This window comes from Hydrogenobacter sp. T-2 (assembly GCF_033971325.1).
GTDB classification, from domain to species: Bacteria; Aquificota; Aquificia; order Aquificales; family Aquificaceae; genus Pampinifervens; species Pampinifervens diazotrophicum.
Window position 1 is genome coordinate 658956 of sequence record NZ_CP117180.1, and the last position, 444634, is coordinate 1103589.

Here is a 444634-nt window from a genome sequence, read left to right on the forward strand (position 1 = left end):
AAATTATCAAGCATGACCATATCAACACCACACTGCAGAGCCTCTTGGAGCTCTTGAAGATTTTCCACCTCCACCTCAATTTTGTAGACTGGACTTATCCTTTCTCTAACCCTTTTGACCGCTTCTGTTATACTACCCGCTATGGCTTTATGATTGTCCTTTATTAACACCATATCGTAAAGGGCATACCTGTGATTAAGACCACCACCTATCCTCACTGCGTATTTTTCAAAGTATCTCATACCGGGCGTAGTTTTCCTTGTGTCAAGTATTCTTACTCCAGTTCCCTCAAGAGCTTTAACAAACTCTCGCGTTAAAGTTGCTATCCCGCTCAGTCTCTGTAAAAGATTAAGGGCTACCCTCTCACCCATCAAGAGCAAGTTGGCAGGAGCTTCTATTACCAAAATTTCATCATCCTTGGAAAACTCTTCTCCGTCCTTAATTGCATATATTAGCTCTATCTCCCCCAAGAGCTGAAACACCCTAAGAGCAAAGTCTATCCCGGCAAGGACTCCACCTTCCTTTGCCCTTATGACCCCTCTTGCTCTCTCACCTCTAAATATGCCTTCTGTGGTTATATCTCCCTGCCCCAGGTCCTCTTCAAGGAATCTTAACAAGAAGTTGTCTACCATAGACTATAATTTTAATGGGGGAAATTATGAAAATAGTGTTTGTTGCCTCAGAAAGTTCCGCCTTTGTAAAGGCAGGGGGTCTTGGAGATGTGGTTCACTCTCTTGCAAAGGCACTTATAAGGCTTGGACACACCCTTTATGTGATAATGCCGAGATACTCAAAGGTCAAGGTAGAGCCCAAAAATGTCTCAAAGGGAAAGATATTTTTCAACAGCCATTGGCTGGAGTTTGGAATACTTGAAGAGACAAAAGACCATGTGAGATATTACTTTCTGGACTATCCTGAATATTATCAAAGAGAACACATATACTCAACCCCGAAGGGTGAATATGAAGACAACCCCCTTAGGTTTGGCTTTCTCTCTTTGGCAAGCCTTGAAGTCATAAAGAGCCTGCAACTGAATCCCGACATTATACATTTACACGACTGGCATACGGGACTTGTCCCCCTGTATAAGAAAATACACTATCCAGAGTTAGAGCCTATCCCTACTGTGTTTACCATACATAACGCCCTCCACCAAGGCATATACGACCCACACTTCTTGCCCCTTTTGAACCTACCTTGGGAGCTTTACCATCCTTTTACAGGCATTGAGTTCTATGGCAGGATAAACTTTCTAAAGGCTGGTATAGCCTTTTGCGATGTTTTGACTACTGTTAGCCCATCCTATGCGGAGGAGCTAAGGCAATACGCCTATGGGCTTGAGGGTCTTATAAGGGAGAAAAAATACTTCTTTGGTATCCTAAACGGCATAGACTACGAGGTTTGGAACCCCGAAGCTGATAAGTTTATAAAATACCACTACAGTCTGAAAAATTTCCACAAGGGAAAAGCAAGCAACAAAAAGCATTTAAAAGAGACCTTTGGACTTAAGACTCCTAATGATAGACCTCTTGTTGGAATTGTTTCAAGGCTTACCGCACAGAAAGGTCTTGACCTTGTTCAAGGTATAATCTGCGAAGCGGTCAGGGAAGGTTTTGACTTTGTCTTTCTGGGTTCTGGTGAGGAAAAGTATCAAGATATGCTAATAGAGTTCATGAAAAAACATCCAGAAAGTGTAAGAGTGAGGATAGAATACAACGAGGAGCTCGCTCACAAGATATTCGCAGGTGCGGATATGTTTCTAATGCCCTCTTTGTTTGAACCTTGTGGCATATCTCAGATGATCGCCATGAGGTATGGCACTGTGCCTATAGTGAGGTCAACAGGTGGTCTAAAAGACACGGTGGTGGACTTTGTGGAAAACCCACACGAAGGAAACGGCTTTGCCTTTGAGGAATACTCAAGCAAAGACCTTATGCATGCCCTTTTGAAGGCAAGAGTCTACTACGATATGCATACCTGCGACCACTCAAGGGAATGGCAGGAGGTAATAAAGAGGTGCATGAAAAAGGATTTTTCTTGGGAGAAAAGTGCCAGGGAATACGAAAGGATATATTCTACCGCTATAATGCTAAGGAAATATGGTTCTTAGTCTTGAAGAGCTTTTAAGGGTTCTTGAGCCTCTTAGAGAGGAAAAAAGAATAGTCTTTACTAACGGATGCTTTGATCTAATTCATGCAGGACACGCTCATTACCTTTCAAAGGCTAAGAGCTTTGGTGATATATTGGTGGTGGGTTTAAACTCTGACAGCTCCATAAGGAGAATAAAAGGTCCAAAAAGACCCATAATACCCCAGCATATGAGAGCTTACTTGCTTGATAGTCTCAAGCCAGTAGACTATGTGGTTATCTTTGAAGAGGACACACCCATAGAACTCATAAGGGCTATAAGACCCCATGTGCTTGTAAAGGGTGCGGACTGGCAGGTAGAAAATATAGTGGGTGCGGACTTTGTGCTATCTTATGGTGGGAAGGTGGAGAGGGTTGAGTTTGAGTTTGACATTTCTACCTCTAAGATAATTGAGAGGATATTAGACCTCTACAGAGAAGAGGAAAGGTGAGATTCTATTGCTTGGTCAAGCTTTGTAATGAGCTCCCTGCTTACCCTTAGTCTTTCAAGTTTTTTTAGGGACCGCTCTTCTATCAACCTCTTCACAAAGCCTCTGAGCCTTTCCTCAAAGATATCTTCCTTATATAGTCCCATGTGTTTCAAAAACTCCAACTTAAACCTCAAAAGAAAAAGGTCGTGGTTTTCTGGGTACATGCTTATGTAAAAAAGTAGTATATTGAAAAGCTCAGGGTCATATTGAAGAAACCATCTTTCCACAAAAAGTGCGAGAGAATTCATCCAAACATACCTTTTATAGTCTTCAAGGGAAAGATAGGCTAAAAACTCCACTTCAAGTAGGTCTTGGAGGATTATGACGTTTCCTGCTTGCTTGTATACTATGCTTACAAAGTTAAAGGGCTCTGTATATCCCGAAAGTCCACGCTCCACTCTAAACCCGCTTGGCACTAAGACCTTTGCAATTCCACACGTTCCGTAAACCTTTAAGATTATGTCCTCATCACCTGCTCTATACCTCTTGAGAATAAGAAAACTACCTTTTGCGGACATGTGCTATAATTATAGTCCCTTAAAACATGTGCCATGCCTACACTTTTTAGAAAGCCAAGGGAGATAAGGAATTATCTGAAGTCTGTAAGGTGCGAAAGCAAGCAGAGTATAGGCTTTGTCCCCACTATGGGCTACCTTCATGAGGGACACAGAAGGCTCATAAGGGAATCAAAGATACAAAACGACATAACGGTGGTAAGCATATATGTAAATCCCCTTCAGTTTGGTCAAGGAGAAGACTACGAAAGATATCCCAGAGACTTAGAAAGGGACATAAGCATATGTGCGGAAGAGGGCGTGGATGTGGTTTTTGCTCCCTCCGATGAGGATATGTATCCAGAAAAGCCTCTAATAAACATTGAGATTAAGGGACTAACGGACATATTGGAGGGTAAATTTAGACCAGGGCACTTTAACGGCGTGTGCACCGTAGTGCTTAAGCTCTTTAATATCATCCAGCCAGACAGGGCATACTTTGGAGAGAAGGACTATCAACAACTCAAAGTGATACAAAGGCTTGTAAAGGACTTGAGTTTGCCTGTGGAAATCGTGCCAGTTCCCACAGTTAGAGACCCAGATGGGCTTGCTCTTAGTTCAAGGAACACATACCTTTCCCCCGAAGAGAGAGAGTCCGCTCTTTCTCTTTATAGGTCTTTTCTCCTTGCGGAAAAACTTTTTAAGAGTGGCAACACCGATGCAAACCTTCTAAAAGAAGCTATAAGGGAGTTTATACTAAAGCATCCACGTGTAAAAGGGATAGATTATGTGGAGATAATCGACCAAGACCTAAAACCCGTTAGCGAAGTAAAGATAGGTGATAGAATTCTTCTTGCTGTGTGGGTAGGCAATACAAGACTTATAGACAACTGGAGGTTAGGCGATGCAAAAGTATGAAGGTCTTTTAAAGGCAGAAGGTTTTAGCTTTGGTATAGTGGCAAGCAGGTTTAACCATCTTCTTGTGGATAGACTTATAGAGGGAGCTATAGATTGCATACTCAGACACGGAGGAAGTGAAGAAAACATACATCTTGTGAGAGTCCCAGGGTCTTGGGAAATTCCTATTGCGGTAAAGGAGCTCATAAGCAAAAAGAAGGTGGACGGTGTTGTTGCACTTGGAGTCCTCATAAGAGGACAGACCCCGCACTTTGATTACATAGCCAGCGAAGTTGCTAAGGGTATTGCCATGGTAAGTCTTGAGACGGGCAAGCCTGTTAGCTTTGGTGTGATAACCGCAGACACCTTAGAGCAAGCCATTGAAAGGGCTGGGACAAAGCAAGGAAACAAGGGCTGGGAGTCCGCATTAGCCCTTATAGAGATGGTAAACCTTCTGAGAAGTCTTGAATGATATACAAACCTAAAGCGAGAAAGGATGCCTTTTTGGTCCTCTACCAGTGGGATATGAAGGGAGAGCCAATAGAATCTTTGGTGGAGGAATACATATCCGCAAACCGTATAAACATCTCAGACCAAAGAAGATATATAAGAAAATTGGTTAGAACATACATGGATAATTCCACAGACATTGACAAGCTCATAGCGGAGCTTTCAGAAAAGTGGGACATAGACAGGGTAGGCTACATAGAGAGAAACTTACTTAGGATAGCCCTTGCAGAGTTTTTGTATATAGGTGTAAAAAATCCAAAGCTCACCATATATGACTATGTAAAGTTGGCACAAAAATATGCAGGCAAAAAATCCGCAAAGTTTATAAATGGTATATTGGGAAGGTTAGTAAGGGAAAAACTCGGTGAGGCTTAAGATTTGTCTCCTTCTTTCACTTCTTGACCTTTAACTTCCTTTACTTTCTCTTCCTCACCTGAGAATGCCTTTTTGAAGTTTCTTATGCCTTCACCGAGGGACCTTCCAACTTCTGGAAGTCTACCTGCTCCAAAGAGAATCATAACTACAACCAGTATAAGAAGAATCTCTGTGAAAGAAAACTGTGGTATCATGCCTGCTCCTTCTTCTCTGGCTTTTTCTCCTCTTCTGTCTCACCTGAAAGGGCTTTCTTGAAGTTCCTTATGCCTTCACCCAGACCCTTACCGAACTCGGGCAGTTTTGACGCACCAAATATAACGAGGATTACAAGAAGTATAAGCACTATCTGCCAAGGCAATGGAAAGTGCATGTTTTCACCTCCTTGACTTTTAATTATATGCCTACCCCTTGACAAAGACAAGGGGATGGCTTATGATTATCTCAGAGTAAGTAAAGAAAGGGAGGGCGCCTACCTTTCTAACTTGCTCGGTAATAACTTTTCAGGAGGTTTTTGTTCCATGTCACTCACAGGCACAGTTAAATGGTTCAGCAAGGAAAAGGGTTATGGCTTTATAACCCGAGATGACAATCAAGGGGATGTGTTTGTCCACTTCTCCGCCATACAGCAAAGAGGCTTTAAAACCCTTGAACAAGGGCAAAGGGTTGAGTTTGAAGTAGAACAGGATACAAAGGGCTTAAGGGCAAAGAACGTAAGAGTCTTGTCTTAAACCTTCCCCCTTCGGGGGGCTATAATTTATCCTTATGCGGATTTACGACCTTTATGAGGGCAAAGACTATCAAATAGTCCCCACTCTGGATAGAATAGAAAGGGCGGTAAGCTATCTTTCCTTTAAACCTTCCTATACCTCTCTTCAAGTAGGTGGGACTAACGGGAAGGGTTCTACCTGTGCCTTTGCTCAAAACATACTTAAGCATCATGGCTACAAAGTAGGATGGTTTGTATCTCCACATCTTTTTGAGGAGCGAGAAAGGTGGAGGATAAACGGAGAGAAGATATCCGAAGAGAGGCTTTCAGAGTATGTGAAAGAGCTAAGGGAAGTTTTTGAGAGGTTTGAGCTTACATACTTTGAAGCCTGCACTCTTGTAGCACTACTATACTTTGAGGAAGAAGGAGTAGACTTTGCGGTTTTCGAAGTAGGAATGGGTGGAAGGTGGGATGCTACAAAGGTTTGCCAACCTGAAGTATGCGTAATAACCAACGTGCAAAGAGACCATACAAGGTGGCTCGGAAAAGACTGCGAAAGTAGAGCGGTAGAAAAGCTGGGTATATACAAAAGGGGAAAGCCCTTAGTTTTGGGAAGCATGAGGTATCCACTTTACACGAAAGCCCTTGAGCTATGCGATATAAGGGACCTATGGGTGGCGGGTATAGACTTTTTCTCTGCGGGAAGGGTTGAGGGGACAAGGACCATATTAGACTTTTATCAAGATGAAAAAGTAGAGCTTAGAAATGCAGAGCTTGGTCTGTGGGGTAAATATCAAATAGACAATGCAAGCCTTGCCATAAGAGCTGTGGGGCTTTTGATTGATTTGAAAGAAGAGCCTCTCAAAAAGGCACTAAGGGACACAAGGTGGGAAGGAAGGATGGAGGTAGTGAGAGAAAATCCTTTGCTTTTGCTTGATGGAGCTCATAATCCAGACGGCGTGGCAAGGGTTGTAAAGGAAGTAAAAAGGCACTTTGGAAGCCTTACACCTGTTTTTACCGCCCTTAGGGATAAGGAGTGGGAGCTTTCTCTTTCTTACCTAAGAGAGCTTTCAGAGAGGGTCTACTTGGTTCCCTTAAAGCATCACAGAGGTGAAGATTTGACAAAGCTATACGAAAAGGCAAAGGAAATGGGCTTTAGGGAAATGCTTTTTCTTGATAGTGCGGAGCAGGTCTTGGAAATAAAGGAAGACTTATTGGTTCTTGGCTCTCTCTATCTTGTGGGTGAAGTAAAGGAGAGTTTGGAAAAAAGCAGGATGATATGAGGGTTAGGTTTGTAGGGAGCTTTTTTGAAAACTTTCCAGAAGATGAGCTAAGGCATGTGGTCTTTGTGGGAAGGTCAAACGTGGGAAAGTCCTCTTTGATAAACATGCTCGTAGGGCAGGACATAGCAAGAGTAAGCAAAGAACCGGGTAGAACAAGAGCTATAAACTTTTTCCTGCTTGAAGAGTATGACCTATACCTTGTAGACTTGCCGGGTTATGGATATGCCAAGGTTTCAAAAAGGCTAAGGGATGAATGGAAAAGGGTCATAGAAAACTACTTCCATACCTGCTGGAAGAATATAAAGCTGGTAGTTTTGCTCGTTGATAGTCTTGTAGGTCCTACAGAGCTTGATATAGAAAGCATCCAATGGTTACAGAGTCTTAGACTTCCTTATGTCATAGCTCTTACCAAGTGCGACAGAGCAAGCCAGAAGGAGATTAGCTCAAGTCTAAAGAGGTTAAGGGAAGTATCTGACGCAGAGGTGGTCTTGGCCTCTTCAAAGGAAGGCAAGGGCAAAAGGGAGCTTTTAAAGTATGTTCTCGGTTAAGGCACCACAGGTAGAACTTATCAAAAGAACATCGGAAATTGTCAAAAAATATTCTCTCAACACTGTTTGTGAAGAATCTCTTTGTCCCAATATGGGGGAATGCTTTTCAAAAGGAACCGCAACCTTTCTTATATTAGGAAATGTTTGCACAAGAGCCTGTAAGTATTGCCATGTATCTACTGGAAAGCCAAAACCACCAGACCCATCAGAAGCTGTAAGACTATACTATGCGGTAAAGGAGCTTGGGCTAAAACACGTAGTGATTACTTCCGTAGACAGGGATGACTTGCCAGATTACGGTGCGGAACACTTTAAAAGATGCGTGGAGTTTTTAAAGTCCAGAGATAGCAATCTAAGAATAGAGGTGTTAACGCCGGACTTTCAGGGCTCTGAGAGAGCCCTTGAGCAGATAGTGGGGGCAAAGCCTGATGTGCTTTCGCATAATATAGAGACGGTGGAGGGTGTTTTCAGAGAGGTTAGACCCAAAGGAGACTACAGAAGGAGCCTTAAGGTTCTCAAGTTTTACTCAGAAAGCAGGGTCTCTCCCGTAAAGTCTGGCATAATGCTCGGCTTTGGTGAAAGCTGGGAGGAGGTAATAAAGACCATGGAAGACCTGAGAGGTGTGGGAGTCACCATCCTTGTTATAGGTCAATATCTCAGACCAAGCCCCAAACATTATCCTGTGAAAAAACTCTATCATGAAGAAGACTTCAAAAAACTTGAAGAGATAGCACTTGAGATGGGATTTGAAGGGGTTCTCTCCAAACCCCTTGCCCGGTCTTCTTACCATGCGGAGGAAATTATAAGGGATATCTGAAAAACGACCACAGATGTAATTATTCCTTCTTAATCCCACAATTGGCAACTAAAACTTTACTACATAAGCAGATATCTTAAGGTTGGTGTAATCTTTCAATCCCACAATTGGCAACTAAAACGACTAAGCCCTAATGACGCGTGGCAGTTTGGAGAAATCTTTCAATCCCACAATTGGCAACTAAAACCATGCTCTGGGACATCCTGCAGACTAATGCCGTCTTCTTTCAATTCCACAATTGGCAACTAAAACCTTGCCAGATAAATATGTCGCTTACATACAAAACACCTTTCAATCCCACAATTGGCAACTAAAACGCAACGTAGAGGTAAGACAAGAAGCTGGCGGTAGTGTCTTTCAATCCCACAATTGGCAACTAAAACCTCCCTCACAGGAGCAATAAGCCAAGATAAAGTGCTTCTTTCAATCCCACAATTGGCAACTAAAACTTGACAGACAAGGACTTGAGCAATATTAATATAAAAACTTTCAATCCCACAATTGGCAACTAAAACAAGTTGTGCGTAGTGTTTTATGTCCTCGGGCTTAACAGCTTTCAATCCCACAATTGGCAACTAAAACGAAATGCCCTCAAGTTCGTTTTGCAATTCCAACTACCTTTCAATCCCACAATTGGCAACTAAAACGGTTTTTCTCTTGCGATAGGTTTTCAAGGTTGTATTCTTCTTTCAATCCCACAATTGGCAACTAAAACTGTTTTGTTTCTTAACTGGCTTGCAAGGTGGTTGAGCTTTCAATCCCACAATTGGCAACTAAAACACAGTTTTAAGTCTTGCATTATCTCTCTTGCCATCCTCCTTTCAATCCCACAATTGGCAACTAAAACGAGGGCTTACTAAATGGGAATGGAGGGGAAACATGATCTTTCAATCCCACAATTGGCAACTAAAACTAAAACGCATATAGTCGTTTACCTTTCTAAGCCTTCTTTCAATCCCACAATTGGCAACTAAAACATGCTTGTCTTTATGCTTGCTTGTACTGTTTCCTGCTTCTTTCAATCCCACAATTGGCAACTAAAACAAATATCAAACAAAAGCCCGTTTATACCTTTGCCCACCTTTCAATCCCACAATTGGCAACTAAAACTTGCCACTATCCACTCCCTCGCAGGTCTCGGAATTGCTCTTTCAATCCCACAATTGGCAACTAAAACCTAACATCTTTGCCCAGATAAAGCCGTCCGTATACACTTTCAATCCCACAATTGGCAACTAAAACGTCTGTCAAAAAATTTCTCCATCCTGTCTTCCAGCCTTCTTTCAATCCCACAATTGGCAACTAAAACTGATGCAACCGACAAAAAAAGTAGGGTTATCTTACGTTCTTTCAATCCCACAATTGGCAACTAAAACTGACTATCATCCCGACATGCCAGTGCTATTTGTATTCTTTCAATCCCACAATTGGCAACTAAAACGTGACTATCCGTGGTGGTATGGGCTAGGGCTAATGACTTTCAATCCCACAATTGGCAACTAAAACCGAACGGGGACGGCAAACTTGGTTTTGAATGGTTGTACTTTCAATCCCACAATTGGCAACTAAAACGACAAGATAAACCTAAACCATTCTACCGCCTACCGTCTTTCAATCCCACAATTGGCAACTAAAACCATGTCCTTATATTCACCGCATACCGCATGGAGAGGTCTTTCAATCCCACAATTGGCAACTAAAACCCGTTACCCTGTAACGCTAAAAAACCTTCAGCAGCAACTACTATAATAACATAGGTCCATCGCCGGAAGCAAGCATTTTTTCTCCAAGTGGCGGTAGTGCATTTTTACCTATTTCCGTAGCAGGGTGGAAATATTCCAGCGACTGCGGTTTGTCTGTGCTATAATTAAAAATTCAGTTGTCAGAAAACTGTAGGAGGCAAATATGCGTGTAAAGGGTCCATCCTCAAGGAAGTTTAAGAAGAAGATACTAAAGTTGGCAAAGGGCTTTAGAGGTCAGCGTAAGAACGTATACAGAAGGGCGAAGGAATATGTCTTTAGGGCTCTTCAGTATCAGTATAGAGATAGAAGGCAAAGAAAGAGACAGTTTAGAAGGCTCTGGATTGCTCGTATAAACGCAGCGGTCAGGGCTCATGGTTTCTCTTATAGCAAGTTTATGAATGGTCTATCAAAAGCTGGTATAACCCTAAACAGGAAGATGCTCGCAGAAATGGCAGTAAGAGACCCAGAAGGATTCTCCAAGATAGTGGAGAAGGCAAAGGAAGCGCTGGCACAACCTGTATGATAGATTTTCAGAAAGTTCAAGAAGAGCTTGAAGGTAGTATAGAGGCTATAAAAGACCTCAGCCAACTGCAACAGCTCAAGGCAAAATATCTCGGGAAAAATGGTCTCATAACCCAAGCCATAGCACGCATAAGGGAAGTGCCACCAGAAGAAAGAAAAGAATACGGGCTTAGGGTAAACAGGCTAAAGGAGTTTGCGGAAGAGCTATTCAAGAAAAAGGAAGAGGAGCTCAAAGCCCTTGAGATTGAAAAGAGACTCTCTCAGGAGTGGATTGACCTTTCTGTGCCTCTTGAGACAGAACTTGGAAGCCTTCATCCCATAACTCAGACCATGAAAAGAATAAGGGACATCTTTGTTAGTATGGGCTTTTCTGTAATGGAAGGTCCAGAGATAGAGCTTGAAGAGTATAACTTTGACATGTTAAACATTCCAAAGGAGCATCCTGCAAGGGAGATGCAGGACACCTTCTATGTAAACAAAGAGGGCTATCTCTTAAGGACGCACACCTCTCCTGTGCAGATAAGAACCATGCTCTCTCAAAAGCCACCCATATACATAATGGCACCGGGCAAGGTCTACAGAAGGGATGACGACCCAACCCATTCGCCTATGTTTCACCAAGTGGAAGGGCTTGCGGTAGATAGAGACATTAGCTTTGGACACATGAAATACACTATAGAGACCTTTTTGAAAGAATTTTTTGAAGTGGATGTGCCTGTCCGTTTTAGGGCTTCTTACTTTCCTTTTACAGAGCCTTCTGCAGAAGTAGACATAGGCTGTGTTATCTGTGGTGGTAGTGGTTGTAGGGTTTGCAAGGGAAGCGGGTGGCTTGAGGTGATGGGCTGTGGCATGGTCCACCCTCAGGTCCTCAAAAACTGCCAGATAGACCCAGAGGAGTATCAGGGCTTTGCCTTTGGAATGGGTGTGGAAAGGCTCGCCATGCTCTACTTTGGCATAGACAACATAAAGCTCTTCTATGAAAACAACCTGAGGTTTCTCAAACAATTTTAGTTATGTTAGAGGACTTCACACCACAGGAAAGGAAGGTAGTTCTTAGCATAACCTTTGCGGTTATGGTGCGTATGCTCGGTCTTTTCTTGCTTCTTCCTGTTCTTTCTCCTTACCTTGGGACTCTTGAAGGAGCTACTCCAACGCTTATTGGTCTTGCCATAGGCATATACGGTCTTGCACAAGCCATGCTTCAGATACCCTTCGGATATCTCTCCGATAAGTATGGAAGAAAGCCCATTATCTTTGTAGGCATGATTACATACGCTCTTGGGAGTTTCATGGCTGGTCTTGTTTCAAACATATGGAGCATGGTCTTTGCCCGTTTTCTACAGGGTTTTGGTGCGGTATCCTCTGCCATGGTAGCCCTTTCTGCAGACCTTACGAGGGAAGAGGTAAGGACAAGGGCTTTTGCCCACATAGGTGCTTCTATTGGACTTACCTTTGCTTTGAGTTTAACAGTAGCTCCAGTTCTTGCGGGTAAGTTTGGAGTTCCCTTTCTCTTTTTCCTTACCGCTTTTTTGAGCCTTGTGGCAACCGCATTGCTTATGCTAAAAGTTCCTGAGCCTTCCCAGAGGGCTAAAGAGCGGGAAATAAACCCATCCCTAAAAAACATCACTCTTCTCCTCACAGACAGAAACCAGCTCTTTCTTAACTTCTCCATAGCTCTGACTCATGCCCTTATGGTCCTTATATTTACCGTAGTGCCTTATGAGCTTGTTTATCTGTATAACTATCCTAAAATAAAGCATTGGGAGATATACTTACCTACGATAGTTATAGCCCTTGCCATCATGGTCCCTGCGGTAATACTTGCAGAAAAGAGAGGTAGGTTTAAAGAGGTGTTTATGCTTGCGGTTATGTTCCTTGGACTTTCTTTTCTTTCCTTTACCTTTATTGAAAACTTCTGGGGGATAGTTTTTATGGTGCTTTTCTTTTTCGTGGGCTTTAACATACTTGAGGCTCTTGTGCCGTCCCTACTTACAAGGCTAACACACAAAGACCTGAGAGGTCTTTCTCTTGGATTTTTCAACACTACCCAGTTTCTTGGAGCTTTTGCAGGTGGTATGTGGGGAGGTTATGCATTAAAGCATGGCTACATGTATATGATAAGCCTTGCACTTCTTTTGGTGTCCATATGGGGACTGTTTGCTCTTTTATGGTTTAAAGGCTTGAAACTGCCTCCAAAATTAGAAACTACAAGGGGGTAGGTGTTGATATGCTGTTAACTACTCTTGAGTTAGCTAAGCTTCTTGGAGGAAGGCATATTGGGAAGCCTGCTTCTTTTAGTGGTTTCTCAATAGACAGTAGAAGCGTGCAAGAGGGTCAGCTGTTTGTGGCAATAAAGGGCAAGGTCCACGATGGACATGACTATGCCTTGCAGGCAATTCAGAAAGGAGCGGCGGGGGTTATCTGTGAGAGAGAGCTTGAGCTACCAAAGGATACTCCTCAGATAATAGTGGAAAGTGCCTTGAAAGCTCTAAGAAGGTTTGCAAGTTGGAAGAGGGAAAACTTTAAGGGAAAGGTTGTTGCCATTGCAGGGTCTGCAGGCAAAACCACCACGAAGGAACTTACCGCCTTTTTGCTTTCTAAGGTAGGAAAGGTTTGCAAAACGCCCAGAAACTACAATTCCCAAATCGGTGTCCCTCTCTCTGTAGCTAACTTTGAAGAGGACTGTGATTTCTGGGTTGTAGAGATGGGTGCAAGCCAAAAGGGAGATGTAAAGAGGCTCGTGGAACTGGTAAAGCCACACATAAGAGCAATAACCGCCATAGGCGAAGAGCATCTTGAGACCTTTGGATGCCTTGATGATGTGGTGCTTGGAAACGGCGAAGTGTTCTACCAGATGCAGGAGGAAGATTGTGGCATATGCCCTGCTTATGTATCTCACTGCTACCATATACCCAGAAAGTTGGTTTTTGGAGATGGCAAGTTCAAAGCGGAAGACCTAAAGCTTTCCGAGGAGGGTGTGAGCTTTATAGTGGACGGAGTGCAAGTCTTTATTCCAGTGCCAAGTCTTGCGATAGTAGAGAATGCCCTCTGTGCCCTTGTCATACTTGAGGCTTTGGGTATAAACTGGAAGGGTCTTTGTGGACACCTTTCGGACTTTCACCCAGTGGAAGGTCGTTTTCGCATCCTAAGGAAGCAAGACCTACTCCTCATAGATGACGCCTACAATGCGAACCCTCCCTCTGTAAGGATGGCTCTGAGAAGTTTGAGCCTTTTCAATGATAAAAAAATTGCGGTCTTAGGTGATATGTTAGAGCTTGGAGCGGACTCTGAGAAATACCATAGGGAAGTGGGAAGGCTCTGTGCAGAGCTTGGTATAGATGTGTGTCTTTTCTTTGGAGAGAATATGAGGCATGCTTACGAAGAGTGCAGAAAGCGTAAGGAAGGGTGCTTCTTTTTTAAATCTCATGAGCAAGTTCTTCGTTGGCTTCTTTGGAATATTCATGAAAAAGCGGTTATACTTTTTAAAGGTTCAAGAGGTATGAGTATGGAGCAGTTAGTGGAGGGGATGATTAATGGCAAAGTTTGTTGATGTTTATAAGATACTTGAAGGTGGCATCCTCTTCCATACAAGGCTTGAGAAACTCAAATATCAGGAGGGTATGCTTTATCTGAAGACAACGCCCTTGGCGGGAAGGTTTATATTGACAGGAGACATTATAAACCTTGGATACATGAGCTTCGTTATTCCGGGAAGAATAGTAGGTAAAAGCAACCAGATAATAGTAAACATCTTCTACACAGGTGAAGGGAAACTTGGAGATAGGAGCAAACCAAGGGTTCCAGTCCAAAAGGATCAAACCTTTATGGTTCTTCTTAAAATTGACGGTGTCTTCCGTGCCTTTGTGCCTCTTGATATATCAGAAGGCGGTTTCTCTCTTGTGGTGACAGATACCTCCATAATACCAGAAATGCTAAATAAGAGATTAGATTTCAAAATTACGGGTAGGGAAGAGCTTTCGGGAGTATCTGGTAGTGCAAGGCTTGTAGGTATAATGGAGGAAAACACCTCTACTTCAAAGCTATCTTTTGAAGTAGATGTGGACGATGTCAGTTCTACGAAGATTAGGCTATACGCTATAAATACTATTAAGAGGTTGTTAAGTGATGCTTGACATATTAGAATATAATGATATAATTATACGGTGATAAGCTATGAGAATAGTGGTTTTCCTTCTAACGCTTTTGAGTTTGGCTCTGGCAAGGGAGCTTGAACTAAGAGAGGCTATAGAGCTCGCCATTAGAAACAATTACCTTATAAAGTCCGCACAGAGGGATATTAAGGCTCAGGAGCTGGAGCTAAAGGCGGCAAAGGGTGCTCTCTTTCCCAGAATAAAGGTGGAAGAGACCTTCACAAGAACCGATGTGCCAGCCTATGCCTTTATGAGCAGGTTAAATCAGGAAAGGATAACCATGCAGGACTTTGACCCTGCAAGACTAAACAATCCAAAGGCTATAAACAACTTTGAGACAAAGTTTACCCTTGAAGTTCCCATATGGCTTGGTGGCAAGGTGCAGTCCGCACAGAAAATGGCGGAGTATGAATACAAGGCTGTGAGCCTTGAGGCGGAAAGAAGGAAAGAAGAGGTTATAAGGCAAGTATACAACGCTTACATGGATGCGGTGCTTGCCAAAGAAAGCATAAAGGTTGCAGAGCAGGCGGTCGAAGATGCAAAGGAACATCTTAGGCTCGCAGAGCAGATGCATAAGGTTGGTCTTGCATTGCTCTCTGACGTGTTAAGAGCAAAGGTATACCTCTCAAAGGCTGAGGAAAACTTACAAAAGGCTATAAGAGGCTATCAAACCGCAAAGAAGGGTCTTGAGCTTGTGGTGGGTGTCCCTCTTGGAGACTTTGAGGTTCAAGAAGTAGCACACTGCCCACAGATAGATATAAACCATCTCAGAGAAAAGGTTCAAAACAGAAAAGACATAAAGGCTCTTGAAGAAAGGCTTAAGATGCTTGAAGAAGCCTACAGGTTTACCCTTTCAGATAACCTGCCGCAGGTTTTTGCCTTCGCTCAGTATTTCCTTAACTCAAAGGACCACCCCCTTGGTGCGGACGGCAAGGGCTATCTCGCAGGTGTAAGCGTGTCCTGGACCTTTGACACAGGGCTTACAACCCTAAGAAGGGCTCAGGCAAACTTAGAGAGGAGAGCAAGCCTTCAAGAAAGGTTAAAGCTCCTTAGGGATTCTGCCCTCTTTGACCTCAATAGGTCTTATGCGGAGTATGAAAACGCACTTGATATGCTCAGGTCCGCAGAAGACAGAATAAGGGCAAGTCAAGAGGTTTTGAGGGTTATGGAGCTAAGATATAGGAACGGACTTGCCAGAATGGTAGATATCTTAGACGCTCAAACGGAGCTTGATAAGGCAAGACTTGAAAGAGTTCAGGCAATAAACGCATGCCATAAGGCTTATATGGATGTCCTTTATAATGCAGGTTCTGTGGAGGAGGTAAAGAGATGAAGGGCTGGATAAAGTATGCAGTCTTTGTTTTGATAATACTTGCCATGGTAGTCTGGCTTGGGGGATTCCTCACAAAGAAGGAAAAGGCTGGTGAAATCTCCAAAGAGGCAAAGGTGGTTCAGGGTATAAGCATTGGCACTGTGGAAAAGCTCTCAGAAGTTCTAAGTCCATATACTGGTCAGATAGTAGCGGACAAGAGAGTAGAGGTTTCCACCAGAATTATGGGAAGGGTAAAGAGCGTTCTTGTTAAGGAGGGCGATAGCGTAAGGGTTGGTCAGCTTCTTGTAAGCATAGATGCGGAAGACATTCAGGCTCAGACAGAGGCTGTAAATCATCAGATAGCTCAGGCAGAGCAGGCACTCAGGTCTGCGATTGCAAACTACGAAGCGGTGAGAAAAACCTTTGAAAGGTATTCTGCTCTCTTGAAGGAAGGAGCTATAACTCAGCAGGAGTTTGACCAAGTAAAAGCCCAGTTTGAGTCCGCACAAGCACAGGTAGAACAGGCAAGGGCGGGAGTAAGGGCAGTTCAAAGCCAAAGGCAAGCTATAGCAAGTAACATAAAGTATGCCAACATTACATCACCGGTAAGTGGTTATGTGGTTCAAAAAAGGGTAGATGTGGGAGACATTGCAGTGCCTGGTCATCCGCTCCTTGTGGTAGAAGCTCCTCCATACTTCTTTGAAGCCTTCTTACCAGAGAGGTTTGTGGGTAAGGTCAGAATAGGTCAAGAGTATGAGGTAAGCGTGTCTGGACTTGGAAAGACTTTGAGGGGTAAAGTGGTAGAAGTTTCACCTGCACTTGACCCTGCTACGAGAACCTTTAGGGTCAAGGTAAGGTTAGAGAATGCGGAAGGGATTAAGAGCGGTATGTATACAAGCCTTCTAATACCCGAAAGTGTAGATGTGCTCCTTGTCCCAGAAAGTGCTATAGTAAGACGCTTTGATTTCACGGGTGTTTGGGTAGTAAAGCCTGATAATACTCTTGAGTTGAGATTTGTAAAGCTCGGTGAGAAAAGGGGTGATAGGGTGGAAGTGCTATCGGGTCTAAGAGAGGGTGAAAGGATAGTTATTGAGGGCATAGAAAAAGCCTGCGAAGGTTGTAGGGTAGGAGGCTGAGCATGTATGGTTTTGCAGGAAGGCTTGCTAACTACTTTATAGACTCAAAGCTAACTCCTGTCCTAATATTGGTTTCTCTCGCCTTAGGTCTATTTGCGGTTATTACCACTCCAAAGGAGGAAGAGCCACAGATAGTGGTTCCTATGATAGATATAATGATAGCCTATCCTGGTGCTACTCCTGAAGAGGTGGAGAGGAGGGTTGTGGCACCTCTTGAGAAAAAGCTTTGGGAACTGAAGGATATTGAATACATATACTCCGCCAGTATGGAAGGAATGGCGGTGGTAACCGCACGTTTTTATGTGGGCACAAACCCAGTAAAGGCTCTTGTGGACCTAAACACCAAGATGATGTCTGCGATGGACTTGGCACCCCCTGGAGTTATCCTACCACCTCTTATAAAGCCCAAGTCCATAGATGATGTGCCTATACTAACCCTTACCCTTTGGGGTAAGAACTACGACTATTATGACCTGAGGCGAATAGCTGAAGCTCTTGAGAACGAGATAAAAAAGGTTCAAAACGTGGCGGATGTTTTCTTGGTGGGAGGCAGACCAAGACAAGTTCGCATAATTCTTGACCCACAAAGAATGGCAGCTTACGGTATTTCTCCCCTCTATGTAGCTCAGGTTATACAATCCGCCAACGCACAAGGTCTAAGCGGTAAGGTAGTCCAGGGTGGGAAAGAGTATGTGGTAAGAACTGGAGAGTTTTTAAGGTCTAAGGAAGATGTGGAAAACATAGTGGTTGGTGTTTTCAATTCAAGACCAGTTTATATGAAGGATATAGCCACAGTAGTGGATGGTCCCTCTGAAATAAAAGACTACGTGCTTATGGGCTTTGGTCCTCAGCATAGGGAAAAGGGTATTGAGGGGGTAAAGCCTGGGGAGCTTTATCCTGCTGTCACCATAGCGGTCTCTAAGAGGATAGGAACCAATGCGGTAGAGGTAGCCAAGGAGGTGCTTGACCTTGTAGAACACTTAAAGGGTAAGATAATACCTAAGGACTTAAACATAACCATAACGAGAAACTACGGAGAGACCGCAAAAGAAAAGGCGGACACTCTTATAAAGAAGCTCATAATAGCCACCTTCTCTGTGATACTTCTCATTGCAGTCGCCCTTGGCTTTAAGGAAGCCATAGTGGTAGGCATCGCAGTGCCTGTAACCCTTGCCATAGCCCTATTTCTCAGTCAAGTCTTTGGCTTTACCCTAAACAGGGTTACCCTCTTTGCCCTTATCTTTGCCATAGGTATACTTGTGGACGATGCCATAGTGGTAGTGGAGAACGTGCACCGCTGGTTTGAGCTAAAGTTAGCAAAAACACCAAGAGAAGCAATAGTAAGAGCAACAGACGAGGTAGGAAACCCCACCATATTAGCAACCTTTACCGTTATCGCAGCCCTTATGCCCATGGCTTTCGTGACAGGTCTTATGGGTCCCTACATGAGACCAATACCCATAAATGCTTCTGTTGCCATGTTCTTCTCCCTGCTGGTTGCCTTTATCATAACTCCATGGGCGAGCTACATACTTTTAAGAGATAAATTTGACAAGGAACACGAAAAACACGAAATTAACATAAAGGAGACAAGCTTCTGGAAGATATACTCTCGTCTAATGGTGCCTCTACTTACAAGTAAGCCTAAAAGATATGCCTTTTATGCCTTTACCTTTGCCCTTATGGGTCTTTCGGTGGGTCTTTTGGTCACAAAAGCGGTAGTGGTTAAGATGCTACCTTATGACAACAAGAGCGAGCTTCAGATAGTCATAGACATGCCTGAGGGCACACCCCTCGAGAAAACCCTTGAAGCAACAAGAGTCATAGGAGACTACATTTCAAGACAATCCATAGTGACCGACTATCAGGTATATGTGGGAACATCCTCACCCTTTAACTTCAATGGTCTTGTAAGACACTACTATTTGCGTCAAGGTTCAAACCTTGCGGATATTCAAGTAAATCTCATAAACAAGGACAAACGCGAGGAACAGTCCCACGACTTTGCCAAGCGGATAAGACCTGCGGTTCATGAAATAGCACAAAAATACGGTGCCAAGTATGTGGCGGTTGTGGAAGTCCCACCAGGACCACCCGTGCTATCTCCCATCGTAGCAGAAGTCTACGGTACAGACCTCAAGGTCCAACAAGAGTTTGCCAGAGAAGTGCTTAAGGTATTCAAGGAGAGCAAAAGCGTAACAGATGAAGGCATATACCTTGAAGACCCTGCCCCTATGCTTAGACTTGTGGTAAAAGAAGACAAGGCAAAGTTGGCAGGTCTCTCAAAGCAGGAGATAGTTTACACGCTACATGCCCTCCTCGGAGGACACCAAGCAGGCATAATGCAGAACACGGATACAGAGCATACGCCAATAATTGTCAGGTTTGACGAAAAGTATAGAACCATAGATACGCTAAAGATGCTACAAATCCCCACAAGAGATGGCAAAAGGGTGCCCCTTTCAGAGCTTGTGGAAATAAAGGAAGACACCATTCCCACCACCATATACCGTAAAAACCTTAGGCGCGTGGTCTATGTGATAGGTGATGTGGCGGGAAGAGAAGAAGCACCCTTCTATGGCATACTTGACGTGAGGTCTAAGATAAAGAACCTGCCCAACCCCTACGGAGAGGTGAAGGAGCTTTGGATGTCTCTGCCTCTTATAGAGGATGGTGTATATGTTAAGTGGGACGGAGAGATGCACATAACCCTTGAGGTCTTCAGAGACCTTGGCTTAGCCTTTGGCGTTGCCCTTTTTGTCATGTATGTTCTCATACTGGCTTGGTTCAAAGACTTTAAGATACCAGGTATAATCATGGCACCCATACCCCTCACATTGGTGGGTATAATCCCAGGGCATCTTATAATGAATGCCTTCTTTACTGCTACCTCCATGATAGGTTTTATAGCTTTGGCTGGTATAATAGTGAGAAACTCTATCCTCTTGGTGGACTTTGCAGAAGAGAGGATAAAGGACGGAGTGCCACCTCACCTTGCGGTGGTAGAAGCAGGAGTAATAAGGACAAGACCTATTCTTCTTACCGCTATAGCGGTTATAGTGGGTGCCTTTGTTATAATCTTTGACCCCATATTCAACGGTCTTGCCATATCTCTAATATTTGGAACTATAGGCTCTACAACCCTCACCCTCGTGCTCATACCTGTGATGTATTACGCAAGCAAGGTAAAGAGGATGGATACACTGCCCACTGCGGAAGAGGTGCAAAGGGATATCCTCAAGTAAAGGGTAGTGTCCCTTTGCCAATATTCTCTACAGAAGGGAGGAACTCTGGGCTTTTATGGACTACTAAGTAGATTTAAAAGAGAAAACCCTTCATAAGGTCTCCTGCATCCTTATGTGGAGGAAGGGTTAAGAGAAAAGTTTGGTTATAGATGAGAGTAAAGGACTACCTCCATAAGGATATCAAAGGCATGGAAGTGGGCATACCACATACCTGATGCTATTTTAGCTACCGTAAGCGTATTGTTTTTGTTGTTTTTATTCAGGTATTGGAAAAGGTATATATAGAAGAATTTTTCTGTATCTGTAGGAAAGTAGCCTTCCAAAACTTTCTTCACATGAGTATCCTGAGGGAATATGTATTTTATGCACTCTGGGTTTTCTATTTTTAATTCCAACCCCGCAACCAGTATAACATCCCTAAGAATAAAGGACGCTATTTTCTCACCTACTTGCTTAATCTTACGAAGCTCCATATATGCCTTTTCAATGCTTTCCTCAATCAGCCCTTTTATGTGGTTATAGATATTATAGTTTCCAGGAAACTTTCTCATGTATTCTATTAGAGATATAATGTGTTCTTCGTCAGGTTTGGGTATTTTTAGACTTTCTATGTGGTTTTTAAGCTCTTCTATGGGCTTTGCCTTGTCTTCTAAATCTGACAAGACCCTGCTAACCTTTGAAAAAATTTCATCGGAGAGTTCTTGACGTCTTCCTCTATAGAAGGAATGCTTTAGGAAAAACTCTAAAGCAAGGTATGGGTTTTCCCTTAGGTTTTCGTCAGTATAATCCCTATTGTGTAGATAAACTTTCCTGTATCTCTCTCCGTATTCTTCAAAAAAGGGCAAAAGTTTCTCATTATAAGCCAGTAGCGTTTCTTGAGCCATTAGCCTTAAGTTTCCTTTGTGTAATATCAAAGTTTCCATATATCTACAATATAACACAGTTTTTTCATGGGTCAATCTTGACAAGGGTCTTTGTTAAATTTGAGCATGTATTCCTTTCTTCTTTTTCTGCTTGGATATGCGGTGATAAGTTTTATACAATCCTTTTCAATCCTATATGGCACTTCCCACACATAGGAATTGAGGCATAGTATTATAAGCCATTGTCCACTATATTGCTCATTTTCATTTGGTATAACATAAAGCACCTTACCCTCAGCTATTGCACGAACTATGGAAGGAAAGTCTATACCTCTTTCCGATAAGAGCTTTAAATTTTTATCCTCATCCCATCAAAACTTCATTCCCCCTTACACTCTACACCCTCTCTATCTATGTATTCTTGCATTTTTCTAACCGCTTCCTCTCCAGTAACCAAGTCCTTTAGGTCTCTTTCAAGGTTTGTAGGTTTTAGCCTTGCTATCCAACCCTTGGTGTATGGATAGTCGTTTATGAGGTCTGGGGTGTCAAAAAGTTCTTCGTTTCTTTCTACCACCTCTCCCTCTATGACTGCTGGGACTGGTCCTGTCCACTTTCCGCTTTCAAGGCTCGCTATAGGCTTTCCCTTTGGCACATGTTTGCCTACCGCCTTTATCCTTACATTTACCATTCTACCTGCCCTTGTTTGACCTATGTCTGTAGCTCCAACTACCACTGTGCCATCTGGCTCAAGCCTATACCATACTTGATTTTCTATGTCGTAGTAAAGCTCTGGTGGAATTTTACAGCCTTTGTATTTTACCTCGCTCATAGAGGAGTATTTTACAAGAACGCTCAAGGACAGAAATATGAGCATAAGCATAAAAGGGGTCAAGGTCTGCGGAAAATACTCCATGAGACCTCACCACCACGAGCCTTGAAGACCTCAGAACAGAAGCTACCGCCCTTGCAAGCTCCAAACTTCCAGAGGGATAGGCTGGGATTATTTGAACCCTTCCAAGAAGGCCTTTGCCCTCGGAGTCTATTGGTTCTATGTAGTCCCTTTCAAAGGACAAAAGGGTTGCTCCAACGGGGTGTGCGTGCACTACCGAAAGGTAGTCTGTCTGCAAGTATATCTCTCTGTGGACCACGAGCTCTGAGGAAGCTCTATCCGAAAGAGGATGTTCTTCCTGTAAGGGAAGGGATATAAAATCCCAATCTTGAAGGTTTCCAAGATGACTTCCTCTACGCGTTATGACTATCTTGTCCTTTAACCTTGCTGATAGGTTGCCTGCCCTTGCATCTACAAGACCTTCTGTATAGAGGAGCTTTCCTACCTGCTTTAGTTTTCTTACTGCTATCTCTTCCATATGAGAGTAAAAAGTATATAGGAGCTTATACTAAAGCCAAGACCTACAAGAAGAGCAAAGTCGTTGTGGAAAACATACTCAAGCAGAGCCCAGCTGAAAAATCCAGAAAGCATGGAGGCTATGGCGGACACTGGGTTTGAACCCTTAAAGTAAAGCCCTGCGGTAAGAGGAACAAAGAGGGATACAAGGCTCAAGGCTGAGGAGCTTGCCACAAGATGATATATGGACTCCCCAGAGAGAGCAAACATAAGGGACGCAAGGGAAACTAAGACTACACAAGCCCTCGTAAGCCACAGAAAGCCTTTGTCTGAGAGATTTCTTATATACGGCTTTATAAGGTTTTCACTAAGCACCGACGCAGGAGCAAGCACTGCAGCGCTTGCGGTGCTCATAATGGCAGAAAGCAGTGCACCAAAAAAGAGCACCTTTGTGGGGAGGCTCGCATGCTCCATTATCATAGTGGGAAGCATAAGCTGTGGGTCTATATCCAAAAGCTCGGGATACCTTGTCCTTGCAAAAACCGCAAGGATGAGAGGTATAAGGGCTACAGTAAGATACATAAAACCTGCGGATATACTTGAAAGCACCGCAACCCTTTCGCTCCTTGATGCCATAACCCTTTGGAACACATCCTGCTGAGGGATAGAGCCAAGTCCTATGGTAATCCATGCGGATATGTAAAGGAGTATTTCTTTGATGCTTGGCTCTGGGAAAAACCTGTAGTAATCTAATGGTTGGGAAGCAAGGACTGGAGCTATCTGAGAAAAGCCAGAGGAAACCTCATAAAGCACTGCGATTAAACCCACTATTATCATTATAGTTTGCAAGAAGTCTGTAAGGGACACCGCCCACATACCACCCAAAAAGGTATAAAAAAGCACCACACCAAAACCCAAGAGTATACCCCACAGGAGAGGAACTCCCAACACGAGCTGAAGGATAACTCCTATGGCTACCATCTGTGCACCCACCCACCCAAAATAGGAAAACACTATCATAAAACTTGCCACCACCTCCGCCTTTCTGCCATACACCACTCTGTAGAAATCTCCCATAGTAAGGAGGTTCATCCTGTATAGAGGCTTGGCAAAGAAAAGACCTATGAGGATAAGACACAGTGCTGCTCCAAAGGGGTCTTCTATAACGCCCAAAAGCCCCTCCTTTGCCATCACGGAAGAAGCACCAAGCACCGTCTCTGAGCCAAACCATGTGGCAAAGGATACAAAGGTAGCCATGTAGAGGGGAAGGCTTCTGCCAGCCAGTATGTAGTCCTTTGAATTTTTAACGAGCCTTAATGCCAAAACTCCTATAAGGAGAGTGCCTAATATATACAGAAGGATAAACCCCAAAAGCATGCCATTTATTTTATGAAATTTCCTCTAAGGGTTTACCCTTTGTTTCCATTCCCCTAAAAGCCCATATAACAAAGGCAACAAAGCCCACAAGCCAGAAAAGGGCAAGCCCAAGCATGGCATATTTGAAACCAAACTGAGAGAGGCTTACGAGAAATAGAGGAGAAAAGGCACCAGAAAGCCTGCCTATTATAGACAAGATTCCTATGGCGTACGCCCTTATATAGGAGGGATATATCTCCGTTGCTATTACATAGGCAACAGAGGCAAAGGAAAAGGCTATAAGGGAGTATACAAAGAAGGTAAGCCTTATGTCAAAACCCAAGAGGAAAGAAAGGCTAAGAAGGGCTGACGCCAAGCTAATGAGAATGCCAAGGGGAATTCTTCCCACCTTATCCACAAGCAGAGCCACCACAAGCCCGCCTATAAGCCCACCAAGACTTCCCAACGTGAGAAGTTGAGGTATTTCCTTACTGCTTAGAGAGTAAACCTCAGAAAGTATTACGGGAAGCAAGGTTATCATGCCATAGTAGGTGGTAAGGATAGTAAAACTCATGCTGGCACTAAAGAGAAAACGCCACTTGTATCTGCCTAAGATTATCTTTGACGCATCTAAGATATTTCCCTCAAAAACTGGCACTTGGCATGTCTCTTGGCTTTTTCTACCACCTGCTTGTATTTCAATTCTGCTCACTATCCTCTCCGCTTCTTCTATCCTACCCTTTGAAAGAAGCCATCTTGGAGATTCTGGAACATAAAGCCTTACAAACACCACCAAAATAGCTAATGCTCCACCAAAAAAGTATGCGACACGCCACGCAAGCTCCTCATCTATTACCTTAAGTAGCCCTATAGCACTGAGAGATGCCATAAGGCTTCCAAGATTCCAAAGTGCGGTTATTGTGCCATCTACTTTTCCTCTGTGCCTTGATGGGACAAACTCGTCTATGGCGGACTGTATGGCGGCGAACTCGCCACCAAGCCCAGCACCTGCAAGGATTCTAAAGAGCAGGGCAGTTTCAAAGCTGTTGGCAAAGCCAGTCAGAAAAGTGCCACCTGCGTAGAGCAAAAGGGTAATAAGAAAGAGCTTTTTTCTGCCGTATTTGTCCGCAAGGTAGCCAAAGATAAGCGAACCTATTATCGCACCCAATAGGAAACCGCTCACCATCATAGAGCTTTGCTGTGGTGTAAACTCAAGGCTTTTTGCCATGGGTTTTAGAACCGCACTCACTATCACCACCTCGAAGGCGTCGAGCACCCAAGTGATACCAAGAGCAAAGACAAAGCGTGTATGAAAGCCCGTCCAGGGCAGGCTATCGAGCCTACAGGTTATATCTGTGTTTATGAGCCTCACGATGCTATAAAATATAAACCATCATGATAGCTTACTTTGTAATGGAATTGGGGCTTGAAGACAATATGCCTCTATATAGTGGAGGTTTGGGAACACTTGCAGGGGATACCCTTTTTTCCTATGCGGATATGGATATTCCTGCAGTTTGCATTACCCTGCTTTACAAAAGAGGCTACAACCTTCAGAAAATAACTCCTCACGGCATGCAGCTGGACTTTGACGCCCTTTGGGACTACAAGCGATATCTCAAAAAACTTGACGCGGAAGTAGAAATATTCTTTGGAGACTTAAAGCAGAAGGTTACCTGCTGGGAGTATTGGGTCAGGTCAAAGGGGGATGTGAGGGTTTTGTTTCTTGATGCTGACATAGAGGGTAATGACCCAGAGATAAGGAAGCTAAACAGCAAGCTATACTTTGACGATGGTCTCTATAGGCTCAGACAGGAAATACTCTTAGGAATTGGGGGTTATAGAATCCTAAAAGCCCTTGGCTATCCTATCCATGTTTATCATATGAACGAAAGCCACTCTGCTTTTCTTGTAGTAGAGCTTCTCAAAGAGCTAGGTAGCATAGAAGAAGTGAAAAAAAGGTGCGTTTTTACAACCCACACACCAGTCCCCGCAGGTCACGATAGGTTTCCACTGGATATGGTAAAGGAGGAGCTAAAGGCATATAACCACATAGATTGGGAAAAGGAAGCGGAAGGAGGAAATATAAACCTCTCTTTACTTGCCTCTAAGTATTCTGGTAAGGTAAACGCAGTTTCTCACAGGCACAAGTTTGTAACCGCTGGTATCTTTCCAGAGCTTGGTGAAGATATTGAGTATGTCACAAACGGCGTATACCACAAAAGATGGGTCCACGAGGAAATACAGGAACTTTTCAACGAGTATATACCCGGTTGGGACGAGAATCCTATCCTGCTCCAAAGAGCCCATGAAATACCCTCAGAACTTCTACTCAAGAAGCATAACAAGATAAAAAGCGACCTTGTAAACCTTGTGAATAAACAGACAGATGCAAGCTTTTCTGACGATATATTTACAATAGGCATAGCAAGAAGAGTAACACCATATAAAAGAAACGACCTAATACTAAGAGATATAGACCGGCTGATACACATAGCGGAGAACATTGGTGAGATTCAGATTGTCTTTGCAGGCAAGGCACATCCAAGAGATAGTTTGGGAAAAGAAATAATAAAGAATATCTTTGAGAAGATAAGGCTAATAAAAGAGAAAACAAAGGCTGTAAAGGTTGCCTTTCTTGAAAACTACGGCATAGATATGGCAAAGCTTCTGATAGCAGGGTCTGATGTATGGCTTAACAATCCCAAAAGACCCTACGAAGCCTGTGGAACAAGCGGTATGAAAGCGGGAATGAACGGAGTTTTGAACTTTTCCACATGGGATGGCTGGTGGCTTGAAGGTGGTATAGAGGGAGTAAACGGATGGGGTATTGGCCCAAAGCCAAGCTGGCAAGATATGACCGAATCCAAAGACGAGGAAGACCTCGAAGACTTGTATGGAAAGTTAGCTTATGTGATCATACCTACCTTTTACAAGCACAGGGACGAGTGGGTTCGGCTCATGAAAAACAGCATAGCCACCATAGGCTCTCACTTTAATACCCACAGGATGGTAAGCGAATATATTAGTAAGGTTTATAAAATTGGTCTGAGGTGAGAAACATGATAGCTTACTTTGTGATGGAGGTGGGGCTTGAAGGTCAGATGGCAACCTACAGTGGCGGACTGGGAGTTCTTGCAGGTGACACACTTATGTCCTTTGCAGACCTTGGAGTTCCTGTTGTAGCAGTTACGCTTCTTTACAGAGGTGGATACCTTCAGCAAAGGATAGGACCAAGGGGTGAACAGATTGAATATGAACAAAGATGGTATCAGAGGAAGTTTCTGAAAAAGCTGGATTTAAAGGTGGAAGTTCCCTTTAGCGACAGGGTTCAAAAGGCTACATGCTGGGAATATACTCCTGGTCTGGGGGATAGCTTGCGAATATTCTTCTTGGATGCAGACCTTCCAGAAAACTACCCCGAGATTAGAAACCTAAACCAAAGGCTCTACTGGGCAAATGGCATTTACAGACTGCGACAAGAGATACTCTTAGGAATTGGAGGCTACAGACTCCTAAAGGCTCTTGGTTATGAACCGCAGGTTTATCACATGAACGAAAGCCACTCCGCACTATTACTTGTAGAACTCCTAAAGGAACTCAAGGACGAAGAGAAAGTTAGAAGAAGATGTTTATTCACTACACATACACCTGTTCCCGTAGGTCATGATCGCTTTCCAGTAAATATGGTAAAGGAAGAACTAAAGTCATACGACCATATGAACTGGGATAGGGAAGTAGAAGATGGGCATATAAACCTTTCAAAGCTCGCAGTGAAATATTCTGGTTATGTCAATGCGGTTTCTCTCAAGCATATGTATGTATCAAGGGAAATTTTCCCAGAAAGAGAGGACATAGATTATGTGACCAACGGTGTGCATCATGTAAGATGGATCCACGAAGAGCTTAAGGGACTTTTTAATTATTACATTCCGGGGTGGAACTCAAACCCGATGCTTTTACAGCAGGTTCATTTCATCCCTTCTCACCTTCTTTACGAAAAACATGAAAGGATAAAAGGGCAACTCATAAACCTTGTAAATAAACAGACAGATGCCAGCTTTTCCAGCGATGTGCTCACCATAGGTATAGCAAGGAGAATAACACCATACAAAAGAAATGACCTTATACTTATGGATATTAATAGACTGATAGAGATAGCAGAATCCTGTGAAGGTATACAGCTAGTTTTTGCTGGGAAATCCCATCCGAGAGATGAAGGCGGAAAAGGGATTATAAAAAACATCATTGAAGCTTCACATTACGTAAAAAGCAGGACAAAAAGACTAAAGATAGCCTTTATTGAAAACTATGATATAGACACAGCAAAAATCTTAGTTTCTGGTTGCGATGTGTGGTTAAACACACCAAAAAGGCCCTACGAAGCCTGTGGAACAAGCGGTATGAAAGCAGGGATGAACGGGGTTTTGAACTTTTCCACATGGGATGGATGGTGGCTTGAGGGTGGCATAGAGGGGATAAACGGCTGGGGTATTGGCCCAAAACCCAGTTGGCAGGATAACACACCCTCTGATGACCTTCAGGATATGAAGGACCTATACAACAAGCTCCAGTATAACATAGTCCCCACCTACTACACCAAAAGGGAAGAATGGGTAAAGCTTATGAAAAATAGCATAGCTACAATAGGACCCTTTTTCAATAGCCACAGAATGGTTAACGAGTATATTAGTAAGATACATATAAACCTTTTGAGGTGAAAGACATGGATAAAAAAGAGACGGTAAGTTTGCTTCTCTATGATGTAGCCCTTGAACATTCTGCCATAGTGCAGTATCTGTATCACATATTCCTCATAAGCGATGGAAACATCACATCAGAGATAGAGGAAATAGCTCGTCAAGAGATGAGGCATCTCAAATGGTTTGCCCAGAAGGTGGTTCAGCTGGGTGGACAGGTGGTCTTAGACAGGCTTGAGGACATGATAGTTATAGGTGGACCAGATTGGGCAGACATGCTCTCAAAGGATGTATGGGCTGAAGAGGAAGCTATAAGGATATACAGCCAGCAGTTGGAAATGGTCAAGGATGACTCTGTAAAGAAGCTCCTTGAGAGAGTTATAAAGGATGAGCAAGACCACAAGGTGGAGTTTTCAGAGCTTATGGAAAAGGTAAAAGAAGGTCTTGTTTGTATTCCGTTAGAGGAGCAGAGACCAGACCCAAGGACTCTTGAGGTCTTAAACAAGTTTCTAAAGGAAGAGTATCAAACCATAATCAACTACCTTTATCAGTTTTTCCATTCCAAAAACTGCGACTACAAGGACATAATGCTTGACCTTGCTATAGAGAGCATGGTGCATATGGGTAAGCTCGGCGAAAAGATAGGTGAGCTTGGTGGAATGCCTAACATACAAAGAGTAGACTTTTCGCCAAAACCCTTAAAGAGTCTCCAAGAGCAGGTCAAGGCGGAAATACTTTACGAGCAGGAAACGGGCGGTGAGTATGGGAAAGAGATTGCAAAGATTGATGACCCAGAAATAAAGAGGCTTTTCACCTTCATAGAAAACCAAGAGGAATATCACAAACAAAAGCTCGTGGAATTTTTCAAGCTAATGAACAGGCTCACGGTGGGAGACCTCAGAAAGAAGGATGCTTGAGTTTGTTATAAACTCCTTTAGAGAGAGTGCGGAGCTTAAGTTGGCTTTTGTGGAGCTTTATGCGGAAAGAATTGTAGAAGTAGGTCAGATAATAGCGAGAGCTTTAAAGGATGGCAACAAGGTGCTTCTCTTTGGCAACGGTGGTAGTGCTGCGGACGCTCAGCACATCGCAGGGGAGATAGTGGGAAGGTTTAAAAGGGAAAGGAGGGCTTTGCCAGCCATAGCCCTTACCACAGACACTTCCATCCTTACCGCAGTAGGGAACGATTACGGCTTTGAAAGGGTTTTTGAAAGGCAGGTGGAAGCCCTGTGTATGCCCGGAGACATCGCCGTTGGTATAAGCACTTCTGGAAATTCACCTAACGTGGTAAGAGGTCTCATGAAGGCTCATGACCTGGGTGCTACCACCATAGCTTTTACTGGAAGGGATGGGGGTAAGTTGGTGGATATTGCCCACTACAGCTTTGTAGTGCCTTCTTACGATACCGCACGCATTCAAGAATGCCATATAACCCTTGGTCATGTGCTTTGTGAGATAATTGACAGGCTTCTATGAGGGTTCTCCTCTTTGTGAAGGACAGCCAGAGGGCAAGAGAAGTCTCCGAAAGGGTAAAGACGCTTGTGGGGTCTTTTGGGGTTGACTTGGAGGTCTTTATAAATGAGCGTTCAAAAGGAGAAAAGCCAAAGGTTAGGGGCTTTGACTTGCTTGTGGTGGTGGGTGGAGATGGGACTTTTTTGGCTGGTGCAAGGCTTGCCTCAAAGGAAGGTGTGCCACTTCTTGGCATAAACGTGGGAAGGTTTGGCTTCCTCACAGAGGTGGAGCTGGAAGAGACAGAGGAGGTCTTTAAACTCCTCTTAGAGGGCAGAATAGAGCCTCAGAGGAGGATGATGCTTTCCGCTTTTCTCCTTAGAAGGTCTCAGGAGCTTTACCTGGGGGACTACCTTAACGATGTGGTGGTTTCAAAGGAAAGCCTTGCTCGTATGGTGGAGGTGGAAATAGAGCTTCAGGGAGAGAGGGTGCTTAGGGTCTATGGAGATGGAGTTATAGTCTCCACACCCACGGGTTCTACTGCCTACGCCCTTTCTGCAGGAGGACCTATCTTGTATCCTCTTATGGAAGCCCTGCTCTTTGTGCCCATATGTCCGCATACCCTTTCAAATAGACCTCTTGTGGTGCCACCAAACTTTAGAATAAAGCTCATAAACCTATCTGAAGACCACATGGCATATCTTACCCTTGACGGACAAGAGGGAATGAGCTTAAAAAGAGAAGATGTGGTGGTGATAAAAAAGTCTCCTCACTATTGCCTTATGTATCCAAATCCGAAGAGGAGCTTTTTTGGTATCCTAAAAGAAAAGCTAAGGTGGGGCTGAAAGATGGAGCATTTAGCTTATCGCTTTAAGGAAGGAGAGTTAATTCCGATAAAACACCCACACATTCCAAACTTTTCAAACCTGCTCCATATAGAAAGGCAAAAGGAGACCCTTAGGAGAAATACCCTACAGTTTGTGAAAGGCTTGCCTGCAAACGATGTTTTACTCTGGGGAGATAGGGGCACGGGTAAATCCTCTTTGGTAAAGTCCATGTTAGGGCTTTTTGCAAAGGATGGTCTCAGGCTTGTGCAAGTTTACAAGATGGATATTAGTCATCTTTCTGAGCTTTATGACCTCTTGAGGGAACGTCAAGAAAAATTTATCCTCTTTTTTGATGACCTTTCCTTTGAAGCTGGGGACGAGGAGATAAGAATTTTGAAATCTCTAATGGACGGCGATGTGGAAGAAAGACCAAGCAACGTGCTTGTGTATGCCACTTCCAACAGAAGACATCTCATGCCAGAAAGAGAAAAGCAAGAAAAGTTTCCAGAGGAGAGCTATTGGGAGAGGGTCTCCCTTGTGGAAAGGTGTGGCATAAGACTTGGCTTTTTCGCCTTTGGAAAGGAGCAGTATTTAGATATAATAAGGCACTTGGCTTTTCAGAGAGGTCTAAGCATTAAAGAGGATGAGCTTCAAAAACTTGCCCTTGATTGGGCTTTGCACAATGGTTTTTCTGGCAGGAGTGCCTACCATTTTATAAAAGACCTTGAGGGTTGGCTTGGTTTAAAATCTTGATATGACCTTTAGAGAGCTTTCTGAGTATTTCCACAGGATTGAACAAACTACCAGCAGGCTTGAAATGGCGGAAATTCTTAGAAGCCTTCTGGAAAAGGCGAGCGTGGAGGAAGTGGACAAGGTGGTTTATCTAACACTTGGTGAGCTTCTACCAGCCTTTAGAGGGATAGAGTTTGGTATTTCGGAAAAGCTTCTTATGGAATCTCTCTCCAAAGCCTGCGGTGTTAGGCTCAGCCAGGTGCAAACTCTATACAAACAGAAGGGAGACCTTGGAGATACAGCGGAAGAACTAATAGGCTGGCAGGGAAGAAACTTAAGCCTTGTTAGGGTTTATGAAGAGCTTTTTGATATTGCACGCACAAGGGGAACCTTAGACAAGGTTATGAAACTTATAAACCTTTTAAAGGGTCTTTCGGGCTTTGAAGCCAAGTATGCGGTAAGGATAATTATAGGGAGGCTAAGGCTGGGGGTGGGTGATGCAACCATAATAGATGCCATGGCTGGAGGCATAAGAGAACTAAAGCCATACATAGAGAGGGCTTACAATCTTTGCTCTGACCTGGGACTTGTAGCTAAGAGGCTCAAAGAGGGTGGACTCGAAGCCATAAAAGAGTTCAAGATTCAATTAGGTTATCCCATAAGGATGGCTTTGGCGGAAAGGGTATCCAGTGCACAGGAGATAATTCAGAGGCTTGGCAGATGTGGTGTGGAGGCAAAATATGATGGCTTTAGACTACAGGTTCACAAAGATAGCGACAAAGTGGAAATATACTCAAGAAACCTTGAAAGGATGACGGAGATGTTTCCAGATGTGGTAAAGGCGGTCATGGAGGATGTAAAGGTCCAAAAGGTGATAATTGAAGGTGAAGCCTTAGCGGTAAACGAAGAAACGGGCGAGTTTTATCCCTTTCAGATAACCATACAAAGAAAGAGAAAATACAGCATAGAAGAATATGCGAGGGATTATCCACTTAAACTCTTTGCCTTTGACTTGCTTTACCTTGAAGAAGAGGACTACACGGTAAAGCCTTACATAGAAAGAAGGAAAACCCTTGAGGAGCTTCTCTCTCAAACAAACACCCTTAGACCTTCAGAAATGTTTATAACACAAGAGGCAAAGGATATAGAAACCTTTTTTGAGGATGTTATAACGAGAGGGCTTGAGGGCATAATGGCAAAAAGACTTGATGCACCTTACACTGCAGGCTCAAGGAACTTTAACTGGATAAAATTAAAGAGAAGCTACAGGGGAAGTCTTGCAGACACGGTGGACGTGGTAGTAGTGGGCTACTATTACGGAAAGGGTGCAAGGGCAAGATTGGGTATAGGCGGTCTCCTTGTGGCAGTTTATGAACCTTCCACGGACACCTTTAAGACGGTAAGCAAGGTGGGTTCAGGATTCACAGAGAGTGAGTGGGTCAGGCTAAGGGAGATGTTGGACGTCATAAAGCTAAGCCATAAACATCCAAGAGTGGACAGTCTTATTGAGGTAGATGTCTGGGTAGAGCCAAGGTATGTGATAACGGTTAATGCGGATGAGATAACAAGGTCTCCTTTGCACACCGCAGGCAGAACCCTTGAAGAACCGGGCTACGCCTTGCGTTTTCCAAGGGCGGTTAGCTTTATAAGAGAGGATAAAAATCCAGAGGATGCCAATACGGTGGAAGAGATAATAAGGCTTTATCAGCTCCAAAAAAGTGTGTCGGTAGAATAGTGGCGGCGGGAGGACTCGAACCTCCGACCTGAGACTTATGAGATCTCCGCTCTAACCAGCTGAGCTACGCCGCCTATATCGGGTATATATTATAAACAATGAGACCTGTATTGGCAATTTTATTGTCTCTTATGCTTGTCTCTTGTTGGTTCGGTGAAAGGAAGATAGTTATCGGTGTTCTTATATCTGGAGAGGGAAGGTTGACTAAGTTGGATGGTTTCAGGGACGGGCTAAAAAATCTTGGACTTAAAAATGTGGAATTTGTAATATACAATGGAGAAAATAACTTAAAAAGTTTAGAAGAGAAAGCTATTGAGATAGTAAAAAGGGAAAAAGAGTTCAGGCTTGTAGCAGTAGGTGGTAGCCTTGAAGCTCACTACATTAAAAAGATAAAGAACGACTTTGAACCTCCAATTGTAATAATGGGTGGCACTGCCATAAAAGCTTGGGGCTTTGTGGATGACGAAAACAAACCTATAAAGGGTGTAACAGGCGTTGACAACCTAAATATGGAGTTAATGGAAAAACGCATAGAAATATTCAAAAGATTATTCCCTCATGTAGAAAAGGCTATAGTTTTTTGCACACCCAACTTTGAAGCTTCAAAGTTGGCAACTAAATTAACCATAAAAGCAGGTGAAAAGCATGGATTAAAAATTTATCCATTAGAAGTTAGGGACGTTCAGGATCTTGAGTATGTAATAAGCCATATGAAAGAAGATGGATTTGAGGCTATTGTAATGACCCCGTGTTTCTATACAGATAATTTTTTAACATCCTACATCCTGCACTATGCGCGGTTTTATCATATACCGGTAGTATGCTTATCCCCAGAGCATGCTACAAAAGGTTGTGCGGTGGCTTACGGTAGCTCTGGTTATGATCAAGGTTATCAGGCTTCTTATATTGCTTATCAGATAATAAAAGGAGCCAGAGTTGCAGATATACCCTTTGAAAAAGTGACAAAAATAAGACTTTCTATAAATGAGAGCGTTTTTAGGGAAATGGGATATGTTTTAGATAATAGCAAGACTCTTCTCGCAGACCAAGTTTTTAAATGAGGTGTAGCATCAAAAATAGAATATTAGCACTCATTTTCCTTATGGTTTTTGTCCAGATTCTTTTTGTTTTCATCTATTTCCGTATATTGAAAGAACAGCTTAGAATATCATGGCAAGAAGACAAAGGTGTTATAACCAAGATCCTTGCGGATAGATTTAGGGAAGATATAGTATCCACTCAGGTAAAAATAAAATCTATAGCAACAAAATACAGAAGCCTAAACATAAGTTTGAAAGAAATTCTATGGAGACTGACAGGAGATATTGAACATATTAAGGGATGCGCTTATTACGATACAAGGGGCAGACTTATTTATCTTGAAACAAGGTCTATCAACTTTGAAGGTTTGCCTAAAACGTTGAGTAAGTTGGAATGGGTAGACGAAGTATTAGATGTATATTCAATGGGTACTAACGAGATGTATATGCTCCTGAAGGTGTTTGATATTAGCAACAATGTGCCTATGGGTTTTATAGTTTGTGCTATGAATGTAAGAGATTTGATTAAAGATTATGCTCACCAGTACGGAATACATGATGCTACAATTAGGTTATTAGATACTAATGGTAGGACTATGGTGTCATTGAACAACTGGGCAACCGGAAAAATGCTTAGTTTGCAATCTCATATAAGAGGTACAAATATGATTATTGAACTAAGCGAACCTGAAGACCTCATTTATGCGAATGCTTACAATTTTTTAAAAGTTTCCTTTTTGCTAAGTTCAGTTCTATGCGGTGGACTCTTTTGGGTGGGCTTTTTTACCGTGAAAAGGATATTCAAGCCTCTTGAAGACTTGAAGTTATCTGTTATAAATTGGATGGATAGGAAAAATTTGGAGATTAAAGGATATGGTGAGGTTTACGTGCTTGCAAGAGCTTTTCAAAATCTTCTTGACAGAATTGAAAGGGAAAAAAGTGTTTACATAAATTTGTTTAATAAACTTAGAGACGGCATTTTATTGGTAGAGAATGAGAGTGGCACATTAGAGATGGTAAATGACAATTTTTTGAACATGTTTGATGTTACAGCTAATGAGGTACTTGGAATGAATATAAAGGATGTGTGTGAACATTTTACAACAGGTGTATTCCTGTTCATACCAGAAAGTATTATAAGTATCGGAGGAAAAACTAAATGCGTAAGTGTGACTTCAATACCTCTTAAATTAGAGGATAAAGACTATACACTTTTCCATATAAAAGATATTACAGATAAAAAGAGTACTGAGTTTCTTCTTGGACAATACTCCAAATTAGCCATATTAGGAGAAATAGCGTGTTCCTTAGCACATCAACTTAACAACCCTCTTGCTTCTATAATGGCATATACTGAGTATATAAGAAATGTGTCCAATGAAAAGGAAGTGAAGGAAATGGCGGAAGTGGTTCTTAAAAATGTTGAAAGAGCGAGGGATACAATAAGCAGGTTGCTATACATGGCAAAGAGCTATGATGGTTCACCGCAGGAAATAGATCCCTTAAGTTTTACAAAAAATTTATTAGATATAATCCATTTCAAAGCGAAGCATAAAGGGATAATTATAGAACTAAACCCGAAAACGAAGTATCAAAAACTCCTAACATATCCATGGAAACTGGAACAGATTCTTATTAACCTTATAGATAACGCTATAGACGCGTCTCCAATGCAGGGTAAAATCTATGTGGGTATTGAAGATGTTGATCCTTTTATAGTTTGGAAAATAAGGGATGAAGGTCCGGGTGTAAACTCTGAAGAAATTTTCCAACCCTTTTATACTACAAAGGCTAAAGGTTTTGGTTTGGGGCTGTCTATTGCAAAGAGCTTTGTGGAGGACATGGGGGGCAAAATAGAGTATGAAAACTTAGACAGAGGTTGCGAGTTCCGAGTGTATATTAAAAGTAAGAACGCATGACATGAAGATACTTATAATTGAGGATGAAATAGAATACGGTTGGCTAATATCAAAGTTTTTAAGAGAAAAGGGGCACTCTGTTGACCATGTTTCAAGTGGTGAGTTAGCCATAGACTCTATCGATAAACAGCATTATGACCTGATCATACTTGACCTGCTTCTACCTGATATGAACGGCATGGACATTCTCAGAAAGATAAAGGAAATCCACAGTATTCAGGAAGTGGTTGTTATAACTGGCCATGGAACAATAAAGATAGCAGTTGAGGCTATGAAGCTGGGGGCTTTTGACTTTTTGACAAAACCTTGCAGTTTGGAAGAAGTTGAGCTTGTGGTTAAAAAGGTAGAAGATATGTTAAGCCTAAAGAGAGAAAATAGCCTCCTAAAAAGCGAAAAAAGGCTGACGGAAGAGGATATGGTAATAGCAAGTCCCGCAATGAAAAATGTAGTGGATATTATAGGAAAGATAGCTTGCAGTGATTGTAGTGTTATAATACAGGGGGAAAGTGGGGTCGGTAAAGAACTTGTTGCTAAACTTATACATAGACTAAGTGATAGAAAGGATAAACCCTTCGTCGCCATAAATATATCCGCTATACCTCAGGAACTCTTGGAAGCTGAGCTTTTCGGTTATGAAAAGGGAGCATTTACTGGTGCAGGTAGTCAAAAGGCAGGCTTTATGGAGTTAGCTAAGGGAGGGACGCTTTTTTTAGATGAAATAACAGACCTTGACTTCAAACTACAGGCTAAGCTTCTGAGGGCAATAGAGGAGAAGAAATTTTATAGATTAGGTGGTAGAAGAGAAGTAGAGAGCGATGTACGCATTATTTGTGCAACAAATAGAGATATTAAAAAGCTAGTTGATGATGGGCTTTTCCGAGAGGATTTGTATTATAGACTAAACACAGTTGAAATTAGAGTTCCTCCTTTAAGGGAGAGAAGGGAGGATATAATCCCATTAGTTGAACATTTTCTTGAAAAATTCTGTAGAAAGTACAATAAAAAAATAAAGGGTTTTACTGAAAAAGCCAAGTCAACTCTCCTATCTTACAATTATCCTGGTAATATAAGAGAGCTAAGAAACATAGTAGAGAGAGCGGTACTACTATGTAATGAAACTTTGATTGATGAAAACCACCTCAACATATCCTTCCACAAGAAGCCTGATAGTATTAAGGAAATAGAAAAGATGAAGATTGAAGAAGTATTGAGAAGAGTTAATTTTGACAAGAGAAAGGCTGCAGAACTTTTGGATATTCCTTTAAGAACCTTCTACAGAAAACTTAAGAAATACAATCTTTTGTAAGTGCCAAAATGGCAAAACATTTGACAAATTGACACATCTGAATCTAACACCAAAAGCGAGAGGCACTTGATTTATCAGTAAAAGGTCTATTACAGGTTTTTGGCACAGTTCTTGCATACTACATCTATGAAAGGATCAATCCTAAGGAGGTAGTAACATGGATAGAAGAGGCTTTTTTAGATTAGCGGGTTTATTAGCTTCTGTGCCCTTTATAAATAAGATTGCGGAGGCTTCTCCACCAAAGGTAAAAATGGAGGATATTAAAAAAGACGCTAAAATAGCTGTGGTCTATCACTGTGATTTTCCTCAAGAAGCAAGGTTTAAGGCTATGCTGGGTAATATAAGAAACCATCTGTCTGTTTATGACAATGATCCCTTTAGGATAAAGATAGTTGTCGTGGCTCATGGTGCAGGTGTTAAGTTCTTTATGAAAGACCTTTCCGGCAGTCCATGGGAGACAGAAGGTATAAAGATTGACGAACTCTACCAGACAGAAAAGGATCTGTTGGCTTATGGTGTTGAGTTTTATATATGTAATATAACTTTGCAAAGGTTAAGACTTGATGCTAATAAGCTACATGAGTTTACTAAGATAGTGCCTTCTGGAGTTGGAGCCATTGGAGACTTGCAATCAAAGGGTTTTGCCTACATAAAAGTACAGTAAGGAGGTGATATATGAAAAACAAGAAGTTAATAGGAGGCTTACTTTTTGCGGCAGTTTTCGCATTACCAGAACCTTCCCATGCCATAAGACTTTCCAGTCCTGCGGAAGACCAGTACATGGACATTAACCTTCTTATGCAGTTGTGGTTTAGACAGCAGGACATTAGCGATCAAAATAGACCCAATTTCATAGGGGCAAGTGATAGAACAGATGTGTTCTTTAGAAGGGTGAGGCTGAGGTTTGGAGGGAGTGTTAATCCTTGGTTTAAGTTTAACTTCGTTCTAAGAGACAACGACTTTGGAAGAGACCCTTATGATGCACCTTTTGGTGGACAGCCTACACACGGAAGGAGACAGAGTAACAGGAATACCGGAGTTATTCATGAGCTGGATGTAGTGCTTGTCCCAAGTGCCATGACAGACATGAGGGGTATAACCCTTGACCTACACTTAGGCTATCCAAGAGTTCCTCTGGGTAGGGAGCAGTTTCAAAGAGCCTATGACAACATAGACCTGGACAGGACAAATGCAACGCTTAGGTGGACTCACCTTACTATTGGAGACGTCACCGGCAGAGCCTTTGGTGGCTACGCCCATATAAGAGGAGCAAGCAAGGGACAGGGTTATTCCAGGATTACGGTTGATGGATTCTTAGGTTTATTTGGAGGGTTTAAAAACGTCCGAAATCCGTGGGATGACACCGTTGTAGGAGTTTCTTCCACTACTCCCTTGTGTGGCTTTAATGCACCAAATCCGGGTGTGGGCACTTGTCTTTCGAAGGCAAGGGGCAACTCCTCTAATAGCCCGCTTGTAACCTTGCGAGGAACAGTGACCCTTGGCGACCAAGAGGGTAGACCTGCAATATACAATTGGCTTTATAGAGATACCTACCTTGGAAAGCGGAAAGGCATCACCCTTGGTGTATCCTACGCATTTCAAAACAAAATAGACCAACACATAATAACAGATACACAAGGTATATCACCGGGCTTTCTTGGCAACGGTAGCCCTCAAAACGGTGCTGGCACGGTCAATGTAAGAATACCTTATCTATTACTGCCTAACCCTTTATCTGTACCTAATAGTACTCTGGCTAACAATCTTCTCGATAATAAGGTTGATATGAAGTTTTATGGTGTGGATTTTGCATGGCATCACGGTCCAGTATCCCTTGTTGCGGAGCTTGGTCAGGTTAAGTTTAGCAAGCTAATACTACTTGATGGTGCTAACAATGTTTACCCTAACAGAAGTATAAAAAACGACTTCTGGCTTTTGAAGGCAGGCTACATGCTAAATCCAAAGTCCAAACACAAGTTTGAACCCTATATAACCTACTCTGAGTATAAACCCCAAATAGTTCAGGTTGGAACTGGTGCAAACGCGAGATTTTACGGAGATGCTACAAACTTCGTGGGTCCCAATACGAGTGCCACTGGAAATCTGGGTAACATAAAGCAGATGGGCTTAGGTATTAACTATTACTTCATAAATGAAAACTTCCGATGGACACTTGAATACACAAAGTTTGATGAACAGAGGAACAGTATAAAAAACGACGCAGTCACCCTTCAGTTCCAATGGATCTTCTGAGGGGCTGCTCCCGCCTTTTTTAACCAAACAGAGTATAGCCCCTGCTCACCTCCCTTCTCTTTTTCCCCCTTTTTTTTAATTTTTCTGTTTTCTGCAAAGAACAAGGTACAATTGGATTAGATTCAATTGAAAAATCAGTTTCCGCACCTTAGGGTTTCTTCCACCAACAGCCCCTCCTTTAAACCCCAGTCGCTTACCCTTATCCTATTTTTTCCAAAGAGCACCATACTTCTGTAGAAGATAACAAGACCTGGAATTATCACCTTTGCCCTCTTTGGCTCTATGTGGGGAAAATTGGCAATGCGATCCCTTTCCTTCATAGAGCTTAGTGTTTCAAGCCAAAACATGAGCCTATCTAAGGAAAGCTCCTTTCCATGAATATCCTTACCTCTGTAGGGATATATACCGTATTCAATGGCGGTTATGGTGGTTATAGTGCCACCAAGACCCACAAGCTCATCGCAGGGCTGGACTACTTCCCTTATATGCTCATCAAGGAAGTTTTTCAAAGACTCAAGCTCGTAGTTTTTTGGTGGGTCGCTGTGGATAAACTCCTCTGTAAGGTTTACAATTCCAAAGGGAAAAGACCTTATGCTCTCTATTTGAAAGCCTCTACCACACACAAACTCTGTTGACCCACCCCCTTGGTCTATGATACAAAACCTTCCAGAGGGTCTAAGAGAATAGGCTACAGAGAGAAAGGCATACCTTCCTTCCTCCTCAGGGGTTATAACCCTCAGCTCAAGCCCTGTGAGAGCTTTTAATCTTTCTAAAAAATCCTCTGCGTTTTTTGCCCTCCTTAGTGCCTCTGTCCCCACTATCTTTATGCGTTCCGCCCCGAGGCTTTTTGCCTTTTGGAAAAATTCCCTTATAACCTCAAGGCTCTCTTCTATCCTATCCTGCCTTAGGAGACCACTGTCCTTTAGGTCTGTTGCCAAGGCTGTTATTCTTCCCTCTTCGTGGATAAGCTCTAAACCTGCATTAACTTCTGCTACACTGAGCCTTATAGAGTATGAGCCTACATCTATGCTGGCAACTTTCATGGTGGAGAGATATTATAATATTTAACTCCTAAGGAGAGGTGACCGAGTGGCCGAAGGTGCAGCACTGGAAATGCTGTGTACGGGCAAACCCCGTACCGCGGGTTCGAATCCCGCCCTCTCCGTTTAAGCCTTTCTAACCTTCAATACAAAGCCTCTGACCTCCTCCACTATTATCGTATCCCCCTTCCTTATGGCTTCATCGCTTACTGCATTCCATATCTCACCATGAATAAAGACCTTACCCTTACCCTCCACAAAGTCGGTAAATGCCTCTCCTTGTTCACCCAGTAGCTCCTCTGTGCCGAGCATTTTCCTTCTCTTTTGAGCCTTTAGCCCCAGTCTTCCCGCAAAGAGGAAAAAGGCTACGGTGAGAGCTACCATTGTCCCTATAACGCTAAGAGGTATATCTCCGTAAGGAGAGTCTGGGCTTATGAGAATAAGAGAGCCAAGGGCTAAGGCTATAGCACCCGCAAGAGCAAGACCTCCAAAGGTGGGAGTTATGAGCTCAAGCACCAACAAAAGCAATCCCGCAAGGATAAGTAAAAGCCCCAGCCAGTTTATGCCAATAATACCAAGCCCATACAAACCCAAAAGCAAAGCTATAACCCCCACCGCGCCTGGGATAATACTGCCCGGGTTGTAAAGCTCAAAGAAAATTCCATAAAAGCCTATAAGCAGGAGCATATAAGCAACGGTTGGGTTTGTTATAACGCTGAGGAGCTCTTCCCTTAGGCTTTTGCCTATCTCTACAACTTGAACCCCTTCTGTTTTAAGAGTTATTTCCTTTCCATGTTTTTTGACCACCCTGCCCTCAAGTTTTTTAAGAAGGTCTGCCCTGTCCACCGCTATGAAGTCTATGACCTTTTCCCTTAAGGCTTCCTCAGGCGTGAGGGAGATGGCTTCCTTTACCATCCTCTCTATTACCTCTGGGTTTCTTCCCTTTTCCTTTGCTATGCTTCTTACAAAGGCGAGCATGTCTTGCATGACCTTCTCCCTCATAGCCTCGTCCATCCTCTCTCCACCCATCTGCACAGGAGTTGCTGCACCTATATTTGTCCCCGGTGCCATCACAGCCACGTCTGCAGAAATGGTTATAATAGCCCCCGCAGAGGCTGCACGACCTCCCGGTGGAGAAACATAAACCACCACAGGAATAGAAGTCCTCTGAAACTCTTGAATGACCTCCCTCATGGAGCTTTCAAGACCACCGGGAGTGTTAAGCTCAAGGATAAAGAGCGTTCCACCTTCCTTTTCTGCCTTCTCAAGGCTTCTTTTTATGTAGTCCACCATAAGAGGAGTGACCGCATCCTGCCACTGGGATACAAAGACCTTTGCATGGGAAAAACCTAACAGAAAAACCAAAAAAAGAAATATGACTAACATAAGAAAATCTTAAGCCTATTTCATCCTGCTTGCAAGCTCTTGGAGAACCTCCTCTATGCCTATGCCTCTTATGGTAAGCATAAGGATAAGGTGGTAGAACATGTCAGAGACCTCCGCCCTTATCTCCTCTGGAATGCCTCTCTTTAGTGCTATGAGGGTCTCTATGGCTTCTTCGCCAAACTTTTGTAGCACACGGTCTTCTCCCTCCCTGTATAGCCTTACCGTATAGGAGTCTTCTGGCATTTCCTCAAGCCTTTGACGTATTATCTCCTGTAGCCTTTGCAAGGCTTCAAAGGGTAAGACCCTTTTTACCTCTCTTCCTTCAGGGTCTCTAAAAAAGCAGTTTCTTTCACCCGTATGGCAGGCTCTGTTTTTTTCTTGCTCTATTATGTATAGCACCGCATCCTCGTCGCAGTCCACTCGCACCTCAATGACTTTCTGAAGTTCTCCAGAGGTCTCCCCCTTTTTCCATACGCTTTTTCTTGACCTTGAGTAGTAGTGGGCGTAGCCTGTCTGTAGGGTCTTTTCTATGGCTTCTTCGTTAGCCCAAGCAAACATCCTTATCTCACCAGTCCTGTAGTCTTGAGCTATAACGGGTATAAGACCCTCTTGGTTAAACTTAAGCCTTAGCACCACAAACCTCCTAATTAAATATGCTCTCCTACAAGGCTTATTTTCAAGTCCCCGTAAGGCACTTCTTGCTCTATATCCACCAAACCCTCTTGGTATAGCACCATAAGAGCCATCAAGTAAGGCACTATATTTTTCCCCAAGAGAAGTCCATAAAAGGAGTTTATAACTCCCATTTCCCTTACCATCTCCCTTAGCTCCTGTAAGGCATCCTCAAACTTGGAGATATGAACGGGAAAGCGTCTTTCCCTTCTTCTTTTCCTTTCAGCCCCAGTCTTAGAAGCCCTTATGACCCTCTTGACCTTTTCTATCCTTTGCAGGAGCTCCTCTTGAACCTGCTCCTCTTGGCTTTCAAACTGCTCCACTATCTCCTTTAGGGTAAGCCTCCTTCTTTCCTTTTTTTGCTTTGGCTCGGGAAAGAGGACTTCCGCCTGCTTTTTCAAGAGAAAGGACGCAGCAAGCACCGCCCTTGCAGGCACTCTAAGGTCCAAAAGCTCATGCCTTCTTATCTCTTCCATATAAGCCCTTGCCAACACAGATATATCCACGTCCCAAGGGTCAAGTTTACCCTCTTCTACAAGCCTGTAGGCAAGAGCAAAGGGATGCTCTTCTTCAAACCTCCACATGCCTTCTCCAATAGGTGGTGAACTTTATGAGCTGGTGCAGGGTGTCCTTTAGGTCTTTCCTGTGGACTACCATATCCACCATACCCTTTTGGAGCAAGAACTCCGCAGTCTGAAAGCCCTCTGGTAGTTGCTGTTTTATGGTCTGCTCTATAACCCTCGGTCCTGCAAAGCCTATTAGAGCCTTTGGCTCTGCGATGATAATATCGCCAAGAAAGGCAAAGCTGGCAGAAACGCCTCCGGTGGTAGGGTCTGTCAAAAGGGTAATGTAGGGAATGCCCTTTTCTTTTAGATAACCCACTCCAATGGAAGTCTTTGCCATCTGCATAAGAGACAGTATGCCCTCCTGCATCCTTGCACCACCAGAAGTTATAACCGCTATGAGAGGAATTTCCTTTTGACTTGCGTGCTTGCAGGCTCTATAGAACCTCTCACCCACCACAGAACCCATACTACCACCAATAAACCCAAAGTCCATAACCACAAGCACCACCCTTTCGTCCTTTAGAAAACCCTCCGCCACAAGCATAGCCTCAGAAAGACCCGCTTGCTCCTGTGCCTGCTTTAGCCTGTCCTTGTAGCTTTTTGTATCCTTGAAGTTTAGAGGGTCTGTGGGTTTTATGTTTTCAAAGAGAAGCTCGTAGTTTTCCAAAAGATGCTCAAGCCTTTCCTTTGCAGGAACATTGAAGTGATGCTGACACTTGGGACATACATTAAGGTTTGCCTTTAGCTCTGGTATATACAAGATAGACTTGCAGTTTTCACACTTTGTCCAAAGAACTTCCTTCTGCTCCTTTTTCCTAAACCTATCAAAAAAGCCCATGCCTATGGTATTTTACCACGCTCTTGTGAGATAAATTAGCAACCAAAAGAAGTGCCTCTGAGGATGGCTTTGGCAAGAAGCTAATTCTTTCTCAACATGACAGTTTAGTTATTAGAACCTTTAGAAGATGCGGATATCTCCGCCCTCTTTTTGGCTACATAGTCTTGAACTGCCTTACGAAGTGCTTTTTGCTGGGAACGATACTTGAGATAAGAACTTATGCCATACGCTACGAGGTAGAGGATTAGGAAGATAAAAAGTGTGTAAAAGGCAATAGGGTAAATAAGAAGCACAAAGGCAAAAAGTGCTGGGGCAAAAAGGTATGGGGCTATGATTAGCAAAATAGCAATCATAAAGTTTATTATAGGCAAGATGTGGGTTGTGGAAGCCTTTGGCAAACATACAGCTTTTTAGCAGTTTTTGGTCTATATCCCTCACGGTGGGCTTAAAACGGAGGTATTAATATGAAAAACGCAGTTGTGAAAAATGTCGCCATCCCTCACAGTGGGCTTAAAACAATTTGGAAAAAATGCTTAATTACCTTACCCTTAACGGGTCTCCATCCCTCACAGTGGGCTTAAAACATAATAATCCATGCAGTAAAAAGCCAAAACTATTACTTTGTCTCCATCCCTCACAGTGGGCTTAAAACTTAAATTTGACAATACCATACTCAACCTTGCAGGACCTGTCTCCATCCCTCACAGTGGGCTTAAAACAGACAGAAAAGGGCATTTCATGCCAATAGTGGGAAACGGTCTCCATCCCTCACAGTGGGCTTAAAACTATCCACACACAGGACATTTGAATGTCCTATCTGATGTCTCCATCCCTCACAGTGGGCTTAAAACCGTAGGCTTTAAAGTTCCTTATGTAGCCTGGCAAAAGGGTCTCCATCCCTCACAGTGGGCTTAAAACCCCAAAGCCACATATAAAGAAAAATAAGATACAGCAAGCCTTTTGTCAAGGGGATACCCCTCTCAAATGAGGGTAATTTTTCTCCAACCTCCGATAATGCACAATTTAGTATGCAATTGTCAAATTTAAAGCGTTGAAAGACAAGGCTCTAAAGCACTTGCCATCAAAGCATCAAAACATCAAAACATAAAGACACCAAAATATAACCCGTGAAGGGCGGGGAAACCACCATATACTTCTTAGTCAATACTACCCCCTTGCTTTCAAAGACCAAAAACCCTATTCAACTGCCAAGATGTCAAGGGGCTATAGACCCCTAAGTTTAATCTATGATTTATTGTATCACAAAGTGGTCTCTTGCGTGCTAAAATACTACTATGAGTATCCGCATTTATAACACCCTTACTGGTAAGGTTGAGGAGTTTGTTCCAATAGACCCGCCAAAGGTTTCCATATATACCTGTGGTGTGACGGTTTATGATGACTCTCATGTGGGGCATGGGAGGAGTCTTATAGTCTTTGATGTTCTTAGACGTTTTCTTGAGCATATGGGATATAGGGTAAGGTTTGTGAGAAACTTTACCGATGTGGATGACAAGATAATAAACAGGGCTCTTCAAGAATGCATGGACTTTATGACTATTGCCAACAGATACATTGCAAGCTACTACAGGGATATGGAAAAAATAAGGGTTAAGCCTGCGGATGTGGAGCCAAGGGTAACGGAGCATATAAAGGAGATTATTGAGGTTATACAGGGTCTTATTCAAAAGGGTTATGCCTACGAGTCTGGTGGTGATGTTTACTTTTCTGTTTCTGCCTTTCCTGAGTATGGGAAACTTTCAAAGAGGAATATAGAGGAGCTTGAGGCTGGTGCAAGGGTAGAGCCATCGGAGAAAAAGAGGAATCCTCTCGACTTTGCCCTTTGGAAGTCCGCAAAGGCTGGCGAGCCTGCTTGGGATTCTCCTTGGGGACCCGGGAGACCGGGTTGGCACACGGAGTGTGTTGCTATGATTTTTAAGCATCTTGGTGAGACTATAGATATTCATGGTGGTGGTCTTGACCTCGTTTTTCCTCACCACGAAAATGAGATAGCTCAAGCGGAGGCACTTACTGGCAAGCCTTTTGCTCGCTATTGGGTTCACAACGGGCTGGTGACGGTGGGTGGTCAAAAAATGTCTAAATCTCTTGGCAACTACATAACCCTAAAGGAGGTCTACTCTAAATACCATCCTGATATCCTTAGGCTCTTGGTGCTATTTACTCACTACAGAAGCCCTCTGGACTTTTCTTGGGAGAAGATGGAGGAGACAAAGAGAGCTTATGAGAGGCTCATAGACGCCCTTGAGGGTCTTGAGCTTTTAAAGAAGCTACCCACTTACGAGGAGCGTGGCACTCATCCTCTCTTTGAAAAGGTCAAGGAAGCGGAAGAGGAGTTCTTTAGGGCTTTGAGCGATGACTTTAATACTCCTCAAGCTCTTGCGGTGGTCTATGGTCTTGTCTCTGAGCTCAACAAGGTGAGAAACAAAGCCTTTTCTGAAGGTAGAATATCTCTGCAGGAGCTACAGGCTTATGAGTTTGCGGTCAACTCTCTTATAAAGAACCTAAGGGGTGTTTTTGGACTTCTTGAGGACTACAAGCCAGAGTGTGAGGTGGAAAGGGTGGTCCAAAGGGAGTTGGAGGCGGGGCAGGTTTTGGACGAAGGGCTTTTAAACCTTTTGGTAGAGGTCAGAAACTTAGTAAGAAAGGAAAAGCTCTATCACATTTCAGACCTCATAAGGGATAAGTTAAAGGAGCTTGGCATAGTTCTTGAGGACACACCTGCGGGGACAAAATGGAAAAGGCAATAGGCACATACCTTTTGCTTGACGGAAAAAGTCTATCAGAAAAGATAAGGGCGGATATACGCAGAGAGGTGGAAGCCTTTGTTTCAAGGGGTCTAAGACCCCCTACCCTTGCGGTGGTGCTTGTGGGTGATGACCCTGCCAGCAAGGTCTATGTGGGAAACAAGAAAAAAGCCTGCGAAAAGGTAGGCATAAGGTCCATATCCTATGAACTTCCAGAGAACACCACTACCGAAGAACTGCTTGAGCTTATAGCCCAGCTAAATGCAGAGGATGAGGTGGATGGTATTCTTGTCCAACTTCCTCTACCACCTCACATAAACCAGCAAGAAGTTATCCTCGCCATAAGCCCCAAAAAGGATGTGGATGGTTTCCACCCCGAGAATATGGGAAGGCTTGTGGCGCGTATAGAGGATGGCTTTATTCCTTGCACTCCTCTTGGCATAGACCTGCTCCTTAGGTACTACAACATAGAGGTAAAGGGGAAGGATGTGGTTATTGTGGGTGCGGGTTTTATTGTGGGGAGACCTCTTAGTCTTTTGATGCTATGGCGGGATGCGACCATAAGCGTGTGTCATATACACACAAGAGACATAAGCAAATACACAAGGCAGGCGGACATACTTATTTCTGCCACAGGCGTGCCACACCTTATAAAGGCTCATATGGTAAAGGAAGGTGCGGTGGTGGTGGATGTGGGTATATCACGGGTAGGAGACAAGATAGTGGGTGATGTGGACTTTGAGGAGGTAAAGGAAAAGGTCTATGCCATAACACCCGTGCCAGGGGGTGTGGGTCCTATGACCGTTAGTGCCTTGCTTTTGAATAGCCTAAAGGCTTACAAGAGAAAGGTAGGTGTATAGTTCATAGCAGACTTTTTATTAGCATAAGATAGTCTCTAAGATGTCTTATTATTAAAAACCTATGTCGCACCCATTCTCTTGCATACTCACCCATTTTCCTCCGCAGACTCTCGTCTGAAAGCAACTGACGGGTTCGGTATGCGGTGCCTTCAATGGTGTTAACAAGAAAGCCTGTGTATCCTTCCACTATTTGCCTTCTTATACCACCTGTATTTCCACCAATAACAGGTTTACCCTTCCACATGGCCTCAGATACTACAAGCCCAAAACCCTCCCTTATAGATTTCTGGAGAACCACCGTAGCCATTCTCTGAAATGCGTTTACTTCTCTATGGCTGTCAGGCGGTAGGTTAAGGGCAAAAGCGTCCTTATCTTCAGAGATTAAGCTAAGCACTTCCTTGTAGACTTCCTCTCCCTCAGGGTCATCCGTGGCGTAAGAGCCCAACAGAACCAGTTGACAATCATACTTTTTCTTAACAAGTCTGTAAGCCTTATACACACCAATTGGGTCCTTAAGCCTGTCAAATCTTGATACCTGTAGAATTATAGGTCTTGAAGCATCCACACCATATCTTGCAACAGTTTCCGCAATAAATTCCTCATCTATCTCAGAATTTTTTGGATGAAGCGGGTCTATGGATGGTGGTATTATATAAGGTGGTATCCTTATATTTTTGTAAACAAACTCAGGAATATGGAATATGCAAGCATCATAGGAATTTACAAAAAGCTCCAGAAAGCTCCATGCTTTTTCGTCGGGGGTAGATGTATCTATGTGGCATCTCCAAATCCATTTCTGGTTTTTCATCTTTTTCACCACAAGACCGAGAGGTTGTGGGTCATGAATAAAAACCACATCGTAATTCTCAGTATTTATCTTTTGCATGTTATCATAAGTGGTTTTCAAGTAAATATTTATGTCTTCGCTATCTATACTGCCTTGATTGGGCATATGCAACATATTGTGTAGTTTCTTTGTAAATCTAAAAAACTCATCAGAGCCAGAAAAAACCTCCCAATTAGTTTCAATCCCCAGCGAGTTGGTTAAAGGAACCAACCTTGACAATATTTCCGCAACTCCTCCACCCTTCTTAGTGGAGTTTACATGAAGTATTTTTATTCCTCTCAGACCCTTAGCCAATAGGTGGAGTTCTTCTATTATTTCCCTATCTACATAACGTGAGTAGTCTTCCAAGGTAATCACGCAGACAACACCTCCAACAATTTTCGCTTTGCTTCATACAGGCTCATGGCATACAAATCTATCTTTGCGATTTCCTCTGCCTTTTTAAGGTATCCATTGTTCATAAGCCATTCTGAATATTCATCTATAGGACTTTTTCTATCTATCTTTGATACAACCATGTGGTAGAATAGGGAGTATATGCTTGAATTTCTAACACCTTCTATAAATTCCTGAAGTTGATCAGCTTCTAATCCCGTGAAAAGAACCTCTCTACGCGCGTCTAGAAAGTAAAAGGGTTGGAGCCGCCTCTTGAGCTTCTCAGCCTCACATTCCTTTAAAATTTTTATAACTGTGGTTCTTAGGTCATCCAAGGAATAATATTCTGTAGGGTCTATTATTGATATCCTCTCGGCGAGAGATTCATAACCATTTATATGAAGCCAGTAAGAGAAGCTGTTCATATAGAGCGTTGGTAGGTTATGATAGTTTAATAGATTTATGTAGAAGTGGTAAAGAAGGCTTCCGTCAGGTATAGTGGACATAGCCTCTATAAAATCTTGCAGGCTGTCAACCTTTATTCCAGTATATACTGAAACCCATAGCTCCGTTTTAAAAGTAAACTTACTCCTCATCCTCAATAAGGTATTTTAACAGCTCTAAGACCTTCGCGTGCGAATCCACACTGTATCTAGCAAAGGAATAGGACAAGCCTACCTTAATGGTTATTGCCTTTTGTGGTAGGACTCGGAACATATCCTCATCCGTGATGTCGTCTCCTACAGCAAGAATAAAATCACATTCTGAACAGAAACCAAGAGAGGCACTCCCCTTATTTATACCAGCAGGTCTCACCTCTACTATCTTACTTCCCATTAGAAGGCTTAGGTCTGTCCCAGATAGAAGGTCTCTCAATTCTTCCACGAGCTCTGCTACTCTAAGATTAGCCATTTCTTGGTCAGAGTTTCTGTAATGAAAGACAATGGCACACTCCTTCTCTTCCACCATAGATTGGGGTAGCCTATCTGTGTATGTCTCCATAATGTTTTTAACTTTCTCTTTAACTTCTTTAAATTCAGAGGATGTTTGATATTTTATTTCCCATTCCCCGTCGGGTTTTCTTACAAAACATCCATGTTCAGCAACTATGTATATGGGTAAGTCCTTAAACCACCTTTCAAGGTCTTCTCTCCTTCTACCGGAGATAAGCACCACGTTAGTATTATGATAAAGGGCAATATTTCTCAGGATACTTCTGACTTCTTCAGTGGGAGTGGCTCTGTCGGGGGTTTTAGAAAGCGGAACTAAGGTGCCGTCATAATCCAAGAGTAAAAGCCTTTTGTTTGAATTTCTAAACATGTCTTTGATTTTTTTCATCAACCTGTGGTTTAGCTCTCTTGTCTTTAGCTCTTCTCGCCTTTTTACACTATTTTTTAGTGCCTCTATGAAATCCTTTCCCCACTTAGTTATATCATATCTTTTTAGCCTTGCTTGCATAACAACTAATCTTTGTGCTTGCTCTTCCTCTGGCATTTCAAGAGCCCTTTCTATAGCAAGGGATAGTTCTCTTATGTTGTTTGGGTTTACCAGTATTGCCTCCCCAAGTTCCTTACTACTTCCTGCAAACTCGGAGAGGACTATTACTCCTTTTAGGTCATTCCTTGACGCAACAAACTCCTTAGCTACTAAGTTCATACCATCCTTAATGGGCGTTACAAGAATTACATCGCTGGCACGATAATATGCTATAAGCTCTTTGGTATTCAGTGAACGGTAATGGTAAAGTATTGGCACCCATTCAACGGACCCAAACTTACCATTTATTTCTGAGATCTTTTCCTCTATTTGCCTCTTCATCCTTTGGTAGTGTTCAACACCTTCCCTTGATGGAACCATGTTTAAAATCATTACAACTCTACCCTTCCAATCACCCCTTCTCTCCAAAAACTCCTCAAAGGCAAGAAGTCTATTGTATATACCTTTAGTATAATCAAGCCTATCTACGGAGAATATTATACGCTTGTCGCCAAGAGCTTCCTTTATTTTCATAATTTCTTGAGCTGATTCTCTATCGTCGTGAAAAAGTTGAAAATCTATCCCCATAGGGAAGGTGTCTACCTTTAATAACCTATTGGCAAAGATAAACTCACCCATGGTATGCTCAACACCCAAAACCTTGGAAAGGCTTCTAAGGAAGTTAATAGTATATTCGTATGTATGAAAACCTATTAGGTCAGCGCCAAGCAGTCCCTCCAATACCTCTACCCTCCAGGGCAAATAACTAAATATCTCCGGTGGAGGAAAAGGTATATGAAGAAAGAAGCCTATCTTTGCATCAGGAGCCATATTTCTAATCATTGACGGCAGTAGCATAAGATGGTAATCGTGAACCCATACAAGAGCATCTTCCTTTTCAAGTTCTTTGAGAGTGTATTGAGCGAATATCTTGTTTACTTCCACATAGCTTTCCCATAGACTTTCATCATAGACAGCTAAAGGATACATGCCGTGAAATAAGGGCCATAGGGTTTTATTGCAAAATCCATTGTAAAACCTCTCCATGAGCTTGTCAGGAATATAAACGGCTACACTTTTAGTCTTATCCATAAGTTCACTTGATATCTTATCAATGGCTTTCTTCTTAATGCTGGAGCCAGCCCAGCCTAACCATACGTAATTTTCAATGTTTGACCTTTGCAGAAAGGTTAAAATCCCAGAGACTAGCCCACCCGGGCTCCTTTCAAAGGTCAACGGCTCGGTGCCCTTTATGCTTATAGGAAGGCGATTAGCGATTATTAGGAGTTTCATCAAAGATATTATAGCCCAAGCCTATTCCATAGGCTGTCTATTCTCTTTTTAACCTCTTGGGACATCTCTATAACCTCAGGCCACTCCCTTGTGTAGCCTTCTTCTTTCCATTTGGTGGTTGCATCTATAACCATCTTTCCACCAAAGCCCACTTGGTTTGTGGAGTGGTCAAGCACATCTATGGGACCCTTTAGAATTAGCACATCCCTTGAGGGGTCTACGTTGTTGCCCCAAGCCCACAAAACCTGTCCAAAGTCATGAACGTCTATGTCCTCGTCAAAGACCACTATATGCTTTGTCAGAGACATGAGACCAAGACCAAGTAAAGCGTATGCGGTCTTAAAGGCATGTCCAGGATAACGTTTCTTTATGGAGACAAAGCAGAAATTATGAAAACAACCTTCTGCAGGCAAGTGGTAGTCTACCACCTCTGGCAGGTTGAACTTTATAAGAGGCAGGAATATCCTCTCTGTTGCCCAACCTATGTATTTGTCCTCTTGAGGAGGCTTACCCACTATGGTGGCAAGGTGTATGGAATTGTTTCTATATAGGATGGCGGTTATGTGCATTTTGGGGTATTTGTCCACGGGAGTGTAAAAGCCTGTGTGGTCTCCAAAGGGACCCTCATCCACAAGAGGCTCGGAGGGGTCTACATAACCTTCTATTACCATCTCCGCATGGGCAGGATACTCAAGGTCTACGGTTATACCCTTTATAAGCTCCACCCCCTCTTCTCTTATAAGACCTGCAAAGAGGTATTCGTCCACCTCTGGTGGGAGAGGTGTGGAAGCCACATAAGAAAGCACTGGGTCTCCACCTATGGCTATTGCCACCTCAAGCCTCTTGCCAAGCCTTTTTGCCTTCCAGTAGTGGTGGTTTCCATCCTTGTGAATCTGCCAGTGGAGGGCAAGCTCCGTGGGAGAAAGGACCTGAATGCGATAAAGACCCACGTTTCTTATACCGCTTTCTGGGTCTTTGGTAATGGTCTGACCAAAGGTTATATACCTTCCACCATCCTTGGGCCAACACTGAAGCACGGGAAACTCAAGGATATCTATCCTTTCCCTCTTTATGTTTTCCCTCACGCTCCCATCCTTTACAATTCTTGGTAGAGAGTCGTTTAGTTTCTTTAGCTCTGGAAGTCTTTTTAGCTTGTCAAGGAAGGTATGGGGTATCTCTGGTCTTAGGAGTTTGTAGAGCTTCCAGCCTATGTCCTCAAGGTTCTCATAGCCAAGGGCGAGCTTTATTCTCCTTTCCGAACCCAAAAGGTTTGTTAGCACTGGGGTGCTGTAGCCTTTGACCCTTTCAAAGAGGAGAGCCTTGCCACCGCCGGGCATTTTGCAGACCCTGTCGGTAATCTCCGTTATCTCAAGAATGGGAGAGACTTCTTCCCTTATGCGTGCAAGCTCATTTTCCTTTTCAAGCAGTTTGAGAAACTCTCTCAGGTCCTTGTAGGGCATTTTCTTCTCCTTCTAAAACACATAGGTCTTCCCTGCATCTTACCGCAGGTCCCTTTGTGAGCTTCTTGGAAACCTCAAAAAGAAGCTCTCTTATAGAATTTCGTAAAGCCTGCCTCAGGTCGTATAGCTCTTTGAGCTTTTCAGAAAGTTTCTTTGCCTCTTCCTCTCTCCCTTGTGCCATGGCACAGTCTAACCTTCTTATGACCTTCTCCGCAGACTCATCGCAGTGAACCATAGCCATAGAAAGATGCTTAAGAGTGCACCAAAGGCTCTCCACCTTGCTCCTGAACTCTCCACCGGATTCGCCAGAAACTTCAAGGATAGAGAAAAGAAGATTTCCCACGCTTTTTCTCCTGTTTCTTAGCTCGTCTATGTAGGTTATGAGGTCTTCAAGTTTTGTCTCGCCTTCCAGCTCCATAAGGTGTTGCTCCGCATGGGCAAGGTGGGCTATAAGGTAGATAACCTCCTCAACAAGAGCTTCTTCCCAGAGCTTTCTTTCCATGTTTTAAATATAGCATAGGAGCAAGCCAATTAGCTTAAAATTGTTCCATGCGTTTGTATGTAAAGCTACTGCTTTTGGTGTTTTTTAGCGTAATTTCCTGTGGTAGTAGCCAGCCAGCGAAAGTCCCAGAAAACACCACACCTTGCACTGTGGTGCGCGTGGTGGACGGAGATACCTTCCACTGCAGGCTTTCCTCTGGTGAGAACGTGAGGGTAAGGCTCATAGGTGTGGATACTCCAGAAAGCTCGGACAATCCCAAGGCAAGAAGAGATGCGGAAAGAAGTGGTAAAAGCCTTGAGGAGATAATCAGAATGGGTAAGGCTTCTGCTGAGTTTACCAAGAGACTGCTACCAAGAGGAGAAACCGTATACCTTGAGTTTGACGTGCAAAAGACAGACAGGTATGGAAGACTTTTGGCTTATGTTTGGCTTAGTGATGGTAGGATGCTCAACGAGATTCTCCTAAGAGAAGGCTACGCCATGGTATACACCATTCCTCCGAATGTAAAGTATCAAGAAAGATTCTTACAAGCTCAAAGGGAAGCAAGGGAAAAGAGAAGAGGGCTCTGGGGCACGGAATAACTACTTTTCAAGCCAAGGCTTTACCATATGGTCGTATACCACCGAGCCTCCAAGGTTTCCTTGTATAAAAAGGAGGGCGGTTCCCAAAAGAAGCATAACCGTAAACAAGCTCCTCATGGCTGGGGTTTTTGAAAAGCTAAGCCTTACACCAAGCAAGGCAAGGAAATACACAGCCAACAAAAGCCCCAAGTATTTGTGAGTTGAGAAGATGCCTATTTGATAGAGCTTGTCTTCTATAGGCTCGTAGGCTATCATCCCGCTTATAGCTCCAAGCACTACTGATAGGCTTCCAAGTAGGCTAAAGGTCATATGAAGACCATCGGGGTCCTTTTTCCTTATGCGATAGTATAGGTCTATTATCAAAAGGGCTACGGGCATGGCTATGGCAAAGTGCACCACCGGTGGATGTATCTTTATGAGCTCCATAGCTTACCTCCTTCTTACCATATCATACACCAAGGGTAGCACCACGAGGGTAAGAAGGGTAGAGGTAAATATGCCTCCTATTACCACTACCGCAAGGGGCTTTTGCACCTCAGAGCCTATGTCTCTGCTCAGGAGCATGGGCAAAAGTCCAAGGGATGCGGCGGTGGCGGTTATAAGTATGGGTCTTAGCCTTCTTGAGCCTGCTTGGAAGAGGGCTTCTCTAACGGGCACACCCTCCTCTATGAGGCTTCTTGCGTAGGAGATAAGCACCACTCCATTTAAAACCGCAATACCGAAAACTGCGATAAATCCCACCGCAGAGGGGACGGAGAGGTTGTAGCCAGAAAGGTAAAGGGCTATAACGCCACCCACCACCGCAAAGGGGACGTTTAGCATAACCACAAGGGCATCCCTCAAAGAAACGTAGTTCATATACAAAAGCAAGAATATAAGCCCTATAGCCAAGGGAACCGCTATCATGAGCCTCTTCATAGCCCTCTCTTGGTTTTCAAACTGTCCTCCAAAGGCTATGTAGTATCCCTCGGGAAGTTTTATGCCTTTTTCTATCTTTGTTTTTATCTCCTGCACAAAGCCTCCTAAGTCTCTTCCAGTAAGATTGCTCTGAACAAGTGCATACCTCATGCCATTCTCTCTTCTTATCTTGTTGTAGCCTTCCGCTATGTATACGTCCGCCACCTCCGAGAGGGTAAGAAGGCTACCATTCTGCGTAAGCACGGGCAAAGACCTTACCTCTTCCAAGGTTTTTTCCTTAAGGGTTAGGATTACAGGGAAGAGTATGGTCTCCTCTTGGAGCTGTGCTATCTCTGAACCACCAAGGTAGTAGGAGACCACCTTCATTATGTCCTGAGTGGTAAGGTTATACTTCTGGAGCATCTCCTTTTTGGGAACTATCCTAAGCTGGAGTTTACCCGATTGAGCTTCCGTTTCCACGTCCACCGCACCCCTTGTCTGGGCTACAAGCTTCTCTATCTCTTCTGCCAGTTGGTTTATCTTATCAAGGTCTTCTCCAAACACCTTTATGGCAAGGGTTGCCTTTACTCCAGAGAGAAGCTCATCTATACGCATCTGTATGGGCTGGGTAAAGCTAAACTCCACGCCAGGCACACCCTCCAAGTCCTTTCTTAGAAGCTCTTCAAACTCAACCCTGCTTTTAAAGCTCCTCCACTCGCTTACGGGCTTTAGTATGATAAAGGTTTCTATGTAGCTCACATCCTCTGGCTCTCCTACCTCTGCCCTTCCTATGTTGGAAAAGGTGTGGACTACCTCTGGGTATTTTAAGGCGGTCTCTTCCACGAGCCTTGCTACCCTCTTGGCTTCCTCAAGGGACACATTAGGGTCAAGGAAGGACTTTACAAGCACCGCACCCTCCTCAAGGGGTGGGGCAAACTCCTTTCCAACCCTTGAAAGCAAATACACGGAAAACACAAAGGAAGTAAGGGCAAGCAAAAGCACCACAGGTCTTACCCTAAAGGCAAAGGAAAGAAGGGAAACATACCTTTTTCTCAAGGCGGAAAAGAAGGCACTTTCTTCTCTTCCTCCCTTGAGAAGCCAGTAGGAAAGCACGGGCATAAAGACCAAGGCAACAAAGAGAGAGGAGAGCAAGGCAAGGATTATGGTAAGAGCCAGGGGCTTGTAGTATTTACCTTCCACCGATTCAAAGGTAAAGATGGGCAGAAAGACCACCGCAATGGTTAGGATGGCAAAGGTTAAGGGCTTTACTATCTCTTGGACTGAGGAAACTATAAGCGTGGTTTTTGAAGCCTGACGGTTTTCTGAAAGGTGTCTGTATATGTTTTCTACCACCACCACGCTGGCATCCGCAAAGAGACCCAAGCCTATGGCAAGACCTCCCATGGTCATAAGGTTTGCGGATATGCCAAGGTTCTTAAGAAGAGAAAAGGTAATGAGGAGAGTTAGTGGGATAGAAAGCACCACAAGAAGTGCCACCCTCAAGTTCCAAAGATACAAGGCTATGGCTATGGTTATGAGGACTATACCTTCTATGAGAGCCTTCTCCACAGTGCTAATAGCCTTCTGGGTGAGGTATGCTTGGTCGTATATGACCTTTATGTCCACGCCTTGCGGTAGGACCTTTTTGGCTTCCTCTATTGCCCTCTTTAGCCTTTCCACGAGCTCCATAGTGTTTACGCCAACCCTTTTGAGGACTATGTTGCCCTGCACCTCTTGACCCTTGTAGGTAAAGGCACCCCTTCTATTGGGAAGCTCACCGGGGACAACCTGTGCAATATCGCCGAGCTTTATGTAGGTATCCTCTGTCTTTTTTACGGGGACCTTTAGCAGGTCCTCTACGCTTGCGTATCTTCCAAGACCACGCACCACCAAATCACCCTCGGGAGATTGGATAAAGCCACCTCCTGCAACTTGTCCGTACTCCTCAAGGGCATGTATTAGGTCATACAGGCTTAGGTTATACTGAAGGAGCTTTTGTGTGTCCACCTTTACAAGAAAGGCTTTTTCTGGACCCCATTGGGACACCTCCTCCACTCCATCCACAGCCTTTATAATGGGCTTGACCCTCCACTCCTGAAAGGTCTTTAGGTCTTCAAGGCTGTATTTACCTGTGGTATCCTGCAGGATGTAGAACATCACGTTTCCAAGACCTGAGGTGTTTGGACCCATGCGAGGGACAAAACCCTGTGGCAAAAGCCCCTGCACCTCCGAGAGCTTTTGAGAGACAAGGTTTCTGGCAAAGTATATGTCAGTGCCATCCTTGAAAAAGACGCTCACATAAGAGAGCCCCGGCAGGCTTATACTTCTTACAAGCTCCGCATCCTTTATGCCAGAGAGTGCGGACTCTATAGGTTTTGTGACGAGAAGCTCTGTCTCCTCTGCGGACATGCCGGGTGTTTCTGTGTATATAACCACCTGCGTGGGAGTTGGGTCTGGAAAGGTATCCACTGGGATTTTAAGAAAGCTATACACACCATAGACCACCACAAGGAGAAGGAGCAAAAGCACAAAAAGCCTGTATGCTAAGAGCCTCTTAATCATCGCTCCGCCTGTGCCTTGAGGAATATAACACCCTCTGTTGCCACCTCTTCTCCATCGGAGAGACCCTCCACCATGACCCTGTTTCCAGAGGAAAGGAGCACTCTTACCCTTCTTACCTCAAAGCCATCCTTTACCCTCACAAAGACCACTTCCTGACCCTTTACCCTCTGAACCGCAGAAACGGGAAGCCAAGCACCCCTTTGGGCTTTTCCCCTTATTACTATCTGCGTCTTTAACCCCTCCTTTAGACTGCTGTCCCTGTTTTCTACCACAAAACGCAGAACCTGTTTACCAGTGGCTGGGTCAAGCCTCGGAGAGACCCACTCAAGCCTCGCAGGATAAAGCCTTCCCTCATACTCCAAAAAGCTGTTTCCCTCTACCCTAAAGCCTGGGTCCGCATAGGCATAAGCCCACAGCCTTGAATAGTCTTGGACCTTAAAGAGCATACTCCCCAACCCCACAGAAGAACCAAGCACTGCCTTCTGCTCCACTATCACCCCAGACCTTGGACTCCTTATCAAAAGGTTGTCCCCTCTGACCTCTCCAAAAGAGTCCCTGCTTTGCAAAAGTGCTTTGTATTCGGAAAGTGCCCTTTCATATTCCACCTTTGCGGAGAAGTATCTTGCATAGGGTATGACCTCTTCCTTATAGAGGAGTTCCTCCCTTTTGAGAAGGTCTTCTGCGGTCTGAAGCCTTACCTTTGCCATACGAATTTGAGCGTTTAGCTCCGCTATCCTTGGAGAGTAAACCTCCGCCAGAGGCTGACCTTTCCTAACCTTGTCTCCTTCCTTTGCGTATAGCTTTTTTACTATACCCTCAATGGGTGCGTAAACCTCCACGCTCATGCTTGCGTCCGCCTTTAGCTGGGCTGGTATCCTAAGCTCTGGGCTTTGAGTTTCTATCTTTACCCTCTGCGTTCTTATTCCCAGCTTTTCCATGCTTGCAGGTTCTACCCTTATAACCTGTGCAAACACCACAAAGGGTATCAATAACATCCACACCATTTTGACCCTCCGTAGGCTATGCCCTTTGCATACTCTGTATGTGCCTGCAGGAGAAGTTCTAACTTCCTCTTTAAGAGGTCGTAGTAGCTTTTCCTTGTCTGAGAGAGCTCAAGAAGGGTTATGGTTCTTAGCTTGTAGCTTTTTAAGGCAAGCTCAAGCTCCTTTTGTGCCTGTGGTATTAGCTCCCTTTGGATTTTTTCTACCTGTCTTTTTATCTCCTCATACTGAGTTTTTGAAGAGTTAAGCTGGGCTAAAGCCTTTTGTTTTTGACTTTTTTCTTCCGCAAGCAGAAGCTCCCTTTGGGCACTGAGTTCTAAGATCTCTCCCTGTCTTTTGTAAAAGATGGGAAGACCTACCGTAAGACCCACCCTAAAGCCATATTCCCTGTCCCCAACCTTCTCTCCAGTAAGGCTTAGTGAGTAGTTAGGCTTTGCCAAGAGCCTTTCCACCTCCACCTGCCTGGATATGCTCTCTTTTCCAAGACGATAGTATGCAAAAAGAGACGTATCTTCAAGGTTCATTTCCTTCCATTCAGGAAGTGTAAACTCTCCCTCTACCTTGTCTACGTCCTTACCCACCATAACCGAAAGCTCCTTAAGGACCCCTCTGTATCTTGCCTCTGTTATTCTCCTTTCACCCTCAAGGAGCTCAAGCTCCCTTTCTGCCCTCAAAAGCTCAAGCCTTGTGGTCTCGCCGAGTTTAAAGCTCCTCTCCACAAAATCCCTTATCTCCCTTTGAAGGGCAAGCTCCTCTTCCATAACCTTTAGAAGTTCTTTCAGATAAAGGGCATTATAAAAGAGGGAGTATACCTCGCTTGCAAGCCTGTTTTTTTCCGTTTCTATACGATAGTCCAAGGCGGTGCTTTGAAACTTGTAGACTTCACCTGCAAGCCTCAAAGTGCTTGGATACACAATAGGCTGAGAGTAGGTGAAGTTATAAAGTGGTGCCTTTGAAAAACTCTCCTTTGAAGTGCCAAAGTTCCCCACCTCCAAAGAAAGGCTGGGGTTCAAGCCCGAGCGGTAGCTTAGCCTTTTTCCCTCATAGACAAGCCTTTCTGCGAAAAGACCCTTTATAGAAGGACTGTTCTCTATGGCGGAGTCTATAGCCTCCTTCAAATCAAGAGCAAAGGAAAGGCTATAAAGCAGTAATACAAAGGCTAAAAGCATCAGCTTCAATTATACCTCAGAAAAGATTAACAGAAGATTAACCGCCCTTGGAAAACTCCACCCAGAAGGAAACCTTATACAGCTCACCCTCTACCTCTTGCTTTGCCCCTATTTTCCAACCCAAAACATCACAAAGCCTCTTTGCCACATAAAGTCCAACACCACCCACCGGCTTTTCAAAGATGCCATCCACCAAGGGTTTAGAGGATAGGTTCTCTACCTTTAGCTTACCATCCTTTAAGAAAACCCAAACCTCTCCCTCTCCGTGCCTTATGGCATTGTCCAAAAGCACATCAAAAACCTCCATGGAAAGCTCTGGGTCGCATTCAACGAATACTTCTTCAAGCTCGCTCCTTAACCTCTCCGATGGATAGAGCCTCAAAAGCTCTTTTAGCAGGCTCTTTATATTGCAGGTCTGGAAAGATGGACTATAGGACTGAGCCTCCAGCTTTGTAAGCCTTAGGAAGGTTCTTGCACTTCTTTCTATCTGGTGAATCTCTTCCTTTATACTCCTTAGGTCTAAGTCCTTATGTCTTCTTGAAAGCAGGTCTATCTTTAGGTATAGCCTGCCAAGAGGCGTCTTTAATGAGTGGCTAAGAGCCATAAGTAGGTCTCTGTAGTGGATGGATTGTCTTTTCAGGTCTTGCACCCTTTTTCTCAACTCTTCAACAAGAGGTCTTATCTCCGCATAGACGCTTACCTCTTTTCCCTCAAGGCTCTCTCTTACCGCCTTCTCAAGCCCCAGAAGGCTACTGCGAACAAAAAGCCAATAAAATATAAGGATAAGAGAGATAAATAGCACCCAGCCAGTAAAAAGCACATACCTGAGGAGTTCAAGAAACTCCACTCCCTGACTTATGTCTATGCCATACTGCAGGTAAAAGCCCCTTGGGGTTTTCACAGTTATAAAGCGATAGGTTTGCGTTCCAAACTTAAGGTTATCCGTATAGGGTAGTGTGTTTGGGTTAAAGGGTGGTATTAGGTCAAGCCTGCTTGCATCTACCACGAGCCCCTTTTGGTTTCTAAGCACGAAGAGCTCACGCTTGCTTATATCTTCACCCTCCGCGTATAACCTTTCAAACTCTGCCACATCTTCCACAAGGTGGTTGTCTATTAGGATATAAAAGGCTTTTTCCACACCCCAGTATATACCCGCAAAGAAAAGCCCGCTAAAAAAAGAGACCACAAAAAGAAAAAGAAAAAAACTCTTACGCAAAGACATCACAAAATCCTATAGCCAAGACCCTTCTGTGTTTTTATTATATCCCTGCCTATCTTTTTCCTTAGGCGATGTATGAGAACCTCTACCGTGTTGCTCTCCGCTTCGTAGTTCTTTAAAGCCTTTTCTAAAAGCTCTTCCCTTGATACGAACCTGCCCCTGTTTAGCGTGAGATATTCCAGTATGAGATACTCACCAAGGGTTAGACTCACTTCTTCTTGCCCCACAAAGACCTTCTTCTGTGTTAGGTTTATTCTTACGCCTCCTAAGTCTACCTCCGCACTTTCAAGCCCTGCGTATCTTCTAAGGACAGCTCTTATGCGTGCCAAAAGCTCCTCAAAATGAAAGGGTTTTGTAATGTAGTCATCCGCACCTATATGAAAAAAGTCCACCTTATTCTTTATATCAGAAACCACGGTAAGGGCTATGACTGGCACCTTTGAGCCTTCTGACCTTAGCCTCTTGAGAAACTCCCTTCCATCCATACTGGGTAAAAAGTAGTCCAGCAAAATAAGGTCAAATTCTTCAGAAAGGGCGAGGTCAAGCCCTCGCTTCCCATCAAGGGCAAGCCTCACCCTATAACCTTCTTGTTCCAAGAGTTCCTTGAGTGCGGTAGCAAGGCTTGTGTCATCCTCCACAAGGAGCACTCTCACCTGCTAACACCCTCCATAAACCTCTGCCTAAGTTCAGACTTCTCCCTTTTACCCTGCACCTTTACCTGAGCCTTGCATTCCTCAAAAGCCCAAAAGTCCTTTGCCTTTTGCAAGCATTCCCGTTCTCTCTGTATGTTTCTTTCCCTTATCTTAAGAGCCTCTTCTCTAAACTGCTTGCACCTGTCCCAGTTTTGCTGACACCAGAGCTTATGCTCCTTTTTGCCCATGTGTGGTGGCTGTGCAAGGGCAAGGGTTGAAAAACCTACCAAAGCTGTAAGGATAGCTAATGCTTTCCTCATGTTAGCACCTCCTAAAAGTTTTGATAGTTATAGAATAGTTTCCAAAGATTAACCATAAATTAACCATGGGTTATACTCTTTATTGATGGTGCAAATGTTTTTCCTAAAAAGAAAGCCGAGCCTTTACCTGCTTAAGGTCCTTGCCAAGTTAATACTTTGGGTTCTCTCCTCGGAAAAGAGGAGAAAAAGGCTCTATCTTCTTCTAAAGCCCGTGGTAAAACTATATGGAAGAATTCTCTTTGGCACTATGAGAGGAGTTTACGGCGTAGCCCTCTGGCTTCTTGCCTATGCATTAAGTTATTTTGTAAAGCTATTTGTGAGAAAAGCAAGAGTAGAAAAGTAATTGCCTTTTTTAGTTTTAGACTATGCCTAAGAAATGGCTCATGGTGAAGATTGAAATGAGAGGAATGAGGTTTTAGCTTGCTGAAATACATACATCAAAAACCATGTAGGGTTTTATATTAAAATATTAACCCATTTACCCTTTTGAGAGGTGAAGAGATGGAGCTTTTGGAATACGATTCCTGTGGTGTTGGATTTGTATGCAACATAAGAGGTGAAAAAAGCCATCAGATAGTCCAATGGGGTATAGAGGCGGTAAAGAACCTCACCCATAGGGGTGCTGTGGGTGGTGATGGCAAGACTGGGGATGGTGCTGGGGTTATGATTGAAATCCCTAAAAAATTCTTTGAGGACTGGCTGTCTGAAGAAGGCTATGAGCTTTCTCACATAGACAACCTTGCGGTCGGCGTGGCTTTCCTTTACGAGGATGTAAGACCTCAAATAGAGGAGCACATAAGGAGGTCTCCCTTTTCTCTTGTAGCTTGGAGAGAGGTTCCTATAGATAAGTCTGCGGTGGGTGAGTCTGCCCTAAAGGTCATGCCAAAGATATTCCATCTTCTCTTGGATTCTGAGAAGGTCTCGGAAGAGAGAAGGGAGCTGGAGCTCTATCTCCTTAGAAGACGCATAGAGACGGACAAAAAGGTAAAGGACAAGGTTTATTTTGCCTCCCTCTCCTCAAGGGTAATGGTCTACAAGGGAATGCTCGTGGCACCACAGTTGGATATTTTCTACCCAGAGTTAAAAGACCAAAGGCTTGAATCCAGTTTCTGCCTTTTCCATCAGAGGTATTCCACCAACACCTTCCCCGACTGGAAGTTAGCTCAACCTTTTAGGTATCTGGCTCATAACGGTGAGATAAACACCATATTAGGCAACAGAAACTGGATGAGGGCTATAGAGCATGAATTGGAGCATGAGCTTTTTGGAGAAAATATAAAGCTCGTAAGACCTCTGGTTTCTTATGATGAGAGTGATTCCGCATCCTTAGATAGGGTTTTTGAACTTTTGGTGCTTGTGGGTTATAGTCCAGAGCATGCTATAAATATGCTTATACCACCCGCTTGGGAGGGTGTGCCTTGGCTTCCAGAGGAAGTGAAAGAGTTCTTTGAATATCAATCTCTCTTGATGAAGCCTTGGGATGGACCTGCCAGCATTGCCTTTACTGACGGTAAAAAGATAGGAGCACATCTTGATAGAAACGGTCTAAGACCTGCCAGGTATGTGCTCACTGAAGATGGCATATTGGTGCTTGGCTCTGAGGTGGGTATGGTAGACCTCTCTGGCAAAAAGGTCTCTAAGAAGGGAAGGCTTGGACCGGGCGATACCCTTGTGGTAGACCTTTCAACTGGAGAGGTGAAAGAGACAGACCAGATACTCAAGGAGCTCTCCTCTCAAAAGCCCTACGGTGAGTGGCTAAGAAAACATCTCCTTAGACTGTTTGATATCATAAAGGACTACACTCTTCCAGAATACGGAGAAGACCAAGAAAGGATAAGAAAACTCGTCACCTTTGGCTACACGCAGGAAGAGATAAAAAATGTCCTTGCACCCATGGCGGAGGAAGGGAAAGAGATAACCTTTTCTATGGGTGATGACACTCCCATTCCACCCCTTTCAGAAAAACCTGTATTACTCTTTAGATACTTCAAGCAAAGGTTTGCACAGGTAACAAACCCACCCATAGACCCCATAAGGGAAAGGGCGGTTATGTCCCTTAGGATGAACTTAGGACACAAGAGAAACTTCTTAAGGGAAGGAGAGGAGCATGCCAAAAGACTTCAGATAGACAGCCCCATACTCCTGCCTTACCAGTTTAAAGCTCTTATGGAACAGAAGGAGTTCAAAGTTGCTTGGGTTCCAATAACCTATCCGAAAGAGAGAAGCTACTGCGTGGTAGAGCTACAAGACCTTGCGGGAGAAAGGAGAATAACGGACATACTCTACGATGCCATGTATGAAGGCATTGCCATATGTGACCTAAGGCTGGGTGTGGAGATAGTCTGTAGGAGGGTAGAGGAGGCGGTAAGAGAGGGTGCCAACATTGTGATTTTGTCCGATAGAAACATATCAAAGTATAGGCTTGCGGTTCCGAGCCTTTTGGCGGTCTCTGCGGTCTTTAAATGGCTTTCTGAGCGCGGGCTTTCTAACAAGGTATCCCTTGTGGTAGAAACGGGCGAAGCCAGAGACACCCATCATATGGCTTGCCTTATAGGTTATGGTGCTTCTGCGGTCTATCCCTATCTTATGTATGAGCTTATCTGGGAGCTTTGCAAAAAGGGTGAAATAAAAGTTCCATACGAGCAGGCTATTTTCAACTACAAGAAGGCTCTTGAGGACGGGCTTTTGAAGATAATGTCCAAGATGGGTATTTCCACCCTCAACTCCTATCAAGGTGCAAGGATATTTGATACGGTATGCTTGAATAGAGATTTTGTGGAAGAATACTTCCCCGGCACGCCTGTAACCCTTGAAGCGGACGGTATTTTTGAAGTTCAAGAAAGTCTCCTCGCAAGGCACGACGCAGGATACGAGACAGAGAAGCCAGAGCTTGACTACGGCGGAGAGATGAAGTTCAGAAAGGGTGGACAATGGCACGCATGGTCTCCCTTTGTGGTTAGAGCACTGCACAAGTTTTTGGAGACAAAGAATTACGAGGACTACAAGGAGTTTTCACGCATAGCCAACGAAGAGCATCCCACCTTTATAAGACATCTTCTTGACTATAAGAGGGTGGAAAAGCCCATCCCTATAGAAGAGGTTGAACCCATAGAGAGCATACTCAAGAGATTTGTCACAGGTGGTATGTCCCTGGGTGCCCTGTCTCCAGAAGCCCACGAGGTGCTCGCAGAAGCCTGCAACAGGCTCGGTATGAAGAGCAACTCTGGAGAAGGAGGAGAAGACCCAGCAAGATATTGGACCATAAAGAACTCTGCAATTAAGCAGGTAGCCTCTGGTCGCTTTGGTGTGACACCCACCTACCTTGCCTCTGCAGAAGACATAGAGATAAAAATAGCTCAAGGAGCAAAGCCCGGAGAAGGCGGACAGCTTCCTGGCAAAAAGGTCAACGAATACATAGCAAAGTTAAGGTATGCACAACCCGGAGTGACCTTAATCTCTCCACCACCCCATCACGATATATACTCCATAGAAGACCTCGCCCAGCTCATAAACGACCTAAAGGAAGCAAACCCTAAGGCAAAGGTGTGCGTCAAACTTGTGGCAGAAACTGGCGTGGGAACTGTTGCAGCGGGTGTGGCAAAAGCCTATGCGGATATAATCCAGATAAGCGGTGCGGAGGGTGGCACGGGTGCAAGCCCATACTCCTCTATAAAGAACGCAGGAAACTACTGGGAAATAGGTCTTTCTGAGACCCAAAGGGTGCTTATGGAAAATGGTCTAAGGGATAAGGTAAGGCTTAGGGTGGATGGTGGACTAAGAACTGGTAAGGACGTGATAATATCTGCACTTCTTGGTGCTGAAGAGTTTGGCTTTGGCACTGCAGCTATGATAGCGGAAGGTTGTGTTATGGCAAGGCTCTGCCATACCAATCAGTGTCCCACCGGCGTAGCCACTCAAGACCCCAAATACAGAGAGAAGTTCAAAGGCAAGGTGGAAAACGTAATGGCATACTTTAGGGCGGTAGCCCAAGAGGTAAGGGAAATCCTTTCTCAGATGGGTGTGAGGTCCCTTGAGGAGATAATAGGAAGGAGGGACCTGCTTGAGGTAAAAACCTACGACCACATACCCGGCTCAAAGAGGGTAAAACTTGAAGAGTTCTTGAAAGAAGGCTATCCAAAGGACAAGCCTTTGAGATGTCTGCAGGAGAGAAACGACAACCCAAGAAGGAGCGAGCTGGCAAAAAGGCTTGAAGAGGAGGTCCTGCCATACATAGAAAAGGGAGAGAGGTTTTATGGAGAATACAGCATAAGGAACGTGGACAGGAGCGTCCCAACAAGGCTGGCTTACCATATTGCGGTCAGATACAGGGATGAGGGTCTTCCAGAGGATACCATACAGTTGGTCTTTAGAGGCACGGCGGGGCAGAGCTTTGGTGCCTTCAATCACAAGGGCATGTCTCTGACCCTTATCGGCGATGCCAACGACTATGTGGGTAAGGGCATGCACGGTGGAAGGATAGTGATAAGGGCTGAGGGTGTGGAGGACACGCATAATCATGTGATCATGGGTAATACTTGCCTCTATGGAGCAACGGGCGGAGAACTGTTTGCAAGCGGAAGGGCGGGAGAGCGTTTTGCGGTAAGAAACAGCGGTGCAGTAGCGGTAATTGAAGGTGCAGGTATGCACTGCTGTGAATACATGACAGGCGGTGTGGTAGTGGTGCTTGGAAAGGTGGGAGTGAACTTTGGAGCGGGTATGACAGGCGGCTACGCCTACGTGTTGGACGAAGACATACAAGACAAGATAAACACAAGCTATGTATTAGCAAGAAACCTTACAGAGGAAGAGGCTGAAGAGCTCAGAAACCTCATAGAAAAGCATTACCAATACACGGAAAGCCCTTGGGCAAAGCATATTCTTGAAAACTGGGAAGAGTTCTTGGAAAAGTTCAGAAGGGTGGTCCCCCTTGAACAATGCAAGAGAGACGCGTATGGAGTTTCTGACCAGTGCGAGGTGGAGGTAAAGAAATAAGCTGTTAAAATAAGCCTGTGGCTAATAGGCTCAGGCTCTTTTCCTTTGCTCTATACGATGCGGGAGAGACCATACTGGGTGCCTTGGTCTTTTCCACCCTATATCCTCTTTACATAACAAGGCACATAGATGTTAAAACTTATTCCTTTTTCTATGGCTTTGCCTTTTTCCTCTCCTTCGTTGTAGCACTGCAACTTGGCAGGCTCGCAGACAAGAAAGGCTGGAGAAAGAGGTTTTTTACCCTCTTTAGCCTCTCTGTCCCTATCCTGTGTCTTATGCTTTTTGCTTCCTTTGAAAAGCCCTTGCTTAATTTTCTCCTCTATCTTGTTTTGGCGGTTTTTCACCAGCAAGCCCTTGTTTTTTATAACTCTCTCCTTAAGTCCTTTGAGACAAAGGGTTTTGCCTCTGGCTTTGGTGTTGCCCTTGGTTATGTAGGCTCTGCAACCGCCCTTATATTTCTTGCTCCAAGTCTTAGCCTGCCTATGGCTTTTCTGTGGGTTGCTTTCATATTTTTCTCCCTTTCTCTTCCTTCCCTCCTAAGCCTTTCAGAGCCTGCAGGCAAGCAAGAGATAAAGCTCCTTGAGCTTATCAAAGACAAGGGCTTTATCCTTACTATGGCTTCCATGCTCTTTCTTATGGAGCTTGCCCATACTATGATAGCCATGATGGGTGTGTATTTGAGGGAGGTCTACGGGCTTTCGCAGGGAGATATATACAAAACCATCGGCTTTTCCGCACTTGGTGGAGTCTTTGGAGGTCTCCTTTTTGGAAAGTTAACGGACAAACTCTCAGCCAAAAGGCTTTTTCCTATTGGCTTTCTTCTGTGGAGCGTCTTTTTGCTCTCTCTTTACATAACGCCCAAAGAATTTCTTTTGCCCCTTGGGTTTTTTGCAGGTCTTTCCTTAGCACATCTTTGGACCACTTCAAGGGTATTTATAATTGAGAGGTTCTCAGGAGCACATGTGGCAGTGAGGTTTTCCTTCTATTCTTTAAGCGAAAGGATAGCCTCAAGCCTTGGTCTTGTGCTGTGGTCCTTTTTCTTGTTAATAACGGGAGAGGACTACAGACTGTCCGCCTTGCTTATGATAGCGTTGCCTATTTTTGGATATATACTCTACACTCTATCAGAGAAAAAGTAGTTTAGAAAAGCCTCCTCTTAAATTCTACCGCTATGTAGCAATAAGCTGTAAATACAGGCTGGGCAACATTATCTGAGATGACTATATCCATATTGACTATAGTTTGAGCAGGATAGCTACCGATTTCCGTGCACTTTATACCCTCAGGATGTTCCACGCATATGGCTCTACATTCTCTGTCTGCAGTGTTTCTAATTTGCAGTCTCCATCCGCTTTGTCCTCCAAAGTTAAAAACGTTCTCCATGCTGACTATCTCTATAGGGTCTCTTACAGAAGCCTGATGGTCTATCTCACTTTTCATCATCCCAGCACAAGATGCCACAAAGGGTAAAGTAGCAATCATAAGAGCTTTTTTCATCTTCATACCTTTTACCTCCGGCTTGAATTTAGCTGAATATAATTATATCTCAAAACTATTAACTTTTCAACTTTCTAAACAGGCTCTTTGAGATAAATAGGCTCTAAAAGCATAGGCTCATCGCCCATATAACCTTCAGAAAGCCTCCTATAAGCCCAGAGACCACCATATAGAGAAAAGGGAAAATACTCAAGTTGTATATCTCCAATAGACTGGATCGCAAGACCCACAAGAGGAACTTCTGGCTTTTTATCTAAGGTAAATATCTCACTTACCTTTGAACCATCACACCTTCTACAAAAAACATTACTGCTAACTCTCAAAGCAACCACTTTTTCCTCTGGAGCTTTCACAAAAAGACATAACATCATAAGATTTTCATAACCAACAATAGGCTTTCTTTCCAGATAAGCCAAAGTTTTCATAAAGGTTATACCTATCCTAAGGGAAGTGAGATAGCCCACTCCTAAGGAAACTGCAAAGGCATCCACACTCTCTGGCTCTATCTTAAGCTCTTTCAAAAGGCTTGGCAGATGCTGAAGGGTCTTTTTATTGTCATCCACCATATGGTGCAAAACCACCTTACCATCCTCTATAAGAGTGAGGTTTATAAAGGAAAAAGAGGTATCCAAGGAAAATAGCCTCATCGTATACTATGATACATGATGCTCTTTGATATGGAAAAGCCCCAAGGTTTTGACCCCTATGAGGTTCTTACCCGTTTAGTAGTCCCAAGACCCACGGCGTGGGTTTCCACCCTTAGCCCAGAGGGTATTCCAAACCTCGCACCTTTTAGCTTTTACAATGCGGTGTGTGATGAGCCCCCTGTGGTGCTCATATCCATAAGCAAAAGGGAAAACCACCAGAGAAAGGACACTTCAAGAAATATCCTTGCCACGAGAGAGTTTGTTATAAACTTTGTCTCTGAGGATCTTCTAAAGGAAGTGGAGCTGAGCTCAAGAGACTTTCCCCCAGAGATAAGCGAGTTTGAGGTCTGTAAGCTCCAAGAGGCAAAAGCCTACAAGGTAGAAGCACCAAGGGTAGCGAAAGCCCGAGCATGGCTTGAGTGCAGGCTACTAAAACACGAAGAGCTCTTTGACTATGACCTTATCTTTGGACGGGTGGTCTTCGCGGGTGTGGAAAGCTTTGAAGTAGCTTCTCTAAAGCCTGTTGGCAGGCTATCTGGAAAGTTCTGCAGAATAGTTGAGATAAATCAAGCCCCAAACCAGCCCTGAGGCTAAAATATTTATCATGGCTAAGGTAAAGATAAATAGAAAGGTGCTTGATATACCAGTGGGTGAAAGGTTTGGAGAGCATCACCATGAGATAGAAAAGGCAGGCGTGGAGTTTGGGTGCACCGACGGTCAATGTGGTGTATGCGTTTGCACCGTCTTGAAGGGACTTGAGTGCTTTGCAGAGCCCTCGGAGCAGGAAGAGGAAACCCTCTGGAGAATAGGAGAATACGAAGAAAACCGTAGGCTCGCCTGCCAGCTCCTTATAGAAAAAGAGGGCTGTGAAATAGAGTTAGAAACCGACTAACAGGTGCACTCCTTTATACCCAGCTTTCTGTAGAGAGACACTACTGGACACCAGCCTGTAAAGGCGGACTGAATCTGGTTTATAGCCATAAACACTATAAAGGCTTTCCAAAACCAGTGGATATCTGACGGAAGTATGGCAATTAGAAACACAAGCAAAAGCACTCCACCAGAAGTAGCCCTCAAAGCTCTATCCATAGTCATGTTTTTACCTCCTTTCTTAAGTTTATAAGAATATTCTAATAAAGCTTTACACTTTGTCAAGGCTACGGTGGGCTTTTGTGAGATAATTTTTATATGTACAAAATCTTAGAAAAGTTAAGGCTCTCGGAAGATGCATGTCTTTTAAAAGTTCATGCACCCCATGTGTCTAAGGCGGAGCCAGGGCAGTTTGTGATGGTTCAGCATACAAAACTCTCGGAGTTAGTTCCTCTTGCCATACTTGAGACCTTTCAAGAGGGCTTTTCTTGTCTTGTAAAGGCGGTGGGTAGGTCCACCCTTGAGATATTGGAGGAGGCGGAGAGTTTTCAGTATGTGGCAGGACCTCTTGGCAAACCTTTCCCAGTAGAAAAATACGGAAAGGTGTCCTTTTACGCCTACTCTTGGGGTATTGCACCTATTTTAAACGTGGCGAAGGCTTTAAAATCTGCAGGCAACAGACTTTTCCTTCAGGTAGTATCTGAAGAGTTTTATCTAAGGGATAGGTATGAAGCACTTTTTGACGAGGTAAGGCACTCCGAGGATATACTAAACTTTGAGGCAGACCTTGTAGTATCCGCAGGGAGCAATAGGCTTTCATACCAACTTACCCAGCTCTTCCCTCAAACACCCATCATAAGCATGGTTAACACCCATATGCTTGATGCGGTAGGTCTTTGTCTTGTGTGTAGAGTTTTAGTGGATGGCAAATATGCCCTTGCTTGTGCGGAGGGTCCTTGGTTTCATGCCCATAGAATTGACTGGGAAAACCTTATGGCAAGGGAAGAGACCTACAAGGAGCAGGAGAGATTGGCTCTTGAGGAATACTTACGGACCTTAAGAAGAAGAACACTTGCTACATAGCATGCAAGAACAATACGATAAATTCAGAGAGTATGTGGAGGAACTTGAAAAATGCAGAAAAGAACTGGAGAACCTAAAGTTTGAAAATAACTTAATGCACGAAAAGATATACAGACTTGAAATGGAAAAAAGCTCCCTCAAGGAAAAGGTTGAGAAGTTGACAGAATATATAGGAAACATAGAACAAGTTTCAAGAAACAAAGACCAGATAATATCCTCCCTATCACAGGAGCTAAACAGCTATAGAAGACTGCTTATGGTTCTTATTATGCTTATCCTTTTATTACTCCTTATAATCCTTTACCTATCACTGCAATGAGAAGACTTATCGTCATACCCGCAAGACTTAGCTCCACAAGACTAAGGGAAAAGCCTCTCACTCCTATACTCGGCAAGCCATTAATAAGATGGGTAGTGGAGGGCTGTTTGAAGACTAAGGAAAGGGTAATCTTGGCTACAGACAGCGAGAGGGTTTACGAAGTGGTAAAAGACCTTCCTGTGGAGGTAAAGTTTACACCCTCTGACCTACCCTCTGGAAGCGACAGAGTTGCCTATGCCATAAGAGACGAAGAGATAGATTGGGTAATTAACTATCAAGGTGATGAGCCCTTTGTATACGAGGAAGACATCCAGAGACTTTTCCACGCCCTTGAGGACCATCCTGTGGCTACCCTCGCCATAAAAGACCCACATGCCTACAAAGACCCCAACTCGGTAAAGGTAGTCTTGCGTCAAGACCACACCGCCCTATACTTCTCAAGGTCTCCCATACCATACATGAAAACTTCTTCAGACCCTTATCCGCTAAAACATGTAGGCATTTACGCTTACAGAAAGCAAACCCTTTTGGAGTTTACCACCATGCAAAAAAGCACGCTGGAAGCCTTAGAAAACCTTGAACAGCTCCGCCTTTTAGAGGCAGGCTACAACATAAAGGTAATCCTTACAAAAAACTACTATCACGGAGTAGACACGGAAGAGGATATAAGGCTCGTAGAAAGAGAACTCTCCGCAAGGCTTTTTACGAACTCATAATTTAGCTTATGTCCACCAAGATAGGAGAAAACTTTACCCTTTAGCCTAAAGCCCAGTAAGCTAAGGTCTCCGATAAGATCCAAGAGTTTATGCCTTATAGGCTCGTCCTTTGACCTCATGCCCTCTGGGTTATAGACAAAACCATCACCTATAACCACTGCGTTCTTTAGACTTCCACCCTTTGCAAGTCCATTCTGGAGCAGAAGCTCCACATCCTTATCGTAGCAGAAAGTTCTTGCAAAGACCACCTCTCTTGCATTTCCACAGTACTGAGCTATGCCCTCTTCAAGAATGCCTTTTACATAGCCTCTGTATGACGCACAAAAGCCTTCGTAGGGTTTTGCCTGTATATATCCCTTACAGTTTCTCACCTCAAAAGGCTCTTTTATCTCAAAAAACCTTGCCTCTTCCTCAAGCTCAAGGGTTAAGTTTTTCAAGGCTTTATAAAAGTAATAACCGCTCCCGTCAAGTATAGGGACTTCCTGTCCTTTTATGAACTCAATTGTAAGGTTGTCTACACCCAGCATATAAAGAACCGCAAGAAGGTGCTCCACGGTGCTAACCTTTGCTCCATCCTTTCCAAGCACAGTAGCATGGTCTGTGCCCTGCACATATTTGTAATTGGCAGGTATATAGGTCCCTCTTACAAGAAACCTTATGCCCCTGTTTTCACCCTCTGGATGGAAAACTATCCTTGAGACCTCACCGCTATGTATACCAACACCCTCAAACTCCACATCTCTGGAGATAGTTTTTTGTCTCATCTCCGCACATACATGCAAAATCTATGCCAAACCTCTTAGGAGCTCCACCACCCTTTCAATAGAAGGCTTCTCAGGGACAAGGCACTTCAGACCCATTTCCCTTTCAAAGAAACCCTTTGTAGTTTTGCCAATGCATACCACCTTTATGGGTTCTAAAAGGCTTATGGCTTCTTCCTTTTGCAAGTTTGCAAGAAGACCCTTGACCGCAGAAGGACTTGCAAAGACCACTGCGTCCGCAGTAGAGAGCTTATCAACGAGCTCTTCCTTTTGGTATAGCTTTGGCTTTATTGTGTATACATCCAAAGCATACACCTCAAGACCAAGAGCCTTTAGACCCTCTATCACTTCGTCCCTTCCTATCGCAGACTTTGGCAATAGAACTCTTCCACTAATACCACGAAAGAGCTCTATAAGCTCCTCTCCGTAGTAGTTCTCTGGCATAGCCCAGACCTTGTAGCCCTGCTCCTCTACTGCCTTTTTAGTCTTTTCACCTACTACCACTATCTTCTCTCCTTTAAGCCTGCACTTGGAAAGGAATGCCTTTACCGCCCTTGGGCTCTGAAAGACTACAAAGTCAAAGCTCTCCTTTGGAGGCTCAAAGTCAAGAAGTTCTTCTTCAATGAGAGGCAGTTCCAAGACTTGAAAGCCAGCTTTTTCAAAGATAGGCTTATCCTTTTTTATGTCCTCCTCGCCTCTGGTGAAGGCTATCCTTTTTAGCATGGAAGGATATAATTTAACCCTATGTCCTCTTACAGGGACCTTCTTGCAAAGATTGACATTGTGGATGTGATATCCTCTTACATAGAGCTAAAGAGAGTTGGCAATAACTACACCGCAAGGTGTCCCTTTCATCCCGATGATACACCATCCTTTTATGTATCTCCTTCAAAGGGCATTTTTAAGTGTTTCGGTTGTGGTGTGGGAGGCGATGCGGTTAAGTTTGTGAGCCTGTATGAAAACATAGACTACTGGGAAGCCCTTGAGAAATTAGCAAAGAGGTATGGTATAAAGATAAACCTTAAAAGGAGGGAGAAGGATAGTCAGATCCTGCTTGCCCTTCAAAGGGTCGCAGAGTTCTACCACGAAGAGCTAAAAAACAGCAAAGTAGCTATCCAATACTTACAAAGTAGAGGTATAAACTCAAAGACCATAACCAAGTTTCAGCTTGGCTTTGCGGGAAATACAGACAAGATGATAAGGCTACTTAAAGAGGAGGATCTTCTTGAGGTTTATGAAAAAAGCTCAAACCTTATAAAGATTGACGAAAACCTCTACAGAGACCTCTTCAAAAACAGGTTGATAATTCCCATAAGGGATATAAAGGGCAATGTAATAGCCTTTGGAGGCAGAAGTCTTGATGGAAGTCACCCTAAATATGTGAACTCTCCAGAATCTGAGGTTTTCAAGAAAAGGTCAAGCCTTTTTGGTCTCTTTGAGGCAAAGGACTACATAAAAGAATCCCAGCGGGTAATTATCGTAGAGGGCTATTTTGACCTTATGAGTCTCTGGCAGGAGGGTATAAGAAATTGCACTGCACCTCTCGGCACAGCACTCACAGAAGACCACGCTTATATGCTCTCTAAGATGGCAAAGACCGCAATACTCCTCTACGATGGAGACCAGGCAGGCAAGAGGGCAGTAAGGTCTTCTGTCCCACATCTTCTGAAAGCAAAGATGGAAGTGAAAGTGGTATACCTTCCAGAAGGAGAAGACCCAGACTCCTTTGTGAAAAAAGAGCCAAAGCTACTGAGGGAAATGCTAAGCTCTTCTCTGCCGATAGAAGAGTATATGCTTGAGGAAATAAGGAAGGGAGACAAGCAAGCCTTTGATGACCTTCTATACTTTTGTGGTTTTATACCAGATGGTGTTAAGAGGTTTGAGCTCCTTAGAGAAGTTTCAAGGATAACTGGACTTCCTATTACGAGCCTTCAGGATAGAATTCCCAAGATGGAAGTTAAAGGAGAAAGGGAAAAAATAGAGCTTAGCTATCACGAGGCGGTTTTTCTTGCCGGTCTATATAGGTTTGGGACTGAAGGAATAGACTTTGAGAATCTCAGACTTTCTCCTCAGGCTATGGAGCTTATTGAAGCACTTCAAAAAGGTGAATATCACCTTTTGCCAGGCTACATAAGGAACTTTAAAGCCTACGACCTTGAGAGGGCTTTTCAAGAAAGCCTTAGAATGCTTAGCACTGTAGAGGAGAGTTTGACTCTGAGCTTTGAAGAGATTAGAAAAATAAGCAAAGAACAACCACGAAAGCTAAGAGTCAGAAGGTGATATATTTTATATTATGGAAAAGGTTTTCATTTATGACACTACTCTAAGAGATGGCTCTCAGGCGGAGGGTGTAAACTTCTCCCTTGAGGATAAACTGCGTATATTTCAGAAGCTGGATGAGTTTGGTATAGACTACATAGAATGTGGATGGCCCGGTGCAAACCCCAAGGATACCATACTCTTTGAAAGGCTCAGAAAATACAAGCCTCAGCATGCAAAGGTGGTGGCTTTTGGCTCTACCAGAAGACCTACAAAGAAAGCAGAAGAAGACCCGCAGTTGGAAAACCTTATAAAGTCTGGTGCAAGGGTTATAACCATATTTGGCAAAAGCTGGGATTTTCACGTAACGGAGGCTTTAAAGACTACCCTTGAAGAGAACCTCTCCATGGTCTACGACTCTGTAAGGTTTCTCAAAGACCATGTGGAAGAGGTCATCTTTGATGCGGAGCACTTCTTTGACGGATACAAGCACAATCCAGAGTATGCCCTTGAGGTTTTAAGGTCTGCCCTTGAGGGAGGTGCGGACTGGATTGTGTTATGTGATACCAACGGAGGCTCTCTGCCTCACGAAGTTTACGAGATAACCAAAAAGGTAAAGGAAACCTTCCCCACAGCCAAGATAGGCATACACACCCACAATGATTCTGAAAGCGCAGTTGCTAACTCCCTTATGGCGGTTTTGGCAGGTGTAAGGCAGGTGCATGGCACTATAAACGGTATTGGAGAAAGGACAGGCAACGCAAACCTCTGTTCTATAATTCCAAACCTTCAACTAAAGATGGGTTTTCTTGCGGTGCGGGAGGAGAGCTTAAGAAAGCTCACTGAGCTTAGCAACTTTATCTCCGAAATATCCAATATGCCACTTCCAAAGAATATGCCCTTTGTGGGTGAAAGTGCCTTTGCCCACAAGGCGGGAGTGCATGCCTCTGCGGTTCTAAAGCATGCAAGCACTTACGAACACATAGACCCTGCCCTTGTGGGAAACAGAAGAAAGATAACAGTTTCAGACCTGTCCGGTAAGAGCAATATTCTATACAAACTCAGAGAGATGGGTATTGAGGTGGACGAGCGATCTCCAGAGCTTTTAAAACTCGTTGAAAAGATAAAGGAACTTGAAAAGGAAGGATACCACTTTGAAGCGGCGGAGGCCTCCTTTGAGCTTTTATGCAAAAGGCACTTTGGTCTCGTTAGAGAATACTTCAACCTTGATGCCTATAGAGTTCTAATAGCTAAGAGAAGCACTGACAACTTGCCAGTGTCCGAAGCAACGGTCAGGCTCTTTATAGAAGACATAAAACAACATACCGCAGCACTGGGTAATGGACCAGTAAGTGCCCTTGATAGAGCCCTTAGGAAGGCACTTGAGGAGTTTTACCCAAGCCTTAAAGAGGTTCAACTTATAGACTACAAGGTAAGAATAGTAAACGAGTCAGAAGGGACATATGCAAAGGTTAGAGTCCTTATAGAGTCCACAGATGGGAAGAGGAAATGGGGGACTGTGGGGGTCTCCGAAAACATAATAGAAGCCTCCTGGATAGCTCTTACAGACAGCCTTGTTTACAAACTTCACAAGGATGAAGAGGAAGTTATAATTTAGAGTTATGAGACGGTGGCTATTTCTCATACCCTTTCTGCTCTCTATGGCGGAGCCAGTCAAAGACAGCAAACTAAGGGTGGAGCTTGAGGACAAGGATGGCTTAAAGCACAGCCTTAGAGGTCTTGTATGTAACGGTAGAGACAACCTAAGGGTCAGGGAAGGAAAAGTAGAATATGCGGTCAACTTTTCAAGCCTTAGGGCTATTGAAGTTCTTGGTCAAGATGGAACGCAGTTGAAGGTCAGGCTTTCCTTCAAGGACGGTCTGTCAAGAGACTATCTTATACCAGCAAACACATACTGCAAAGGGAACTCTCAAACAGGTGAGGCAGGCTTTTACCTTAGGGATACTAAGACTATATTTATTAAGACGGAGGAAAAATAAGGATGAGCAGGTTTAAGCTCCTTGGTATGTTTTTTGCAACCTTCGTGGTGGGATTTTTGCTGGGAATTGCTGGTGCATCTCAGGGTAGTAGACAGGAAGACGAATATAGATACTTCAGGATGTTCACCGATGTGTTTCGCACCGTCAAGGAAAATTATGTAGGGGAAGTCAATACAAGGGAGCTTATATACGGAGCACTCAATGGAATGCTCAAATCCCTTGACCCTTTTTCTGCCTTCTTTACTCCAGAACAGTATAGAGAGTTCAGACAGGAAACAGGAGGAGAGTTTGGTGGTGTGGGTATAGAGATAGGCATGGACAAGGGAAGACCAATAGTCATATCACCCATAGAAGGCACACCAGCCTATAGAGCAGGCATAAAGTCTGGTGACACAATTATTGAAATAGACGGTGAAGATACCTCTAATATGAACCTGATGGACGTGGTAAGAAGGATAAGGGGTAAGCCTGGGACCAAAGTAACTCTAACGATAATGAGAAAGGGAGTAGACAAACCCATAAAGGTTGAGCTGGAAAGGGCTATCATAAAGGTAGAAAGCGTCAAATGGACAAAAGTGCAAGATGTGGGATACATAAGGCTCTCTCAGTTTACAGAGGGTGCGGGTAGGGAAGTGGAGAGAGCGGTAAGGAATCTTATGTCTCAGGGTGTAAAAGGAATAGTGCTTGACCTCAGAAATGACCCAGGCGGTCTCCTTACAGAGGCTATAAATGTGTCTGAGGTCTTTCTAAAGGAGGGTAAGCTTGTGGTTTATACGAAGACAAAAAACGGCGAGGTAACGAGATACTTCTCAAGGAAAAAGCCAGTGCTTCCAGAAAATGTCCCTCTCCTTGTCCTTATAAACAGAGGTTCCGCTAGTGCATCAGAAATAGTGGCAGGTGCACTGCAAGATCACAAAAGGGCTATACTGGTAGGTGAAAGGAGCTTTGGAAAGGCGTCCGTGCAAAACATAATACCTCTTGAAGATGGCTCAGCGATAAAGCTAACGGTAGCTCACTATTACACACCCTTAGGAAGGCTAATAGACAAAAAGGGTATACAGCCAGATGTGGAGGTAAAAGTTTCGGAAGAACAAGAGGAAAAGCTGCAAGAGGCTATAAGGCAAAGAAGGCTTCAGGGTGCAACTGGCGTTATAGTTGAACCAGAGCTTGACCCACAGCTAAAGAGGGCTATAGAAATAATCAAATCCGGTCATAAGGGTTATGCACACACTGGCGGTTGAAACCTCCTGCGATGAGACCGCACTTTGTATATACTCCGACCAAGAAAGAGTAGTAGGAGACATAATACTCTCTCAAGCGAAGGTGCATTTCCCTTATGGTGGGGTAGTGCCTGAACTTTCTGCAAGGGAACACACAAGAAACCTTTTACCTCTTTTGGACAGGCTTCTAAAGGAGACAGGATTTGACCTAAAAAAGATAGACTTTATCTCCTTTACTCTTACACCTGGGCTTATCCTCTCTTTGGTAGTGGGTGTGAGCTTTGCCAAGGCTTTGGCTTATGCCTTAGAAAAACCCCTTGTGCCAGTCCACCATCTGGAAGGGCATATATACTCCGTTTTTCTTGAAAAGCCAGTAAGCTATCCCTTTCTCGCTCTCATAGTCTCTGGAGGGCATACAGACCTATACCTTGTGGAAGACTTTGGCAGATACCTCTTTCTTGGTGGAACTCTTGACGATGCGGTGGGAGAAAGCTACGACAAGGTGGCAAAGCTAATGGGACTTGGATATCCGGGTGGTCCCATAATTGACAGGCTTGCCAAGGAGGGTAAACCTATCTACAACCTTCCAAGACCTATGATAGAAGAGGATACTCTTAACATGTCCTTTAGTGGTTTAAAGACTGCGGTAAGAAGGCTCGTAGAGACTCAGGAGTATTCAAAGGAAGACCTCTCTGCTTCTTTTCAAAAGGCTGTGATGGACATTTTAGAAAGAAAGGCACTTTTGGCGATGGAGAAAACTGGTGTAAGAAGGCTTGTGATAGTGGGTGGCGTGTCCGCAAATTCAGAGCTAAGAAGACGCTTTTCAGAACTTTCAGAAAGGTTTGGCTTTGAACTTCATATACCTCATTCGAGGCTTTCTACCGATAACGCTCAGATGATAGCCTATGCAGGTATGGAAAGGTTTAAAAGGGGCATAACTGCACCAGAGGATATTAATCCAGAGCCTAATGTGCCTTTGGAGGTTTTTGGAAGAGAGTGGAGTTAACCCATTTTAAAACTTCCACCTTTCTGACCTAAATAGTTCAATCAAATCATAACATTCTATCCCGTATTCTTTTGCAACCGCTGGTATCCTATTGGCTTTAGTTTTTGATTCTTGTGTGAGAATTACATGTTTTCCCTTAAACAATTGAGACCTTACTCTAACTATAGCAAGAGCTATTAACCATGGATCGGCGTTAGCTTTACCTTCTTCCTTAGCTAAGGAAATGTGTTTACTCAAAATCTCTTTTACTTTCTCTACCTGCTCGCTGTCTGGACTTATGAAAAGCATATCGCTCTTCCTGAGCCACTTTATTAAACCATCATCTCTTATTTCTTTCCTAACTTCCTCTGGTGCGATGAACCTTCTAAATTTACATAACTTTTCTATTTCCTTCCATAAACCTTCAAATATATCCATTGGATACTTGTCCTTTAAATCAATTAAGGCACTCGTATCTACTATATACACTACCTTACTCATATTAAATAATGTTGAAGTTCTTTTTTGATTTTATATAGGCTCTCAAGGTTTACATCTAAATACTCAAGCAAGTCATGTGTTGTTATAAGATTTTTCTCCTTAGCTTCAAAAAGTAAGGACAAAAACTTTGCACCTCCCTCTTGCAATCTTTTTTTATGTAAAGGAGGTTTTATGGGTATTTTAGAAGTTGTATCTTCAAGTTTTTTGACCCGCGTTTGATAAGTGCTTTCATCTATTTTCCTTAATAAATATAACTTAGTTAGCACTGCTTTTTTGCTAACTTTGAACTTCTTTGAAATATCTTCAACCACACCTTCTCCCTTTAATTCAAACTCCCTTGTCAAAATATCTTTGGGTAGTAAAAACTCCGATGCAAATACATTGCACCACTTTTCTACTTTTGGGTTTACAAAAACATCCTCTGTGTATATCTCACTTATACCAAGAAGTATATGCGCGTATTCGTGGAATAGGGTAAATATCCTTGCCAGTATATTGTCTGATGTGTTCACAACTATGAAAGGCGGGTCTTTGTCCATTAAAACAAAACCCCTGGCTTCTTTTATAGGAAATTTCATCTGCATAACAATTATGTTTTTTTCTTCTATAACCCTTCTCCAAGCATTGAATGCTCCGTAAGCATTTTTCCAACTAAGTTGCTCTTGTATGGAGATGTTTATGCTTTCTCTTTCCTGCAAGGCTGTTTTTCTTGGATCATCTTCAAGGCTATAACTTTTAACATTAGGTTTAGGGTCTATTCCCATTTCCTTCATAAGCTCGTTTATGATTGATTGATAGTATCTTGCCTTCCTAAGGACAAGGAGAAACTCTTTTGAAAAACCTTCCTCAGATTTAGGTAATATCCTAAAAGAAGAAGTAATAGGCTTCTCATCAGGGGGTTTGGAAAGTAATAGTGCGGACAGTGGTCTCTTGAAGTATTCTGACATTAACTCAAGTTGTCTAAACGTAGGTGAAATTACACCCTTTTCTATTTGCATATAGGCATCCTTTGAAATTCTTAGTTTTTTTGCTATCTCTTCCGCTTTATAGCCTGCACTTTCTCTTGCCCACCTTATAACCTCTGGGTTCACATCTACCTTGAAATTTTTCCTACCCATTTCTACAAAAACCTCTCTACCTTATACCCCCTCATAAACTCCTCTCCACTCATAACCTTTCCCTTTGGAGATACAAGCTCAAGCACCTCAACCGCATCCTTTCCACAGGCAACTAAGAGTTTTTTCCTATCAAGAACCTCTCCCGGGCTTCCTTGAGCTTCCACGGTTTTAACCCTAAGGACTTTAATCCTTTCGCCTTTTTCTGTCAAGGTATAGCAGTCTGGGTATAAGCCTCTTATTCTGTCTCTTACGCTTTCTGCATCCGCTTTCCAGCATATTCTTAGCTCTTCCTTTTGCACCGGCGGTGCATAAAGTGCCTTGCTGTGGTCTTGTAGTATGGGTTTTATATTACCCTTAGACCATTCCCTTAAGGTCCTTACCAAAAGGCTTGCTCCCTTCTGAGAGAGCCTTTCTGAAAGGGTCCTTAGGTTGTCCTCTAAGTGGATAGGCTCTTCCTCCTGAGAGAGGATGTCTCCTGTGTCCATTCCTTCATCCATAAGCATGACCGTGTTTCCTGTTATCTTTTCTCCTGCCATGATAGCTCTTTGAATGGGTGCGGAGCCTCTATAGGCTGGAAGTAGGCTTGCATGCAGGTTTATACAGCCATAGGTTGGGTAGTTTATGACTTCCGGTGGGAGTATTTTGCCATAAGCGACCACCACTATACAGTCTGGCTTTAACCTTTCCACTATGGGCATTATATGACTTTTCTTCTCTGGCTGAAAAACCTCTATGCCAAGCTCTTTGGCAAGCACTTTTGTAGGTGGTGACGTGAGCTTTTGACCTCTGCCTGCAGGTTTGTCTGGTTGGCAAACCACTCCCAAAAGTTCAAACTCTTGATGCAGAGCTTTTAAGGATGGCAAGGCAAACTCGGGAGTGCCAAAGAAAAGTATTTTCATGACCTTATATATTCTAAAGCCACGTCATCGCCAAAGGTTTTTACATCCCTAAGTTTTAGCCTTGGTGCATCCCTCAAAAGCTCCACCCCTATATCTCCTATCCTTTTGCCTTCACCTATGAGAATGGGACCCAAGAAAACCCAAAGGCGGTCAAAAAGACCTTCTTTTATGAAAGAGGTCAAGGTAATAGCACCACCCTCTACAAGAAGATGCATCACCTCTAAAAAGTAAAGCTCTCTCAAAACCTCCCTCAGGTCCAGGCTTTTATCTTTGGCTGGTGCAAGGATAACTTTGACCCCCTTGTCTTCAAGTCTTTTGACCTTCTCCTTGTTCTCGCTTGTGGTAAATACAAGAGTTTGAGCGGAGTGGTCTTCCACAAGGTGGCACTCCTCTGGAATTTTCAGCTGTGGGTCAAGCACTATCCTTATGGGCTGTCTTTCCCACTCAAAGGCTCTTATGGTAAGTCTTGGATTGTCCCTCAAGAGGGTGTTTATACCCACAAGCACCGCGGTTGCCTCTGCCCTAAGGCGGTGTGCAAAGTTTCTTGCCTGCTGTGAGGTTATCCATTGGCTTTCTCCAGTCTTTAGTGCCAAAGACCCATCTATGCTCTGAGCCCACTTCAAGGTTATGTAAGGTCTTTTCTGAGTGATATAAACAAAAAAGTCCTCGTTGAGCCTTTTGGCTTCCTCTTCAAGAAGTCCCACCTCCACCTCTATGCCTGCTTTCCTTAACCTTTCTACACCCTTTCCAGATACAAGCGGGTTTGGGTCAAGGGTGGCAATCACCACCCTTTTTAACCCTGCCCTTATAATGGCGTCCGTGCAGGGTGGAGTCCTACCATAATGGGTGCAAGGTTCAAGGGTCACATATAGGGTTGCCCCCTTTGCCCTCTCCCCTGCCTTTTCAAGGGCTACCACCTCTGCATGAGGCATGCCAGCCATTTCATGATAGCCCTCTCCCACAATCTGCCCATCCTTTACTATTACACAGCCTACAGTAGGGTTAGGATGTGTAAGACCCTTACGCGAATATGCAAGCTCTAAAGCCCTTTTCATAAACCTGAGGTCTTCCATCAGTCAAATATATCAAATATCTCACCAAAGATGGACTTTTTCTTCTTTTTATGCTTGTATTCTTCGTATCTTCTATAGATTTCAGGGTGCTCTCTTGTTATTCCCCTTAGCTCCTCCTCAAGAGCACTTTCCGCCCTTTGTATGGCTTGAATTATCTTGGAGAGCTCGCCTTTATCAAGCCATATGCCACCGCATGCAGGACAAACGTCCACCAAAACTCCATACTTGTTGACTTCCAAAAGCTCCACATCAACGCATCTTGGACACTTCATCTTTTTTCCTCAAGTCCTTTTATAAACTCAAGCATGTCTATGTAGATTATACCAAAGGCATCCTGAAGAGCCCCTCTCCTTGGAAGGTCACCTACACTTCCTGTGGGTTGCGAGTATGGAACAGAGGTTGAAAAAACCTTTTTTACCTCACCCACAGTTAAACCAACCTTTAGCTCTAAGTTGTAGGCACTAACCCTTTGTTGAGGAGTAAAGGCTATGGGCGTTTCCTTTAGTAATTCTATATATGGCTTTATTTCCTGAGCCCCATCTCCACAGCTAAGCCTGTTTCCCGACTCTAACACCGCCCTTTCAAGACTCTTTCTGAAAGCGTAGCTTAGGTAAACCTCCGCATAGGGGTTTTCCACCTCTTTTATGCAAAAGTCCTTTGCAAGGGAAAGGGAAAGGCTCAAAAACAAAGCCAAGAATAATCTCATAGCTTATAATATAACCCATGCTTGTTCTTGCAGTATTGTATTCTCTTCTCTGGATAGCTATAGCGGGCTACGACCTAAAGTCTGTGTTTTTTGGAGTTTTGGCGGTAGGCTCTGCCCTTTTTGTGCATATAACCCTTGGGCTATACCCTCCTCGTATAAATCCTATTGCTCTTTTTGAGTTTCTTGGAGTGTTCCTTTGGCAAGCCCTTCTGGGTGGGATAGATGTGGCAAGACGCATAGTAAGTCCACAGCTTAGGGTAAACCCTGGCTTTGTAGTGTATAATTTCCAGAGCGAGAAGCTCTGGGTCAAAATACTCTTAGCCCTGACTATAAACCTTACTCCTGGCACTCTTAGTGTGGTGATAGAGGATAAGCAGGTTTTGGTCCATACTCTTGATGTGGAAAGCTACAGCGAGGAATCTGTTAGGTCGCTTGAAGGACTTTTGGATAGGGTCTTCTCATGAAGGAGTTTATACTCTTTTTGCTCGGACTTAACTTAGCCCTTGGCTTTGTGCGTATCTTTAGGGGGCCAAGTGTGGTAGATAGCATGCTGGCTTCCTTGCTCCTCGGCACTGGAGGGACTTCTCTCATACTTGCCCTGTATAAGTTTACAGGTCAGGCTTTTCTTTTAAATCTTGCCCTTGGTTTTGCTCTCCTTGCGGGAGTTGTGGGTGTAGCCTTCGCTATAATAATGTTAAGAGATGCTGATTGAGATACTCTCCACAAGCCTCATATTGATAGGTAGCCTCTTTTTGCTTGTAGGTAGTGTGGGACTTATAAGGCTTAGGGACTCCTACAGCAGGCTTCATGCTCTAACCAAGGCGGATATGCTCGGTTTTGGCTTTGTGGTTTTGGGCGTTATGTTCTCCGTAAGTAGCTTGGGAGAGGCTTTAAAGTTAGTTATAATATGGGTATTTGTTGTAGTTTACAGCTCCATAGTGGGATACGCTATAGCCAACAGCAAGAGGAAAAGGGATGCTTGACATAATAATAGGACTTTTAATGCTCCTGTCCGCTTTTGCATCGCTACACAGTAAGGACCTTTTAAAAAGCGGAGTTTTCTTTGTGGTTTTTGGTTTTATGAGTGGTCTTTTGTGGATTAGGCTTTCCGCACCAGACATAGCCATGGTGGAGATAATACTGGGTTCCGCCATAACAAGTATTCTCATATTCAAGCTGTCAAGGGGTGTAAGGGATATTGCCATAAAACCTAAATTATGGAGAAGGCTTTGGGCTGGTGCAGGCTCTTTGGTGCTGTTTGTATTTCTCACCTTTTACCTGTTTACAGTAAGAGAGGAAGAGAGGGTAGGTGGTCTTGTTTTTGAAAAACTTAGTCTCAGCGGTGTGGAAAGCCCTGTAACTGCGGTCCTTCTTAACTTTAGAGGATACGATACGCTCTTAGAAGTTGGTGTTATAACCCTTGCGGTAATTGGCATATTAGCCCTTGAGCCAAAGAGAAAAATCTATGAGTGGAACGATATAGTGGTGTGGCGTTTTTCTAAAATATTCCTGCCCATAATAGCCCTCTTTTCCCTATATATAACCTATCTTGGAGCTTTCTCTGTGGGTGGTGCCTTTCAGGGTGGCTCTCTCTTGGCAGGTGGTCTTGCCTTTCTGAGCCTTTCTGGACAGAAACTGCCGATAAGAGAGAACCCTACCCTTTTCCTCGCCATGCTTAGCCTTGCGGTCTTTGTAGCCTTTGCCTTTGCATACGCCCTTGTAGGACATGGCTTTCTTACCTATCCTCTTGAGCTTTCAACCTTGTCTATAATGCTTATAGAGATTTCCATATGTATTTCTACAGGAATGCTACTATACATAGCCATAAGGGGTAGACTATGAAGGAACTGTATTATCTGCTCTCCTTTCTTCTCATAAGCATGAGCACCTACTACTTTATCACCGCCTTAAACTTTGTTAAGCGACTAATTGCGGTCAACATCTTAGGCTCTGGCGTTTTTCTCTTTTTTGTGGCAACCGCAAGAAATACCCCCTCCGAAAACCCAGACCCCGTGCCCCATGCTCTTGTGTTAACAGGTATAGTGGTGGCGGTAAGTGCCACAGCCCTTGCGGTCTCCTTACTTTTGCACCTTAGTAAACAAAAAGAGGAAGAATGATGCTTGGCTTTGACCTTGGTTATCTTGTGGCAGTGCCCCTTATAGGTGCTATCCTTTCTCTCCTATCTCCTATAAGGCTTCTTGTTGCGGTTGTTTTCAGTCTGCTTTCACTGACTCTTTCCTTGTATGCCTTTTACATAACCTTAAGCATGCATGAACCCATCTATCAATGGGTAGGAGGCTGGCCTGCACCACTTGGAATTGGCTTTAAGTTAGATGGTGTTTCGGGCTTTTTCCTTATGATGAGCGGGGTGGTGAGCTTTGCGGTGGGAGTATACTCTCTGGGTTTTTTCAAAGAAGGCTACAAGAGACAAGAAGGGTTTTTCTGGTTTTTCTTCTTTTTCCTCTGGACGGGGCTTAATGCCTTTTTCCTCTCTGAGGACCTCTTTAACCTGTATGTTGCCCTTGAGGTGCTTTCCCTTACTGCGGTGGTGCTTGTTGCCCTTCCAGGCTATAGAAAAGCCATAAAGGCTTCTGTGAACTATCTGTTTTTGTCTTTGTTTGCTTCCATGTTCTACCTCTTTGGCGTTGCCATGCTATACACCAATTACGGAACTCTTAGCATGTCCCTACTTGCCCAGAGGCTTACTGGAACTGAGGCTTTTGTTTTTACGCTTTTTCCCCTTGTCTTGGCTCTTTCCATAAAGTCCGCCCTTTTACCCTTTCACTTTTGGCTTCCACCAGCCCACTCAAGCACGGTGGCACCTGCCAGTGCCCTCCTCTCTGGGCTTGTGGTAAAACCACCTGCATACCTGATACTTAGACTTTGGCTTGATGTTTTTCCAGACAACCTGAGCCTTGAATACCTGAGCTGGGTTTTGGGTGGGCTTGGTGCTCTTGCAGTGTTTTTTGGCTCCTATTACGCCATAAGGCAGAGAACCATAAAGATGCTCTTGGCATACTCTACCGTTGCACAGATGGGATACCTTTTTTTGATGGTCCCCATATACTACAAAGCCCAAAGCCTTGAGGTTAAAACCATTGTCCTTCAGGGTTTTGCTCTTCAAGCTCTTTCCCATGCCTTGGCAAAAGCCAGCATGTTCTTATCTTCTGGAAACGCTATATATGTGGCTAGGAGGGATGAGCTTTCTTACATGCCAGGCTTTGCCCACAGTCATCCTTTTACCTTCTTTGCCCTCTTCTTCTCGGGTGCCACCCTTATAGGTCTGCCACTAAGCGGTGGCTTTGTTGCCAAGTTTCTACTTCTAAAGGCTTCTATAAAGATAGGCTTCGTGTTTCAGGGTATCATATTCCTTCTGGGAAGTTTGCTTGCGGCTATGTATATTTACCCTATTTGGAAGGAGAGCTTTTCTTCTAAGCCAGAAAAACTTTATGACAAGCCCATTCCACGCTCTATGGAACTTTCCGCCTTTACGCTTGGGTTTATAGCCTTTTCCATAGGGCTAATTTCAGGCTTTTTAATACAAGGAATTACGGGAAGAGACTAACATGGACCAGTTTATGGTGCTTAGTTTACTCTTTAGCTCCTTTGTGGCGAGCCTTGTGATAGCGTTCTTAAAGGAGGAGTGGTATACCCTTAGAACCCTTGTAAACATAAGTGCTGCGGTATACAAGCTCTTTGTAATAGCATACCTTCTTTTGGCTGTGTATCAGGGTAGGGTTTTTGAAATAAGCTATCCCATGGTATCCTTTGCGGACTTTCACCTCAAAATAGACCCACTTGGGCTTTTGTTTGTGAGCCTGTCTTCCTTCTTGTGGCTTCTCACCACCTTCTACGCAGTTGGTTATCTTGAGGGTTCTCCAAACCGCAGGCGGTTTTTCACTTTCTTTAACCTTGCGGTCACTTCTACTATGGGTATTGCTCTCGCAGGTAACCTCTTTACCTTCTTCCTCTTTTATGAACTTCTTACTCTAAGCACCTATCCTCTTGTAGTTCACAGGGGGACCAAAAAGGCTCTGAGTGCAGGAGGTGTTTATCTGTTATATACCTTTCTTGGCGGAAGCCTTTTCCTTATATGTGTGGTTATCCTCTATGTCTTAGTAGGCGATGGAAACTTTAGTGTGGATGGCAACACCCAACTCAAGGCTTGGGCTATGGCAAACCCCCACTTGGCAAGTTTGCTCTTTTATGGTCTGTTCTTCGGAATGGCGGTAAAGGCAGCAGTTTTTCCACTTCATGGTTGGCTCACAAGGGCAATGGTGGCACCAGCCCCAGTTAGTGCACTCCTGCATGCGGTAGCAGTGGTAAAGGCAGGAGCCTTTGGCGTTGCAAGGCTTGTTTATGACCTCTACGGTGCGGAGACAGTTGACGCTCTAAACCTCTGGCAACCTCTTGCTTACCTTGCGGGCTTTACCATAGTATTTGGTTCTTTTATGGCGGTATTCCAAAAGGAGCTTAAAAAAAGGCTTGCCTATTCCACAATAAGCCACCTCTCATATATACTCTTAGGTCTATTAATTCCTGGACCCATTGCCACCATGGGTGCTCTCCTACACTTAGTAAACCATGGCGTAATGAAAATAACCCTCTTTATGTGCGTAGGAAATTACTCAGAAACTTACGGAATACATAAGGTAGAAGAGGTAAAGGGAATAGGTAAAAAAATGCCTCTTACTACCCTTGCGATTACCATTGCCTCCCTTGGTCTTATAGGTCTTCCCTTTACCGCAGGCTACATTACAAAGGAGTATCTACAAAAGGGTGCTCAGATTGCAGGTGTGGAATGGGCTGTATATGTGCTCTATGCAAGCTCTCTATTGAGTGCCCTCTATCTACTACCTATAGTCTTCAGTGCATGGTTTGGCAGAGGAGAGTTTAAGAAAGAGAGAAACACAAACCTTGAAACAAACCCCCTTATGCTCCTGCCACCCCTTATAACGGGACTATTAACAGTGCTTATATGGCTATCCACAAAGACACCCATAAACCCCATTCTCTGGACTGAGCTAATTGTAAAGGGCTACCCCTAATAACTATGCTATAATTTATACATGTCTTCCATAACAAAGGTAAAGGCAAGGGAAGTTTTAGACTCAAGAGGAAATCCTACCCTTGAGGTGGAGGTAGAACTTTCTTCTGGTGCAAAGGGAAGGGCTATAGTGCCAAGCGGTGCATCCACGGGAGAAAAGGAGGCTCTTGAGCTAAGAGACCACGACCCAAAAAGGTATCTTGGAAAAGGCGTCCTAAGAGCGGTGGATAATGTAAACTCCATAATAGCAAAAGAGATAATAGGGCTTGATGCCAGCAAGCAATCCCTTATAGACAAGGTGCTTATTGAGCTTGACGGAACACCCAACAAAAGCAAACTCGGTGCAAACGCCATACTGGGTGTAAGTATGGCGGTAGCAAGAGCGATGGCACAGGAGCTTGGAATAAGCCTTTACAGATACATAGGAGGTCTAAGAGCCAGAAGGCTACCAGTGCCTTTGATGAATGTAATAAACGGTGGAGTCCATGCGGACAACCCTCTTGACATACAGGAATTTATGATAGTCCCCGTGTGTGGAGGAAGGTTTTCAGAGGCACTAAGGGTAGGAGTGGAAGTCTTTCACCACCTAAAGGCGATTTTAAAGGAAAAGGGATACTCTACCAATGTGGGAGATGAAGGTGGGTTTGCACCCAACTTGAAAAGCACAGAAGAAGCCTTAGATATGCTAATGTATGCCATAGAAAAGGCAGGATACAAGCCGGGTGAAGATGTGCTTTTGGCTCTTGACTGTGCGTCTTCTGAGTTTTACTACGAGGATGAAGTTTATCATTTTGAGGGTAAAAAACTTAGCTCAGAGGAACTTTGCGGTTTTTACGCTAAACTTTTAGAAAAATATCCGATAGTATCCATAGAGGACCCCATGGCGGAGGACAATATGGAAGGCTGGAGACTAATAACTAAGGAACTTGGAAATAAAGTTCAGCTTGTGGGAGATGACCTTTTTGTGACAAACCCAAGCATCTTCCAAGAAGGCATAAGAGAAGGACTTGCCAATGCCATACTGGTTAAGCTAAATCAAGTGGGAACTCTTACGGAAACACTACAGACTGTGGAAATAGCCCAAAGGGAAGGATACAAGGCGATAATTTCCCATAGGTCTGGAGAAACAGAAGATACCTTTATCTCACATCTTGCAGTAGGGACTGGCGCAGGACAGATAAAGACAGGCTCTGCATCACGCACAGATAGGATAGCAAAATATAATGAGCTTTTGAGGATAGAAGAGGAGCTTGGCGATGAAGCGGAATTCGGCGGGAAGGGAGAATTTTCGGTTTTTAAAGCCTGAAGGGTTTGCAAATCTCTTCTTTTTCCTTATGGTCCTTTACACCTTTTATAATCTTTTCCTTAGCCAGTATAATGTATTTAGGGTCTTTGAACTAAAGAAAGCCAGTGTTGAGCTTAATGCCAAGATATCTCGCCAAAGGGCGGAAAATAGTAATACAGAGCAAGTCCTTGAGCTTATAAGGGAAAACCCTGAGCATTTCAAAGAAAAATTCGCCCGTGAATACATGCAGTTACAGAGAGAAGGAGAGTATATACTTCTTTTCAAACAATAGGAGCTTAGCCTCTTTCAGTGTTATAATTTAAAGAATTATGAGAGGGATATTTACAGCCTTGTCTTTGTTTTCTCTAATATGGTTAGCCTCCTGTGGGGGCATAACCAAAGAGGAGTTTGACAAAAGAATTGCAAGCCTTGAGGGCAGAATATCACAGCTTGAAGAAAGACAGAGGTCTTTGGAAGAGAGAAACCTGAGGACAGAAGCAAGAGTGGACACTCTCTCTGAAAACCTTGCAAGGACAAGGCTTGAACTGGAAAGGCTTAGAGTTGAAAGACAAAGCACTGCTCAAGCTACCAGGTTGCCAGAGCCAATAAGGGAAGTGCCACAGCCTTCACCAAGTATTCCAGAAAGGGTGCAGGAAACTCCTCTGGCTCAACGCGACAACCCACAGCAGGCAACTGAAGAGTATCAAAGGGAATACGATGAAGCACTAAGGCTTTACAACTTAAGACAGCTAAACCAAGCAAGAGACAAGTTTATAGATTTTATAAGAAGGTATCCGAGGACACCTCTCACGGACAACGCCTATCTGTGGCTTGGTGTGGTCTACAGAGACCTTGGAGAAACGAACAAAGCGGAAGCGGTTTGGCTTACCCTAGTGGAAAGGTGCCAAAGGAAAGAGATGGTAGACTGCAACAAAGCGCCTTCTGCCTTGCTTCAATTGGCAAGGCTTTACGAACAAAGAGGAGACAATCAAAAGGCAAGGGAATACTACGAGGCTATACTGAGAGATTATCCACTTTCTGAGGAGGCTGGAACTGCAAGGACAAGGCTTGGAAGGTGATATGAAAATACCAAAACACTTGGCGGTTATAATGGATGGAAACGGAAGATGGGCGAGGGAAAGTGGTCTGCCAAGGATAGCAGGTCACTATGAAGGGGTAAAGAGGGGAGAAGAACTTGTAGATGCTTGTATAGAGCTTGGTATAAGGTGGCTCACCCTTTTTGCCTTTTCCACAGAAAACTGGAAAAGACCAGACTTTGAGGTAAATGCTCTGATGAGACTCCTTGAGGGATATCTCAGGGAAAGAAGTCATTTGCTACTGGAAAAGGGTATAAGGGTTTCTTTTATAGGAAGGCGGGACAGACTACCCAAAGGTCTATTAATGGAGATGGAGAGGGTTGAGAAGTTAAGACCCTCTGAAGAAAAAATTCATGTCATCCTTGCTATTGATTACGGCGGTAGAGACGAGATACTAAGAACCTTTAAGAAGATAAGTGAAGCGGGTCTTGAGCCTACAGAAAAGCTCTTTAATCTGTTTTCAGACCTACCAGAAGCACCAGACCCAGACCTTCTTATAAGAACAGGTGGAGAAAAGAGAATATCCAACTTTCTTCTCTGGCACTTGGCTTACACAGAGCTATACTTTACTGATACTTACTGGCCAGATTTTAGGAAAGAAGAGCTCGTAAAAGCCCTTGAAGACTTTTCAAGGAGGGAAAGAAGGTTTGGAGCGATCCTTCAGGAGTAGAGAATCCATAGGAATACTCATAGGCGTGCTTACTATAGCGGTAGTTCTATCTCCTTACCCTGTTTTCTATGCGAGCCTTCTTGCTCTTTCCTTGCTTATAGGCTACGAGGTTTCTAAGGCTCTAAAGTTTGAATTTTTCCATATGCCTCCCATTACCTTTTTAATTAGCTCCATATCCTTTGAGCTCGGTATCGTTTCTGCCCTTCTTTTGTCCCTTTACGCCGGTCGGAAGCGGTGGTCTATAGATGAGTTCTTCAAGACTTTACTGATATGCGTGTATGCGGGAGTCCTTCCTGTGTTTTTACTTAGTCTGAAAGAGGACTATGCTCTACTAAAACTCCTGATCTTTGTTTGGGCGGTGGACGTGTTTTCTTACTACGTGGGAAAGAACTTCGGCAAGAGACCTTTATCTCCAAAGCTATCGCCAAAGAAAACATGGGAGGGTGTTGCAGGTGGTGGCATTGCCGGTGCTGTAGTCTTGTTAGCCCTTCATGGCTTTAAAGGCTTTCTGTGGTCTTTACCTCTGGTAGTCGTAGCTCTTATGGGAGACCTTTTTAAGAGCTTTATAAAGAGACAGGTAGGTATAAAGGATTTCTCCAACGTGCTTGGAGAACATGGTGGGTTTACAGACAGGTTTGACTCTTTACTTTTTACAGCACCAGTTTATCTATTTCTTTTAAAATTTTGAAGCATGGAAAAGATTAGGTCCTGGATAGAAGAGGCTATTTCCCCGGGTTATGAGTATGAAGTGTATATGGAGCGTAGAAAAAAGACAACCCTTGAGAGTGCAGATGAGAGCTTGGAAAATCTTTTGAAGGCAGAGGAGGCAGGAATTGGCATAAGGGTCTTCAAAGATAGAAAAATGGGCTTTTCTTACACCACTGACCTTGATAAAGAAGCTGTGAAAGAGTGTGTAAAAGTTGCCACACAGGTGTGTGATATAACACCAGAAGACTATGGGTTTTCTCTCGGTGCTTGTCAGGACTTTGGAAAGTTGGAAACATACTATGATGAGGAGGGTCTCAAAAGACCTCTTGAGGAAAAGATAGACCTAATAATTAGCTTGGAACGTGGAGCAAAGGAGCTGGACTCAAGAGTAAAGGGTGTGAGAAAGGTAAGCCTCAAAGAAACAGAGCTTGAAGTGGTTTGTTTTAATTCCTGTGGACTCTCCTATGAGTATAGAGGAACGTGGTATACACTTATTATGGCGGTGCTCGCAGAAGAAAGGGGAGACTCTTCCATATCCTACGAGTATTCTGGTAGCAGGTTTCTCTCTAACTTGCCTTTGGAAAGCATTGTGGAGGATGTGGTCTTTAAAGCCACCGCAAGCCTTAACCCTTCGCAGATAGAAACTACTAAAATGCCTGTGATTTTCTTCAGAGAGGCGTTTGCAATGCTTCTCGAAGCCTTTAGTCCCATATTCCTTGGAGACTCTCTTGTCAAGGGCAAAACCTTCCTAAGGGATAGAGAAGGAATGGAGCTTTTCTCAAGCAAGCTTACAATCATAGATGACGGCACTTTGGAGGGCGGTTTTATTAGCCTTCCTGTAGATGCGGAAGGTTATGCAATGAGTAGAAAAGTTTTGGTAGATAGAGGTATATTCAGGGGCTTCCTTCACAGCACCTATACCGCCATAAAGTCCAGTTCAAAGCCTACGGGCAACTCCTTGAGGGAGGGCTTTAAGAGCTTACCAGTCTCCAGTATAACAAACCTCTACATAGAGCCTGGAGAGAAAAGCCTTGAAGACCTACTTCAAGGGGATGTTTTTCTTATAACAGACCTAATGGGCTTGCACACGGTGGACCCAGTATCTGGAGACTTTTCTCTTGGTGCTTCTGGTATAATATACAAACAAGGAAGGAGGTTAAAAGGCGTGAGGGGGGTCGTTATAGGAGGAAACATAAAGGACATTTGGAGTTCTGTAATTGAGGTGGGTAATGACCTAAGGTTTTATGGAAATGTGGGCTCACCCTCTATTCTTGTTGAAAACATAACCGTGGGAGGCTAAGATGGGAAAAGCCTTATCACCCTTACTGATGGTGCTTGGAACTCTGATTTTCTTCGCAGGGCAGTGGATAGCCTTTGAAATATATGTAAATACAAAACTTTCAAGGATAGGCGAAAACCTCTCTCAGTTTGTGCATGGTCTTTACTCTGGAGATACTCTGATAAAGTTAAACAAGGAGGACGAAAGCATATTTATACTCAGGACAGCAGGAGGTAAAGTCATAACCACGAATAACGCTATGGGTCCTCTTAGGGCAGAGGATTTTATAGGCACTGGCTATAGCAAGGGTGGGGACCATGTCTATACCTACATAAAGAGGGTAAGTTTCTCAGAGTATTTGAATGTCTTTCTGGAAAAACCATTTGCCTTAGGAGTTTCTATCTCAGGTCTCATATTGTTCTTGTCTGGTTTGGCATTGCTATTCAAAAGGGACAAGCCAATAGAACAGAAGGAAAGTTCAGAAATCCTACCACAGGAGGACATACTAAGAAGGCTAAAGGCTCTGAGAGTAACCTTCGCCATGAGTGGAATTATACCCAAGGAGAGTTTGTCTGAAGCCAAAAAGATATTGGACGATATAATTAAAAGAATGGAGGGTAAGACATGAACATACTCATAGTCTCTTTTGATAAAAATTTGGTAAGCAAAATTAAAGAGGTTCTCAGTGAACACAACTTGGTGGATGTGAAAAACGGAGAGGAAGCCATAAACACCGTCTCTTCTTACATGGATGTGGTTATATACGATGCGGTTTCTGGTTCTATATCTGAAGAGGACATTAACAATATGTATAAGCAGAAATTTAAGGACTCAAAGTATATAATTCTCGTCGATGACCTCTTTCCTGTAGACATGAACAATATAATGCCTCCAAGAAAGGTAAAGGTGATGAGAGATGAGGTAGCAACTAAAATCAAAGATGCGATTGTAAGCGAACCAGAGGCGGTGGTGGAAGAACAGCCACAGGAGGTGTCTTCGGGCGAGGAGCTATATCTGGAAGATAGGGATCTTTCACAACCTATATACACAGAGGGTATGATGGGCTTCAGAGAGTTTGATCTTGAAATACCTACAGAACCTACATTGTCCCAAGGAGAGAGGGTATTCCAAGAGGATACCATAGAAAAGCCACTTAAAAAACTGCTCTTAGTCTCTTTTGATACTACTCTTATAAATAACATAAGGGAAGCTATCTCAGGAAGGGTGGAGATATTAGAAGCGAGAAACATAAAAGAGGCTCTTGAGAAGGCAAAGGAGTCGGACATAATCCTCTTTGATACCATATCTGGGATGCTTGCCTACAGAACTCTTATGGATATGTCAAGGGAGGAATCCTTAGCAAAAAAGCCCTATGTTCTTCTTATAGATGAACTCTTTACCATAGATGTGGGAGGTATACCCCTTGAGAGAAAATACAGTTTCGCGAGGGAGGCGGAGCTTAGTAAAGCAATAGATAAGGTATTAGAGCTTGCGGAAGAACTTCCTGCGGAATACCTTGCTGAGTCATTGATGGAAACACCCCCTGTCTGGGAGTCCTTACCCGCAGAGCCTCAGCCAATAACTCCGCAGGAAGAAGAAAGAGGAATAATGAGCCTACTCGAGGAGATTATAGGCTCTGGTATTGGAGAAGAGGAAGCCCCAGCTTTAGCAGAAGAAGCTACTTCAGAGATTGAGATGAGGGAAACGTCCATAATTTCTGAAGGTATACCCAATATGGAGAGCGTAGCAGAGAGCATAGCTACAGCTATAAAGGATGTGATAAGAGAGCAATTGTCCCAAGAAAAAGTCTTGTCCTTTCTGTCCAGCTTTCTGAACCCAGAAGAGGTGGGTAGACAGATAGCTTCCCTTCTTGAAAGAAGGCTTGAAGAGATAATAGGAGAGAAAATCAATGAGGCTTTTTCAAGAATTGATATGAGTCAGATAGTCAGGGAAGAGGCTTACAAAGTCCTAAAGGAAAAGCTCAATGAGCTTATCACTTGAGAAATAAAGCCTCTTCCCTATACCACCCCCAAACGGTGGGAAAGATATTTTCAAACTTGTTCCTTACCGCAAGCATGCTCTTAGGTGTTGTGAGAAATATCATGGGTTGTTCCTCTGCTATTATGCGGTAAGCTCTCTTGTATATCTCTACCCTTTTTTCAAAGTTTGTTTCCCTTGCCCCCATGTCAAATAACTCATCAACTTCTCTTTCCCATGGGGTTTGTGGTTTGTTTTGCCTTGGATTCCACATATGAAGCGTTCCCGAAGAGTGCCATACGTTTCTTCCAAAGTGTGGGTCCATTGAGCCCGTAAGACCTATTATGACCGCCTCCCAGTCATAGGGTGGAGAAGTAAGCCTATTTACAAGGCTGTTGAAGTCTACGGGTCTAAAGACCACCTTTATTCCTATCTTCTCAAGGTCTTCCTTTATCATGTTTCCTATGGCTTCCCTTTCCTTGTTGCCTGCATTTGTAAGAAGCACTATCTCAAGGGTATTGCCCTCTGGGTCTTCAAGCCATCCATCACCGTTTCTATCTTTAAAGCCAAGGCTTTCAAGTATAGCCCTTGCCTTCTTTAGGCTGTATTCGTAGACAGGGAAGAGCCCTTCTGTGTAATAGGGTCTGTTGGCAGGTGTTACTGGACTATATAGAGGTTCTGCCAAGCCGTTGTAAACAAGGTAGCATATACCCTCTCTGTCTATGGCATGGGATATAGCTCTTCTGAATTCTCTGTTTTGAAACCATCTTAGTTTATACTTTGGCACCTTGGAGTTAGGGTTTTGATTAAAAACCAAAAAAGTGGTAGAGGGAGTGGGTCCAAGGTCATAGAGGGTAGTGTTCTTTACTCTGCTTATAAAGAGCACATCTTGAGGTCTAACACCCATGTAGTCTATTTCTCCGAGGGAATATTTCAAAAGGGCAGTGTCTGGGTCTTGCACTATGTATCCTATTTTTCTCTTTATGTATGGTAGTTGCCTGCCGGAGTTGTCATATTCATAGTAGTAGGGGTTTGCCTCGTATTCCACCATAACACCCTTTATATACCTTTTTAGCCTGTATGGCCCTGTTCCCACTATATCCTTTGGGTCTGTGTTTACGTTCCATGCGGTCATAAAGTTTCCTTCCTTTACAAACTTCTCCAATTTGTGCTTTGGTAGTATGGGTGCGGACAGGGCGTTAAGGAAGGGTGCAAAGGGCTCTGGAAGTCTAAACTCCACTGTGTATTTGTCTATTTTCCTTACGAAGTTCCTTACGTCCTCTTGGTTTTTTAATATGCCTCTAAACATATCTCCTGTGGAGTTGGGTATTTGAGGGTTGAGGTATATATCCCTGTATGTAAAGACCACATCCTCCGCAGTAAAAGGCTCACCATCGCTCCACTTTATGCCCCTTCTAAGATGGAAGATATACACCCTGCCACCCTCCTTCTCCTCCCATCTTTCTGCAAGGTCTGGGACTACCTGCATGGTTTTGAGGTCTATTTTGGTAAGACCTGTAAAGAGGTCAGAAAGCACTGCGGTAGAGGAAGTTTCTTGAGCTAAGGCTGGGTTTAAGGTTCTTGGGTCAGAATTTAACACAAACCTTATTTCTCCTCCTTCTTTACCTTCCTTTATATGAAAGTTTTCTGGCTTTGCCTTTACAAAGGATAAATTACCACCCTTTGGCGATGAGGTCAAATAAAAGGGTAAAAAAGCCAAGACTATAAAAGCTAAGGCAAGGGAAAACCCTTTCATCTTAAAACCCTCACAAGTTCCAATCCCTTTTTGTATGCCCAGTCTATAGCATATAGCACATCTTCAAGGCTCTGTGGGTCTCTTAGGCTCACATAACTTAAGATTTCCTCTACGAGGTTTACAATATCCAAAAAGCCTATTTTACCCTGTAAGAAAAGCTCCACCGCTACCTGGTCCGCACCCACCAACACTGCAGGGTATATGCCACCCATGAGAGCAACCCATTTACACAGAGGAATGCTCTTAAACTTTTCCGTATCTACCCTCTCAAGGGTTATAGGAGAAAGCTCAAGTAAACCCTTTTTCTCAAAGGGGAAGGCTTTTCTCTCTGGATAGTAAAGGCTATACAGTATGGGTATTCTCATGTCTGTTTGTGAGGTGTGGAATATAAAGCTACCGTCGATGAGCTCCACAATACCGTGCACCACGCTCTGGGGATGAATAACCACCTCAAGGCTTTCCACCTCAAGGTCAAAGAGGTTTATGGCTTCTATTAGCTCCATGCCTTTGTTCATAAGAGTGGCAGAGTCTATAGTTATTTTTGCACCCATCCTCCATGTGGGGTGCTTTAGTGCATCCTCTACGCTCACGTGTTTTAGCTCCTCCAAGCTCTTATCTCTAAAGGGTCCTCCAGAGGCGGTCAGATAAACCTTTCTTATATCTTCACGCCTTATGCCGAGCATTATCTGGAAGATGGCGTTGTGCTCGCTGTCCACAGGCACTATCCTTTCTCTGTTTTCCCTTACGAGTTCTCTTAGGCATATGAGGGATTCCTTGTTAGAAGCTAGAAGATTCTTACTCTGCTTAAGCACGAGATATGTGGGTAGAATGCCATCCACACCCGATATGGAATTCATCACAATTTCTGAACTTTCCACTATGGCGTGCAAACCCTCCTCACCTTTTAAAAAGGTCGTACCTTCTGGTAGTTGGGACAGCCAATCCTTTGAAGGTTCTTCGTAGCAGGACACAAACCTTGGCTTTAGCTCTACTGCTTGAAATAAGAGTTTTTCCGATGCCCTTTTTGCCAAAATACCCACAAGTTCAAAGTCTTCTCTGTATGCCTTTACTACCTCAAGGGTTTGACTTCCCACAGAACCTGTAGAGCCAAGCACTCCAAGTCTTTTCATAATATGCCTGCCCTAAGTATATCGTGCATGTGTATGATGCCTACTGGGGTGCCCCTTTCGTCAACCACGATAAGGACTGTGATTTTATAGTCCTCCATCCTTTTTAGTGCCTCCACCGCAAGCTCTTCCATGCGTGCGGTCTTTGGGTTCTTCGTCATTACATCTCTGGCTATGCTCGTGTCAAAGTTTCCACCCCTGTTTACAAAACGCCTTAGGTCTCCGTCAGTTATTATGCCTATTAGCTTTCCCTCTTGGCCTACCACTGCGGTAGCACCAAAGCCCTTGCTGGTCATTTCAATTATTGCCTCCTTCATGGGGGTATCTTCCTTTACTATGGGGACTTCCTCTCCCTTGTGGCAAAGGTCTGCCACCTGCCTTAGCCTTCTGCCAAGAGAACCTCCGGGATGCCTCAAGGCAAAGTCCTTTTCGGTAAAACCCTTGAGCTCCAAAAGAACCATAGCCAACGCATCTCCAAGCACAAGGGATGCGGTGGAGGAGCTCGTGGGTGCAAGCTGTAAAGGACAGGCTTCCCTTTCCACAGAGAGGAATATATGCACATCTGAATGCTTTGCCAGAGTGGAGTGTGGGTTGTTGGTTATGGATATGAGAGGCACACCAAGGAGCTTTATGTAGGGAACAAGAGAGTTTACCTCGGGAGACTCACCGCTGTTGGAAAAGGCAAGCACCACATCTCCAGAGTCTATTACTCCAAGGTCTCCATGGAGAGCCTCCGCAGGGTGCAAAAAATGGGCTGGCGTGCCGGTGCTTGAGAGGGTAGAGGCAACCTTACGGGCTATATGACCAGATTTGCCAACTCCTGTAGTTATTACCTTTCCCTGACAGTTTAAAATAAGCTCTACCGCCTTCACGAAGTTATCGCCTAAGTTGTCCCTAAGCTTCTCTAAGGCTTGAATCTCTATATCAAAAACCCTTTTAGCCTTCTGGAGTATCTCATCCATCACTTCTTGTAGTTTTCAATACCCTTCCTTATCTCCTCGTAGGCAAAGTCCACACCCTTAAAGCCTTCCACCTTTACCCACTTGCCTGGCTCAAGCTCCTTATAGTGTTCAAAGAAGTGTTTTATCCTATCAAGGAGAGCCTTTGGCAGGTCTTCATAAGACTTCACATTTTCGTAAGTGGGGTCTAACTTGCTGTGTGGGACCGCAAGTAGCTTTGTATCTACGCCTTCTTCGTCTCTCATTTCAAGCCCACCTATGGGTCTGCATCTTATAACGCTACCGGGTGCTACAGGATAGCGAGATATCACCAAAACATCCACAGGGTCTCCATCATCCGCAAGGGTTTGAGGGATAAAGCCGTAGTTAAAGGGATAGTGCATAGCGGTAAAGAGAAACCTATCTACAAAGATGGCTCCGCTTTCCTTGTCAAGCTCATACTTTATAGGGCTGTCTTGGGGTATCTCCACTACCACGTAGATGTCTTCTGGTGGGTTTTTCCCTGCAGGAATAGACTTTAGGTTCATCTTTTCACCTCCTCTTTTTATTTATAACATGGGTGCATTGCAAAAGTTCATGCTTTCTTCTAAACCATATTCTACACATCTTTGCAGACATTCGCTTGCCTTGTTGAAGACTTTTGCAAGCACTAACTCCTCCTCTTCACCAAAAGGCGAAAGCACATAATCAACTACCTTGCCTTTGTCTTTAGGTCTACCTATACCCACCTTAAGCCTTGGAAATTTATCTGTCTTTGTCTCTCTCATTATAGACTCTATACCATGATGCCCCCCACTGCTACCCTCAAGCCTTAGCCTTAGCCTTCCCAGAGGCAGGTCCAGGTCATCGTATACCACCAACATTTCCTCTGGCTTTATATCATACTCTTCAAGGAGGTTAACCACCGCAAGACCAGAATTGTTCATATAGGTTTGTGGCTTTGCGATAAGTACCTCTTTGCCATCTACCCTTGCCTTGTATAGATGAGAGAGGCACTCCTCTGAGTAGTCTTGCACCTTTAGCCTTCTAAGAAGTTCATCCACCACCATAAAACCTACATTGTGGCGAGTTCTTGCATACTTTTTGCCCGGATTTCCAAGACCCACAATAAGCCTAATCATTCAGTAGCTGTTGTTTCCTCCGCTTCAGGCTCAAGCACAACCGCAACCGTCTCTTCTGGAGAATCCATTATTACACATCCCTCGGGTGGCATTATGTCTCTAACGTGAAGAGCATCCCCAAGCCCAAGACCGCTTACATCAATGGTTATCTTTTCTGGAAGCTTGTCCACCCTTGCCTTTATAGTAAGGCTGTGCATAAGAGGTTCAAAGGTTCCACCAAGACCCACGCCCGCAGGTGTCCCTACAAACTCAATAGGCACTTCCACCTCAATCTCGCTTACGTGGGTAATATCTTGGAAGTCCACATGTATAGGATTGTCTCCAAGCCAGCCCATTTGCATTTCTCTGAGTAGACAGACCCTTTTATCTCCTTCAATCTCCGCCTCAATGAGAAAGGTTTCGCCCTTTGGAAAGGCTTTGAGGTCCTTCACGCTTATGTATGCATGTCTGTTTTCCACATCTTTGCCGTAAACCTCCACTGGCACGTAGCCTTCTCTTCTAAACCTCTTTATCTCGCTCTTTCTACCTATGGCTCTTGGTATTAACTTTACCTGAACCCTTTTCATCCTTTACCTCCTTTATGCAAAAAGTGAGCTTATAGATTCGCCTTCATGAGCACGTTTTATTGCTTCCGCTATTAGTGAAGCTACGGAAACGACTCTTAGCTTTTCAAAGTGCTTCCCATCCATACTAAGGGTATTGCTAACTATAACCTCTTCTACTGGTGATTCCTTTAGCCTGTCTATTGCAGGACCAGAAAATATACCATGAGTTGCAGATACAAATACACCCTTTGCACCCTTTGAAAGAAGCATGTGGGTAGCGGCGACCACCGTTCCTGCGGTATCTATAATATCGTCCACAATTATCGCCTTTTTGCCCTTTACATCACCTATTAGGTCCAGCACCTCCGCCACGTTCGGCTCAGGTCTCCTCTTGTATATTATGGCAATACCACAGCCTAACTTGTTGGCAAGAAGCCTTGCCCTTTCTACACCACCTGCGTCTGGCGAGACTACAACAAGGTCATCCTTTACCCTATCCTTTATATATTCGTATAGCACATTCAAAGCGTATAGGTTATCCACAGGTATATTGAAAAAACCCTGAATCTGAGGAGAGTGAAGGTCCACCACTATAAGCCTTTGAGCTCCAGCGGTAGTTATAAGGTCTGCTAAGAGCCTTGCACTTATGGGAACTCTTGGTCTGTCTTTCCTGTCCTGCCTTGCGTATGCATAGTAGGGTATAACTGCAGTTATCCTCCCTGCGGAGGCCCTCTTGAGAGCATCCAGTATAAGAAGTAGCTCCATTATGCTCTCGTTTACGGGATAACCCAGAGATTGTATCACAAAGACATCTTCACCCCTCATAGACTCGTTTATCCTTATTCTTACTTCACCATCACTAAAGCGTCCTACTACCACGTCAGAAAGGGGTATACCAAGATATTCAGAAACTTCCTGTGCAAGTTTTGGATTACTGGTGCCAGTTAGAAGCTTTATAGAGCCAAACATTCCACACCTCTTTTATTGTAGTAGAAAGCTGGGGTGCCTGGATTCGAACCAGGAGCCCCCGGATCCAAAGTCCGGTGCTCTGCCAGTTGAGCTACACCCCATAACTTTCCACTCTGTATAGCTTCCAACCTCTCGCTTTGCAGGCGAGCTCCACCTCTTGGGTAGTCTCACCCACATAGAAGACGCTGGAGCCGCTACCGCTCACAAGAGCCACTTTGCCTAAGCCTCTTAAAAACCTAAGCACTTCACCCACTTCTGGGTAGAGCTCTCCAGCCAGCTCACCCAGTTTATTCTGGAGAAGGCTTAGGTCTCCAGCCCTTAGGCAATCTATTATTTTATCACCCTCTATATTCTCTGTCAAGATATCTTCTTTTACCATACTGTAGACATATGCGGTGGAGCATTTAACACCGGGGTATATAAGGGTAAAGACCATACTTGGCAATTCAATTTTCTCAAGGACTTCGCCTCTACCCCTACCTATGGCAGAGCCTCCCATTAGGAAAAAGCCTGCGTCAGAGGATACACTGCTTGCTATTTCATGAAGCTCTCTTAAACTCAGTGGGTTGCCAAGCAATTGGTTCAAAGCCCTCAAAACCGTTGCCACATTGGAAGAGCCTCCTCCAAGACCAGCCCCTTCTGGTATATTCTTTTGAATAAAAACCCTAAAGCTAAGCTCTTCTCCAAGAAGTTCTTCCATAGACTTTATAGCTTTGTAGACGAGGTTTTCCTCCATAGGTATACCAGTGCTTGTCTCCACGTTCAAGGGTCCCTCTTGGATAAATATCTCATCAAATAGGGTTATAGCCTGATATATGGTGAAGACTTCATGGTACCCATCAGGCCTCTTTCCAAGAAGCCATAGACCTAAGTTGAGCTTAGCAGGAGACAAAAGCCTTAGCATGAGTATTAATAATAACCCAACTTGCAAGTTATTATATGGTGCTTTTCTTTCAATTGCAACTCAACTCAAAAGTCTCTCTTCCCTCAAAAGCTCCAAAACATCCCTTAGGTCATGAAATTTTCAGTTCAATAGCCAAAACCTGTATAAAATCCTCAGAAGTAGAAACCAACTTTTTGGCTAAAGACCTCAGAAACTCCACATCTCTTATTTCCCTTATCCTATTTACTATCTCTTCAGGCACATAGCCAAGTTTACCCTCAATTATGGCTATAAGCATCTCTTGTGCGGATTTCAAAAGTCCTTCCTCAATACCAATTTGCTTACCCTCTTCAAGTCCAATCTGTTTGCCCTTTTCAATACCAATAATCTCACCCTCTTTTTTACCCTCCTCAAGCCCAAGCCTATAGAGAATATCCTTTTTCAGTTTTTTCTTTGGCAATCTTACATCCTCAGGTCTAACCACTATAGGCATGTGTTTGACCTCCTCCGTAAGCCTTATCCTTAAGTTAGGTCTCAGTTCTGTCAGCGTCAAGGCTTTCAATAGATAGTCTTTTCTCTCTTCCTCGTTCATGCCTTCCATTGTCTTTATGAGCTTTTCTATCAGATATACCTCATCCTCTACCTTGCACAAACATGCCAATAGCCTATCCATAGGGTCTGGGCTTTCCAAAAGCACTCTGCAGTCTATCTGCCTTATGTCAAGTATTTCATAGCTAAAGGTAAGATTTCTAAGCCTTAGCTTTGACTTCATTCTTAACTTTCTGTTTCCTACATAAACAAGAAGTTGTTTTATAGGACTGGTTGGATATCTATCTAATATGGCAAGGTAATAGCGTAGCATTCTAAAGGGCATGTTAGGGTCGTTGAAGGACTGGAATTCTATATGCAATACACTCTCATCCTCAAGCCTTGCCAAGAAGTCCACTCTTAGCTCAGTGGAGGGCAGAGATGTTGGCAATAGCTCTTTGATAGGAGCTGGAGAGAGGATTTTGCTAAGCCTGTGTGGGATTTCTTCAAAGATGTCTTTGAGAGTTATATCTTTTGAAGACACAGAAGGATTATATCATTAAACAAGTTTGTCCTCGTATCCCTCATGGTGGGCTCAAGGTTATAAATCCTCTGTAGCTTACAGGTTAGGTTGATGATATCTGATAGACCATTACTCCGCAATAGACAGTGTTTAATCTTGATGGCTAAGAAAATATGAGTATACAAGACTAAAAATTTTCTCAATACCCTCTTGACAAAAGCCCAAGATGTTAATATAATATCTACCCGTAAAAATCCCTTAGAAGGAGGTGGAACATGGCAAAGCTCAGACCCCTTTATGACAAGATAGTAGTTAAGAGGTTTGAGGAGCAGGAGCAGAGGACTGCCTCTGGCATAATCATACCAGACACCGCCAAAGAAAAGCCACAGATAGGAGAGGTTGTGGCGGTGGGAGAAGGAAAACTTTTACAAAACGGTCAGCAAGTTCCACCTAAGGTAAAGCCTGGAGACAAGGTGGTCTTTAACAAGTATGCAGGCACAGAGGTAGAGCTTGATGGAGAAAAGTTCCTTGTTATGTCTGAGGATGAAGTGCTTGCAATAGTTGAGTAAAAAACTTTTAAAGGAGGTGGTAGTATGGCAGCAAAGAAGGTTATCTACGGAGAAGACGCAAGGGCAAGGCTCAAAGCAGGTGTTGACAAACTTGCCAATGCAGTTAAGGTCACCCTTGGACCAAGGGGTAGAGAGGTCATAATCGAGAAAAAGTGGGGAACACCTTTGGTCACAAAGGATGGTGTTACCGTGGCAAAGGAAATTGAGCTCAAAGACCCCTATGAAAACATGGGGGCACAACTTGTCAAGGAGGTTGCATCCAAGACCGCCGATGTGGCCGGTGATGGAACTACAACCGCAACAGTGCTGGCACAGGCTATATTCACTGAGGGTCTAAAGGCTATCGCCTCTGGTGCAAACCCCATGGACCTCAAGAGGGGTATAGATAAGGCAGTAGAAAAGGTCATAGAAGAAATTAAGGCTCTCTCCATACCCGTAAGTGGAAGGAAGGAGATAGAACAGGTTGCCACCATATCCGCCAACAACGACCCTGAGATAGGGAAGATAATCGCAGATGCTATGGAGGCGGTTGGTAAGGATGGTGTGATAACCGTTGAAGAGTCCAAGTCTGCACAGACCACCCTTGAAACTGTTCAAGGTATGCAGTTTGACAGAGGATACCTCTCTCCGTACTTTGTGACCAACCCAGACAAGATGGAGGCGGTTCTGGAAGACCCATACATACTCATCTACGAAAAGAAGATTTCCAACGTAAAAGACCTCTTACCTGTGCTTGAACAGGTGGTCAGGGCAGGGAAACCCATCCTCATAATAGCGGAGGATGTGGAAGCGGAAGCCCTTGCAACCCTTGTGGTAAACCACATAAAGGGTGTCATTAGAGCATGCGCAGTAAAGGCACCTGGCTTTGGTCAGAGGAGAAAGGACTACCTGCAAGACATAGCCATACTCACCGGCGGAACCGCCATAACTGAAGAGCTGGGCATTAAGTTGGAGAGCGTTACCCTTGACATGCTTGGAAGAGCGGACAAGGTCATAGTGGACAAGGATAACACCACCATAGTGGGCGGTAAAGGCTCAAAGGACAATATAAACGCAAGGATAGAGCAAATAAAGAAGCAAATTGTGGAGACTACCTCTGACTACGACAGAGAAAAGCTCCAAGAAAGGCTTGCCAAGTTGGCAGGTGGCGTAGCTATTATAAGGGTTGGTGCAGCCACCGAGGCTGAGCTCAAGGAGAAGAAGGCAAGGGTTGAGGATGCAGTGCATGCCACAAAGGCAGCAGTGGAAGAAGGTATAGTCCCCGGTGGTGGTGTGGCATTGGTTAGGGCTTCTGAAGCTCTTGAAACCCTCAAAGTAGAAAACCCTGACCAGCAGGTAGGTGTGGACATAGTAAAGAAGGCATGTAGGACACCTCTCAGGCAGATAGCTTCCAACGCAGGATTTGAGGGTTATGTGGTGCTTGAAAAGGTTCTACAGCTTGGCAAGGAAAAAGGCAAGAACTGGGGCTTTGATGCGTCAGTGGGCGACTACAAGGATATGGTAGAAGCGGGTATCATAGACCCCACCAAGGTGGTAAGGACCGCCATACAGAACGCCGCTTCTGTGGCAGGAACTATGCTCACTGCGGAAGCTCTCGTGGCGGAAATACCCGAAGAGAAGAAGGAAAAGACACCGGCACCTGATATGCCAGAGCTTGACTAAAGAACCGCCCCCGCAAGGGGGCTTTTTTTATTTTAGAATGCCTAAGAGCTTTTCCACTATCTCCTTTGTATCCTTTCCAAGATAAACAAAGCCATTCTTCATTTCACAACCCCTTTTACTACATAACCCGCCAAAGGAAACAATTTCACCATCATGCTTCATGAATTTCGTAGAAGGCACATATATACCCTTTCCATCTGTGTAGAAATCTTCCGCTTTGAGTTCTATCTCCTTTCCATCCGACCTAAGGAGAAGGTTCTTGTATGCTCTTCCCGCATAAACTTCTATATCTTCGTAATTAGAGAAGGACTCGTATATGTCTCTTATAGGGTTTTTAGCAGGCTCAAACTTTACATACTCCTTAACCGTATAGCATTCGTTAAAAACCGCATAGGGACATACCTTTGCACAGTATTCATGGTCTATGCTCTTGAAAAGCTCACCAACCGCATAACCTTTGGAGGGCATGAGGTTTTTTTTGCCAAGTTTTTCAAGAAAGCCTGACCGCCTCATAACTTCTTCCACAGGTCCCTTTGCGTTAACAAGCACAAGGTTCACTTCTCTCTTTCTGATATCCTCAAGAAAGTCGCTTAGGGCGTCAAGGGCTGTTCCATCCATGTAGTTTACAGACTCACAGTCTATAACCAAGTGTTTGAGTGCAGGCTTTTGCTCTATTATCTCCTTTATTTCCTCAAGGATGTTCTCTGTATTGGCATAGTAGAAGGATGCCTCGGGTCTTACCATCTCAATCTGTGGACAGGTGGGTAGGCTGTTGGTCTCTGCGTTCACAAAGGTTTTGCTAACTGGGTCTCTGGACATTCTAACAATTCTTGGGTATAGGCTTCTCCAGAGGAAAAGGGAAAGAGACAAAAACACTCCTATAAAGATGGCATAGTCTGGCTTCATGATAAAGGATAGGGCAAAGGTGGAGATGGCGGATATGCCGTCATATTTGTTTGTTTTCCAAAGATGCACAAAGTATTTTGGCTTTATGAGGTTTATTACCGCAGTGATGACCACCGCAGAAAGTACTGCTCTTGGAAGATAATAGAGAAGAGGTGCAACAAAGAATATGGTAGTTATCACAAAGCTGGCACTTATGATGTTTGCCATACCAGTTTTTGCACCCGATTGGAAGTTTACCGCAGAGCGAGAAAAGGAACCGCTCACGGGAAAGCTCTTAAAGAAAGAACCCACAAGGTTTGCAAGTCCTTGACCTATGAGCTCTTGGTTTACGTCTATTTTCTGCTTTGTTTGGCTTGCTATGAACTTGGCTATGGCATAGGCTTCCATAAAACCCACAAGGGCTATAATAAAAGCCTTGCCTAATATTCTGTCCAAAAGGTCAAGGTCTATAGAGGGCAAGGAGGGTAGAGGAAGACCCTGAGGTATATCACCCACCACCCTTATGCCGTAGCTTTCAAAGGCAAAAAAGTATGATAGGGTGGTAAATAAAGCCACGGTAAGCAGTGCGGAGGGAAAGTTTTTGTTTATCTTCCTTAACCCCACTATCAAAGCTATGGAGACTACACCCACTATGAAAGTGTAAAGATTTGTTTGTGGAATTGCCTTTGCTATCTCGTATATGTTTTGGAATATAAGCTCCTTTTGTTCCACCTTTATGCCTAAGATTGCAGGTATCTGTGTGCTAATTATTATTATCGCCGCTGCGTTGGTAAAGCCTATAATCACCGAGTGTGATACAAAGTTCACCAAAAATCCAAGCCTGAAGACACCTATCAGTAGCTGTATTATACCCACCAGAAAAGCTAAAAGAATGGCGAGTTCTATGAATTTCTCTTCACCGGGTTTTGCGTAGCTTGTGAGAGAAACAAAGGTCAAAAAGGCCACTATAGCAACGGGACCTGTGGCAAGCTGGGCGGAGCTTCCAAAAAGTGCAGCAACTATTACAGGTATGGACGCGGCGTATAGTCCATAAACGGGTGGAAGACCAGCTATAAGGGCATAAGCCATAGACTGTGGCACAAGCACAACCGCCACTGTAAGACCAGCCACTAAGTCAGAAGTAAAGGTTTTCCTGTCATAACCCTTTAGCCACCTGAGGAAAGGAAAGAGCCGCTCCATAGTAATAAATACTAACATAGAACATCAGTGGTTTATGCGTTAATAGGGCTTATAATCTTATAAGCGATGCTTAACCTTGCGGTCCTGCAGTTTAGACCTTTTTTTGGAGGGGTAGAAGAAAACCTCAAAAAAGTCTTAGAAATGCTCAGTTATGTAAAAGATGGGTCTTTTGTGCTTTTGCCCGAAATGTGGCAGTGTGGCTTTGACTACCAAAACTTAGAAAAGCATGCGGACGCAACCCAAGAAGTCCTGCAAGAAATCATAAGGGTCTCCAAAGATAAAAAGCTGACAGTGGTAGGAACTTATCCCTTAAAGGTCAACGAAGGCATACATAACTCCGCCATAGTGGTAGACAGAGGGCATATAGCGGGCATAAGGCATAAGATAAAGCTTTTTCCACTATATGAAGAGCAAAAGCACTTTTTAGCTGGCAATGAAAATCCACTTTTTGAGGTTTCTGGTGTAAAGCTGGGTATTCTCATATGCTTTGAGCTAAGGTTTCCAGAGCTTTCATGGAGCTTGAGGAATGCGAAGTTGCTCCTTGTGCCAGCCATGTGGGGGAGCAAAAGGAAAGAGCATTTAAAAATCCTTTCAAGGGCGAGGGCTATAGAGAATCAATGTTTCCTTATGCTTTCTAATGCATGGGGTGAGGTGGGAGGTGAAGAGTATGCCGGGTCTTCCGTCATATATAACCCATGGGGTGAGATGCTTACCTTTTCAGAAAGGGGAAACATCCTTCTTCAGGTAGAGGTAGACCTTGAGGAAACACAAAGGGTGAGAAATCTTATTCCTCTATTGTAAAATATCCATACATGGCATATTACATCTTTGTCACTGGTGGTGTGCTTTCATCCTTAGGCAAAGGAGTAGCCTCCGCTTCCATAGCCTCTCTTCTTGAGGAGCAAGGTTTTAGGGTAAACATACAAAAGCTTGACCCATACCTAAATGTAGACCCGGGAACTATGAGTCCATACCAGCATGGAGAGGTCTATGTAACAGAAGACGGTGCGGAGACAGACTTAGACCTGGGACATTACGAGAGGTTCACAGAGACAAAAATGAGCAGGAAAAACAACATAACCGCAGGGAAGGTTTATTACAACGTAATACAAAGGGAAAGAGAAGGAGGATACCTCGGTGCAACCGTTCAAGTTATACCTCACATAACCGACGAGATAAAAAGGCTAATAAGGGGTGTGGAAGATGGGTATGATGTGGTGATAGTGGAAGTGGGTGGGACTGTGGGAGATATAGAGGGTCTTCCTTTTCTTGAGGCGGTCCGTCAACTTTCCATAGAGTTGGGTAAAGACAAGGTTCTTTTTATACATACCACCTATGTCCCATATGTAAAAAGTGCAGGTGAGCTAAAGACCAAACCCACACAGCACTCTGTCAAGGAATTAAGAGCCATAGGCATTCAGCCAGACATAATCCTGTGTAGGTCTGAGGTGGAGATCCCAGAAGGTATAAAGGAGAAGATAGCCCTCTTTACCAACGTGAAAAAGTCTGCGGTCATATCCGCACAAGACGTAGAGTATATATACCAAGTGCCTTTGATACTCAAAAGCCAGGGTATAGATAGGCTCATTCTTGAACACTTTGGTTTTACCTATAAGGAAACAAGGAGCAAATGGGAAGACATAGTCCAAGTTTTAAAATCCGCAGAGAGGAAGGTAAGGATTGCTATCGTAGGAAAGTATGTCTCTTTAAAGGACTCCTACAAAAGCATAATTGAGGCTCTTACGCACGGTGGAATAGCCAATAGGTCAAAGGTGGATATAATCTGGGTAAACTCAGAAGACTATCAAGAGGATATTTTAGAGCAAGCGGATGGCATACTTATTCCAGGAGGCTTTGGAGAGAGAGGAATAGAAGGCAAGGTTAGGGCTTTGAGATATGGAAGAGAGAGGAAAAAACCTACCTTTGGTATATGCCTTGGCATGCAACTTATGTGTGTGGAGTTTGCAAGGAATGTGCTTGGTCTAAGAGATGCCAACTCCACCGAGTTTGACCCCTTTACGCCTCATCCTGTAATAGACATAATGGAGGAGCAGAAAAATATAAGGCATCTCGGTGGGACTATGAGGCTTGGGTCATACCCCTGCAAGTTAGTGGAAGAGACAAGGGCAAGGGAAATATATGGGCAAGAAGTGGTCTACGAGCGACACAGACATAGATATGAGTTCAATAACCGCTACAAAGAGCTTTTTGAGTCCGCAGGCATGGTTTTCTCTGGGCTTTCGCCTGACGGGAAACTTGTGGAGATAATTGAGCTAAGGGACCATCCTTGGTATATAGGCTGTCAGTTCCATCCAGAGTTTAAAAGCAAGCCACACAGACCACATCCACTCTTTGTGTCCTTTATCTCCGCCTGTTTACAATCTCAATAACTGCCACATCTGGTGGAGAAAAGAGCCTCATGGGTGGTCCACCTGTGCCCACACCTTTGCTTATGTAAATGTAAGAGTCTTCCAGCCTATGAAAGCCTCTATCACTTATAAAGAGCCTTGTGAGGATGAGTTTCCCCACAGGGTAATACACACCACCATGCGTGTGTCCCGAGAGCATAAGGTCAAAGAGCCTCTCCGCACCCTCTTGTAGGCGCGGTTTGTGTTTGAGATATAGGACAAAACTGTTAGGATTTGCCTTTTCTAATAGTTCCCTGTCGGAAAGAGTGCCTTGGCACTTTTTGAAAAACCTACAGTCATCGTCGTCAATTCCAACCACAGTTAAGTTTACTTCCCTTATCTGTGCCAAGTCTCCCCTTAAGAGCCTAAAGCCAGCCCTTTGGGTAAAGTCTATAGCCTGTTCCAGACCTCTATAGTATTCGTGGTTTCCCAAAACCGCATACTTTCCCAAGGGTGGCTTCATCTCAGACAAAGCATCAGCCAAGTGGAGTTTGTTCCTCATATTCCCATCCACTAAATCTCCCGTAGAAACCACAAGGTCTGGCTTTTCCCTTTCATACACCTCAAGCACAAGTCTTATTTTGTCCATCCCCATTACAGGACCAAGATGTATATCCGATATGTGGAGCACCTTTAGCCTTTGGATGTTTTCTGGAAGTTTATCGGTGTATAGAGTATACCTCTCTACTTTGAGGTTAAGTGTCTCATAGTGACTATATGCGGACAGCGTGGTGGAAAGAAGCAAAATAGAAAGGGCTATTGTTTTTGAGGAAGGCACAGGCAGAGGGTTTATACCAAAAAACCTACGGGAAATATAGACCATACCCCTATATAGGTCAAAAAGCAAACCCACTACAACTAAATACAGTAAAAAACCAGCCCACATTAGACCGCTTAAAGCAGTAACATAAGCAGCCTGAGGACCCATATTAGCATCCGCATAACGCCATATAAAGGGTGAGAAAAATCCAAAAGAAAGCAACAAGGCAATGACCCATCTCCCCCTTTTTCCAAGTGCAGGTTTAAAAACCCTTGAGTAAGCATAAAGATGCATAAGGGCAAAAAGGGTTAGAAAGACCAATATAAACCATCTCATATTTCCAACTTATACCCAAAGCCCCTCACTGTCTGAATAGCTTTCCCCTCTTCACCAAGTTTTTCCCTTAGCTTCTTTATGTGCACATCTACAGTTCTATCGTATACATCTCTCTTTAGCACCCTTTCTATAAGGTATTCTCTGCTCACGGGCTTGCCATAATTTTCAAGCAAGGCGGACAGTATTAGAAACTCTGTGGGTGTAAGTTCAATAGCTTCCTCGCCCCTTTTAACCTCCTTTTTTTCCAAGTCTATATGAATACCTCCGAGCCTGAATTGGGTTTGCCTTCTCTCCTTCCCAACCCTTCGTAAGACCGCCTTTACCCTTGCAAGAAGTTCCTTTAAGGAAAAGGGTTTGGTTATGTAGTCGTCCGCACCGAGAGAGAAACCCTTTAGCTTATCCTGTTCCATGTCCCGTGCGGTTACGAATATTATGGGTATATCCTTAAGACTTTCTTTTCCTCTCACATACTGGGCTATCCTAAAGCCATCGTAGTCTGGAAGCATCACATCAAGAAGCAGAAGGTCTGGCGGGTTTTCTTCAAGGTATTTTATGGCATCCGCACCCCTAAGACAAACAAGGGCTTCGTAGCCTTCTTTCTTTAGATTGTAAGCTATCAACTCCGCAAGGTCATTCTCATCTTCTACCACAAGTATCTTCAAACTCATATCTTTATGGGTTTTATCTTTACCGCCACCTCATCTGGATTTATTACATCACCCACAGATATAAGCACTTCCTCCACAACACCTTCCACAGGACTGTGAACCTCATTTTCCATCTTCATGGCTTCCACCACAAAGAGCACATCGCCCTCTTTCACAGTCTGTCCTATACTTACCTTTACATTTACGACTTTTCCAGAAATAGGTGAAGTCACATCTCCAACACCCACAGGTCTTGGTCTCTTTGGCTTTACCTCCATAGCAGAGGTTATTTCGCCATAGGGTGATGGTATGTTTTCCACCTCTTTAAGAGGTCTAAGAATAACCTCCTCTAACTTTCCATCAAGCCTAATAAAGAAAGGTCTCCCTTCCGCAGTAGGCTCTCCCCTTCCTGCTATGTGTACATGATACTGCTCCCCATGAACGGTCACTATAAACTCCACAGGTATGTTTTCTCTTTTTTCTTCAATAAGCTCTTCTGGAGGGAGTTTCTCTCCTTTTTCTCTGAATTCAAAAAACTCTTTGGCAACCAGTGGAAAGAGGGCGTAGGATAGTATATCTTCTTCGCTCTTTGCACCAGCCTTTATGGCTTCTTCTCTAACCTTTGGTAGCTCTGGTTCAAGCAAGTCCGCAGGTCTTATATGATATATGGGCTCTTCCTCTCCGAGGATTTTCTTTATGAGCTCCTCACTGATGGGTGCGGGTGGTCTACCATATAGCCCCTTTACGTAGTCCTTTGTTTCCTTTGTAACCACTTTGTATCTTTCTCCATGTAGCACATTAAGAAAAGCCTGAGAGCCTACTATTTGGCTTGTGGGCGTAACAAGAGGTGGATATCCAAGGTCTTGACGGACCCTGACAACCTCTTCAAGCACCTCTGGTAGTTTTTCCTCCATACCCTGCTCTCTTAATTGGCTTATAAAGTTGGATATCATACCCCCGGGAACTTGATGCAAAAGAACTCCCACGTCTGGATAAGGTGGCAGAACATCGTATTTCTTATACTTTGTCCTTATACTTGCAAAGAGGTCTCCAGCCTTTTGATAGAGCTTTTCGTCCACTTTAACCTCATAGCCAAACTCCCTTAGCACATAGATCATGGTCTCGCCGGGTGGGTGAGAGGTTTGACAAGAAAGGCTATAAAAGACCGTATCTATCATGTCCGCACCCGCTTCTATACCCTTGAGCTGTGCCATCTCTGCAAGGTCCGCAGTGGTTTGAGTATGGAGATGAACTGGATAGTTTGGAAACTCTGACTTGAGAGCCTTTACCAATTCATAGGCTACCTTTGGAGACAGCAGTCCTGCCTGGTCTTTTATAGAAATAATGTCTATTCCCATATCTACCAGTTCCTTTGCAACATTAACGTAATACTCCACCGTATGTACTGGGCTTATGGTATAAGAGAGCACTCCTTTAACTATTGCCCCCACCTTCTTGGCGGTTTCTATGGATTTTCTCATATTTCTTGTATCGTTAAGAGCGTCAAAGATCCTAAAGACTTCTATACCGTTATCGTATGCTCTTTTTACAAATTCCTCCACCACATCGTCCGCATAGTGCCTATAGCCAACTACATTTTGTCCTCTTAGGAGCATTTCAAGTTTTGTATTTGGAGCATGTTTTTTGAAAATCCTTAGCCTTTCCCAAGGGTCTTCCTTTAGATACCTAAGACAAACATCAAAGGTTGCCCCACCCCATACCTCAAGAGACCAAAAGCCACATTTGTCAAGAACCCCCACTATTTCAAGCGTATCTTCTGTTCTTACTCTTGTGGCGAGTAAAGACTGGATACCGTCCCTTAGAGATACATCGGTTATAAAAATCTCTCGCATAGGAAAATTATACCACCCTAAAGTGGTCAAAACCCGTAGGTTTTAGAGGTTTACCGTCAAGAAAAACACCCTCACCCTCTTCCACAAAACCTATCTGCACCATACTTAGAAAGGGGTTCAACCTTTCAGGAAGATGAGTAAACAAAAGCTCATAGTCCTCCCCACCAGAGAGTGCATACTCAAGTGGGTCTTTGCCATGTCTTTTGCAAAAGCTTACAAGTTCTTGAGATATAGGTATCTTATCAGAAAAAAGGCTAATCTTTACTTGGCTTGCCTTTGAGAGTTTTTCCACATCCGAGGAGAGCCCATCGCTTATATCCATGCTGGCATTGGCATATTTGGATATATGCCTTATAAAGTCTATCCTTGCGGTAGGTCTTAGATGTTTTTCTATGAGCCTTAGTTCAAAATCTTCGTAGTGCTTTTTCTCCATTTGAAGAAGTTCAAGCCCAGCCCTTGAGTCACCCAAAGTTCCAGAAACAAAAACTCCATCTCCCACCTTTGCACCACCTCTTCCCACAAACCTATCCGCCTTGCCAATCATGAAAATATCCAAACCGAGTTTATCACCCTTGCTTATGTTTCCACCCACTACCTGACAGGAATAAAACTCGCAAGCCTTCTTTATGCCCAAGTATATACCCTCCACATATCTTACCTCTAAGTCTGGCAAGATTAGAGAAACAAGACAGTAAAGTGGCTCTCCACCATTTGCCACCACATCGCTCACATTCACCGATATAGCCTTCCAGCCTATGGCAGAGGGTGGATAGTGAATTCTGAAATGTCTATCCTGAAGAAGTAGGTCGCAGGTTAAAAGCAAGGTATTTTCTTGAAGTTTTATAGGTGCGGTGTCATCTCCTATAATGTGGCTATTCAGTAATCCCTTGAGCCTTTCTATGAGACCAAACTCGCCTATTTCAGATATCTTCATTCTGTAAATATCTGCCCTTCTATGGGTTGAACTATAACGCCCCTTTCTTCTATAAACTTCACAACCCTATCTATCTCTTCTGCTTCCCCTTCTATTTCAACGGTTAGTATGCCTGTATCTTTAGTGACTTTTGCGGTTCTTATGTTAACAACCACATCAAAACTTTTGCAGACCATACATAGGATAGGGTCTTTCACCCTCTCTTCTGGATATATGAGCTGAAGTCTTATAAGGTTCATGGGGTAGTATTATATCAGACCTTGAGGATGTGGTCAGCCATTTCAAAGGAAGATTTAGCTATATCAATTAGAATTTGACCGTTTATGCCGGTAAGCCTTTCTAAGTTTGCGATAAAATCACTCTGGGTAGATTCTTGCATATTCAGCAACTCTGGAAATTTTTCCTCCAATACTATGGAATAATCCAATATGCTCCTTAAGCGCGCATTCTTCCCAGTATATCCGTCAATAATTTCCTGCTCCATTTTAACATCTTTTAGAAAAGCTATTTTATCCATGCCAAGGATCTCATCTATTAGAGAAAAAAGACCTATTAGGTATGCTTCAGATTCGTATTGGGGATATATAAGTTCTGCAATTCGTTGAGCTATTAGAGCTCTTATAAGTGATTTCTTCCATAATTCTGGGTTTTCGATAGATATGTAGTCATTCATAGCCAGCACGAGTAGAAAATTCTTTAAATTCTTTAGTCCAAGCAGAGCACAAGCTTGCTCAACGCTCTTTATTTCTTTGATTGGAGAATAGTAGGCGGAATTAACGAGCCTAAGGATTTTTGCGGTCATACCCACATCTGTAGATATTATGCTGGCTACTTCTTTAGGGCTTTGGGCAGAGTGGATTACAGCCATGGTTTTGAGTAGTGTATGTTTCAAATAGGGGGCACTTTGAAACTCTTTAAGTATAAAAGGGCTTTCTAAATAGTTACCCTGAAAATAATTTCCCACATCTATGACTCTATTGTATTCTTTTTCGCTTTCTATTCTTGATATAAGAAGAGTTTTTGAATTTTTTCTTGCAAGCTCTACTATATTCTGATTTAACCTTTTTACGTCCACAGATATAATACTTATCTTATCTAAAAGCCCAGCGAGTTTAACGTTGTTTAGATGACTTTCGTCAAGACTGAAAACGACACCTCTCTCAATATATCTATCGATTGCGTTGAGTATTTGCTTGTAAACCACTCCACCTACAGGCATTTGAGGTTCAATTATGTCTATTATGAGTTTTTTAGGGTCAAGAGCCTCTATAGCCTTATTGATTAGAGAATCAAGCGACACATTTATCATTATCTTCTTCCCTTCACCAACTCTGTCTATGCCCTGTTCTAAGATTATTTCTACTATTATGTAAGTTGCCCTATTGTATGGAACTTCTTTTGGATATACGTGCATATTTTCCTTTTTTCTGAGAAAGACTTCAAAAGCAACCCTCCTACCTTCTTTGTTAAATATGGGCTGCTTTGCTATAAGAAAGCTCATCTATTACCTCTTTGAGTTCAGGATATAGTGGAAATTGTTGGCAGAGGTCTATCACCTCTTTGCTGACTTTCTCTATAGTATCACTATCCTCTATGTTGTTTATAACCTGTGCTATGAGCCTTGCTATGTATCTCATCTCATCTTCCTTCATGCCTCTTGTAGTCATGGCAGGCGTTCCTATCCTTATACCGCTTGTCTTTGTGGGTGGAAGTGGGTCAAAGGGAACCGCGTTTTTGTTAACCGTTATGTTTGCTTTGCCGAGGGCCTCTTCCGCCTGTTTGCCAGTGGTTCCCTTGTCTCTGAGGTCAAGAAGCACTATGTGGCTGTCTGTTCCGTTAGAGACCACTTTAAAGCCAAGCCTCATAAACTCTTCAGCCATGGCTTGGGCGTTTTTAACTACCTGCCTTGCGTACTCTCTAAACTCTTCTGTCATGGCTTCTTTGAAGGCTACCGCCTTTGCTGCGATCACATGCATAAGTGGTCCGCCTTGTATTCCAGGAAATACGCTTTTGTCTATTTCCTTTGCAAACTCTGACTTGCAGAGGATAAAGCCTCCCCTTGGACCTCTTAGGGTCTTGTGGGTTGTAGAAGTTACAAAGTGAGCATAAGGCACAGGGTTTGGATACACACCACCTGCTATCAAGCCTGAGTAGTGTGCCATGTCCACCATAAGGTAAGCACCCACATCCTCCGCTATTTGGGCAAACTTTTCCCAATCTATAACTCTTGGATATGCGGAGGCACCAGCTACTATTAGCTTAGGCTTGTGCTCCTTTGCCAACCTATAGACTTGGTCGTAGTCTATAAGCTCTGTCTCGGGGTTTAGCCCATAGTAGACCACGTTATATATCTTTCCAGAGAAGTTCACCCTTGCACCGTGAGAGAGGTGTCCTCCATGGGCAAGGTCCATTCCTAATATGGTGTCCCCCGGCTTCAAAAGGGTCATATAAACTGCCATGTTTGCCTGAGAGCCAGAATGAGGCTGGACGTTGGCATGCTCCGCTCCATAGAGCTCTTTTACTCTCTTTATGGCAAGGTCTTCCGCAATATCTACGAACTCACAGCCACCGTAATACCTCTTGTGTGGCAGTCCTTCCGCATACTTGTTGGTTAGCACAGAGCCTTGTGCTTCCATAACTGCAAGGGATGTGAAGTTTTCTGAGGCTATAAGCTCAAGATGGTAAAACTGCCTTTTGTATTCCTTTACCACTGCCTCATATATCTCTGGGTCTGTCTGTTTAAGGTGTCTCATGCTTAATATTTTACTCCCATTCTATGGTCGCTGGTGGTTTTGAAGATATGTCGTAGACCACCCTGTTTACTCCCTTTACCTCGTTTATTATCCTCCTCATTACGTGGTCCAAAAATTCATAGGGAAGCCTTGACCAGTCCGCTGTCATACCATCTGAGCTGTCCACTGCCCTTAATCCTACTACCCTCTCGTAAGTTCTTACATCTCCCATAACGCCCACGCTCTTGACAGGAAGAAGCACCGCAAAAGCCTGCCATACCTTGTTATAAAGCCCCCATTTCTTTAGCTCCTGTATGAATATGTAGTCCGCCTCTCTGAGAATTTCTAAGTCTTCTTCTTTGACCTCACCCAGTATCCTTATAGCAAGACCTGGACCGGGAAAGGGATGACGCATGAGCACCTCTTCTGGCACTCCCAAGAGTCTTCCCACCATGCGCACCTCATCCTTAAAAAGCTCCCTCAGAGGTTCAACAAGTCTTAGGTTCATCCTCTCTGGAAGACCACCCACGTTGTGGTGAGTCTTTATCACCTTTGCACCGGGAATGCCCGCACTTTCCACCACGTCAGGGTATAGAGTGCCTTGCAGAAGAAACTCAGCACCAAAGCTCTTTGCCTCCTTCTCAAAGACCTCTATGAAGGTATGTCCTATTAGCCTTCTCTTTTCCTCAGGGTCTTCTATACCCTTCAGCCTTTGCAAAAACACTTCTTTGGCGTCCACACGCTGAAAGGGTAAGCCCATTTTTCTAAAGTAGCCTTCCACCTCCTCCACTTCACCTTTTCTCAAAAGTCCGTGGTCTACAAAAATACAGTGCAGTTGTTTACCTATAGCCTTGTATGTCAAGAGTGCAGAGACTGTTGAGTCCACACCGCCAGAGAGGGCACATATCACTTTTCCCTTTCCCACCTCTTGCCTTATATCCTCTATTTTTTCCTCTATAAAATTACCCATCTCCCAGTTTTTCTCCGCATTACTTACGCGAAAGAGAAAGTTGGCAAGCAGTTCCTTTCCATACTGGGTATGTGCCACCTCTGGGTGAAACTGCACGCCGTAAATGGGCTTGCTTTTGTGTTTTATAACCGCATAGGGAGAGTTTTCTGAACTGGCAAGACTTAGAAAATTTTCTGGCAATTTTACCGCCTTGTCCGCGTGGCTCATCCACACGTCAAATTCCCTTGGTAAACCTTCAAATAGCGGGTCTTCCTTTAGAACTCTTAGCTTTGCTCTTCCGTATTCTTGTTTTTGAGACCTTTTCACCATACCACCCAGTTGATGCACTATAGTCTGAAGCCCATAGCATATACCAAGAATGGGAATGTTAAGGTTGTATAGCTCTGGCTTTGGAAGGGGTGCGTCCTGTTCGTATACAGAGGCTGGACCGCCGGAGAATATAAGGCAGTAGGGGTTTTTCTCCCTTACCTCCTCATGGCTTATGTGGTAAGGCACGATTTCACTGTATACACCAAGCTCTCTTACTCTTCTTGCAATAAGCTGAACATACTGAGAGCCAAAATTAAGGATTAGGACAGACCTTTTTACCACCATACTTAATTATATATCTTCTTGACAGCAGGATGGTGCACATTTATACTAACAATTGAGGAGGGTTATCAAATGGTAGAAAAGATCATAACAAGGCTGAACGAGGGTTTTAGCGAAGGTTTATCCCTTGAACTGCCTGATGGGAGGTGCATTGGAAAGGGATTGCATAGGATAAAGGTTTTGAAAGAGGATGTCTTAAAGGAGGTTTTAAAAGACCCTGAGATGGGCTTTTGCGAAGCCTACATGAGGGGAGATATAAGTATTGATGGTGATTTGGAGAAGGTTTTGATAGCCTGTATGGAGTATGTGGAATCTGAAGGTAAAAGGGGGAAAAGGGAGGTTTTTTCCTCTCTCCTCAGGTGGATTTTGAAGGGTATAGGGCTTATCAAAAAGGTTGAAGGCAAAGAGGTAAGAAGGCACTACGACCTAGGTAACGAATTTTATCAGCTTTGGCTCGATAAGTCAATGACTTATTCCTGTGCCTTCTTTTCAGACAAAAACATGAGCCTTGAGGAAGCACAAAGTGAAAAGAGAAGGATAATATACGAAAAACTCCAGCTAAAAGAGGGAGACAGGCTTTTAGACATTGGCTGTGGGTGGGGTTCTATAATTCTTGAAACCGCACAGCTATACGGAGTTCAATCCACCGGCATAACCCTCTCTAAGAATCAGTATGAGTTTGTCAAGGAGAGAATAAAGAGCCTTGGTCTGGAAGGTAAGGCTGAGGTGTATCTTATGCACTACGAAGATTTGCCAAAGATCGGTAGAAAGTTCAACAAAGTAGTGTCAGTAGGTATGTTTGAGCATGTAGGAAAGGGAAGGCATAGGAAGTTTTTTGAAGTGGTCCGTGAAATAATGGAAGATGGCGGACTTTTCCTGCTCCATACCATAGGAAAGGTTCACACCTCAAGCCAGAGCAGATGGATAAGAAAATACATATTTCCGGGTGGCTACCTACCCTCCATAGAAGAGGTGATCAGAGCTTCCAAAGGGCTTGGTTTCAACCTTATAGACATAGACAATTGGAGGCTTCACTATTATCTAACTCTGAAGGAATGGAAGAAGAGGTTTTTGACTGTTAGGGACTGGGTTGTTAAGCGGTATGGGGAGGAGTTCTATAGAATGTGGGAGCTGTATCTTACTTCCTCTGCAGTTTCCTTCTACAGGGGGAGCAATCATCTTTTTCAGTTTCTCCTATCAAAGGGGGTGATAAACACTTATCCGGTGATGAGAAGATACATAGGTCAACCTCTTCTCAGCTCATGAACTTCTCCCAAACCTTTGTCTATAAACTCCCTTACAAAGGGTATTTGAGAATTCATAATCTCTTCCTTTGTGCCTATCTGGGCGACTTGACCCTCTTTTATTATCATTATTCTGTCTGAGATAGAGAAGGCAGAAACGAGGTCATGAGACACTACTATGGCGGTTGAGCTAGTTTTCTTCCTGAGGCTTACTATGAGCTCATCTATGAGCCTGCTGGTGATAGGGTCAAGTCCTGAGGTGGGTTCATCGTATATAAGGAGCTCTGGCTCTGTGGCTATGGCTCTTGCTATACCAACTCTTTTCCTCATGCCACCTGATAGTTCAGAGGGGTATAGGTCAAGACTCTCTTCTGAAAGCCCCACCATGTTTAGATACTTTAGAGCTGTGGACCTTAGCTCTTCTTTGCTGTAGTTTCCATGCTCTAGGTAGTAGAACACCACGTTCTCCCATACGGTAAGGCTATCAAAAAGCGCCGCACCTTGAAAAACATATCCGATTTTTTTCCTCATCTCGTCAAGCTCAATTTGACTAAGGGAAGAAACATCCTTTCCAAAGACCTTTACCTTTCCACTGGTTGGTTTCAAAAGACTAACAATACACTTGGTTATAGTGGTCTTACCACTGCCACTTCCTCCCAGTACGGTAAAGACTTCCCCCTCATAAACCTCAAAGCTCACATCTTTGAGTATCTGCCTGTCTCCTATCGTGAGATTAAGGTTTTCTACAGAAACGATGGGTTTCATGCAGACCTAAGAGCATCAAGCACAAGTTGGTCAAGTTCTCCAGCCTTCTGCAGGTCTCCCGTGTGCATAAAGGGTATAGTTCCAGTTATTGTTCCGCCAGGGAAGAGATTGTTCTCCACGCTCTGTATCTTGACCTCAAACACAGAGACGGGAAACTTTACCTCTTCTATCCTATCAATTAGAAGGTTAGCATTTCCGTAGCAGGTAAGTGCCTTATCCTGTGCTATAAGCATAAGACATGCCTGTCCTGTCTGGAGCATATTCTTGGCACTCTTTGCGTTAGAGCTCAGTGCAATTTTAATAGTTCTTTCGTCCACAGGATACACCCATGTTATAAAGGTCATGTGTATATTGCTTTCTTTGTCAGAGGTGGCAAGCACCGTGGGAAAAACTCCAAGATTCCTCATAAGGTCAACAAGCTCCTTTGGAAGCATTTTTTTACCTCCTTGTGAGTTTTCTAAAAATATATACCCTTTGTAGGGTAGTAGCCAAAGAACCCAAGGCTATGAGAAAAACTGCAGGAAATACAAGGTCAAGGGCTATTCCCGTTAAGAGCACCATCCACCTTTCTGGTCTTTCAAAAAGCCCTACCTTTAGCTCATAGCCAAGACCTTCCGCCCTTGCCCTTGCATAGCTAACAGTAAAGGAAAAAAGCATGGCAAGGAGAGAAACCACCGAGAGAACCTTATCCTCAGAGGAGAGGGCTATAGCTATAAAGGGAAGGGCGTCAGAAACCCTGTCAAGCAGAGAGTCAAGAAAGGCACCAAAACTTGAACTCTTTCCTAACCTTCTTGCAAGAGCACCGTCTATGGCATCAGAGAGAGCACCCAAAAGCAAGAGGAAAAAGCTCAAAAGTGTATAGCCTAAATAAAGGACAATAGAGCCAAGAGCTACAAGCAATAGCCCCAAAAAGGTTATAAAATTCGGCGTAGCACCCAGCCTTTGGAGCAGTAATACCAACGGCTCTGTTAACTTCTCAAAGGTAGGCTTTAGCTCTCTTACAATATAGCTCATACTCTTCTCCTACGGCGAGGGAGGGATTCGAACCCCCGGTGGGCTCTGAACCCACAGCGATTTTCGAGACCGCCCCGTTCGACCACTCCGGCACCTCGCCTCCTTTATAATTATAAGGCTTTGCCATGCTTATAGTCCTTTTTGCTTTGGGATTGCTCTCTATAAGCCTCTTTGAGGCTTTGGTGGTTTTTATACTGATATACCTCGCATACAAAGGCTTTAAAGGCTTCCGATGTAAGGGAAGTCTGTTTTTACCTCTCACTTTGCACGCTCTTGTGGTTTTGGTCTCTACCGCCCTTTTTCATACCTCTCAGATAGGCAAGGCTATAGAAAGGGGGATGTTTTTGCTCTCTTACTGCTATGGTGGAATGCTTAGGGTGGATGAAAGAAGTCTATATAGGTTTAATCTCTTTTTGGTGATCTCTGGTCTGGCTCTTTTACCCTTGGTGTTTTACAGATACAGCCAAACAGGTCAACCTGCCATGTTTTGGGGTGGGTGGTTTGAGGTAGGAGCCTTTTACAGCATCTTTGCGGTCGCAAGCCTTTCTCTTCTCTTTTATTCAAAAAGGGTCTACTACCTTTTGCCCTTTATACTTTTTGTGGGCGTGGTCTTTTTTACCATGAGAAGGTCTGCCATGCTGGGGCTTGCCTTTGCCCTTTTGGTTTTTGCCCTTCTTGTGGGACAGAAGGTTTCCAAAAAAGCCTTTTGGGGTATTTTGCTTACCCTTTTTGTTGGCTTTGCGGTAAGCACTGCGGTTCTTGTGCACAAGGATATAAGGTATAAGACCATGTATGAGATGGTGCTGGGACAAAGACCTATAAATGACGAGACGCTAAACCACATATCCAGCTACCGTTGGGAGATAGCGAAGGCAGGCGTGCAGGTAGTAAAAAAAGACATACAGGAAAGAAACTGGCTTGCCCTTGCCATAGGTCATGGCATAAACTCAGGCTACTATCTTGAGCCAAAAAGCCCTGTGGGTGGGGTCTACGAGTCGGTATTTTTGCTTTCAGAGCTTATCGAGAAGGGTCTTCTGGGGCTTTTTGCAGTCCTTTGTGTCTATTACGCATACTTTAAGTTTCTGCTAAGTTTTAGGATAAGGGACAGTATGGACTATCTTCTTATGCCTCTTTTACTTGCTCTTGGCTCTCACCTTGTGGGGGCGGTCTTTACCTTTTTCTGGGATGCTATGCTACCCTTATATCTTGTGCTTTTTATGGTGGTAGAGAGGTTTAGGTCTCTAAAACTGTGATTTTTTGAAAAATATGAAAAAATGAAGACACCATACAGTTAAACACATGGCTTTTGGTTTACGCATGCTTAAGAGTCAGTTAGTTTGTCTTTCTCCTCACTCTTATCTTATCCCTACAGTCAAGGAAGCAGACAAGGTAGTAAAGAAAGCCCTGTATGTGGTAGCTGGCATAGACACAGATGGCTACAAAGAGATACTTGGCTTTTGGCTTGCAAGACAGGAAAGTGCCAGCTTTTGGGTAAATGTCTTGAATGACCTCAAGGCAAGAGGAGTAGAGGACATACTTGTAGTGGTAAGCGACGAGCTAAAGGGTATACAAGAAGCTGTAAGGAGCGTATATCCCATGAGTGACCATCAAAAATGTCTTGTTCACAAGGTAAGGAACAGCCTGAAGAAGGTCAAATACAAAGACAGGAAGAGAGTAGCCAGTGCATTGAGGTCAATATACATGTCCTCCACGCAACCGCAAGCGAAGGAGAACTTTGAGAGGTTTAAGAGGGAATACCAAGCAGAGTATCCACAGGTAGTGAAGGACTGGGAAAGAGACCTTGAGGAAATATTGACCTTTTACAAGTATCCTTATGAGATAAGGAGGATGTTAGCGACGACGAACTTTGTGGAGAGTATAAACAGCAAGATAAGGAAGGTGATATATGGCAAGAGGATATTTCCGACGGATGAGGCTTTACTGAAGGTTTGTTATGGAGTAGTGATGGACTTAGAGGAGAAATGGAAGAAGCCTTTGAGGGACTGGGAGAGGATATATGCCCAGGTGATAATTCTTTTTGAGGGTAGGCTATGAGGTGTGGTATAATTTACACAAATTTTGAAACAGTCCCTCCATGGGGTCTGAGCTTTCTAAAAGCACTTTGCAGTCTATCTGTCTTATGTCAAGGACTTCATAGCTAAAGGTTAGGTTTTTGAGTTTTAGTTTTGTTTCCCACATAAACGAGAAGTTGTCTTATATTCCTTCTACAAGGCATAGTAGGGTCGTTAAAGGATTGGAATTCCATATGCAGTATGCTTTCATCTTCAAGTTTTGCCAAGAAGTCTAACCTTAGCTCTGTAGATGGCAGGTTGGTAGGCAGGAGTTCCTTTATAGGTGTCGGCGAGAGAAGTTTGCTGAACCTATAAGGGGCTTCTTCAAAAATATCCTTCAAAACTATGTCTTTTGAAGATTTTAAATTATATCAGGCACGCACCACAAGGCGATGAGCCCTGCCCACAAGGTCGGTAAACCTTTCTATAGACCTCTCTCTCATGTATTCCTCTATGCCCTCTATGACCTTAAGGGGTGCATAAGGCTCAAAGAAGTTAGCGGTTCCCACTTGAATGCATACCGCACCTGCAAGGATATGTTGCAAAGCGGAATCCGTGTCGTATATGCCACCAACACCTATTATAGGAATAGAGTGTCCAAGCTCTGAAAAAACCTCCCAGACCATCCTCACCGCTATGGGAAGTATGGCAGGACCAGAGAGACCTCCCATAAGTGTAGAGAGTTCAGGTCTTTGGCTTTTTGTGTCTATTTTCATACCAAGAAGGGTGTTTATGAGAACGAGCCCATCAGCACCTGCATCTATGCAAACCTTGGCAAAGCCCTTTATATCTCCCGTATTGGGTGAGAGTTTTACAAGCACTGGCTTTTTTACCTTGGCTTTTACCCTTTCCACAAGCCTTGAGAGCACCACAGGGTCATGTCCAAAGAGCATACCTCCCTTTTTCACATTAGGACAAGACACGTTGAGCTCATAGGCTACCACCTTATTGGCATCTTCAAGTGCAAGGCATACTTCCACATACTCCTCTTCTGTTTCTCCAAAGACATTGGCTATAAAGTGGGTGTCTATCTTCTCAAGGTTTGGGTATATCTTTTTCAAAAAGCCTTCCACTCCCGGGTTTTGAAGTCCTATGGAGTTTAACATCCCGCAGGGGGTTTCCGCAATCCGCTCTGGTGAGTTGCCTTCGCGAGGCTTTAGAGATATACCCTTTGTAACCACCGCACCAAGCCTTGATATGTCATATATCTCCATAGCCTCAAGCCCATAGCCAAAAGTTCCCGATGCTACCCAAACGGGGTTTTTAAACCTTACGCCAAAAAGCTCCACAGAAAGGTCAAGCATTTATCTTCCTCCCAAACTCTTCCAAACTCCACCTTAGAGATTCTTCGTATGAAATAGGCTCTCTTCCACAGAGCTTTTCTACACCTTCCTTTTCCACCTCAGGGTCAAGACCACATATATTATCCCTCCACATCATAAGCATCTGGTCTGAGCTAAAAGGTGGTGGCTGAAGAAGTCTCTCCGCCACAAGACCACCTACATACATAAGGCTTTTTGGCACAGGTAGGAGCAAGACCTTCCTTTTCCAGTAGTCAAAAATGTCCTCCAAAAGCTCCCTAAAGCTCACCCTCCTGTTTCCGCATAGCTCGTAGGTTTTACCCTCGCTCTCTTCTAAGATAAGAGCCTTAACAAAGGCACAGGCAACATCTCTAACATCCACAGGCTGAAAGAGATAGCCACCGCCACCGGGCAGGGCAAAAAGCCTCAAAAACTTGGTAATGCTCCATAGGTCATAAAAGAGCTTTTGCTCAGGACCGAGTATGAGAGAGGGTCTCATTATGGTATAGCTTAGCCCAGACCTTTTTAGCTCCTCTTCCGCCATAAACTTGGTGCGATGATACATGGAGGGGGCATCCTTGTGAGTCCCAAGAGAGCTCATATGAAGGACTCTCTTTAGCCTTCCGTAGTCTTTGGCAACTTCATAAAGAGCCTTTGAGTAAAGGTAGTGAACCCTCATAAAGGTTTGCTTTTTCCTCTTGTCTTCTACCAGTATACCCACGAGGTGTATAAGGTAGTCTGGTTTAAAGTCTTCAAAGACCTCTTTGAGTGACTTTTTGTCCTCAAGGTCTGCTTTGTAAGGCTCTACCGCATCGCCAAAGAGTTTCTCCAGCTTACTCACATCTCTGACAATAGAGCCTACTGTATAGCCCTCTCTTAGGAGCTCCTTAACTATATACCTCCCTACAAAGCCCGTTGCACCGGTGATAAGCACTCTCATTCTTGTGCCACCTCTATGGAAGTTTTCTTCTGTTTGCGCCTGCCAAGTTTGCCAGCTATCAGAGAAAGCTCATAGAGAATTATAAGAGGAATAGCCATCAAAACCTGTGTGGTAACGTCAGGAGCAATAAGAGCACCCGCCACAAAGGCAAGCACTATGAAATACTTCCTAAAAGCCTTTAGCTGGCTCTCGCTAACTATACCTGCTCTCTGTAAAAGAAAGATAACAACAGGAAGTTCAAAGGCTATGCCGAAGCCTATTATCATCTTGAGAAGAAAGGATATATACAGGTTCACAGAAAGAAAGGGGGTAGCCTGAAGTTGAGAAAGACCTATGCCGAGCAAAAACTTCAAAGCCATAGGCAGGGCTACAAAGTAAGAGAAAGCTCCGCCAAGAAGGAATAAAAGTATGGATACAAGGGTAAGTGGAAGGACAAGTTTTTTTTCGTTGGGATAGAGGGCAGGCTCTACGAACCTCCAAAGTTGGAAAAGTATAAAAGGCAAAGAAAGGATAAAACCAAAGACTATGGATATCTTCAAAAGTATAAAAAGAGGCTCTGTGGGAGATAGGGTTATGAGCTCTACCTGTGGGTATGACCTTTTTACTGGTTCTTTAAGGATTTCAAATATCTGGCTTGCAAAGTAGAAGGCAATGCCTGTGCCTATGAAGAAGGCTACTATGGACTTAATCAGCCTGCTTCTTAGCTCCCTCAGATGCTCCGTCAGAGGCATCTTGGGAAGTTCCTGCTGTTCCATTATCCTCTTTTACCTCCTCATGCTTTTCCTTTTCTATTAAATCGTAAACACTTTCATCTTCAGGAGGGGTCGCATCCTTGCTTTCCTCCATTATCTTCTTGTTTATACTTTCCATGTATAGCTGATATCTAAGCTCATCCCAAGTTTCTCTAACCTTTCGTAGAAACTCGCCTAACTTGGTAGCCACTTCCACCATCTTCTCGGGACCCAAGAAGATGAATGCTACCGCAAGTATCACCAAAAGCTCAGGGAAGTCCATCTTAGGATATTAATATACTGTATAAGTCACACTTGGTCAAATCCCTTAACAATTGATAAAGCACTCGCCCTGCCTTATAATTAGACCTATGAGGTTTTTAGTTTTTATCCTTGTGCTGGGTCTCCTGCTTTCTTACTCCTTAGCCAAGGAAGTTCCCTTTACCCTTGAAGACAGGGACAGGATTATAAGGCTTGAGGAGAACCAAAGAGAAGGTTTCAGAGCCCTTATGCAAAGGATAGATGATACCAACAAAAGGATAGATGACATAAACAAAAGAATAGATGACACAAACAAAAGAATAGATGATATGATAAGCATTATGCTTTGGGGCTTTGGAGTTTTGTTTGCTGGTATGATGAGCCTTATAGGTTTTGTGATATGGGACAGGAGAAGTGCACTTGCTCCAGCTATCAGAAAAACAAAGGAGCTTGAGGAAAGGGAGGAAAAGATTGAAAAGGCTCTCAAGAAACTCGCAGAAAAAATCCAGAAGTAAAAGAAGCCCTGAAAGAAGCTGGTATCCTTTAGAAATTTTTTAAAAGGAGCAGTGAAGACTAACAGAATAGAGCGTCATGCCAATAATTTTTTAAGAAGGCTAAACGCACTCTCACAAGCCTTAAAGAATATGCCTTAGTATTTCAATAGCTTGGTCTATGTGTTTTTCCTCAACTATAAGGGGTGGGACAAACCTCAAGACCTTCTCTGCGGTGCAGTTTATCACAAGACCCTTTTCAAGTGCTTTCTGCACAAGCTCGGAGCAGTTTCTCTCAAGCTCCAAACCAAGCATTAGACCTTTGCCTCTAACCTTTCCCACTCCAAGCTCTTGGAGTTTTCTCTTGAAGTATTCTCCCACCCTTTGAACCTGTGGTAAGAGCTCCCTTACCCTGCGAACCACCACCATAGAAGCTCTGCAGGCAAGGGGGTTTCCACCAAAAGTAGAACCGTGTGAGCCTGCCTTAAAAGCCTTAGCGACCTCATCTTTGGCAAGCACCGCACCTATGGGGACTCCACCACCCAAGCCTTTTGCAAGGGTTATTATGTCTGGTTGTAGGCTGTAATGCTCGTAGGCGTAGAATTTACCAGTCCTTCCTATGCCTGTTTGAACTTCGTCCACTATAAGCAGAAGACCCTCTTTCCTGCATAGCTCTTGAATTTTCTGCAAAAACTCTCCCTCTGCCTCCTTTATACCACCCTCTCCATGTATAACCTCAAGCATTATGCCAGCGGTTTCTTTCTTTAGAGCCCTTAAAACAGAGTCAAAGTTGTTTAGCTCCGCATAGTCAAAACCTTCAAGGAGTGGCTCAAAGCCCTTTTGTATCTTTTCCTGTGCGGTTGCGGACATGGCACCAAAGGTTCTTCCATGAAAGGAGCTATAAAAGGTAATAATCCTGTATCTTTTCTCACCCTTCTCGTAAAAGTATCTTCTTACGAGCTTTATAGCTCCTTCGTTTGCCTCCGCACCACTGTTGCAGAAAAAGACCTTTCCAGAAGTCCAAAAGCTATCCACAAGCTCCTTTGCCAAATCTTCTTGCCAGGGATTTTCAAAAAGATTGGAGATGTGCAAAAGGCTTTGTGCTTGGTCGCATATGGCTTTTGTAAGCTCTGGGTCTGCGTATCCAAGGGCGTTTACCGCAATGCCTGCAAGGAAGTCAAGGTATTTTCTACCTTGGTCGTCATACAAATATACTCCTTCGCCTTTGACAAACCTTACAGGAAGTCTTTTGTAGGTTTCCATAACATACATGGCTATATAGTTTAGCATTCTTAAACCTTCTTTAACAAAGAAGTGTTAGAATTTTCTAAGTGGGATTGGAAAACTTCGTTAAAACCATAAAAGAGGTTTTACAATGAAAAAGTGGCTTTTATTGTTTATACCCTCTTTTAGCTTCGCCTTTTTTCCCTTTGAGGCGGAAGATGCGGGCACTCTGGGAGGGTTAGGGAATTTTCAGTTTGAGACGAACTACGCCAACTTCAAGTATTACAGCGGTGCAAGAAGGCAGGTGCTGGACTTTCAGTTTCAAGCGGGTCTTCTCAAAAATATGGACCTTGCGGTCATCCAGCCATATGTGAAGCTAAAGGAAGAAGGTCAAAGGCTAAGTGGTGCGGATGACCTGAGAATTTTCATAAAGCACATACCCTTTGAAGTAGATGGCTGGAGAGCAGGCTATAGGATTCAGCTAAACCTTGACACAGGGAAGGAGGGCATAGGCTATGGAAGGACCACTGCCAACGTAAACCTTATAGCGGAAAAGGACGTAGGAAACATTACTCTTAACCTCAACGCTGTATATATAAAGTCCTCACATGTGGAAGGCTTGAGGGATGCTTACGGAGTGATATTTCATCTTTATGGTAAGCCTGCTAAGTGGCTAACCTTGGGTGGAGAGATAAAGTATATCAGACCAGAGCATAAGGTTTCAAACAAGGACACACACCTTTTAGTGGGCTTTCTCTTGCATCCCACAAAATCCATAGACCTGAGCTTTGGAGTGCACAAAAGCCTTAACAAACACCAGGAACAGCCAGATTATGGTTTTCTAACAGGTTTTCTCTACAGGTTTTAGTAGCTACCGCTTATAGGCATTCTCCAGTCCTTTCCAAAGGCTCTTTTTGTTAGCTTTGGACCAATGGGTGCTTGTCTTCTTTTGTATTCTGCCCTTCTTACCATTCTAAGAACCTTCTTGACAAGCTCCCTATCAAAGCCCAAAGCTACTATATCCTCCAGCCCCATACCTTCCTCTATGTGTAGCCCCAAAACTTGGTCAAGTAGCTCATAGGGTGGCAATGTATCTTGGTCTGTTTGATTGGGTCTTAGCTCTGCAGTGGGTGGCTTTAACAAAACCCTCTCTGGTATGTCTGGCTTTATGGAGTTTCTGTATCTTGCCAGTTTGTAGACCCATGTTTTGTATAGGTCTTTTATGGGAGCAAAGCCCCCAGCCATATCTCCATATATAGTAGAATAGCCCACCGCAGATTCGCTTTTGTTGGAAGTAGAAAGCACAAGCCAGCCATATTTGTTGGAAAGATAAAAAAGTATGTTAGCCCTTATGCGTGCTTGCAGGTTTTCTTCTGCTATGGAAAGCTCTTCAGAATCCAAGAGTGTCAAGTATGTCCTATAGACTTCTTTTATAGGATATTCAAGTAAACTAATGCCTAAGTTTTTAGAAAGCTCGTAAACATCCTCCCTGCTTTCAGAAGAAGTAAACTCCGATGGCATAAAAACCCCCACAACCCTATCCTTACCAATGGCATCCACCGCAAGACAGGCAACCAAAGAGGAATCTATACCACCAGACAAGCCAAGCACAACCCTTTCAAAGGAGTTTTTCTCCACGTAATCCCTTATGGCTAAGAGGAGAGCCCTGTATAACTCTTCTTCGTCCCTTTGACTTGCCTCCACTCTAACCTTGTGTAGTTCTTTGTTTTGTAGGGATATGGAAGCGACCATCTTAGGAGCGGACACATCCCTTTCCCTTAGCCTTAGGTCAAAGAACCTCTTCCTTCTGACCTTCTCCACCTCAAGGCTTACAAAAAGCAGGTCTTCCTCAAAGGCCCTTGCCCTTGCGATGACTTTACCCTCTGGGTCTATCACAAGGCTTCTGCCGTCAAAGACAAGCTCATCCTGTCCCCCTACCATGTTTACATAAACCACATAGGCTATATTATCTTGGGCACGAGCTTTTAGAAAGCTTTCCTTAAACTCATACTTTCCTCTATAGTAAGGCGAGGCGTTTATGTTTAAAAGCACTTCACAACCTGAGAGGGCATAGTATCTCTCCCATCCATCGGGATGCCAAATGTCTTCACAGATAGAAAAGCCTACTTTTACTCCCTCTATTTCAATCATCAATGGCTCCTTGCCAGCCCTGAAATATCTCTTTTCGTCAAAGACCGAGTAGTTAGGCAAAAAGGTCTTTTTATAGACTCCGAGGATTTTACCTTCTGCTACCACCACAAGGGCGTTATAGAGGTCTCCCTCATAATAAGGCATGCCAAAAACAAGCACTGAAGATAAGCCCTTAGAAAACTTCACAAGCTCCTCAAGAGCGAGCATACACATTTCTATAAAGTCATACCTCAAAAGCAAGTCCTCTGGAGGGTAGCCACATAGGGCAAGCTCTGGGAATATAACCATATGAGCCCTCTCCTGTGCTTGTTCGGAGAGTAGCTTTATCTTGCTTATGTTAGTTTCTACAGAGCCCAAAAGAGGATTTATCTGAGCTAAAGCCAAGCTTATAATCATATATCTCTTCTGACTTCAAATAGTCTTCTGATTACCTCAAGCCTCTCTTGGACTCTTAACTGATTGCTTCGGTCTCCTATAAGCCTGTAAAGCTCTACAGCTCTTTGGTAGGAGTTTAAGGCTTCTGCAAAGTCGTTCTTCATAGTGTATGCTACCGCAATCCTTTCGTATAAAGACGCTTCTACTTTTCTGGTTCCTGCAGACCTTGCATAGCTTATTGCCTGTTCGTATTGCTCCAGTGCCTTATCGTAGCTCTTAAGCTCCATGCTTATGTCACCCATCTTTGCGTTTATCCTACCTAAGGAAAAGATATCATTCAAGGAACTTGCCACTAAAAGAGCTCCATCATAGGCTTTCATAGCCATGGTGTAATCTCTCTTTTTTAACATAATATCGCCTATTTTCTCTAAGACTATGAGCTTATCCTTGTCTGAAAGAGACCTGTTTTCAATGCTCATGTAAGTTTTTAGTGCATCCTCTAAGTTATTCACCTTTTCATAAGCCTCGGCGAGTCGAAATACAAGAGAAATGTATATACTCTGGCTTATCCTCTCCGCATTTTGCAATACATTCCTATAAAGGTTTATTGCCCTTGTGTAGTTACCAATCCCTTCGTATGCACTACCTAAATAGAAGGCGGATAGTACCCTTTCCACTTCATCTCTTGCTCTGTTATTTGCCCTTTCAAGATAGTCTATAGCCAGAGCGTAATTTCGCAACTCAAGATGAGCTCTTCCTACACACAGATAGGTTGTATAGTTTCTGTTCCCACTTTGAATTAGCCTATCGCCGTATACTATTGCGGATCTATATTCCATAGCTTCGAGCCTTTTCAGACAACCCAGTGGAGACAAAGCCCAACTACTGACCGAGAAAAGCAAAGGTGTAAGGATTAAAAGGAGCAACATTTCTACCTCCCTTTTATATTATAGCACTACATAACTTGACTAATGTAAAAAGTTTTATAATTTATACTGGAGGTTGGTAAGATGTTTATGGAAAAGAACACCAATGTGCAAGACGAATACATAGAAGACCTTAAGAAGAAAGGGGCTACTGTGACAGTGTTCCTCACAAGAGGAAATAGGATAACGGGCAAGGTACTTGACCACGACAAGTATACTCTCTTGCTTGAGGTAGAAGGTGAGCCTAACCTTATATATAAGCATGCAATAAGCACCATAGTTCAAGGGGGTTAATGAAAAGCATTCTCGTAAACCTTATAGAAAACAGCAAGCAGGAAAGTAAGGAATCCCTTGAGGAATTAAAGGAGCTCCTTAAAGCCTTAGGGGGTCATTGTCTTGGATACATAACCCAAAGGAAAAGCCATCCAGACCCAAAATACTACGTGGGTGCAGGTAAGGTGGAAGAGATAAGACAGGTGGCGGAGGGAACGGGTGCAGATGCGGTTATATTTGACGCATTTCTTAGTCCCTCCCAGGTGGCAAACCTTGAGAAGGCTATAGGCAAGAGGATAATGGATAGGGCGGACTTGGTGTTGGAGATTTTTTCTCGTAGGGTGAGGTCAAAGACTGCTAAGCTACAGGTGGAGTTGGCTAAACTCACTTACGAGCTTCCAAGGCTCTATGGAAAAGGTAAGGAACTTTCAAGGCTTGGTGGTGGTGTTGGAACAAGGGGTCCTGGTGAGCAAGAGGCAGAAATAAGGAGAAGGTGGATAAAGAAGAGGATACAGCAAATAAAGGAGGAGCTTGAGGACATAAAAAGGCAAAGAAGAGAGCAGAGAAAAAGGAGGGAAAGCTCAGGAGACCTAAAGGTGGTAAATGTAGCATTGGTGGGCTACACTAACGTGGGAAAGTCCAGCCTTATGAAAAGCCTAACAGGCAGAGAAACCCTAACTGCGGATATGCCTTTTGCTACCCTTGATACTACCACCTCTGCAAGGCTCTTGTTCCCTGACATAAAGGTCCTTATCACAGACACGGTGGGCTTTATAAGAAAGCTACCACCTGAGCTTATAGAGTCCTTTAAGGCTACCTTAGAAGAGGTTCAAGAGGCGGATATAATTTTGCATGTGATAGATATCTCAGACAAAAATTGGCTTGAAAAAGTCAAAGTGGTCAAGCAAATACTAAAGGACCTATCTGCGGAGGAAAAGCCTGTAATATACGTTTTCAACAAGGCGGACAAGGTGGTAGAGAAGGAAGAAGACATAAAGTATCTCACAGAGCCTGCCTTTATGGAAAGTAGGTCTGTGGTGGTTTCTGCGGTAAAGGGGTGGGGGATAGGAGAACTGCTCAAAGCTATCAGGGAAAAGGTAGAAGAGCTTCAAGGAGCGGTGGGATGAAAAAAGACCTTGTTATACTGGGTGCTCAGTGGGGTGATGAAGGAAAGGGTAAGGTGGTAGACCTGCTCTCTGCGGACTTTGACATGGTGGTGAGGTATCAAGGTGGGAGCAACGCAGGTCATACAGTAATGGTAGGAGGAGAGAAGTTCGTCCTGCACTTGCTACCTACTGGTATACTTCACGAGCAAGCCATAGGCGTGGTTGCTCAGGGTATGGTGGTAGACTTAGAGCTTTTGGTAAAGGAGATAGAAGAGCTTGAAAAGAAGGGATTGAAAGTATGGGATAGGATATACATAAGCGATAGGGCACATATTGTGCTTCCTTACCATAAAGTCCTTGACTCTCTCTTTGAGAAAAAGGGCAAAATAGGGACTACTCTAAGGGGTATAGGACCCTCTTATATGTTTAAGTATGGCAGGAAGGGCATAAGGGTCTGCGACCTTGAAGACCCAGACAGGACCTACCAGCTTATAAAGGAAAACATTGAGTTTGTCTCCGACCTATGCGAAAAGGTATACTGTGAAAACCACAGGTTGGATGCACAAGAGGTTTTTGAAAAAACTATGGAGCATTATAAAAGGGTCAAGGAAAGGGTGATAGACACCACAAGGCTAATTTTGGACTTTAGAGGAAGGGTGCTTTTTGAAGGTGCACAGGGCACAATGCTTGACATAGATATGGGGACTTATCCTTACGTGACCTCTTCTAACGCTTCTGCACTTGGACTTTCTAACGGCACGGGGCTTCCACCAAAGTATTTTTCAGAGGCAAACTTCTGGGCGGTATCAAAAGCCTACACCACAAGGGTAGGAGAAGGTCCTTTCCCTACAGAGCTAAAAGATGCCACAGGTGAGCTCCTCAGGGAAAGGGGTGGAGAATACGGAGCAACCACAGGAAGACCAAGACGCTGTGGATGGCTTGACCTTGTTGCTCTCAAGCATGCGGTGGAGGTAAACGGTCTTGATGGCATTATAATAACAAAGCTTGATGTTTTGGATGCCTTTGAGGAGATAAAGGTCTGTGTGGCTTACGAGGTGAATGGCAAGAGGATAGACCACTTTCCTGCGAGCTTAAGTCTTCTTCAAAGAGTAAAGCCTGTTTATAAGACCTTTAAAGGATGGCTCAAGGATACAAGAGGTGCAAGAAGTTTATCTACTATGCCCTCGGAGGCTTTGGAGTATATTGATTTCATCCAAGAATACCTTAAAGTGCCGGTGGTTATGCTCTCCACAGGACCAGAAAGGGAAGAGTATTTCTGGCTTTATGAACCCGCATGGAAGTAGCTACTAACAAGTAGCTTGTAAAAGAAGGTCATAAGACCCACCAGAGCTTGGAAAAACACAAGGCTGTAGCCTGTGGGAAGGTCAAGCCAGAAGGAAAGAGCTATAGCCAAAAAGCTCCAAAAACTGCCCCAAGTCCATGCAAAGACAAGACCACGACCGAGGAGCAAGGAAACGAGGGCAGGAGAGACAAGCAGAGAAAAAACCACTAGCACACCAGCTAGCTTTACAGAGCTGGCAAGGGTTATGGAAAAGAGGGCAAAAAAGGAAAGTTCACGAAGTATACCACTGATATACCTTCTCAGATACAGGAGGATTCCTAAAACCGTATATATGCCTGCGGTTTTTATTACCTCCTCCATACTAACAAAGAGAATATCGCTGGCGGTTAGTTTTTTTAGCTCTTCCATGCCATGAGCGGACATAGAAAGTAGCAAAACCGTCAAGGAAAAGCCCAAGGCATACAAAAGTCCAATAAAAGCCTCTGAATATTCCTTAAGTTTCTGAGAAATAGCTATCAAAAGACTGGCAAAAAGACCAAAAATTAGAGAAAAGGCGTAGGTATATTCACCATGAAAGACAATAAGAGAAAAGGCAATGCCCACTCCGGAAAACTGTGCGACCGCTATATCTGTAAAGATGATTCCTCTTTTAACTATTTCCCTTCCAAAGTAGGCATGAATACCCATAAGCACCACAGAAAGGAGAAAACTGGAAAGAAAAAGGTCAAGAATCATTGAGAGAGCCTCCTCAGGATTACATCGTAGAGGTCAAAGAGGTTTTTCACACCTTCAGAGCCCACATCGCTGGGAAGAACGACAACCCTTGCACCTATACTGTCCGCCACCCTTTGTGCGGTTCTCATCTCGTTTTTCCTAAAGCCCTCAAGTATTACATACCTTACACCTTGACCCCTTGAGCTTTGTACAAGACTGTCTAAATGCCTCGCAGTAGGTGGTATACCCGGCAGAGGCTCAAGGGTTCCTACCTCTTGAATGCCATAGCGATTAAGCAGATAATTATAGGTCTTGTGCCACTGTATTACCTTTAGACCTCTGAGCTTTGAAAAGCCCTCATCCCACTCTCTTAGCTTTGCATCCCATCTTCTAAGAAAGTCTTCAAGGTTAGCGTTGTAGAAGGAGCAGTCTTTTTGATTTAATTCACACATCTTATTCCTTATAGCCCTTGCAAGAATGGGTATGTTACGAGGGTCAAAGACATAGTGTGGGTTTCCCTCTGGATGCACGTCTCCCATCTCCCTCGAGACCCTCTCTGGCTTTTCAATTAGGTTTATGAACTGAGAAAGGTCCAAAAAGCCTGCTCTTCCGGGTTGAATTCTTGGATTGTTAGACTGCTGGAGAAGGGGTGGCAAAAAACCTATTTCGAGGCTTGCACCGTTTATAACCACAAGGTCTGCATCCCTCATCCTTGCTATGTGAGAAGGTCTTGGCACCACAAAGTGGGGATCCTCATCCGGACGGGCTATCACATGCACCCTCACTTTGTCCTTTCCTATCTCCCTTACGAGCTCTCCTATCCATGGATAAGTGGCAACCACCCTTAGCTGGGCAAAAGCAAAGGAAAGGCTAAACAGTAGCAGAGCTAAAAGGCTCTTCATGGCAAGCACCTCCTTTCAATATTGAATTTGATATTGTATATCATAAACTACCCTCCTCCTTTTTGTCAAGTCTTTTGCCTGCGGACTCTATGAGCTTTTTAGCACCAAGGTATACCGCTATTCCTACTACCACTGCAGAAGAGCCTATACAGGCAGGGCAATGTCCACATCCACAAGCGGACATATAGCCGAAGGCTCCTACAGAGGGAGCAAGGGGAAGGGTTTTTATAAGGGTTTTCTTAAGCATGATTCACCTCCCGTGGGCTTATAATGAAAAACATGAAAATAACAAGAGACCCCGAAGTCTGCTTTGGTAAGTATGTAATCCAGGGAACGAGGATAATAGTTTCTGAACTTTTAGAAAACCTACCAGAGTATGAGAGCTGGTCTGAGTTAATCTCGGAGTATCCAAGCCTCTCGGAATATATGGAAGAAGATTTGTATAACGCTCTTGTGTATATCCTTGGTGGGAGATATGAAAGGAACATATTTATGTGCGTATATAGTAGAAGAGCTGACTCTTGCAAGCGGTTGGCGTATAAGCTAAGAAGACTTGAGAGAAGAAAGACAAGACAAGAACTTTCAAAACTTCTTCTAATGTTGTTGCGTAGTGTAGAGCCAGAAGAAAACTCTATGGAATATAAATGGCTACGCAGATATAAGAGTTTTCTTAATATAAAAACGGGTAGAGAAATAAAGAGGGTAAGAAGGAAGTTAGCTGAGCTAATACTCTTGGATTTATTGAGTTTAATAGAACCAAGTGCTGACAGATATAAGAGTGCGTTAAGAATATGAAACCTTGCGTATTTCTTGACGAAAATATAACAAAGAGCTTTGAAGCTAAACTTAGAAACGCTGGCTTTAATACATATAGACCACGAAAGGGGGCAAAGGATGAGGAAGTATTCCAAAGTTGTCTTGCAAAAGGTTGCATTCTTATAACAAAGGATAAAGATTTTTTGAGGGTAGACTACCCCAAATTGAAAGGCTTTGTATTGATTGAGGGGAAAGACAAACATATTGAGCGGTGTTTTGATTCTATCGTAAAACACATAGAAGTAGGCGTGAAAGTGGAAATAAAAGTAAATAGTAATTGTAAAGTTTCTTGGAAACCTATATAGATTGAGTGAACTTTTAGATATGCCTCTTATCTTTAAGAGATTGGCAGAGTTAAAAATTCCAAGCGAACATGCGGTCATATTTCCTATAAATCTTGGGGGCAAAAGCCCCCAAATTAGGGTCTTAGAAGGGATGAGCACCGTGAGCACCTATGGCGAAGTTAAACTGCAGGATGACTTCCTTGACTGGCTTTCTCTTTTGACCCTCATAGAAGGCTCTGTTTTCCCCTACCTGTAGCCTTATGCGAGAAAACTCGGTGGGAGTGTATTCAAACATGGCATAGTATGCAGGCAGGTTATCTGGAGCCCATTTGGAGCGCCCTCCGACTTTTACGTCGTTTTTGTTTATGAGCTCGTATCTAACGCCTGCCCTCCACTGCTTGTGAAACCTACCTAAAAGTTGAGCGTAAAAGCCTGCTTGTTTTTTACTTACATTTTCAGACACAAGACTTCCACTATCAAACTCATACTCTAAACCCTTCTGGTCTCTATAAATGTATTCTCCCTGCAAGGCTACATACCTTATGCCGTCTATCTGATATCTGGCGGTAAGGTCAAGACCATATAGCTTTGTTTTTGCATCAAGCCCGTGGTCGTCGTGAGAGTGTCTGTGCTTGCCTTGAGCGTATGAAAGTCCTGTGAGGATGGAGAGGTTTCCTATATCAAAAGAGGTCCTTAGGTATCCCACATAGAGGTTTGGCACTGGTTTGTCTTCAAGCTCAAAGGTATTGCCCGTATTTGGGTCAGTTATGGTAAAGCCCTTGTAGCCGAAGCTCTGTTCGTTTTCACCTTGTAGCACTTCCACACCAAAGAGGAGATAAAAGGGTGTGGGTGCAAGCCATGTTATACCTATACCCTTTTCCGTAAGACCATGATCACCAAGAAATACGAGGTTTGGCAAGGGTAATGTTGCAAAGTCCCAAGCGTGTGGGTGTTGTGCGTTTAGCCTTCCAAAGCCACTTCTAAACTTACCCACTTTGAGTTGAAAGCCCCCAGGCAAGCCCCTCGTAACCGCATAAGCCTCCTCTATCTCTGCACCATGCTCTGAGAAGGGTATGGTTGCATAAAGGTCAAAGTATGGGTCAACGGGTGCGTAGAGGTATAGCTCGCCGTAGTTGAGGTTAAAGCCTCTCTTTTCGTTAAGCATGCCGTGTCCGTGGTCTCCATGGTCGTGCCTGTGCCAAAGTCTTGGAATTCTGAGTTTTTCATATTCCTCATCCTTCCTGTTTCTGGCTACCGCAGAAAAGTCCAATATAAAGGATATGTCTGGCAGAAAGGCAGTCTGCCTGAAAGGAGAGACCTGATAAGCCTTTAGCCTTTCGTCAAACTTAGCCCTTAATTCAAGGCTCCTGTCTGCAGGTGCTGGCTTTTCTGAAGGTTTTTCCTCGGGTTTTGCCTGCTGAGCCTTTTCCAAAGCCTGTATTTTCCTCTCAAGTTCTTGGATAAGTCTTCTTTGTTCCTCTAACTGACGCTTTAGGTCCTGAAGGTTTTCCTGTGCAAAGGTAAAGCTAAATATTCCTCCAAGTAGCAATAAGGCTTTTCTCATGGCTATAACCTCCTTATAGTGTTATTACTTGTTCAACGCCTAATTGCTGGGCTTTCCCATATAGGTTTGGAAAGCATCCTATGGTTGCACCCTCCACCAGCTTGTCTGCTATGTTTCTCTCGTAGCAACACTGGTCGCACCCCATAAGGAAGCCTATTTTGCCCTCCCTGAGGAGCTTGGCAAGCCTTTCACCTATGGGATTGCCCTTAACTAACACATAGTTGTTGTCAAGAAAGAAAAACGTTCCTGCTACCTCTACAGGGTGAGCGTCGTTCTCCAGCTGTGGGAGTATCATCCTCCCAAGTATGTAGCTGGCACTGTTTGGTGTGCTAAAGATATACAAAACTCTCACGGCAAGCACCTCCTTTGGTAGTTTTTAGGTGTAAGGGGTCGGTAAGTGCCTAGGAGGTTGGAGGTGCTCGCCCGTAGGTGGTCTTTAAGAGAGGTCTAAAGGATAAGGTTTGAAGGTAAGGTTCAATCTTTACAAATAAAGCTATAAGCCTAAACTTTACTGAAGGTTGATAGCTTGGAGCATCTGTCTGAACATGTTGGATTATACAGAGGGAACAGTCTATATGAAGCTCATGGTCTTCGTGATGGTGCTCCGCAGAGGCAAAGTCCGCAAAGAGCAATAAGAGGACGCTTAGAAGTGAGACCAATAACCTCATATTGAAAGTGATTTTAACATTCACAATGTCAACTGTCAAGACTCTCTTGAGTATATCTCCACCCCCTCCTCCATAAGCTCCTTATCCTTTATTAGGTCTATCTCATATAGTAGGTCAAGCTCCTCAAGGCTTGAATAGAGTCTTAGGTATTCTGAAAAGCTCATCTGAGGTGCAATAAGCAAAAGGTCTATGTCTGAGCCTCTTGTATAAGAGCCTTTAGCCCTTGAACCAAAGAGGTATACTCTCTCTACCTTTGGATAACTCTTAAAGAACTCTCTCAAAAGCTCAATAGTTTTTTCGTCAAGCCCTATCTCCATACTCCCTCTCCCTTATTCTCATAAAGGTTTCCAAAAGTTTGGAAAACTCCTGAAAAAAATCCTTGACTATACTATCCACTACCTGCTCCGCAAGACTTTGGTCATAAGTATGCAATGTTAGATTCCTTGCCTTTAACATATCCAGCCAAAGGTCTCCCTCTTGTATTAGACCAAACTTAAAGGCGGTTTTAATGGCGTCCCTTGAGCCTTTTATATCCGTATGCCCTTGATAGAGAAGGTAGTCCCTCATTAGGTTCCATGCAAGCTCAAAAACATACTCAAAAGCCTGAATAAGTCCCTGCTTTTCCAAGTCCGTAAGCTCTCTACTTTTATATAGCTCCACCGCACTTCTCAATTGTTCAAGTGCCTTCTGGTAGCTGTCAAGCCTATATACCCACCTCGGCGTCATAGCTTATAATATAAACACATGGAAAAGGCAAAGATTGGAGTGCTTACCATATCAGATAGGGCAAGTAGAGGAGAATACGAAGACATAAGCGGTAAATACATTATAGAGTATATAAATGAAGTTATCACCTCACCCTTTGAGATAGTATACCGTATAGTCCCTGACGAGAGAGACCTAATAGAGGGTGCTTTGATACACATGGCGGACATAGAGGGTTGTTGTCTTATACTTACCACCGGTGGGACAGGACCTGCACCAAGAGATGTGACGCCAGGGGCTACAGAGGCGGTATGCCAAAAAATGCTCCCAGGCTTTGGTGAGCTTATGAGGACTGTGTCATTAAAACAAGTGCCTACCGCAATCCTTTCCCGTCAAACCGCAGGCATAAGAAACAAAACCCTCATAATAAACCTGCCTGGCAAGCCTCAATCTATAAAGGTCTGCCTTGATGCAGTTTTTCCTGCAGTCCCCTACTGCATAGACCTAATAGGTGGACCCTATATAACCACAGATGAGAGCAAAGTAAAAGCCTTCAGACCCTCCAAGTAAGCTTACCTTTTTCTGGTAAACCTCAGGAGCTTTCCATCCTTTGCGTCAATTACTGCTGTGCCTTCTGTTCCTCTAACTCTATAAAAACACTCTCCCGTCTTTTTGTTCTGAGAGAGCTGGGCGGACTGCACAGTTCCTACATGCTGTCTTGCGTTGTTTATAGCTTGCTCAAGGCTTATGGAAGGTCTGCAATCCTCAAGGGCAAAACTAAGGAAGGGAATAAAGAGGATAAACTTCTTCATAACTCCCACCTCCTGCAGGGTATTTCAAAGCTTTTACTTTACCTCCTTCATCTTACCCACTACCTCCTGCAGGGCGGACATAAAGGCTTCTGCCTTTTCTTCAAAAACCATTAGCCTGTTTTTTCTGTCTTCTGTCTGTTCCGTTATCACTAAGTAGGCAGAGCCATCCCTACCCTTCTTGATATCAAAAAAGTATGTTCTTTTGCCAGCGTTTAACTTCTTAGAATAGAGCCTTTCCCTTTGCACGATACGACCTCCTCCCTTCTATTATAAGTTAAAAATCCCTTCCACATCTAACTCAAAACCCTCCAAGACCTTTGAGCTTACCTTACCTTTCTCCGTAGCGAAAGATAAGAGTTCATAGCATTTTTCTGTTAGTTCGTATACCATAATAGTTTTCTCCAGAGGAAACACAAGCCAATACTCTTTTACTCCATGCCTTTCATATAGCTTCATCTTATCTGTTAGGTCTCTCTTCAAGGTAGAAGGTGAGACAACTTCTACTACAAGGTCAGGAGCACCATATATTTTGTCCTTTACCTTTGAAAGGTCAGATACATACACAATATCAGGCTGTAGCACATTTTCTTCGTCAAAGACCACATCCACGGGAGCTACAAGTATTAGACCAAGAGAGTTGGTATCCACAAAACCTCTCATAGGTATAAAAACTCTCAATAAAATGTCTTGATGCTTTGGTGTTGGTGCGGGCATCTCGTAGACCTCCCCATTAATTAGCTCAACCCTGCCCTCTTCTGGATACAGCTTGAAAAATTCTTCTGCGGTCAGTTTTGTTTTGACCTTCACTAAAGCCCTCCAAAGATTTCTTCTGCATCAAGTTCAAAACCCTCAAGAACTTTAGACCTCACCCTACCTTTTTCTGTAGCATAAGAAAAAAGCTCATAACCCTTTTGTGTAAGTTCGTAAACCATAATGTTTCGCTCTAAAGGGAAAATAAGCCAATATTCTTTTACACCAAAGGCTTCGTAAAGCTTCTTTTTGTCTTGAACATCCCTCTTGAGACTTGAAGCGGATACAACCTCAACAACTATATCTGGAATTCCATAAATTTTTTTCTTTATTTTACTCCTATCCGAAAGGTAAACCAAGTCAGGTTGAACCACAGTCTCTTCATCAAGAACCACATCCACAGGAGATAGCACCACCTTACCCATTCCTTTCTCTTCTGTATAGAGCCTCAATGGGATAAATATTCTCGCAATAATCTCTTGGTGTATAAACTCTGGTGCAGGCATCTCGTAGACCTCCCCGTCAATGAGTTCAACTCTACTTTCCTCTGGATACAGCTTAAAGAACTCCTCCGCGGTTAGCTTTGTTTTTGTTTCCATTATAGCCCTCCAAAAACTTCCTCTACCTCAAGCTCAAAGTCCTCAAGAACTTTTGACTTTACTTTACCCTTTTCTGTAGCAAAAGAGAAAAGCTCATAGCCTTTTTCTGTTAGTTCGTATACCATAATAGTTTTCTCCAGAGGAAACACAAGCCAATACTCTCTTACTCCATGCCTTTCATACAGCTTCATCTTATCCGTTAGGTCTCTCTTCAAGGTAGAAGGTGAAACCACTTCTACTACAAGGTCTGGCGAGCCATGTATTTTCTTTTTTACCTTGTTTATGTCTTCTACGAATAGTATATCTGGTTGAAGGACAATATCCTCCGCAATGACTACATCCATAGGTGCAACAAAAACCTTCCCTTTGCCTTTTACTCTAACATGTCCCTTTAAAAAGTAAAATAGATTTCCAACTATGTCTTGATGATTGGCATCTGGTGCAGGCATTTCAAAGACCTCCCCATTAATTAGCTCAATCCCGCTTTCTTGTGGATATAGCTTGAAGAACTCTTCCGCAGTTAGTCTTGTCTTAACTTCCATCACAATCCCTCAAAGACCTCTTCTACTTCTGACTCAAAACCCTCTAAGACCCTTGACTTTACTTTACCCTTTTCTGTGGCAGAAGAGAAAAGCTCATAGCCTTTTTCTGTTAGTTCGTATACCATAATAGTTTTCTCAAGAGGAAACACAAGCCAATACTCTTTTACTCCATGCCTTTCGTACAGCTTCATCTTATCTGTTAGGTCTCTCTTCAAGGTAGAAGGTGAAACCACTTCTACTACAAGGTCAGGAGCACTGTATATCTTGTCCTTCACCTTTGAAAGGTCTGAGAGGTATACTATGTCTGGTTGGAGGACTAATTCTTCAGAAAAGACCACATCTACTGGAGCGATAAACACCTCACCTTGAAGCTTTGAAACAGTTAAATGTTCATGTATCAACCTTGAGAGGTAAAAAAGCACCCTTTGATGGCTGACATTTGGTGCAGGCATCTCGTAGACCTCCCCGTTAATCAGCTCAACTCTGCTCTCTTCTGGATATAGCTTAAAAAATTCTTCTGTAGTCAGCCTTGTTTTTACCTCCATTAAAGCCCTCCAAAGACCTCTTCTACCTCAAGCTCAAAGCCTTCAAGAACTTTTGACTTTACCTTACCCTTTTCCGTAGCGAAGGAGAAAAGCTCATAGCCCTTTTCTTTTAGTTCGTATACCATAATAGTTTTCTCCAGAGGAAACACAAGCCAATACTCTTTTACTCCATGCCTTTCGTATAGCTTCATCTTATCTGTCAAGTCTCGCTTAAAGGTGGAAGGAGATACTACCTCTATTACCATTTCTGGTATTGAAAATATTTTGTCTAACCTCTCAGGCTTTTCGGACAAATAGACTATATCTGGCTGTAGCACCGTATCCTCAGACAGAACAAGGTCTATAGGAGATGGCACTATCTTATCTTCCGTATTGGGATATGCAAAAAGTTTTCTCAGAAGTCTGGAAAGTATTATTTGGTGCATTAAACTTGGTGCAGGCATCTCAAAGACCTCCCCGTCAATAAGCTCAACTCTTGATTCTTCTGGATAAGTTTCAAAGAATTCTTTGACGGTTAGTTTCATCTTTTCACCCATCCCCTTTTAATATAGTATTAACACTAACAAAATCAATAACGGGGGCAAAGCCCCCAAGTTGTTTATAGAAGCTCTTTTACTTTGGCTACCACTTCGTCGTAGTTTGGCTCTTGGGTTATCTCTGGCACAAGCTGTGTGTAAGCTATTTTACCCTGCTTGTCTACCACAAATATAGCCCTTGCGAGAATACCCTTGAGAGCACCCTCGGATATGAGCACGCCATACTTCTCCATGTCTCTGTATCTGAAGTCAGAAGCTACCACCACATTGCCAATATTGAAGCTCTCACAGAACCTCTTTTGAGCAAAGGGAAGGTCCATAGAAATAACGCACACTGCCACGCCTTCCATACCTGCCATAAGCTCGTTGAATTTTTTGGTCTCTGTCTCACATACAGGAGTGTCCAAAGATGGAACTGTGACTATTACCTGCACCTTATCGCTTGGTCCACCTATGGCTATTTCTTGAAGGTCCTTTGTGACCACATAAGCTACTGGAGCAGGGTCTCCCACATTAAGAGTAGGTCCGCAAAGGGCAACAGGGTTGCCTTTTAGGTTTACGGTCTGTGCCATGGTTTTACCTCCTTATGGGTTTTGCTATATTTTAAGGGTTGTGCAAGGTCTTTCAGAATGATTTATATCAAGAAGCTCAATATTCATCTTTTCAAAGGTGTAGGCTTATAATTTACTATTATGCAGGCACAAAACCTTGAAGAGCTAAAGAGGCTTGTTCTTAAGGTATTGCCAGAAATTATTAAGGAAGACCCCGTCATAAAGGCTTACATCAAAGACCTACTAAAAGACAGCTTTGCAGAGAAGGATAAGACCGAAGATAGGATAGAAAAGCTCTATGAGGAACTGGTAAGACTAAGAGAGGAGTCCGAGAAGAGGTGGCAGGAGTATTTGGAGGATAGGGAGAGAATGTGGGCGGAGTTGGAAAGGCAAAGGGAAGAGTCTAACAAAAGATGGGAGCAATACATACAAGAAAGAGATAAAATATGGGCGGAACTGGAAAGGAGAAGAGAGGAAGAAAGACAAGAAAGGGAAAGAATGTGGGCAGAGTTGGAAAGGAGAAGAGAAGAGGACAAAAAGGAAAAGGAATCAATCTGGGCGGAGTTGGAAAGGCAAAGGGAGGAATCTGAAAGGAAGTGGGAGGAGTATAAGAAAGCTCTTGAAGAACACAGAGAGGAATCTGAGAGAAGGTGGGAAGAGTATAAGAAGGCTCTTGAGGAGCAAAGAGAAATACTTATGCAACATTCCAAGATACTTGAAGAACACAGCAAAGCTGTACAGTTTCTTATGGAAGAGGTAAAAAGGCTAAGCAGGAAACATGACTCTACTATTGGTGCTCTTGGAGCTCGCTGGAGGCTACATTCTGAGGAGTCTTTTAGGAATGCTCTCAAGGGTATACTTGAGGAGAGTTTTCCTGTAAAGGTGGAAAGATATCTCAACTACGACAAGGAAGGTATAGTTTTTGGAAGACCAGACCAGATAGAGCTTGACCTTATCATTAAAAATGGCGAGATAATCGTAGCGGAGATAAAGTCCTCTATGAGTAAGGCTGATGTGTATGCCTTTTTAAGAAAGTTAGACTTTTACCAATCTAAGGAAGGAGTAAAGGTTAGCAGGGCCATAATAATATCGCCTATTGTAGAGCCAAAGGCAAAGGAGGTGGCACTAAAAAATGGTATAGAGGTTTATTCTTATGCGGAGGATGTAGAGGGGCTAAAGCAGGAGGATGAAGACTACAGTTTTTAGAGGTTTTATAATATAGCTTGGAGGGGTCAGGTTTTATGAGGAGTAAGAGGGGGCTTACCCTTCTTGAAGTTTTGATAGTTATCCTTATAATATCCATACTGGCAAGTATAGCCATACCAGCTTTTGGTAGATATTACAGGACTTATAAATACAACGAATATGTTCTGCAGGTAGAAAGTGCTTTAAAGTGGGCAAGGTTAATAGCCATGGAGCGGGGCATAAATGTGGGTATATGCGTGCAAAACAACACTCTAACGCTTCATAATATGGGAACGAGACGGTCAGGAATATGCTCTGGGGATGTTATAAGAAGGATAGAGGTTAAAGATAACTTTGTTAGCCTAAGTGCAAGTGGTGGAGGGTCTGCCTTTGACCCTCGGGGCTTTGCAATTTTTAGTAGCACTATACGGATTGTAAGAAACGACACTCAAGATTGTGCTTGCTATACTTTACAGCCTCTTAGAGGTTTTGTAAGAAGGGGAGTATGCACTGGTAATACGTGTTCCTTTTGACTTCACCTAAAATTCACGCATAGGCAGGGCTATAAAACTTATAGTATTAAAAGGAGGCTTTGGTATGAAAGCTAAGGGTTTTAGTATTGTGGAGCTTCTTGTGGTCATCTTAATATTTTCTATATTAGCGAGCGTGTCCATACCACATATAACAAGATACTACAGGGCATACAAATATAACGAACAAGTTTTGCAGGTAGAAAGCACACTAAAGTGGGCCAAGTTGATAGCTATGGAAAGGGGTATAAACACGATTATATGTGTAGACAACGATGGCATAAAGGTATACAATGGAGGTTTAAACAGAACTCTTAACTGTGAAGGTCAGTTAATAAGAACTATATTAAGAGAAAACTTTGTTACAATACAGGGAATAGGCACGCCTGTTGGTTTTGACCCAAGAGGTTTGGCAATAGGCAATGGAACTATAAGAGTAAGCAGAAACGATGGCGTAAATGCCTGCGTTCAATATAGAGTGAGGGATATGTCTGGTTATATACAAAGGGAGGCTTGCCAATGAGAGGTTTTAGCCTTGTAGAGGGACTTGTGGCTGTATTGATAACCTTTATAATCGCAGTAGGTATTGCAGGACTTCTTACAATGTTTGGAGTTTATAACAGGAGCAATGTGGAAATTACATGTGTAGTGCAGGCGGTAAGCTCCACCATAGAAGCATGCAGAGGTGGCGTTGTAAGGACTGCCTATAACTGCGGAGGACGTAATATAAATGTTAACCTGAGCGGTAATTGTAATCCTCCACAGAACACATGTAGCAACATAACAGCTTCTGCAAATGTATCTGGAATTAGCTACAGCCTTACGGATGTGGTTTGTAATCTTCCATGAGGAGGTGGGCTATGAGAAGAGGTTTTACTCTTGTTGAACTTCTTGTAGCGATAATGGTGTCTTCCATAATACTCTTAGCTATAGCGTCCCTTTTTATGGGTTCAAACCGCGCTTTTAGGGTAAATAGAGATGTTGCGGAAATGAGCGAAGATGTGAGAAACGCTATAACAACTCTTGAATTTATTTTTTCAAGGTGGGGTGCAGGCGTGCCATGTGCGAATAACAATTGCAATATTACCAATAGCATACCGGACTGCACAGGAGTCATAGTTTCTAGTCTAAACAACTCTATACCTCCTACATATGCACCTCCATCCGATCCTATGTGTATGAGTGTAATATCAGAGCTAAGCATAGGTCAGCCACTAGGTCAGCCACAGGTATCCAATACATATGTGATTTTTTATGCAAACCTTTATGGCATTGGTTTCGTTGTATCTACCAATGGCAATAACGCAAATGTATTAAGCTGTAGATTAAGCTCTAATCAGAGACAAAATTGTTATTACGTATGGAGAAATGGTAATGTAAAGGGTAGCTTTTATACTGATAATCACGGAAACACTGTCCCAGTTCCAGTAAGGCTATCTCAATTTAGTGGACAGCCCGATTGTATTCAAGGACATCAAGTCAATCTCACCATTAATACCGCCGTAAATAGAATAGTTAACGCAGGCGATGATATAACATTAGAGCCTGGAGACTACATAACCCGTGTCCCTCATAGAGTAACTATTTATTTAAGTAATAACCAAGAGCGGACACCAAGCGGAGTAACTTACAGATGGCTACTTATGGACAGAGTTGACTTGGCACAAGCATGCAATGACACAGAAACAGCGATTAGAATAGGAAGGGTTCAAAACTTTAGTGTCCAAAGACAAGGTAGGTCTGTGGTGGTTAATGCCACTTTTGTGAGTGCGGATGGTAGGACTTATCCTATAACAAGAATTTATGGGAGGTGATAGCCATGAGAGAGAAAGGCTTTGCACTTGCAACTACTTTGGTGCTTGGCGTAGCTATACTTGTTATGGGAATAGCAGGCATGTTTGTATCTGAGATGGGCTTTAGGTCCATATCTTCAGAACAGGCATGGCACAGAGCGGAAAAGGCAGCAAACGCAGGGCTTCAAACAGTTTCAGGAAGAATAATACAGAGAAATTTTAATTGTGGTGATGTTGCAAACTTTAACTTTAACGGTGCCAATGTTGAAGTCCGAACACTAAGTGATAATAATAGAGGTCATTGCTTTTTGTGGGCAAGGGCTACAATAGGGAATAATACCAATGTGGTAAAGGTGGCAATACTTAGTATGGGAAATCCAGCTGGAGATTTTGGAACATTAACCTTTAGGCAAGCCAGCAACTTAAACATAGGAGGCTCTGGTGCCATAACAAGTTGCGATGTAAACTGCAGAACACCCGCAGTAGTCATAGGTAATCAACTGTCTAATTTGCCCCAACGAAACCTTGTAACCACTTGCCCTAACAATCCGAAAGGTGTTACAGCATTGGTGGACCCATTGGTTGTCAGCCCAGAGCTTCTAAATAGAGACTTAACAAGCACCGTATTTGACAATATAAACAACAGAACTGAACTTCTTAATATGCTTTCTAACCAATTTAGAGTTAGCTTTAACAACGGAACACCCACAGGTATAACTGGAACCATAACGCAGATATCCGACCAAAACGGGCAGTTGTTGAGCCAGGTTATAAACACAGTTAATCCACCAAACTATGATGTTTGTAGAGCGGGATACAACAACTGCACAGCATCTGGAAACAATATAAACTGCAGTGGTAATACTAACCTAAGGTTTGTATGGGATGGCAGTAAGTATCTCGTCCAACCTCAGAATAATATAACCATAGGAGGCGTAAACATAACTGCAGGCAGAACCGTTGCTACTTGCAGTGCGGTAGACCTCGGACAGAATGCCACTCTAGATATAAACAACTTTAACGGTGGTGGTCCAATTGCTGCAAATCAGATAAACCTAAATGGCAATGTTTCAAATGTCACCCTTATAGCCAGAAATCAACTTGAGGATAAATCTAACAATATTACGGTTCAGAATGTGAATGTTTTTGCCCAGAATATAAGGCTCGATGACAATGGCTTAAAGTGGAAAGGTGGACTTCTTTATAGTGGTGGTGCAGGAGTTGGAAACTTTAATATAGACTTGAGGGGTAACAGCTATCTTGGTTCTCAAACAGATCCCGTCCTTTTAATAACAGACAACAACATGAACATACAGAGGAATGGAACTGCGAGCATAAACGGGCTTGTCTTTGCAACTGATGCGAACAATAACCTTAACATAGGAGATGGTAATGGTAATTTCTCCTTAAATGGCGCGATAGTTAGCAACTCTAATAGTAATAACAATGTGAACATCAGCGGTAATTTTGAAATAAACTTTAATAGAAGTGTTTTGGAGAACCTACGGAATAAATTCGGCTTTTTGAAACCTCCACCCTGTAGCACAAGTGCGTCAGTAAGGATGCCATTTATACAAACAAAGATGACCGTATACTAAGAGGGTTCAATGGCAGAAGCCATAACTAGCACTCATAGAATTACCCCATAGCCTAACCTCAAAAAGAATTATCAGCTGAGCATATATCCTCTCCCAATCCCTCAAAGGCTTTACCCTCCTCTAAGTCCATACCTACTCCATAACACACCTTCAACAACGCCTCATCCGTCAGAAATATCCTCTTGCCATATATCACCTTCCTTATCTTGCTGTTTATACTCTCCACAAAGTTCACCGTCGCCAACATCCTCCTTGTCTCATAGGGATATTTGTAAAATGTCAATATTTCTTCAAGCTCTCTTTCCCAGTCCTTAGAGACAAGGTGTAATAAGTTGGAAAAGAATAAAGCACTCTTTAAAGATAGAAATAAACGAGAGGTAGTTCTCTTCCTGTGAAAGATTAGAGAAATGGAAAGAGTGGAGTATTATGACTATTCCAAAGCACTATGTCCCTTTTCAGTTAGAGCATATTCCTGCCCCTCTACTTGAAGAAAACCCGCCTGAGTGAGTTCTCTGAGGGAGCTTCTTACTTGGAAAAGGGGGCGGCCGGTGAGCTCGACCGCCTCTTCTGGTCTTATCTTGCCCCTTTCCTTAACAAGCCTGAGAAAAGAAAGTGCCCTTTCTGATAGCTTTCCGTCTGGACTTACGCATCCCATACTCATGGCTTACCCCAACTTCTTCTTGCAGAAATACCAATCCGCGCACTCATAACCATCCTTCAGTCTCTTTATCGCATCTTCGTACGTGGTAGGTGGAGGCACTATCACCTTGGTGTTTTCTTCAGTGAACTCCCAAGTTTGAGGCGCGGGAACCCAGTCTGCTGGTGTTGCCACTCCATGCTTGTCTGCAGTTTGGAGAGCATCTATTAGCCTGAGTATCTCCCTCATGTTCCTACCTGCGGATAGTGGGTAATAGATTATGGCTCTTATCTTTCCGTTAGGGTCTACCACAAACACAGCTCTCACAGTGGCAGTTGAGCTCTCTCCGGGATGAAGCATGCCGTAGAGCCTTGCCACTTTGCCGTCTGCGTCTGCCACTATGGGGAAGGGTATGTCCACACCCATCTTTTCCTTAATATTCATTACCCAAGCGATGTGAGAGAAGTTGCTATCAATGCTTAGTCCGAGGAGCTGGACATTTCTCTTCTGGAACTCTTGGTGGAGTCTGGCAAAGCCCATAAATTCTGTGGTGCAAACTGGCGTAAAGTCTGCTGGGTGTGAGAAGAAGACCACCCACTGACCCTGAAAGTCTTCAGGGAACTTGATAGGACCCATAGTGGTTTGGGCTTCAAAGGCTGGAGCCTGGTCTCCTATCCTTGGCATGCTGACTACTTGTTCCATGTCTCTACCTCCTTATAAGAATTTTGATATATAGTATTATAAGCATATGCGAATAATTTGCAATATGATAGAAATCACATCACACTAAACGATTCAGAAGAGAAAGCAAGCTCTCCACCTTCTGCTTTTCTTCTTGGAGCTCTTCAAGGGCTTCTTTGGCTTTGTTAATCTCTTCTTCTGGAGCTCTACTTAAGAAGTTTTCGTTGCTTAGCTTTTGCTGGAAGCTCTGCAAAGACTTCTCTATTTCCGAAAGCCTTTTTGAGTAGGAGTTTATCAGCTCTTGAACCTTTACACCCTCTTCTACAGGTAGATAAAACTCAAAATCTCTTGAAAAGCCTGCTACACAGTTGGGTGGTTCTGTTTGCACCTCCTCAAGGCTCTCCAACCTTGCAAGGCTCAAAATGTGAAGCATAAACTCCTGCACAAGCTCCTTGCTTTCTCCTGCCTTGTAGTAAAGCCTTATCTTCCTTGAGGGCTCAATTCTTAGGTCGCTTCTGAGGGAGCGTATGGCGGAGATAATTTCCTTTAGCCTTTCCACCTTGCTTTCCGCCTCTTCGTAAATCTCTGAGGGATTATGTTGAGGATATTCTGTAAGAGATATGCTTTCTCTGTGGGCTGTGGGAAGCTCAAGCCATAGCTCCTCTGTTATGAAGGGCATAAAGGGATGCAAAAGCCTAAGGGTTTTTTCAAAGACATTAAGTAAGGTTGCCTGAACGGTTATTTTTTCTTTGTTTATGGCTTCTTCTTGTGCCTTTCTCTCTTCTTCTGACACATTCTCCTCTGGTTTGGCGTATAGCCTGAGCTTTGAGAACTCTATATACCAATCACAAAACTCACTCCATATAAACTCATATAGCTCCCTTGAGGCTTCTGAGAATTCGTATTCTGAAAGGGCTTTGTTTACCATTTCTACGGTTCTGTTTAGCTTTGTGATTATCCATAAGTCTTCACTTCTTGGTGGCGCACAGTAAGGTAGCTTTGTAAGTAGGTCTGGTTCAAGGTTCATAAGTATAAACCTGCCTGCGTTCCACAGCTTGTTGGCAAAGTGCTTATAACCTTCAAAACGCTTTTCAGAGAGCCTTATATCCCTTCCCTGCTGTGTAAGAATAGCCAAGGTAAAACGCAGTGCGTCCGCTCCATACTTCTCCACAATATCAAGAGGGTCTATCACATTACCCTTGGTCTTGGACATTTTCTGTCCCTTTTCGTCTCTTATAAGAGCATGTATGTATACATCCTTAAAAGGAATATCCTCCATAAAGTAAGTCCCCATCATAACCATACGGGCAACCCAGAAAAAGATAATGTCAAAGCCTGTTACTAATGGGTCTGTGGGGTATAGGGCTTTGAGGTCCTTTGTATCTTCTGGCCAGCCAAAAACTCCAAAGGGCCAAAGGGCAGAGGAAAACCATGTATCAAGCACGTCTGTTTCTTGCCTTAGATTTTCAGAACCGCACTTTTTACAACGCAAAACAAACCTATAGGTCTTTTTCTTACTTTCATACCTGTATCTGCTCTTCTTTTCTGTGAGAATAGCCATGGGGTTTAGGTCTTGAGTGAAAAAAAGCCTAAGAGAATTAGCGTCCACTTCTGTAGAGTGATACTTATGAAAGGCAAACTTCTTGTAAAAGTCCAACACAGTTAGCTCTGGATGGACAAAGGAGGGAGAATGAAGTATATTGGCTACCTCCTCTGGAGTAAACTCCCCTCTTATTTTGCCATCCGCTATGAGGTTAAAGATGAGCTTGTCATATACTCTATCAAAGTCTTCATCAGTAAACAGGTTTTCGTGTCCGCAGTCCTCACAATACCAAACAGGTATTCTATGCCCCCACCATATCTGACGAGATATGCACCAGTCTTTGAGGTTTTCCATCCATTGTAGGTATATCTTTTTCCAGTTCTCTGGTATAAAATTTACAAGACCTTCTTTAACTACCTCTATGGCTTTCTCTCTTATGCGTGGGTCTGAGACTTTTAGAAACCATTGTTTTGAGACAGTTGGCTCAAGAACAGTCTTACAGCGATAGCATTTACCAACCGCATGCCTATGGTTTTCTACCTTTTCAAGAAGTCCAAGTTCTTCAAGCTCTTGCACTATCCTTTTCCTCGCACTATACCTGTCAAGTCCTGCAAACCTGCCTGCGTTCTGGTTCATATTGGCAAACTGGTCCATTACCTGCACGAAGGCAAGACCGTAAGACTTTCCTATTTCAAAGTCCAGAGGGTCATGTGCGGGAGTTATCTTTACCGCTCCCGTTCCAAACTCAGGCTTTACCCTTTCGTCCGCTATAATGGGGATAAGGTTTTCCACCTCTGAGCCATCCATAGCTATCCTTTTCCAATCCACAAGGGGAAGTCTAACCCTCTTACCTACAAGGTTCTTATACCTTTCGTCTTGAGGATGGACCGCAACCGCAGTGTCTCCGAGCATGGTTTCTGGTCTTGTGGTAGCAACGGTTATGTAGCCTGAGCCGTCCTCAAGAGGGTAGCGTATGTAGTAGAGCTTTCCCTCTTCTTCTTCGTGTTCCACCTCAAGGTCAGAAAGGGCGGTAAGGTCTTTTGGACACCAGCTTACCATATACTCCGCACGGTATATAAGGCCCTCTTCGTATAGCCTTCTAAAGGCGTGCCTGACCGCCCTTGAAAAGCCTTCGTCAAGGGTAAACCTCTCCCTCTTCCAATCTACACTGACACCAAGTTTTTCAAGTTGCTTCCTTATGGCGTTTCTTGATATAGGAACCCATTCCCAGACTCTTTTGAGAAATTCTTCTCTACCCAAATGTAGCCTGTCTATGTTCTTTTCCTGTAGCTGTTTGTCCACTACATACTGGGTTGCAATACCCGCATGGTCAAAGCCTGGCACCCAAACCACATCCTTACCAAGCATCCTCTGCCATCTGCAAACTATATCCTGCAAGGTGGCATTTAGAGCATGTCCCATATGCAAAGAACCTGTCACATTAGGTGGAGGTATAACAACAGAAAACTTGTTTTGAGGAGATGGGTCTTCTACAGAATAAAGAGCCTTCTCTACCCACCTCTTTGAGTGCTCGGACTCTATTGCCTTATGGTTATACTGCCCTATGTCCTTCATAGAAAAAGGATTATAGCATGGCTTGGGCTTTTATGGGATATATAGACTGGGATGGCTACTTACAAACCTACCCTTTTCGTTAAATATGTAAGTGGACGGCAGAAAGGTAATGGGAAAATAGTCATTGAATTTCACCTCCGTGTCCACGAGAGTGAGAAATTTTGGCTCTATATCTAACTCTTGATAGCTTTTTATTACATCCTCAGGCTCCATAGCTACCGCATAGGAGATGATAAGAAAGTCTTTCTTCTTTTCTTGTAGTTTGTTTAGCTCCTTTAGATGTTCGCTGTGTCCCACACAAGTTCTACTCCACACGTAAATGAGGATTTTTTGCCCTTTGTAGTCCGAAAGATATACCTCCTTACCTTCAAGAGTCCTTACCTGTATTTTAGGTATAGTCTCCTGAGAACAGGAGGTTAGAAAAAAAGGGAGGAGGAGAAAGAGGATATGGGCAAGGTATTTAAACACGAGCAAGTATTTTCTCCTTAAAGTCTGCAAGGCTCGGTTTTATATGTATAGTCTCTTTTAGATGGTTGTCAAGGACTTCCATGGTCTTGTAGCCATTGCCTGTTATGTAGGCCACTACCACCTCGTCCCTTCTAAAAGCACCCTTTTGTGCCAGTTTCTTAAGAACCGCTATGGTTGTCCCGCCTGCGGTTTCTGTGAAGATGCCTTCTGTCTCCGCAAGGAGCTTAATACCTTCTATGATTTCTTCGTCCGTGGCAGTTTCCCAGTCTCCTCTGCTTTCCTTAGTAACCTGCAGGGCGTATATGCCGTCCGCCGGATTTCCTATGGCTATAGACTTGGCTATGGTATTAGGTCTTACAGGCTTTATAAAGTCCCTTCCTTCTCTCCACGCTTGAGCTATTGGAGAACACCCTTCCGCTTGTGCACCGTAAACCCTTGTATTCATCTCCTCTATCAGACCAACCCTTAGGAGCTCCTTTAAACCCTTCCATATTTTAGTTACCAAAGACCCAGAAGCTGCTGGAGCTACCACTGCGTCTGGAGCTCTCCATCCAAGCTGTTCTACCACCTCAAAGGCAAGGGTCTTTGAACCCTCTGCGTAAAAGGGTCTTATGTTTATGTTTACAAAAGCCCATTGGAGCTCATTGGCGATTTCAGAGCAAAGTCTGTTTACGTCATCATATGTGCCTTCCACTGCCACCACCGTGGGAGCAAAAACAAGGCTTCCATATATCTTCTGAGACTCAAGGTTGGCGGGTATAAAAACAAAGCAGTTAAGACCAGCTTGAGCGGAATGGCTTGCCACAGAGTTTGCAAGGTTTCCCGTAGAAGCACACGCAACGGTGTCAAAGCCAAACTCTATCGCCTTTGATATGGCAACAGAGACTACCCTGTCTTTGAAAGAAAGAGTGGGATGGTTCACGGAATCGTCCTTTATATAGAGGTTTTCAAGCCCAAGCAACTTTCCCAGATTCTCCGCCTTTTTAAGAGGCGTAAAGCCTGCATTTAGACCAACCCTTGGCTCTTCCACTGGCAAAAGGTCTATGTATCTCCAAAGACTTTTGGGTCCTTCTTGTATCTTTTCCCTGCTGACCTTCTTCTTTATCTCATCGTAGTCATAGACAACTTCAAGAGGACCAAAGCAATATTCACATACATGCATGGGTTCTAAGCTATATTCCCTTCCGCATTCTCTACATTTTAGCCCAAGGGTCCTTGCCATCTTTCTACCTCCGCAGGAATCTAAAAGTAAAGATAATATAATATAAGTTTGTTATGGCAAAAAGAGTTTTTGTAGAGAAGGCAAAAAGGTTTTTGAGGAAGGTTTTGCAAGAACCCGAGCTTAGAGAGTATGTAGTTAAGGAGCTGTCCACTCACTTTGCAGACAAGGAAAAAACAGAAGATAACATAGAGAGGCTCTACAGAGAACTGGTAAGGATAGGCGATGAGCTTGTGAGGCTTAGAGAGGAACAGGAAAGAAAGTGGCAGGAGCAAAGCAGTCTCTGGCAGGAACAAAACAAGAGATGGGAAGAGCAGAATAAAAGATGGGAAGAGCAGAACAAAAGATGGGAAGAACAAGATAGGAGATGGGAGGAACAAAGGAAACTATGGGAAGAGCAGAACAAAAGGTGGGAAGAGCAAAATAGAAGGTGGGAAGAGCAGCAAAAAATAAATAGAGAGCTGATGGAAGAGATTAAGAAACTCCATAGGAAATACGACACGGGCATAGGGGCATTGGGTGCAAGGTGGGGGTTAAGAGCGGAAAGCTCCTTTAGAGAGGCTATAAAAGGCATACTTGAAGAAGACTTTCCTGTGAAGGTGGAAAGGTATTTAGCTTACGACCAAGAGGGAGAAGTTTTTGGAAGACCAGACCAAGTGGAGCTTGACCTGATAATAAGGGATGGTAAAACCCTTATTGCGGAGATAAAGTCTTCAATGAGTAAGTCTGATGTGTTTGTTTTGAAAAGAAAAGTGGAGTTTTACAAAAAGAGAGAAGGCAAAGAGGTAGATAGGGTCTTGATTATATCCCCTATGGTGGACTCAAAGGCGATGAACCTTGCAAAGGAGTATGGCTTTGAGGTTTATTCCTACCCAGAAGATGTGGAGGGTCTAAATGAGGAACAGTGAGCTCTTTGAAAGGGCAAAGGCAATTATGCCGGGAGGTGTTAGCTCTCCCGTTAGGGCTTTCAAGGCTGTAGGTGGAGAGCCTATAATAGTCTCAAGGGCTCAAGGTTCAAGGCTTTGGGATGTGGAGGGCAAAGAATACATTGACTTTCTCATGTCTTGGGGTCCTCTTATCCTTGGGCATTCTCATCCTAAAGTGGTGGAGGCGGTGTGTGAACAAGCTAAGAAGGGTCTTTCTTATGGACTAACCAACGAGCATGAGATAACCCTTGCGGAGCTTGTGGTATCCGCTATGCCTTCGGTGGAGATGGTTAGGTTTGTCTCCTCTGGCACAGAGGCTACCATGTCCGCCATAAGGTTAGCACGAGGATATACGGGAAAAAAATACGTGGTAAAGTTTGACGGATGCTATCATGGGCATGGGGATAGCCTTTTGGTGAGTGCTGGCTCTGGTGTTGCCACCCTTGGTATACCAGGGACACCGGGAGTTCCAGAAGATATAGCAAGTCTCACTCTCGTAATTCCTTATAACGACCCACAAGCCTTTGAGGAAGTCTTCAAAAAGTATGGAGAGGACGTAGCCTGTGTTATTGTAGAGCCTGTGGCTGGCAATATGGGAGTGGTTTTACCAAAGCCTGGCTTCTTAGAGAAAATAAGAGAGATAACAAGGGAATACGGTGCCTTAGTCATATGCGACGAAGTGATAACAAACTTTAGGCTTTCAAAGGGTGGTGCACAGGAGCTCTTTGGTAGAGACCCAGATATTACCTGTATGGGGAAAATAATAGGGGGCGGTATGCCGTTGGGAGCTTATGGAGGAAGAAGAGAAATAATGCAAAAGGTGGCACCAGAGGGTCCAGTATATCAAGCAGGAACCCTTTCTGGCAATCCACTTTCTATGGTAGCAGGTATTGCAACCCTCAAGGAGCTCTTCACTCTAAAGCCATACGAAGAGTTAGAAAAGCTTACAAGAAAGCTTACTTCTGGCATATCGGAGATTTTGCACAGAAATGGAATACCCCATAGGATAAACCAGATAGCCTCTATGTTTACCGTCTTCTTTACAGAGGAGGAGGTCTACGACTACGAGACAGCCAAAAGATCAGATAGAGAGATGTTTGGTAAGTTCTTCAGGTCTCTGCTTAGAGAAGGCGTTCTCATACCTCCTGCTCAGTTTGAGGCATGGTTTCTTAGCACAGCACACACAGAAGAAGACATACACTTGGCTCTTGAGAAGATAGACAAGGCGGTAGCATCACTTTAAAAGCTCTGAGTATACATAGTAGTTATAAAGCACCCTCTTGACGTAGTCTCTGGTTTCTCTAAGAGGTATTGTCTCTATAAAAAGATATTGGTCTTCGTGTTGCACCCAGCTTCTTACTCTTCCAGGTCCTGCGTTGTAGCTGGCAAGAGTTCTTACAAGGTCACCTCTCCACTGGTCAGAGAGGTATCTCAAGTAAGCGGTGCCAAGCGTTATATTGGTCTCTGGATCGTAGATGTTTCTTATTCTTATTCCTTCTCTTCTTGCCACATACTGTGCAGTGCTATCTATAACCTGCATAAGCCCTCTGGCATTTGCCACAGAGACAGCGTAAGGGTCAAAAAGGCTTTCCTGCCTCATAACTGCGTATATTAGAGCACTCTCTACGGAATACCTTTCTGAGACTCTTTCTACGATATTTCTATAAGGTTTCGGAAAGGCTACCGCATTATATACAAAACTACCATAGCCGTATTTTCTGACCGCAAGCCTTATGGCAAGATGTGGGTCAAGACGCGATAAGGCTATTACGTCAGAGGAGCTAATGTCCCTAAGCCTTTTAAAAGCCTCAAGCCTTGCATACTCAGGAAACCCCGCTTCCCATATGGCTCTTATTATCCTCGCGGTTTTTGGAAAGCTCTCATCTTCCATCACTACCCTCATCGCTCTACTTGCCACTGGAAGACTCAACATGGAACTGGCAACCGCATGATAAAAACCTGTGCCGTTGGAAGCCCTTATAAGATGCTCTCCCGCGTCCTCTCTCCCTAAGAGCAGCGCACTCTTATATGCCCAGAAATTGCCAGCGGACATCTCATCTCTTCTTTGAGTGTTCCTTGTTGAGTTTACAAAGTATTCAAAAGCTCTCGCATAGTCCCCAATGGCGTAATAGGAAAGTCCAAGGTTAAAATCTCTTCTATGGGATGGCTCCATACGGATAAGGTAGTTTATGGCTTCGTAGAAATTTCCTCTATGCATGTTTAGTCTTCCAAGCCTAAAAAGGGCATCTGAAAGAAGGTTCCTATCTTTGATAGATGACAGGGTTTCCTCAACCCCTGCCCTTTGCCCCATTTCATACTGCATTGTAGCCAGTTCAACCCTTGCCCTATCTTCTTCACAACTTTGAAATGCTTCAAAAGCCCTTTCACTCTCTCTGAGAGATTTCAGGGACATACCAAGCATATAACAAACTCTCTGGAAGTCCATACCCTCAAGAAGCAAAACCACTTCTCTGTAATATCTTCTCCTAAAGAGTTCTTCTGACGCAGATAGAGCTTCTTCTGGACTCAGTTTTATGCTAGGAATATATTCCCTAAAGAGCACGGGAGACTTTAAAAAGCCTACCTTTGGGTCTAAACCCAGCTCCTTCCAAAGCTTTACATATTCTCTCCTCAGGTCCTCCCTGAGGTTTCTTGGGTTTATATCCATCAAAAGTTTTTGAGCAGATTGAATTTGTCCTACTTTTACCTCATCTTGGGCAAGAAGAAGCATTAAATCATCTTTGAAAACCACGTGTGGGTAATCTCTCAATATTCTATATCCAATTGATATGTCCCTCCTTTCCATGTAGTTCATAAAAAGTGTGTATTCTATCGGTAGCTGAGCGTAGGCAAGAAAAGGAAGTATTAAAAACAGTAGTAAAACCATAGTTAACTTATGTAGGTGATTATAAGCAGGATGAAGATCCCCAAGATTAGATTTACCCAGATGAGGTTAGGAATATGTGAAAGCTTATTTTTTCTGAAGAGAAAAAAGTAGATATATGTAAACACCAGAGCCATAAGGGCAAAGAGGAAAAGCTTTGTATGAAATAGAGGATTATCAGAAAAATCCCTTCTATAACCATGCCACAGCCCCATGCCTGTTATAAACAAGACAAGTATGGAGAGCCAGACCGCAGGGAAGAATTTTGAAAACACGGAGCGAAGGAGTTTTTGCCTATGGTCTTCATTGGAAAGCTCCTTAAGAGATGGCTTGAGGAAGAGCAGGCTGTATACCATCCCACCTATCCATACAACGGCAAAGAAAATGTGAAGAAATGCTAAACTCTTAATCATTTTCAGAGCTTCTCCTCAACTTTACTACATGAACCTTACCCTGAGCTATGTCCTCTATAGCCTGGAAGGTTTTCTTTATAAGCTCGCCTCTCGTCTTGTCCCTTATAAAGATATCTTCCCCCTTTTCCAGTAGCTGGCTCGCCCTTTTTGCAACAGCGTGCACAAGTTCATACCTTGAAGATACCTTCTTAAGTGCTTCTTCTATGTTAGGTCTTCTACTCATATCTAAACCTCCTTTAATAAAACATTATAATCCCTTTTCTTGCTTATGGACTTTAACTCCTCAGGCAATTTGGAAAGCTCATTAAAGAAGGTTTCTCTTATCTCTTCCAAGGTAGGCAGTGGCTTTGTAAGGTTTCCCTCTTTGAATACAAGCTCCACAAGCCCTCCCTCTCTGTAGGGAATAACCTCATCGTAGCACATAAGACCATTTTCATAGTGCCTTATGACTTGTCTTTTGTAGGGAAAGGTTTGCTTTCCGGGGCTTAACTTAAACTTTGGCTTTCCTTCATATTCCACCAGCTTGTAGGCTATATCAAGATAGGGAGCGTCCGCAGAGGTCAAAACCTTAGTGCCAACGCCAAAGATATCCACTGGTGCACCATTTGATACAAGTTTGTGTATGTCCTCTTCATCAAGCCCACCACTTACCACAATCCTTATATCCCAAAAGCCTTCCCTCTGGAAAAGCTCCTTGACTTTCACGCATTCCTCAAGTAGGTCTCCACTGTCAACCCTTACTCCCACAACCCTTATACCTTCTCTGAGGAGTTTTAAAGCCTTTTTTGCCCCCTCGAAGGTATTATAGGTGTCTATGAGAAACACCGTCTTGTCTGGAAAGCTCCTTGCAAAAGCCCTAAAGGCTTCCTCCTCTTCCTCAAAGACCATAACAAAGGAGTGTGCCATAGTGCCAAAGACGGGAATGGCATACTTCCTTCCTGCGCAGAGGTTTGAGGTTCCTGTAAAACCTGTTATATAGCAAGCCCTCGCTCCGTATAGACCTGCGTCAAGCCCATGAGCTCTTCTCAAGCCAAAGTCCACAAGAGCTTTACCCTTAGATGCCAAGTAGCACCTTGCGGATTTTGAGGCAACAAGCGTATTGTAATGCACTATGTTTATAACGAGCGTCTCAAGGATCTGCACCTCCGGCAAAGACCCTTCTATCTGAATAAGCGGTTCATTTTGAAGGACTATCATACCCTCCCTTATAGCGTAGAGGTTTCCCCTGAACTGATACTGCTCCAGATAATCCAAAAACCAGTCCTTAAACATGTTCAAGGACTTCAGATACCTTAACTCCTCACTACCAAACTTGAACTCCCCAAGGGCTTCAATGAGAGGCTCAAGCCCACAGGATACGAGAAAGTTTCTGTTTTCTGGAAGTTTTCTCACAAAAAGGCTAAAGACCGCCCTGCCCACCTTGTTGTTTTCAAGGTAAGCCTGAGCCATGGTGAGCTCATACAGGTCTGTAAAGAGCCCCTTTCCCTGCATGGTAGTATTTTATTCAAAGCCTAAAAGATTGAGCGTTTTTTGACTTAGCTTCTCTCTGTTTTCCCACGCCCAGTTTTGAAGCTCCCACAGGTTTACCATAAGTTCATACTTCCCAACCCCTCTGTTGTAATCTTTGATAAAGGTGGCTATCTCCTCTGCTTCCCCTTCTGACAATCCCATAAGTATCTTCTTACCTACGTATCTTTCCGTCCAAAACTTGACAGAGACATCTCTTATGTCAAGGTTAAGGCTTTCCGCCTTGTCCAATACCTTCTTAATCTCATCCACAGGAGCAAGCCTTCTAAGAAGAAGGTAAAGCTTTAGCCTGAGGTATGCTTTTACATTATCTTCTATCAAGTTTCCTGCTTCAAAATACCTGCCTCTTGCATGAAAAAGCAAACCCTCAAGCAGGAGTTCATAGCTTTCGGTAAAGTTCACATCCTCTTCAAGGTATGTATAAGCCCATTTATCCAGTAGCCAACTGAGAAAAGGTTGAGGCACATGACTAAGATTAAACTCCCTTAGCTCCTCTAAGGCTTCAAACTCCTCTTCCGTTTCCATATCCTTGATGTAGACCTTCCAAGGTTCAAAGCCCTCTACCCTATAGTAGAAATTTCCCAACGTTCCTTCCTGAGGTATGACGTCTGACAGCTCAAGGGCGGTTATGGAAGTGATTAGACGCTCCCTTGAAACCTTCTGAGGCAAGACAAGGCTCTGCCACACCCCAAGACCGTTGCCATAAGATTGAAGGTTGCTGGGAGCTTCAGAAAGCACCTTGAGAAATCTCTCCTCAAGCCCGCTATCGCCCATAAGGTCTATGGCTTTTTTTGCAAAGAGCAGGTTCTTTACAGCCTCTATACCAGAAATCTCTGCAAAAAACCAGCCATCGGAAGAAAAGGCATAACTTATGTATTTGTAAGCATATAGATGCTTAAAGAGCTCCGCTCTTTCCTCTTTGCTAAGAGGTCTTTTTGCCTTTTCCTGCAGATATTCTTCCTTTGAACCTCCAAGCGGTATATCCACAAAGTCAAAAAGGGCACTCTGCGGGTCTTTTGTATATTTTTCCAAGGCTCTAAAGAGCCTTTCCTTTACCTTTGACCTGACTATTTCAAGGGCTTCCCTCATAGGTCCTCTCCACTTTTGATGCCAACCAGGAAGACCACCAGTGGAGCAGCCGCAGTCAGACCTCCATCTTTCTATACCGTGAGCACAGCTCCAAGAGGTAAACTCCCATATATCCGTTTCTCCCTCTGGATGCATTATCTTGTGTATTTCCTCAAGACCTTTGATGTTTGGATAGTTCTCTATAAGGTAAGCAAGCCCCATCTCACCAAACTTCTTGTGATGACCAAAGGTCTCACCATCCACCGCAATAAGGGTAAGACCCCTTCTTTCGCCTACTCTTCTTATAACTTCATCCATGTGGTTTATAAGCTCTCCAAAGGCTATACCATGAGAGAGCTCCCCATCGTAGATAAAGATATCCATATGACCCTCTGGCAGATGCAGTCTAAGGTAGCTTCCCTTTGTTTTGACCTGATGTGGTGCAAGTATGAGGTATTTTATGCCATGCTTTAGCAAGAGGGAAAGGGTTTTTCTGTCTACCGCAAGCTCAGGAAGCCAAAAGCCAGAGGGTTTTCTTCCAAAGACCCTTTCAAAGGCTCTTATACCCCAAACTATCTGGACTTCCCTGTCCTCCTCTGGGTCAAGGGGCAGTATAGTGTGGTTAAAGCCTGAGGCTATAGCCCTTTTGCCTGAGGTCTTAAGCCTTTGGACAAACCAAGGTTTTTCTCTGAGAAGCCAAGAGAGAAGACTGTAGGTGAAGTTAAAGCTTACGTGCTCGTAGTTGTTTACCACCTTAAGTATCCTGCCTTCCTTCCTATAGTGTGCGTAAAGGTTTGGAAGATAGGATTCTCTGAATATTCTCTCGTTCCAATTCTCAAAAGGTTGGGCAGATTCCTCTATGGGTACAAGACCAAGGTATGGGTTTTCCCTTGGTGGTTGATGAAAATGGCAATGTATACAAAGAAAGTTCATAGCTCCACAAAAACCCCCATCCTCTCAAACTTTCTGACCCTTTCCTGCACTAACTCCTCGGGTTTCATTTGTAAGAGTTCTCTCAGGCATTTTCTTAAGACGTATTTTAGCACCCTTGCACTTCTTTTGTGGTCCCAATGGGCTGAACCAAGAGGCTCTGGCACTATGGCATCTATAACTCCAAGCCTTAGAAGGTCTTGGGCTGTGAGCTTGAGGGCTTTTGAGGCTTCCTTTACCTTGCCTTGGTCTTTCCAAAGTATTGCCGCACAGCCTTCAGGAGATATCACCGAATAGACCGCATTTTCTAACATAAGCACCCTATTGGCAACTCCAAGAGCAAGGGCACCACCAGAGCCACCCTCTCCTATTATCACCGCAATACTTGGAACTTTCAAGTAGCCAAAGGTATATAGACTTTGGGCTATGGCTTCAGACTGTCCCCTCTCTTCCGCACCTATACCCGGATATGCTCCCGGTGTGTCTATAAGTGTTATAACAGGCATACCATACTTTTCCGCCAACTTTGCTATCCTTATAGCCTTTCTATATCCTTCGGGATGAGGCATGCCAAAGTTCCTTTCCATCTTCTCCTTTGTTGTCCTACCCTTTTCTTGACCTATCACCGCCACAGGGAAAGCGTCAAAGTAAGCAAAACCAGCCACTAAGGACTTGTCATCTCCAAAACACCTATCTCCATGAAGCTCTATGAAGTTTTTGAATATGAGGTTTATGTAGTCAACTGCGTGTGGTCTTTGAGGATGTCTTGCAAGGAGAACCCTCTCCCAAGGGTCAAGTTTTGAATATATCTCTTTGCTCTTTTTTAAGAATTCCCTTTGAGCTTTTCTGAGCTCCTTTTCCCTCTCTTTGTCTCCAAGACTGTATAGTCTTTTGAGTTGCTCAACCTTTTGGTATATCTCTTGAAGCTCCCTCTCAAAATCTGGAAACATCTTGAAGATTATACCATGGTAGGCGCGGGCGGATTTGAACCGCCGACCTCTGGCGTGTCGGGCCAGCGCTCTGCCAGCTGAGCTACGCGCCTTATAGGTTATAATTATAACATGCTCTTCGTCCTTTCCGCACCCTCTGGAACAGGTAAAACTACGATAGCGGATAGACTTCTCAAAAGCTGTCCCAAGGTAAAGAGGATAATAACCGCAACCACAAGACCACAAAGAGAGGGAGAGGTGCACGGTGTGGACTACATCTTCATGGATAGGGAAGAGTTTGAAAGAAAGATAGAGGAAGGCTATTTTCTTGAATACGCTAAGGTCTACGGAAACTACTACGGCACACCCAAGGACCAAGTCCTAAGGAACGAAGAAGAAGGCATAGACTCCCTTCTCGTTATAGACGTGCAGGGTGCAAAGAAGGTAAAGGAGGTCTATCCAGAAAACGTGCTTATCTTTCTTATGCCACCAAGCCTTGAGGAACTAAGGAGGAGGCTCTTGGGTAGAGGCTACGGCAGGGAAAACTTAGAACAAAGGCTTCAAAAGGCTGAAGAGGAGATAGCCTGTGCAAAACACTTTGACTATATAGTGGTAAACGAGTTTATAGACAAGACCGTTGAAGCTCTTCACACAATAATAGTTGCTCACAGATATAGACGGGAAAACTTTCTAAAGAAGCCTAACGTAAACGATGAGGCCATAAGTCGTATTCTCAGCAAGGTCTCTTGTAAAAGCTTTGAGTCTCTATAATGGGATATAATTTAACCTATGGGATACAGGGTAGCGGTAGTTGGTGCAACGGGTGAAGTAGGAAGGGCTTTCCTAAAGGTTCTGGAAGAGAGAAACTTTCCCGTGGACGAGCTGTTCCTTTTTGCCTCAGAGAGGTCCGAAGGGCTTGAGCTTACCTTCAAGGGTGAAAGGTTAAAAGTTCAGGCACTTAATAAGGTCGCCGACTTTAAAGGCATAGATATAGCACTTTTTTCTGCGGGCTCTTCCATAAGTAAGGAATATGCACCGAGGTTTGTCTCTGATGGTGCGGTTGTTATAGATAATTCCTCTGCCTGGAGGCTTGACCCAGAAGTGCCTTTGGTAGTGCCAGAGGTAAATCCAGAAGATGTCAAAGACCACAAGGGTATAATAGCCAACCCTAACTGCTCTACCATACAGATGCTTGTAGCACTAAAGCCCATATACGATGCGGTTGGGATAGAAGCCATAGTGGTCTCCACCTACCAGTCAGTGTCTGGTGCAGGTGCAAAAGCCATAAGGGAGCTTCAAGAACAAACAAGGGCATGGTGCGAAGGAAAAGAAATACCACCAGCAAAGGCACTGCCAAAAAGAATAGCCTTCAACGTAGTGCCACAGATAGACGTTTTTACAGAAAACGGATACACGAAGGAAGAGTTAAAGATGCTAAACGAGACCAGAAAGATACTCCATGACCCCCATATAAGGGTCTCCGCAACCTGCGTAAGAGTGCCGGTCTTTTATGGACATTCAGAGGCGGTAAGCGTCAAGTTAAAGTCCGAACTTTCTCCAGAGTCCGCAAGGGAGATACTAAGCAAGGCAAAAGGCGTTGTAGTGGTGGACAACCCCTTAGAGGGTCAATATCCTCTTGCAATAGAGGTGGCAGGAAAAGATGAAGTCTTTGTGGGAAGGATAAGAAAGGATTTGGTCTTTGAGCCGGGGCTTTCCATGTGGATAGTGGCGGACAACATACGCAAAGGTGCAGCTACCAACGCAGTGCAGATAGCAGAACTTCTAACCCAATACGCTATGGTGTAAAGATGCTAAGGATTAAAGGCTCTGCTCTTCAGAAGGCTATAGCACAAGCGGAGAGAGATTACCCTTATGAAACCTGTGGTCTTCTTTTAGGAAAAGTGGAAGGAAACCTAAGGACTGTCTTTGGAGTATATGAAACACCCAACGCAAACCCCGACAGAAAACATGACCGTTATGAGATAGCACCAGAAGATTACCTAAAGGCTGAAAAAAAGGCAAAAGAGTTTGGGCTTGAGATAGTGGGCGTATACCATTCCCACCCCGACCATCCAGATAGACCTTCTCAATTTGATGAGGAAAGGGCTTTTGAAGGCTTTTCTTATCTAATACTTTCTGTAAGCAAAGGCAAGGTGGTCTCCTACAGAAGCTGGGAGCTTGTTGACCAAAAGTTTAGAGAGGAAGAGATTTTAATATTTGGATGAAGCCCAAAGTAAGATCCCTTGAAGTGGTTCCCTATGGCGAGTCCTTCTGGCTAAAAGACCCAATGGTTATATCCGAGGGTCTTATGGTCTCTTACCATGGTCTTGTTCTCTTGTCCTTTATGGACGGGACGAGGGAGCTTGAGGAGCTAAGGGCCGAGTTTTTCAAAAGGACTGGTATAATCCTTAAAGAGCAGGAGCTTAGGGAGTTTATTGAGCTTCTTGAAAGGTACCTTCTGTTAGAGGGAGAAAACTTCCAAAGGACCCTCAACTCCCTGCGTCAAGAGATGCTCCGTAAAGGCGTAAGACCCATGTCCCATGCGGGTGAGGTATATCCTGAGGATGCGGAAAGCTGTAGAGCCTTTCTGATGGGAGAGGAAAAGGAAAAGAGAGACCTGTTAGGGCTTGTGGTTCCTCATATGGACTTAAGAGTTGCAAGGAAAACTTACTGGGAGGGTTATGGAAGGCTCAAGGCGGACAAAAGGCTTGTGGTAATATTAGGCGTTTCCCACTATTGGCATGAAATGCCCTTTTCTGTCTTACCCCTACATATGGAAACACCCCTTGGCATACTTGAAACAAGAAAAGACCTGCTTGAGAAACTGCAATCCTTCTATAACTTTGACATAACCCATGACCTCTTTTCTTACAAACAAGAACATTCCATTGAGTTTGCCTCAATTTATGCAAAAATGCTCTTTCCAGAGTCAAAGGCGTTAGCCCTTATAGTTTCCTATGGAGATAGAGACTTCCTAAAAACCCTTGCGGAAAACCTCTTAAGGGTAATAGACAGAGAACTTCACCACACCCTTATAATCTCAAGCGTTGACCTAAGCCATGTGGGAAAAAAGTTTGGAGACGAACGAAGTTATGATCCTTCCTTTATAGACAGGAAGTATCTTGAGCTTTTGCAAAACCTCAGAGGCGATGATGCCTTCGAACTACTCCAAGAAGGTAGCAACTTCACACGCATAGATGGTCAGTATACAAACCTGGTCTTTTCTCACATGTTAAAGGAGGCAGGTATTCAAAAGGGTGAGCTTTTTGATTACAGCTTCTACTATGAAAACCTCACAGACTCTATAGTTTCCTACGCAAGCATGGGCTTTTAGAGGAATAGGTATTCACTCTTAAGCTCAAGTATAAACTCTGGGTAGTGCCTTTCAAGTAGCTTTTTCACACCGCTTAGGGTGTTCTCCGCTATTGACTTTTCATGAGAAACACATACAAAGGCAAGGCTTGACCTCTGCCACAGGTCGTGGTAGTCTACTTCCGCCACAGAAACATTAAAGGAAGACCTCACCTTGTCCTTTATAGACCTTAGGTAGTGCCTTTTTTCCTTCAGAGAACCATTCTCTGAAAAGAAGAGCTCTACCCTTAGTAGACCTAACACCATAGCACGAGTAGATTATTATAATAACTCTATTGTGCTGTGGTTGCTTATTCTTCTCTTCCTATTGCACGCACATGCCCAAGATTGTCCACTCCTTAGAGTGAGATACCTTGCCTTAAAGGAAGATATGATATACGAAGACTTGATGCGAGAAGCGGAGATATTTATAGACATAGCGTGTGAAAAGGGAGATAAAAAAGCAGGTAGGTCCGCAGACAGCATACTGCAGGCTCTTGAAAACATAAAGTTTCCAGAAAGCTTTGGAAAGGACAGAGTAGTTGCCAGCAAAAGACTAAGAAGGGCTTCCCTTCTTCTAAACGAAACCACAAAATACTCAAGGAAGTATCCTCAGATATACGCATACCAGCTTCTTTTTTACCAAGTTGCAAGAGAAAACTACAGGGTTGGAGACTACGAATATGCTCTAAAATACTCTATTGCATCCTATAATCTTGGAAGGGCTATACTGGAGCTAAGATGAACTTTAGGGAAGGAGATTATATATTGTTGGTTTGCGAAGATAGAAGGTATCTCAAGGCACTAACAAAAGACTTTAGCCTAAACTACAAGGAAAGGGTAATAAGATTTGAAGACATAATAGGAAAAGAGCCCGGACATTCTGTTAACGGCTTTTATGTCCTTAATCCCACCCTTGAAGAAATGATCTTGCTCGGCTTTCAAAGAAAAACTCAGATAGTATACCCAAAGGACAGCTTCTATATAGCCTATAAACTTGGACTTTCAAAGGATAAAAGGCTCCTTGAGTTCGGTGTAGGAAGTGGTGCATCCACTGCGGTTTTTTCCCAGTTGGCAGGTGAAGTATGGGCTTATGAGATAAGAGAAGATTTTTATAGACTTGCAAAAAAGAACTGGGAAAAGTTTGATCTATGTAAGAATGTGAGGCTTGAAAACCTTGACTTTATGTTTGCGGATGTTGAAGAAAACTTCTTTGACGCGGTTTTCGTGGATGTTAAAGAACCAACCTTATACATACAAAAGGTTTGGAGAGTCTTAAAGTTTGGTGCACCCTTTGCCACCATCCTTCCTACAGCCAACCAAGTGAGCAACCTCCTTAAGTCAATGGAAAACCTATTTTGCAATGTGGAAGTTTTGGAGATACTTCACAGACCCTACAAGCCTAACCCAGACCGCCTTAGACCTCAGGACACTATGACCGCCCATACAGGTTATCTTGTTTTTGCAAGGAAAAGGATATAGCTCTTGATATCTGTAAGCTCTATCCTGCAGTGGTCGTATCCTTCAAGAGGTTCCGCTCCCCTCATAATCATTATGTATCTATTGGAAAGCCTTTGGAGCAGAGGTAGTATCTTTTCAGTTTTTCCAAGGGCTCTGCAAACCACAAGGTCAAAGTTTTCTTGAACTTTTTGAGCTTCCCTACATAGCACTCTATATTCAATTCCAAGTTTTACCTTAAGATATTCCAAAAAGGAACACTTTTTTGCTACCGCTTCTATCAAAGTCAAGTCTATCCTGTCCCCGTAGTATATCTTAAGAGGCACTCCTGGAAAACCAGCTCCGCTCCCCACATCACACACAGAAAGACCATCTATCTGTATAGCTTTTTCTCTTAAACAAAAGCTAACGGTTAGCGAATCCACAAAATGTCTTAGGATTATTTCTCTTTCGTCCTCTATAGCGGTAAGGTTGTGCACCTCGTTCCATCTTTTTAGCTCCTGCAAGTAGATTTTAAAGTTTTCCATCTGTTTCTCGGAAAGTTCAAAACCGTTTCTGGAAAAAAGCTCCCCTATGAGTTTTTCAGCAGGAATTTTATATCCTCCGCCATCTTCTCTGGCTCTTGTTTTGCAAAGGTATAAAGGAGTTTAATCTTCATATCGGGAGTGACCAGATATATGGTTGCGGTATGGTCTATAAGGTATCCACCAGCGGACTCACCTTCTATCCTTTTATAGTAAGCCTTGTATTCTCTTGCAGTCTTCTCTATCTCCTTTTCAGTTCCAGTCAGGCCTATGAAGGTGGGATTAAAGTAAGGAACATAACCCTTCAGCACCTCTGGTGTATCCCTTTCTGGGTCCACACTTATAAAAAGCACCTGGACTCTTTTTGCTTCTTCAGGTGTGAGATTTTTCATAACCTTTGCCATGGTTTCAAGTGCCATAGGGCAGACATCAGGGCAGTGGGTGTATCCGAAGAAGAGTAACACTATATTTTTCTGGTTTGTAAAATCAGAAAGCCTTACCCTTTTTCCCTCGTGGTCTGTAAGCTCAAAGTTGTAGGCTGGCTGGTCGTATAGATGACCATAAAACTCATGCTGTCTTTTGCATGATACTACAAACAATAGCACCAAGACTATAAGAGTTGTTAATTTTCTCATAATTTAAAATTATAGCACAAACTTACCTTTGTGCCAACCCCCTTTTGGCTTTCCACTTTCATACTCATACCACTTCTCTGGGCTATGAGTTTAACTATATAGAGTCCAAGACCTGAGCCTTCCTTGTCTGCCGCTTCTCTATAGAAGAGCTCTCCTGCCCTTTCTGGATGCTCCATACCAATACCTCTATCTTCAACCACCACACAGTGCTCTTTAAAATAAAGCCTTATCTCTTGTCCCTCCTCTGTGTATTTGTATGCGTTTTCTATCAGATTTCTAATAGCCATCTTAAAGTATTCCTTGTCCACATAGAGAACCACATCTTCGTCAAGATACTCTACGGTAAATCTTCTGCCTCCTCTGATGAACTCATACTCCTCCTCAAGCTCCGCAAAGATTTGGTTTAAGCTGACTTCTTCCACTTTGAGAGGAACTTGAGACTCAAGCCTCATTATAGTAGTTAACTGATTTATTAACTTTCCCATCTTTTCCGCCTGAAGTTGTATATTCCGATAAATTTCTTTTAGTTCCTCTTCTGTGTATTTGCCCCTTTGCAAGAGATCCGCCTGCCCTTTTATGTAAGCAAGAGGAGTTTTTAGTGCATGAGCTACGTTCCTTATAAACTCCCTTTGCCAGAGGATTATGCTTTTAAGCCTTTCTACCATACTTGCATATGCTTCCTCAAGAAGACCAAACTCATCCTTCCTACCACTCTTTCTAATCTCTAAATTGAGATCTCCCTTTGAGATGCGTCTTGAAGCCTCCGTAAGATAGTCTAAGGGTTTTAGAAGTTGATTTATAGAATAAAAGGCAAGAAATGAGGCAGGTAAGGAAATGAGAAATAATATGAAGGTGGTAAAGAGTATTATATGTTTTTCCACGTTTCGTATACTGTCTAGTTTTCCAAGAAGTATAAGATGGTGATCACCTACCCTTTTGACTATAAAAGCATAGCTTCCCTTAATTCCTCTAATTTTTTCTAACATAGTCCTTATATCTTGAAGCTCTATCTCTGGCATTTCACCCTCGAGAAAACTCTCCTTTTTTACTATTTGACCTTCTTCGTCAATAAGAATACTGGCTATCTCCCTCGAGACCACATCCTCTGCCAGTAATTTTGCGTAATAATCAGGGTTTTGATAGTAGTTCTTGTAAAAATCTAAAAGTGGGTTTACCTGGTATTCCATATATTGGAGGGTGTAATTATAAAGCGTGGACCTTACAACCATTAAACTGAATAAAGAAAGCAGAAGCAACCCACCTAAGTATAGGCTGAAAAAAAGCAGTATAGCTTTAACCCTTACTGACATCCTCTTCTACCATCATATAGCCATATCCCCTAACTGTCCTTATTAGCCTGTGGTCCTTATCCTCCAACTTTGTCCTTATGTTTTTTATATACACATCCACCACGTTTGAGCCCTCTCCATAAGAGTAGCCCCACACCTTTGAGTATATCTCTTCCCTGCTTACTGCGATGTTTACCCTTTCCGCAAGGAGCCTTAGGAGTTTGAACTCTCTGTGAGTCATAGGTATCTTTTTGCCCCTGTAATATACCTCAAAGGACCTTAATCTAAGCTCCAACCTGCCAACCCTCAAAGTGTCGGGTCCTTCCCTTTTATATCTTCTAAGGACAGCACCAATTCTCGCCAAAAGCTCCTTAAAGGAAAAGGGTTTTGTTATATAGTCGTCCGCCCCCGCAGAAAGCCCCTCCACCTTGTCCTCAATCTGCCCCTTGGCAGTTAGCATAATTATGGGTATATCCTTTACTTCCCTTATCCTTTTACAGACCTTTATTCCATCCATCTTAGGAAGCATAATATCAAGAAGCACAAGGTCATAGTCCTCTTCTAATAAGCGATTTACTGCGGAATAGCCATCTCTTACCCAATCAACCTCGTACCCTTCATGGCTTAACCCATCTAGGAGAAGCTTGCCAAGGTGTTGGTCATCCTCAACAATCAAAACCTTCATACTTCAGGAAGCATAAGATACTCTTCTACATTTAGAATTTTTAATATATCCCTGTAAGGCTGTAGGGATATTTCTAATTCCCTTTCTAATTTTTCATTCCCCAATACACTGTAGCTAAGGTCAAGAAGAAATTGAAGAAAGCCAAACACACCCTCCTCACCTTTGGGCTTTCTTCTATAAACTATAACTCCCTCGTTATACTTCAGAACATCTGAAGATGCAAGCTGAGAAAGTATTATATGGTTAAGGTGTCCCGCATGCTTAAGAAGTATACTGTATATTGCATTTAGTAAGAATTGATGTATAACATCCCGTATGTTTTCCATGGGCTGGTACAGGGCAATATCCACCCACGCCACTTTCTCAACCGGCAGACTCTTTACAAACTTTAAGCCCTCCATACCATCTTCTATGATGCCAAGAAGTAGCCCTTCCCTGTATATTATGTAAGTTTTTGAACCCTCCGAGTAAATTGTTATCATACCCGACCTTCCCTCAGTACTCATACCTATGAGCATTTTCCCTACTTCCAAAAAGGACCCAGATAAGCCACTCACTGCCTTTTCTTCAGAATGCTTCAGCATTAACAAATCAATAATCCCCCCGCCTATATCTATTACATTTAACACAGAATTATTCTTGGCTGTGAGGAAAAAGTCAAAGATTTCAGAATTGTAAGGGTAGACTGCAGACAATCTACCCTTTTTGTAATAGAGGTCAAACTCAAAATCTCCACCGATTATTTGAATAATGCCGCTAAACTTACTAAAATGAAAGCTATCTAGAAGTGTTATAAGGTTTACTCTTTCTGCTTCGACACCTTTCATAAGATATTCTATCTTTATTTCCTCTTTCAAGAGTTCAGGATTATAGAACTGATTTATATCTAAATATCCACTGGAAAAAAGAGACTTGAGCTTTCTTATCTCTTCAACAAGGCTATTATTTGAGCTGACAAGTATTTGATATATGCTTTTACTGTTATAAAATTCTGCTTCCTCAAAATTTTTTATAACTTTAACCACAGCCATAGGGGTTATAACCCTTTCCATAAGGGATTTCAGTTCACTATGAACTAACTGAAGCTGAAGCACAAGCTCCTCTACTGAGACAGACTCCTCAAGTTCAAAGATTTTCTCTCTTTGACCTTCTCTGAAGGTGAAAAAGGCTTTTGGGTTTTCCATAAACTCAGAAAGGTGGTAAAGAAGTATAGACCTTTTGTTTTGGCTATTTACTTCCTCACTATCACTGAGCTTGAAACCTCTTATTAACCCTTTATCTGTGTATAAGGATACCACCTTTACACCAAGAAAAAGGTCAAGAGTGCCTACTCTATTAAAAAGACATCCATTGAGAAGGTCTACCAGGTCCTGCTTTGAACTTAAGTATCCGGAGATCATAATAGCATCCTTTCTACCCTTGATATAAGATAGTCTTCCAAAACCTTAAAGGTTTCCAACACGCCCTCACCCTTTATGGCACTTGCACAAACAGAAGGGTAGTTCTCAAGGTTTATAACCTTCTCCATCTCTCTGTAATCCATGGCGTTTGGTAAGTCAAGCTTGTTATACTGGACTACCATTGGGACGCTTGAAGGGTCTTTACCAATGCGAAGCAGGTCTGCCTTGAGAAGACTGTAAAAGTTTATGTTTTCCTTTAGCCTTTCCTTTTGAGAGTCCACAACAAACACCACTCCATCAACACCTCTAAGCACGGTAAGCCTTATATCTTTGTATATGTCTTGACCAGGCACTGTGTACAGTGCAAAAGAAAGGGTAAGGTCTCCAACCTTTACCTTCTTTGTAGCAAAGTCAAAGACAAGGGTTTTCTCCTCTTGTGTATCCAGCTTCATTAGACTAAGACCTTCCATTTCTGAGAGCTTTTCAAGGTTTGTTGTTTTGCCAGATTGGCCTATACCATAATAAACCACCTTTAGCCTTATGATCTTTCTCTCAAGGTCTACCAGCATATATGTCCCTCCTAAGCTTTATTTCTCCCCATCTTATGCACTCTACGCACAAGGGCTTATATGTATTATAAGCCTTACCACAAGAACAGACAAAGGGTTTGAGGAGTTCCTTTATTCCAAGCAGACAATACTTGTCCTGCTCTTTGTGGGATTGAGAACTGTAAAGAAGAGCCTTAAAGGGAATTGTGAGCTTTTCCTCTAAGTTCTTCGCTTTACTGATTAAGTTAAGGTTAAGGTATACCACGCAGAGGACATTCGGGTCTATAGATTCAGCTTTTGCCTCTATGTCATCAAGCAGTTTGGTAAGGGCCTTTTCATCTTCCAGAAGGTTCCAAAGCACTTCTTCCTGATATCCCATAGATACAGCCTTTTCCCAAACTTTTCTGGCATCTTTTATCCTATCTTGAGAAAGAAGGTGTTTTATGTAAACTGAGTAAACAAAAGGCGACGGGTTTAAGTCAAAGGCTTTTTCTATAAGCCTTTCCTCTCCCTTTTTAAGGTAGACCATAGCCATTATCTCCGCCTTAATGCCCTTTTGCTTTTCCCTTTCCCATTTTTCACATAGCTGAAGGACTTTTTCTTGATACTCTAAGGCTCTTTCCCAGTTTTCTGAAAGAGCATAAAGATTTCTAAGTCCCTTGATAGCCCTTAGATTTTCCCCATCTTGTAAGAGTGCCTGGTCGAACTTTCTCTCTGCTTCCTGCAGGTTTCCTTCCCTTAGCATTATCTCACCAACGGTGGCTGCGGCTGTGCTGTTGAAATTCTTAAGCTCCTCAAGTTTTCCTTGTTTGTGGACTACCTCTGCCACAAGGGACCTCGCTGGCTCAACAAACTTCCCTGCGGAAAAAAGCAATCGCTCCGCTCTGCTCAAATAGCCCCTTGAAAGCTCCCTTAGACCCTCTTCCAGTCCATGAAGCCGTCTTTTTAGCATAGTTACCCTCAAAAGAAGGTAAAAGGAAGGCAACAAAAAGCCAAAAGCAAAGGTGAAAAGCAGAAGCACAAACAGGGGTATGTTGTAGACTATATGAAAAAAACGTATTTCCACATATCCGGCGTTCTGTGCTATAAAAAGGAGGAAAGCTGTAAGAAAGGCTATAAGGACTAGAAGCTTTATTATACTCATAAACTTACCCTCTCTGCGTTAGAGTAGAGCCACTCAAGGTCATAGTATTCTCTCCACTCTTTCTGAAATATATGAACTATTATATCAATAAGGTCAATAAGTATCCAATTAGCTTCTTCAACTCCCTCCACATGATCTGGTTTTATGCCAGTCTTTTCAAGCTCTTCCTCAAGATGCTTTAGAAGGGACCTTGCATGCACCGCAGAGTTAGCTGTCGCTATTATAAAGTAATCGGATATGTTTGTTTGTTTTGAAACATCCAAAACCACCACATCTTCCGCCTTCTTTCCCTCTAATAGATTTTTAATAGTTTTTAATAGTTCCCTACTGTCCTGCATACCTTTTAAGTTCTCTATAGTAAGGATTTTCTCCATACACTTGCGCGTATGTCTCAAGCAGTCTTAAGCCTTCTTGCCTGCTTAACTCCGCAATATCTTTCCATCTCTTTATCTCTCTATTCAAGAAATCAATTCTGTTTTGGATGGCTTTTCTGTCTTCTTCAGATTTGGCAGACCTTAGCTCCCTCTCCGCAGATTCTATCCATCTTTTGTATTTTGCTTCCTGTCTCTTTGCTTGTTCTTTTACAAGTAGCAAGGATTTTATATACCTGTATAAAACCTCTACCTCTGAAACCTGCTCTGGGAAGTTTATGAGAAGGTTTCTGTATCTAAGTGATGCGGAATAGTAATAACCAAAATCCTCATAAAACCTGCCTATTAGGTATTCATGCTTTGCGATCTTTCTCTGAGCATTATCTATAAGCTCCATGACTCTATCGGTGTAAGGACTGTTGGGATATCTACCAAGAAACTCCTTTGCCTTGTCTATAGCTTTTAGGGTGTAGCTTTGGTCTCTGTAGGCATCGGGTGCCACCTTCATGTAGCTGTCTACTACCATGAAGTAAACCCTCTCCGCCTCTGGGCTTTCTGGATAGTAAAAGAGATAGTCTTCAAGGTAAACTATGGCGTTTATGTAATCCTTTCTCAGATAATAGCTTTCACCTATGGTATACTTAGCGGACTTTATCTGCTCTGGCGTAAGGTTTTCCAAGTATTTTAGAGCCTCAGAAAGCTTGCTTATGGCTTCCTTGTAGTCTTTTCTGGCATAAGCGGACATGCCCTGAGAATAGTTTTCTGTTGCAAGCCTTGCCCTTTTTTCTTCTGTCATCTTTGCACAGCTCACCAAAAATATGAGTAAAAGCACTAAGAGTCTACGCATGGCTTAAACTATAGCTGTTTATATTAATGTCCTCACTGGTGTTTACTCGCACATTGAGAAAACCCTTTGCTTGCAGTCTCTTGCTTACACACTCATATCTTAGAGGGTGCACTTGTAGTTCAAGACTACCCTGAAGGTATAAGGGGATCTCCTTCTCAAGCTCAAGCATAAAAAGAGACGAGCTTTTTATATAGCCTTTGCCAGAGCATACAGGGCATAGTTCTGATAGCATCTTGGTTACGCTTCTGCCAGTTTTTCTCCTTGACATCTCCAAAATACCTAGCTTAGTAAAACCATATATGGTAACGCCGCAGGCTTCCTCACCAAAGGCTGAGAACATACTGTTTATTATAAGGTTTCTGTTTTCCTGTTTTTTCATGTCTATAAAGTCTATAAGAATTATACCACCTATGTCTCTTAGTATTATCTGTCTGACTATTTCTCTCACCGCCTCAAGGTTTGTCTTGAGCGCGTTCTCCTCATGGCAAGAACCTAAGGGGTCTCCACTGTTTACATCTATTATGGTAAAGGCTTCCGTCTCCTCTATGACTATGTATCCTCCGCTTTTTAACCACAATACCTTGTTGAAGATGCCTTTGAGAACTTCGTGAAGCCGGTATCTATGTACATAACTGGATGGGTCTTTGAGATAGAGGTTCTTTCTGAGAATACTCGGTTCAAACTCCTCAAGAAAAGAAGCTATGTTGTTCCATATTATAGTATTGTCAGAGACAATCTCTTCTATTTCCTGCCAATAGTCTCTTATGAGCCTTATGTAGCTTGGGTATTCTTCAAGGATAATTTGAGGTTTCCTTAGGGCTTTTGTCCTTTTTTGGATCCATTGCCATTGGTCTCTGAGCTTTTGCAGTTCCTTTTTTATATCCTCTGGGTCCGCATGGACTGCAGAGCTCCTAATTATTACACCCTCTTCTTCTATATCTCCCTCTAAGAGTTTGCATAGGCTTTCTCTATTTTCCAAGTGCACTTTGCTGGAGCACTTTATATCCTTCCCTTTGGGTAAATATACCAGATATTTACCCACTAACTTTATGTTAGTGGTGAGTTTTGCCCCCTTTTCGTCCTCTGGCTCTCTTACCACTTGCACTATAACACTATCCCCCACCCTATAATTTTCACCCTTTAAAGGCAAAAAGGCGTCCTTACCAATACCTATATCCACGAATACACCATCCATACCCCTTGCGAGCCTTTTGACCCTACCCTTGAATATGCTATCCAAAAGTCTTTGTCCTACTTTTGGTTCCGCACTTATTCTATAAGTTGTATCACCGTCTATAAGAAAGGAAAGTATCAACTCATCTGAAGACAGAACTATTAACCTCTTTGCCATTAATTCTATTATACCCTCTCCACTATACTCTTTATTATTTCTCTCTCAAGGGGAGAACCCACCTTTGGAAGTATGGTATCTAACACTAATTCCTTGACGTTTGGGTATCTGTCAAGCCTTCTGGCACATCTTATTGTGTCCCTTATGGAAAAAACAAAATCTACAGGCTCTTCAGATTGCTGAGTCTGATATGCTCTGTAAGCCTTTCTTATGCTGTTGGCGATTTTGAGAAGTTCAAAAATCTTCCATACACTTCCTTCAAGCTTCTCTTGGTCTCTAATAGACGTAGTCTTAAGAGCATTTACAACCGAATGCCAAAGGTAGATAAACTCCTCAAGGGTAAGGTACGAAAGCTCTCGAACGTGGTCTTTGAGTATTATTGCCTCGTCGGGGTGGTATATGCCCTTATCGTCTTCGAAGGGAGGGTAATCTATAAAAATAATGTCCGCCCTTGACTTGATATCCTGCGGAAGCTCTGAAACTCCCAAGTAGTTCTGAGGGTTCATACCACCTACAAGAACGACCTCTCTGTGTGCCCTTATGACCTCACCCGTGGGTAGGGTGAGATATCTTCTGTAGTCAAAGAGTGGGTTAAAGAGCTTCACCATTCCTGCAGGTAGGGTGTTTATCTCGTCAAAGTATATGACCGCACCTGGGGTTTGGAGTGCCTTTACAAGGTCTGAATATACTCTCCTTGTGCCTCTTCTTGGGTCAAATTCGTATACAAAGGTAATATCTTCCTTCTCCATTTTTGAGTTGCAGGGTATTATGTATAGAGGTCTGTTGGTGAGGGCTGAGAAAACTTCCACCAAGAAGTTTTTTCCTACACCTGCATCACCCTCAAGTATAAGAATGCCTTCAGAGTACATGAGCTGTTCTTTTATCAAAGATGCAAACTTTTCTAAATTTTTTACAAACCACGGAGTCTCTTCGTAAGATACAAAAAGAGGAAGTCGCGAAAGTTCAGAAGAAAACATACCATTCAGGTGTCTTAAGTATCTCCTAACCCATAAGGGCAGTACCTTTAATTCTTCCTCAGGGATAAGGTTTGGGTATCTTTTGGGCTCTATTAGAACACCATCTTCTCTCTCAAAGGCTATTCTGGCAAATATCCTATCCTTTAAAGGCAGTCTTTCCTCTACCTTTATCCTCCACTTTAGTCTTCTCACATCTCCAGAAAACTTGGGAAAGTCTTCAGAACCAAAGATAACCCTTGAATCCTCAAACCTTATCCTGTATCTGCTTAGCCTGTCTTGAAGTAACTTTTCATGAAAGACCTTGAGAAGCTGACCTTGTGCCTGTTGACTTAGGGAGCTGGGAAGTTTGTTTATAAACTCTCTTGCCCTTTTCACTTCTTCAAGGGCTTCAAAGTCCCTCAAGTCTCCGCTTTCAACTTCACTTATAGCCTTTCTTACTTTTTCTAAGTGCTCCCGCAGAGCTGTTTGAAAGTAGTTTTCAAGGCTTTCCTTTAGCTCCCTTAGCCTCTGAGCCCTCTCTCCTTCTTCTAACTTGAGCTTTGACTCTAAGTCTCTTAGGTCTTCCGCATCTGCCTTACCTTCTCTTATCTTGTCCTCTAAATTTTTTAAGAAGGCGTTAAACTTAGCTTCCTCTATGTGGAGCTGTGCCTCAAATATTATCTCTCTGAGCTTTCTTATGGGTAAGTCCATAGAGAGTAGCCTTCTGTATTCTTCAATTTCCTGATGCTCTAAAAAGTTGCTTGTCCTTTTAAGTTTGTTTTTTAGAGCCTTTAGCTCCTCTTCCGCTCTCTTAACGATTTGAGCCTGCCTGTCCTTGTCGTATACAAAGTCCGTCAAGTTCGTGGTTATAGCTCTAAGGCTATAAAGTCTCTTGTCATCCTCATCTTTATAGGTGCAGGTGTATATAGTTCCGTCGGGAGATACCCTTACCACGGAGTAGCCAAAACCCTCAAAGCTCTGAATAAACTCAAGGTTAGGAAGATACACAAGCCCCATTCTGTTTTCTTCCGCATCCGCAAGAAACAGAAAATCACCATCCGGCGATAGGTCAATTTGAGATATGTTTATGGGTGTTGTGATACTATGAAGGAGTCCTTCAAGCTGTAGGTCGTAGACATAGAGGTGGTTTCCTTCCCCAAGAATTAGCCTATCCCTTAGTGGTAGGACCGCCTTGCCTGATGCATGGTCTAACCTTCTAAGGAGCTTTCCGCCAAGGTCATAGAGGGCTACACCCCTTGTGCCAGACAAAAGTAGTTTCCCATTTCCTATAAACTTCAAAGACCTTAGCTCTCCTATCTGGGCTTCTGAGTAAGAGAAAGTGCTTCTAAAGTCTAAACCCTCTGAGCCAAAACCTCCAGAGATATCTATCACATACACCCTTTCTCCCACAACACCATAGGCAAGAAGATTTCCATGAAGGTCAAGACCCACAGATGCCCTTATGCCTTCTTGTGTAGTCCTAAAACTTTTCCATGTCTGAGGGTTTCTTGCATCTTCAAGAAGGTAAACTACCAAGTAGGGTGGTGTTATAAGTGCAAGGTATCTTCCCCTAAAGAGAGCGTCGGTGATTACCTGTGCGGGTGGTCTTGAGGGTAGCCTATGGATCTTACCCTTCCAGTCGTAAAGCTGTAAAAGCCCATGCCTTCTACCTACAAGAAGCCAATATCCATCTTCGGATACATCCATAGCATCTACCCAGAACTCCTCTATGCGTGCATCTGGGTCCTTTTCAAGAAAATCCTCAGGATTTAGCGTGAGCTTTCCTTTAGATGTTATAAGACTAAAAGCCCTGTCCTCTTCCTTCTCTCTTTTACCCAAGAACTTTTGTATGAAACGCATAACTTTAAAATATTAACCATGGAAGTCGCAAAAAGCTATGATTTATCTTATGTTGAAACCCTCAAGGGTGTAGAAAACATGCAAAAGGACTGGGAAAACCTTCTACTTGTGGAAAACACTGGAAAACCTGTTTTTAGACTTTACCAGTGGCAAGAGCCAACCATAAGCATAGGGTATTCACAGGAAGAGCCTAACATATCTCTTCCGGTGGTAAAGAGACCTACAGGAGGTGGTGCTCTTCTTCATGGCTGGGACTTGTCCTTTTCCTATGCAGGGCTTAGAAAGGATTGGGGTTGGAGCTTTACAAAGGTCTATAAAAACTTTATGGGTCTTATCTTGGAAAGCCTTAGGAACTTAGACCCAAAGTTTGAAATGAGCAGATACAGAGGAGGCTACGAAGACTATTTTTGCTACTTTTATCCGACCCTTGGAGAGATAACCTATAAGGGTAAAAAGGTATTAGCTTGTGCCATGAGGCTCTTAAAATCCGCTTTTCTTATACATGGAAGTCTTTTTATTGAACTCGATTACGAAGAATTTGAAAGGCTTACAGGCATACATGCAAGCATAATAAGGGAAAGGGTAATAACTTTCAGAGAAATAAACATACCATCTCATACCCTGGTTTCTCTTATGAGAGAACGAGGCATAAAACTTTCCCTGTTGTAAAATAGATATATGCCAATCGCTATTACCCTTTTTAGGTTTTTTCTACTCATTCCAACTCTCTATCTTCTTCAAGAAGGACAAAGAAACTTTGCAGGAGTTCTTGTGATAGTTGCGGGCATTTCTGATTGGTTGGATGGTGGGATAGCAAGAAGAAACAATCAGGTAAGTAGATTGGGCATCCTCCTTGACCCCCTCGTGGACAAGGTTTTTGTCCTTGGTATACTATCTTACTTTCTATACGCCCATGAAATAGGACTTTTACCCTTTATATTACTTCTCATAAGGGAGCTTTCTGTATCTTTTCTTAGGAGTATCTCTGTAGAAAAGGGTTATAGCATGCCTGCATCCTACCTTGGAAAAGCAAAGGCCTTTTTTGAGTTTATAACCCTTATAGCTCTGTGCTTTGGTCAAGACTATGCTAACATCCTTTTATGGGTCTCTGTTTTGTTGGCATACATTTCTATGTATGACTATGTGATCAAATATTTGGTCTTTGAAAGGGAGAATTAGCCTTAATAGTTTCTAAGTGGTCTGAGGTTCCTCTTTTAGTTCTTCAAGAGGTCTTGCGGACTCTATAAGAAGGATAGGAATATCTTCCTCTACGGGATAGTAAATCTTACAGTTGAAGCATATAAGCACGTTTCTTTTTTCATCATAGGTTAGGTCTCCCTTACACTTTGGACATGCAAGTATCTCAAGAAGCTCCTTGCTTAGCACCTCATTCCTCCTTCACATATTCCCATAGCTCTGACATAAACCTTTTAAACTCCTCTAACCTTTCCTTGTTTAACTTTTTGAAAAGATTCTCCTCGTCAAAAATTAGCTCACTTGATAGGGGTGATACGCCAATATATTCAAGATGAGCGGTTTCATAACCGGAGATGCACATATACTGTTGAGCCTGTTCCTTAAACTTTACAAACTCTTCTTCATAAGGCTGGGATTCTTTTATGGTCAAATGGTAAGCACCTCCAAAAGAGTTAAGCCAGTATTGTTCCTTGGTTTCAATACAAAAGCTCGCCCTTTTTACAGACATTATGTCCGTTAAAGGCTCTCCGTCCGGCATACTTACAGCCCATACCCTATTTTTTAGAGGGTTTATAAGAAACTCAACCCGCCTATACTCTACCATCCTCAGCCTCCTACCCTAAACATCTCAACCTTTCTTGGCATTATACCATTTTCTAAGAATTCAAGCCTTTGCTCTGAGTATCTGTCAGACCTCCAAGCCCAAATCTTACTGATAAACTCCCTTATCTCTTCATCACTTGCACTACCTCTTATAAGACCTTTAACATCGTAGCAGTCTTGAGCAAATAGGCATGTAAGCACTTTTCCATCTGCGGTAAGCCTGAGTCTGTTGCAGTCTCCACAAAAGGGTTGGGTTATAGAGGATATAAAGCCCACCTCTACACCGTCATCCTTATACCTGTATCTGTCCGCTACCTCTCCTCTATAGGACTTTTCCACAGGTTCAAGCTCAAAGCGTTTGCTAAGAAGTTCCAACATTTCTCTCGCGGAATACACCTTTTCTAAAGACCAGCCATTTATATTTCCCACATCCATAAACTCTATAAACCTTACCACCACACCCATTGACTTGAAAAAACGTGCTATGTCTACTATTTCAGTATGGTTAATACCCCTTATGACACATACATTTACCTTTACTGGCGTTAATCCTACTTTTAGGGATTCTTCTATACCCTCAATTATTTGGTAAACCTTTACCTTTCTTCCTACAAGCCTTGAGAAAACTTCATCCTTGAGAGAATGAAGACTCACTGTTACTCTTTTAAGTCCTGCTTCTTTTAGAAGCTTTGCCTTCTCTTTTAAAAGAAAGCCGTTAGTGGTAAGGCTTAGGTCTTCCAGAGGCAGTTCAGATAGGTAAGCTATAAGCCTTTCAAGGTTTCTCCTCAAGAGTGGCTCACCGCCTGTAAGCCTGACCTTCTTTACACCAAGAGGAATTATAGCCATTACGAACTTGGTAATCTCTTCAAAGGAAAGAATCTCTTCACGCCTAAAGAATTCATACTCTTCTCCTTCTGGCATACAGAAACTACACCGAAAGTTGCACCTGTCTGTTACAGATATTCTAAGGTCATGAAGCTCCCTTCCAAGGGTGTCCTTTATCATGCTCCAAGCACCCACTCACCCCTGCCATTTTTGAAAACTTCCTTTTTCCATATGGGCACTCTCCTTTTAACCTCGTCCACCGCATACCTGCAGGCTCTAAAAGTTTCGTCTCTGTGTCCACCAAAGACCACTACCATAAAGGATGGCTCTCCCACCTTTACCACACCGAGCCTATGGTGAATAAAAACCTCCCTGACAGGAAAGTTTTTTAGTGTCTCCTCTCTTATCTCTTCCATGACCCTTATAGCCATTTCGGGAAAGGCTTCGTAATGAAGCTCCACAACATCTCCATCCTCTGGTGCGGACCTGGCTATACCTAAGAAAACAAGTCCCGCACCACAATCCTCTGGCACTTTATATTGGGACAAGATTCTGTCTGCACCTATCCACTCTACACCTAAATAAACCCTTGGAATCATACCTATAAATTATATGCTCTATACTGTGGATTTGATGACTTATCTCAAAAAGTCTTAAACTATTATACATGCCTGAAGCCAGGAGTAAACTAAGCAAGGCACAAAAGGCTGCCATACTCCTCATGGCTATGCCTCCACAGGTCGCAGTAGAGGTAATGAAAGAGCTTTCCGACGATGAAATTCAGGAGGTGCTTCTTCATGCTACAAACCTTGAAGGTATAACACTTAAGGACATAGAGGAGGTGGCAAAAGAATTCATAGAGGAATACAAGGCAACTTCCTTCATAACTCCTGATATAGATGCCCTTCTTGAGTTCGCAAGGAAAGCTCTCCCGCCAGACAAGTTTGCGAAGATATACGAGTTTCTTAGCAGTTCAACCCTTATAAAGAGTTTTCAAGAGCTTGAAAGAGTTGACGGTAAAATACTGGCTAATATACTTATGAGTGAACATCCCCAGACCATAGCGGTTGTTCTCTCTCAGTTAAACCCCAATAAGTCCGCAGAAATACTTAAACTTCTTCCAGACACTCTAAGCATAGAGGTTGTAAAAAGGCTCGCAACCCTTGAAAATATATCTCCTGAGTTCTTTGGCGAGCTCATAGAAGTCCTTGCGGAGGAGATAAAAGGCATGGGTATAAGCGGTATTATGCAGAAGATGGAGGGTATAACCCTTACCGCAGAACTTTTAAACATGCTTGACAGGGACACCACAAACAAGATATTGGCAAAGTTGGACGAAGAAGACCCATATCTCTCGGAGAAGATAAAGGAAAAAATGTTTACCTTTGAAGATATAAGAAAACTTGACAACAGGGCGATTGTGGAGATACTCAAGGCTGTAGAAAAAAGCACGCTCATAGTGGCTCTAAAGGGAGCACCCGAAGATATAAGGGAAAAGTTCTTTTCCAACATGTCCAAGAAGGCTGCGGACATAATGAGGGAGGACATGGAATCCCTTGGACCTGTGAGAGCCTCTGAAGTAGAAAAGGCCCAAAAGCAAGTCATACAGGTCATAAAGAATCTTGCAGACCAGGGCATAATAGATTTGACAGGCGGGGAGACCTATGTCTAAGGAGGAATTCAAGCCTCTTCACTACCTTCATAACATGCAAACCGAGAGCGAGCAGGAAACCACACAGCATAGAGAAACTGAAAAGGATATGAAAGACCCTTGTGAGGAACTTCAATCAAAGTGCCAAGAGGAAAGAGAAAAACTGGAAGAGGAGATTAAAAGCCTGAGGTCTCAGTTAGAAAGCCTTGATAGGGAAAGGGCTAAACTCTTGGAGGAGAGAGAGACTCTTTTAAGAGACCTTGATGAGAAAAGGGCTGTAGAAAAACTAATTGAAACCTTATCAGAGAGGCTCATGGAAACTTTCAAGGAGGTAAAGACCGATATACGAGAGGAAGTGATCGAACTTACCCTTGGGCTTGTCAAAAGGCTTATCCTCACAGACCTTATGCCAAAGGAAGACCTTGTGCTTAGGGTCTTGTCAAAGGTGCTTGAATCTGGTGTTGAGCTTAAAGGTCAAGTGGTTATATACCTTAGCCCTAAGGATTTTCAAAGGATATCTCCTTATTTAGAAGATTTAAAGCAAAGGTTGGGTGATGGAGTGCAATTAAGCCTTACAGTAAAGGAAGAACTAAAGGAAGGAGAGCTTCTTATAGAAACACCAAAGCTTTGGCTAGAGAGACGCTACGAGGACATAATAGCAGACCTTTTAGAGGATTTAAAAAATGGAGGGACTATTTAGGTTATACCATAAGGTATACAAAGCAAGCGGTGTCTACCTTGAAGCCTACAACACGGAAGGAGCGGTAGGAGACCATGTGGTCATATACCCTCAGAGAAACAAGCCTATAGAGGGGGAAATAATTGGCTTTAGTGAAGATAGATGCATCATAATGCCCTTTAGCTTAGCCCACGGTGTAAAGGCAGGCGATAAGGCGTGGATAAGAAAAGAGCATGTTTCTACAGTGGTGGGGGAAGGTCTTCTTGGAGAGCTCCTTGACCCCTTTGGGAGACGTCTCGTGGATGGTTCCTTACCCAAAGGCGAGAAAAAACCTATACTGTTAGAGGACATAAACCCTTTAGAGAGAGAAAAAATAGGCGATGTTTTTGACTGTGGTATAAGGTCTATAAATGCACTTCTTACCTTAGGTAAAGGACAAAAGGTGGGTATATTTGCAGGAGCTGGGGTAGGCAAGAGCACCCTTTTGGGTATGATAGTAAAAAATAGCAAAGTAGACGCGGTTGTCCTTGCCCTCATAGGAGAGCGTGGAAGGGAGGTCAGGGAGTTTGTGGAGGACGTGCTTGGAGAGGAAGGGAGAAAAAAGAGCATAATAGTGGTTACCACCTCAGACCAGACACCTATACTAAAGGTAAAGGGTGCTATAAGTTCTCTTGTGCATGCGAGGTATCTTGCAAGCAAGGGCATGCATGTTTTGTTGGTTATGGACTCTATAACGAGGTTGGCAATGGCTCAAAGGGAAGTGGGGCTCTCTGCGGGTGAGCCACCAACTATGAAGGGCTACACACCATCAGTCTTTTATCTACTTTCAAAGGTGGTAGAAAACTGTGGCAATTTCAAAAAGGGTAGTATAACTGGAATTTTTAGCGTTCTTGTAGAGGGCGATGATATTAGTCTTGACCCTGTGGCGGACTCTCTTATGGGTGTCCTTGACGGGCATATAATACTTTCAAGAAAGAGGGCAAACGCAGGCATATACCCAGCTATAGACCCAGTCAGGAGCTTAAGTAGGTTAATGCCTCAGGTGGTAAGCAAAGAACACATGCAAAGGGCTATGTATATAAGAGAGGTGCTAAGTGCCTACGAATCCTTAGAGGATATGGTGTATCTTGGTCTATATACTCAAGGTAGTAATCCTCTTGTGGATAAGGTGGTAAAAAACCAAGAGGGCATAAGAGAGTTTTTCAGACAAGGTGTGGAACAAAAGGTGAGCTACGAGGAAAGTTTGCAAGCTCTTAAAGCTCTTTATGAGAAACTGTTATAATTTAAATTATGGAGGAGCTAAGAAAATACGCAGAGGAGAAGGTAAACCTTGCTCGTTCTACCTTAAGAAGTTTAATGTCCTTGACAACGGATATAAAAAACCATACCCTCTTGAGGGCTGCGGAGCTACTGCAGGAAAGGAAGGACTATATAAAGGAAGAAAATCAAAAGGACATAGAATACGCAAAATCTCAAGGGCTTTCACCTGCTTTAATAGATAGGCTTTTGCTTAACGACAAACGAATAGAGGGTATGGTTAAGGTTCTTAGGGATGTGGCTTCTTTGCCAGACCCTGTGGGAGAGATAACGCGCATGTGGACGCGTCCTAATGGTCTTCAGGTGGGTAAAATGCGTGTTCCTCTTGGAGTTATCTTTATTGTCTACGAGGCAAGACCTAACGTCACTATAGAAGCTGCCTCTCTGTGTATGAAGTCTTCAAACGCTGTAATCCTAAGGGGTGGAAAGGAGGCCATAAACTCCAACAGGGCTCTTGTGGAAATCTTGCGTCAGGCATGCAGGGAAACGGGCTTTCCAGAGGAAGCGGTTCAATTTATAGATAGACCAGAGAGGGAGATAGTGTGGGAGATACTGGGTATGGAGGGCAAGGTGGACGTGGCAATTCCAAGGGGCGGTGAGAGTCTCATAAGGGCGGTTGCGGAAAAGGCAAAGGTGCCAGTTATAAAGCATTACAAGGGAGTTTGCAACATATACGTGGATGAGGAGGCGGACCTTACAAAGGCTTACCATATTGTCTACAACGCAAAGGTTCAAAGACCCTCTGTCTGTAATGCGGTGGAAAACCTTATAATCCACAAAAGTCTTTTAAATACCTTCTGGGTAAAGATGGCGGATATCTTAGGAAAGGCAGGAGTGGAGCTAAGGTGCGACCCAGAAAGCCTTGAAGTGATAAAGTCCAGACCTGAGCTTTCTCATGTAAAGGCTGTCCCCGCTACAGAGGAGGATTACTATGAGGAGTTTCTTGACCTCATACTGGCGGTTAAAACGGTAGAAAGCCTTGAGGAAGCCATAGAGTTTATAGAAAAATATGGCTCAAAGCACTCTGATGCCATAATAACGGAAAACTATACAAAAGCCATGAAGTTCATAAAGGAGGTAGACTCCGCAGCGGTTTATGTGAACGCTTCCACACGCTTTACTGATGGCAACGAGTTTGGTCTTGGTGCGGAGATGGGTATATCTACCGACAAAATTCACGCAAGAGGTCCGATGGCTCTTGAGGAGCTAACCATTGAGAAGTTTATAGTTTTTGGCAATGGACAGTTAAGAGACAACGTGGGAGTTCCTCCCGAATGGATGCAATAGACACACAGGAGCTTATAGATTTTCTAACTAAGGGAGAAGCCTCAGAGGCTTTGGAGAGATACTTTAAAGAGGTAGAAAGAAAAAAGGGTAAGATTTTCCTCTCCAACTACACTATTCTTGAGCTGGCGTATATTCTTGAATACAACTTCGGAGTAAGCAGGGAGCTTGTGGCTAAGAGTTTAAGGACTATAATTGAGGACAGGCTCTTCAAAGTAGAGGGTAAAAGGGAGCTGGAAGAGGCTCTCAAGCTATACGCAGAGGGGATGGACTTGCTTAGTGCTTTAAAAGAGGTTCAGCTAATGAAAGCTAACGCGAAAAGGGTAAAGCTATGAAAATAAACATAACCTTTGACCTCGCACCCTTCCTCCCATGGCTAAGGGATTATGACAAGGATAAGTTTACCAGAGACCTTATAGCTGGACTTACGGTAGCTGCGGTGCTTGTGCCTCAATCTATGGCTTATGCCCTTTTGGCAGGCATGCCACCCATATACGGACTGTATGCCTCATTTCTTCCTGTTATTGTAGCTGCACTCTTTGGAAGCTCAAGGTTTCTGGCTACAGGTCCAGTCGCCATGACCGCCCTGCTTACCGCATCCGCCTTGTATGGTTTGGCAGAGCCAGGAAGCGAAAGGTGGATTGCCCTTGCAGGAGTTCTTGCCTTGATGGTAGGCTTTATAAGACTTATAGTGGGAATACTAAGGCTCGCCTTTGTGGTAGAGCTTATTTCCACGAGCGTTATAGTAGGCTTTACCAGTGCAGGTGCTCTCGTTATAGCCTTAAGTCAAGTAGGGCATCTTCTTGGCTTTAAGATAACTCAGAGCACGCACATATACGAGGTGTTGGTAGATATATTTAGCAAGGTATCTCTAACAAACCCTTACACTCTAATAATAGGTGTTGTAGCCTATGCCATAATATGGATTTCAAGAAGGATAAGCCCCCTCCTGCCTGGTGCTCTTTTGGCGGTGTTTATAACCTCTTTAGCTTCTTACTTTCTTGGTCTTCAGAACTTTGGTGTTTCCATAGTAGGAAACGTGCCGAGTGGTCTACCCTCCTTTGAAATTCCCTCTGTGGACTACAGGACTTTTTCTCAGCTGTGGGTGGGTGCTCTTGTTATATCCGCCTTTGGACTTATGGAGGCAGTAGCTATAGCCAAACAACTCGCCATAAAGGCAGGAGACAAGTGGGACCCTAACCAGGAACTTATAGGTCAAGGACTTGCTAATGTGGTGGCTGGGTTTTTTAAAGGCTTTCCTGTGGGTGGCTCTTTTTCAAGGTCTGCCCTCAACTTCCAGCTGGGAGCAAAAACACCCATAGCCAGCGTAATAACTGGCTTGTCAGTGGGATTGACCCTGCTTTTCTTTGCTCCACTCTTTTACTATCTTCCCAAGGCTACCCTCTCAGCCATAGTGCTTTCTGCGGTCATAAACCTTATAAAACCTCAGGAAATTCTAAAGCTCTATAGGATAAACCCAGTAGACGGCATTGTGGCTGGTGTGACCTTTGCCACCGTCTTTTTCATGGACCTGTGGGTTGCCATAACCCTTGGAACGCTCATAGCCTTTGGAAGTTTTGTATACAAGACCATGTATCCAAGAATAGTCCTGCTTACAAGGAACCCTCAGTCTTCCACCTTTGTAAACGCAGAAAGAGAGAAGTTGCCGGAATGTCCTCAAATACTCTACATAAGACCCAACATGTCCATATACTTTGGCAATGCGGAGTATGTTTATGAGCATGTGCTTCAAAAGGTGGAAGAGAGGAAAAAATCTCTCAAGTTTGTCCTTCTTGACCTTGAGGCAGTTAACTACATGGATGCACCAGGCAGTTTAACGCTGGTAAGACTTTTGGACAGGATAAGGGCTATGGGTGTAGAGCCAGCCATGGCAAACATAGGATGCACCCTATACCCACTTCTTGAGAAGGTGGATTTGGACAAACACATAAACATAGACCACATCTTTGACTCAAAGGGTCGGTCCATAGTGGAGCTTTTCAAAAGGCTTGACCACGAGTATTGTAGGAAAAAGTGCCCCTATGCGGTTTTTAAAGAGTGTTGGACTGTAAAAGAGCAGAACTTTAAGCCTACCGAAAGGGTGGCATAGCTTATCTATAAAGACCCCTTGAAAGTATATACTCCTCCACCTTTTCTGGCACAAGCCATTTTACGCTCTTGCCTTCTTTTAGCCTTTGCCTTATCTCTGTTGAGGATACATCTACCCGTCTAACTAAAACAAGGTGGAAATCCCTTCCTTCTTTAAGCTCTGGAAAATGCTCCCTTATGTAGCCTTTAACCTCCTGCCACCTGCCCTCTCTGTCTACTATCACAAAACCTGCAAGGGAAATAAGCTCCTTAGGCTTTTTCCACAGGTGAAGGCTCAAAAAACTGTCCGCTCCTACAAGAAAATAAGGCTTTTGTCCAAAAATTTTGTGTAATTCCCTTGCGGTATCCACTGTATAAGAAACTCCACCTCTTTCTATTTCTATCCTGCTAACCTCAAAGCCTTGAAAACCTTCTATTGCAAGGCTCACCATGTTATACCTATCCTCTGCACTTGCCCTGTGTGGCTCCTTTAGAGGTGCTTGATAAGCTGGTAAAAAGACTACCCTTTCAAAGCCCAAAAGCTCAAGGGTGTCCCTTGCTACTAAGAGATGACCTATATGTATTGGGTCAAAGCTACCACCAAAGAAGAGTTTCATAGCTTAGCGTAAAATTATAGCGGTATCTAAGTTTGCTTTAGGTCAGATAGTCAGTCAAAATATAGCATTCAACCATACAAATTCACGCTTTCTTTGACCTTCTCTTGAGGCTATTCTTTAAGCATCAAACCAAAAGGAGGTGTAGTCATGTTTAAGAGCATTCTTTTCAAAAAGGCACTTCTTGGCACTGCAGTTTTTTCCTTTGCCCTTGGTCTTGCAGTCGCTGGCATGCATGAAAAGGATCGCAAAAAGGCAGACGCAAAGCCTAACATAGTCCAAACCGCTCAGCAGGCAGGTCAGTTTAAGACCCTTCTTACCGCAGTTAAAGAGGCAGGTCTTGAAGAAACCCTTGCCACAAAGTGTTGTTTTACGGTCTTTGCTCCCACTGACGAAGCCTTTGCAAAAGTCCCAAAAGACAAGCTGGATGCTCTTCTAAAGGACAAGGAAGCACTTAAGAAGGTTCTTCTATACCACGTAGTGGAAGGCAAGGTTTATTCAAAGGACCTAAAGGACGGTCAAAAGGTTAAGACCCTTCAAGGTCAACAAGCTACCATAAGCCTAAAAGGCGGTGCTAAGATAGACAATGCCAACATAGTAAAAACAGACATAGAAGCCTCCAACGGTGTTATACATGTAATAGACACTGTGATAATGCCTAAGTAAAGCCTTGCCCCCTTTGGGGGCTTTTTGTAAAATGCTTTATGTGAGGCAGTTCCCAAAGCCAAGAGTAGTAGTCAGTGCCTGTTTAAATCTAAAACCTGTTCGCTACAATGGTCAGGAGGTGAGGGATGAATTTGTCCTTAAACTTCTTCCTTACTGTGAAGTTATAGAAGTCTGTCCAGAGATAGCTATAGGTCTTGGCGTTCCAAGAGAGAAGATAATAGTCTATAGAAGAGATAATGCCTTTGGTCTTTCTCAACCTGCAACGGGTCTTGAGCTAACAGAAAAGATGGAGAGCTTCTCGGAGAAGTTTTTAAAGGGACTTTCGGAGGTGGACGGCTTTATACTAAAGAGCAAGTCGCCCTCCTGTGGGGTTTCCAATACAAAGGTATACAAAGACCCAGAGGGTAGAGAGTTTCATTCAAAGGGAAAGGGGCTTTTTGCCATGAGGGTTTTGGAAAGATTTGAAGACCTACCGGTAGAGGACGAGGGAAGGTTAAGGGATGAACAACTACGCACGCATTTTCTCACAAGGCTTTTTTCTATTGCAGACCTCAGAGAAAGTTTCAAGAGAATAGAAAAAGTAAAAGACCTTATGGACTTTCACCAAAGGTATAAGTATCTTTTAATGGCATACTCTCAGGTAAAGTTAAAGGCACTTGGAAGGCTTACCGCACAGGCAAGAGAAGAAAACTTAAGAGAAACTCTTGCAGAATATAGAAGGCTTTTCTTAGAGGCTCTTAAGAGGAAGCCCTCCATAGGTCAACATGCCAACGTCATACTCCATATCTTCGGACATCTTTCAAGAAACTTCAAACCCTCGGAGAAGGCACACTTTCTAAAGCTGGTGGAGGACTACAAGAGGAGAGTAGTAGACAGAAGGCTTCTTGTGGAGTTTCTAAAAAGCTACGCCTACAGATTTGAAAACCAGTATCTCCTCACACAAGCCTATCTCCAACCTTATCCAGAGGAGCTTGAGCTTTAGTCTTCATCAAGGATTTCCATACCCTCAAGGGTGTAATAGGGTCTTTCGTAGCTTGAGTAATAGTAAGGCGTGTATGCGGTAAACTCTCCAGCACAGGTATCCACGCCCTTGAAGGCTGGGACTATGTTCCACTGATACCTAAGACTTCTTATCTCATGCTCCTCCATACCTTTGAGTTTTGCTATCTCCAAGTCCGAATAGCCCATCTCTTTGGCAAGCCTTAGGGTCTGTGGGTCCAAGTCCTTTTCCTTTATAACCTTTTCAAATTCCACTATCTGCTTTATATTTTCCAGAAACCAGGGGTCTATCTTTGAAAGTTCGTAGACTTCTTGCACGCTATAGCCCTTTCTGAAAGCTCCAGAAATATACCAAAGTCTGTTCGGGTTAGGTATTCTTAGACCTCTCTTTATCTCCTCATCCTCCAGCATGGAGTAGTCTGGAAAGGCAAGACCATACACATCTTGTTCAAGACTCCTTATGGCTTTACCAAGGGCTTCCTTGAAGGTTCTTCCAATTGCCATAACCTCTCCCACAGACTTCATCATCGTTCCCAGTGTTCTGTCTGTTCTTGGAAACTTGGCAAAGTCAAAGCGCGGGATTTTTACTACCACATAGTCTATAGAGGGTTCAAAGGATGCAGGAGTAAAACGTGTTATGTCATTCTTTAACTCATCAAGGGTATATCCTACTGCCAACTTGGCAGCGACCTTTGCTATGGGAAAGCCAGTAGCCTTAGAAGCCAAAGCGGAAGACCTTGAAACCCTTGGGTTCATCTCTATTACGTAAAAATCTCCTGTCTCTGGGTTTACCGCAAACTGTATGTTAGAGCCTCCCGTGTCCACGCCTATCTCTCTCATTATCTCAATGCAGGCATCCCTGAGTATTTGGTATTCCTTGTCTGTAAGGGTCTGGGCTGGTGCTACCGTAATGGAATCTCCTGTATGCACACCCATAGGGTCAAAGTTTTCAATGCTACAGACAATTATCACATTGTCCTTTGAGTCTCTTATTACCTCAAACTCAAACTCCTTCCAACCTATAAGGGACTTGTCTATAAGCACTTGGTGTATGGGAGAGGTTTTGAGGGCTATTTCTACCTTTTCTTTGAACTCTTCCATGTTGTAGGCTATAGAGCCTCCGGTGCCACCAAGGGTAAAGGCGGGTCTAAGTATGGCAGGAAAGCCTACCTCTTTGACCTTTTCTATGGCTTCTTGCAAAGAAGAGACTACCACGCTTGGTGGGACTTTTAGTCCTATTCTCTCCATAGACTTTCTAAAGAGGTCTCTGTCTTCACCCTTTTTAATTGCAGAATAGTTGGCACCTATGAGCCTAACACCGTATTTTTCCAATATACCCTCCTCATAGAGCCTTACCGCAAGGTTAAGAGCAGTTTGACCTCCCAGTGTGGGAAGTAGTGCGTCGGGTCTTTCTACACTTATTATCTCCTCCAGCACCTCCACAGTAAGTGGTTCTATATAAGTCCTGTGAGCAAACTGGGGGTCTGTCATTATGGTGGCTGGGTTGGAGTTAACCAAAACTATCTCATATCCCTCTTGCAAAAGTGCTTTACATGCCTGAGTGCCAGAGTAGTCAAACTCCGCTGCTTGACCAATCACTATGGGTCCCGAGCCTATGATGAGTATCTTTTTTATGTTTGTTCCTCTTGGCATTAAAAGTTATATTATACTTTAAAACTTACAGCTATGGAAAACGTCCTCTACTACGGAGATAACCTTGAAGTCCTAAGGAACTACATACCAGATGAGTCTGTAGACCTTATTTATCTTGACCCTCCCTTTAATTCAAAAGCGGACTACAATGTGCTTTTTCGTGAGCCCACAGGAGGGCTATCTAAGGCACAAATAACCGCCTTTGAGGACACATGGCACTGGACAGAGGAGACAGAAAAAACTTTTCATGAGATAGTCCAGACCGGACCAGGTCAAGTTGTGGATATGCTTCAGGCTTTTAGAAACTTTATAAAACGCAACGATATGATGGCTTACCTTACTATGATGTGTGCGAGGCTTTTGGAGTTAAAGAGAGTGCTTAAACCCACAGGAAGTATATACTTGCACTGCGACCCAAATGCGAGCCACTATCTTAAGGTGCTTATGGATACTATTTTTGGACACAAAAACTTTAGGAATGAGATAGTTTGGTGTTATAAGGACCCCTCTGGGAAGACAGAAAGATACTTCAGAAAGAAGCACGACGTGATACTCTTCTACTCAAAGAGTGATGAATATAGGTTCTATGCTGATGCAGTGAGGATACAGTATTCTGAAAGAACACGCAAGCAAATAGAAAGAGGAACCATATCCTTTGGAAGGAAAGCTAAGGGAAATCCCTTGGATAAAGTGCCAGAAGATTGGTGGGAGATTCCCATAATCAACTCCCAAGCAAAAGAAAGACTTGGTTATCCCACACAAAAGCCAGAGAAACTGCTTGAAAGAATAATCCTTGCCAGTTCAAAGGAAGGGGATGTGGTGCTTGACCCTTTTTGTGGATGTGGGACTACCATAGCGGTAGCCCAGAGGCTAAATAGACATTGGATTGGCATAGATATAACGCATCTTGCCATAAACCTCATAAAGTGGAGATTAAAGAACACCTTTGGACTTGATGCAGGTAAGGATTACAAGGTTATTGGAGAGCCAAAGGACTTGAGTGGTGCAAGAGCCTTGGCAGAGCAAGACAGGTTTCAATTCCAATACTGGGCTATGTCTCTTGTATCCGCAAGACCTTATATAGACAAGAAAAGGGGTGCGGACAAGGGTATTGACGGGGTTATCTATTTTTATATGGACAAGGATAAGATAGGTAAGGCAATAGTGCAGGTAAAAAGTGGAAAGGTTTCGGTAAAGGACATAAGGGAGCTAAAGGCTGTGGTAGAAAGGGAAAAGGCACAGATGGGTATTTTTATAACTCTTGAAGAACCTACTAAACCTATGCAAGAAGAGGCACTGCAAGGAGGATACTACACCTGCCCTATCACAAAAAGAAACTTCCCTAAACTCCAAATAATCACACTTAAGGAACTTCTTGAAGGCAAAAGCCCTCTTGTGCCTTTTCAAATATCACCCTACAAAGAAGGACAAAAAACCCTCCCAAATACACTGCCACTGCTATGAAATTTGACAAGATTGTTATAAGAGGAGCACGCCAGCACAATCTAAAAAATATAAACCTTGACATACCTAAAAACAAGTTAGTGGTTATAACTGGACCCTCTGGCTCTGGCAAGTCCACTCTGGCTTTTGACACCATTTACGCAGAGGGTCAAAGAAGGTATGTGGAGTCCCTTTCCTCTTACGCCAGACAGTTTCTTGGCATAATGGAAAAGCCTGAAGTGGACATAATAGAGGGGCTTTCGCCTGCAATAGCCATAGACCAAAAGACCACCTCCAAAAACCCACGGTCTACTGTGGGAACTGTCACGGAGATATACGACTATATGCGTGTGCTCTGGGCAAACATAGGAAAGCCTCACTGTCCTGAGTGTGGAAGGCTCTTAGAGGGGCTATCCGCTCATGAGATATTGGAAAAGGTCTGGGAAAAATACCAAAACAGAAGGATAGCAGTCCTTTCTCCTCTCGTAAGAGGCAAAAAGGGTGAGTTCAGAGAGCTTTTCAAGGAGCTTGACAGGATGGGCTTTTCAAGGGTTAAGGTGGACGGAGAATACATGAGGATTTTGGAAGTGCCACCCCTTGACAAAAACAAAAAGCACCACATAGACCTCGTAGTGGACAGGCTAACCTTGGAAGAGGAAGAGAGGGCAAGGCTGTTGACAGCCATGGAAAAATCCCTTGAGCTATCAAAGGGGCTCTTAAAGGTTGAGGATGTGGAGAGCCAAAGAGAAGAGCTTTTCAGCGAACACCTTACCTGCCCAGACCATGGCTTTTCTATCCCTGAGCTTTCTCCAAGACTTTTCTCCTTTAATTCTCCCTACGGTGCTTGTCCTGCCTGTAAGGGTCTGGGTGTGAAATGGGAAGTGAATGTGAAACTTCTTGTGGATGAGAGAGAGCCTGCGGTGGATGCCTTTCGCATAACGGATTCCGCCTATTTTGACTATCTAAGATATCCTGTTATGAACCTGCTTAGAAAACTGGGATACGACCCAAGAACACCCTTTGGAGACCTGCCCCAAAGTGTAAGAAGTTTGCTCCTATACGGTGGGTCTATTGAGGGTGGAAACTTTGAGGGTATTGTAAGGCACCTTGAGAGGAGGTTTTTGGAAGAAGAGTCAGAAAAACTAAGAGAGGAAATATCGGAGTTTATAAGAGAAAAACCCTGTCCAGAGTGTAAGGGTACAAGGTTAAGACCAGAAGCCCTTGCGGTTTTGGTGGATGGTAAAAGCATCTGGGACGTTGCACGCATGCCCATAAGGCAAGCCAAAGAGTTTTTTGACAACCTACCTAAAAAACTCAGTGGCAAAGACCTGCTTGTGGCGGAAAGGCTTATAAAGGAAATATCAGACAGGCTTGGCTTTCTCCTAAATGTGGGTTTGGATTATCTTGACTTGGCACGAAGTGCGGTCACCCTCTCTGGTGGAGAGATGCAACGCATAAGGCTTGCAACACAAATAGGCTCAAAGCTCACGGGTGTGCTGTATGTCTTGGATGAGCCCTCCATAGGACTTCACCCGAGGGACACAGACAAGCTCATAAAGACCCTGAAAGACCTAAGGGACTTGGGCAACACAGTTATAGTGGTAGAACACGACCCAGAGACTATCCTAAGTGCGGACTGGGTAATAGATATGGGTCCAGGGGCTGGTAAGGAAGGTGGTCAGGTGGTCTTTTGTGGCACTGTGGAGGAAATGCTCTCTCACGAGAAGTCTTTGACGGGTGCTTACCTCTCTAAAAGGCTCTCCATAGAAGTCCCTGCCATAAGGAGAAAACCAGAGGGTAGATGGCTAAGGATAGTGGGTGCAAGAAAGCACAACCTAAAGAATATAACAGTGGAAATTCCGGTGGGCTTATTTGTGTGTATAACAGGAGTGTCTGGCAGTGGAAAGTCTACCCTCATATACGACATCCTCTGGGAGTATGCAAGGGCGGTCTTTTACGGTGGCACTGCAGAGGTAGAGGGCTTTGATAGGATAGAAGGGCTTGAATACTTTGACAGGGTTATTAACATAGACCAATCTCCCATAGGAAGGACTCCCAGGTCAAACCCAGCTACCTACACAAAGGTCTTTGACCATATAAGGGAACTTTTTGCACAAACGCCAGAAGCCAGGGCGAGAGGCTACAACGCAGGCAGGTTTTCCTTTAACGTAAAGGGAGGCAGATGTGAAGCCTGTCAAGGAGAGGGGGTGATAAAAGTGGAAATGCACTTCTTACCACCTGTTTATGTGCCATGTGATGTATGTAAGGGTAAAAGGTATAACAGGGAGACTTTGGATATTCTCTATAAGGGCAAAAACATCGCTGACGTGCTTGATATGACCGTGGACGAAGCCTATGAGTTTTTTGAAAATGTGCCAGTGATAAAAAGAAAGCTACAGCTCCTAAGGGATATAGGTCTTGGCTACATAAAGCTGGGACAGCCTGCCACAACCCTTTCTGGAGGCGAAGCCCAAAGGATAAAGCTTGCCAGAGAGCTCTCTAAAAAGGAAAGCGGAAAAACCCTATACCTCTTAGATGAACCTACCACAGGTTTACATATGGACGATGTGAAAAAGCTAATAGACATACTCCAAAGGCTCGTGGAGAGAGGAAACACGGTGGTGGTTATAGAACATAACCTTGACGTGATAAAGTGTGCGGATTGGGTTATAGACCTTGGTCCAGAGGGAGGAGAAAGGGGAGGCTATGTGGTGGCGGTGGGAACTCCAGAGGCCATAGCACAAAACCCAAATTCTTACACAGGACAGTATCTGAAGGGGCTCTTAGAGGCAAAAGGTGTAAAGGTGTATAATTAAAAGCAAAAGGAATTAGGCAAGGAAAAGGCAGACAAGGTGGCAAAGATTTTAGGAGAAAGCTTATTCTCAAGGCGGAGATAAAGAAGGAATTGACTAAGGAGCTGGTTAAAAAGGCGGAGCTGCAGATGGTAAAGTTGGAGTTGGAAAATAAAATTGACGAAATTGAAGCAAGAATTGATAGGCTTGAGGTATATCTTAAAGTCCTCATAGGTCTTGTTTTACTAGGTTTGACACTTCTAAATCCTACCTTTGTGGATTTGATAAAATCCATATTTAGCTCAAAATGAAGAAGCAAGTGGCAGTCATTGGTTCTTCTTCCGCAAAGCCAGAGGAGGAAGAATACCTTTTTGCATACAGGCTTGGAAAGGAAATAGCCAAGATGGGTCTTGTGGTGGTTTGTGGAGGGCGTGGTGGTGTTATGGAGGCGGTGTGTAAAGGTGCTAAGGAAGAGGGAGGTCTTACAGTGGGAATTTTACCCTCTTACGAAGGAGAGGAGGCAAACCCTTACGTGGATATAAGGATAAGAACGGGCATGGGTTGGAATAGAAACCCTTTGGTGGTGGCAAGTGGTGATGTGGTGGTTGCAATAGGTGGAAACTGGGGAACATTTTCTGAGATTGCCTACGCCCTTATTCTCAAAAAACCCATAATAGGTTACAAAACCCACAAGATTGAGGGGCTAACGCAGGCAAACAGCCTTGAGGAAATTCTCCTATTTCTTCACAAAAATCTCAGTTGAAATTTCCTCTCAATAGACCATATTTATACAGGAGGGTCTAAGGATGGAGAAGGAAGTTTTCTTCTTGGAAAACCTGCTCTTCAAAAGCACCGCTCAGGAGATAGAGGAGAGATACCAAGAGGTATTACAGCTATATGCCCATGACCCAGAGATACTCAATATAGCCAAGAGTATAAAGGGCATGTGTGATTACATAATGAAAACTTACAAGGAGATACCAAACCCAGAAAAGAAGTTGGACGAAAGCCTATACACGACCCTCTACCAAGTGCTAAAGGACCTTAGCATAACCCTTTATGACCTCTCTATAGCAGAGGGCGAACAGATATACTACGTTTTGTCCTCCGCTTACCAGAAGCTCAACGGTGCTAACAACCTACTGGAGAGGCTCGTCTAATCTCCTTAGAAAACAAATACCAAGAAGAAGGCAGAAAAAGGAGTAATATAGCCAAACAAGAAACAAAAGGGGTGAGCCAATTACACTATAAAGTGGGCTTGCACTTATTAGCTTTACAACCACTATGGAAAAGACCTTGTTGAGTATAAAAAGTAAAAAAGAAGTAAAGGCGGAAGACAAAAGGGTAAAGCCTCTTGGGCGAAAGTATAGGGAATACAGCATGCTAACCAGAAGAAAGAGAAGTAGGAAGTTGGCAAGCTCTGTTAATCTTTGGTATATACCCTCAAGAAAGGACTTGGCTATGGCTAAAAGGGCTAAGCCAAAAGACAAGGCGGTTGCATAAAGTATGAGAACAAGTGGCATAAAGACCCAAAAGGCTAACTCACTTTCCAAAGGCTTTTTCTTGTAGACCATAGAGAAGGAAAAGTTTAGGGTTTTTGCAAAGGAAAGTGCAAAGTAATAGGCAAGGGCAACAGACAAGAGAGACCCAGAAGCCCTTTTATCATACACGGGAAGAAGTTTGTCAAAGATTAGCTCCGCGTAAGAAGGAAGAAAGTCCTTTACATACTCATAAACCCTTGAAGGCTCAAGAAAAGGCAAATACATGGACATAAACCCAAGAAGCATTATCACAGAGCCTATGACAGTAAGAAACTGATAGGTAAGGGATGCACTGTGATATCCGAGGTTTTCTCTAAAGGCATCTAAGAAAGAAAGCGCGAGGCTTTTAATATACTTCCGCATCCCTTATGGTATACTCCACAATGCCCTCTAAGGGGCTTTTGAAGGTGTAGGTGTCTCCAGCCACGCTCAGTATGTAGTTGGGGCTTATGGGAACTTTACCCCTTCCTCCCGGAAGGTCCACTGCGTAGGTGGGTATACCCATTCCAGAAATTCTGCCTCTGAGATACTCCATTATCTCAAGACCTTTCTCGAGGCTTGTCCTAAAGTGCACTGCACCCTTTATTGGGTCGCAGTGAAAAAGATAAACAGGTCTTACTTTTATTCTGAGAAGACTTCTCATAAGCTCTAACATTACCTGCGGATTGTCGTTTACACCCTTTAGCAGAACTGTTTGGTTATTGACGGGCACTCCGTGCCTAAGAAGCCTTTCCACAGCCTCTGCGGACTCTTCGGTTATCTCCTTAGGGTGGTTAAAGTGGGTATTTACCCATATGGGTGAGTATTTTTCAAGGATACGCAAAAGCTCCTCATCAAAGAACCTCTGAGGTGCAAGAACGGGAAGCCTCGTGCCAATTCTGAGAATCTCCACGTGTGGAATTCTTCGTAGGTTAGAAAGCACATACTCTAACTTCTCATTACTTACAGAAAGGGGCTCTCCACCAGATATCAGCACATCCCTTATTTCTTCGTGTCTTCTCACATACTCTAAAAACCTATCTATCTCCTCCTTTGTCCTTGACCTTTCTCCTTCCTGAAAAATCCTTTTCCTCATACAGTGCCTGCAATAGACCGCACAGAAGGTAGTCAAGGTAAAAAGCACCCTGTCGGGATACCTATGAGTAAGACCTGGGATATGTCCCTCCTCTCTAAAGGGGTCTGGCTCTCCCATAGACTGCACCCTTTCCTCCACCTCCACCGCCCTTGGAATAGCCTGAAGCCTAATGGGGTCTTGTGGGTCCTCAGGGTCTATAAGAGAAAGGTAGTAGGGTGTTATAGCCATAGGATACAAGTCTATGGTCTGGTATATGCCCTTTTCTTCCTCTGGCGTAAGCCTTATGTATCTTTTTAGCTCTTCCTTAGTTTTTATCCTGTTTTGTATCTGCCAATGATAGCTCCGCCACATCTCCTGTGGAATGTCCACGAAAAATCTACGCATTATACAAGAAAATTTTACAAGAGTTATAATTCATTGAGGGAGGTTAAAAATGAGTCTGACAGAAGTTAACTTAGTAATAGATGAGTTATTTCCTTATGCTGAGGCGTCTTTCAAACAACTGTTGGCTCAGAGGTCCCAGATGGTAAGTGTAAAAAGGGGCGATATTCTCTTATATCCTGGCGATACGTGTGGAATTTGCCCGGTTGTATTAAGTGGTGGGTTAAAGGTATATCTTAGTTTGGAAAACGGTAGAGAAATATTGCTATACACTATAGATAAGGGTGAGGCTTGTATGTTTGTTACCGTGTCTCTACTAAAAAAGATGCCTTATCCAGCCTTTGCGGAGGCTGACAAGGACTCGCTTCTTTTGGTTGTTGATGATAAAACCTTTAGAGAACTTTTTGATAGATACACATATTGGCGAGAGTTTTTTCTTAATATGATAGCAAAGAATATATATCAGACTTTTTTGATGCTTAACGAAGTTATATCAAAACGCGTTGATAAACGCCTTTTAAGATATTTATACGAGACAGGTAAGGACAAAAGAATAGTGGAAGAAACACACGAAGAAATAGCCAGAAAAATAGGCACTGCAAGAGAGGTAGTAACCAGACTCCTAAAGAGGCTGGAGGTAGAGGGGCTTGTAGAAATAAGCAGGGGACAAATAAGGATCAACAACCTTGAAGCCTTGAAAAAAGAAATATCTTTGTGACTTAGTCACTGAAAGTCTAAAAACATAACGCTATGCTTATCTATATCAATAAACCTTAGGAGGTGCTATCATGCGTAAGGGATTGCTCTTTGCATCATTGCTTACATTTATTGGGTCAGCTATGCCATTACAAGCAAAGCCAGTGTGCACACAAGAAACAATGGCAGTAGCCACAGCTCAAGGTAGAGAAAAGAAGTCCAAAAGCCTTTACGAGCGTCTGGGCGGCTATGATGCCATATCTGCAGTGGTCAAAGACCTCGCAGTAGCTCTCGTAACAGACAAACAGTTAGGTATATACTTCAAAGGTTTAAGCAACGACAGTAAAAACAAACTTATAGCCCACCTTACTGATTTTGTTTGCAGTGCTGCTGGTGGTCCCTGTATATACACGGGTAGAGATATGAAAACTTCACATGAGGGGCTTGGTATAAGTGAGTCAGATTGGAATAGGTTTGTGGAGATAACTAAGGGAGTCCTTGATAAGTATAAAGTTCCTGCGAGAGAACAGCAAGAGTTTTTGCAAGCAGTTGCACCCCTGAAAAGCGTTATAGTGGAGAGGAGATAAGATAGCCCTTACAGACATTATTATGCCGGCTCTTAGCCGGCACTCTTTAAAATGCTCTATACGAATAGAATTTTCTCCTGAAGGCGTATGCTTATATGTTATATTTCTATTGTTTCAGTGATTAGTTTCTAATACTAACATTCATCTAATCTGGGTTAAAAACCCAGTGGCATTTTGGCAACTGAATAGGGCTTTTGGTCTTTGAAAGCAAGGGGGTAGTATTCACTCAATAGGCTTGAGAAGTCCATCATCGTCAACTTCCATTATGGTAGTCTTTTCTCTGAGTTTTTTTAACTCTTTTAGCTTATTTGATATCAGCTCCCCCATTGAGGTGTTTTTCTTTATGCTCTCTATCCGTAGGCTTTCCCAGAGGTCATAGGGTAAAATAACAGTGGTTTTCTTATACCTTTGCCTTTTCTAAGCCTTGTGTTTCGTGGCTTCTATTATGCCATATGACCGTATGACCATAACGCCGTAAAAACATAAATACGGTTTTACGGCAATACGGCGTATAGCTCAAAGCCCTGTCTCTCAATGGTTTAAATTTGGCAATACCACACTCAATCTTGCATGACCTGACACTTCTGGCAAACCACCTTCACTTGAGAGGGGTGCCCCCTTGACAAAAAGCTTGATATGTCTTATTATTCTTTATGTAGCAAGTTGAGGTTGCTAATCTACCGTGTGGAGTTGAAACTTCATAGAGAATTAGAAAGAAAAAGTCAAGAGGCTTCCTTAAGTCAAAGGCTATTAGAATAGCACACTTACAAAGGACATGCCACTTTGTTAAGGCTTTTTATAGGCTTTTTAGGGAGAGGCGTTATGGTTATATTCAGAACGAATTAGAAGGGTTATATATTCTTTGATTTCTTCCCAAAAGCGGTCTATTTGTGGGTTGACTTCCTTCTCCGCATCTTCAAAGCAGGTCAAAGCCTTGAGAAAAATTCCAGGATTGTAGTTCTTATATTTATGCTTTAAGTCTTCAACTATACTGCTAATGCTCACTTCGTTTTTGTTTATGAGAAACCAAAGGTCAAAGAAATCCTTCTTACTACCTCTTTGTGCTATGGCTATAGCCTTCATAGACAGGATATCTCTGTCCTTTGCCAAGTATACACCTAAATCCTCTAAAAACTCTGGCTCTTCCAATAGTGGGTAAGGGTAGCTGAAAAAGGAAAACTTAACTCCTTCCATCAAGAATATAAGAGTTCCCTCACTTATAGACACTATCTCTGTTGGCATGTTTGTAAGTTTCTCCGCAAGCAAACCAACATTGAACCTATAAAAAGGGAATGTAAAAAAGTCAAAATCTTCTGAATGTCTATGTCCATATCTAATAGCCAAAGCTGTTCCTCCTGCCAAGTAAAAACCCTCAGTAAGGGATAAGGATGCTACCTTCTCTAAAGTTCTTTTCTGAATATCTCTTAAGCTCATCCTCAGAAACCTCTAAAACCACCTTCCAAAAACTCCTATCCTTGCAGTGAAACCTATGGAGATTGTTTAGAAATATCCCTTTTAACTCCTCTTTGCTAAAAAGTGGTGCAATCTCAAGAGGATTGGCATATAGCATAGCTCTTATCAAAAGCTCCTCCCTGCTCCTTTCTCCATCCCAAGAATATTTCTTAAGAAACTCTTCTTGAGTCATCTCTAATTAATATCTCCCTCCTTGACTCATTTGCAAGTTCAAAGTCTGTTCTTCAATTCACTGCATAGGCGATTAAGGTAAAAACTCCTCTGCCTCCTTTGGCAGTTTTACACCTTTTGGATAGACAAAGGGTTCGTCCTCCATGTTTAAGTATGGCTCAACCACTTCCCAGAGGGTTTCTATCTCATCTCCTCTTATGAAAAGAGATTGGTCTCCTTCTACAATATCAAGGAGCAAGACCTCGTATGCGTCCTCAAACTCTGAGGGAAACCTATACTCCATGAAGGTCTCCACTGGGCAAGCCATAAACCTGCCAGTGGGCGGTCTTAGTTCAAAGACTATCTGGAGCTTGCTCTCTGGTGCGGTCTGAAAGACTATTCTATTTTGGTGTGGCTTGCAGTCAAGGAGCTTGGTAAAGCTCTGTGGAACTTCCCTAAAGACTATCTCTATCTGGGTTAGCTTTTCAGAAAGGGCTTTTCCTGTCATTAGATAAAAGGGCACTCCGTGCCAGCGGAAGTTTTCCACCAAAACCTTGGCAAGCACAAAGGTCTCTGTTTTGGAGTTTTCCACTCCTATCTCCTGCCTGTAGCCTTCGTATTGACCTCTTATGAGCCTTTCAATGCGTGTGTTTTTTAAGACCTTTACCTTTTCGTCCCTTATAAACTTCTCTGACATATAGGCGGGTGGCTCCATGGCGGTAAAGGCAAGCATTTGGAGCATGTGGTTTTGTAGCATATCCCTTATGGCACCCACCTTGTCATAAAACTCTCCCCTTCCTTCCACTCCCACCTTCTCAAGGGCGTATATTTTCACATGCTCAATAAAATTCCTGTTCCATATGCCTTCAAAGATGGTATTGGAAAACCTCAAAGAAAAGATGTTTTGTATGGTATCCTTGCCAAGAAAGTGGTCTATGCGGTATATCTCCTCTTCTATGAAATACCTATGCAGGATATCGTTTAACCTCTTTGCGGACTTTAGGTCAAAACCAAAGGGCTTTTCTATAACTATCTTTCTTGGGTTTGTGTAGTTTCTTAAGAGCTTTCCAAGATTTCTAATAGTATCCTCAAAAAGATATGGACTAAGTGCAAGGAAGAAGATAAGCTCTTGACCCTTTAGGTTTTCTATGAGCTTTCCAAGCTCTGCGTATGAGTTCCAATCTCGTGCATCAAAGGGTAAAAAGTTGCATAGCTTTCCAAAGCCAGCGTCCAGTCTACAAACCACCTGCTCCCAATCTTCCCGCTTACTTCTTGCCAAGGAATACACCCTGTCAAGTCCATTTAGATAACCCTTCGTGTAAAGCCTTGAGAGTGCAGGAAAGAGTTTCTTTTTTGCAAGGTCTCCCGTCCCACCAAGAATAAAAAGAGAGAAACTTCTATTCATCCTTTTTCTTTACCTGATGTCTTCCAAACTCAAACCTAAGACCTGCCAAAAGGCGGTCTCTAAAGGAGTTATCTTGCCTTGAGCGAAAGCGAGCAAAGAGAGCCTCCGCAATAGTTGGCACTGGCACAGCCCTTTTTATGGCTTCCTCTACCGTCCAACGACCCTCTCCCGTGTCTTCCACATAAGGCTTAAGCTCTTGTAGGTCTCCAAAGTCTTCAAAGACCTTTTGAGTGAGTTCCATAAGCCAGCTACGGATAACACTACCCGTATTGTATATGCGTGCAACCTCCCTCAAGTCATATTCAAAGCCACTTTCTTTGAGGAGCTCAAAGCCCTCACCAATAGCCTGCATAAAGGCATACTCTATGCCATTGTGAACCATCTTGGCAAAATGCCCCGCACCAGAAGAACCAAGATAGGCATAGCCCCTACCCTCATAGGATAGGTCTCTCAAAATTGGCTCAATTCTCTCAAAGGCAGACCTGTCCCCACCCACCATAAGACAATATCCAAGCTCCTCACCATAAACACCACCACTAACACCCACATCCAAAAAGTAAACACCCATATCCTTCAAAGCCTCCGCCCTTCTTTGAGAGTCTTTGTAAAAGCTGTTTCCACCGTCCACCACTATGTCTCCCTCTTGCAGATAAGGCTTTATGTCTTCAAGAACCTTGTCCACCACCTCGTGAGGAACCATAAGCCATACTAACTTCTGCCCCCTAAGACCCTCAAGGCTCTCCAAAACTTCCATATAAGCCCTTGCCCTCTCCCTTGCCTCCGGGTTTGCATCATAGCCCGCTACTTTGTGCCCCTTTGAAAGTAGCCTTCTTGACATACCAAGCCCCATCCTCCCCAAGCCTATCATAAAAATGTTCATAGGCTAAATTTTATCCATACCCAAACATAAGGTCAAGTATGCCCGCCTCTATTTGTATCTCCCATTCCCTGTAGTCCTCATCCTTGTTTAACACCACCAGATAGCCCTCTCTTTCAAAGTAGAGGATGAGCTTGGCAAGGTTGGCAAGACCGCATACCTTACCGCTTTTTAGACTGGTTATCTTTATAGTTGGCTGTGGCATATCTGCCTCTTTGTAGATATTCAACAGTTCGTCTTTGAGGTTATAGTGGAGCGTTTCAAAATCACACACCGAGGACCTCCTTGACCACTTCAGAGTCTTTAAAGGGATATTTTACACCCTTTATTTCTTGGTAGTCTTCGTGTCCTTTGCCCGCTATTAGGATAACATCCCCCTCCTGTGCCATGCTTATGGCAAGCTCTATTGCCTTTCTTCTGTCCTGTTCCACCAAGACCTTTCCTTTGTTTTCTATTCCACTCAAGATATCCTCAATTATAGCCATCGGCTCTTCAAACCTTGGGTTGTCCGAGGTCAGGACTATAAGGTCTGCAATAGCCTCTGCGGTCTTTCCCATAAGAGGTCTCTTTGTTCTATCCCTGTTTCCCCCAGCACCAAAGACCACTATAAGCCTGTTTTTGCAAAGAGCCCTTGCGGTCCTCAAGACCTTTTCCAAAGCATCAGGCGTATGAGCATAGTCTATTATCACCACAAAGCCCTTTCCCTTGTAGGTTTCAAACCTACCGGGGACTTGCACCTGCCTTATGCCTTCTTGTATAGCTTGGCTTTCAAGCCCCCACAGAAAGCCCACAAGTATACCAAGAGAGAGGTTATACGCCTGAAAGTTCCCTCGCAGGTTGGAGAAAAAGTCATACACCTTTCCTTCGTATGCCACTCTTAGCCTTGAGCCCTCAAAGTCTGTTTGAAAGTCAAGAATTTTAAAGTCTCCTTCCCTTCCGTAGGTTCTTGGGTTTTTTGCAATAGCCTTTAGCCTTTTGCCATATGGGTCATCCTCATTTATCACCGCATAGGTATATGCATACTCCTCAAAGAGCCTTGCCTTTGCAAGGAAGTAGTCTTCCATAGTGCCATGATAGTCAAGATGGTCTTGGCTGAGGTTGGTAAAGCCCACCATATAAAAGTCCGTGCCCCATATCCTCTTTTGGTCAAGTGCATGAGAGGAAACCTCGCAAACCACCGCACTTGCACCCTCTTCCCACATGGCTTTTAGTGTGGAGTGCCACTTTATAGGGTCTGGAGTGGTCCTCCCTTCGTATTCGTATATCTTCTCTCCAAGCCTGTAGTAAATCGTCCCCATAAGACCAGTTTTTATACCCGCCTTGTTGAGGATAGACTCTATTATGTGCGTTGTGGTAGTCTTGCCATTTGTCCCCGTTATGCCCACTATCTTAAGCCTCTTTGAAACCTCACCATAAAAAAGACTTGCCAGCTCACCAAGAGCCTTTCTTGTATCTTCCACCTTTATAATGCGTGGGTCTTTTATGCCTACTTCCCTCTCCACAAACACGTAGAGAGCACCCCTTTGCAAAGCCTCTTCCACAAAGTCATGCCCATCCACCTGCGTTCCTTTAATGGCTACAAAAACATAACCCTCGCGGACTTCCTTGGAGTTAGAACTTATACCTTTTGCATAAGAGAGGATTTCTTTTAGGTTCATCTTATCAACTTCTATTATATCTCAACCACTATAGGCTCACACGACTAAATAACTACCCATCTCCTAACTACTTCTTTGTTATAGTCCCTGTCTTTCATTTCTGTCCCACCAATAAATTCTTTCTTATTTTGACTTTTTATCCAAACTTTTATAACCTCAAAAGATGCCCATTTCGCTTTAACCAATCTGCGTATTTTTCAAAATTTGGCATTAATACTTTAACTTTAATCCAAAAGTTTTTTGAATGATTCTTTTCTTCGGTATGGACAAGCTCATGAATTACAACATAATCTATTACAGAAAGTGGTGCCATCACAAGTCTCCACGAAAAATTTAGTATCCCATTTGGAGAACATGACCCCCATCTTTTGTTTGCATTAGTAATATTAATTTTTTTGTACTTAAACCCTCCATCTTTGGCATACTTTTCTACCCTTTCTGAAATTTTTTCGTAAGCTTTTTCTTTATACCATTCAATAAAAACTTCCCTTGCCTTTGGTAGAGCATCTCTTAAGAGATAAAATCCTCTATCAAATTTCAAAGGCACATCTTGATTATCTACTATAGTTAGCTTATAACTTCTCCCAAGATATAAAAATCCTTCTCCATTAACAAATTCCTTAGGTGTAAATTTAGGATTCCTTGCCTCAACTTCCATTTTCTTTTTTATAATCCAATTTTTATGTTTAGAAATAACATGCATTATGGTTTCATCACTAATATTATATGGTGCTCTAATAATAAGAGTAGCATCATCTGTTATTTGTAATGCTACTGTTTTCCTGTTTGATCTTATAATTTTTTCTATTGTTATTTCCATAAAACTACCTCTTTACATAAATATGATACGCAAGCTCAAGTAGCCTCTGAGGTATTTCATTTATTTTTTTTAAAATTTTCTCACGGGTCAAATTAGAACCAGACTTAGTGTGTTTTAATAAGTGAGATAGTATAAAAGACTTTAATCTTTTTTGCTTAGGATAACTTTCCCAAAAATCTACAAGACTACTTTCTCTTTTAATAATTTCTGTTACATCTTTAGTTAAATTAACGAGAAACTTTATCTCTTCATTCGTAAGTTCTTCATCTTCCTTTCTCCCAAGTATCATATACTTTAATAATCCAAAAAATGGTTTTTCCATCTTTGGATCTAAACCAAAGTTTTTTTCCACACTTCTACCTTTTTTCATTTCCTCTCTAAGAATCTCAAGCTCCTTGAAAAGCATTTCCCAATTTTCTCTGTATTCCTCAAGAATCTTTTTCAACTTATCTGAAAATCTCTCGTAGAATTCCGGGTCTTCCTCATAATGTCTTTCAATATATTCCTTAATAGCATACTCAAGTTCTTGAGCTTTTGCTTTGTCTGTTTTTCCCTTTAATTTTTCAAGAAATACATCATCAAAAAGTGGAGTGGGCGGGATTTTGGGATCAACACCCTTTGACTTAAGATACTCATCAACAATCTCTCTTATCTTTCTAGTGGCATCCTTTATAGATAACTTTTCATCTCTATACCTATTTCTTGCTGTTTCTTTTATAAAACTCAAAAGTTTTAAATCTTTAACATATTTTAATGCCTCAGGGTCTGGTAAAACAGCGTCTATTGCTTTATTAAATTTTCTTACTAAGAAAATAAATTCATTTCTTATTTCTTCGTCAGCTAAAAGATCTATACATTCATTTATGTTATCCCTCCAGTTTTCAATGCTATATTTTTCAAAAAATTCCTCTATTAGATTATGATTGAATTTAAGCTCATCAATGCTTTTAGATTTATTTATAACAACTTGTGTGATTTCTTCTATATCTTCGTCTGCATAAATAGCAAGAGCTTCTTTTAAATGCTTAAAAACTCCAACATAATCTACAACAAAACCACAACTTTTATTTTTATAAACTCTGTTGACCCTTGCAATTGCTTGAAGTAAATTGTGACCGTTTATAACATTATCCAAATACATAACTTGCTCAAGTGGTGCATCAAATCCAGTAATAAGCATATTTTGAACAACAATTATACCAACATCACCAGATAATTCTCCATCAGTTTTATTAAAAGGTAGTTTAAATTTTTTTATTATTTCTTCATGTTTATTTTCGTCAGTATATGGCTTATATTCCTCTGGATCGTTTGGGGCACCTGAGATGACTACTTCAATCTTCAATTTTTCAAGTTGAGATAAATCTATATTATGAGGATTCTCCTTTTTTAGCTCTTCTATTTTTTCTTTTAAAGCTTTTTCCAACGCATGTTTATATCTAATTGCTGCAAGCCTTGAAACAGTTACAACTTGGGCTTTAAATCCATTAGGAAAAACATGAGTGACATAATGGTTTATCATATCTCTTGCTTTATCTCTTATAACTTCCTCAGCCTCGAGATATGCTCGCCAGGTATACCTTTCCAAAATTTTTGCCCTTTCTTCTGTGTCTAGCGCATGAAATACATCCTCAAACCTTGCATTAGCCTTTTCTTCCTCAGTTAACTCTGCACTGTGAACCCTTCCCTCATATACGATTGGTACAGTGACCCCATCGTCTACCGCCTGTTTAATGCTATATTTGTCTATATATTCACCAAAAGTCATTTCGGTTTTCTCAATTGGTGTTCCTGTAAAGGCAATTTTTATAGAGTTAGGTAATGCTTTTCTCAAATTAGCACCAAGTAATTTATATTGAGATCTATGAGCTTCATCAATCATAACAAGTATGTTTGGGGAGGTATTAAGCACTGGAAATTCACTCTTAAGTTCTCTTTCCTGATACTTATGAATCATACACATAACTAAATCAGGAGTGTTAGTTCTCAATAATTCTTTTAATTCGTGTATACTTCTTGCAAGTTTTACGGTAAAGCCTACACTGCTTGAAGTTGCGTATAATTGCTTTTCTAAATCTCTTCTATCTGTCACAAAGACAATCTTAAAGTTACTAAGCTCAGGATCATGATAGATTTCTCTCACTGCATACATCATAGTTAAAGACTTTCCAGAACCCTGAGTATGCCAAATAATTCCACCTTTCTCCTCAGGAGTTTTACCTTCCTTTATTCTCTTAACCATCTTTTTGACTGCTCTAAATTGCTGATATCTTGGGACAATCTTAGCAATTCCGCCCTTTGAATCCTCCTTAAAAATTGTAAAATTGTGAAGAATATCAAGAAGATTCCTATTTGAAAGCATTCCATAAATTAAGAGTTCTTGACTTGTTATGTTTTCTTCTGAACTTATATCTGAAAGAGTATAAGGATATGGATCTTTCCATTCTACAAAATCCTCATAATCTGAAGTTATTGTACCATACTTGGCTACTTGTCTTGATGTAGCCACCGAAAAAAGATTATACCAAAATAACTTCTCATTTCCTTCATTTGCCCCCCGTCTATTTGAATATCTTTTTATCTGCTCTATTCCTTCTCCAATAGGGTCAGAAATAGTTGGCGATTTACATTCCACTACTACTAAAGGTAAACCATTTACAAAAAGGACAATGTCAGGGATTATGTGCTTTTCTGTTCCTGTAATGTTTACTTTAAATTGTGATATGGCAATAAATGAATTGTTATCAAGATTATGGAAATCTATAAACTTTACTGTTGGGCTTCTTTCTCCTGTTTGTCTATTTTCTGATACAGATGTGTTTTCAAGGAGTAAGTCATGTATTTCTCTATTTATTTCTAAAAGTGAATTTTTATAGGGCGTTGTTATTCTTCTTACAACTTCATTTATTTGGTCTTCTTCAATCCATGGATTTATTCTCTTAATAGACTCCTTTAATACATCTTTAAGTATAACTTCCCTAAAACTTTCTCTAAATTTAGTGCTTTTGCCATAAATAGGTTCAAAACCTTGATTAAATGAAGTTATTTCTTTAACATCCTCGGGGTTGTCTTTGTTTTGCCTATAAATCTTCCAACCTAACTTTTGAAGATGGTAAAGGAAAGGATTTTCTACATAATGCTCTTCGTCAAGTTTTCTATACATCATTTTTACCCACCTCTATTAAATTATTAACTCTGACCTTACCAGTAAGCAAGTCCTCCATAAGCCCCTGCTTTAACCTCCTAAGTTTTTCTTTATAATTTTGTTCCTTTTCTATAGCCTTGTCAACTTGTGAAAGAATTTCAGCAATGCGTTGCTGTTCGGGAAAAGGGGGGAAAGGAATATCAATTTTTGAATATTCCGAAATCCAAAATCTTTTATGCTCGCTCCCGGGTTTTAATGTTATAGTTTGTAATAAATTGAATACGAAAAATAAATTTATATTGTTGTTAGCAGGCTTTAAAATTTTTAGGGCTGAAGACTTTACTTTAAAAGGAAAATTCACAAACCTACTCTCTGTAGTAAAATCGTCAAAAATTATTGCAGGAACATTTTCATAGATCCCCGTAGTTTCATCAGTATAACCTAAAATAAAGGTTTTACCTGCTGTCAATACAGGAACACCATGTTTGGGATCATATTTTTCATTTCTTACTATATATTTCCATGGTTGTTCATATTTAATTACCTCTCCCAACTTTACTACTTCCCACTCAACTGGTATTCTTCCCACTGGTGAATCCTTAAACTTGTGAGTTTTTTCGCTTCTTATATTTCCCTCTTCATCAATACCCTTAGTAAGTAATTCCTGCATCAAGCCCTGCTTTATTCTTTTGTATTTTTCTATAATCTTGTCTGTCTTTTCTATGGCATTGTCAACTGTCTCAAGAATTTCAGCTATTTTTTGCTGTTCGGGAAGTGGGGGAAGTAAAAAATCAAAAGTCATTAAAGCTGAATAATTTAAAACCTCTCTAACACTCCCTGCTGTATTGCTAATAACCTGATTGTTAAATCGCTTTGTTTGTGTATAATATTTAAAGAATTTTGGAATTAATTTATCTTTATGAGTTTTAAAAACAATATACATTGGACTTATAATTCCCGTTAAAGAAGTTTCGTTTAATGCTATTGAACCAACATTAATTCTTGCAGGATTATAAGCAAAATGTAGGTATCTTACTATCTTATAATTTCGAGTGTTTTTACTTGCTAATAATCGTCCAAAAAATTCATCTTGCAAGATAAGTCCCGAATTATTTGAAATAGTAAAAACATTAAAATATAGATTTCTATGATTTCTTTCTTTTGTTTCTTCCAAAACCTCCCCCAACTTAACCCTTTTCCACCCATCTGGCAACTTTTCCATATTTTTTAACCCCCATAATATCCTAACTTTTTCAAAAATTTCTCTAATTCCTTAACCTCTTTATCTCTCTCCTCCCTTAATTCCACAAGAGAAACTTTATATTTATCCCAAAGATTTTCAAAAATTTTTACAAGCTCCTTTTTCTCTGCATTTAGGTATTTCTCAAGGTAGTTCTCAATGGTTAAATAAAACTTTTCTAAAATTAATTCCCTTGCTTCATCTTCGGTCAATTCTTCCCTTTTTTGGGCTATAAGTTCCTCAAGTTCCTTTTCTTTATTTTTAAGTTCTCTTTTAACTTTATTCAATTCTTTATTTTTTTCTTCAATTCTTTGATGTCGTTGCCATAGCTCTTTGATAGCTTCTCTTGCTGTATTAGATAATGGCTCATTGTTAAACTTGTATAGCCTCGTAACTAAATTATTGTTCCACTTTTCATTTTTGGGTAAAAGTAGAATATCTCTTATCTGTTCTTTTATGTAGTCCATTACTCTTTTTGCTGTTTTTTCTCCATATTCTTCTTCATCCCAATCCTCAACTTCTTCTAAAATATCACTAAGTTCTGCCTCAATCTGTGTAATCTTTTCTTCTATTTCTTCAATCTCTTGTAATTCAGATTTAAAAAACTTTTCTTTTATAATCTCATCCGTAATTAGGTTTTTACTCCAGCCAACAGATATTATTGTTTTAAAATCATATTTCAAATCTTCCCACCAATTTACAAACACCCCAGCAATTTTAAACTCATCAAGCACACCAAGGGGAATAAGTTTTTCTTTTAGTCTCTTAATGCCTATATTTCTGAACCTCCATAAGTTATTATTTCCCTTGAGACTTTCTATTTCCTCCTTTATTTCCTCCCACCATTCCTTTAATTTTTTCATATGTTCAGATAATATTGACTTTAAATTTTCATTGTTTTCAATTATTTCCCTTATTTTGCTTTTGTCGTCTATAGTATATTCCAAATATTCGTCACTCTTTTCTCTTAGGAATGTATAAGGAGAAACGCCAAATTTCTTGAATGTTTCTCCATAAAGTTCTAATTCTTTTTTGGGCACACCACCGAAGAGATGGGCTCTTATGTCTTCTATTTCTGGGTCTGGAGAGTTATCTACATATCTACGAATATTTAAATTAAAATCATTTTCCTCTATTTCCTTAATATCTACAAGCCTTGAATATTTTGGAATTTCCCTTTTTTCATGAAAGACTGTGACAATCTTCTCAATATCCTCTGGTCTTAGATAGTTTTGATTTCTTCCCTCTCCATATTCTTTATCCGCATTTATAAAAAAGATTTTATTTTTTAAATGTTCTGGCTTGTTTTTATTAATAACAATTATGCAGGCTGGAATTCCCACATTATAAAAGAGTTTTGGTGGCAAGCCAATAATTGCTTCAATTAGGTCATCTTTTACTATTCCCTCTCTTATAATTTTTTCCTGTCCACCTCTAAATAAAACTCCATGTGGCATGACTGTTGCCAAAATTCCATTATTTTTCAAACTTGCAATCATATGCTGCAAAAACATTAAATCTGCCTTTTTTCCTGTCTCAGGTGTAAATCCATATTTAAATCTTTGAGGAAATTGCATATTTGCACGAGAATAATTCTGTGAAAAAGGTGGATTTGCCAGTATTCTATCAAATTGTTTTATGTATCCATTCTCTATAAATTGAGGGTTAGTTAAGGTGTCTTCGTTTTCAATGTGGGCATCTGGAATATCGTGAAGAATCATATTCATTTTGCATATGGACCAAGTAAGCCCGTTAAGTTCCTGTCCATATAGCCCCAAATTTCTTGGATTTTGTCCTTGTTCTTCAATATAATCTCTTGCCTCAATAAGAAAACCACCAGACCCAACTGTAGGGTCATAAATAGTCATACCTTCTTGAGGATTTACAAGACGAACCATTAACTTTCTTACATGAGGCGGAGTATAAAATTCGCCTCCCTTTTTCCCAGCAGAGTCTGCAAACTGTTTAAGTAGATACTCATAAGCTGCCCCAAGCAAATCAGGAAACTCAAAGTTTTCATTGGTAAGCTTGTATTTATTAAAGTGATGAATTAGGTCAATAAGTTGCTGATCTTTTAATTTTGTCTTTCCTTTAACTGCGTTAAAATCAATATGTTTTAAGACGCCTTCAAGCTCTGGGTTTGCCTCTTCTAATGCTGCCAAAGCTTTGTTTAAATTATTACCAACATCTTCCTTTAAATTGAGTATATTCTCCCATCTTGCTTTCTCTGGAACAAAAAAGGTATCTCCATAAGAATTAGGGTCTTCTAAAAGCTCATTAATTTGCTCTTCAGAAAAGCCATGAGATTTAAATTCTTCTTTTAACTTCTGCCTTTTAACCTCAAAAACATCAGAAACGCGCTTAAGGAATAGCATACCAAAGATATATTCCTTGTATTCAGAGGCGTCCATCTTGCCCCTGAGGATATCGGCAGCCTTAAATAAGTACGTTTCAAGCTCTCTTAAGGTTATCATGAGATCTTACCTATGTATAATCTCTAAAGAGCAAACCTGTTTTTATGTAGCATTGATACTGATTTATCCAGTAAAGTTTTACTTTCTCACAATTGTAAGGAATAGCATATTTGTGTCCTTTTATAGAATAGCTATATTTAGGAACAAATTCGTAATTCAAGATACGGCAAATTCCAAAATCTAAGTCCGATGCTTCAAATTGAAAAAGCTTTCTAAGTAATTCTTTGAGTTTTTTGAGACTGCCCATCACCGCCTCCAGCATAAATACCCTTTATACCATATTAATCAAAATCGAAATATATAACATTAATACCCTGCATATATATTCTAACACATGAAAAATAATTTGTCAACCTTCCTTTTGGACATCAGACGCTCTAAACAGAAGAACTGTCCGAGAGCTTTTAGGTCTGTTTAAAAGTAGAGGCTACGGAGTGGTAAAGGTTTAGTGTAGGCTTATGTCTACTTCTCCGTTATGGTCTCTTCCACCTTCATGCCAAAGTGCCTGCCGGGTGTTTCTATGTATCCGAGCACTTCATCGCCTTCCTTTAGCTCAGCCACAGATATGGGAGTGCCATCAGGTCTTGTAAGTCTTATGGTCTCTGCGTTTTGGAGCACCGCACTTAGCTTTTTCTTCTCATAAACGCCTTCCACCAAAAGCATAGGTCTTCTTTCCACCTTTGCCCTACCCACATAGACGAGCCTTCCTCTACCCGTGTAGTCATAAACCATCACAGGGTCTCCCGCAGAAAGTTCACAAAGATACTTGGTCTTGTTCTCTGGCACTCTTATATACATATGCACCGCACCTGCGTTTACCCTAAAGGGTCTTGAAGCCACGTAGGGGTTTTCTTCTGTCTCCGCATGCACCAAAAACATACCACCCGAAGAGTTTCCCACAAGCATACCTTCGCCTCTGTTTAGCAGAGAAGTAGTATCCACACAGACCCTATCTCCAAGACCAAGAGGCAATATCCTCGTTATCCTTACCACCACAAGGGGGAGTTTTTCTTCCTCCTCTTCAAGCACCTTTCCCACCCTCTTTATAGTGTTTATATCCTTAGTTTTGAGGACAATACCCTTTACACCCTTTTCAAGCACCCTTATGGCAAGTCTTGCCTCCTCTTCGTTTTTCACTACCGCATAGAGCTCTTCTCTCTGTGCTATGAGGTTTTCAAGGGGTATTATGGTCCAGTCAGTGGTCTCCACTATCACCTTTATATGAGGTGGAAACCTTCCTGCTCTTTCTTCGTCTTCTTTGCCTTTTATGAGAACATATACATAATCCTCACCCTCCTTGAGGTCTCCACCTTCCTTTGAGGCTACTTGAACCCTGCCAAGGGCTTTGACCTCCGAAGACCTTGAGGGGTCAGACAAAAGTATTACCCTTGCACCAGATTCAAGTGCGGTGGTTATTAGCTTTTTGTCGTATTCTTCCGCCCAAAACCAAAAGTCTTTCATAGGATAATTATACCCTTTCTTTTACAAGGCTAAGTATTTTTTCCACCACCTCCTCTGGGCTAAGGCTTGTGGTATCAATCACAATTGCATCCTCTGCAGGTCTAAAGGGATACAAGGGTCTATTTTTGTCCCTTTCGTCCCTCTCCACTATAGCCCTTAGCACCTCTTGGTAGTTGGCAGGTATGCCTTGAGCCATGAGTTGCTCGCACCTTCTTCTTGCCCTCTCTTCTGCAGATGCGGTAAGGAATATCTTTACAGGTGCATCTGGAAATATATGCGTTCCCACGTCCCTGCCTTCTGCTACCACCTGTCCCTCTCCCACCAAAGACCTAAAAAACTCATTTATCCTCTCTCTAAAGGCTGGCAGGCTGGCTATCTCAGAGGCGGTTTTCCCCACATCTTCAGAGCCAAGTAGTTGGCTTATGTCTTTTCCTTTGTAGAAGACCCTTGTCTCCGCAGGCAGGATTTTCACCAAGGGTGGGTTTTCAAAAAGTAGTATGGGGTTTTCCAGTCCTTCCTCTCTGTATATGTATGCAAAGGCTCTGTATACGAGCCCTGTGTTTAGGTAGGGCAAGCCGAGCCTTTGAGAGAGCTTGCGTGCTACCGTGCTTTTTCCACTTCCTGCGGGACCGTCTATGGCTATCTTCATCAGATAAAGCCTCTACCTCCAGAAGCTATACCCTTTAGTCTAAGCTCTAAATCTGTAGGTCTGCTTGCATACCTTATGGCGGTATTGTAGTCTATTAGACCATTTCTATACAGCTCTTCTAAGTGTTGGTCAAAGGTTTGAGTGCCATAGGCAGGCTTACCCTTTTCAAGAAGAAGGGAAATCTCGTCCAGCCTTGAGGGGTCTATGATGGCTTCCTTTATAGAAGCTGTGTTTATTAGGACTTCCACCGCAGGAACAACTCCTGTTTCGTCTGCCTTTGGGAGAAGTCTTTGGGAAAATATGGCTATTAGGGTTTCCGCAAGTTGTATCCTTATCTGCTCCCTTACCTCAAGGTTAAACATACCTATAAGCCTGTTTATGGTCTCTTTGGCATCCAGAGTGTGCAAGGTAGACATAACTAAATGTCCTGTTTCCGCTGCCTGCAGTGCTATCTGTGCGGTTTCTGGGTCTCTTATCTCACCTACCATAATAACATCTGGGTCTTCTCTAAGTGCTGCACGAAGTCCTCTTGCGAAAGAAGAAGTATCTATACCCACCTCACGCTGAACTATATAAGACTTTTCATCCCTAAAGAGGTATTCTATTGGGTCTTCTATGGTAACTATCACATCACTTCTCGTGCTGTTTATGATGTTTATAAGCGAGGCAAGGGTGGTGGATTTGCCCGAGCCTGTGGGTCCTGTGACAAGTATAAGACCTTTGGTATTTTCAAGAACGACCTTTTTCATCACCGCAGGGAGGTTGAGGCTCTCAAAGGAGGGTATGCTGTAAGGTATGGTTCTGAAAGCCATACCCACACTTGTCCTTTGTCTGTATACGTTTACACGAAAGCGAGCAACACCAGGCAGTGAGTAGGAGGTGTCCGCCTCTCCAAGCTCTTCAAACTCTGCAAGCTTCCTGCGATTTTTACCAAGAACCTCATTGAGGAACATTTCCATGACCCTTTCATCTATAACAGGAAAATCCTCCAGCCTCTGGAGTTTCTTTTTCAGTCTTATTACAGGTGGAGATGCTGTCTTTAGGTGTATATCCGATGCACCAAGCTCTACCGCTCTCTTAAGTATCAACTGGAGCAAGACCAGCTACCTCCCTTACTTTTTTTTCTATCTCATTGGCAATCTCGGGGTTTTCCATAAGAAACTTCTTTGCCTGCTCTTTACCCTGCCCCAGTCTTATATCACCGTAGCTATACCACGCACCGCTTTTGTTTATAACTTTTAGCTCGCTTGCAACATCTATAAGGTCGCAGAGCTTACATATACCCTCTCCATAAAGCACGTCAAACTCCGCTTCTTGAAAAGGTGGTGCAAGCTTGTTTTTTACCACCTTTACCCTTACCCTGCTACCCGTTTTCTCTCCGCTATCTTTTACGTCTCCTATCCTTCTCACATCAAGCCTCATGTCCGCAAAGAACTTGAGGGCTCTTCCACCAGGTGTGGTCTCTGGGTTTCCAAACATTACACCTATTTTCTCTCTGAGCTGGTTTATGAAAACAATAGCTGTGTTTGCCTTGTGAGCCATACCCTTTAGCTTCCTGAGTGCCTGAGACATGAGCCTTGCCTGTTTACCCACATGAGCTTCACCTATTTCACCCTCAAGCTCATCCTTTGGCACAAGGGCAGCGACAGAGTCTACAACTATGACGTCTACCGCATTGCTTGCTATGAGGCTCTCCGCTATCTCAAGAGCTTGCTCTCCGTAGTCTGGCTGGGATATGTAGAGGTTTTCCGTGTCCACTCCTATCTTTTCCGCATACTTGGGGTCAAGGGCATGCTCCGCGTCTATAAAGACCGCTATGCCTCCTCTCTTTTGTGCTTCCGCTATTATATGAAGGGCGAGGGTGGTTTTTCCAGAGGACTCTGGACCGAATATCTCAATAACCCTTCCCTTTGGTATACCGCCTATACCTGTGGCTATATCAAGGGCAAGAGAGCCTGTAGGTATAACATCCACCTTTACCTTTTCCGCATTTTTGAGAGGCATTATAGAGCCTTTGCCAAACCGCCTCTCTATGCTTGTAAGAGCATTTTCTAAAGCCTTCTTTTTCTCAAGGGTTTCCTTTTGGACTTCTTCTATCATATGTGTCTCCTCTTAATATTCTACCACTCTTGGCACTACAAAGAAACTCCCTTCCGCCTCTGGTGCCTGCTCCAAAACCAGTTGAGGGTCAAAGTCTTTTAAAGGCTCATCCTCTCTCATAGGTGTCTCCTCAAAAGGCAGAGTAAAGGGTTCTACCTCTGAGGTGTCAACCTCCTGGAGTTGTTCCACAAAGTGCAGGATGCTTGTAAGCTGTCTCTCAAAGTATTCCTTCTCTTCCTCCGTTAGCCTTAGCCTTGCAAGATGAGCTATCTTCTCCACCATAAGGATAGAATATAGCAGAGCCTCTTAATTTTTTCCACCCTTTGGTAAGAGTTCCCTAATGAGGAGAAGAAATATGGCGGTGCTTATGCTGGCATCTGCCAAGTTAAAGGCGGGCCAAGAAAGACCTCCATAGGAAAGATATATAAAGTCTCTTACATGACCCAGAAAAACCCTATCGTAGAAATTCCCAAGAGCACCCCCACCAACCATACCCATAAGAACTGGAACAAGTATGCCCCTGACCCTTACCGCATACAAAAAGGTTATAACAAGAGCAATCAGAGGAGTTATAAAAAGGACGGGAATTCTTATAAGGTCTGGTGCGTCCGCAAGAAGTCCGAAGGCTATGCCCCTATTGTAGACAAGCACAAGATGAAGAAAGGGCAAAAGGCTTATGTCCCTTTCTTTGAGAGAGGATTCTGCAAGACTCTTGGTAATGAGGTCAAGGCTTAGCACCGTGAGGACACTTAGCACATATATTAGAGCAATCTTTCTAAAGCCCTTTTCCATAACTCTTCAAGCTCTTCCAAAGGTAGTTCTAAAAGGCTTTCGTCGTTATTTGTTAAGGTAAAAGACCTACCCTCCTTCACCTTTCCCAAAAACATCCAATCAAGCCCATACTCTTCCACGAGGTCTTTAAAGGCTTCCGCATCCTCCTTTTTCAAACTCACAACCACAAGGGTAGGGTTTTCAGAAAAGAGAAAGAAGTCAAGCCTATCCTCCACGTATAGGTTTATGTCTATTCCCAGACCTGTTTCAAAGGTGCTTTCAAGGAGTGCTATGGCAAGCCCACCTACAGATACATCGTGAGCGGATCTGAGCAAACCCTTTTCTATGAGCCTTATAAGTAAGGCATGAAGTTTTTTCTCCTTCTCAAGGTTTACCTGAGGAGTCCTACCTGCTACTTTTCCGTGCACCACCTTTAGGTATTCACTGCCTGCAAGGGAAAACTCCCTCTTGAGGTCTCCCACCAAAAAGATAAGGTCTCCCTCCTCCTTAAAGCGATGGTCTACCCACCTTCCAGAATCTATGTAGCCTACCGCAACCAGTATGGGTGTGGGGTATATGTTTCTTATCTCCTCCCTTTCCACCGTTTCGTTATACAAGGACACATTACCGCTAATCACGGGAACTTCAAAGAACCTGCAGGCATCGGATATGCCTTCTATAGCCTTCACAAGTTGCCACATGACCTCTGGTCTGTCTGGGTTTCCAAAGTTAAGGCAGTCTGTTATTCCCAGAGGCTTTGCACCCACGCAGGCAAGATTTCTGAGGGCTTCCGCCACCGCATATTTTCCACCCTCATAGGGGTCAAGGAAAAACATCCTACCGTTGCCTTCCGATGTAATGGCTATGAGTTTTTCACTCCTTAACTCTGGCTTTTGAACCCATTTGACCCTGAGGATGGCGGAATCTCCCCCAGGCTTTAGGACGGTGTTTGTCCCCACTTGGTGGTCATACTGGGTGTATATCCACTCCTTTGAGGCTATATTGGGTGAGCTAAGGAGTTTAAGGAGTGCTTCCCTTAGGTCTATCTGAGGTAGCTCCTCTTGGTTAAAGGACCAAAGGGTCTTTAAGTAGGCTGGCTCTGAGTAGGGCTTTTCGTATACGGGTGCTTCTTCCACTATAAGGCTTGCTGGAAGCTCCGCCACTGTCTTACCTTCATAGTAAGCTCTAAACATTCCATCTTCTGTAAGCCTGCCTACCACCGCACCCTCAAGATGGTAATAATTGGCGAGCTCTAAGAGCCTTTGCAGTTTGTCCTCTTGTGTTATAAGTAGCATCCTCTCTTGGCTTTCTGAGAGGAGTATTTCAAAGGGTTTCATGCCCTCTTCTCTTAGAGGGACTTTTTCAAGCCATAGCTCCACGCCACACTTGGACTTGCTGGCAAGCTCCGAAGAAGCACCAGATAGCCCCGCCGCACCAAGGTCCTGAAGACCCGTTATAAGACCCTCCTCTATAACCTGCAGAACCGCCTCTATGAGCTTTTTGCCAAAGTATGGGTCTCCTATCTGGACGTTTGGTAGCTTCTCCTCCGCACCTTCTCCGAACTCCGCAGAAGCCATAACCGCACCGTGTATACCATCCCTTCCAGTGGCAGAACCAAGAAGAAAAAGAAGGTCTCCGGGTTTGCCCCTCGCTCTAAGCATCCTACCCGCAGGTAGAATACCAAGACAAAAGGCGTTTACCAGAGGGTTTGTCCTGTAGCACTCCTCAAAGTAGGTCTCTCCTGCCACGGTGGGAATGCCTATGCAGTTGCCATAATGAGATATACCACTTACCACTCCCTTTACTATCCTTTTGTCTATAGGTAGTCCAAACCTCAAAGAATCCACAAGGGCTATGGGTCTTGCACCCATAGATAGCACATCCCTTATTATTCCTCCCACACCCGTTGCTGCACCGTGAAAGGGTTCTATGTAAGAGGGATGGTTGTGGCTTTCTACCTTAAAGGCGAGCCAGACCTTGCTGTCAAGCTCCACCACTCCTGCATTTTCACCGGGTCCCTGGATTACCCAGTTTGCACTGGTGGGAAATTTTCTAAGGTGCACCCTTGAGGACTTATAAGAGCAATGTTCAGACCACAAAGCTCCAAGTATGCCAAGCTCCACCTCATTTGGCTCACGTCCGAGCCTTTGGACTATTCTTTCGTATTCCTCTTCCTTTAGACCATAAAGCTCGTAGTGTTTCATTCCTTTTATTCTCCAAAGACCTCCTTCTTTATCTCCTCTTCCCTTCCAAAGACACCCATTATATGGTAGCCGTTGTCCACGTGGATAACCTCACCGGTTATAGCCCTTGCCCAATCACTGCAGAGAAACACCGCTGTATCTCCCACATCCTCTATGGTTATAGCTTTTCCAAAGGGGTTTACCTTTATAGTGTGTTCCATAAGAAGGTGAAAGCCCGTTATGCTGTATGCGGCAAGGGTCTTTATGGGTCCTGCGGATATGACGTTTATTCTGTGTCCGTGCTTGGCAATATCATAGGCAAGGTATCGCACCGTGCTCTCAAGGGCGGACTTAGCAATACCCATCACATTGTAGTGTGGAACCACCTTCTCCGCACCGTAGTAAGAAAGGGTTATTATTGAGCCTTGTCTACCCTCCATTAGAGGCAGTAGCTCTCTGGTGATGGCTATAAGAGAGTAGACAGATATGTCCATTGCGGTCTTAAATCCTTCCCTTGAGGTGTCTATAACACCGCCTTTGAACTCTTCCTTTGGAGCGTAGGCTATAGAGTGAACTACGATATCTAAGCTTCCCCAAACCTTAGAGAGCCAATCCTTCAAGGCGGTAATGTGTTCGTCCTTTGAAACATCGCACTCAAACACAAGCTCAGAGCCAAACTCTTTGGCAATCTCTTCCACCCTCTTTTTGAGCTTTTCGTTGGCGTAAGTAAAACAAAGCTCCGCTCCCTCTCTGTAAAAGGCTTTTGCTATACCGTAGGCTATGCTACGCTCGTTGGCTATACCCGTTATAAGGGCTTTTCTGCCTTCAAGAAGACCCATACCATGCCTCCTCACTCTAAGATTTTTATAGCTTCTTCCACGCTTTTGCCTTCATGCACTATAAGGCTCAAGGCTCTTACCATGGCGACCCTGTTTTTTGCCTGAAAGACATTGCGACCTATAGAAAGACCCTTCGCACCAGCCCTTATAGCTCCATATACCATCTCAAGCACTTCCCTTTCTGTTTTCATCTTAGGACCGCCCGCTATAACCACCGGTATAGGAGAGCCTTCAACCGCTTTTGAAAAACTCTCTGAGTCTCCTGTATAGGGAACTTTAACTATGTCCGCACCAAGCTCTGCACCCAATCTGGCACAGTGAGCTACCACCTTCGGGTCATACTGGTTCATATCTTTGCCCCTTCCGTAGACCATGGCAAGCAGAGGCATACCCCACTCCTCGCAAACCTTAGAAACATAGCCAAAGTCCCTTAGCATCTCCCTTTCCATATCCGCACCCACATTTACATGGATAGATACACCATCCGCACCCAGCTTTATAGCCTCCTCTACCGTGCATACCAGCACCTTGTCATTTTTGGTAGGTGCCCAGTCAGTAGAGGCGGAAAGGTGGACTATAAGCCCTATATCTCTGCCCCTGCCCCTGTGCCCTGCCCTCACCATACCCTTGTGTAGCACCACTGCGTTGGCACCACCTTCTGCCACATCCTCTACCGCTTTCCTTATGTCCTCAATGCCTTCTATAGGACCAGAGCTCACCCCATGGTCCATAGGCACTATTATGGTCTTGCCCGTATCCCTGTTAATAAGCCTTTCTAACCTTACCTGTTTTCCTATACTCATTTTTAACCTCCCTTAAACCTAAAGGTTATTACACCAGTCTGGACTACGTTTTCCCTTATGGCTTCAAACCTTATGCCACGAACAAACTCCACCATCTTCTGGTCTACCTGTGGAGAGCCACTTTTTTGAATTATCTGAACCCTTGAAACCACACCTGATGGGTCTATCCATATCCTCACCCTCAAGGGGCTAAGTGGCTCATCAGAGCTTATCTTTGGAAAGGGTGGAGTGTATACGGTTGCTCTTCCACCACCCGATAGACCAATACCTCCAGGCGAGACAACTGCAGTTATATTCCCAATGTCCGTACTTCTTACACCTTCTTTCTCTATTTCCCTCTCCCTTCCTCGCACCCTCTGCTCAATTTCCTGGAGCAGGGAGGGTTCTTCCTTTGGTCTGCCTACGGGAACTTGTATGTCTCCTGTGTTTCTTGAGACTTCCATAGGGCTTGAGCTAACAAAATGCCTATCCTTCCTTACAATGCCCTCACCTGTTTGCTGTCTTAGATTGGGAGTGCCTTTACCAGAGGCGAGTTTTACTTCTTTAATTTCTGGCATTTCCTGAAGGTAAACCTCCATAGGCTTTGTGGGGTTTTTGACTTCAATTCTGACAGAAAGATACAAAGAGAGGAGGGTAAAGATTATCAAGTTAAGAACCAGAGACACACCCCAGTAAAGGCTGTTTTCAAGTTTTTCCTCAAGCATATTCTGATATAGTATAACACATGAACTTCTCTGTCCTTGGTGGAGGCCGTTGGGGCACTGCCCTTGCTTTACATTTAGGAAATTTAGGACACAGGGTTTTAGTCTTTGAAAGAAAAGAGGAAACAGTTAGGCTCATAAAAGAGGGAAAGCATCCCCACATGGAAGGGGTCAAGCTAAGAGGCGTGGACGCCACACAAGACCTTGACAAAGCCATTGACTTTTCGGACTACATAATAGTAGCTTTACCTGTCCAAGCTATAAGAGAGGTCTTAGGCAAGAAAGCCCTAAGTGACAAGAGGATAATCTCCGCCTCCAAAGGACTTGAGGTAGGGACTGAAAAAAGGGTTTCTCAAATCCTGCTTGAAATAGAGCCTTCTGTAAAGGTTTTTTGTCTTTCTGGTCCTTCCTTTGCCAGCGAGGTTTCCAAGGGCTTGCCCACTGCCTTGGTGCTTGCAGGGAATGACCTTGAGGAGATGGAGAAAGTAAGAAAATGGATAAGCTCTGAAAACTTTAGGGTTTACCTCTCCACAGACCTCATAGGTGTTGAGTTGGGTGGTGCTCTCAAAAATGTAATAGCCATAGCCTGTGGCATATCTGATGGACTTGGGCTTGGAGAAAACGCAAGGGCTTCTCTTATGACCCGTGGACTTGCGGAGATGGTAAGGCTTGGTGTCTCCCTTGGTGCAAAAAAAGAGACCTTCTATGGTCTTTCTGGCATGGGAGACCTCTTTTTGACCGCCAGCTCTCCACAGTCAAGAAACAGAACCCTTGGCTACCTTTTGGGACAAGGTCTTTCTGTGCAAGAGGCTCTCCAAAGACTAAACCAAACAGTGGAGGGCATACACACTGTCAAAGCGGTTTACAAGATTTCCACAGAAAGAGGGCTATACGCACCTATAAGCACTGCGGTCTACAAGGTCGTGGTGGAGGGCTTTCCTCCAAAGGAGACCGCTCTTGAGCTTCTGAGGAGACCTCCTCAAAACCCCCTTGAGACTCTATGAGCTCTCCATAAAAGTAATACTCTCCACAGCTTTCACACCTAAATATCCCACCACCACAGCATTCTATAACCTCAAGCAAAGCACCGCACTTTGGACAGTTTTCCATACTTTATAATTTATCCCTGTGAGGGAAAAGGTCTTTCTCTATTTTCTTCTTGCTCTGACGGTCTTTTTTGCTTTCTTTGCCTTCACCATGCTTCTACCCTTTTTAAAACCCATCCTATGGGCTATAATCTTTTCCCTTGTCCTCTACCCCCTGCATATGAAACTCTCAAAGAGAATAGGAAACACCATATCCGCTCTCTTGTTGACCCTTTTGGTGTTCCTGCTGGTGGTAGTTCCCTTTAGCTTGGTGCTTACCTTAGCCATAAGACAGTCCATAGAGCTACTACATTTTGCAGTAGGTTTTACCCAAAACAGTTCTTATGTAGATTTAATAAGGGCTGTGCTTGATCATCCCCTTTTTAAAAAAATTCTTACAGACCAAGAAATAAGTAGCTTTCTTGCGTATGTGGAGTCTGAGGAGTTTAGAAACATTCTTATAAGTGGTCTTAGAGACCTTCTTCAAAGAGGGCTAAACATCTTAGCTTCCATAGTCCCTGCGGTAGGGAGCTTTGCCTTCAAAACTTTTGTCTTCTTGCTTACGCTTTTTTTTATACTTAGAGATGGTCCAAAGTTTGTCAAGTTCGTGGAACGTTTTCTTCCCATGCATAGAGAGGACATAGAGCAGGTTTCCATCACCGTATACAAAACAGTCCTTGCCACCGTTTATGGGTCCATTGGTGTAGGCATAGCCCAGAGCACCGTAGGTTTTATAGGATACAAGCTGGCAGGCTTAGACTACGCAATCCTTCTTGCTATAGCAACCTTTATAAGCTCCTTTGTGCCACCCTTTGGTGCAGGCTTTGTATGGTTTCCAGTGGCACTATACACATTTGCAGTGAAAGGCGTATACGCAGGTGCCTTTATGTTCCTTTATGGCATGTTCGTTATATCCACCATAGACAACTTTGTAAGACCCCTCATAATGAAAATGGGTGTAAATATGCCCTACATAGTGCTATTCTTTTCCATAGTAGGTGGTTTGCTAACCTTCGGCTTTGTAGGCATATTCCTTGGACCTATAATATTTACCACACTGTTTACCCTCGCACTCATATACGAAAAGAGGATACTAAGAGAATAGCTTACTCCAACCCGTGCATCTTGAGGTTTTCCTTTATCCTATGGAGAAGCTCCGCTGGGTTCTTTATGGGATATTCCAACTCCTTAAGGACTTCCTTTGCGGTTCTACCCTTTATGTAAACACCCTCAAGCCTGTCGGATATAGCCTCTGCGGACTGGATAGGAAAGTCTGTCCCCTTGAGCCTTTTGAGCACCATATAAGCCCATGGGATGTCAAGGGCGTAAGCCACCCTCTCACAGTATTGGAGGAATACCTGAGGCTCTTCATGTCCTTCTTTCACCAGTTTGTAGGCAAGTTTGGCAATGCCACCAGCGGTATGCACTTTTAGTTCCTTCTTCTCTTCTTCAAGAAACTCCTCTATTCTTTTGAGCTTTTCAAGAGCGGTAGAAGGCTCAGCCCTTAAGATGTTTCTTACTGTTTGGACGGTAAGACCCACCTTCTCCGCTATTTCTCTGTCCGTTTTGAAATACTCTTCCCTAAGCACCACACAATAAACCGCTCTGGCAAGAGAGGGAAGCCATGTGAGGGTTTTGTATTCCGCCAGCTTTGAAAGACCACCCAACACATCAATAGACTTGAGGAAAACCCTCAAGACAAGAGACTCCATGTCCTTTTCTACAGCTTCTACAACTACGACCATGTCCCAACCTCCTCTTTTAAAATCGGGGTGACGGGACTTGAACCCGTGACCTCTGGCCCCCCATGCCAGCGCGCTTCCGCCTGCGCCACACCCCGTAGAGTTTACATTTTAAGCCTTTTAGCTTCTAATTTCAACCTGCTTATGAGCTTTTTGCTTGGTCTAAAAAGAACTCGCTTACCCTTTCTTTTAAAACTGCCAAAGCCTGAAATCTTTAGACCGTCCTCAGAGGCTACACCTTCCCTCATCCTATCTAACAGAAAGTTTATCATCTTATAGACCCTTTTCTTTGAGTAAACATGAGAATACTCTTCGTGTAGCCTCTCAACGAGGGTTTTCTTTTTCATATTTTCATCTTTTTCTTGAGTATGTCACCCAGTGTAAAGCCCTTGTCTGAGGTGGTTATTATATCTTCCTTCTTCTCCTCTTCTTTCTCCTTCATGCTAAAGGTTATCTTGTCTTGAGAAAGCTCTATTATTTTTGCTTCCACCTCTTGACCTTCCTGAAGTTTCACACCCTTTGGTATCTCCGATATGGGTAAAAGACCCTCTATACCCTCTGGAAATTGCAGAAAGGCACCAAAGGGGTGCATACTCCTTACTTTTAGCTTTACCCTATCTCCCACTTTGTAATTTTTAAGAACTGTCTCCCAAGGGTTTTCTGTAAGTTGTTTAAGACCGAGCTTTACGAACCTTCCATCAAGCCCAAGCACCGCAAACTCAAGAGATTGACCTGCCTGCAGCACTTCCTCTATCCTTCCGGGTTTTACCCAAGCAAGATCAGCCCTATGGATAATACCCTGCACGCCCTTTTCGAGACTGACTATAGCCTTTGCCCCCTCTATCCTTTCCACAGTTCCCACAACTCTACTACCAGCTGGATGTTCCTTTAGAAACTCTTCCCACGGTTTTGGAAGGGTTTTCTTTATGCTGAGAACCAACTTATGCCTTTTGGGGTCAAAGTCAAGCACTTGAGCGGACACTCTATCGGCCTTCTTGGGTGTAGTTCCATCGTAAGATATCTCTTCCTTTGGCACAAAGCCCTCTACACCCTCCATAACCTCAAGGATAAGACCATTTTCCCTTATCTCTACCACCCTTCCGTTTAACACTTGACCCTTTTGTATGCTTTGCTCCGCCTTACGCCATGGGTTTTCCTTTGTTTCCTTTAAGCTCACAAATATGAACTGCCCATCCTTGGGTATTCTCTTGACCTTTACCCTTAGTCTTTCGTCTATCTCTGCGTAATTGTATGGGTTTCTGTCCCTACCCCAGCTAAGCTCCTCAAGAGGCAAGAAGGCCCTTAGGACACTACCCACCAGCAAGGTTATACCCTTATCTGGGTCTATCTTTATCACCCTGCCCTCTACCACATCTCCCACTTTTATCTTAGAAAGAAGTCTTGTCTTCTTCTTTTCTTCTTGAGCCTTTATATAATCCCTTTGGGAGAGAGTTACCTTAAGACCATCCTCTTCTTTTTTGAGTTCTATTATCTTTGCCACTATTTTTTTGCCTTCTCTGAGGTTTCTAAGAGCTTCCTTAGCAGGAAGGAAAACCTTTAAACCGCTCACATCTACTATATAGCCATCGTCTCTTTTTTCTACCACCGTCCCTGTTATGAATTTGCCCTTTTCATAGCAGGCTTTCAAAAAGCCCGTTAGCTTGTTTTCAAGATATTTCTTGTAAGACAAGAGAGGGGAGCCATTCTTGGTAAACCTAACGACCACAGCCTTTATTTCATCACCCACCTTTGTATCTGGTAGCTCTTCCTTAGGTATTATACCCTCTACCTTGTAACCTATATCCACATAGAGATTCCTTTCATCTACCTTTACCACCCTTCCCTTTATCACCTCCCCTCTTTTTATTTCCTTCATCTCAAGACTTTCTTCAAGCAATTTCTCAAACTCACCCATAAGTTCCTCCAGAATTACTTATTATAACACTTAACCTTTCAAAGTGCCTAATGGTTTAAACCTTGCTACCAATTTGGCTATACTTAGGGAATGAACCACATAGGCAACTTCTGAGATATCCTTGTAAGCCTGTGGAATTTCTTCCGCAACGGTTCCCTTGCCCCTTGCCACCACCACGAGACCGCTAAGTACCTTTTCAAGCCCCTCTTTCCTTACAAACTCTTTTGCCTTTGTCCTTGACATAAGCCTCCCAGCTCCATGGCAAGCACTTCCAAAGCTCATATTCATACTACTCTCTTGACCCACAAGCAGGAAGGAATACCTTCCCACATCTCCAGGAAGAAGCACAGGTTGACCTATATCTCTATAGTCGGGAGGGATGTCTGAATTGTAGGGTGGAAAAGCCCTTGTGGCACCTTTGCGATGAACGAGTAGCTTTTTCCTCTTGCCATCCACCTTGTGCTCTTCAACCTTACCTATGTTATGGGCAAGGTCATAAATAAGCCTGTAGCCAAGCTCTTCCCATGAAAGTCCAAAAAACCTGCGAACCGTGTCCGCGGTCAGATATCCCAGTATCTGTCTGTTGGCAAAGGCATAGTTTGCCGCAGAGTTCATAGCTTTAAAGTAGTCCTGACCTTCTGGAGAGGGAAAAAGCATGCAGGCAAGTTGCATGTCTGGTATATCTATTTTGTATTTCTTGAGGGCTTCCCTTGCAACTTTTAGGTAGTCTACGCACACCTGATGTCCAAAACCTCTTGAGCCTGAATGCACCATTATGGTAACCTGTCCAAGGCTTAGCCCCAGCCTCTGTGCCACCTCTTCGTCATATATCTCATCCACATACTGCACTTCCACAAAGTGATTTCCAGAACCCACAGTCCCAAGTTCTTCTGCTCCTCTTTTAAAAGCCAAGTCTGAAACCTTTGATGGGTCAGCATTAGGAAGTGCGCCGTTGCTCTCTATATGCTGCAGGTCCTCCTCAAAACCAAAGCCTCTCTCTATAGCCCAGCGAGCACCCTTTATCGCAACCTCAGAAAGTTCAGCCTTTGAAAGTTTAAGCTTTCCTGTTGAGCCTACACCTGCAGGAACATTTTTGAGTATCTCCTGCATGAGCTCTTTTCTTACAGGCTGGACCATATCCGCAGTGAGATCTGTGGCTATAAGTCTTACTCCACAGTTTATGTCGTATCCTATGGACCCTGGGCTTATTATGCCTTCTTCTATGTCTGTTGCCATTACGCCACCCACAGGGAATCCGTAGCCTACATGCACGTCTGGCATCACATATATAGCCTTTTCCACCCCTGGTAAGGTTGCGGCGTGGCCTGCCTGCCTTATAGCATCCTCCTCTAAGAGTTCAAAGAGCTTCTCGCTAAGATAAAAATAAACTGGAACTTTTTGACCCTGTATCGTGCCCTTCGGAAGCATATACACAAAGGGTGATACATTAACCAGACTTTCCTTCAAGCCCATATTTATAAAAGTATGCAACAACGTTGGCTTTTCTACAATACCTTTATAGAAATCAGCTCTTCTTCCTCCTTATATAGATGCACCGCACAGGCAAGGCAAGGGTCAAAGGAGTGTATGGTTCTTAAAATCTCAAGAGGTTCTTTAGGGTCTGCAAGGGAGTGTCCCACGAGGGACACCTCGTAGGGAGAGGGTTGACCCTTTGCATCCCTTGGCGAGCCATTCCACGTGGTAGGCACCACAGCCTGATAGTTTTCTATTTTGCCATCTCTTATATGAACCCAGTGAGAGAGGGAGCCCCTTGGTGCTTCCATAAGTCCCAAACCCTTTGTATCTTTTTCCCATGTGGATGGATCCCATTTATCCGAGTTGAAGGTTTTTGTGTCTCCAGACTTTATGTTTTCTATTAACTCATCATACCATCTTTTCATAGCGTGTGCGTATATATGGGTTTCTATGCCTCTGGCAAGTGTCCTGCCCATAGTTGAAAAGAGGGCTGAGTGGTTAAGTCCAAGTTTTGAGAGATAAGAATCTACCAATTCCTTTACACCAAGCATATCCCTTGCGTAGAGAGATAAAATTCTGGCAAGAGGACCCACCTCCGCAGGCAAACCATCATACCTTGGAGCCTTAAGCCAGCTATATTTACCCTCCACATCGAGGAATTCATAAGGAGGCTCTGGACCTGTGTAATTAAGCACCGTCTCACCATCAAAAGGGTGAAGCCCAATCTGATCCCCCTTAGAATAACTATACCAGCTATGGGTAATATACTCCTCCACCTTTGAGTAGTCCACATCTTCATAGGATTCCAGTTTTCTGTTTCTTATAAAGGTGGGTGGAATGAAAAATTTACCTTCTCTGTGAGAGTCACCCTCTGGTTCTCCAAGCACCAAAAAGTTACCAATGCCTTCTCCTTTTTCAAACCAATCTCTGTAAAAACCGGCTATGGCAGTCAGGTCTGGAAGATAAACCTTATCCACAAAGTCCACCATCTGGTCTATCAGTGTTTTGACCCTTCCAAGCTTTTCCATGTTTATTGCGGTATCACTATCAAGGTCAATGGGCGAAGGCATGCCTCCCACTGCAAAGTTTGGATGGGGGTTCTTCCCACCAAATATTGTGTGAACCTGCACCACCTATGTCTGCCAGTTGAGGGCATCTATATAGTGGGCAACAGCCATAAGGTTTGCCTCTGGTGGAAGCCTATATTCTGGATGGTCCCAGTATCCTTTGTTGAATATACCCAGCTGTCCTCTCTCTACCTGTGCTTTTAGCTTTTCTTGAACTTCTCTGAAGTAAGAGGGTGATGACCTTTCATGGTTGGATATGCTTCTGGCTAGCTCGGAGGTTTTTATAGGGTCTGCTCTAAGAGCAAGCACTGGATTTACCCAATCGAGGGCATGTAGGTGATAAAAGTGTACCACATGGTCATGGACAAAGAGAGTTCCTATCATGAGTTTTCTTATAAGTGAGGCGTTCTTTGGAACATTTATCTTTAGAGCGTCCTCCACCGCCCTTATGGAGGCAAAGGCGTGCACTGTGGTGCAGACACCACATATCCTCTGAGCAAAAGCCCAAGCCTCTCTTGGGTCCCTCCCCTTGAGTATAATCTCTATGCCTCTTACCATAGTGCCAGAAGAGTAAGCGGATTTTATGGTGCTACCCTCAAGTTCCGCTTCAATCCTTAGGTGTCCTTCTATACGAGTTATTGGGTCCACTACAAGTCTTTTCATTTTTATTCCTCCCCTGTGGCTTCAGCCACAAGCTCCACTATGCTTACAAAACGGTAGTCTCTCTTTAGCTCCTGACTACTCTTTGTAAGTGCAAGCATACAGTTTGCACAATAGCAAACCACAGTTTTTGCCTTTGCCTTGTCAAATAGTGTCATCTTTGATATGAAGGCCTTTTGTCTGTAGTAGTCCGCATCACCTATAACAAGAACCCCTCCACCCCCACCACAGCATATGTTATGCTCCGGTATGAGCACAGAATCTCTGAAGTCCTCAGACACCATATTCATGATTCTCCTCGGCTCTCTGAGCACTCCTCCCCTCCTGCCTATTTGACAGGAATCATGCAATGTTGCCCTTTCCTTTAGAACCTTCTTGTTTATCTTGAGCTTTCCTTCCTTTATCATTTTATCTATGAATTCCACTATATTCAGCACCTCAAAGGTCCACTCCTCCGGAAATACATTCGGAGCTATAAACCTCACGGATTGATAGGCATGGCCACATTCTGGTGCTATTATGTATCTGATACCGAGCTCCCTTGCTCCTTCAACAATCCTTCTGAGCATCTCCTTAGTTACTTCCTTGCTCTGGGCAAACACCCCAAAGTTTGTAGCTTCGTGGGCTAAGCTAGATACAGTCCAGTTAACCTCTGCCCTATTTAAAACCTTTGCTGCGGATGCAACAGAAGCTGGGAATTTCATAAGCTCTATGGATGATAGAATGTAAAGATATTCAGAGGGCTTTTTATCCACAGGGATTTCCACCTCATACTCTTCTGATATAAACTCTATCCTCTGCAGGAAGGTCTGAGTATCTACGCCTAAGGGGCTACCCTTTTCAACAGACATGTTGGTTGCGTCCGCAAGGTCTTTGGGTGTTAGCCCTGCGTAGGTTAGAGCTCCCCTTACTATGCTTACGAGCTTTGGCGTGTCTATACCCATAGGACAGGCTTTGGTGCATCGGTCACAGTTGGTGCAGGTATAAAAGGCAAGCCTCACCTGTTCCTTTAGATCTTCTGGTTCTATCTTTAAGCCAAAGCCAAAGAGCTTTTTTAATCTGCCAAGGAGTGTATAGTTTTCCTTGTATATCTCTCTTAAAAGGTCTGCTTTGTAGGCGGGTGTTAGGGTTGGGTCTATCCTTCCTGAGACGTTCTCACCCATATAGAATAGACAAGCCTCCGCGCATATGCCACAACGCACACAAGCTTCTAAATAAGAAGCCACCTCTGTGTTTATGCTATTTTTACAAAACTGGTAAAACTTTTCCACCTCCTCATGACCAACTCTTTCCTTTGAAAAAACCACAGCCATAGCACACCTCCTTTAAAAGGAAACACCCCTTTTGCCTGCGTTCCATCCCATAAAACCAACTGAGAGAAAGTAGTATACAAAGTGAGAAAGCCTGCTAAAGGGTATGTATATGATAAGAAGGTTAGCGAGGAACAGATGAAGAGAGACTAACCATATATAACTGCCACCACCTGCCCAGCGTGTTGCAAGAAGCCCTGTGAAAATTATCAAGGCTATAAGAAGGTTGGCAAAATATTCATCTTTGCCTGTCAACAACTTTAAGACAGGGTTAAGAGCCCTATGAATTGTTAGAGCAATGAGAGAGCCCAAGGCAGCATAGGCTAGAACATCGGAGACTATGTTTGGAAGTGTTGGAAAGGGTATGCCCGTTATTTCCTTCCAAAGGAGGGCATGGGCTGGAACAAAAAAGGTAAGACCAAGAAAACCAAGATGAAAGAGAAAGCCACCTATAAAGTTTATGGCTCTCCTTGAGAATATCTCATTAAAGGTCCAACCCATGGTGGGCTTTATGATTATCTTCTTGAGAGCCATAAAGGGTGGGCTTCCCTTGGGCTTTGCGTAATCTGGAGGCATTCCGAGAAAAATAACTCTGAAAAATCTATAAGCTATACCTACAAAGAATACAAAGAGAGCAAACTTCAAAAAAGGACCTCTCACAAAATCATAAAAGGCAACATCGCTCATATCACTTCCCTCCTCTTGACTTCTTATTCATGTAAGCTACGCCCACGCCGACCGCGGTTCCCACTGCAACACCCACAAGAGCTTCCCTAATTCCAAAGCGTCCGCTCACCACCGAAAGAGGTGTGTATAACATTCCCCTGTCCCAGAAGTCTGGCTCTGAACAGCCAAAACAGGGATGTCCAGACTGTATAGGAAAGCTGAGTCCACCGTTCCATCTAATGGTGGCACAGGCATTTCTGGTAATAGGACCTTTGCATCCAAGCTTGTAAAGGCAGTAACCCTTTTTAGCTCCCTCATCATCAAGAGAGTTGGCAAATCTGCCTGCGTTGTAGAAGGGTCTCCTGTAGCATCGGTCATGAATGGTCTGTCCGTAAAAGGTCTTGGGTCTGCCCATACTATCTAACTCAGGAGCCTTTCCTGTTATCACATAATTAGCTATTACAGAAACCATCACATCTCCTATAGGTGGACAGCCAGGTATGTTAACCACTTGCTTTCCTTTTAGTACCTCACTTACCGACAAGGCACCAGTAGGGTTGGGATAGGCATGTGGTATTCCTCCCCAACTGGCACAGCTACCTACCGCTACTATAAGACCTGCACCCTCTACAGCTTCTCTGAGAAGGTCTACGTTTGACTTGCCGGCTACAGTGCAGTATACACCTTTATCCTTAGGAGAAACAGAACCCTCTACCACAAGCACATACTTACCTCTGTACTTTTCCATAGCTTCCCTCTTTGATTCTTCCGCATAAAAGCCCGAGGGAGACATGAGGGTTTCATGGTATTCAAGGGAAAGGTAATCTAAAAGGACATCAGTAGGCAATATGCTTGTGCTTCTTATAAAAGACTCGGTGCAACCCGCACAGTCCTGAAACTCAAGCCATATCACCACAGGTTTTGGTTTTACCTCAAGGGCTTTGACAACCTTTGGCAGTAAGGAAGAAGGTAAACCAAGGGCTGTAGAAATAGCAATGGCAGAGGTTAAGAAATCTCTCCTTGTGTATCCCCTCCTTTTGTATATATGATAAAGGCTTTCCATCTTAGCCTCCTTTAGGTAGTTATGCTTAAAACATAGACAGAATATGATATTTGTCAATATTGAACTTTGTAGATGATGGGCGATGGAGGACTTGAACCTCCAACCTCCATCTTGTGAGGATGGGTGAAAGCCTAATTCTGTCAAGGTTTTCGTGGCGGGTGTTAACTACAGGTTAACTTTTGGGCAAAGATTTATCCATAACCTCTGACAGGGTGTCAAGGGCAGACCTAAGATGCTCTGGGCTAAGGTGGGCGTATCTCTTTACCATGCTTGTGGACTTATGCCTTGTTAGGTGTTGTATGGTGTAAAGGTCTACTCCTTTCATGGCAAGCCAGCTGGCAAAGGTATGCCTAAGGTCATGAAACCTAAGGTCTGGTATGCCTGCTTTCCTGCATGCGGTTTTAAATGCTTTTAGATAGGTCTTGTCCTCTACCTTGTAGGGCTTGCCTTTTGAGTTGGTAAAGATGTAGCCTATGCGAGGAGTATTGCCCTTAAGCCTTTTAAGGAGTTCAATGGCTTGCTTTCCCAGTGGAAGCCTTGCTATTTCATTATTCTTGGCATTGGTTATAGCTATAGTGCCATGCTCTAAGTCCACATCTTCCCATTTTAGGCTAAATATCTCACTGGCTCTAAGACCTGTATAGACTGCAAACTCCACTGCGGGTCTTAGCCATGACGGGCATGCTTGTAGTAGGCGGGCAAACTCCTCTGGCTTTAAAAACCTAAGCCTACTGTCATCTACCTTGAAAAGTTTAACCTCTGGCAGGTCTCCAGAGTATAGCTTTAGGGTTTTAGCTTTCTTGAGGATGGCTCTGAGAATGTTAAGCTCTGAGTTTATTGTGTTGGGCTTTACTCCAGCGGATAGCCTATGCTGTTTATACTGCTCTATGGTGAAGGTGCTTATATTGGATAACTCCATAGTGCCAAAATAGTCAACGAGCTTGTGGACTTTCCTTTCTATCTCATAGCTTGTCCTTGCCTTTGCATGTGGGCGGGTAGAGTGATACCACTTTAGATATTCCTGTGCCAGTTCTTTAAAGGTCAGCTCCTTCTCTTCTACTGGCAGGTAAGTGCCTTGAATTATCTCTTGCTTTATCTTTATGGCTATGTTCCTTGCCATTGTCAGAGGCAGTTCCTCAACCTTGCCAATCCTCTCATAGTATGTTTTGCCTTTGTAGGTAAACTTTAGCCAGTAAGACCCATGAATTTCATAAAGGTTGTCTCCGTAAGACACTTTGCCTTTCTTTCTTGCCTTTGCCATGACAGACCTCAACCCTTAGGTTCATCATGCCAGACAGTCCATGTCATGTAGGCTATCATACCCAAAAGTAGGACTGAGATTAATACGATTATGCTAATGCCTAATAGCTTGTCCATTGCTATAACCTCCTTATGAGCCTTCTGGCTCTTATGTGTAAACTGATAGCAAAAATAAAAAGAAAAACCCACACTAAAGAGCCTGACAAGATTAGCCCTTTTGCAAGCAGGCTCTCCCACTTAAAAGCAAGCCCTACAAGACCACCAGTAAGCAAAAGTAAAGCATTCCACACATGGCTAAACAGGTGCTTGTAGTAAGCTATTAGCTCTTTCACTTCCTCACTGCCTTTCATTCCTAAACTCCTATAGCCACATGGCAGTTAACCAACCCTTATGACCTAATGTCTTGTGGTTAGTTGACTGCAACACATGGCTTAAGTCTTACCCTTCTCATGGGGTGTAGGCTTAAACTCTTCATAAAGATTGCCCTCTCACCTATGCGTTATCTTGTCCTTTATCTTCCTCTTTCTGACGGGCGGTCTCAAGGATTTCTGTGATTAAGAGGGAGAGGGACTTGCCTTCTTTTTGAGCTTTCTGTGTAAGCCATTCCTTTAAGTCCTCTGGCACTCTTAACTCTATCCTTGCAATCCTCAACAGGCTACTTAGCCTTTTAGCTCCTTTTACTCTTGGCATGTTTCTAATTATATCAACTCTCATGCCTCTGTCAACCCGTTTTTTATGACATGACTACTTGACAGGACTAAGAGACAGGATTATAATTACCCCTATCAATACCTTGACAGGAGGGTTAACCATGCAAGACCTTCAACTCTTAAACGGCTGGCTAACGAGCCTAAGCCAAGAGCTTAGGCAAGTCAAGGCAAGGAAGAAGACCCTCAAGAGGCTAATGACCCAGCAAGGTTATAGCCTCAAGACCATCAAGGGTCATACCTACCTGTATGTATGGAAAACTGTGGGACATGGTAAGGCTAAGTGGAAGTGCCTTGGCAACCTTGCAAAGATAGGTGGTATGGCGGTCATTGAGGAACTCCGTAGAGACCGTATGGATGTCTTGCTAAAGGAATGGGAAAGGCTAACCCAGAGAGAAGAGGAAATCCAGTCCCTTGTTAAACAAGCCCTTGAGGTCTTAGAAAGAAGAAACCAAAACTCTATGGAGGTAGTGGCATGAACCAAAAGCCTAAACAGAACAGCTGGCAGGAGGTGGTCAGCCTCCTGCACTACAACGAGAAGACTGAAAGCTACAAAAAGCTAACCGTATCCATAGCAGAGGATGGCGGTGTGATGCTTTCCTTGTCAGAAGGTAAGAAAGGAGACAAGGACAGCACCGTAAAGGTCAACTTTAGCCTTAACAGGCAAGAACTCATTTATCTTGCCAAAGAACTTGAGCTTTTGTTTATGAAAGGCAAAGGAGGTAAGACATGATAAAGTGGACTTTGGACTTAACAGAGCTTAAGCAAGACATGGTGGAGACCTTAGACTACTGGACTGGCTTGCTTATCTATCCTTTACCTTTCCCACATGCAACGGTTTACTGGGACTTTGAGAGGGTGCAGGAACATGGCAAGCTCTTCTGGATTGACAGGCTGGCTTTTAAACATCACTACCTGTATGGAGAGGGTGAATTGCCAGAGCTAAGAGAAGTCATCTACTGGATACCTCTTAGCAAGGAGGAGCTTATGCCTTTCCTTTCCGAGGACAGGCTTGTGATAGAGGTTTATGAGACTGCAGAGGGTATGGACGGAGACATTGTAGTGGCAGTCAACAGCGTGCCAGTAGCAAGAAGCAACAAAAGACTTTTGGTAGAAAAAGCAAAACAAAAGCCATGAGCGGGTTAGTGAAGGCAAGGCATGGGGTGGCAGTTAACCCCATGCTTGCCTGCCTTGATAATCCTAAAAAGCTCAGGAACATTTGCACAAAAAAAACATCCTTTTGACTACCCACTGGAAACACAAGGTTTTTCAAGCAACTGCCTTGTCTTCTCATTTCAACACACCTGATTACATTAAGTCCCAGCAAAAACCAATCAAGGAGGTGTTAACATGAAAGAGATTTACACCATTAAGGAGCTTGCAAGCCTTCTTGGGAAAAGCCCCCAAGCTATAAGGCAGTTGATTTACAGGGGGCATCTACCAGCCCGTAAGCTGGGTAATACCCTTTATGTTTTCAGAAGAGACCTTGAACAAGCCCTCAAGCGGGTTGAGCGGCAAAAGAAAAAGGCAAGCAAGGAGGTTGAAGTATGAAGGAAAGGGAAGACCTTAATCAAAACACACAACCTGAGGAAATTTTAAACCAAGAGGAACAGTATGTCAACCAAAACGAGCAGTCCACTAACCAAAAGAAGAGGCAATCAGAAGACCTCAAGGGACTAAAAATAGACCAATCAGCCTTAGCAACCTTTATTGAAACCCTCGCACAGGAAAGAGGTGGCAAGGTTTATATAGAGAAAGGTTATGCGGTCATAAGATGCCCCTTCCATGACGACGAGTATCCGAGTTTGTCAGTAAGCATGAAAACGGGACACTTCCACTGTTTTGCTTGTGGAGAGACTGGAAGTATCGTAAAACTCATAGAAGGTTTGGCTCGGGAGTGGGATAAGACTGAAGGCAAAACTGAGGGCGAGGATTTTGGGCGGTCTAATGCAATTACCTTTCTCAAGAGGGCTGGGATTTTAAAACAAGACAAGCCAAAAGAGGAAGCGACTTACTACTACTACCTACCACCCTACTACTTTTTCCCAGCCTACAGGAAGAGGAAGCTAAGGTATGCTGATGGCAGGAAGACCTTTGTTTACGAACACTATGACCATGAAAGGGAAATGTGGGTGGTAGGCAAGCCAAAAGACTGTCCACCCTTACTCTACAATGGCTATGGTGTGGAAAAAGCAAGGGAAAAAGGCAAGGCAATTTTCTTTGTAGAAGGTGAGAAGGATGTAGAGACCTTAAAAGCTCTGGGGTTATATGCCACTACTTCTGGTGGGGCTAACGACTGGCATCCAGAGCTGGCAAAAGAGTTTGAGGGAATGGAAGTAGCACTCATTCCAGATAACGATGTAGCTGGCAAGACATGGCTTGTTAAGGTAGGCACTGACCTTTTGAATGTGGCTAAGGAGGTCTACTGGGTAGACCTATCTGAGGAAGCCAAAAAGCTGGGTCTTGAGCTTAAGGAAGGCGGTGATATCACTGACCTTCTTGAACTTGTGGGCGAGGATAGAGAGAAAAGACTTGAGGTCATTAAGGGTTTTGACTACAAGCCTTTTGACCTTGAGGCTATTAAAGAACAACAGGAAGAGGAAACACTTAAAGGCTTTGAGTGGTTTTTGAAGGCTGAGGACTTAGAGGGTAAAAACCTTGAGTTTCTTTTTGAGGGCTTTTTACCATACGGCTATGTAGTAGTTTTGAGTGGAGAGGCTGGAGTGGGTAAAACTTGGTTGTCTTACGGACTTGTAAAACAAGCTATAAAACAGGGAGTAAAGGTGGTTTATCTTGATGCGGACAACAGCTTGCCATACATAAAACAGATGCTTGAGGATTTTGACCTTTACAAAGAACTGGGAAAAAACCTCTTCATTCTCTCAAGACAAAAGGCGGAGGTTAGCATAAGTAAGGATAACAGCAAGTGGAAGGCGGTCAAAAGGCTTTTAAACAACGTAGACAGATGCCTTGTGATAGTGGATACCTTAGGAAGTTTTTCAAGAGGCTATGACCCTAACTCAGATAGAGACATGAGAGAGGTTATGTCAGAACTAAAGGAGACAAGGGACATGGGACATGCGGTCTTGGTCTTACACCACACACAAAAATACGCATCTTTTGATGATAGCCAGCCAGTGGAGACCAAATACAGAGGGTCAGCAGTGATAAAGAGTGATGCGGACGGGCTTTATTACATCAATAGAGAGGACAACTCATACTATCTCCATGCGGGGAAACTCCGATTTATGGGGTCTTCACTGGTTGTAATAACCTTGACAGTAGAGGGAGCTAAGATTGAACCCCAGACCACTGAAAGCAAGCTGGAAAAAGACGCACGGAGGCTACTGGACTTGATGGAAGAAGGCAAGGAGTATACACGGCAGGACATTATAGAATTGGCTAAGACTTGGTATGACTGGGGCAGGGATAAGACCCTAAAGCTACTGAAACTGATACAAGACAAAGGGCTACTGGAAGTCCAAAAAAGCCAAAAGAGTAAAGGTAAGGGCTATGTTTACATAAAACCCTCGGGGCAACAGTCCTCGGGACAAGGGGATGCTACAGATGACCTGCTTACTGACTTCTAAACCCACGAAAGCCTTGAGCGTCAAGGGTTTGCCTGTTTTTCTGATTTTACGACCCTATATATATATAGCCGTAAAATCAGACGAACGGAATGAGACCCAATCTCAAAAAAACCAGCCACTGGAGGGTAAACCATGAGGTTAGGGGTAGAAAGATTTTTGACAGAAGATCCCGCTCCTAAAGCAATAAACCCAGTCCCGCCTGAGACCGATAACAAGCCTGAGTTAAAGCCCATAGAAGGTGTAAAGCTCCCTTTTGACCCACAGAGGGATAAGGCAAGGAAGGTCATGGCTGGCTTGTGTGATTGGGTTAGGCAATATGGCATAGGTGTTTATGAAGTCCACTACAAAGACAAGCTGGCAATCTACTGGGTAGTGGACGAGCAAGAGGTAAAGGTTTACGAGGTAAAGTATAAGCAAAAAGACCTTAACGAGCTTGAAAAAGAGGTAAGACTTATGCTGGGCTTGGTTATGAAGGCTGACAGGCTTATGAAGGAAGGCTATGACAGGGACTTACTCGTTAACTTAGTGATGAAGGCAAAAGAGACCAATGGTAAAGTCATCTTTGTAGACAGGAATGACAGGCTTGAGGTTTATGAGGGAAAGAGGATTGTCAAGACCTTGCATAGGGGCTAATATAATACCCTGTAGCATGAGGCAAACCATAAGGAGGTAGCACCATGAGGTTGAGCATTGAAAAGTTTCTCTCGGAAGATGTGGTAAGAAACCCCGAGACCTTAAGCCACGAAGAGCTATACAGGAGACACAACCTTAACCGCTATTCATACCTACCACCTTTTCTACAACCTGACCCTCATGAAGAAGCAAGAGACATTGTAGCACGGTTATGCAAGCAGGCAAGGGAAAGGGGTGTGAGGGTTTACGAGGAGATGGATGAGGACAAGATAGAGGTCTACTGGAAAAGAGGTAGGTCAAGGATAAAGGTGTATGAAGCACGCTACAGGCTAAAGGATAACGACATGCTTGAGCTGGAAGTAAGGCATATCCTTAGTTTGGTCATACAGGCTGACAGGCTTTTGAACGAGGGGGTAGACAAGAGGCTTGTGTTTAACCTCTTGGAAAAGGCAAGGAAAACAAAAGGAAGGGTTAGTTTTGTGGTTAGGGTAAACGGGATTGAGGTTTACGATGGGGTAGTCCTCAAGAGGACGATTTATCGTAAGCTACAGGCTTGAGGGTAGGGTTTTCTGATGGGGGGATAAAAAGGCTTGCCCCCACCTACCACCCTACCCTAAAAGTCCACTGGAATACCCTCATACCCGTAAAACGCCTCAAAAAGGCTTGCACTTGCCTGCCAGCGTGCAGGCTTTTACGCTCTTGGCTTAAAAATTCCATGCAGATTAAACAAGTAAAGCACCCGTAAAAAGGCATACTTTCCCACACTAACTTAAAAAAATCTCAACCACTCCAGTGCTTGTTTTGACAGCCATTGACAAAAGGATTTTTTAAGCCTACAGCCAAGCCCATGAGGAATTTTTTAAGCATGCCAGCGAGAAAAATTTATGTTTTATTGAACCACACAAGATAACAGGTCTAAAGGCAACGTGTATGGGGGTCATCTTGCCTTCCTAAAAAAATGTCAGTTAACTAACCAATGCATGGATAGGTCTATGGGTTAGTTAGTGCCTCAAAACCTTGTGTGGTAAGGTCTTAAGCCTGCGTGGGTCAGAGCCTTGAGAGACAAGGATTTGCCTGTTTTTCTGATTTTACGACCCTATATATATAGCCGTAAAATCAGAAAAACAGACTGGGTCTCAAAAACCAGTAGGCAGGTAAGCCATACAGTTAACACCCTACAGACCAGTTAACCCAGACCACCTAAAACCCTTGACAGACAATGCTTGGAAGTGTTAACTACAGGTTAACTTTTGGGCGTAATTTCCTGTGTTTTCCTGTAATTTTCTGTAGTGTAAGACCTTTGACACACAAGGCTTTGAAAACTATCTCATTGAAAGACAAGGCTTTTAAGAAGGGCTTTTCTCAAGGCTTTGAGTGATAAGGATTTGGAATGGGCGATGGAGGACTTGAACCTCCGACCTCCATCTTGTGAGGATGGCGCTCTGCCTCTGAGCTAATCGCCCTTTGGTTCAACTTAATATTATACACACGGAGATTCTACAAAGGAAGCCTTTTCTTTTTGACCCAGTATAAAAGGGTAAGGGTAATTAGGAAAAGAGTAATTCCAATAGAAAAGGGATAAGCCAAAGTCTTGTTCACTCTTAGCGTGGTATCAAGAAGAAAAAGAAAGAGAAGATAAAAGCCGTAGGCTACAAATATGAAAGATATAGCTTGAAAGAGGTAATGCCTTACTTTTTTATCCATTTAAGCCTCCAAGAGCTTTTGTATAGTAAGGCTTACGCATTCTGAAAGAGCTCTTAGATTATAGCCTCCTTCAAGGGCAAAGAGGATAGGTATAGAAAACCTCTTAGCACTCTCAATTAGATGGCTCACAAGCCTTCCAAAACCCTCTGTGGAAAGGTTAAGGTATGTTAGTGGGTCATCTTTGTGAGCGTCATAGCCTGCAGAAACAAGAAGAAACTGGGGTGAGTATTCGTAGAATAGCTTAGGAAAGACCTCACCGTATATCCTGTCAAACTCCATATCACCTGCTCCCGCAGGAAGTGGTTCGTTGTGGGTAGAACCGTAGCCTTTGCCTGCACCCTTTTCTTTAGAGGAGCCAGTGCCGGGGTAGAAGGGATATTCGTGAGAAGAAAAGTAGAAAACCCTGTCATCTTCATAAAAGCTCCTTTGAGTGCCGTTTCCATGGTGGGCGTCAAAGTCCACTATAAATATCCTCTCAAAGCCCTTTTGGAGAAGATAGTGTGCACCTATGGCAATATTGTTAAATAGACAAAAACCCATAGCCTTAGAGTGTTCCGCATGGTGTCCTGGGGGTCTTACCGCACAGAAGACCGCATCTACCTCTTTATTCAAAAGCCTGTCTATGCCTTCAAGCACTCCACCCACTGCATGAAGTGCCACTTCGTAAGAGCTCTGCACCGCATAAGTGTCTGGGTCAAGGTATCCACCACCTCCTGCGCAAAAGTCTGCTACCTCTTGAACGTATGCAGGGTCATGGTTTAGGGAGACTTCCATGGCGGATGCTCTTCTGGGGTTTATGTGAACAAGCTCCTTTAAAAGTCCTCTTCTCTCAAGCTCTTGTATTATGGCTATTAGTCTGTCCTTGTTTTCTGGATGACCCTTCCAGTGGTGCTCAAGGTATATTGGGTCGTAAACAAAGCCTGTCTTCATGAAGATGATTATAACCCGAGTTGCAAACTATAGGGGATTGATGGCTTTGAACCCACCATAAGGGATAAGAGGAGAAAGTTGTTTGATGATATAATCTCTCTGTGCCCTCAAAAGATATAACTCTCAAAGACATCTTTGAGGAAGTCCCCCATAGGCTTAGTAAAATCCTCTCTCCAGCCCCTATCAAAGAGCTATTGCCAACATCTCTACCATCCACAGAGCTAAGAGTGGACTTCTTGGCAAGACTTGAAGATGAAAGCATCCTACATATGGAGTTCCAATCCTTTAACGATACAAACATGCCTTGGAGAATGCTCCGCTACTATACCGCCATAGCAGAAAAATACAAAACACACAACATAAAACAGCTTGTGGTGTATGTGGGAAATGAAAAGCTCAGGATGAAGTCCTCTCTCAAGATTAAGAACTTAGTCTTTAAGTATGAAATACTTGACATAAGGCAAATAGACTGCAAGATACTACTTGAGAGCCAAGACCCTGTAGATAGGATAATGGCATGTTTGTGCAAAGTAGAGGATGAAAGATATTTGATAGAGAAACTCATAAAGACAATGGAAAGCATGAACGAAGAGGAAAGAAAAGACTATCTATTGAAAGCCTTGACATTGACAGAACTAAGACCTAACTTAAGGATAAGGTTAACAGAGGAGGTAAAGCCTATGCCTATAGTGGTTAGACCTGAGGATATAAAACTGTCAAAGAGAAAGTTGAGAAAGGATATTTTGTATAGGCTTGGGCTTGAAGAGGGTAAAAAAGAGGGTGAGATTATTGGCATTGAAAAGGGTCTTTTAAAGTCTGCACAGGAGATGGTTATAGCTATAATTGAGGGTAAGCTTGGCTATGTGCCTGAGGAGATAGCAAATAGGATAAGAGAAATAAGAGATGTGGAGTTTCTGAGGTCTTTAGCCAAAAAGTTGGTTTCTGCTTCTGAGGATTTTATGCAGGTTTTGGCTACTGAACTGAAAATTTCATAACCTAATTCAAAAACTCGTAAGGATATAAGATTGCCAAAGAGGAAGCTGAGAAAGGACATCTTATCTTATATAGGCTTGGGCTTGAAGAGGGTAAAAAAGAGGGTGAGATTATTGGTATTGAAAAGGGCAAACAGATTGGACTTGAAGAAGGTAAGTAAATTGGACTTGAGGAGGGAAAACAAATCGGGCTTGAGGAAGGGCTTTTAAAAGCATTGCAAGATACAGTGTTGACCCTTATAAGGGGCAAGCTTGGACGAGTTCCTGAAGGTGTGGAAGTAAAGGTAAAGGGCATAAGAGACAGGGAATATTTAAATGCCTTGATAGAGAAGTTAATAAACTCTGGGGATGTTTTAGAGGTTTTGAGACAAGATAGGCTTTTGAGTAGAGTTGTAATTGACAGGAAAGCACTATAGACAGTTTATTTAGGGAAGTAGGCTTATGAGGAACTATCAAGCTATAGTGTCTAACTTTATAATAACTTGCAACTTGGGTGATTATAGTTGCTTTGTCCAATATACTTGCAGAAAAGGTAGAAACTTCAGTCATCTGGAGAATTTTCATGATATAAATCATGATTATTGAGCTGTTGTCCTTCAATAATCTTAAGGCAAGGGCTAAAAATATTAGACAAAGTAGATTATAGTCCAAAAGTGTTATAATCCTTTTCCTATGGAAAGCTCAAGACTTGAAAAGCTAAAGGAGTTAGCAAAAGGAGGACAGGCTTATCCTTATAGGTTTGAGATAAGCACGCGGATAGGTGATATAAGGAACAAATATGAAAAATCTACAGAAAACAGAGAAGTTCTTTTAAGGGGAACGGTAAAGAGGTCTTCAAAAATAGAAGAGGGCTATCTTTTAAGACTTGCAAGCTCCAAAGGCGTGGAGATGCTCGCCATAACACAACAAGAACTAAAGGTTGGGCAGGAATACGTCCTTATGGGAAAACTTGGCAGGTATGAGGGGAAGCTTTGCCTTTATGATGCGGTCCTATCGGAGGGGCAAGTTCTTGAAATAGAAGACATAAAGCCTCTGTATGACCTTGACCCTAACTTTGAAGAGGTATCTATTGCAGGGAGGCTTATAACCCTTAGGAGCATGGGTAAGGCTATCTTTGGACATTTGCAAGATGCTACAGGTAGAATACAGATATACCTCAAAAAGGACATAGTGGGAGAGGAATCCTTTAAGGAGTTTGAAGAGCTTGTGGATACTGGAGACATATTGGGTGTAAGGGGCAAGCTCTTTAGGACAAACACGGGAGAGCTAACGGTAGAGGTAGAGAGCTTTCAGATACTCTCAAAAAGTTTACACCCTATGCCAGAAAAGTGGCACGGCATAAAGGATGTGGAAGTAAGATACCGTCAAAGATACCTTGACCTAATAGCTAACGAAGAAGCAAGGAGGATTTTCCTACTTAGGAGCAAGGTCATCAAAGAGCTTAGAAACTTTTTAGACAAAGAGGGCTTTCTTGAGGTGGAAACTCCCATACTACAACACATAGCCTCTGGAGCTAATGCAAAACCCTTTATAACCTATCACAACTACCTTGAGCAGAACCTATACCTTAGAATAGCACCAGAGCTTTATCTCAAAAGGCTAATCGTGGGGGGCTTTAACAGGGTCTATGAGCTTGGTAAAAACTTCCGCAACGAAGGCGTAGATACCACGCATAATCCAGAGTTTACCATGGTGGAGTTTTATACCGCCTATTGGGACTATAAGGACCTTATGGACTTTACAGAAAGGCTTTTATCGCATGTTCTACTTTCAACGGTGGGTAGTCTAAAGCTAACTTATGGAGGTAGAGAGCTTGACTTTACACCACCATACAAAAGGTATAGATACTTTGAGCTTTTAGAGGAAAAAACAGGCAAGAACAAGGACTTTTTCTTGAGGGATTTAGAAGGTCTGAGAAGGTTTGCAAAGGAAATAGGAGTGCCAAAGGCAGAAACTTTAACTCATGCCAAACTCATAGATAAGGCTTTTGACCTGCTTGTAGAAGATGAGCTTTGGGGTCCTTGCTTTGTCTTGGACTTTCCAAAGATACTTTCGCCCCTTGCCAAAAGCCACAGAGAAGACCCAGACCTCGTGGAGAGGTTTGAGCTTTTTGTAGCAGGAAAGGAGCTTGCCAACGCCTACACGGAGCTAAACGACCCCTTTGAGCAAAGGGAGAGATTTTTACAGCAGTTAAGGGAAAAGGAGATGGGAGACGAAGAAGCTATGCAGATGGATGAGGACTTTATAACCGCCCTTGAGTATGGCATGCCACCAACCGCAGGAGAGGGTATAGGTATAGACAGACTTGTGATGGTCTTGGCAGATGTGGACTCCATAAGGGAAGTTATACTCTTCCCAGCTTTGAGGAGGGTCTGATGGAGCTTGAGAAAAAGCCTGTAAAGGAGTTTAAGGCAAAGGTAATAAAAGTTATCCAAGAAACGCCAAGCACAAAAACATTGGTCTTTGACATAAGCCATGTGGACTTTGACTTTTACCCCGGGCAGTATATGATGGTGAATGTCCCTTACGAGGGGCAGGTGTTAAAAAGAGCCTACTCTATTGCAAGCCCACCCACTCAAAAAGAAACCCTTGAGCTAACCATAAAGAAAGTGCCAGAAGGCAGAGCCTCTACCTATCTCACAGAGAAGGTAAAGGAAGGAGAGGAGTTTCTCCTAAAGGGTCCCTATGGAAAGTTTGTGTGGCTTCCTCAGATGGGCACAAGCCTTGTGCTTATAGGTGCAGGAAGTGGCATCGTGCCTCTTATGTGCATACTAAGATACATAGTCTCCGCCAAGTTAGAACACGTGAAGGCTACGCTTTTATATTCAAACACCCACTATGAGGAGATAATCTACAGAGAAGAGTTAGAGAGAATGGACAAGCACTCAAACATAAAGGTAGTCCACACCCTTACACGCTCTCATCCACCAGATTGGAAGGGATACACGGGAAGGATAAATGTGGAGATGATACTAAAAGAGGTGGAGGATATTCCTACAAATCTCTACTACCTTTGTGGACCACCAGCCTTTGTGGAAGACATAGCAAGCATGCTCCTTGAGCTTGGAGTGGATAAGAACCAGATAAAGAAGGAAAAATACGACTAAGAGAGGCTCTCAAGAATTCTTAGGTTTATGTATGCTCTCTCTAGGCTCTGTGGGTCGTATGTGCCTCTTAAAAAGTCCTGTAGCATAAGTTTTAGCTTGTCTCTTTTTTCTTCTTTGACCACCTTTTGGTCTTCGTATACTCTTTCGTTGCCAAAGTCCAGCATAAGCCTGTCATCTATATTCCACACTCTTCTTGGCTCTGGATGCTCCCATGCAACGCTTAGGCTAAAGGGCACTTCATCTATGTAGCCTTCAAGAGTCCATATGTTTTTTTCTATTCTAAGGTCTCTAAGAACTATGTTTTTGGAAATTCTCTGAAGGAGATACAGGTCATGCCAAGCGAGGTCCCAAAGGGGCGAAATGTAGCCTTTTGCTCTTCCAAACCTCTCTATCTTTATGAATTTTTTTGGTCTTTGCAAAAAATCCACACACACCGAATAGCTTTCCACCTCTGAGATATACAGGTTTGGGTAGTCTTTTATCCTGTCAAACTCCTTAGAGCTTAATGCGGGAGGCTTTTCAAGAAGAAGAGGTGTTCCTTTTTTTAAAAATTCTTGGGCTATACCTACATGCTCCTTTGGGTCTACTGCTACTATAACCGCCTTGAGCTCTTCTTTAATATCTCCAAAATGACAATAAAAAGGGTAAGGCTTTTTTTCCTTGTTTGGGTCTATATCGCACAGAACCAGTTTCTCACCAAGCTCCTCTAACTTCCAAAAGTATTTGTTTCCCATATTGCCAAGACCTACCAGTAAAACATGCATGTATAGAATTTTAAGGGAATAAGCATAAACCTATAAGGTTGAAATTCGTCCCAGCTCTACTAAAATTATGCATAAACCCAGGAGGTGGAGCTATGAAAAGACTGTATCTTGCCTTTGCTTTGCTTGTTGGAATTTCTTTCTCACAGCAGATAACCATGAAAAGACCGCCCAAGTCCCTTGAAAAATACTACCCTCCTCAGTCTCAAAGGATGGAATATCTGTCCAATATGCATGCCATGAGCGTAGCCTTTCACGGAATTAACCTAAACATAAACGAAGGCAGGTGGGATAAAGCTCTTGAGTGGGCTAACCAGTTAAAAAAGGCTTATGAAGAATCTGCAAGGATGGTGCCAGAGTGGAAGGACTACTATAAGCCAGCACTGGCGGACAATCTTGTAAAGGCGGTCCAGTCAAAGAATGTGGATGCGGTAATAAAGGCATCAAGAGAGCTTGGACAAACCTGTAGCAAGTGCCATCAGGACAATCAAGCAGTGGTAAAGCTCTACTATCACTTTCCCAGATACGATAACATAACCCTCGAAGACCCTGTAGAGCTTCAGAATCTAAAAACAAAGGACTATATGAAAAAGTTAACGGACTCTATGAAGTCTCTTAGGGTGTTTTTAGTTCAGGGCGATATGGCTAAGGCAAGGGAGCATGGTGATAACTTTGTAGAGAGGGCAAAACAGCTCAATACCATGTGCACCAAGTGTCATACCTCAAAGGCTTCTATAGAGTCTCTCGCAGGAAGGGAATACCTTACCGCACTTGATAATCTCCAGAAGGCTCTCAAGGCTCCTCAGATAAACAGAGATAATGTCTTCAGACATCTTTCGGAGGTAGGACAGTTTTGCTACAGATGCCATAACGTGCACCTAATACCTGTGCTTGTGCAAGATGCTCTAAAGTGAGGTGTCAAGAAAGAGCATAAGCAAGAGACCTAAAAGAAAGGCTATGGTGGACTGGGTATGTTTGCCTTCTGCGTAGGCTTCTGGGAAGACCTCTTTTGCGGTAATGTATACCATAGCACCACCACCAAAGCCAAGACCTACCGCCAAAAGGTTTTTGAAGACCTCAAAAAAGGCATAGCCTATCAGAGAAAAGAGGGCTTCAAGAAGACCACTAAGAAAGCCAACCCACAAGGGCATGAGAACCTTGCTTGTGATTACCATAAGAGGTAAGCTCACCACAAAGCCTTCTGGAATATCTTGGAGGGCTATGGCTATAGCAGTTTGAAAACCTTTCTCTCCTGAGTAGGCGGATGCTATACCTACACTTAAGCCTTCGGGTATGTTGTGAATAATTACCGCAAACACTATCAAGTATAGCCTGCTTAGTCTTTGAGGAGAGACGCCTTCCATACCCTTTATGGTGTGCTCGTGAGGCACAAGGCTTTCCACCAAAGCCATAAGCACAAAGCCTAAAACAATACCAAAGGCAACCTCAAAAAAGCTACCCAACTCAAGCCCCGGCAGGATAAGACTTGTAAAGCTGGCAACGAGCATAACACCACCTGTAAAAGAAAGGCTCACACCAACGCTTAAAAAGGGCTTTTTAAGCAGGACAGCAAGCAGGCTACCAAGAAAAGTGCCAAGAAGTAGGAGAGAGGATACGAAAAGTATATTCATATTTCTTCTATTTTACCCGTAAGGGCTTCTGTTAGGTCATAGGGACAATCTATAAAGGTGTAGAAAAAACTTATAGCTTCTGACTTTTTATCCAAGCTCTCAAGCCAAAGTTTTATCCTAACCCTTGCGTAGTTCCAAGCCCTATAAAGCTCCCTTTCAAGCCTCTGTCTCATGCTTGGCGAAAGCTCTAACTCCAACTCAATCCTGTCTCTAAGGTGATATATCTCTATCCTATGTCTTTTTGGCTCTTTTATAAGCTCCTTGTAGTTTTCCCATATGTATAGCTTTTCTAAGAGTAAAGATAAATAGCTTGCTACCTCGTCCACCTCTCTTTGGATGAGCTTTTCCAACTCTGTATATAGATTTTCCCAATCAACTTCTTGATATCTTCCTTCCTTGAGAAGTTGGTAGTTTATCTCAGCCCAGAGAGGAAAATCTTCTCTGTATAGCTCCTTTAGGTCCTTTTCCATCCTTACAAAAGCTCAGACACTCTAAAAAGAGCGTATACTTCAAGACCTTCCCTTTGCAAGTTTTCCCTGCCACCCTCTTCTCTGTCAACCACCGCATAGACACAAAGCACCTCATAGCCCTCCCTTTTGCAGGCTTGGACTGCCTTGAGAGCAGAGCTTCCTGTGGTTATCACATCCTCTAAGACCACAACCCTGTCTCCTGCCCTTAATAGTCCTTCCACCTGCTTTCCAGTGCCGTGAGCCTTTGGTTCCTTTCGGACCACAAAGGGTTTTATAGTATCTCCCTCAAGGTATGAGACCATGCTTACCGCATAGGCTATAGGGTCCGCACCAAGGGTTAGACCTCCCACACCCTGAGGCTTTAGGTCTTTTATAGCCTGATATAAAACCTTACCCAAAATATACACACTTTCTGGGTCAAAGGTTATCTGCTTTAGGTCTATGTAATACTTGCTTAGCTTTCCAGAAGAAAGTTTGAATATAGGCTCGTCCGCAACCTTGAGAGACCTTTCCCTTATTAGAGCTTTTAGTCTTTCCCTATCCATTGGCTTTCAACTTTTCCTTAGCATACTCCATCAGACCACCAGCTTTTAGGATAGCCATCAAAGTATCTGGAAACTTGGTGGCGGTATACTCTTTACCGGTCGTCAGATTCTTTATAATGCCCTTTTCCAAGTCTACCTCTATCTCATCGCCCTCTTTTATCTCATCCACTGCCTGTGGTGCTTCCACTATAGGAAGACCTATGTTTATGGCATTACGGAAGAATATCCTTGCAAAGGATTTGGCTATAACCACAGGCACTCCAGCATACTTTATGGCTATGGGTGCATGCTCTCTGGAAGAGCCAGAGCCAAAGTTTCTACCCGCCACTATTATATCCCCTTCCTTGTGCTCCTTTGCAAACTCTGGATGCTCCGAGTCCTCCATTACATGCTGGGCAAGTTCGTAAGGGTCAGAGGTGTTTAAGTATCTGGCGGGTATTATCTGGTCTGTGTCCACATTGTCTCCAAACTTCCACACTCTACCTCTTATAACCATGTTGTTTATTATAAACCCTTTTTATTAATCTTCCTTTAGGTATAAAGACCCCACTCCTCCTTAACCGCATCGCCTCCCATGCTTACGCTACCCGCTAACCGATTTAGAAGTTCTGTATATCTTGTATTTACGTTTTGTTGCTTGCCTAAGTTATCCTTATGGTTTATCTCTATAGCCCTAAATGTTTCAGTGTTAGATGTATATTTGTTTTTCTTCTGCCTTTTCCTATGCTTCATGAAGATTACCCCTTTACCACCACTCTCACAACCCTATCTTCCCCAAGCTCCCACCTTTTCTTTGCCCTCTGGTCAAGCCTACTAAGAGGCAAGTCCTTTTCTTCAATTCTGTCATAGAAAACCTTACCCTCAGAACTCACTAACATCAGGTCTACAGAGCCCTTTATAGGTATAACATCCACAAGCCTCTCCCGCGCAGAGCCGAGGACTTCCACACCCTTGGTATATCTGCCTCTCTGTGGAATTTCCTGGAGAGATACCTTTTTTATACCTCCGTCCTCTGTTATTACCAAAAGATGCTCCGCATCCCTCAATGCCCTTATGCCTACCACCCTGTCCTCTTTTTCAAGTTTTATACCTTGGACACCCTTTGAGCCTGCACTGGCAGGAGGAACTTCACCTACTGGAAATCTCAAAAGCCTGCCTCTGTGCGTAAAGAGGAGAATGTCCCCCTCCTCTGGTGCTTGCACCACTTTAACAACCCTGTCATCTTCCTCGGAAAACCTTATTATCTGCATTCCCTGAGACTTGTATTCAAAATCCACAAGAGGTATTTTCTTCACATAGCCCCTTTCTGTGGCAAGAAGCACCCTTCCTTCCACGCCAGAACGCACAAAAGCTCCCACTATCCTTTCCTCAGTCTCCTTTAAAGACAAAAGACTTCCCCTTAAGGCTTGAGAGCCTGCTATCCAATAGACCCTTCCTCTATCAGAGACCATAAAAAGCCCATCGGTAAAAGGCACTTCCAAAATGTTTACCACCTCTTCGCCCTCTTCCATCTCCTCAAGAGGCACAACCCTGCCTTTAGCATAGATCATAACTGTGAGGCTACCCTCTTCTAAGCTTTGAACGCCCTCCACAAGGGTTTTCCTTGGAGTGCTAAAGGACTTGGAAAGTTCCTGCATTTCCTCAATAAAGACCCTTACTCTCTCTTCTTCACTTTCCACAAGCTTCGTGTAGTATTCTATCTTTTGCCTAAGGTCCCTTTCTTCTTCTTCCAGTTTACTCCTTTCAAGGGATGTGAGCCTCTGAAGCCTCATATCAAGCACTGCGTTTGCCTGTGCCTGTGATAGACCGTATTTTTTAGTGAGCTTTTCTCTGGCTTCTTGCGTGTCTGCGGAGCTTCTTATGTCCTGTATTACACTGTCAAGGTTTTTAAGGGCTATGAGCAAGCCTTCCACTATATGAAGCCTTTCCTTTGCCTTTTGCAGGTAAAAGTTAGACCTTCTTAGGATAACTTCCAGCCTATGAGCTATAAACTCTTGAAGCAGTGCCTTTATGCCAAGGAGCTTTGGCTCACCCCTTACCAAAACCACGAAGTTTAGAGGGAAGTTCTTCCTTAGAGCGGTATACTTGTATAGCTTTTCTAAGACCTTTTCCCCCTTTGCCTCACGCTTTAGCTCCACCACTATCCTTATGCCTTCCTTATCAGATTCATCCCTTATATCAGATATTTCCTTTAGCTTGCCTTCCCTTGCAAGGTCTGCCATACGCTTTATGAGGTCTGCCTTGTTTACCTGATAGGGAATCTCGGTTATCACTATCTGTTCCCTTCCCCCTTGAAGCCTTTCCACATGAGCCTTTGCCCTTATACGCACTTGACCCCTGCCCTTCTCATAAAACTCTATAAGCTCCGAGTAGTTCTCCACTATTGCTCCAGTGGGAAAGTCTGGACCCTTTATGTATTTCATAATCTCTTCTGTGGTCAGGTCTGGGTTCTTTGCAAGTTCAATAAGAGCTTGACAGACTTCTCTTAGGTTGTGTGGAGGGATAGAAGTGGCAAGACCTACCGCTATACCGCTTGTGCCATTGCAAAGGAGATTTGGAAACTTAGCAGGTAGGACCGACGGCTCAAAGGTAGAGCCGTCAAAGTTTGGCACAAAGTCCACCGTGTTTTTGTCTATGTCCTCAAGAAGTTTGACCGCAAATTTGGAGAGCTTTGCCTCCGTATACCTCATAGCGGCGGGAGGGTCTCCATCCACAGAGCCAAAGTTCCCTTGACCTATCACCAACGGGTAGTTCATGTTAAAGTCCTGTGCCATACGCACAAGAGCTTCGTATACCGCTTGGTCTCCGTGAGGATGATAATATCCAAGCACCGCACCCACAATCCTGGCACTTTTGACAAAAGCCTTTTCTGGGTATAGACCCATATCGTGCATAGCGTAAAGTATTCTTCTTTGGACAGGCTTTAGACCATCCCTCACATCAGGGATAGCCCTGCCCACAATAACGGACATGGCATAGTCTATGTAGGACTGCTTAACCTCTTCTTCTATGGGAACGCTGATGATTTCCATGGAGCTTTTAAAATTATAACATGCTTGAGGGCTGGTTGAAAAAACTAAGGGAAGTGTCTCAGAACTCTGCAGTCCTCGTGGAAGGCAAAAGGGACAGGCAAGCCTTACAAAAGTTTGGAGTAAAAAACATCTTCACCCTTGAGGGCAAAAGGCTTACAGACCTTCCAGACCTTCTTGAGGGTTTTGAAAAGGTAGTGCTTCTTTTTGACCTTGACAAGCACGGTGAAAGGATAAACTCAAAGGTTAAAGAAATCTTAACCAAACAGGGCTATATTTTAATAGAAGACTTTAGAGAAGAGTTAAGGACTAAGGGAATAATTTACGTGGAGGACATAGATGGAAAAGGTAGGACTTCTAAGCACACTGATGGTGCAGGACAGACTAATAAGGCTCAACATACAGATGTTGGAGGGCATTCTCAAAGAGATAAAAGCTGATGTGGAGGAGATAAGTATTCTTGCGGAGGCTTGTCTCTCTGAGGAAGAATACAAGATATACAAGGAAGTAGTCCTCAAAATTGAGGCAGACCTTTTAGCCAAAATATCGGAAGTTATAGAGCATATACACGACATATATGAGGTTTTCAACTTTGACATAACCTTCCTTTCCACATTGCCAAAGGAGTTGGGCAGGGAGATAGAAAGGCTTAATGTCTTAAACTCTATAAACTCCAAGCTGGAGCTTATAATCGCTATACTTGAGGAAATCCTGCTTATTGCAGAGGAGAGCCCAAGGATGTCTGCCATACTTACACCTTTTAGAGTTTATGAAGAGGTTCTAAAGCAGAGTATTGAGTTTAACAAAAGGCTAAACGACCTTAGCTTTCAGAAGATAGGATAAGCTCAAGGACTTTTTTAGCAGCAAGTTGTTGTGCGGACTTTTTGCTTCTACCCTTTGCGGTAGCCCTAAACTCCCTTATATTGCATTCCACCTCAAAAACCCTGTTGTGATGTGGACCTTCCACGCTCACCACACGGTAGATGGGTCTTTCCTTCCATCTTTTCTGAGTCTCTTCTTGGAGGAGAGTTTTGTAGTCTCTTTTATAGTCCTTGTTTTTGACTGCGGACACAAGCCTCTCTCTGTATAGCTTGCCAAAGAGTTCCTTCACAAAATCCGCAGACCTTCCACAGTCCAGATACACTGCAGCCCACAGAGCTTCAAAGGTATCTGCCATAAGGGAAGAGCTCACATAGCTGTTTTTTCTTCTTCCGCCGTAGAGTATATACATATCAAGGGAAAGCTCCTCTGCCAGCTCATGCAGGTAGTCTTCGCTTACAAAGTAGGATTTCATCATGGCAAGCTCACCCTCAGAAGCGGAGGTAAACTCAGAAAGCAGGATGTCCACCACGAAGAAGTTTATAAGGGAGTCTCCAAGAAACTCAAGGGTCTCATAGCTTTTTAGACCATGCTCCCCTGCGTAGGATTTGTGGGTGAGGGCTTGTATGAGGAGTTCTGAGTTATTGAAGCTATAGCCGAGCCTCTGCTGAAGCTCTTCAAGGCTTTTTGAAGACAAGGCAGGCATTTGTTCCACCAAAGCCGAAGGAGTTGGACAAGGCATACCTAACAGGATAATTTATTGCCTTGTTTGGCACGTAGTCAAGGTCGCACTCGGGGTCTGGGTTCTCAAGGTTTATGGTAGGAGGTATTATACCCGTTTCTATAGTTTTCACTGTTGCTACCGCTTCTACTGCACCTGCCGCACCCAAAAGATGCCCTATCATGGATTTGTTGGAGCTTATCTTGAGCTTATAGGCATGCTCTCCAAAGAGCCTCTTTATTGCAAGGGTTTCAGACTTATCGTTTAGAGGCGTAGATGTTCCATGAGCGTTTATGTAGTCCACTTCTTCTGGTCTTATGCCTGCATCTTCCAAAGCAAGCTTCATACACATATATGCACCCTCACCATCCGCACAGGGAGCAGTTATGTGGTAGGCATCATCTGTGGCACCATAGCCCACAAGCTCTGCGTATATCTTTGCACCCCTTGCTTTGGCATGCTCGTATTCTTCCAAAACCAGGATGCCAGCACCCTCTCCCATCACAAAGCCATCTCTATCCGCATCAAAGGGTCTTGAAGCCTTTTGTGGTTCATGGTTTCTTGTGGATAGTGCCCTCATAACCGCAAAGCCCGCAACACCAAGAGGAGTTATGGCACTTTCGCATCCACCTGCAATAGCCACATCAATGTCTCCCTTCTGTATGAGCCTCATGGCATCGCCTATGGCGTGGTTTCCAGTGGCACAGGCAGATACCACGCAGTAGTTTGGACCCTTAAAACCAAACCTTATGGCAACAAGCCCGCTTGCCATATTGGAAATACCGTAGGGTATAAAGAAGGGAGAGACCCTTCTGGGACCCTTTTCCATAAGGACCTTCTGCTGTTCTTCTATGTCCCTTAGCCCACCTATGCCCGTGCCTATTATAACTCCTACCCTGTAGGGGTCGTATTTACTTTCTAAAAGACCGCTGTCCTTTATTGCTTCCTCAGAGGCTGCAACCGCAAACTTGATAAAGTCTGAGACCTTTTGAGCTTCCTTTTTGTCAAAATACCTCTCTGCTTCAAAGTCCTTTACCTCTCCCGCAATATGGACAGTAAGCCCAACCTCAACAGGGTCAAACCCTTTTATTATGTCTACTCCACTAACACCTGCTATGAGATTTGCCCAAAACTTTTGCACTCCAGTCCCTATGGGAGTCACCGCTCCCAGACCGGTCACCACCACACGACGCATCAGCCCTTTACTCTCTCCTTGAGATAGTCTATAACATCGCCTACTGTTCTTATTTTCTCTGCGTCTTCGTCAGGTATTTCAATGCCAAACTCTTCTTCAAAAGCCATTACAAGCTCAACCACGTCCAAAGAGTCCGCACCCAGGTCTTCCACAAACTTCGCTTCTGGGTTTAACTTTTCCACTTCAACGCCAAGCTGGTCTGCAATTATCTCCTTTATCCTTTGTTCCAAGTCCATTTTCTACCTCCTGCTTTTTATAGCGTTCTAATATTATAGCACAAATTGGACTTCTTGCATATGCAATCCTTAATAAGAAAGTTAGAATGCGTTTATATAGTCATATAGCTTTATAAAATCAAGTTATGATTGTATACAAACTTTTGATTGATTATAAGTTAGGCTCTTGATATTATTATTCCCCCAAGGAGGTATAAAAACATGGACAGGAGAAGATTTTTTGCACTGTCCGCATTTGCAGTCGTAGGTTTAACCCTTGCCCCAGCACTTCAGCCAGCCTTTGGTGCCACAAAACTTGAAGAAGAGGTGCAAAAAAGGCTTGGAGTTCAGCTGTCTCAAATCAAAGAAGTGGAAGACATCAAACTCACAGCTCCTACCATAGCAGAATCTGGTGCCAATGTGCCAATCACTGTGGAGTCCACCATACCCGTGGACAGAGTGGAAAGGCTCTGGATATTCGTTGACAAAAACCCTGTGCCTTGGATAGCGGATGTGTCCTTTACTCCTATGAACGGGCAGGTCTTTTTCTCCACAAGGATAAAGATGGGAGAAACCTCCAATGTGAGGGCAATTCTCAAGCTAAAGGACGGTTCTTATGTGATGGCAACAAGGGAGGTCAAGGTTACCGCTGGCGGATGCGGATAATTCCATAGGCTTTCAATACCAAAATTCTATACAGGAGGTGCAATATGGCAGTAGGGACGGGCATACTTCGTGTGCCAAGAGAAGCAAAGAAGGGAGAGGTTGTAAGGGTGCAGATGGTTATAACCCATCCCATGACACCACCAAGGAAAGACCCACAGACAGGGCAGGAGGTGCCTGCTTATAGTCTGACCAAACTTGAGCTTTTCTTTAACGATAAGCCTGTAAGCACTGTGAGCATGGGTGCTGGTGTGAGTGCAAATCCCTTTATGGCTTTTACTCTAAGGGCAGAGGAAAGTGGTGTTGTGAAGATAGTTTATGAGGACAATAAGGGTGGAAAGTGGGAGAGAACTGCGGAGATAAGAGTTTCTTAAGGAGGTGTAATATGAGAGGGAAAGTTTTGTTGACTTTGTGTTTGCTTGGCTTTAGCTTTGCGGAGGACCAAGACCCAGTAAAGCACGTGCAAGAGCAAAGAAGGATGCTAAGGGAAGCCTTTGGTTTATTGATAGAACAGTATATAGAGGAAGGTAAAGAGCTTTTTAAAAAATATGGACTTGACAAGTGCGATTTTGGTGCTGGTCCTGGTGTTGTTAAGGGTGTGGCAGCAAGGTTACCGAGATACTTCCCAGATGCGGACAGGGTTATGAGTTTAGAAACGAGGATTTATTACTGCATAGCCAAAAGCACTGGAAAAACTATGCAAGAAGTTGCATCAGAGATGACCAAAAACTGGCAGGGTCCCGGTTCAAGACCACCTTCAGATATAGATAAGATATCCTTTTACATAGTTTCTGAGTCAAGAGGTATGAAAATAGAACCCTCTGTAAGTCATCCAAAGGAAAAAGAAGCACTCAAGGTTGCGGAGGCGATCTTTTACAAAAGATGGGGAGCTCTTGACTTTTCTTGTGCGGTCTGCCACGCAGGGGATGGAAAAAGGATAAGATTGCAACAGACTTCAAACTATGCTGACCCCTATCCTAGGGCAAAGCAACAGGATGCTAATATATACCCAATATTCAGAGCAGCCTCGGAAGCCACACAATTTTTCCATCATCGCTGGGCGGACTGCTTCTGGCAGATGAGACTGCCAACCCTTCTGCCGGGTTCTCTAATATCAGATGCCCTGACCTTGTATGTATATAACATGATGAGAGGCAAGCCCATAGAAGCTCCAAATGTATCAAGATAAAGGAGGTAGGAATATGAAAAAGGTTTGGTTTCTGGCAAGTTTTGGAGCTCTACTGTGTATACCTTTTATCCTTGAAGCCAAAGAAAAGGTGAAAAAGGAACCTACAAAAGGAGAAGACTTTGAGCTTGTAGTGGAGAGGTATATCAGAGAATCCTTCGGACCTGTTCCTGGTTACCCTGGGGTAAATCTCGGGCTTTCGCAAGATTATTCACAGCAGATGTGTAGCAAATATAAAGACAATCCTCCCGAAAAGGTATGGAAAAACATTATGGAGTTAGAGCGCTCAACTATAAAATATCCGAGCTATTTTAACGGAGACTGGATGGTAATTATGGAAAAGGGAGATTGGAGAAGGGTTGCACCTCTTGCAAAATCTGGAAGAGGTTTCAGAGCTGGGAAGTTGCAAACAGACCCTGCGGATATAAGAGCCTTTGGAAATTGTCAAGCCTGCCATATGCTTGAAAAAACGGAAGTGGTAGGCGGTAACTTTGGACCACCTCTCACGCACTACGGAAGGCTAAGACAAATAACGCCAGAAATGATTAAGTACACCTACGAGAAGATATACAATGCATGGGCTTATGTTCCTTGCTCCAGTATGCCAAGATATGGTTTTCATGGTCTGTTGAGTCCAGAACAGATAGCAGACTTTGTTCATTATCTTCTCTCTCCAGATTCTCCAATAAACAAATAAACCTCTGCCCCGCTATGCGGGGTGCTATAATATATCTACCATGGCAGGACACAGTCATTGGGCTCAGATAAAGCACAAAAAGGCAAAGATTGACGCACAAAGAGGCAAGATATTTACGAAGATAATACGAGAGATAACCGTTGCAGTAAGGGAAGGCGGACCAAACCCAGATACAAACCCAAGACTGAGAACAGCCATAGAAAACGCCAGAAAGGTCAATATGCCCACAGAGACCATAGAAAGGGCAATAAAAAAGGGAACTGGCGAGCTTGGGGGTGAAAACTACGAGGAGGTGCTCTACGAAGGCTATGCCCCTGGGGGTGTGGCTCTTATGATACTTACCTATACAGATAATAGAAACAGAACCACTTCAGAGGTAAGGCACGTGCTTTCAAAACATGGTGGAAATCTTGGGTCTTCTGGGTGTGTTTCCTTTCTCTTTGACAGGGTGGGTATAATTGAAGTGCCAAAGGAAGGCATAAGCGAGGACGAAATATACGAAAGAGCTATAGAAGCGGGTGCGGAGGATGTGGAAGTGGGAGAGGTTGCCTATACCCTATATACAAAGCCTGAAGACCTCTACGCAGTGAAAGAAGCCCTTGAATCAAGTGGACTGCAGATAGAAAGAGCGGAGATAGCCTATAAGCCTAACACTCTTGTCCAGGTGCAGGACTCAGAGACAGCAAAGAAGATTTTTAAATTACTTGATGCCCTTGAAGACCTAGACGATGTGAAGGAAGTTATAGCCAACTTTGATATACCAAAGGAAGTTATAGAGCAGGCAACTTAAATTAGTCTGTCTAAAAGGACAACTACAAGGAAAACCACGCTTACATATCCATTTACCGTAAAGAAGGCTTTGTTTATTTTTGAAAGGTCGTGTGGCTTTATTAGACTATGCTCGTAGTAGAGAAATAGCCCAATGCCAAAAAGACCAAGAAGATACAAAATACCAAGAAATTCAATTCTCAAAAACAAGCCTAAGAGTGCAAAAAAGGTTATAGTGTGAAAAAACCTCGCAATCAAAAGAGCACCCTCTATGCCAAACTTCACCGGAATGGACTTTAGACCTTGTCTTTTGTCAAATTCATAGTCCTGAAGGGCATACAAAATATCAAAGCCAGCAACCCAAAAAGCCATGGCAATGCCAAGAATTATGGCATTAAAGGATATACGCTCATTGAAGGATACATCTATAGCCAAGGGTATGAGAAAATAAACTGCGCCAAGAACTAAGTGAGGATAATAGGTTATTCTTTTGGCGTATGGGTAAAACCAAAGAAGAAAAAGCACTATGGGAGAAAGCAAGAAGGCGTATATGTTTATCATAAGGGTAGAAAAGATAAAAATCCCACCAGAGAAAAGAATAAGCCTTTTTATGCTCTCTTCTGAGACCTCACCCCTTGCGTGAACCCACTGGCTCGTTCTTGGGTTTAGCCTGTCTATTGGAAGGTCTATAAGCCTATTAAGTGCCATACCTACGGTTCTTGCACTAATAAAGGCAAGAAGAACCCAAAAAAGCCTCCAGAAGGAAGGCATCTGCTCATACAAAAGAATTACGCTTGCAAGAGCAAAGGGTAGGGCAAAAATAGTATGCTCAAACTTGACAAGCTCGAGGTATTTTCCAGTCCTACTCATGTTTAGGGCTTTTAGCTCTCCATTCACCATAATATCATAAAACTTCTGTCACTTTGGGCTTATATTATATGTATGCTTGACATAAAGGAAAGAGACCCACTTAACAATCTTGTGCTTGAAGTCTTAGATGACCCCTCCAAAAAGGAAATGGTCTTTTACCTTATGTGCTATTCACAACTTGTGAGAAGGGAAGGGAATCCATATGTGGAGCTTGAGAAGTTTCTGTCCTGTGCCTATAGAAACTTCAGAAACGCAAGGAACTACTGGAAAGATGTGCTTGTGGAGATGAACCTCTTCGTCATATCAGACCTATATGGGAATATCTACTCGGGTAAAGATATATACAGAGTAGAGGAGGGTGGCATATACCTTATAACCATAAGAAGTGAATATCTTGGCATCTTTGAAAGTATTAGCCAAAAGGCTCTAAGGCTATGGAACATACTTAGCAGAACCATGGTATACAGAAAACACCTAACCGCACAAGATGCGGTGGTTATATCAACCATGATGTTTAACGAGGGTCTTTATGAGGAGCTTAAGAGTTATTGTGAAATTTGTGTGGAAAGATATCCAAGAGAAAGAGGATATTTCCAGCTACTTTATAGACTTGCAACTCTCTACTTGGGTCAGAGAAGTGTGTCTATAAAAGAAATAAGAGACGCTCTTCAGGAAGCTCAAAATCTTGGAGATGTATACTATGGGTTTAACATTTTTAAACTTAAAAAAGACCTTGAGAACCTTCTCAGAAGGGTGGAAGTGGGAAAAAGTATAAGCCCTCTAAAAATAGAATTCATAAACCAAAGGAGAAAAAAGGGAAGCTGGCTTAGGAGAATGTTTAGCAAGTTTAAGGATATGATAGATAAAATGTTCCGCAGAGATAAAGATAAGTATTTCTTTGAGGGGGCTTTATGTTCAAAGAGTTTTCAGACCCTATACACGAGCTGATAAAAACTTACGACTGCGAGATAAGGATAATAGATAGCTTCCCTTTTCAAAGGCTCAGGTTCATAAGTCAGTTGGGTATAGCCTATATGGTATTCCCATCTGCACAGCACAGCAGGTTTGAGCACTCCTTGGGAACTATGGAGCTCGCAGGAAGAATTTACAATAGCCTTGGGCTTAAAGATGAGAAGCTCTACAGAATACTGAGGTTGGCAGGTCTTTTGCATGACATTGGACACACACCCTTTTCTCACACCACAGAGGTGCTTCTCGGAGACAAGAGCCACGAATCCATAGGAGAACGGGTCCTCTTTGAAGAGGGAATAGCGGACATACTAAAAAACTGTGGATACGCTCTTGAGGATATTGGGCTTATAGTGGAGCTTGCCTTTAGAAAGAGTAATAGCTTGCCGAAGATAATCACGGGAGAATTCGGTGCAGACAGGATGGACTATCTTAGGAGAGATGCCTATTTTTGTGGGACTTCCTATGGCTTTTTTGACTACCGTAGGCTTTTGGAGAATATGCTTTTTATAGAGGGTAAAAAGTGCGTCCATATAAGTGCACTCAGAGCTTTGGAAAGTTTTATTCTTGGAAGGTATTTTATGTATTCTCAGGTCTATTTTCACAAGGTGGTGCGTATCTTAAACATCCATTTGGAAGAGGTAATTCAGGACTTTTTGGAGAGAGGACTTCTTAGCCAAAAGGACTTTTATAGAAAGACAGACTCTCATATAATCCACCTTATGTTAGATAGATATCGCGAGGAAAAGGTAAGGAGAGTGTTTGCAAGAGAACACTATAGACAGGTTTTTTCTACTTCATCAGAGGAGCACTTTGAGTTTGTGAAGAAAAGACTTTTGGAAAAATACGAGGAAGACCTTTTGAGGTTTGACCGAGCAAGCAAAAGGGTGCTGGATGAAGACATACCCATATGGAATGGAAACGAGCTACTTAGCCTGCGAGAAGTATCTCCTATTGTAGCCTCCTTGGAAGATATAAGACTTTACAGAATATACGCACATCCAAGATACAAGGAAGAGGTCAGGGAGTATGTTAGAAAAATATCTAAGTAGCTCTCGCCTAACAACCATAACCCTTGTGCGTCTTACTTCCCTTGTGGGTATACTGTCCTTGTGGAATGTGGCGGATGCGGTATATTTTCTTGGCTTTTTAGCCCTCTACTTTGTGGGTGTGCCTATGGACATAAAGGCTACCTATCCAGTAAGGAGGCTATTTCTAAACCTTTTTGGCGTTGCCTTGACCCTGTATTTTCTGTCCTTTCTCAGCCTTGAAGACCTTCTCAAGCCCTTTTCTCATATAGTTCTTTTACTTCTTTCTATAAAGAGCCTTGAGGAGAAAAAACCCAGAGACCTTTATCAGATACTGCTTTTGAGCCTGTTTGCGGTGTCCATATCTACCGCATACAATCTTAGCCTTAGCTTTCTTTTCCTTTTTATCCTGCATAGTCTTTTGGCTGGTTCTTCTCTTGTGTTTCTTAATCTATACAGGACTACGGGAGATAAGAGGCTTGAGCTTTCAATTTATAAGCATTACATATTGGTGAGCCTTCTACTCTTTCTCTTAGTTGCGGTTTTTACCCTTCCCTTTTTCTTTCTTCTTCCAAGAACACAAACTCCTCTTTTTGACCTCATATCCAGAGGCAGTGGACTAAAAACTGGTCTTGCGGAGAGCGTAAGCCTTGGCAAAGTGGGAGAAATACAGGAGGACAATACGGTTGTTTTTAGGGTTTATGGACTTCCTCAAGATATAAAAGACCCATACTGGAGGGTGGTAGTTTTTGGAGACTACGTAAAAAACACGTGGGTTAAAGTAAAGGAGGAAACCTTCCAAATGCCTTCGGGAAGTGGAGACATGGTATACACTCTTGTTATTGAACCATCCTTTGATAACCTAATACCCGCACTTGACTACCCTTATAGGGTCTTAGGTGTGGAAGGGCTTTCCGCCAATGCCTATATGGCTACAGGGAACACCCTTCGCCTAAGTAGAGAAATAAACAGAGCCATAAGGGTCAAAGTTAGCTCCTCAAAGAGCCTCTATCTTGAAGAGGACCCAAGAGATTACATGAGGATACCGCCAGATATAAGTCCAAACCTCAAAAGGCTCGCAGAGGAGCTATCCGCCAATGCAAAGACCGATATGGAAAAGCTAAGAAATGTTATCCAGCACTTTTCAAAGGGTTATAGCTACACTTTGAAGTTGGAAAAGTATGAAGGAGACCCCCTTGATTACTTTGTTTTTGTATCTAAGAAGGGAAACTGTGAATACTATGCCAGTGCTACCGCTCTACTTTTGAGGCTTATGGGCGTGCCTGCCAGGGTAGTGGGAGGATACAAGGGTGCTCTCTGGAATCAGTATGGTGGATATCATATAGTAACCAACTCTATGGCTCATGTGTGGGTGGAGGCTTATGTGGAAGGAAGATGGCTAAGGGTAGACACCACACCACCCTACGTGTCTCCCAGCTTAGAAAGGATTTCCACACTTGCTCTAATAAGAGACTCCATAGTGAGCTTTTGGTATTCCAACATAGTGGGCTACACTTCAGAAAAGCAGATAAGGCTCTTTAGAAACATAGGAGAGGGTCTAAGGGCGGAGTTAAAGTTAGAAAACCTAAGAACAAGGGCTTTTCAGATATCTCAGCTTTTCCTCTTTGGCACTGCTCTTTATCTCGCCTTTTTTCTATTCCAGAGACTTAGAAAAACTCCCGAGAACCTATACCGTATGACAAGGGAACTCCTTGAAAGGGAAGGCATCGTATCAAAAAATCTCCTACCAGAAGAGATAATATCCGCCTGCAAAGGCACAGACCTATACAACCACGTTAAGTTTATCCTCTCCATATATCAAAGATACAAATACTCCCCCTACAAGGTATACCCTGACGAAATAGAGGAAGGCTACAAGGCACTAAGGAAGCTAAAGGATATTATCCGTAATTCTCGTCGCTCCTAACCTTTATGACTGTATGCACATTACCCCTTGGGTTAAAGTCTCCAATCACCTCAAGGAAACGAGGCTTTAGGGTCTCATAGAGTGCGGTATATATTTCATTAGTTGCTTGCTCATGAGATATGTAGCGATTTCTAAACTTATTAAGCCAGAGCTTTAGGGACCTAAGCTCCACAATGTATTTATCTGGAATATACCTTATCTTTATGGTTGCATAATCTGGATACCCCGAGCGAGGACAAAGACAAGAAAACTCAGGAAAGGTTATCTCTATCATGTAGTTTCTCTCTGGTGTTGGATTTCCCCAAGGCTCAATCTGTGCCTCTTCTATGGCTATCTCTCCGTATTTCTTCTCCATGGTAGTCTATTTTAGCCCATTTTCACAGTCAAGCAATACATAGAGACCGTCAAACTCTCTACCTTTGACTAAGGGTTTGCAGTTTTCAAAGTCTTTGCTGTATTTATCCTTTGTTATGACAAGTCCCTCCGCCTTATGAGACTCTTCAAGTTTCTTTATGCACCTGCCTGAATAGAAAACAAGGGCAGAGTCTTCCGCCCTATAGAAGTAAACATCTCCCTTATAGGCTTTTACTACAGGGTAGGCTTTTGGTGTGAACCTTTCCTTCTCATATAGATGCAAGCCAAGGGTAAGCAAGAGTATTGAGACAGTGGAAAGTCCCAGAACCACCTTTAGATACCGCTCACTTACCAAATAAGACAGCATTATGGCTATGGGTGGGTAGGAAAAGAGTATGTAGTGATGTAGTTTGTTTTTTGCAAGGCTAAAGAAAAGGATAACGAAGAAAGCCCAGAGCAAGAGAGGGAGCCATTCTCTTTTGAAATGCCTTATTAGCTTTGGATACAGAGGCATATACCAGAGGGTAGCCACCAAAAGGACAAGAAGGTAGTAATAAAAGGGTGCAGGATGTGTAGACCTTTGTCCTGTATATCGCATTATGTTTTCGTAGATAAAGAACCTGTAAAAGTATTCGTAGCCATGTTGAAAAAGCATAAGGGCATACCACGAAAAACCTACAAGAATAAAAAGCAAAAGACCAGTGGGTTTTATAAAGTCAAGCCTTCTCTTCCAAAGAAGATACGCACCCACAGAAAGCACCACACCCACAGGACCCTTTGTAAGAAAGGCAAAAGCTAAGGCAAGCCAGCCAAGGGTAAACCTCTCCTTCAAAAAAGCATAAAGACCAAGTAGGGCAAAGAAGGTGTTTAGCATCTCCGGAACAACAGCCCTCGACTCAAGCCAAAGGTGAGGAAAGGTAATAAGGACAAATGCGGACTTTATGGCTATGTCCTTTGAGAAAAAGTCTCTGGCTATAAGGTAAGTAATCAGGGTTAAACCCACTGCGGAAAGTCCAGAGATAAGCCTTGCGGAGAACTCATTAAGTCCAAAAAGGTAGGAGCTAAGGGATATGAGCCAGTAGAGCATGGGTGGTTTTTCAAACCTCCACTCACAGTTATAAACTGGAGAGACAAAGTCTTTGCTCCTAAGCATATTCTGGACTGCGTCCATGTTCCTGCCTTCGTCAATGGAGGTAAAGGACAAAACCCAACTGCCAAAGAGGGAAAAGAAAAGAGAAAGGATTAAAACCCAACGCAGACTAAAAGGAAACATAGCACACCTATAGCCCAGCCAACAACCACATCCAAGGGAAAATGAGCACCCATATAGACCCTACCATAGCCTATAAGCATAGGATAGGCTAACAACACAGGCTTAAGAAGGTGAGGAGAGCCCTTTAAAAGACACAAGGCTATAGTCATAGACATGGCTGAGTCTCCAGAAGGGAAGGACTTTAGCCTAAGCCCTTCAAGAAGGTAGACCTTTTCAAGAACCGCAGAAGGTCTTTTTGCCCTAACTGTATACTTAAGAGCTTTTACCACAAGAGCCTGCAATAGCATGGCAAGAAGGTATTTCACAAAGCGGGGGTCATGCAGGACAAAAAGCACAATCCCCACAAAAGCCCCAAACCAACCCTTTCCAAGAAGGTAAAAGTGCCTGTAAAAAACGTCAAGAAGGGGATGCCTATTGTGGTTTATAAGGAAAAAGAGTTTGTGGTTAAGAGTAAAGTTTTCTACGTTTATCATGCATACCTGTATACTATTTTACCCCTTTGGACCTCCTCTGGAACGAGAACCGCCTTTTGTTCGCTCATAAAGGAAACAAAGCCTTCTATAAGTCCAGCAAAGAAGTAGACCACTGGTGAGTTTATAAGGTCTTCGCCCACTATGGCATCGGTAAAGATATCCTCTTCTGCTATAACCTTTCCATCCTCCATCCTTATGGATTTGGAAAAGCCAAGGTCTTCAAGGATTATGCAGGCTCTTCTGAGAGCTTCTTCTTTGGGCAGTGTCTCGGGGAAATGCCCTATTAGACTTTCTAAGAGTTTAGGTCCTGCCTGCTTGCCCGCATCGCGCATAACCGCCTTAGCACCTTTTTCTCCTATGAGGTTTTTTACACCCTCTGCCATGTTAACTATAGCCAGCAGGAGAATATCCGCATCAATCATACTGACCCTCCTTTCCCTAATTTTAGCATGTTCCTTGTGGTTTTAGGTTATCAGATGTGCTTATAGAATCTATAAGCCCTGCTTAACCCACGGACTCGTATATCCTGCCTCTGAACCTCGCTCCAAAAGAGCGTGCAAGCTCTTCGGTTTTTTTCATATCCACGCCCTCGTAGTCCACGGCGGTGGCAACCACCTCAAAGCCTTCCTTGACAGCTTCTTTTATAAACTCCACAACCTTTTCAAAGGCATCTCCTTGTGCGGGTCTGCAGACTTTGTTATAGGTTTCCTTGTCCTGTGCGTTAAGGCTCACCGACCACACATCCACAAGACCCTTTAATTCTCTTAACTTTTCCTTTGGAAGGAAGGTAAACATGAGCCCGTTGGTATCCACACGCACCTTACCACCCTTCTCCTTTACCCACTTGGCTATTTCCTTGAGAGCGGAAAACCTCAGAGTAGGCTCGCCGTATCCACAGAAGACTATCTCTTCGTATTTTGTAGGGTCTCCTATTTCCCTTATCACCTCTTCCACAGAGGGGTCTCTGGATACCCAAACCCAATAGCCCTTTACCATAAAGTTTCTCTCCCTTTCTCTTTGACAAAACTCACAATGGAGATTGCACTTGTTGGTAAGGTTTATGTATAGCTTGTTGTTTATTACATAGGTTATGGTCTCCTTATGACCGTTGGTGGAAAGGTTAAAGAGAAGTTTGGCGTTTTCTGAGGTCATCCTCTCTATGTCTTCAAAGGAGCTGTTGGGGATAAGTTGTGCCATAACCTCTGCGGTGTAGCGTATGTAGGGTGGCTTGTTGGGTTTGCCTCGCACAGGCTGAGGTGCCAAGAAGGGTGCATCCGTTTCAATAAGCAGTCTGTAGGTAGGTGTCCTCTTTACCACTTCTCTGAGGTTTTGAGCGTTGGGGTAGGTAATTATGCCAGAGTAGGATATATAAAAGCCTAAGTCAAGACAGGCTTTCATAAACTCGTAAGAACCCGTAAAACAGTGCATTACGCCACCCACTTCGTATGCCTTCTCCTCTTTCAAAATCCTTATGGTTTCCTCTTCCGCCTCCCTTGAGTGCACCACAATGGGAAGTCCAAGCTCCTTAGCTATGGCTATCTGTTTTCTAAAGCCCTCTTCTTGTTTTTTTCTATCAGAGTAGTCCTTATAAAAATCCAGACCCATCTCTCCGAGAGCTTTCACCTTTGGATATCTTTGTGCGGTCTCCTTTAGCCACAGTAGGTCTTCCTCCTTTACCTTGTCCGCCTCATGGGGATGAAATCCTACCGCACAAAAGACATGAGGGTTTTCCTCAGAGAGCCTTATGGCGTTTTTTATGGTTTTCTTATCGTATCCTACCGTTATAAGATACTCCAATCCCTTGTCCTGGAGGGTTTCCTCCAAGTCTTCCTTCTTCAAAAGGTCAAGGTGGCAGTGCGTGTCTATCATGGTGATAAAAAGATATCTTCCAAAGGCTTTCTTTCAATGCGACTTATCATAGGCTAAAGTGTTCCCTTATCCTTTTCACTATCTTTTCTGGACTAAAGCCAAAGTGTTCCATAAGCACATCGCCCGGTGCGGACTTGCCAAAGGTGTCAAGCCCTATAACGAGACCTTCAGGTCCCACATACTTGTGCCAGCATAGGCTTCTTCCAGCTTCTACCGCCACCCTTTTTCTTACCTCTGGGGGTAATATTGACCTTTTGTATTCTTCCTCTTGACTTTCAAAGACCTCAAAGCTCGCCATGTTAACCACTCTTACCTTTAGACCTTCCTGAGAGAGTATTTCACCAGTCCTTAGCGTTGGGTGGACTTCTGAACCACTCGCTATTAAGATTAGCTCTGGCATACCCTCACAGTCAAGGAGTGTGTAAGCACCTTTTGTGATGTTTTGTGCTGGTGGATACTTAGACCTGTCTATTAGGGGTAGCTTTTGTCTTGTGAGTATGAGTGCGGTTGGTCCCTCTTTTCTTTGGATTGCCATGTCCCATGCTACTGCAGTCTCATTGGCATCCGCAGGTCTTATAACCCAAAGATTAGGAATGAGCCTCAGAGAAGAGAGCTGTTCCACGGGTTGATGGGTTGGACCATCCTCTCCAAGCCCTATGGAATCATGGGTAAAGACATAAATTACCTGCAAACCGGACATACTGGCGAGCCTAATGGAGGGTCTCATGTAGTCAGAAAAGACAAGAAAAGTCCCACCATAAGGCAGGATGCCACCATGGTATGCCATACCGTTAAGTATGGCACCCATTCCATGCTCTCTTACGCCAAAGTGCAGGTTTCTTCCAGTAGGGTTCTCCGCAGAAAAGGCTCCCATGCCATGCAAGTAGGTGTTGTTAGACTCAGATAGGTCCGCAGAGCCACCAAAGAGGGTGGGTATATGCACCGCTATGGCATTTAAAACCTTACCGCTTGCTTGACGGGTTGCCATAGCCTCTGTGAAAACTGGGATATGCTTTCTGTATTCCTCTCCCCAGTCCCTTTTGAAAACCCTAAGGAGTTCTTGTGCCAGCTCTGGATAGCTCTTAGCGTATGCATTAAAGAGCCTGTTCCACTCTTCCTCAAGCTCTTTGCCCCTTTTTATTTTCTCCTCTCTATAGCTTAAGGCTTCCTCTGGCACATAAAAGTCCTCTTCCACCCACTTGAGGTTTCTCTTCGTCTCAAGTGCCTTTTCCCTTCCCAAGGGTGCACCGTGCACGCTGGCATCGTCCTGCTTTGGAGAGCCATAACCAAGATGCGTTCTGACTGAGATAAAGGAAGGTTTCTCCTTTTGAGAAAGGGCATTCCTTATAGCCCTCTCAAGCTCCTCAAGGTTGTAGCCATCCTCTATGTGCTGGACATACCAGCCAAAACCCTCAAACCTCTTGCACACATCCTCAGACCAAGCAAGGGATGTGGGTCCATCTATGGAAACCTTATTGTTGTCCCAGATTACTATGAGCTTGTGGAGTTTCCAGTGTCCTGCAAGCTCTCCCACTTCGCAGGATATACCCTCCATAAGGTCTCCGTCGCTTACCAGTGCAAAGGTATAGTGGTCTATTATAGGAAAGCCCTCTCTGTTAAAGTAGGAGGCAAGATACTTTTCTGCAAGTGCCATACCTACCGCATTGCCTATACCTTGACCAAGTGGTCCAGTGGTAGCCTCCACGCCGGGAGTGAGAAAGTTCTCGGGATGTCCTGGAGTTCTACTGCCCAACTGTCTAAAAGCCTTTAGGTCTTCCAGCGTAAGGTCATATCCCATCACAAACAAGAGAGAATAAAGCATGGCACTGGCATGACCTGCAGATAGAACAAACCTGTCTCTGTTTATCCAGTTTGGGTTTTTGGGATTAAAGCGTAGAAAACGGTCAAAGATAAGATAAGCTATGTGGCTTGCACCAAGGGGCATGCCAGGATGTCCCGACTTTGCCCTTTCTACTTGGTCTACACTTAGAAACCTTATAGTGTTTATAAGAATCTCATCCCTACTCATGCCTGAACCAGCTCTTTTCTGAGCTCCTGTGCGGTCTCTACCATGTTCTTCAAAGAGGGAACTACCTCTTCCCATCTTCTGGTCTTTAGACCACAGTCGGGGTTTACCCACAGTATCTCCACTGGCAGAACCTTCATAGACCTTTCCAAGACAGTTCTCATCTGCTCCTTTGTAGGAATGGCAGGAGAGTGTATGTCATAAACGCCTATGCCTATGTGCCTGTCCCAACCTTTGAAGTTTTCAAAGGCGGAGATTATCTCGCCCTTACTCCGTGAAGCCTCTATGGAGATTACATCAAAGTCCATCTGATAGATATAATCCAAAACCTCGTTAAATTCGCTGTAGCACATGTGGGTGTGTATCTGAGTTTGTGGTTGAGCCTTGGAACACAGCCTAAAGGCTTTTACCGCCCAGTCAAAGTATTCCTGCCAGTCCTTTCTCTTGAGAGGTGCACCTTCCCTAAAGGCAGGCTCGTCTATCTGAATTATCTTTATGCCAGCCCTTTCAAGGTCTTTTACCTCCTCAAGCAGTGCCAGAGCTATCTGATAGGCTATTTCTCTCTTGCTTATGTCTTCTCTGTAGAAGCTCCAGTTTAGTATGGTTACAGGACCTGTGAGCATGCCCTTTACAGGCTTTTCCGTGAGAGACTGTGCGTAGCTAATCTCCTCTACCGTCATAGGCTCCGGTCTGTAAACATCGCCATATATTATGGGTGGTCTATAAACCCTTGAGCCGTAAGAGAGCACCCATCCGTGCTTTGTGACCGCAATACCCTCTAACTTCTGAGCGAAGAACTCCACCATATCCGTCCTTTCAAACTCACCATGCACCAAAACATCAAGCCCTATCTCCTCTTGAACCCTTATTGCGTGTTCTATCTGTTTCCTTATAAAGTCCTTGTATTCCTCTTCTGTTATTTTCCCAGAGGTGTATGCGGTCCTTGTTTTCCTTACTTCCTCTGTCTGTGGGAAAGAGCCAATGGTAGTGGTGGGAAGAAGAGGAAGTTTCAAAAGGTCTTGCTGTAGCCTTATCCTTTCCGCATAGGGCACATCCCTTTCAAAGTCCGAGGCGGTAAGGGATGCGACCCTTCTTCTTACTTCCTCTCTTACACCAAAAGCCTGCGTAGAGAGTTTTTCTGAGTGTTCCACTTCTCTTATCGCATCTTGGTCTCCTTGCAGAGCCTTCTTTATGGTGTGGAGCTCTCTTAGCTTTTCCTTTGCAAAGGAGAGCCTTTCCTTTAGACCCTCCTGCAGGCTATCCTCTGGCTCTACGCTCACAGGCAGATGGAAAAGGGGACAAGAGTTGGAAATAATTAGTTCTTTGCTAAGTTTGGCAAGCTCTTCCACAAGGTTTAGCTTTTCTCTGAGGTTTGCCCTCCACACATTCCTGCCGTTTATTATGCCCGCTATAAGAGCCTTGTCCTCTGGAAAGCCTTCCTTTCTTAGGTTTTCAAGGTTTTCTCTGTTAGAGACCAGGTCAAAACCAAGAGCCTTGACAGGAAGCTCCACAAACCTCTTGTAGTTAGAAACGCTGTCATAGTAGGTTATCACATAAACGCTTGCATGCTTGCTCAAGCAGGCATAGGTCTCATGCACCAAGTCCCACTCCCAATCTTGTATATCAAGACACAGAGCAGGGTCTTCCATTATCACCACCTGTGCACCCGCAGAACTTAGTGCCTTGAGCAACTCTTCGTAAGCTGGAAACACCGCATTGAGATATTCTTCAAAGTCCTTTTGACCTTCCAACTTTGAAAGCTCATAAAGAGGCAAATCTGACACAGAAGACCTTTTCAAGACCTTTGAGAGCTTAAGGAAAGTGTAGGGTGCTATTACCTTTGGAAGAGCCTCGTGTCCTTTGCCTTTTAGATAGGAGTATTCTTCAAGGGGTATGTTTTTGAAAAGCCTAAAGTCTTTGCCCTCAAGTTCTGGGACAAGGTAGTGATAGTTGGTATTGAAGTATTTTGTCATTTCAAGAGCCTGAGCACCCCGTGCCATCTGGAAGTAGGTCTCAAGACCCTTGTATTCTCCAAACCTTCTGGGAATTGCACCAAGGGTTATGGACATATCCAACATAAAGTCGTAATAGGAGATGTCTCCAGAGGGGAAGAGGTCTACACACTGCTTGTAGAGCCCAGCGATCCAATCTTTCAAAGAGTTCATGCCATCTATGAAATCCTGCTCTGATATTTTGCCCTTCCAAAAGTTTTCAAGAAGGCTTTTAAACTCCCTTTTCTCTCCCAGCTTAGGGAAGCCATAAGCAAGGGTTTTCATGGTAAACACCTCCTACTTTAATAGGGACGAAATACTATTATATGCCAACTCCTCTATCTGTCTTATTTTGGGATAAGGCTCCGGCTTGGAAAATATAAAGCCTTGAATGAAGTCCACACCAAGCTCAAGGAAAAAGTCCAGCTCTTCCCTTTTTTCAACACCCTCTGCCAAAACCTTTATATCAGCCTCTTTACAAGCCTGAACAAGGGCTTTTACTATGGACTGCTTTAGTCTATCCTTATGCACATCTCTGACCAAGTTCATGTCTAACTTTGCAATATCAGGATTTATCTCCACAAGCTGATAAAGCCCAGCATACCCTGCACCCACATCATCGAGGGCAACACCAATACCTGCGGACTTCAAAAAAGACCTAATCATCTTAAGAGCCTTTATGTCCAGACCCTCATATTCGTCTATCTCTACCACAATAAGATTAGGGTCTATTTCCTTTATATGAAGCGTAGCCTCAAGCTCGCCCACATTTTCAAGGGGGTCCTTTAGAAATTTAGGATGGAAGTTCAGAAATAGTTTATAGTTTCCAAAAAAGCGAGCCTTAAACTCCAAGAGTGCCCTTTCTCTGCAGTAGTGGTCAGATATAAAGGCTACCCTATCGCTCATCTGGAAAAGTTTCCATACAGGTATCTTTGTTCTACAAAGTGCCTCAAAGCCAAAGACCTTTTTAGTTTTTGTAGATACAATGGCATGAAAGAAGGTTTGAGCTTCACCAAGTATTTTAGACAGGTCTGTAAAAACTTTAGTTTCCACAAAATCCTTAAAGCTAATGCTTCTGAAACCCAGATTAAGTAGAAGCTTTGGATCCCTTAGTTCTTCTGGTTTTGCGGAAGTTAGCTTGATTTCCTTCAATAAATGTTCTTCCGCATCGTATAGGACATCCATTATATCTTCCTCAGAACCATCTATAAGGAAAACTTCACCTATCTTTCTGTAGTTCAGGCTCTTGTTAGCAAGAAGTTTAACAAAGTCCTCAGAGTAGCTACCCGCGTATATAAGAAGCATTTTAGCTCTTTTTATTATACTTTATCTCATACATCCTTTTGTCCGCCAATCTAAGAAGCTCATCAAATTTTTTACCGTCATTTGGAAAGCAAGAAAAACCTATGGAGAAAGAGAGCTCAAAAGGCAAATCTCTATTTTTAGCTTCCATGTAATGTTCTATTCTAGTAACTATGACCAAAGCGTCCGCACAAGCTCTTACATTCGCAACTACAACGAACTCATCACCTCCATATCTGACTATCATGTCCTCCTCCCTAAAATTCTCCCTCAAAGCCTTTGCAAATTCCACTATGGCTTTATCGCCTGCGGAATGTCCTAAGGTGTCGTTTATCTATTTTAGGTTATCCATATCAAAGAAAAATACCACATAAGGCATCCCTAACATCTCGTATTTTTTTAGCTTTTCCCTTAGAACCTTTTCAAAATACAGCCTATTCTTGACGCCCGTGAGTGCATCAATGTATTCTCGTCCTTCTTGCCTTCTTTCCAAAACTACAAGGCGGTAGTTCATATAGAATATGAAAACCCACATGGTATATCCAAAAAAGCTCAAAATCTTGCCCGCAAAGACCGCTTGCCCTTGTATGAACCTACTAACAGAGATAAGCAAAAAGGCAACAGAATACATCAGAGAAAGCTTCCTAAATATCTGGTCACCTACCCCAAGCCCTACTAAAAAGAACAGAACCGCCAAACCTATAGTTAGATATATTTCATAAAACATGCTATATAGAGACCCCCCTCAAAATTTGTGTAAATTATACCACACCTCATAGCCTACCCTCAAAAAGAATTATCAGCTGGGCATATATCCTCTCCCAGTCCCTCAAAGGCTTCTTCCACTTCTCCTCTAAGTCCATAGCTACTCCATAACACACCTTCAACAACGCCTCATCCGTCGGAAATATCCTCTTGCCATATATCACCTTCCTTATCTTGCTGTTTATACTCTCCACAAAGTTCGTCGTCGCTAACATCCTCCTTATCTCATAAGGATACTTGTAAAAGGTCAATATTTCCTCAAGGTCTCTTTCCCAGTCCTTCACTACCTGTGGATACTCTGCTTGGTATTCCCTCTTAAACCTCTCAAAGTTCTCCTTCGCTTGCGGTTGCGTGGAGGACATGTATATTGCCCTCAATGCACTGGCTACTCTCTTCCTGTCTTTATATTTGACCTTCTTTGGGCTGTTCCTTACCTTGTGAACAAGACACTTCTGATGGTCACTCATGGGATATACGCTCCTTACAGCTTCTTGTATACCCTTTAGCTCGTCGCTTACCACTACAAGTATGTCCTCTACTCCTCTTGCCTTGAGGTCATTGAAAACATTTACCCAAAAGCTGGCACTTTCCTGTCTTGCAAGCCAAAAGCCAAGTATCTCTTTGTAGCCATCTGTGTCTATGCCAGCTACCACATACAGGGCTTTCTTTACTACCTTGTCTGCTTCTTTGACTGTAGGGAACATGCAGTCTATGAATATGGCTACATACTTTTCTTTTAGTGGTCTTGATAGCCAGTCTTTGACTTCTGGCATTATTCTGTCAGTTAACCTTGATATGGTGCTTGCAGATAGTCTTGTGCCGTAGATGTCTTCAAGGATGTCTTGTATGTCTCTTGTAGATAAGCCTTTAGAGTATAGGAGGAAGAGTTTTTCTTGGAGTTCTTTAAGCAGGACTTTTTCGCCTTTTGGGACGAGAGTGGGCTCAAACTCAGATAGTCTATCTCTTGGTATAGAGACTTTGATTTGACCTGAGGGGGTATTGATGGTTTTTTCGTATGAGCTATTGTGGAGTTAGTGTTATGGGAGCGTTTGTGTTTTTCGTAGCCAAGGAATTCGTCCAATTCTGCCTGTAGCATTTTGCCAATGGTTTGAGCCATTAGGTCTTTGAGTAGCTCCTTGAAATCCTTGCGGTATTGTTTTACTTTCTCTTTACTTGGCTGTTTAATGTTAAGACTTCCTTACTTTATTTTTACACAATGGATGAAACAGTCCCTCTAAATATTTGGTAGGATTTAATAAAAGGGCTGATAAGTAGTTTTGCCAAAGTTAAGACTGGGGTGTTGGTAATGTAGGACAGGAGGAAGGGGGTGGCTATTTGAGGCAAGGGAATTTTTGGCTTTTTTTCCTCTTTTTGGCTTAGTGTAATATGTGTTATAGAAGGCTTGCATTTGAGAGAATATGTTGTGGTATAATTCCTATTGCATTTTTCCTCCCTTTAGAGAGTTAGGGTAGATGTTATATCTGCTCCTTTCCTAATGCTTTTTCATAAAAGGATGCTACGCCATTTGAATTTTGCACCCGAAGTATAATTTTACTTACTTCTTTGTTAAATAACTAATAGGTTAAATAACTAATAGAACATTGATGAAATTTAACTAATATGTTAAAAATTAATACTCCTGTTATTAGCTTGATATACTATAGCCATTTTATATTGTTGAACTTTATTTAGTAAATACTCATACTTCTATCTATTGGCATTTTTATTGCATAAAAAGAGGAAGGAGGATATTATGAGACCAGGAGAACTCATAGTGGAGCAAGGATACATTGATATAAACAATGGCAGAAAAACTCAGAAAGTATTGGTAAAAAATACTGGTGACAGGCCTATACAGGTTGGTTCTCATATGCACTTTTTTGAAGTAAACCAATTTTTAGAATTTGACAGAGAAAAGGCATATGGATACAGGCTAAATATTCCAGCTGGAACGGCTATACGATTCGAACCAGGTGAAACCAAAGAAGTTGAATTAGTAGAGATAGGTGGTTTTAGAAATGTATACGGCTTTAACCAATTGGTAATGGGCAATCTAGAAAGGGAAAAGAATACTGCAATTAGTAGAGCCGTAAGTTTAGGGTTTATTAAGAGAGATAGGAGGTAGAGCCTATGAAGATAGATAAGCTATCCTATGCAAGGATGTACGGACCAACCAGAGGTGATAGGATAAGATTGGCTGATACAAACCTTATAATAGAGGTTGAGCAAGATTTCAACATATACGGAGAAGAACTATCATTCGGCGGGGGTAAGGTGATAAGGGACGGTATGGGACAGGGTCCATATGGGGCTAAAGACGGCGCGCCAGATTTGTTAATAATAGGAGCAGTAATAATTGATTACTGGGGAATAGTTAAAGCAGACGTTGGTATAAAGGATGGAAAGATTGTTGCTATAGGAAAAGCTGGCAACCCAAATACTCAGAGCGGGGTCACGAATGGTCTATGGGTAGGAGCAAACACTGAAGTTATAGACGCAAGAGGTAAGATTCTCACCGCAGGAGGTATAGACTGCCATATACATTTCATTAGTCCACAGCAAGTGTGGGAGGCTTTGACTAGTGGTATTACCACAATGATAGGGGGTGGTACTGGACCTACGGAGGGAAGCAAAGCAACTACTTGCACACCAGGACCTTGGAATATAAGATTGATGCTTGAGTCCTTGGAAGAGTTTCCCATGAATTTTGGTCTCTTAGGCAAGGGGAATTGTGCACTACCTGAACCATTAATTGAACAAATAGAGGCTGGGGCTATGGGATTAAAAATACACGAAGATTGGGGCGCGTCGCCTGCTGTTATAGATTGTGCCTTGAATGTAGCGGAGGAATACGATATTCAAGTATCTATACATACAGACACTCTTAACGAGTGCGGTTTCGTTGAAAATACTTTAAAAGCTTTTAAAGGTAGAACTATACATGCCTATCATTCAGAGGGTGCTGGAGGTGGACATGCACCAGATATAATGAAGGTTGTATCTTATGAAAATGTTATACCCTCAAGTACAAACCCTACTATGCCTTATACTGTAAATACCTACGATGAACATTTTGACATGCTGATGGTGTGTCATCATTTATCACCCAACATACCTGAAGATGTAGCTTTTGCTGAATCGAGAATAAGACCTGAGACGATGGCAGCAGAGGATGTTCTTCATGATTTGGGTGCTATATCTATAATGTCAAGTGACTCACAAGCAATGGGCAGAGTGGGTGAGGTAATCCAGAGGACATGGCAAACCGCTCATAAAATGAAGGAAGAGAGGGGATATCTGCCAGAAGATTCTGAAAGAAATGATAACTACAGAGTAAAGCGCTATATATCAAAATACACTATAAATCCGGCAATATGCATGGGAATATCTTCATACGTAGGGTCTATAGAGGTTGGTAAAATAGCAGACCTAGTACTATGGGATCCTAAGTTCTTTGGCGTGAAACCCGAGCTTATAATAAAGGGTGGCATGATAGTAGCATCACTAATGGGAGATCCTAATGCTTCTATTCCGACACCACAACCTTTTTTTTACAGGGAAATGTTCGGAAGTTTTGGCAAAGCCAAAAAGTCTGTATCTTTTTTCTTTGTTTCTCAGGCTTCTCTTGAGAAGGGTAATCTGAATTATTTAGACAGGATTGCTTTACCCGTTAAAAATACAAGGTCAATAGGGAAAAAGGATATGATTCTTAACAACTTAACACCACAAATAACCATAGATCCAGACTCTTACAAAGTTTATTTAGACGGTAAAATAATTACGAGTAAGCCCGCAGAAAAACTACCACTTTCCCAGAGATATTTCTTGTTTTAGGAGGGTGTTCATGCGTATTGTTATTGAACGCGTTTTAGACGGAGTGGATTTGAATAATTACAGGATAATAGATATACCGATACCATATCATCAAAGACAAAAGTCAAGACAAAAACTAACTGTAAACGATATGGACATAATAATAACCTTAGAAAGGCACTACAAGCTAAAACCCTACAGTGTAATCTTTGTTAGTGAGGAAGATAGAACCGCATATCGTATAGTTCCTGCTGAAGAAGAAATTATAGAAGTTAAAGTAAGAGATAAGTCTGAAGCTCTAAAGGTAGGACACATTATTGGAAACATGCACATGCCAGTTGGCTTTGACTACGAAAGAGAATCTGTAATATTGCTGTATGACGAAAGTGTTGAGAATAAACTTAAGGAAAAAGGCTTTGAACCAATCAAAAAAATAGGTAGCTTTATAGAAATTTCAGAGGTAGAACATCATGGATGATACCCAAATAATTTACATTCTAACCCTCTTTGACTCACAACTACCTATTGGAAGCTTCGTATTCTCTTGGGGTATAGAAACATACGCAAGTGATGGGCTCACGGAAAAGGACATCAAAGAACTAATCTTATCATATGTGGAAGAGGGACAACTCTTGTTCGATTTATATACTTGCAAAATTTCATATATTAACGCTTCAATGCCTGACATTATCAGCTCTATAAATGATTTCTACACTGCATATAAATATATACCACCCGCCTGTGAATCTTCCTTGACTCTCGGAAGTAATCTGATAAGGGTAGCTCGTTCTATTTTCTCTTTAGATCTTCAGTGTTTGCCGGATGAAATCCACTTTCCTGTCGGACTCGGAATTGTCGGGAATATGTTAAATTTACCTCTTAGAGCACTTTTGCTAGCCTATGCACATAGTTCTGTAAAAGGAATTATAAATTCTGTTCTAAGATGTATACCTATATCATCCTTTAAATGTTGGTATATATTATTTAATATGAAAGCTTCTCTGGAAAAATGTGTTGAGAAGGCATTGCACATAGAAAAGCCTGAGGATATATATATAAATACTTTACTTTGGGATGCCTACATTCATAAGCAGCAATTTTTAGAGACGAGGTTATTTGAGGTATGATAAACAATGAAGAATAAGAATATTATGTTTTTGTTAGTTTTTAGGAGGTTTATATGGCTATGAGTTATAGTTGTCATAACTTTCTATACCGTGCCATGTCCCTTGTTGAAAATATAAGCAAAACTGCAAAACGAAAAGATAATTCTTTAGAATCTTTTCTAAAGATTTTTCTGATTAATGTATATGAATACATGGGTTTCGATAGAATTCACGTGTTTAGAAGAAAGCAAGATAACTCGTTTTATTCTATACTTTCAATAGTTGAAAATGAACTTGCTTATTTAAACATTTCAATAGATATTAGAAGATTTAAAGGTATAAAAAGTTTTAAGGGTGTTCAGATGCTATTTTACGAAGATGAATTGCTCAGCTACTTGAAATTAAAACAGTTAATAAAAGCATCACCTCAGGGAAAAGTTTTTCTCAAGTATTTGGAATTGGATGGTGAATACATAGTTATTTTTGAGTCCTATTCTATCTTTACGGAGATCCCTATTTATATGGATATTATGATTTTAGAAATCATGTTCAAGTTCTTAGAGGGTTTTGTAGATCTGCGTCAAAATTTTCAAACTGAAATAGACAAATATGAAGAAGAGAAAAATAATTTGATAGAGTTAGTAAATACACTATATGGAGATAAGTTTATTGCCAATAATGATCTATTAATAAACAAAGTTGCTAAGACAGATGTTAATGTTCTACTTGAAGGTGAAACAGGAACTGGAAAATCTTCCTTAGCTTATCATATTCACAATATTAGTCATAGGAAAGATAAACCCTTCGTTGTAATAGATTGTAGCACTATACCTAAAGAGCTTTTTGAGGTAGAACTTTTTGGTTATGAGAGGGGTGCCTTTACAGGAGCACAATCAAGGAAAAAGGGTAAATTGGAATTGGCTCAAGGTGGAACTGTATTCTTTGATGAAATTGGAGATATCCCACACGACTTTCAGTTAAAGTTACTAAGGTTGATTCAGGAGAAAACCTTTATGAAAGTTGGAGGCATAGAGGAAATACCTTTGGATGTAAGATTTATTTTTGCAACGAATAAAAATCTTGAAGATCTAGTAAGAAAAGGTGAATTCAGGGAGGATCTTTACTATAGAATCACTGTTTTTAAGCTTAGATTACCTCCGTTTAGAGATCGTTCTGTGAGTGAAAAGAAGTTTATAATAGATACTATTCTTAGTAAACTAGAAAGAAAATACAATAAAAGGATTAAAATTGCACCAGAAGTCTTAAAGGTATTTGAAAGGTATAATTGGCCTGGAAATATAAGAGAGTTAGAGAATGTACTAGAATATGCAGTTGTCATGTGCGATACAGATATGCTGTGTGTCAATCACTTACCTACATGGTTAGTTACCAAAGTAACCAATATAGAGATGGATTTTCATAGTCCTGAGAAAACTAAAGAACAGGGTTCTTATATAAGCACATATAAAGAATTGCAAAATTTTGAGATAGAATCAATAATACATGCTTTGATAAGCTCTAAATTCAATGTGACTAAAGCAGCTTCAATTCTAGGCTTGACAAGGAGACAACTGGAATACAGAATTGAAAAATATAAAATCTTTGACAAAATAAAGATGCGAAACGTCCTATAGAAATGCACTACTTAAATTTTCCCATGGAATCAACGGATCGTTTCTTATTTTTTTGAATTCATTTACCATATTACAAACTCTCCTAATTAATGGATATCCTTCTTGTGCAAATCCTCTAATAAATGTTAAACCAGACTGATTTTTGCCCCATATGATCATGCCCTTGTTAAATTCTTCCAGGCCTTTATCTTCAGTTGATAAATGGTAAGTCCATATACCAGAAGCTATATATCTATAACTTCCTATTGTAGCTAAGTTTCCTCTTTTGCTTTTATCCATTGAATAGTTTTCCCAAAAAACATGCTTATTTTGTTTTTTTATATGTAAAGTATTGGAAAACTTGCCGAATAAAAATTCTTCACCTCTTTCTATCCTTCCCACACTTAAAAATTCAAGATATCCAAACCTTGCTTCAGATGCTATGTTTACATCCACAGTTTGTCTAAACATGCTGTTAGGGAAGGGTATAATTAGACCTGAGTAGAACTCTAAAACAGAATTTGTTCCAAGGTTGACACTAATCTTATTTTCTCCGTAATTTCCATTAGTACTCTTTAGGATTTTTGTAGCACTTTGGTTTATTAATATTACCTTACATCCTTCATCAGCCTCAATTTTAATCTGAAATATGTCATCAGAAGATATGCCTGCTCCTAGGGAAATGACCTGGAGTATAAGCGTATCCTGTATATAGAAAGGCTTAACTACTCTGAGAGCTCCTGTATTGAAATTCCTATGCAACCTTGTTAGACCCTCTGATTTTCTAAACGCCAACTCTAATATATGCCTATACTTCATTCGAGGAATAGCACCTCTTTTTCAATCCACAAGACTATGGGGTCAACGCTTGAGTCATCCTTTAGGCTTACAAAGAAGAACGGTCTAGATCCTCTTTTCTCTTCTGCATACTTTTTCATGGTTTCTAGATTAACACCTACGTAAGGAGCTAAGTCTATTTTGTTAATAACCAAAAGATCGCTTTGGATTATACCAGGACCTCCTTTTTTAGGTATCTTTTCTCCTTCAGCCACATCTATAACGTAAATGACACTATCAACAAGGTCTGGACTAAAGGATGCAGCTAGATTATCTCCTCCTGATTCAACAAAAATTATATCAAGGTTTTTAAATCTATTCAAAAGCTTTTCTATAGCATCAATATTTACAGACGGATCTTCTCTTATAGCGGTGTGGGGGCATCCTCCTGTTCTTACACCCAGTATACGTTCTGGTTCTAAAACACCAGTATTAATAAGATATTCTGCATCCTCTGTTATATAGACATCATTTGTCACAACAGCTATTGAATACTTAGACTTCATCTTTTTACAAAGCTTCTCCACTAGGGTTGTTTTACCAGAGCCTACTGGTCCTCCTACGCCTATCCTTACGGGTTTCATATTAAATACCTCCTATATATTCTCAAAAGATAAAACCTGCCTCCAAAACAACTCTGGCTTGATTGTCTTTTCTACCGTTCTCATATACTTTGTCCTTTGTCTTAACATAAGAAAGCTCTCCTCTAACGAAGAGATTTGAATAGTTATATTTAGCTGTAAGAGTAGAGGTAATTGCACTATTGTTTGCGCCAATACCGTAGTAATCAAACTTCTTATCAGCCTTCACATACTCAATTCTTAAGCCGGAGGATATATTTTGTGTGAACTTGTGTTCTATAAACAAAGCTGTTCCAAAGCCAGTACCCGTTCCATTACCATTCGTACCTGTCGGTGAGTCAGGCACAGTTATTAAATCCGGATTTAAAGTAATGCTCGTGTTACCTATAGTGTAGTTTACTGCTAATGAATATAGTCTTATTGGGTAATCGTCATACTTATTGTTATATATAACTGTAAAGTTCACTAAAAGGTCGTCTAAGGGTTTTGATTGAAGTCCAAGCTCAAGAGCATATTTCCCATCTTTCGTGCTCCAGTCATTGGCACCAACCGATAGTTTTAACCTGTCATGAGCTGAATATGTAAGTCTGAAACCGTTAAAAAATGAATTGTATTCTGCCCACCAAACCAGACCTCTCTGGACATTCAAGTTTTTGTAAGTATATGGAGGCTCCCATCCATATATAGCTGGTATCTTACCTGCTATTAGATTGAAGTTTCCACTGTTTAATTCTATATATGCAGACTGGATATCAAAATCGCTATCGCTAATAAATGGTTCAAACTCAATGCCGACTGTTGGTACAGCTCTCTTTCCAAAATCCAAGGTAAAACCTACAGGATTGTTTATAGACGGAGCATAGGATATTTGTATATGTGCTGAGGAAAGGCTACTGACGGTTGTAATATCTGAATTGGATTTTCTATCAAATGTATGCATAAAAAAGCCGGAAACTGCACCGTTAATTCGTAAGTTCTTTAAATTTGATATTAACGGATAGGATTGTTCCTGAGCAAATGAAGTAGAGGTTATAGATAAAAAGCTCACTCCAGCAATAAAAAGTTTAATGTTATTACTCCTCATAGCTTACCTCCTTTGAAATTTTTTCATGCTACTACTTATGCAAACAAAGTGCCAATTCTTTAATAAACTATATTACTCGCATGGTTCAGGCTCTGGATAAAGTTTGAGTCCTTTTCTCTTTGATATCCATTAATATCCTGATTTAACAAAAATGTTAACAATACTCGAATAAGTTGCATAAAAATAAAAGTGTCCTTATAACATGTTCCCTATGTGGTTTGTCATTCTTGAACATAAGAAAGTGGGGATTCATCATCTTTGTCTAGTTTAATTAGTTTATCCTCATTAATAGAAAAGAGTTTATGAGCTATTATTTTTTTTGTATTTATGAATTCTTCTGAAAACATATATTCTAAGCTAATATCCTCTTGAAAGGATGATCTAGGTACTCTTATATCATCTATTACTTTACCAGGGGATCCACCTAAAACTATTATCCTATCACATAGGAAAGTTACTTCGTCTAAATTATGAGACACAACTATAAAAATTGTATCCCTGACTTCCAAGAAAATTCGTCTGAGGAGTGTCCAACTTGTTATAGCTGTAAACATATCAAGAGCACTAGAAGGCTCATCAAGGAGAAGTACCTTTGGAGATGTACTAAGGGCTCTACATAGAGCGACACGTTGTTTTAGTCCGCCAGAGAGCTCATGTGGATATGATTTTGATCTTTCTGCTATACCAAGAGTTTCCATGTAGTATAGAGTTCTTTCATAAAGTGAATAAAATTTAGAAGCACTTATATCAATGTTTCTTATGTAAAAAGTTACATTATCAATTACATTGAGCCATGGGAAAAGCCTATAGTCTTGGAAGAGATAACTTATATCATAAGTTGGGCTATCAATCTTCCTACCCTGTAATATAACTTCACCTTGTGTAGGCTTTTCGATGCCTGCTATTATTTTTAAAAGAGTTGATTTACCACTTCCGCTTTTCCCTATTATACCAACGAATTCTTTTTTATTAATCTCTATATTTATGTTTTCTAAAATACAGTTATCCTTATAATATTTGTAAAGGTTTTTCACTTCTAATGAAATTTCCATACACTACCTCCTTTGTAAGTATGGGAACATATAGAACTTTAGAATTCTAAAAACTCCATCACTTAGTATCCCGATAGTCCCAATTATTAGTATGTAAGCATATATTGTATCTATCTGTAAAAATCTTTGGCTTTTAACTAATCTGAAACCTAAACCTTCGTTTGCTGCAACTACTTCTCCTATTAAGAGATACGTCCATGCCCAACCTAAAGTTATCCTATATATATCCCATAAACCTGGTAATATTCCAGGAAATATTATACTTAGCAAAATCTTATGCCTATTCATGCCTATAGAGTATCCCACTTCCATATACTCAACAGGAAACCTTCTGATTTCGCTAGATACCATGGAAATTACTTGAACCACAGTTCCGAGAAATATCAAAAATATCTTTGAGGTTTCACCTATACCAAACCAAACAAGAGTCAGAGGAACGAAAGCTGGAACAGGCAGGTATCTAAAAAAATCGTTTATATAATCTATAGGTTTGAGGAGTGTATAGTAACCTACAAGAATACCTAATATCGTTCCAAGAACGATTGCGACTGCCCATCCTAAGGTTATCCTAATTACGCTTATCTTCAAGTCTGTCCAAAGAAACCCTTTAACAGCACTATCAAGTAGTGCCTCTAAAATTTTTAAGGTTGAAGGGAAAGCTATGCTTTCCGTATTGTAGGATACTATAGAGTACATCAACAGTAATCCACTTAGGTAAACGCTAAGCAGCAATACTTGCCTATACATATTGTGAAAACTACTTGTTACCCGCATTTTTAATAACATTTTTGACTATACTATCATCTATGATCTGGTTTATATCTACGCTTTTTGATGTAATTCCAAACCTGAGAAGATACTTATTTATCAGATTCCCGCTTTCATACAATGATACTTGTTCTGCTTTTTTATCGTTAGACATTGCCAATAAATTCTCCTCTGGGCCAAAAAACTTAATACCTTTCATCATATTCAAAACTTCATCTTTTTCTATGTTTAGTATATTTGCCATTATTGATGCTGCCTCTTCTGGATTATTTTTTATAAAATCCACAATTTTGAACCATACAGTTACGAGTTTTTGATACTCTTCTCTTCTTTTGTTTAGACTCTCTGCTCTTACAACTAATAAGTCTGGTATGAGCCCAGGGGTTTCACGAGAGGAAATTAAGACTTTACCTTTGTTAGAACTAACAACCTTAGTAACCCACGGTTCCCATAAAGCAGCTGCATCTACTCTTCCTTTAATCATAGCAACAGCTGCGTCTTGTGTATTCATATTTATAAGGTTAACATCTTTCTCACTCATTCCATTACTTTCAAGCACATACAGGAGAAAGAAGTGATCTACCGCACCTAATTCAACGGCAACTTTTTTACCCCTTAATGAGCTTACGTTATCTATACCTTCTCTAACTACTAAAGCATCATTACCCGCAGAGTTATCGTTAACTAAGATTATCCTTAAGTCGACTTCTTTGTCTATAAGGGGTAATGTATCACTCAGAGTTTGGGAATTGGCATCAAGCTGTCCTGTAGCGAGTGCATTGATAGAGTCGGTGTAGATATTGAACCATACCAACTCCACGTTTAAATTAACTTCTTTGAAGAACCCCTTTTCTTGACCTATATACCAGGCAACCCAGCCGGGCCAGTCGCTGACGCCCAGCTTGATAGGTTGCTGTTTTTCGGTTTTAGTGCATCCAAACATAAATATAAACAAAAGAGTAAACAGTATGAGATTCATAGTTAATCCCTCCCTAAGACTTTTTTCATGTCATAATTAGGTCTAATAGGCTTTCCTTCTTTCCAGCCAGCATGCCTTATTGCCAAACCACACATTACTTCAATTATCATCCTTGATGCGAAGAGGGAGGTGATACCTCCGTTGTAAGAACTTGTATCGCTTACGTCATACATGGGTGCAACCTCAAGAATGTCAAATCCGAAGTTCCTTACATCAAGATTTTTTGCAATTAGTCTTATACCAGCTATTGCTTCTCTGGCAGTTAGACCCCCAGGCTCTGGCTCTCCCGTACCGGGACATACACTAGGATCCATTGCATCAACGTCAAAGGTAAGCCATACAGCATCAGTGCCATCAAGTGCTCTCTCTAAGGCGACCATCGCTATCTTATGTATGCCCATCTCCCAGACGTCAAAGGAGGTAAACCAACACATCCCTACATCTCTCATCCATTCATAGGTTTTTTTGTCTGGCCAGAAACCTCTTGGACCTATAAGGGTGTAATTTTCTCCGTTCAAAATTCCTAAATCCCAAATCCTTCTTATGTGTGCACCATGGTCGTATTCAAAGCCACAAAGACCCTCATTAGCAGTATCCGCGTGACAGTCAAAATGAATCATACCTATCTTTTTATATCCACGCGCTTCTGCCCATCCTTTCACATTAGCATAGGTTACCGAGTGATCTCCGCCTATTATAAATGGGCATATTCCGAGCTTAGAAATATCGTGAACCTTCTTCTCAAAGCTTTTCAGAGTTGAGACTGTATCTCCAGGAATAACCGGTGCATCTCCCGAATCAACCACAAAAAATTCATCAAAAGGATCTATACCTACTTCTATGTTAAAGTGAGAATATGGGGGTGATGGTACAGTTGACGCAGCCCTTACAGCTCTCGGACCATACCTTGCTCCTGGTCTTATAGTAGTTGCCATATCCATTGGCTCTCCTATAATGGCTATGTCTGGCTTGAGATTTTCTAACTCCTCCAAAGAAGATACAAATGGGAGCTTTAGAAAGGTAGGTATGCCTGTGAATATAGGTTCGTTGACCTTCTCAAACCTATCGCCGTAAAAAAGTCTACCCTTTCCTGGCATTTTAACACCTCCTTTTAAGTTTGCTTTGATGCTGTGATGCAAAAAAAATGCCATAAAGAGCTTGTGTGTTTAAGAACATTCGGAAAATAATCTTTGGGGAAAAACCGTCTCTTAGGTCTGAGGTGTAATCTTTGTTTATTTTTAACAAAACGGTTCCATTATTTGTTTAAATTTAACAAACGGGCGGTTCCTGCATTTTCTATGGTAATAGAAGTTAGATTTTTACATTTTTGTTAACAGATTTTAAATATTGGCACTGAAAAAATCTTGAAAAGCAAAAGAAATCCCTACGCTCTATATAAATGGCATGTTTTTTGCATACTGAGAGAGCGTAAGCAAAACAAAGGAGGTAAAAGCATGGACACGAACATGTTAAGCAGGAGGAAGTTTATTTTTGGGCTTGGGAGCGCAGCAGCTGTTCTCAGTACCGTTACTGTTATTCCAAGTGGGGTCTTGGCGTCATCTAAAACAGTGAGGGTAGGTGTGCTCCACTCGCTTTCTGGAACCATGGCGATTAGCGAAATAGACGTCAGAAACGCCACGCTATTAGCTATTGAAGAGATAAACAACAGTGGAGGCGTTATGGGACATACTATCCGAGCCATAGTTGAAGATGGTGCTTCAAATCCTGCTACTTTTGCACAAAAAGCGGAGAAACTTATACTTCGTGACAAGGTAGCCACGGTTTTTGGTGGTTGGACATCTGCAAGCAGAAAAGCCATGCTACCCGTATTTGAAAGATTGAAGAACCTCCTATGGTATCCAGTGCAGTTTGAAGGTAATGAATGTTCTGCTAACATAATATATACGGGTGCACAACCAAACCAGCAAATTCTTCCAGCTTTGGAATGGGCTTTTGCTCAAGGTTATAGAAAAATCTTTCTTGTTGGTTCCGATTATGTTTTTCCAAGAACTGCTAATCTTATACTAAAAAGACATATACAAAGTAAAGGTGGAACGGTATCTGGTGAGGAGTATGTACCGTTAGGCGGTACGGATTTTAGTTCTGTAGTAAATAAGATAAGAGCAGCTAAGCCAGACATAGTTTTCAACACCATAAATGGCGATTCCAACGTGGCTTTCTTTAAGCAAATGCAAGCTGCTGGTTTGGGTCCCAAGGTTTTACCTGTTATATCTTTTAGCATAGCGGAAGTTGAAGCTAAAGCCATAGGGGTTCCTCTCTTAGAGGGAAGTCTGGCAGCATGGAATTACTTCATGAGCCTTAACAATAGGGAAAATGCTAGATTCATAAGTGCCTACAGGAGAAAGTACGGTAGAGATGCTCTTATAACAGACCCTATGGCACATGGATATATAAACGTGTACCTATGGAAACAAGCAGTTGAAAGAGCAGGAAGCTTCGAGCCAGACAAAGTTAGAAAGGCTTTGGTGGAACTTCCCTGGATGGACAGCATATTAGGCAAGATAAAAGTTGCTAACAATCAAAGTCTGTATCAGACAGCATATATTGGAAGACTGCGTAGTGATGGACAATTTGAGATTATATGGTCTTCTGATAAACCAATAGCTCCAGAGCCATACGATCCTCTGGCTTTCCCAGGGAAAAAGTGCGTTTTATAGGAGGGAGTGAAGCCTATGGATTTCGGCTTTTTCATAAACCAACTTTTTAATGGGATAAGCATTTCTTCCATACTATTTATGACTGCTGTAGGTTTGGCCTTGTCCTTTGGATATATGAGGATAATAAATATGGCTCACGGTGAGTTTTTGATGCTTGGAGGGTATTCAACATATTTAGTGCAGAAGTTTTATCCTTCTGAGGCTTATCCCATTTTTGCCCTCCTTTTCTCTTTTATATTTCTCTCAATATTTGGCTTTTTTTTATGGGCTTTGGTTATAAAGCATGTTCAGAGTAGACCTTTGGACACTCTTCTTCTAACCTGGGGTGTGAGTATTATTCTTCAACAGTTAGCAAGGGATATTTTTGGCTCCACTGGTGTTAGTGTAGTACCCCCTTCCTGGCTTTCAATAACTATAACGTTTGGGGAGCTAAAAATCCCCTCTGTTAGACTTTTCATAATATTTGTAATGATGCTTAGCATCTTAGCACTCTACTTGCTTTTTTTCAAGTCTGATCTCGGGCTCAGATTAAGAGCTACAAGCAAGGATAGAGAGACAGCTTCCTCTTTGGGTGTAAACAGCGAAGCTGTCAATGCATTCGTATTTGCTATCGGTGCTGGTATGGCGGGGGTTGCAGGATCCGCATTAGCTTTAATCTCTTCTGTTACTCCAACAATAGGGCTTAGTTATATAGTAGATTCTTTCATGGTTGTTATTTTTGGTGGAGTAGGAAGTCTTCTGGGCACTCTAATTAGTTCCCTCATAATAGGGACAATATCCGCATTAACTGGTAGCTTTATGGAGATAAGCCTTGCTAAAGCACTTATATTGATATTAGTAGTCATTTTTATGCAATTTAAGCCTACTGGACTTGTATCTATTAAAGTAAGGGAGTAATGAAGCTATGAGGTTGGTAAGAAGTAATAAAATGATACTGATCCTGATGATCTTAATTTTAGTTGTAGTCCCTTTTATCCCAGACTACTATGTTAATCTCTTAGGAAGATTCTTTTCTCTAGCCATCGCTTGTATAGGTATAGCATGGATATGGGGACATATGGGTGTTTTATCTCTCGGTCAAGGACTTTTCTTTGGTCTTGGTGCTTATTCAATTGCCATGCATTTAAAGCTAAAAAGCACAGCGGAGGGTGATATACCTGACTTTATGTTATGGAGCGGCTTAGACACAATACCTATCTGGTGGCTGCCATTTAATAGTTTCTTATTCACGTTATTCTCTATAGCTTTTATACCAGCTTTTGTGGCTTTTGCGTTATCTTTTCTTCTTTTCAGGAGAAGCATATCTGGAGTTTATTTCACTCTAATAACTCAGGCATTAGTGTTAATTTTTGAAACTTTACTTATAAGTTTCCAACCATACACTGGTGGTTTCAATGGAATTACTGGTTTTAGTAATTTTCTCCTTTGGAATTTAGGGGACTTAGATTTTCAGCGGTCGTTACTTTTTATAGTGATAATTATAAGTTTCTCCCTCATTATATTTTCTAACCTTTTAAGAAGGTCAAAACTCGGAAAGATAGTTGTTAGCATAAGAGAAAATGAGAGAAGACTCGTATTTCTTGGATACAATACTGTGGAAATAAAGATTGCCATTTTCACCTTTGCTTCTATCTTAGCAGGTTTAGGTGGTGCATTTTATACTTTATTTAACGGTGGCATATCCCCAGCCATAGTTGGTGTGATACCTTCAATAGAATTGGTTCTGTGGGTCGCTATAGCTGGGAGAGAAAACTTTTTAGCGGTGGTTGCTTCTGTTGTGATTACAAACCTGGTTAAGGATCAGATAAGCACACTCTTTCCTACATTTTGGTCCTATGTGATGGGTACTCTTTATGTAATAGTAGGTATAGGGCTTTTAGCTACTTTTGTGGCAAGATTTTACAGTCGAGGTGTATACAGATGAGCTATCTTTTGGAGGTAAAAAACATTACAGTTAGGTATGGTGATTTCTTAGCCCTTGACGGAGTGGTTTTACACTTAGAGAATAATGAGGTTAGAATAATACTTGGACCTAACGGTGCTGGTAAAACAACTCTGCTTGACGCTATAGCAGGGTCTGTTTCAGTAAGCTCTGGGAAGATAATATACAAAGGTAAAGATATAACATCCCTTAGTGTAAATCAGAGGGCCCGACTTGGCATATTGAAAAAGTTTCAAACACCAAATGTATTAGATTATTTGACAGTTTTAGAAAATCTTGTAATTTCTTCCTTAGAAGCTAAAGACTTGAAAGCATTGATAATTAATAAAAAAGGGATAACTAACAAAAAACAAGATAGAATTTATGAAATTCTCCATAGGATAGGTTTGAAGGATAAAAAAGATCAGCAAGCGAGAAATCTATCTCATGGTGAAAGACAATGGCTTGAGTTAGGAATTATTTTAGCTTCAGGAGGTGAATTGGTTCTTCTTGACGAACCTGCCATAGGTCTTAGCACTTTAGAGATGTTCAAGCTAATAGGTATAATAGAAGAAATTTCCAAGCAATCCGCAGTCATAATAGTAGACCATAACATGGATTTTGTGAGAGAACTTTGTATAAGATTAGACTCAAAGGTTACTTTTATGCACATGGGTAGGGTAATCAAGTCAGACACCTTTGAAAACATAAAGAAAGACACAAATATTAAAAAAATTTACTTAGGAGAGGTTGTCTGATGTTGAGTATTCAGTCTATTTCATCAGGCTACGGGCAGACGCTAATCCTAAAGGATATTGAAATATCTCTGAGTTCATCTGAATACTTACTTATAACAGGTAGAAATGGAGTAGGCAAGACCACACTAATGAGAACTATAATGGGACTGAACAAGGTAATGAGCGGTAAAATAATGTTTAACTCAGTAGACATAACATTTTATAAACCTCATGAAAGAGCGCTTATGGGCTTAGGCTACGTGCCACAGGGTAGAAGGCTATTTCCATACTTGACGGTTCAGGAAAATCTGCTGGTTTCCAGATCAACTTTCATGAACAGAAGGAGCAGAATATTCGTTAGTTTTGAAGACATGCTTGACTTCATATACGGTTTATTTCCTATTTTGATTAAATTACTTAAGAAAACTGCGGGCTCTCTTTCGGGTGGTGAGCAACAAATTGTTGCTATAGCAAGAGCGTTAGCTACTGGTCCATCCCTTATTCTTCTTGATGAACCATTTGAGGGTATACAGCCTTCAATAGTGGAAGATATAATAAGGGCTCTTGATGGAATCAAGAAAAAACTTATGATTTCTGTAATTTTGGTTGAACACAAGATACAGAACGCATGGGATTTGGTTGACAAAGTTTGTGTTATTGATAACGGTAGAAAAGTTTTTGAAAATTATAAGCAAAATACCACTATGCAGAACGTTCTAGAATTAATATCTATATAGGAGGTTTTAGCTATGCGTTTAACTCAGAGAGAAATTGAAAAAATGTTTATCTACGTTGCAGCAGATATAGCTAAGAAAAGGCGTGAGAGAGGTTTAAAGTTAAACTACGTTGAAGCGGTTGCAATTATAACAGCAGAAATACTTGAGGGCATTAGGGAAGGTAAGACTGTAGCTGAACTAATGGATATGGGAACTAAGATACTTACAAGAGAAGACGTTATGGATGGTGTGCCTGAGATGATAGATATGGTTCAGGTAGAAGGCACATTTCCCGATGGTACAAAACTCGTTACAATACACAATCCTATAAGGTATTAGCGTCTAATCGCATAAAGTGTGGGCGAGGTAAGATTTGCTCATGCTCGCACGCAATCTTCTTGGGTAAGGTTTGAAGTTATTTAGGAAGACATAACATACAATTGTGCTTGACAACTAATGAAAATTCGTTTATATTACTTTATAGAAAAAAGTAATACGGAGGAGTGCGTGCTCTTATTGTTGCTAATCTTACTGCTCTATACAGCTCAAGCTCATGAGCTGTGGATTGAAAAGGAGGGAAACCTTTTTATCCTTCTATACGGGCATATAAAACCAAATAGAGGAGAAGAGGCTACGGTCAGATACTTGCCAGAGCAGGTTCTTAGCTTTGAGTGTTTGGATGCGGAGGGTAATAGGCTCAAGGCTGAGCTTATAAAGAGCTATCCTCTCAAACTAAGGGGTAGTTGCCATATGGTTCAAGCGGTTTTCTCTTCTGGCTATTGGACAAAGACGCCTGATGGTCTTAAAAACCTACCGAAGGACCAGGTAAAAAACCCAATAGAGAGCTGGTATTCTGTGGAAATTGCAAGAAGGATAAATGCATGGAAACCAAGAAGAGAGCCTCTAAGCAATGATCTGGAAATTATCCCTGTAGAAAGCCCTTCAAGCCTAAGGGTTGGTGAGAAGTTTACGGTTATAGCTTATTACAAAGGAAAGCCCCTTAGAGATGCACCTGTATACCACAATCGCAGGATAGTTGGCTCTACAGACGAAGAGGGAAGGATAAACCTAAGGGTTAGAGAAAAAGGTATTCAATTAGTGGGGGTCACTGTAAGGGAAAAGGATAGCACTGGAAAGGCAGATTATGTGCTTAAGACCTTTTATCTGATATTTGAGGTGGAGAGATGATCGTGATTTTGATTTTTCTTTTAGTTTCCCTTTCCTTTTCTCATGAGCTTTTAGAGGAGGTCCGTCAGGAAGGCAACTGCACCCTTGTGCATTTTTACTTCCAAGATGGAAGTGCCTTTTCCTACGAGGAATACGAGGTTTACAGAGAGGGCGAGAAAGCTCCCTTTCAAAAGGGCAGAAGTGATGCCCTTGGGAGAGTAGTTTTCTGCCCTGACAGAGACGGTCTTTGGTTTTTGAGGATACGCTCTCAGGATGGGCATGGTGCAGAGCTCAGGCTCAATCTAAAGGCTGGCAAGGTGGAAAAAAAACGCAGCAAGTTTGAAAGCTATCAAAGGGTTCTTTCTGGTCTTGGCTATCTTCTCGGCATCTTTGGTCTTATTAGCCTGTTTTCAAGGAGGTGGAAAAGATGAGAAGGTTAACCTTTGCATTACTAACCCTTTCGGGCTTAACCTTTGCCCATCATGGTGTCGCCTCTCTTGGTGCGGTCGGTCTTGAAGGACCCGGTGCACCCCTTGAAAGCTCAAGCTCCGCCACACTACCAGAAGGTTCATGGCTCTTTTATACCAAGTTAGACAGCGTAAAGTGGAAAAAATACAGCTTTTCGGAATTTCCAGACCAAAAGGACAGGTCAGACTTTTGGATGTTCGGAGTTGGATACGGTTTTAAGCCTTGGCTTTCTCTGTATCTTTTTGTTCCCTACAATGTAAAGAAGGAGCTAAGGGATGGTGGTGAAAAGAGCTTTACCAGTAGAGGTTTTGCGGATGTCTCTTTGATGGCAGTTCTTGGCTTTAAATATGACAGAGGTCTTAGGCTACTTCCAAAGAAGGAAAGCCTTGAGGATATGATGGACTGGCACTTTACCCTTTATGGTGGCATTAGCCTACCCACTGGCAACGCTAACAAGAAAGGCTATCAAGGAGAGTTTGCACCAGATATGGCTTTGGGCTTTGGAAAGCCCACTTTAACAGCAGGCTTCACAGCCACAAAGCAGTTTGTAAATCTCCCTGAGCTTACCTTTACCCTTGACACAAGCTATCTGAAGTTTTTTGAGCATAAATACAACACAGGGGACAAGTATAAGTTTGGTGATGAGGTAAGGGTAAACACCGCCCTGAGTTATAGAGTTTTCAAGGATGTGCAAAGGTCTCTGAGGTTTGACCTTCTTACGGAGCTTAATTACCTTCACCTTCAGAAAGATAAGGAAAATGGTCTTAAGTTGAATGACTCTGGTGGCGATATACTCTACGGAGTTCTTGGTGGAAGGATGTATTACAAAAGGGCTTCCCTTGGAGCTGGTGTGAAGTTCCCCCTATGGAAAGACCTAAACCAGCAGAGCCAACAGCAGGGTGCGGAAGGCAAGGAAAAATATAGGCTCATCATGACCTTTTCTCTCATGTTTTAGCCATGCATGTCCCGGATGGATTTATTGCACCTCAGGTTTTTTTGCCAGCGTATGGACTGGTTATAGGTCTTGCCCTCTATGGTTTTAAAAGGTTTAAGGAAAACCTAAATGAGAGAAGCATTCCCTACTTGGCAACCCTTTCCGCCTATGCCTTTGTCCTCAGCTCCCTTTCTTTGCCACTTCCCGGTGGCACATCCGTGCATGGGATGGGTTTTGCACCCCTTTCTATACTTTTTGGTCCATGGACAGCCTATCTGTGTATGTGTCTCGTTTTCTTACTTCAGGCGGTATTATTAGGTCATGGAGGGATAACCACATACTCGGTGAACGCCCTCGCCATTGGCTTTGTAGGGAGCTTTTGTGCCTATGGGGTTTATAGCCTTTTAACAAAAAGAAAGTATGCTACTTTCCTCTCTGGCTTTATATCCACCCTTGCGTCCGCCCTTTTTATGTCTGTTGTTCTTGGTATACATCCCTATCTTTTCACAGATGTGGACGGAAAAGCTCTTTATTTCCCCTATCCTCTCAGCATTACAATTCCTCTTCTTTTAACTTCCCATATACCAGTTGCCCTTGTGGAGGGACTTTTAACTCAAGCGATAGTGAGCTTTGTAAGGAGGAGGGGTTTTGAAGGATAGATTTCTCCTGTTGCTTTACATGCTGGCACTTGTTCTTTTGGCTTCTCTCTCTTCTATAAAATACTTGCTCTTATTCCTTTTTCTTCTTCTTCTTGCTAACGCAATATCCCTGAGGGGTAATTTCAGAAGGGCTATTAGACCTCCTCTCTTTGCCCTTTTTACTGCCTTTTTTATATCAACGCCCTATGCCCTCTGGACTGGACACTATTCCTATGCTCTTCTCCTTACCTTACGCGTGCTTAACCTTACGCTTCTTACTCTTCTTGTTTTGAGAAATATAAACCTCTACTTGGCATTTGGCTTTTCAAAAACCCTTTCACAGCTTCTTGTCCTCACGTCAAGCCATATACTCCTTTACAGAAGGGTTTTTTCTGAGTTTAAGGATTCCTTAAGGAGCAGAAGCCCAGAGGGTCCACAAAGAAGGGATATGATAAACTTCTCTGGAGGTATAGGGCTTTACTTCTTTGATAGGGCTCTTAGGGATTCTGAAGAAGTGGCAAAAGCTATGAAATCAAGGGGGTTTTATATTGATTGAACTTATAGATGTTTACTACTACTATGAAAACTACACAGCTCTAAGAGGCATAAGCCTGAAGATAGAAGAAGGAGAAAGGGTAGTTCTGCTTGGTATAAACGGCTCTGGCAAGAGCACACTTCTTAAAATCCTAAACGCCTTAATCTTTCCACAAAAGGGTTCATACCTTTATCGTGGCAAAAGGGTTGAAGAAAAGAGGCTAAAAGAAAGGGATTTTAGAAGAACCTTCAGAAGGGAAGTGGTTCTTCTCTTTCAAAACCCAGAGGTTATGATATTTAATCCTACAGTTTATGATGAGCTTGCCTTTTCTCTGAGACAGCTGGGGTTGGAGGAAAAGGTTATAAGGGACAAGGTTCTATACTGGGCGGAGAAGTTTGGACTTACTCCCTACTTGCAAAGACCACCCTTTGAGCTGAGCACTGGTATAAAACAAAAGCTGTGCCTTGCTTGCCTTCTTGTGCTTGAGCCAAAGGTTCTTCTTCTTGATGAGCCTACCGCACATCTTGACCCAAAAACAACAGGATGGTTTGTAGACCTTCTTTGGGAGCTCTCTTGCACCACGGTGGTTTCCACGCATAACCTAAGCCTTGCAAATGAATTGGGCAGTAGATTGTTAGTCTTGGGAGAGGAGCATACTTTAGTCTACGATGGTAAGATAGAAGAGTTTTTCAAAGATAAGGAGAACCTCATAAGGGCAGGTCTTTTGCATAGGCATAAGCACAGGAGCACTGGAGACTGGCATCTTCACAGCCTTTGATAAAATTTTAGAAAATGGAAAAGAGTGTAAGATTTTGTGTATCTTTGCATGAGGGCCTTCTTGAGGAGCTTGACAAAAGAGTGATAAGGAGGGGTTATGCGTCAAGGTCCGAGCTCGTTAGAGACCTCATAAGAGACCTACTATCCCAAGAAAAATGGGAAGAAAACCAAGAAGTTATCGGTGTCCTGAGCATAATATACGACCATCACGACAAAGAGTTAGTTTACAGGCTTCTTGACCTTCAACACAAGCATCATGTTAATGTTCTCTGCTCCACTCATCTTCACCTTGACCATCATAACTGCCTTGAGGTAATAGTCTTAAGGGGTATGGCTGAGGAACTTGAGAGCCTTGCAAACCAAATAGGTGGTCTAAGAGGCGTAAAACTCTCTAAGCTAAGCAGAGTTTACCTTCCTGAGTTGTAAGCTTTGCAGAAGGTCCCAGACCCTCTCCTCTATTTCGTCCCTAACCTTTCTAAAAAATTCAAGTTTTTCTTCTATTGTTCCCTCAAAACTTGCTGGGTCTGGAAGGTCCCAATGAACCATTTTAGAGCCGGGTAATACAGGGCATGTTTGTTTTGCACTATCGCAGAGGGTTATAACAAGGTCAAGCTCTCCATAGGGTATGGCTTCAAGCCCTTTGGGTCTTTGAGAGGTTATGTCTATGCCCTTTTCCTTCATTACCTCTATGGCAAGGGGGTTTATTTCCTTTGCAGGCTTTGAGCCAGCGGAGTATACTTGAATGTTGATTTTTAAGATTCCCGCCAGTCTTCTTGCAAAACCTTCCGCCATCTGACTTCTCGCTGAGTTGCCAGTGCATATAAAACCTATCTTCATGACTTTTATTCTACTTCTTGGATGTTAAGATTTTATTAAGATGATAGGCTATAAAGAGGCTTATTACTTAGCCTTGAAGAAGATAGGAGAGAATCTCCCTAAGTGTTTTGGTGAAAATCTCCTTTCCCTTGTGGTTTTTGGTTCTGTAGCAAAAGAGACCTTTTCTCCAGAGTCAGACATTGACCTACTTGTTATCCTTGGAGACTTTAAGAGTAAAAGGGAAGAGTATGTGCGTTTGTTTGAATGCCTTGAGGAAGTAAAAAGGGTAAACCCCATAATCCTTAAGAAGGAACAACTAAGAGAATCCTTATGGTTTCTATGGGATTGTAAGTTTATCATTTTGTATGACAAAGAGGGTTTCTTTGACAGTTTTGTGGAGAGGCTCAAGGAGTTTCTTCGTAAAAATGTGGTGAAGGTGGAAGGCAGGATGCCCTATTACGAGGTTATAAATGGTAAACCCTGAACTTGAAGATGTTAAGATTTTATTAAAGATGAAAAGGCAAGGCATTAAGGAAAGAAAAAGGCTTGAGATAATCAGGACCGCTTGCAGGTTGTTTTCCGAAAAGGGATACTATAACACCACCATGCCGGATATAGCACAAGCAGTGGGCATGAGCGTTGGAAACCTCTACAACTACTTTGAATCTAAGGAGGAGCTGGCAAAGGAAATAATGATGACCGTCTCTGATTGGGTGGGTGAGAAGCTCAGGAAAATAAACGAGATGGAAGTTAACATGCATGAGAAGGTAAGGATGTTTGTTAGGAGTTTTTTTGAGATAGCCATTGAAGAGCCTGAGCTTATAAGCTACTTCCTTAGAGTTTATCTGGTAAACAGAGAAGTTTTCAGCGATGGATGTGAGGGTTTTGCCTGCGTTGCAAGTGTGATAACGGAGGTTATGGTTTTCCTAAGCGATGGGATAGAAAAGGGAGAGTTTAGAAATCAGAGCTTTTATCCAGCATTTACTATCATAATGGGAACTCTTGGTGGTATGGTCTTTCTCCATAAAGAAGGGCTTCTTGATAAGCATCTAATGGATTACATAGAAGAGGTCTCGGAGAACATATGGAGGGCGTTAAGGGCTTAACCTTCTATGGAGGGCCAGGTAAGGTGGTGTCCTGAAGGGTAAAAACCTTCTAACAAAATAGTAGCGAGCTATGTGATAGCTTGTATCAAAGCCGTAGAAGTTAAGCCTCATATTTTCAAGCTCCTCTTCTCTGTAAGACCTTAAGGGTTTTTTGCTCCAGTCTTTGAGCCTTTCTTCTTTTTTTCTCATTATAAAGTTCTCAAACTCCGCCGAGTCTACAAAGTCTTGTAGGAAGGCTTTGATTTTTTCCAGAAAGTCCTCAGGAGAATTACCTAAAACTCCGTCTATCAATCCAAGCCTGAAAGCCTTTTCAGAGCTTATGGGCATTCGGTTTTCCATTATTTCCTTTCCCTTTTCCCAGCCTACTCTTTTGGGAAGTGTGTAGGTCCAGAACTCAGAGCCATAAAGGTTTCCTATATTCTTGTAGTGTGGGTTAAGCACCACTCCTTTTCTCGCAAAAACAAGGTCGCAACAAAGGGCAAAGAAAACACCGCCAGCTCCTGCATTGCCTCTTATGCCTGCCACAGTTAACTTATCAAGTGTTGTAAGTATCTCTTCGCATAGGTCATCTATGGCGTTTATGTTTCTCCAAGACTCATCCGCTGGGCTTTCGGACGCTTCTATGGTATTTAGGTTCATGCCGTTGGAAAAGAAATCCTCACCACCAAGAAGGACTATAGCTTTTACGGGTCTTTTCTTTGCGTATTTTATAACATCAAGCAGTCTTTCACACTGCTGGGTAGACATGGCTCCATTGTAGAACTCAAAGTCTATGTATGCTATGTTTTTGTGTTCTGTGTAAACTATCTCTCTGTAAGTGGGAAAGTCTACCGTCTCCCAAGGTTTTAGAGGCTCTTCTCTTAAACCTTCAATTAAGACCTCGGGTAAAACTCTTACTGCTGGTAGCTTTATTCCATATCTTCCCTTTTCCCTGAGATGACCTATCCAAACAGCACCGTCCGTAGTCGCTATACACACCGCCTCGTCCCTTTTAGCTATCAATTCACCCGGTTTACCCCTGAGATATCCTTCAGGAAAGGCATTAAAGAGATAGTATTCTTTTCCCCCTATAGAGGCGAGTGCACCGGGCTGACCATCGCCTGAGTAGACCTTTTTAAGCACATCCTCTGTGCGGTCTGTCTGCCAGTTAATAGCCCTTAGCCTCTTATCCACAGTGGGTCTAAAGCGTCCATTTTCTTGCGGTTTTACTTCCACCCTTCCCCTTTCAAGGCTTTCCATTACTTCCCACAAGCACTCAACAGCACCTTCAGTTACCTCTCTCCTGTATATGCTTGACTTTTTTGCCCTTCGCATGGGAAAGGTTCTGTATGCCCATACATCTCCCGCATCGTATTCCTCCACAGCGGAAAGCATACATACACCCCATTCCTTTTCCTCTTCAAGGATAGCCCAGTCAAGGGCATTGGGACCCCTGTCGCCTGGAGGTCCGGGATGGACAACCAAGGTTATGTAATTTTCCCAGATAGCTCTTGGTATCTTTCTCTTTAAGAAGGGTGCTATAATTAGGTCAGGCTTGAAGATGCTTACCGCTTCCACCATAAGGTTTGGGTGAACATCCAGCTCTATAGAGACTTCATGACCAGCTTCAGAAAGCTCGCAATAGAACCTCTGGGAAAGGGAATTGAACCTATGGCAGAACATAAGAACCCTCATCCCTGCCACCTATATTTATAGTAGGCATTACAGGCACCTTCAGAGGAGACCATGCAGGAGCCTATCGGGTTTGATGGCGTGCAGACACTGGCAAAGAGCTTGCAATCCTTAGGCTGTGCAACACCTCTTATAATCTTACCGCATATACAAGCTGGATGCTCCTTTGGTCTTGGCAGGCTGATTGAAAACCTTCTTTCGGCGTCAAAGTCCGCAAACCTTGAATTTATCTTAAGAGAGCTGTAAGGTATAATGCCAAGACCACGCCATTCAAATTCCTTTCTTAGCTCAAAAACTTCAGCAACCAGTCTCTGAGCCTTGAGGTTTCCTTCTCTACTTACCGCCCTCGCATACTGGTTTTCTACCAGAGCCTTTTTCTCAGATATCTGTCTAACTATCATATAGACCGCTTGCATAAGGTCAAGAGGCTCAAAGCCAGAAATCACCACAGGCTTTAAAAACTCCTCCGCGAAGTATTCGTAAGGCTTAGTCCCTATTATGACGCTCACATGCCCAGGACCTATAAAGGCGTCTATTTCCACTTTTCCATACTCTCTAACTTCTGGTGCGTTGAGAATATGCTGTATTGCTGCAGGTGTGATAACGTGGTTTGAAACCACAGAGAGGTTTCTTATTCCCATCTCCTTAGCCTTTTTTATAAGCACTGCGGTTTGTGGAGTGGTGGTTTCAAAGCCTATGGCAAAAAAGACCACTTCCTTTGTCGGGTTTTCTTGGGCTATCTTTATGGTGTCAAGGCACGAATAGAGCATTCTAACATCCCTTCCCTCCGCCCTCAGGTCAAGGAGGCTTTTCCTGTTTGAGCCTGGGACTCTCAGCACATCTCCATAGGTGCAAAGTATAACCTTTTCTTGGCTTGCCAACTCAAGGGCAAGGTCAACCCTCTGCATAGGCAGGACACACACGGGACAACCCGGACCGTGAACAAAACGAACATAACCCTCAAGGAGCTGGTCTACGCCGTGCTTTAGTATGGTATGAGTGTGTCCTCCGCAAAACTCCATTATCCTTATGACCTTGCCCAGCCTTTCCACAGATGCCTTTATGGCTCTCTCAAGCCTTTTTATAGCATCCGCCTCTCTAAAGCTAACTGTAAGCCTCATCTTCCTCCTCCAGAATCTGCTCAAAGAGCTTGAGGCTTTCAAGGGCGTAGTCTTCCTCTAACTTCTGGATGGCAAAACCCACATGAACAAGAACCCAATCTCCAATGGCTACCTCATCCTGAAGAAGCTCAAGGGATACAAGCCTTTTTGCTCCAAAGGTTTCTACCACCGCAGTATTATCTTCCCTTATCTCAACGACCTTTGAAGGCACAGCAAGACACATGTCTACCTCCTGAATGTTCATTCATAATATAGGCTTTTAAATCTCCCCTGCATGGATTATTACCCTTTTCTAAAAAGTAATAAAAATTAGCCTTGCTTATAAGGTTCATAAGGAAATTTTAGTTGACAGTGAATATGATTGAAAATATACTTTTGAATGAATATTCAGTTAGGAGGTGTAATATGGAGACCTTCTGGGAAACCTTTAAGCGACATGGCGTCAATAGGCGGGACTTTTTAAAGTTTGCCACCACCATAACAGGGATTATGGGGCTTTCACCTTCCATGATTCCTGAGGTGGTTAGAGCCTTAGAGACAAAGCCCAGGATTCCCGTTATCTGGATACATGGTCTTGAGTGCACTTGCTGTTCAGAGTCCTTTATAAGGTCTGCAACTCCTCTTGCCTCCGATGTGGTGCTAACCATGATATCGCTTGAATACGACGATACCCTCTCAGCAGCTGCAGGGGAAGATTTAGAAAAACATAGAAAAGAGATCATCAAGAAATACTGGGGCAATTACATCTTAGCAGTGGAAGGGAACCCACCCCTTGGCGAGGATGGTATGTATTGTATTGTTAACGGCGAGCCATTTTTGAAGCACCTCAAGGAGTCCGCAGAAGGTGCAAAGGCGGTTATAGCTTGGGGTTCTTGTGCCAGTTGGGGATGCGTGCAGGCCGCAAAGCCAAACCCAACCACTGCAGTTCCTATAGATAAGGTTATAAAGGACAAGCCCATAATAAAAGTTCCTGGTTGTCCACCAATAGCGGAGGTCATGACGGGAGTTATAATGCACCTTGTTCTCTTTGATGCCCTTCCTCCCCTTGACTCTCAAGGAAGACCAAAGCAGTTTTATGGCAACAGAATTCACGATACATGCTACAGAAGAGCCTTTTTCAACGCGGGTCAGTTTGTAGAAAGGTTTGACGACGAGGGTGCAAAGAAGGGATGGTGCCTTTATAAGGTGGGTTGTAGGGGTCCGACTACCTACAACTCCTGCGGAAACATTCGTTGGTATAACGGGCTTTCCTATCCTATACAGGCAGGTCATGGTTGTATAGGCTGTTCGGAGGACAAATTCTGGGACAATGGACCCTTCTACCAAAGGCTTACCACCATACCAGTCCCCAATGTGGAGGCAAATGCAGACAAGGTGGGTATGGCGGTTGCGGCTGCAGCGGCGGCTGGTGCGGTAGCCCATGGCGTTATATCAAAGCTGAGGTCAAAACCTAACAAAAAAGGAGGTGAATAATCATGGCAAGGGTTGTAGTTGACCCAGTAACAAGGATTGAGGGACATCTCAGGATTGAGCTTATAGTGGATGAAAAGTCCGGTAAGGTGGTGGATGCGGTATCCTGTGGAACCATGTGGAGGGGTATTGAGCTCATTCTCAAGGGCAGGGACCCAAGGGATGCATGGGCTTTTGCCCAAAGAATATGCGGAGTTTGCACTTCTATACATGCCCTCGCATCGGTAAGGGCGGTAGAAGATGCTCTTGAGATAAAAATCCCTAAAAACGCTAACTATATAAGGAATATCATGTATGGCACACTGCAGGCGCATGATCACGTGGTGCATTTTTATCATCTACACGCCCTTGATTGGGTTTCTCCTGTAGAAGCCCTTAAGGCTGACCCCGTGCAGACCGCAGTGCTTCAAAACCAGCTCCTTGAAAAGTATGGTGCCATAGCAGACCTTATGCCAGACCCAATTGGAAGGAGGGCGTATCCCAAGAAGTTTCCAAAAGCGACACCCGGATACTTCAGAGCCTTCCAAGAAAAGATAAAGAAGGTTGTAGAAAGCGGTCAGCTTGGTATCTTTGCAGCACACTGGTGGGACCACCCAGACTACAAACTTCTACCACCAGAGGTTCACCTTATGGCGGTAGCCCACTACCTTAACATGCTTGATGTGCAAAGGGAGATGTTTATCCCTCAGGTAGTCTTTGGTGGCAAAAACCCACACCCTCACTACATAGTAGGCGGTATGATGTGTTCTATTTCTCTTAACGATATGAATGCACCTATAAATGTAGAAAGGCTTGCGGTGGTTGAAGACGCCTTATACACACAGGCGGAGGCGGTGAACCTCTTTTACCTTGTAGACCTTTTGGCTATAGGGCACATATATGTGCAAAAGGGTCAGACCTACGGAGGAGGGCTTGCTAAGAAAAGGGTAATAGGCTACGGTGAGTTTCCCGACGAGCCTTACAGCGGGATAAAGAACGGAGATTATCACGAGCAGGTGCTCTATCACTGTAACGGCGTTGTAGAAGACTTCGCAGAAGGTATAGAGAAGGCTAAGTATTATCCCCTTGTGGGAAAGGACTTTGCGGACCCAGAGGTAATCCAAGAATATGTAGCCCATTCGTGGTATAAGTATCCCGATGAGAGCAAGGGCCTACATCCTTGGGACGGTATAACTGAGCCCCACTACACAAGACCAAAGGAAGGAACCAAGACCCATTGGAAGTATCTTGATGAAAAAGGAAAATACTCGTGGATAAAGTCTCCAAGGTGGAAGGGTAAGCCCTGCGAAGTGGGACCACTTGCAAGGTATATAGTGGTCTATACGGCTGTAAAGCAGGGTCATATAAAACCCAGTTGGATGGATGAGATGATAGTAAGGCAGATAGACTTCGTTTCTAAGGTGCTTGAATTACCCCCACATGTATGGCTTCCCACAACCGTCGGAAGGACTGCGACCAGAGGTCTTGAGGCACAGGTAGGGGTGGCGGGAAACCTCTACTTTATGAAAAAGCTCTACGATAACATAAAGGCAGGGGATACATCCGTTGCCAACACAGAAAGGTGGGAACCATCCACCTGGCCCAAAGAAACAAAGGGTATAGGACTTACAGAGGCACCAAGGGGTGCACTTGGACACTGGGTGATAATAAAGGATGGAAAGATAGCCAACTATCAATGTGTGGTTCCCACCACATGGAACGGAGGAGCAAGAGACCCCATGGGAGGTCAGGGTGCTTTTGAAGAATGCATGAAGGACACACCCCTTAAGGTGGTCAATAAGCCCCTTGAAGTCCTCAGAGGCATCCATTCCTTTGACCCATGCCTTGCCTGTTCAACGCACCTTTATGACACAGAGGGCAAAGAGATCCTTGAGATAAAGGTTCAAGGCTCACAGCCCCTATGCTACTGAGGAGGAAAGCCATGAGAGAGGAGACAGTAAAGAGAATTTACATCTTTAGCCCATCTTTGAGGATATGGCATTGGATAAATTTCTTGGCTATAATCGTCCTCTTCTTAACAGGTCTTTACATAGGAAACCCCTTTTTCATAGGCTCTACGGGTCATGAAGCAACCTACGCCTACGCCCACAACCTTACGATGGACTTTATAAGGCTTATTCACTTCTCTGCAGGCTACGTGCTTTTGTTTTCCTTCCTGTTTCGCCTCTTTATAGCCTTTTTCCACAAGGGAGACAGGCTCTTTATCCCAAAGGTCTGGAAGGGTCAGTTCTGGAAGGGTGTGGTGGAAATGGTCCTTCACTACCTTTTTATAAAGCCTTGGCATAGAACCTATGTGAGAAATCCCCTTGCAAGGCTTGCTTACTTTTTCCTCTATATAGCCATAGCCTTCATGATAATCACAGGCTTTGCCATGTATGGACTATCTGACCCTGACGGCTTTTGGGCGAAGGTCTTTGGCTGGGTTGTCCCAATGCTCGGCGGTGAGTTTATGGTTCATATGTGGCATCACTGGGTTGCTTGGCTTATAGTCTTCTTTGTTATAGTGCATGTATACATGGTGGTAAGGTTTGACGTCATTGAGAAGGAAGGAGAGGTTTCTTCTATGTTTAATGGGATGAAAAACTTCAAAGAAACACCCGTGGATGTGGAGGATGTAGCTTGAGGGTGCTCCTTCTGGGTGTGGGAAACGTGCTCCTCTCAGACGAAGGACTCGGTGTAAGGCTGGTAGAGGAGCTAAGGAGACGCTACAGGTTCTCCCCAGATGTGGAGCTTATGGATGGTGGAACGCTTGGTATAGACCTCCTTTACTTTATAGAGGGCTTTGATAGGCTTTTGCTGGTGGATGCTGTGCTGGGAGGCTCTCCTCCTGGCACTCTTTATAGGTTTGAGGGTGAAGAGGTAAAGGCTTACTTTAGAAAAAAGGTCTCCGCTCACGAGCTTGGCATTCAAGAAGTGCTTGCCATAGCCCAGATGTTAGGAAAAGCTCCGAAAGAGATAGTTCTCCTCGGTATGGAACCAGAGAGCTTAGAGATCTCCCTTGAACTTTCTGAGAGTGTAAGGTCAAGGTTTGAGGAGCTTATATCTGCAGTCCTGCGAGAGTTGGAAAGATGGGGTGTGAGCTATGAAAGAGTTGAGCCTGCAGGAGTTTAAGGAGCTTATAGCCTCTGGAAAGACCTTTGTCCTTTACGTAAGGTCTGAATCCAAGAAGAACACTATAAAAGAGGTTTTTGACACGGATGTGGTTATTCCAGAGCTTGAAAGAGTCTATGCTGATAGCCTTGAGTTTTACTCCATAAACGCAGATGAAAACATGGAAATCCTCAAAAGCTACAGACTGCCTTCCTTGGTGCTTTTTTCTGAAGGTAAAGAAGTGAGGGTTCTTGAAGGCATAAGGGCATGGAGTGAATATATGGAGGCTCTATCATGCTTATGAACGCACCCGCTATACTAATGGAGCTGGTTCAGGCTCTTAAAGACCTTTATGAAAAGGGTGAGGAGCACATCATATACATAAACAAACTGCCCCTCTCTGAGGAAGACAGGGAGGTGCTTCTTGACGTGCTTGGAGAGGGTCAAGTTAGGATAAGCCTATCTTCAAAGGTTCAGCCTGTGGAGTGGAGAGAGACGAGCATAAGCGGTGTGTGGATAGGCGTTTTCTATGACAGAGACAACAAGCCCATACTGGAAACCATAGAGGTATGCCATTTTCCACAGCTTGCGAAAGCTCAGAGGGAAGATATAGAGGAGTCAATTAGGGTTTTAAAAGAAAGGCTTGAAGCTATAGTCCCTCCGCTAAACCCCCAAAGACCGCCTGACCAAGACTAAGACCTCCGTCGTTAGGTGGAACCTTTTGATGGGTATAAACCCTAAAGCCCGCATTTTCAAGAAGTTCCTTTATCTTGCTTACCAGAGGGTCGTTTTGCATAACGCCGCCAGAAAGGCATACCCTCTCTAAGGAGACCTCCTGAGATACTCTAAGGCATATATGAGCCAAAGTGTTTATGAACCTTGAAACCGCTCTTACATGCTTTCTTTCCTCCATAAGAGCAAGGAACATGGGCTTCCAGTCTATGATGCCATCTTTTAACTCAAAAGGATAAGCGTCCTTCACAGAGTAGTCATACAGGTCTTCAAGCATCATGCTTGCCTGTCCTTCGTAGCTCAAAGTGTGCCTTATGTTAAGCAAGGATGCAACTGCGTCAAAAAGCCTACCGACAGAGCTCGTATAGGGTGAGTTTATACCCCTCTTCCATGCTATGTAAAGGTTCTTAAGCTCTTTTTCCTCAAAGCACCTAAGGGTAGGGAGCTCAAGGTCAAGAGCCTCTTCGTTAAAGAGTTCAAAAAGTATGGAGAGGGCTACCCTTCTTGGTTCTTTTACCGCCCTTTCTCCACCTATGAGCCTAAAGGGTCTGAAATGAAAAAGCCTCATGTAGGAGCTATAATCACATTCTAAAAACTCGCCACCCCAGAGAGTGCCATCCTCACCGTATCCCGTCCCATCCCAAGCTATACCAAGCACCTTACCCCTTAGCTGGTTCTCCGCCATACAAGAGAGAATATGTGCAAAATGGTGCTGGACTTTCACAAGAGGCAGAGCCTTCTCTACACTAAAACCCTCCGCCCACCTTGTGGTTTCATACCTCGGATGCATATCGCATACAACAACCTCTGGCTCAAACTCATAAAGCCTCATAAGGTCAAAAACCATCTCCTCAAAGGCTTTCAAGGTTTCAAGATTTTCCACATCTCCCACATGCTGGCTGATTATCACCCTATCACCAAAGGCAAGGGCAAAGGTGTTTTTTAGCATACCCCCTACCGCAAGAACCTTTCTTTTTAGAGAAAAGGGTAAACCAACAGGCATAGGTGCGTAGCCTCTGGACCTCCTTATAGGCGTGGGAGTCCCGCCAATAACCTTCACCACAGAATCATCGCACCTTCTTTTTATGTCTCTGTTATGAAGCAATAAAAAGTCAGAAAGCTTTGAAAGACCCTTTAGAGCCTCCACGTTATCTATAATTATGGGCTCTTCTGAAAGGTTTCCAGAAGTGGCAACGAGAGGAAAGTCTAAACCTCTCAAGAGAATATGATGCAAAGGTGAGTAGGGAAGAAAAGCTCCAAGCCTTTTTAGACCTGGTGCTACAGAGGGTGCAAGTCCCCCTTTGTATTTTGTCAAAACTATGGGTCTTTCTGGGAGTGTAAGAAGAAGGAGCTCAAGCTCAGAGGGCTCCGTGTATCCCTTGAGCTGTGATAGGTCTCTAAACATGACCGCAAAGGGCTTTTCTTTTCTTCTCTTTCTCTCCCTAAGAAGGCTTACCACCTCCTCCCTTGTGGCATCACACATGAGATGAAACCCTCCCACACCCTTTACCGCAACTATCTTGCCATCTTTTAGTAGCTTCAATGTCAAGGTCAAAGCCTCGTTCCTCTCCGCAATGAGCTTACCCTCTGATGAGTATAGGCTTAGCCATGGACCGCACTCTGGGCATGCGTTAGGCTGAGCATGAAAGCGTCTATTAGAAGGTTCATGGTATTCCCTTTCACATTCATAGCACATTTTGAAAAGCTTCATGGTGGTGTTGGGTCTATCGTAAGGCAAACTCTCTATTATGGTGAACCTTGGTCCACAGTTGGTGCAGTTTATAAAGGGATAGAGGTATCTTCTATCAGAGGGGTCAAAAAGCTCTTTAAGGCAGTCTTCGCATGTGGACATATCTGGAAGCACAAAAACCTCCTTTTGTCCTGTATCTGAGCTCTCTTTTATTTCAAAGTCTGAGTATCCCGCAGGCTGTAGAAAGCTAAAGTCCACAGAATGTATGCGAGCAAGGATAGGCTTTTCTCTGTTTAGCTTTATAAGAAATTCCTCAAGCACTCTCCTTTCCCCCTCTACCTCTATGTATACGCCCCTTGAATCGTTTATCACAAAGCCTCTAAGCCCAAGCTCTTTAGCAAGTCTATAAACAAAAGGTCTAAAACCTACACCTTGAACCGCGCCTTTTATGCTTACGCAAAGCCTTTCAAGCACCATTTAAAATATAGTTGTATGGAACTAAAAAGGATAAAAGAAGCAAGGACTGAGCTTGAAAAACATCTATTATTCCTCGCTTGGTTGTCTGAAGAATTTAGAAGAAGGGGTAAAAATCCCCCTATTCTCGTGGGCGGTAGTGCTGTTGAAATCTATACCTACGGGCACTACATGTCTGGCGATATTGACCTTGTAGGAGATAGAGAAATGGTTAGAGATATATTACTTTCTACTGGCTATTTCAGAGAGTATGGAAGGCTTTTTATATCTGATGAGCTTGAACTTTTTGTAGAGGTTCCCGACTATAGGCTTAGTGGAAGTTATGAAAAGGTCAGAAGGATTAGGACAAAGGAGCTTGAAGGGGATATATATGTTATAGGCTTGGAGGACCTAATCCTTGATAGGCTCTCCGCTTGTAAGTTCTGGAAGAGCGAAGAGGATTGTAGGATGTCTGAATTTCTGATTAGGAAATATCTGGAAGAGCTTGATATAGAATACCTTCAAAATAGGGCGACAGAGCTTGGAGTTTATGAGGAGCTTTACGCTATATTATATCCTTATGAGGGAAATAAACATAAGCCTTGAGGACATAAGGCAAAGATACTACGAAGAAAAGTTAAAGAGGCTTGAAATGGGTTATCCTATCAAGTTTAGAAGGACAAGACCAAGAGACCCTTTTAAGTCAAAGGCTATGGTTGAATGGCTTTTAAGAATAACACCACCTGCAAAGGATATTCTTTCTGGCGAGGCTTTTGATAGGCTTTTTAAGGAGAGGGGTAAATAAGCTCATCCTCAGAAACCTTTAAAACTACTCTTTACTAAAAAGCGGTGCAATCTCAAGAGGATTGGCATACAGCATAGCCCTTATAAAAAGCTCCTCCTGCTTTTCTCTCCATCACAAGAATAACTCTTAAGGAACTCTTTTGGGGTCATTACTGAGATTATAAGCCCTTTGTAGCTCTTCCAAAAATCTTTCAAGCCTTTTCAGAAAGTGGAAAAACTGAACATCTCTTATAGGTTTTATCAACTTCAAAACTTCTCTAATTTCCTCTGGCTTAATATTTTCCGCGAGAGCTACATCAATGGCATCTTCCCAGTCTTCTTGAGTTCCCCTGCGGAGCTTGCTTATTATAAAATCCACAGGAGAAAGCACATACAACTCCGCACCACCCCTTTTCAAAACATTAACCGCTCTATCTCTATATCCTGCAGGTAAAGGCACAACACCCCATCTATCTATGTCTTCACCGTAGTCCGCCCTAATGCCAAGCTCGTCAAGAACAGCCTGAAGCTCCTCTATTTTTCCTTCAAACTCCGTTATCTCAAAATCAATATCCATAGTGCTTTTTGCTTTGTTTACCTTATAGAAACTTAAAGCACTCCTTCCTATGGCTATTAGCTTGCACCTTATCCCTTTCTCAGATAACTTTTCCAACAGCCTTTCGTATACGACCCTCATACCATAACCTCTCCACAAAAGCCCTATAGTATTGATTGAGTTCTTCTTTTGGGATTTGCTTAGGCTCTTTTACCCTCAGAATCTCTTCAAGATAGGCGTTCCGCAAGTTGTATATTTCAAAATCCTTTCTGAAAGTCCAATACCAAGATAGTGCTTTTTCAAGCTCTTGGCTGTCTTGAGGTAAACTCCTTGCGGTTTTTTCATCAAAAAGTGCGTCCAGCCATAGCCTTTTTATGAGCTCAAACTTCGCCATTAGATAAATTATAGCTTTGCACTAAGTTTCCAATTCAAGGCTCTTAAGCAAAAGATCTCTTCCTCCTCTAATTTCTGTGTTTAGCCCACCGCACTTGGGACAGAGGGCGTTTAGCTCTTCCTTTTCAAACTCCTCCATACAGTCAAAGCAGAAAACCTTGAGCTTTTCTATCTGTATGTGAAGCTCCGCATCCCGGGCATGAGTTCCCTCTTTGAAGGTTTCAAAGGCAAGCTGGAGAAGGTGAGGCTCAACGCCAGAGAGGACACCCACAAGAAGCTCAACCTTAAGAACCCTCTTAGCCCCATGAAGGGCTACTTGCTCTTCTATAAGCTCAAAGAGGCTCTGCACTATGGAAAACTCATGCATCAGCAAATCCTTGGAAGTAGCTCGCCAGCAGGTGGCTCTAAAAACCTTTTTGTTCCGTAAGGGGTTCTAAGGACAACCGCTGGTCTGCCCTCTGGCTTGACCGCATAGCCTATAAGGCTGGCTTCTTTTGCCTTTGGATGTTCCCTTAGGACCTCTAAAGCCTTCTCCGCATCTTCTCTCTTTACCGCCAATACAACTCTTCCCTCACAGGCAAGATGGTAAGGCTCTAAGCCCAAGAACTCACATAAACCAAGCACTTCCTGTCTTATAGGAATTTTTTCTTCCTCTACGAGAAAGGAAACCATAGAAGATTGAGCCCATTCATGAAGAACTGCGGATAGCCCTCCTCTCGTTGGGTCTCTCATGGCGTGAACCTCTACACCGCTTTTTAGAAGATGCTCTACCAAGTCCCAAAGAGGTTGGCAATCGCTTCCAAAGTCCTCACCAAATTCAAAGCCTTCCCTTTGGGCAAGCACGCAGGCACCATGGTCTCCTATAGGTCCAGAGACTATTATGACATCGCCTTCCTTTACATTTCTACAGGATAGACCCTCGTATATGACCTCACCAATTCCAGAAGTGCTTATAAAGACGCCATCCGCCTGACCCGAGGGAACAACCTTTGTATCACCTGCCAAAAAGAGCACCCCAACCTCTTCTGCGGTCTGTGCCATACTTTTTACTATCTTCTCCAGCTCTTCGTAGGGGAATCCCTCTTCTATTATGAAGGAGACGGACATATAAAGGGGCTTTGCTCCCATTACCGCAAGGTCGTTCACAGTGCCTGCAACTGCCAACTTTCCTATGTCTCCACCTCTGAAAAAGAGAGGTTTTACGGTAAAGGCGTCTGTGGTGAAGGCTATCTTTGAAGAGAGCTTAACAATAGCAGAGTCCTCAAGGGCGGAGAGGATAGGATTTCCAAGGTATTTCAAGAAAAGCTCCCTTATTAACTTCCAAGTTTCCTGACCACCACCGCCTTCAGAAAGTCTTATCCTCTTCATGGTTCTACCTCAGTGGGTTGTGCATACAGAACACAGGTCAAAACTCCTCAGCACCATCTGAGCATGAAGTTTGCTTTTTAAACCAACCATCGCCTTCTCCGCTACACCAAGAAAGTTTTCACACCTTGGACCAAGGTTCCATTGGGAAGGTGTGATTATTGCATAATCTTGTATAGTTCCATTCCTTACGCTAAGCCTGTGTATGAGTGTGCCTCTTGCCGCCTCCACTATGCCGTATCCTATACCTGTAGCCTTTGAGGGGAATCTTCCAAGGCTTGTAGATTTCTCCTGTAGCACTTCCTTTAACCTCTCTATCCAAAGCTCTATGACTTCAACTATACTCCATACTTCAAGAATCCTTGCCAGCACACGCACCGCAAAGGAATCTTTGAACTCTTTGTGCATACTCTTTACCATAAGGTTTCCCGACATAAGCTGTCTTGCGAGGGGTCCTGTCTCAAAGGGCATGCCTCTGTATCTTACAGGCTTAGTTCCCGAATAAGAGGGTGCATTAAGCTCTTCAATCTGGTCAACCTTCAACCTTCCATGCACTACCCTTTTCATAAAGTAGCCACAGGGAGCATAAAGACCGCCACCGCTTATAAGCCTGTCGTAAGAGCTTCCCAAGGTGAGCAAACCTTCCCTATGGCAAAGCTCAAGGAAAAGCCCAGCATCACCATTGAGCTTCTGCCAGCTTCCTTCCTTTAAACACTTGACAAACTCAGCCTCTTCCATGCCTACCACATAGCTTAGGAAAAAGTGCTTCAGCTCAAGAAGTATCTGCCTAAGGGATGTCAGCTCTTTTACAAAGGGTTCTGAGGTTATGCCACCGGGAATGGCGTAGGAAGAGTGGGGCCACTGACCAGAGAATAGAGCTATTCCCTTTGCTATTTTTGAAGCCATGTTTATAGCTATGTGCCATCTTTCACCTCTAAAGGGCTCGTAAAGACCTCTGAGCCTTTCTTCCAAAAGAATAAAGTCAGGCATCATAAACAGGTAAAACCATTTCACGTGGTTCTGTAGAACTTCAAGGCTTTGTGTTATGTTTCTTACGAGCCTTGCCTTCTCCGTTGGCTTTATACCAAGGGCGTCCTCTATTGCTCTAACTGACGCTATAAGATGTGCATGACCGCATATGCCACAGACCCTCGGTGTTATCACAAGGGCATCCATGTAGTGCCTTCCCACAAGAACCCTCTCTATTCCCCTCATGGAGTTGATGCGTATTCTCGCATCCTCTATAAGCCTATCCTTCCAAAAAAGCTCAAGCCTTGCCTCTCCCTCAACCCTTGGAAGTTCTAAGTTTTCAACCTTCACCCTTTAACCTCTCCGGTGCAAACATCTTGGCAATGCCAGAGAGCATTATGTATCCTCTCTTTGAAACTCCTATGGGAAGCTCCGCAGGAATGCCTGCATACTGCTTTGTCTCCCAAAGACCTAACCTTGGAAAGTCATACTCCGTGCACCCAAAGCAGGGTGTCCCCGCCCTTGTCTTTGAGCTAACCTCGTTCCAAAGTATGGTATTGCAAGAGCTGTAGCTAAGTGGCCCTCTACAGCCAAAGTGATAAAAAAGACATCCCCTCTTTGAACCTAGCTCCTCCGCCTCCACCTTCCATTCAAAGTATTCGTTCCTCGTGCATCCCCAGTGGGTAAGAGAAGAATAAAAGACTTTTGGTCTACCCCACTGGTCAAGCTCTGGCTCCATACCCTCCGCAAGCATAAGCATGGTTCCCACTATCCATTCTGGATGTGCTGGACAGCCAGAGAGGTTTATCACCGGCATACCACCTCTTGACTTAAAATCCTTATCCAGCAGTCCCCTTCTTTCCTTAAACCTATAAGAAAGACCACATACAGTCTCATCCGCAAGAGCTGGGATGTTCCCATAAACCGCACAGTTTCCAACCGCTATCACATATTTGGCAATTTTACACAGCTCTCTTGTTTCTACTTCATCGGTTCTCACCGCACCCTCCACTATGAGTATATCAATACCCTCACCGCTCTTTATAAGCTCTTCAACCGTCTCTTCTTGAGCTTTGAGAGAAAGGCTGGGATGATAAAGAAATTCAAACCTCTTAAAGAGAGTGTGAAGGCTTTCATAGTTCAAAAAAGAGTGTGTATTCCCACAACAGGTAAGCCTCTGAAGCCAGAAAACTCTCATACCAAACTTTTTCTAAAGGCTTTTACCTTAAATCGGAGATATTCAAGCCACTCCTCCATACACTCTCCAGTCTTTGCAGATAGCCTTAGGATATCTATGGAAGGGTTTACCCTTCTGGCAGACCTTATGGCTCTTTCTATGCTGAAGTCCACATATGGCAGGAGGTCTGTTTTTGTTATCACCATTAGCTGTGCATTTCTGAACATAACAGGATACTTCTCTGGCTTGTCATCGCCTTCTACTACAGAGAGAAGAACCACGTTCATGTGAGCTCCCACGTCATAGCTGGCAGGGCAGACAAGGTTTCCCACGTTTTCTATAAAGACTATGTCAAGCTCCGCTAAGGGAAGTTTATGTATTCCCTCATGCACCATAAAGGCATCAAGATGGCAAGCAGAGCCCGTGCTTATCTGCACCGCAGGTGCGCCCTTTGCCCTTATCCTCTGGGCGTCTCTGTCCGTTTCCAAATCTCCTTCTATAACTCCTACTCTTAGGTCTGAAAGGGACTCAATAGTCCTTTCAAGTAGTGAGGTTTTTCCCGCACCCGGTGAAGACATAAGGTTTATGGCAAATACACCATGCTCCTCAAAGTGCTCTCTGTTCTCCTCCGCCTGAAGGTCGTTCCTTTCAAGCACCTTTTTGAAAAGGTTTACCTCTTCTCTATGGCTGTGTTCATGCTTATGGTTTATGGAACATCCACACTCTTGACACATGATTTCCTCCTGAATGGTCATTCATTAAATATAGACCTTTAACGGGCTTCGTCAATCACTGTCAAGAGAATCCCTTTATATTTTATCCTTCTGAACCAAATCCCTTACAGTCTCCACAGCCTTGTCTATTTCCACATCCCACCTTTCTCCCGTGTGCCTGCTTTGAACCTCTACTTTTCCTTCTTTTACCTTTCTGCCTACCACTATCCTGTATGGAAATCCGCACAAGTCCGCATCCGCAAACTTAAAGCCTGGGCTTTGGTCTCTATCGTCGTATATGGTTTCTATACCATGTTCCTGTGCCAGCATATATAGGTTTTCCGCCACCGCCTTTTGCTCTTGGTCTTCCATGTTTACGCATATTATGTCAAGCTCAAAGGGTGCAACCGAAATGGGCCACTTTATTCCCTTTTCGTCGTGATACTGCTCCACGATTGCGGATATGCACCTTGAAATGCCTATACCGTAGCAACCCATTATGATGGGTTTTTCTTGTCCTGTAGGGTCTGTGTAGTAGGCTCTCATAGGTTCAGAATACCTTGTCCCAAGAAGGAATATATGTCCCAGCTCAAGACCTTTGCTTACCTTAAGGGAAGAGCCACACTTAGGGCATGGGTCGCCTTCTTCTACCTGACACACATCCACAAACTCTCCATACTGAAAGTCCCTCCCTGGGTTGGCGTTTATGTAATGATAATCTGGCTTATTAAAGGCTATTACCGCGTTCTTTAGTCCGTAGGTAGAGTTGTCCCAGTAGACCTTTATCTGAGGTGGAAGGTTAAAGGGTCCTATAAAGCCCTTGCTGGTTTTCAAAAGATTTTTGACCTCCTTGTCTTCCGCCAGCCTAAAATTCTCCGTTCCCAAAACAGCCTCCACCTTATTCTCATCTATGTTCCTGTCTCCCCTTATAAGGAACATAACTGGCTCTTTTCCATTTACCATATAAAGCACCGCCTTTGTTATCTTCCTTGCAGGCACTCCGAGGAAAGAGGAGAGCTTCTCAATGGTGTCTGTGCTTGGCGTATGGACTTCCTTTAAAGGTAAAGGCTCTTCTTCCTCTTCCTGAGGCTTGGAAAGTCTTACTATTTCTGCGTTTGCACCATAGCCACAGCTTTCACAGTAGGCAACCCTTGCCTCTCCGTAGGGAGTTAGAGCGACAAACTCATGAGAGCTTATGCCACCTATAGTCCCCACGCTTGCTTCCACAAGCAGTGTCTTTAGCCTGAGCTTTTTAAATATCCTATCGTAGGCAAACTTCATGCTTTCATAAGACATCATAGCGGAAAACTCATCTGGGTCAAAGGAGTAGGCATCCTTCATGATAAACTCCCTTCCCCTTATAAGACCAAAGCGAGGTCTTTTTTCATCTCTGAACTTGACCTGTATCTGGTAAAGAACCACAGGGAGTTGCCTGTATGAGTTTACAAAGGACCTAACAAGGTCTGTTATTTCCTCCTCATGGGTTGGTCCAAGGCAGTATTCTCTGCGGTTTCTGTCTTTTAGAGTAAAGAGCTCTCTACCATATAAGTCCCACCTTCCCGTTTCCTTCCAAAGCTCAGCAGGGTTCAATACGGTAAGCAAAACCTCCTGAGCTCCGCTCCTGTCCATTTCCTTGCGAACTATGTTTTCTATCTTTCTTAGAACTCTCACACCGGGTGGAGTAAGCTCATATATGCCCGCAGAGACCTGCTTGATAAAGCCAGCCTTAAGGAGTAGTTTATGCGAGGGTGCTTCCGTGTCCGCAGGGTCTTCTTTGGATGTATACCAGAAGTATTTACTCCAACGCATAGGATTTAAAATTATACTTCATGAGCCTTAGAGAAGGGTGGGTTATTCTTGCTTTTGTGGTTATACTAAGTGCCATAGTCCTGCCCGTGCCTGCCTCTCTTCTTGACATTTTATTGGCTCTTAGTATTACCTTTTCAATGACAGTTCTGGTGCTTACCACTTTTATAAAAGAACCCTTGGAACTTTCCGCCTTTCCCAGCATTTTGCTTATTGGAACGCTTTTGAGGCTTTCTCTCAACATCGCAGCCGCAAGGAGGATACTTCTCTACGGACACGAGGGAACCTCTGCCGCAGGTCATATCATAGAAGGCTTCGGCACTTTCGTGGTAGGTGGTGATGTGGTGGTGGGTCTTATAGTGTTCCTTATATTTATAGTTATAAACTTTATTGTCATAACCAGGGGTGCGGAGAGGGTATCTGAGGTCGCCGCGCGCTTTACCCTTGATGCCATGCCTGGAAAGCAGATGAGCATAGACGCAGACCTCAACGCAGGGCTTATTACAGAGGAGGAAGCTAAAAAAAGAAGGGCTCAGCTTGAGCAAGAGGCGAGCTTCTTTGGTGCTATGGACGGTGCCAGCAAGTTTATAAGGGGAGATGCCATAGCTGCTTTGATAATACTCTTCCTTAGCCTTGTGGGCGGTCTTCTTGTAGGTCTGGTTTTTAAGGGTATGGGTTTCTCCGATGCTATAAGGACATACACCCTTCTTACAGTGGGTGAGGGGCTTGCCAGCCAAATACCTGCCTTAATGCTTTCCACCTCTGCGGGCATTGTGGTGACCAAATCCTCTTCAAAGGAGGAGCTTGGGAGGGTGCTTTTCAAGGAGTTTTCAAAGGAGCCAAGGGTTTTTCTCTTTTCCTCCGCCTTGTTGGTCTTCATAGGTCTCATCCCCGGCTTTCCCAAACTTCCCTTTTTCTTCATGGCAGGTCTGCTCGGAGGACTATACTATGCTCTAAGCAGGGCACTTAAGGAAGAAGAGCTTAAGAAACTTGAAGAGCTACTCAAAGAGCAGAAAAAACCACCTACGGAGAAGAGAGAAGAGGAGATGATCACTCAACCAGAAACCATAGCCCTTGAAATAGGTTATGGACTTATTCCCTATGTAGATGAATCTCAAGGGGGCGATGTGCCAGAGAGGATAAAGACTATAAGAAGACAGCTTGCAAGTGAATATGGCGTTGTTATACCTCTTGTGCATATAAGGGATAACCTAAGACTTAGACCTCACCAGTATCGCATACTCATAAGGGGTATAGAGGTGGACTCTTATGAAATAGTGCCAGGGCACTGGCTTGCCATAGACTTGGGTAATGCCAGAGAGCCACTTCAAGGTATAGAGACCAAAGACCCATCCTTTAAGCTAAAAGCCTATTGGATAAGGGAAGACCAAAAGGAAAAGGCACAAAAGCTGGGCTATATGGTGGTGGACATATCCACGGTTATGATAACTCACATAAGCGAGACTATAAAGAAAAACTTGCATGAAATACTCGGAAGGGCGGAGGTTCTTGAGCTTGTGGAAAACCTCTCAAAGAAGTATCCAAAGGCAGTGCAGGGGCTCGTGCCTGATGTGGTGCCAGTTTCCGTGCTTCATAGGGTGCTTCAAAACCTTCTCAGGGAGGGCATACCCATCAATGACCTTCTTACCATCCTTGAAACCCTTGCGGACTACATAGAGCAAACAAGAGACCCAGACCTTCTTACAGAGTATGTTCGTCAAAGGCTTGCCAAGAGAATAACAAGACTTTATTCCACAGATGGCACTCTGTATGCCATGATACTGTCTCCAAAGTTAGAAACAAAGCTCACCGCCTTGGTGCAGGAGGGTAAGGAGGAGGAATTTTTAGACCTTCTTATAAATGGACTCTATCCAAAGCTCTCTCAGGAGGTCACAAAGTTTACCCAGTATCAGGCTATGCCTCTTCTCATAACCTCAAGCTCTGTAAGAAGACATATAAGAAAGGTCCTTGAAAACTACATGCCAAACCTCATTGTGCTGTCTTATAATGAACTTGATAGGCAGTTAAACCTAAAGGTCATAGGTGTCATAGATGAAAATTAAAAAGTTGGTGGTGGACTCTCTTCAGGAGGCGGTGGAGGAAGTAAGAAGCCTATATGGTTCAGAGGCGGTGATACTATCCACAAGGGTTATAAAGCAAAGGTTATTGCCCTTTTTACCCTTCCCTCAAAGGTCAAAACTTGAGATAACGGTTGGCATACCAGACAAAGAGGACTTTGGAGAGGAGCTTAAGAGAGAAGAAACCCTATACCAGGAGATAAACAGACTAAAGGAAAACCTAAAAGAGGTTATGGAGCTTGTTAAAAGACAGAAGGTGGAAAAGGAGGAGATAAAAAGGGATGACCTTGAGGGAGAATATTCCCTCAGAGCCTTATACCTAATGAATAAGCTCATAAACAGAGGAGTTTCAAGGGATGTGGCACAGAAGATAGTAGAATCCGCATGCGGATATGACTTTGAACTAAAAAGGCTTGACCTAAAGGGAGAAAACCTTGAGTCTCTCATAGAAGGCTTTAGCAAGAATTTAAGGCTTGTGGAGAGCTTTCCAGAAGAAGGCTTTAACGTGGTCGCCCTTTTGGGTCCAACGGGTGTGGGTAAAACCACCACAATAGCTAAGTTGGCGTATAACCTAAAGCAAAAAGGTAAAAGGGTTGGACTAATAACCATAGACAGCTACAGGACGGGTGCGGTTCAACAGCTTCAAACCTATGCCAACATAATGGAGCTTCCCTTTAGAACTGCGGACACACCTTATAGACTTAGGGAATGCATAGGCGAGCTTTCCTCTTTGGATGTGGTGCTTGTAGATACCGGTGGAAGAAGTCAGTATAATGAGGTCAAGCTAAAGGAGCTCGCATCCTTCTTTACAAAGCTTCCAGCACTTAAGGCATACATAACCCTAAGTGCCAACACAGAAGAAAGGGTTCAGTATGAGATAATACAGAGCTTTAGCGTGGTAGAGCCTTTTGGTCTCATATTTACCAAATTGGACGAGACCAACTACTTTGGGACTTTAGTTAATGTTGCCTACAGAACCCAGATACCTATCCTATGCCTTACAATTGGTCAAAGGGTTCCCGAGGATATGGTTATGGCAAGCTACGAATACTTGGCTAAGATATTCTTAGAGGTGCAGTAATGGAGGCTCAGGCTCTTCATCTTATGAGAGTGGAAGGTAAGGAGAAAAAAACGGGATACATTGCGGTGGCAAGCGGAAAGGGTGGTGTTGGTAAAACGCTGATAACCATAAATATGGGAAGGATAATAGGGAGGAATGGCAAAAGGGTGTTAATAGTTGACGGAGACCTTGGGCTTAGCAATGTGCACATAATGCTTGGGATAACTCCAGCAAAGAATTTGTATCACTTCTTCATGGGTGAAGCGTCCCTTGAAGAGGTAGTAGTCCCTGTAGAAGAAAACCTTTACTTTATCTCCAGCGGTAGTGGAATCAGAGAGCTTGTCAACCTGCCACCTGCACAGCTCAGAAACCTCATATACAAACTACAAGAATACGCAGAGAAAAACTATGAGTGGGTGATATTTGACACACCACCCGGCATACATTCAGACACCACGGCCCTCGTTTCCTCTTCCCACATACCTGTAATAATAACCACCCCAGAACCTACCGCTATAGCGGACGCCTACGGGCTCATAAAGGTGCTAAACCAAGAGGAGAAAGTAAAGGAGTTTTATGTGCTTGTGAATAAGGTAAGTAGCAATGAGGAGAGCCTTAGGGTTTACGAGAGCATAAGGGTAGTGTGTGAAAAGTTCACATCCGCAGAGACAAGATACCTTGGAGGTATAAGATACAACCCTAAAATGATAAGAAACATAGTAAACCAAAATCCCTTCAACGAAGACTTAACAAAGGACCTCACAAAGGCATTGCTTAAACTACCTCTTGATATAAAGCCTTACGCTCCAAGTTTCTGGGAGAGACTACTATCAAAACTGAGGAGATAGGCATGGTGCTGGGAATTATAGGCTATGGTAATATGGGAGAGAGCTTTGCTAAGGCTCTAAAAGGTCATGTGGAGGTGCTTGTATACGATGTGAGCGAGGAGAAAAGGTCAAAGGCACTTTCTGAAGGTTTTGGGGTTGCTTCTGACCTTGAGTTTCTTCTAAAGAACTCCAATTGGCTTTTGGTGGCGGTAAAGCCAAAGGATGTGGAAAGGCTCTTAGAGAGTCTTAGAGGAAAACTTGACCAAAGGATTCTCATAAGTCTTGTGGCTGGGCTTTCTCTTGAGAGGATAAGGGAGCTTTCTGGAACTTCAAGGGTCATAAGGCTTATGCCAAACATAAACGCTCTTGTAGGAAAGGCGGTCATAGCCTTTGTTTGTGGTGAGGCTATAGAAGAAGGTGAAAGGGAAAAGTTCATATCTCTTTTTTCTCACTGTGGAAGTCTTTATGAGCTTGAGGAAAGCCTTTTTGACGCCTTTACCGCTCTTGCAGGTTCTGGTCCTGCCTTTGTCTTTAGCTTTATTCACGCCCTTTCTCTTGCTGGCGTGCTTGAGGGATTTCCCTACGAGAAGGCAAAGGCTATAGCCATAGACATGGTGCTTGGCTCTTGTGAGCTACTCAAAAGGCTTGGTGGAAACCCAGAGGAGTGGATAACAAGGGTTGCCTCTCCGGGTGGGACAACCATAGAAGGTATAAAGGTGCTTGAAGAAAGAGGCTTTAAGGGCATAATAATGGAATGCGTGCAAAAAACCTCAGAGAAGGCAAAGAAGCTCTAATATTTGCTTTACAAAAAGGAAGGGCAAGGCTTGCCATAAAAAGGTGGCAAGAGGACAAGGATGTGCTAACTCTTAAGCAAGTGCATTCTGCGAGGGTCTATCTGCTCTCAGAGGTAGTTGAAGGTTTGGAGGGAGATGGCATAATAACCCAAACCCCTGGGTTAAAGATAGGTATTAGGACTGCGGACTGCGTGCCTGTTGCCTTTCTTGGAGAAAAAACTGTGGCGGTGGTGCATGCAGGCTGGAGAGGTCTAAGGGAAGGCATAATAGAAAAAACCCTTGAAATACTCTCAAGCCTTGAAAGACTTGAAAACTTCCTCGCCTTTGTGGGACCCTCTGCGAGAGCCTGCTGTTATGAGGTGGGTGAAGAGTTCAAAAATTACTTTGTGAGCCTACATTACAAAAAGGGAAGGCACTACATGGACACCCAGTCAGAGACCATCCTAAGGCTAAAAAAAGGCGGAATAGGGCAGGTTTTCCAGTATGGCGTATGCACCATATGCCACCATAGCTTACCTTCATACAGAAGAGATAAAACGCAAGAGAGAATTTTAACCCTTGCGGAACTTGTTGCCTAAGAAGAGAAAAGGTTTAGAATATTCTATGGTATGGACTATATACTTGAAAGAAAAATCAGAGAGCGTGCACCTGCATACTTTGGAAGGTATTTTAGAAGGGTAGAGGCGGTCCCTATAGAGGAGTGGTCAGAGAAATTGGAAGATGCTCTGGATGGTGGGCTCATAAGTGAGGAAGAAAGGAAAGACACACTAAACCTTGATGCATTAATAAGGGTGAAGTCTGAAGATGGTAGAAACCTTCTTCTTGCAGTGGAAGTATCCCACACACTTGAGGACAAGGATGCGGATAGGGCTCTTAGAAGGGCTAATGTTATCGCAAGGGTATATGGCATAGAGACCATTCCTGTGGTAATTGGAGCATATGTTCCAGAAGGCTTGCAGGACAGACATCCAAAGGTGCTTGTAGTTCAGGTCTCAGATGATAACTAAAAAAACCGTAGGAGAGGTCTTTTCCTCTGTAAGCAAGAAATATGACTTTTTCCTAAACCTCATAACCTTCAGAAGAATAGACCATTGGCAAAGAGACCTGTTGAATATGCTAAGTCCAGAGGGCAACAGGCTTGATGTTGGCACTGGCACGGGCGAAGTTCTTTTAAAGTCTCAAAACAAGGGCATGAGGGTAGGAATGGACCTATCCCTTGAGATGCTAAAGCTGGCAAAGTCCAAGTGTAAGGTTTGTAAGTTTGTGGTAGCGGACGCAGAGAATATGCCTTTTAAAGACTCTTCCTTTGGCTCTATAACTCTATCCCTCGTATACAGGCATCTTTTAGATAGAAAAGCCTTTTTAAGAGAAGCCTACAGGATTTTGGAAAAGCACGGACAAATTGCTATGCTTGACATAAACCGCTTTAGTTTAACGCCTATTCTTATATTCCTCATGAAGTATCCACTAAAACCCTTGGGACTTCTCCTCTTTGGCAGAGAAAAGTGGGACTTTTTTATCCACTCTTTGGAGAACTCCTTGAGCATTGAGGAAGTGAAAAAGGAGTTTGAGGAGGAGGGCTTTGAGGTTTTGGAAGTCCAGAAAAGGCTTTTTGGACTTGTCTACCTTATCCTTTCCAGAAAGAGGTGAGCTTTTACAGTTTTTGCTTTTTCTTTTCCTTTTAGCCTTTAGCCTTTGGAGGTTAGAGAGGGAAAACAGGTATCTTTGGTTTGAGGATGAGGGTATTGTTTGGCTAAGGCTTGAGGGAGTGCCAATAGAAACAGACAGGGGCTTGAGGTTTAGGGCAAAGGTAGTGGGTGGAGACCTTCCAGACATATACGGTAGGACTGCCTTTGTAAACATATACGGTCTCAAAGACCTTCCAACAGAGTCCTTTAGCCTTTATGGAAAGGTTAGGGCAGAAGGCTCAAGGCTTTTTATTAGCGGTAGCTATAGGGATATAGAGGATTTACTTTCCGAAAAGACTTTGAGAAAATCCTATATAAACCGTGTTCAAGAGAGAATACAAGACCCGCAAGTGAGAGCCTTTGTGCTTACATACCTTCTTGGCGAAGCCCGTGAGAGCCTTCCTCAAGACCTTCAGTATTACTTTACCAAAACGGGTCTTATTCACCTTCTTGTAATATCTGGCTTTCATGCGGGAATGGTTTTTCTCCTTCTTAGGTATCTCCTACCCTATCCTTACGGTTTGCTTTTGGGTGTTGTGGGTGTGAGCCTTTATGTGCTTTTGCTTGTTCCTAAGGAAGCTCCAGTTCTTAGGGCATGGCTTATGCTTTCGCTTTGGGTCTTAGTGAGGCTTTCTGAAGGTAGACCAAACTCTCTTGGCATACTGCTCTTTTCTGGTTCTCTCTTGCTTTTGTATAGACCTGAGTTTTCCCAGTCCTTTTCCTTCTGGCTTTCCTTCTTTGCGGTCCTATACATAATTCTTGGTCTTAGGCTTTTGCCTTCAGAAGGCTCATGGGTATACAGAAACTTGGGACTACCCTTTGGAGTTTCTCTTTTTGCCTTTCTTGGAGTGTCTCCTCTATTGCTTTCCTTTACCCATACAAGTCTTGGCAGTGTGCTTTTTAGTCCCCTTGTGGGCTATATGCTACTTCCCTTTACCGCCTACGGAGTTTTGGAGCTTATCACCTTCTTTAGCCTTCCCACCCTTCCTTTGGAGCTCATGGGTAAGGCTGTCATACAGGTAGTGGAACTTCTTTCAGTTTTTGACTTGAGGGTAGGTTTTGACCTGTCTGTAGGAAGCTCCTTTGCAATAAGCACTCTTGGAGCTTTTCTGCTATACCTTTTATCCCTTGTGCCTACCTCCTCAAGGCATAAAGCACCTTCTCCATAAGGCTATAGGCTACCTCTAACTCTCTAAATATTTCTTCCGCAAGCTCTTCATCGTAGGTGTGTGCGGTTAAGTTTCTCAAGTCCACAAGCCTCAAAAGCCCTATTCCTTCCTCTTCTGAAAAAGCCTCTCCAGACATGCCTAAATATTCTCTTAGGCACATCCTTGGCGAATTGCACACAACACCATGAACCTCATAAAGGTAAACCTTCACACACTTCCAAAGAAGCTCATAGGTAAACTCAAACCTTTGAATTGCGGAATCTCTAAAAAACTCATACAGCTCTGAACATTCTTCTTCCTTTGCCTTCAAAAGGGCACTTTTGAACCTTTTCATAGCCTTCTCAAAAGCCTCAAGAGTGTCTCTTAGCCTACCCATAGAACCGCCTCTTTGAGAATCTTTTCTCTAAAGTCTTTGTTTACCTTTGAAAGCTCCACAAGGTCTACCTTGTATGGAAGCCAAGACTCTTCCAGAAGTTCTGATATATAGGTAAGGTCTTTGGAGAGGTCTTCTTGACTTTCAAAGGCGAGGTCTACGTCAGAGAACGCTCTGTTGTCTTTTCTTGCCCTTGAGCCAAAGAGGTATACTTTGACCCTTCTGTCTTTGAAATACTCCCTTAAGAAACTTCTTAGCTCCTCAAGGTTTTTGAACTTGTTTGGAAGTGCATACACAGACCAATTATAAAACAAAAAAGCCCCGCACAAGGCGGGACTAAGAGGAAGTTTTTACACCCTTAGAACTGCACTTGGAAGGCGAGGGTTACGTCGGTGTAGTCTTTTTGTTTTACTGTTACATTATTAGCACTGGACTTATAGTTAGGCACATCTACCCTATCTACTGCAAGCTGTATCATAGCATCTTGACCCTTGAGGAAGTAGTTAAAGCCTACACCCCACCTCTTGTATTTATCTTTGCTTATTTGCCTGGTTACACTCGTGTCTGGGTCAGTGTAGCTTCTAGGTGTTGCATATTTGTGCTCCGCATAGTCATACCTTAGGGCAATACCTGGCTTTCCTATACCAACCACTTGGTCATATATGGCACCTACTTGGATGTAGTAGCCTTTCCTATCATCTTTGTATATGTTGCTACCTATTTGATAAACATTTACATCCTTAACATCAAAGTATGCCGCTTCCCAGTTGGCTATGAAGTCGCCAAACTTCTGCTCGTGCTTTGCGTCAACGGTCCATGCCTTTGTGGTAAAGGACAAAGTTGGTGTGCCAGGTGAAATTGGCTGAGATGTTCCACAGAATATTGAAGCAGAGGGACTGCTTATACTAGTGTATGTTGTGCTTGAAGCTGAAGCTGGGCTACATTTCTGAGTAGCATAACCTACACCAAAAGATAGAACATTCTGCCTGCCAAGGCGGGTATCCCTTAAACCATAACCCTTTTCACCCTTGAAGCCGAGCATTGTAGGAGTAAACTGAAGTCTTACAGTATACATAAGGTTATCCTTACCCCACCTATTAGTGCCGTTGTTGTATTGACCGTCAAACACGCCTATGTAGTATTTGATCATTGCATCAGCTATATCACCCCATACAGTAAGACCTGCGTTCCTGTATGTGGTTGGACCCTGCAGTGGTGCATCTACTGCTAGACCACCATAGAAGTATCCTGTAGGCACCAAGTAGGTATAGCTGTCTGTTAGCGCTGCCCTTGAGAAGGGTGTCCTATAGAGACCTGCTTGGATACGAAGCTCATCCATAAACTTGAGACCTATACCTGCATCTGTTGCATTTGCACTTGTGGGTGTAAAATCCATGTTGGAGAAGAAATACATATACTTACCCACATTTCCGTTGGCGTAAAGCCTTACATTTCGCAGTCTAAAGTCTGTGGCACTCTTGTTTCCGCTGGTTCTCTCGCCCAAGTATTGTCCCCAGATTTGGGCTTTGAAGCCCATGTTTCCTTGGACATCCTCGGAGACTTTAAAGCTTATGGCTTGGGCTGGCAATACGCTTGCACCCATCAGGGCTGCTACTGCAAGTAGGCTCTTCCTCATGTTGGTACCCTCCTTAAAAGGTTTTGATAACTACATAATAGCAGATAAAACTCCTCTTGTCAAGCCTTTTTTTACTTTTGCACTTCTGCAGAGGGCTCTTTTAACAAGGCTTGCTCATTTGCAAAATTTCCAATCTCTTTCCTTAGGTCTCTTGTCATGGCTTCCTCGTATGTGTAAGGACACTCTTCTGGAATTGCAGAGATAAGCTCCTCTTTGCCTACATCCTTTAGCCAGAGCTTTAGTTCATCAACCGCATCTTGCCATGCAAGTTTTAGATATTCGGGTAGCTTTGCCCTAAGGCTTGGATGCCTCCTGAAGAGTTTGTTTATCTCTACCCTTGCCCTTTCTATGCTTTTTATCCATCCAAGCCCTCCATGTTCCTCTCCCGCTCTTGTATATTTCCTCAAGTTATCCCACTTATAAAGATGCTCTAAGATAACTGCCAAGTGGCTTATACCAGAGTCCAAATGCCTTCTTCCCATATCCCATATCTCCTCCAGCAGGTTTTCCCAATCCACAAGCTCGTAAGCCTTCTCCTTTAAAAGCTCGTAGTTTATCTCCGCCCAAAGTGGAAAGTCCTTGTGATAAAGTTCTTTAAGCTCTTTCTTGCTTATGGTCTTCATGATTTTAAATATAGGCTTTTGCTTTATAGTTTTTAGTATGAAAACCGTAGATGTTAGCACAAAGCCTGAGACCCTTAGGAGTGCCAGTGCCTACGGCAGGATAAGACTAAAAAAAGATACGGTGCAGGCAATAAGAGAGGGTAGAGTGCCAAAGGGAGATGTGCTTTCCGCATGCAGGCTTGCAGGCATTATGGCTTCAAAGAAAACTCCAGAGCTTCTGCCCTTTTGCCATCCTGTGAGCTTGGAGCATGTGGAGATAAAGGCACAGCTTGGAGAGGACTATTTAGAGGTTTTTTCCTATGTTAAAGGCATAAACAAAACAGGCTACGAGATGGAAGCCTTAACAGCGGTAAGCGTAGCCCTACTTACCGTTTACGATATGTGTAAGGGCATGGACGATAGCATGCTTATAGAGGAGATAAGGCTTTTGGAAAAGACTGGTGGAAAGTCCCAGTGGTCAAAGACCTTAGAAGGAATAAAAGTAAAGGTTCTCTCCGAGTGTGGTTTGAAAGAGTTTATAGAGGGTAAACTTCTCAGTCTTGGTGCGGAGCTTAGTGAGGAAGGGTTTGAGCTTCTTGTGTCCACTCAAAGCCTGTCCTTTTCTGAGGTGTGGCAGGTCTCCTCTGTGATAAACCAAAAGCTCTTTAGCCTTTTGCCAGAGGCTCTAAAAAGAGGTGTAAGGGTGGGTCTTTGCAACGGAAGGCTTTGCATAGAGCTTGAGGAAGACAAGGCTATTATCTCTGCCTTCTTTGAAAGTTTTGGAGGACTTATAGGAAATTGGTTAAGGGATGGAAAGGCTGTATAACTGGCTTTTGCTAAAGGCTATAAAGGGTCTTGGTGAGGTTTCTATAAAAAGGCTTTGGCTAAGGTTTGGAAAGGCAGATAGCATCCTCTCTGGAAGCTACGAAGATATAAGAGAGCTTTTAGGCGAGGAGAAAACAAGGGCTTTTTTCAAAAAAGAGCTTTCCTTTGACCCAGAGGAGGTCATAAGGCTGGTAGAAAGAGAAAAGATTCAATGGCTGACCCTTGAAGACCAAGAATACCCAGCACTTCTAAAAGAAATAGATGACCCGCCACCTGTGCTTTTCCTCACAGGAGCTTTGAAAAACACATCCCTTATTGCAATAGTTGGCACAAGGAAGCCAGACACACAAAGCCTCTGGTTTATCAGTAAGTTAGTAAGAGAGTTGGTGCAAAGAGGATATGGAGTAAGCTCTGGCGGTGCCATAGGATGCGACTATCATAGCCACAGAGAGTGCCTACAGGCAGGTGGCTTTAGTGTTTGCTTTCTTGGTATGGGTATTTTGAATATTCCTCATTATCTCCAAAAGCTAAGAGGAGAAAACATGGTCTTTGTGTCTGAGTTTTTACCCGATGCACCCCCAGAGGAGTTTACCTTCCCAAGAAGAAACAGGCTAATAAGTGCTATATCCAAGGCGGTGGTAGTGGCAGAGGCAGGACAAAAGAGCGGAGCACTCATAACTGCGGACTATGCGGTAAAACAGAAAAAGCCCCTTTGGGTATACATAGGAAACTCTGCAAGCCAAAGGTGGCTCGGATGTGTAAACCTCGTAAACAGTGGAAAAGCCAAGATAATACACAGCCCCCTTGACCTCTTTGAAAGCATACCCAACGCAAACATCCAGAAAGACCCTCTCCTTGACCTTCTGTCCACTCCGAAGACCTTTGATGAGCTACTTTTGCTTACAGGATTTGGATATTCTGAGCTAAGTGTAAAACTCTCAAACCTTGAAGTGCAGGGAAAGGTTGCTCGGCAAGGAAACTTTTATATGGCTTTGTAAAAGTTGAAACCACCATTGGTTAACCTTCAAAAGCGTATACTAATATAATATGAAACTGCTTTTAGCGGTAAGTTTATATGTTCTTGTTTTATTACCTGTTCTCCCAGCTTACACACAGGAGATAAAAGTTGGCTTTACCGCGGTGATAACAAGAGAAGATGCGGAAAGTATATATTCCTTCTTAGACTATATCTCGAAAAAGACAGGACTTGCACTAAAGCCTGTTTTTGCTAAGTCTTACGATGAAATGGACTATTTTTTATCAATAGGCAAGGTTGATATTGCATACATATGTGGAGGTCCTTATGTGGAGGGTAGAGAAAGATATGGTTATAAGATACTCGCTGTTCCTCTTAACCATGAGGGAAAGCCATATTACTATTCCTTAGTTATAACGCGAAAGGAGAAGCCCTACAAAAGCATCTTAGACTTTAAAGGAAAGCCTTACGCCTTTTCAGACCCGAAGTCCAATTCAGGCTCCCTCGTTCCTACCTATATACTTTTAAAGAAGGGATTAAAGGCTGACGAGTTTTTTAGACCTGTGGTTTATACATATTCCCATTACGAGTCCATATTGGCTGTGTATAAGGGATTCGTAGAGGGTGCAAGTGTGGACAGCCTTGTTTACGAACAGGCAATAAGACTTGACAAAAGACTGGAAAGGGAGATTAAGGTGGTGGAAAAGTATGGACCCTTTCCAATAACACCCTTTGTATACAGAAGAGGTTTAGACAACCTAACAGTTGAGAGGATTAAAGATGCATTGCTTAAAATGAAGGAAGACGAAGAAGGTAGAAGGATACTGAATGTATTGGGCATATCTGGGTTTAGGACAGTAAGAGATGAGTTTTACAAGCCAATAGAAGAGATGCTTGATTATGTGAAAAGAAATGTCACCTCTAATAAGTAAAATCTTAAGATTAAGCATAGGCTTTAAATTGTCTATAACTTTTCTTGCAGTTATACTGTGCGTCTCTCTGCCGTTGTCTTATCTGATAATAAAATATTCAGAAGACCTCTTAAGAAAGCAAATAGAAGAAAGTATTTTAAAGAGCGTTGAAGCGGAGGAAGGAAACCTTAGAACAGCTATCATTAACGGAGATTACTGGCAGATCTTCAAACGGGTGGAGGCTTGGTCAAATTTTAAGGGTATAGAGTATGTTGCCATTCTTGACCCTCAAGGTTTTGTTTTGGCACATTCAAAACCGCAAAGTTTTCCCATATATACTTACTATTTCCCACAGGAGGGAGAAGTCAGTGTTGACATAAAGGGTTTTAATAGAATTATAGGAAGGGTGGTCTTCAAAGTAGATAACAAATATGTAGAAAACTCTCTTAAGCCTGTAAAGTTGTTTTCCGCAGGCTTTACCTCCCTTTTTGCCACGTTCGGTTTTATGTTAGGACTTTCAATATCTTTAAGGATATACGGAAGGCTTAAACGCATATTAAAGATGGCAACAGATGCAGAAAAGGGAAAGGTCTATCCTGTGTCCTTTATTGAAAAGGATGAAATTCAAGAATTTGCAAACCACTTATATCAAAGCTTTAAAAACATAGAGAGGCTTTTGGAAAACGCAAGGTTTGAAGGAAGTTTCTTTTCCAACCTTATAAACTCCCTTGGCGAAATGATTTTTGTTTTGGATACAGAAGGTAGAATAATTTTTGCAAACAGTGTTATAAGCCATTTTCATTATAGATATAAAGACCTTATAGGGAGACGGTTTATTATCTTAGTCTGTGACCCGAAGGTGCGTTCAAAGCTAAGAAGTGCTATGGCTTTAAGAGAAAGCGTAATACTTGACTGCTACTTTAGAGGCAGAAGTAGAAAGGTTAATGTTCTTCTAAACTTCATGTGGAAAGGAGAGTTTTACCTTGCCACTATGAGAGATATAAGTGAGCTAAAGGAGATGGAGAAAAGGGTTAGGCTCATGGAAAACCTTAGCCTTCTTGGAGAGATGAGTGTGGGACTCGCCCATGAACTAAAGAACGCCCTCTTGCCCATAAGACTTTTGGCGGATGTGGAAGAATGGGATGAGGAAGATATTAATGTAGTAAAACAGTCTTTAGTGAGGGTGGATAGAGTTCTTATAAACATGCTTAACTTTGCAAGGCAGGATAAGGAAGTAAAATCGCAATTTTCTGTTGGAGAACTTGTAAGAGGTATATACAATCTCTTTGAGCCTCTGCTTAAGGAAAAAGGTATAAATTTTATAATAGACATTCAAGAGGATATAAGCCTTTTTATGGAGAGAGGATACTTGGAGCTTATACTTGTGAACTTACTTAAAAACGCAGTAGATGCAGTTAAAGTGGGTGGAAATGTGGGTTTAGAGACCAAAGTCAAAGGGAACATGTTAGTTTTTTGTGTGTGGGATGATGGTCCAGGCATAGATGAGGATTTGAAGAATAAAGTATTCGAACCCTTCTTTACCACAAAAAAGGGAGGAACTGGACTTGGTCTTTCTATAGCTTTGAGATACACTTACATGCTAAAGGGATACCTTACCTTTGAATCTAAAAAAGGTTATGGAACAAGGTTTTATCTGGAGGTTCCCCTCAATGGGTAAGGTTTTGGTGGTTGATGATGAGAGGCTTGTTTTACATGCAATAAAAAAGGTGCTCTCTAAGGAAGGCTTTGATGTGTTGACCTTTTTAAGTCCTGAAGGTTTGGAAGAGCATATTGCTGAAGCGGAGCTTCTCATAATGGATATTAGACTTTTGAACAAAAACGGCGTGGAAGTGGTAGAAGGGCTTAGAGCCAAAGGGCATAACATACCAGTGGTTTTTATAACCGCTTACACTGACCCCGATATGATAGTCAAGGCTTCAAGGCTTGGAGCCCTTGATGTGCTTAAAAAGCCCTTTGGTGTCGAAGAGTTGCTGAGGGTTATAAAAGGTGTTACCGCACAAAAGCCCACTATAAAGACTGTTCTTTTGGAGTCCAAAAGTGTGGTATGTGCATCAAAGGAGATGTTTGAAGTTCTTAAACAAGCTGGTGTTGCGAGCGGATGCGATCTCAATGTGCTTATAACGGGCGAAACTGGCGTCGGTAAAGAAATAGTAGCAAGGCTTATACATGCAAACTCCGCAAGGGGAAAGAAGCCCTTTGTTGCTTTAAATTGCAGTGCCATACCAAAGGAGCTTTTTGAAGCAGAGCTTTTTGGATATGCAAAGGGAGCTTTTACAGGTGCGGTTTCAGATAGGAAAGGTAAAGTGGAGCAAGCTGAGGGTGGAACTCTATTCTTGGATGAAGTAGGTGAGCTGCCTTATGGTAAGCAAGCAAAGCTGTTGAGGTTTATAGAGGAGAAGAGCTTCTACCCTTTGGGTTCAAGCAAAGAACTACACGCGGATGTTAGGATTATATGTGCTACCAACAGAAATATAAAAGAACTTGTTCAGAAACAAGAATTTAGAGAAGACCTCTTTTATAGAATATCCCAGATACACATACATATCCCTCCTCTAAGAGAAAGGAAAGAGGATATACCTCCCCTTGTAGAACATTTTATTAGCCTTGCCAATAAAGAGCTTGGCACAAATGTGCAAGGTGCGGACAATTCATTTATAGAAAGAGCTATTAACTATCCATGGCCTGGGAATGTGAGAGAGCTGAAAAATATAGTTTTCAGAGCATGTATAAAGAAAAGATACGGAGTGCTTACAGAAATAGACCTTGAGCTTAAAGAATTAGAGAAAGGTAAAAAAGAGAACCTTGACCTTATTATAGAAAATTGCTTACAAGGAACCTCTGAGGAAGAGCTCGCAAATTTCCTTGAAAGAATAGAGCTTATAGTCATAAATAAGCTTCTTGAAAAGTTTGAAGGGAACAAAAGCAAAGTAGCTCGGATACTTGGAATATCCAGAAACACGCTAACATCTAAGCTAAAAGGAAAATAACGGTAGTGTTTCAAACTCACGAATAAAGCAGTCCAAATAAAACTCTTGCACCGGCTTCTTTGGCACTATAAAGCCTTCTTGCCTCAGAAAAATCCTAATCTTTGAAACCACTTCAAGCTCGTCCATCTCTAAACCTCCTTTGTAAGACTATCAAGCCTATGGCAAGCAACACCAGAGGTAAAAGCCATAAATAACCATCTCCTTTGGCTGGCGGTATCTGGTCAATGAAGGTTATAAGCTCGTCCACATCCTTAGAATATATTTTCCCTTCTATCAGAGCCATTTCGGGAACATACTTAGATGGATATAGAAAAAATTCGTAAGGGTCAACCTTATACTTTCTTTCTATATAAGCAACGAAGCCTCCTTCCTTCTTGGCTTTATAGGCTATCTCAGAAAGGTCAGGTGCGGAGCGTCCCTGTTTAAGATTTAAAGTTTTTACCGAGTGACAGCTTGAGCAAACCTGGTAATAAACTTCTGGCACTTTAATCAAGGGTAAAACCTCCATCTGCATACTGTCCAGTATCCCATTTCAGGCTTCGGCATGCCTTTTTCTTAGCCTTTTCATTCCCAAAAGGCTTGTGCTCTACTCTCCTTTCAAAACTACCACAAAAGATAATGAAAAGGAGGGCAAAAACCGCCCCCTCTTTAACCAAGCTATAGATATGTTATGCTTTAACAACCTTTACATTACCGCTGTAGAAGGCTACACCACCACCAAACCACTCCATCTGCGGATAGACCACCCCAGTAGGTAGTTTTGCATTAGGATACATGGCTATGTATGGAGCACCTTTGTCTCTCCTGGGGTCTGAAAGTATTCTGTTGCCGTCCGCTATCTTCATAGTTCCATGAAGTGCCTTTATTCTCCACTCTGGGAAATCTTTGAACTTTGCAAGACCCAGCAGAACCTTTTCTGGGTTCTGTATTTCAAGGGGAACTCTATACGTGCCAGAATAACACCAGTGACCGAAGGTTGTGGATATGGCTACTACGCCCTGCCTTATCCTGTTGGTTACATACGCCTTGATCTTATACTCCACCCTTTTACCGTTAACATCAACCGCCCAATCCTCATAACCGGGTGCAAGAACCTTTACATAGTCACCCTGTTTAATGCCGAGCCTCTGAGCATCAACAGGATTTATCCAAAGCATGTTTTCGGGCTCAGATTCAAGTGCCCATATGTAGTTTATGGTTCTGGACTGGGTGTGTAAGGCAGGTTTGTAGGTTGTGAGTTTTAAGGGATATTCTTGCTCTATCTTGTCTGGGTCAAAGCCCTGATACTGACCTGCTTCTCTCAAGGATACATATCTCGGATGTCCGGGCATGAATTTGCCTGTTATAGGGTTGTGTCTTAGTGCAAGCCCTTCGAAATAGAACCTTACTATATTGTCCTTATTAAGCGGGAATTTGTATAGACCCTCGCTAAAGTGATCCTCATAGCCTATGAAAAAGCCTCCTCTTGAAAGCAGGAAGGCAACCTTTGGCCATTCTTCTGGAGAAACCGCATCCTTATACTTGGCTATTGGATAGTTCTTTTCCACAAACTCCACATCTTCCTTCTTGGGGTTTATCTTATATCCCTTTGACTCAAGGTCGTGGACAAGATTTGCTATTTGTTTAAGGTGGTAGTCTTCCGCTCTCATGAGAGGATAGGTTTTGCCTTCATTGGGTCCCATTCCCTTTATAGCCTTTTCTCCCCAGATGGGAGAGCCAATCTTTCTGCCTACATCTACGAGGAAGGTCTCAAGTTGCATAGGTCTTCCATCGGGTGTCTTGTCTGTGAGAGGCTCTATTATGGGGCATCTTATCGCATTGAAGAAAAAGTAGTGGTAGAGCGAATGCACACCTGTAAATCCTTCCGCATAGGTTATGTCTGGCACTATGTAGTCCGCAGCAAGATAGGAGGTATCGTCAATAACCGTAGTTATGTGTATCCATAAGCCAACCTTCTTTGTATCGTTAAGTATATCTTTGTAATGTAGCTGTGCTGGGTAAGTAAAGAGCGGATCGGACATATACTGGATAACCGCATAGGGGACACCAGCCTTTTTCTGGTCATAGGGATAATCATGAGCCATGGAGGGGAACATGCCCGTGCAGTGATATTTCGAAGCTATAAACTTAAACCAGGGCATTTTTGCGGGATAGGGGTTTTTACCTTCCATCTTTGCCCTATAGTAGAAGGCGGTCTCTTCGTAGTTTTTCTGAGTTCTATGGAGCTTTAGACCCCATGGCTTTCTTCCCCCACCAAGGTCATACCTGCCCTTACCCCTCTCACCAGTTCCCACTCGCCATATCATTCCGCCCTTATGTCCTATGTTTCCTATAAGCATGTTTATGGAGTCTATAAGCCACTGTGTAATAGAGCCGTTCATGTGCATCACTGGACCCCTGTAACTAACAACGCAGGCTTTCTTTCCGTAGGATGTAAGCTCATCTGCGGTATCTATGACATCTTTTGGGTTCACTCCTGCTATCTTACACCAGCCTTCTACGGTTTCTACAGATACAAAGTCCTTTAGAAGTTGTAGGGCGGTGGTTACATAAACTGTAGACCCATCTTTGAGCTTGACCTCTAAACCCTTCGTCTTCTTGGGATACTTTTCTGCCCTCTTTGGGTCTGTATCCTCTTCATCGTATAGGTTGTTTGGTATCTCTTTTGCTTCCTTGTATTCATCCATAAGGATGTATGCACTTTTTGACCGGGTATTTGCTTTTAAACTGCCCGTATCCTTGTCTACCACCACAAACTCATCTTCACCGCCAAGTCCCAGCTCGGAAGCCCTTAGGAGCTTCCTAAAGTGTGGGCTGTCCTTTGGACCAACTACCACAAGATGGCTCGCATTAGAAAAGACAGCTTCACCATCTTCTTTTGCCGCATTAAGGTTTGGGTTTTCCAAAAATCTTCTGTCAAAGGATTGCTTTTCAAATATGCGCCTTATGATGGCTGAAGCTGCCGCAGCATCCTCACCGGGTTTTGGCATTATATGCCTGTGAGAATAGGCTACCACTCCATTATGAGCCCTTACATCCACCCAAACAACTTTTAGGTCTCCATTCCCTCTTCTATAATGGAATATACTCCATACTGGCACTGCAGGGTTGAAGGCTTCTCCGATTTGAGCACCCCAAGCTACTATATAGTGGGCGGACTTTATGTCTGGTCCCACGTGTGGTCTGTCAAAGGCAAAAATTTGACCTGCCCACTTGGGCCACTGGCAAACGTCCGCGTGTCCAAGAAAGTTACTAGAACCTACAGTTCCATAAAGGAAACGTTCAAGAAACTCAACCCTGCCCTCTGTGAGTCTACCACCGACAACTAAGACAAAGTTTGACTTTGGACCAAGGGCTGGCATCTCAGGGTCTATTAGCTTTCTCTTTATGTCTTCGGGGAGCTTCTCCGCTTCCTCTTTTGGTAGCCAGAGTTTGTCTATGTTTTCCTCTAAGAACTTTTTCCAGTCTTCAACGGGCTTCCCATGGGTTATGGCATTTGCCCACTTTTTGAGAAAATCCATGCTAACATGTTTCAGAACCGCTTCTATGACCTCTTCCTCAGACACATAAAGGTCCGCATACATCTTAAAGCCAGGCAGTTTTTCACCCGTTTCTTCTATAACTCCACCGTTCACTACCTCATTTATGAGCTGTTCCCAGCTTATGGGTTTAAACTTTCCTTCTCCGCGCTTTCCAGCCCTCTTTAGTGGTGTTACTATTCTATAGGGGTCGTATGTATAGTGGGCTATGGATTGCCCTTTGAGACACATCTGTCCTACATGCTTAAAACTTTCTTCCAAAGGTGTATCCATGGGAAGAGGTTCCCAGAAGCTGTTTGACATGCAGTAGGGATTTCCTTCTACCTTGTAGACCATACCGTCGTAGACCCTTGCTCTTAATCCGCACCTTGCATTACAACCGAGGCACAGGGAATGAACTACCTTCATCTTCTCCGCATCAGCCATAGACAGTGGTGCAGCGTTGGCGTAGGGTATGGGCTTGAAGGGACCCTTTATTATATCCTTGAGGGCTGAGCTTCCAAAGGCAAGAAAACCTACACCTGTTCCTGCCAAAGCTGCGTTTCTTAGAAAGTCTCTTCTTGTTGCACTCATGTTATGCCACCTCCTCTTTATGTGATGCACTCTTCCATCCTGCTATGGATACAAACAGGAAGAAGAGGAAAAACACTAAGAAATAAAGTGCTATAACCTCCGTTACCCCCTCCCTTCCTATCAGCTTTATATGTGGTTCTACGATGCCCCTATGCCCCTTATCTATCATCTGGGCTGGTATGACCATAGTCCACCTTGCGGCATAAATCGAGATAAGTGAGACTATGCTTAGAAGTGATACACCTCCTACGGTGCGATTTAGAGAGGTAAAACCACCTATCAGCACAAAGAGAAGACCAATGACCTCCACAAGGTAAAAGAGCATGTTTGCCTTTATCGCCATAGCTATAAGAGGCCATTCCGCGGTATTCCAATACCATTCAGAAACATACTTTATGAAAAGCACAAAAAGGTCAAAGCCTGCAAAGCTTGCCATGACAAGGGTTGGCACTTTTAGAACCTGAGGGTTCACCTTCTCACCAAGGATAGCCTGCCCTACTATGTAAAGCAGTAAGGTCGCACCAATACCAGAAACCACTGCGGATATTAAAAACACAAGGAGAAGTATAGAAGTTCCCCAAAGGGGCATAGAATGCATGGCGGACATGAGAAAACCCACATAAGCATGGAAAAACATGGCAACTGGCACGCTAACCCCAGCCCAGAATTTTACCTTCTTATCATCCTCTTCAGGTTTAACATCCTTTGCACCAAAGGTTAGAAAACCAGCTATTGAACCCCAAATCCCACCTTCTTTAGCCTTTTGAATAAAATCTCTTCTGAAAAGGAAGTAGCTCTTTAAGAACATCACAAGCAAAAGGATAGTCCAGAGGATGAAGAAGAGGATTATGGGTGAGGAGAAATTAGGATAAAATGGGACTTTAAAGGCTCTTGCGGGTTGGGTGAGGTCAAACATGGGAGCAAGGGGTGCAACGAGCATTAGGGCTATAGCCAAGAAGTGTCCTACCCTTTCTAACTGCTCCAGTTTTCTTAGACCAAAAAGATAAACAAGGGCGGTTATAACTGTAGAACCCGCAACTATACCAGTGAAGTAGGGGTAGGTTACTATAAGAACACCCCACTCCACTGTGTGGTTGGGCAACGTGGGTCCATGAGTTACTATCATGGCTTACCTCCTTATCTTGATTCTCTAAACATGTTGTGTTGCATACGCACGTTGAAAGTGTATACCTTACCGCTTGCAGGGTCTGTCCACACCGCAGGTGGGTGCTGGTTTTCTGTAGAGCTTCCCGTGCCTACGTAGATTCCCTCTATGCCTTCCAACCCTATGTAAAACACTCTTGGCTTTGTGCCTTCTTCTGGCTTTAGGACCTGAATGCTGTTTTTCTTTATCAACTCCCATATGGGGTCGTTTGGGTTTGAAAGGTCTCCAAAATCTCTTGCTTTTGTGGGGCATACATCTACACAAGCAGGCTTCAAACCGTTTCTCGTTCTGTGGTCGCACCAACTGCATTTGTTCATCACCATCATTATCGGGTCTATGTATCTCACGCCATAGGGACATGCCTGCTCGCAAAGTCTACAGCCTATGCACCGCTCATATCTTTGGAGCACAAGACCATCGCCCTCGTCCCTGTATGTTGCATACACAGGACAGACCTTAACACAGGGTGGGTTTTCACAATGGTTGCACAACTTTGGAACATTAAGAACCTTTACCCTTGTTTCACCAGTGTTAGGGTCTGTATACCCTACTTCCCACTTTTCTACCCAGGTATTGAAAACGCCAAGTGGAGTGTTCCTTTCTGCCTTGCAAGCAGCAACGCAAGCATCACAGCCTATGCACTTGCGCACATCCACCACAAACACAAAGCGATGTTTCCCCTTCTGCTCAGGGAAGTTCCTCTCCGCCCTTGCACTTTCAAGCACCGCACCACCGCAGGTAGCGGCCGCACCAACCACAAGAGCCTTTATAAAACCTCTCCGTGATGCCTGTTTTTCTTTCAGCTCTTGACTCATAATATACCTCCTGAAAAATTCTCTCGTGGTTTGCATATGCAAAAAACATGCCAAAGGGTAACGCGGTTTTAATTATGGAATATCAAGGGTTTCCATTGTGAACCCCATTATGGATGTTCAATTTTTTATCAGGACAACTGCTTAAATTTTTATCACCTTTAGTGAGAGGGTTCTATCCGAAGTTGTTTCATTAGAAAGGCTTTGTGGTCTCTTAAAAAGGAGGTAAGAAAAGAAAGGCAGTCTTTCAGTGCCATTAAGCCTTTGCCCTTAAGGGCATCTTCAAGGTGTCTTAGCCATGATAGCCTATTATGGATGAACCTATACTGATTTATATAAGCCTTTGTTATATCCTCTTCCACACACAATAGGGCTAAGAACTTAAGCTCTATCCCAATATGGTCAGGCTCATAACCTTCGTCAAGACGATAGCCGAAGTGCTCATAAGACATGATAAGTTGGTTTTTGTCAACCTCTCTGTAATCTCTTTCCAGCAAAGAGACCTCATCAATAAAGTCAAGCTCTGCAGGAAGCCTTCTACTGTTTATGTGTTCAAGTATTCTTAGGGCATACTCTGAGTAGTCAGAGGTTGTCATATTTTCACAAAGTTGGTTTAAATAGTAATAATCCTTTGTGAGAAATAACTCAGAAAAGGTATTGTAAAAAAAGGCTATACCCTTTATACCCTCTTCCATGGAGACTAATTATAAAACAAATGGAGACGAGGGGAGTTGAACCCCCGACCTCCTGCTTGCGATGCAGGCGCTCTCCCACTGAGCTACGTCCCCGTAGGGGTTAAAATTATAACACTTCCAAACGCATAGGTCTTATGGACCTTAGGAACTTCAAAACCGAGGCAAAGTTTTTAGTGTCTACTTTTATAAGTAATTCCTTTAGGTCTCCCACCCTTCTTTTGCTTACCTCCACAGGAAGCCCGCTAAGGTCTGGCTCTTTTCTTACCTCAAGTCTTATGAGCCTCGTGTAGGGTGGTAGGTTTTCTTCCCTTCTTCTTTCAAGCTCCTCTTTGCAAAAGCCTTCCCAGTCCTTTGTTTTCAAGAACTCCAAAAGAGGGTTATGCTCTAGGACTGTTTGGACTATTAGCCTTTTCTTGCTTACGCTCAGAGCCTTCCACATATAGGAGAAATACTCCTCCGCAGAGTCATACCATGGGACAGAGAGAATATTGTCCGCATGTAGCACAAGCACGTTATCGTAGGTCTTACCGAGCTCTGGCTTTGTTTGAAAGGTTATGTTTTCCCTTAGTCCTATGAGTCTTTCCACCTCTTCCACCGCTTTGTCTATGCCAAAGCCAAGTTCTTGAAGTTCTCTTCCACACTCAGGACAACTTGCCAATCCCTTATATCCACAGGAAGTGCAAAAGACCGTGCTTTTGTCCTTACTAAGGGTTAAAAAGCTACCGCACCTTGGGCACTCCACTATATAGCCACAAGCCTTGCAGTAGGCATAGGCATAACCCACCTTGTTTACAAGGATAAGGCTCTCTTCTTTTGTGTTTTCCTTTAGGAGTTTTAGTGCGGTATCTGTAAGAACCTCTTCTGGCTTTCTCTTTATTACTGTTACCTCCGCAGAGGGTATAAACACCTCACGTTGCCAGCCCTCTCTAAGACACAGGCTAAGAGGTGGCAGTGGACTTGCCACACAAAAGTTAGCACCATAATAGCGAGAAAGCTCAAAGAGAAAATGCCTTAGGTCCGTCCCATCTTGAAGCCTTGAGGCTCTGTCTCCAAGAACAACCACAAGCCTTAGGTCTTTTATAGGAGATAGCAAGGCTATCCTGCTTCCCAGCACCACAAGACCCTTCTCTTCGTAAACTCTGAACCAGTTTTTCACAAAGTCCTTTTCCCTCTGAAAGGAGCTAAGAAGCACAAGCCTATCGCCAAAAACAGCATACATCTCCTCGTAAAGGTTTCTGAGTAGCTCACCTTGGTCGCAAAAGATAAAGAGAGATTCCCCTCTATCTATGTGAGCCATAAACTCCTCAAAGAGCCTCTCTTTTATCTCCCGCCAGCTACCCATCAAAATGCTTTTACTTCCAAGAGGTCTAAACAAGGGCTTTTTTTCCTGTCTTAGCTTAGTAAGATTTGGGTTTGTGTAGGGTATGACCTCTTCTGCTTGTGAAATTATACCCTTGTTTAAGAGAGTCCTTATCTGTGCAGAACTAAAGCCTTGCTCTTTTAGCTCCTCTAAGCTCGCATAACGTTTCTCAAGCAAAAAGTAAACAAGTTTAGAGACTTCCTCCTTATTTTTTAACCTTTTGAGCCTTTGCAGAGCTTCCTCCAAAGGGACACATAGCCTATAAAACTTCTCCACAAGTTTTGGACTTTTCCATTCTCTCTTTTTTGTGAGAAACCCAAGCTCCAAAAGATACTTTACTGGCTCGTTTCCAAAACGCTTTTTTAAGTTCTCCTCCCTTACTTTGCCTCTTGCTTTTACCCAGCTTAGTATTTCAAGGCTTTTTTTATCCAGAAAGGCTATTGGTTTTTCAGAAAGGCTTATATACTCTTCCAACCTCCAATCAAAGACAGAGGGTAAGAGCTTATACAAAAGATGCCAAGGTATAAGTCCGTAATAGTTTGCGGTATCAATAAGAGCCCTTATGTGCTTTTCTGTTGTAAAGGGTTTTGTATCTGGAAACTCAAGACCTACCTCCTGCCCTTCGTTGGCAAGACCTACCACTATTGCGGTCTTTCCCGAGAATAAGACCCTGTAGCCTACAGGACTGTCTTCATAAGGAAAGTGAGCCTTTACCTTTATAGTTTTTCCACCAGGTAGAGCCAGCCTTAGGTTCATTCACCGTAATACTCCGCCTTTGAGGTGGCGGTTTCCCAAAGGACTACTTTTACCACCTTCACATCTCCTAAAAGACCAACCTCAGAGAGTTTCTTCACCAAAAAGTCATAGAAAAACTTGGCAAGAGCTTCTGCGGTAGGACAAAAGTCCACAGGGAATATCTTTAGAGCTCCGTATTTCTCTGCGACAGTCTTGAGCTCCTCATACATAGGGTCATTAATGTCTATTATGAAGCTGTGGTCCATAGTGTCTATAAGGTCCTTTAAGGCGTTTTTTACATGATAAAAGTCCATAACCATATCCTGCTCTGAAAGGGTATTAGAACCCAAGACCACCTCAAGCACATAGCCATGTCCGTGGAGATTTACACATTTGTTTACTGGGACTTCTTTACCTATGGTAAAGTCCGCACCTCTTCCACAGGTCAGGTTTTGCTTCCAAACCCTATGTCCTGCTTCAAACCTAAAAGTCTTTGAAATCTGCCATCTCATCACCAAACTACCACTCTCTCACATTTTACCATAAGCTCCGCTATCTCCTCGTAGCTTTTCGTGAGGTTTTCGGGTATTTTTATGCTCCTTGCCTGTGCATCTTCCCTGCAGGCATACCAGCCCTTCTTTGTGGGAAACCTCAGAACACCATCTTGAATTAACACCACTATATCCTCCTCCTCCACAAGGTCAGAGCTAAAATCTCCCAGCTTTCTCACAAGCCAAAGGGTCTTTACCATATCATAACCGCCTCCGAGCTTGCTATAATGCTTCTTATATCTTCTGTGCTTTTGACCTCAACCTCACAAAGAAGGTCTTCTGGCTTTAGACCCCTCTCTTCAAGGGATGTGTCCTCCACATAAACCTTTACTTTAACATAAGCCATATTCTCTATAAGCCGGTCAAAGCCTTGAATACCCAAGTTTTCTGGATGCCATCTGCTAAGGGCATACACACCGTCCTTGATAAGTATAAGACTCACTTCACAGCTTATTCCAAGAGCCATAGCTACCCTTAGGGCTTCGTGGCACTTCCACGAAAAGGGGTCTCCCTTTATCACAAAAGCGACTTTCATCTTAGTTAAAGTTTAACACCTTATCGTATTCTCCTATAAGCCTTGAGAGGTTGTAGGTGGAACTGCTTTCAAAAAAGTCAAGAGGCTTTTCTATACCCCGTTGGTGGGCGGAGTGGGCACAATATAGAAGTCTAACTCCCATTTCCTTTAGCTCCCTTGTTTCTGGTCTTATGGTGTAGTAGGCACCGTTTCCTGAGAAAAATATGGTGACTTCTCCCTTTTTTATGAGTTCCCTTGTGAGGTTTAATATGGTGCTGTAGTCCTTAGCAAAGGGGTTGCTGGTTACTATGATAAGAAACTTCATCTTACCTTTCTTATTAGTATCTCCCAGCTATTTTCTGAAATCTGATTAACACCAAGCACTTCCTGACCTTCTTCTTTCATGCTTTTTGGAACGCTCTCTGCAGAAGGCTTGTAGTCCACTATGACCCTTAGCACTTGACCCACTTCCATCTGCTCCAGAGCCAGCTTGCTCTTTACAAAGGTAAAGGGGCATATATCACCTCTTATGTCCAGCTCCCTGTCGTGTTTAATGGCTTTTGTCTCCATGGAGTTTTTTATTATAAGACCCTTGGTCTATTTTGCAAGCACCCTTTCCACCTCAGCAAGGGAAGTTATACCCTTTCTTACCTTTAGTATGCCAGCTTCGTATAGGGTTCTCATACCCTTTTTTCTGGCAAGGTCTCTTATGTCTTCTGCGGTGGCCCCCTTTACGATGAGCTTTCTTAGTTCTTCGTCCACTTCCAGTATCTCATGCACAGCGGTTCTGCCCTTGTAACCAGAGCCATTGCAGTATTCACAACCCTTAGGATTTGCCTTATAGATAACTATGTCCTCATCAGGCGATTTTAGGACACCGAGCCTGTAGAGTGCTTCTTTAGGTGTATCGTCCGGCATTTTACACTTGGTGCAGAGCTTTCTCACGAGCCTCTGGGCTACGATGAGTATTACAGAAGAACCTACCAAGAAAGGCTCTATACCCATATCTACAAGCCTTGTTATGGAAGAAGGTGCGTCGTTGGTGTGCAAAGTGGAAAAGACCAAGTGTCCTGTAAGCGCTGCCTTTATGCCTATCTCCGCAGTTTCTGTATCTCTTATCTCACCTATGAGTATGATGTCTGGGTCTTGTCTTAGAAAGGCTCTCAAAACACTTGCAAAAGTAAGTCCTATTCTCTCGTTGACTTGCACTTGATTTAGTCCAGGAATGGCTACCTCAACTGGGTCTTCTGCGGTCATTATGTTTACATCAGGAGTATTGCGTTCCATTAGGGCTGCATATAGGGTAGTGGTCTTACCAGAACCTGTGGGTCCAGTAACCAGTATCATACCCCAAGGGGTCCATATGGCTTTTCTGAATTTCTCAAGGTCATCGGCTTCAAAGCCAAGGTCGTCAAGTTTCACACTTAAATACTTCTCCGCCTCCTGAATTCTCATAACAACCTTCTCTCCATAGACGGCGGGCACGGTAGAAACCCTAAGGTCTATCTTCTTACCTTTGAACCTTGTTCTTATCCTTCCATCCTGAGGTCTTCTCTTTTCTGCTATATCAAGGTTTGCCATAATCTTGAACCTTGCTACCAAAGAGTCCTTTATCCTTACAGGAAACTCATGGTATATTCTCAAAACACCGTCCACCCTGTATCTTACCAAGAGCTTTTTCTCCTGAGGCTCTATATGCATGTCCGAAGCTCCAAGGTTTACCGCCTCCGCTATAAGGAAGTTCGCCAATCTAACGATAGGTCCCTCTCCTGCTTCCGCCATCAGCATCTCGGGGGATAGTTCCATCCCCTCTGCTTCTATTTCTACCTCATCACCCATTTCAAAGCTCTCCACAATTCTGTCTACCGCAGGATACAGCTTGTTAAGCAGGTCTTCTATAGACTTTTTCGTGGAAACAAAGGGTATTATGGTGTTTATCTTTGTCCTAAACCTTAGCTCGTTTATGGCGGTTTGATTAAAAGGGTTTATGGTCAAGACATAGAGTTTCCCATTCTCATACTTGACGGGTGCTATGGCATGTTTTCTCAGCAGGCTCTCTGGAAGTTTTTCTTTTAATCCTTCGGGAAGGTCTATATTTTCAATGCTACCTCTCCACAACCTCTGTGGCATATATTTCTGATAGAAATCTATTAGGCGAACATCATCAATAAAGCCGAGTCTTAGAAGCGTGCTTATTATATCCTCCTCCTTCTCCTTCTTAGCTTGTGCCTCCACCGCCTTATCCCTGCTTACGTATCCTAACTTTACAAGAAGCTCAAGAATCTTTGCCTCATCCATAACTCTCCTCCTCTGATGGGAAAAGTCCTGATTCTACCTCGCTTTTAAACCTATTTAGGGCATTCCTAAAAAGCTCCGCTCCTTCAAGGTATCTTTTTACAAACCTTGGCTTTATATCCTCCACAAGACCCACAAGGTCATGAAATACCAAAACCTGACCATCGCAGTAAGGTCCTGCACCTATGCCTATGGTTATGGCTCTTGACCCTTCTGTAAGCTCTTTTGTAAGTCCCTTCGGTATGCTCTCAAGCACCACCATAAAAGCTCCCGCTTCTTCCAGTGCTTTAAAATCACTTTTGACACGTTCCGCCTCTTCCACTGCCCTTCCCACTACCCTATATCCACCCAGTGCATGCACGCTTTGAGGTGTAAAACCAATATGTCCTACCACGGGTATGCCGATGTTTACAAGCCTGTATACTAACTCCGCCACCTCTTCACCACCCTCTATCTTTACTGCGTTTGCTCCCGTTTCCTTTATAACCCTTCCACAGTTTCTTATGGCTTCCTCAATGCTTACCTGATAGCTCATAAAGGGCATATCCACGATAACAAAGGTGTTTTTTGCACCCCTTCTGACCGCCTTTGCATGGTATATCATCTCTTCAAGGCTAACAGGCAAGGTAGTATCCTGCCCCTGAAAGACCATTCCAAGAGAGTCTCCCACGAGTATACAGTCTATACCTACCTGTTCGCAGAGTTTTGCGGAGATATAGTCATAGGTAGACACCATAACTATCTTCTTGCCCTCCCGCTTTTTCTTAAAAAGGCTTCTTACGGTTATACCATCCATTCTTAGCCTTCTTTCTTCTGCGTGGAGGCTTCTTCCACCTCCTTAAGAAGCTCAAGGAGTTTCTTAATGGTTCCCCTAATACCGTTCATATCTGACAACTCTCTCATCTCTTTTACCAGTTTTAGTAGGTTTTCAAGGAGTTCTTCCCTGTATGGACCCTCACCGACCCTTATCTGGTATGCGGATGCGGTGATAGGGTGAATTATGCTGTTAACTATCCTTCTGGCAGTTAGCTTGTCCTGAGCCTGAGCAAGCTCTTCCAATTCCCCTTGAAACCTTTTAAGCAAGTTTATACCTATCTCAAACTCCTTGGTCATTTAGCTCCTCCAATGGCGAGTGTTAAGAAAATTTTAACATTTTTTCATGTAGTCTAAAAGTATGCTTTTATGGTCAAAGACCAAAAGGTCAAGAGGCAGGTCTTCAAGTTTGTAAACCCTTACCCTTTTTGCATCGTCTCCAGCCTTTGGTTCACCCTCCGCATCGCACACAAAGACCACAGAAACCACATGAAACCTTGGGTCCCTCTTTGGGTCAGAATAGACTCCAAAAAGCCTGTTTATCCTTGCATCAAGACCCGTTTCTTCCTTTATTTCTCTCAATACTGCGGATTCTACAGTTTCTCCCACCTCCACAAAGCCTCCGGGCAGGGCTAAACCCTCTGGAGCGTATAACCTTTCTATAAGCACTATGCCTTTAAATCTTTCACCTTCCCAGAGCCTTAGTATACCATCCACTGCAAGATAGGGAGTTTTTGGTTCTTTCATAGGGAGTATTATAGATGATTTTCGTCATCTTGACTTTTGAGAGGAGGGTTCTATAAAATTGATATCAGATTTCAATATAGGAGGTGTGCTATGCGGTTGTTGGTTCTTGGAGGACACGACAGGATGAGGGCAAGGGTTAAAGAGCTTTCCAAGAGGTATGGAGTAAACATCAAGTTTATCAACCAAGAAACACAGCAGAACATTGACAACGCATTGGCATGTGCGGACTGGGTGATAGTCTTTACCAGTCTTGTGGGGCACAACATGGTGAGACTTGCCAAAGACTACGCCAAGGATAGGTGTATCTTTTGCCACTCTCATGGTGTGTGCAGTCTGGAGAGGGAGATAAAGAGGCTGGTAAAAAATGAGGAGAGTAGCATTGATATTTAATTTTAATTTTTGTGCTACGATGTGTAAGAGGAGGTGAGCCATGGAATGGGGCAAAGCCTTTTGGCTTTTGGCTTTTGACCTGCTTTTTGTGCTTTATGTGGTGTCAACCATACTTTAGGAGGTATAGACATGGACAAGACTGCAGTCATCCAGAAACTCAACCGTATACTTGAGCTGGAGCTGGCGGGCGTGGTGAGATACACTCACTATGCACTTATGGTATATGGGGTGAACCGTATACCCATCGTCAAGTGGCTTGAAAAACAGGCAGAAGACTCGCTTCAGCACGCCAGAGAGGCAGGAGAGCTCATTACCTACCTTGGCGGACATCCATCTTTGGGTATTGGTCCTCTACTTGAGACCTACAGGCACGAGATTGAGGAAATACTAAAGGAGTCTTTGGAGCATGAACTCAAAGCCTTTGAGGAGTATAGGGCACTGCTTGAGCTTGTAAAGGACAAGGACCCAAGGCTTGAAGAATGGGTAAGAGAAAAGCTCAAAGAGGAGCTTGAGCACTACGACGAGGTTAACAAAATGCTCAGAAAACCTGGACAGATTGAGGTTTACCAGTGACTTGCAGGTTCTTGCTCATGGGAGGCTTGCCTGCCTTGCCTCCCCCTTTTTATAGGATGGAGGTATAAAATGAGAAAAAAGCTTTTCTTGCTTGCGGTTTTTAGCTCCACAGCCCTTGCCCAAGAGACACTTGAAGATGTGGTAATATCCGCCACAAGACAGGAGCTGGAGCAAAAGCTGGCACCACCACCGGTGAATGTGATAAGGGACAGGGACCTAAAGGACTTGGGAAAGAGTCAAAAACTCTCAGACCTTTTACTTTTTGATAGCAGTGTTTACTTGCTTAGGTCGAGGGGAAGGAGCTTTTTTAGCATAAGAGGCTTTGATGCGGACAAGGTCTTGGTGCTTGTGGATGGCAGGAGGTTGGCTTCTGAAACGGATAGGGACTTTGAACCTTTTAGGATAGGGCTTGATAGGGTGGAGAGGGTGGAGATATTGAAAGGTCCTGCCAGCGTGCTATACGGCTCGGACGCCTTGGGTGGTGTGGTAAACATAATCCTAAAAGAACCTCTAAAGCCAGAGCTTAGCTACAGCCTCAAGTATGGCAAGTATACCTCTTCCAATAAACCAGAAGCCTTTGACCTATCTCTTAGTGCCTTTAGTGGTCGTGTTGGAAACTTTAGCGTGGGTGCTTATCTGCGGTCTTCTACAGAGAGGAGCTTTCTCTTTCCTCCCACCAGAACAAGCCTTGAACCTAAAAACCAAGTTGCAGACTTTGGAGTGAGTCTTTTCTACTACTTGGATGAGTCCTCAAAGAGCAAGCTAAGGCTTGACCTTGAAAAACAAAAACACGAATCAGAGTCAAGGATTTCCACCTTTGTGCCAGGAACAAGACCGCCTCAGAGAACCACTGCAACAGGTAAAAACGAAAACCACAGGCTTAATGCATCCCTCTCTCTAAACCTTGACAGGGGAACATGGAGAGGATTTGTAAGGGCTTATCTTTCCAACTTAGAGGCGGACTTCAGACAGCGTGAGGTAAGCACCAACAGGCTTTTGAGGTCTGATGACCAAAAGTTTTACCTTTGGGTTTTGGAGGGCAATCTCTCCTTTGACCTTTTTGAAAGCCATAGGCTTACCTTTGGTGGTGAGTTTAGAAGGGAGGGATTGGAGAGCACAAGGATAGGTAGAGGCAAAGACAAGGGGCTCGTAGACAGGGGAGCCCTTGAGGGACCAAAAAGAAAATACAAGGTGGATGACGACTTTTATGCCCTATACCTGCAGGATGAGTGGTTTGTAAGCGATAAACTCTTTCTAACCGCTGGCATAAGATACGATGGCAGTAAGGATGGGGATGATAACTTAAGCCCGAGGGTGGGACTTACCTATAGCCTTCTGCCAGACCTAAGGTTAAAGGCAAACTACTCTCAGGGCTTTAGAAACCCACCTCTTAGAGACAGATACATCTTCTTTCAGATGTCCAACTACTATGTGGTGGGTAACCCAGACCTCAAAAGCGAGAAAACTCAAGGTATAGACCTTGGCATAGAAAAGGACTTTACTCATAGGGGCGGCATAAGGGCTAACTACTTCTACATGAAGGCAAAGGACCTCATAGAAGTCCAGACAGTATGCGACAACATAAGAGGAACCGCACCAGCTTTGTGTCCTATTTTGGACTTTCCTCTACCACCAGGCTTTTTTGCAGCAACATACAGGAATATTGGAAAGGCTAAGTTTACTGGTTTTGAACTTTCTGGCTTTTATGAACCTTTAAACTGGCTTCGTCTTAGGACTTCCTACACTTACCTTGAGGCAAAGGACGAGAGCCAAGACCAAAGGCTTTTACAAAGACCCAGACACAGGGCGGTGGGTGAGTTGGCACTTAAGCCTCTTGAGAACACAAAGATAAGCCTTACAGTCCAGCACTCTTCTGACGTGCTTTACCTTATAAACAACAGACCTCAAAAGAAGGACTTTACGCTCCTCGGCTTGGCTGTAAACCAAAGGGTCTTCAGAGGGCTTGAGCTCTTTGGTGGTGTGGATAACCTAAACAACAAAAAGGACTATGACATTGGCTTGCTTGGTAGCTTCTACTACGCAGGCGTAAGAGGCACTTTCTAATGTGGGTTGAATATGTGTTTATGGGCATTATGCTGGGTATGAGCCTTGTTGCGGGCTATGTCTTCTTTGAGAGGCTCTTCTTTTACAGAAGGGTGGATATATCCTCCTTTTCCACAAGGGCTGGGCTGGAGAGGGAGCTCACCAAGGGGCTATACATAATAGCTTCTGTTGCTTCTAACGCACCCTATGTGGGGCTTTTAGGCACGGTTATAGGCATAATGCACACCTTTCAGGTCATGGGAAGGGAGGGTATAGGGGATACTCTAAGGATAATGGTAGGGCTTGCACTTGCCTTGAAGGCTACCGCCATGGGTCTTTTGGTCGCCATACCTGCAGGCATAGCCTATAACTACCTCCTTAGAAGGGCAAGAGACCTCCTCTACCAGTGGGAAGACACAAGACAAAAAGAGGGTCCAAAGACATGAAGTTAGACCTTAGGGCTTTTACCTTGTCCTTTTTAGTCCACTCCTTGGCTGGCTTTATAGCCTTCCAGATGATACGCTTTGAGCTGGTGGAGAAGAAGGTGGTAGAACTTGACCTGTCTATGTTAGAGGTGAGGAAGGAAGTCCATAAGGATACATCACAAAAACCAATTCAAAGCATAAGGGATAAGGTAGAACCTCAAAGTCCTATGAGAGAAAACACAAGGGAAAGGGTAGAGACCCTGCCAACCCATACCTCCATAAAGACTGTAGAAAGGGAAGAGTCAAAAAGCCAACCCTTGGGAGTTCTGGAGGAGGCTACAAGGGAGGAAACCCAAGAGGTAAAACCCACACTCTCAGGAGAAGGCATAGAGCCAAAGGATAAAGGAGAAGTGCATGCAGGTCAGCCAATTAAAGAAGGCTCAAAGACCTTGGGTGAGGCTTCAGGTGCAAAACCCAGAGAGCTTACCTCCTCAGATAGGCATGGTGGGGCGGGGGGGAAGGGGGAGGAAGACTACAGCGTCCTTTATAGTAGACAGAACTTTGAAAGTATAAGGTCTTTGGTTAGGAGCCACCTTGAGTATCCTACCCTTGCAAGGATGAGGGGATGGGAGGGGAGGGTGGTGGTTCTTATCTGTCTTGAGGGAAGGTCCTTGTGTGGTCTTTCTATAAAGGAGAGCTCAGGCTACAGGGTGCTTGACGACGCGGTAATAAGGGCGGTTCAAAAAGCTCATAGGGACTTTCCCTTTGCGGAAAGAAGGGTAAACCTTTCTCTTCCCGTTCAGTTCACTCTAAAGGAGGGTAGCTAATGGAGAAGGTTTTCTACCAGATTGTTATGGTCTTTCAGTATCCTGTTTACGCACTTATTGTGCTTATGTTTGTCTATTCTCTCTTTGACCTTGGCTTTTTTACCGCAAGAGCCATAAAGAGGGCTTTGGGCAAAAACCACCCTCCCCCACTAAAACCAGGGGACCTATACATGAAGGCACTAAAATCCTTGGAAATACCAAGGCTTGTCTCAAGGGTTGCACCCCTCTTGGGACTTGTGGGAACTCTTATACCCTTGGGACCTGCCCTGCTTGCCCTTGCGGAGGGGAATACCCAAGAACTTGGCAGAAAGCTCTCCTTTGCCTTTGGTGCAGTGAGCCTCTCCCTAATATCTGCAAGCATTAGCTACTACACCTCCACGGTGCGAAGAAGGTGGCTCTTGGAGGACATTAAGAAGTTGGAGGAGAAGGATGTCAGTCCTCAAGAAGGCTGAGGAATTGGTCTTTATCAATGAGAAGTTGTTTTATTATAGCGTTAACTGTTCCTTTTTTAAGAGGTCTCTTACTCCAATCTGGTATAATTGTAGACCTTCCTGTGTTTGGATTATACCATTTCCTATGCGAACCTCCACCTTTTCTTTCCAGTTCATAGCACCCAAGCTTCCTAAGTATATATGTCAATTCTCTATATGTGAGGTTTTTCATCCTTTAAGGTTTGAAGGGGGCTATATAATTTTCCTCCGCACCATTAAGGTAATCTCCAAACTTTTCTGGAAGAGGTTTTTCAAGCTCCATATAAAGTTCCAAAACCGCCCTAAGGCTGTCTTCCAGCACCTCTGGAAGCTCTTCAAGCTCGTCTATCTCTGTAATGAGTTCAGGAAAGTCTGGACTAAGCACAAGCCAACCGCCCTCTTCCTGAGCTATAAGCTGAAGGTCAAGTTTTTTAAGTATTTCCCTCATATGACTAATTATAAGCCCACGTGGAGGTTTCGTCATGAACTATAAAGAGCTTGTGCGTCAAGAGTTAGAGAGGTTAGAGGAAGAGACAGACCCCATGCTGTCGGTGGTAAACATGATTGACGCCTTTTTGGCGGTGGTTATAGCCCTGCTTTTGGTCTTGGTAAACAGCCCCTTTAACCCTTTCACCAAGGAGGACTATGTGCTTGTTAAAAACCCTGACAAGGAAAACATGGAAATCCTCATAAAGAAGGGAGAAAAACTTGAAAGATACGTAAAGACTCAAAGCGTAGGTGAGGGGAAGGGAGTAAAGGTGGGCATAACCTACCGCTTAGAGGATGGAACTCTCATATACGTGCCGGAGGAGTAAGGATGAGGTTTGTTGTTGCTTTGCTTTTTCTCCTTAGCTTTGCCTTTGCTCAAAGAGTGGTTTTTGTAATGAGTTTTCCAAACCCTCCAAAGAAGCTCCAGCTTTTGCTCCAAAGTGCCAAGGAGGAAGGGCTTCCTGCGGAGGGCTTTTACCTTACCTCTCAAAACTACAGGTCCTTTATCCCTCCACCTGCGGACTTATACATAATAGACGCTCCGCCGGAGGAGATAAGAAGTTTTTTGGAAGAAAACCTTAGGGACAAAAGGTATATCCTCCTTAGTCAGCCACCTTCGGGACAAGACAAGGAGCTACTTGACAAGCTCTACCCCTACTACCACTCTGGAGGTAGGGAAAACTTCAGAAACATGATAAGAATACTGCTTGGGCTTCCTGCAGAGCCACCAAGGGAGCTACCTATGGTGGGCTTTTATCATCCAAAGAGGGGTGTAATGGACAGGATTCCTACAGAGGTGCAAAAGCCTTTGCTTGTGCTTTTTCACAGGTCAGACCTTACCGCAGAAAACACGGAGATAGTAGACCAGCTTATTCTCTCTGCGGAGAAAAGGGGTATAAGTGCCTTTGGCTTTTACTACCCAGAAAGGGAGGGTCTTAGAAGGCATTTGCATCTTCTTACCTCAGAAGGCAAGCCCATACCCTCTGTGCTTATAAACCTCAGGCTTATGTATTTTGCTCCCGATGACGAGAGAAAAGCCTTTGAAGAGCTTGGTGTTCCTGTGCTTTTGGGTCTTACCTACAGGGGTAAGCTGGAGGATTGGGAAAACTCAAAGGAAGGCATACCCATAGCCCTTATACCCTTTTACTTTGCCCTGCCAGAGTATGTGGGTGCCATTGACCCTACCGTAGTAGGCTACGACCACCACATAAAAAGACCAATAGAGCGTATGCTGGAAAACCTTGTGGAAAGGGCTATAGGCTGGAGAGAGCTACAAGACCTTGAAAACTCTCAAAAGAGTATCGCTCTTGTCTATTATAACTACCCACCTGGGGATAGGAACATATTAGCTTCAAACCTAAATGTGATTAGAAGTTTTGAGCTATTACTAAAAGAGGCAAAGGCACGCGGATACAAGGTGGAGGAGCTTTCAGAGAGACAAATAGAGTCAAAACTCACCCACCTTATAGGTTTTTATTACCGCAAAGCTGTAAACAGGCAATTTTTGGAGTGCTTACCCTTAGAGGACTATCTTAGCTGGTATGAGAGCCTACCTCAAAGGATAAGAGAGGAAATAGAGCTTTATTGGGGAAAGCCTCAGAAGGACCCCTATCTTAAAGGTTCTTGCTTTCCAATACCCATCTACAGGACAGGGAATTTTGCCTTTTTGCCCCTTGCACCCAGGGGAGTGGACTATCTAAAAAACAGGGAGCTTTACCACAGCACAAAAGTCCCACCCTCTCACTATTACCTTGCCTTTTATCTTTTTCTGCAGAAACATTTCCATGCCATAGTGCATTTTGGAACTCATGGCACTCAAGAGTGGACTCCGGGCAAGGAGAGGGGTCTTGACCTTTGGGACTATCCATACCTAACCCTCGGCGGTAGACCTGTTATATATCCCTACATTGTGGACAACGTGGGAGAGGCTGTAAACGCCAGAAGAAGAGGCAGAGCCCTTATCATATCTCACCAAACTCCTGCCTTTGCACCCTCTGGCACATACGGGGAGCTTGAAGAGCTTCACCAACTTCTTCATAAGGAATCTCAAGCAGAGGGAAGACTGAAGGAAACACTACGCAGGGACATAGCCCAAAGAGCCATAAAGGCTCGCATAGCTCAGGATATGGGATACAAAAGCCAAAGGGAAATCTTGAGAAACTTTGAAGACTTTTCAGAAAGACTGCACAACTACCTGCATGAACTGGCAAGTCAAAACATCCCACTGGGGCTTCATACCTTTGGAAGAACAAAGGACAAGGAGCTTATAGCCCTAACCTTACTGCAGATGCTGGGAGAGGATTGGGTAAGAAAATATGAAGAGGAAGACTACAAAGAGTTTCTCGCAAGACCCATTGAAGCCATAAAGACCTCCCAAGCCTACAGGAAGCTCCTTGAATGTATAGAAAAGCCAGCTCAAGAGGAGTGCGGTAAGGTGCAGGAGCTATACACGAGGTTTGATGCCAGCACAGAGACAAAAGCCTTTTTCTCAGCCCTTGAGGGCAAGTATATACCCACTTCCTATGGCGGAGACCCTATTAAAAACCCCGACGCACTGCCTACTGGCAGAAACCTCTACAGTTTTGACCCCTCTCGTGTTCCCACTCCTCAGGCTTGGAAGACTGCGGTGCAGGTCAACCAAGAGTGGCTAAGGCAATACTACCAAAAACACAAAGCCTACCCTCAAAAGGTAGCCTTTACCCTCTGGTCTACGGAGACCATGAGGCACTTTGGCGTGGTAGAAGCCCAGATATTGCACCTGCTTGGTGTAAAGCCAAAGTGGGATGAAGGAGGGAGGGTGGTAGGTCTTGAGGTTATACCAAAAGAGGAGCTAAAGAGACCGCGCATAGATGTGGTGGTGTCTGCGACAGGTCTTTATAGGGACCACTTTCCTAACCTTATGAACCTCATAAACCAAGCGGTTAGACTTGTGGCAGGGCTTGAAGAGGAGGAGAACTTCGTAAGGGAGAACACTCAAAGGCTAAAGGAAATGCTCTTAAGAAGGGGCTTTGACCAAGACAAGGCTTTTGTGCTTGCTACCGTGAGGAGCTTTTCCAACGAGAGCGGTGCCTATGGTAGTGGTCTTGATGAAGCGGTTTTTCAAACAAGAAACAAGAAGACCCTCTCTGACCTCTTTCTGCATCGCATGGGCTATGCCTACGACACAAACCTATATTCAGAAAAGGTAGAGGGTCTCTTTGAAGAGAACCTAAAAGGCACAAAGGCGGTAATTTTGTCAAGAAGCTCCAACCTATATGGCATGCTTACCACCGACGACCCCTTTCAATACTTAGGCGGGCTTGCCCTTGCAGTAGAGACCATAAGCGGTCAAAAGCCAGAGGTTCTTATTGCAAACCTCAGAAGTAATGCAAAAGTCCAAACCGCAGAAGAATTTCTCATACAGGAGGTAAGAGCAAGGTATACAAACCCGCAGTATGTAAAAGCTTTGATGCAGGAGGGCTATTCGGGGGTAAACGAACTGCTAAACACTCTAAACAACCTCTACGGCTGGCAAGTGGTAGCACCTCAGGTGGTAAAGGACTACATCTGGCAGGAGTTTAAAGAGGTATACCTTGAAGACAGATACAACCTTGGCACAAAGAGATGGCTCATGCAAAACTTCTCCGCCATGAAACAGATACAGGAAAGGCTTTCTCAAGGCATAGGTCTTTCTGGCTACTCTCCAAACCAAGGAAGGATAAGGGAAGGCACAGATACACCACAACCTGCAGGCGTCTCTGAGCTACTTAAAGGCTCTGTCCTACAGAAGGTAAGTCAACAGGCAGAGCCTATGGAAAATTCTCACGAAGCCAAATCCTATAGCATCTTTTTGGCTTTTATCTTAGCCCTTTATATGCTCGGCTTGGTGGAGGGTCTAAGGAGGAGAAGCTACGCATGAGAAAAATCATATTGACAGCGGATTTCAATTTATTTATACTTTATTGCTACAAAATCTCAATTTTAGTGTAAGGAGGTTTGGCATGAAGAAGGTGCTTTTAGCCACCGCACTCTTTTCCACTGCAGTTTTTGCCCAAACGCCAGAGGATAGGGTTCGTCAGCTTGAGGAGCAGATAAGGATGCTCCAGCAGGAGGTTCAAAAGCTAAAAGAGGAGCAAAAGAAGGCAGAAGAAACAAGGAAGGAAACAGAAGCCCTCAAGGAAGAGATAAGACAGCTCAGGCTTGACATTGCCATGCCACAACTTGAGATTAAGTCCTATTCTGGACTTGGTCCCGCAGCCTCAAAGGTGCACTTTAACCCAAGGGGTGTGTCCATAGGTGGTTATGGTGAGCTCGTATTTAGACGCAACGATGTGGATGCAAGAGGTCGTGCAAAAAATATAGCCAATATGCAGAGGATAATCCTATACCTTGGCTACGCCTTTGATGAAAAGCTAAAGTTTAACTCGGAGCTTGAGTTGGAGCATGCCTCTACCTCTAAAGACCATGGAACGGAGGGAGGATACTTCAAGGCGGAGCTTGCCTATCTTGACTACCAGTTTAGACCCGAGTTTGGAGTAAGGGGTGGTCTACTGCTTATGCCCGTGGGTATAGTAAACGAAATCCACGAGCCTCCTACCTTTCCCTCTGCGGAAAGACCCTTCTTTGAGCGTAGGATAATGCTGTCCACATGGGAAGAGATGGGTCTTGGAGTGTATGGAACGGTGGGTCCTGTAGACTACAGGTTTTATCTGATAAACGGACTTATGCTGAAAGGTGGTGGAGGCTACAATGCACTTGAGCCTTTAAAAACTGTCAGACAAAGGGGTGCAAGGGCTGTGGCAGACAGGCTTGGTTACACAGGAAGAGTGGATATAGACCTGCCTCTTAACGTGAAAATTGGAGGTTCTTTTGTCTACGCAGATGTGCAGTCTAAGGGTGATTCAGATTCTCAGCTTGGTCTCAGAAGAGGTTCAAAGGTGGGCTCAGTTACCATGCTTTCTCCTCACCTGTGGTGGCAGTATGCGGGATGGGACGTGAGGTTTGTAGGAGCATTGGTGAAAATCAATGATGCTTTAAAGATGTCCAGAGACCTTTTTGGAAACGATATCCAGAACCCAAGCACTGGTGATAACAGAGATAAAATAATGCCAAGGGAACAGCAAGGCTTTTATGTGCAGGTGGCTTATGACCTCTTTAGGCTCTTTGGACCAGAAAACCAGGAGCTTTATGTCTTTGGGATATACGAGGACTTTGATACACACAAAAAAGTGCCCTCTGGCTATCTAAAGCCTAACGGACATAAGCTAAGGGTTTATAACGTCGGTATTTCCTATAAGCCCCACCCTCTCGTAGCCATAAAAGCGGACTATGCGAAGTTGGACTACAGCAAGCCAAGAAAGGATGAGAACGAATACAGGCTCACGCTTGGTTTCATGTTCTGATGGCTCTTCCTCATGTTGTGCCCTCCCCCTCGGGAGGGGCTTTTAGTGTAAAAGTGAGGTCTTTCAAGTTATGATTTCTGGAATAGAATTAAAAGTTTAGGAGGTCAGAATGGCTCTGTTGACCCTTTTATTTCTTATTGTTTACACTCTCTTATCCACTGACTCCTTGCAAGCAAAAGAGTTCAAAAGACCAGAGCAAGCCCTTTCTCAGATTTATCCCGGCTCTCAAATAGAGGTTAGGAATATTACCCTCACAAGAGAGCAGGTGGAAGAGGTTCAAAGGATATCTGGCGTCAGGTTAGAATCAAGGCTCGCCTCATGGTATATAGTCAGAAAAGGTGGACAAATAGTAGCCTATGGCTATGCGGACATACACAGAGTTAGGACGCATCCAGAGGTAGTCCTATATACAATTACCCCAGACGGAAGGCTTGACGTGGTAGAGGTGCTTGCCTTTTATGAGCCTCTTGAGTATATGCCAGAAGACCAATGGCTTAGGCTCTTTGCAGGCAAACAGCTAGGCAAAGACCCCATAAGACTTAGGAGAGATATTCCCAATATAACAGGTTCTACTTTGACAGCAAGAGCTATAACTGACAATGCCCGTAAGGTGCTTGCCATGTGGCAGATACTTTTTGGAAGTGCAAGATGAGGTTTTTCATATCTGCCAACATAAAGAAAAACACACCCCTATACTACGCAGTGCTCTTTTTCTTGGTTTTTGCCTTGCTTTTCTGGCTTGCCTCTTGGGTTCATTTCTATTCCAAGTATGGCTTTTCTCAAGAGAGTCTTGTGAGATATTTCTTTATGGACCCAGAATTTCCCGAAAGGGTCTCCATAGCACAGGTCTCGGAGGACTTTCATGTGGGAGTTTTTATCCATGGAATGCTTTTGATAACCCTTTTTTCTTTGCTAAATATAACAGCCTTATCCAAGAAAGTCAAGTTAATGTTTATAACTTCCACAAGTTTCTTTGCCCTTTTGTTTTTGCTTTCTGACTTCCTTATACTTCTGCTTGGCACCAAGACGGTTATGTTAAAGCTCCTTTCCTTCTTGGCTTACCAGCTTAATTTTTTAATTACATGGTTTTTGACCACCTTCCACATCCTAAGAGATAAACAAAACTCGCCGAAAACAGACACTCTAAAGCTTATAAGCCTTGCCTTTGCTTTTTTTTCTCTTTTTTTTCTCTTTTCTAATTTTTTGAACTTTCATGCTAAAATGGGCTTTGGGGTTGAGGGCATAAGAGACTACTTTCTTGGCAATCCAGACCTCTTCATTAGGGCTAAGAGTTTTAATGGCGTTTTCAAAGTTTTTTATCCCCATCTTATAGCCATGGCGGTTTATTCTCTTGCCTTGGCTCATCTTTTGTCTTTTGTAGGAGTAAAGAGAAAAACAGCCCTTTGGATAGGTCTTTTTCTGTTTCTCTTTTCCTTTTTAGATAATCTTACAAGTCTGCTTTTGCTTTTTCTTGGTTCACCCCTTGCCTACCTTAAACTGCTTAGCTTTTGGAGCTTTCAGCTCTTAGCTGTTGGCTCTTCCCTTGTGCTATTAGTGGGTTCTTTGAAAGGGGGCGAAGGGGCAAAGCTATATCTTTGAGGTTAGCTCTTTGAACCCATATCCCTTTCCATTAACTCTTTTAGCTTTTCCACGTCCTCTTCCAAAAGGCTTTTCACTCCATACTTTTCTTCCAAATACTCCAAATACCTCTCTACGCTTACCCACCTTTTTAGCACCATACCTTGAGTAATAAGCCTAAGGAAGGGCTCTTTGTCCTTTACCAATCCAAGGTCATAAAGGAACTTTTGGAAAAACCTTGCATAAAGAAGGTGCAAGACCGCATGCTCTATACCGCCTATGTATAGGTCTACGGGCATCCAGAACTCCACCCTTTCTGGAGAGAAGGGCTTTTCTGAGTTTTTGGGGTCGCAAAAGCGCAAGAAATACCAGCTTGAGTCAAAGAAGGTATCCATTGTATCCGTCTCTCTTTTTGCAGGTCTTCCACACTTGGGGCAGGTGGTGTTGACAAACTCTGGAACTTTTTCAAGAGGGTTTCCATGACCTGTTATCTCCACCCTTTGAGGTAAAAGCACGGGAAGTTGGTCCTCTGGGACTGGCACTATTCCACAGTGGTCGCAGTAAACTATGGGTATAGGCGTGCCCCAGTATCTCTGTCTTGAAATGTTCCAGTCCCTTAGTCTGTAGGTTATTTTAAAGTCTCCAAGACCCCTTTCCTTAAGCCACTGGGTTATGGCTTTCTTTGCTTCTGTGGACTTTATACCATTAAACTGTCCAGAGTTTATGAGAATACCCGGCTCTTCGTAGGCTCTGTCCTTTGGAAGCTCTCCCTCCGAAGGTTTAACCACATACCTTATGGGTAGTCCATACTTTATGGCAAACTCGTAGTCCCTTTGGTCATGGGCTGGCACGCACATTATGGCACCCGTGCCATACTCATAAAGCACATAGTTGGCGGTCCAGACGGGTATATTTTCCCCTGTGGCAGGGTTTACCGAATAAACTCCAAGAAACACACCTTCTTTTTCTTCCTCTATTCCCCTTTCCCTTGTGGATTTTTGTTTCATACGCTCCACAAAGCTCTTGACCTCTGAGAAGTTTCCCCTCTTTGCCAATTCAAGGGTAAGAGGATGCTCTGGTGCAAGCACTACAAAGGTAGCACCAAAGACCGTGTCTGGTCTTGTGGTAAAAACCTCTATGGGAATATCATCCACAAAGAATTTAAGGATAGCACCCTCTGACCTTCCTATCCAGTTTCTTTGCTGTGCTATAACCCTTTCTGGCCACTTGCCTTCAAGCTCCTTGAGGTCTTCCAAAAGCCTCTCCGCATAGGCGGTTATATTCAAATACCAGGAGGGCACTTCCCTTCTTACTATGGGCGTGCCACACCTCCAGCATCTTCCCTCTATAACCTGTTCATTGGCAAGCACCGTTTCATCGTTAGGACACCAGTTTACCTCTGCGGACTTCCTGTAGGCTAAGCCATGCTCAAAAAACTTGAGAAAAATCCATTGATTCCAACGATAATACTCAGGGTCGCAGGTGGTTATCTCCCTATCCCAATCGTAGGAAAAGCCAAGGCTCTTTAACTGCCTTTTCATATAGGCTATGTTTTCGTAGGTCCAGTTGGCAGGGTGGACTCCATGCTTTATGGCAGCGTTCTCCGCAGGCAATCCAAAGGCATCCCATCCCATAGGATGAAGCACCGAGTAGCCTTTAAACCTCATAAACCTTGCTATGGCATCTCCTATAGTGTAGTTCCTCACATGTCCCATATGTATCCTGCCAGAAGGGTATGGAAACATCTCAAGCACATAGAGTTTTTTGCCCTCTTCCCTTGCTTTGAAAATACCTTCCTCTTCCCAAACTCTTTGCCACTTGGCTTCTATTTCCTGAGGCTTGTAGTCCATATTCATATTATAATTTTTCAAAACTAAAAAGGAGAGTGTCATGGAAGAACAACTTTACGCAGTGCCTTTCAGCCTCGTGGGTTTCTTCTTCACCAACAAGCCTATAGAAGAGAGCATAAGGGGAGACCTCAGCCCAGAAGAGCTGGAGAAGCTCCAGGAGATAATAAGTAGGTTTCTCTTCACCGAAGGCATTCAAGTAGCTCTTTATCCTTCAGTGGTGCCACCAGACCAAGCGGAAGAGGCAGTGGAAGAGCTTGAGGATATGATTTTTGGAGAAGAGGAGGAGGAATGACAAAGGCGGTAGTCTGCGGTGCTCTTGGTAGAATGGGTAAAAGCATCCTAAGGCTCTCCCTTGAGTATTCCGACTTTCAAGTAGTTGCAGGAGTGGAACATCCAGACTGTATAAGGTCTCATGACCTTGGTGAAGCCTCTGGTATAGAAGAGCTAAAAGGTCTTCCTCTCACTCCAAGGCTTGAAGATGTGCTCGGTCTTTGTGATGTAGTTATAGAATTTTCAGGCAACACCACTGCAGCGATTTCTCATGGAAAACTTTCTGCCCTTGCAGGAAAGGGTATGGTAATTGGAACTACTGGCTTTAAGGAGCATGAGCTTGAGGAGCTAAAATCCTACTCAGAGCAAGCTCCCATACTTGTCTCACCTAATATGAGTTTGGGTGTGAACCTGCTCTTTAGGCTTGTGGAAATAGCGAGCAGTGTCCTAAAGGGCAGAGGCTTTGATGCGGAGGTGCTTGAAATTCATCACAGATACAAAAAGGATGCACCAAGCGGAACCGCGCTAAAACTTGAGGAGATACTCCTAAGGACTATGAACCTACAAAAGAAAGTCCACTGCAGGGACGGAATTGCACCAAGAGAGTTAGAAGAGGTGGGGGTTATGTCCCTTAGGGGTGGAGATGTGGTGGGTGAGCATACCGTCTACTTTTTTGGTTTTGGAGAAAGGCTTGAACTTACCCACAGGGCAAGCTCAAGGGATATATTCGCCAAGGGTGCAATAGAGGCGGCGAGATGGATAAAGGGCAAAAAGCCTGGTTGGTATTCCATGTTTGATGTTTTGGGGCTATGAGCTTTTATGAGACCATAGACCGTATAACTGCGGATGCGGGCATAAGAGTATGTGCTAAAAGCCTTGAGGAGCTTCTATGCAAAAGCATACTGGCAACCTTTAACGAAATAACGCCTATAGAATCCATACCACCAACAGAAGAAAAGGTCATAGAGGTAAATTCAGAGCTCCCCTTCTTGCTTGCAGACCTAATAAATGAATCAATTGTCCTGCATGAAGCGGAGCTGTTTGTAGCTTCAAAATGTGAACCATTGGAGGTCAGGGAAGATTATGCAAGGTTAAAACTCATTGGAGATAGGTTTGACCCACAGAAAAACGAGCCAAAGCTGGTAATAAAAGCGGCTACTTACCATGACCTTAAGGTAGAAAAGCAAGGGGACCTCTGGATAGCGGAGGTTATATTTGATATATGATGAAGCTCGGTGTAAACATAGACCATGTGGCAACCCTTAGGCAGGCAAGGAAAACCTTTGAGCCAAGTCCACTTTTTGCAGCCTTGATTGCCCAGCAAGCGGGAGCACACCAGATTACCCTTCACTTAAGAGAGGACAGAAGGCATATACAAGAGGAAGACTTGGAGCTTATAAAAAAGGCGGTGCATGTGCCAGTGAACCTTGAAATGGCAGCAACGGATGATATGAAGGCTATAGCCCTAAGGGTTAAGCCCAACAGGATAACCCTTGTACCAGAAAGAAGAGAGGAAATAACCACAGAAGGCGGGCTAAACGTAGTTGCCATGAAGGACCATCTAAGGGAATATATAAAAGACTTCAAGGAAGCTGGAATAGAGGTTTCCCTTTTTATAGAGCCTGAGGAATCACAGGTATACGCAAGTAAGGAAGTGGGGGCTGACGCTGTGGAACTTCACACGGGGAGGTATGCAAACCTTTTCAACTCACACAAAATTGAGGAAGCAAAGAAGGAGATACAAAGACTAAAAGAATCCAGTCTAAAGGCAAGGTCTCTGGGCTTAAGAGTTTACGCAGGGCATGGGCTTACATACAAGAACACCTCTCTTCTTGTGGAGTCTTTGAGAGGTGTGGTGGAAGAGTTAAACGTAGGTCATTCTATAATCTCCAACGCACTTCTATGGGGTATAGAAAGGGCTGTCAAGGAGTTCTTGCAACTTCTAAAAAAGTAGCTATATTTACACATTATGGCAGAGAGGGAAGAGCTAAAAGAAGAGAGCCTTGAGGAGCAAGTGGAAGAACTCAGAAAGGACATGTTCAAGCTCTTTGAGGTTTTACTTCCTCCCAAGGAGGTTAGAAGAGAAGTTATGAAAAACCTTTACACTATGGAGCTTTCCTTTTGGAAGATAATCAAGACCATAGTAGACTACGAAGTGCAGAGGCTTGAAAGCAGAGTGGAAGGAAGGGAGAAAAAGGAAAAGGTGAAAAGGATACAGGTGGAGTAAAATATTCTCGTGCTTAGAGATATTGGTCTTATATTCCTTGCTTTTAGGGTTTTGCTTTTTGCCTTCTTTCTTGGGCTATCTATTGATAAGTCTCCGTGGGAGCAAGCTATCATAATTATACCTGCTGGTGTCTACTTATCTCTTGGTATACATATGTTTCTCTATCCAGGCAAGCTAAAGCTATTTAAAAGCTATGGAGACCTTGTTTTTCTACCTTTGCTTACACTTCTCTCTGATCATAAAGAAGCAATACTCGCCCTTACCGCACCAATAGCTCTCTACACTAGCAGAAACGTCTTTAGAGGTATGCTTTTCCTTTGGCTTTTCATAGGCTTAGGCTTTTATTACTATGGTGTCTGGGGATTTGTTCTTTTGCCAGTCTCCCTTACCCTTTTTATGGCATCCTTGCATCCAGACCTTGTGGAAGCTCTGAGAAAGGAGAGGCTCTACGTAAGAAACTTAAGAAAGTCCTACTCTAAACTAACAAGCGAATACGCAAGATTGGAAAAGGGTTCTCAAAATGCCTTTAGAGAGGGACTGCTTCTTGACCAGCTTATCCAAAGCAAGGATATTTACGAGTATCTAAGAAATTTAAAAGAGACATATGAATTGAAAATGGTAAGCATAACACCTTCCAAGGGGGAATTTATGAAAAAGCCAGTGGTTGACGTGGATAATCAACGTTTTTGTGTTCCTGTAAGGCTTGAGAGGGGAGAGGTTAATGTGTGCTTTTATGTAAATAGTCCTATGCAATTCTACGATAAGGAGTTAATGAAAACCCTTGAAAGGGCAGGAAAGCTTATAAATTTATACATAGAAGGTCTTGAAGAAAGACCTCAGACAAAAGTTATAGCGGTGTGAGGTGATAACATGGAGGTTCTAGAGGAAAAGGAAGAGGTTCTTGACCTTACAGGGCTCATGTGCCCTTTGCCTGTGGTGATGACTTCAGAAAAAATGAGGAAGCTAAAGGAAGGTCAAAAACTCATTGTTATATCCACAGACCCAGGCTTTGAAAGGGATATACTAAGCTGGTGCGGTCAGACGGGTAATGAGCTTGTAAGTCTCAAGAAGGAAGATGGCAAAGTGGTTGCGGTCTTAAGAAAAGGCTCTCAAGCCATAGAACCCTCTCTATGGTATTGGGTCAAGTTCCACTCTCTTGGAGTAAAGCTCCATGTAAGGCACATCCTCATGAGCTTAAATCCTTTTATCAAAAAACCTGACCACTTTATAACCTTTACCGCCATATCGGAAGGCACAAGGGCGGAGAAGTTTCTAAAGGGCAGAGCCAAGCTCATACCCATACCCGATGAGATTGACCCAAGATGCGGTGTGGTGCTTGCGGTTCATGGCTACAAGGAGGCAAAGGAGATATACGACCAACTACAAAAAGAAGGCTTTGGTGTAGAGGCTATATACAAGAAGGAAGGTAAGGAATACAGGAGGGTCTATCCATAGGAGTTTTGGAAAGAATAGTTGAGAACAAGAAGACTGAGATAAGGAAAGACCCAGACTACATAAAGGCTTTGGAGGAAAGGGTAAGCCTTAGGGACTCCTTCTTTTCCTTTGAGAAGGCTCTTTGCTCCTGTAGGACAAGGATAATAGCGGAGGTCAAAAGGGCTTCGCCTTCCGAAGGCAGAATAAAAGACATATCCGCGGTGGAACAAGCCAAACTATACGAAAAAGCCGGCGCGGTAGCCATATCTGTGCTTACAGATAAGAAGTTCTTTAAGGGCTCTCTTGAGGACTTGTATGAAGTCAGACAGATAGTAAACCTTCCCTTGCTTAGAAAGGACTTTATCCTTGACCCTGTGCAGGTTCTTGAAGCAAAGGCTTATGGTGCGGATATAGTGCTTCTAATAGTTAGGATTTTAGAGGATGGGCTACTGAGAGACCTCTTGGAATACTCCAAAAAACTGGGACTTTCTCCTCTTGTAGAGGTCTTTAGCCTTGAGGAAGCGGAAAGGGCTCTAAAAGTTGGTGCTTACATAATAGGCATAAACAACAGAGACCTTGACACCCTTAAGGTAGACATAAGCCTTTCTGAAAGGCTTGCACCAAAGATAAAGGAGATGGGAGCAAGGTTTGTGATAGCGGAGAGCGGTATAGAAAACCGTGAGCAGGTTCTAAGGCTTGAGAACTCGGGAGTTGACGCTTTTCTTGTGGGGACGAGCCTTATGAAAAGCCAAGACCCTATAAAAAAGCTAAGAGAATTAATGGGTTATAATTTCTAAAAGGAGGTAGTCCCGTGAAAAACACCCTTGACCTAAACCTCATGGAAGAATTATCAAACCTTGAATACTTTATTGTCAAAGCTCCAGTCAATACTCAAGAATTTTGGAAGGAATGGCAGGAGAAGTATTCAAGAGCCTTTGTGTCAAGAATAGCAATAAAGAAGCTCTTAAGGACAAGAAAACTGAGCTATGAAGATATAAAAAGATACAAGGCACTCCTTGAGGTTTACGAGGATATAGTCTTTTACCTTGAGAACATCAAAAGACTTGCTTTGAATTTGAGAGGCATCTTTGAAACAAACGGAAGCCCTGAGTTTGATGACGAAGATATAGACTTTGACTTTTAGGAGGTGGAGCTATGCCATTTAGAAAGAAAACACTTAGGGATGTGGAGCTAAAGGGTAAAAGGGTTTTAGTAAGGGTGGATTTTAATGTGCCTATGGACGAGCTTGGGAACATAGAAGATGATACGAGAATAAGGGCAAGCCTGCCAACCATTGAGTATCTGCTGGACGCAAAAGCGAAGATAATTCTTATGTCTCATCTTGGAAGACCAAAGGGAAGAGATGAAAAGTTTAGCCTTGCACCTGTGGCAAAGAGGCTCTCAAGATATCTCAACCGAGATGTTAAACTCCTTCCTGACTGTGTAGGTGAAGAGGTGGAAAAAGAGGTTATGAGCATGCAAGAGGGGGATGTGGTGCTTTTGGAAAACTTGAGGTTTCACGAAGGAGAAAGTAAAGGGCAGGAGGAGTTTGCCAAAAGTCTGGCAAAACTTGGAGAGGTCTATGTGAGCGACGCCTTTGGCACCTGCCACAGAAAGCATGCTTCTGTATACCTTGTTCCACAGATTCTAAAACCTGCGGTGATGGGCTTTTTACTTGAAAAGGAGATAAGCTACTTTGAGAAGGCTATGGTAAACCCACAAAGACCTGTGGTTGCCATAATAGGGGGTGCAAAGGTCTCCTCAAAGCTGGGAATTATAAAGAATCTTCTCAAAAGGGTGGACAAGCTCTTTATAGGTGGTGCTATGGCTTTTACCTTTATAAAGGCTATGGGCTACAAGGTGGGGAACTCTCTTGTGGAGGACGATCTAATTCCAACCGCAAAGGACATTTTAGAGGTCGCTCAAAAGCTGGATGTGAGGCTCTATCTTCCTGTAGACTTTGTCATAGGCAGAGAGGTTTCAGACAATACACCCACAAGGGTAGTCCCATGGCAAGAAATACCAGAGGGTTGGATGGGTCTTGACATAGGTCCTGTCTCTGTAGCTCTTTTGAGGGAGATAGTGTCGGACGCTCAGACCATAGTGTGGAACGGACCCATGGGTGTGTTTGAGCTTGATAGGTTCAAAGATGGCACCTATGAGACCGCAAAACTCCTTGCTCAATCTCCCGCTCTTACCATAGCAGGTGGAGGAGATACAGACCATGCCATACACAGAGCTGGAGTGTATAACGCCATAGACTTTGTCTCCACAGGTGGTGGTGCCTTTTTGGAGCTCTTAGAGGGCAACAGCCTTCCTTGTATAGAAGTGTTGGACGATGCGTGAGCTTGAGCTTTTCCTAAGGGTCGCAAAAGAGGCAAGCCTTTTGGGAGGACAAGTCCTAAAGGAGTTTTACAGAAAAGAAGACAACCTTGTAATGGAAAAGGGGGAAAAGGACATATACAGCCTTGCGGACAAGCTATCGGAAGAAAGGATTAGAGAACACATACAAAAACACCTACCAGACCACAAGATAGTAGGAGAAGAAGAGGGAGGCTCTGCGGACGGTGAATATGTGTGGTATATAGACCCTCTTGATGGGACAAAGAACTACATAGCAGGCTTTCCAATTTTCGGAACTTCTGTGGGGCTTTTATACAGAGGAGAGCCTATTGTAGGAGCGGTATACTTACCTGCCTTTGACAGCCTCTACTGGGCTCTAAAGGGGGGTGGTGCCTTCAAAAATGGAAAGCCTATAAGGATAAGGCAAAAGGCTCAGCTCAAGCAGTGCTATGTTGCCTATGGTTATCCCTCAAGGGCAAAAAGGAACTTGAATTCTTATTGGAACATATTCAGAGAGGTCTTTGACAAGGTAGGTGCAATGAGAAGACCCGGCGCTGCAGCGGTAGACCTTTGCTTTCTTGCAGAGGGTGTCTTTGATGGGTTGTTAGAATTTGAGCTAAACCCATGGGATGTGGTTGCCGGCTCTCTTATAGCCAAAGAGGCAGGTGCCAAAGTGGCACTAACCAAAGGCTTCTCTATGGGAACGGATGTTTATGCGGGGAACGACCTATGCTTTCCCTTTATACAGGGAGTGCTTAAATTAAACCTCGAGGAGTTTCATGAGCTTAGCCTATAAGTATAGACCACACTATACGGTGGAAGATTATCTTAGATGGCAAGGGGACTGGGAGTTAATAGAGGGCATTCCATATGCTATGGCTTCGCCAAGACCTATAAACCAATACCTTCTTAACGAACTTGGTGCTTTTTTAAGGAATGTTTTTTTGCAGGAAGAATGTAGCACTTGCAAAGTTTACGTGGAGCTTGATTGGTATGTATCCTTTGACACGGTCATAAGACCAGACTTAATGGTATTGTGTGGAGAAATTCCAGAGAGGGTGGAAAGCCCGCCACAGATGGTGGTGGAGATAGTTTCTCCAAGTAGTAGGCAGATGGATGAAGGTCTTAAGTTTGAGCTGTGTGAGATGCAAGGCGTGAAATACTTTGTCCTTGTTTATCCTGATGAGAAGATGGTAAAGGTCTTTGAGTTTGTGGATGGGAAATACAGAGAAAAGTTAGATAGGGTTTTTAAACTAGATGGATGTGAAGTGAGTGTAGACTTCTTAGAGCTTTTTAGTAATTTTGAAGGGAGGAGATGAAGATGAAATTCCTTGCACCAGTTGACTTTACGGAGATAACAAACCCGCTTATTAGAGTAGTGAAACTCTTTGCCCAAGCCCACAATGCCAAGGTCCATCTTCTTCATACAGTGTCTCCCGTGCTTTACCTTCCCTATCCAGAGAGCTTTGGTATGAGCACAGTAGACCTTGAGCTACTGGCAGAGCTTCAGGAGAGAAAGAAGGAAGAGGCAAAGGAGAGGTTAAAAGGTCTCGTGGAATTTTTAAAGCCTCTGGAAGTGGAAATTCTCGTAGAAATAGGAGAGCCTGCGGAGGTGGTGTTAGAGAAAGAAGAGGCATACGACCTTGTCTTTATGGGAAGTCACAAAAAGGGTCTTGTGGAAAGGATATTAGTTGGCTCAACAACAGAAAAGGTTGTGAAGTATTCAAAAAAGCCTGTTTTTGTGCTAAAGGGAAAGGAACCAGAGGGTATAAAAAAGGTCCTTATAGGATATGACCTCTCGGAGCATGCAAAAAAAGCCCTTGAATTTGCTGTAAACCTACTAAAGCCCTTTTCTCCTCATATAGTTCTTCTACATGTGGAAGAAACTATTGAACTGCCACTCGTTGAAGGAATAAGGGATGTTCTAAGTGAAAAATACAGGGAAGAAAAGTTAAAACATATTGAAAAAATTAAGGACTGGCTTAGAGAATCCGGCTTTACAGCCTCAGCCTATATACTTGAGGATAGGTCTCCTGCAGATGGTATAAGGAACTTTTTGAAGGAAGACCCAGACATAGACATAGTGGTATTGGGAAGTAGAGGTCTTTCTGGCTTAAAGAGGGTGCTTCTTGGAAGCACATCCTCGGAGCTTCTGAGGTCTTTGGAAGTTTCTCTTATTATACATAGGAGTTTAGAATGAGAGTGCTTTTTTTCCTTTTGCTCTTTGGTGTATCCTTAGCTTACAATCCATACACCGATTATGTTTTCTGCAGGCTCTATCAAGAGAAAGAACCACTCAAAGCTGAAAGCTATTGCCTGAGAGCCCTTGGAAGAGCACCAACGCCATCCTTGTATGTGGACGTTGTGAGGTTAGCCCTTCAGCTGAAAAAAAACGATATGGCACTCAAGGTTGCCAACGAGTTTAAGTCAAAGTATCCTAATATGCCTGACCCATATCTTCTGCTCCATAGTGTATACAGTATAAGAAGAGAAGGAGAAAAAGCCTTGAGAGCCCTTGAGGATGGATATTCAAAGAACCCAGAGTCAAGGGAGATAATGGTCTTTTTAGCGGAGGAATATCTTAGAAGAGGACATATCCCAAAGGCTCACAGTGTGCTTACAAGGCTGGCAGAGGTCAGTCCAGAAAACCCTCTACCCTATTTTATGCTTGCAAGAATTGCCCTTTCTGAGGGTAAACAGCAAGAAGCCATAGAATACCTTGAGAAATCTCTAAAGGTAAGAGGAGACTTTGAAGCTGGCTTTATAACCCTTGGAAGCATATACGAACAGCGAGGAGAATACTCAAGGGCGGAGAGCTTATACAAGGACATACTCAAACAAGACCCAACCAACAGAAGTGCCTTAGAAAGGCTTGCAAACATATATGCAATAACAGGCAGATATGAAGAAGCAAAGGATGTTTACCAAAGGCTGGCAGAAGTTTATCCCGACGGCGATTATCTGTATCAGTATGCCCTTATCCTTATAAGGTCTGGAGATACAAAAAAGGCTAAAGAACTTTTAGAGAATCTGTATAGGGAAAACCCAGATAATCCAGACGTGGCTTATAGCTATGCACTCCTTCTTGAGTTTGAAAAGGAAACTGACAAAGCTCTTGAAATATATCTTAACCTTCAGCAAAAGGTAGGCAACAACCCAAAGATCCTTGAGAGACTGGCAGTTATATACATAGATAGGAAAGAATACCAAAAAGCAGAAGACTTACTCAAAAAGGCTCTTGCGGTAGACCCAAACAGTTATCAGCTAAACCTTATTACGGGAAGCCTTTACAGTGAGAAGGAAGAACTTGAGGAGGCTCTTAAATACGTAAACAAAGCAGTGGAAATAAACCCGAGAGATTACAGAGGTTATTTCCTAAGAGCAATAATCTACGACAAATTGGGCAAGATACTGTCTGCGGAAGAAGACCTCAAAAAAGCTCTTGAGCTAAACCCCGATGACCCAGAGCTTTTGAACCATCTTGGATACTCTCTTCTCCTTTGGTATGAAGGTGCAAGATTGGATGAAGCGGAAAAGCTCATAACAAGAGCTCTTGAAAAGGACCCAGAAAACCCCGCATATATAGACAGTATGGCGTGGGTTTTGTATTACCGTGGAGATTACATAAAGGCTAAGGAGCTTCTTCTCAAGGCTCTTGAAAAGGAAAAGGAAGACCCTGTGCTATACGAGCATATGGGAGATGTCCTCCTCAAGTTAGGAAAGGAGGAGGAAGCACAGGAATATTACAAAAAAGCCTATAACCTGCTTATGCAAGGTAAAAGAGGAGAACCAAACCAAAAGGAAAGGCTAAAGGGTAAGATAAAAGTCCAATGATATTTAGTTGGTTTTTTTGGAGGGTTTTTAGACTTGCTTTGATTATCAGCCTTTTATTTACTTTTTTATTTCTCATATTCCAGATAATCAGACTTGACCAAATACTGTTTCAACTGCCCTTGAGAGACTCTTTGCCTTTTCTTTTGTTATGGTTTTTGTTTTATTTCTCTTACATGCTTCCAACCGCACTATTTATAGCTTTTGCCTTCCAGCTTTTTGAATTAAAAGAAAGCAAAAAACTCCATGTTATACAGTCCTTCGGAATAAGACCTATTAATCTGTATACAAGAAGCATTTTTATGCTACTTCCTGTTATTTTTGCCCTTTCCTTTGTGTTTAGCAAACTAAACGAAGAGGATATTGGTTTTGTAAGGAGACATCTTACGCTAAAATACTACGCTATTCTATTAACTTCCGTTCCTTCAAAGAGCTTTCACACCTTCGGACAGTTCACCTTATATGTGGAAAGGAGAGATGGAAACATCCTTGAAGGTATATTTTTCAAGTTTAATGAGGGCGTGGTTGTGGCAAAGAAAGCAAGAGTGGAAGCGGGAACACTCACCTTTGAGGATGGTTCACTTCTTACCCAAAGGGAAGGAAAGACTTTTGCTACAGATTTCAAAGTCTACAAACTGAGCCTTAATAGGATAGTTGGTGACGACAAGAAAACCTCTTCAAGAGAACACTTAATTGGCATTTTTAATGCATTGTCTCCTCTAATTCTTATGGCTGTTGCCTACAGGCTTATATGGTTTATAGAACATCATCACAGTTTTTATTACGCAGTGGGTTTAACCTCTGTGCTTTATCAATTAGTCCTCTTACTTCTCAAGCAAAAACTGTAGAGTTTTCATAGAATTTTCAAAAACCTATTACAAAGCCAGCAAATTTAGCCCAATCTGCTCAAGAAAAGAACAAGAGGGAGTATAAGAAAGAACTCTTGGAAGCTATATAACCCTACCTTTTTGCACTTAAGACACTCCTAAGAAGATTTTTATCTCCATCTACCCTCTCAAGCCTCGCGGACGCAGAACCTATAGCAAATTTTAATTCCATCCTAACCGGCAGGTTCGTTTCCTCATCTATCCACAAATACCATGTGCCTCTGGGTTTTAGTAGACCCTTTGTCTCTATATTAGGATGCACTTCTATCTTTCTTGCAATAAAAGAGCCCGCTGGCGTGTCTATTTTTTCTCTTCCTACAACACCGTAGGGTAGCAGGTATTCCTTATCGTCATAAAACATCTTTACTGTGCCCTTGTTTACCCTTGCACTATCTCTATACAGTATTAAGCTGGCTGTATAAGGGTCTACATAGCCTCTGTAGTTATATTCCTTCTCTTCTTTCTTTTCAATTTGTTCACTCAGTTTTACATATTTTATCTCAGTTGTCTTTATCTTACCACCACCAAAGATGTATTCTTGATATCTCTTAAACTCCCCCTCTTCTTGATAGTAAACAAAGCGTCTTGGAGAAAGGTCAGGAAGCTCTATCTCCGCATCACCCCTGTTGTATACCCTTTTTACCGCCTTACCCACATTTATGGTTCTCACAAAGCTTTCAACTTTAAGGTTGTTGTTTTGCTGTTTGTAAGTTATGCATGTCTCTGCCACAGGCATAAAGAAAAGATAAGCTCTATAGCAGGCTTTTAGCTCCTGGGCGAAGGAAAAACCCACAAACCCTAAAAGGACTGCAAAGACCTTAAATGCTCTATCCAAGACCTAAACTCCTCCGCCATGCTTGGATGGTTGTGCTTTAGAGCCTTTTGCACGCCTTCCTGTAGGACTTCTATAGCCTTTTCGTATTCGCCAAGCTCTTCGTAGCACTTAGCAAGAACGCGATAGCCTGCACCCTCATCTTCCTTTAGGCTTATATACTTTTCCATATGCCTTATGGTGTTTTGGTAATCTCTTAGCTTGTAGTATTCCAGTGCTAAAGAGTAATGCACCATAGGATTGTCTGGTGTCTTTTCCAACAAACTTTTAAAATACTCAAGCCTGTCCATTTTCTCTCCTTAGCTTTTCGTAGGCGGATATTACATACCCGAGGAAACTGTTTTCTGGCTGTGCACCCACAAACTCCGCAAGCCCTCTATTTATAACTATCTTTGGCACGCCCACAACCTGAAACCTCTCTGCCAGGTCCATGTTCTCGCTGGCATCAACTATTAGCGCGGTTATGTTATCGTTTGCCATGGCAAAATTCATAGCAGTTATGGCTGCGGAAGGACAGTATCCACAGGAGGTGGTAACAAAGACCATAATCTCCATGGGTAGGTCTATGCCTTTTAGCATTTCCACAGTCTTCTCTGATAGCCTTGGCTCTCTCTTTGATACTTGCACTATGCCCTGAACCAAAGTAGTAAACTCAAGCCCTGCAGGAAGACCTATGTAGCGTATGCCATAGTCCTTGTCGCCCTCTATCACTATAGTAGGCACCCTGTCAATACCATACTTCTGGCTTATTTCCTTGTCTACAAGAGGAGAGTAGACCTCCAGCTTTATCTTTTCTTGTTCCACATCCGCAAGTTCCTTCAAAAGTTCTTCCGCCACTTGGCAGGTCTCACAGCCTATAGCTTGAGAGAAGAGCTTTAGGTTTACTTGCTCCTTTAGCTCCTTTGAAAATATGTCTTTGAGCTGAGTCCTTACCTCAAGGTTAAGAAGCATTTTCTACCTCCTTCAGGTCCTTATTATATCCTTAAAATATAAACCATGAGAGACAAGAGAGCCATAATAACTGGTGGAAGCAAAGGTATAGGAAGGGCAATAGTAGAAAGACTTATAAAGGAGGGTTGGCAAGTTTGCACCTGTTCAAGAAAAGAAGAAGACCTAAGAAGATTAAAAGAAGAGCTGGGAAACCCTCAAAGTCTATACATAAGAGCCTGTGATGTGGGAGATAGGGTTTCTGTTATGGAATTTGTCCGCTTTTGCGTTCAGAATATGGGACGCATTGACCTTTTGGTAAACAACGCAAGCCTTCTGGGTGAAAGAGTTTCTATTGAGAACTATCCCGAAGATGTGTGGGAAGAGGTTATAAGGGTTAATGTAAATGGAGTTTTCTACATGACAAAATATGCAATTCCTCACATGAACTCTGGCTCGGTTATAGTTAATATGTCTTCTGGTGCTGGCAAAAGACCTGCACCCTACTGGGGAGCTTATGCGGTCTCCAAGTTTGGTATAGAAGGTTTTAGTCTACTCTTGGCAGAGGAGCTAAAAGATAAGAACATAAGGGTTTACGCCTTTAACCCCGGTGCCACCAAAACACAGATGAGAGCAAAAGCATATCCACATGAAGACCCAACGACCCTAAAGCCTCCAGAAAAAGTAGCGGACTTTATCCTAAGACTAATAAGCTCTAAAGTTCCAAGTGGTTCTTACGATTATAATGAGTAGAATATAAGTTATGACTAAATATTTAGGCTACTTAATCTTAAGCGTAGGCTTTATAATATCTCTTATAGCCTATATCTTTCAAGATAATCTTGTCCTTACGAAGCAAGCCTTTGCGGTAAGTATATCTATCTTTAGAATAAGCACCTTTTTTCTTCTCTTATACTTGAGCCTTACGCTAATTTCGCTTGGTCAAAGAGTTGTAAGTAGAAGGCTATACTTACTGGGAATTTTCCTAATACCCGCTTTAATTCCAGACCTTTTTCATATACTATCCTTTTCCTTTTTTCCTGATTTTATAACGGAAAACAAGAGACATAAAACCGCCTACCTTTATCTTTTTTCAAGAACTATGGTTATAGTAGCTCTTTATCTAAGCATATTTAGTGAAAAATTTTTCTCAAGAGAGGTGAACCAGAAGGTGCTTCCAGTAATTCTTACACTATTTTCCCTTTTTACCTCCTTAGGAATTGTCCTATATTACTCCCATCTTCCTCCCATATTCCTACAGATGGATAGTGTCAAGCCAACTTGGTATAAGACTGCCTACGATGTTATAAGTTTTGTGCTTTTATCCTTTATTGCGGTTTACATATACAGAAAAAAGGTCTTTGGAGAAAGGGTATCGCCCTATGTAAGTCTTTCTGTAGGTTTTCTCGCCCTTTCGGTTTTTACCTTTTCTCTTGCTCTCCACAAGCACGTGTTTGACTTCATGGTTCCTCTTGCCTCCTTTTATAGAGCGGTGGGTTATGGACTCTTTACCTTTAGCGTGCTCTATCTAAGCGTAAGAAAAGAGTCAAAGGCTATAATGGAATCTACAAGAAAGCTCTTGTTTCTCCTAATGAAGGAAAAGCCTTTCAAGGAAGGAGATATTTTCTACATAAAGTTGGGAAAAGGCACAACCTATGGTATTTCTAACCTTTTTATTTACGACCTCAAAGATAAAAAATGGCTTGCTCAGGCTTATGAAGAGGAAAAGAAGGATATGCCTGCTATAGAGCCTATGGAAATGGGTAAGTTTTTGCAGAATCTTGGTAAGACTTATCTGGATAGAGAATATCACTATAGCCTTTATGAAGATTATTTAGTCATAACAGAGATAACCTCTGAATACAACAGAGATGCGGAAAGCCCTCTTAAAAACCTACATATCCTCAATGTAGAGAGGCTTTTATTGGGATACTTTCTCAATTTGATAAATTTTGAAAGAGTAATAGAGGAAAAGACCAGAGAACTTCAAAGGCTTTACCTTCTTTTAGAAACCTCAGAATACGCTACTCAGGCATACAACAACATAGATACCTTTTCCAAACAGGTGCTTGAAAGGCTTGACTATACCCTTAAGATGGATGGAAGTGTTTTCTACATGTGGAACAAGAATGCAGAGCTTCCAGAAAGAGTGGTTTTTTCAAGTGGTTTCTTGCAGAACTTTCCTGACTTTAAACTTCACCAACTTTTGGAAAGGGTAATGGAAAGTCCAGATATGTATGGAGCGGGAGATAAATACATTTACTGTAAATTTGAAAGCAATTATTACCAGTCGGGCTTGTTAGGACTTAGGAAAGACAAAGGCTTTGACAAAGAGGAGTTTCTCTTTTTGAAAACGGTAAGCAATCAACTTTTCCACGTGGTGAGACTTATGAAAGTCATAGAAGACCTTGAGAAAGCCCAGGCAAGTATAAGATTCTTGACCGAATACGACCCACTGACCATGCTATATAACAGAAAAAGCTTTGAAAAGATTCTTGAAAATGAAATAGAAAGTGCTAATAGGTCTGGAGAGTCCTTATGTTTGCTCTTTATTGATGTGGATAACTTCAAGATTATAAACGACACTTATGGATATCACGTGGGAGATATGGTTCTTAAGCATGTTGCGGAAGTGCTCAAAAAGAAGATAAGAAGGCTTGATACCGCTGGTAGGTTGGGTGGAGATGAGTTTGGCGTAATACTGCCAAAGGCTAATAAGGGTGTGGTGGAATATATAGCAGAGAGGCTAAGGCAAGAGGTCCTCAATACGCCGATAACCTTTGGAGATACGGAAATCCGTGCAAGTTTAAGCGTGGGTATAGTATGTTATCCTCTGGATGCTAAGAATAAGGAAGAGATACTATCACTCGGTGAAGCCCTTACGCATAATATAAAAAGGGAAGGTAAAGGAAGGGTAAAGAGTGTAGAGGAATCTGTAAAAGAAATTTATACATCCTTTAGAAGGATTGAGAGAAAGGTTCTTGAGAGCCTTGAAAAGGCATCTATAGAAGTATTCTTGCAAGACATAGTTAATCTAAGCACTGAAAAAGTTGAGGGTTTTGAAGCACTGATGAGGCTAAAAGTGGACGATGACCTTCTTCCTGCGAGCAGGTTTATAAACATAGCAGAAGATATGGGGCTTGTTCAAAAGCTGGACATTGCCATGATAGAAGGATTGTTTCAGAAGATAGCTTCTGTTAAGGATAAAAAGGATATCCTATTGTTTATTAATCTTTCTCCTCAGGACCTTACGGATGACTTTATAAAGGATGTGGTGCAAAGGGCAAAGACTTATGGCGTTGAAACTGCTCGTATAGTCTTTGAGATAACAGAAAGGGAGGCGATACAGGATATAGGTAGGATGAGTAGTTTTCTAAAAGGCTTAAAAGAGGCAGGTTTTAGGTTCGCCATAGACGATTTTGGCTCTGGTTATGCCTCTTTTCTTTACCTTAAGTATCTTCCTGTGGATTTTCTTAAAATAGAAGGTGAATTTATAAAGAGTATGAAGAGGTCTCATGTGGACAGGATATTTGTAAAAAGCATAGTGGATGTGGCAAAGGGTCTTGGCATAAAAACAGTAGCGGAATATGTGGAAAATGTAGAAACCATTGATATTCTCCTTGACTTAGGCATAGATTACGCACAGGGTTATTACATAGGAAAGCCTGGACCTGCGGAAGAGAAGCTCAGGAACTTCTTCTCCAAAGGATAAAACCAAGGGTCTGAAGGAAAAGATTTACAAGAAAAACTCCTACCGCAGTATACAAGGTTGCCTTAAACCAAAAGTCCATGGGATAGACTCTCAAAAGCATGTCTTCGTCTCTAAAACGCCAGGAATAAGGGTCAAAGAAAAGGTTATGAAAGGCAGTAAAAAGCCAATCGTAGTTAACCGCAGAAGCAATTAACACAAAGAGGACAAATACCTCAAGAAGAAGTCCTCCAAAGAACAAAACCTTTCCCATATCTTTTCTATTCTTTAGGCTAAAAAAGCCCAAAAGCCAAATAGGAAGAGTAATATACAAAAAGCCAAAGAAAAAACTCAATAGCCTTTTTACATCCTCCATATGTTTTATCTCTCTTTCGTTAAAAAGTCCAGAGCTTTTAAACTCCTCCATGCCACTGTCTGAAAGAACAGACCTAAGCCCAAGTTTGGCTATGCTTAGTCTTAGCTCATAGGGCATTGGGTCTGGTGGCAGGTCTACTCTTTTATATAGGAACTCCACAAAAAGGTCTGTAAAGGCAAGGCGAACTACAAGCAGTGTGAGGAGAATAGGAAAAAGGACTATGAGCAAAAGGCTCACAGCCCACTTCTTACTCGCCATAGGTTAAGTATAACCTACTTGTAGCCTCTTATTGTTGTAGGTCCCGCATGACAAGCTATGCAGGATTTTTCTGTGCCTATTACCCTCACAAGACCAAAGCTCTCTGCTATTTGCTGGTGTTTGGCGTGTATGCTCTCTATAGGTTTGAACCTTCTCACTTGTGGCACGTTTATGCCTTGATGGCACTGGTAGCAAGTAAGCATGGCTTCTTTCCAGAGGTTAACCGCCTTTTCTTTATCCTTTGCCTCAAGGGCTTTTGGAAGCTCATTGTAGAGGATGTTGTTTCTGTGTCTGACAACTGCCTTGAGGTCATCTCCCCACTGGGCTACCATCGGACCTGCCAAAGCCATGTTCTTTCCACAGGCGGACAGCCCCATGGGGCTTCTTATGAGCCTTAGCCCTGCGTCAAACTCACCCTTTTCTATATACCCCCTTAGAGCTACAAAGGAGAAAAAGGTTCTGTATGCACCCGCTTTGAAGTTGAGCCTCACATCTGCAAGATACCTACCTGCCTGCATTATCTGTTCCTTGTTGGCACCACCTACGATTAGTATGTTTTTGCCATCTTTTTGCACCATCTTTATAGTGGGCTTTTCAAAACTCAAACCCACCTCTTTCACTATGTCATTGTTTACTCCCACCACTATGAGATTTTGGTAGTTTATACTCTTTAGCCTTTGGTCGCTTACGAGAAGCTCTGGCATTTTAGATTGACGAACATCCTCTGCGGTAAAGCCTATGTCCTCCGTCCATTGTCCAAGATAGTAGGCTATCCTGCCAGCAAGGGCGACTACGTCAGGGTCTTCCTTTGAGCCATAGACCACAAGGGTGTTTGGGATAGTTGCATCCTTAATCACCGCAGGCGTGCCTGTCCAAACCTCTCCATAGGTTACATAGGGAAAGAGCCTATCCACAAAGGGTGGGTCAATCACTGGCTGTGCCAAGGAAACGCTAACTACACTAAGGACTAAAAGCCTTTTCATACCTGTCCTCCTGTGCTTTTGAGAGGAAAATTTAAACTATGTAGGTGTAGCTAAGCTATAAAATTTGATTGCAATAAAGATTACGAATGCTTATTTAAGGATATCAGCACGTCTTTAAATCGGGGTGAGGGGACTTGAACCCCTGACCTCCTGCTCCCGAAGCAGGCGCTCTGCCACCTGAGCCACACCCCGTCAGAATAGAATTTTACTCTTTAAAAAACCTTGTATTTTTTCCTTCCACTTGTTGGCAACGAAGAGAACCTCTTCTTGGTCTATGGTTTTTAGCTCTCCCTTTTCCATCAAGACTTTTCCTTTGCATATGACCGTGTCTATGTCTGAGGACTTTGCGGAGTATACAAGCTGGGCAATGGGGTCATAAAGGGGTTGTAGATGAGGCTTGTTAGGGTCAAGGAGTATAAGGTCTGCGTCGTATCCTACCTCAACCCTTCCTGCTTTTATACCCACCGCTCTAAAGCCTTCTTCACTTGCTATTCTAAGGGCGGTTCTTGCATCCATTGCCTTTGCGTCAAGGTTTGCACCCTTTTGCAGTTTTGCCATAAGGCTTAACTCTTCAAGCATATCAAGGTTGTCATTGGAAGCTGGTCCGTCAGTGCCAAGACATACATGAATGCCTCTTCTTATGTAGTCGCTTATGGGTGCTATACCAGAGGCGAGTTTTAGGTTGCTCTCAGGACAGTGCAAGACCTTTGCACCCTTCTCCTTTATCATTTCCCTTTCTTCCTCTGTGGTCCATACTACATGAGCCATCAAAGTCTTGTCTGTAAGTAGACCGAGACTGTATAGGTGTTCCACAGGTCTTTTGCCAAACTTTTCTAAGGATGCGTCCACTTCTTGTTGGGTTTCCGCTACATGGATGTGAATGTATACTTCCTCTTCAAGGGCAAGCTGAAGGGTTTTTCTCAAGGTGTCTGGAGAGCAGGTGTAGACCGCATGAGGACAAAGGGTTGGGAATATTAGCTCCTGTCCTTTGAAGTCTCTTATAAATTCTCTTGCCCTCTTTAGGTATTCCTCTTGAGTTTTTGCCACTCTTGTGGGAAAGTCAAGGATACCAAAACCAAGCCCTGCTCTTATTCCAGCCTTTTGGGCAACTTCCGCTATGCTCTCCTCAAAGAAATACATATCCATAAACAGGGTTGTCCCTGAGCGTATGGCTTCCGCAATTCCTATAAGTGCACCGTCCCTTACAAATTCTGGAGATACAAATTCACCTTCCAACACCCATATAACCTTCTGAAGCCAATCCATAAGGGGAAGGTCTGCACCCAGACCTCTCAGTAGGCTCATGGATATGTGCGTATGCATGTTAGCAAAGGAGGGATAGAGGACTTTACCTTTTGCCTGTATAACATACTTTGCAGGAGACTGTATATCTTCGGAGATTTCCACTATCTTGCCATCTCTTACAGCCACATCCACATACTGGTTCTTCTCTGCTAAAAGGGCGGACTTAATTAGAAGGTCAAACATGGCTTATATTATATTCTTTGTGAAGGCGGACATACTTAAAAAAATGCTAAGGCTTCAACAAGTAGAGCTTGAAATACTAAGGGTGCAAAGTGCTCTCAAAAAGGTTCTATCTCAGATATCAGAAGTGAGCGGGAAGATAGAAGAGCTGAAAAGGCAAAGAGAAGGTGTGGAAAAAAGCATAGAGGGTCTAAAGGCGGAGATAAAGAGGCATAGAGAAGCCATCCAAGAGTGTAAGGAGGGTGCGAAAAGGGCAGAAGAGAGACTAAGCTTAGTCAAAAAGGCAGAAGAGTACAAAGCACTCCTTAGGGAAAAGGCAAGACACGAAGATTGTGTTATAAAGCTCACCAAAAGCCTAAAAGAGCTTGAAGAAAAACTAAAAAAACTCCAGAAAGAAAGGGAAGATAAAAAACTCGTAAGAGAGCTACAGGATTTAGAAGAAGAGCTTTCGGACTTGAGATATTCCCAATCAAGGCTCACGAACAAGTTAGATGAGTTAACAAAGGAATTTCAAAAAATAAAGGAGAGCACAGAGCCAGACGTGGTCCAAGAATACGAGGTCCTAAAGAAAAAACACGGCTTGCCAATAATACTTCCCATTGACTCCTTTGGTGCTTGCACCCACTGTGGGACAAAACTACCATCCGCTCTTTACTCAAGGCTAATCAAGGGAGAAGTGGCAGTTTGTCCAAGCTGTGGAAGGCTTGTATATTATGAAGAGGAAACTTGAAGATATCCTAAGGAGCTACGACCCATACCTCTTGGTAGCCCTTTTCCTCCTTTGCCTAATAGGACTTTTAGGCATATACAGTGCCACATACAGAGGAGGTCCTTCTCCACTTTTTATAAAGCAAAGCCTTTATTTTGTAGCTGGTTTGTTGGTGATTTTTATCTTCTCAAGAATAAACTTTAGAACCATTTACGATACTGCACCTGCGATATATTTCCTCAATCTTTTTCTTCTCATTCTCGTGCCAATTTTAGGTAAAACGGTATATGGAGCAAAAAGGTGGATTGACCTTGGTCCTGTTAGCATACAACCTTCAGAGTTTATGAAGTTTTCCCTTTTGCTTTTTGCTTTATACACGCTCAGTTATATGAAAAAACTCATAAGTAAGGAAGGTCTTATACTTCTTATGGCTTTTTCCATGCCTGCGGTTTTAACACTAAAACAACCAGACCTTGGCACTGCGGTAATATATGGTGTGATAGTAATTCTCCTCCTATTTCTAAAAGGGCTTAGTCTTAGATACTTTATAATCGCTGGCATCTTGTTGATTTTTATGTCTCCAATTTTCTGGCACTTTCTAAAAGACTATCAGAAAGCTCGCATACTTGCGGTTCTTGACCCATACCAAGATTATCATGGTAGTGGCTATCAGCTAATCCAGTCTGTTATAGCAATAGGTTCTGGTGGCTTTCTGGGAAAGGGCTTTTTGCAGGGCACACAGGCACATCTTCTCTTTCTTCCAGAAAAGCACACAGACTTTATATTCTCCGTTATAGCGGAGGAGTTGGGCTTTATAGCTGGATTTTTACTTTTGGCTTCCCTCCTCGTTATATTTTATAGGCTGGTTTACCATGCCATAGACAACCCTCATCCTACAGAAAGGTTGTATCTTGGGGCTTTTGCTGGACTTTGGCTCTTTCAGACTGGGGTAAACCTTCTCATGACTATGGGATTAACTCCTGTTGTAGGCGTGCCTCTACCCTTTGTAAGCTATGGTGGTAGTAGTATACTCACCTTTTCTCTGTTTATGGGTGTAGCCTTCTCCATTATTAGAGAGAATAAAAACAGACCCATAAGGTTTGAGCATGGTTAAGGCTCTATACTTTCACATTCCCTTTTGCTCTCATAAGTGTACTTACTGCGACTTTGTTTCTGTAGTAGAGCCTGTGGTAGAACCAAAGGAGTATATGCGCTTTCTTTTAAAGGAGCTTGAGCTATACAAAGATTTGAGCATAAAAGCTCAAACCCTCTACTTTGGAGGTGGAACGCCTTCCCTTATAGAGCCAGGGGTTTATGAGGTATTCCTTGAGCGACTTAGCAGTTTCTTGGACATATCTTCTGTAGAGGAAATTACCCTTGAATGTAATCCAGAAAACTACTCCTATGAAGACTATAAAAGGCTAAGGCGGTTGGGTTTTAACAGAATAAGCATTGGAGTGCAGAGTCTAAGAGAGGAGGGTTTAAAGGTTCTTGGTAGGCTTCACTCTGTAGAAGACTCTATTAGGGCAGTTGAGCTTGCACACAAGGCTGGTTTTGAAAACATAAACATAGACCTCATATATGGCTATCAGGGACAAAGCCTAAAAGACCTACAGCATGAGCTAAAAGCCCTAAAAGACTTACCTATAAGCCACGTATCCTTTTATCTCCTAACACCCTATGAGGATACTCAATTTGGCTTTCTGTATCAAAGAGGACTCCTTGAGCTTCCGGATGACCACATTATAGCGGATATGTATGAGCTTATATGTGAAAATCTTGAGGATATGGGCTTTTTGCAGTATGAGGTCTCCAACTTTGCCCTCCCTGGGTATGAATGCAAGCACAACATGGTCTACTGGACTCATGAAGAGTTTTTAGGTCTTGGTGTGTCCGCATGGAGTTTTGTAGAAAGGGTAAGGTTTGGAAATACGAAAAACCTTAGGTTTTATGTAGAAAGAGTTAGAGGGGGTCAAAAGCCAGTGGAGTATGAAGAAAGGCTTGAAGGTATAGACCTACTTTATGACTACCTTTTTACCGCACTTAGAACCACAAGAGGTGTGGAAAAAGAAATTTTGTCTGAGCTACCTCAAGGTCTTGAAGAGTTCTTTTTAGAAGAAGGGCAGAGGCTAAGATTAAACAGAAGGGGTATGCTTCTCATTAACGAGGTGTTGTGGAGGCTCAGAAAGGTTATATTATTAAAGACATGAAGGTTTTTGTCGTCCTCCTTGCCTTTTTCTTTCTTGGTTGTGCGGACGTATCTGCAAGAAGAACCTTTCTAAACCTCTTGCCTGAGAACAAGGAAATAGAGATAGGTAAGGCTTACGTTCCTTACGCTATTGAGGAGTTTGACGGTCTATATCCAGATAGGGAAGTGCAGGAGTATGTAAGAAGTGTGGGGATGAGATTAGTCAAACACACAGAGAGAAAAGTGCCTTACGAGTTTTATGTGGTTAACTCCTCTCAGATAAACGCCTTTGCCCTTCCTGGTGGTCCTGTTATGATAACTAGGGGGCTTTTGCTGAGGTTAAACTCTGAAGGTGAGCTTGCGAGCGTCTTGGGACACGAATTGGGTCATATAAACGCAAGGCATCATGCGAGGTTTCTTGAAAAGCAGTTTGGCTTAAGCTTGCTCCTCAATATAGGTGCTCTATTCGTGGCTGAGAAACCCTATGGACAAGCTTTGCTTCAATTTGGACAGGTAGGTGCTGGTCTTTTGAGCCTGAAGTTTAGCAGAGACCAGGAAAGGGAAGCTGACCAACTTGGCATCCTATACACTTACAGAGCGGGTTATGACCCAAATAGTATCATAGGCGTCTTTGAAATGTTCAAATCTATGGAAAGGGGTGGTAGACCTCCAGAGTGGCTCTCCACACACCCTCTTCCAGAAACCAGAATAGCGGAAGCCAAAGCACAAATACAGAGACTGAGACCTCAGGGAGCTCTTGTGCAAGACACAGAAGATTTCCATAGGGTGAAAGAAAGGCTCAAGAGAACGCAACCCTCCTTTGAAGAGTTTGAAAAGGGTAAGAAAGCCTTCGCTAACAATAACCTAAGGCTCGCTCTTGAGCATTTCCAAAGAGCGGTAGAGTTATACCCAGAAAACTACATGGCAAGAGCATATATGGCTTATGTGCTCGCCAGAGATCAAAGACTTGATGAGGCGGAAGGGCACTCAAGAAGGGCTCTGGATACGATGCCAGATGTTTTTCTTACCAACTATGTGTATGGTTATGTGAAGTTTTTGCGTGGAGATTATCAGGGATCTCTAAGATATCTCCAGAAGGCAAACAATCTTATACCAGACCATGCAAGCACGCATTACTATTTGGGTAGAAACTACGAAATTTTGGGACAAAGGTCAAAAGCCATAGAACACTACAGAACCGCTCTTGAGCTATCTCAAGGAAAAGCGGAATGGGCATCGGATGCCAGAGAAAGGCTAAGAAGACTCGGTGGGATGTGATAGAATTTTCCTATGGATATTCTTATGTGTGTTGGACGGGCGGGGTTAAAGTCGGGGGGAAAACCTGACCTCCTTGTAGTATTGCTTCCTCAAACTTGCACTGCCTCTTTCCTTTTTACAAAAAATCACTTCAAATCCGCAAGCGTTCTTTACTCTCAAAGGGTTTTTAAGGGAAAAGTGAGGGCGATGGTGATAAACAGTGGAAACGCCAACTGTGGAGTGGGCAAGGAGGGGCTAATTCATGCGGAGCTTATGGCAAAAAGAGTAGCGGAAAGGTTGGACCTTGAAGAGGATGAGGTCTTGGTTTTTTCCACAGGCGTCATAGGAAAGCCTATGCCTATAGTTGATGTCTTGAATGCCATAGACTCTGCCTGCGGACTTCTTGAACCCCTTGACCTAAAAAGGGCGAGCGAAGTAATCTCAACCACCGATAACTTTCCCAAGTATGACTTTGTAAAAAAGGGTAAACTTGAAGCCTTTGGTTTTGCGAAGGGGGCAGGCATGATACATCCCAACATGGGGACTATGCTTGCCTTTGTGTTTACCAACGCAGACCTCAGGGAGGATACAATAGAGAAACTTCATAGGGATATAAACGAAAGGACCTTTAACTCTATTAGCGTAGATGGTTGTATGAGCACCAACGATAGCTTTGGACTTATAAGCCTTGGTCTCATAAAGGAAGACTTGCAAGTGGTTAGCCAGGCAGTAGAAGAGGTTTCACTAAATCTCGCCAAAAAGATAGTCCAAGACGGTGAGGGTGCCACCAGGGTTATAAAGGTTCATGTAAAAAACGCCTCCATACAGCTCAAGGCAAGGCTTATTGCTCAGGCGATAGCCACTTCAAACCTTGTGAAAACGGCGGTGTTTGGTAAAGACCCAAACTGGGGAAGGATAGTAGCTTCCGCAGGTTCTACGCCCTTTCCTATAGACCAGTTTAAGCTAAGGGTCTACATAGGAGGGCATCTCCTATACGACGGAAGGGTTCATCCAAAGGCGGTGGAAAAGGCAAAGAAGTATCTTGAGGAATCTCAGGAGGTGGAAATAACCCTTGACCTTATGGAAGGAAAGGAAAGCTGGACCTACTATAGCTCAGACCTTACCTACGATTATGTAAGGATAAATGCGGAATACACCACTTGAAAAGTGGTGACAGTCTATTAGATTTTTTATCATGTTTAAGTTTCTCCCCTATGTGCTTGCAGGCTTTCTAATCTCTATGCTGTTGATTTTTGGACTCAGGCAAAAGCAGGAAGAGGTCCTACAGAACTCCTATAGACCACCGGTGGAACAGAGCTTATCAGATTTTACCTTTAAAACCCTTGATGGAAGAGAGTTAAGACTATCTGAACTTCACGGGAAGGTAGTCCTTGTAAACTTCTGGGCAACATGGTGTCCACCTTGCAAAGAAGAAATGCCTATCTTTGAGAGAGAATACAAGAGGTGTAAAGACAAGGGCTTTGAAATACTCGCAGTAAACATGGATAGCTCGGAGAGCAACCTGCAAAAGTTTTTAAAGGAAAACAGATATTCCTTTAGCATAGTCCGACCCTCAAAAGACCTTGAAAAGGAACTAAAGCTCATGGGCTTTCCCACCTCATACCTTCTTGATAGAGAGGGCAATATATATCGTATAAGGCTTGGAGTTTACAGGGAATTAGAAGAAGACCTCAAAAAGCTCCTTGGGTGCTAGTTGTGGTATAATCTTTAGCCGGAGGTTTTAATATGGCGAAGGTTAAGATGAAAACTAACAGGTCTGCAAAGAAGAGGTTTAAGATAACCGCAACAGGAAAAATAAAGAGGCAAAAAGCAGGGGGTTCACACTACAACACGCATAAGGCAAAAGATAGAAAAAGAAGACTAAGAAAGGCAACCCTTGTCCACCCAAGCTGGGAAGACAAGGTAAAGGGAATGCTGAAAGAGTTTTAACTAAAGAGGTCTCTCCATAGACCTCTTGCCCACTCCTCATACCTTTTGGCGGTGCTCTCTTTTCTTTGGTTGTCCTCTCTGTGAGTTGGGACGAACCTCTTTGATACCGTATCGTATCTGAAGGCGGTTTCTGTCATTATGGCTTCTTTGTCGCTTACCATTGCGTAGCATATCATCTGCAGGTATTCTTCCTTTACCTCTTTGCCTTTCATCCTTGCGTTTATAATCTTTGCCACCATCTTGCCTTCTGAATGTGCTGCGTATCCGCTCTTCGGCAGATAGCTTTGACATGCATCACCTATAACGAACACATTCTTCACAGAAGATTCAAAGGTTAAAGGATTGACTTCTACCCACTTTTGACCCTTCCTCAAGAGCCCGGTTTTTTCAAGAAGACTGTTTGCCTTCATTGGTGGGATTATGTTTGCAAGATCATACTTGAAGTCTCCATGAGAAGTTTTCACCATCCTTTTGTGAACATCTATATCTCTTACCTGTGCTGAGGTTATGTAGGTGGCTATGTCCTTATAGAGGTCATAGTAGGCGGATAGAAAGCCCTCTGAGTTTATTATGGGTCTTTCATTGGCATCAATAAAGTAAATATGAGCTTTTAGCTTGTTTTTCTTTATCATACTGGCTATTAGAGCTGCACGCTCATAAGGTGCTGGTGGGCATCTGTAAGGCGGTGGCGGAACTGTGATTAAAATATCACCCACTTCAAAGTCTTCTATAAGCCTCTTAAGATATATATGCTCTGAACCTGGTTTGAAGGCTGGAGGGTTGTAAACCAAGGAATCTTTATAAAAGGGTTTGTCTTCCACATCGTAGTCTATACCAGGAGAGAGCACAAGGTAGTCATAGGCTATATAACCAGAGGAAGTTCTCACGGCTTTTTTGTCAAGCTCCACACCAAGGATCTTGTCGTTTATGACTCTTACTCCATACCTTGTCTCTAACACATTGTAAGAAAAGCAAAGTGGCGTGAGCTCCATAAGACCGGTCAGAAAATGGTTTGACATGGGACAGGACATGAAAAAGGGTCTTTCCTCAATGAGCACCACATCAAGGTTTGGGTTTTCCTTTTTCAGATACTTGGCGGTTGTAACGCCTCCATAGCCTCCGCCCACTACGACTACTTGAGCTTTTTGTCTTTTTTGCAGTTTTGCGTAAGCCATCAGTGGTGCGGTCAAGCCAAAGGCTACAGCTCCTCCTATCAACTCCCTTCTGTTAACACCTGACCACTGCTTGGACATATTTATCCACCTCCATAACAATGCATTTATCTACAAGCTCTCTGGCTTTTGCGGTAGAGCCATACTGTTGTCTTAGTTCTGTTCTGTAGTTATCAAAAAATTGCTGAAACTGGTCTCTGCCCAAGACGCCAACCGCATAAAAGTTTCCACCTTCTTCCTGAAGCACTATGGATGCGAGAGGAAAGTCCGCAGGACCGTCTATTACGCTACCTCCTGCCTTAGGGTCATACAAGGCAAGATGAGCACAGCACTGGATTATTCCAGCCTTTTTTGTAGTCTCCGAAGGTGTGTCTGGTGGGTAATAGTTAATAAAGGAATATTGTGGAGTTGGATAGCTCCACTGGTGGGCACATATGGCAGAGTAAGCAACTATGCTTTTCTTTGAGCCAACGCCACCACCCCACTGGTAGCTTTTACCATCTTTGAGCTTTATCTCTGCAGGTTGGACCGCTTCTCCGAGATTAAGTAGATAACAAGGAGTAGAAGCGTGCGGATAAAAGAATATGTAGCTTGCATGAGGCTTTATATCCTCTTCCTTCAGAGGAGTTCCGTCCTGTTTCACCAGAAGTGCCTTCTTGTATGCTTGAAACATACCATCCTTTTGCTGGGCAAGTGCCTGAGAGAAAAAGCTGGCGTCTATCATAGAAGCTACCGCGACAGTACCACAAGTCTTTATAAAATCCCTTCTATCCATATGCTACACCTCTTTGGGTATTATTATAAACCTCTTGCTTTGGTATTTACGCAAATTCAGTACCATAAACAAAGAGGCTTGAAAACATAACTCCACACTTGAAAATTGTTCTCTTTTGCAACATATGTTGCAACGGGGCAAAAATGCCCCGCTCTAATCATACAAACATGTCCCTATATATTGCCCTTGCCCATTCGTATGTTGCCTTTGCGAGGGCTTCTGACCTTTCGTTTATGGTTCTGGGTCTTGGGACTATCTTGTTTTCTTGCTTGTTGTATTCGTAGCTCACATTTATAACTATCGCCTCCTGTGGAGAACCGTTAACCATAGAGTAGCATGTATTGTCTGGTAGTGCAAGTGGTGCTTCTTTACCTGCTATCCTTGATGCTATCACTTTTGCCACTATCTTTCCTTGTGCGTTTGCTTGGTGTCCACTCTTGGGATATGCGGTTCCAAGAGCTGGAGATATAACGTCTCCCACAAGGAACACTCTTGGGTCTGCCTTTGCTTGGAAGGTAAGCGGGTCTTGGTCTGCCCAGCCTGTGAGTTTGCCCTCCTTGTCCTTCGCTATAAGGTCCGCCATCCATACAAGCTCTCCTGCCTGGTGAGGTGGAGATATATTAGCATCAGTAAACTTAAAGTCTCCTGCGGTGGTCTTTATGACCTTATTTACTGGGTCAATCTCCTTTACGGAAGCCCTGGGCACATACTCAATAATACCAAGATAAACCTGCTCAAAGGCTGCTCTAAAACCAGGGCCCTTGGGTGCTATATCTTCCTTGGGGTCAAGGACTATTACTCTACCCTTAACCTTGTTTCTCTTAAATACCTCTGCCACCATACAAGCTCTTTCGTATGGAGCTGGTGGACACCTGTAGGCACCTGGTGGGACCACTATGATAAAGTCTCCTTCTTCAAATTCGTGTATCTTTCTCTTAAGAGCCAAATGTTCAGAACCGGGTATATATGCAGGAGGGAAGTTGACCTTGGTAAGTCTTGCAAGCTCTCTGTTATCTCCAAACCATGCGGAATAGTTATACCTTATACCGGGTGCTAAAACAAGATAGTCATATTGTATATACCCTCTGGTGGTGTATACTCTTCTTTTGTCTCTCTCTATGGCTATAACCCTGTCGTTCATGAATGTATAGCCATATTTGGCTGCGGGTTGGAGATAATCGTGTTGTAGAAAATCAAGACCTACAAGGTCCGCAAGCCAGGGGTTGGATATGGGACAAGAGAAAAAGACAGGCCTTTGTTCTACTAAAATTACCTCTATGTTGGGGTTTTCCTTCTTTAGATATTTTGCCACCGTTAAACCGGCCCATCCACCACCGCATACAACTACTCTGTTGCCCTTTGGTGGAGGCATAAGAGCTTCCATCTTAACTACCCTTTCTGCTGCTGCAAAGACTGGTTGAGAGACTGCTCCAATGGCAATAGCTCCTACTCCTGCGGACTTTAAAAGGTCACGCCTTGTAATCATACTACACCTCCCTTAAAGGATTTGGTTAAGATCATAAACCTTTAAAAGTGAACCTGTCAATAAGAAGATGTGAAGTCAATTATTAATTTTTCTTATTTAAGCTAATTCTTATAAGCTTATGCTCCAATGAAGAATACTTAACAAAATTTAAACAGTTGCGTATATTTTATATCTTTACAGATTCTGAAACGGAGGTTTGATATGCTACGAAAGGGTGCGGATATTGTTATACAAACCCTAAAGGAAGAAGGTGTGGAAATTGTTTTCGGTCATCCCGGTGGTGCCATAATGGAAGTCTACGATGCCCTCTATAGAGATGGTGGAATAAGACACATCTTGGCAAGACACGAGCAAGGTGCAGGACATATGGCAGAAGGCTATGCCAAGGCAACGGGCAAAGTTGGTGTTGCCATGTCTACCTCTGGACCTGGTGCCACAAATTTAGTGACCGCTATAGCGGACGCCTATATGGACTCTGTTCCTGTGGTCTTTATAACCGGTCAAGTTCCAACCCATCTTATAGGCAATGACGCCTTTCAGGAAGTGGATATAGTAGGCATAACAAGACCTATAACCAAGCATAACTTTTTGGTAAAAGGCATAGAGGAGCTTCCCCTTGCCATCCGTCAAGCCTTCTACATAGCAAGGACTGGAAGACCAGGACCGGTGCTTGTGGATATTCCAAAGGACATTACCCAAAAGCTCAGCGATGTGTCAATTCCTTCCCTTGAGGAGTTAAAGGAATCCCTCCCTGGCTACAGACCACACCTTGAGGGCAACCTTCAGCAGATAAGAAAGGCGGTAAGGCTCATAATGGAAGCTAAAAGACCAGTTCTATATGTAGGTGGCGGAGCAGTTCAGGCAGAGGCACAAAAGGAGCTGGTGGAACTTGCGGAGCTTATGAAGATACCAGTGGCCACCACCAATATGGGTAAGGGTGCCTTTCCAGAGCTCCATCCTCTGGCTCTCCACATGCTTGGAATGCACGGCACATATTACGCCAATATGGCGGTATATAACTGCGACCTACTTATAGCGGTAGGTGCGCGCTTTGACGACAGAGTTACAGGAAAGGTAGAAGAATTTGCTCCTCAGGCAAAGATAATCCACATAGACATAGACCCAGCCTCTATCTCAAAGAACATAGTGGTGGATGTGCCAATAGTGGGTGATGTGAAAATAGTCCTAAGGAAGCTCCTTGAGGAAATAAAGAGAGAAGGCGCAAAGCTCTATTTTCCAGAAGAAAGACAAAAATGGCTTGAGCGTATAGAGGGCTGGAAGAAAAAGCATCCTCTCACCTATAGAAAATCCAACACGGTTATAAAACCCCAGTATGTAATAGAGCAAATATACGAAGCGACAAAGGGCGATGCCATAATTTCCACAGGTGTGGGACAGCATCAAATGTGGTCTGCAATGTTTTATAAGTATTCTTTCCCAAGGCAGTTTATAAACTCTGGTGGTCTTGGGACAATGGGCTTTGGCTTTCCTGCAGGCATTGGGGCAAAGCTGGGTAGACCAGACAAGGAGGTGTTTGTAATAGACGGAGATGGCTCTTTTATGATGACCATGCAGGAGCTTATAACTGCGGTGCAATACAAGGTGCCAGTGAAGGTTGCCATAATAAACAATGGATATCTTGGTATGGTAAGGCAGTGGCAAGAACTATTCTACGAGAGAAGATACTCAGAAGTAGACCTTTCTATTCAGCCTGATTTTGTAAAACTGGCGGAAGCCTGTGGTGCGGTGGGCTTTAGGGCGGAAAAACCCTCAGAGGTGAGAGAAATAATAGAAGAGGCTCTCAAAATCCAAGACAGACCAGTTATAATGGACTTCCATGTGGACAGGGAAGAGAACGTGCTTCCTATGGTTCCTGCAGGAAAGTCTTACAGAGATATGATATTAGAAGATGGCAAAAAGGCTGTAGAAGCAGAGACCATGTATTTAGTAGGCTAAAGGAGGTAAAAGATGGCAGACACCATCGGAAGTGCTGAGCTTAATGCGGTAAAAACTCCCATCTTCAGGGAGGTGAAAAAGGGAGAAGTGCGTAAGCACATAATAACCCTTACTGTGCGTAATGAGCTTGGTGTTCTTGCTCGCATTGCAACCCTTATAGCAGGCAAGGGATACAACATAGAAGACCTTTCTGTGGGAGAAACTCACGAAAAGGGCATCTCTCGTATGACCCTTGAAGTAATAGGCGATGATGTGGTAATAGACCAAGTGGTAAAACAGCTTAGAAAACTCATAGATACCATAAAGGTAAAAGACTTAACAGACACGCCTCATGTGGAAAGAGAGCTTGCACTTATAAAGGTTCATACCGCCACACCGAGGGCAAGGGACGAGGTGCTTAGGCTCGTAGAGATATTCAGGTGCAGGATAGTAGATGTTTCTCCAGAAACTTACAGCGTTGAGATAACAGGAACAGAGGATAAGGTCAACGCCTTTATAGAACTTGTTAGACCCTTTGGCATAAAGGAGATGGCAAGGACGGGCAAAGTAGCCATGAAAAGAGAAAGCATACCTCAAGAGGAGGAATGAATTTAAGGCTATCAGAGGAAGAAATAAAAGCCATAAAGGAAACTGCCTATGAAGTTTTTGACAGAGATGTGGAAATCGTTCTCTTTGGCTCAAGGCTTGACCCAAACAGACGCGGTGGAGATATAGACCTTTTGGTTAAAACCTCTATGACGCCTAAGGAGTTTGTCGAGAAAAAGTTTGAATTTATATATAAACTTTGGCAGAGGATAGGACAGCAGAAGATTGACGCGGTTTACTATAACCCAGAAAAGGGAGAGCTACCAATTCACAAGAAAGCCCTTGCGGAAGGCATAAAGCTATGAAGGAAGAGCGTTCATACTATCTTGAAGCCTGTGGGAGGAATGTGGAATTTTTGGAAAAACTTGAAGAGAAAATTTCTCACTTGTTTCCTTTGAAAAGCTACTACAATACGGAAGTTGAGAGCAAAGTTTTCATAGATGCCTCTATATACAGGATAGCAAAGCTACAAGAACTCCTTGGGAAACCACTCAGAATTTATCTAAGAAAAGTAGGCTACGATGTGGATGTTATGTATCCTATAGATATGATAAACCTTGCGGAGAAATTAGGCATAGTTGACTCTTTAAAGGAGTGGTTTGAGTTAAGGGAGCTCAGAAATGCGGTCAATCACGATTATAGCCTACTTGAAGAAGAGCTGGTAGAGACTATAAATAGAATATTCAGCAAGAGGCAGTCTTTAATCAAAATCTACGAAAGGCTCAAAGCCAAGATTGAATTAGAATAGTTATATCTCTGGAGGTGAAAGATGAAAGTAGAAGCAAGAGAGTTTAAAGTAGAGGAAGTAAAAGAACCTATCGCCATCTTTCTCTTTGAAGATGACAGAGAAAACCTTAATTTTCTTGGTTCTCTTAGAGGACAAGTGGAGAAGATGCTTTCTGCGGAGGACTTTAAGGGTAAAGAGGAGACCCTTGCAAAGGTTAGCCTGTTGGTGGGCGATGATGTAAGGGTCTTTTATGCGGTAGGGCTTGGGAAGAAGGAAAAGGCAGGTGAGGATAGCTACAGGATTGCTTCCGCCTTAGCCTCTAAGAGGGCAAACAAGGACAAGTTCAAAACTCTGCACATATATGCGGGAAGCCTTGACTATAGGCTCAGTAAGGCGATTACTGAGGGTGCAATCCTTGGAAGCTACCGTTTTGATAAGTATAAGACAAAGAAGGAGGGGGAGAAGGACCAAAAACTTGAGGAGGTTTATATACACGGCGCGGACTCAAGGACGGTGGAAGTGGGGAAGGTTTTCGCTCAGGCACAGAACTTTACAAGAGACCTTGTAAATGAGCCTGGAAATGTCATAAACCCTATAAGCCTTGCGGATATCGCACAAAGGGTCGCACAGGAGTATGGGCTTGAGTGTAAGGTATACGATGAGAAGGAAATTCAGGAGATGGGTATGCAAGCCTTGTGGAGCGTAGGAAAGGGTTCCGCAACTCCGCCGAGGTTTGTCCATATGGTATACAGACCTCAGGGTGAGCCAAAGGAGAAAATTGCCATAGTGGGTAAGGGGCTTACCTTTGACAGCGGTGGGCTTAACATAAAGACTGGAGACTACATGAGAACCATGAAGATGGACAAGTCTGGTGCCTGTGCGGTTATAGGAATAATGAAAGCACTTGCACAGTTAAAGCCTCAAGTGGAAGTGCATGGCATCTTTGGTGCTGCGGAGAATATGCCAAGCGGGACTGCCTACAGACCCGATGACATAATAAGGGCTATGAACGGAAAAACCATAGAGATAGACAATACGGATGCGGAGGGAAGGGTAACCCTTGCGGACGCCCTGTCTTACGCCTCAAAGCTTGGAGTGTCAAGAATAATAGACATGGCAACACTGACTGGTGCCTGTATGGTAGCCCTTGGAGAATACACTGCGGGGTTGTTTACCAATGATGATGAGTTTGGGGAGGAAATTCTAAGCCTTTCAAAACTTACAGGAGAAGGCATGTGGAAACTACCCATGGATGACAAAAGACTTAGAGAAAAGATAAAGAAAGGTGAAGGCGATGTGCTTAACTCTGGAGGTCGCTACGGAGGTGCCATAACTGCTGCCATGTTCCTTGAGGAGTTTGTGGGTGAGGGAATAAAGTGGGTGCATCTTGACATTGCAGGACCTGCACATCTAAGAGAGGAGTTCTCCTACTATTCAAAGGGTGGCACAGGCTTTGGCGTGAGGACATGCTTGGAGTATATTCTTAAACTTAGTGAAAGATGAGAGTGGTTATAGTAGGAAACGGACCAGCTTCTGCCAGTGCCATAGAAGCCTTTAGGAAGGTGGACCAGGATTCTGACATAATAGTGCTTTCTGATGAGGAGTTTCCCACATACGCACCTAACTGCATGGAAAATGTGATAAGAGGAGACATATCCGAAGAAGCCCTTTTTTATAAGGGAGGCTTTGACTTTTACGAAAGGTATAAGGTAGACTTCAGACCTAAAAAGGAAGTGGTGGGAATAGACAATAAGAGAAAGGTTGTTATTGTCAGAGGCGGGGAGGAGATACCCTATGACAAGTGCCTTTTGGCTGCTGGAGCTTACGCCTTTGTGCCACCCATACCGGGGGTTGAGCTCGGTGGAGTAACCACCGCCAAGAACCTCTACGATGCAAAGAGGATAAGGGAGTGGGTTCTCTCTGGAAAGGTCAAAAGCGTGGTTATAGTGGGTGCGGGTCCTATAGGTGTAGAGGATGCGGAAACTTTGAGGCATATGGGTCTTGAGGTGCATGTGGTAGAGTTCTTTGACAGGGTTCTTCCGAGGATGTTGGACAAGTTTATGGCGGACAAGTATATGAAGCCTCTTGAGGAGGAAGGCATTCACTTTTATCTAAACCATCAAGTGGTAGCCATACACGGTGAAGACCAGTGGGTGGAAGCGGTTGAGATAAGACCAAATGGCACGGACAAGAGCAAGTTTATAAGGGCGGATATGGTTATTCTTTCAACGGGCGTAAGACCAAGAACTAACCTTGTGGCGGACACTGACATAAAGCTCCATATAAACGAAGCAACTGGTAGAGTTGTGGGTGGTATATTGGTAAACGGATATCAACAAACCTCAGACCCAGATGTATATGCAGCGGGTGATATATGCTCTGGTATAGATGCTTGGGGAAACCACCGCTGGATAGCACTTTTCCCACCCGCACAGCAAGGAGGGGCAATAGCAGGCTTTAATATGGCAGGGCTAAAAGTTAAAAACCCAGGGCTTGTGGACTACAATGCGGTAAAGACAAGAAGCGCCACTGCAGGAAGTGGAGGAACTTTTGAAGACTCAGATGGCTCTTTTAGTTTTGAGTGGGAGGGCAAACTGGTAAAGGTTTTCCTAAAGGAAGAAAGCGTATGCGGTTATCAGTTCCTTGGATTAGGGAAAAGCAGAGGGTTAAACTCAAGGAATAGATTTCTCAAGTCTCAGACCATAAAAAGCTGGTCTGAAAAACTTCTTCTTGACAGGGGGCTTGGTCTTGAGGCAAGCGGTGTGCTTTTTCACCATTTTATAAGGTTCAAAGACAGAAAATTTGAGGACACGGTTCGCAAGGCGATAAAGTTTGGTATGCTTAGGGCTTTGTCCAATCCAGTCTTTGAAGTGGCCATATTTTAAGCGTCGTAAACCTCTATTCTGTTTCTTCCCAACTCCTTGGCTTTGTAAAGGGCTTCATCCGCCATTCTTATAATGTCGTCTATGCTTTCCACACCTGCCTTATAACCTGCCAGGCCAACACTCAAAGTAGCTCTTACTTCTTTTCCCTCGTAAACTATAAGACTATTTTGGAAAGCAGACCTGATCCTTTCCGCAACCACCTTACCCCGCTGGAGATTTGTGTTGGGCATGAGGAGAACAAACTCCTCTCCTCCAAGCCTTGCGGAGAGGTCTGATTGTCTTATGTTTTTTCTCAAAATGTCCGCAAAGCTCTTTAACACAAGGTCACCAGCCTCATGTCCGTAAGTGTCGTTTATCTTTTTAAAGTGGTCTATATCTATGATGAGAAGGCTGAGGGGATTTCCGTATCTTTTTGAGCTTTCGAGAATAAGGTTTGCATGGTCAAAGAAGAACCTTCTATTGGGAAGTCCAGTAAGCGGGTCGTAATATGCAAGCTGTTCAAGTTCAGATTTCTTTTTTTCAAGCTCTTCAAAGGTAGATTTTAGACTTAAAGCCATGTTGTATATGCTGTGTTTTAGCTCATAAACCTCATCTTTCCATCGTTCCTTTGAGTTTTCAAGGAGATGTGCTACTGTAAAGTCCTTTTTCTCTATTCTTGCAGTTATATCTTTTAGGAAAACTATTCTGTTTACTACCGTAGATACTATCCTAAAGAGCACCACTGCAAGAAAAGACAGCACAAACACTGAGTAAAGGGCAAGCACAAGAAAGACCATGTAAGCTTCCCTATATAGTGCTGAAACATCTTTAATAAGAATAACCCTACCTATGGGCACTCCCTTTATGTTTGTAAGGGGAACTTCCATAAGTAGGATTTTTTCAAGAAAGCTACCGTAAAGCATGTATCCTCTCACATTGAGAGTCAGAGTAAGGACGTACTGCTTAGAAAACCGATCAATAACCATATTGCTTATAACCACCTTGTCTTTCATGAAAGCATCTAAGTTTCCCCCTGAAATCTCAGGGACGAACTCTCTGTCGTAATATATCACCCAATCTATACCCATCAGGCTTTCCATAAACCTAAGTATTTCCTCAAGGTTTACACCCATAAAGAAGCAGCCTTCAGGGTATTGCCTGCTTATACCGTAGTAAGGTCCAGTAGAAGTTATACGGTAATAGGCTACCTCTTCGCATTTAGTCTCAGAAAGTATTTCTCTGTAGTAGTAAGTGGAATAGGGTGGAACGTAGCTCACCAATATGGAGAGGTTTTTCTCTTCTCTTTTTAATAGCTCTCTGTAGTTATCATATACGAGCCTATAAGTTTCCTTAATCCTCCTTTCAAGTATCTGGGAGGATATTAGGTAGAGAGTAAGGAAGGAAACCGCAAGGGTAAAGGCAAGGGAAAAAGCCAAGCTGAGGCTCACTCTCTTTTTTATTCCCATACCTTTTCCGCCAACCTTTCACACAATCTGAGGGCACTAAGAGATGGACCTTCATCCGCTATATCCTTCCAAGCTATGTCATAGGCTACTCCATGGTCTGGGGAGGTTCTCACAAAGGGTATTCCAAGCGTTAAATTCACACCTTCCCTGAAGGCGAGCATTTTAAAAGGTATAAGCCCTTGGTCATGATACATACACAGATAAACATCGTAGTTTATGTTCAAAAAGGCACTATCCGGAGAGAGAGGACCTTCAACCTTGTAGCCTTCCTCCTTTAGAGCCTCTACCGCAGGTGCAATCTCTTTCATATCCTCTTCCCCTATAGCCCCCATATCACCCGCATGGGGGTTAAGACCAAGAATGCCAACTACTGGCTCAAGTCCAAAAAGTCTTTTGAACTCTCTGTCTATTAGCTTTACCTTCTTAAGGATATCGTCTTTTCTTATTCTCTCTGGCACTTCTCTTAGAGGTATATGTGTGGTAAAGGGCACTACCCTTAACTTTTCCGAATACATGAGCATAGCATACTCTCTCACATTGCAAGCCTGAGCTAAAAACTCCGTTTGCCCCTCATAGGAAAACCCTGCCAGCTTTGCCCAGAATTTGTTTATAGGCATGGTCAAAAGTCCATGTATCTTTCCATAAACAGCATCCACCACCGCCCTTCCCAGGTATGCAACCGCCACTTTTCCTGATGTCAAAGATGGCAATGGTCTATCTGTTTCGCTTATGTTTAAGTCCGCTATATATACACCAGGAGATTTAATCTCCTCTACCGTGTATATCTCCGAAAATTCAAAGTCCACACTTAGCTCCCTTTTGACCGCTTGTATTATCTTCTTCTCTCCGTATATTATGTATGCCTTTTGAGGGTCAAAGTATCTGGAAAGCCTTACTATGAGCTCAGGTCCAACTCCCGCAGGGTCGCCTATTGTTATACCGATTTTTACCATATATGTAGTATAATACTTCCCATGAAGGAACTTCATCATCCACATCAAGACGATGCTCTGCAAGTATTAAAAGAGTCAAAGGTTGTGGCGGTAGTTGGTATATCTCCAGACCCAGAGAGACCTTCATACTATGTAACTGAAAGGCTAATATCAAAGGGTTTGCATAAGGTTTATCTTATAAACCCCAAGTATGCAGGAGAGGAAATACTGGGTCATAAGGTGGTTTCCTCCCTTTCTGAAGTGCCAGAGCCTATAGATATTGTAAATGTCTTCAGGAATCCAGCACACATAGGACCCATTTTTGAGGAAGCCCTAAGGGTGGGTGCTAAATGTGTGTGGCTACAGCCCGGTTGTGAGAATTTAGAGGTCATAGAAAAGTATAAGGACAAGATAGGTGTGGTTTGGAATGCATGTATAGGTGTTGAGGCGGGGTATTTATAAACTCTAAACCTGTATCGAAAGTCTTTCCAGTCCATCTATGTTTGCTTGCATAATTATACATTCAGTTATGCTTATTTCACAAAATTGTTCGTTATGAGGTAAAGTAGCTATTTTCTCTGCGAGAATCCAATACCAAACTCCGAAATTGTTAACCTCCTGTCCAAATACAAACCAATAGGGTATTCTGAAAATTCTTGAGAAGTTAAGAGCTTTATTTAGCTCTTCTAAAGGTAGCCCAAAATTAGTGTATTTAGGCTCCTTTTCTCTAGAGCGACCTTTCGTATCTACGGCTATAATACCGAAGTGAGGCATTGCGATTAAAAAATCGGGTCTTTTTACTTCTCCTCTGAAGAATGCGGAAAACGTGTTACGACTTTGCTCCACAAATATATAAGGATACCCTTTACGATCCAACCAATTCTTAAAGGCTATCTCCACAGGTTTCATTTTTCTCTAGTCCTCCCTTATCATTATTTTTTAAAATATAGCAAGTTTGTCAGTATGCACCACCTCTTCAAAGGAAGTCTTTAGTATGTCCCTTACTTCCTTTCCCCTCTTGCCAACTACCTTACGCACCTCTTCTGAGCTAAAGTTCACCTTTCCTTTTCCCACGAGAAAGCTCCTTTCATCGTATAGCACCACCACGTCTCCCCTTTGAAAGCTCCCTTCCACCCTTTTTATACCCGCAGGGAGAAGGCTTTTACCTTGCTTTATGGCTCTGTATGCACCCTCGTCTATGTATATTGCACCCTTTGGTTCTTCGAGCATAGCGAGGGCTTTTTTCCCCTCTTTGAGAGGCTTTTCAGAGGGTTTAAAGTATGTCCCCTTTGTCTTCCCTTCAAGGATATCAAGCAGGCTATCCTCCTTACCTGTTATAACCACTGGTATACCGAGCCTTACCGCTATCCTTGATGCGGTTATCTTGCTTAGCATACCCCCAGTGCCAAACTGGGAGTTGACGCCTTTAACAAGGTGAAGGACCTTCTCCACCTCTTCCACCACGGGGACTACCCTCCCCTCTTCATCCAGCAAACCTCCTGCGGTAGAAAAGATAACTATAAGTTCCGCCCTCATCATGTATGCGGTATGAATTGCAAGGAAGTCGTTGTCTCCAAAGAGTAGCTCCGATATGGCTACAGTATCATTTTCGTTTATAACGGGCACTATGTCAAGGGATAGCATACTGTTTAGGGCGTTTTTTGCGTTCTCAAACCTCTCCCTGTCCTTGAATATGTCTGCGGTAAGAAGAGCCTGACCTACCGTAAGCCCATAGTTGGAAAAGACCATGTCATATAGGTGCATAAGGTAAGCCTGTCCTACTCCTGCGACCGCCTGCTTTGTGCCTAAGTCCGTGGGTCTATGGGAAAGTTTTAGCTTTTTTACTCCACAGAGCACCGCACCCGAAGACACTATAAGGGTCTTATAACCCATATCCCTTAGCTTTTTTAAATCCCTTGCGAGCTTTGAGAGGAAGCTAAGGTCTATATCCCCTTCTTGGGTCTGTATGAGGTTTGAACCTATCTTCACCAAAAGAACCATTGGGTGTTATATTTTAAAGCATGCTTATCATAGTGGGTCCCTGCGTCATAGAAAGCGAAAAGGTGGTAATGCAAACCGCAGAGCATATAAAAAGGCTTTCAGAAGAGTTCACAGACTTTGAGTTTGTTTTCAAGTCCTCCTTTGACAAGGCTAACAGAAGCTCTCACAGGTCTTTTAGAGGTCCTGGGCTTGAGGCTGGCTTAAGGGTTTTACAGAGGGTAAAGGAAGAGTTTGGTCTGAAGATAACCACTGACGTGCATGAAACTTGGCAGGTAAAGCCTACCGCAGAGGTGGTAGACATAGTGCAGATCCCTGCCTTTTTGTGTAGGCAGACAGACCTTATCTTGGAGGCTGGCAGAAGTGGAAAGCCTGTTAACGTGAAAAAGGGCCAGTTCCTTGCACCCTGGGATGCGAAAAACATTGTGGAAAAGCTCAAGTTTGCAGGGGCTGTGGACTACCACATAACGGAAAGGGGTGTGAGCTTTGGATACAACAACTTAGTGGTGGACTTTAGAAGTTTGGTAATAATGAGGGAGTTTACAAAGGTTATCTTTGACGCAACCCATAGCGTTCAGCTCCCTGGTGGTGCAGGAGACAGGTCCGCAGGGCAGAGGGAGTTTGTGCTTCCTCTAATACGCGCTGCAACTGCAGTGGGTGTGGACGGTCTCTTTATGGAAACCCACCCAGACCCAGACAAAGCCCTCTCTGATGGTCCTAATATGATACCTCTCTCTCAACTAAGGGAGGTTCTTGAGACGGTTCAACGCATCCTGAGTGCAGTTCCTTCCACCTCAAGAGGGTAATGGTTGCTAAAACAGGCATCGCAAAAATCCTGAGGGCTTTCCACCACAGACCTTAAGCTCTCAAGGGAAAGGTATTTAAGAGAGTCCGCACCTATGAACTTTCTTATGTCCTCTACGCTCATTCTGTTGGCAATTAGCTCATCCCTTGTGGGTGTGTCTATTCCGTAGTAGCAAGGTCCTATAACTGGTGGAGACGCTATACGCATATGCACCTCCCTTGCTCCTGCACGCCTTAGCATGCTCACTATCTTCTTTGAGGTAGTCCCTCTCACCAGAGAGTCGTCAATAACCACCACCCTTTTGTCCTCAAGCACCGCCCTGTTGGGGCTTAGCTTCATAAGCACCTTTATGTCCCTTAGCTCCTGCGTAGGCTCTATAAAGCTCCTACCTACGTAGTGGTTTCTAATAAGACCGAGCTCAAGGGGCAGACCCTTTGCCTGAGAGTATCCTATGGCAGGCACAACTCCAGAGTCTGGAACAGGAACAACCACATCTGCCTGCACTTGGTCCTCATAGGCAAGAAGCTCTCCCATCCTTTTGCGTGCCCTGTAGACCCAGTTATCAAAAACAAAGCTCTCTGGCTTTGAAAAGTATACAAGCTCAAAAACGCACATAGCCCTCCTTTCCGACCTAAAGGGAAAGTAGCTCCTTATACCTTGCTGGTCTACCACTATCACCTCTCCCGGCTTTACCTCCCTCCATAGCTCTCCACCCAATATATCAAAAGCACAGCTTTCAGAGGCAAAAAGAATGGTATCCTTTAGCCTTCCCATCAAAAGGGGTCTAAAGCCCATAGGGTCTCTTATTGCTACAAGCCTATCCTTGAAAAGATAAATAAGGCTATAGGCACCCTTCACCCTTGAAAGCACATAAAAGATTTTTGGAAGAAGCTCTCTATCAATGGGATGTATGTCTATGTTCTCTGGTAGAAACTCCCCCTCCTCAAGCAAAGCAAGGAAAAGCTCCGTGTCTGAGGTATGAAAGAGCTTTACATCCTTAGCTTCAAGTTCCGCCCTTAGGGGAAGGTAGTTGACCAAATTCCCATTGTGAACTACTGCACATACTCCCAAGGAAGTTTCTCTTACAATAGGCTGGGAGTTTACGCCTCCAGAGTCCCCTGCGGTGGAATACCTCACATGAGCTATAGCAAGGTATCCAAACATGTTTTGGAGGTCCTCTTTTCTAATGGCTTCAAGCACAAGCCCTGGCTTTTTTACCACCTTTATGCTTTCGTAGTCAGAGACAGCTATACCTACACTTTCCTGCCCCCTGTGCTGAAGTGCGTATATACCATAGAAGGCGTATCTTTCCGCATGCTGGGCGTTAAAAACTCCAAAGATTCCACACATGAGAATAATATAAGACACACACCCTTATAATTAAAGGCATACGTCGGTTGAAAAATTCAAATAGCGTAGCATCCCTTTATGAAAAAGCATTAGGAGATGGGAAGATATAATTTGTATTTGACCTTCTTTAGACTGTTCCTTACCTTGTGAACCAGACACTTCTGATGGTCGCTTATGGGATATACGCTCCTTACTGCTTCTTGTATACCTTTTAGCTCGTCGCTTACCACTACAAGTATGTCCTCTACTCCTCTTGCCTTGAGGTCATTCAAGACATTTACCCAAAGGCTGGCACTTTCCTGTCTTGAAAGCCGAAAGCCAGGTATTTCCTTGTAGCCATCTGTGTCTATTCCAGTCTCTGACTTCTGGCGTTGTTCTGTCAGTTAACCTTGATATGGTGCTTGCAGAAAGTCTTGTGCCGTATATGTCTTCAAGGATGTTTTGTATATCTCTTGTAGATAAGCCTTTAGAGTATAGGAGGAAGAGTTTTTCTTGGAGTTCTTTAAGCAGGACTTTTTCACCTTTTGGGACAAGCGTGGGTTCAAACTCGGATAGTCTGTCTCTTGCTATAGAGACTTTGATTTGACCTGAGGGTGTATTTATGGTTTTTTGTTGCTTTGTATAAGATATAATCTCTTTAATAAGGTAGGAAAGAGATGAGAAACAGGGACTATAACAAGGAACTGGTTAAGAGAGGGGAAATGCTTATTGACCTATCCCTTTTCGGAAGCCCGACCACTCCAGACACAAAGCCAAAAAGAGGAAGACCATACACATACCCAAAAGCACTCATATTCCTACTCTTGCTCCTAAAATTCTCCCTCAGACTACCATATAGACAGACAGAAGGATTGGCAAGAAAAATCTTTTCCTCCTTGGGCGTTACCATCCCCAACTTTAGAACACTGCATTATAGATTAACAAAAGAAGAGATAAACCTTGAAGACCTGCCACAGATAGAAAAGCTACAAGATGACTTTGTCATAGTGCTTGACTCAACTGGGTTAAAGGTCACAAACAGAGGAGAGTGGCTTAGAAAAAAGCATGGTAGGAGGACAAGGAAGGGATGGATAAAGCTACACGTAGCCTTTGACATAAATAGCAAGCAGGTGGTTAGTGTTGAAGTAACTGATGAGAAGACACATGATAGCCAGAAGGCAGAGGAGCTTGTAGAGACAGCAAGGCAGAAAGCTAAAGAGAAGTGCAAGAGAGTAGAGAAGGTAATAGCGGACGGAGGCTATGACACACACAGGATATTCAGGGACATGCATGAGAGAGGAATAGAGGCGTGTATATTGCCGAGGTCATCTGCGAGGATAAGTGGAAATATAGCGAGGGATAAGGTTATAAGGCTAATAAGGAGAAGTAAGAGGGTGTGGAAAGAAGCGAGTGGTTATGGCAAGCGATGGCTTGTAGAGAGCTTTTTTTCTGTATTCAAGCGATGGTTTGGCGAGTATGTAAGTCATGTAAAATTTGAGAACATAAGGAAAGAGGTTGTGTTTAAGGTATGGATAATAAATCTATTTCTTAATTTGGGAACTTAAGGTATATGTAATATAGTATAAACAGGAAGTGGAATTTTGATGGGAGTTTAAAATTTGCATTGTTGGACAGAGCAGTTTTTTGTATGAGCTATTTGTGGAGTTAGTGTTATGGGGGCGTTTGTGTTTTTGTAGCCAAGGAATTCGTCCAATTCTGCCTGTAGCGTTTTGCCGATGGTTTGAGCCATTAGGTCTTTGAGTAGCTCATTGAACTCCTTGTGGTATTGTTATGCTTTTCCCTTGCTTGGCTGTTTATCGCTAAGACTTACTTACTTTATTTCTACACAGTGGATGAAATGCTCTCGGAAAGTCCAAACATCAGAGGGATTTTTTATAAGCAACACCCTTTCCTCTCCTATCAACATACCATCTGCCGAGAACTCCTCCTTCATGGCAAAGCCTCCACTTTGCCCCTTGAGACAACCCTTCCTCTGAGCATTTTATCTTCTCTCCTTATGCGTATTATCTTTCCCACTGTGCCAGAATCCACCGCCACTGCATAAAAGCTCACCTCAAGGAAACCACTTCTGTATACCACTTCAACTAAATCACCACCTTTCACCGCAAGCACTTCCTTGAGAAGAGACCTCCTTAGCATAGTTCCTTTGGTTATGCGTGTGGATGCCATGTATTTTTCAAAGTCTTCTGGACTTAGCCTTAGGTCTGATGGAATGGTTTTCATAAACCTCTCCTCTGTCCTAAACTGCTCTGGGTGTATAGGACTACCTTGTGGGATATCTTCGAGTGCTATAAAGACCTTTACCTTCCACAAGGCATTTATAACAGCCTGATACCTCTCCTTGCCAGAATAGAGATAAGCAACCGCTCTGCTCCTGCCGTATTCCATATCTAGCTCAATTCTTTCAACCTCCAAGTTCTTAGGTGCAAAAAGTCTGACACTTTGAACCTTTACACTATCGCCAAAACGCCTGTAGACCTCTGACTCTATAAGCTCTTCTGGACTGGAAAAGGCAAAAGAGAATAGGAGCAAAAGACTAAGAAGCCACATCCATACTTTGCATAAGCTCCCTTATAAGGGTTGCAGGCTCTACTTCCTTTGGACATACAAGGTTGCACTTATTACAGGAAAGGCAGTGGTAGAGATTCCCTTCTTTTATGGCTTGGTTTACTCTTAGCTCCTTTTCCTCTTCCCTTGGGTCTTGGAAAAACCTAAAGAGTTTGGCGAAAAACAAGGGTCCTGCGTAGTTTTCCTCGAGCACCTGTGGACAATAAGACTGGCAAGCAAGACAAAGTATGCAGTCCGCAGAGTTCTCTATTTTTCTGCTTAGCTCTGGGTTTATTCTTGGGTCCTTGGCTTGCTCCCTTATCCAGAGCCTAAGGCTTTTTACCCTCTCTATAACTCCTTCGTTGTCCACTGCGAGGTCTCTTATAACCTTGAAGTTTCTTATTGGTTCTATTAGCACTTCTTCTCCAAAAAGTGCATAAGGTAGTGCTTGTTCCTTACAGGCGAGCTTTGGAAACCCGTTTACCATTATGGTGCATGTGCCACATATACCTGCTCTGCAAAAATGCCTAAAGCTAAGGGATGGGTCTATATCCTCTTTTATCTTCTGAAGGGCACTCAAAAGGGTCATCCCTTCTTGATAGGGTATTTCAAATCTCTGATAGTAGGCTTCTTTTGTCCCTTCCTGTCTTCTTATTTTCAACCTTAAAACCATGTTTAAATAATGTATCCTATTGTGTATGTTGGTCAAGCATTTTGAAAGCAGGGAAGCCTTCTACAGGTTCTTAAAGGAAAAGCTCGGTGTATTTTTCAGAGAAGCATACGATAGAAGTTTTGAAGGTATATTTCATGTAATATACTTGGAAGATACAAAACCAGAAATACTTGTCCCTCTTGCAAAGAGGTCTTGTCTTAATACCTTTTATAGCGATAGGGCTATAGCCCTTTGTGGCTCAGAAGCACAGATTAGAGACTTTTGCTCCCATCTTGTAAAGGAAGATAGAGAGCTTGCCTTTAAGATACTTGAAAGACTTCAGAGCTACAGAAAAAGGTCCTTTAAGCTCCAATATAACCAAAAAATCCTACCTCTTGGTATAAAAACCGCCATTATGGGTATTCTCAACATAACACCAGACTCCTTCTCCGACGGTGGTTTATACCTTGAACCTTCCCATGCGGTAAAAAGGGCTGTGCAGATGGCAGAAGAAGGTGCGGATATAATAGATATAGGAGCGGAATCCACAAGACCTGGTTCTAAACGAATAGATGCTCAAGAGGAGCTCAAAAGACTTCTTCCCGTGCTAAAAGAGGTAAGAAGAGAACTTCCCAAAATTTGGATTTCTATAGATACCTACAAGGCAGAGGTGGCAAAAGTATGCCTTGAAGAGGGAGCGGATATTATAAACGACATAAGCGGTGGAACCTTTGACGAATATATGTTTAGGGTGGTAGCTCAGTATGGCTGTCCCTATGTGCTAACTCATATAAAGGGACGACCAGAAACGTGGAAGGAAAACCCTCCTATCTATGAGGATGTGGTTGAGGAAATAGTCCAATGGTTTGAGGAAAGGCTAAGAGTATTGAGAGAAGGGCAATACGAAGGACAGGTGATACTTGACCCGGGCATAGGCTTTGGAAAATTGCCAGAGCATAATGTGGAAATACTCAAAAGGTTTGAGGAGTTAAAGATATTTGGTCTGCCCCTTTTGGTGGGTGTTTCAAGAAAGTCCTTTATAGGCATTGTGCTGGAAGGATTACTTAGGAAAAAAACAGAGCCGACAGAGAGGCTATATGGTAGCTTGGGAGCTGTTGCTCCTGCGGTTATGAAGGGAGCAAACATAGTGAGGGTCCACGACGTGAAGGAAACCAGAGAGTTTCTTGCACTTCTTGATACGGTAAGGACTTATGGCGAATTTTAACTGGGAGCTGGTTAACCTATTCTCTTGGAAAGACCTCCTTGACATACTGGCGGTTTCCGCCTTCATATATGGCGTTCTGCATTTTCTTCGCATAACCAGAGGTCTTCAAATCTTTAAGGGAATTGTGGTGCTTGCAGGTTTTTGGCTTTTTGCAGAACTTCTTAATCTAAGAGCCCTCTCCTGGGTCTTTGAAAAGCTTTGGACGGTAGGGCTTTTTTCCCTTGTGGTTATATTTCAACCAGAGATAAGGAAAACCCTCAGCAGGTTAGGTCAAAAAACAGGCATATCTTTTATAAAGCCTGTGGAGGAAAGGGTTGTGGACAGGGTGGTAAGAGCTTGCTCCTTTCTATCAGATAGGCAAATAGGTGCTCTTATAGTCATTGAAAGAGGACAAAGCGTGGAAGGTGTGGTAGAGGGATGCGTGCTTATAGACAGCCTTGTATCCGTTGAATTGCTAATTACCATATTCAATCCCATATCACCCCTGCACGATGGTGCGGTAGTGGTAAGAGGAGACAGAGTGGTATACGCCTCCTGCATACTTCCCCTTTCAAAGTCTGCGGAGCTTCCTAAGAAATATGGAACAAGACATAGAGCTGCCTTGGGTATTGTGGAAGAAACAGACGCAGTGTGTGTTGTAGTCTCCGAGGAAACTGGAGAGATATCTCTCGCGGTGGGAGGAAAACTTCATAGAAATCTTGACCCAGAAATACTGAGAGAGCTACTTTTCAAGGAGTTGAAAATTGAGAAGGCTTGAGGTTTTTCTGTTTAGAGATTGGCAATACAAACTTATCTCATTGCTGATGGGCACAATCTTGTGGTTTTTTGTAACTCTTGGAGAGAGGGTGCCTATGAGTATAGAGAGGAGCATTGAAGTATATAACAAGGAGCAAGGCTACGAATACAAATTGGAAAGGAAGAGGGCAAGAGTGAGACTAAAAGTCATGGAGAGGTTTGTTACTGAAAATATGATAGAAGCAATCGGCGTAGGTGTAAATGTAAAGGGTATAAAAGAGGGTGAATACACACTAAGAGTAGAAGTTAAGGACATACCTAAATTCCTGATAACCATTGAGAGAATTGAGCCTGAGTTTGTGAAGGTAAAAGTAATAAAAGCCCCCAAAGGGGGCAATTAGTATTATCCGCAGGAGAAGGAGCTACCGCAACCGCAGGAGCCACTTACGTTGGGATTCCTTATGGTGAACCCACCACCCATAAAGTCCATCACATAGTCAAGCTCTGCGTTGTTCACATAGGGCATGGAGAACTGGTCTATAGCAATCCTTAACCCGCCAAATTCAAAAACATTGTCACCTTCTTCTATGGTGTCATCAAAGCCCATGGCATACTGAAAACCAGAGCATCCGCCAGGCACAACTCTTATTCTAAGTATGGGCTCTGCTATATTGTTCTCCTGTGCGATCCTCAAAACTTCTTGAACCGCCTTGTCCGTAGCAAAGAAATTAAAAGCTACCTTTTGCATAACACTACCTCCTGTAAGAATTTCTTAAGAATATGATAGCCTTATGGTGGTCTTTTTCAAGGGGAGGTTATATGACTATTCTCATGAAGAGCTTTCCACCTTATGAATAAGCCAGAAGACTATACCCAAGGCTACCAAAACCAAAGCGAGGGTTATAAGCTCCTGAACCTTTTCTGGAGATAGGGATACTATAAGCACCTTTCTTATTACTGCTGCGAGAGCAACGCCTACAAAAGCCCTTATGCTTACCGCTCCTCCTCTTATGTGCTTTATTTCCTCAGACAAAAGCTCAGATATGGCATAGAGGATGAGAACAGAGCCAAGAATGCTCAGACCTCCTCTTTCAAGAGGCAGTTGTCCCACAAGCACCAAATAAAACTCGTAGACTATCCACACTATGAGAAATAGTCCCACTACTGAAAGTGTGAGAATGATAAAGGCGTCAAAAACCCAGGCTATGCGTCTTATACTACTAATCAATACGCTTTGGTGTTTTTTTAGCTCCTCCATAGTCAAATATCATAAAGGCTAAAGCTGTGAGGTTTTATAATTAATGCCTATGGCTATAGACAAGGAAAAAATTAAGCAGGCTATAAGGCTCTTCCTTGAGGGTATAGGAGAAGACCCAGACAGGGAAGGTCTAAGGGAAACTCCAGACAGGGTTGCCCGTATGTGGGAAGAGTTTGAAAGGCAAAGGGAGTTTAATTTCAAACTCTTTGAGGAGTTTGGCTCTTACAATGAGATGGTGCTGGTCAAGGATATAACCATATATTCCTTTTGTGAACACCACCTATTGCCCTTTTTTGGGAAAGCCCACATAGCCTATATACCAGATGGAATAGTATGCGGTCTTTCCAAGTTGGTTAGAAGCGTGCGAGCTTTTTCTCTAAGACCTCAGGTGCAGGAAAGGCTTACAAACCAGATAGCGGACTTCCTTATGGAACAGCTAAAGCCAAAGGGTGTGGCGGTGGTGCTTGAAATGGAGCATCTTTGCATGTCCATGAGGGGTGTAATGTCTCCGGGGCATCTTACCGTTACGTCTGCTCTTAGAGGCTTATTCCTTAGCGATATAAGGACAAGAGAGGAGTTTTTAAAGCTCATAGGCAAGCATTCTCTATGAAGCTGTGTCTGATAGCTGGCTCTGGAGAACTGCCAAGAGTTTTTCTAAAAAGTGCAATGGAAAAGGGTGTTGAGGTCTTTGTGGCGGGGGTTAAGGGTATAACGGACCTGCAAGCGGACGAATACTTTCCCTTAGGCAGGATAGAAAGGCTACTCAAAACTCTTGAGAGAAAGGGGATAAAAGACATAGTAATGTTAGGAAAGTTTGAGCATAGTCTCATATTTTCTCACCTTTTGACCCTTGATGAGCTTGCCATAAGGATACTAAGGAAAGCCAAAGATAAAAAGCCTCAGACCCTTATAAAAACGCTCATGGAGGAACTTGAGGCTCTGGGTTTTGAGTTTCCAGACCCAAAGCCTTACCTTGAAGAACTTCTTGCACCTGCAGGTAAGATATCTTCCAAAGAACCTTCTGAAGAAGCCATGGAAGATGGTCTTTGGGGCTTTCCTATAGCAAGACAGATAGCAGACCTTGACGTGGGACAAACTATTGTGGTAAAGGATAAGGCGGTGGTGAGCATGGAGGCTATGGAGGGCACTCAAAAGGCTATAGAAAGGGCTGGTGAGCTTGCGGGAAAGGGCTGTAGGGTTATAAAGGTGGCAAGAAGAAGCCAAGACTTTCGCATAGATGTGCCTACTGTAGGTCCAAAAACCATTGAAGCGATAAAGAAGATAAAAGGAGATACGCTTTTTGTAGAGTCTGGAAAGGTATACCTCTTGGAAAAAGAAAAGCTCATAAAACTCGCAGACAAGTATGGTATAGCGGTTTATGGGCTTTGAAGGAAAAACTCTATGGCGGTTTTTGGCTCACCTTGGAATACTACCCTACCCTCTTTGAAGACAAAAACCCTATCGCACCTTAGTATGTTGGAAAACCGGTGTGCAACAAGCACCATGGTCTTGTCCTTGAACCTCTCAAACAGGTTGTTTAGAACCTCTTCTTCCCTCTTGGCATCAAGGGCGGAGGTAACCTCGTCAAGCAAAAGAACCTCTGGAGACCTCAAGAAAAGCCTTGCAAGAGCAAGCCTTTGCCTTTCTCCACCTGATAGGCTCTTTGGACTTACCTGTTGGTCAAGGTCCTTTACAAAATCACAACCCGCAAGCCTAAGGGCTTCCCAAAGCTCTGCCTCGTCCCTGTCTTCTGCAATAAGTAGGTTTTCTCTAACCGTGCCGGGGAAAACAAAGCTGTCTTGAGAAAGAAACAGAAAGAGCTCTCTTAGCTCCTCCTTCCTTATATGCTTTAACTCAAGCTCGTCTACTTTTACACTTCCCTCGTATGGCACAAAACCTGCCAAAACACGCAAGAAGGTGCTTTTTCCAGAGCCCGTATCTCCCATTATGCCTATCTTCTCTCCTCTTTTAATAGAAAGGTTTATGTCTTTTAAAAGCTCCACATTTCCAAGTTTTACATTGAGCCCTTCTACCTGTATGCCTTGCCTTAAGCTCCTAAGAGGGAGACTTCCTTCCTCTTCCTCCTTCAGGTTAAGGACTTCTCTAATTCTCTGTATAACTGGAAGGGAGGACCTCACCTCCATCACACCCTTTTGAGCCTCCATAAGAGGGTTTTGTAAGAAGATTAGGGCGGTAATGTAGGATATGAAATCTCCAGGGGTTAAGCTACCTTCCACAATTCTATATCCACCGTAGAGTATCACCATAGCAACCACAAAGTAGCCAAAGGTGTAGTTAAAAACAGAATTCATGGCAAAGTATAACTCCGACTTGAAGCTGGACCTAAAAAGAAGGCTATTGAGCTTTTGGAAAAGAGCCTCAAACATGGACTGAGCCTTAAAGCTCCTTATGCTATCAAAACCCAAAAAGGAGCTAAAGAGCCTGTCTGTGATGTTGGCATATCCCTCTTGAGCCTTCTTTATGTGTTTGCCCCTTTTTGTGCCAAAATATCTAACCGCAAAGGCAAGAAGGGGAAGGAGAATAAGAAGGCTCAGGGTAAGAACCCAGTCTCTGTATAGAAGCACTCCAAAGAGAAAAAGCACCGTTATAGGCTCTCTTATGAGCTTTATTGCGTAAGAGCCTATTAGGTTTCTGTATAGGTTCATGTCCGATATAACCCTTGACGCAAACTCTCCTGCGGAGATACCCATAAAGGCGGAGTAATCTGCCCTCATGAGCCTCTCAAAGGCCTCTCTTCTTAACTTTTTCATCTCAAGCTCCGTGTATAGAGAAGAAAAGAGCTTTACTGTAAAGTTTCCCAACTGGGAAAGAAGCACCAAACCCATTAGGGCTATGACTATCTTTACTATCTGTTCTCCTTCCCTTAGCAGAAAAACCTTATCCACGAGGGATTTCATTAGAAGGCTTATGCCTGCGGTTCCAGTGGCTTCAAGTATAGAGCCTACAAGGCTAAGGAGTATAAGATGCCAATAGACCCTAAGACGCCTGATAGCCCACTTGATATTCTCCATGTGAAAGACTATTTTATTAGAGAGGTATGGTAAAGTGGATTGTAGGAATAATTTTGGCTTTTATTTTGATAGACCACCTATGGGTTCACTATGGCGGACCCTTATCGGAGAGGCTTAGAGGGCAGTATAGGGAAGAGCTAAAAAAGGGTGCTATTGAGAAGGAGGAGGTTCATCTACAACAATCCTATAGGAAAAGCATAATAGACGAAGCTTGGGAGAGGATAAAAAATGTCTTGAAAAAGGAAAACTCTTCTGCGAATAAGCCATAAAGGAGGTTCTGCATGGATTTTAAGTTCAACACCATAGAAGAAGCCCTTGAGGACATAGCTCAGGGGAAGATGGTTATAGTGGTGGATGACCCAGACAGAGAAAACGAAGGCGACCTTGTTATGGCCGCAGAGAAGGTAACACCAGAAGCCATAAACTTTATGGCAAAGTATGCGAGAGGACTTATATGCTTGACGCTAACACCTCAAAGGTGCGATGAGCTTGACCTATATCCAATGGCGGTAAGAAACACAGACCCAAAGGGCACTTACTTTTGTGTATCCATAGATGCTCACCCTAAGTTTGGCACTACCACAGGCATATCCGCCTTTGACAGAGCTATGACCATAAGGCTTGCAGTAAGCCCAGATGCAAAGCCGTCGGACTTTATAAGACCTGGGCATGTGTTTCCTCTTAAGGCAAAGCCGGGGGGTGTTTTGGAAAGAGCAGGGCATACAGAGGCAAGCGTAGACCTTGCAAGGCTTGCAGGTCTTTATCCTGCGGGTGTTATCTGCGAGATAATGAAAGAGGATGGCACAATGGCGAGACTGCCAGACCTTATGGAGTTTGCCAAAAGGTTTGACCTAAAGATAATAACCATAGCGGACCTTATAAGATACAGGCTAAAGAGGGAGAGGCTTGTTGTCCGTGAGGCTACCGCAAACCTACCCACAAGATATGGCTTTTTCAAGATACATGCATACAAACACATACTTACTGGAGAGGAGCAGGTAGCTCTTACCATGGGTGAATGGAAGGAAGATGAGCCTGTTTTGGTAAGGGTTCACTCTGAATGTCTCACTGGGGATGTTTTTAAGTCTCTTAGGTGTGACTGTAGGGGACAGCTTGAAACCGCAATGGAAATAATAGCCCAAGAAGGCAAGGGAGTGCTTGTATACATAATGGGTCATGAGGGTAGAGGCATAGGTATTGTTAATAAGATAAAGGCATACAATCTTCAGGATATGGGATATGATACGGTGGAGGCTAACGAGAAAGTAGGATACCCTGCAGACCTAAGGGATTACGGCATTGGTGTTCAGATACTTCTTGACCTTGGTGTGAAAAAGATGAGGCTTTTGACCAACAATCCTCGGAAGATAGTAGCCCTTGAAGGCTATGGTCTTGAGGTGGTAGAGAGAGTGCCACTCAAACTCCCAGCCTGCGAGCATAATCAGAGATACTTAGAGGCAAAAAAGCTAAAACTCGGACATCTACTCTAAGGGTAAGAATACACTAAAGATGCTCCCTACACCTTCTTTGCTCTGCACCTCTATTTTCCCACCGTGAGATAAGGCTATATGCTTTACGATAGAGAGACCAAGACCAGTCCCACCTAAGTTTCTTGACCTGGAAGGGTCTACCCTATAGAACCTTTCAAAGATAAAGGGAATATGCTCTTTTGGTATACCTATGCCAGTGTCTTGAACTTGCAGTTGGACGTATTGGTTTTCTCTTTTGGCTTTAACTTCCACTTTTCCTCCCTCCCTGTTGTATTTTATGGCGTTGTCCACAAGGTTTTTAAGAAGAAGGAAAAGTTTGTCCCAGTCTCCTTTAACCTTTAGCTCCCTATCTACGGAATTTATAAGGCTTATGTTTCTCTCTTTTGCCTGTGGCTCTAATAGGTCAAAGACCTCCTCAACTAAGAGCCTAAGGTCCACATCCTCTCTCTTTATTCTTTCCTCACCAGACTCCAACTTGGTAAGTATAAGAAGGTCTTCTACAAGCCTTCTCATGTCCTCAACACGTTTGAGGGCTTTTTCCAAAAATACTTTTTTCTCCTCCCTGTCCTCCTCTTCGTATAGAGTCTCCAAAAGGCTTTTAAGCACCGCTATGGGTGTTTTCAGTTCATGAGACACGTTGGCAACAAACTCCCTTCTTGACCTTTCATACCTTCTTAGCTCCGTTATATCCGAAAAACGAACCACAGTAAGCTCGCTACCTGTAAAGGCATACAGGGTATACTCCCTCTCTTCATGGTCAAAGTTGCAAACCTTGTCCTTTTTCTCTGAGAAGGCTTCCGCAAGACAGCTCACTACTGTGAGGTTGTTGACGCACTCATAGTAGGGTTTACCTTCAAAGTTTTCTCTTAAAAGCCTTCTTTTCAATAGAAAATCGTTGCCAAAAACCACCCTTCCTTCCTTGTCGATAAGCAGATAACCCTCACCCACCTGACTGAGAAATTCCTTAAGAAGGCTCATGGGAATAAAGAAGGTTAACTATCTTCTCAAGTCTTTCCTCAAGCTCTTGCTCTGTGCTTGCGGTTATGTTTATGTGTCCCATCTTTCTTCTTGGCTTTTTGTCCTTTCCATACCAGTAGAGCTTTGTTCCCTCAAGGGAGAGAAGGCTTGACAGGTCTATATCTTCTAAGGAGAGCCCTAAGATGTTAACCATGCCTGAGGGTAGTTTAAGCCTTGTTGAACCCAGTGGAAGACCACATATAGCCCTTAGTAAGTTTTCAAACTGAGAGGTATAGCAAGCATCAAGGCTGTAATGCCCTGTGTTGTGAGGTCTGGGTGCAAACTCGTTTATGAGGACCTTACCATTCCAAGTGTAGAAAAACTCCACCGCCAAAAGACCCACAAGGTCTAAATCCTCCATTAGAGACAAAACTATATCCTCTGCCTCTTTTATGGAAAAACTCCTCGTTTGGTTATAGAGTAAAATCCCTCCCTCGTGGTGGTTTACAGTAAGAGGATAGAGTTTGCTGTTGCCCTTTTGGTCTCTTACACCTATGAGAGAAAACTCAAAGCTAAAATCCACAAACCGCTCTATTAGGAACTTCTCTCCTTCAGTATGATTTTTTAGAATGTCCTCCACATCCTCCAAGTAGTAAACTCTATACTGTCCCTTTCCATCGTATCCTAAACTTTCTGACTTTACCACACAGGGAAGTCCAAAATTCCTTACTTTCTCCCTTAAGTCTTTCCAACTTGCGGTGGTAAACTCTGCGGTAGGATAGTCTCTTTTTCTGTAAAATTCCTTTTCTCTTATCCTGCTCCTTTTTGTTTCAAGCACGTTCAAAGAGGGTGTGGTAAGGTCATAAACCTTTTCTAAAACCTCTTGGTGTATATGTTCAAACTCATAGGTAATAACATCACAAGTTTTTATAAACTCTTCTACCCTATCTGGTGGAAACCACCTCTCTGATATTTTGCTTGCAGGAGACTTGGGGTCTGGGTCAAGGACAAAAAACTCAAAGCCTAACTTCCTGCCCTCAAGGATGGTCATCCAGCCGAGCTGTCCACCACCAAGGATGCCCACACGCATAAGAAAATTTTACTTCCTCAACAGGCTAAAAAGAAGGGTAAGAAGTAAAGAGAAGACTACACTCAGTATTATGGAAGTGCCGAGGGGAAAGTAGAAAGTAAAGTTATCCCTTTTTATCACAATGTCCCCTGGAAGTCTTCCGAGCCCAAGGGGAAGTTTCTCAAAGAAGGTAAGCAGTAATCCCAAGATGAGGAGAACAAAGCCCATTAGCAAAAGCACCTTGCCCACCTCGCTCATGCGGTAAGCCTCCTTTTCCTAAACATTATGAAGGCTATAATTTCTGCAACAGCCCTGTAGAACTTTGGAGGTATTTCCTCTCCTACTTCTACCACAGGATACATGGCTCTTGCGAGCTCCTCTTTCCTTATAACTGGCACACCACTCTCGTTGGCTATGCTAACTATCCTTTCCGCTATAGCTCCCTTTCCCTTTGCTAAAACCTTTGGTGCTTTGTCTCCTTCTTCAGGGTTGTATCTTAAAGCTATGGCTATGTGTGTAGGGTTTGTGATGACAACGCTTGCCTTTGGAACTTCTTTCATCATCCTACCTCTGGCAAGCTGTCTCATACGCCTTTTTATGGCAGACTTTATCTGAGGGTCTCCTTCTTGCTGTTTGTATTCTTCCTTTATCTCCTCCTTACTCATCCTTATTCTTCTCTCGTAATCCCACCTTTTGTAAGCATAATCAAGCAAGGCTATAAGTATTGCAAAAACGCTAAGCACTAAGATTAACTTAAAGGTAAGCCTCAGAGCGTAAAGCAGGAAACTTGAAGCGTCTTGGGAAGGAGCACTAAAAAGGTTATACAAATCTCCCTTAAGTATGAAGTAGGAAATTACCATAAAAAGGGACACTTTTAGTATATTTTTAAAGAGGTCAAAGGCGGTGTTAAGGGAAAAAATCCTCTTTAGACCTTCAAAGGGGTTTAGCCTTTCCCACTTAAACTGGAGAGGTTTTAGGGTAAATATAAAGCCAAACTGACCTACATGTGCAAGCACCACAGTAAGCAATGTAATAAGAAATAGTGGCAAAAGCATTCTTGGAAAACGTTGGCTTGCATACTCAACCGCAGAAGATAGGCTCATAGAAGGGTTATCCACAATAAAATGCACAAAACCTACGACCTCATAAAAGAGATAAGCACCTATAAAAAACAAGACAACGGTGGACAGAAACACCGTTAAGGAAGATGCGATTTCTGGGCTTTTTGCTACATTTCCCTCTTCCCTTAATTTTTTACGCCTATATGGCGTTGCCTTTTCTGTCCTATTTTCTTGAGCCATTACTGTCCACCTATAAGGGCTACAAACTTAATTATATACTCTCTTACGTGGGAAGAATAAGCAAGAAATATCACAGGAAAAGACAAAGTTAGAACCACAAAACCTATAAAAACTTGAATGGGCAACCCCACTATAAAGACGTTTATCTGTGGTATGAACCTGTTTATGAGAGCAAGCACAAGATTAAAAAAGAGCATAACCACTATAACTGGAAGGGCAATTTTGAAGGCGAGAAGGAAGCTCTCGTAAAAAAAGCTCAGGAAGACCTCAGGGTTTATCCCATATAAGTCAAAGCCTCCCGGTGGAACACTCTGAAAACTCCTGCTTATAGATAGCAAAACAATCTCCGCACCACCTAAGGCAAGGAAAAACATAGTTGCCAAAAGGGACAAGAAAAAGGCAAAGACCGTGCTTTGAGGCTGTTGTGGGTTAAATATGGTAGCAAGACCAAGACCCATATTAAGGCTTATAAGCTCTCCAGCCATCTGCATGGCATCAAAAATAAGCCTAAGCATCAACCCTGCGGTAAAGCCAAAGAGGACTTCCTTTAGACATGCAAGAAAAAAGTGTGCGGTGGTAGGGAACTCAACAGGCTTTATATCTGAATAAAGAAATAGGGCAAAGCCTATGGCGGTTGCCAAGAAAACCTTAAAGGTGTTTGGCATAAATTCCTTGCCAAACAGGGGCACTAAAAGGAGAAAGCTAACAACCCTCAGATATACAAGAAATAGGGTAAGAAGCGCGTTTATATCAAGAGTCATCTCAGCCAAGTAGGCATATTTATGATTAGCTCTTTTGTGTAGTCAAGAAGTTTGTTAAGCATCCACGCACCGAGCACAAGCACCGTTATGTATGCAACTATTATCTTCGGTATGTAGCTTAGGGTCATTTCTTGTATCTGCGTAGCGGACTGTAGAATGCTTATTATCAGACCCACCAAAAAGGTGGCAAGAAGCACTGGTGCGGACAGCATAAGAGCCATCTCAAGAGCCTTTTGTCCGAAGGATATAACCATATCTGGGCTCATTGGTAGCTCCTTACAAGGGATAATACCACAAGCTCCCAGCCGTTTGCAAGCACAAAGAGCATTATCTTAAAGGGTAGAGATATTATTTGAGGCGGTATCATAAGAATACCCATGGATATGAGGATAGAGGCAACCACAAGGTCTATTATCAAAAAGGGAAGATAAAGCAAAAAGACTATCTGAAAGGCTGTGGTTATTTCGCTTACCATGAAAGCAGGTATAAGAACGCTCAGAGGAATATCTTGAGGGCTTTTTATGTTCTCTTTCTCTTCCTTTGAGAGACCTGATATATCAAGAAAGACCTTTAGGCTTTCTTTTTTGGTGTTTTTTGCCATGAATTCCTTCATGATGGAGGAGGTTCTGTCAAAAAAAACATCGTCCGTAATCTCGTTTTTGAGAAGAGGTTGAAGAGCTTCAGAGTTTATTCTATCAAAGACGGGCTTCATAATAAAGAAGGTAAGGAAGAGTGCAAGGGAAACTATAACCTGATTGGGTGGAACAGTGGGAACCCCCAAAGCCTGTCTAAGAAGAGAAAGAACTATAACTATCCTTATAAAGGAGGTGGTCATTATGAAGATAGAGGGTGCAAGGGAAAGGATGGTAAGCAGTATCAAGAGCCTTATGGATGTGTCTAATTGACCTGTTCCCACCCTTATGTCTATGTTGGGGATTATCTGTTGAGATAGGGCGGGTAAAGAAAGTAGAAGGCTAAGCAGGATTATCTTCATCCTTGTAGACCACCTCCACCGCACCTTCTGTTATAGCAAGGACAAAGAGCTTTCCCTTTATCTCAAGCTCCACAAGGAGCATGTTTCTACCTAAGGGTATGACCCTTCTAAGTTTAATCTCTGACCCTTTTTCCTCCCTTGTCCAGCGGAGCCTTTGAAGGAGAGGGAGAAGGTATGGAAGAGTGATAAGTATAAGGACTATCACTATGCCTAATGCGACAAAGGTGCGCAGAAAGCTAAAGAATAAATCAGTCATGTGGTCTGCACCACAAATTCTGTAAAGTATATGTTCCTAACTCCACCCTCAAAGAGTATGGTGTTTATCCTTCTTATAAGCTCAAGCCTTAGGCTTTCTCTACCCTCAGGAGTTCTCACAAAGGAGGAGGTTTTACTGCTTATTACATCAATTATGGCATCCTTTATTATGGGTAGCCTCTTATCTACCTCCTGCCTTACCTTCTCATTGGAAAGCTCAAGGGTTATGGCAACTCTTGCGTAGGCGTCTGTATCCCTGTCTGCAAGGTTTACGGTAAAAACTCCCAAGTCCATCATAACACCTACTTGAGAAGGGAGAGGTGCGTTATCTCCCTTTTTCTCCTTTTTCGCAAAAAGGAAAAAGTAGGCTCCACCACCTCCTGCAAGTATAACCAACAGGAGCGGTAAAATAAAAAGTATCTTCTTAGACCCGCCTTTTTTTTCCTCTTTTGCTTCTTTTACCTCCTCAGCCATGGATTAAATTATAGCTTACCTTCTTAAATTAGCGGTCTGTCCAAGCATCTCATCCGCAGCGGTAATACCCTTTGTGTTGAACTCAAAAGCCCTTTGAGCTATTATGAGGTTTACCATCTCCTCCACTATGTTCACATTGGAGGCTTCAAGGTATCCCTGAAGAAGTGTGCCTATGCCTTGGTTGCCCGGGTTGTCCACCACTGGCTCGCCTGATGCATCAGTTTGTATAAATAGATTGTTTCCTATCCTTCTAAGACCTGCAGGGTTTACAAACTTGGCAAGCTCAAACCTACCTACCTCTTCCACCGCGGTAGCACCCTGCCTCAGAACCGTTACAGTGCCATCAGGACCAACACCCAGGCTTATAGCGTCTGGTGGTATGGTTATTTCTGGGTCAATTGGATAGCCATCTGGATTAACTATCCTTCCGTCCGCATCAAGCCTGAACTGGCCGTTCCTTGTGTAGGCTATTGTGCCGTCTGGCAGAACCACCTTAAAAAAGCCCTCTCCCTGAATGGCTATGTCTAACTGATTACCTGTTTGGAAGATGTTTCCCTGAGTGAATATGCCGTAAGTGTCCGATATGTATGTTCCAAGACCTATCTGAAAGCCAGATGGATTTCTGGTGGCAGGAGATGTGGGTGCTCCCGGGTCCCTTATGGTTTGGTAGACCAAGTCCTGAAAGGTTGCTCTCATTTTCTTAAAGCCCACCGTGTTCACATTTGCCATATTATGAGAAATAACGTCCAAGTTTGTCTGCTGAGCTGTCATACCAGAGGCTGATGTCCAAAGTGCCCTAAACATATAACCCCTCCTTAAGTTTTATTTTAAAACACCTTCTTCCTCAAGGGTTGGGTCTGGTCTTTTGCCTGTGAGTATTTCAATAAGCTCCTTTACGCTTATTATTCCCTGCTTTTTAAGTAGGTGTCCGTTTGCACCACTTATGAATATGCCCTCCTCGTAGTTTCCAAGCCACGCAGAGCCAAGCCTGTCCGCTATGCAAAAGCCTACCTTCTTAGCTTCTTCTCCCTTGTTGCAGGGTGTTATACAATGAGAAACACAGCCGTTCCATCCATTGTATCCAGCAAGAAGTCTTTCTATAAAGGGTGTCCTTATTACCCTAAGAGGATAGCCCACAGGGGACTTAAAGAGCATTATGTCCTCTTCTTCTGCGTTAAGGACTATTTCCTTGTATATGGGTGGTGCATCACACTCATGAGTGGCTATAAAGCGTGTTGCCATTTGCACACCGCTTGCACCCTTCTGCATGTAGTAGACTATGTCCTTGTAGCTCCAAACACCACCCGCCACTATAACTGGAATACTTCCCCATCTTTGAGCTTCTTCAAGGACAGAAGGGAAAAGGTTCTCAAGTTGATATTCTGGCATAAAGCACTCTTCGTATTTAAAGCCTTGATGCCCTCCAGATTTTGGACCCTCAAGAACAACCGCATCAGGAAGCCTTTTGTATTTTTTCTCCCAAGTCCTGCATATAAGGTTAAGGGCTCTGGCAGAGGAAACTATGGGAATTAACGCCACATCCGCATCACCCACATACTCAGGAAGCCTAAGGGGAAGACCCGCACCAGATATTATTGCATCCGCACCAGCTTCAACCGCATCTTGCGCAACCCTTCCGTAGTCGGTTATGGCACAGAGTATGTTTACTCCTATGGCACCCTTACCTTCCGAAATCCTCTTTGCTTCCTGTATTAGCCTCGTGAGGGCTTCCTTGCTATGGGTGTATATTGACCCTATAGGTCTTCCAAACCTATCTCTTTTGACAAGCTCTGGGTATCTGTAGCCAGTGCCTACCGCAGATACCACACCGACCGCACCCTCTCTCGCTACAGCACCTGCCAGCCTTTCCCAGGATATACCCACACCCATTCCACCTTGAATTATAGGAACTGGAACGGTTTTCTTTCTAAGCTTTAAAGGTTTCAAAGACATAATAACCTCCTGCTTATAAATATATGCCAAGCCTTTGTAGAGGACAAGTTAGGTTATTTCTTCTTCGTGGTCTTCCTCTTCCCTTGATTTTACTATTCTACAGATGGTTTCGTAATTTAGAAGACCACAAACCTCTCCCAAGTCTGGCTCGTTATTGGGTGTTAAATTACGCAAAGTTTGCACTTGTCTATCCGTTGGTCCTTTACCATAGAGGTTTATGAGATTGGAAACTTCTCTTTCAGTCAGAAGCCCATTATCAAGAGCGTATTCTACAACCTCATTGCTACTGGAAAAACCTGCGGATGTTAAAAGGTCAACGAGAGGTTTGTTTTGGATATAATCTTTAACCCTTTCGTAGAGCATGCCCGTTATGATAGCATCCCTTAGGTTGTATTCTGCCACCTTCTTGTATTCTTTATTTAGAAAGGCATCTCTCACCTTTGAACCGTCCATATCGCCCTTATCTATAGGAAGATTAAGCCTTTTTGCTATAAAGTTGAGAGAGTAGTTGTTCCTACCTACATTAAACAGTTCTCTTAGGTCTATGTGGTTTTTGTTTTTGGAAAGAAGGTGTTTATAGAGGGCGACGGGTTTAATGCCCTGTAATATTGTTCTTATTTTGATAAACTCCATATCAAAGTCCTTTCCGTAAAAGCTAATAAGCTTATCAACATCTTTTAGCTGTTCCCAGAGGAACTCAAGAAGCCTTTTCTCTGCAGAAAGAAGCCCATCTTTTAAAGATATAGAGGTATACAGTGTTTCTATGTTTCTACTATCTACTGTGATATTGGACTTTTCTTTTTTATCTTCTTCAGCCATATAAAAGACATATCCTACATTCTCCTCCAAGAAGAAGAGGGAAAAGGAAATTAAGATGGAAACATAAGGGTTTGTTGCAAGGTCTCTGTGGAAGCCCTCTTCAGAATTGTAGTCCTTTCTACCTCTAAGATATAAAAGCTCTTCTCCTGTAAGCTCCTCCGTGGGACAAAAGGTCTCAATATCAAAGCTAACAACTTTTTCCACGTTAACTCCCCCACTTATATTTTAAACCAAAACACAACAATAAACAAAAATTTTACTTATAGGGTGCATAAAAAGGTTTTATTGACTGAAATTATATAAAGACTATACTTAAAAGTAAGGAGGTGGGAAAGATGATAGAGCTAATGCTTAACAAAGAAAGCCTCGCGGTCAGAGAAAAACTTGCCTTCTTTAGAAGCCTTTTACGCTCTGAGATGGAGGTTCTCAACGAATACTGCGGTGTGGACAATATGCCCAAAAGGTATGCGGTAGAGCTTTGCCACCTGCACAACATAAAAAAGGTTAACATAGCTAGGCTCTTAAGTATAATTGAGTTCTACGACCCAGATTTTATAAAGACCCTTGCCCTCACAGACCCAAGGGTAAGGAAATTTGTGGGTTATTACTTTGATTTTCTCCGGACAAACCCATACGGATATGAAGCTATTGAACCTCAAAACCTCTTTGGAAACTGGGACTTTATAAAATACAAGCTAAAGGTTCTCTTCCCAGAGCTTACCCTTGATGAGATAGAAAGGTTTAAGTTCAAGAGAAGGGAATTCGTAGAATACGCAAGGAAAAAGACTGGTGAAAGTGAGGAGGTAATAGAATCAAAGCTAAGCAAGGCAACATGGTATGAAACAGTCCCATACCTTGAACTTGAGGAAGAGATGTCAAAGCAGTGGCATCCTGAACCCATAATGACCGACGAGGACTGGAAGTTTATAAAAAGACATATAAAGGGAAGAAAGAACGTGGTGATTTTCCAAGATGGGAAGGAAAAGCTCGTTTACGTGGAGGTGGACATACCCGATGAGGAGCTTGATAAATACAAGAAAGATAGAGATGGGTTAAAAAGACTTCTAATGCAAAAGTATAACCTCCCTGAGGATGGTGCGGAGCAGATACTAAGAAAGGCTGGCTGGGAATCTGAAACCTACCACATAATACCTCCCGTCCACACGGATGTGGTCTTAGACTATGGAGAAACTGAAAAGGAGTTGGAGGAAGAAGGGAAAGAGGAAGCAAATGTTAGCTACCATGAGCTTGCCAACTTTATAAGATATCTGGGCGGTCTTGAATTAGAGGAGCTAAACTACTTTGAGCTGATATACGACAAGGTAGAGCCAGAAGTCCAGAGCATTCTTGACCAGGTCATAAGAACTCAAAGGAGAATACTGGGTAAGCTCTTTGGAATATTCTACACCGTTGACCCGCTTATGGCGGAAGCCATCCTAACCATAAAGCCAGAAAGGTTTGAGTTTCTAAAATCCCTCACGGTAAAGGAAACGGTTAGAAACAAGGAGTTTAACCTATACTCTAACCTTGCTGCGTGGAACATAGTAAAGGATAGGATAGTTTCCCGTTTTCCTGAAGTTAGCTATGAGGAGATAGAGGAGTATAAGGGTAGAAGGCAGGACTTTGTGAAACTGCTTATGGAGAGGACAAAGAAATCACAGGAAGCTGTAGAAAGAGGGCTTGAGGAGTGCGGATGGCTCAAAAGTGAAGAAATACCTCCTTTCCTAAGACAGATAGGACCATAAGCTGGTAAAATCTTAACTTATGCTGAAGGACTTGCTCATAAAGAACAGCACAAAGATACTTATGGTGGTCCTTGATGGTCTTGGTGGGCTACCTGTGAAGGATACAAAGACGGAGCTTGAGCTTGCCAACACTCCAAACCTTGACAGCTTAGCCAAAAGGTCTGCCCTTGGCATGCATATTCCTGTGGACTATGGCATAACACCCGGTAGTGGTCCTGGTCATCTGGGTATTTTTGGCTACAATCCCTTGGAGTATCAAATAGGTAGGGGTATATTGGAGGCTCTTGGACTTGGGCTTGAGGTAAGGGATACAGACATAGCCATAAGAGGAAACTACGCCACGGTGGAGAGGGTAAATGGTAGGTTAATAGTAAAGGATAGGAGGGCAGGAAGGATTCCTACGGAGGAGAACAGAAGGATAACTAAGAAGCTCTCAGAGGCGATAAGGGAAGTGGATGGTGTAAGGGTGTTTTTTGCTCCGGGTATGGAGCACAGAGTTGCCTTGCTCTTGAGGTTTCCAGAGGCTCTTCCAGAGGGTAGCGACCGTATAAGGGACACAGACCCACAAAAGGAAGGACTTGAGCCCATAGAGCCGAAAGGCTTAAATGAAGCGTCAGAAAAGGTGGCTCATGTCTTGAGAAAACTTTTGGAAAAAATAGAAGAAGTGCTCGCAGATGAGCCAAAGGCTAACTATATGCTTTTGAGGGGTTTTTCTCAAAAGCCAAAGATGGAAAGTTTTGAAGAGAGGTTTGGTCTAAAAGCCTGTGCTATTGCGGTCTATCCCATGTATAGGGGTCTTGCAAGCCTTGTGGGTATGGAACTCATAGACTTTGAGGGTCAGTCCATACAAGACCAGATAATGGCTCTCAAAGATGTCTGGCAGGACTATGACTTTTTCTTCCTGCATATAAAGAAAACGGACTCTTACGGTGAGGATGGCAACTATGAAGGCAAGATAAGGGTGATAGAGGAGTTTGACAAACATCTGCCAGAGCTTTTGGAGTTAAAACCAGATGTGTTTGTTATAACAGGAGACCACTCCACTCCCTCCATGCTAAGAGGACACTCTTGGCATCCTGTGCCAGTGCTTTTGCATTCTCCCTACGTGCTGGGTGGAACTTCAGAAAGGTTTACAGAAAGGGAGTGTTTGAAGGGTGAGCTTGGCATTTTTCCCGCAGAAAAGCTCATAAATCTCATGTTGGCACACTCTCTAAGGCTTGCCAAGTTTGGTGCTTGAGATAAATTCTATGGCATGAAGACGCAAACAGAGATTTACGATAAAGTCCTTGAAGGCGAAAGGATAAGCCCAGAGGAAGCCCTTAGGCTCTTTGAGGAAGATCTATCCACTCTTGGCTTTCTTGCCAACGAGATAAGGAAAAGACATCATCCTGAGAACATAGCCACCTTTGTAATAGACAGAAATGTCAACTACACCAATGTGTGTGTTGCTGGGTGCAAGTTTTGTGCCTTTCAGAGAAAGGTAGGCTCGCCAGAGGGTTATGTGCTCTCAAAGGGGGAAATCCTCAAGAAGGTGCAAGAGCTGGTGGATTGGGGTGGAACTACTCTCCTTATGCAAGGTGGTCTAAACCCAGACCTGCCAATAGAATATTACGAAGACCTCATAAGCTCCATAAAGGAGAGGTTTCCACAAGTTCAAGTTCATTCCTTTTCCGCTCCTGAGATAGTCTATCTGGCAAAGATAGAAAGGCTAAGCGTAAGGGAAGTCTTAAAAAGGCTCAAGGATGCAGGTCTTGACTCTCTGCCCGGTGGTGGTGCGGAGATTTTGTCTAAGGAAGTAAGAAGTTTTCTAAGCCCAGGCAAGTGCAGTGTAGAGGAGTGGGAGCTCGTGCACAGGACCGCCCATGAGCTTGGTATGACCTCTACCGCCACTATGATGTTTGGTCATGTGGAAAAGCCAGAGCATATAGTGGAGCACTTGGAGAGGATAAGAAGGATACAAGATGAAACAGGTGGCTTTACCGCCTTTATACCTTGGACTTTTAAAAAGGGTAATACCCTATTGGACAAGGTGGAGGAAGCCTCTTCTACCTACTATCTCAAGGTGCTTGCCATATCAAGGATATACCTTGACAACTTCAAGAATATACAAAGCTCTCACGTAACTCAGACCATGCAGGTGGGAACTGTGGGACTGTACTTTGGTGCCAACGACCTTGGCAGTGTGATGATAGAGGAGAATGTCATTTCTTCTACTTCCTACAAGGTAAGTATACCGAAGGTAGAGGACATGGTTCAAGCCATAAAGTCCGCAGGCTTTATCCCTGCTCAGAGGGACACATACTATAGGATAGTGAGGATTTTCAATTAGAGTGCTAAAATTATAAGTTCCAATGCATAGGGAGATTTCCGAGCTTATAGAGATAGGAAGGCTTTTGCATTCAAGGGGTTGGCTACCTGCAAGTGGTGGAAACCTTTCTGTGAGGCTTGAAGATGAGAGGGTGCTTATTACCGCTTCAGGAAGCCATAAGGGGCATCTTACAAGAGAAGACTTTGTGGTGGTTAATCTAAAGGGAGAGGTATTGGAAGGCTCAAAAAAGCCTTCTGCAGAAACAGAGCTTCATCTCTTAGTCTATAGGGTTTTTCCAGAGGTAAAGTCCGTCTTGCATGTGCATTCTATAAACTCCACGTTAATATCAAGAATGGCACAAGAAGACATAAGGCTTGAAGGGTATGAGCTTCTGAAAGCCTTTGAGGGTATAAAAACCCACGAAACGAGTATAAGCGTGCCTGTCCTTGAAAACTCCCAAGACATGGAGGAGTTATCTAAGAGAATTGAGAAAAAGCTGAGAGAAGAAAAGGTTTACGGCTTTCTCCTTAGGTCTCATGGCTTATACACATGGGGTAAAAGCATAAGGGAGGCTTATATAAGGCTTGAGGCTTTTGAGTTCCTTTTTGAGTGTGAGCTCAGGCTAATGCCTTTGGCATGAAGGCGAGGCTTTATATTGCGGATGCAAGAAGCATGAAGGAGTTAAGGGACGATAGCATAGACCTTGTCATTACCTCTCCACCCTATTGGCACATTAAAGACTATGGAGTTGAAGGTCAAATAGGATATGGACAGAGCCTGCACGAGTATTTAAAAAGCCTATACGCGGTCTTTAAAGAATGCTACAGGGTTCTAAAAGGAGGAACTAAACTTTGCATAAACATAGGAGACCAGTTTGCCCGTAGCATAGTATATGGAGCGTATAAAGTTATACCTATCCATGCGGAGATAATATGCATGTGTGAAGAAATAGGCTTTGACTATATGGGTGCTATAATATGGCAGAAAAAGACAACTATGAATACCACAGGTGGAGCAAACATAATGGGTAGTTTTCCATATCCGCCGAATGGTGTTGTAGAAATAGACTATGAGTTTATACTAATTTTTAAAAAAGAAGGTAAACGCAAGGTTGAAAAAAGCGTTAAAGAGGCTTCAAAATTGACAAAGGAAGAATGGAAGGAATATTTCTCTGGTCATTGGAAATTCGCAGGTGCAAAACAAATTAACCACGAGGCGGTTTTTCCAGAAGAGCTTCCAAGAAGGTTAATAAAGATGTTTTCCTTTGTAGGAGACACGGTGCTTGACCCTTTTGCAGGCAGTGGGACAACCCTTAAAGTAGCCTTAGAGCTTGGTAGAAAAGCCATAGGCTACGAGATAAAGGAAGACTACATTAAATTGGTGAGAGAGAAATTAGGTTTGTTTGGGCTTGAGGTTATAAAAAGAGAAGTTCAGGACTATAAGGTAGAAGAGGTCAATTATGAGCCAAAGGTAAAAGATGCTAAGCCATTGATTGAGGAAAAGAAGTTTAAGTTTAACGGAGATAGATTATACAAAGTTATAAAAGTGCTTTCAGAAGATACCCTTTTACTTTCTACTGGCATTAAAGTAAAATTGGCTGGTGTGAGAATTAAGGATAAGAATTCTGCTTTAGAATATTTGAACCGTTATGTAAAGGGTAAAGAGGTGTTTTTGAAGTTTGTGAGTAATAGCGAAGAAAGTCCTCATGATACGGTTATTGCCAGAGTGTTTCTTAAAAACAAAATCCACATAAATAGAAAGATGGTGCAGATGAATATTGCGGAGGAAGTGCATTTTAAACTAACAATTTAGATGAGGACAAAAGACACTTTTGAGTTTAGGCTATAATAAACTTAGGAGGTCCGAAATGAGCTTGCTTGTGGTTTATGACGAGGAAGGAAGGCTTTTGGAAGTTGAAAGGGACTACGAAAAGATATCTCAGAGGCTTGCGTCCATTGGAATACGCTTTGAAAGGTGGGAGGCGAAGGCAGAGCTTCCCTGGTCTGCAGGTCAAGAAGAGGTGCTTGAAGCCTACAAGGAGGATGTGGACAGGATAGTGAAGGAGTTTGACTTTAAGTCCATTGATGTGGTAAGCCTAACACCAGAGCATCCAAAAAAGGAAGAGCTAAGAAATATGTTTCTTTCAGAGCATACGCACTCAGACTTTGAAGTGAGGTTTTTCGTGGATGGCTGTGGAACCTTTTACCTGCACCCTGAGGATAAAGTCTACGTGGTCTTGTGTGAGAAGGGTGATTTCATAAGCGTGCCTGCAAACACAAAGCACTGGTTTGATATGGGAACAGAGCCGTTCTTTAAGGCTATTAGGTTTTTCTCCATACCTGACGGTTGGGTGGCAAACTTCACAGGCTCTGATATATCCAAAAAAATACCAAGCCACGACCAAATCTTGAAGCTAAGATGATAAGGGCAATTATAACGGATATAGAAGGAACAACCTCATCCATATCCTATGTAAAAGAGGTTATGTTTCCCTACTCAGAGATAAGGCTTAGAAGTTTTCTTGAGGCTTATTGGCAAGAGGATAAGGTCAAGGAGCTAATAAGAGGACTTGAGGAAAAACTCCAAAGAAGCATAGACCTTGACACTGCGGTAAAGACCTTTGAAGAATGGATAGATAAAGACCTAAAAGAACCACTTCTCAAAGAACTTCAAGGGCATATATGGGAAGAGGGGTTTAAGTCAGGAGAGTTAAAAGGACACATATACGAAGATGCTTATAAAAAACTCAAAGAGTGGAAGGAGCAAGGCTATAGGCTCTATGTTTACTCTTCTGGTTCTGTAAAGGCTCAAAAGCTCTTTTTTGGAAACACAGACTACGGAGACCTTACCTATCTTTTTGATGGCTTTTTTGACACTTCTGTGGGAAGTAAAAAGGAGAAGGAGTCTTATCTGAAAATTGCTGAGCTTATAGGTCTAAAGCCGGAGGAGTGTTTGTTTTTGTCTGACTTGGAGGAGGAGCTTGACTGTGCAAGGTCCGCTGGTATGAGAACTATAAGGGTTGTAAGGGACACGGAAAAGACAGATTCAAAACACCCTATTGTGGAGAACTTCTACCAAATAACACTTTAAGAGAGTAGAGAACAAATATAACACCACCTGCAACTGCAAGAAGTGTGCCAATACCCATTAGACCCAAAGACATAAGCACTAATGGGTCATCGGTAAAGCCTGTGCCATAGGTTTTTCTTGGTGCATTCCTTAAACCTGCAAAAAAGAGTCCCAACACAAAAAGCACCATGCCAGTGCCGTATAGATAAACTTGGGGTAAGGATATTTTGCTGAGCCTTTGGGTATAACCCAGCTCCTTAAAAAGATAATATGCAATTGTCATAAAGGCGAGAGTCTGACTGGTTATTACTCCATGATAATGGGCAGGAATGCTAAGGTTTGACTTCATGCCTATGTATTCGCTTGATGGGTTAATAAAATAAGACACAAGGGAAGGCAAAACTCCAGCGTAGGCAATAAATACACCAAGCAGGTAGAGAACAAGGGATATAAAAAAGGCTGTGGAATATAGGTCTTTGCCCATCTTATAGTTTTTAAGCAAGAAGTATATATGGAAGAATATGGGAAGACCAAGCCCTACCGCATATCCCAGGTCTGTAAGTCTTCTTGCACTTTCAGAAACAGGATCTGCAAAAACTATGGGAATAAACACATACATAAAGCAAAAGGAAAGAAACAAAAAGCTCACATATCTAAGCCTTCCAAGTTCAAGCCTTATACCCTTTATCTCAAACAAGTAATACCAAGCGTATAGAAGCATTACACCGTTTATAAACTGATGGGTATGTCCTGGTGCCCAATAGAGCCTTTCGTAGAAAAGATAAAGCTCCTCTCTTGAGCCTACCTTTGGTATGGAGGTAAGAAAGGCGAGTAACATAAAAATAGAAAGCAATACAGAAATTGATGCTAAGTGCTCTCTTGGGTTTTCTGAGAATATACCTTTTTCAGCCTTTGTCAGAAGTCCAAAACCACCGAGCCAAAAACCGGCAAAAAAGAGTAAAGCACCAAGCCAGAAAAGTGGATGGTCTATGGTGGGAAGGTAGTTGTTAGATACTCCCTTACCAACTCCCAGAAGGGAAACAAGGGCTATAAAGAAAATGCCAGTTAGAGAAAAGTAAAAGGGTGTTTTTAACTCTTCTTTAAAGGTTAATTGCCACAAAAGGAGGGTGAAGGTAAGGAAAAAACCCACTATGGCGAGGTCTACGTGTCCTATAATGGCGTGGTAAAAATAACCTGGGGGAACGAGCTTATAGATTGCAGGAGTTCTTGCTACTGCAGCCACAAGGGCAAGCAAGCCACCAAGACCCAAAGAAACAATAGAAAGCAAAAGCCATTTTCTGTGCATGGTCTATCTCCTCATGTCAAAGACCATTACGGAAAACAGAAGGGCTATATATAGGATTGAGTAGAAAAACAAAAACATACCGTTGGGCTTTTTTGAAAGGACAAACTTGAGAGTGAGAAGAAGGTATAGACCACTTAAGAGGAGAGCGGAGACAAAGTATATGTGTCCTGCAATTCCGTAGATTGAAGGCAATAGGCTCAGTGGCAAAAGCCCTGCTGTATATATGAGGGTTTTTATCTTTGTATGCTCTATTCCCTTTGATACAGGAAGGGTTGGAATTCCGGCTCTTTTGTAGTCCTCTGCATACTTTATTGCCAAAACCCAGAAGTGGGGTGGTTGCCACATGAACATTATGAGAAAAAGTATAAGAGCTTCAAAGCCTACCTCTCCTCTCACTGACGCATACCCTATCACAGGAGGAAGAGCACCTGAAACACCACCTATTTCTGTAGCCAAAGGACTTTTTCTCTTTAAGGCAATGGTATATATCACCACATAGAAGAAGGAAGCGAGGAAAACAAAAAAAGTTGCAAGCATGTTTACCTTAAGGAGCATCACCACTGCAGAAAGCACAAGCAAAGACAAACCGAAGACAAGGGCATTCAAAGATGGTATGCTTCCGCTTGGCAGAGGTCTGTCCTTTGTCCTGCTCATAAGGGCGTCCAAGTCCCTGTCAAAAAACTGATTGAGAACTGCAGAACCTGCAGAGGCAAGCCCAGTCCCAAGAAGTGTCCAAAAGACAAGCCAAGGGTCTGGAAAGCCTCTTTTGGCAAAATACATGCCAGTAAGAGTTGTTATCAGAACAAGCAAGACTATGCCAGGCTTTGTGAGGATTATGTAATCCCTTATAAGACTACTGTATACCACCGCCCTACTTACCATGCAGGTTTTACCCTTGGCTCTGGAGTTTTGCTAAGTTGAAGGTTGTATGTAAGCCAAGCAAAAAGGAAAAAGCCCATAGCGGTGTCAAGAAACACAAGTGGGAGGAAAAAGCCAGATACCACCATGGAGATAGCAAACAGGAACTGAAGGTTTATAAAGACAAAGGCGGTAAGTGTTGTCCTGTTAAAGTTAGATACCATAGCCAAAAGAAAGGCAAGCCATGTAACATAGGCTATGTTCCTGTGGGCGAATTGGAGAGCGACCTGCCAGTTAGTAAGGTCTGGTATTAGCTTTCCTGCACAGGTAGGCCACTCATGACCACAGGCTTCACCAGAACCTGTGTATCGCACAAGGACACCGGTTATCATAGTGGTAAGGGCAAAGGCATAAGCCCAAAGAGGCACACCACCAGAAGGCTTTTCCTCCCTTTGCAAAAATCTATAAGTTAAAACCAAAGCACCAAGAATTATCATGGACTCGTATATGTGGAAGGACTCAAGAAGCATATGAGACACATATTTGAGGTTTGGAGCTTCTAACCTTATCATCTTCATCCCAGTAAGTGCAGCGGATATGGTAAAGAGTAAGGCAACAAGAGATGCTATCTTTGCAGATTTTGGAGCGGTCTTGTATTTGAACCACAAAAGGAAAAAGGTAAGGAATACAAAAATACCTGCGAGCCCGCTGACCGTTCTGTGTCCCATTTCTAACTTTGCGGAGGTCTCCTTTGGTAGTTGAAAGTTGCCATAGCAGAGGGGCCAATCAGGACAGGCAAGTCCAGAATCCGTTGACCTGACCGCCCCTCCCCATATCATCACTATGTAGGTAAACAGTATAGCAAGTCCTAAGGATAGCCTCAACATAATGGTTATAAATTATACCTCAGTGGGCTCTATTGTGAGGTCTCTCATATATCTGAGTAGTCCTTCTCTTAGGTCTTCCCTCTGCAATGCAAATTCAAGGATGGTCTGTATGTATCCCATAGGTGTTCCCGTGTCGTATACCCTTGAGTCAACCTTTATGGCATAGACCGCTTCTTCCTCAAGCAGTAGTCTGATGGCGTCAGTGAGCTGTATCTCACCTCCCTTACCGGGTGGTGTTATCTTAAGTTTTTCAAATATCCTTGGAGTAAAGAGATACCTCCCTACTATGGCAAGTCTTGAAGGAGCTTCTTCAGGCTTTGGCTTTTCCACAAGGTCATCTATTATGTATATGTCCTTTTCAATATGCCTGCCGTCTATAATGCCGTATTTTGAGACCTCCCTTTGCTCCACTTCAAAGACCGCTATCACGCTTTTACCAAACCTCTTGTATACGTCCATCATTTTTCTTAGCACATTATCCTCATCTCTGAGTATCACGTCTCCCAGACAAACTATGAAAGGCTCATAACCCACCACAGGCTCTGCCACAAGCACCGCATGACCAAGTCCTAATTGCTCTTTTTGTCTTATATATATGGGATTTATTAACCTGCTTATCTCCATTATGTTTTTCAAAAGCTCTGTTTTTCCACATTGTTCCAAGTGCTTTTCAAGGTCTGTGTTTATATCAAAGTGGTGTTCAATGGGTCTTTTATGTCTTCCTGTGACGAATATAATATTGTCAATGCCTGCCTCCAAACACTCTTCCACGATAAACTGAATGACAGGCTTATCAATTATAGGAAACATCTCCTTTGGCATGGCTTTTGTTGCTGGCAAAAACCTTGTCCCCCAGCCTGCTACTGGCAAAACCGCCTTTCTTACTTCCATGTTTATACCCTCCTTAAAGTAGATTTCTTTCCCTTAAGAATTTTGCAAGCTCCTCATCTCTTTTTGCCAGTTTCCTTAAGGCTTCAAGGAAGTCTTTCATCTTTGCCTTGTTTTCTGTGAGCTCTTCTTCTACCTTTTTGAACTTGTCTTCAAAGGGTCTTATCATGGTTCTCCTGTCCCATATGGCAAAGCCTATGGTTACCGCAGTTATGGTAGCAAAAGTGCCAGCAAGAATACCCATAAAGACCAGAATCATCTCAATTTTGTGATTAACTTCCTCAAACCTTTTGTCTACTTGCTCAAACCTTTTGTCTATTTGTTCAAACCTTTTTTCCGTCTGTTCCATGAACACCTTTAGGGTTGCCTTTATCTCCGCAACATCTTTTAGCAACTGTTTTTCTTCTTCTGGCGTGAGGGCAAAAGAGATGCTAAAAAGGAGTATTAAGCAAAGAAACAACCTTTTCATTTTCCCTCCTCATAAAGAATATACTTCTTTATCTCCTCACAAGCAAGTGTATTGGCAAAGGCTTTTATGTTTTTGGAGAAAAGCTCATGGTCTTTGAGTATACGCACTAGCTCTTCAAGTAGCCTTTCTACGCTTACTTCCTCTTGTCTTAGGACAAGTCCACCTCCGAGGTCTTCTATCTCCTTGGCATTGTAATACTGGTGGTCTCCAACCGCATGAGGAAAAGGAACAAAAACTGAAGGCACACCAAAAAGAGAAAGCTCCGTTATGGTGCTTGCACCCGCTCTGCTAAGGGCAACAGTGCTCGCTCTGTATAGGATATGCATATCATGGCTAAAGGACAAGACTAAAACTTTTAGTCCTTTTTGCTTATAAAATCCCTCTAACTTTTCGTAATCTCTTTCTCCAGTTATGTGTATGCCCTGCCAACCTGTTTTTTGAAAGACCTCGGGGGCTATCTGGTTTAAGAAACTTGCACCCTGACTGCCTCCCACCACAAGGAGCGTAGTCCTGTCCTCCAGACCTAAGCTTTTAATGGCTTCTTCTTTGCTTAAACTAAGACCCTCCAGCAAGGATTTCCTAACAGGCAGACCAGTCTTAACAGTCTTTTCCTTTGGAAAGTATCTTTTTGTGTATTCGAAGGTTATAAAGACCCTTTTTGCAAACCTCCACAGTAGCCTGTTGGTCTTGCTTGGCACTGAGTTTTGCTCATGAAGGTATAAAGGAGCTCCCTTCAGAGGGCAGGCTAAACCAAGAGGAAGGCTTGCGTATCCTCCAAAGATTATCGCCTTGTCTCCTCTTTCTAATAGCTTGGCTACTTGCAGAGCTCCCTTGAGGTTTTTAAACACAGAAATGAGTTTCTCCTTTATACCTCTACCCATAAAAGGATAAGCCTGCACAAAGTGGCTTTGGACGGGCAACTTGTCGCTGAGCCTTTTTTCTATACCCCTTTCTGAACCTACAAAAACAGTATCTATCTTCTCCTCAAGAAGGCACTCTATGAGTGCCAGTGCAGGGAAGAAGTGTCCACCTGTGCCACCACCGGAAACAAAAACTTTCATTTAGAAGGATTATAAAGAGGGCTTAGCCTAAAGTAAAGAAACGAACCCTTAATTACTGAGTAATAAAGAAGAAAGCTAAGAGCTAAATGCATGAAGGCAGGTATAAGGGCAGGTCCAATAATAGGCAAGAGATATACGCTTAAAGATAGTGCAAAACTAAGCAAAAGGCAGAGATTTATTAGCTTCTGGTCTATGACTTCAGACATAAGAGGAACCTTTAATGAGCCTTCATTGCTAAGGTGAAACCACACAAGAAAGGGAATAATCCTAAGCATCATGCCTGTTATAAGAGTTGAAAAGAAAAGGAAGAAGGCAAAAAGGAAACGATAATTAAAGCCATCAAAAACCAGAAAAATAACAGCTATTGAAAGATGGATATGGGAAAGATACCAGAAGTAGAGGCTTTTGTCCGCAATTTTTCTTTTTCTTGTAAAAAGTCTATGGAATGTAATAAGGGCTTGAAAAAACACAAGCAGGGAAAGTGGAAGGTTTGATAGTTTAAACTCAAAAAGAGAAAAGATGAAGGCAAAAGTCAAAAGGTATGGAAAATTCATAGCGTAAAGCCTTGGATAGGCTTTTGTAACAAAGAACATTTCTACAACCTGAAAAGAAACGCTTGCTATGAGAAGGAATATCCATCCAAAGAGCATAGATAGGCGGTGCACTTTCAGAAAGGCTTCTGTGTTGTCTATATAGCCACCATAAGAAAGTGCAGTAAGAAAGCCAGAAAACCCTCCTATAAGCACAAACAAAAGTGCAAACTTTATGCCTTGCGAGGTAGGAGTATAGCTTTTTATCCTCATAAGCCTATTAAGCATAAGAAGGCTTGTGTAAGCTATCCCAGTAAAGAGGAGTGATGCTCCAGCAAGAAGCGTAGAAAAGCTACTTAAATAAAAACCAAATAACAGCAATAGATAGCCCGGCAATAAAAGAAGCCAAGAGATAAAAGCCTTTTGTTTTGGCTTTTGCATTACCGCACCTGCCACAACAGGAAGCATCTGAAAAAGGGCTCCAAACATGGTAAAAAGGGCAAAGCCAACTGTAGTTATATGCGTAAGTAAAGGTATGCTTAATCTGTTTGTTAGAAGGGCATAGATTTCAAGCAAGGAACCCAAAAACCACAAAAGACAAGCTGTTATAAAAAAGCCTGAAACAACAGTGAAGGGTGGAGCCTGAGATAGGGATAACCCTTTGGGAAAGCTCATAGTGTTTCCATCTTTTGCACAACCTCTGGTGCATCAAGATGCTGGTCACACATGGGATAGAGTATCTGCTCTTCTTTCATATTGTGCTGTTGTATAAGTATCATAAAGGTTTCTCCAGTGGAGAGAAAAGTCTTCCTGTCCCTTTTTTCAAGAGCCTGTTCCATCCTCTGTATAAGCTCTCTCGCCTGAGCATGCTCCATCCTCATAACCTGCGTAGGACCCATGACTATACCTGTCCTTCCCTCAAACTCAGGAAATAGCACCTCCTCTTCTTTTTGAAAGTGTCTGAGAGTCTCGTCTTTGAAAGCTTCAAAAGCCTTTCTCGCCTCTTCCCAACTTCCAGAGTTCACAAGCTCCTCCACTCTTGCATACAGGTCATCACACTCTCTGTGTTCTTCTATCAGATACTCGGTTATGGTAAACATTCAAAACCTCCTTCATATGATAGTATATATATACTTACTTTTTTCCTCTTGTCAAGGTTTAAATTTAAAACCTATGAAAGTTTCTCTTATAACCCTCGGGTGCAGGAGCAACGCCTTTGATACAGAGCTTATGGCAAACTACTTTAAGTCAAAAGGCTACGAGGTTTTAAACGACCAAGAACAAGCGGACGTTTACATAATAAACACATGCACCGTTACCTCAGAGGCGGATAGGTCCTCTCGTCAAGCAATACATAGAGCAAAGAGAAAAAATCCAAAAGCCTTAGTGGTAGCCACAGGGTGCTACGCACAGGTAAACCCACAGGCATTATCAAGTATGCAGGACGTGGATATGGTAGTGGGAAACTCTCACAAGCACAGGATAGTTGAGCTGATTGAGGAGTTTTTGCAGGATAAGGGAGAGAATATCTTTGTAGATAACATCTTCCGTCAGTCAAGACTTGAGAGCTTTGACCTTATAACCTTTTTTGAAAAGGCAAGACCCTTCATAAAGGTCCAAGAGGGTTGTAATCGCTTTTGCACTTTTTGTGTAATACCCTATGCGAGAGGAAAGGTAAGAAGCGTTCCACCCGAGAAGGTTATAAAAGAGGTGGAACTCTTGGCACAAAAAGGCTTCCAAGAAGTTGTCCTAACAGGCACACAGCTAACTCAGTATGGCTGGGACATGGGAACAAGCCTTTATGAGCTTCTCAGAGGGCTTATAGAAGTCAAGGACATTGAACTTATAAGGTTGTCTTCCATGCACCCTTCCGAGATAGACGGAGAACTCTTAGAGCTTATAACTTCAGAGGAAAAGATAGCACCTCACTTTCATATTTCACTTCAAAGCGGGTCTGACAGAATCTTAAAGCTTATGGAGAGAGAATACACGGTGAGCGATTATGTAAGGATTGTGGATAAGATAATAAGCAAAAGACCCATATCCGCCATAGGCACAGACATTATAGTGGGCTTTCCTACAGAAACAGAAGAGGACTTTGAGCAGACCTACAAACTTTTAAAGGAACTACCCATAGCCTATATGCATGTTTTTCCCTACTCAGATAGACCCTTTACCAAAGCAAGCAAAATGCAAGGAAAGGTATCCTCTTCTGCAAAGGAGCAAAGGGTAAAGGTCTTAAAGGAATTAGACAGGGAAAATAGGCAAAATTTCTACGAAACTCACGGAGGAAAGAGCTTAAGGGCAACCATAATAGAAGGGAATAGGCTTCTTACGGAAAACTATATAGAAGTAGATAGAAGTGTAAAAGGTAATGCGGGCTGTGTTATTAGAATAGTGCTTTAGTTATAATAATTAGGCTGTGGTCAAAAACCTATATCTCCTGCGTCACGCACAAAGCGAATATAACGAAAAGGGTATATTTCAAGGAAGGTTAGACAGTGACCTAACTCCTCTGGGCTTTGTTCAGGCAAGGCTTGTGGCTCAGGAGCTTTCAGATAAAGGCATAGAGATAATATACTCCTCTCCTCAAAGAAGAGCCTATAAGACCGCACTTACAGTTGCGGACGTGCTTGGTCTTGAGGTTATAGTGGATGAGCGTATAAGGGAGATGTCCTTTGGAGAATACGAAGGTAGGCACTTTTGGAGGCTTATGGAAGAGGAAGGTGAGCTTCTTAGGGCTTGGCTTTCCAATCCTGTTAAAAATCCACTGCCTACTCAAGAGGATATGGAAAGCTTCAAAAACAGGGTGGAGAGTTTTCTGAGGGATATACTTCAAGAAAGGCACACAAGCATTCTAATCGTTGCACATGGTGGAACTCTTCATGCTATTGTGTGTCTTTCTCTTGGGCTTGGGCTTGAGAACCTTTGGAACATACATATGGATAACACTGGTATAACACAGCTAAGATATAAGGCTGGAAGGTTTGAACTAAAACATCTCAATAGACTTTGTCATATGAAAGGGCTTTAAGGAGCTCTTCACAGCCCAAAAACTCAAAAACCCTACCTTCTTCTGTTATATCTATTCTTACAGTGCATGTGCATATACTTAGACCCTCTCCCCACTCTACCACGAGGACACCTTTGCCAACAAACTCCTCAAGGTCAAGGTCTTTTACCCTGTATAGGTCTGCATGCATTAGGATTCCCTTTCTTGTAGGATATTCGTTTATCAAAGTAAAGGTAGGGCTACGCACCTGGTAGCCTTGAAGTAGACCCATACCTTCCGCTATACCCCTTACCAGAGTAGTTTTGCCTGCACCAAGAGGACCAATAAGACAGATAACCTCCGAACCCTTTAGGCTTTTTCCTATCAATTCTCCGAGCTTAAGAGTTTCTCTTTCAGAGCTGGAAAATATACGCACCAATGTTATATTATAAACACTATGGAATTTTACTTTTTCCCTGATGTCTATGCGGACAGGTATCTTGTGGATTCTTACATAATATCCTTTAAGCTAAAGGACAAAAGCTGTATAAGGACAAGGGAGTGGGAAGGTAGAGAGTATGTGGTAGAAGTTCTTGACTGGGAAGCCTTTAAGGAAAGTGCCTACGATATAGTGCTTTATGAGTATGGAGATGAGGTAGCGAGGTTTTCAGATATAGAAACCGCACTTTCTGAGGCATATAAAATGGCATGTCTTGAGGCTTCAAGACGCATACCCAAGGTTATTGAGCCAGCACTCGGTGTAGGCAATCCACCCATACAGGTTGTGGAAAGGGTTTTTCCCCTTAGCTTTAAGGCTGAAGCCTTTCCAGAAGACCTTGATAGCTTTCTTGATCACCTTGTTAAGAATGTTGAAATAGAAACCTTAGAATGGGAGAAGGCGGACGATGACGAAATACCTTTCTAACCTTCTTGAAGAGCTTACGCCTAAGAGAATAGTAGAGGAGCTTGACAGATATATAGTGGGTCAGGAAAGTGCCAAAAAGGCAGTTGCCATAGCCCTAAGAAACAGGTGGAGAAGACAGAAGTTGCCAGAGCATATAAGGGACGAGGTGGCACCCAAGAACCTCCTTATGATTGGTCCCACAGGAGTGGGAAAGACAGAAATAGCACGCAGAATAGCCCAGCTTATAAAAGCTCCCTTTGTCAAGGTGGAAGCCACAAAGTATACGGAGATAGGTTATGTGGGAAGGGACGTGGAGTCTATGGTTAGAGAGCTCGTTGAGGTTTCTTACCAGATGGTAAAGCAGGAAAAGATGCAAGAGGTGAGAGAAAGAGCAAAGAGGCTTGCGGAAGAGAGGCTTCTTGACTACCTTGTCCCTCAACAGCTGAGCTTTGGAATAAGAAGCCCTCAGGATGCAGGTAAAAGAGAGGAAATGAGAGAAAAGCTAAAGAAAGGAGAGTTGGAAGACAGAGTTATAGAGGTTGAGGTTCAAGAAAAGTTTGTGCCGGTGATAGGCATAGCTGGACCTCCGGGTCTTGAGGAGCTTGAAGAACAGCTCAGAAACATGCTCGGTGGCCTCGGCGGTGGTAGGAAGAGGAGAAAGCTCAAAGTAAAAGAAGCACTCCAGGTCTTTGAATCAGAGGAGGCGGAGAAGCTCATAGACCAAGAGGAGGTAGCAAGGGAAGCCATAAGCAGGGCGGAGAACTTTGGAATAATCTTTATAGATGAGATAGACAAAATTGCGGTAAAAACTCCAGGAGCAGGTCCCGGAGTATCACGAGAAGGAGTTCAAAGAGACCTCTTACCCATAGTGGAGGGAACGGTGGTAAAGACCAAGTATGGGCCTGTGAGAACAGACCACATACTCTTTATTGCAGCGGGTGCCTTTCATATAGCCAAGCCTTCAGACCTTATGCCAGAACTTCAGGGAAGGTTTCCCATAAGGGTTGAGCTGAACCCTCTCACAAGAGAGGACTTTGTGAGAATACTAAAAGAGCCAAAAAATGCACTTACGGTGCAGTATACAGAGCTTCTCAAAACAGAAGGAGTTGAGCTTGAGTTTACTGATGATGCCCTCGAGGAGATAGCACGCATTGCGGAGGAAGCCAACAATCGCACGGAAAACATAGGTGCAAGAAGGCTTCATACGGTAATGGAGAAGCTACTTGAGGACATATCCTTTAACGCACCGGAGCTTGCAAGTCAAAGGATAATAATAGATGCAAGGTTTGTAAGGGCAAAGCTCGAGGGTATAGTAAAGGATGTGGAGCTTTCCAAATACATACTATGAGGGACTTATTAGAAAGGGTTGAGGAGCTTCTTTTACTTCAGGAAAAGTTGGTAAACCTCCTACTCATTTCTGGCACTCAAAAGGCAAGACTTAGCGTAAACACCGCCTT

At 43.1% G+C, this 444634-nt stretch carries 485 protein-coding genes, 9 tRNA genes, 2 pseudogenes and 2 CRISPR repeat arrays (2 of these 498 only partly in view); of the genes and pseudogenes, 235 read left to right on the forward strand and 261 right to left on the reverse strand.

Going from position 1 to position 444634, the window contains the following annotated elements; translation table 11 throughout:
* Positions 1-617, reverse strand: partial view of a carboxylating nicotinate-nucleotide diphosphorylase gene (gene nadC, locus IAE16_RS03905; protein ID WP_323701419.1) — the 5' portion only. The gene continues 187 nt to the left of window position 1, outside the view; 617 of the gene's 804 nt are visible here — the first part of the coding sequence; it begins with the start codon at positions 615-617; its stop codon lies beyond the left edge, outside the window.
* A gap of 41 nt (positions 618-658) precedes the next feature.
* Here nadC and glgA point away from each other — a divergent pair, with 41 nt between their 5' ends.
* On the forward strand, positions 659-2110 hold the full coding sequence (glgA, locus tag IAE16_RS03910; RefSeq protein ID WP_323701420.1) for a glycogen synthase GlgA: 1452 nt from the start codon (positions 659-661) through the stop codon (positions 2108-2110).
* Positions 2100-2579 (forward strand): D-glycero-beta-D-manno-heptose 1-phosphate adenylyltransferase, encoded by a 480-nt coding sequence (gene rfaE2, locus IAE16_RS03915; protein ID WP_323701421.1) that lies wholly within the window; start codon positions 2100-2102, stop codon positions 2577-2579. The genes glgA and rfaE2 overlap by 11 nt, the downstream gene beginning before the upstream one ends.
* Here the strand turns inward: rfaE2 and IAE16_RS03920 are convergent.
* Positions 2558-3136: a hypothetical protein gene (locus IAE16_RS03920; RefSeq protein ID WP_323701422.1), complete on the reverse strand. Its 579-nt coding sequence runs from the start codon at positions 3134-3136 to the stop codon at positions 2558-2560. The two genes, rfaE2 and IAE16_RS03920, sit on opposite strands and share 22 nt — an antisense overlap.
* A 33-nt stretch (positions 3137-3169) precedes the next feature.
* Here IAE16_RS03920 and panC point away from each other — a divergent pair, with 33 nt between their 5' ends.
* The 3 genes from panC to nusB are packed head-to-tail and all read left to right on the forward strand — an operon-like array spanning position 3170 to position 4894.
* Positions 3170-4030, forward strand: coding sequence for a pantoate--beta-alanine ligase (gene panC / locus IAE16_RS03925; RefSeq protein ID WP_323701424.1), 861 nt, complete (start codon positions 3170-3172; stop codon positions 4028-4030).
* Positions 4017-4481, forward strand: coding sequence for a 6,7-dimethyl-8-ribityllumazine synthase (ribH, locus tag IAE16_RS03930; protein ID WP_323701425.1), 465 nt, complete (start codon positions 4017-4019; stop codon positions 4479-4481). Before panC ends, ribH begins: the two co-directional genes overlap by 14 nt.
* On the forward strand, positions 4478-4894 hold the full coding sequence (gene nusB / locus IAE16_RS03935) for a transcription antitermination factor NusB (protein ID WP_323701426.1): 417 nt from the start codon (positions 4478-4480) through the stop codon (positions 4892-4894). Before ribH ends, nusB begins: the two co-directional genes overlap by 4 nt.
* Here the strand turns inward: nusB and IAE16_RS03940 are convergent.
* Together IAE16_RS03940 and tatA are read right to left on the reverse strand one after the other, a co-directional pair.
* Entirely contained in the window at positions 4891-5088 is a 198-nt protein-coding gene (locus IAE16_RS03940; protein WP_323701427.1) for a twin-arginine translocase TatA/TatE family subunit, read from the reverse strand. The two genes, nusB and IAE16_RS03940, sit on opposite strands and share 4 nt — an antisense overlap.
* On the reverse strand, positions 5085-5264 hold the full coding sequence (tatA, locus tag IAE16_RS03945; RefSeq protein ID WP_173834249.1) for a twin-arginine translocase TatA/TatE family subunit: 180 nt from the start codon (positions 5262-5264) through the stop codon (positions 5085-5087). Before tatA ends, IAE16_RS03940 begins: the two co-directional genes overlap by 4 nt.
* A gap of 148 nt (positions 5265-5412) precedes the next feature.
* Between tatA and IAE16_RS03950 the strand changes: the two genes are divergently transcribed.
* The 12 genes from IAE16_RS03950 (at position 5413) to IAE16_RS04005 (ending at position 20356) form a co-directional block, all read left to right on the forward strand.
* Positions 5413-5622: a cold-shock protein gene (locus IAE16_RS03950; protein ID WP_173834248.1), complete on the forward strand. Its 210-nt coding sequence runs from the start codon at positions 5413-5415 to the stop codon at positions 5620-5622.
* A 34-nt stretch (positions 5623-5656) separates the two neighbouring features.
* Positions 5657-6883: a bifunctional folylpolyglutamate synthase/dihydrofolate synthase gene (locus tag IAE16_RS03955; protein WP_323701428.1), complete on the forward strand. Its 1227-nt coding sequence runs from the start codon at positions 5657-5659 to the stop codon at positions 6881-6883.
* Positions 6880-7431, forward strand: coding sequence for a ribosome biogenesis GTP-binding protein YihA/YsxC (gene yihA, locus IAE16_RS03960; protein ID WP_323701429.1), 552 nt, complete (start codon positions 6880-6882; stop codon positions 7429-7431). Before IAE16_RS03955 ends, yihA begins: the two co-directional genes overlap by 4 nt.
* Positions 7418-8248, forward strand: a complete 831-nt coding sequence (gene lipA, locus IAE16_RS03965) for a lipoyl synthase (RefSeq protein ID WP_323701430.1) — start codon at positions 7418-7420, stop codon at positions 8246-8248. The genes yihA and lipA overlap by 14 nt, the downstream gene beginning before the upstream one ends.
* Before the next feature lie 26 nt (positions 8249-8274).
* A CRISPR array of direct repeats spans positions 8275-9951; the repeat unit is 29 nt; unit sequence CTTTCAATCCCACAATTGGCAACTAAAAC.
* Between the two features lie 202 nt (positions 9952-10153).
* Positions 10154-10513, forward strand: a complete 360-nt coding sequence (gene rplT, locus IAE16_RS03970) for a 50S ribosomal protein L20 (RefSeq protein ID WP_323701431.1) — start codon at positions 10154-10156, stop codon at positions 10511-10513.
* Positions 10510-11523 (forward strand): phenylalanine--tRNA ligase subunit alpha, encoded by a 1014-nt coding sequence (gene pheS / locus IAE16_RS03975; protein WP_323701432.1) that lies wholly within the window; start codon positions 10510-10512, stop codon positions 11521-11523. The genes rplT and pheS overlap by 4 nt, the downstream gene beginning before the upstream one ends.
* 2 nt (positions 11524-11525) lie before the next feature.
* The gene (locus IAE16_RS03980; protein WP_323701433.1) at positions 11526-12731 is read left to right on the forward strand and encodes an MFS transporter; all 1206 of its coding nucleotides are present in this window, start codon (positions 11526-11528) and stop codon (positions 12729-12731) included.
* An 8-nt stretch (positions 12732-12739) separates the two neighbouring features.
* Entirely contained in the window at positions 12740-14062 is a 1323-nt protein-coding gene (locus IAE16_RS03985) for a UDP-N-acetylmuramoyl-tripeptide--D-alanyl-D-alanine ligase (protein ID WP_323701434.1), read from the forward strand.
* A complete protein-coding gene (locus tag IAE16_RS03990; RefSeq protein ID WP_323701435.1) occupies positions 14046-14645 on the forward strand; it encodes a DUF8089 domain-containing protein in 600 nt (199 codons plus the stop codon). Before IAE16_RS03985 ends, IAE16_RS03990 begins: the two co-directional genes overlap by 17 nt.
* Positions 14646-14685: 40 nt before the next feature.
* A complete protein-coding gene (locus tag IAE16_RS03995) occupies positions 14686-15996 on the forward strand; it encodes a TolC family protein (RefSeq protein ID WP_323701436.1) in 1311 nt (436 codons plus the stop codon).
* Entirely contained in the window at positions 15993-17111 is a 1119-nt protein-coding gene (locus tag IAE16_RS04000; protein WP_323701437.1) for an efflux RND transporter periplasmic adaptor subunit, read from the forward strand. Before IAE16_RS03995 ends, IAE16_RS04000 begins: the two co-directional genes overlap by 4 nt.
* A gap of 2 nt (positions 17112-17113) precedes the next feature.
* Positions 17114-20356 (forward strand): efflux RND transporter permease subunit, encoded by a 3243-nt coding sequence (locus tag IAE16_RS04005; RefSeq protein ID WP_323701439.1) that lies wholly within the window; start codon positions 17114-17116, stop codon positions 20354-20356.
* A gap of 143 nt (positions 20357-20499) precedes the next feature.
* Here the strand turns inward: IAE16_RS04005 and IAE16_RS04010 are convergent, their stop codons facing one another.
* From IAE16_RS04010 to IAE16_RS04030, 5 genes are all read right to left on the reverse strand, one after another.
* A complete protein-coding gene (locus tag IAE16_RS04010; protein WP_323701440.1) occupies positions 20500-21279 on the reverse strand; it encodes a hypothetical protein in 780 nt (259 codons plus the stop codon).
* A 319-nt stretch (positions 21280-21598) separates the two neighbouring features.
* Entirely contained in the window at positions 21599-22048 is a 450-nt protein-coding gene (locus IAE16_RS04015; protein ID WP_323701441.1) for a glycine cleavage system protein H, read from the reverse strand.
* Positions 22020-22586 carry a class II aldolase/adducin family protein gene (locus IAE16_RS04020; RefSeq protein WP_323701442.1) on the reverse strand — a complete coding sequence of 189 codons (567 nt, stop codon included), beginning with the start codon at positions 22584-22586 and terminating at the stop codon, positions 22020-22022. The genes IAE16_RS04015 and IAE16_RS04020 overlap by 29 nt, the downstream gene beginning before the upstream one ends.
* Positions 22574-23887: a high affinity choline transporter 1 gene (locus tag IAE16_RS04025; RefSeq protein WP_323701443.1), complete on the reverse strand. Its 1314-nt coding sequence runs from the start codon at positions 23885-23887 to the stop codon at positions 22574-22576. Before IAE16_RS04025 ends, IAE16_RS04020 begins: the two co-directional genes overlap by 13 nt.
* A 64-nt stretch (positions 23888-23951) precedes the next feature.
* A complete protein-coding gene (locus tag IAE16_RS04030) occupies positions 23952-25292 on the reverse strand; it encodes an MFS transporter (RefSeq protein WP_323701444.1) in 1341 nt (446 codons plus the stop codon).
* Between the two features lie 23 nt (positions 25293-25315).
* Here IAE16_RS04030 and glgP (IAE16_RS04035) point away from each other — a divergent pair, with 23 nt between their 5' ends.
* The 7 genes from glgP (IAE16_RS04035) to IAE16_RS04065 are packed head-to-tail and all read left to right on the forward strand — an operon-like array spanning position 25316 to position 33360.
* Positions 25316-26977 (forward strand): alpha-glucan family phosphorylase, encoded by a 1662-nt coding sequence (gene glgP, locus IAE16_RS04035; RefSeq protein ID WP_323701445.1) that lies wholly within the window; start codon positions 25316-25318, stop codon positions 26975-26977.
* Between the two features lie 5 nt (positions 26978-26982).
* Positions 26983-28641 (forward strand): alpha-glucan family phosphorylase, encoded by a 1659-nt coding sequence (glgP, locus tag IAE16_RS04040; RefSeq protein WP_323701446.1) that lies wholly within the window; start codon positions 26983-26985, stop codon positions 28639-28641.
* 5 nt (positions 28642-28646) lie between these two features.
* Entirely contained in the window at positions 28647-29537 is an 891-nt protein-coding gene (locus tag IAE16_RS04045; RefSeq protein ID WP_323701447.1) for a ferritin-like domain-containing protein, read from the forward strand.
* Positions 29530-30093, forward strand: a complete 564-nt coding sequence (locus IAE16_RS04050; protein ID WP_323701448.1) for a D-sedoheptulose 7-phosphate isomerase — start codon at positions 29530-29532, stop codon at positions 30091-30093. The genes IAE16_RS04045 and IAE16_RS04050 overlap by 8 nt, the downstream gene beginning before the upstream one ends.
* A complete protein-coding gene (locus IAE16_RS04055; protein WP_323701449.1) occupies positions 30090-30911 on the forward strand; it encodes an NAD(+)/NADH kinase in 822 nt (273 codons plus the stop codon). Before IAE16_RS04050 ends, IAE16_RS04055 begins: the two co-directional genes overlap by 4 nt.
* Before the next feature lie 3 nt (positions 30912-30914).
* Entirely contained in the window at positions 30915-31646 is a 732-nt protein-coding gene (locus IAE16_RS04060; protein ID WP_323701450.1) for an ATP-binding protein, read from the forward strand.
* Between the two features lies 1 nt (position 31647).
* Positions 31648-33360 (forward strand): ATP-dependent DNA ligase, encoded by a 1713-nt coding sequence (locus IAE16_RS04065; RefSeq protein WP_323701451.1) that lies wholly within the window; start codon positions 31648-31650, stop codon positions 33358-33360.
* Here IAE16_RS04065 and IAE16_RS04070 read toward each other — a convergent pair.
* Positions 33361-33434: transfer RNA gene (locus tag IAE16_RS04070), tRNA-Met, on the reverse strand. It abuts the gene before it with no gap.
* 24 nt (positions 33435-33458) lie between these two features.
* Here IAE16_RS04070 and IAE16_RS04075 point away from each other — a divergent pair.
* The 5 genes from IAE16_RS04075 (at position 33459) to IAE16_RS04095 (ending at position 39878) form a co-directional block, all read left to right on the forward strand.
* Complete coding sequence (locus IAE16_RS04075) at positions 33459-34421, forward strand: ABC transporter substrate binding protein (protein ID WP_323701452.1); 963 nt, start codon at positions 33459-33461, stop codon at positions 34419-34421.
* 86 nt (positions 34422-34507) lie between these two features.
* Entirely contained in the window at positions 34508-36319 is a 1812-nt protein-coding gene (locus IAE16_RS04080; RefSeq protein ID WP_323701453.1) for a sensor histidine kinase, read from the forward strand.
* A 1-nt stretch (position 36320) separates the two neighbouring features.
* Positions 36321-37625 carry a sigma-54-dependent transcriptional regulator gene (locus IAE16_RS04085; protein WP_323701454.1) on the forward strand — a complete coding sequence of 435 codons (1305 nt, stop codon included), beginning with the start codon at positions 36321-36323 and terminating at the stop codon, positions 37623-37625.
* A gap of 157 nt (positions 37626-37782) precedes the next feature.
* Positions 37783-38289: a DsrE family protein gene (locus IAE16_RS04090; RefSeq protein ID WP_323701455.1), complete on the forward strand. Its 507-nt coding sequence runs from the start codon at positions 37783-37785 to the stop codon at positions 38287-38289.
* A gap of 11 nt (positions 38290-38300) precedes the next feature.
* Complete coding sequence (locus tag IAE16_RS04095) at positions 38301-39878, forward strand: putative porin (protein WP_323701456.1); 1578 nt, start codon at positions 38301-38303, stop codon at positions 39876-39878.
* A 134-nt stretch (positions 39879-40012) separates the two neighbouring features.
* Here IAE16_RS04095 and IAE16_RS04100 read toward each other — a convergent pair whose 3' ends face one another.
* Positions 40013-40921 carry a Ppx/GppA phosphatase family protein gene (locus tag IAE16_RS04100; RefSeq protein ID WP_323701457.1) on the reverse strand — a complete coding sequence of 303 codons (909 nt, stop codon included), beginning with the start codon at positions 40919-40921 and terminating at the stop codon, positions 40013-40015.
* A 32-nt stretch (positions 40922-40953) separates the two neighbouring features.
* Between IAE16_RS04100 and IAE16_RS04105 the strand changes: the two genes are divergently transcribed.
* Positions 40954-41043: transfer RNA gene (locus IAE16_RS04105), tRNA-Ser, on the forward strand.
* Between the two features lies 1 nt (position 41044).
* On the opposite strand, the gene IAE16_RS04110 is transcribed toward IAE16_RS04105, so the two are convergent.
* From IAE16_RS04110 to IAE16_RS04130, 5 genes are all read right to left on the reverse strand, one after another.
* Positions 41045-42304, reverse strand: a complete 1260-nt coding sequence (locus tag IAE16_RS04110) for an NfeD family protein (protein ID WP_323701458.1) — start codon at positions 42302-42304, stop codon at positions 41045-41047.
* A 15-nt stretch (positions 42305-42319) separates the two neighbouring features.
* Positions 42320-42937 carry a bifunctional phosphoribosyl-AMP cyclohydrolase/phosphoribosyl-ATP diphosphatase HisIE gene (gene hisIE / locus IAE16_RS04115; RefSeq protein WP_323701459.1) on the reverse strand — a complete coding sequence of 206 codons (618 nt, stop codon included), beginning with the start codon at positions 42935-42937 and terminating at the stop codon, positions 42320-42322.
* Positions 42938-42951: 14 nt separating this feature from the next.
* A complete protein-coding gene (locus tag IAE16_RS04120) occupies positions 42952-43560 on the reverse strand; it encodes a segregation/condensation protein A (RefSeq protein ID WP_323701460.1) in 609 nt (202 codons plus the stop codon).
* A complete protein-coding gene (accD, locus tag IAE16_RS04125; RefSeq protein WP_323701461.1) occupies positions 43547-44380 on the reverse strand; it encodes an acetyl-CoA carboxylase, carboxyltransferase subunit beta in 834 nt (277 codons plus the stop codon). The genes IAE16_RS04120 and accD overlap by 14 nt, the downstream gene beginning before the upstream one ends.
* A gap of 104 nt (positions 44381-44484) precedes the next feature.
* Complete coding sequence (locus IAE16_RS04130; RefSeq protein WP_323701462.1) at positions 44485-44733, reverse strand: hypothetical protein; 249 nt, start codon at positions 44731-44733, stop codon at positions 44485-44487.
* A 70-nt stretch (positions 44734-44803) separates the two neighbouring features.
* Positions 44804-45298: direct repeats of the CRISPR family, unit length 29 nt; unit sequence GTCTCCATCCCTCACAGTGGGCTTAAAAC.
* 377 nt (positions 45299-45675) lie between these two features.
* On the opposite strand from IAE16_RS04130, the gene cysS reads away from it, so the two are divergent.
* Entirely contained in the window at positions 45676-47148 is a 1473-nt protein-coding gene (gene cysS, locus IAE16_RS04135) for a cysteine--tRNA ligase (RefSeq protein WP_323701463.1), read from the forward strand.
* Positions 47133-48005 (forward strand): bifunctional methylenetetrahydrofolate dehydrogenase/methenyltetrahydrofolate cyclohydrolase FolD, encoded by an 873-nt coding sequence (gene folD, locus IAE16_RS04140; protein WP_323701464.1) that lies wholly within the window; start codon positions 47133-47135, stop codon positions 48003-48005. The genes cysS and folD overlap by 16 nt, the downstream gene beginning before the upstream one ends.
* Before the next feature lies 1 nt (position 48006).
* On the opposite strand, the gene IAE16_RS04145 is transcribed toward folD, so the two are convergent.
* From IAE16_RS04145 to IAE16_RS04165, 5 genes are read right to left on the reverse strand one after another with little or no spacing between them, the layout of a single operon-like run.
* Entirely contained in the window at positions 48007-49209 is a 1203-nt protein-coding gene (locus IAE16_RS04145) for a glycosyltransferase (protein ID WP_323701465.1), read from the reverse strand.
* Positions 49206-49823 (reverse strand): DUF5752 family protein, encoded by a 618-nt coding sequence (locus tag IAE16_RS04150; protein WP_323701629.1) that lies wholly within the window; start codon positions 49821-49823, stop codon positions 49206-49208. The genes IAE16_RS04145 and IAE16_RS04150 overlap by 4 nt, the downstream gene beginning before the upstream one ends.
* On the reverse strand, positions 49813-51996 hold the full coding sequence (locus IAE16_RS04155) for a bifunctional alpha,alpha-trehalose-phosphate synthase (UDP-forming)/trehalose-phosphatase (protein WP_323701466.1): 2184 nt from the start codon (positions 51994-51996) through the stop codon (positions 49813-49815). Before IAE16_RS04155 ends, IAE16_RS04150 begins: the two co-directional genes overlap by 11 nt.
* A gap of 8 nt (positions 51997-52004) precedes the next feature.
* Complete coding sequence (locus IAE16_RS04160) at positions 52005-53456, reverse strand: menaquinone biosynthesis decarboxylase (protein WP_323701467.1); 1452 nt, start codon at positions 53454-53456, stop codon at positions 52005-52007.
* Positions 53416-53958, reverse strand: coding sequence for a hypothetical protein (locus IAE16_RS04165; RefSeq protein ID WP_323701468.1), 543 nt, complete (start codon positions 53956-53958; stop codon positions 53416-53418). Before IAE16_RS04165 ends, IAE16_RS04160 begins: the two co-directional genes overlap by 41 nt.
* Before the next feature lie 47 nt (positions 53959-54005).
* Between IAE16_RS04165 and IAE16_RS04170 the strand changes: the two genes are divergently transcribed.
* Positions 54006-54539 carry a thermonuclease family protein gene (locus tag IAE16_RS04170; protein WP_323701469.1) on the forward strand — a complete coding sequence of 178 codons (534 nt, stop codon included), beginning with the start codon at positions 54006-54008 and terminating at the stop codon, positions 54537-54539.
* Here IAE16_RS04170 and IAE16_RS04175 read toward each other — a convergent pair whose 3' ends face one another.
* Genes IAE16_RS04175 through IAE16_RS04205 form a run of 7 tightly spaced genes read right to left on the reverse strand, consistent with a single transcriptional unit; the run spans position 54540 to position 62339 of the window.
* On the reverse strand, positions 54540-54965 hold the full coding sequence (locus IAE16_RS04175) for a DUF2231 domain-containing protein (RefSeq protein ID WP_323701470.1): 426 nt from the start codon (positions 54963-54965) through the stop codon (positions 54540-54542).
* A 3-nt stretch (positions 54966-54968) separates the two neighbouring features.
* The gene (locus IAE16_RS04180; protein WP_323701471.1) at positions 54969-57998 is read right to left on the reverse strand and encodes an efflux RND transporter permease subunit; all 3030 of its coding nucleotides are present in this window, start codon (positions 57996-57998) and stop codon (positions 54969-54971) included.
* Positions 57995-58993, reverse strand: a complete 999-nt coding sequence (locus IAE16_RS04185; protein ID WP_323701472.1) for an efflux RND transporter periplasmic adaptor subunit — start codon at positions 58991-58993, stop codon at positions 57995-57997. The genes IAE16_RS04180 and IAE16_RS04185 overlap by 4 nt, the downstream gene beginning before the upstream one ends.
* A complete protein-coding gene (locus IAE16_RS04190; RefSeq protein ID WP_323701473.1) occupies positions 58984-60168 on the reverse strand; it encodes a TolC family protein in 1185 nt (394 codons plus the stop codon). The genes IAE16_RS04185 and IAE16_RS04190 overlap by 10 nt, the downstream gene beginning before the upstream one ends.
* 37 nt (positions 60169-60205) lie before the next feature.
* Positions 60206-61384: a sensor histidine kinase gene (locus tag IAE16_RS04195; RefSeq protein ID WP_323701474.1), complete on the reverse strand. Its 1179-nt coding sequence runs from the start codon at positions 61382-61384 to the stop codon at positions 60206-60208.
* A gap of 5 nt (positions 61385-61389) precedes the next feature.
* Entirely contained in the window at positions 61390-62040 is a 651-nt protein-coding gene (locus IAE16_RS04200) for a response regulator transcription factor (RefSeq protein ID WP_323701475.1), read from the reverse strand.
* Entirely contained in the window at positions 62037-62339 is a 303-nt protein-coding gene (locus IAE16_RS04205) for a hypothetical protein (RefSeq protein WP_323701476.1), read from the reverse strand. The genes IAE16_RS04200 and IAE16_RS04205 overlap by 4 nt, the downstream gene beginning before the upstream one ends.
* Positions 62340-62433: 94 nt before the next feature.
* On the opposite strand from IAE16_RS04205, the gene IAE16_RS04210 reads away from it, so the two are divergent.
* The 3 genes from IAE16_RS04210 (at position 62434) to IAE16_RS04220 (ending at position 68470) form a co-directional block, all read left to right on the forward strand.
* Complete coding sequence (locus IAE16_RS04210) at positions 62434-62682, forward strand: hypothetical protein (protein WP_323701477.1); 249 nt, start codon at positions 62434-62436, stop codon at positions 62680-62682.
* Positions 62683-62840: 158 nt separating this feature from the next.
* Positions 62841-67331 carry a glutamate synthase large subunit gene (gene gltB / locus IAE16_RS04215; RefSeq protein WP_323701478.1) on the forward strand — a complete coding sequence of 1497 codons (4491 nt, stop codon included), beginning with the start codon at positions 62841-62843 and terminating at the stop codon, positions 67329-67331.
* Positions 67332-67348: 17 nt separating this feature from the next.
* Positions 67349-68470, forward strand: a complete 1122-nt coding sequence (locus tag IAE16_RS04220; RefSeq protein ID WP_323701479.1) for an MFS transporter — start codon at positions 67349-67351, stop codon at positions 68468-68470.
* 1 nt (position 68471) lies between these two features.
* Here IAE16_RS04220 and IAE16_RS04225 read toward each other — a convergent pair whose 3' ends face one another.
* Positions 68472-68834: a hypothetical protein gene (locus tag IAE16_RS04225; RefSeq protein ID WP_323701480.1), complete on the reverse strand. Its 363-nt coding sequence runs from the start codon at positions 68832-68834 to the stop codon at positions 68472-68474.
* Positions 68835-68902: 68 nt separating this feature from the next.
* A complete protein-coding gene (locus IAE16_RS04230) occupies positions 68903-69475 on the reverse strand; it encodes a tRNA threonylcarbamoyladenosine biosynthesis protein TsaB (RefSeq protein ID WP_323701481.1) in 573 nt (190 codons plus the stop codon).
* A gap of 15 nt (positions 69476-69490) precedes the next feature.
* Here IAE16_RS04230 and IAE16_RS04235 point away from each other — a divergent pair, with 15 nt between their 5' ends.
* Both IAE16_RS04235 and IAE16_RS04240 read left to right on the forward strand, forming a co-directional pair.
* Positions 69491-70063 (forward strand): flavin reductase family protein, encoded by a 573-nt coding sequence (locus IAE16_RS04235; RefSeq protein ID WP_323701482.1) that lies wholly within the window; start codon positions 69491-69493, stop codon positions 70061-70063.
* Positions 70064-70079: 16 nt separating this feature from the next.
* On the forward strand, positions 70080-70367 hold the full coding sequence (locus IAE16_RS04240; protein WP_323701483.1) for a 2Fe-2S iron-sulfur cluster-binding protein: 288 nt from the start codon (positions 70080-70082) through the stop codon (positions 70365-70367).
* On the opposite strand, the gene IAE16_RS04245 is transcribed toward IAE16_RS04240, so the two are convergent.
* Entirely contained in the window at positions 70364-70564 is a 201-nt protein-coding gene (locus IAE16_RS04245; protein ID WP_323701484.1) for a YgaP family membrane protein, read from the reverse strand. The two genes, IAE16_RS04240 and IAE16_RS04245, sit on opposite strands and share 4 nt — an antisense overlap.
* Positions 70565-70663: 99 nt before the next feature.
* Between IAE16_RS04245 and IAE16_RS04250 the strand changes: the two genes are divergently transcribed.
* Genes IAE16_RS04250 through kdsB form a run of 3 tightly spaced genes read left to right on the forward strand, consistent with a single transcriptional unit; the run spans position 70664 to position 72463 of the window.
* Positions 70664-71428 (forward strand): iron-sulfur cluster-binding protein, encoded by a 765-nt coding sequence (locus tag IAE16_RS04250; protein ID WP_323701485.1) that lies wholly within the window; start codon positions 70664-70666, stop codon positions 71426-71428.
* Entirely contained in the window at positions 71418-71747 is a 330-nt protein-coding gene (locus IAE16_RS04255; RefSeq protein WP_323701486.1) for a hypothetical protein, read from the forward strand. The genes IAE16_RS04250 and IAE16_RS04255 overlap by 11 nt, the downstream gene beginning before the upstream one ends.
* Complete coding sequence (kdsB, locus tag IAE16_RS04260; protein ID WP_323701487.1) at positions 71744-72463, forward strand: 3-deoxy-manno-octulosonate cytidylyltransferase; 720 nt, start codon at positions 71744-71746, stop codon at positions 72461-72463. Before IAE16_RS04255 ends, kdsB begins: the two co-directional genes overlap by 4 nt.
* Here kdsB and lpxC read toward each other — a convergent pair.
* Together lpxC and IAE16_RS04270 are read right to left on the reverse strand one after the other, a co-directional pair.
* The gene (gene lpxC, locus IAE16_RS04265) at positions 72388-73227 is read right to left on the reverse strand and encodes a UDP-3-O-acyl-N-acetylglucosamine deacetylase (protein WP_323701488.1); all 840 of its coding nucleotides are present in this window, start codon (positions 73225-73227) and stop codon (positions 72388-72390) included. The genes kdsB and lpxC overlap by 76 nt on opposite strands.
* Positions 73228-73248: 21 nt before the next feature.
* Complete coding sequence (locus IAE16_RS04270; protein WP_323701489.1) at positions 73249-73947, reverse strand: uroporphyrinogen-III synthase; 699 nt, start codon at positions 73945-73947, stop codon at positions 73249-73251.
* A gap of 21 nt (positions 73948-73968) precedes the next feature.
* Here IAE16_RS04270 and dnaG point away from each other — a divergent pair, with 21 nt between their 5' ends.
* From dnaG to tsaD, 5 genes are read left to right on the forward strand one after another with little or no spacing between them, the layout of a single operon-like run.
* Complete coding sequence (dnaG, locus tag IAE16_RS04275) at positions 73969-75504, forward strand: DNA primase (RefSeq protein WP_323701490.1); 1536 nt, start codon at positions 73969-73971, stop codon at positions 75502-75504.
* A 13-nt stretch (positions 75505-75517) separates the two neighbouring features.
* Positions 75518-77101, forward strand: a complete 1584-nt coding sequence (gene cimA / locus IAE16_RS04280; protein WP_323701491.1) for a citramalate synthase — start codon at positions 75518-75520, stop codon at positions 77099-77101.
* 4 nt (positions 77102-77105) lie between these two features.
* Positions 77106-77483, forward strand: coding sequence for a hypothetical protein (locus IAE16_RS04285; protein ID WP_323701492.1), 378 nt, complete (start codon positions 77106-77108; stop codon positions 77481-77483).
* Positions 77484-77485: 2 nt separating this feature from the next.
* Positions 77486-78724 (forward strand): S41 family peptidase, encoded by a 1239-nt coding sequence (locus tag IAE16_RS04290; protein ID WP_323701493.1) that lies wholly within the window; start codon positions 77486-77488, stop codon positions 78722-78724.
* On the forward strand, positions 78705-79709 hold the full coding sequence (tsaD, locus tag IAE16_RS04295; protein ID WP_323701494.1) for a tRNA (adenosine(37)-N6)-threonylcarbamoyltransferase complex transferase subunit TsaD: 1005 nt from the start codon (positions 78705-78707) through the stop codon (positions 79707-79709). Before IAE16_RS04290 ends, tsaD begins: the two co-directional genes overlap by 20 nt.
* A 6-nt stretch (positions 79710-79715) precedes the next feature.
* Here tsaD and IAE16_RS04300 read toward each other — a convergent pair whose 3' ends face one another.
* From IAE16_RS04300 to IAE16_RS04325, 6 genes are read right to left on the reverse strand one after another with little or no spacing between them, the layout of a single operon-like run.
* Positions 79716-80189, reverse strand: a complete 474-nt coding sequence (locus IAE16_RS04300; RefSeq protein ID WP_323701495.1) for a DUF4411 family protein — start codon at positions 80187-80189, stop codon at positions 79716-79718.
* Positions 80186-81307 carry a helix-turn-helix domain-containing protein gene (locus tag IAE16_RS04305; RefSeq protein ID WP_323701496.1) on the reverse strand — a complete coding sequence of 374 codons (1122 nt, stop codon included), beginning with the start codon at positions 81305-81307 and terminating at the stop codon, positions 80186-80188. The genes IAE16_RS04300 and IAE16_RS04305 overlap by 4 nt, the downstream gene beginning before the upstream one ends.
* Positions 81308-81309: 2 nt before the next feature.
* Positions 81310-82206 (reverse strand): methionyl-tRNA formyltransferase, encoded by an 897-nt coding sequence (fmt, locus tag IAE16_RS04310; protein ID WP_323701497.1) that lies wholly within the window; start codon positions 82204-82206, stop codon positions 81310-81312.
* Positions 82203-83279, reverse strand: a complete 1077-nt coding sequence (ribD, locus tag IAE16_RS04315) for a bifunctional diaminohydroxyphosphoribosylaminopyrimidine deaminase/5-amino-6-(5-phosphoribosylamino)uracil reductase RibD (RefSeq protein WP_323701498.1) — start codon at positions 83277-83279, stop codon at positions 82203-82205. The genes fmt and ribD overlap by 4 nt, the downstream gene beginning before the upstream one ends.
* Positions 83279-83551, reverse strand: a complete 273-nt coding sequence (locus IAE16_RS04320) for a TFIIB-type zinc ribbon-containing protein (protein WP_323701499.1) — start codon at positions 83549-83551, stop codon at positions 83279-83281. The genes ribD and IAE16_RS04320 overlap by 1 nt, the downstream gene beginning before the upstream one ends.
* Positions 83548-83985, reverse strand: coding sequence for a hypothetical protein (locus IAE16_RS04325; RefSeq protein ID WP_323701500.1), 438 nt, complete (start codon positions 83983-83985; stop codon positions 83548-83550). Before IAE16_RS04325 ends, IAE16_RS04320 begins: the two co-directional genes overlap by 4 nt.
* Before the next feature lie 17 nt (positions 83986-84002).
* Here IAE16_RS04325 and IAE16_RS04330 point away from each other — a divergent pair, with 17 nt between their 5' ends.
* The 15 genes from IAE16_RS04330 to IAE16_RS04400 are packed head-to-tail and all read left to right on the forward strand — an operon-like array spanning position 84003 to position 96072.
* Positions 84003-84449 carry a Na+/H+ antiporter subunit E gene (locus tag IAE16_RS04330; RefSeq protein ID WP_323701501.1) on the forward strand — a complete coding sequence of 149 codons (447 nt, stop codon included), beginning with the start codon at positions 84003-84005 and terminating at the stop codon, positions 84447-84449.
* Positions 84446-84697: an MrpF/PhaF family protein gene (locus IAE16_RS04335; RefSeq protein WP_323701502.1), complete on the forward strand. Its 252-nt coding sequence runs from the start codon at positions 84446-84448 to the stop codon at positions 84695-84697. Before IAE16_RS04330 ends, IAE16_RS04335 begins: the two co-directional genes overlap by 4 nt.
* The gene (mnhG, locus tag IAE16_RS04340) at positions 84687-84968 is read left to right on the forward strand and encodes a monovalent cation/H(+) antiporter subunit G (RefSeq protein WP_323701503.1); all 282 of its coding nucleotides are present in this window, start codon (positions 84687-84689) and stop codon (positions 84966-84968) included. The genes IAE16_RS04335 and mnhG overlap by 11 nt, the downstream gene beginning before the upstream one ends.
* Positions 84961-85827 (forward strand): hydrogenase subunit MbhD domain-containing protein, encoded by an 867-nt coding sequence (locus tag IAE16_RS04345; RefSeq protein ID WP_323701504.1) that lies wholly within the window; start codon positions 84961-84963, stop codon positions 85825-85827. The genes mnhG and IAE16_RS04345 overlap by 8 nt, the downstream gene beginning before the upstream one ends.
* A complete protein-coding gene (locus IAE16_RS04350; RefSeq protein WP_323701505.1) occupies positions 85824-86102 on the forward strand; it encodes a cation:proton antiporter subunit C in 279 nt (92 codons plus the stop codon). Before IAE16_RS04345 ends, IAE16_RS04350 begins: the two co-directional genes overlap by 4 nt.
* On the forward strand, positions 86102-87550 hold the full coding sequence (locus IAE16_RS04355) for a complex I subunit 5 family protein (RefSeq protein WP_323701506.1): 1449 nt from the start codon (positions 86102-86104) through the stop codon (positions 87548-87550). The genes IAE16_RS04350 and IAE16_RS04355 overlap by 1 nt, the downstream gene beginning before the upstream one ends.
* A 1-nt stretch (position 87551) precedes the next feature.
* Positions 87552-89033 (forward strand): complex I subunit 5 family protein, encoded by a 1482-nt coding sequence (locus IAE16_RS04360; protein WP_323701507.1) that lies wholly within the window; start codon positions 87552-87554, stop codon positions 89031-89033.
* Positions 89034-89054: 21 nt separating this feature from the next.
* Positions 89055-90338 carry a phosphopyruvate hydratase gene (gene eno, locus IAE16_RS04365; RefSeq protein WP_323701508.1) on the forward strand — a complete coding sequence of 428 codons (1284 nt, stop codon included), beginning with the start codon at positions 89055-89057 and terminating at the stop codon, positions 90336-90338.
* Between the two features lie 28 nt (positions 90339-90366).
* Positions 90367-90609, forward strand: coding sequence for a septum formation initiator family protein (locus tag IAE16_RS04370; RefSeq protein ID WP_323701509.1), 243 nt, complete (start codon positions 90367-90369; stop codon positions 90607-90609).
* A gap of 37 nt (positions 90610-90646) precedes the next feature.
* Complete coding sequence (locus IAE16_RS04375) at positions 90647-91396, forward strand: tetratricopeptide repeat protein (RefSeq protein ID WP_323701510.1); 750 nt, start codon at positions 90647-90649, stop codon at positions 91394-91396.
* A 1-nt stretch (position 91397) separates the two neighbouring features.
* Positions 91398-92084: a polyprenyl diphosphate synthase gene (gene uppS / locus IAE16_RS04380; RefSeq protein WP_323701511.1), complete on the forward strand. Its 687-nt coding sequence runs from the start codon at positions 91398-91400 to the stop codon at positions 92082-92084.
* A complete protein-coding gene (locus IAE16_RS04385) occupies positions 92062-92772 on the forward strand; it encodes a phosphatidate cytidylyltransferase (RefSeq protein ID WP_323701512.1) in 711 nt (236 codons plus the stop codon). Before uppS ends, IAE16_RS04385 begins: the two co-directional genes overlap by 23 nt.
* A 3-nt stretch (positions 92773-92775) precedes the next feature.
* Entirely contained in the window at positions 92776-94092 is a 1317-nt protein-coding gene (locus tag IAE16_RS04390) for a TldD/PmbA family protein (protein ID WP_323701513.1), read from the forward strand.
* A gap of 1 nt (position 94093) precedes the next feature.
* On the forward strand, positions 94094-94699 hold the full coding sequence (locus IAE16_RS04395) for a hypothetical protein (protein ID WP_323701514.1): 606 nt from the start codon (positions 94094-94096) through the stop codon (positions 94697-94699).
* Positions 94696-96072, forward strand: a complete 1377-nt coding sequence (locus IAE16_RS04400; RefSeq protein WP_323701515.1) for a hypothetical protein — start codon at positions 94696-94698, stop codon at positions 96070-96072. Before IAE16_RS04395 ends, IAE16_RS04400 begins: the two co-directional genes overlap by 4 nt.
* On the opposite strand, the gene IAE16_RS04405 is transcribed toward IAE16_RS04400, so the two are convergent.
* The 10 genes from IAE16_RS04405 to IAE16_RS04450 all read right to left on the reverse strand — a co-directional run bounded on the left by IAE16_RS04405 (position 96065) and on the right by IAE16_RS04450 (position 104480).
* On the reverse strand, positions 96065-97804 hold the full coding sequence (locus tag IAE16_RS04405; protein WP_323701516.1) for an ABC transporter substrate-binding protein: 1740 nt from the start codon (positions 97802-97804) through the stop codon (positions 96065-96067). The genes IAE16_RS04400 and IAE16_RS04405 overlap by 8 nt on opposite strands.
* Positions 97801-98934 (reverse strand): 1-deoxy-D-xylulose-5-phosphate reductoisomerase, encoded by a 1134-nt coding sequence (dxr, locus tag IAE16_RS04410; protein WP_323701517.1) that lies wholly within the window; start codon positions 98932-98934, stop codon positions 97801-97803. The genes IAE16_RS04405 and dxr overlap by 4 nt, the downstream gene beginning before the upstream one ends.
* Positions 98931-99893, reverse strand: a complete 963-nt coding sequence (locus tag IAE16_RS04415; RefSeq protein WP_323701518.1) for a KpsF/GutQ family sugar-phosphate isomerase — start codon at positions 99891-99893, stop codon at positions 98931-98933. Before IAE16_RS04415 ends, dxr begins: the two co-directional genes overlap by 4 nt.
* Positions 99893-100417 carry an inorganic diphosphatase gene (gene ppa / locus IAE16_RS04420; RefSeq protein WP_323701519.1) on the reverse strand — a complete coding sequence of 175 codons (525 nt, stop codon included), beginning with the start codon at positions 100415-100417 and terminating at the stop codon, positions 99893-99895. The genes IAE16_RS04415 and ppa overlap by 1 nt, the downstream gene beginning before the upstream one ends.
* A gap of 21 nt (positions 100418-100438) precedes the next feature.
* Positions 100439-101011 (reverse strand): aminoacyl-tRNA hydrolase, encoded by a 573-nt coding sequence (gene pth, locus IAE16_RS04425; RefSeq protein ID WP_323701520.1) that lies wholly within the window; start codon positions 101009-101011, stop codon positions 100439-100441.
* Positions 101008-101577: a 50S ribosomal protein L25/general stress protein Ctc gene (locus tag IAE16_RS04430; RefSeq protein WP_323701521.1), complete on the reverse strand. Its 570-nt coding sequence runs from the start codon at positions 101575-101577 to the stop codon at positions 101008-101010. Before IAE16_RS04430 ends, pth begins: the two co-directional genes overlap by 4 nt.
* A 12-nt stretch (positions 101578-101589) precedes the next feature.
* Positions 101590-102525 (reverse strand): ribose-phosphate diphosphokinase, encoded by a 936-nt coding sequence (locus IAE16_RS04435; RefSeq protein ID WP_323701522.1) that lies wholly within the window; start codon positions 102523-102525, stop codon positions 101590-101592.
* Between the two features lie 28 nt (positions 102526-102553).
* Positions 102554-102626: transfer RNA gene (locus IAE16_RS04440), tRNA-Gln, on the reverse strand.
* Positions 102617-103429, reverse strand: a complete 813-nt coding sequence (gene ispE, locus IAE16_RS04445; RefSeq protein ID WP_323701523.1) for a 4-(cytidine 5'-diphospho)-2-C-methyl-D-erythritol kinase — start codon at positions 103427-103429, stop codon at positions 102617-102619. The genes IAE16_RS04440 and ispE overlap by 10 nt, the downstream gene beginning before the upstream one ends.
* A gap of 109 nt (positions 103430-103538) precedes the next feature.
* On the reverse strand, positions 103539-104480 hold the full coding sequence (locus tag IAE16_RS04450; RefSeq protein ID WP_323701524.1) for an RpnC/YadD family protein: 942 nt from the start codon (positions 104478-104480) through the stop codon (positions 103539-103541).
* 254 nt (positions 104481-104734) lie between these two features.
* On the opposite strand from IAE16_RS04450, the gene groES reads away from it, so the two are divergent.
* Together groES and groL are read left to right on the forward strand one after the other, a co-directional pair.
* Positions 104735-105028: a co-chaperone GroES gene (gene groES, locus IAE16_RS04455; RefSeq protein ID WP_323701525.1), complete on the forward strand. Its 294-nt coding sequence runs from the start codon at positions 104735-104737 to the stop codon at positions 105026-105028.
* 24 nt (positions 105029-105052) lie between these two features.
* Positions 105053-106690, forward strand: a complete 1638-nt coding sequence (groL, locus tag IAE16_RS04460) for a chaperonin GroEL (RefSeq protein WP_323701526.1) — start codon at positions 105053-105055, stop codon at positions 106688-106690.
* 27 nt (positions 106691-106717) lie between these two features.
* Here groL and IAE16_RS04465 read toward each other — a convergent pair whose 3' ends face one another.
* Positions 106718-108775, reverse strand: coding sequence for a SulP family inorganic anion transporter (locus IAE16_RS04465; protein WP_323701527.1), 2058 nt, complete (start codon positions 108773-108775; stop codon positions 106718-106720).
* A 66-nt stretch (positions 108776-108841) separates the two neighbouring features.
* Here IAE16_RS04465 and IAE16_RS04470 point away from each other — a divergent pair, with 66 nt between their 5' ends.
* Together IAE16_RS04470 and pyrG are read left to right on the forward strand one after the other, a co-directional pair.
* On the forward strand, positions 108842-109576 hold the full coding sequence (locus IAE16_RS04470; protein WP_323701528.1) for a carbon-nitrogen hydrolase family protein: 735 nt from the start codon (positions 108842-108844) through the stop codon (positions 109574-109576).
* Between the two features lie 11 nt (positions 109577-109587).
* Positions 109588-111165 (forward strand): CTP synthase, encoded by a 1578-nt coding sequence (pyrG, locus tag IAE16_RS04475; protein WP_323701530.1) that lies wholly within the window; start codon positions 109588-109590, stop codon positions 111163-111165.
* Here the strand turns inward: pyrG and IAE16_RS04480 are convergent.
* From IAE16_RS04480 to guaA, 8 genes are read right to left on the reverse strand one after another with little or no spacing between them, the layout of a single operon-like run.
* Complete coding sequence (locus IAE16_RS04480; protein ID WP_323701532.1) at positions 111137-112279, reverse strand: metallophosphoesterase; 1143 nt, start codon at positions 112277-112279, stop codon at positions 111137-111139. The two genes, pyrG and IAE16_RS04480, sit on opposite strands and share 29 nt — an antisense overlap.
* Entirely contained in the window at positions 112276-112947 is a 672-nt protein-coding gene (locus tag IAE16_RS04485; protein ID WP_323701533.1) for a response regulator, read from the reverse strand. Before IAE16_RS04485 ends, IAE16_RS04480 begins: the two co-directional genes overlap by 4 nt.
* A complete protein-coding gene (oadA, locus tag IAE16_RS04490; RefSeq protein ID WP_323701534.1) occupies positions 112944-114779 on the reverse strand; it encodes a sodium-extruding oxaloacetate decarboxylase subunit alpha in 1836 nt (611 codons plus the stop codon). The genes IAE16_RS04485 and oadA overlap by 4 nt, the downstream gene beginning before the upstream one ends.
* Before the next feature lie 7 nt (positions 114780-114786).
* Positions 114787-115713, reverse strand: a complete 927-nt coding sequence (gene thiL, locus IAE16_RS04495) for a thiamine-phosphate kinase (protein WP_323701535.1) — start codon at positions 115711-115713, stop codon at positions 114787-114789.
* On the reverse strand, positions 115710-115952 hold the full coding sequence (locus tag IAE16_RS04500) for an NIL domain-containing protein (RefSeq protein ID WP_323701536.1): 243 nt from the start codon (positions 115950-115952) through the stop codon (positions 115710-115712). Before IAE16_RS04500 ends, thiL begins: the two co-directional genes overlap by 4 nt.
* 14 nt (positions 115953-115966) lie before the next feature.
* On the reverse strand, positions 115967-117214 hold the full coding sequence (locus IAE16_RS04505; protein WP_323701537.1) for an EAL and HDOD domain-containing protein: 1248 nt from the start codon (positions 117212-117214) through the stop codon (positions 115967-115969).
* The gene (glyA, locus tag IAE16_RS04510; RefSeq protein WP_323701538.1) at positions 117180-118466 is read right to left on the reverse strand and encodes a serine hydroxymethyltransferase; all 1287 of its coding nucleotides are present in this window, start codon (positions 118464-118466) and stop codon (positions 117180-117182) included. Before glyA ends, IAE16_RS04505 begins: the two co-directional genes overlap by 35 nt.
* Before the next feature lie 10 nt (positions 118467-118476).
* Complete coding sequence (gene guaA / locus IAE16_RS04515; protein ID WP_323701539.1) at positions 118477-120009, reverse strand: glutamine-hydrolyzing GMP synthase; 1533 nt, start codon at positions 120007-120009, stop codon at positions 118477-118479.
* 69 nt (positions 120010-120078) lie between these two features.
* Here guaA and IAE16_RS04520 point away from each other — a divergent pair, with 69 nt between their 5' ends.
* The gene (locus IAE16_RS04520) at positions 120079-121272 is read left to right on the forward strand and encodes a class I SAM-dependent methyltransferase (protein WP_323701540.1); all 1194 of its coding nucleotides are present in this window, start codon (positions 120079-120081) and stop codon (positions 121270-121272) included.
* Here the strand turns inward: IAE16_RS04520 and IAE16_RS04525 are convergent.
* The 4 genes from IAE16_RS04525 to IAE16_RS04540 all read right to left on the reverse strand — a co-directional run bounded on the left by IAE16_RS04525 (position 121251) and on the right by IAE16_RS04540 (position 123129).
* Positions 121251-122015, reverse strand: coding sequence for an ABC transporter ATP-binding protein (locus tag IAE16_RS04525; RefSeq protein WP_323701541.1), 765 nt, complete (start codon positions 122013-122015; stop codon positions 121251-121253). The genes IAE16_RS04520 and IAE16_RS04525 overlap by 22 nt on opposite strands.
* Positions 122012-122449: a PNPOx family protein gene (locus tag IAE16_RS04530; protein ID WP_323701542.1), complete on the reverse strand. Its 438-nt coding sequence runs from the start codon at positions 122447-122449 to the stop codon at positions 122012-122014. Before IAE16_RS04530 ends, IAE16_RS04525 begins: the two co-directional genes overlap by 4 nt.
* A gap of 4 nt (positions 122450-122453) precedes the next feature.
* Positions 122454-123029, reverse strand: coding sequence for a CDP-alcohol phosphatidyltransferase family protein (locus tag IAE16_RS04535; protein WP_323701543.1), 576 nt, complete (start codon positions 123027-123029; stop codon positions 122454-122456).
* 12 nt (positions 123030-123041) lie between these two features.
* Positions 123042-123129 (reverse strand) — tRNA-Ser (locus IAE16_RS04540).
* 25 nt (positions 123130-123154) lie between these two features.
* On the opposite strand from IAE16_RS04540, the gene IAE16_RS04545 reads away from it, so the two are divergent.
* Together IAE16_RS04545 and IAE16_RS04550 are read left to right on the forward strand one after the other, a co-directional pair.
* Positions 123155-124282, forward strand: coding sequence for an O-antigen ligase family protein (locus IAE16_RS04545; RefSeq protein WP_323701544.1), 1128 nt, complete (start codon positions 123155-123157; stop codon positions 124280-124282).
* A gap of 64 nt (positions 124283-124346) precedes the next feature.
* Complete coding sequence (locus IAE16_RS04550) at positions 124347-125084, forward strand: IS256 family transposase (RefSeq protein WP_323701545.1); 738 nt, start codon at positions 124347-124349, stop codon at positions 125082-125084.
* Positions 125085-125187: 103 nt separating this feature from the next.
* On the opposite strand, the gene IAE16_RS04555 is transcribed toward IAE16_RS04550, so the two are convergent.
* From IAE16_RS04555 to IAE16_RS04575, 5 genes are read right to left on the reverse strand one after another with little or no spacing between them, the layout of a single operon-like run.
* The gene (locus tag IAE16_RS04555; RefSeq protein WP_323701546.1) at positions 125188-125442 is read right to left on the reverse strand and encodes an RpnC/YadD family protein; all 255 of its coding nucleotides are present in this window, start codon (positions 125440-125442) and stop codon (positions 125188-125190) included.
* A 30-nt stretch (positions 125443-125472) separates the two neighbouring features.
* Complete coding sequence (locus IAE16_RS04560) at positions 125473-126405, reverse strand: dihydroorotate dehydrogenase (protein ID WP_323701547.1); 933 nt, start codon at positions 126403-126405, stop codon at positions 125473-125475.
* Entirely contained in the window at positions 126398-127342 is a 945-nt protein-coding gene (locus IAE16_RS04565; RefSeq protein WP_323701548.1) for an NAD-dependent epimerase/dehydratase family protein, read from the reverse strand. Before IAE16_RS04565 ends, IAE16_RS04560 begins: the two co-directional genes overlap by 8 nt.
* Positions 127339-128097: a twin-arginine translocase subunit TatC gene (tatC, locus tag IAE16_RS04570; protein WP_497812701.1), complete on the reverse strand. Its 759-nt coding sequence runs from the start codon at positions 128095-128097 to the stop codon at positions 127339-127341. Before tatC ends, IAE16_RS04565 begins: the two co-directional genes overlap by 4 nt.
* Positions 128027-128356 (reverse strand): Sec-independent protein translocase subunit TatA/TatB, encoded by a 330-nt coding sequence (locus IAE16_RS04575; RefSeq protein ID WP_323701549.1) that lies wholly within the window; start codon positions 128354-128356, stop codon positions 128027-128029. Before IAE16_RS04575 ends, tatC begins: the two co-directional genes overlap by 71 nt.
* An 88-nt stretch (positions 128357-128444) precedes the next feature.
* Here IAE16_RS04575 and IAE16_RS04580 point away from each other — a divergent pair, with 88 nt between their 5' ends.
* Positions 128445-128849 (forward strand): hypothetical protein, encoded by a 405-nt coding sequence (locus IAE16_RS04580; protein ID WP_323701550.1) that lies wholly within the window; start codon positions 128445-128447, stop codon positions 128847-128849.
* A gap of 120 nt (positions 128850-128969) precedes the next feature.
* Here the strand turns inward: IAE16_RS04580 and IAE16_RS04585 are convergent, their stop codons facing one another.
* Complete coding sequence (locus IAE16_RS04585) at positions 128970-130097, reverse strand: aspartate aminotransferase family protein (protein ID WP_323701631.1); 1128 nt, start codon at positions 130095-130097, stop codon at positions 128970-128972.
* A 103-nt stretch (positions 130098-130200) separates the two neighbouring features.
* Here IAE16_RS04585 and IAE16_RS04590 point away from each other — a divergent pair, with 103 nt between their 5' ends.
* Positions 130201-130917, forward strand: a complete 717-nt coding sequence (locus tag IAE16_RS04590) for a hypothetical protein (RefSeq protein ID WP_323701551.1) — start codon at positions 130201-130203, stop codon at positions 130915-130917.
* Here IAE16_RS04590 and IAE16_RS04595 read toward each other — a convergent pair.
* Together IAE16_RS04595 and IAE16_RS04600 are read right to left on the reverse strand one after the other, a co-directional pair.
* Positions 130914-132596 carry an NAD+ synthase gene (locus IAE16_RS04595; RefSeq protein ID WP_323701552.1) on the reverse strand — a complete coding sequence of 561 codons (1683 nt, stop codon included), beginning with the start codon at positions 132594-132596 and terminating at the stop codon, positions 130914-130916. The genes IAE16_RS04590 and IAE16_RS04595 overlap by 4 nt on opposite strands.
* Positions 132593-133504 carry a tetratricopeptide repeat protein gene (locus tag IAE16_RS04600; RefSeq protein ID WP_323701554.1) on the reverse strand — a complete coding sequence of 304 codons (912 nt, stop codon included), beginning with the start codon at positions 133502-133504 and terminating at the stop codon, positions 132593-132595. Before IAE16_RS04600 ends, IAE16_RS04595 begins: the two co-directional genes overlap by 4 nt.
* Before the next feature lie 87 nt (positions 133505-133591).
* On the opposite strand from IAE16_RS04600, the gene hfq reads away from it, so the two are divergent.
* From hfq to IAE16_RS04615, 3 genes are read left to right on the forward strand one after another with little or no spacing between them, the layout of a single operon-like run.
* Complete coding sequence (hfq, locus tag IAE16_RS04605; RefSeq protein ID WP_345785534.1) at positions 133592-133795, forward strand: RNA chaperone Hfq; 204 nt, start codon at positions 133592-133594, stop codon at positions 133793-133795.
* The gene (hflX, locus tag IAE16_RS04610; RefSeq protein WP_323701557.1) at positions 133795-134901 is read left to right on the forward strand and encodes a GTPase HflX; all 1107 of its coding nucleotides are present in this window, start codon (positions 133795-133797) and stop codon (positions 134899-134901) included. Before hfq ends, hflX begins: the two co-directional genes overlap by 1 nt.
* The gene (locus tag IAE16_RS04615) at positions 134898-136184 is read left to right on the forward strand and encodes an adenylosuccinate synthase (protein WP_323701558.1); all 1287 of its coding nucleotides are present in this window, start codon (positions 134898-134900) and stop codon (positions 136182-136184) included. Before hflX ends, IAE16_RS04615 begins: the two co-directional genes overlap by 4 nt.
* On the opposite strand, the gene IAE16_RS04620 is transcribed toward IAE16_RS04615, so the two are convergent.
* Genes IAE16_RS04620 through IAE16_RS04630 form a run of 3 tightly spaced genes read right to left on the reverse strand, consistent with a single transcriptional unit; the run spans position 136163 to position 138046 of the window.
* Entirely contained in the window at positions 136163-136918 is a 756-nt protein-coding gene (locus tag IAE16_RS04620; RefSeq protein WP_323701559.1) for a metal ABC transporter permease, read from the reverse strand. The genes IAE16_RS04615 and IAE16_RS04620 overlap by 22 nt on opposite strands.
* Complete coding sequence (locus IAE16_RS04625) at positions 136915-137799, reverse strand: metal ABC transporter solute-binding protein, Zn/Mn family (protein WP_323701560.1); 885 nt, start codon at positions 137797-137799, stop codon at positions 136915-136917. The genes IAE16_RS04620 and IAE16_RS04625 overlap by 4 nt, the downstream gene beginning before the upstream one ends.
* Before the next feature lie 40 nt (positions 137800-137839).
* Positions 137840-138046 carry a hypothetical protein gene (locus IAE16_RS04630; protein ID WP_323701561.1) on the reverse strand — a complete coding sequence of 69 codons (207 nt, stop codon included), beginning with the start codon at positions 138044-138046 and terminating at the stop codon, positions 137840-137842.
* A 32-nt stretch (positions 138047-138078) separates the two neighbouring features.
* Here IAE16_RS04630 and IAE16_RS04635 point away from each other — a divergent pair, with 32 nt between their 5' ends.
* Together IAE16_RS04635 and IAE16_RS04640 are read left to right on the forward strand one after the other, a co-directional pair.
* Positions 138079-138594, forward strand: coding sequence for a DUF433 domain-containing protein (locus IAE16_RS04635; protein WP_323701562.1), 516 nt, complete (start codon positions 138079-138081; stop codon positions 138592-138594).
* The gene (locus IAE16_RS04640; RefSeq protein ID WP_323701563.1) at positions 138591-138920 is read left to right on the forward strand and encodes a DUF5615 family PIN-like protein; all 330 of its coding nucleotides are present in this window, start codon (positions 138591-138593) and stop codon (positions 138918-138920) included. Before IAE16_RS04635 ends, IAE16_RS04640 begins: the two co-directional genes overlap by 4 nt.
* A 121-nt stretch (positions 138921-139041) precedes the next feature.
* On the opposite strand, the gene IAE16_RS04645 is transcribed toward IAE16_RS04640, so the two are convergent.
* From IAE16_RS04645 to IAE16_RS04665, 5 genes are read right to left on the reverse strand one after another with little or no spacing between them, the layout of a single operon-like run.
* Positions 139042-140463, reverse strand: a complete 1422-nt coding sequence (locus tag IAE16_RS04645; RefSeq protein ID WP_323701564.1) for a TonB-dependent receptor — start codon at positions 140461-140463, stop codon at positions 139042-139044.
* A gap of 13 nt (positions 140464-140476) precedes the next feature.
* Positions 140477-140815 (reverse strand): hypothetical protein, encoded by a 339-nt coding sequence (locus IAE16_RS04650; protein WP_323701565.1) that lies wholly within the window; start codon positions 140813-140815, stop codon positions 140477-140479.
* Positions 140816-140864: 49 nt separating this feature from the next.
* Positions 140865-141122: a hypothetical protein gene (locus IAE16_RS04655; protein ID WP_323701566.1), complete on the reverse strand. Its 258-nt coding sequence runs from the start codon at positions 141120-141122 to the stop codon at positions 140865-140867.
* A 44-nt stretch (positions 141123-141166) separates the two neighbouring features.
* Positions 141167-141448: a nucleotidyltransferase domain-containing protein gene (locus IAE16_RS04660; protein ID WP_323701567.1), complete on the reverse strand. Its 282-nt coding sequence runs from the start codon at positions 141446-141448 to the stop codon at positions 141167-141169.
* Positions 141432-141857, reverse strand: a complete 426-nt coding sequence (locus IAE16_RS04665; protein ID WP_323701568.1) for a nucleotidyltransferase substrate binding protein — start codon at positions 141855-141857, stop codon at positions 141432-141434. The genes IAE16_RS04660 and IAE16_RS04665 overlap by 17 nt, the downstream gene beginning before the upstream one ends.
* Before the next feature lie 18 nt (positions 141858-141875).
* On the opposite strand from IAE16_RS04665, the gene mog reads away from it, so the two are divergent.
* Entirely contained in the window at positions 141876-142406 is a 531-nt protein-coding gene (gene mog, locus IAE16_RS04670; RefSeq protein ID WP_323701569.1) for a molybdopterin adenylyltransferase, read from the forward strand.
* A 2-nt stretch (positions 142407-142408) separates the two neighbouring features.
* On the opposite strand, the gene IAE16_RS04675 is transcribed toward mog, so the two are convergent.
* From IAE16_RS04675 to tpx, 8 genes are all read right to left on the reverse strand, one after another.
* Positions 142409-142648, reverse strand: coding sequence for a PepSY domain-containing protein (locus IAE16_RS04675; protein ID WP_323701570.1), 240 nt, complete (start codon positions 142646-142648; stop codon positions 142409-142411).
* Between the two features lie 33 nt (positions 142649-142681).
* Positions 142682-142894: a DUF3276 family protein gene (locus IAE16_RS04680; RefSeq protein WP_323701571.1), complete on the reverse strand. Its 213-nt coding sequence runs from the start codon at positions 142892-142894 to the stop codon at positions 142682-142684.
* A gap of 21 nt (positions 142895-142915) precedes the next feature.
* A complete protein-coding gene (locus IAE16_RS04685; RefSeq protein WP_323701572.1) occupies positions 142916-143455 on the reverse strand; it encodes a Uma2 family endonuclease in 540 nt (179 codons plus the stop codon).
* The gene (locus IAE16_RS04690) at positions 143455-143997 is read right to left on the reverse strand and encodes a Uma2 family endonuclease (protein WP_323701573.1); all 543 of its coding nucleotides are present in this window, start codon (positions 143995-143997) and stop codon (positions 143455-143457) included. Before IAE16_RS04690 ends, IAE16_RS04685 begins: the two co-directional genes overlap by 1 nt.
* On the reverse strand, positions 143997-144539 hold the full coding sequence (locus tag IAE16_RS04695; RefSeq protein ID WP_323701574.1) for a Uma2 family endonuclease: 543 nt from the start codon (positions 144537-144539) through the stop codon (positions 143997-143999). Before IAE16_RS04695 ends, IAE16_RS04690 begins: the two co-directional genes overlap by 1 nt.
* Entirely contained in the window at positions 144539-145084 is a 546-nt protein-coding gene (locus tag IAE16_RS04700; protein ID WP_323701575.1) for a Uma2 family endonuclease, read from the reverse strand. Before IAE16_RS04700 ends, IAE16_RS04695 begins: the two co-directional genes overlap by 1 nt.
* The gene (locus IAE16_RS04705) at positions 145084-145608 is read right to left on the reverse strand and encodes a Uma2 family endonuclease (RefSeq protein WP_323701577.1); all 525 of its coding nucleotides are present in this window, start codon (positions 145606-145608) and stop codon (positions 145084-145086) included. The genes IAE16_RS04700 and IAE16_RS04705 overlap by 1 nt, the downstream gene beginning before the upstream one ends.
* A 74-nt stretch (positions 145609-145682) precedes the next feature.
* Positions 145683-146192: a thiol peroxidase gene (gene tpx, locus IAE16_RS04710; RefSeq protein ID WP_323701579.1), complete on the reverse strand. Its 510-nt coding sequence runs from the start codon at positions 146190-146192 to the stop codon at positions 145683-145685.
* A 120-nt stretch (positions 146193-146312) separates the two neighbouring features.
* On the opposite strand from tpx, the gene IAE16_RS04715 reads away from it, so the two are divergent.
* From IAE16_RS04715 to IAE16_RS04740, 6 genes are all read left to right on the forward strand, one after another.
* On the forward strand, positions 146313-147377 hold the full coding sequence (locus IAE16_RS04715; RefSeq protein ID WP_323701580.1) for a DUF3782 domain-containing protein: 1065 nt from the start codon (positions 146313-146315) through the stop codon (positions 147375-147377).
* A gap of 35 nt (positions 147378-147412) precedes the next feature.
* The gene (locus tag IAE16_RS04720; RefSeq protein WP_323701581.1) at positions 147413-147889 is read left to right on the forward strand and encodes a GspH/FimT family protein; all 477 of its coding nucleotides are present in this window, start codon (positions 147413-147415) and stop codon (positions 147887-147889) included.
* A 64-nt stretch (positions 147890-147953) separates the two neighbouring features.
* On the forward strand, positions 147954-148409 hold the full coding sequence (locus IAE16_RS04725) for a GspH/FimT family pseudopilin (protein WP_323701582.1): 456 nt from the start codon (positions 147954-147956) through the stop codon (positions 148407-148409).
* Positions 148406-148735, forward strand: coding sequence for a type IV pilus modification PilV family protein (locus tag IAE16_RS04730; protein WP_323701583.1), 330 nt, complete (start codon positions 148406-148408; stop codon positions 148733-148735). Before IAE16_RS04725 ends, IAE16_RS04730 begins: the two co-directional genes overlap by 4 nt.
* An 11-nt stretch (positions 148736-148746) precedes the next feature.
* Complete coding sequence (locus IAE16_RS04735) at positions 148747-149700, forward strand: PilW family protein (protein ID WP_323701584.1); 954 nt, start codon at positions 148747-148749, stop codon at positions 149698-149700.
* Between the two features lie 5 nt (positions 149701-149705).
* Entirely contained in the window at positions 149706-151277 is a 1572-nt protein-coding gene (locus IAE16_RS04740) for a hypothetical protein (protein ID WP_323701585.1), read from the forward strand.
* A gap of 58 nt (positions 151278-151335) precedes the next feature.
* Here the strand turns inward: IAE16_RS04740 and IAE16_RS04745 are convergent, their stop codons facing one another.
* The 6 genes from IAE16_RS04745 to thrC form a co-directional block, all read right to left on the reverse strand.
* Entirely contained in the window at positions 151336-151686 is a 351-nt protein-coding gene (locus tag IAE16_RS04745; RefSeq protein WP_323701632.1) for a transposase, read from the reverse strand.
* 21 nt (positions 151687-151707) lie between these two features.
* Positions 151708-151938, reverse strand: coding sequence for a hypothetical protein (locus tag IAE16_RS04750; protein WP_323701586.1), 231 nt, complete (start codon positions 151936-151938; stop codon positions 151708-151710).
* Positions 151939-151941: 3 nt separating this feature from the next.
* On the reverse strand, positions 151942-152616 hold the full coding sequence (locus tag IAE16_RS04755; RefSeq protein WP_323701587.1) for a peroxiredoxin: 675 nt from the start codon (positions 152614-152616) through the stop codon (positions 151942-151944).
* Between the two features lie 79 nt (positions 152617-152695).
* The gene (locus IAE16_RS04760; RefSeq protein ID WP_323701588.1) at positions 152696-155713 is read right to left on the reverse strand and encodes a valine--tRNA ligase; all 3018 of its coding nucleotides are present in this window, start codon (positions 155711-155713) and stop codon (positions 152696-152698) included.
* 30 nt (positions 155714-155743) lie between these two features.
* Positions 155744-156181 (reverse strand): TlpA family protein disulfide reductase, encoded by a 438-nt coding sequence (locus IAE16_RS04765; protein WP_323701589.1) that lies wholly within the window; start codon positions 156179-156181, stop codon positions 155744-155746.
* Entirely contained in the window at positions 156174-157403 is a 1230-nt protein-coding gene (gene thrC, locus IAE16_RS04770; RefSeq protein ID WP_323701590.1) for a threonine synthase, read from the reverse strand. Before thrC ends, IAE16_RS04765 begins: the two co-directional genes overlap by 8 nt.
* Positions 157404-157456: 53 nt before the next feature.
* Between thrC and IAE16_RS04775 the strand changes: the two genes are divergently transcribed.
* Together IAE16_RS04775 and hemL are read left to right on the forward strand one after the other, a co-directional pair.
* The gene (locus IAE16_RS04775; protein ID WP_323701591.1) at positions 157457-158308 is read left to right on the forward strand and encodes a PD-(D/E)XK nuclease family protein; all 852 of its coding nucleotides are present in this window, start codon (positions 157457-157459) and stop codon (positions 158306-158308) included.
* Positions 158295-159569, forward strand: a complete 1275-nt coding sequence (gene hemL, locus IAE16_RS04780; protein WP_323701592.1) for a glutamate-1-semialdehyde 2,1-aminomutase — start codon at positions 158295-158297, stop codon at positions 159567-159569. Before IAE16_RS04775 ends, hemL begins: the two co-directional genes overlap by 14 nt.
* On the opposite strand, the gene IAE16_RS04785 is transcribed toward hemL, so the two are convergent.
* From IAE16_RS04785 to IAE16_RS04810, 6 genes are all read right to left on the reverse strand, one after another.
* On the reverse strand, positions 159561-161213 hold the full coding sequence (locus IAE16_RS04785; RefSeq protein ID WP_323701593.1) for a lytic transglycosylase domain-containing protein: 1653 nt from the start codon (positions 161211-161213) through the stop codon (positions 159561-159563). The two genes, hemL and IAE16_RS04785, sit on opposite strands and share 9 nt — an antisense overlap.
* A 402-nt stretch (positions 161214-161615) precedes the next feature.
* Complete coding sequence (gene rpoZ / locus IAE16_RS04790; RefSeq protein WP_323701594.1) at positions 161616-161846, reverse strand: DNA-directed RNA polymerase subunit omega; 231 nt, start codon at positions 161844-161846, stop codon at positions 161616-161618.
* A gap of 2 nt (positions 161847-161848) precedes the next feature.
* The gene (locus IAE16_RS04795) at positions 161849-163114 is read right to left on the reverse strand and encodes a nicotinate phosphoribosyltransferase (protein ID WP_323701595.1); all 1266 of its coding nucleotides are present in this window, start codon (positions 163112-163114) and stop codon (positions 161849-161851) included.
* A 9-nt stretch (positions 163115-163123) separates the two neighbouring features.
* Positions 163124-165151: a DUF3536 domain-containing protein gene (locus tag IAE16_RS04800; protein WP_323701596.1), complete on the reverse strand. Its 2028-nt coding sequence runs from the start codon at positions 165149-165151 to the stop codon at positions 163124-163126.
* Positions 165148-166098 (reverse strand): acetyl-CoA carboxylase carboxyltransferase subunit alpha, encoded by a 951-nt coding sequence (locus IAE16_RS04805; protein ID WP_323701597.1) that lies wholly within the window; start codon positions 166096-166098, stop codon positions 165148-165150. The genes IAE16_RS04800 and IAE16_RS04805 overlap by 4 nt, the downstream gene beginning before the upstream one ends.
* A gap of 16 nt (positions 166099-166114) precedes the next feature.
* Positions 166115-166190, reverse strand: a tRNA-Val gene (locus tag IAE16_RS04810).
* Between the two features lie 19 nt (positions 166191-166209).
* On the opposite strand from IAE16_RS04810, the gene gmk reads away from it, so the two are divergent.
* The 4 genes from gmk to amrB are packed head-to-tail and all read left to right on the forward strand — an operon-like array spanning position 166210 to position 169411.
* Entirely contained in the window at positions 166210-166848 is a 639-nt protein-coding gene (gene gmk, locus IAE16_RS04815; protein ID WP_323701598.1) for a guanylate kinase, read from the forward strand.
* Between the two features lie 18 nt (positions 166849-166866).
* Positions 166867-167883 (forward strand): aspartate-semialdehyde dehydrogenase, encoded by a 1017-nt coding sequence (gene asd / locus IAE16_RS04820; protein ID WP_323701599.1) that lies wholly within the window; start codon positions 166867-166869, stop codon positions 167881-167883.
* 2 nt (positions 167884-167885) lie between these two features.
* The gene (locus IAE16_RS04825) at positions 167886-168302 is read left to right on the forward strand and encodes a M67 family metallopeptidase (RefSeq protein ID WP_323701600.1); all 417 of its coding nucleotides are present in this window, start codon (positions 167886-167888) and stop codon (positions 168300-168302) included.
* Positions 168299-169411, forward strand: a complete 1113-nt coding sequence (gene amrB / locus IAE16_RS04830) for an AmmeMemoRadiSam system protein B (RefSeq protein WP_323701601.1) — start codon at positions 168299-168301, stop codon at positions 169409-169411. The genes IAE16_RS04825 and amrB overlap by 4 nt, the downstream gene beginning before the upstream one ends.
* Here amrB and IAE16_RS04835 read toward each other — a convergent pair.
* Positions 169408-169695 (reverse strand): DUF503 domain-containing protein, encoded by a 288-nt coding sequence (locus IAE16_RS04835; RefSeq protein ID WP_323701602.1) that lies wholly within the window; start codon positions 169693-169695, stop codon positions 169408-169410. The two genes, amrB and IAE16_RS04835, sit on opposite strands and share 4 nt — an antisense overlap.
* Positions 169696-169792: 97 nt before the next feature.
* On the opposite strand from IAE16_RS04835, the gene IAE16_RS04840 reads away from it, so the two are divergent.
* Together IAE16_RS04840 and IAE16_RS04845 are read left to right on the forward strand one after the other, a co-directional pair.
* Positions 169793-170173 carry a hypothetical protein gene (locus IAE16_RS04840; RefSeq protein WP_323701603.1) on the forward strand — a complete coding sequence of 127 codons (381 nt, stop codon included), beginning with the start codon at positions 169793-169795 and terminating at the stop codon, positions 170171-170173.
* The gene (locus IAE16_RS04845; protein WP_323701604.1) at positions 170170-170910 is read left to right on the forward strand and encodes a tRNA (adenine-N1)-methyltransferase; all 741 of its coding nucleotides are present in this window, start codon (positions 170170-170172) and stop codon (positions 170908-170910) included. The genes IAE16_RS04840 and IAE16_RS04845 overlap by 4 nt, the downstream gene beginning before the upstream one ends.
* On the opposite strand, the gene rsmG is transcribed toward IAE16_RS04845, so the two are convergent.
* From rsmG to IAE16_RS04900, 11 genes are all read right to left on the reverse strand, one after another.
* Entirely contained in the window at positions 170880-171413 is a 534-nt protein-coding gene (rsmG, locus tag IAE16_RS04850) for a 16S rRNA (guanine(527)-N(7))-methyltransferase RsmG (protein WP_323701605.1), read from the reverse strand. The two genes, IAE16_RS04845 and rsmG, sit on opposite strands and share 31 nt — an antisense overlap.
* Positions 171414-171457: 44 nt before the next feature.
* Positions 171458-172045, reverse strand: a complete 588-nt coding sequence (locus tag IAE16_RS04855) for an SCO family protein (RefSeq protein ID WP_323701606.1) — start codon at positions 172043-172045, stop codon at positions 171458-171460.
* Positions 172042-173232, reverse strand: a complete 1191-nt coding sequence (locus tag IAE16_RS04860; protein ID WP_323701607.1) for a sensor histidine kinase — start codon at positions 173230-173232, stop codon at positions 172042-172044. The genes IAE16_RS04855 and IAE16_RS04860 overlap by 4 nt, the downstream gene beginning before the upstream one ends.
* 106 nt (positions 173233-173338) lie before the next feature.
* Positions 173339-174019, reverse strand: a complete 681-nt coding sequence (locus IAE16_RS04865) for a response regulator transcription factor (RefSeq protein WP_323701608.1) — start codon at positions 174017-174019, stop codon at positions 173339-173341.
* Entirely contained in the window at positions 174016-175419 is a 1404-nt protein-coding gene (locus tag IAE16_RS04870; protein WP_323701609.1) for a hypothetical protein, read from the reverse strand. Before IAE16_RS04870 ends, IAE16_RS04865 begins: the two co-directional genes overlap by 4 nt.
* Positions 175416-175988, reverse strand: coding sequence for an ADP-ribosylation factor-like protein (locus tag IAE16_RS04875; protein ID WP_323701610.1), 573 nt, complete (start codon positions 175986-175988; stop codon positions 175416-175418). The genes IAE16_RS04870 and IAE16_RS04875 overlap by 4 nt, the downstream gene beginning before the upstream one ends.
* Positions 175972-177111 carry a lipopolysaccharide assembly protein LapA domain-containing protein gene (locus IAE16_RS04880; protein WP_323701611.1) on the reverse strand — a complete coding sequence of 380 codons (1140 nt, stop codon included), beginning with the start codon at positions 177109-177111 and terminating at the stop codon, positions 175972-175974. Before IAE16_RS04880 ends, IAE16_RS04875 begins: the two co-directional genes overlap by 17 nt.
* Complete coding sequence (rsfS, locus tag IAE16_RS04885) at positions 177108-177449, reverse strand: ribosome silencing factor (protein WP_323701612.1); 342 nt, start codon at positions 177447-177449, stop codon at positions 177108-177110. The genes IAE16_RS04880 and rsfS overlap by 4 nt, the downstream gene beginning before the upstream one ends.
* Positions 177436-178329: an outer membrane protein assembly factor BamD gene (locus tag IAE16_RS04890; RefSeq protein WP_323701613.1), complete on the reverse strand. Its 894-nt coding sequence runs from the start codon at positions 178327-178329 to the stop codon at positions 177436-177438. Before IAE16_RS04890 ends, rsfS begins: the two co-directional genes overlap by 14 nt.
* On the reverse strand, positions 178322-179680 hold the full coding sequence (locus IAE16_RS04895) for an Rne/Rng family ribonuclease (protein WP_323701614.1): 1359 nt from the start codon (positions 179678-179680) through the stop codon (positions 178322-178324). Before IAE16_RS04895 ends, IAE16_RS04890 begins: the two co-directional genes overlap by 8 nt.
* Before the next feature lie 8 nt (positions 179681-179688).
* Positions 179689-182496: an AAA family ATPase gene (locus IAE16_RS04900; RefSeq protein ID WP_323701615.1), complete on the reverse strand. Its 2808-nt coding sequence runs from the start codon at positions 182494-182496 to the stop codon at positions 179689-179691.
* Positions 182497-182514: 18 nt separating this feature from the next.
* Between IAE16_RS04900 and IAE16_RS04905 the strand changes: the two genes are divergently transcribed.
* Both IAE16_RS04905 and pgsA read left to right on the forward strand, forming a co-directional pair.
* Positions 182515-183165: a lipoyl protein ligase domain-containing protein gene (locus IAE16_RS04905; RefSeq protein WP_323701616.1), complete on the forward strand. Its 651-nt coding sequence runs from the start codon at positions 182515-182517 to the stop codon at positions 183163-183165.
* 9 nt (positions 183166-183174) lie between these two features.
* The gene (pgsA, locus tag IAE16_RS04910; protein WP_323701617.1) at positions 183175-183675 is read left to right on the forward strand and encodes a CDP-diacylglycerol--glycerol-3-phosphate 3-phosphatidyltransferase; all 501 of its coding nucleotides are present in this window, start codon (positions 183175-183177) and stop codon (positions 183673-183675) included.
* A gap of 12 nt (positions 183676-183687) precedes the next feature.
* Here the strand turns inward: pgsA and IAE16_RS04915 are convergent, their stop codons facing one another.
* From IAE16_RS04915 to IAE16_RS04930, 4 genes are read right to left on the reverse strand one after another with little or no spacing between them, the layout of a single operon-like run.
* Complete coding sequence (locus IAE16_RS04915; RefSeq protein WP_323701618.1) at positions 183688-183882, reverse strand: Trm112 family protein; 195 nt, start codon at positions 183880-183882, stop codon at positions 183688-183690.
* Position 183883: 1 nt separating this feature from the next.
* Positions 183884-184297 (reverse strand): hypothetical protein, encoded by a 414-nt coding sequence (locus IAE16_RS04920; RefSeq protein ID WP_323701619.1) that lies wholly within the window; start codon positions 184295-184297, stop codon positions 183884-183886.
* Between the two features lie 2 nt (positions 184298-184299).
* A complete protein-coding gene (gene moaA, locus IAE16_RS04925; protein WP_323701620.1) occupies positions 184300-185301 on the reverse strand; it encodes a GTP 3',8-cyclase MoaA in 1002 nt (333 codons plus the stop codon).
* Positions 185298-185720 carry a molybdenum cofactor biosynthesis protein MoaE gene (locus IAE16_RS04930; RefSeq protein ID WP_323701621.1) on the reverse strand — a complete coding sequence of 141 codons (423 nt, stop codon included), beginning with the start codon at positions 185718-185720 and terminating at the stop codon, positions 185298-185300. Before IAE16_RS04930 ends, moaA begins: the two co-directional genes overlap by 4 nt.
* A 68-nt stretch (positions 185721-185788) precedes the next feature.
* Between IAE16_RS04930 and fliG the strand changes: the two genes are divergently transcribed.
* Genes fliG through IAE16_RS04960 form a run of 6 tightly spaced genes read left to right on the forward strand, consistent with a single transcriptional unit; the run spans position 185789 to position 192162 of the window.
* A complete protein-coding gene (gene fliG / locus IAE16_RS04935) occupies positions 185789-186793 on the forward strand; it encodes a flagellar motor switch protein FliG (protein WP_323701622.1) in 1005 nt (334 codons plus the stop codon).
* Positions 186786-187472, forward strand: a complete 687-nt coding sequence (locus tag IAE16_RS04940; protein ID WP_323701623.1) for a FliH/SctL family protein — start codon at positions 186786-186788, stop codon at positions 187470-187472. The genes fliG and IAE16_RS04940 overlap by 8 nt, the downstream gene beginning before the upstream one ends.
* Positions 187456-188733: a FliI/YscN family ATPase gene (locus tag IAE16_RS04945; RefSeq protein WP_323701624.1), complete on the forward strand. Its 1278-nt coding sequence runs from the start codon at positions 187456-187458 to the stop codon at positions 188731-188733. Before IAE16_RS04940 ends, IAE16_RS04945 begins: the two co-directional genes overlap by 17 nt.
* A gap of 8 nt (positions 188734-188741) precedes the next feature.
* Positions 188742-190055: a glutamate-5-semialdehyde dehydrogenase gene (locus tag IAE16_RS04950; protein WP_323699613.1), complete on the forward strand. Its 1314-nt coding sequence runs from the start codon at positions 188742-188744 to the stop codon at positions 190053-190055.
* A complete protein-coding gene (locus IAE16_RS04955; protein ID WP_323699614.1) occupies positions 190043-190387 on the forward strand; it encodes a hypothetical protein in 345 nt (114 codons plus the stop codon). Before IAE16_RS04950 ends, IAE16_RS04955 begins: the two co-directional genes overlap by 13 nt.
* Positions 190384-192162, forward strand: a complete 1779-nt coding sequence (locus IAE16_RS04960; protein WP_323699616.1) for a SulP family inorganic anion transporter — start codon at positions 190384-190386, stop codon at positions 192160-192162. Before IAE16_RS04955 ends, IAE16_RS04960 begins: the two co-directional genes overlap by 4 nt.
* Position 192163: 1 nt before the next feature.
* On the opposite strand, the gene nadD is transcribed toward IAE16_RS04960, so the two are convergent.
* Entirely contained in the window at positions 192164-192757 is a 594-nt protein-coding gene (gene nadD, locus IAE16_RS04965; protein WP_323699617.1) for a nicotinate-nucleotide adenylyltransferase, read from the reverse strand.
* A gap of 147 nt (positions 192758-192904) precedes the next feature.
* Between nadD and IAE16_RS04970 the strand changes: the two genes are divergently transcribed.
* Both IAE16_RS04970 and IAE16_RS04975 read left to right on the forward strand, forming a co-directional pair.
* Positions 192905-193420, forward strand: a complete 516-nt coding sequence (locus tag IAE16_RS04970; RefSeq protein WP_323699618.1) for a fasciclin domain-containing protein — start codon at positions 192905-192907, stop codon at positions 193418-193420.
* A gap of 31 nt (positions 193421-193451) precedes the next feature.
* Positions 193452-194402 carry a YbgA family protein gene (locus IAE16_RS04975; protein ID WP_323699620.1) on the forward strand — a complete coding sequence of 317 codons (951 nt, stop codon included), beginning with the start codon at positions 193452-193454 and terminating at the stop codon, positions 194400-194402.
* Here IAE16_RS04975 and carB read toward each other — a convergent pair.
* On the reverse strand, positions 194399-196072 hold the full coding sequence (carB, locus tag IAE16_RS04980) for a carbamoyl-phosphate synthase large subunit (RefSeq protein WP_323699622.1): 1674 nt from the start codon (positions 196070-196072) through the stop codon (positions 194399-194401). The two genes, IAE16_RS04975 and carB, sit on opposite strands and share 4 nt — an antisense overlap.
* Before the next feature lie 33 nt (positions 196073-196105).
* Between carB and IAE16_RS04985 the strand changes: the two genes are divergently transcribed.
* From IAE16_RS04985 to IAE16_RS05005, 5 genes are all read left to right on the forward strand, one after another.
* Positions 196106-197536, forward strand: coding sequence for a DNA methyltransferase (locus tag IAE16_RS04985; protein ID WP_323699624.1), 1431 nt, complete (start codon positions 196106-196108; stop codon positions 197534-197536).
* Positions 197533-200331 carry an excinuclease ABC subunit UvrA gene (gene uvrA / locus IAE16_RS04990; protein ID WP_323699625.1) on the forward strand — a complete coding sequence of 933 codons (2799 nt, stop codon included), beginning with the start codon at positions 197533-197535 and terminating at the stop codon, positions 200329-200331. The genes IAE16_RS04985 and uvrA overlap by 4 nt, the downstream gene beginning before the upstream one ends.
* Before the next feature lie 125 nt (positions 200332-200456).
* Complete coding sequence (locus IAE16_RS04995) at positions 200457-200618, forward strand: hypothetical protein (RefSeq protein WP_323699627.1); 162 nt, start codon at positions 200457-200459, stop codon at positions 200616-200618.
* Positions 200615-201070 carry a TIGR00725 family protein gene (locus tag IAE16_RS05000; protein WP_323699629.1) on the forward strand — a complete coding sequence of 152 codons (456 nt, stop codon included), beginning with the start codon at positions 200615-200617 and terminating at the stop codon, positions 201068-201070. The genes IAE16_RS04995 and IAE16_RS05000 overlap by 4 nt, the downstream gene beginning before the upstream one ends.
* Before the next feature lie 43 nt (positions 201071-201113).
* Complete coding sequence (locus IAE16_RS05005) at positions 201114-201467, forward strand: hypothetical protein (protein ID WP_323699630.1); 354 nt, start codon at positions 201114-201116, stop codon at positions 201465-201467.
* On the opposite strand, the gene IAE16_RS05010 is transcribed toward IAE16_RS05005, so the two are convergent.
* Both IAE16_RS05010 and IAE16_RS05015 read right to left on the reverse strand, forming a co-directional pair.
* A complete protein-coding gene (locus IAE16_RS05010) occupies positions 201447-202211 on the reverse strand; it encodes a YhjD/YihY/BrkB family envelope integrity protein (RefSeq protein ID WP_323699632.1) in 765 nt (254 codons plus the stop codon). The two genes, IAE16_RS05005 and IAE16_RS05010, sit on opposite strands and share 21 nt — an antisense overlap.
* Complete coding sequence (locus IAE16_RS05015) at positions 202195-203307, reverse strand: KamA family radical SAM protein (RefSeq protein WP_323699634.1); 1113 nt, start codon at positions 203305-203307, stop codon at positions 202195-202197. Before IAE16_RS05015 ends, IAE16_RS05010 begins: the two co-directional genes overlap by 17 nt.
* A gap of 139 nt (positions 203308-203446) precedes the next feature.
* On the opposite strand from IAE16_RS05015, the gene IAE16_RS05020 reads away from it, so the two are divergent.
* Both IAE16_RS05020 and IAE16_RS05025 read left to right on the forward strand, forming a co-directional pair.
* Positions 203447-204022: a Crp/Fnr family transcriptional regulator gene (locus tag IAE16_RS05020; protein WP_323699636.1), complete on the forward strand. Its 576-nt coding sequence runs from the start codon at positions 203447-203449 to the stop codon at positions 204020-204022.
* A 70-nt stretch (positions 204023-204092) separates the two neighbouring features.
* Complete coding sequence (locus IAE16_RS05025) at positions 204093-204587, forward strand: group I truncated hemoglobin (RefSeq protein WP_323699637.1); 495 nt, start codon at positions 204093-204095, stop codon at positions 204585-204587.
* Between the two features lie 807 nt (positions 204588-205394).
* Here IAE16_RS05025 and IAE16_RS05030 read toward each other — a convergent pair.
* The 20 genes from IAE16_RS05030 to IAE16_RS05125 all read right to left on the reverse strand — a co-directional run bounded on the left by IAE16_RS05030 (position 205395) and on the right by IAE16_RS05125 (position 227339).
* On the reverse strand, positions 205395-205931 hold the full coding sequence (locus IAE16_RS05030; RefSeq protein ID WP_323699638.1) for a nucleotidyl transferase AbiEii/AbiGii toxin family protein: 537 nt from the start codon (positions 205929-205931) through the stop codon (positions 205395-205397).
* Positions 205932-205959: 28 nt separating this feature from the next.
* Entirely contained in the window at positions 205960-206232 is a 273-nt protein-coding gene (locus IAE16_RS05035; protein WP_323699640.1) for a hypothetical protein, read from the reverse strand.
* Between the two features lie 72 nt (positions 206233-206304).
* Positions 206305-207615: a glucose-6-phosphate dehydrogenase gene (gene zwf / locus IAE16_RS05040; RefSeq protein ID WP_323699641.1), complete on the reverse strand. Its 1311-nt coding sequence runs from the start codon at positions 207613-207615 to the stop codon at positions 206305-206307.
* Positions 207608-208495, reverse strand: coding sequence for a phosphogluconate dehydrogenase (NAD(+)-dependent, decarboxylating) (gene gnd, locus IAE16_RS05045; protein WP_323699642.1), 888 nt, complete (start codon positions 208493-208495; stop codon positions 207608-207610). The genes zwf and gnd overlap by 8 nt, the downstream gene beginning before the upstream one ends.
* 10 nt (positions 208496-208505) lie before the next feature.
* Positions 208506-208766 (reverse strand): hypothetical protein, encoded by a 261-nt coding sequence (locus tag IAE16_RS05050; RefSeq protein WP_323699643.1) that lies wholly within the window; start codon positions 208764-208766, stop codon positions 208506-208508.
* Complete coding sequence (locus IAE16_RS05055) at positions 208759-210150, reverse strand: UDP-N-acetylmuramoyl-L-alanyl-D-glutamate--2,6-diaminopimelate ligase (RefSeq protein WP_323699644.1); 1392 nt, start codon at positions 210148-210150, stop codon at positions 208759-208761. Before IAE16_RS05055 ends, IAE16_RS05050 begins: the two co-directional genes overlap by 8 nt.
* 148 nt (positions 210151-210298) lie before the next feature.
* Complete coding sequence (locus tag IAE16_RS05060; RefSeq protein WP_323699645.1) at positions 210299-210970, reverse strand: M48 family metallopeptidase; 672 nt, start codon at positions 210968-210970, stop codon at positions 210299-210301.
* Between the two features lie 4 nt (positions 210971-210974).
* Positions 210975-214133, reverse strand: coding sequence for a type I restriction endonuclease subunit R (locus IAE16_RS05065; protein ID WP_323699646.1), 3159 nt, complete (start codon positions 214131-214133; stop codon positions 210975-210977).
* The gene (locus IAE16_RS05070) at positions 214126-215337 is read right to left on the reverse strand and encodes a restriction endonuclease subunit S (RefSeq protein ID WP_323699647.1); all 1212 of its coding nucleotides are present in this window, start codon (positions 215335-215337) and stop codon (positions 214126-214128) included. The genes IAE16_RS05065 and IAE16_RS05070 overlap by 8 nt, the downstream gene beginning before the upstream one ends.
* Positions 215338-215342: 5 nt before the next feature.
* Positions 215343-217829, reverse strand: coding sequence for a type I restriction-modification system subunit M (locus IAE16_RS05075; RefSeq protein WP_323699648.1), 2487 nt, complete (start codon positions 217827-217829; stop codon positions 215343-215345).
* A 462-nt stretch (positions 217830-218291) separates the two neighbouring features.
* Positions 218292-219290, reverse strand: a complete 999-nt coding sequence (locus IAE16_RS05080; protein WP_323699649.1) for a 3-dehydroquinate synthase II — start codon at positions 219288-219290, stop codon at positions 218292-218294.
* A 7-nt stretch (positions 219291-219297) separates the two neighbouring features.
* On the reverse strand, positions 219298-219939 hold the full coding sequence (gene cmk, locus IAE16_RS05085; protein ID WP_323699650.1) for a (d)CMP kinase: 642 nt from the start codon (positions 219937-219939) through the stop codon (positions 219298-219300).
* The gene (locus tag IAE16_RS05090) at positions 219939-221036 is read right to left on the reverse strand and encodes a type IV pilus twitching motility protein PilT (RefSeq protein WP_323699651.1); all 1098 of its coding nucleotides are present in this window, start codon (positions 221034-221036) and stop codon (positions 219939-219941) included. Before IAE16_RS05090 ends, cmk begins: the two co-directional genes overlap by 1 nt.
* On the reverse strand, positions 221017-222039 hold the full coding sequence (recA, locus tag IAE16_RS05095; protein ID WP_323699652.1) for a recombinase RecA: 1023 nt from the start codon (positions 222037-222039) through the stop codon (positions 221017-221019). Before recA ends, IAE16_RS05090 begins: the two co-directional genes overlap by 20 nt.
* Positions 222040-222051: 12 nt before the next feature.
* Positions 222052-222321 (reverse strand): Asp-tRNA(Asn)/Glu-tRNA(Gln) amidotransferase subunit GatC, encoded by a 270-nt coding sequence (gene gatC / locus IAE16_RS05100; protein WP_323699653.1) that lies wholly within the window; start codon positions 222319-222321, stop codon positions 222052-222054.
* A 24-nt stretch (positions 222322-222345) separates the two neighbouring features.
* Positions 222346-222831: a signal peptidase II gene (lspA, locus tag IAE16_RS05105; protein WP_323699654.1), complete on the reverse strand. Its 486-nt coding sequence runs from the start codon at positions 222829-222831 to the stop codon at positions 222346-222348.
* The gene (gene purL, locus IAE16_RS05110) at positions 222801-225014 is read right to left on the reverse strand and encodes a phosphoribosylformylglycinamidine synthase subunit PurL (protein WP_323699655.1); all 2214 of its coding nucleotides are present in this window, start codon (positions 225012-225014) and stop codon (positions 222801-222803) included. The genes lspA and purL overlap by 31 nt, the downstream gene beginning before the upstream one ends.
* A 5-nt stretch (positions 225015-225019) precedes the next feature.
* A complete protein-coding gene (locus IAE16_RS05115; RefSeq protein WP_323699656.1) occupies positions 225020-225832 on the reverse strand; it encodes an enoyl-ACP reductase FabI in 813 nt (270 codons plus the stop codon).
* Positions 225833-225843: 11 nt separating this feature from the next.
* The gene (locus tag IAE16_RS05120; protein WP_323699657.1) at positions 225844-226635 is read right to left on the reverse strand and encodes a 2-amino-3,7-dideoxy-D-threo-hept-6-ulosonate synthase; all 792 of its coding nucleotides are present in this window, start codon (positions 226633-226635) and stop codon (positions 225844-225846) included.
* A gap of 2 nt (positions 226636-226637) precedes the next feature.
* Positions 226638-227339 carry an energy transducer TonB family protein gene (locus tag IAE16_RS05125; RefSeq protein WP_323699658.1) on the reverse strand — a complete coding sequence of 234 codons (702 nt, stop codon included), beginning with the start codon at positions 227337-227339 and terminating at the stop codon, positions 226638-226640.
* Positions 227340-227359: 20 nt separating this feature from the next.
* On the opposite strand from IAE16_RS05125, the gene IAE16_RS05130 reads away from it, so the two are divergent.
* The gene (locus IAE16_RS05130) at positions 227360-228340 is read left to right on the forward strand and encodes an NAD(P)H-dependent glycerol-3-phosphate dehydrogenase (RefSeq protein ID WP_323699659.1); all 981 of its coding nucleotides are present in this window, start codon (positions 227360-227362) and stop codon (positions 228338-228340) included.
* A 124-nt stretch (positions 228341-228464) separates the two neighbouring features.
* Positions 228465-229526: an AI-2E family transporter gene (locus IAE16_RS05135; RefSeq protein ID WP_323699660.1), complete on the forward strand. Its 1062-nt coding sequence runs from the start codon at positions 228465-228467 to the stop codon at positions 229524-229526.
* A gap of 1 nt (position 229527) precedes the next feature.
* Here the strand turns inward: IAE16_RS05135 and IAE16_RS05140 are convergent, their stop codons facing one another.
* From IAE16_RS05140 to IAE16_RS05195, 12 genes and pseudogenes are all read right to left on the reverse strand, one after another.
* Entirely contained in the window at positions 229528-230166 is a 639-nt protein-coding gene (locus tag IAE16_RS05140) for a helix-turn-helix domain-containing protein (RefSeq protein ID WP_323699662.1), read from the reverse strand.
* A 22-nt stretch (positions 230167-230188) separates the two neighbouring features.
* Positions 230189-230261 (reverse strand) — tRNA-Pro (locus IAE16_RS05145).
* Positions 230262-230267: 6 nt separating this feature from the next.
* A complete protein-coding gene (locus IAE16_RS05150; RefSeq protein WP_323699663.1) occupies positions 230268-230510 on the reverse strand; it encodes an HU family DNA-binding protein in 243 nt (80 codons plus the stop codon).
* A complete protein-coding gene (locus tag IAE16_RS05155) occupies positions 230507-232078 on the reverse strand; it encodes a S1 RNA-binding domain-containing protein (RefSeq protein WP_323699664.1) in 1572 nt (523 codons plus the stop codon). Before IAE16_RS05155 ends, IAE16_RS05150 begins: the two co-directional genes overlap by 4 nt.
* Positions 232079-232108: 30 nt before the next feature.
* Entirely contained in the window at positions 232109-233551 is a 1443-nt protein-coding gene (locus IAE16_RS05160; RefSeq protein WP_323699666.1) for an RtcB family protein, read from the reverse strand.
* 32 nt (positions 233552-233583) lie between these two features.
* Positions 233584-235284 (reverse strand): annotated as a pseudogene (locus tag IAE16_RS05165) (nickel-dependent hydrogenase large subunit).
* 2 nt (positions 235285-235286) lie between these two features.
* Positions 235287-236594 carry a (Fe-S)-binding protein gene (locus IAE16_RS05170; RefSeq protein WP_323699667.1) on the reverse strand — a complete coding sequence of 436 codons (1308 nt, stop codon included), beginning with the start codon at positions 236592-236594 and terminating at the stop codon, positions 235287-235289.
* A 12-nt stretch (positions 236595-236606) separates the two neighbouring features.
* The gene (locus tag IAE16_RS05175; protein WP_323699668.1) at positions 236607-237278 is read right to left on the reverse strand and encodes a hypothetical protein; all 672 of its coding nucleotides are present in this window, start codon (positions 237276-237278) and stop codon (positions 236607-236609) included.
* Between the two features lies 1 nt (position 237279).
* Entirely contained in the window at positions 237280-238320 is a 1041-nt protein-coding gene (locus tag IAE16_RS05180; protein WP_323699669.1) for a hydrogenase small subunit, read from the reverse strand.
* A 172-nt stretch (positions 238321-238492) separates the two neighbouring features.
* A complete protein-coding gene (locus tag IAE16_RS05185) occupies positions 238493-239581 on the reverse strand; it encodes a tyrosine-type recombinase/integrase (RefSeq protein ID WP_323699671.1) in 1089 nt (362 codons plus the stop codon).
* A 118-nt stretch (positions 239582-239699) separates the two neighbouring features.
* The gene (locus tag IAE16_RS05190) at positions 239700-239930 is read right to left on the reverse strand and encodes a hypothetical protein (protein WP_173834342.1); all 231 of its coding nucleotides are present in this window, start codon (positions 239928-239930) and stop codon (positions 239700-239702) included.
* A gap of 142 nt (positions 239931-240072) precedes the next feature.
* On the reverse strand, positions 240073-240294 hold the full coding sequence (locus IAE16_RS05195) for a ribbon-helix-helix domain-containing protein (protein ID WP_323699672.1): 222 nt from the start codon (positions 240292-240294) through the stop codon (positions 240073-240075).
* A 97-nt stretch (positions 240295-240391) separates the two neighbouring features.
* Between IAE16_RS05195 and IAE16_RS05200 the strand changes: the two genes are divergently transcribed.
* The 7 genes from IAE16_RS05200 (at position 240392) to IAE16_RS05230 (ending at position 245067) form a co-directional block, all read left to right on the forward strand.
* Positions 240392-240766, forward strand: coding sequence for a hypothetical protein (locus tag IAE16_RS05200; RefSeq protein ID WP_323699673.1), 375 nt, complete (start codon positions 240392-240394; stop codon positions 240764-240766).
* Positions 240763-241020, forward strand: coding sequence for a hypothetical protein (locus IAE16_RS05205; RefSeq protein WP_323699674.1), 258 nt, complete (start codon positions 240763-240765; stop codon positions 241018-241020). The genes IAE16_RS05200 and IAE16_RS05205 overlap by 4 nt, the downstream gene beginning before the upstream one ends.
* The gene (locus IAE16_RS05210; RefSeq protein ID WP_323699676.1) at positions 241017-241424 is read left to right on the forward strand and encodes a hypothetical protein; all 408 of its coding nucleotides are present in this window, start codon (positions 241017-241019) and stop codon (positions 241422-241424) included. The genes IAE16_RS05205 and IAE16_RS05210 overlap by 4 nt, the downstream gene beginning before the upstream one ends.
* Before the next feature lie 213 nt (positions 241425-241637).
* A complete protein-coding gene (locus IAE16_RS05215; protein WP_323699677.1) occupies positions 241638-241838 on the forward strand; it encodes a helix-turn-helix domain-containing protein in 201 nt (66 codons plus the stop codon).
* Positions 241835-243877, forward strand: a complete 2043-nt coding sequence (locus IAE16_RS05220; RefSeq protein WP_323699678.1) for an AAA family ATPase — start codon at positions 241835-241837, stop codon at positions 243875-243877. The genes IAE16_RS05215 and IAE16_RS05220 overlap by 4 nt, the downstream gene beginning before the upstream one ends.
* 132 nt (positions 243878-244009) lie before the next feature.
* Complete coding sequence (locus IAE16_RS05225; protein WP_323699679.1) at positions 244010-244510, forward strand: hypothetical protein; 501 nt, start codon at positions 244010-244012, stop codon at positions 244508-244510.
* 44 nt (positions 244511-244554) lie between these two features.
* Positions 244555-245067: a hypothetical protein gene (locus IAE16_RS05230; RefSeq protein ID WP_323699680.1), complete on the forward strand. Its 513-nt coding sequence runs from the start codon at positions 244555-244557 to the stop codon at positions 245065-245067.
* Positions 245068-245901: 834 nt separating this feature from the next.
* Here IAE16_RS05230 and IAE16_RS05235 read toward each other — a convergent pair.
* From IAE16_RS05235 to IAE16_RS05245, 3 genes are all read right to left on the reverse strand, one after another.
* A tRNA-Val gene (locus IAE16_RS05235) sits at positions 245902-245973 on the reverse strand.
* Positions 245974-246007: 34 nt separating this feature from the next.
* Positions 246008-246214, reverse strand: coding sequence for a hypothetical protein (locus tag IAE16_RS05240; protein ID WP_323699681.1), 207 nt, complete (start codon positions 246212-246214; stop codon positions 246008-246010).
* Entirely contained in the window at positions 246215-247144 is a 930-nt protein-coding gene (locus IAE16_RS05245; RefSeq protein WP_323699682.1) for a histone deacetylase family protein, read from the reverse strand.
* 101 nt (positions 247145-247245) lie between these two features.
* Here IAE16_RS05245 and IAE16_RS05250 point away from each other — a divergent pair, with 101 nt between their 5' ends.
* From IAE16_RS05250 to IAE16_RS05265, 4 genes are all read left to right on the forward strand, one after another.
* Complete coding sequence (locus tag IAE16_RS05250) at positions 247246-248139, forward strand: RpnC/YadD family protein (RefSeq protein WP_323699683.1); 894 nt, start codon at positions 247246-247248, stop codon at positions 248137-248139.
* 212 nt (positions 248140-248351) lie between these two features.
* Positions 248352-248552 carry a hypothetical protein gene (locus IAE16_RS05255; RefSeq protein WP_323699684.1) on the forward strand — a complete coding sequence of 67 codons (201 nt, stop codon included), beginning with the start codon at positions 248352-248354 and terminating at the stop codon, positions 248550-248552.
* 256 nt (positions 248553-248808) lie between these two features.
* Positions 248809-250512 (forward strand): lysine--tRNA ligase, encoded by a 1704-nt coding sequence (gene lysS / locus IAE16_RS05260; RefSeq protein ID WP_323699686.1) that lies wholly within the window; start codon positions 248809-248811, stop codon positions 250510-250512.
* On the forward strand, positions 250512-251243 hold the full coding sequence (locus IAE16_RS05265; protein WP_323699688.1) for a ferredoxin reductase: 732 nt from the start codon (positions 250512-250514) through the stop codon (positions 251241-251243). The genes lysS and IAE16_RS05265 overlap by 1 nt, the downstream gene beginning before the upstream one ends.
* Here IAE16_RS05265 and IAE16_RS05270 read toward each other — a convergent pair.
* Positions 251240-252007: a Gfo/Idh/MocA family oxidoreductase gene (locus IAE16_RS05270; protein ID WP_323699690.1), complete on the reverse strand. Its 768-nt coding sequence runs from the start codon at positions 252005-252007 to the stop codon at positions 251240-251242. The genes IAE16_RS05265 and IAE16_RS05270 overlap by 4 nt on opposite strands.
* Positions 252008-252099: 92 nt before the next feature.
* Here IAE16_RS05270 and IAE16_RS05275 point away from each other — a divergent pair, with 92 nt between their 5' ends.
* Complete coding sequence (locus IAE16_RS05275; RefSeq protein WP_323699691.1) at positions 252100-252918, forward strand: hypothetical protein; 819 nt, start codon at positions 252100-252102, stop codon at positions 252916-252918.
* Here the strand turns inward: IAE16_RS05275 and IAE16_RS05280 are convergent.
* Genes IAE16_RS05280 through IAE16_RS05305 form a run of 6 tightly spaced genes read right to left on the reverse strand, consistent with a single transcriptional unit; the run spans position 252910 to position 257682 of the window.
* Positions 252910-253635, reverse strand: a complete 726-nt coding sequence (locus IAE16_RS05280; protein ID WP_323699692.1) for a ZIP family metal transporter — start codon at positions 253633-253635, stop codon at positions 252910-252912. The two genes, IAE16_RS05275 and IAE16_RS05280, sit on opposite strands and share 9 nt — an antisense overlap.
* Complete coding sequence (locus IAE16_RS05285) at positions 253632-254105, reverse strand: DUF29 family protein (RefSeq protein WP_323699693.1); 474 nt, start codon at positions 254103-254105, stop codon at positions 253632-253634. The genes IAE16_RS05280 and IAE16_RS05285 overlap by 4 nt, the downstream gene beginning before the upstream one ends.
* A 2-nt stretch (positions 254106-254107) precedes the next feature.
* Positions 254108-254650, reverse strand: a complete 543-nt coding sequence (pyrE, locus tag IAE16_RS05290) for an orotate phosphoribosyltransferase (RefSeq protein ID WP_323699694.1) — start codon at positions 254648-254650, stop codon at positions 254108-254110.
* A complete protein-coding gene (gene leuD / locus IAE16_RS05295; protein WP_173833817.1) occupies positions 254643-255146 on the reverse strand; it encodes a 3-isopropylmalate dehydratase small subunit in 504 nt (167 codons plus the stop codon). Before leuD ends, pyrE begins: the two co-directional genes overlap by 8 nt.
* 35 nt (positions 255147-255181) lie before the next feature.
* Positions 255182-255382 carry a hypothetical protein gene (locus IAE16_RS05300; RefSeq protein WP_323699695.1) on the reverse strand — a complete coding sequence of 67 codons (201 nt, stop codon included), beginning with the start codon at positions 255380-255382 and terminating at the stop codon, positions 255182-255184.
* Between the two features lie 5 nt (positions 255383-255387).
* Positions 255388-257682 carry a DNA gyrase/topoisomerase IV subunit A gene (locus IAE16_RS05305; RefSeq protein WP_323699696.1) on the reverse strand — a complete coding sequence of 765 codons (2295 nt, stop codon included), beginning with the start codon at positions 257680-257682 and terminating at the stop codon, positions 255388-255390.
* 20 nt (positions 257683-257702) lie between these two features.
* On the opposite strand from IAE16_RS05305, the gene IAE16_RS05310 reads away from it, so the two are divergent.
* Together IAE16_RS05310 and IAE16_RS05315 are read left to right on the forward strand one after the other, a co-directional pair.
* A complete protein-coding gene (locus IAE16_RS05310; protein WP_323699697.1) occupies positions 257703-258119 on the forward strand; it encodes a toprim domain-containing protein in 417 nt (138 codons plus the stop codon).
* Positions 258019-258522, forward strand: coding sequence for a hypothetical protein (locus IAE16_RS05315; protein ID WP_323699698.1), 504 nt, complete (start codon positions 258019-258021; stop codon positions 258520-258522). The genes IAE16_RS05310 and IAE16_RS05315 overlap by 101 nt, the downstream gene beginning before the upstream one ends.
* Here the strand turns inward: IAE16_RS05315 and rnc are convergent.
* Genes rnc through acpP form a run of 3 tightly spaced genes read right to left on the reverse strand, consistent with a single transcriptional unit; the run spans position 258500 to position 260650 of the window.
* Positions 258500-259204 (reverse strand): ribonuclease III, encoded by a 705-nt coding sequence (gene rnc / locus IAE16_RS05320; RefSeq protein ID WP_323699699.1) that lies wholly within the window; start codon positions 259202-259204, stop codon positions 258500-258502. The two genes, IAE16_RS05315 and rnc, sit on opposite strands and share 23 nt — an antisense overlap.
* Entirely contained in the window at positions 259176-260414 is a 1239-nt protein-coding gene (gene fabF, locus IAE16_RS05325) for a beta-ketoacyl-ACP synthase II (RefSeq protein WP_323699700.1), read from the reverse strand. Before fabF ends, rnc begins: the two co-directional genes overlap by 29 nt.
* Positions 260414-260650, reverse strand: coding sequence for an acyl carrier protein (acpP, locus tag IAE16_RS05330; RefSeq protein ID WP_323699701.1), 237 nt, complete (start codon positions 260648-260650; stop codon positions 260414-260416). The genes fabF and acpP overlap by 1 nt, the downstream gene beginning before the upstream one ends.
* 201 nt (positions 260651-260851) lie before the next feature.
* On the opposite strand from acpP, the gene soxY reads away from it, so the two are divergent.
* The 5 genes from soxY to IAE16_RS05355 are packed head-to-tail and all read left to right on the forward strand — an operon-like array spanning position 260852 to position 263965.
* Complete coding sequence (soxY, locus tag IAE16_RS05335) at positions 260852-261295, forward strand: thiosulfate oxidation carrier protein SoxY (RefSeq protein ID WP_323699703.1); 444 nt, start codon at positions 260852-260854, stop codon at positions 261293-261295.
* Positions 261296-261339: 44 nt separating this feature from the next.
* Positions 261340-261666: a thiosulfate oxidation carrier complex protein SoxZ gene (gene soxZ, locus IAE16_RS05340; protein WP_323699704.1), complete on the forward strand. Its 327-nt coding sequence runs from the start codon at positions 261340-261342 to the stop codon at positions 261664-261666.
* A gap of 11 nt (positions 261667-261677) precedes the next feature.
* Positions 261678-262481, forward strand: coding sequence for a sulfur oxidation c-type cytochrome SoxA (gene soxA / locus IAE16_RS05345; protein WP_323699705.1), 804 nt, complete (start codon positions 261678-261680; stop codon positions 262479-262481).
* Positions 262482-262494: 13 nt separating this feature from the next.
* Positions 262495-263175 carry a sulfur oxidation c-type cytochrome SoxX gene (soxX, locus tag IAE16_RS05350; RefSeq protein ID WP_323699706.1) on the forward strand — a complete coding sequence of 227 codons (681 nt, stop codon included), beginning with the start codon at positions 262495-262497 and terminating at the stop codon, positions 263173-263175.
* Positions 263176-263215: 40 nt separating this feature from the next.
* A complete protein-coding gene (locus IAE16_RS05355; protein ID WP_323699707.1) occupies positions 263216-263965 on the forward strand; it encodes a YebC/PmpR family DNA-binding transcriptional regulator in 750 nt (249 codons plus the stop codon).
* Here IAE16_RS05355 and IAE16_RS05360 read toward each other — a convergent pair.
* Positions 263962-264843, reverse strand: a complete 882-nt coding sequence (locus tag IAE16_RS05360) for a UbiA-like polyprenyltransferase (protein WP_323699709.1) — start codon at positions 264841-264843, stop codon at positions 263962-263964. The genes IAE16_RS05355 and IAE16_RS05360 overlap by 4 nt on opposite strands.
* Before the next feature lie 42 nt (positions 264844-264885).
* Here IAE16_RS05360 and IAE16_RS05365 point away from each other — a divergent pair, with 42 nt between their 5' ends.
* Genes IAE16_RS05365 through IAE16_RS05375 form a run of 3 tightly spaced genes read left to right on the forward strand, consistent with a single transcriptional unit; the run spans position 264886 to position 268737 of the window.
* Positions 264886-265761, forward strand: coding sequence for a hypothetical protein (locus IAE16_RS05365; RefSeq protein ID WP_323699710.1), 876 nt, complete (start codon positions 264886-264888; stop codon positions 265759-265761).
* Positions 265725-266834, forward strand: a complete 1110-nt coding sequence (locus tag IAE16_RS05370; RefSeq protein WP_323699712.1) for an HD domain-containing protein — start codon at positions 265725-265727, stop codon at positions 266832-266834. The genes IAE16_RS05365 and IAE16_RS05370 overlap by 37 nt, the downstream gene beginning before the upstream one ends.
* Positions 266812-268737 (forward strand): transglutaminase TgpA family protein, encoded by a 1926-nt coding sequence (locus IAE16_RS05375; protein WP_323699713.1) that lies wholly within the window; start codon positions 266812-266814, stop codon positions 268735-268737. Before IAE16_RS05370 ends, IAE16_RS05375 begins: the two co-directional genes overlap by 23 nt.
* On the opposite strand, the gene queF is transcribed toward IAE16_RS05375, so the two are convergent.
* The 10 genes and pseudogenes from queF to IAE16_RS05425 form a co-directional block, all read right to left on the reverse strand.
* A complete protein-coding gene (queF, locus tag IAE16_RS05380; RefSeq protein WP_323699715.1) occupies positions 268712-269092 on the reverse strand; it encodes a preQ(1) synthase in 381 nt (126 codons plus the stop codon). The two genes, IAE16_RS05375 and queF, sit on opposite strands and share 26 nt — an antisense overlap.
* A 6-nt stretch (positions 269093-269098) precedes the next feature.
* Entirely contained in the window at positions 269099-270364 is a 1266-nt protein-coding gene (locus IAE16_RS05385; RefSeq protein ID WP_323699716.1) for an ArnT family glycosyltransferase, read from the reverse strand.
* Positions 270334-270837, reverse strand: coding sequence for a phosphatase PAP2 family protein (locus tag IAE16_RS05390; RefSeq protein WP_323699718.1), 504 nt, complete (start codon positions 270835-270837; stop codon positions 270334-270336). The genes IAE16_RS05385 and IAE16_RS05390 overlap by 31 nt, the downstream gene beginning before the upstream one ends.
* A complete protein-coding gene (locus IAE16_RS05395) occupies positions 270834-271259 on the reverse strand; it encodes a hypothetical protein (RefSeq protein ID WP_323699719.1) in 426 nt (141 codons plus the stop codon). Before IAE16_RS05395 ends, IAE16_RS05390 begins: the two co-directional genes overlap by 4 nt.
* A gap of 82 nt (positions 271260-271341) precedes the next feature.
* On the reverse strand, positions 271342-272706 hold the full coding sequence (locus IAE16_RS05400) for a TatD family hydrolase (protein ID WP_323699721.1): 1365 nt from the start codon (positions 272704-272706) through the stop codon (positions 271342-271344).
* 46 nt (positions 272707-272752) lie between these two features.
* On the reverse strand, positions 272753-274735 hold the full coding sequence (gene tkt, locus IAE16_RS05405; protein WP_323701633.1) for a transketolase: 1983 nt from the start codon (positions 274733-274735) through the stop codon (positions 272753-272755).
* Entirely contained in the window at positions 274732-277008 is a 2277-nt protein-coding gene (gene metE, locus IAE16_RS05410; RefSeq protein ID WP_323699722.1) for a 5-methyltetrahydropteroyltriglutamate--homocysteine S-methyltransferase, read from the reverse strand. Before metE ends, tkt begins: the two co-directional genes overlap by 4 nt.
* Positions 277009-277020: 12 nt before the next feature.
* Positions 277021-278028, reverse strand: coding sequence for an EAL domain-containing protein (locus IAE16_RS05415; RefSeq protein ID WP_323699724.1), 1008 nt, complete (start codon positions 278026-278028; stop codon positions 277021-277023).
* Between the two features lies 1 nt (position 278029).
* A pseudogene (locus IAE16_RS05420) lies at positions 278030-278752 on the reverse strand (GGDEF domain-containing protein).
* A 46-nt stretch (positions 278753-278798) separates the two neighbouring features.
* Positions 278799-279794, reverse strand: a complete 996-nt coding sequence (locus IAE16_RS05425) for an IS256 family transposase (RefSeq protein WP_323701634.1) — start codon at positions 279792-279794, stop codon at positions 278799-278801.
* A 749-nt stretch (positions 279795-280543) separates the two neighbouring features.
* On the opposite strand from IAE16_RS05425, the gene IAE16_RS05430 reads away from it, so the two are divergent.
* The 5 genes from IAE16_RS05430 to IAE16_RS05450 are packed head-to-tail and all read left to right on the forward strand — an operon-like array spanning position 280544 to position 285343.
* Positions 280544-280915, forward strand: a complete 372-nt coding sequence (locus IAE16_RS05430) for an urease subunit beta (RefSeq protein ID WP_323699725.1) — start codon at positions 280544-280546, stop codon at positions 280913-280915.
* Positions 280916-280920: 5 nt separating this feature from the next.
* Positions 280921-282624, forward strand: coding sequence for an urease subunit alpha (gene ureC, locus IAE16_RS05435; RefSeq protein WP_323699726.1), 1704 nt, complete (start codon positions 280921-280923; stop codon positions 282622-282624).
* Between the two features lie 10 nt (positions 282625-282634).
* A complete protein-coding gene (locus IAE16_RS05440) occupies positions 282635-283081 on the forward strand; it encodes an urease accessory protein UreE (protein WP_323699727.1) in 447 nt (148 codons plus the stop codon).
* Positions 283074-283730 carry an urease accessory protein UreF gene (locus IAE16_RS05445; protein WP_323699729.1) on the forward strand — a complete coding sequence of 219 codons (657 nt, stop codon included), beginning with the start codon at positions 283074-283076 and terminating at the stop codon, positions 283728-283730. The genes IAE16_RS05440 and IAE16_RS05445 overlap by 8 nt, the downstream gene beginning before the upstream one ends.
* Positions 283731-283783: 53 nt before the next feature.
* The gene (locus tag IAE16_RS05450) at positions 283784-285343 is read left to right on the forward strand and encodes a sigma-54 interaction domain-containing protein (RefSeq protein WP_323699731.1); all 1560 of its coding nucleotides are present in this window, start codon (positions 283784-283786) and stop codon (positions 285341-285343) included.
* Here IAE16_RS05450 and IAE16_RS05455 read toward each other — a convergent pair.
* The 7 genes from IAE16_RS05455 to IAE16_RS05485 all read right to left on the reverse strand — a co-directional run bounded on the left by IAE16_RS05455 (position 285338) and on the right by IAE16_RS05485 (position 291720).
* Entirely contained in the window at positions 285338-286141 is an 804-nt protein-coding gene (locus IAE16_RS05455; RefSeq protein ID WP_323699732.1) for an urease accessory protein UreD, read from the reverse strand. The genes IAE16_RS05450 and IAE16_RS05455 overlap by 6 nt on opposite strands.
* Positions 286138-286743 carry an urease accessory protein UreG gene (gene ureG / locus IAE16_RS05460; RefSeq protein WP_323699733.1) on the reverse strand — a complete coding sequence of 202 codons (606 nt, stop codon included), beginning with the start codon at positions 286741-286743 and terminating at the stop codon, positions 286138-286140. Before ureG ends, IAE16_RS05455 begins: the two co-directional genes overlap by 4 nt.
* Before the next feature lie 22 nt (positions 286744-286765).
* On the reverse strand, positions 286766-287824 hold the full coding sequence (locus IAE16_RS05465) for an outer membrane beta-barrel protein (RefSeq protein WP_323699734.1): 1059 nt from the start codon (positions 287822-287824) through the stop codon (positions 286766-286768).
* A gap of 221 nt (positions 287825-288045) precedes the next feature.
* A complete protein-coding gene (locus IAE16_RS05470; protein WP_323699735.1) occupies positions 288046-288876 on the reverse strand; it encodes an ABC transporter ATP-binding protein in 831 nt (276 codons plus the stop codon).
* A gap of 3 nt (positions 288877-288879) precedes the next feature.
* Positions 288880-289572, reverse strand: coding sequence for an ABC transporter permease (locus tag IAE16_RS05475; RefSeq protein WP_323699736.1), 693 nt, complete (start codon positions 289570-289572; stop codon positions 288880-288882).
* A 61-nt stretch (positions 289573-289633) separates the two neighbouring features.
* Complete coding sequence (locus tag IAE16_RS05480; RefSeq protein WP_323699737.1) at positions 289634-290623, reverse strand: ABC transporter substrate-binding protein; 990 nt, start codon at positions 290621-290623, stop codon at positions 289634-289636.
* A gap of 2 nt (positions 290624-290625) precedes the next feature.
* Positions 290626-291720, reverse strand: a complete 1095-nt coding sequence (locus IAE16_RS05485; protein WP_323699739.1) for an agmatinase family protein — start codon at positions 291718-291720, stop codon at positions 290626-290628.
* A 357-nt stretch (positions 291721-292077) separates the two neighbouring features.
* Here IAE16_RS05485 and urtA point away from each other — a divergent pair, with 357 nt between their 5' ends.
* The 13 genes from urtA (at position 292078) to nikR (ending at position 301620) form a co-directional block, all read left to right on the forward strand.
* The gene (gene urtA, locus IAE16_RS05490) at positions 292078-293301 is read left to right on the forward strand and encodes an urea ABC transporter substrate-binding protein (RefSeq protein WP_323699740.1); all 1224 of its coding nucleotides are present in this window, start codon (positions 292078-292080) and stop codon (positions 293299-293301) included.
* A gap of 15 nt (positions 293302-293316) precedes the next feature.
* Positions 293317-294198 (forward strand): urea ABC transporter permease subunit UrtB, encoded by an 882-nt coding sequence (urtB, locus tag IAE16_RS05495; protein ID WP_323699741.1) that lies wholly within the window; start codon positions 293317-293319, stop codon positions 294196-294198.
* A gap of 7 nt (positions 294199-294205) precedes the next feature.
* On the forward strand, positions 294206-295225 hold the full coding sequence (gene urtC / locus IAE16_RS05500; protein ID WP_323699742.1) for an urea ABC transporter permease subunit UrtC: 1020 nt from the start codon (positions 294206-294208) through the stop codon (positions 295223-295225).
* Complete coding sequence (locus IAE16_RS05505) at positions 295222-295980, forward strand: ATP-binding cassette domain-containing protein (protein WP_323699743.1); 759 nt, start codon at positions 295222-295224, stop codon at positions 295978-295980. Before urtC ends, IAE16_RS05505 begins: the two co-directional genes overlap by 4 nt.
* Positions 295980-296696, forward strand: coding sequence for an ABC transporter ATP-binding protein (locus tag IAE16_RS05510; protein ID WP_323699745.1), 717 nt, complete (start codon positions 295980-295982; stop codon positions 296694-296696). Before IAE16_RS05505 ends, IAE16_RS05510 begins: the two co-directional genes overlap by 1 nt.
* Before the next feature lie 12 nt (positions 296697-296708).
* On the forward strand, positions 296709-297014 hold the full coding sequence (locus tag IAE16_RS05515) for an urease subunit gamma (protein ID WP_323699746.1): 306 nt from the start codon (positions 296709-296711) through the stop codon (positions 297012-297014).
* A 168-nt stretch (positions 297015-297182) separates the two neighbouring features.
* Entirely contained in the window at positions 297183-297863 is a 681-nt protein-coding gene (locus IAE16_RS05520) for a DUF4198 domain-containing protein (protein WP_323699747.1), read from the forward strand.
* Positions 297860-298273, forward strand: coding sequence for a hypothetical protein (locus IAE16_RS05525; protein WP_323699748.1), 414 nt, complete (start codon positions 297860-297862; stop codon positions 298271-298273). Before IAE16_RS05520 ends, IAE16_RS05525 begins: the two co-directional genes overlap by 4 nt.
* Positions 298270-299265 carry a transporter gene (locus IAE16_RS05530; protein WP_323699750.1) on the forward strand — a complete coding sequence of 332 codons (996 nt, stop codon included), beginning with the start codon at positions 298270-298272 and terminating at the stop codon, positions 299263-299265. The genes IAE16_RS05525 and IAE16_RS05530 overlap by 4 nt, the downstream gene beginning before the upstream one ends.
* Before the next feature lie 2 nt (positions 299266-299267).
* A complete protein-coding gene (locus IAE16_RS05535) occupies positions 299268-299903 on the forward strand; it encodes an energy-coupling factor ABC transporter permease (RefSeq protein ID WP_323699751.1) in 636 nt (211 codons plus the stop codon).
* Entirely contained in the window at positions 299893-300438 is a 546-nt protein-coding gene (locus IAE16_RS05540) for a hypothetical protein (protein ID WP_323699752.1), read from the forward strand. The genes IAE16_RS05535 and IAE16_RS05540 overlap by 11 nt, the downstream gene beginning before the upstream one ends.
* Complete coding sequence (locus IAE16_RS05545; RefSeq protein WP_323699753.1) at positions 300431-301195, forward strand: energy-coupling factor ABC transporter ATP-binding protein; 765 nt, start codon at positions 300431-300433, stop codon at positions 301193-301195. Before IAE16_RS05540 ends, IAE16_RS05545 begins: the two co-directional genes overlap by 8 nt.
* 14 nt (positions 301196-301209) lie before the next feature.
* Entirely contained in the window at positions 301210-301620 is a 411-nt protein-coding gene (gene nikR, locus IAE16_RS05550; protein WP_323699754.1) for a nickel-responsive transcriptional regulator NikR, read from the forward strand.
* Here the strand turns inward: nikR and IAE16_RS05555 are convergent.
* Entirely contained in the window at positions 301591-302031 is a 441-nt protein-coding gene (locus IAE16_RS05555) for an arsenate reductase ArsC (RefSeq protein ID WP_323699755.1), read from the reverse strand. The two genes, nikR and IAE16_RS05555, sit on opposite strands and share 30 nt — an antisense overlap.
* Positions 302032-302071: 40 nt before the next feature.
* On the opposite strand from IAE16_RS05555, the gene IAE16_RS05560 reads away from it, so the two are divergent.
* Positions 302072-302494 carry a nucleotidyltransferase domain-containing protein gene (locus IAE16_RS05560; RefSeq protein ID WP_323699756.1) on the forward strand — a complete coding sequence of 141 codons (423 nt, stop codon included), beginning with the start codon at positions 302072-302074 and terminating at the stop codon, positions 302492-302494.
* A complete protein-coding gene (locus IAE16_RS05565; protein WP_323699757.1) occupies positions 302481-303116 on the forward strand; it encodes a TetR/AcrR family transcriptional regulator in 636 nt (211 codons plus the stop codon). Before IAE16_RS05560 ends, IAE16_RS05565 begins: the two co-directional genes overlap by 14 nt.
* On the opposite strand, the gene IAE16_RS05570 is transcribed toward IAE16_RS05565, so the two are convergent.
* From IAE16_RS05570 to IAE16_RS05580, 3 genes are read right to left on the reverse strand one after another with little or no spacing between them, the layout of a single operon-like run.
* On the reverse strand, positions 303105-304790 hold the full coding sequence (locus IAE16_RS05570) for a hydrogenase maturation protein (RefSeq protein ID WP_323699758.1): 1686 nt from the start codon (positions 304788-304790) through the stop codon (positions 303105-303107). The genes IAE16_RS05565 and IAE16_RS05570 overlap by 12 nt on opposite strands.
* The gene (gene hypD / locus IAE16_RS05575) at positions 304787-305908 is read right to left on the reverse strand and encodes a hydrogenase formation protein HypD (RefSeq protein ID WP_323699759.1); all 1122 of its coding nucleotides are present in this window, start codon (positions 305906-305908) and stop codon (positions 304787-304789) included. Before hypD ends, IAE16_RS05570 begins: the two co-directional genes overlap by 4 nt.
* Positions 305892-306152, reverse strand: a complete 261-nt coding sequence (locus IAE16_RS05580) for a HypC/HybG/HupF family hydrogenase formation chaperone (protein ID WP_323699760.1) — start codon at positions 306150-306152, stop codon at positions 305892-305894. Before IAE16_RS05580 ends, hypD begins: the two co-directional genes overlap by 17 nt.
* A gap of 161 nt (positions 306153-306313) precedes the next feature.
* On the opposite strand from IAE16_RS05580, the gene IAE16_RS05585 reads away from it, so the two are divergent.
* The 6 genes from IAE16_RS05585 to IAE16_RS05610 are packed head-to-tail and all read left to right on the forward strand — an operon-like array spanning position 306314 to position 311164.
* Positions 306314-307381: a hydrogenase small subunit gene (locus tag IAE16_RS05585; protein ID WP_323699761.1), complete on the forward strand. Its 1068-nt coding sequence runs from the start codon at positions 306314-306316 to the stop codon at positions 307379-307381.
* Between the two features lie 2 nt (positions 307382-307383).
* Positions 307384-309288, forward strand: a complete 1905-nt coding sequence (locus IAE16_RS05590; protein WP_323699763.1) for a nickel-dependent hydrogenase large subunit — start codon at positions 307384-307386, stop codon at positions 309286-309288.
* 11 nt (positions 309289-309299) lie between these two features.
* Positions 309300-310001 (forward strand): Ni/Fe-hydrogenase, b-type cytochrome subunit, encoded by a 702-nt coding sequence (gene cybH / locus IAE16_RS05595; RefSeq protein ID WP_323699764.1) that lies wholly within the window; start codon positions 309300-309302, stop codon positions 309999-310001.
* Positions 310002-310003: 2 nt separating this feature from the next.
* On the forward strand, positions 310004-310489 hold the full coding sequence (locus tag IAE16_RS05600; RefSeq protein ID WP_254426327.1) for a HyaD/HybD family hydrogenase maturation endopeptidase: 486 nt from the start codon (positions 310004-310006) through the stop codon (positions 310487-310489).
* A complete protein-coding gene (locus tag IAE16_RS05605; RefSeq protein WP_323699766.1) occupies positions 310461-310772 on the forward strand; it encodes a thioredoxin domain-containing protein in 312 nt (103 codons plus the stop codon). The genes IAE16_RS05600 and IAE16_RS05605 overlap by 29 nt, the downstream gene beginning before the upstream one ends.
* Positions 310763-311164 (forward strand): hydrogenase expression/formation protein, encoded by a 402-nt coding sequence (locus tag IAE16_RS05610; protein WP_173833499.1) that lies wholly within the window; start codon positions 310763-310765, stop codon positions 311162-311164. Before IAE16_RS05605 ends, IAE16_RS05610 begins: the two co-directional genes overlap by 10 nt.
* On the opposite strand, the gene hypF is transcribed toward IAE16_RS05610, so the two are convergent.
* Positions 311118-313364 carry a carbamoyltransferase HypF gene (hypF, locus tag IAE16_RS05615; RefSeq protein ID WP_438617121.1) on the reverse strand — a complete coding sequence of 749 codons (2247 nt, stop codon included), beginning with the start codon at positions 313362-313364 and terminating at the stop codon, positions 311118-311120. The genes IAE16_RS05610 and hypF overlap by 47 nt on opposite strands.
* 18 nt (positions 313365-313382) lie before the next feature.
* Between hypF and IAE16_RS05620 the strand changes: the two genes are divergently transcribed.
* Positions 313383-313949: a nucleotidyltransferase family protein gene (locus tag IAE16_RS05620; RefSeq protein ID WP_323699768.1), complete on the forward strand. Its 567-nt coding sequence runs from the start codon at positions 313383-313385 to the stop codon at positions 313947-313949.
* Positions 313924-314148, forward strand: a complete 225-nt coding sequence (locus tag IAE16_RS05625; RefSeq protein WP_323699769.1) for a hypothetical protein — start codon at positions 313924-313926, stop codon at positions 314146-314148. Before IAE16_RS05620 ends, IAE16_RS05625 begins: the two co-directional genes overlap by 26 nt.
* A gap of 126 nt (positions 314149-314274) precedes the next feature.
* Here the strand turns inward: IAE16_RS05625 and IAE16_RS05630 are convergent, their stop codons facing one another.
* The 8 genes from IAE16_RS05630 to IAE16_RS05665 form a co-directional block, all read right to left on the reverse strand.
* Complete coding sequence (locus IAE16_RS05630) at positions 314275-314823, reverse strand: DUF6036 family nucleotidyltransferase (protein ID WP_323699770.1); 549 nt, start codon at positions 314821-314823, stop codon at positions 314275-314277.
* Positions 314783-315076: a hypothetical protein gene (locus IAE16_RS05635; protein ID WP_323699771.1), complete on the reverse strand. Its 294-nt coding sequence runs from the start codon at positions 315074-315076 to the stop codon at positions 314783-314785. The genes IAE16_RS05630 and IAE16_RS05635 overlap by 41 nt, the downstream gene beginning before the upstream one ends.
* A gap of 21 nt (positions 315077-315097) precedes the next feature.
* Positions 315098-315442 (reverse strand): hydrogenase maturation nickel metallochaperone HypA, encoded by a 345-nt coding sequence (gene hypA / locus IAE16_RS05640; RefSeq protein WP_323699774.1) that lies wholly within the window; start codon positions 315440-315442, stop codon positions 315098-315100.
* Positions 315442-316443, reverse strand: coding sequence for a hydrogenase expression/formation protein HypE (hypE, locus tag IAE16_RS05645; RefSeq protein ID WP_323699775.1), 1002 nt, complete (start codon positions 316441-316443; stop codon positions 315442-315444). The genes hypA and hypE overlap by 1 nt, the downstream gene beginning before the upstream one ends.
* A 9-nt stretch (positions 316444-316452) precedes the next feature.
* Positions 316453-317760, reverse strand: a complete 1308-nt coding sequence (locus IAE16_RS05650) for a nickel-dependent hydrogenase large subunit (RefSeq protein WP_323699776.1) — start codon at positions 317758-317760, stop codon at positions 316453-316455.
* Entirely contained in the window at positions 317750-318607 is an 858-nt protein-coding gene (locus IAE16_RS05655; RefSeq protein WP_323699778.1) for an NADH-quinone oxidoreductase subunit B family protein, read from the reverse strand. Before IAE16_RS05655 ends, IAE16_RS05650 begins: the two co-directional genes overlap by 11 nt.
* Positions 318604-319320, reverse strand: coding sequence for a hydrogenase nickel incorporation protein HypB (gene hypB, locus IAE16_RS05660; protein WP_323701635.1), 717 nt, complete (start codon positions 319318-319320; stop codon positions 318604-318606). The genes IAE16_RS05655 and hypB overlap by 4 nt, the downstream gene beginning before the upstream one ends.
* 75 nt (positions 319321-319395) lie before the next feature.
* The gene (locus IAE16_RS05665; RefSeq protein WP_323699779.1) at positions 319396-321108 is read right to left on the reverse strand and encodes a proline--tRNA ligase; all 1713 of its coding nucleotides are present in this window, start codon (positions 321106-321108) and stop codon (positions 319396-319398) included.
* Between the two features lie 20 nt (positions 321109-321128).
* On the opposite strand from IAE16_RS05665, the gene flhA reads away from it, so the two are divergent.
* Genes flhA through IAE16_RS05705 form a run of 8 tightly spaced genes read left to right on the forward strand, consistent with a single transcriptional unit; the run spans position 321129 to position 328721 of the window.
* The gene (gene flhA, locus IAE16_RS05670; RefSeq protein WP_323699780.1) at positions 321129-323168 is read left to right on the forward strand and encodes a flagellar biosynthesis protein FlhA; all 2040 of its coding nucleotides are present in this window, start codon (positions 321129-321131) and stop codon (positions 323166-323168) included.
* On the forward strand, positions 323158-324264 hold the full coding sequence (locus IAE16_RS05675) for a flagellar biosynthesis protein FlhF (RefSeq protein WP_323699781.1): 1107 nt from the start codon (positions 323158-323160) through the stop codon (positions 324262-324264). Before flhA ends, IAE16_RS05675 begins: the two co-directional genes overlap by 11 nt.
* Positions 324264-325091, forward strand: coding sequence for a MinD/ParA family protein (locus IAE16_RS05680; RefSeq protein ID WP_323699782.1), 828 nt, complete (start codon positions 324264-324266; stop codon positions 325089-325091). The genes IAE16_RS05675 and IAE16_RS05680 overlap by 1 nt, the downstream gene beginning before the upstream one ends.
* Before the next feature lie 2 nt (positions 325092-325093).
* Positions 325094-325864, forward strand: coding sequence for a pyrroline-5-carboxylate reductase (proC, locus tag IAE16_RS05685; RefSeq protein WP_323699783.1), 771 nt, complete (start codon positions 325094-325096; stop codon positions 325862-325864).
* A complete protein-coding gene (pgeF, locus tag IAE16_RS05690) occupies positions 325825-326442 on the forward strand; it encodes a peptidoglycan editing factor PgeF (RefSeq protein WP_323699784.1) in 618 nt (205 codons plus the stop codon). Before proC ends, pgeF begins: the two co-directional genes overlap by 40 nt.
* A 30-nt stretch (positions 326443-326472) precedes the next feature.
* A complete protein-coding gene (locus IAE16_RS05695; protein WP_323699785.1) occupies positions 326473-326871 on the forward strand; it encodes a hypothetical protein in 399 nt (132 codons plus the stop codon).
* Positions 326861-327514, forward strand: a complete 654-nt coding sequence (locus tag IAE16_RS05700) for a class I SAM-dependent methyltransferase (RefSeq protein WP_323699786.1) — start codon at positions 326861-326863, stop codon at positions 327512-327514. The genes IAE16_RS05695 and IAE16_RS05700 overlap by 11 nt, the downstream gene beginning before the upstream one ends.
* The gene (locus IAE16_RS05705) at positions 327447-328721 is read left to right on the forward strand and encodes a ComEC/Rec2 family competence protein (RefSeq protein ID WP_323699787.1); all 1275 of its coding nucleotides are present in this window, start codon (positions 327447-327449) and stop codon (positions 328719-328721) included. The genes IAE16_RS05700 and IAE16_RS05705 overlap by 68 nt, the downstream gene beginning before the upstream one ends.
* Here IAE16_RS05705 and IAE16_RS05710 read toward each other — a convergent pair.
* From IAE16_RS05710 to IAE16_RS05725, 4 genes are all read right to left on the reverse strand, one after another.
* Positions 328687-329097: an HI0074 family nucleotidyltransferase substrate-binding subunit gene (locus IAE16_RS05710; protein ID WP_323699788.1), complete on the reverse strand. Its 411-nt coding sequence runs from the start codon at positions 329095-329097 to the stop codon at positions 328687-328689. The two genes, IAE16_RS05705 and IAE16_RS05710, sit on opposite strands and share 35 nt — an antisense overlap.
* Positions 329085-329408 (reverse strand): nucleotidyltransferase family protein, encoded by a 324-nt coding sequence (locus IAE16_RS05715; RefSeq protein ID WP_323699789.1) that lies wholly within the window; start codon positions 329406-329408, stop codon positions 329085-329087. The genes IAE16_RS05710 and IAE16_RS05715 overlap by 13 nt, the downstream gene beginning before the upstream one ends.
* A gap of 44 nt (positions 329409-329452) precedes the next feature.
* Positions 329453-330730, reverse strand: a complete 1278-nt coding sequence (locus IAE16_RS05720) for a putative porin (RefSeq protein WP_323699790.1) — start codon at positions 330728-330730, stop codon at positions 329453-329455.
* Between the two features lie 71 nt (positions 330731-330801).
* Positions 330802-331353, reverse strand: coding sequence for a DUF29 domain-containing protein (locus IAE16_RS05725; protein WP_323699791.1), 552 nt, complete (start codon positions 331351-331353; stop codon positions 330802-330804).
* A gap of 37 nt (positions 331354-331390) precedes the next feature.
* Between IAE16_RS05725 and moaC the strand changes: the two genes are divergently transcribed.
* The 5 genes from moaC to IAE16_RS05750 are packed head-to-tail and all read left to right on the forward strand — an operon-like array spanning position 331391 to position 337052.
* The gene (gene moaC / locus IAE16_RS05730; RefSeq protein WP_323699792.1) at positions 331391-332158 is read left to right on the forward strand and encodes a cyclic pyranopterin monophosphate synthase MoaC; all 768 of its coding nucleotides are present in this window, start codon (positions 331391-331393) and stop codon (positions 332156-332158) included.
* On the forward strand, positions 332142-333155 hold the full coding sequence (gene dprA / locus IAE16_RS05735) for a DNA-processing protein DprA (RefSeq protein ID WP_323699793.1): 1014 nt from the start codon (positions 332142-332144) through the stop codon (positions 333153-333155). The genes moaC and dprA overlap by 17 nt, the downstream gene beginning before the upstream one ends.
* 49 nt (positions 333156-333204) lie before the next feature.
* Positions 333205-334065 carry a phosphate/phosphite/phosphonate ABC transporter substrate-binding protein gene (locus IAE16_RS05740; protein ID WP_323699794.1) on the forward strand — a complete coding sequence of 287 codons (861 nt, stop codon included), beginning with the start codon at positions 333205-333207 and terminating at the stop codon, positions 334063-334065.
* A gap of 28 nt (positions 334066-334093) precedes the next feature.
* Positions 334094-335722 carry a sensor histidine kinase gene (locus tag IAE16_RS05745; RefSeq protein WP_323699795.1) on the forward strand — a complete coding sequence of 543 codons (1629 nt, stop codon included), beginning with the start codon at positions 334094-334096 and terminating at the stop codon, positions 335720-335722.
* Entirely contained in the window at positions 335715-337052 is a 1338-nt protein-coding gene (locus IAE16_RS05750) for a sigma-54-dependent transcriptional regulator (RefSeq protein WP_323699796.1), read from the forward strand. Before IAE16_RS05745 ends, IAE16_RS05750 begins: the two co-directional genes overlap by 8 nt.
* Here IAE16_RS05750 and IAE16_RS05755 read toward each other — a convergent pair.
* The 17 genes from IAE16_RS05755 to IAE16_RS05835 all read right to left on the reverse strand — a co-directional run bounded on the left by IAE16_RS05755 (position 337038) and on the right by IAE16_RS05835 (position 350851).
* Positions 337038-337178, reverse strand: coding sequence for a hypothetical protein (locus IAE16_RS05755; protein ID WP_323699797.1), 141 nt, complete (start codon positions 337176-337178; stop codon positions 337038-337040). The two genes, IAE16_RS05750 and IAE16_RS05755, sit on opposite strands and share 15 nt — an antisense overlap.
* Positions 337165-337560, reverse strand: coding sequence for a hypothetical protein (locus IAE16_RS05760; protein WP_323699798.1), 396 nt, complete (start codon positions 337558-337560; stop codon positions 337165-337167). The genes IAE16_RS05755 and IAE16_RS05760 overlap by 14 nt, the downstream gene beginning before the upstream one ends.
* 160 nt (positions 337561-337720) lie before the next feature.
* Entirely contained in the window at positions 337721-341164 is a 3444-nt protein-coding gene (locus tag IAE16_RS05765) for a molybdopterin dinucleotide binding domain-containing protein (RefSeq protein ID WP_323699800.1), read from the reverse strand.
* Position 341165: 1 nt separating this feature from the next.
* Positions 341166-342290, reverse strand: coding sequence for an NrfD/PsrC family molybdoenzyme membrane anchor subunit (gene nrfD, locus IAE16_RS05770; RefSeq protein ID WP_323699801.1), 1125 nt, complete (start codon positions 342288-342290; stop codon positions 341166-341168).
* Between the two features lie 11 nt (positions 342291-342301).
* Positions 342302-343144, reverse strand: coding sequence for a 4Fe-4S dicluster domain-containing protein (locus IAE16_RS05775; protein ID WP_323699802.1), 843 nt, complete (start codon positions 343142-343144; stop codon positions 342302-342304).
* Between the two features lie 158 nt (positions 343145-343302).
* Positions 343303-343836 (reverse strand): molecular chaperone TorD family protein, encoded by a 534-nt coding sequence (locus IAE16_RS05780; RefSeq protein WP_323699803.1) that lies wholly within the window; start codon positions 343834-343836, stop codon positions 343303-343305.
* Positions 343837-343857: 21 nt separating this feature from the next.
* A tRNA-Ala gene (locus IAE16_RS05785) sits at positions 343858-343929 on the reverse strand.
* A 13-nt stretch (positions 343930-343942) separates the two neighbouring features.
* The gene (locus tag IAE16_RS05790; RefSeq protein ID WP_323699804.1) at positions 343943-345952 is read right to left on the reverse strand and encodes a hypothetical protein; all 2010 of its coding nucleotides are present in this window, start codon (positions 345950-345952) and stop codon (positions 343943-343945) included.
* The gene (locus tag IAE16_RS05795; protein WP_323699805.1) at positions 345949-346443 is read right to left on the reverse strand and encodes a 6-pyruvoyl trahydropterin synthase family protein; all 495 of its coding nucleotides are present in this window, start codon (positions 346441-346443) and stop codon (positions 345949-345951) included. The genes IAE16_RS05790 and IAE16_RS05795 overlap by 4 nt, the downstream gene beginning before the upstream one ends.
* Positions 346443-346682 carry a sulfurtransferase TusB gene (locus IAE16_RS05800; protein ID WP_323699806.1) on the reverse strand — a complete coding sequence of 80 codons (240 nt, stop codon included), beginning with the start codon at positions 346680-346682 and terminating at the stop codon, positions 346443-346445. Before IAE16_RS05800 ends, IAE16_RS05795 begins: the two co-directional genes overlap by 1 nt.
* Positions 346676-347017 (reverse strand): DsrE family protein, encoded by a 342-nt coding sequence (locus tag IAE16_RS05805; protein WP_323699807.1) that lies wholly within the window; start codon positions 347015-347017, stop codon positions 346676-346678. The genes IAE16_RS05800 and IAE16_RS05805 overlap by 7 nt, the downstream gene beginning before the upstream one ends.
* A gap of 1 nt (position 347018) precedes the next feature.
* Positions 347019-347321 (reverse strand): DsrE family protein, encoded by a 303-nt coding sequence (locus tag IAE16_RS05810; RefSeq protein WP_323699808.1) that lies wholly within the window; start codon positions 347319-347321, stop codon positions 347019-347021.
* Positions 347318-347566 (reverse strand): sulfurtransferase TusA family protein, encoded by a 249-nt coding sequence (locus IAE16_RS05815; protein ID WP_323699809.1) that lies wholly within the window; start codon positions 347564-347566, stop codon positions 347318-347320. The genes IAE16_RS05810 and IAE16_RS05815 overlap by 4 nt, the downstream gene beginning before the upstream one ends.
* A 27-nt stretch (positions 347567-347593) precedes the next feature.
* Positions 347594-349294, reverse strand: a complete 1701-nt coding sequence (locus IAE16_RS05820; protein WP_323699810.1) for a GspE/PulE family protein — start codon at positions 349292-349294, stop codon at positions 347594-347596.
* Positions 349287-350087, reverse strand: a complete 801-nt coding sequence (gene panB / locus IAE16_RS05825) for a 3-methyl-2-oxobutanoate hydroxymethyltransferase (protein WP_323699811.1) — start codon at positions 350085-350087, stop codon at positions 349287-349289. The genes IAE16_RS05820 and panB overlap by 8 nt, the downstream gene beginning before the upstream one ends.
* A gap of 2 nt (positions 350088-350089) precedes the next feature.
* Positions 350090-350404: a hypothetical protein gene (locus tag IAE16_RS05830; protein WP_323699813.1), complete on the reverse strand. Its 315-nt coding sequence runs from the start codon at positions 350402-350404 to the stop codon at positions 350090-350092.
* Positions 350405-350437: 33 nt separating this feature from the next.
* Positions 350438-350851, reverse strand: a complete 414-nt coding sequence (locus IAE16_RS05835) for an NUDIX domain-containing protein (protein ID WP_323699815.1) — start codon at positions 350849-350851, stop codon at positions 350438-350440.
* 90 nt (positions 350852-350941) lie between these two features.
* On the opposite strand from IAE16_RS05835, the gene IAE16_RS05840 reads away from it, so the two are divergent.
* From IAE16_RS05840 to IAE16_RS05865, 6 genes are all read left to right on the forward strand, one after another.
* Positions 350942-351241, forward strand: a complete 300-nt coding sequence (locus IAE16_RS05840) for a DUF2325 domain-containing protein (RefSeq protein ID WP_323699816.1) — start codon at positions 350942-350944, stop codon at positions 351239-351241.
* Positions 351242-351370: 129 nt separating this feature from the next.
* Positions 351371-351814, forward strand: a complete 444-nt coding sequence (locus IAE16_RS05845) for a ferritin-like domain-containing protein (RefSeq protein WP_323699817.1) — start codon at positions 351371-351373, stop codon at positions 351812-351814.
* A 69-nt stretch (positions 351815-351883) separates the two neighbouring features.
* Complete coding sequence (locus IAE16_RS05850; RefSeq protein ID WP_323699818.1) at positions 351884-353878, forward strand: TonB-dependent receptor plug domain-containing protein; 1995 nt, start codon at positions 351884-351886, stop codon at positions 353876-353878.
* Positions 353878-354303, forward strand: coding sequence for a MotA/TolQ/ExbB proton channel family protein (locus IAE16_RS05855; RefSeq protein WP_323699820.1), 426 nt, complete (start codon positions 353878-353880; stop codon positions 354301-354303). The genes IAE16_RS05850 and IAE16_RS05855 overlap by 1 nt, the downstream gene beginning before the upstream one ends.
* Complete coding sequence (locus IAE16_RS05860) at positions 354300-355109, forward strand: energy transducer TonB (protein ID WP_323699822.1); 810 nt, start codon at positions 354300-354302, stop codon at positions 355107-355109. The genes IAE16_RS05855 and IAE16_RS05860 overlap by 4 nt, the downstream gene beginning before the upstream one ends.
* Positions 355109-355561 (forward strand): MotA/TolQ/ExbB proton channel family protein, encoded by a 453-nt coding sequence (locus IAE16_RS05865; protein WP_323699824.1) that lies wholly within the window; start codon positions 355109-355111, stop codon positions 355559-355561. Before IAE16_RS05860 ends, IAE16_RS05865 begins: the two co-directional genes overlap by 1 nt.
* On the opposite strand, the gene IAE16_RS09735 is transcribed toward IAE16_RS05865, so the two are convergent.
* Complete coding sequence (locus IAE16_RS09735) at positions 355542-355772, reverse strand: type II toxin-antitoxin system HicA family toxin (RefSeq protein WP_345785529.1); 231 nt, start codon at positions 355770-355772, stop codon at positions 355542-355544. The two genes, IAE16_RS05865 and IAE16_RS09735, sit on opposite strands and share 20 nt — an antisense overlap.
* A gap of 3 nt (positions 355773-355775) precedes the next feature.
* Positions 355776-356027, reverse strand: a complete 252-nt coding sequence (locus IAE16_RS05875) for a hypothetical protein (protein ID WP_323699828.1) — start codon at positions 356025-356027, stop codon at positions 355776-355778.
* A 34-nt stretch (positions 356028-356061) separates the two neighbouring features.
* On the opposite strand from IAE16_RS05875, the gene IAE16_RS05880 reads away from it, so the two are divergent.
* The 5 genes from IAE16_RS05880 (at position 356062) to IAE16_RS05900 (ending at position 363048) form a co-directional block, all read left to right on the forward strand.
* On the forward strand, positions 356062-356394 hold the full coding sequence (locus tag IAE16_RS05880) for a DUF2149 domain-containing protein (RefSeq protein ID WP_323699830.1): 333 nt from the start codon (positions 356062-356064) through the stop codon (positions 356392-356394).
* Between the two features lie 2 nt (positions 356395-356396).
* A complete protein-coding gene (locus IAE16_RS05885; protein WP_323699832.1) occupies positions 356397-359966 on the forward strand; it encodes a cobaltochelatase subunit CobN in 3570 nt (1189 codons plus the stop codon).
* 82 nt (positions 359967-360048) lie between these two features.
* Positions 360049-361449 (forward strand): DUF3373 domain-containing protein, encoded by a 1401-nt coding sequence (locus IAE16_RS05890; RefSeq protein ID WP_323699834.1) that lies wholly within the window; start codon positions 360049-360051, stop codon positions 361447-361449.
* A 109-nt stretch (positions 361450-361558) separates the two neighbouring features.
* On the forward strand, positions 361559-362101 hold the full coding sequence (locus IAE16_RS05895; RefSeq protein WP_323699835.1) for an FMN-binding protein: 543 nt from the start codon (positions 361559-361561) through the stop codon (positions 362099-362101).
* Positions 362098-363048, forward strand: a complete 951-nt coding sequence (locus tag IAE16_RS05900) for an Aq_1264-related membrane protein (protein WP_323699837.1) — start codon at positions 362098-362100, stop codon at positions 363046-363048. The genes IAE16_RS05895 and IAE16_RS05900 overlap by 4 nt, the downstream gene beginning before the upstream one ends.
* Before the next feature lie 2 nt (positions 363049-363050).
* On the opposite strand, the gene leuS is transcribed toward IAE16_RS05900, so the two are convergent.
* A complete protein-coding gene (gene leuS, locus IAE16_RS05905; RefSeq protein WP_323701636.1) occupies positions 363051-364877 on the reverse strand; it encodes a leucine--tRNA ligase in 1827 nt (608 codons plus the stop codon).
* 40 nt (positions 364878-364917) lie between these two features.
* Here leuS and IAE16_RS05910 point away from each other — a divergent pair, with 40 nt between their 5' ends.
* Genes IAE16_RS05910 through IAE16_RS05980 form a run of 15 tightly spaced genes read left to right on the forward strand, consistent with a single transcriptional unit; the run spans position 364918 to position 375830 of the window.
* Positions 364918-365169 (forward strand): hypothetical protein, encoded by a 252-nt coding sequence (locus tag IAE16_RS05910; RefSeq protein ID WP_323699838.1) that lies wholly within the window; start codon positions 364918-364920, stop codon positions 365167-365169.
* Positions 365166-365960 carry a 4-hydroxy-tetrahydrodipicolinate reductase gene (gene dapB / locus IAE16_RS05915; RefSeq protein ID WP_323699839.1) on the forward strand — a complete coding sequence of 265 codons (795 nt, stop codon included), beginning with the start codon at positions 365166-365168 and terminating at the stop codon, positions 365958-365960. The genes IAE16_RS05910 and dapB overlap by 4 nt, the downstream gene beginning before the upstream one ends.
* A complete protein-coding gene (locus tag IAE16_RS05920) occupies positions 365957-366373 on the forward strand; it encodes an archease (RefSeq protein WP_323699840.1) in 417 nt (138 codons plus the stop codon). The genes dapB and IAE16_RS05920 overlap by 4 nt, the downstream gene beginning before the upstream one ends.
* The gene (gene pdxJ / locus IAE16_RS05925; protein ID WP_323701637.1) at positions 366373-367101 is read left to right on the forward strand and encodes a pyridoxine 5'-phosphate synthase; all 729 of its coding nucleotides are present in this window, start codon (positions 366373-366375) and stop codon (positions 367099-367101) included. The genes IAE16_RS05920 and pdxJ overlap by 1 nt, the downstream gene beginning before the upstream one ends.
* Positions 367102-367116: 15 nt before the next feature.
* Entirely contained in the window at positions 367117-367374 is a 258-nt protein-coding gene (locus IAE16_RS05930; protein WP_323699841.1) for a hypothetical protein, read from the forward strand.
* A 9-nt stretch (positions 367375-367383) separates the two neighbouring features.
* Positions 367384-368235 carry a hypothetical protein gene (locus IAE16_RS05935; protein ID WP_323699842.1) on the forward strand — a complete coding sequence of 284 codons (852 nt, stop codon included), beginning with the start codon at positions 367384-367386 and terminating at the stop codon, positions 368233-368235.
* A gap of 9 nt (positions 368236-368244) precedes the next feature.
* The gene (locus IAE16_RS05940; protein WP_323699843.1) at positions 368245-368829 is read left to right on the forward strand and encodes a sulfurtransferase TusA family protein; all 585 of its coding nucleotides are present in this window, start codon (positions 368245-368247) and stop codon (positions 368827-368829) included.
* A gap of 5 nt (positions 368830-368834) precedes the next feature.
* Positions 368835-369605 (forward strand): indole-3-glycerol phosphate synthase TrpC, encoded by a 771-nt coding sequence (trpC, locus tag IAE16_RS05945; RefSeq protein WP_323699844.1) that lies wholly within the window; start codon positions 368835-368837, stop codon positions 369603-369605.
* A gap of 14 nt (positions 369606-369619) precedes the next feature.
* Complete coding sequence (locus IAE16_RS05950) at positions 369620-369952, forward strand: hypothetical protein (protein ID WP_323699845.1); 333 nt, start codon at positions 369620-369622, stop codon at positions 369950-369952.
* Between the two features lie 11 nt (positions 369953-369963).
* Positions 369964-371154, forward strand: a complete 1191-nt coding sequence (locus tag IAE16_RS05955) for a phosphoglycerate kinase (protein ID WP_323699846.1) — start codon at positions 369964-369966, stop codon at positions 371152-371154.
* Positions 371147-371947 carry an inositol monophosphatase family protein gene (locus IAE16_RS05960; RefSeq protein WP_323699847.1) on the forward strand — a complete coding sequence of 267 codons (801 nt, stop codon included), beginning with the start codon at positions 371147-371149 and terminating at the stop codon, positions 371945-371947. The genes IAE16_RS05955 and IAE16_RS05960 overlap by 8 nt, the downstream gene beginning before the upstream one ends.
* On the forward strand, positions 371931-372470 hold the full coding sequence (locus tag IAE16_RS05965; RefSeq protein ID WP_323699848.1) for a Uma2 family endonuclease: 540 nt from the start codon (positions 371931-371933) through the stop codon (positions 372468-372470). The genes IAE16_RS05960 and IAE16_RS05965 overlap by 17 nt, the downstream gene beginning before the upstream one ends.
* 2 nt (positions 372471-372472) lie before the next feature.
* Positions 372473-373351 carry a universal stress protein gene (locus IAE16_RS05970; RefSeq protein ID WP_323699849.1) on the forward strand — a complete coding sequence of 293 codons (879 nt, stop codon included), beginning with the start codon at positions 372473-372475 and terminating at the stop codon, positions 373349-373351.
* On the forward strand, positions 373348-374985 hold the full coding sequence (locus tag IAE16_RS05975) for a tetratricopeptide repeat protein (protein ID WP_323699851.1): 1638 nt from the start codon (positions 373348-373350) through the stop codon (positions 374983-374985). The genes IAE16_RS05970 and IAE16_RS05975 overlap by 4 nt, the downstream gene beginning before the upstream one ends.
* Positions 374982-375830: an LptF/LptG family permease gene (locus IAE16_RS05980; RefSeq protein ID WP_323699852.1), complete on the forward strand. Its 849-nt coding sequence runs from the start codon at positions 374982-374984 to the stop codon at positions 375828-375830. Before IAE16_RS05975 ends, IAE16_RS05980 begins: the two co-directional genes overlap by 4 nt.
* Before the next feature lie 112 nt (positions 375831-375942).
* Here IAE16_RS05980 and IAE16_RS05985 read toward each other — a convergent pair whose 3' ends face one another.
* From IAE16_RS05985 to pdo, 3 genes are read right to left on the reverse strand one after another with little or no spacing between them, the layout of a single operon-like run.
* A complete protein-coding gene (locus IAE16_RS05985) occupies positions 375943-376704 on the reverse strand; it encodes a DUF3108 domain-containing protein (protein WP_323699853.1) in 762 nt (253 codons plus the stop codon).
* Complete coding sequence (locus IAE16_RS05990; protein WP_323699854.1) at positions 376668-376991, reverse strand: tetratricopeptide repeat protein; 324 nt, start codon at positions 376989-376991, stop codon at positions 376668-376670. The genes IAE16_RS05985 and IAE16_RS05990 overlap by 37 nt, the downstream gene beginning before the upstream one ends.
* Entirely contained in the window at positions 376978-377652 is a 675-nt protein-coding gene (pdo, locus tag IAE16_RS05995; protein WP_323699855.1) for a protein disulfide oxidoreductase, read from the reverse strand. The genes IAE16_RS05990 and pdo overlap by 14 nt, the downstream gene beginning before the upstream one ends.
* 45 nt (positions 377653-377697) lie before the next feature.
* Between pdo and IAE16_RS06000 the strand changes: the two genes are divergently transcribed.
* A complete protein-coding gene (locus IAE16_RS06000) occupies positions 377698-378381 on the forward strand; it encodes an SDR family NAD(P)-dependent oxidoreductase (RefSeq protein ID WP_323699856.1) in 684 nt (227 codons plus the stop codon).
* A gap of 10 nt (positions 378382-378391) precedes the next feature.
* On the forward strand, positions 378392-381340 hold the full coding sequence (locus tag IAE16_RS06005) for a bifunctional diguanylate cyclase/phosphodiesterase (RefSeq protein WP_323699858.1): 2949 nt from the start codon (positions 378392-378394) through the stop codon (positions 381338-381340).
* Here IAE16_RS06005 and IAE16_RS06010 read toward each other — a convergent pair.
* The 4 genes from IAE16_RS06010 to IAE16_RS06025 form a co-directional block, all read right to left on the reverse strand.
* The gene (locus IAE16_RS06010; RefSeq protein WP_323699859.1) at positions 381315-381950 is read right to left on the reverse strand and encodes a TIGR01906 family membrane protein; all 636 of its coding nucleotides are present in this window, start codon (positions 381948-381950) and stop codon (positions 381315-381317) included. The two genes, IAE16_RS06005 and IAE16_RS06010, sit on opposite strands and share 26 nt — an antisense overlap.
* Before the next feature lie 14 nt (positions 381951-381964).
* A complete protein-coding gene (locus IAE16_RS06015; RefSeq protein WP_323699860.1) occupies positions 381965-382933 on the reverse strand; it encodes a cellulose biosynthesis cyclic di-GMP-binding regulatory protein BcsB in 969 nt (322 codons plus the stop codon).
* A gap of 119 nt (positions 382934-383052) precedes the next feature.
* A tRNA-Pro gene (locus IAE16_RS06020) sits at positions 383053-383125 on the reverse strand.
* Positions 383126-384421 (reverse strand): amidohydrolase, encoded by a 1296-nt coding sequence (locus IAE16_RS06025; RefSeq protein WP_323699861.1) that lies wholly within the window; start codon positions 384419-384421, stop codon positions 383126-383128.
* Between IAE16_RS06025 and IAE16_RS06030 the strand changes: the two genes are divergently transcribed.
* The 7 genes from IAE16_RS06030 to rpmI are packed head-to-tail and all read left to right on the forward strand — an operon-like array spanning position 384420 to position 390522.
* A complete protein-coding gene (locus IAE16_RS06030) occupies positions 384420-385148 on the forward strand; it encodes a zinc ribbon domain-containing protein (protein WP_323699862.1) in 729 nt (242 codons plus the stop codon). The two genes, IAE16_RS06025 and IAE16_RS06030, sit on opposite strands and share 2 nt — an antisense overlap.
* Positions 385132-386241: a rod shape-determining protein RodA gene (gene rodA, locus IAE16_RS06035; RefSeq protein WP_323699863.1), complete on the forward strand. Its 1110-nt coding sequence runs from the start codon at positions 385132-385134 to the stop codon at positions 386239-386241. Before IAE16_RS06030 ends, rodA begins: the two co-directional genes overlap by 17 nt.
* On the forward strand, positions 386234-387337 hold the full coding sequence (hemW, locus tag IAE16_RS06040; RefSeq protein WP_323699864.1) for a radical SAM family heme chaperone HemW: 1104 nt from the start codon (positions 386234-386236) through the stop codon (positions 387335-387337). The genes rodA and hemW overlap by 8 nt, the downstream gene beginning before the upstream one ends.
* Positions 387334-388593 (forward strand): M48 family metalloprotease, encoded by a 1260-nt coding sequence (locus IAE16_RS06045; protein WP_323699865.1) that lies wholly within the window; start codon positions 387334-387336, stop codon positions 388591-388593. The genes hemW and IAE16_RS06045 overlap by 4 nt, the downstream gene beginning before the upstream one ends.
* A 12-nt stretch (positions 388594-388605) precedes the next feature.
* Positions 388606-389736 (forward strand): bifunctional glutamate N-acetyltransferase/amino-acid acetyltransferase ArgJ, encoded by a 1131-nt coding sequence (gene argJ / locus IAE16_RS06050; protein WP_323699866.1) that lies wholly within the window; start codon positions 388606-388608, stop codon positions 389734-389736.
* A 31-nt stretch (positions 389737-389767) separates the two neighbouring features.
* The gene (locus IAE16_RS06055; protein ID WP_323699867.1) at positions 389768-390286 is read left to right on the forward strand and encodes a TlpA disulfide reductase family protein; all 519 of its coding nucleotides are present in this window, start codon (positions 389768-389770) and stop codon (positions 390284-390286) included.
* A gap of 32 nt (positions 390287-390318) precedes the next feature.
* Positions 390319-390522 (forward strand): 50S ribosomal protein L35, encoded by a 204-nt coding sequence (gene rpmI, locus IAE16_RS06060; protein ID WP_173834171.1) that lies wholly within the window; start codon positions 390319-390321, stop codon positions 390520-390522.
* On the opposite strand, the gene IAE16_RS06065 is transcribed toward rpmI, so the two are convergent.
* The 3 genes from IAE16_RS06065 to IAE16_RS06075 all read right to left on the reverse strand — a co-directional run bounded on the left by IAE16_RS06065 (position 390519) and on the right by IAE16_RS06075 (position 393955).
* Positions 390519-391775, reverse strand: a complete 1257-nt coding sequence (locus tag IAE16_RS06065; RefSeq protein ID WP_323699868.1) for an FAD-dependent oxidoreductase — start codon at positions 391773-391775, stop codon at positions 390519-390521. The two genes, rpmI and IAE16_RS06065, sit on opposite strands and share 4 nt — an antisense overlap.
* Positions 391750-392469 (reverse strand): Rieske (2Fe-2S) protein, encoded by a 720-nt coding sequence (locus IAE16_RS06070; RefSeq protein ID WP_323699869.1) that lies wholly within the window; start codon positions 392467-392469, stop codon positions 391750-391752. Before IAE16_RS06070 ends, IAE16_RS06065 begins: the two co-directional genes overlap by 26 nt.
* A 157-nt stretch (positions 392470-392626) precedes the next feature.
* The gene (locus tag IAE16_RS06075; protein ID WP_323699870.1) at positions 392627-393955 is read right to left on the reverse strand and encodes an FAD-dependent oxidoreductase; all 1329 of its coding nucleotides are present in this window, start codon (positions 393953-393955) and stop codon (positions 392627-392629) included.
* 201 nt (positions 393956-394156) lie between these two features.
* Between IAE16_RS06075 and ilvB the strand changes: the two genes are divergently transcribed.
* From ilvB to IAE16_RS06105, 6 genes are read left to right on the forward strand one after another with little or no spacing between them, the layout of a single operon-like run.
* Entirely contained in the window at positions 394157-395911 is a 1755-nt protein-coding gene (gene ilvB / locus IAE16_RS06080; protein WP_323699871.1) for a biosynthetic-type acetolactate synthase large subunit, read from the forward strand.
* Between the two features lie 12 nt (positions 395912-395923).
* On the forward strand, positions 395924-396499 hold the full coding sequence (gene ilvN, locus IAE16_RS06085; protein ID WP_323699872.1) for an acetolactate synthase small subunit: 576 nt from the start codon (positions 395924-395926) through the stop codon (positions 396497-396499).
* The gene (locus IAE16_RS06090) at positions 396496-396801 is read left to right on the forward strand and encodes a nucleotidyltransferase domain-containing protein (RefSeq protein ID WP_323699873.1); all 306 of its coding nucleotides are present in this window, start codon (positions 396496-396498) and stop codon (positions 396799-396801) included. The genes ilvN and IAE16_RS06090 overlap by 4 nt, the downstream gene beginning before the upstream one ends.
* Positions 396798-397244 (forward strand): hypothetical protein, encoded by a 447-nt coding sequence (locus IAE16_RS06095; RefSeq protein WP_323699874.1) that lies wholly within the window; start codon positions 396798-396800, stop codon positions 397242-397244. Before IAE16_RS06090 ends, IAE16_RS06095 begins: the two co-directional genes overlap by 4 nt.
* Before the next feature lie 21 nt (positions 397245-397265).
* Positions 397266-398726, forward strand: coding sequence for a leucyl aminopeptidase (locus IAE16_RS06100; RefSeq protein WP_323699875.1), 1461 nt, complete (start codon positions 397266-397268; stop codon positions 398724-398726).
* A complete protein-coding gene (locus IAE16_RS06105) occupies positions 398723-400108 on the forward strand; it encodes an NAD(P)/FAD-dependent oxidoreductase (protein ID WP_323699876.1) in 1386 nt (461 codons plus the stop codon). Before IAE16_RS06100 ends, IAE16_RS06105 begins: the two co-directional genes overlap by 4 nt.
* On the opposite strand, the gene IAE16_RS06110 is transcribed toward IAE16_RS06105, so the two are convergent.
* Positions 400105-401553 carry a GGDEF domain-containing protein gene (locus IAE16_RS06110; protein WP_323699877.1) on the reverse strand — a complete coding sequence of 483 codons (1449 nt, stop codon included), beginning with the start codon at positions 401551-401553 and terminating at the stop codon, positions 400105-400107. The genes IAE16_RS06105 and IAE16_RS06110 overlap by 4 nt on opposite strands.
* Complete coding sequence (gene pdxA, locus IAE16_RS06115) at positions 401544-402506, reverse strand: 4-hydroxythreonine-4-phosphate dehydrogenase PdxA (RefSeq protein ID WP_323699878.1); 963 nt, start codon at positions 402504-402506, stop codon at positions 401544-401546. The genes IAE16_RS06110 and pdxA overlap by 10 nt, the downstream gene beginning before the upstream one ends.
* 21 nt (positions 402507-402527) lie before the next feature.
* On the opposite strand from pdxA, the gene IAE16_RS06120 reads away from it, so the two are divergent.
* On the forward strand, positions 402528-402947 hold the full coding sequence (locus tag IAE16_RS06120) for a CoA-binding protein (RefSeq protein ID WP_323699880.1): 420 nt from the start codon (positions 402528-402530) through the stop codon (positions 402945-402947).
* A 3-nt stretch (positions 402948-402950) separates the two neighbouring features.
* On the opposite strand, the gene IAE16_RS06125 is transcribed toward IAE16_RS06120, so the two are convergent.
* Together IAE16_RS06125 and proB are read right to left on the reverse strand one after the other, a co-directional pair.
* Positions 402951-403394, reverse strand: coding sequence for a hypothetical protein (locus tag IAE16_RS06125; RefSeq protein ID WP_323699881.1), 444 nt, complete (start codon positions 403392-403394; stop codon positions 402951-402953).
* A gap of 30 nt (positions 403395-403424) precedes the next feature.
* Positions 403425-404486 (reverse strand): glutamate 5-kinase, encoded by a 1062-nt coding sequence (gene proB, locus IAE16_RS06130; RefSeq protein ID WP_323699882.1) that lies wholly within the window; start codon positions 404484-404486, stop codon positions 403425-403427.
* A gap of 20 nt (positions 404487-404506) precedes the next feature.
* Here proB and kdsA point away from each other — a divergent pair, with 20 nt between their 5' ends.
* Complete coding sequence (gene kdsA, locus IAE16_RS06135) at positions 404507-405289, forward strand: 3-deoxy-8-phosphooctulonate synthase (protein WP_323699883.1); 783 nt, start codon at positions 404507-404509, stop codon at positions 405287-405289.
* Here kdsA and purF read toward each other — a convergent pair.
* Positions 405247-406638: an amidophosphoribosyltransferase gene (gene purF, locus IAE16_RS06140; protein ID WP_323701638.1), complete on the reverse strand. Its 1392-nt coding sequence runs from the start codon at positions 406636-406638 to the stop codon at positions 405247-405249. The two genes, kdsA and purF, sit on opposite strands and share 43 nt — an antisense overlap.
* A gap of 89 nt (positions 406639-406727) precedes the next feature.
* Complete coding sequence (locus tag IAE16_RS06145; protein WP_323701639.1) at positions 406728-407021, reverse strand: transposase; 294 nt, start codon at positions 407019-407021, stop codon at positions 406728-406730.
* Positions 407022-407294: 273 nt separating this feature from the next.
* Between IAE16_RS06145 and IAE16_RS06150 the strand changes: the two genes are divergently transcribed.
* Positions 407295-408182, forward strand: a complete 888-nt coding sequence (locus IAE16_RS06150) for an IS5 family transposase (RefSeq protein WP_323699884.1) — start codon at positions 407295-407297, stop codon at positions 408180-408182.
* A gap of 266 nt (positions 408183-408448) precedes the next feature.
* On the opposite strand, the gene IAE16_RS06155 is transcribed toward IAE16_RS06150, so the two are convergent.
* The 3 genes from IAE16_RS06155 to IAE16_RS06165 are packed head-to-tail and all read right to left on the reverse strand — an operon-like array spanning position 408449 to position 409858.
* On the reverse strand, positions 408449-408571 hold the full coding sequence (locus IAE16_RS06155) for a hypothetical protein (RefSeq protein WP_323699885.1): 123 nt from the start codon (positions 408569-408571) through the stop codon (positions 408449-408451).
* The gene (flgA, locus tag IAE16_RS06160) at positions 408568-409188 is read right to left on the reverse strand and encodes a flagellar basal body P-ring formation chaperone FlgA (RefSeq protein WP_323699886.1); all 621 of its coding nucleotides are present in this window, start codon (positions 409186-409188) and stop codon (positions 408568-408570) included. Before flgA ends, IAE16_RS06155 begins: the two co-directional genes overlap by 4 nt.
* Positions 409175-409858 carry a succinate dehydrogenase/fumarate reductase iron-sulfur subunit gene (locus tag IAE16_RS06165; protein WP_323699887.1) on the reverse strand — a complete coding sequence of 228 codons (684 nt, stop codon included), beginning with the start codon at positions 409856-409858 and terminating at the stop codon, positions 409175-409177. Before IAE16_RS06165 ends, flgA begins: the two co-directional genes overlap by 14 nt.
* Positions 409859-409883: 25 nt before the next feature.
* Here IAE16_RS06165 and folP point away from each other — a divergent pair, with 25 nt between their 5' ends.
* The 3 genes from folP to IAE16_RS06180 are packed head-to-tail and all read left to right on the forward strand — an operon-like array spanning position 409884 to position 412198.
* Positions 409884-411062, forward strand: a complete 1179-nt coding sequence (gene folP, locus IAE16_RS06170) for a dihydropteroate synthase (protein WP_323699888.1) — start codon at positions 409884-409886, stop codon at positions 411060-411062.
* Positions 411049-411819, forward strand: a complete 771-nt coding sequence (gene cdaA, locus IAE16_RS06175) for a diadenylate cyclase CdaA (RefSeq protein ID WP_323699889.1) — start codon at positions 411049-411051, stop codon at positions 411817-411819. Before folP ends, cdaA begins: the two co-directional genes overlap by 14 nt.
* Complete coding sequence (locus IAE16_RS06180) at positions 411806-412198, forward strand: YbbR-like domain-containing protein (protein WP_323699890.1); 393 nt, start codon at positions 411806-411808, stop codon at positions 412196-412198. The genes cdaA and IAE16_RS06180 overlap by 14 nt, the downstream gene beginning before the upstream one ends.
* 2 nt (positions 412199-412200) lie before the next feature.
* Here IAE16_RS06180 and IAE16_RS06185 read toward each other — a convergent pair whose 3' ends face one another.
* Together IAE16_RS06185 and IAE16_RS06190 are read right to left on the reverse strand one after the other, a co-directional pair.
* Complete coding sequence (locus IAE16_RS06185) at positions 412201-412545, reverse strand: HesB/IscA family protein (RefSeq protein ID WP_323699891.1); 345 nt, start codon at positions 412543-412545, stop codon at positions 412201-412203.
* Positions 412546-412626: 81 nt separating this feature from the next.
* Entirely contained in the window at positions 412627-413055 is a 429-nt protein-coding gene (locus IAE16_RS06190; protein WP_323699892.1) for a phosphate-starvation-inducible PsiE family protein, read from the reverse strand.
* A gap of 49 nt (positions 413056-413104) precedes the next feature.
* Between IAE16_RS06190 and folE the strand changes: the two genes are divergently transcribed.
* A complete protein-coding gene (gene folE, locus IAE16_RS06195; RefSeq protein ID WP_323699893.1) occupies positions 413105-413665 on the forward strand; it encodes a GTP cyclohydrolase I FolE in 561 nt (186 codons plus the stop codon).
* Positions 413662-414444 (forward strand): LpxI family protein, encoded by a 783-nt coding sequence (locus IAE16_RS06200; RefSeq protein WP_323699894.1) that lies wholly within the window; start codon positions 413662-413664, stop codon positions 414442-414444. The genes folE and IAE16_RS06200 overlap by 4 nt, the downstream gene beginning before the upstream one ends.
* On the opposite strand, the gene IAE16_RS06205 is transcribed toward IAE16_RS06200, so the two are convergent.
* Positions 414432-416087 (reverse strand): ABC transporter ATP-binding protein, encoded by a 1656-nt coding sequence (locus tag IAE16_RS06205; protein WP_323699895.1) that lies wholly within the window; start codon positions 416085-416087, stop codon positions 414432-414434. The two genes, IAE16_RS06200 and IAE16_RS06205, sit on opposite strands and share 13 nt — an antisense overlap.
* Positions 416088-416113: 26 nt before the next feature.
* Between IAE16_RS06205 and IAE16_RS06210 the strand changes: the two genes are divergently transcribed.
* Together IAE16_RS06210 and IAE16_RS06215 are read left to right on the forward strand one after the other, a co-directional pair.
* On the forward strand, positions 416114-416356 hold the full coding sequence (locus IAE16_RS06210) for a hypothetical protein (protein ID WP_323699896.1): 243 nt from the start codon (positions 416114-416116) through the stop codon (positions 416354-416356).
* Between the two features lie 12 nt (positions 416357-416368).
* The gene (locus IAE16_RS06215; RefSeq protein WP_323699897.1) at positions 416369-417577 is read left to right on the forward strand and encodes a bifunctional 3,4-dihydroxy-2-butanone-4-phosphate synthase/GTP cyclohydrolase II; all 1209 of its coding nucleotides are present in this window, start codon (positions 416369-416371) and stop codon (positions 417575-417577) included.
* Here IAE16_RS06215 and IAE16_RS06220 read toward each other — a convergent pair.
* Genes IAE16_RS06220 through IAE16_RS06275 form a run of 12 tightly spaced genes read right to left on the reverse strand, consistent with a single transcriptional unit; the run spans position 417569 to position 426364 of the window.
* Positions 417569-418555, reverse strand: a complete 987-nt coding sequence (locus tag IAE16_RS06220) for a sensor histidine kinase (RefSeq protein ID WP_323699898.1) — start codon at positions 418553-418555, stop codon at positions 417569-417571. The genes IAE16_RS06215 and IAE16_RS06220 overlap by 9 nt on opposite strands.
* Positions 418542-419624, reverse strand: coding sequence for a 5-(carboxyamino)imidazole ribonucleotide synthase (locus IAE16_RS06225; RefSeq protein WP_323699899.1), 1083 nt, complete (start codon positions 419622-419624; stop codon positions 418542-418544). Before IAE16_RS06225 ends, IAE16_RS06220 begins: the two co-directional genes overlap by 14 nt.
* Positions 419625-419633: 9 nt before the next feature.
* The gene (locus tag IAE16_RS06230; RefSeq protein ID WP_323699900.1) at positions 419634-419861 is read right to left on the reverse strand and encodes a DUF2905 domain-containing protein; all 228 of its coding nucleotides are present in this window, start codon (positions 419859-419861) and stop codon (positions 419634-419636) included.
* On the reverse strand, positions 419858-420904 hold the full coding sequence (gene flhB, locus IAE16_RS06235) for a flagellar biosynthesis protein FlhB (RefSeq protein WP_323699901.1): 1047 nt from the start codon (positions 420902-420904) through the stop codon (positions 419858-419860). Before flhB ends, IAE16_RS06230 begins: the two co-directional genes overlap by 4 nt.
* Complete coding sequence (fliR, locus tag IAE16_RS06240; RefSeq protein ID WP_323699902.1) at positions 420904-421665, reverse strand: flagellar biosynthetic protein FliR; 762 nt, start codon at positions 421663-421665, stop codon at positions 420904-420906. Before fliR ends, flhB begins: the two co-directional genes overlap by 1 nt.
* Positions 421662-421931 (reverse strand): flagellar biosynthesis protein FliQ, encoded by a 270-nt coding sequence (gene fliQ, locus IAE16_RS06245; RefSeq protein ID WP_323699903.1) that lies wholly within the window; start codon positions 421929-421931, stop codon positions 421662-421664. The genes fliR and fliQ overlap by 4 nt, the downstream gene beginning before the upstream one ends.
* On the reverse strand, positions 421928-422659 hold the full coding sequence (gene fliP / locus IAE16_RS06250; RefSeq protein WP_323699904.1) for a flagellar type III secretion system pore protein FliP: 732 nt from the start codon (positions 422657-422659) through the stop codon (positions 421928-421930). The genes fliQ and fliP overlap by 4 nt, the downstream gene beginning before the upstream one ends.
* Positions 422640-422915, reverse strand: coding sequence for a hypothetical protein (locus tag IAE16_RS06255; RefSeq protein ID WP_323699906.1), 276 nt, complete (start codon positions 422913-422915; stop codon positions 422640-422642). Before IAE16_RS06255 ends, fliP begins: the two co-directional genes overlap by 20 nt.
* The gene (locus IAE16_RS06260; protein ID WP_323699907.1) at positions 422912-423388 is read right to left on the reverse strand and encodes a flagellar basal body-associated FliL family protein; all 477 of its coding nucleotides are present in this window, start codon (positions 423386-423388) and stop codon (positions 422912-422914) included. The genes IAE16_RS06255 and IAE16_RS06260 overlap by 4 nt, the downstream gene beginning before the upstream one ends.
* Positions 423389-423403: 15 nt before the next feature.
* Positions 423404-424192, reverse strand: a complete 789-nt coding sequence (gene flgG, locus IAE16_RS06265) for a flagellar basal-body rod protein FlgG (protein WP_323699908.1) — start codon at positions 424190-424192, stop codon at positions 423404-423406.
* An 18-nt stretch (positions 424193-424210) separates the two neighbouring features.
* Positions 424211-425341, reverse strand: a complete 1131-nt coding sequence (locus IAE16_RS06270) for an NAD(P)H-dependent flavin oxidoreductase (RefSeq protein WP_323699909.1) — start codon at positions 425339-425341, stop codon at positions 424211-424213.
* Between the two features lie 48 nt (positions 425342-425389).
* Positions 425390-426364: a ribonuclease H-like domain-containing protein gene (locus tag IAE16_RS06275; protein ID WP_323699910.1), complete on the reverse strand. Its 975-nt coding sequence runs from the start codon at positions 426362-426364 to the stop codon at positions 425390-425392.
* Positions 426365-426495: 131 nt separating this feature from the next.
* Here IAE16_RS06275 and IAE16_RS06280 point away from each other — a divergent pair, with 131 nt between their 5' ends.
* The 7 genes from IAE16_RS06280 to mtnC are packed head-to-tail and all read left to right on the forward strand — an operon-like array spanning position 426496 to position 433303.
* Positions 426496-427905 carry a hypothetical protein gene (locus IAE16_RS06280; protein WP_323699911.1) on the forward strand — a complete coding sequence of 470 codons (1410 nt, stop codon included), beginning with the start codon at positions 426496-426498 and terminating at the stop codon, positions 427903-427905.
* Positions 427906-427924: 19 nt separating this feature from the next.
* The gene (locus IAE16_RS06285) at positions 427925-429142 is read left to right on the forward strand and encodes a 2,3-bisphosphoglycerate-independent phosphoglycerate mutase (protein WP_323699913.1); all 1218 of its coding nucleotides are present in this window, start codon (positions 427925-427927) and stop codon (positions 429140-429142) included.
* A gap of 15 nt (positions 429143-429157) precedes the next feature.
* Positions 429158-430234, forward strand: a complete 1077-nt coding sequence (gene mqnC, locus IAE16_RS06290; RefSeq protein WP_323699914.1) for a cyclic dehypoxanthinyl futalosine synthase — start codon at positions 429158-429160, stop codon at positions 430232-430234.
* A 22-nt stretch (positions 430235-430256) separates the two neighbouring features.
* The gene (locus IAE16_RS06295; RefSeq protein WP_323699915.1) at positions 430257-430853 is read left to right on the forward strand and encodes a methylthioribulose 1-phosphate dehydratase; all 597 of its coding nucleotides are present in this window, start codon (positions 430257-430259) and stop codon (positions 430851-430853) included.
* Positions 430850-432025, forward strand: a complete 1176-nt coding sequence (locus IAE16_RS06300; RefSeq protein ID WP_323699916.1) for a DNA-methyltransferase — start codon at positions 430850-430852, stop codon at positions 432023-432025. Before IAE16_RS06295 ends, IAE16_RS06300 begins: the two co-directional genes overlap by 4 nt.
* A 55-nt stretch (positions 432026-432080) precedes the next feature.
* Positions 432081-432635 (forward strand): 1,2-dihydroxy-3-keto-5-methylthiopentene dioxygenase, encoded by a 555-nt coding sequence (locus IAE16_RS06305; protein WP_323699917.1) that lies wholly within the window; start codon positions 432081-432083, stop codon positions 432633-432635.
* Positions 432632-433303, forward strand: a complete 672-nt coding sequence (gene mtnC, locus IAE16_RS06310) for an acireductone synthase (protein ID WP_323699918.1) — start codon at positions 432632-432634, stop codon at positions 433301-433303. Before IAE16_RS06305 ends, mtnC begins: the two co-directional genes overlap by 4 nt.
* Here the strand turns inward: mtnC and IAE16_RS06315 are convergent.
* From IAE16_RS06315 to IAE16_RS06350, 8 genes are read right to left on the reverse strand one after another with little or no spacing between them, the layout of a single operon-like run.
* Complete coding sequence (locus IAE16_RS06315) at positions 433269-434588, reverse strand: heme-copper oxidase family protein (RefSeq protein WP_323699920.1); 1320 nt, start codon at positions 434586-434588, stop codon at positions 433269-433271. The genes mtnC and IAE16_RS06315 overlap by 35 nt on opposite strands.
* A 3-nt stretch (positions 434589-434591) precedes the next feature.
* The gene (gene cyoE / locus IAE16_RS06320) at positions 434592-435470 is read right to left on the reverse strand and encodes a heme o synthase (protein ID WP_323699921.1); all 879 of its coding nucleotides are present in this window, start codon (positions 435468-435470) and stop codon (positions 434592-434594) included.
* The gene (locus IAE16_RS06325; protein WP_323699923.1) at positions 435464-436333 is read right to left on the reverse strand and encodes a COX15/CtaA family protein; all 870 of its coding nucleotides are present in this window, start codon (positions 436331-436333) and stop codon (positions 435464-435466) included. The genes cyoE and IAE16_RS06325 overlap by 7 nt, the downstream gene beginning before the upstream one ends.
* Positions 436334-436345: 12 nt before the next feature.
* On the reverse strand, positions 436346-437224 hold the full coding sequence (gene galU / locus IAE16_RS06330) for a UTP--glucose-1-phosphate uridylyltransferase GalU (protein ID WP_323699924.1): 879 nt from the start codon (positions 437222-437224) through the stop codon (positions 436346-436348).
* A gap of 13 nt (positions 437225-437237) precedes the next feature.
* A complete protein-coding gene (locus tag IAE16_RS06335; RefSeq protein ID WP_323699925.1) occupies positions 437238-437690 on the reverse strand; it encodes a hypothetical protein in 453 nt (150 codons plus the stop codon).
* Positions 437687-438751 carry an undecaprenyldiphospho-muramoylpentapeptide beta-N-acetylglucosaminyltransferase gene (gene murG, locus IAE16_RS06340; protein WP_323699926.1) on the reverse strand — a complete coding sequence of 355 codons (1065 nt, stop codon included), beginning with the start codon at positions 438749-438751 and terminating at the stop codon, positions 437687-437689. Before murG ends, IAE16_RS06335 begins: the two co-directional genes overlap by 4 nt.
* Complete coding sequence (locus IAE16_RS06345; protein WP_323699928.1) at positions 438748-439956, reverse strand: hypothetical protein; 1209 nt, start codon at positions 439954-439956, stop codon at positions 438748-438750. The genes murG and IAE16_RS06345 overlap by 4 nt, the downstream gene beginning before the upstream one ends.
* Positions 439953-440381, reverse strand: coding sequence for a hemerythrin domain-containing protein (locus IAE16_RS06350; RefSeq protein WP_323699929.1), 429 nt, complete (start codon positions 440379-440381; stop codon positions 439953-439955). The genes IAE16_RS06345 and IAE16_RS06350 overlap by 4 nt, the downstream gene beginning before the upstream one ends.
* A gap of 73 nt (positions 440382-440454) precedes the next feature.
* On the opposite strand from IAE16_RS06350, the gene mtaB reads away from it, so the two are divergent.
* Complete coding sequence (gene mtaB / locus IAE16_RS06355; protein ID WP_323699930.1) at positions 440455-441687, forward strand: tRNA (N(6)-L-threonylcarbamoyladenosine(37)-C(2))-methylthiotransferase MtaB; 1233 nt, start codon at positions 440455-440457, stop codon at positions 441685-441687.
* A gap of 16 nt (positions 441688-441703) precedes the next feature.
* Positions 441704-442315 (forward strand): histidine phosphatase family protein, encoded by a 612-nt coding sequence (locus IAE16_RS06360; RefSeq protein ID WP_323699931.1) that lies wholly within the window; start codon positions 441704-441706, stop codon positions 442313-442315.
* Here IAE16_RS06360 and tsaE read toward each other — a convergent pair.
* Positions 442284-442709, reverse strand: a complete 426-nt coding sequence (tsaE, locus tag IAE16_RS06365) for a tRNA (adenosine(37)-N6)-threonylcarbamoyltransferase complex ATPase subunit type 1 TsaE (RefSeq protein WP_323699932.1) — start codon at positions 442707-442709, stop codon at positions 442284-442286. The genes IAE16_RS06360 and tsaE overlap by 32 nt on opposite strands.
* A gap of 21 nt (positions 442710-442730) precedes the next feature.
* On the opposite strand from tsaE, the gene IAE16_RS06370 reads away from it, so the two are divergent.
* The 3 genes in view from IAE16_RS06370 to IAE16_RS06380 are tightly spaced (each overlapping or abutting the next) and all read left to right on the forward strand, a layout consistent with a single transcriptional unit that may run on beyond the window.
* Positions 442731-443198 carry a hypothetical protein gene (locus IAE16_RS06370; protein WP_323699933.1) on the forward strand — a complete coding sequence of 156 codons (468 nt, stop codon included), beginning with the start codon at positions 442731-442733 and terminating at the stop codon, positions 443196-443198.
* Positions 443179-444525 carry an ATP-dependent protease ATPase subunit HslU gene (hslU, locus tag IAE16_RS06375; RefSeq protein ID WP_323699934.1) on the forward strand — a complete coding sequence of 449 codons (1347 nt, stop codon included), beginning with the start codon at positions 443179-443181 and terminating at the stop codon, positions 444523-444525. The genes IAE16_RS06370 and hslU overlap by 20 nt, the downstream gene beginning before the upstream one ends.
* Positions 444522-444634, forward strand: partial view of a hypothetical protein gene (locus IAE16_RS06380; RefSeq protein ID WP_323699935.1) — the start only. 346 nt of this gene lie beyond the right edge of the window; 113 of the gene's 459 nt are visible here — the first part of the coding sequence; the start codon lies at positions 444522-444524; its stop codon lies off the right edge, out of view. The genes hslU and IAE16_RS06380 overlap by 4 nt, the downstream gene beginning before the upstream one ends.

Excerpts from the sequence above, each read along its gene's own strand:
- IAE16_RS04860 (WP_323701607.1), bottom strand. The coding sequence starts at position 173,232 with ATGGAATACCAGGTAAACCCACTTTTAGATTTTTACAAGAACTACTAT.
- IAE16_RS04630 (WP_323701561.1), bottom strand. The coding sequence starts at position 138,046 with ATGCTTAAGAAAACCCTTATAAAAACCCTTCCCCTTGCTCCCTCTGTA.
- IAE16_RS05830 (WP_323699813.1), bottom strand. The coding sequence starts at position 350,404 with ATGACCAAGGAGTTTGAGATAGGTATAAACTTGCTTAAAAGGTTTCAA.
- IAE16_RS05205 (WP_323699674.1), top strand. The coding sequence starts at position 240,763 with ATGAACCAAAAGCCTAAACAGAACAGCTGGCAGGAGGTGGTCAGCCTC.
- gnd (WP_323699642.1), bottom strand. The coding sequence starts at position 208,495 with ATGAACATTTTTATGATAGGCTTGGGGAGGATGGGGCTTGGTATGTCA.
- IAE16_RS04975 (WP_323699620.1), top strand. The coding sequence starts at position 193,452 with ATGCTTTATGTGAGGCAGTTCCCAAAGCCAAGAGTAGTAGTCAGTGCC.
- nadD (WP_323699617.1), bottom strand. The coding sequence starts at position 192,757 with ATGAAACTCTTCTTTGGTGGTAGCTTTGACCCAATACATATAGGTCAT.
- IAE16_RS05580 (WP_323699760.1), bottom strand. The coding sequence starts at position 306,152 with ATGAACATTCAGGAGGTAGACATGTGTCTTGCTGTGCCTTCAAAGGTC.
- IAE16_RS05130 (WP_323699659.1), top strand. The coding sequence starts at position 227,360 with ATGAACTTCTCTGTCCTTGGTGGAGGCCGTTGGGGCACTGCCCTTGCT.
- IAE16_RS04890 (WP_323701613.1), bottom strand. The coding sequence starts at position 178,329 with ATGCGTAGACTCTTAGTGCTTTTACTCATATTTTTGGTGAGCTGTGCA.
- tkt (WP_323701633.1), bottom strand. The coding sequence starts at position 274,735 with ATGAGTAGGGATGAGATTCTTATAAACACTATAAGGTTTCTAAGTGTA.
- IAE16_RS04880 (WP_323701611.1), bottom strand. The coding sequence starts at position 177,111 with ATGAGTATAATAAAGCTTCTAGTCCTTATAGCCTTTCTTACAGCTTTC.
- IAE16_RS04825 (WP_323701600.1), top strand. The coding sequence starts at position 167,886 with ATGCTAAGGATTAAAGGCTCTGCTCTTCAGAAGGCTATAGCACAAGCG.
- IAE16_RS05360 (WP_323699709.1), bottom strand. The coding sequence starts at position 264,843 with ATGGTGAATGGAGAGCTAAAAGCCCTAAACATGAGTAGGACTGGAAAA.
- IAE16_RS04565 (WP_323701548.1), bottom strand. The coding sequence starts at position 127,342 with ATGAGAGTGCTTATCACCGGTGCAACGGGCTTTGTAGGGAGGTATATA.
- IAE16_RS05510 (WP_323699745.1), top strand. The coding sequence starts at position 295,980 with ATGTTGAGTATTCAGTCTATTTCATCAGGCTACGGGCAGACGCTAATC.
- IAE16_RS04940 (WP_323701623.1), top strand. The coding sequence starts at position 186,786 with ATGTCTAAGGAGGAATTCAAGCCTCTTCACTACCTTCATAACATGCAA.
- IAE16_RS05120 (WP_323699657.1), bottom strand. The coding sequence starts at position 226,635 with ATGAGTATAGGAAAACAGGTAAGGTTAGAAAGGCTTATTAACAGGGAT.
- IAE16_RS05800 (WP_323699806.1), bottom strand. The coding sequence starts at position 346,682 with ATGGTAAAGACCCTTTGGCTTGTGAGAAAGCTGGGAGATTTTAGCTCT.
- IAE16_RS05280 (WP_323699692.1), bottom strand. The coding sequence starts at position 253,635 with ATGAATATACTTTTCGTATCCTCTCTCCTACTTCTTGGCACTTTTCTT.
- pgsA (WP_323701617.1), top strand. The coding sequence starts at position 183,175 with ATGCCAATCGCTATTACCCTTTTTAGGTTTTTTCTACTCATTCCAACT.
- IAE16_RS04705 (WP_323701577.1), bottom strand. The coding sequence starts at position 145,608 with ATGAAACTAACCGTCAAAGAATTCTTTGAAACTTATCCAGAAGAATCA.
- IAE16_RS05720 (WP_323699790.1), bottom strand. The coding sequence starts at position 330,730 with ATGAGGAAGAGCCTACTTGCAGTAGCAGCCCTGATGGGTGCAAGCGTA.
- hemW (WP_323699864.1), top strand. The coding sequence starts at position 386,234 with ATGGTTAAGGCTCTATACTTTCACATTCCCTTTTGCTCTCATAAGTGT.
- IAE16_RS04095 (WP_323701456.1), top strand. The coding sequence starts at position 38,301 with ATGAAAAACAAGAAGTTAATAGGAGGCTTACTTTTTGCGGCAGTTTTC.
- IAE16_RS06000 (WP_323699856.1), top strand. The coding sequence starts at position 377,698 with ATGAGAGACAAGAGAGCCATAATAACTGGTGGAAGCAAAGGTATAGGA.
- tpx (WP_323701579.1), bottom strand. The coding sequence starts at position 146,192 with ATGGCACAGACCGTAAACCTAAAAGGCAACCCTGTTGCCCTTTGCGGA.
- IAE16_RS06230 (WP_323699900.1), bottom strand. The coding sequence starts at position 419,861 with ATGAGCGAGGTGGGCAAGGTGCTTTTGCTAATGGGCTTTGTTCTCCTC.
- IAE16_RS04050 (WP_323701448.1), top strand. The coding sequence starts at position 29,530 with ATGCTTGAGTTTGTTATAAACTCCTTTAGAGAGAGTGCGGAGCTTAAG.
- IAE16_RS05300 (WP_323699695.1), bottom strand. The coding sequence starts at position 255,382 with ATGAAGCATAGGAAAAGGCAGAAGAAAAACAAATATACATCTAACACT.
- IAE16_RS05225 (WP_323699679.1), top strand. The coding sequence starts at position 244,010 with ATGAGGTTAGGGGTAGAAAGATTTTTGACAGAAGATCCCGCTCCTAAA.
- IAE16_RS05790 (WP_323699804.1), bottom strand. The coding sequence starts at position 345,952 with ATGAACCTAAGGCTGGCTCTACCTGGTGGAAAAACTATAAAGGTAAAG.
- IAE16_RS05940 (WP_323699843.1), top strand. The coding sequence starts at position 368,245 with ATGGAGGTTCTAGAGGAAAAGGAAGAGGTTCTTGACCTTACAGGGCTC.
- IAE16_RS05065 (WP_323699646.1), bottom strand. The coding sequence starts at position 214,133 with ATGTATAGAAAACTTGACGAAGAGCATTATGTAGAAAATCCTTTCCTT.
- IAE16_RS05960 (WP_323699847.1), top strand. The coding sequence starts at position 371,147 with ATGCGTGAGCTTGAGCTTTTCCTAAGGGTCGCAAAAGAGGCAAGCCTT.
- IAE16_RS04305 (WP_323701496.1), bottom strand. The coding sequence starts at position 81,307 with ATGGGTAGGAAAAATTTCAAGGTAGATGTGAACCCAGAGGTTATAAGG.
- moaA (WP_323701620.1), bottom strand. The coding sequence starts at position 185,301 with ATGATAAAGGACACCCTTGGAAGGGAGCTTCATGACCTTAGAATATCT.
- glgP (WP_323701445.1), top strand. The coding sequence starts at position 25,316 with ATGATAGCTTACTTTGTAATGGAATTGGGGCTTGAAGACAATATGCCT.
- IAE16_RS04060 (WP_323701450.1), top strand. The coding sequence starts at position 30,915 with ATGGAGCATTTAGCTTATCGCTTTAAGGAAGGAGAGTTAATTCCGATA.
- IAE16_RS04530 (WP_323701542.1), bottom strand. The coding sequence starts at position 122,449 with ATGCTTCCAAAGGAGCTTGTTGACCTTATGAGGAATCTTGGAGTTTTT.
- thrC (WP_323701590.1), bottom strand. The coding sequence starts at position 157,403 with ATGGCAAGGACCCTTGGGCTAAAATGTAGAGAATGCGGAAGGGAATAT.
- IAE16_RS05890 (WP_323699834.1), top strand. The coding sequence starts at position 360,049 with ATGAAGAAGGTGCTTTTAGCCACCGCACTCTTTTCCACTGCAGTTTTT.
- IAE16_RS06325 (WP_323699923.1), bottom strand. The coding sequence starts at position 436,333 with ATGTTGAGGCTATCCTTAGGACTTGCTATACTGTTTACCTACATAGTG.
- pth (WP_323701520.1), bottom strand. The coding sequence starts at position 101,011 with ATGATTAGGCTTATTGTGGGTCTTGGAAATCCGGGCAAAAAGTATGCA.
- kdsA (WP_323699883.1), top strand. The coding sequence starts at position 404,507 with ATGCTTATCATAGTGGGTCCCTGCGTCATAGAAAGCGAAAAGGTGGTA.
- IAE16_RS05060 (WP_323699645.1), bottom strand. The coding sequence starts at position 210,970 with ATGGAAATAACAATAGAAAAAATTATAAGATCAAACAGGAAAACAGTA.
- urtA (WP_323699740.1), top strand. The coding sequence starts at position 292,078 with ATGGACACGAACATGTTAAGCAGGAGGAAGTTTATTTTTGGGCTTGGG.
- lpxC (WP_323701488.1), bottom strand. The coding sequence starts at position 73,227 with ATGAGACAAAAAACTATCTCCAGAGATGTGGAGTTTGAGGGTGTTGGT.
- IAE16_RS04345 (WP_323701504.1), top strand. The coding sequence starts at position 84,961 with ATGCTTGACATAATAATAGGACTTTTAATGCTCCTGTCCGCTTTTGCA.
- IAE16_RS04675 (WP_323701570.1), bottom strand. The coding sequence starts at position 142,648 with ATGAAGAAGTTTATCCTCTTTATTCCCTTCCTTAGTTTTGCCCTTGAG.
- panC (WP_323701424.1), top strand. The coding sequence starts at position 3,170 with ATGCCTACACTTTTTAGAAAGCCAAGGGAGATAAGGAATTATCTGAAG.
- IAE16_RS05535 (WP_323699751.1), top strand. The coding sequence starts at position 299,268 with ATGCATGTCCCGGATGGATTTATTGCACCTCAGGTTTTTTTGCCAGCG.
- IAE16_RS04960 (WP_323699616.1), top strand. The coding sequence starts at position 190,384 with ATGAAAATAAACATAACCTTTGACCTCGCACCCTTCCTCCCATGGCTA.
- urtB (WP_323699741.1), top strand. The coding sequence starts at position 293,317 with ATGGATTTCGGCTTTTTCATAAACCAACTTTTTAATGGGATAAGCATT.
- IAE16_RS03920 (WP_323701422.1), bottom strand. The coding sequence starts at position 3,136 with ATGTCCGCAAAAGGTAGTTTTCTTATTCTCAAGAGGTATAGAGCAGGT.
- IAE16_RS04370 (WP_323701509.1), top strand. The coding sequence starts at position 90,367 with ATGGTCCTTTACACCTTTTATAATCTTTTCCTTAGCCAGTATAATGTA.
- IAE16_RS06280 (WP_323699911.1), top strand. The coding sequence starts at position 426,496 with ATGATAGAGCTAATGCTTAACAAAGAAAGCCTCGCGGTCAGAGAAAAA.
- IAE16_RS05750 (WP_323699796.1), top strand. The coding sequence starts at position 335,715 with ATGGGTAAGGTTTTGGTGGTTGATGATGAGAGGCTTGTTTTACATGCA.
- IAE16_RS05160 (WP_323699666.1), bottom strand. The coding sequence starts at position 233,551 with ATGGGCTTGAAGGAAAGTCTGGTTAATGTATCACCCTTTGTGTATATG.
- IAE16_RS04615 (WP_323701558.1), top strand. The coding sequence starts at position 134,898 with ATGAAAAAAGACCTTGTTATACTGGGTGCTCAGTGGGGTGATGAAGGA.
- IAE16_RS03980 (WP_323701433.1), top strand. The coding sequence starts at position 11,526 with ATGTTAGAGGACTTCACACCACAGGAAAGGAAGGTAGTTCTTAGCATA.
- IAE16_RS04000 (WP_323701437.1), top strand. The coding sequence starts at position 15,993 with ATGAAGGGCTGGATAAAGTATGCAGTCTTTGTTTTGATAATACTTGCC.
- rpmI (WP_173834171.1), top strand. The coding sequence starts at position 390,319 with ATGGCGAAGGTTAAGATGAAAACTAACAGGTCTGCAAAGAAGAGGTTT.
- IAE16_RS05355 (WP_323699707.1), top strand. The coding sequence starts at position 263,216 with ATGGCAGGACACAGTCATTGGGCTCAGATAAAGCACAAAAAGGCAAAG.
- IAE16_RS04290 (WP_323701493.1), top strand. The coding sequence starts at position 77,486 with ATGAGCAGGTTTAAGCTCCTTGGTATGTTTTTTGCAACCTTCGTGGTG.
- IAE16_RS06110 (WP_323699877.1), bottom strand. The coding sequence starts at position 401,553 with ATGGGAATAAAAAAGAGAGTGAGCCTCAGCTTGGCTTTTTCCCTTGCC.
- IAE16_RS05555 (WP_323699755.1), bottom strand. The coding sequence starts at position 302,031 with ATGAAGATAGGTTTTATATGCACTGGCAACTCAGCGAGAAGTCAGATG.
- IAE16_RS05835 (WP_323699815.1), bottom strand. The coding sequence starts at position 350,851 with ATGAAAGAACCAAAAACTCCCTATCTTGCAGTGGATGGTATACTAAGG.
- IAE16_RS05765 (WP_323699800.1), bottom strand. The coding sequence starts at position 341,164 with ATGAGTGCAACAAGAAGAGACTTTCTAAGAAACGCAGCTTTGGCAGGA.
- IAE16_RS05530 (WP_323699750.1), top strand. The coding sequence starts at position 298,270 with ATGAGAAGGTTAACCTTTGCATTACTAACCCTTTCGGGCTTAACCTTT.
- IAE16_RS04205 (WP_323701476.1), bottom strand. The coding sequence starts at position 62,339 with ATGAGGAAAGCATTAGCTATCCTTACAGCTTTGGTAGGTTTTTCAACC.
- IAE16_RS04580 (WP_323701550.1), top strand. The coding sequence starts at position 128,445 with ATGAGGTTTTTAGTTTTTATCCTTGTGCTGGGTCTCCTGCTTTCTTAC.
- cdaA (WP_323699889.1), top strand. The coding sequence starts at position 411,049 with ATGGCGAATTTTAACTGGGAGCTGGTTAACCTATTCTCTTGGAAAGAC.
- IAE16_RS04165 (WP_323701468.1), bottom strand. The coding sequence starts at position 53,958 with ATGGAAAGAAAGCTCTGGGAAGAAGCTCTTGTTGAGGAGGTTATCTAC.
- IAE16_RS04775 (WP_323701591.1), top strand. The coding sequence starts at position 157,457 with ATGGCAAAAAGAGTTTTTGTAGAGAAGGCAAAAAGGTTTTTGAGGAAG.
- IAE16_RS05440 (WP_323699727.1), top strand. The coding sequence starts at position 282,635 with ATGCGTATTGTTATTGAACGCGTTTTAGACGGAGTGGATTTGAATAAT.
- IAE16_RS04480 (WP_323701532.1), bottom strand. The coding sequence starts at position 112,279 with ATGAGATGGTTTATATTGGTCTTTCTAACCCTTTTTGCCCTTATGCAT.
- IAE16_RS05725 (WP_323699791.1), bottom strand. The coding sequence starts at position 331,353 with ATGAAGACCATAAGCAAGAAAGAGCTTAAAGAACTTTATCACAAGGAC.
- IAE16_RS05185 (WP_323699671.1), bottom strand. The coding sequence starts at position 239,581 with ATGGCAAAGGCAAGAAAGAAAGGCAAAGTGTCTTACGGAGACAACCTT.
- IAE16_RS04075 (WP_323701452.1), top strand. The coding sequence starts at position 33,459 with ATGAGACCTGTATTGGCAATTTTATTGTCTCTTATGCTTGTCTCTTGT.
- hslU (WP_323699934.1), top strand. The coding sequence starts at position 443,179 with ATGACGAAATACCTTTCTAACCTTCTTGAAGAGCTTACGCCTAAGAGA.
- fliP (WP_323699904.1), bottom strand. The coding sequence starts at position 422,659 with ATGAAGATAATCCTGCTTAGCCTTCTACTTTCTTTACCCGCCCTATCT.
- groL (WP_323701526.1), top strand. The coding sequence starts at position 105,053 with ATGGCAGCAAAGAAGGTTATCTACGGAGAAGACGCAAGGGCAAGGCTC.
- groES (WP_323701525.1), top strand. The coding sequence starts at position 104,735 with ATGGCAAAGCTCAGACCCCTTTATGACAAGATAGTAGTTAAGAGGTTT.
- IAE16_RS05215 (WP_323699677.1), top strand. The coding sequence starts at position 241,638 with ATGAAAGAGATTTACACCATTAAGGAGCTTGCAAGCCTTCTTGGGAAA.
- rnc (WP_323699699.1), bottom strand. The coding sequence starts at position 259,204 with ATGCCTGCCTTGTCTTCAAAAAGCCTTGAAGAGCTTCAGCAGAGGCTC.
- IAE16_RS05630 (WP_323699770.1), bottom strand. The coding sequence starts at position 314,823 with ATGAGGGTCGTATACGAAAGGCTGTTGGAAAAGTTATCTGAGAAAGGG.
- IAE16_RS05015 (WP_323699634.1), bottom strand. The coding sequence starts at position 203,307 with ATGCGTAGATTTTTCGTGGACATTCCACAGGAGATGTGGCGGAGCTAT.
- IAE16_RS04855 (WP_323701606.1), bottom strand. The coding sequence starts at position 172,045 with ATGAGAAAATTAACAACTCTTATAGTCTTGGTGCTATTGTTTGTAGTA.
- soxY (WP_323699703.1), top strand. The coding sequence starts at position 260,852 with ATGGACAGGAGAAGATTTTTTGCACTGTCCGCATTTGCAGTCGTAGGT.
- IAE16_RS04835 (WP_323701602.1), bottom strand. The coding sequence starts at position 169,695 with ATGGTGTTAGGTCTACTAAGGGTAGAGCTCTTCTTTTCAGAGAATGGT.
- IAE16_RS06260 (WP_323699907.1), bottom strand. The coding sequence starts at position 423,388 with ATGGCTGAGGAGGTAAAAGAAGCAAAAGAGGAAAAAAAAGGCGGGTCT.
- IAE16_RS04470 (WP_323701528.1), top strand. The coding sequence starts at position 108,842 with ATGCTTAACCTTGCGGTCCTGCAGTTTAGACCTTTTTTTGGAGGGGTA.
- IAE16_RS04695 (WP_323701574.1), bottom strand. The coding sequence starts at position 144,539 with ATGGAAGTTAAGACAAGACTAACTGCGGAAGAGTTCTTCAAGCTATAT.
- IAE16_RS05710 (WP_323699788.1), bottom strand. The coding sequence starts at position 329,097 with ATGGGTAGGCTAAGAGACACTCTTGAGGCTTTTGAGAAGGCTATGAAA.
- IAE16_RS03995 (WP_323701436.1), top strand. The coding sequence starts at position 14,686 with ATGAGAATAGTGGTTTTCCTTCTAACGCTTTTGAGTTTGGCTCTGGCA.
- IAE16_RS05270 (WP_323699690.1), bottom strand. The coding sequence starts at position 252,007 with ATGCATGTTTTACTGGTAGGTCTTGGCAATATGGGAAACAAATACTTT.
- cyoE (WP_323699921.1), bottom strand. The coding sequence starts at position 435,470 with ATGGTAAGTAGGGCGGTGGTATACAGTAGTCTTATAAGGGATTACATA.
- IAE16_RS04795 (WP_323701595.1), bottom strand. The coding sequence starts at position 163,114 with ATGCAGGGAAAGGGGCTCTTTACAGACCTGTATGAGCTCACCATGGCT.
- IAE16_RS05385 (WP_323699716.1), bottom strand. The coding sequence starts at position 270,364 with ATGTTTCCTTTTAGTCTGCGTTGGGTTTTAATCCTTTCTCTTTTCTTT.
- IAE16_RS05585 (WP_323699761.1), top strand. The coding sequence starts at position 306,314 with ATGGAGACCTTCTGGGAAACCTTTAAGCGACATGGCGTCAATAGGCGG.
- folE (WP_323699893.1), top strand. The coding sequence starts at position 413,105 with ATGGCTATAGACAAGGAAAAAATTAAGCAGGCTATAAGGCTCTTCCTT.
- IAE16_RS03950 (WP_173834248.1), top strand. The coding sequence starts at position 5,413 with ATGTCACTCACAGGCACAGTTAAATGGTTCAGCAAGGAAAAGGGTTAT.
- IAE16_RS05815 (WP_323699809.1), bottom strand. The coding sequence starts at position 347,566 with ATGGAGACAAAAGCCATTAAACACGACAGGGAGCTGGACATAAGAGGT.
- dapB (WP_323699839.1), top strand. The coding sequence starts at position 365,166 with ATGACAAAGGCGGTAGTCTGCGGTGCTCTTGGTAGAATGGGTAAAAGC.
- IAE16_RS04065 (WP_323701451.1), top strand. The coding sequence starts at position 31,648 with ATGACCTTTAGAGAGCTTTCTGAGTATTTCCACAGGATTGAACAAACT.
- IAE16_RS06150 (WP_323699884.1), top strand. The coding sequence starts at position 407,295 with ATGAGAAACAGGGACTATAACAAGGAACTGGTTAAGAGAGGGGAAATG.
- IAE16_RS05525 (WP_323699748.1), top strand. The coding sequence starts at position 297,860 with ATGATCGTGATTTTGATTTTTCTTTTAGTTTCCCTTTCCTTTTCTCAT.
- IAE16_RS04875 (WP_323701610.1), bottom strand. The coding sequence starts at position 175,988 with ATGCTGGTAGACCTTGAGAGAAAGATCATAAGGCTAAAGGTGGTTTAT.
- IAE16_RS04270 (WP_323701489.1), bottom strand. The coding sequence starts at position 73,947 with ATGCTAAAAAGGATAGCCTTCACCAGAGGCGAGGAGGACATAAAAAAG.
- IAE16_RS04920 (WP_323701619.1), bottom strand. The coding sequence starts at position 184,297 with ATGGTAGAGTATAGGCGGGTTGAGTTTCTTATAAACCCTCTAAAAAAT.
- proB (WP_323699882.1), bottom strand. The coding sequence starts at position 404,486 with ATGGTTCTTTTGGTGAAGATAGGTTCAAACCTCATACAGACCCAAGAA.
- IAE16_RS05930 (WP_323699841.1), top strand. The coding sequence starts at position 367,117 with ATGGCAGAGAGGGAAGAGCTAAAAGAAGAGAGCCTTGAGGAGCAAGTG.
- mtaB (WP_323699930.1), top strand. The coding sequence starts at position 440,455 with ATGAAAGTTTCTCTTATAACCCTCGGGTGCAGGAGCAACGCCTTTGAT.
- IAE16_RS04415 (WP_323701518.1), bottom strand. The coding sequence starts at position 99,893 with ATGGATGAGATACTCCAGAAGGCTAAAAGGGTTTTTGATATAGAGATT.
- nusB (WP_323701426.1), top strand. The coding sequence starts at position 4,478 with ATGATATACAAACCTAAAGCGAGAAAGGATGCCTTTTTGGTCCTCTAC.
- IAE16_RS05365 (WP_323699710.1), top strand. The coding sequence starts at position 264,886 with ATGCTTGACATAAAGGAAAGAGACCCACTTAACAATCTTGTGCTTGAA.
- IAE16_RS05860 (WP_323699822.1), top strand. The coding sequence starts at position 354,300 with ATGAAGTTAGACCTTAGGGCTTTTACCTTGTCCTTTTTAGTCCACTCC.
- IAE16_RS04055 (WP_323701449.1), top strand. The coding sequence starts at position 30,090 with ATGAGGGTTCTCCTCTTTGTGAAGGACAGCCAGAGGGCAAGAGAAGTC.
- mnhG (WP_323701503.1), top strand. The coding sequence starts at position 84,687 with ATGCTGATTGAGATACTCTCCACAAGCCTCATATTGATAGGTAGCCTC.
- IAE16_RS05115 (WP_323699656.1), bottom strand. The coding sequence starts at position 225,832 with ATGGGTCTTCTTGAAGGCAGAAAAGCCCTTATAACGGGTATAGCCAAC.
- IAE16_RS06255 (WP_323699906.1), bottom strand. The coding sequence starts at position 422,915 with ATGACTGATTTATTCTTTAGCTTTCTGCGCACCTTTGTCGCATTAGGC.
- IAE16_RS05170 (WP_323699667.1), bottom strand. The coding sequence starts at position 236,594 with ATGGCTGTGGTTTTTTCAAAGGAAAGAGTTGGTCATGAGGAGGTGGAA.
- IAE16_RS05695 (WP_323699785.1), top strand. The coding sequence starts at position 326,473 with ATGGACTATATACTTGAAAGAAAAATCAGAGAGCGTGCACCTGCATAC.
- IAE16_RS05840 (WP_323699816.1), top strand. The coding sequence starts at position 350,942 with ATGCGGTTGTTGGTTCTTGGAGGACACGACAGGATGAGGGCAAGGGTT.
- kdsB (WP_323701487.1), top strand. The coding sequence starts at position 71,744 with ATGAGAAGACTTATCGTCATACCCGCAAGACTTAGCTCCACAAGACTA.
- IAE16_RS04300 (WP_323701495.1), bottom strand. The coding sequence starts at position 80,189 with ATGAGTAAGGTAGTGTATATAGTAGATACGAGTGCCTTAATTGATTTA.
- IAE16_RS04020 (WP_323701442.1), bottom strand. The coding sequence starts at position 22,586 with ATGGAAGAGATAGCAGTAAGAAAACTAAAGCAGGTAGGAAAGCTCCTC.
- IAE16_RS05990 (WP_323699854.1), bottom strand. The coding sequence starts at position 376,991 with ATGGACAGGCTTGAGTATTTTAAAAGTTTGTTGGAAAAGACACCAGAC.
- mog (WP_323701569.1), top strand. The coding sequence starts at position 141,876 with ATGGAAAAGGCAAAGATTGGAGTGCTTACCATATCAGATAGGGCAAGT.
- IAE16_RS04285 (WP_323701492.1), top strand. The coding sequence starts at position 77,106 with ATGAGACGGTGGCTATTTCTCATACCCTTTCTGCTCTCTATGGCGGAG.
- IAE16_RS04600 (WP_323701554.1), bottom strand. The coding sequence starts at position 133,504 with ATGTTGCTCCTTTTAATCCTTACACCTTTGCTTTTCTCGGTCAGTAGT.
- rsfS (WP_323701612.1), bottom strand. The coding sequence starts at position 177,449 with ATGCAGGACAGTAGGGAACTATTAAAAACTATTAAAAATCTATTAGAG.
- IAE16_RS05675 (WP_323699781.1), top strand. The coding sequence starts at position 323,158 with ATGAAAATTAAAAAGTTGGTGGTGGACTCTCTTCAGGAGGCGGTGGAG.
- IAE16_RS04985 (WP_323699624.1), top strand. The coding sequence starts at position 196,106 with ATGGAAAACGTCCTCTACTACGGAGATAACCTTGAAGTCCTAAGGAAC.
- IAE16_RS06200 (WP_323699894.1), top strand. The coding sequence starts at position 413,662 with ATGAAGCTGTGTCTGATAGCTGGCTCTGGAGAACTGCCAAGAGTTTTT.
- flgG (WP_323699908.1), bottom strand. The coding sequence starts at position 424,192 with ATGTTTAGGGCACTTTGGACATCAGCCTCTGGTATGACAGCTCAGCAG.
- IAE16_RS04535 (WP_323701543.1), bottom strand. The coding sequence starts at position 123,029 with ATGAGCTATATTGTAAGAGAGCTAAAGCCTACCTTTGAGAAGTTAACA.
- IAE16_RS06370 (WP_323699933.1), top strand. The coding sequence starts at position 442,731 with ATGGAATTTTACTTTTTCCCTGATGTCTATGCGGACAGGTATCTTGTG.
- IAE16_RS04955 (WP_323699614.1), top strand. The coding sequence starts at position 190,043 with ATGGATGCAATAGACACACAGGAGCTTATAGATTTTCTAACTAAGGGA.
- IAE16_RS04525 (WP_323701541.1), bottom strand. The coding sequence starts at position 122,015 with ATGAAACCCATCGTTTCTGTAGAAAACCTTAATCTCACGATAGGAGAC.
- IAE16_RS05970 (WP_323699849.1), top strand. The coding sequence starts at position 372,473 with ATGAAATTCCTTGCACCAGTTGACTTTACGGAGATAACAAACCCGCTT.
- IAE16_RS05665 (WP_323699779.1), bottom strand. The coding sequence starts at position 321,108 with ATGCGTTGGAGTAAATACTTCTGGTATACATCCAAAGAAGACCCTGCG.
- IAE16_RS05845 (WP_323699817.1), top strand. The coding sequence starts at position 351,371 with ATGGACAAGACTGCAGTCATCCAGAAACTCAACCGTATACTTGAGCTG.
- carB (WP_323699622.1), bottom strand. The coding sequence starts at position 196,072 with ATGCCAAGAGGAACAAACATAAAAAAGATACTCATCATAGGCTCGGGA.
- IAE16_RS04395 (WP_323701514.1), top strand. The coding sequence starts at position 94,094 with ATGGGAAAAGCCTTATCACCCTTACTGATGGTGCTTGGAACTCTGATT.
- IAE16_RS05025 (WP_323699637.1), top strand. The coding sequence starts at position 204,093 with ATGCGTAAGGGATTGCTCTTTGCATCATTGCTTACATTTATTGGGTCA.
- IAE16_RS06315 (WP_323699920.1), bottom strand. The coding sequence starts at position 434,588 with ATGCACAGAAAATGGCTTTTGCTTTCTATTGTTTCTTTGGGTCTTGGT.
- metE (WP_323699722.1), bottom strand. The coding sequence starts at position 277,008 with ATGAAAACCCTTGCTTATGGCTTCCCTAAGCTGGGAGAGAAAAGGGAG.
- IAE16_RS05180 (WP_323699669.1), bottom strand. The coding sequence starts at position 238,320 with ATGGAAAGCCTTTATCATATATACAAAAGGAGGGGATACACAAGGAGA.
- galU (WP_323699924.1), bottom strand. The coding sequence starts at position 437,224 with ATGGAAGTAAGAAAGGCGGTTTTGCCAGTAGCAGGCTGGGGGACAAGG.
- IAE16_RS04110 (WP_323701458.1), bottom strand. The coding sequence starts at position 42,304 with ATGTTAGTCATATTTCTTTTTTTGGTTTTTCTGTTAGGTTTTTCCCAT.
- folP (WP_323699888.1), top strand. The coding sequence starts at position 409,884 with ATGTTGGTCAAGCATTTTGAAAGCAGGGAAGCCTTCTACAGGTTCTTA.
- IAE16_RS05570 (WP_323699758.1), bottom strand. The coding sequence starts at position 304,790 with ATGAGGGTTCTTATGTTCTGCCATAGGTTCAATTCCCTTTCCCAGAGG.
- IAE16_RS04355 (WP_323701506.1), top strand. The coding sequence starts at position 86,102 with ATGCTTGGCTTTGACCTTGGTTATCTTGTGGCAGTGCCCCTTATAGGT.
- IAE16_RS05805 (WP_323699807.1), bottom strand. The coding sequence starts at position 347,017 with ATGAAAGTCGCTTTTGTGATAAAGGGAGACCCCTTTTCGTGGAAGTGC.
- glgP (WP_323701446.1), top strand. The coding sequence starts at position 26,983 with ATGATAGCTTACTTTGTGATGGAGGTGGGGCTTGAAGGTCAGATGGCA.
- IAE16_RS06025 (WP_323699861.1), bottom strand. The coding sequence starts at position 384,421 with ATGTTTGACCTTCTAATTAAGTCCGCCCTTTTAGCAGAGAAGAACCAG.
- IAE16_RS05605 (WP_323699766.1), top strand. The coding sequence starts at position 310,461 with ATGAAAGAGTTGAGCCTGCAGGAGTTTAAGGAGCTTATAGCCTCTGGA.
- IAE16_RS05155 (WP_323699664.1), bottom strand. The coding sequence starts at position 232,078 with ATGGGTGAGTTTGAGAAATTGCTTGAAGAAAGTCTTGAGATGAAGGAA.
- IAE16_RS06295 (WP_323699915.1), top strand. The coding sequence starts at position 430,257 with ATGCATAGGGAGATTTCCGAGCTTATAGAGATAGGAAGGCTTTTGCAT.
- panB (WP_323699811.1), bottom strand. The coding sequence starts at position 350,087 with ATGGATGGTATAACCGTAAGAAGCCTTTTTAAGAAAAAGCGGGAGGGC.
- IAE16_RS09735 (WP_345785529.1), bottom strand. The coding sequence starts at position 355,772 with ATGAAAAACCTCACATATAGAGAATTGACATATATACTTAGGAAGCTT.
- IAE16_RS05190 (WP_173834342.1), bottom strand. The coding sequence starts at position 239,930 with ATGAAAGGCAGTGAGGAAGTGAAAGAGCTAATAGCTTACTACAAGCAC.
- IAE16_RS04150 (WP_323701629.1), bottom strand. The coding sequence starts at position 49,823 with ATGAGGAGTAAGTTTACTTTTAAAACGGAGCTATGGGTTTCAGTATAT.
- IAE16_RS05375 (WP_323699713.1), top strand. The coding sequence starts at position 266,812 with ATGTTAGAAAAATATCTAAGTAGCTCTCGCCTAACAACCATAACCCTT.
- IAE16_RS03955 (WP_323701428.1), top strand. The coding sequence starts at position 5,657 with ATGCGGATTTACGACCTTTATGAGGGCAAAGACTATCAAATAGTCCCC.
- tsaD (WP_323701494.1), top strand. The coding sequence starts at position 78,705 with ATGCACACACTGGCGGTTGAAACCTCCTGCGATGAGACCGCACTTTGT.
- soxA (WP_323699705.1), top strand. The coding sequence starts at position 261,678 with ATGAGAGGGAAAGTTTTGTTGACTTTGTGTTTGCTTGGCTTTAGCTTT.
- IAE16_RS04375 (WP_323701510.1), top strand. The coding sequence starts at position 90,647 with ATGAGAGGGATATTTACAGCCTTGTCTTTGTTTTCTCTAATATGGTTA.
- moaC (WP_323699792.1), top strand. The coding sequence starts at position 331,391 with ATGAAAACCGTAGATGTTAGCACAAAGCCTGAGACCCTTAGGAGTGCC.
- IAE16_RS05775 (WP_323699802.1), bottom strand. The coding sequence starts at position 343,144 with ATGAGTCAAGAGCTGAAAGAAAAACAGGCATCACGGAGAGGTTTTATA.
- leuS (WP_323701636.1), bottom strand. The coding sequence starts at position 364,877 with ATGGACTACAAGCCTCAGGAAATAGAAGCCAAGTGGCAAAGAGTTTGG.
- IAE16_RS06345 (WP_323699928.1), bottom strand. The coding sequence starts at position 439,956 with ATGAGCTTTCCCAAAGGGTTATCCCTATCTCAGGCTCCACCCTTCACT.
- IAE16_RS04015 (WP_323701441.1), bottom strand. The coding sequence starts at position 22,048 with ATGAGCGAGGTAAAATACAAAGGCTGTAAAATTCCACCAGAGCTTTAC.
- tatA (WP_173834249.1), bottom strand. The coding sequence starts at position 5,264 with ATGCACTTTCCATTGCCTTGGCAGATAGTGCTTATACTTCTTGTAATC.
- IAE16_RS05900 (WP_323699837.1), top strand. The coding sequence starts at position 362,098 with ATGAGGTTTTTCATATCTGCCAACATAAAGAAAAACACACCCCTATAC.
- IAE16_RS04865 (WP_323701608.1), bottom strand. The coding sequence starts at position 174,019 with ATGAAGGTTTTGATTGTTGAGGATGACCAACACCTTGGCAAGCTTCTC.
- IAE16_RS05560 (WP_323699756.1), top strand. The coding sequence starts at position 302,072 with ATGATAGGCTATAAAGAGGCTTATTACTTAGCCTTGAAGAAGATAGGA.
- IAE16_RS04645 (WP_323701564.1), bottom strand. The coding sequence starts at position 140,463 with ATGAGAAAAGCCTTATTGCTACTTGGAGGAATATTTAGCTTTACCTTT.
- nikR (WP_323699754.1), top strand. The coding sequence starts at position 301,210 with ATGGAAAAGAGTGTAAGATTTTGTGTATCTTTGCATGAGGGCCTTCTT.
- IAE16_RS04545 (WP_323701544.1), top strand. The coding sequence starts at position 123,155 with ATGCTTATAGTCCTTTTTGCTTTGGGATTGCTCTCTATAAGCCTCTTT.
- IAE16_RS06155 (WP_323699885.1), bottom strand. The coding sequence starts at position 408,571 with ATGAAGGAGGAGTTCTCGGCAGATGGTATGTTGATAGGAGAGGAAAGG.
- soxZ (WP_323699704.1), top strand. The coding sequence starts at position 261,340 with ATGGCAGTAGGGACGGGCATACTTCGTGTGCCAAGAGAAGCAAAGAAG.
- rplT (WP_323701431.1), top strand. The coding sequence starts at position 10,154 with ATGCGTGTAAAGGGTCCATCCTCAAGGAAGTTTAAGAAGAAGATACTA.
- IAE16_RS06015 (WP_323699860.1), bottom strand. The coding sequence starts at position 382,933 with ATGAAAAGGCTTTTAGTCCTTAGTGTAGTTAGCGTTTCCTTGGCACAG.
- IAE16_RS04390 (WP_323701513.1), top strand. The coding sequence starts at position 92,776 with ATGGAAAAGATTAGGTCCTGGATAGAAGAGGCTATTTCCCCGGGTTAT.
- hypA (WP_323699774.1), bottom strand. The coding sequence starts at position 315,442 with ATGCATGAGTTTTCCATAGTGCAGAGCCTCTTTGAGCTTATAGAAGAG.
- IAE16_RS05740 (WP_323699794.1), top strand. The coding sequence starts at position 333,205 with ATGAAACTGCTTTTAGCGGTAAGTTTATATGTTCTTGTTTTATTACCT.
- IAE16_RS06165 (WP_323699887.1), bottom strand. The coding sequence starts at position 409,858 with ATGGTTTTAAGGTTGAAAATAAGAAGACAGGAAGGGACAAAAGAAGCC.
- pgeF (WP_323699784.1), top strand. The coding sequence starts at position 325,825 with ATGCGTGCAAAAAACCTCAGAGAAGGCAAAGAAGCTCTAATATTTGCT.
- IAE16_RS04520 (WP_323701540.1), top strand. The coding sequence starts at position 120,079 with ATGGTAGAAAAGATCATAACAAGGCTGAACGAGGGTTTTAGCGAAGGT.
- IAE16_RS05075 (WP_323699648.1), bottom strand. The coding sequence starts at position 217,829 with ATGATAACCTTAAGAGAGCTTGAAACGTACTTATTTAAGGCTGCCGAT.
- IAE16_RS04635 (WP_323701562.1), top strand. The coding sequence starts at position 138,079 with ATGAAAATAACAAGAGACCCCGAAGTCTGCTTTGGTAAGTATGTAATC.
- IAE16_RS04250 (WP_323701485.1), top strand. The coding sequence starts at position 70,664 with ATGTACAAAATCTTAGAAAAGTTAAGGCTCTCGGAAGATGCATGTCTT.
- IAE16_RS05470 (WP_323699735.1), bottom strand. The coding sequence starts at position 288,876 with ATGGAAATTTCATTAGAAGTGAAAAACCTTTACAAATATTATAAGGAT.
- urtC (WP_323699742.1), top strand. The coding sequence starts at position 294,206 with ATGAGGTTGGTAAGAAGTAATAAAATGATACTGATCCTGATGATCTTA.
- IAE16_RS04320 (WP_323701499.1), bottom strand. The coding sequence starts at position 83,551 with ATGAAGTGTCCAAGATGCGTTGATGTGGAGCTTTTGGAAGTCAACAAG.
- IAE16_RS04245 (WP_323701484.1), bottom strand. The coding sequence starts at position 70,564 with ATGGATAGAGCTTTGAGGGCTACTTCTGGTGGAGTGCTTTTGCTTGTG.
- lipA (WP_323701430.1), top strand. The coding sequence starts at position 7,418 with ATGTTCTCGGTTAAGGCACCACAGGTAGAACTTATCAAAAGAACATCG.
- ilvB (WP_323699871.1), top strand. The coding sequence starts at position 394,157 with ATGCTACGAAAGGGTGCGGATATTGTTATACAAACCCTAAAGGAAGAA.
- IAE16_RS04435 (WP_323701522.1), bottom strand. The coding sequence starts at position 102,525 with ATGTTTGGCTCTATAAAGCTTCTAACTGGCACCAGTAATCCAAAACTT.
- IAE16_RS05625 (WP_323699769.1), top strand. The coding sequence starts at position 313,924 with ATGAGGGAAATAAACATAAGCCTTGAGGACATAAGGCAAAGATACTAC.
- IAE16_RS05220 (WP_323699678.1), top strand. The coding sequence starts at position 241,835 with ATGAAGGAAAGGGAAGACCTTAATCAAAACACACAACCTGAGGAAATT.
- IAE16_RS04800 (WP_323701596.1), bottom strand. The coding sequence starts at position 165,151 with ATGAACTTTCTTTGTATACATTGCCATTTTCATCAACCACCAAGGGAA.
- cysS (WP_323701463.1), top strand. The coding sequence starts at position 45,676 with ATGAGTATCCGCATTTATAACACCCTTACTGGTAAGGTTGAGGAGTTT.
- IAE16_RS05005 (WP_323699630.1), top strand. The coding sequence starts at position 201,114 with ATGGAGAAGGAAGTTTTCTTCTTGGAAAACCTGCTCTTCAAAAGCACC.
- IAE16_RS05285 (WP_323699693.1), bottom strand. The coding sequence starts at position 254,105 with ATGGAAAAGGACCTAAAGGAGCTATACAGAGAAGATTTTCCTCTCTGG.
- IAE16_RS04755 (WP_323701587.1), bottom strand. The coding sequence starts at position 152,616 with ATGGAACAAGTAGTCAGCATGCCAAGGATAGGAGACCAGGCTCCAGCC.
- IAE16_RS05150 (WP_323699663.1), bottom strand. The coding sequence starts at position 230,510 with ATGAAAAAGAAAACCCTCGTTGAGAGGCTACACGAAGAGTATTCTCAT.
- mtnC (WP_323699918.1), top strand. The coding sequence starts at position 432,632 with ATGATAAGGGCAATTATAACGGATATAGAAGGAACAACCTCATCCATA.
- IAE16_RS05055 (WP_323699644.1), bottom strand. The coding sequence starts at position 210,150 with ATGAACCTAAAAGAAATCCTCTCTTATGCAAAAGGTATAAGTTCTAAC.
- purL (WP_323699655.1), bottom strand. The coding sequence starts at position 225,014 with ATGAAACACTACGAGCTTTATGGTCTAAAGGAAGAGGAATACGAAAGA.
- IAE16_RS04210 (WP_323701477.1), top strand. The coding sequence starts at position 62,434 with ATGTTTTTCCTAAAAAGAAAGCCGAGCCTTTACCTGCTTAAGGTCCTT.
- IAE16_RS05475 (WP_323699736.1), bottom strand. The coding sequence starts at position 289,572 with ATGTACTCTATAGTATCCTACAATACGGAAAGCATAGCTTTCCCTTCA.
- IAE16_RS04905 (WP_323701616.1), top strand. The coding sequence starts at position 182,515 with ATGGAAGTCGCAAAAAGCTATGATTTATCTTATGTTGAAACCCTCAAG.
- IAE16_RS05210 (WP_323699676.1), top strand. The coding sequence starts at position 241,017 with ATGATAAAGTGGACTTTGGACTTAACAGAGCTTAAGCAAGACATGGTG.
- rfaE2 (WP_323701421.1), top strand. The coding sequence starts at position 2,100 with ATGGTTCTTAGTCTTGAAGAGCTTTTAAGGGTTCTTGAGCCTCTTAGA.
- folD (WP_323701464.1), top strand. The coding sequence starts at position 47,133 with ATGGAAAAGGCAATAGGCACATACCTTTTGCTTGACGGAAAAAGTCTA.
- IAE16_RS04845 (WP_323701604.1), top strand. The coding sequence starts at position 170,170 with ATGAACTTTAGGGAAGGAGATTATATATTGTTGGTTTGCGAAGATAGA.
- IAE16_RS06005 (WP_323699858.1), top strand. The coding sequence starts at position 378,392 with ATGACTAAATATTTAGGCTACTTAATCTTAAGCGTAGGCTTTATAATA.
- IAE16_RS05080 (WP_323699649.1), bottom strand. The coding sequence starts at position 219,290 with ATGAAAGACTTTTGGTTTTGGGCGGAAGAATACGACAAAAAGCTAATA.
- IAE16_RS04485 (WP_323701533.1), bottom strand. The coding sequence starts at position 112,947 with ATGAGTTTGAAGATACTTGTGGTAGAAGATGAGAATGACCTTGCGGAG.
- IAE16_RS04575 (WP_323701549.1), bottom strand. The coding sequence starts at position 128,356 with ATGGACTTCCCTGAGCTTTTGGTGATACTTGCGGTAGCATTCATCTTC.
- IAE16_RS06030 (WP_323699862.1), top strand. The coding sequence starts at position 384,420 with ATGGCTTATATTATATTCTTTGTGAAGGCGGACATACTTAAAAAAATG.
- IAE16_RS05000 (WP_323699629.1), top strand. The coding sequence starts at position 200,615 with ATGAAGAAGCAAGTGGCAGTCATTGGTTCTTCTTCCGCAAAGCCAGAG.
- IAE16_RS06285 (WP_323699913.1), top strand. The coding sequence starts at position 427,925 with ATGCTGAAGGACTTGCTCATAAAGAACAGCACAAAGATACTTATGGTG.
- IAE16_RS06335 (WP_323699925.1), bottom strand. The coding sequence starts at position 437,690 with ATGAAAAGGTTGTTTCTTTGCTTAATACTCCTTTTTAGCATCTCTTTT.
- IAE16_RS05010 (WP_323699632.1), bottom strand. The coding sequence starts at position 202,211 with ATGCGGAAGTATATTAAAAGCCTCGCGCTTTCTTTCTTAGATGCCTTT.
- IAE16_RS05865 (WP_323699824.1), top strand. The coding sequence starts at position 355,109 with ATGGAGAAGGTTTTCTACCAGATTGTTATGGTCTTTCAGTATCCTGTT.
- ribH (WP_323701425.1), top strand. The coding sequence starts at position 4,017 with ATGCAAAAGTATGAAGGTCTTTTAAAGGCAGAAGGTTTTAGCTTTGGT.
- IAE16_RS04625 (WP_323701560.1), bottom strand. The coding sequence starts at position 137,799 with ATGAAGAGCCTTTTAGCTCTGCTACTGTTTAGCCTTTCCTTTGCTTTT.
- IAE16_RS05195 (WP_323699672.1), bottom strand. The coding sequence starts at position 240,294 with ATGAGAGTTGATATAATTAGAAACATGCCAAGAGTAAAAGGAGCTAAA.
- soxX (WP_323699706.1), top strand. The coding sequence starts at position 262,495 with ATGAAAAAGGTTTGGTTTCTGGCAAGTTTTGGAGCTCTACTGTGTATA.
- IAE16_RS04595 (WP_323701552.1), bottom strand. The coding sequence starts at position 132,596 with ATGATTATAAGCTTGGCTTTAGCTCAGATAAATCCTCTTTTGGGCTCT.
- IAE16_RS04740 (WP_323701585.1), top strand. The coding sequence starts at position 149,706 with ATGAGAGAGAAAGGCTTTGCACTTGCAACTACTTTGGTGCTTGGCGTA.
- IAE16_RS06125 (WP_323699881.1), bottom strand. The coding sequence starts at position 403,394 with ATGAAACCTGTGGAGATAGCCTTTAAGAATTGGTTGGATCGTAAAGGG.
- IAE16_RS05395 (WP_323699719.1), bottom strand. The coding sequence starts at position 271,259 with ATGATTGATGCGGATATTCTCCTGCTGGCTATAGTTAACATGGCAGAG.
- IAE16_RS04730 (WP_323701583.1), top strand. The coding sequence starts at position 148,406 with ATGAGAGGTTTTAGCCTTGTAGAGGGACTTGTGGCTGTATTGATAACC.
- rsmG (WP_323701605.1), bottom strand. The coding sequence starts at position 171,413 with ATGGAAAACTTTAAAATCTACTTGCAGGAGCTAAAAAGATGGAACGAG.
- fliR (WP_323699902.1), bottom strand. The coding sequence starts at position 421,665 with ATGACTCTTGATATAAACGCGCTTCTTACCCTATTTCTTGTATATCTG.
- hfq (WP_345785534.1), top strand. The coding sequence starts at position 133,592 with ATGGAAAAGAACACCAATGTGCAAGACGAATACATAGAAGACCTTAAG.
- IAE16_RS04465 (WP_323701527.1), bottom strand. The coding sequence starts at position 108,775 with ATGGAGCGGCTCTTTCCTTTCCTCAGGTGGCTAAAGGGTTATGACAGG.
- hemL (WP_323701592.1), top strand. The coding sequence starts at position 158,295 with ATGAGGAACAGTGAGCTCTTTGAAAGGGCAAAGGCAATTATGCCGGGA.
- flgA (WP_323699886.1), bottom strand. The coding sequence starts at position 409,188 with ATGTGGCTTCTTAGTCTTTTGCTCCTATTCTCTTTTGCCTTTTCCAGT.
- IAE16_RS04100 (WP_323701457.1), bottom strand. The coding sequence starts at position 40,921 with ATGAAAGTTGCCAGCATAGATGTAGGCTCATACTCTATAAGGCTCAGT.
- IAE16_RS06065 (WP_323699868.1), bottom strand. The coding sequence starts at position 391,775 with ATGTCCAAGCAGTGGTCAGGTGTTAACAGAAGGGAGTTGATAGGAGGA.
- IAE16_RS05880 (WP_323699830.1), top strand. The coding sequence starts at position 356,062 with ATGAACTATAAAGAGCTTGTGCGTCAAGAGTTAGAGAGGTTAGAGGAA.
- IAE16_RS04500 (WP_323701536.1), bottom strand. The coding sequence starts at position 115,952 with ATGAACCTTATAAGACTTCAGCTCATATATCCAGAAGAGAGGGTGAAA.
- cmk (WP_323699650.1), bottom strand. The coding sequence starts at position 219,939 with ATGAAGATAGCCATAGACGGTCCCGCAGGAAGTGGAAAAAGCACGGTA.
- IAE16_RS04240 (WP_323701483.1), top strand. The coding sequence starts at position 70,080 with ATGGCTAAGGTAAAGATAAATAGAAAGGTGCTTGATATACCAGTGGGT.
- IAE16_RS05590 (WP_323699763.1), top strand. The coding sequence starts at position 307,384 with ATGGCAAGGGTTGTAGTTGACCCAGTAACAAGGATTGAGGGACATCTC.
- IAE16_RS05965 (WP_323699848.1), top strand. The coding sequence starts at position 371,931 with ATGAGCTTAGCCTATAAGTATAGACCACACTATACGGTGGAAGATTAT.
- IAE16_RS05140 (WP_323699662.1), bottom strand. The coding sequence starts at position 230,166 with ATGGTCGTAGTTGTAGAAGCTGTAGAAAAGGACATGGAGTCTCTTGTC.
- IAE16_RS05445 (WP_323699729.1), top strand. The coding sequence starts at position 283,074 with ATGGATGATACCCAAATAATTTACATTCTAACCCTCTTTGACTCACAA.
- IAE16_RS04400 (WP_323701515.1), top strand. The coding sequence starts at position 94,696 with ATGAACATACTCATAGTCTCTTTTGATAAAAATTTGGTAAGCAAAATT.
- IAE16_RS05975 (WP_323699851.1), top strand. The coding sequence starts at position 373,348 with ATGAGAGTGCTTTTTTTCCTTTTGCTCTTTGGTGTATCCTTAGCTTAC.
- IAE16_RS06205 (WP_323699895.1), bottom strand. The coding sequence starts at position 416,087 with ATGGAGAATATCAAGTGGGCTATCAGGCGTCTTAGGGTCTATTGGCAT.
- IAE16_RS05810 (WP_323699808.1), bottom strand. The coding sequence starts at position 347,321 with ATGAAGTTTCTTATCATAGTAACCAGCAACCCCTTTGCTAAGGACTAC.
- IAE16_RS05780 (WP_323699803.1), bottom strand. The coding sequence starts at position 343,836 with ATGGAAGAGGGTATAAAGGGTATAGCCTTTTTTTACAATACCTTTTCT.
- IAE16_RS05175 (WP_323699668.1), bottom strand. The coding sequence starts at position 237,278 with ATGAGCGATGTTGCCTTTTATGATTTTGTGAGAGGTCCTTTTTTGAAG.
- amrB (WP_323701601.1), top strand. The coding sequence starts at position 168,299 with ATGAAGCCCAAAGTAAGATCCCTTGAAGTGGTTCCCTATGGCGAGTCC.
- IAE16_RS06215 (WP_323699897.1), top strand. The coding sequence starts at position 416,369 with ATGGATTTTAAGTTCAACACCATAGAAGAAGCCCTTGAGGACATAGCT.
- pyrE (WP_323699694.1), bottom strand. The coding sequence starts at position 254,650 with ATGGATAGGGAAAGACTAAAAGCTCTAATAAGGGAAAGGTCTCTCAAG.
- rodA (WP_323699863.1), top strand. The coding sequence starts at position 385,132 with ATGAAGAGGAAACTTGAAGATATCCTAAGGAGCTACGACCCATACCTC.
- IAE16_RS06105 (WP_323699876.1), top strand. The coding sequence starts at position 398,723 with ATGAGAGTGGTTATAGTAGGAAACGGACCAGCTTCTGCCAGTGCCATA.
- IAE16_RS06090 (WP_323699873.1), top strand. The coding sequence starts at position 396,496 with ATGAATTTAAGGCTATCAGAGGAAGAAATAAAAGCCATAAAGGAAACT.
- IAE16_RS04180 (WP_323701471.1), bottom strand. The coding sequence starts at position 57,998 with ATGATTAAGAGGCTCTTAGCATACAGGCTTTTTGTGCTTTTGCTCCTT.
- proC (WP_323699783.1), top strand. The coding sequence starts at position 325,094 with ATGGTGCTGGGAATTATAGGCTATGGTAATATGGGAGAGAGCTTTGCT.
- IAE16_RS04185 (WP_323701472.1), bottom strand. The coding sequence starts at position 58,993 with ATGTTATTGATACCCTTTGTGGTGTTTGCACAGGTTATAAGGGTAGAA.
- thiL (WP_323701535.1), bottom strand. The coding sequence starts at position 115,713 with ATGAAGATATCTGAAATAGGCGAGTTTGGTCTCATAGAAAGGCTCAAG.
- IAE16_RS06010 (WP_323699859.1), bottom strand. The coding sequence starts at position 381,950 with ATGGCGAGTAAGAAGTGGGCTGTGAGCCTTTTGCTCATAGTCCTTTTT.
- dxr (WP_323701517.1), bottom strand. The coding sequence starts at position 98,934 with ATGAAAAGACTTGGAGTGCTTGGCTCTACAGGTTCTGTGGGAAGTCAA.
- IAE16_RS04235 (WP_323701482.1), top strand. The coding sequence starts at position 69,491 with ATGATGCTCTTTGATATGGAAAAGCCCCAAGGTTTTGACCCCTATGAG.
- IAE16_RS05760 (WP_323699798.1), bottom strand. The coding sequence starts at position 337,560 with ATGGAGGTTTTACCCTTGATTAAAGTGCCAGAAGTTTATTACCAGGTT.
- ribD (WP_323701498.1), bottom strand. The coding sequence starts at position 83,279 with ATGGAAGACCTCAGGTTTATGAAAAGGGCTTTAGAGCTTGCATATTCG.
- cimA (WP_323701491.1), top strand. The coding sequence starts at position 75,518 with ATGGAAAAGGTTTTCATTTATGACACTACTCTAAGAGATGGCTCTCAG.
- IAE16_RS04430 (WP_323701521.1), bottom strand. The coding sequence starts at position 101,577 with ATGAAAAGGGTTCAGGTAAAGTTAATACCAAGAGCCATAGGTAGAAAG.
- hypE (WP_323699775.1), bottom strand. The coding sequence starts at position 316,443 with ATGAAGAGGATAAGACTTTCTGAAGGCGGTGGTGGTCAGGAAACTTGG.
- gatC (WP_323699653.1), bottom strand. The coding sequence starts at position 222,321 with ATGGTGGAGAAGATAGCTCATCTTGCAAGGCTAAGGCTAACGGAGGAA.
- IAE16_RS04190 (WP_323701473.1), bottom strand. The coding sequence starts at position 60,168 with ATGCTTTTAGCCTTTGTATTACTGCTTTATAGCCTTTCCTTTGCTCTT.
- IAE16_RS04130 (WP_323701462.1), bottom strand. The coding sequence starts at position 44,733 with ATGATTGCTATTTTGCTAATCATAGCCCCATACCTTTTTGCCCCAGCA.
- IAE16_RS06185 (WP_323699891.1), bottom strand. The coding sequence starts at position 412,545 with ATGCAAAAGGTAGCTTTTAATTTCTTTGCTACGGACAAGGCGGTTCAA.
- hflX (WP_323701557.1), top strand. The coding sequence starts at position 133,795 with ATGAAAAGCATTCTCGTAAACCTTATAGAAAACAGCAAGCAGGAAAGT.
- IAE16_RS04805 (WP_323701597.1), bottom strand. The coding sequence starts at position 166,098 with ATGTTTCCAGATTTTGAGAGGGAGCTTCAAGAGATATACCAAAAGGTT.
- IAE16_RS05655 (WP_323699778.1), bottom strand. The coding sequence starts at position 318,607 with ATGAGAGTTTTCTGGCTTCAGAGGCTTACCTGTTGTGGGAATACACAC.
- fabF (WP_323699700.1), bottom strand. The coding sequence starts at position 260,414 with ATGCGTCGTGTGGTGGTGACCGGTCTGGGAGCGGTGACTCCCATAGGG.
- lspA (WP_323699654.1), bottom strand. The coding sequence starts at position 222,831 with ATGGAAAAGGGCTTTAGAAAGATTGCTCTAATATATGTGCTAAGTGTC.
- uvrA (WP_323699625.1), top strand. The coding sequence starts at position 197,533 with ATGAAATTTGACAAGATTGTTATAAGAGGAGCACGCCAGCACAATCTA.
- IAE16_RS06075 (WP_323699870.1), bottom strand. The coding sequence starts at position 393,955 with ATGATTACAAGGCGTGACCTTTTAAAGTCCGCAGGAGTAGGAGCTATT.
- IAE16_RS05430 (WP_323699725.1), top strand. The coding sequence starts at position 280,544 with ATGAGACCAGGAGAACTCATAGTGGAGCAAGGATACATTGATATAAAC.
- IAE16_RS05635 (WP_323699771.1), bottom strand. The coding sequence starts at position 315,076 with ATGGCGAAGTTTGAGCTCATAAAAAGGCTATGGCTGGACGCACTTTTT.
- IAE16_RS04160 (WP_323701467.1), bottom strand. The coding sequence starts at position 53,456 with ATGCCCTACAAGGACCTGAGAGAGTTTCTCAAACTGCTTGAAAAGGAA.
- IAE16_RS06225 (WP_323699899.1), bottom strand. The coding sequence starts at position 419,624 with ATGCGTGTGGGCATCCTTGGTGGTGGACAGCTCGGCTGGATGACCATC.
- IAE16_RS05245 (WP_323699682.1), bottom strand. The coding sequence starts at position 247,144 with ATGAAGACAGGCTTTGTTTACGACCCAATATACCTTGAGCACCACTGG.
- IAE16_RS04335 (WP_323701502.1), top strand. The coding sequence starts at position 84,446 with ATGAAGGAGTTTATACTCTTTTTGCTCGGACTTAACTTAGCCCTTGGC.
- IAE16_RS05415 (WP_323699724.1), bottom strand. The coding sequence starts at position 278,028 with ATGCTTCTTATATACGCGGGTAGCTACTCTGAGGACTTTGTTAAACTT.
- IAE16_RS05390 (WP_323699718.1), bottom strand. The coding sequence starts at position 270,837 with ATGATAAACGTAGAAAACTTTACTCTTAACCACAAACTCTTTTTCCTT.
- IAE16_RS05820 (WP_323699810.1), bottom strand. The coding sequence starts at position 349,294 with ATGGATGAGGCAAAGATTCTTGAGCTTCTTGTAAAGTTAGGATACGTA.
- gmk (WP_323701598.1), top strand. The coding sequence starts at position 166,210 with ATGCTCTTCGTCCTTTCCGCACCCTCTGGAACAGGTAAAACTACGATA.
- IAE16_RS04930 (WP_323701621.1), bottom strand. The coding sequence starts at position 185,720 with ATGATTCCAAGGGTTTATTTAGGTGTAGAGTGGATAGGTGCAGACAGA.
- IAE16_RS06220 (WP_323699898.1), bottom strand. The coding sequence starts at position 418,555 with ATGAGCCTTCTTAAGGAATTTCTCAGTCAGGTGGGTGAGGGTTATCTG.
- pheS (WP_323701432.1), top strand. The coding sequence starts at position 10,510 with ATGATAGATTTTCAGAAAGTTCAAGAAGAGCTTGAAGGTAGTATAGAG.
- IAE16_RS04995 (WP_323699627.1), top strand. The coding sequence starts at position 200,457 with ATGGTAAAGTTGGAGTTGGAAAATAAAATTGACGAAATTGAAGCAAGA.
- purF (WP_323701638.1), bottom strand. The coding sequence starts at position 406,638 with ATGTGTGGAATCTTTGGAGTTTTTAACGCCCAGCATGCGGAAAGATAC.
- IAE16_RS04330 (WP_323701501.1), top strand. The coding sequence starts at position 84,003 with ATGCTTGTTCTTGCAGTATTGTATTCTCTTCTCTGGATAGCTATAGCG.
- IAE16_RS05875 (WP_323699828.1), bottom strand. The coding sequence starts at position 356,027 with ATGAGGGAAATACTTAAAAAACTTGACCTTCAGCTTATAGCTCAGGAA.
- IAE16_RS04735 (WP_323701584.1), top strand. The coding sequence starts at position 148,747 with ATGAGAAGAGGTTTTACTCTTGTTGAACTTCTTGTAGCGATAATGGTG.
- hypB (WP_323701635.1), bottom strand. The coding sequence starts at position 319,320 with ATGTGTCAAGAGTGTGGATGTTCCATAAACCATAAGCATGAACACAGC.
- IAE16_RS04090 (WP_323701455.1), top strand. The coding sequence starts at position 37,783 with ATGGATAGAAGAGGCTTTTTTAGATTAGCGGGTTTATTAGCTTCTGTG.
- IAE16_RS04550 (WP_323701545.1), top strand. The coding sequence starts at position 124,347 with ATGCTTAAGAGTCAGTTAGTTTGTCTTTCTCCTCACTCTTATCTTATC.
- IAE16_RS06210 (WP_323699896.1), top strand. The coding sequence starts at position 416,114 with ATGGTAAAGTGGATTGTAGGAATAATTTTGGCTTTTATTTTGATAGAC.
- IAE16_RS04620 (WP_323701559.1), bottom strand. The coding sequence starts at position 136,918 with ATGATTCTTGACCTTTTTCTTTCCAGTTTTCTCCTTTCTGTGGTGCTT.
- nrfD (WP_323699801.1), bottom strand. The coding sequence starts at position 342,290 with ATGATAGTAACTCATGGACCCACGTTGCCCAACCACACAGTGGAGTGG.
- IAE16_RS05920 (WP_323699840.1), top strand. The coding sequence starts at position 365,957 with ATGAGCTTTTATGAGACCATAGACCGTATAACTGCGGATGCGGGCATA.
- fmt (WP_323701497.1), bottom strand. The coding sequence starts at position 82,206 with ATGAAAATACTTTTCTTTGGCACTCCCGAGTTTGCCTTGCCATCCTTA.
- IAE16_RS05240 (WP_323699681.1), bottom strand. The coding sequence starts at position 246,214 with ATGGATAAAAAAGTAAGGCATTACCTCTTTCAAGCTATATCTTTCATA.
- IAE16_RS05755 (WP_323699797.1), bottom strand. The coding sequence starts at position 337,178 with ATGGACGAGCTTGAAGTGGTTTCAAAGATTAGGATTTTTCTGAGGCAA.
- IAE16_RS04350 (WP_323701505.1), top strand. The coding sequence starts at position 85,824 with ATGAAGGAACTGTATTATCTGCTCTCCTTTCTTCTCATAAGCATGAGC.
- IAE16_RS04225 (WP_323701480.1), bottom strand. The coding sequence starts at position 68,834 with ATGAAGATGAAAAAAGCTCTTATGATTGCTACTTTACCCTTTGTGGCA.
- IAE16_RS04005 (WP_323701439.1), top strand. The coding sequence starts at position 17,114 with ATGTATGGTTTTGCAGGAAGGCTTGCTAACTACTTTATAGACTCAAAG.
- IAE16_RS04690 (WP_323701573.1), bottom strand. The coding sequence starts at position 143,997 with ATGGAAACAAAAACAAAGCTAACCGCGGAGGAGTTCTTTAAGCTGTAT.
- IAE16_RS05620 (WP_323699768.1), top strand. The coding sequence starts at position 313,383 with ATGGAACTAAAAAGGATAAAAGAAGCAAGGACTGAGCTTGAAAAACAT.
- IAE16_RS05400 (WP_323699721.1), bottom strand. The coding sequence starts at position 272,706 with ATGATAGACACGCACTGCCACCTTGACCTTTTGAAGAAGGAAGACTTG.
- IAE16_RS04010 (WP_323701440.1), bottom strand. The coding sequence starts at position 21,279 with ATGGAAACTTTGATATTACACAAAGGAAACTTAAGGCTAATGGCTCAA.
- zwf (WP_323699641.1), bottom strand. The coding sequence starts at position 207,615 with ATGAATAGAAGTTTCTCTCTTTTTATTCTTGGTGGGACGGGAGACCTT.
- IAE16_RS05450 (WP_323699731.1), top strand. The coding sequence starts at position 283,784 with ATGGCTATGAGTTATAGTTGTCATAACTTTCTATACCGTGCCATGTCC.
- IAE16_RS05505 (WP_323699743.1), top strand. The coding sequence starts at position 295,222 with ATGAGCTATCTTTTGGAGGTAAAAAACATTACAGTTAGGTATGGTGAT.
- IAE16_RS05070 (WP_323699647.1), bottom strand. The coding sequence starts at position 215,337 with ATGGAAAAGTTGCCAGATGGGTGGAAAAGGGTTAAGTTGGGGGAGGTT.
- IAE16_RS04120 (WP_323701460.1), bottom strand. The coding sequence starts at position 43,560 with ATGTGGAGGTTTGAAGAAGAGCATCCCTTTGCTCTTGCCTACAGGCTT.
- IAE16_RS05465 (WP_323699734.1), bottom strand. The coding sequence starts at position 287,824 with ATGAGGAGTAATAACATTAAACTTTTTATTGCTGGAGTGAGCTTTTTA.
- IAE16_RS04950 (WP_323699613.1), top strand. The coding sequence starts at position 188,742 with ATGGAGGAGCTAAGAAAATACGCAGAGGAGAAGGTAAACCTTGCTCGT.
- ppa (WP_323701519.1), bottom strand. The coding sequence starts at position 100,417 with ATGAACCTAAAGTCTATTCCTGCAGGGAAAAACCCACCAGAAGACATC.
- rpoZ (WP_323701594.1), bottom strand. The coding sequence starts at position 161,846 with ATGAGTAGAAGACCTAACATAGAAGAAGCACTTAAGAAGGTATCTTCA.
- IAE16_RS03990 (WP_323701435.1), top strand. The coding sequence starts at position 14,046 with ATGGCAAAGTTTGTTGATGTTTATAAGATACTTGAAGGTGGCATCCTC.
- IAE16_RS04405 (WP_323701516.1), bottom strand. The coding sequence starts at position 97,804 with ATGAAAGGGTTTTCCCTTGCCTTAGCTTTTATAGTCTTGGCTTTTTTA.
- IAE16_RS04870 (WP_323701609.1), bottom strand. The coding sequence starts at position 175,419 with ATGATCTCCGGATACTTAAGTTCAAAGCAGGACCTGGTAGACCTTCTC.
- fliG (WP_323701622.1), top strand. The coding sequence starts at position 185,789 with ATGCCTGAAGCCAGGAGTAAACTAAGCAAGGCACAAAAGGCTGCCATA.
- pyrG (WP_323701530.1), top strand. The coding sequence starts at position 109,588 with ATGGCATATTACATCTTTGTCACTGGTGGTGTGCTTTCATCCTTAGGC.
- acpP (WP_323699701.1), bottom strand. The coding sequence starts at position 260,650 with ATGGACTTGGAACAAAGGATAAAGGAGATAATTGCAGACCAGCTTGGC.
- IAE16_RS06350 (WP_323699929.1), bottom strand. The coding sequence starts at position 440,381 with ATGTTTACCATAACCGAGTATCTGATAGAAGAACACAGAGAGTGTGAT.
- IAE16_RS06095 (WP_323699874.1), top strand. The coding sequence starts at position 396,798 with ATGAAGGAAGAGCGTTCATACTATCTTGAAGCCTGTGGGAGGAATGTG.
- argJ (WP_323699866.1), top strand. The coding sequence starts at position 388,606 with ATGGATATTCTTATGTGTGTTGGACGGGCGGGGTTAAAGTCGGGGGGA.
- IAE16_RS04665 (WP_323701568.1), bottom strand. The coding sequence starts at position 141,857 with ATGACGCCGAGGTGGGTATATAGGCTTGACAGCTACCAGAAGGCACTT.
- IAE16_RS04230 (WP_323701481.1), bottom strand. The coding sequence starts at position 69,475 with ATGAGGCTATTTTCCTTGGATACCTCTTTTTCCTTTATAAACCTCACT.
- IAE16_RS04045 (WP_323701447.1), top strand. The coding sequence starts at position 28,647 with ATGGATAAAAAAGAGACGGTAAGTTTGCTTCTCTATGATGTAGCCCTT.
- IAE16_RS04155 (WP_323701466.1), bottom strand. The coding sequence starts at position 51,996 with ATGAAACTCCTAATAATCGCTAATCGCCTTCCTATAAGCATAAAGGGC.
- fliQ (WP_323699903.1), bottom strand. The coding sequence starts at position 421,931 with ATGAGCCCAGATATGGTTATATCCTTCGGACAAAAGGCTCTTGAGATG.
- IAE16_RS05275 (WP_323699691.1), top strand. The coding sequence starts at position 252,100 with ATGAAAAGACTGTATCTTGCCTTTGCTTTGCTTGTTGGAATTTCTTTC.
- IAE16_RS04360 (WP_323701507.1), top strand. The coding sequence starts at position 87,552 with ATGGACCAGTTTATGGTGCTTAGTTTACTCTTTAGCTCCTTTGTGGCG.
- IAE16_RS04085 (WP_323701454.1), top strand. The coding sequence starts at position 36,321 with ATGAAGATACTTATAATTGAGGATGAAATAGAATACGGTTGGCTAATA.
- IAE16_RS06055 (WP_323699867.1), top strand. The coding sequence starts at position 389,768 with ATGTTTAAGTTTCTCCCCTATGTGCTTGCAGGCTTTCTAATCTCTATG.
- dprA (WP_323699793.1), top strand. The coding sequence starts at position 332,142 with ATGGAAAGGCTGTATAACTGGCTTTTGCTAAAGGCTATAAAGGGTCTT.
- flhA (WP_323699780.1), top strand. The coding sequence starts at position 321,129 with ATGAGCCTTAGAGAAGGGTGGGTTATTCTTGCTTTTGTGGTTATACTA.
- IAE16_RS05610 (WP_173833499.1), top strand. The coding sequence starts at position 310,763 with ATGCTTATGAACGCACCCGCTATACTAATGGAGCTGGTTCAGGCTCTT.
- IAE16_RS05480 (WP_323699737.1), bottom strand. The coding sequence starts at position 290,623 with ATGAATCTCATACTGTTTACTCTTTTGTTTATATTTATGTTTGGATGC.
- IAE16_RS05565 (WP_323699757.1), top strand. The coding sequence starts at position 302,481 with ATGGTAAACCCTGAACTTGAAGATGTTAAGATTTTATTAAAGATGAAA.
- IAE16_RS04700 (WP_323701575.1), bottom strand. The coding sequence starts at position 145,084 with ATGGAGGTAAAAACAAGGCTGACTACAGAAGAATTTTTTAAGCTATAT.
- IAE16_RS06190 (WP_323699892.1), bottom strand. The coding sequence starts at position 413,055 with ATGGAGGAGCTAAAAAAACACCAAAGCGTATTGATTAGTAGTATAAGA.
- IAE16_RS06070 (WP_323699869.1), bottom strand. The coding sequence starts at position 392,469 with ATGGATAGAAGGGATTTTATAAAGACTTGTGGTACTGTCGCGGTAGCT.
- IAE16_RS06270 (WP_323699909.1), bottom strand. The coding sequence starts at position 425,341 with ATGTCTTTGAAACCTTTAAAGCTTAGAAAGAAAACCGTTCCAGTTCCT.
- IAE16_RS05310 (WP_323699697.1), top strand. The coding sequence starts at position 257,703 with ATGCTTGAGGGCTGGTTGAAAAAACTAAGGGAAGTGTCTCAGAACTCT.
- IAE16_RS05795 (WP_323699805.1), bottom strand. The coding sequence starts at position 346,443 with ATGAGATGGCAGATTTCAAAGACTTTTAGGTTTGAAGCAGGACATAGG.
- IAE16_RS05035 (WP_323699640.1), bottom strand. The coding sequence starts at position 206,232 with ATGACTCAAGAAGAGTTTCTTAAGAAATATTCTTGGGATGGAGAAAGG.
- IAE16_RS04585 (WP_323701631.1), bottom strand. The coding sequence starts at position 130,097 with ATGTATGTTATGGAAACCTACAAAAGACTTCCTGTAAGGTTTGTCAAA.
- IAE16_RS04760 (WP_323701588.1), bottom strand. The coding sequence starts at position 155,713 with ATGAAGGACATAGGGCAGTATAACCATAAGGCAATAGAGTCCGAGCAC.
- pdxJ (WP_323701637.1), top strand. The coding sequence starts at position 366,373 with ATGAAGCTCGGTGTAAACATAGACCATGTGGCAACCCTTAGGCAGGCA.
- IAE16_RS05910 (WP_323699838.1), top strand. The coding sequence starts at position 364,918 with ATGGAAGAACAACTTTACGCAGTGCCTTTCAGCCTCGTGGGTTTCTTC.
- IAE16_RS05305 (WP_323699696.1), bottom strand. The coding sequence starts at position 257,682 with ATGGAAATCATCAGCGTTCCCATAGAAGAAGAGGTTAAGCAGTCCTAC.
- IAE16_RS05230 (WP_323699680.1), top strand. The coding sequence starts at position 244,555 with ATGAGGTTGAGCATTGAAAAGTTTCTCTCGGAAGATGTGGTAAGAAAC.
- ilvN (WP_323699872.1), top strand. The coding sequence starts at position 395,924 with ATGGCAGACACCATCGGAAGTGCTGAGCTTAATGCGGTAAAAACTCCC.
- IAE16_RS04715 (WP_323701580.1), top strand. The coding sequence starts at position 146,313 with ATGCAGGCACAAAACCTTGAAGAGCTAAAGAGGCTTGTTCTTAAGGTA.
- mqnC (WP_323699914.1), top strand. The coding sequence starts at position 429,158 with ATGAAGACGCAAACAGAGATTTACGATAAAGTCCTTGAAGGCGAAAGG.
- uppS (WP_323701511.1), top strand. The coding sequence starts at position 91,398 with ATGAAAATACCAAAACACTTGGCGGTTATAATGGATGGAAACGGAAGA.
- lysS (WP_323699686.1), top strand. The coding sequence starts at position 248,809 with ATGGAAAGCTCAAGACTTGAAAAGCTAAAGGAGTTAGCAAAAGGAGGA.
- IAE16_RS05200 (WP_323699673.1), top strand. The coding sequence starts at position 240,392 with ATGCAAGACCTTCAACTCTTAAACGGCTGGCTAACGAGCCTAAGCCAA.
- IAE16_RS04750 (WP_323701586.1), bottom strand. The coding sequence starts at position 151,938 with ATGAGTATGGGATGCGTAAGTCCAGACGGAAAGCTATCAGAAAGGGCA.
- queF (WP_323699715.1), bottom strand. The coding sequence starts at position 269,092 with ATGGAGAAGAAATACGGAGAGATAGCCATAGAAGAGGCACAGATTGAG.
- IAE16_RS04895 (WP_323701614.1), bottom strand. The coding sequence starts at position 179,680 with ATGGCAAAGAGGTTAATAGTTCTGTCTTCAGATGAGTTGATACTTTCC.
- IAE16_RS06305 (WP_323699917.1), top strand. The coding sequence starts at position 432,081 with ATGAGCTTGCTTGTGGTTTATGACGAGGAAGGAAGGCTTTTGGAAGTT.
- IAE16_RS04945 (WP_323701624.1), top strand. The coding sequence starts at position 187,456 with ATGGAGGGACTATTTAGGTTATACCATAAGGTATACAAAGCAAGCGGT.
- yihA (WP_323701429.1), top strand. The coding sequence starts at position 6,880 with ATGAGGGTTAGGTTTGTAGGGAGCTTTTTTGAAAACTTTCCAGAAGAT.
- IAE16_RS06100 (WP_323699875.1), top strand. The coding sequence starts at position 397,266 with ATGAAAGTAGAAGCAAGAGAGTTTAAAGTAGAGGAAGTAAAAGAACCT.
- leuD (WP_173833817.1), bottom strand. The coding sequence starts at position 255,146 with ATGGTTATAAGAGGTAGAGTGTGGAAGTTTGGAGACAATGTGGACACA.
- pdxA (WP_323699878.1), bottom strand. The coding sequence starts at position 402,506 with ATGGTAAAAATCGGTATAACAATAGGCGACCCTGCGGGAGTTGGACCT.
- ureG (WP_323699733.1), bottom strand. The coding sequence starts at position 286,743 with ATGAAACCCGTAAGGATAGGCGTAGGAGGACCAGTAGGCTCTGGTAAA.
- recA (WP_323699652.1), bottom strand. The coding sequence starts at position 222,039 with ATGATAGAAGAAGTCCAAAAGGAAACCCTTGAGAAAAAGAAGGCTTTA.
- pdo (WP_323699855.1), bottom strand. The coding sequence starts at position 377,652 with ATGCTTCTTAACCTTGAGGTAAGGACTCAGCTCAAAGACATATTTTCA.
- IAE16_RS04325 (WP_323701500.1), bottom strand. The coding sequence starts at position 83,985 with ATGAGATTATTCTTGGCTTTGTTTTTGAGCCTTTCCCTTTCCCTTGCA.
- IAE16_RS04590 (WP_323701551.1), top strand. The coding sequence starts at position 130,201 with ATGAAAAAGTGGCTTTTATTGTTTATACCCTCTTTTAGCTTCGCCTTT.
- IAE16_RS04640 (WP_323701563.1), top strand. The coding sequence starts at position 138,591 with ATGAAACCTTGCGTATTTCTTGACGAAAATATAACAAAGAGCTTTGAA.
- IAE16_RS05855 (WP_323699820.1), top strand. The coding sequence starts at position 353,878 with ATGTGGGTTGAATATGTGTTTATGGGCATTATGCTGGGTATGAGCCTT.
- cybH (WP_323699764.1), top strand. The coding sequence starts at position 309,300 with ATGAGAGAGGAGACAGTAAAGAGAATTTACATCTTTAGCCCATCTTTG.
- IAE16_RS05885 (WP_323699832.1), top strand. The coding sequence starts at position 356,397 with ATGAGGTTTGTTGTTGCTTTGCTTTTTCTCCTTAGCTTTGCCTTTGCT.
- IAE16_RS05020 (WP_323699636.1), top strand. The coding sequence starts at position 203,447 with ATGGTAAGTGTAAAAAGGGGCGATATTCTCTTATATCCTGGCGATACG.
- IAE16_RS05955 (WP_323699846.1), top strand. The coding sequence starts at position 369,964 with ATGCCATTTAGAAAGAAAACACTTAGGGATGTGGAGCTAAAGGGTAAA.
- IAE16_RS04785 (WP_323701593.1), bottom strand. The coding sequence starts at position 161,213 with ATGGTTTTACTACTGTTTTTAATACTTCCTTTTCTTGCCTACGCTCAG.
- ispE (WP_323701523.1), bottom strand. The coding sequence starts at position 103,429 with ATGCTAAGGCTTTTGTCTCCTGCTAAGCTCAACTTAGGTCTATGGCTT.
- IAE16_RS03985 (WP_323701434.1), top strand. The coding sequence starts at position 12,740 with ATGCTGTTAACTACTCTTGAGTTAGCTAAGCTTCTTGGAGGAAGGCAT.
- IAE16_RS04505 (WP_323701537.1), bottom strand. The coding sequence starts at position 117,214 with ATGAGCTTTCTTATAGCAAAGCAGCCCATATTTAACAAAGAAGGTAGG.
- IAE16_RS04170 (WP_323701469.1), top strand. The coding sequence starts at position 54,006 with ATGCGTTTGTATGTAAAGCTACTGCTTTTGGTGTTTTTTAGCGTAATT.
- dnaG (WP_323701490.1), top strand. The coding sequence starts at position 73,969 with ATGTCCTCTTACAGGGACCTTCTTGCAAAGATTGACATTGTGGATGTG.
- IAE16_RS04660 (WP_323701567.1), bottom strand. The coding sequence starts at position 141,448 with ATGGAGATAGGGCTTGACGAAAAAACTATTGAGCTTTTGAGAGAGTTC.
- IAE16_RS04175 (WP_323701470.1), bottom strand. The coding sequence starts at position 54,965 with ATGGAGCTCATAAAGATACATCCACCGGTGGTGCACTTTGCCATAGCC.
- IAE16_RS05370 (WP_323699712.1), top strand. The coding sequence starts at position 265,725 with ATGTTCAAAGAGTTTTCAGACCCTATACACGAGCTGATAAAAACTTAC.
- tatC (WP_497812701.1), bottom strand. The coding sequence starts at position 128,097 with ATGGAACAGCAGGAACTTCCCAAGATGCCTCTGACGGAGCATCTGAGG.
- IAE16_RS05980 (WP_323699852.1), top strand. The coding sequence starts at position 374,982 with ATGATATTTAGTTGGTTTTTTTGGAGGGTTTTTAGACTTGCTTTGATT.
- IAE16_RS05485 (WP_323699739.1), bottom strand. The coding sequence starts at position 291,720 with ATGCCAGGAAAGGGTAGACTTTTTTACGGCGATAGGTTTGAGAAGGTC.
- hypD (WP_323699759.1), bottom strand. The coding sequence starts at position 305,908 with ATGAGGCTTACAGTTAGCTTTAGAGAGGCGGATGCTATAAAAAGGCTT.
- IAE16_RS04725 (WP_323701582.1), top strand. The coding sequence starts at position 147,954 with ATGAAAGCTAAGGGTTTTAGTATTGTGGAGCTTCTTGTGGTCATCTTA.
- IAE16_RS05125 (WP_323699658.1), bottom strand. The coding sequence starts at position 227,339 with ATGCTTGAGGAAAAACTTGAAAACAGCCTTTACTGGGGTGTGTCTCTG.
- glyA (WP_323701538.1), bottom strand. The coding sequence starts at position 118,466 with ATGAGACACCTTAAACAGACAGACCCAGAGATATATGAGGCAGTGGTA.
- IAE16_RS05700 (WP_323699786.1), top strand. The coding sequence starts at position 326,861 with ATGATAACTAAAAAAACCGTAGGAGAGGTCTTTTCCTCTGTAAGCAAG.
- oadA (WP_323701534.1), bottom strand. The coding sequence starts at position 114,779 with ATGCGAGAGATTTTTATAACCGATGTATCTCTAAGGGACGGTATCCAG.
- IAE16_RS06120 (WP_323699880.1), top strand. The coding sequence starts at position 402,528 with ATGAAGGAACTTCATCATCCACATCAAGACGATGCTCTGCAAGTATTA.
- IAE16_RS05895 (WP_323699835.1), top strand. The coding sequence starts at position 361,559 with ATGGCTCTGTTGACCCTTTTATTTCTTATTGTTTACACTCTCTTATCC.
- IAE16_RS04970 (WP_323699618.1), top strand. The coding sequence starts at position 192,905 with ATGTTTAAGAGCATTCTTTTCAAAAAGGCACTTCTTGGCACTGCAGTT.
- IAE16_RS06300 (WP_323699916.1), top strand. The coding sequence starts at position 430,850 with ATGAAGGCGAGGCTTTATATTGCGGATGCAAGAAGCATGAAGGAGTTA.
- eno (WP_323701508.1), top strand. The coding sequence starts at position 89,055 with ATGTCTTCCATAACAAAGGTAAAGGCAAGGGAAGTTTTAGACTCAAGA.
- IAE16_RS06045 (WP_323699865.1), top strand. The coding sequence starts at position 387,334 with ATGAAGGTTTTTGTCGTCCTCCTTGCCTTTTTCTTTCTTGGTTGTGCG.
- IAE16_RS05850 (WP_323699818.1), top strand. The coding sequence starts at position 351,884 with ATGAGAAAAAAGCTTTTCTTGCTTGCGGTTTTTAGCTCCACAGCCCTT.
- ureC (WP_323699726.1), top strand. The coding sequence starts at position 280,921 with ATGAAGATAGATAAGCTATCCTATGCAAGGATGTACGGACCAACCAGA.
- flhB (WP_323699901.1), bottom strand. The coding sequence starts at position 420,904 with ATGGCTCAAGAAAATAGGACAGAAAAGGCAACGCCATATAGGCGTAAA.
- asd (WP_323701599.1), top strand. The coding sequence starts at position 166,867 with ATGGGATACAGGGTAGCGGTAGTTGGTGCAACGGGTGAAGTAGGAAGG.
- guaA (WP_323701539.1), bottom strand. The coding sequence starts at position 120,009 with ATGGTGGTAAAAAGGTCTGTCCTAATCCTTAATTTTGGCTCTCAGTAT.
- murG (WP_323699926.1), bottom strand. The coding sequence starts at position 438,751 with ATGAAAGTTTTTGTTTCCGGTGGTGGCACAGGTGGACACTTCTTCCCT.
- IAE16_RS04720 (WP_323701581.1), top strand. The coding sequence starts at position 147,413 with ATGAGGAGTAAGAGGGGGCTTACCCTTCTTGAAGTTTTGATAGTTATC.
- IAE16_RS04560 (WP_323701547.1), bottom strand. The coding sequence starts at position 126,405 with ATGCTTGACCTTTCTGTGGAGCTTTTTGGCGTAAGGTTTAAAAACCCC.
- IAE16_RS03940 (WP_323701427.1), bottom strand. The coding sequence starts at position 5,088 with ATGATACCACAGTTTTCTTTCACAGAGATTCTTCTTATACTGGTTGTA.
- gltB (WP_323701478.1), top strand. The coding sequence starts at position 62,841 with ATGGAGCTTTTGGAATACGATTCCTGTGGTGTTGGATTTGTATGCAAC.
- glgA (WP_323701420.1), top strand. The coding sequence starts at position 659 with ATGAAAATAGTGTTTGTTGCCTCAGAAAGTTCCGCCTTTGTAAAGGCA.
- IAE16_RS05265 (WP_323699688.1), top strand. The coding sequence starts at position 250,512 with ATGGAGCTTGAGAAAAAGCCTGTAAAGGAGTTTAAGGCAAAGGTAATA.
- accD (WP_323701461.1), bottom strand. The coding sequence starts at position 44,380 with ATGGGCTTTTTTGATAGGTTTAGGAAAAAGGAGCAGAAGGAAGTTCTT.
- IAE16_RS05680 (WP_323699782.1), top strand. The coding sequence starts at position 324,264 with ATGGAGGCTCAGGCTCTTCATCTTATGAGAGTGGAAGGTAAGGAGAAA.
- IAE16_RS05315 (WP_323699698.1), top strand. The coding sequence starts at position 258,019 with ATGGAAAAGGTAGGACTTCTAAGCACACTGATGGTGCAGGACAGACTA.
- IAE16_RS05455 (WP_323699732.1), bottom strand. The coding sequence starts at position 286,141 with ATGAAGTATAGGCATATATTAGAGTTGGCGTTTAGAAAATCAGAGGGT.
- IAE16_RS05515 (WP_323699746.1), top strand. The coding sequence starts at position 296,709 with ATGCGTTTAACTCAGAGAGAAATTGAAAAAATGTTTATCTACGTTGCA.
- IAE16_RS04900 (WP_323701615.1), bottom strand. The coding sequence starts at position 182,496 with ATGCGTTTCATACAAAAGTTCTTGGGTAAAAGAGAGAAGGAAGAGGAC.